Origin of the sequence: Buttiauxella noackiae (assembly GCF_000737905.1) — a bacterium.
Classification (GTDB): Bacteria; Pseudomonadota; Gammaproteobacteria; order Enterobacterales; family Enterobacteriaceae; genus Buttiauxella; species Buttiauxella noackiae.
In genome coordinates, this window is sequence record NZ_JPRU01000002.1 from 1095761 (window position 1) to 1557133 (window position 461373).

Genomic DNA, 461373 nt, shown 5'->3' on the forward strand with positions numbered 1-461373 from the left:
AAATGACCAGGCCGCCAACGTCCACGGACGCGTCCAGCGCGCCCAGGCAGAATCGAGTTTTCCGGCCATCAGCGCGGCGATAGAGAACGCAAACGCCACCGAGAAACCGACATATCCCATGTACAACAGTGGCGGGTGGAAAATCAGCCCGATATCTTGCAACAGTGGATTCAGGTCGCGTCCTTCGATAGGGAAGTCAGGCAACGTACGGGTGAACGGATTAGAGGTGAAAATGATAAACAGCAGGAAGCCGAAATTAATCATCCCCATTACCGCCAGCACACGTGCTACGGCATCTTGCGGCATGCTGCGACTAAACAGCGCCACGGCAAATGTCCAGGCACTCAGCAACAATACCCAAAGCAGCAATGAGCCTTCATGCGCGCCCCATGTGGCGGCAACGCGATACCACACCGGCAGTTCGCTGTTGGAGTTATTCGCGACGTACTGCATGGTAAAATCATTCACCACAAACGCATTTACCAGCACCAGGAAACAGGCGCATAGCGTGATAAACAGCGCCCATGCTAAGGGGCGGGCAGAAGCCATTAACCGTGAATCATTACGCTTCACGCCCCACAGTGGGTAAACACTGAGTAACAATGACCAGCCGAGCGCCAGGCAAAGCAAAAAACTGCCAATTTCTGGCATCATGAGGCGTTATCCTTGTAGGCCTGCGGTGCGCGCTGGTGATTTTTATCCATCGCTTCTTTTACTTCCGGCGGGGTGTAATTTTCATCGTGTTTCGCCAGCACTTCTTTTGCTTCGATTTTATTGCCCGCTTCGAATACGCCCTGTGCGACCACGCCCTGCCCCTCGCGGAACAAGTCAGGCAAAATACCGACGTAGCTGACATCTACCACGCCGCTGGCATCATAGAGTTTGAAAGTCACTTTCAGCGTCTGGTTATCACGCTTCACGCTGCCGGGCTGAACCATTCCGCCAACGCGCAAACGCTGCCCCACTTCCGGCAACTGGTGGCTTTCGCCTTTGCCATACAAAATTTCACTCGGGGTATAAAAGAGATCGATATTGCTACGTAACGCATACAACACCAGCGTGATAGTAAGTCCTAACCCCACCAGCACAGAAAGCGCCAGATATAATCGATTTTTACGACGCGTGTTCATTCAGTTCCCTCTGCCTGGCGTGCTGCCTGAATCCGTTTTTCTCGCGCCTGTTGGTGCGTGACTGAATTTAAAATGGTGCGATGCTGCAAACGGGTATGCACCACCAGCATCAGTAATGGGATAAAGGTCAACGTGACGGCAAGCCAGACGTAAAACGCATAGCCACCCATGGCAAAAAAATCAGTCCAGCTTACAAATGCGCTGTTCATGCGCTTCTCCCTTTATTCGCCAGCGCCGTCACCCATGGGCGGCGCTGCTCCTGAAGCAAAATGAGGTTGCGCAGGCGCATTAATGTCAGCGTGGCAAACAGCATCAGAAAACCGAAGATAGTCAGGCGCAGCGGAGTGCGCATCGAAGGGTCAATACTTTGCTGCATATTGGTGGAACCCTGATGCAGGGTGTTCCACCACTCCACCGAGAAGTGGATAATCGGCAAGTTCACCACGCCCACCAGCACCAGAATACCTGCGGCACGCCCGGCCAGACGGCGGTCGTCAAAGGCGTTATACAGCGCAATCACGCCGATATAGAGGAACAGCAGCACCAGTTCGGAAGTGAGCCGCGCATCCCACACCCACCAGGTTCCCCACATCGGTTTGCCCCATGCAGAGCCCGTCACCAGCGCAATAAAGGTAAACACCGCACCCACCGGGGCCATTGCCGCCACAGCAAGGTCAGACATTTTCATCTGCCACACCAGGCCGATAAACGCCGCCACGGCCATCGAGCCATAGATGCCCATCGACCAGATTGCCGCAGGCACATGAAGATACATAATGCGATAGCTTTGTCCTTGTTGATAATCCGCAGGCGCGAAACCAAAACCCCAGACACAACCGACCACTAACAACACCGCGCTGATAAGCGCAAACCACGGCACCAAACGCCCACAAAGCTGATAAAGCCGCTCGGGTTTAGCGAGTTGATGTAACCATTTCCACATAATCGTTGCTCACAAAAAAGTTGCTTTGGTAGATGACGCTTCGCTTATCTACCCTACAACATATTGATATATCTTATTTTATTTAGGTCGGGTAAGGCGCAAGCCACCACCCGACATAATTTTATTGCACGCTAATGCGCAGTGCCGCTGCCGTGGCAAACGGGCTTAGTGTAGCGCTTGATGCCAGAAGCGCACCAAGAATGGCCAGGTAACCGTCAACAGGAAGATGCATAGAGGCTGCATCCATGGCGGCGGTGGCGAAAATTAACAGCGGGATAGTCAGTGGTAACACCAGCAGACTCAACAACACGCCGCTTCGCCGCAAACCTACAGTCAAACCCACGCCAGGTGCACCAAGAAAACTCAGCGTCGGAGTTCCAAGCAGCAACGTAAGTGCCATCACCTTCCAGGCGTAAAAATCTAACCCCAGCAAGAGCGCGGCAAGCGGCGAGAGGATCAGCAGCGGCAAACCCGTCACCACCCAGTGAGCGGTCACTTTTGCTAACACCACCATTGGCAAAGGGATTGGCAGCAACATCAATTGCTCAAGCGAGCCATCCTGAAAATCATCGCGAAACAATCTGTCCATCGCCAGCAGTGATGCCAACAATGCAGCCACCCAAATCACGCCGGGCGCAATTCGTGCAAGTAATTGCGGCTCCGGGCCAATGCCTAATGGAAACAGAGTGATAACTATCAGAAAGAACCACAGAGGGTTGGCGATCTCCGCACCTTTTCGGAACACCACGCGCAGTTCATGCAGAAAAATTCTGCGCATCATGCCAGTTTCTCCTGCAAATGGATCTGGCGCAGATTGCTGACTGCCAGCGGCTGATGCGTGGTGAGAATCACCATGCCGCCTTGTTCGGTATGCAGCTTGAGCTGCCGGGTGAGTTTTTCCACACCCGTAACATCAATGGCAGTAAAAGGCTCATCAAGAATCCAGAGCTTTTGCGAACTTAGCCATAATCGGGCCAGCGCCACCCGGCGTTGTTGCCCGGTGGAAAGTTGGTTAACCGGGACATCTTCAAAACCAAGTAAACCAACCTCAGTTAGCGCTTGCCAACGTAGGCTTTCCGCACTGTTTGCATGATAGAAGTTGAGATTTTCAAAGGCGGTAAGAACGGTTTTGATGCCCGGCTGATGTCCGAGCCACAACAAATCCTGATGATATTGATAGCGCGCACGGGACAACCCTTCCCCTTGCCACTTCACTTCGCCATCCTCAGGCTGTGCAAGGCCCGCCAGAATCCGCAATAACGATGTTTTCCCTGCCCCATTTTTGCCGGCGATTTGCACCATTTCACCCGGGCATACGGTGAACGACAAATCGCTAAATAACACGCGATCGTCACGTACGCAGGTCAGGTTAATGGCATCAAGCATTTGAGGAACACTCCTTGTCTCGGGAAACAAAATCATAACACATCATAGGCTTTGCTCCAGATGGGCTGCCGCATCTGCGGTACTCCAAAAGAGGTAATCCTCACACCTAAGATCAAAATTAAGTCGAATTCACCAGTGTTGCAGGGAATAAAGCCAAAAGCCGCTACGCTTAATGGAATAGTTAACCGGTGAGTAACCTAAAAAATGGATGAATTAAAAGAAGACAAAATCGACAAATCCACCGATGAGATTGAAGTCGAAAGTGACGAAAAAGACCACGGCGAAAAGATAGAAGTCGATGAAGAACAACTGCCATCGCGGGCTATGGCCATCCACGAACATATTCGCCAGGACGGTGAAAAAGAGCTGGAACGTGACGCGATGGCGCTGTTGTGGTCGGCCATTGCAGCAGGCCTGTCGATGGGGGCATCATTGTTGGCAAAAGGGGTATTTCACGTCAATCTGGATGGCGTGCCCGGCAGCTTTCTGCTGGAAAACCTCGGCTACACATTCGGGTTTATCATCGTCATTATGGCGCGACAACAGTTGTTCACTGAGAACACCGTCACCGCTGTGCTGCCCGTAATGCACAAACCAACCGGGTCAAACTTCCTGCTGTTACTGCGCTTATGGGGTATGGTTTTGCTTGGCAACATGATTGGCACCGGGCTTGCCGCTTATGCATTTGAATATATGCCGATATTTGATGAACAAACGCGCGATGCATTCGTGAAAATCGGCATGGATGTGATGAAAAACACCCCAGGGGAGATGTTCGCCAACGCCATTATTTCCGGTTGGATAATCGCCACTATGGTGTGGATGTTCCCGTCGGCGGGTTCGGCAAAAATTGTTGTCATCATTATCATGACCTGGCTGGTCGCGCTGGGTGATTTAACCCATATCGTGGTCGGCTCGGTGGAGATCCTCTACCTGGTCTTTAACGGCACCATTCACTGGAGCGATTTCTTCTGGCCATTCGCCCTGCCAACCCTCGCAGGCAATATTTGCGGCGGCACATTTATCTTCGCACTAATTAGCCACGCGCAAATCCGTAACGATATGAGTACCAAGAAAAAAGCCGAAGCAAAGGCTAAAGCAAAGCGCAAACAGGAAGTTGAGGATGGCAAAAGCGAAAAACAGACGCAACGCACATAAAACTGGTTACGTTTCAGGCAATCAACCTGCTTGCCCCTTAACGTCGCCCTAAAAGCGGGTATACTAGCGCCCGCAACACCCGCCCGCGCAGCCCGGCGGGTGTTAAGTCCTCTTAGTTAAATGGATATAACAAGCCCCTCCTAAGGGCTAGTTGCAGGTTCGATTCCTGCAGGGGACACCATTAAGCAATTTCACCTCGTTTCAATACCCTTCACAATCCCCTTAAAAAACAGCTATATCAGCTAAGTTACGTCTTAATTTAGTTTCAGGGCATTTCATGACATTACACACTTCTGATGGTATCGTTGATGGTATTAACCGGTTCGATATTCCGATACCATCATTCAATTGCCAGAGGCTTACTGCATATGGCTTTAAACGAGCTGTCGCCCAAAAAGGTAGAGAACGCCAAGCCCAAAGAAACAGATTACAAACTGACCGATGGTGGCAGTCTCTATCTGTTAGTCAAAAAGAACGGAACCAAAGCATGGAGAATGAATTATCGCTATAGCGGTAAACAGGCAACCCTTGCTTTGGGGGTATATCCTGACGTGTCGCTGGTCGTTGCAAGAAAACGTAGAGATGAAGCCAGGCAATTACTTGCAGATGGTCGAGATCCAAGAGAAGCAAAAAAAGCTACCGCAGATGAACCGACCTCCCGCACCTTCAAATCACTAGCGTTAGAATGGCATAAAGGCACAATGGGCCATCCTGAATGGAAGGCGATTACCCGTAATAAAATACTCAGAGAAATGGAGAATCACTTATTCCCTGCAATTGGGCATAAACCAGTAGACTCCCTTAAAACGAGGGATCTATTACCGGTACTCATTGCCATGTCGGATCAAGGTATTGGTGCGACTACTGGTAGAATAAAAACTACCATGGAGAGTATTTTCCGATATGCGGTTCAACGTGGCATCGTTGAATATAATCCAGCCCATGATTTAAAAGGTGCAGTCACCAACCCAAAAACTAAACATCGCCCAGCTCTGCCTCTTGAACGTCTACCTGAACTCACAACAAAAATATCCTTATATACTGGCAGGCCATTAACTCGACTAGCCGTTTTATTTTCTCTTCATACTTTTGTGCGTTCCAGTGAACTACGACATGCTCGTTGGGGTGAAATAGACGTGGATTCAGCAATGTGGACCATCCCTGGTCAGCGAGAAGAAATTGAAGGTGTGAAATATTCAGACCGAGGCGCAAAAATGGGTAGTGTTCATCATGTGCCACTATCAGTCCAAGCTATTGAGGTTTTGGAATCAATAAAGAAAATAAGCGGCGAATATGAACTTGTTTTTCCTGGCGACAGTAATCCATTTAAACCGATGAGCGAGAATACGGTGAATAAGGCTCTGAGAGGAATGGGCTACGATACCCAATCCGATGTTTGCCTTCATGGTTTTCGCGCAATGGCATGTTCTGCTCTAACAGAATCGGGTCTATGGTCACGGGATGCTGTAGAACGCCAGATGAGCCATTTGGAGCGGAATGAAGTTCGTGCAGCTTATGTTCACTTAGCCCAGCACATGCAAGAACGCAGAAAAATGATGCAGTGGTGGTCAAATTACCTTTCTGCAAATACCATCGATTATATAGCACCATATGAAATGGAATTTAATAACTTAACATTGATACATAATAAGGTATCCTGATGAGTAACAAAGCTGATAAAAACATATGGAAACACAAAAGAATAGCGCCTCTTGAATACTGCTCAATTTCCAGAGCTGCAAGTATCCTAGAATGTGAGGAATCAGATATTCTTCATTGGTGCTATACTGGGAAAATAAATTTATGCATTAACATTCAAAGAATGTATTTCTTTTACACACCATTTCTTCGAGATGATGGACCAATAAAAAACCAAATCGAAGATTTCAATAATGAAATCCTACCTAACGGGGATGGTATACCTTACGTTTTCTCAGATAAGTTTAAATCTGGATATTTTTACATACCAGAAAAATCTCATCTATTGGAAACACGAGATTATTATTTAGTTCAGACATATACTTCTGGGATATGGCCTATTGATACATCTGTTCTTTTAGCAATCTCTCAAGGATTGACAGAAAGCACAGAAATAAATCTATTTACGGAATCCAATCCAGAATTTAAGCCTAGCAATGAACCATGCCAAATAATATCTCCAATACTTATAAATAAACAATTTGTCGGAGAAATAGTAAATAATGAAGAAGGGGATGTTAAATATTTAGAATACCTTTGTGATCATGCACCTGACTTAAATGATAAAAGTTACAACCTACAAATAACTGGTTATAATATTGAGTATTTATATAAACATGCTATTTCTGGCGATTATATGCCCACTATTCGTAATAATAGTGATTCAAAACCTCTCACGTCGTATCAAAGTAGCGAAACACCACCAATACGCACAACTGCCAAACAATCAAACTATATTGCCGCATTGATGCATGCGCTGGGAATTTCAGAAGAAATGATGCGATTCGGCTCGATCAATCAAATCAGAGAGCTTCTTAGTCTTCGTGCAGGAGGAGATAGCTATCTACCTGAAATAACAGATGATACGTTAGATGATTGGTTGAAAAGAGCTGGGAAAAGATAAAGATTTTTGCATAACTCGGAAGAGTTTTCATAAACTCCGCGAAAAAATCCTCTCCAAAAAGTAGCCTGCAATCGTCCATTTCATGACGTTACATAAGATTGCAGGTGATTTCATATGACAACTTATCCCTTGTCCGGTAATGCCCGAGCTGTAAAAACAGCGAACTTTCTCAATATTAGCACGGTCACTCTTTGGCGTTGGACTAAAGCTAAACCTGATTTTCCGCAACCCGCTCGCCTTTCTCCAGGAGTTACTGTCTTTGATGCTCAAGAAATAAGGCAATGGATTGAACAGCAAAAAAATAAGTAATGGAGGGATATATGCAAGCTTTAAACAACTCGGGAAGAACTTATTTTCTCCCCGTTTGTTATCAGCCTTTAGGATTCTGCCCTCGGGCTTGTAATTCCTTGCGGAGTATTCGTTTAATCCAAGAAGCAAGAGCTGTATCGCCATCTTTCCGCATCTCTTCTTCTAGTTGTTGCCTGAACCCATCTGTTAAGCGCATTTGGAAAGGAGGAGAACGTTTCTCTTTGGGTGTTGACATGGTAATTACCATAACCTATATTGACCTACATGGTAATTACCATTGTAAGTGCCAACCCTATAAAAAACAATGCCCGACTGTGCTGGAACACAAATCAGGCATCTGACCAAACCGTTATAAGAGGTAACGTTGATGGCTACACAAAAGTTTACCTGGTTATTCGCGGCAATCAACCGAAACCAGCGTCACACTCGCCCTGTTATGCTACGGGTTACAGCAAGTGATGAGCATTCTGCCCGTCGCCGCCTGGCCCCAGACTACATACTTTGTTTTGCCGGCCGTCTTCCGCATTGTGGAGGCATCCATGCATAGCTACCCTCGCGCTGGCGAACGCTGGCAACATAAGAATGGCTGGACAGTCACAATTCTCGCGGTCAGAACTCGTCGCACTGATAGTGGCAAAATCATTCTCGAGTTCCAACGTGAAGTCGTCTATCGCTATGACAGTGATGACAAAGTGACAGAATCTCCCCTTTCATGGTTTATGGAAAATTACTCTTTCTTTCAGGTCGTTATAAAGAAAGAGCCATACAGCGACAACACAACTCGCGCTCAGTTACCTGCTTCTGTCCCGGTAATACGCTGGCGAGAACGCAAAACACGCCAACAAACAGCGTTAGATTCAGATCATTACTCTAACTTCCTGTAAACCGGACTAAATCAGAATCTGATCGGAGACTTCCATGAACATTACACACGGGCAATTCAGTGCCCAAGGCAATGCTTTGCCCTCAAAACAGAAAACACATCCATACGGAATGACAGAAGAAGGGCATGCAAAATTTCAACGTGCAGCCGCCGCTTGCGATTTTCTTCAGCTCCTTCTTTCAGAATATCCACGGCGCGACTGTATTCCATTAGGTGAAAGCGCCGCAGGGATGGCTGCAATTGTCGAATATATGCGTGCAGACCTCGCAGATGCAAAAAATGGCTGTGAGTTACTTACGGAGGGACATTTATGACCATTAATGAGCAGCTTTCAGTGAGCGATATTACTGCTGCTGCCAGAGGTCGCTGGCCTGCTATTTTGTCTGCTCTTGGAATTAATATCCCAGCGAACGGTCGCCACGGCCCGTGTCCACGTTGCGCTGGTAAAGACCGCTTCAGGCTTGATGACCTGGAAGGTAGAGGCACCTGGATTTGCTCAAACTGCAAAAATGGTGATGGCCTTGACCTAGTAAAATTGATTCGAGGCTGCGATGTCATGAGTGCAGCTCAGGAAGTATCTTCTACCCTTGCACTGCCGGAAATCCAGACAGCCCTTCAAGAGCCAGCCAGAAAAGAAGCCTCCGAAAAAACACCTGAATGGTGGGCTAACCTGTTTAGTAACACTGTGCAGGGGGAAAGTGCCTACCTCTGTGCCAAAGGGCTGACCGGCTATGCCTCCTTGCTGACACGCCGGGTCATGAAAGCCGGAGGTATGACCTTCCCGGTGGGTTCGCTGATGCTACCCATTACTGACACTGACGGTCTAACAACCGGTGCGCAGATTATCAGTCCTGATAAACAAAAAAGCCTGTTACCGGGGAGTAAAGCGGCTGGGCGTTTTGTATCGGTCGGAAAAATGCAGGATGACCGCCCTGAAAGAATTGTTATCACCGAAGGATATGCCACTGCATTAAGCGCATCGCTGCTGACGGATGGCTGGTGTGTGGCATCGCTGTCTAAAACCAATATGAAAAACGTTGCCACCGCCTTACGCAAGAAGTGGCCAGAAGCGCAGATCATACTGGCCGGGGATAATGATTTTGCTGACGGCAAACCCAATGAGGGACGTGAATGCGCGATTAAAGCAGCACTGGCCGTTAAGGGCTGGGTGACCATTCCGCCAGGGCGCTTTAAGACTGACTGGGATGACTACCGCCGTGAATTTGGCGTTCAGCGGTCACGGGATGCGTTTGCTGAAGAAATGATGAATCCTGCTGACACGGAAACACGGCTGCCACACGGATTCCGGCTGACAAAGGATTATCTCTGGTTTGACCGGCCGACCTCAGATAGCGCGGATAACGGACAGGTCAGGCAGGTTAAAATTTGCAGTCCCCTGCGTGTCAGCGCCATCACCTGCGATGCAGACGGTGGGAAGTTTGGACGAATGCTGTCATGGGAAGACTCAAACGGAATGCTGCATGAATGGGCGATGCCTATGACGGTTCTGGCCGGAAGTGGTCAGGAGCTGCGCGAGGTACTGCTTGATAATGGGCTGCACTTCATCAGCGTCAACGGTTCGGCGCGTGGCTATCTGATGGAATACATCTCAACGTGTCGCCCGGTACGTAAAGTCACCTGCGTGGATAAAACGGGCTGGCACGCTGGTGCTTATGTCCTACAGGATGAGGTTATCGGCAGTGATGCTGATAGCGTCATTCTTCAGTCCTCCTCATCATCAAAAAACGACTTCCGTGTCAGCGGCACAACGCAGGAATGGATACGGCATATTGGAGCCTACTGTGTAGGCAATTCACGCCTGGTATTTTGCGTCAGTCTGGCACTTGCTGCCCCTCTCCTCAGTCTGATAGGCATCGGTGGTGGGGGCTATCACCTTAAGGGGGAATCCACGGACGGTAAAACCACTACGATGAAGGTTGCAGCCTCGGTATGTGGTGGCGCTGACTTCTGGAAGACGTGGCGGGCAACGGGTAACGCACTGGAAGGTATTGCCCTGCGCCGGAATGATGCCGCACTGATGCTCGATGAAATCAGCGAGGTGGACGGGAAAGAGGCCAGCCGTATTGCCTACATGCTGGGTAATGGCCAGGGCAAAGCACGTGGCCGTGTTGATGGCAGTGTGCGTGACCCGGCAACCTGGACGATGCTTTACCTCTCCACCGGGGAAATATCTATCATGGAGCACGCCGCCGAAGCTGGAGAAAAGCGTACCGGGGCTGGGGTGGGCGTCCGTATGGTGCAAATCCCAAGTGACACCGGAAAGCATGGCGCATTTGAAAACCTGCACGGGTTTGATGGTGGCAAGGAGTTTGCGGAATATCTTGAACAGTCCTGCCGCCAGTATCATGGCGCACCGTTCCGCGACTGGTTGCGCTGGATTGCCGGGAATCTTTCCGGCATCACCGCACGGGCCAAGGCGATGAAAAAAGAGTATGAGCGTACTCTTCTCCCGGCTGATTCCGGCAATCAGGTTGGCCGTATCGTTGACCGCTTTGCACTGCTGGCCGTTGCCGGAGAACTGGCGACGGAAGCGGGAATAACGGGCTGGAAACCCGGCGAGGCCTACAATGCCGCACGAAACTGCCTTGATGCGTGGTTAAAGGATCGCGGCCATGCGGCTAATCAGGAAGAAGTTGACGCACTGGAGAAAGTCCGACGCTTCATCACTGCTAATCAATACACGCGCTTTGCTGACTGGTACGACGAAAAAAATCGCCCTGCAAATATGGTTGGTTTCCGCCGTGTCGATAAGGGCAGCAACGGCACTGAGCCGGGCACTATGTTTTATATTCTGCCGAGTGGGTGGAAAGAGATTTGCGGTACATCTGATACGGCCAAAACCGCGCGACTCTGCCATGATGCCGGATGGCTTGATACAGAGCTGGAAAGCGGCAGGTTGCAAAAAACCGTAAGACTACCGGAGACGGGTACCAAAAAGGTCTACGTATTCAGGAGTGAGGTTATCGGGTGAATAAGGGGCGCAATGCCCCTTTTAAGTATCTGTCACACGGGGAAAGATGCCCGCCAGGAAAGAAGTATTCGCGCGTATCCTATTTTTAGGTGGTAACAGTGGTAACACTGGTAACAAGATTGATTTATAAGGAAAAAATATGTTACCACCTACGTGCTACCACTGGTAACAGGTGGTAACACGTTTAAAATCAGCAAGATACAACCATCATTTTTCTTTTGTTACCACTACTGGTGACAGGTGGTAACAGGAAAAACTCTTTAATATCAATGCCGTTACCAGTGTTACCACTGTTACCACCTAAAACACCCATAAACATATAAATTCTGGCAAAAATGCTTCTTTCCTGGCTGGCCTCCCTGTTTTTTGTCTCTGATGTCTTACTTCCATTTGTATGGCCGGTGACACAATGCCGATTGCTCGTTCAATTGTGCGGTGAATGACACACTGACTTTCATCAGATGACGGAGAGCAAATCATGACTGACCAGCAACCAATTGATACCCAACTGAGTAACCACCAGGAAATGTTGTCCCCGGAATTACAGCAGGTAGTTAAAAAGATTCAGGACAATAAAACAGCATGGATCACAGCTCGTGAAAAGGAAAGCAAAGCAACGGAGCAGGTTGATACACTTCGCCAGCGCCAACAAAAGGCCATCTCTGACTACGAACTGATGAAAAATCAGCGTAGCGCCCTGCTTAATGACTCCAATGGTGAGTTCACACCTGAAGTGAAGAAATTGCGGGCAAAGATGATTGAACAGCGCGAAACAGCTGATGACCTGGAAGAGCTGCTTGCGCTACGGGAGAGCGATTTAACCACCCTGCCATGGGATACCGGTCACGCTGCAAGCGACTACGTAAGGGAGCATAACTATTTTGTCGATAAGCATGTAGATACGCTGCTGGGACGATTCTTATCCGAGCATGGCGCTGAACTGCTTGGTCTGCTCAATTTGAAATATCAGCATCTACGACGTACCAATAGTAAATATATTGATGGAGTAATTACTGGTGTAAATGATGCAGATATATTACTCAAAGATTTTATTTGTGAGACTTTTTTAAGACCAGCCAAAGAAGATCACGATGTCATCAATATAGACCCCGCTTTATCCATCATAGGTATATCTCCTGATGCTGAAGCATCTGCTGATTGCCACAAAAAACCTACCCCAGGGCAAATTCTCAAATATAAGAATCTCAAGCAAAGTGATGGAAGTGTTAATGCTAATAAGCATGATGCCCGTTCTAACAATCTTGTGGAGTTATAACCGGAGGATTTGTTATGAGCGATACCATTTTAGATGTAGCACTGACTGCATGGCGTGATGCCCGTAAGGCCTGGCAGGACAAATCGACCCATTATACGGATACCCAGAAGCAGCTCTCCGACCAGCTCAGTGCTGCAATAAAACCTGCTGACTATGACAAAAAAGTAGTGCTACTCCGTGAGGAACTGGCGGTCACTGTCTGGGAAGTGGCAGTCGCTGCCGACACGACACGTGCCGCACATGCGGGCCTGAAAGCAACCTGCATAAGGGAGGCACTGAAAACGTTCATGGCAACAAACGGCGAAGCGCTGACCGACGCCCTTTATCCTTACATTAAAGGTTCCGAGGGGCTGGAGCCGGCGATGACACTCCTGCATGATGCTGTGCTGGCGCAGATTGCCTCAAGGGAACCGCAGGTACTGACTGCTTACAGCGCAGCTTTAACAGAAGCTGGAATGAGTCTGGAAGAAGCCGTCTGGAAAGACAGTGGCGCTAATTACACCACTGCCGGGAATTATACTTTCCAGCTACGACGTGAAGCACTTAATAAGCAAAACAGCATTCATTAACTATTTAACAATAGCTGATGTCATAACGCTAATATCGTTAATATATTCATGCTTACGCCGGATATATAATGGAGAAAATAAATTATGATTAGTATCATGCTGAATAATCACTCAATTGAATTAACGGCCGATGAAGCGCTTAAATTATCGGAGACACTGATAGCATGCTCAAAAGAACCGGGAGCAAAGAAATCACTGACTGGAAAATACAGCTTCTGCACTGTGTCAAACAATGAATTGTCAGCGAAAGATAATCTCAAGTTTAGCAGTGATTTTGGAATCAAGACAAACTGTTAATGGATAATAAGTCATCCATAACTTTAGGAGATATTTATGGCAATGAAATGTCCTGAGTGCGGTAAATTAGCACATGTGCGATCGAGTGGATATTTGTCACCGACCGTAAAGTTAATTTATTATCAATGTCAGAATCTTTATTGCTCATGTACATTTAATACCATGGAATCACTTAACCGGGTACTCTGTAAAATGGCCCGCGAGGTCGATGAACCTGAGACACAACCGGTTCCTAAACTTCCTCAGAATCTGGGTCGCTACGGCGACAGTTTCAAACTCAAGGATCGACATCAACAACCCTGAGTGACTATCCTTTGATTTGTCTGTCAGAACATCCCCAGCGGGTTAAACCGGTGGGGATTTTTTATGCTTTTTCCTGACAGGCAGCCTTACGCTGTGAGTGCATGTCTATGGTGCATGAAAACGCATGAATGCCTGCACCGGCTTTACGCTGTTTAGGGCCAGTACTGGCGCGGCTTTGACACATTCATGCAGATGCATGAAAACCCATACGCAAAGCGGGCAGGCGAGGCGGGGCTACGATTGCGCGCGGCGGGGCAAAGCGCCAGCCAACGACATTTTTTCCTGCCGCCTCTGAACCGCAGGTTGTGTGACCACTGACACAGTAGCCGGTTCTCGTCAGATTGTGTGACCTCATACACACTGACTCTACATTGACAAGAGATGAGGACACTCTGATGAACGAACCAGTTAGCGAAAAAAATGAAAGCACCGTAACACTTGATACACCTGTCATTCGCGGCAATACCACGCTTGCGGAAATCACTGTCCGTAAACCTCACTCTGGTGCACTGCGTGGTATCAGACTCCAGGCGCTTATTGAAATGGATGTGGATTCCATCATGACGGTATTACCCCGTGTAACCACACCCGCGCTGTCAAAAACGGAACTGATGCTGATGGAGCCAAGTAACCTGCTACAGCTTGCCATGGCGCTGGTCACTTTTTTATTACCGAAGTCGGCATTGTCGGATTCCCTGCCGAATTAACCGTTGAAGATATGGTGGCAGATATCGCCACCCTGTTTCATTGGTCGCCATCTGTCACCGAGGAAATGACACTGACTGACGTGCTGGAATGGCGACACAAAGCATTAATCCGAAGTGGAGCCACTACAGATGAATGATCGTAATCTGCGCTTGCAGGTCGTGATGAGCGCTATCGACAAACTTACCCGCCCATTTAAACAAGCTCGAGCCAGCACTCAGGAGCTGGCTGCATCGGTCAAAAAGTCCCGTGATGCGCTAACGCAGCTCAGTCAGACCACAGCAAAACTGGATGGCTTCAAAAAACTTCAGGCAGAAAACCAGAAGCTGGGCGACCGACTCAACTATGCACGTCAGAAAGCCAGCCTGATGAATCAGGAAATTGGCGCATCCGGGCCGCCGTCGCAGCGCCAGATTCTGGCACTGGAAAAGCAGCGTCTTGCTGTACAGCGGTTGGAGGAACGCCAGGGGAAACTACAGAGCCGCACAGCGCAGGTTCGTGCCGAACTCTACCGCGCCGGTATTTCTGCAAATGATGGTGCCAGCGCCACCGCCCGAATCACCCGCGAAACCGAACGCTACAACCGCCAATTATCTGAGCAGGAAATACGGCTCAGACGAACCGGAGAGCAACAGCGGAAACTGGCTGCGGCCCGCGCTACTTTTGATAAAACCAGAGCATTACGAAATGAACTTGCGGGAAATGGTGCCGGAATGGTAGCTACGGGGGTAGCAACAGCTATGCCGTTACTGGCACCCGTAAAAGCCTACTCAGAATCAGAAGATGCAGCCACACAGTTAGCCGCTTCGATGATGGGATCCGGGGGCAAAGTTTTACCTGAGTTTGAAAAAATTAACCGTTTAGCCTTGCAGCTTGGAGACAGACTGCCCGGAACCACCGCTGATTTTCAGAACATGATGACCATGCTACGCCGTCAGGGCATGTCAGCCACTGCCATTCTGGGCGGCCTTGGTGAGGCAACTGCCTACCTTGGTGTGCAGCTCAGGATGCCTGCAACTGAAGCAGCAGAGTTTGCCGCCAAGCTTCAGGACGCCACCGGAACCGCAGAAAAGGACATGATGAGCCTGATGGATGTGATCCAGAAAGGGTTCTATGCCGGTGTTGACCCGAACAATATGCTTAATGGGTACGCGAAAATATCCAGTGCCATGGACATTATTAAGATGAAAGGGGTTGATGCAGCTAAGGCTCTGGCCCCTTTACTGATTATTGCTGACCAGTCAGGTATGGAAGGTGGCTCTGCGGGTAATGCCTATCGAAAAGTGTTCCAGTCCACCCTTGACGTTAAAAATGTCAGTGGCGTTAACGATGAGTTAAAAGCTAAATCTACCGGAATACATCTCGATTTTACCAATGGAAAAGGGTCATTTGGTGGCATTGAGAACATGTACAAGCAGCTGGCAAAAATAAACAAGCTGGATGATGTCATGAAGCAGTCAGTCATTAAAGACCTCTTTGGGGACGATGGTGAGACACTGCAAGTTATTCAAAAAATGATATCCACAGGGATTGATGGTTATCGGGAAGTTGAAGCAAAGTTGCAGGCCCAGGCATCCCTGCGCGAACGAGTTGATTCTCAACTCAAAACCCTGGGAAACCGATGGGAAGCGGCAAGCGGCTCTTTTACTAATTCTCTTGCTGCCATTGGTGGGACGGTTGCACCACAACTTAAACAAATGGCTGACTGGCTGGGTGAGCTGGCAAACAGACTGGGTGAATTTGTCAAAAAGCATCCACAGCTTACTTCGGTGCTGTTTAAAACCATCGCAGCATTTGCATTAGTCGCCACCGCAGGTGGTGTGCTGGCGCTCGCCATTTCAGGTATTTTAGGACCATTTGCATTAGCAAGTTTCTCTGTTTCAAAGCTGGGTGCTGGTTTGCCGGCTCTGACCAGGGGGTTTACCCTGCTATCTGATAGTTTCAAACTGGTAGGCAAAGGGTTGTTGGCTATGGGGCGTGCAGCACTGGCAAACCCAATACTTCTTGTTATCGCCGTTATTGCAGCCGCAGCATTTTACGTCTGGAAGCATTGGGATACGCTTGGACCGAAATTTAAAGCTCTCTGGAAGACAGTCAGCGATGGGGCTGAATATGCCTGGGCGTGGATAAAGTTGACCGCTGGTGCCGCATGGGACTGGATAAAACAAGCTGTTGCCTCTGCGTGGGAGTTTATCAAAAATATTTTCATGGATTACACCCTGCCAGGCCTTATTTATAAAAACTGGGATGCCATAAAAAGTGGTGTTTCTGAAGCCTGGACAGGTATCCAAAATTATATTTCGCAGAAATGGAATGACATAATTGCCGATGCAACTGCGTTATCTGAACGCTTTAAAACAGCAGGATCCGAAATGATTGACGGTCTGCTGAATGGAATTAGTGAAAAATGGGATAGTCTCAAATCTAAATTAGCCTCACTGACAGATTTAATCCCTGACTGGTTGAAGTCTGATGCGAAAACACCAGCCTTTAATCTTTATAACACTCAACCCGCAAAGCAGGGACTTAATCCCTATGCAGGCGCTTATGACATTGGCGGTAACATTCCGCACGGACAGTTCGGTATTGTGGGTGAAAATGGTCCTGAACTGGTTAATGGACCTGCAAACATCACCAGCCGCCGCCGAACAGCAGCGCTTGCCGCAGCTACAGCACTAGCTTTTGGTAGCCTTTCGCAACCAGTGGCCGCCAAGCCGCTACACCCTTACAGTTTGCCTAAATCGGAATATCAGAACGCGCAGCAACCCTCTATTTCAACTTCTCATCAAACTGCATCTATTGGGAAGGTTGAAATCCATATTCATCAACAACCAGGCCAAAGCCCCGCAGATGTAGCAGATGAAGTTATGAGACGAATTGAAGCAAAACAGCGGCAATTAGCTGCTCGCACTCGTAGCAGCTTCAGGGACCAGGATATGGATTTCTAAGGTAGTATTCGAGGATAGGTGTATACACGCTCTAGCCCAACGTTCATGCGGGTTGGAGTGTGTTTTCTTATGAAATGGTATACAAATTAGACAGTGCGGTGTATACCCCTTCTCACCATAGCTGGCGCGGCTCTTAGCTCTGCATTGCATAATGCGTGGGGTGTGATACCTTTTTTGATTATTTTACAGCCATAGGACAAGAGATTATGAGTCTCCTGGTCACTTTCTCGAGGCTCCCCCTGCCCGCCTTTGCAATCGTTGTTGCGGCCGAACTCTATGGCCACAATGAGCCGTTTTTTATCGGTTGATGGTATCCATGATGGTATCGAAAAAATAGACAGAATATTATTCCTTTAAATACATATAGATATTGCTATATTCGATTCCTGCAGGGACACCACTCTCGATATCAACAGAAATTTTCCCTTCTTTAGCATCAAAGACTCAGTCAACAATAAATATCACCGAGCTACTGCATGATGCTCATGTTATTGCGTCTCGTCGCAACCGAGCAAATTCCGGGCCATCGTATTAGCGAATTTTGGCAATGTTTGCTGCGTAACGGGAAGCTCTGATCATAGTGTTGATTAATTTATCCGCAATAAAGTACCGAATATTCACTTTCGTTCATTCTGGTTCAAATCAATCATTCCTGATGTTCGAAAAAAGAGAATACGCAATAAAAATGAGCGATTTAATTTTAACCACCTCTCAAAGTGCGGGTAAAAACCACCAACTCACATTTTGATGTGATTTTCATCACGTTTTATCAATCAGTTACCCCGCATAACATCCTCTCTGTCAGTCATTTGTGAGGTTGATTATGTCATTTGATACCCGTTCCACTCTGATGCAACTGTTGTCCCTGGACGCCATACCCGGCCACGAAACCGTTGTTGCAGACGTTATTGAGCCTCTTCTTGCGCAGGGGGCTATCAGTACACACCGGGATATTCTGGGCAATGTCATTGCACAGTTTGGTAGCCAGGATCCAGACGCGCTGCGGGTAATGGTGTTCGCCCATATGGATGAAGTCGGCTTTATGGTTCGCAAAATAGAACAAAACGGTTTTATTCGTTTTGAACGAGTAGGCGGCCCCGCGCAAATTACGATGTCCGGCTCCACGGTAAATTTACAGGGCAGTAAAGGCAGTGTGCCCGGTTGTATCGGGATCAAATCTTATCATTTAAGTAAAGGGGATGAACGAACCCACCAGCCTGCTATCGACCAACTGTGGATCGATATCGGTGCCAGCAGCAAACAGGATGCGCTGGCAATGGGCGTTAATGTCGGTACGCCTATCACCCTGAATAACCCACCGCGTAAGCTGGGCAACAATCTGGTGTGCAGCAAAGCGCTGGATAATCGTCTGGGCTGCACCGCTTTGCTGGGGCTTGCGGATAAAGTCGCTGGAAAATCGCTGGATGTAGCTTTGTTTATCGTTGCCGCAGTGCAAGAAGAATTTAACATTCGCGGCATCCTTCCCGCCGTAAACGCCATCCGTCCCGAGCTGACCATTGGCATTGATATCACCCCTTCATGCGATACCCCGGATCTCGCCGACTACGCTGATCTGGTGATAAATCAAGGGCCAGGCATCACCTGTCTGAACTATCACGGACGTGGAACGCTGGCCGGTCTTATTACCTCTCCCAAAGTGGTTCACTGGCTTGAGACGACTGCTGAGCAGCATCAGATCCCGGTTCAGCGTGAAGTCGCCCCCGGCGTGATCACTGAAAGCGGATATATCCAGCTTCAGCAAGACGGCATCCTCTGCGCGGGCCTGTCCATTCCTTGTCGTTACACCCATTCCCCAAGTGAAGTTGCCAGCCTGAGCGACCTGCAACACTGCATCGATCTGCTGGCACACCTGGTAGAGGCTAAAGCTGAAACCTTCCCGTTAACAACCAAAGAAAGGAGATCACCACAATGAAGAAGATACTTGTTGCCTGTGGCACCGGCATGGCGACGTCTACCATGATAGCCCAGAAATTAACCCGTTTTCTGGGCGAAAACGGAATTAATGTCACCACTAACCAGTGCTGCCTGAGCGAAATTCCACTCAATAAACAGGGCGTTGATCTTATCGTCACCTCCATGAAGACCAGCACGGATTACGGTGTCCCGTGTCTGAATGGCGCTGCGTTTCTGACGGGTATTAACGATGAAGCGCTCAAGCAGCAGTTGCTCGATCTGCTGAAATAACGCTGAGGATTCCATCATGATTGATTATATTTTATCCCTCGGGGGCACGGTCTTCGTCCCCATCATCATGTTTATCATCGCGCTTGTTTTCCGTATCCCGTTTTTTCAGGCAGTGAAAGCTGGCGTCACTATCGGCATTGGCTTTGTGGGAATGGGGCTGGTGATTGTCATGGCCATCGACAGCCTGAACCCAGCCATCAAACTCATGATCAACCGGTTCGGATTGCATTTGCATCTGCTGGATGTAGGTGCAGGCCCCGCCTCTGGTGTTGGTTATGCAACGGCTGTCGGGGCGGTGGTGATCCCGGTCGTATTCTTGTTCAACATTGTGTTGCTGGTCACGCGCCTGACCAAAACCATGAACGTTGATATTTATAACTACTGGCATTACGCCATCACCGGCGCAATTGCCAATATTCTTACCGGTAGCATGATCTATGGCGTGCTGGCTGCGCTATGCCATGCCGCACTGTCACTGAAAATGGCCGATCTCACCGCCAGGCGTGTACAAAGCATTGTTGGACTGGAAGGTATCTCTATTCCTCAGGGATGGGGCACCAGTTCAGTACCTATAGCGCTACTGTTGGAATGGGTCTATCAACGCATTCCGTTTATGAAAAATAACAATATTGACGCCAGCGAAATTCAAAAACGTTTCGGCATGATTGGCGATCCGGTGATTATTGGCGTGATTCTGGGGATTATCTTTGGTCTGGCGGCAGGTTACGGATTCAAGGATCTGGCGAGCCTGGTTATTACCGTAGCAGCCATTATGGTGCTGTTCCCACGCATGATCCGTCTGATTGTTGAAGGTTTGTTGCCCATTTCCGAGGGAGCACGCACCTTCTTGCAAAAACATTTTCATGGCCGCGAGTTTTATATCGGCCTGGACAGCGCCGTCACGCTAGGCCATCCCACCACCATTGCCGTGGGCCTGTTGTTGATCCCGATTATGCTCATCACCGCCGGTTTGCTTCCCGGTAACCAGGTGCTGCCACTGGCCGATCTTCCCGTTGCGCCATTCTTTGTCTGTATGGCAACGGTTATCCACCGGGGAGATTTCCTGCGCACGCTGATCACCAGCTTTATCACCATGATTTTCGTGCTGCTGATCTCTACTCATTTTGCCCCGTACTTTACCCAAATGGCCGCACAGGGTGGCTTCAGCCTGGCCAAAGACGGTTCGCAAATTACCGCGTTGTCTGTCGGTAACCCGTTTGGCTGGTCGATTACCGAACTGGTCGGCATGGGGACGATTGGCGTCATTGTTTGCATCGGTATCACCGCGCTGGTGGTCATTGGTCTGCGTAAACGCGAGTTATCCGCCTGATTTATCCCTTATTGAACAGGAGTAGTGAAATATGAGTTGGTTAAAAACTGTTATCGGTACTGAGAAAGCCGTTATTGCCATGTGCCATTTGCGCGCATTGCCAGGCGATCCGGGTTATGACAGCAAAAAAGGCATGAACTGGGTTATCGACAAAGCCCGCGATGATTTGATGGCGCTGCAAAACGGTGGTGTAGACGCCGTCATGTTCTCTAACGAGTTCAGCCTGCCCTATTTGACGCGCGTAAAAACGGAAACCACTGCCGCCATGGCGCGCGTTATCGGACAACTAATGGGCGAGATTCGGGTGCCTTACGGGGTCAATGTGCTGTGGGATCCGGTTGCGTCGTTTGATCTGGCCATGGCCGTAGACGCTAAGTTTATTCGTGAAATCTTTACCGGTGCCTATGCCAGCGATTTCGGCGTCTGGGACACCAACGTCGGCGAAACTATCCGCCACCAGCACCGTATTGGCGCATCACACGTTAAAACCTTGTTCAACATTGTGCCGGAAGCGGCGGTTTATCTGGGGAATCGGGATATTCGCGCTATCGCTAAGTCGACGGTGTTCAACAACCATCCAGATGCGTTGTGTGTTTCTGGCCTGACCGCTGGCAGCAAGACGGATTCCGCGCTGCTCAAAGTCGTGAAAGAGACGGTGCCAGATACCGTTGTTCTGGCCAATACCGGGGTCTGCCTGGAAAACGTGGAAGAGCAACTGGCGATAGCCGATGGTTGTGTGACCGCAACACATTTCAAAAAAGATGGGATATTTGACAACTTCGTCGTTGAATCGCGGGTCGCACGCTTTATGGAGAAAGTGCATCAGCTAAGAGGGTAAAACGAGGCCGTTTTACAACGGCCCCGACCGTCATCGCTAACGGCCCGGTGCCTTCGCCAAAAGTATACCGGGCCTTTATTTATCGCTTTTACATTACAGGTGTCAATATGCTGATACATCATTCCCAACAGGCCCAGGCCCGGAGAAAGGCATCAGGCTGGCAGCAGGCGGTTCAGATTGCACTTCAACCTCTCGAAGCCCTGGATTACATCACCAGCAGCTACTGCCAGGGCGTGATTGAAAATACCCTGCAATGGGGGCCTTACTATGTTATCGCGCCCGGAGTAGCCATGCCCCACGCCCGCCCGGAACAGGGTGCACGTGCGAATAGTATTGCTATTACAACCTTTGAGACACCGATCAGTTTCGGCCATGAAGACTGCGACCCGGTATGGTTAGTCATAGCCCTTAGCGCGACGGATGCGAATGCTCATCTGGAAACCATCCAGCGCATCACAACGTTGCTTGAAGACAGCGCTCTGCTTGCCCGTCTTCAACAGGCAACTACCGATAATGAGCTTTTCCAGTTGATCAGCAACCCCGCCCTACAGGAGCACTAAATATGCCCCATCTCCATCCCTCTCTCGCTTCCGCCGACCCACTTACACTTGGAGAAACGCTTTCATCATTGGCCTGTCTGGAGGTCAGCACCCTGCATATTGATATTGAAGACACCAGCTTTATCAGCAACATTACTTTCGGGATGAAGACTATCAACGCCATCGCGCAGGCAACCCTACATCCCTTGTCCTTTCACCTGATGCTGGCGGATCCTCGCCCCTGGCTATCATGGATTGCGCCGCTCAACCCGGCATGGATTTTTCTGCACGTTGAAGCGCTGGCAAATCCGTCTGAAGACCTGGACGCTATCCGTCAAACCGGAGCCAAAGCAGGATTGGCATTCAACCCTGCCACACCCGTTGCCCATTACCGCTACCTGAATCAACAGCCTGATGGCCTGTTGATCATGACCAGCGAGCCGGACGGCAAAGGACAATGCTTTATTCCGGCAGTTATAGATAAAGTGGCCGAAGCGGCGCGGTTATTTCCGCAAACTGAAATCTGGGTTGATGGCGGCGTCGATCTCAGCGTTGCCCCCGCGCTGATTCACGCGGGGGCTCACCATCTGGTACTGGGCCGCGCTATATTTGGCCATAGCGATTTAGCCCACGCACTGCGCCAATTTAAGGAGTAACGCTATGAGCCAACAACGTAGTGAACGTATCGGCAATATCCTGCACTACCTCTGGCTACACCAGCAGCTCAGTATTCAACAGGCACATGAATTATTAAATTATGCCGATGCCACCCTGAGGCGCGATTTTAATTATATTGCGCTTCACTATCCTGGTATGGAGCGTTACCACGGAGGGCTGCGCTTTAACGTCAATAGTGCGGATAAAGAATTCGTTTTCGACATGAAAAAGAATATTAATATCGAGGCTAAAAAACAGATAGCGCTACTGGCGAGACAGAAAATTCAGCCACATGATTTTATTATTCTCGATTCAGGAACTACCTGCCTTGAGCTGGCCAAAGCGCTGGAAATCCCCGCACGCGTGGTGACTACCGATGTCAATATTGCCCATCATCTGGCGCAAATGAGCCACCTGGAAAGCTATATTATCGGTGGCATGATCCGCCCTGGTTATTTTACCGTGGGAGAAAGCCTGGCTACGGATATGCTGAAAACCTTTACCGTCGAAAAGGCTTTTATTTCTTGCGATGCGTTATCGCTTGATGCCGGGATAACCAATGCCACGCTGTTTGAAGTTGGCATTAAAAAAACCATTATCCAACGCGCTAAAAAAGTATTCTTGTTGGCAGACCACAGTAAATTCGAGCAAACCAACCCTTATAACATCAGTACCCTTTCATGCATTCACTGTGTGATAACCGATGAGCATCTTCCCGATTCGCTGTTTAAACGCTACCGTCAAGCGGGCGTTAATCTGATCCGTTAACAGTCCATGGTAGATGATTGCCGTGCTGGTTTATTATGTCAGCCTGCACACCATGAACATTCACCTGTCGCACTCTGCTGCATTTACAACAATTTTGGTGTTAACCGCTCTATTTCAGATTGGTCATCAAATCATGAAGTATCCCATCTGCAAAAAAACAACAACACTACCTCGAGTATGAAAGGTATAATCCTGGTCACGATTTGATTCTTTTAGACCACGAACATGACAAAACTCACATTGCAAGAGCAGATGCTGAAGGCTGGCTTAGTCAGCAGCAAAAAAATGGCCAAAGTTCAGAGAACGGCCAAAAAATCGCGGGTTCAGGCTCGTGAGGCACGCGAGGCTGTGGAAGAAAATAAAAAGGCACAAATTGAGCGTGATAAAGAACTGAGTGAACAACAAAAGCAGGCTGCTTTATCCAGAGAATATAAAGCTCAGATTAAGCAGCTTATTGAAATGAACAGAATTGTTATTTCAAAAGGCGATATTGGCTATAACTTCACAGATAATAATTTAATTAAAAAAATCTATGTGGATAAGGTTACTCAGACTCAATTAACCAATGGCCGCCTCGCTATTGCTCGTTTGATGACAGATAAAAATCCTGATGGTGAATACGCGATTATTCCAGCAAGTGTTGCCGATAAAATTGCACAGCGTGATGCGAGCTATATCGTATTAAACAGTACTCTGAGCCAGGAAGCTCAAGACGAAGAAGACCCATATGCTGACTTTGTCGTGCCTGACGATTTGATGTGGTAACAACAATCTCCACATGTCTAGTTGAGCATAAGCTGTTAGGGCAATGGTTTAACCGTTGCCCTCTCTTCAATAAAGAGTCACCCTGCCAGTATCTGTGAATTTATTAGCACCAAACTCACCTTTTTGCGCGTTCCTTCATACTTCAAAAATACAACGCTGCAAACGTTAAAACCCTGCTTCCGTCTATTACCGCCAGGGTGCTCAATGAACTGTCCTAAGATTTACAACCCCAAAAATTCCGTCAGGAAAATTAAGAGATGCTAATAGAAAAAGCCCAGCTAAAAGCTGAGCTAAGACTATCAATCAACCAGTACCCGCTTGTTCGTGGCACCCCAAAGAATCGACATTTCGGTAAATAATGCACCGCTGATATCTTCTACTTCTGTCGCGGTAATCTCGCCTTTCCCTTGCTTACCAAACAGAACCACTTCGTCACCAGACGTAACACCTTTCAGGTCGGTAACATCAACCACCACGGTATTCATCGATGTTTTGCCAAGAATTGGAACGCGCTGTCCACGAATCAACACGTGCCCCGCGTTGCTGAACACACGGCGATAACCATCGGCATAACCCACCGGAATATTGGCCAACACGGAGTTACGTTTCAGCGTGTAGGTGCGGTCGTAACCCACGGTATTGCCTTTCGGATAACGGTTCACCGAGGCAATAGATGATTTCAATGTCATTACGCGTTTGTAGTCATTGCTGGCAATGGTATCGCCATAAAACACACCGCCAACGCGAACCATATCAAGCCAGGATTCAGGCACAGTGAGGGTCGCAAAGCTGTTAGCAACATGCATTGTTACGTCTTCACGTTTCAGACCGGTGATATCCAGAACCTGCTGTGACTGAACTTTAAAGCGCGCAAGATCTTTACGCACGGCCGCCGCATCTTCTTCAGGGTAATGCGACATGATGCCGACGATTTTCAGGTGACTCAGTTCAGAAATAGCTTTCGCATCGTTCAACCCTTCCTGGTTACTCACTTCCAGTCCGTTGCGCGACATACCGCCGGAGTTCAACGCCAGGTGAATACGCAGCGTTTTCCCCTGTTGTTGAGCAATCGCATCCAGGCGTTTAGCCATATCCAGATTGCCGATTAACTCTTCAGTGTCATAATCCGTCGCCTGGCGCATCTCTTCTTCGGTCGCATTTCTCACACGCAGTAAGCGTCCTTTAAAGCCGAGATCGCGTACGGTTTTGAGTTCTTCATTGCTGGCAACGCCAATACATTGCACGTTATTTGCCAGCATAACCGGCGTGACCAGCGACAGGTCGTGCCCGTAGGCATCCCCTTTCAGAATGGCGCACATGGTCGATTTATTGCCGAGCAGTTTTTGGACTTTTTGTACGTTGTATTCCAGCGCGCTACGCGAGATTTCAAGTGTTGAGTTATCAACGACCAGTTGTTGATGGTGATATCCCGCAGCAGAAAGCGTGCTTGTTGGAGGAACGGTGGTATTGGTGTGGCTATTACAGGCAGTCAGAATAAACAGAGGGATTAAAGCTAAACGGCGTAAATGCAGTGGCATGCTAACTCCTTAGCAAAGTTAAAAGGGTTCATAGCGAACCAAAAATCATCTAAGGAAACAGCTTATCTTCCTGATTCCCATCTTAATTTAATGGCCTTATCTCAAAGATTACATAGATGGCTGAAAATAAAAGAGCTTACTCACAATCAGTGGGTAAGCTCTTATAAATTGCTGGCGTCAGCCGTTAATATTGATGTTCAGGTTTATGTAATAAATGATCAAATGATGAGTGCTGCAAACTGTCCATCCCCGCAGATTCAGACATTATTGCCGGAACCATATGCGCTTTAGGATCGATAACCGTCGTTTCGCTACCCGATTGCTCAGTGCCTTTAATCAGGCTGGTAATATCAGTGCCATGTTCCAGCTCTTGAGCCAGGTCGCTCAAATTTATGCGAGCGTCAACATGTTGAGCCTTATCACTCCCCAGATCAGAAATACCGGATTGGTGTATGGCGCTATCCGCTGATGGGGCTGTTGCCGGAAGGAAAAGATCATCACTGCTTTCCAGCAAGTTATTCAGCGAATGCGACTGTTCGGCGTGGTGCTCAATTACAGCGTGACCGGTGCTTTCTTCAACCAACGGTGCAGGAGGTGCGGCAGACAGTAATGAGTGCTCAACAACTGATACTGGTGCATCCGAATGAGATATCGATGTACGGCCCTCATTTGGCGTATGGACAGTACCATCACCGTAGATCACACCTTCAAGATGGTTCATGCCCTGTAAATGAAGTCCCTGCCCTCCATTGCCCGTCACCGCCACATTATCCAGCGTGTTCACATTGTTCGGCGCATTGTTATTGCTGCTGAATGAGAATTCGAAATCGGACTCTTTTCCATCCTGCAAGAAGACGTAGTCTTTATGTCCACCGTCGACTGATTGTGTCGTGCCGTTAATACCGTTCAAACCCTGGTGGTTGCCACCACGTGTGTAGCCACTGCCCTCATGCACTACGAATACATCAGCATGACTACCATCACCATTAACGTTACCGTCTTTGTAATATTTTATCTGACTGTTAGAGTCGGCACACTTCGGCTCGGAATCGCCTTCACTCAGCCAAACATGCACATTTGAGCCAATACTGACAATTTTCCCATCCTGAACATCGAAGCCATCAGCTGATTCACTGCCACCATTCACATGGGTAATTTGGCTGTGTGGGGCTTCCGGAGTCAAATCCGTACTGTCCGAATTTCCGACAATCACGGTCGCGTCGTTGGAAACGTGGTGTTCAGTAATGCTGGCGTTCACATCATGATCTGGACTCGCCGGATGCTCAGTACTATCAGTATCACTAGACGAAGGCGCAGATGGAACCTGGTCATGACGAATATTTTGCTCTGTCTGCGCATGTAGCAGGTTGCCCGAATCATCTTTGACAGTAATGCTAACGTGTATAGGCAGACCCTCTTTCAGATCACCTGTTTCAATCCCAATATGGTAGCCGAGCTTCCCGTTACCCAGGTCAACAACTTCACCTTTATAGTGATGATCGTTGATGGTCAGCTTCACGATGTCGCCCAGCGCTACGTCACCCGTTACGGTACCGGTGACAATAGAGTGCTGCTCGCCAGGATTCGCTGCTGGTGTATCGGTTTCAACAGATGTACTCCCCTTATTTTGCGTGTGGACAGTACCATCGCCGAGAATTACCCCTTCGACATGGTTTATCCCCTGAAGCTGTAGGGAGTGGCCCATACCATCCGACCCGGAAATCGAAACGCTTTCCTGTGTATTTACATTAGTTTCCGAATTGTTATTGGTGCCGTCGCTAATTTGGTAATTCGTATCTTTGCCATCCTGCACGAAGACGTAATCTTTATGCCCGTTCTGCTCAGACTGCGTATTCCCGTTAAGGGAGTTCAGGGCGTGATAAGTACCATCGCCTTGCCTATATTGACTACCCGGATGGACCACAAAGATATCGGAATATTGCCCGTCGCCGTTCTGGTTACCGTCGTTGTAATACTGAATCTGGTGCTCGGGATCCGCACACTGCGGCTCAGGATCTCCCTCACTCAAATAAATACGCACATTTGACCCAATACTGACAATTTTCCCATCCTGAACATCGAAGCCATCTGGTGATTCACTGCCACCATTCACATGGGAGATCACACTATTCGGTTTATCCGTTGAGGGAGTTTCCACAGTTTCAATGGTATCAATAGTGATATTGATGTTGTGATTCTGATCCGTAGGTGGCTGCTCAGGCACAGGCGTATCAACCACCGGTGGTTGCTCAGGTACTGGCGTATCGACAACCGGCGGTTGCTCAGGCACAGGCGTATCAATCACCGGTGGTTGCTCAGGTACTGGCGTATCCACTACCGGCGGATGCTCAGGTACGGGCGTATCAACCACCGGTGGTTGCTCAGGTACGGGCGTATCGACAACCGGCGGCTGTTCAGGCACAGGCGTATCAATCACCGGTGGCCATTCGGGCACTGGCGTATCCACTACCGGCGGTTGCTCAGGCACTGGCGTATCAACCACCGGTGGCTGTTCAGGTACTGGCGTATCGACAACCGGCGGCTGTTCAGGCACAGGCGTATCCACCACTGGTGGCTGCTCAGGCACAGGCGTATCCACCATCGGTGGCTGTTCAGGCACTGGCGTATCGACGACCGGCGGTTGCTCAGGTACAGGCGTATCCACTACCGGTGGTTGCTCAGGCACTGGCGTATCGACCACCGGTGGCTGCTCGGGCACTGGCGTATCAATCACCGGCGGTTGCTCAGGCACTGGCGTATCCACCACCGGTGGCTGTTCAGGCACTGGCGTATCGACAACCGGCGGCTGTTCAGGCACAGGCGTATCAATCACCGGTGGCCATTCGGGCACTGGCGTATCCACTACCGGCGGTTGCTCAGGCACAGGCGTATCAACCACCGGTGGTTGCTCAGGCACAGGCGTATCAACCACCGGTGGCTGTTCAGGCACTGGCGTATCCACCACCGGTGGCTGCTCTGGCACTGGCGTATCAATCACCGGCGGTTGCTCAGGCACTGGCGTATCCACCACCGGTGGCTGCTCGGGCACTGGCGTATCCACTACCGGTGGCTGTTCAGGCACTGGCGTATCGACGACAGGCGGCTGCTCAGGCACAGGTGTATCGACAACCGGCGGTTGCTCAGGCACTGGCGTATCCACTACCGGCGGATGCTCAGGTACGGGCGTATCCACGACAGGTGGCTGCTCAGGTACGGGCGTATCAATCACCGGTGGCTGCGTCCCAATAACTTCCTCAGGTGGAGTCAGGATCGGCTGCAATGCTTCAGTCGTGGTAGATATACTTTGAGCAGGAAACGTTTCAAATTGATTGTTATCCAGAACCTGGGAAGCGAGACCATTGGTTGGAAACCCTGAAGTGGCATTAACCACTTCGCCGGTCAGTTCTACTCGTTCAATAAAATGCCCACCGCCACCCGTTCCAGGTTCGATTGGCGCTTCATTACCTGCTGCGGTTGCATCCAGTGCTTTGGTCGGGTCAACACCATCTGTAATTGCCTGCTGGAGTGCCGCGACATCATCAGTCGCGTGCTCAGTGTTAGCCGCGGCACTCACGCCGCTTTGGTCACTCCAGTGACTATTACGCCCCATATCCATTGTATGACCATCGGATAAGTTCACCGTTAATGCACCGTTAGCACCGGTTACGATTTCTTCTCCGGCGAAGATCCGATCCCCTTCATGCAATTCGCGCTGCGTTCCATCAACAGCAATAGCAAAAACCTGTCCAATGACTACTTTGACGATACCGAGTATGTTGTGCAAACCACTTGCCCCTGAGTATTGAAATTACATATACCCGTCATACTTCAAGTTGCATGCACGTTGGCTTTCCTCGCCCCGAAGGGGCCAGCGCAGGCGCTGTTCAAAAGCTAAAGTCTTTTGTTCTGCAACTCGAATTATTTTGGGTATAGATGCAACAAAATAAGAATTTCGATGTGTCACTTGTCTAAAAATGAACATCTTTTTTAATTAAAGAATTAATATTAACGTTTTATTTACAATAAAATCTGTCTAAAATATCCGCCATCCCCATATACGTAATAACTTACACTAAAAAACAAAGTGAGGAACATCTCGAATAATAAAAAATTCATTTCCCAACATGAAACAGACCGATTCATATGTAGGTCTACTAAGATAAAAAAACAATACCTCTATATTTGAATAGTTATGATATTCACTATATAAAAACCGGGCTAATCGAATAAATATCACACAGCAATGTTGTGCGGTTGCAACAGTGATGTTAACGAATCACAACCTAATGAGTAATGTCCATTATTCTACATTTCAAAACATGTTCACTTATATTTATCCCAGGTAATAAACCCATCCCTGATTTTAAAAACTATTAAATATATTCAGTCCGATATTGATACTTATTTCAATATGCCCGATGACAGAACCGTAATTTACATAATGCATCATACAAATCACTTAATGTATAAGCATTACATACTGAAACCACTTACATCTTCTATTTCTCTATAGTGCGATTAATATGTTCAGTTGTTACATGCCAGAATGTCGATATCTACAAACCTGCCTCATGAGTTCTGACTCTCATGGTGTGTTTGCTTAGCTTTTCCCGTGTTTCTCGCCAATGGCCCCTAATGCTGGATACTGGATGCTGGAACAGATATTTCTACAGTTACGAGGCAATCCGCAGAAATCACACACGTCAGTCCAAAGATATTGATATTTAACGGGTGTTTCGCGTACTCAATGCCATAACCGCGCTGCCCATGGTGAATAGCCCAATAATCCAGGACATCGTCCATGGCGTTCCATCACTGAGCAGCGCCAGCAGCAACGAAGAAATAATCCCGCTGCCATACTGCAATGACCCCATAAAAGCCGATGCAGAACCGGCAACGTTTGGCACTGAATCCAACGCGGCGGCAGTCGACGTCGCTGCAATAATGCCGTTCATCGAGAAGAAGACGAAAACCGCAGCCACAATCAAAATCAGCCCACCGATCTCCAGTTTTGCCGCAACAGCCAGAACCAGAGCGGCAACGGCAGCAGTCACAACCGCAAATTTCAGCAGCACTTCGAGCGAATAACGCTGCACCAGGCGGCGATTTATCACGCTCATGCTCATTAGCCCGACAATATTCAACGCAAATAGCCAGCCGTAGTGTTGCGGCTCCACGCCAAAGTAAGTGATATAGACAAATGGCGAGCCAGTAATAAACGCGTAAGCCGCAACGTAATAGAAGGTCAGGCACATTGTAAAACGCATGAAAGTGGTGTTGGTTAGCAGCGCATAGTAGTTACGAAATGCGCTGGGTAACGAGGCTTTCACCCGCTTTTCCTCCGGCAATGTTTCTGGCAACCAGAACAGTGAAACAAACATCAACCCGCCAATTACCGCCAGCAACCAAAAAATTGCGTGCCAGGAGGTGAATTTAATCATCTGCCCACCAAGCAGTGGCCCGGCGATAGGCGCAATCGCCATGATGATCATTAATGTTGATAGCATTTGCGCAGCACGCGTCCGGCTAAACAAATCACGGATCATGGCTCGCGCCAGCATCGGCCCAGTGCATGCGCCCAAAGCCTGGAACACACGCCAGAAAACAATCTGCGAAATATCAGTGGAAAGTGCGCAGCCCACAGAGCCAATCATAAACAGCGCCATACCAATAAATAGCGGTAAGCGGCGGCCAAAGTGATCGCTTAACGGCCCCCAAATCAGTTGGGCAAAACAAAAACCGATTAAGAAACCGGTAATCGTCAGTTCCGCATTGCCGTGTAGGTCTGCGGCCATTAACGGCATGGCAGGCAAATAGATATCGGTAGATAAAGAGGTGAACGCCATTAACGCGCTAAGAATAATCACGAAGGAGAGGCCAGCCGTTTTACTGGCTGCCGTCTGCACGCGCGCCTGAGAGTCAATCATAGAATTTCGTACCCGAATAAGTCAGGCGCTTATAGTAGCGGGTGCGCACGAAAAGATAATCCATGGTAATCGGATAGCCATTATGAATCGTACTCATGAATGTGTTTAACGCCAGGTTAAATCCTGGTTCTTTTCCACAGCCCCACAGTCTGGCGAGTATGTCCTATGCTTACTGTCTGCGTTTGTAATGCCAACAGGAGAAAAGTATGAGTGATAACAAAAGCATACCCACCCCCCGTAACGAGACGCACACCGATCAATTCCCCACACCGCCTTTTCCCCAGCAGAAGCAGCCTTTCCCAGGGCTTGCCGGGAAAATGATCCCTCGTCCCGATCATGGCGAAACCTCCTATAAAGGCAGCGACCGTCTGGCGGGCAAAAAGGCGCTGATAACCGGTGGCGATTCCGGGATTGGCCGCGCGGTGGCCATCGCCTTTGCGCGCGAAGGTGCCGATGTTGCGATCAACTATCTGCCCGAAGAAGAGGAAGATGCCAAAGAGGTTATCGAACTGATTCGTGCTGCCGGGCGCAAAGCCGTTGCTATTCCCGGTGATATTCGCGAAGAGTCGTTTTGCCAACGGCTGGTGAAACAGGCCGCGCAAGAACTGGAAGGATTGGATTTGCTGGTGAACAATGCCGGCCGCCAGCAGTATTGTGAATCAATAAAGGATCTCACCACGGAAGCCTTTGACGCGACCTTCAAAACTAATGTTTACGCCATGTTCTGGATAACGAAAGCCGCATTAGATTACCTGCCGCGTGGTGCATCTATTATTAATACTTCGTCGGTTCAGGCTTATCTCCCCAGTGAAATTTTGCTCGATTATGCCCAAACCAAAGCCGCTATCGTCGCATTCACTAAGTCGCTGGCAAAACAGCTTGGGCCAGAAGGCATCAGGGTAAATGCGGTAGCACCAGGCCCTTACTGGACTGTTTTGCAGTGCTCTGGCGGCCAACCACAGGAGAAAATTGAAAAATTCGGTGAGTCCGCGCCGCTTGGCAGACCAGGCCAGCCTGCGGAAATTGCCGGGCTGTATGTCACTCTGGCCTCACCTGAGTCGAGCTTTACGTCAGGCCAGGTGTGGTGTTCAGATGGCGGGACAGGAACGCTGTAAAATACTGGCGCAGAACGGAGATGTCTTTCTCCGTTCTGGAGCTTATTTAGATTCTGGCACGATGGAGATATGGCCGTTGGTTTCCAGAATCGCAAACTTAATCTCATCAAGCCTGGTAATACCGTGGTCAACTCTGGCCATTAATAAAATATCGTCACAGGAAATATCGGCTTTTTTCATTTTATCCTGAAAAAGATAGCCATTTTCCACCAGAATAACCGGCGTTCCATCAAGTAGATCATCCGCTCCCGGCAGATATTTTTTAATCATGCCAAACAGCATATCCACCACAATTAAAGTGACGATCGTAATCATCGCACCGGTGACTGAAAAATCATTTCCCAGCAGCGCCTGTTGGGTGGCCTCACTAATAATCAGCAATAGTATCAGGTCAAAAGAGGTCATTTGCAGCAAAGCACGCCGGCCCGCAATCTTAAAAACCACCATCAATATCAAATAAATGGCGAATGCCCTTAATACCATATCCATTGTCTGGCCACCTCAGGGATAGATAATTTGCCGAAACGTAATATCCGGTCCACCATCAACTGCTATCGTGCTTTTAATCACACCTGCTTTCATCGGAGTAAGACTTAACCACAGTGTTTGTTTTTCACCTGCTGTAGGTTTGTCATATTCAATGATCATTTCACCATTGCGGCTGTACATTTTATCCGGCTGCGGTTGCAGAGAATCAACGCGAAAACTCTCCATAAAATCACCGCCAAAAATAATACGGTTGCGATCGCCAGGGGATAAGACTGAAACAATTTCCATATCAGCATCACTCATCAGCCGATTGAATTTTTCATAATGGAGGGAAAGCGAGCCATTGGTATTGGAAAGGTGAGAATCACTCAGATAACCCTTTGAAAATATCCCGCACAAGGCGGCAACAACAATCAGCAACAGCAGGACAAAACCATAGCGCCGTACATGAAAGTCAAAGTTCAGCCAGAACGGTTTTTCAACAACGGGTGAAGATTTATCGGCGGGTGCGGTTTTCATGATTTTCATCCGGCAGAAAAGGGGCTGCCGCGAGAATAAGCTCACTGCGACTTTTTGAAGTCTAGTCAACGCATTGAAGGTGCGCCACCGTCGCGCTTTGATTAACTGGCCGCAAAAGCTCGAACCGCAATGCCCTTCTCTTCCAGCAGGTTACGAATCTGGCGAGCCATTTCGATGGCACCAGGGCTGTCGCCATGGACACAGATGGAGTCTGCTTTGATAGGTGTAAACTCGCCTTCGATAGAAGTCACGCCACCTTCGGTGATCAGTTGCAGCATACGTTGCGCGATGTGCTGTGCATCATGAAGCACGGAGCCTACCTCGCGACGAGAAACCAGAGAACCATTAGCGTGATAGGCGCGATCGGCAAAGGCTTCAGCAATCGTTCGCAGCCCCTTTTGCTGTGCCAAATCCAGCCCCCGGGAACCCGCAAGGCCCACCAGCGGTAAACGGTGATCAATGGCAAGAATAGCGTCGATGACCGCCAATGCCTGGCGTTCATCCTGAGCAATCGTGTTGTAGAGCGCGCCATGCGGCTTCACATAACGTACTTCGGTTCCAGCCGCTTTCGCCAGACCCTGCAGTGCACCAATTTGATAAATCACATCTGCGATTAATTCATCACGGCCAACGTCCATATTACGGCGACCAAACCCCACTAAATCGGGATATGAGACGTGTGCGCCAATTGTTACCCCCTGCTGGGCTGCCGATCGCAGTGTTGATAACAGTACCGCCGGGGAACCGGCATGAAAACCGCAGGCGACGTTGGCGCTGCTGACAAGTTTCAGAATCGCGGCGTCATCACCCATCGTCCACGCGCCAAAACTCTCGCCTAAATCACTGTTTAAATCTATCGCCGTAACCATCTCAGCCCTCTTCGCCCACACACTTATCTGGTGATAATTAGCATACCTTATTTGCGTAGCGGGACATCTTTCATCAGCAATGAGAGCAAAAATGCGAGCACCACAACGCACGCCGAAATCATATAAACCGAGTGCAATGCCGCACCAAATGCCTGCAAATAATCATTTTGCAGCGCTGCCGGTAGTTCATGTACCGCTTTAGCACCCAGTTGGTGTGGCAGTTGAACATCCGGAGGGATCAGCTCACTAAGTTTGTTTTGCAGTACATTAGTAAAAATCGCACCAAAAGCCGCGACACCTATCGAACCGCCAATCTGGCGAAACAGCGTAGTACTGGAGGTCGCCACCCCAATCAGTTTCTGATCCACGCTATTTTGTACCGCCAGTATCAGCACCTGCATAACCATCCCCAGGCCAAATCCCAGCAGTGCGATATAGAGATAAAGAGTGTGAATCGGCGTATCGATTTTTAGTGTACCGAGCAATGCCATGGCAATGAACGTCACCAGCGAACCAAGAATCGGGAAGATACGATAACGCCCAATTTTGCTGATAATGCGACCACTAATAATAGAAGTCAGCATTAACCCGCCCATCAGTGGTAACAGTTGAATCCCCGCTTCCGTCGGCGTGGATGACTTCACCACCTGCAAATAGAGTGGCAGGAAGGTCATGGAACCAAACAAAGACATCCCAATAATAAAACCAATCAGGCAACTTAACAGGAAGGTGCGGTCTCGAAACAGGCCGAGCGGAATGATTGGCTCAAAAGCCCGCTGTTCTTCATAGATAAAACCACCAAGCGTCACCACGAAGAAAGCAAATATGCACCACAGTTGGGGATCGGACCACGCCATTACCGTGCCGCCCTGGCTGGTAAACAGAATCAAACAAGTCAGTGAGGCCGCAAGATAGCCTGCGCCGAGGAAATCAATTTGGTGGCGAATACGCGCCGTTTGCGGCTTCAGCACTGCGCCTATGACCAGCAGCGCAAAAATACCCAGCGGCAGATTGATGTAAAAAATCCAGCGCCAGGAAAAATGCTCAACCAGAAAACCACCAATCAGCGGCCCAATCACAGTGGCTAGACCGAATACGCCACCAAACAAGCCCTGGTATTTTCCACGCTCAGCCGGAGGGATGACATCGCCCACAGCCGCCATCGTCACCACCATCAGGCCACCACCGCCCAGTCCCTGCAATGCTCGCATGAGAATCAGCTGCGTCATATTCTGCGCAAGTCCACACAATGCCGAGCCAAGCAAGAACAATACAATCGCGATTTGCAGAACGATTTTTCGCCCAACCAAATCGCCAAATTTACCGTATAGCGGCACCACAATTGTTGAAGAGAGCAAATAAGCCGTTACTACCCAGGAGAGTTTTTCCAGCCCACCCAACTCGCTGACGATTGTCGGCAAGGCGGTAGAGACGATGGTCTGGTCGAGTGCCGCAAGCAGCATGACCAGCATCAGCGCGGAAAACAGCAAACGAATCGATGTCGTTTGCTGTTGCGTTTCTGACTGGGGCGTTTCGGTGGCGGTCATTTTACCTGTCGGCTTGTAATTAATTAACTGGATAATTAATATAGTTGGATTAGTTTCACACGGTCAATGGAGTGCGCACAAAATGTCACCTGAAAACGCCCCTGATAAATCCGAAAATAGTATTGATAATAGCCAAAAAAGTCGCCGCCCTGGCCGCCCAGCGGGGACCAGCAAGAGTACCGATAAGCGTGAACATTTAATTGATATCGCTCTAAAGTTATTTTCAAATCAGGGGATTGCGCAAACACCACTGAGCGCCATTGCCGCTGCTGCGGGTGTGACGCCTGCCATGCTGCATTACTATTTCAAAACCCGCGAACAATTGCTTGATGTATTAATTGATGAGCGTTATATGCCAGCGCGGGCATCAATGGGTGGTGCTTTTGAGCAACACCCAAACGACCCGGTGGGTGCGCTGACCGCGTTGACGCAGAAATTCATTGATGTCTCGTTGCTATACCCGTGGTTTGCGCCGCTGTGGATAAGAGAAGTATTGAGTGAAACCGGGTTACTGAAGCAACGAATTGATGCCCGTTTCGGCTCGAAAGAGAAACAGTCGGCGGTGAACTGGATTCGAAAATGGCAGGATGAAGGCCGCTTAAACCCCGATCTCGACCCGGAGTTTCTGTTCATTTCTCTGTTCGGTTTAACGCTAATGCCGGTTGCCCGCCTGCAACAGGAAATTCGTAAAGGGGATACCAGCCTGAGCACTGAAAGGCTTTCGCGTCATATTGCCGCACTGCTGAAATCTGGGGTGGGTAATCAGCCCCCAGATTAAAATCAATTATTTCCAGCTCCATTCATCACTCACATCAATGATTAGGCTTTTTCTTAGTTTACCCCTATTAAAAATGATGGATTATGCACGCGCCAGATGATGGCGTTTCGCTTCGGCGGCTTCTTCTCAATTTTGGGTTAAACAGCAATGAAAAAAGTAATGTTGATGTTGGTTATGGCCACAGCACTGGCTGGTTGTAGTTCTCCTGCTCAGCGCATGGCTGATTGCCAGGCTCAGGGGATCAGTAAAGATACCTGTTATCTTGCCGAGCAGAACCGACAAAACTCCATTAATAACGCAGCGATGAAACAGGCAATGGAAAATGCCCACGACGCAGTAAAATAAGTCTGATTGTCATCGTTAACAGGCTCGAATGAGCCTGTTTTTCATCTTATTCCCGTCAGACACAAAATTGCATAACCATTTGAATTTGGTTGATTTTATAGCCACTTATTTATGCGAAATGTAAAGTTTAAAAAATGAATGCCTTAGCCGTTTGTTGACGCTTGTATTTAGCCTGATATGGGGAGTACATTAGCGCCGGCGAATCGATTAATCGCCATCAAAATGCAATATGAAACGGCTATATCGAGTGAAGTAAATCCCAAAACACCCGAACTGCGGTTTCATCTTTCTATACTGAATTTTTAGCAAGATTGCGCGGAAACACGCGCGGAGCAATGTAACGTGAAATATTTCATGATGGGCTTATCGTTCATTTTGTTAGTGTGGATTGGTACGTTTGTGATGATGGTTGAATAACCGGAATATCAAACAATGAGAGACAGGAGCCATAAGGCTCCTGTTTTCGTTTTTATTCGGCTAAATCTGAAGAAGATTTCTGCGTAGTTGGTAATAAGCTGTCCGCCCGGAACATCGCTTTAATACCTCGTACAGCCTGACGAATGCGGTCGCGGTTTTCAATTAGAGCAAAGCGAACATGCGTGTCGCCGTAATCACCAAAGCCAACCCCTGGCGAAACGCACACTTTCGCATCCTGAAGTAGCTTTTTAGCAAACTCAAGCGACCCCATTTGCGCGTACGGCTCAGGAATTTTCGCCCATACATACATCGACGCTTTCGGGCATTCCACCATCCAGCCCGCTTCATGCAAGCCCTTAACTAAGACATCACGGCGGCGTTTGTACTGCTCGGCAATATCTCGCACGCATTCTTGCGGGCCTTCAAGTGCAGCAATCGCCGCGACCTGCAACGGCGTAAATGTGCCGTAGTCATGGTAGCTTTTGATTCGAGCCAGTGCGTTCACCAGCTCTTTGTTGCCCACCATAAAACCGATGCGCCAGCCCGCCATATTGTAACTTTTCGACAGGGTGAAGAATTCAACAGCCACATCACGTGCACCTGGAACTTCCATAATTGACGGGGCTTTCCAGCCGTCATAGACGATATCGGCGTAGGCCAGGTCATGTACCACCAGCACATCGTAACGTTTAGCCAGCGCGACAACTTTCTCGAAAAACTCCAGTTCAACACACTGTGCTGTTGGGTTCGATGGGAAGCCGAGGATCATCATTTTCGGTTTTGGATAGCTTTCGCGAATAGCGCGCTCCAGCTCGGCAAAGAAGTCGACACCTTCCACCAGCGGCACCGAGCGAACCTGCGCACCGGCGATAACCGCACCGTAAATATGTATTGGATAACTTGGGTTTGGCACCAGTACCGTGTCGCCGTGGTCGAGCGTTGCCAGCATCAGGTGAGCCAGCCCTTCTTTCGAGCCAATGGTGACAATCGCTTCGCTTTCAGGATCGATTTCGACGTCATAGCGATCTTTGTACCAGCGCGAAATCGCACGGCGTAAGCGCGGAATGCCTCGGGATGTGGAGTAGCCGTGCGTATCTTCACGCTGCGCCACCGTACAGAGTTTTTCTACGATGTGCGGAGGTGTTGGGCCATCAGGGTTACCCATACTGAAATCGATAATATCTTCGCCGCGACGACGTGCCGCCATTTTCAATTCAGCGGTGATGTTGAACACATACGGAGGGAGACGATCGATACGCGAAAAACGACGTTTTGGACTGGAGTCAGCCATAAATTCCTCAGATTAACGTTAGCGCCCGGACCGTCCGAGCGACGCTGCCACGCGATGTGGCCTGCTTTGAAAATAACCTGAATGAAAATCATCTGTCGAGAGACCCGGTTAAATATTTTTTATTGCACACAAAAGAGGATGCTTCATTTGAAGCTTATCCCTATTTTATTTGATAGATGTGACTTATATTAACCATGTCGCAACAATCAAATAACTTTAATTTCAGAAGACGTGGAGTATCACCATGACCCTACACATCGATGACTTACCGCGCGCAATCCGTGAGATAAAACAAAAACTTCGCCACGAATTGCCTGACTACAGAGCCGTTTTTGAACAACTCGAAGCCGATATGAAGCGCCAGATTGACGCAATCCGTGATGAGATAGCCCGTGGTGAAAACCCGGTGCCACAAATTGACGCCGACGATATCGTCAACAATCGTGTCAGTGAGCAACAAAAAGCCCTGATTCGCCAGCGCGGTTGCTGCACTGTAAAAGGTGTATTTCCACAATCCCAGGCTCAGGCCTGGAATGAAGAAGTGGGAAATTACCTGGAGCGGAATAATTTTGTCGAAAAACTCAAGAATGCTGCAGAAGATAACTATTTCGGTAATCTTGCCGCCAGTAAACCGCAGATTTACGGTATTTACTGGTCTAAACCACAAGTCGAAGCTCGCCAGCATGCCCGTATGAAAGCGGTACAGGTTTTCCTGAATAATTTATGGGAAACCGAAAGCAACGGTAAACAGCACTTCGATCCAAATCGTGTCGTGAGCTACGCTGACCGTACCCGCCGTCGCCCACCTCGCTCAAACTCCCTGGGCCTGTCGCCACATGTCGATGGCGGTTCAGTTGAGCGCTGGCTGGATGAGAATTTCCGCCATGTTTATCGCCATGTGTTTGCCGGTGAATGGCAAAATTACAATCCATTTGCTGCGGAAGGCCGTACCGAAGTACGTGAGTTCCCATCCCCAGCAGTGTGTTCCATGTTCCGTACTTTCCAGGGTTGGACGGCACTTAGCCCTCAACGTAAACACGGTGGCACACTAACCTTACTTCCGATCGCAAACGCAATGGCCTATATCTTACTGCGCGCGCTACAAGACGATGTGCCTGAAGAATCCTTATGTGAAGCGAAGCCAGGACGCGCACTATCCATTAACGAGCAATGGCATCCCCTTTTATTAACAGGGATTTCCTCAATTCCGGATATGGAAGCAGGCGATACCGTGTTCTGGCACTGCGATGTGATCCATGCCGTTGAAAATGAACATCATGGGGAATTTGACAGTAACGTGATGTATATCGCTGCAGCTCCGTGGTGTGAGAAAAATGCTGCATACCTCGAGCGCCAATGGCCAGCATTTGTTGAAGGAAAATCACCGCCAGACTTCGCCGCTGATGATTTCGAAGTGGATTTCACGGGACGAGCCACTCCTGCGGATTTAACTGACGCCGGGCGAGAGCAATTGGGCGGGAAGTAATCGAATCAGTCGTCGGGTATCGCTACGCTAGTCCGATCGACAAAAAGCTGTAAGTCCGTTGTGGGGTGGATTAGCGCAAGCGACATCCACCTTCTTTTCACCAAAAGATACCTTTCTGGTAACCGCTGTGTAATTTCCTTATCATTGCCTTTCCATTCTTTGTCACGCGAGTCACCCGTGCACGAAATTTTTAATATGCTGCTGGCGGTATTTGACCGGGCGGCGCTGATGCTTATTTGCCTGTTTTTTTTGATTCGCATCCGGCTTTTCCGCGAGCTGCTGCATAAAAATGCCCACACGCCCAAAGAGTTATTAGCAGTCACTGCTATTTTCTCGTTATTTGCCTTGTTCAGCACCTGGTCTGGTGTACACGTTGAAGGCTCGCTGGTTAACGTGCGCATTATCGCAGTGATGGCGGGGGGGATCTTATTTGGCCCGTGGGTAGGTATTATCACCGGTATTATTGCCGGGTCACACCGTTATCTAATTGATATTGGCGGCATAACTGCTATTCCCTGCCTGATTACCAGCATCGTTGCGGGCATTATTTCAGGATGGATAAACCGTAAAATACCCAAAGAGAAACACTGGAGTGTCGGCATTATCGCCGGGATGCTATGTGAAACCATGACCATGGTGCTGGTAGTCCTATGGGCACCATCTGTTGAGCTCGGGATAGATATCGTTTCGAAAATCGGTATTCCGATGATCCTAGGAACAGTCTCTATTGGCCTGATAGTGGTGCTGGTGCAAAGTGTTGAGGGTGAAAAAGAGGCCAGTGCCGCGCGCCAGGCCAAACTTGCGCTGGATATTGCCAACAAAACACTGCCACTGTTCCGCAACGTTAATAGCGAATCACTGCGCCAGGTCTGCAATATTATCCGTGAAGATATTAAAGCCGACGCGGTGGCGATAACCGATATCGACAAAGTACTGGCCTACGTCGGTTTTGGGGAAAATAACTATAAACAGAATGACGACGGTATCAGCCCCAGAACGCAGCTCGCGATTCGAGAAGGCAAAATCATTATCCGCAATGATGATGAAGCTTACCGGACGCCGGAAATTCACTCGCTGATAATTATTCCGTTATGGGAAAAAGGTGTCGTCACCGGCACGCTTAAAATCTATTACCGCCACGCACACCAGATAACTTCCACATTACAAGAAATGGCGGTCGGGCTTTCGCAGATTATTTCTACTCAACTGGAAGTTTCTCGTGCGGAGCAATTACGCGAAATGGCAAATAAAGCGGAGTTACGCGCTCTGCAAAGCAAAATTAACCCTCATTTTCTGTTCAACGCCCTGAATGCGATTTCATCGTCTATTCGGATGAATCCAGATACCGCACGCCAGCTTATCTATAACCTGTCGCGCTATCTGCGTTACAACATTGAATTAAAAGATGATGAGCAGATCGACATTAAAAAAGAGCTTTATCAAATTAAAGACTATATCGCTATTGAGCAGGCGCGCTTTGGCGACAAGCTAACGGTGATTTATAACATTGAAGAAGAGGTTAACTGTCTTATCCCAAGCCTGCTTATTCAGCCGTTGGTTGAGAATGCGATTGTTCATGGCGTTCAGCAATGTAAAGGCAAAGGTGTCGTGACCATCAGCGTGGAAGAGAGTGGTAACCGGGTGCGTATTGCTGTGCGCGACACCGGGCATGGTATCGATCCGCAAGTTATTGAACGCGTAGAGGCCAACGAGATGCCAGGCAATAAAATTGGCCTGTTAAATGTGCACCATCGCGTAAAATTACTCTATGGAGAGGGGTTAATTATCCGCCGTCTTGAGCCGGGTACGGAAATTGCGTTTTACATTCCTCACGCCGCAACTGTCGTTCCGCCGTTATTGTCGCAGCAAGGAGGAAATACATGAAAGTTCTCATCGTAGAAGATGAAGTGCTGGCACAGCAGGAGCTTAACTGGCTGATAAAAGAACATAGCCAGATGGAAGTGGTTGGTATCTTTGACGATGGTATGGATGTCCTGAAGTACCTGCAACATCACGAAGTTGACGCTATTTTTTTAGATATAAACATCCCTTCTTTAGATGGTGTGTTATTGGCGCAAAACATCAGTAAATTTGCCCATAAGCCATTTATTGTGTTTATCACTGCCTGGAAAGAACATGCGGTAGAAGCCTTCGAGTTGGAAGCATTCGACTACATTCTCAAACCTTACCAGGAATCGCGCATTATTGGCATGCTGCAAAAACTGGAAGCGGCTTACCAGCAACAGAATGCTCCAGCGTCCGGGAATACGACAAACCGCGAAGCGTTGACGATTAACCTGGTGAAAGATGAGCGAATTATCGTCACTGACATCAACGATATTTATTACGCCGAAGCGCACGAGAAAATGACGTTTGTTTATACGCGACGTGAAGCCTATGTGATGCCGATGAATATCACTGAGTTTTGTAACCGTCTTCCGGAAAGCCATTTTTTCCGCTGCCATCGCTCGTATTGCGTGAACCTGAGCAAAATCCGCGAGATAGAGCCGTGGTTTAACAATACTTATATTTTGCGCCTGCGGGATTTGGATTTTCAGGTGCCGGTGAGTCGCAGCAAGGTAAAAGAGTTTCGTGCGTTGATGCGGTTGTAGAACGGGTGCAAGAAGTTACACACGATTTGTAGGGTGGATGAGCATAAGCGTCATCCACCCTTTTTTAGGCTACTAAAGAACCTGTCCCAGCGTCTGACGCAGATGCGCACCTGCGCCCAGCAGCCCCGGTTGATCGTGAACAATCAAGTAGACAGGGATATTTTGTACGTACTCTTTAAAACGCCCTTTGTCTTCAAAACCGCCACGGAAACCGGATGCTTTAAAGAATTCCAGGAAACGCGGCACTATCCCGCCTGCTATGTAAACACCACCAAATGTTCCCAGCGTCAGTGCCAGATTGCCACCAAAACGCCCCATGATCACACAGAACAAAGATAGTGCGCGACGGCAGTCGGTGCAGCTATCTTCCAGCGCTCGTTCAGTAATATCTTTCGGTTTATAACCCTGCGGCTCACGACCGTCTGATTTAACAATAGCGCGGTACAAATTGACAAGGCCAGGCCCCGATAGCACGCGTTCAGCAGAAACATGGCCAATTTCGGTACGCAGCTCTTCGAGGATAATCCCCTCTTCTTCACTGTTTGGCGCAAAATCAACATGACCGCCTTCACCCGGCAGGCTCACCCAGCGCTTATCAACATGAACAAGATGTGCTACCCCAAGCCCAGTACCTGCACCATAGACCGCAACAGGCTTACCTTCGACTGGCTCACCGCCGCCAAACTTGATCAGGTGCTCATCTTTGATCATCGGAATAGCCATCGAAACAGCGGTGAAATCGTTAATGATTTCCAGATGTTCAAAGCCAAGATTCTTTTTCATCTCAGCGGTAGAGAATGCCCAGGTATGGTTGGTCATCGCTACCCAGTCGCCGGTAATCGGGCAAGCAATTGCGATACAACCGTCAGTCACACTCACACTGTGCTCTTTGAGATAATGCACCACTACCGCTTCAAGGCTTGGGAAATCAAGGCCCGAATAGGTTTTTGCCTGAGTGATGTCGCCATTTTCTACGTTGCACAGTGCCAGACGTGCATTGGTACCGCCTACATCTCCTACCAAAGCATATTTTGTCATTCTTCCACTGCTCCGCTAAAGTCAAAATAAGTCCTGGCAACACTGTAAAATTAGCTAGCCTAAACAACAACGACCAGATGAGAAGTGCCTTGGGATTATAGATCTTCGTCACAAATTAGCTTGACCGTTTCAGCCCTTATTGCTGAAAGGTAAGATGTGTTATCTGGCAGACTGTATGCCGTGACGATTTTGCGTTAAAAAAATTTTAGTTAAGGAAAAATCATGCTCCATCCGCGAGCCAGAACCATGCTGGTTCTTTCAATTCCGGCACTGGTGATTGGGATCTGTTCCAGCTTGGTATTAATTGTGGTGATGAAAGTTGCCGCTGTCTTACAAAAATATTTATGGGTGTCGCTGCCCGCCCGATTTGATCTCGACATGAATTCCCCGATGTGGATTTTATTGATGCTGACCTTCACCGGAATTGCGGTTGGGTTGGTGGTTCGCTATATGCCTGGACATGCCGGCCCTGACCCTGCCACTGAACCGTTGATTGGTGCGCCAGTCAACGTAATGGCATTGCCGGGTTTGATTATTGCGCTAGTGCTTGGGCTTGCCGGAGGTGTAAGTCTCGGCCCTGAACATCCTATTATGGCGGTAAATATCGCGCTGGCTGTGGCTATTGGCGCGCGCTTGTTGCCAAAAGTCGGGGCGCTCGACTGGACGATTCTTGCCGCAGCCGGAACCATTGGCGCATTGTTCGGCACACCGGTGGCAGCGGCATTGGTATTTTCCCAAACGCTCAACGGCAGTAATGATATTCCCTTGTGGGACCGACTTTTTGCCCCCCTTATGGCAGCAGCAGCCGGAGCAATGACCACAGACTTGTTCTTCCACCCTGATTTCTCTTTGCCTTCTTTGCAATACACGGAGCTGCGCCTGGTGGATATTTTCAGTGGCGCCGTGGTGGCCGCTATTGCGATTGCATTGGGCATGGTGGCCGTCTGGTGCCTTCCACGTATGCACCGTTTAATGCACCAGCTAAAACATCCGGTGCTAATTCTTGGTGTTGGTGGCTTTTTGTTAGGTGTATTAGGGCTGATTGGCGGTGAGATCACATTATTCAAGGGGCTGGATGAAATGCGCCAGCTCACCACTGGGCAGCATTACTCTGTAGCAACATTGCTGATGTTTGCAGTGGTAAAACTGGCGGCGTTAGTGATTGCTTCTGCCTGTGGATTCCGTGGCGGGCGCATATTCCCAGTGGTCTTCGTTGCGGTGGCACTTGGGATGATGCTCCACCAGCATGTAGAAGCGGTTCCGGCAGCCATTACGCTATCTTGCGCCATCCTTGGCCTGGTGTTAGTCGTTACGCGTGATGGTTGGCTCAGCCTGTTTATGGCAATGGCTGTGGTACCTGACATCAAACTACTCCCGTTGCTGTGCATCGTGATGCTGCCAGCCTGGCTGATGCTTGCCGGTAAACCGGTAATGATGGCAGAGAAGCCCAGGGTTTAATCCTTAGCGGCGTTTCGCTTAGCCAGCGCGGCCGTAACGGCCTGTAATAATTCGGGAATATCTTGTTTCGGCAGAACGACTTCCACAAGCGTAAGTCGTTCTGCCAACGCCGCCTTCTGCATCACTTCTTCGAGCTGTACTTGCTCTGTTACTCGCCAGCATTGTGCAGGGTTGTGAATATTCATCGCCTGCGGAATTTGCGTCCAGTTCCATGACGCGATGTCGTTATAGCGCTGCTCTGCACCATGGATTGCTCGCTCAACGGTATAACCATCATTATTGAGCAAGAAGATCACTGGACGCTGCCCATCGCGCATCATCGACCCAATTTCCTGAATCGTAAGCTGCGCCGAGCCATCCCCCACCAGCAAAACGACGCGGCGATTCGGACATGCGGTTTGCGCCCCGAATGCGGCGGGCAGCGTATAACCTATCGAGCCCCACAACGGCTGGCTGATAAAAGTTACCCCGGCGGGTAAGGTCAGCGTTGCCGCGCCGAAAGCGGCAGTTCCTTGATCGGCAAGAACAATATCTCCCGCCCGCAGAAATTTTTGAATTGATTGCCAGAATGCATGCTGGTCTAGTTTCCCCCTACCCGCTTCGGGTAGCGCGGGTGGCTTTTGGTTTGATACGGGCCAGCCAGAAACCTGGTGTTTGCACAACTGATGCAAGACCGACACGGCTTCCCCCATAGTAATGCCGCTAAACCAGCGTTCACCTATTCGGGTGGCGTTCGGTTGAATATCTATAGTCTGCTGAAGGGTGAAATGCTGCGTGAATCCGGCGGTAAGCGTATCGGTAAACTTAACACCCACACAGATAACCAACTCGGCAGTTTCAATCGCCTGAATCACCGTTGCATCGCTGGCGGCGGCGCTGTAAGTACCTACAAACCCCTGCTGACCTTCATCAAACAACCCTTTGCCCATCAGCAATGTTGCATGAGGCATGGGAGTGTCATCCATCCAGTGTTGCAACGCTTTTTGCTGCCCAAAACGTAGCGCCAGAAAATCCCCCAATAAGGCCACACTACGGCTTTCCGCCAGACGCTCTTGGGCACAGGCGCGAAATTCTGCCAGTAATCCAGGATCGGTTGGCTGATGCGAGATGAGTAATGGTTTTGTCGGACGAGTAGCGAGAGCCTGGGAAACATCGCTCGGTAATAATAAATAACCAGGGCGACGTTGGGTGAGAGCTTGCTGCAAAACGCGGTCGATTTCGTAACAAGCATTTTCGACTGTGAGGGAAGCCTGGGCCACTGTCACTTCCTGCGCCATTCGCGCAAAGTGCCGGAAATCACCATCGCCTAATGTGTGGTGCATTAACTCGCCGCGCTGCTGTGCCCCAAGGCATGGCGCGCCGACTACATGGATAACCGGTAAATACTCAGCGTAACTTCCAGCGATGCCATTAATGGCACTTAACTCACCAACCCCAAAGGTGGTGAGCACCGCAGCTGCTCCACAACAGCGAGCATAACCATCAGCAGCATATGCCGCATTCAGCTCGTTGGCACACCCCACCCAGGCAAGGGTCGGGTTATTAATCACATTGTCCAGAAATTGTAAGTTGTAGTCACCGGGAACCCCAAACAGATGAGTAATTCCAACCTCGGTGAATCGGTCCAGAAGATAATCTGCGACAGTGTAAGACATAACTCATTCCTTCTCAGAGGGCTTACTGTGAGTATTGGGCATATGTGATCGCTGTCGAGGATCAATGAGAATAAGGGTGTGGAAAGAGGGATTTACACGTAACTGCGGTGTAGTCTGATAGTCAAAGATGTTGTGAAAACGTATACACTAAATTGGGCATTATTCACTTACCGGGAAACTAATATGGTCTATCAGGCAAATCCTGCGCGTTATGAATCAATGGAGTATCGTCGTTGTGGGCGCAGCGGACTCAAACTCCCCGCCATTTCTCTCGGCTTATGGCACAACTTTGGTGACACCACACTACTTGAGAACAGCCGGCAGTTATTGCACCGCGCATTTGATTCAGGGATTACCCACTTGGATCTGGCCAATAACTATGGGCCGCCTCCGGGGTCTGCTGAAGAAAACTTTGGCCGTATCCTGCGTGAAGATTTCCTTCCATATCGTGATGAGCTGATTATTTCGTCCAAAGCGGGCTACACCATGTGGGAGGGGCCATATGGAGATTGGGGATCGCGTAAGTATCTTATTTCAAGCCTTGATCAAAGCCTGAAGCGGATGGGGTTGGAGTATGTAGACATCTTCTATCACCATCGCCCGGATCCCGAAACACCACTTGAAGAAACCATGCGCGCACTGGATACCGTGGTGCGCCAGGGTAAGGCACTGTATGTTGGCATCTCAAATTATCCGGCCGAACTCGCAGCTCAAGCCATTGATATTTTGAACCATCTTGGTACTCCATGCCTTATCCACCAGCCACGTTACTCGATGTTTGAGCGTTGGGTTGAAGGCGGTTTGCTGAATATTCTGCAAGAAAAAGGCGTGGGTAGTATTGCCTTTTCACCGCTGGCGGGTGGCCAGTTGACGGATCGTTATCTGGACGGAATTCCAGCCGATTCCCGCGCAGCCAGCGGCAGCAAATTCCTTAATGCTGGCCAGCTCACCGAGGAAAAACTGGAAAAAGTGCGTAAATTGAATGCTATTGCGCAACGTCGTGGACAGAAACTGTCCCAAATGGCCCTGGCGTGGGTTCTGCGTGGTGACAAAGTAACATCAGTGCTGATTGGCGCCAGTAAAACCAGCCAAATTGATGATGCAGTCGGTATGTTAGCCAATCGCCACTTCACGGCGGCAGAACTAGCAGAAATTGAAGCTATTTTGGTGTAATCGCTATCACTAACTGGTTTAATTACGAGCTAAATTAGCAAAAAGTGCTCTCTTCAGCGAATTAGGAGTTGTGGTGATGAAACACTTGTTTACCACACCTTACTATTGCGTTAACAGACCGCCATGCGGTTACCGTGTTAAAGGAGAGAGTATGTTCAGGTCACTGATTCTTGCGATTGCATTACTGGCATCTGCACCAATGATGGCGAATGCGGGCGAAATCACCCTGCTGCCGTCAGTTAAGCTTCAAATTGGCGATCAGGATTATCGCGGTAATTACTGGGATGGCGGCGGCTGGCGTGACCGTGATTACTGGCATCGTAATTACGAATGGCGTGACCGTGGCTGGCACCGCCATGATAATGGCTATCATCGTGGCTGGTATAAAGACCGTGGCCGTAGCAGCTTTGAGAAAGGTTATCGCGCAGGCTGGAACGATCGTGACGATCATCGTGGCCGAGGCCATGGCGATCATGGTCGTGGGCATGGTGGCGGTCACCGCCATTGATGGAAATGATTTGAAAATGGGAGCTAAGGCTCCCATTTTTTATTACAGCAATTCTATTACAGCAATCGATAGTTTTTATCCGGGGTAATTTTTTCAGGAAGCCTCCCATCATGGATCATTTCCCGTAAATCAATTTCAATGGCATTGCAGATAGCATTCAAGGGTAAATCATTATCTTCCCGACCAAAAGGGTCCTCAAGCTCCGTTGCAATAGCATCAAGCGCAAGCAGTGCGTAAGTGGTAAATAATGAAAATAGCAGGGAAAGAAAGCCAAAGCTATCGATGATCAGCAATGGATAAATCGCACAATAGATATAAATGGTGCGATGTAAAATTAAAGAGTATGCAAACGGAATGGGCGTATTGCTGATACGTTCACACCCACCCTGAATAGTGCTGATATTATTGAGATAATGATTAAAGTTCTGGTAATCCAGAGAGTTTCGCTTATGGCTAAAAAGCCATTTACCAATCTCCTGAAGCAAAGCATTACATGGAGTGGCAACATTAAGCCCTTCAAGCATAAATGGGGCTTGCGAAGTGATCTCTATAGGCATTTTTTCATGTCGCAGCTTCGATTTTAGAATATTGCAATAACATACAATAAAATTGAGCACGACTTTCATCTCATCCTGACTAGCCTCTGTGGTACTTTTTATTTCGCGCATTAAAGAACGGCTTGTAATCAACAAATCGCCCCAAAGTTTTCTGGCCTCAGAATAGCGGATCCATGCAGCATTGTTACGAAAGCCAAGAAAAATAGAAATGGAGATACCAATAAAACCAATCGGGCTTTCTTTTGCTTCAATACCATGCATATGAAATAACGGGAGTAAAAATAGATAAACTATATTCAACATAGCGAAAAAGAGTAGCTGGCACGAGATTTTTCTCATAATAGATCCTCGCCATGAGAACAATCGTCTGAACCAGTGTTGTTCAGGTCTAACTATCATTATTTATCCTTTAAACATAAATTTGCCATATGTTCATAAACAGGAAGTAATTTATTTAAATAATGTTCAAAGATCTGTTTTTTATCAGAGAGAGAAATCATTCCATCCAGGAGTCCTTGTTGATTAATATATGAAGATGGTATGTCCATAATGCTATCTCCCTGAATCAGCGGATGATAGTTAATCATTATTGGTCCTAAAAAACCCGTGCGCTCAATACTGAGTTGTATCATCCCAAAAAGACTGATGGATAACTTATTACTTTGGCAGTTTGCCACCTGATGATGGTATAAACGCTCAGTTAATGTAATGTTCTTTAGCAAAATCAATGTATAGCTATTCCATAAACTATCAACATTCATTTTTTGGCTATAAATGTTTGAGGCATAATCTTTTAATGACAGATATTGCGGCATACCAAAGCGCTCCCACTTAAATTTGAGATTAAATAATAATAATGAAAAAGAAAGGTAGTGAATAATGAACTAACTATTCGGGTTTACTGGTTTTACCGAGTGCTTTGATAGCATCGCTCTGTAGAATAAAATCAATGTAATTACGCAATGTCAAAGTGTTATTTTTATTACTGGGGTAAATCATCCATAATTCAATTTTCTGCACACTCCAGTCGGGCAAAATAATTTTAAGTTGCCCATTTTTAATATAGGACTCCACAATGTACTCGGGCAAAATTGCCATGCCTGTACCTTGTAAAGCTTGTTGCAATATATAAGTCAGGTTATCGCTGGTATGCCGAGAACTCATTACTAATTTATAGCTACTATTTTCTTGAGAAAGAGTGACGCTCTTCCATGTTTGGTGAGTAATTAAATCACATGTAAGCAATTCATCAGGTGAGGTAAAACTTTGCTTTTGTGCATACTCCGGCGTCGCAACAATAAATCGATTAAAGGTTCCCAGAAAACGCCCAATGAAAGAATCATCTGAAGGCTTACCTATTCTGTAAGCAACATCAAAAGTGTCGTTCACCGAACCAAAGAATGAGTCTGCAGTGATCAGTTCAAGTTCAACCTGTGGATTTGCTTTCAAAAATTCATGATGAGGAGCAGGCAAGGCGCTGTACATAAACCCCGGAGGCGCTATTATTCTTAATTTTCCGTTTGGGCTTTCACGTAATAACTGAATGAGCTCATCAGCTCTGAATGCAACATCTATCACTTCCTGACAGTATCGCAAATAACTTTCGCCAGCATATGTCAGCGAGATCTTTCGCGTTGTTCGATTGAGCAACCGTAAGCCAAGATATTCTTCAAGCTCACTTATTTGCTGGCTGACGCGAGATTTCGTCATATTCAATTCTTCAGCGGTTCTTGTAAAATTGCCGTTTTTTACCAGCGCGGCAAAAAGAGCCATATGATTAAAATGTTTGAACATGACAAAACCCTGATGTTTCTAAACGTCAGCATAAATCATACATAACATGATGTGGAATGGACAGAGCTGATTGTTCAACAAATCATACTCATTTGTTCTGTAAGTAGTAGCTAATCAACAGTGTCTTAGTAGGTATGATTACCCGTGTTCTGGCACCAATATATACAAGGTAATCTATAAATAATGTGGACAATGATAGCTAATAGAAAACTACTGAGCATTCCGCTTTTGGGAATATTATTGCTCAATACATTTATTGACGTATTCTTGGGTGCTATTGCACTAGGGCATCACAACTTCATGATTGTTGGTGTGTTAGCAATCGCGTTTGCAATTCAGGGAATGTTTATGGTTCACGCAATCAGGAATATATTCTGCTGATTCAATGGGCAAAGGGATATCAATGGTTACGGCGTCATGCATGAATAAACAGATAAAGATGTAGCCTGCGACCACAAAGCTGTAGTCGCAGAAGGCGGTAAATCTATAACCCCAAAGCCGTACCAACCAGCAGCCACAAGTTAAGCGCCACCACTATAGCCACAATCACCCACCCCACATGTTTTACCAACCGGGTATTGACTAAATCCCCCATCAATTTCTCATTGCTGGTGAAAATCAGAAGCGGTACCAGCGCTAGTGCGATACCAAAACTGAGCAGTACCTGGCTCATGACAAGAACGCGCGTTGGGTCAAGTCCCATCAGGATGACAATAAATGAAGGTGCCATAGTGACTGAGCGACGAACCCACAGTGGTATATAGAAGCGCACAAACCCCTGCATCACGACCTGCCCTGCTAGCGTGCCGACAACAGTTGATGACAGTCCCGCCGCAACCAGACTCAATCCGAAGATAGTCGCCGCTGAATGGCTTAAAAGTGGCTCCAGTGTGAGATATGCCTCGTCAAGATCGGCAACGCCTGTATGTCCTGAGAAGTGAAACGCAGCAGCGGCCGTTGCCATCATCGCCAGATTGACAAACCCGGCAATCGTCATTGCAATACCGACATCCCATTTTGTCGCTGAGTAACGTTCAGCGCGGTTGCCGCCGTGTAGATGTTGAGTCAGTGACGAGTGCAGGTAGATGACATGCGGCATAATAGTCGCCCCCAGCACGCCTGCGGCTAAAAATACCGCTTCACTGGTCGGTAAACTTGGGATCAACATCCCTTTGCCCAATTCAGTCAGTTTAGGCTGCGAGAAAATCAACTCCACGATATACGCAGCAGCCACAAACAGCAGTAAACCGCCGATTACTTTTTCGAGAGGTTTTTGGCCGCGCCTTTGCAGCATCAATATCAGGAAAGTCGCAATCCCGGTCAGCACCGCACCTTGTAATAGAGAAACACCGAGGATCAACTTAAAACCAATCGCAGCACCAATGAATTCGGCCAGATCGGTCGCCATGGCAATGATTTCGGCTTGTATCCAGTACAACCATACAACCGGACGCGGATAGTGGTCACGAATCTGTTCGGCGAGGTTCTTGCCGGTGGCAATCCCTAATTTTGCCGACAGAATCTGGATGAGCATTGCCATCAGGTTCGCCCACACCACTACCCATAGCAATTTATAGCCAAAGCTTGCCCCGGCCTGAATGTTGGTCGCAAAGTTGCCAGGATCGATATACCCGATAGCAGCGATAAAAGCCGGCCCCATCAACGCCAGGCGTAATCTGCGCGCTGTGCGGGTGCCACTGTTGTCAACGCGACTGTTTGTCATCATCTGCCTCTGAGATATAGCCTTTGCTATGTTTCAAACTATCAAAAATGAGAATGATTATCAAATTCATTTAAGTGAGATAAACTGATTGCTCTGATAGATGAAAACAATGAGGGATTAGGGGTGACGATTTAGCATCGCCCGTTAATGAAAAAAAATTACGACAACCATTATGTTAAGGATGTGTGCACTGACGCAACTTTTACCTTCTTTACTTAACATAGCAGAAATGTATGGTTGATCACTAATTTTGAGTTTGGTCACATGACATCACTATAGTGTGCGATTAGTCTCGTTTTCTTATTGCTTGTTTCATAGAATGTGCAACGAAATTAAACCTGCCTCATGTTTGGAGCAAATATGTCCCGCGTTCTTCACTTTGTCTTAGCGCTTGCCGTGGTAGCGCTACTTGCTTTATTGCTAAGTAGCAACCGTAAGCAGATTCGTATTCGCTTTATCGTTCAACTGTTAGTGATTGAACTCATTCTCGCCTGGTTCTTCCTGAACTCAGAAATCGGTCTGGGCTTTGTGAGAGGTTTCTCAGAAATGTTTGAGAAACTGCTTTCGTTCGCTAATGAGGGGACAAACTTTGTATTCGGTAAGATGAATGACGAAGGACTCGCCTTCTTCTTCCTGAAAGTACTCTGCCCAATCGTATTTATCTCTGCGCTGATCGGGATATTGCAGCACATCCGCGTTCTGCCGATTGTTATCCGCTTTATCGGTACCGTTCTGTCTAAAGTGAATGGTATGGGTAAACTGGAATCCTTTAACGCCGTAAGCTCGCTGATTCTGGGACAATCAGAAAACTTTATCGCCTATAAGGATATTCTCGGCAAGATGTCACGCAACCGCATGTACACCATGTCCGCTACGGCCATGTCTACCGTGTCCATGTCGATTGTCGGTGCTTATATGACGATGCTCGAGCCAAAATATGTGGTTGCAGCACTGGTGTTGAACATGTTCAGTACCTTTATTGTACTGTCGCTGATTAACCCTTACCGCGTTGATGAGAGCGAAGAAAATATACAGATGTCTAACCTGCATGAAGGCCAAAGCTTCTTCGAAATGCTAGGTGAATACATTCTGGCAGGTTTTAAAGTTGCGATTATCGTTGCAGCGATGCTGATTGGCTTCATTGCCCTGATCGCGGCACTGAACGCACTGTTTGCAGCAATCTTCGGCATCTCCTTCCAGGGCATCCTGGGTTACATCTTCTACCCGGTAGCCTGGGTGATGGGTGTTCCGTCGCATGAAGCATTGCAGGTTGGTAGCATCATGGCCACCAAACTGGTTTCCAACGAATTCGTTGCGATGTTGGATCTGCAAAAACTGGCCGGTACGCTTTCCCCACGTGCGGAAGGTATCCTGTCTGTGTTCCTGGTTTCGTTTGCTAACTTCTCTTCTATCGGGATTATCGCTGGTGCGATTAAAGGCCTGAACGAAGAGCAAGGTAACGTGGTTTCTCGCTTTGGCCTGAAACTGGTTTACGGTGCAACTCTGGTGAGTATTCTGTCAGCTTCTATCGCTGGTCTGTTCTTGTAATTCTCACAGTAAAAAGCCGGGGCAATTTGCCCCGGCTTTTTTATGCCTGAAATTCATAGCGGATTTATCTACGTCCCAATCGCCTCGTCATCCTGCCAGCAGACCTGGTTTCTGCCTCGTTCTTTAGCGGTATACATCCGCATATCTGCAAGCGACTGGATTTGATCAAGCGTGTACTCCGGATATTCACTATGTGAAGCCACACCTAGCGACGCGGTAACCGGTAATTTGCGGCCGTCATCCAAAACCAATGCCGAAGACTCAAGTTCCCATTTAACTCTTGTCGCCACCATAATCCCCGCCTTGAGATCGGAATTAGGCAGATAAATACAGAACTCCTCACCGCCAATACGCCCCAGAATATCCTGACTGCGTATCGCACGCTGAATGTGTTGGGTGGCGTGTATCAACACGTTATCACCAACCAAATGCCCGTAAACGTCGTTCACTTTTTTGAAATGGTCGAGATCAAGCTGTACGAGAGTGTAATCCACATAATTAGGGCTAATTTGCGATGTTTTTGCGAAGAAACCGCGACGGTTTAACGCTCCAGTCAAATCATCGTGAAGCGCATGACGCTGCATCTCACGCTGCAAGCTACCCATATTGCGCACCAGGCGGCAAATCACTCGGTGCGATCCCCAAAGGAAAAGCACAAATATCCCCCACATCACGATCAACAAGATACTGAAACGGCCAAAGTCTTCATGTAAACCCTGGCTGAGAGTCTGAGTACTTATTAACACCGAACGCGTACCAACAACTCTGCCAAAAGTGATGAATACCGACCCATCGCGCATCGTGCCACGCGATGAGACCTCAAGCATTTCACGAATTGTTTGTAGATGCTGAGCAGTGAGTTGAAATTGATTGACCGAGCCTACGGCATTGGTTAGCGGGATTAGCTGTTCATCAAACAGTTGATATGCGCTCTGCGTATCTTCTGGTAAAGACCCCGCAAGGAATTTCTGCACCGCATCATTTTCAAACGCAATCCCCAGAAGCCCTATCCATTCACCACGAAAATCGACAGGAATGGCAGCATTAACCAGAGTGTCATCAGTTTTAGCGATATTTTGCCGTGTCCAGAAAGGTTCTCGCTGTGGATTGAGCAACGGCGAGGCCAATACGAAACTACCCTGTTCCTCATGCGGGTTGTAACTGCTCTCTAATAGCGAGTTCATCTCCTGAGATAAAGAGACAATAAATTCGCCATCACGAGAGATGTAGTACAAATCAGCAGTAAGTTCATTGGCCCCTGTGGCCAACGGGAAAAGACCTTGAATTTTCCGCAATGCATAGAGCTACTGGCGGACTTGTAGCGCATCCGCGCCGTGAAATTTGCTGTCTTCGGTAAGCGTATCGGGCAAAGGCAGCTCGCGGATCCACAATGGTGAATCGCCAACATCACCTGTAATTTCCGAAGGAACAGTTGCCACACCAGGGAAGAGTGGATCATCCATCGCTTCAATAAAAATTCTTTTTAGATAGCGAAGATTGTCAACTTTGTACTGTGCTTTACTTTCGATTCGGGCAATCACACTTTCCAGGTGACTCAGTTGGCTTGTACGGTAACCATGGCTAAATAGCTGTCCTTGCTGCCAGAATAAAAAAGTGGTCAGCGCAAAAACAAAAATGAAAACCAGATGGATAACCCGGAGTGTTTTTGCCATTGGCAGGCGAAATCTATTCGCTAATGAAGTGCTCACAAATCAGCCCTTTGATTATATGCTCGCAACATACTACTACCTTAATGTGTTGACTAAGGCCAGAGGCTCTGGTTTGCCTATCAAATACCCTTGTAAAAACTGTACGCCGAGTTCGCATAACAACCTGCGTTGTTCTTCTGTTTCAACGAACTCTGCAACAACAATCAATTGCTTCGCTTTAGCCATATCACATATAGATTTAACAATCAGAGGGTCAAGCGAATCCGATGTAATGTCTTTAATGAAACAGCCATCAATCTTGATAATGTCCGCTTGCAACCTTTTCAGTCGCTCGTAGTTGGCATAACCGGTGCCGAAATCATCAATGGCAATTTTAAACCCATAATCACGTAGTAGTGTAATGTTCTGCATTGAAGTTTCTGATTCCGAAAAAGCCTGTTCCTCGGTGACTTCAATAATCACGCTGCTCGTTGGCACCTGGAATTGCGTGAACAATGAAATAATATTCTGCGCAATATCCTTTTGCATCAACGTCAACGGCATGAGATTTACCGAGAAACGCGACTGCTCGTCCTTCTCGGGGTGAAGATACAAATAATTCACCAGCTTCTTCACCACCAACATATCGAAGCGCGTGCTGAGGTTAAATTCAGCAATGACAGGAATAAACTTATCTGGGGTAATTAGCTCATCATCAAAAGTGATGCGACTCAATATTTCGTGATATCCGTGCCCCATCTTATTAACAACAGGTTGGGCATAGAGTGTGACAGGCTCTTCTTCATTCAAGGCATGTTTGATTTTTTGCAGCAGCAAAACACGCTCTGTCGTTTTGTCAGAGACATATTCAACTCGGGTATTCAGGCTGAGCACGCGTAACGACTCACTCGCCTGATCGGAGAGAAAGCTTAATTGCCCTAAAGTTCGGTGTAATTCTTCAAGACTGTTGTCGATAACACTATAGGAAGCGCCGTACTCAATTTCCAGCATGGTGTTATGCCATGTTATTTTTTTGCTATTGAGTAAATCAACAATATATTCGAGCCGTGCATCAGTATGTTGTCCGCGGAGGAATATTAATAGTTCACTGCCGGGTAATTGAAATACTTGTTCGCCTTCATGCAGGAAAGGCGTTATCTGGCTGGTAACCATACGCTTACAATGAATTCGCATCATCATACCGTAATGGCGGCTTAGAAATTCCAGGTTCGACATCCGCAGGCAGCAAAGCGTCCCTTCCGGATAACATTGAACATGATGCTCCAGCGCACGTAAATTTGGTAATTGTGTTAATGGGTCGGTTAAAGCCTGCGAATGATAAATTCGCTTCATCCACTCATTTTTCTTAAACATCATCGTCATATACAACATACAGACGGAAAAAGAGATGAAAACAGAAAGAATGAATGACAGGGCAAATTCTGTATTAACCCCGTAAAGAAAACCCTCGTTATACGTCAGTAATAGCCATACGGATATAGCCCATAACAGCCCCATTAAACGCGGGCCAAAATGGCGGATACCCAGCGTAAATAGCACAAAGATAGCAGGCACGAGGTAACCCGAAACCTGTAACATGCCCCACGATGAGCACAGCACCGCCAGCAGCGTTATCAGGCATAACATCCAGGTGAAAGAATAAAAACGACGTGGACCAATGAAATCGCGCAACACGCAGCGACGCCAGAAGGCCCGCGCGTAATTTGGGTTCAGGACCATTCTGAGCGGATAATAAAACAGGAAAGTGAATATCAACGAGGCGGCAATTAAATTTTGAAAATCCACCACCATAAACATGAGTGAATTGTCACCAAAGTACGCAGCCACTGCTTGCGGAAATTGAATATATCGCCCCGCCAGATACATCAATAATTTAGTGCTAAACGGTGCGACAAACCCTAGCCAGAATATCCGAGTTCCCATTCCTTTATCGGTCAGTGCATAGCGCCACCTCGCCCCAAGGTAATGACGGGCAATAATGCTACAAACGATTATTGGAAATATCAGGCAAAAAACAAAGGACGCTAATGCCACAAATGAAAGATGAAGTACGAATGAGAATGTCACTACAGATGAAATTATTAGAGGAATAATCGCAGTCCGGCCATAGATAAACACCATGGCTATCAACAAACCCATTGGGAGATAAGCGAGATAAACCTGAACACCATCAATTGTCGTTAACGGTGAAATGTAGCGAGAAAAAGGGACAAGCAAAAGAGATAAAACCAGTGCTGTGAGGAATTTCTTGATAGATTTTTGAAAAATCATAAGCCCTGGTCTAAGGATTCTGTAATGGCTTTGCAGCATTATTCGGTGATAAATAATACGTTTATTTGTTGCGCAAATCAAGTTTTCGAATTATTGCATGTGGTTAAATTTATTAGTTTTTTATACAACCCAACAAAGAGAAATAGTTTGATATATTCATATTGAGAATACATCGTATTTATATATTCACTGAATTATATGAATCCGTGCTCAGGTCACTATTATGTAACATTATTCTGGCGCTGAAACGAAAAAACCCCCGCCATTAGGCGAGGGTTTCATATTTTGGTGGAGCTAAGCGGGATCGAACCGCTGACCTCTTGCATGCCATGCAAGCGCTCTCCCAGCTGAGCTATAGCCCCACGAATGGGTTTGGTTTAAACGATTCAAATCTTGCTGGTAAAGATTTGGTGGAGCTAAGCGGGATCGAACCGCTGACCTCTTGCATGCCATGCAAGCGCTCTCCCAGCTGAGCTATAGCCCCGTACCGTGAAACCGTGTCGTATCGACGGGCGGCATCATATGAAACCCATTCGAGAGTGTCAACGTCAAATTCAGCTTCGGCGATTAATCGACGAAAAAGCAAACAATACAAGCAAAAGCAAATGTATCTCGTCTTCCTGTAGTTAATCCTGTCACAGTTTCCAGTAAAATGATCCCCTAAAATGAACCCCTAAAATGAACCACTAATAACCCCTTTGGATTTAAGGAAAAACTGTGCTCAAGGAACGTATGACCCCGGAAGAGCTGGCGATGATTACTGGTTATAGTCGCCAAACAATCAACAAATGGGTACGCAAAGAAAGCTGGCTCACGAGTCAAAAACCCGGTGTTCAGGGAGGCAAAGCTCGCCTGATTCATGTGGATGAGCGTGTTCGCGATTTTATTAATAGTGCAAAACGTGTTTCGGAGAAACTCAGCAGCTATCACGTAAATGACACTTCACTGGAAGGGCTTTTGCTCAATTCGATGAAGCAGATGTCGATTTCAGAACAAGAAAAGATGTCAGCGCTGATTTTGCGGGAAGGCATTGCTGGGGTGTTAAAGCGTTTAGGCATTCGTGATGAATAAAATGGGTATGAAAAAGCCGGCATAAGCCGGCTTTTTAGCAACTACTCTTCAATTACTGAATTTCGCGTTACTGTTGTGCTTCACGTGCAGCGATAAATTCCAGAGCCTGATTAATACGAGCAATAGAACGTTGTTTACCAATCGCGTGAACAGTGACATCAAGACCAGGTGACTGCCCTGCTCCTGTAACAGCAACACGTAGCGGCATGCCTACTTTACCCATCCCCACTTCCAACTCATCAGCGGTTGCCTGGATTGCATTATGCACATTCTCTGCAGTCCAGTCGGTTAATGCAGCCAGTTTGTCGCGCACCACTTCCAGCGGCTGACGAGCAACCGGGCGAAGGTGTTTCTTCGCAGCATCTGCGTCAAACTCACTGAAGTCTTCATAGAAGTAGCGGCAAGTTTCAGCCATCTCTTTCAGAGTTTTGCAGCGGTCACCCAGCAATTTCACCAGCTCAGCCAGTTGTGGACCGTTGCGAGTATCAATATTTTGCTGTTCGATATGCCATTGCAGATGGGTCGCAACATATTCAGGAGCAAGGTGATTAATGTAGTGGTGGTTCAGCCACTGCAATTTTTCGGTATTGAATGCGCTGGCCGATTTGCTTACTGAATCCAGGGTGAACAGTTTGATCATCTCTTCACGAGTGAAGATTTCCTGATCGCCATGAGACCAACCCAAACGCACCAGGTAGTTCAATAGTGCTTCTGGTAGATAACCATCGTCACGATACTGCATAACACTTACTGCACCATGACGTTTGGAAAGCTTTTTACCGTCATCGCCATTAATCATGGAAACGTGCGCGTAAACAGGCACTGGCGCATTTAATGCTTTCAGGATGTTGATCTGACGCGGAGTGTTGTTGATATGGTCTTCACCACGAACAACATGGGTGATTTCCATATCCCAGTCATCTACTACAACGCAGAAGTTATAGGTTGGGGATCCATCGGTACGGCGAATGATCAGATCGTCCAACTCCTGGTTACTGAATTCGATAGGGCCACGGATCTGGTCATCGAAAATAACAGAGCCTTCTTGCGGGTTGGCAAAACGCACAACACATGGTTCATCAGCAGTATGGTGCTCATGGCCATGGCGGCAACGACCGTCATAACGAGGTTTGTCGCCATTCGCCATTTGCTCTTCACGCAATGCTTCAAGACGTTCTTTAGAGCAGTAACATCTGTACGCTGTACCAGCTTCAAGCATATCGTCGATAACCGCGTTATAACGATCAAAGCGTTTGGTCTGGTAATACGGACCTTCGTCCCACTCAAGGCTCAGCCAATTCATGCCATCCATGATAGCTTCAATAGCTTCTGGAGTTGAACGCTCAAGGTCAGTGTCTTCTATACGCAGCACGAACTCGCCCGCATGGTTACGAGCAAAAAGCCATGAATAGAGAGCAGTACGAGCACCACCAACGTGCAAATAACCAGTTGGGCTTGGCGCGAAGCGAGTTTTGATTTTCATTAAACGGCCTTAATTACGCAAAAGTACCGGGAAACCGGCAAATGCCAGGGAATATAGAGTGGAGAACATTCTACCACTGTGTACTGATTCCTCAATGTAGATACCCTTTCTTGTCTGCAATCCACATATTCTGGTGGCAAATCAACCATCAATGGATAATTCATGATCGCATTGTTTAATTTTACGACGAACAAACAAAATCTTTAGAAAAGGCGTTGACTCATTTTCAACTCTCCCTATAATGCGACTCCACACAGCGGGGTGATTAGCTCAGTTGGTAGAGCACCTCCTTTACACGGAGGGGGTCGGCGGTTCGAGCCCGTCATCACCCACCATTCATTAGTGAGTGATTCCGCAGTGTAGCAAGAGATAAGATTTGGGTGATTAGCTCAGTTGGTAGAGCACCTCCTTTACACGGAGGGGGTCGGCGGTTCGAGCCCGTCATCACCCACCATTATCTACTCTTGTAATAGCAGTACCGAAGTTTGGGTGATTAGCTCAGTTGGTAGAGCACCTCCTTTACACGGAGGGGGTCGGCGGTTCGAGCCCGTCATCACCCACCATTCGGGTCGTTAGCTCAGTTGGTAGAGCAGTTGACTTTTAATCAATTGGTCGCAGGTTCGAATCCTGCACGACCCACCAAATTCAGAAAAAAGCGCCTTTTGGCGCTTTTTTCGTTTCTGAAGCACAGAACCTCATCACGTAGGGTTCGAACCTACCGCAACGGAGACGAACCAAAGGGCGAGTCTCAAAGCCCCCACCTATGCATAAAAGCGCCTTTTGGCTATGCATATTTCTAATCCATCTCCCGTTAACCCTGCCAAAATCAATGGCTATCACCTTCTTCTCTCAAGATTTTTCTGCGTTTAGCCGATAACTGCTTAATCTAATCCCTCGAGGAATTATTATGAGCAACACTATCAATACCTCTACACCTTCACCACAAGCCAGCACAAGCGGTTCTTTAGCAAGCTCAGGCAACAGCCTGGCATCACAAATCAGCCGTATCACCCAGCAAATCACGAAACTAACTCAGCAAGCGAAAGATATTGCCAATGGCAGCGGAACAACAGAAGAAAAGCAAAAACAGCAGGAACTGATTCAGACACAGATTAAAATGCTGCAGGCGCAACTTGCACAACTACAACGCCAACAAGTAGAAGCCGCAGAGAAAAAACAGGAACAGCAACAATCCCGAATGGAAGGTGTAAATAAACCGTCTGTAGATCATCAGATTGATATCTATGTCTAATATTTATTAAAAAGTGGGTCGTTCAGGCGAGCAGTGGTTAACTGCTGCGCCTGTTGACGAACAACTTGCCAGATAGCCTCAGCAGCACGAGAAAGCGAGCGATTTTTCCGCCGTACCAACATCAATTGCCGATCGACAACTGGAACCAGGGGCCTGACAACAAGAGGGCGCTCTTTGGGTAATGGCAATGCCAATGCCGGAAGAACGCTAATACCAATTCCCGCCTCGACCATTGGAAACAGTGTCGCCGGGTGGCCAATCTGCTGAACTATATTAGCCTCGATACCCTGATGCATTAATGCATCATCGATCAACGGGCGGCTGCCTGATGCGTAATCCTGTAGTACAAGGTTTGCACCTTGTAATGCTTGCCATGGCACTTGTAATTGAGCGGCAAGCGGGTGGTCATTTCGGCAAAGTAACAAAAACGGCTCGGAAAGCACGACTTCGCAATCCAGGTCGTTGGCCTGAATAGGATCGATAACCATGCCAAAATCCACTTCTCCCTGGCGAATACTTTGCAACACCCACTGCTGCGGGCGGTCATGGAGCACAAAACGGATCGAAGGAAACTCAATAGCCGCAGCAGCGATAGATTGCGGCATTAAGTGGGCTGAGATAGTCTGGCTCGCCGCGACACGCACAATCCCGCTTAGCTGATGGCCAACGCTGCGTGTATCCAAAAGTGTGCTGGTCAACTCTTCCAGCAGCCGTTCAAGCCTGGAAGCCAATTGTTGGCCTGCTTCCGTCAGCACGACTTCTCGTGTTGTGCGGTCCAGTAGCTTTACACCTAGCTCAGTCTCTAACTCTTTTACACTGTGACTAACCGCAGATTGACTCAGACCAATCTGCTCCCCTGCCCGGCTAAAACTCCCGGCATGAGCCACAGCGACAAACACTTTTAACTGACGCAGCGAATAATTCATCTATTTAATTCATTAATGCATTCAATAAATCAATTTTATTTCTAAAAACATTAAAAGCACAATAGTTCTACAACAGTTTGAGGAATAATGATGAAACTCTTTCGCGTACTCGATCCCTTCACGCTGACGCTAATCGTGACCGTATTACTGGCGTCTTTCTTCCCCGCTCAAGGCGGCTTTGTTGGCTTTTTTGAAGGGCTAACGACCGCAGCTATCGCACTGCTGTTCTTTATGCACGGCGCAAAACTTTCGCGCGAAGCGATTATTGCTGGCAGCAGCCACTGGCGTTTACACCTGTGGGTCATGTGCAGCACGTTCGTTTTGTTCCCGGTTCTGGGCGTATTGTTCGCCTGGTGGGCACCAGTCAATGTGAGCCCGGAGATTTATACTGGCTTTCTGTATTTGTGTATTTTGCCTGCCACAGTGCAATCAGCCATTGCATTCACCTCGCTTGCCGGGGGCAACGTAGCTGCAGCCGTATGCGCAGCATCAGCTTCAAGCCTGCTCGGCATATTCCTGTCGCCGCTTTTAGTAGGCATGGTGATGCATGTTCATGGAGCAAGCGGAAGCTTACAGCAGGTCGGCAGCATCATGTTGCAGTTACTGGTGCCGTTTGTAGCAGGCCATCTTTCACGTCCATGGATTGGTGATTGGGTTGCACGCCATAAAAAATGGATCGGTAAAACCGACCAGACTTCTATTCTGCTCGTCATCTACACGGCGTTTAGCGAGGCGGTAAGACACGGGATCTGGCACAAAGTTGGCCTGGGTTCACTGCTGTTTATTGTGGTGGTAAGTCTGGTATTGCTGGCTATTGTCATCAGCATCAACATATTTGTGGCAAGGCGGCTGGGCTTTAACAAGTCTGATGAAATTACCATTGTATTCTGTGGTTCGAAGAAGAGTTTGGCGAATGGTATTCCGATGGCAAATATCTTATTCCCGGTCGCAACAGTCGGGATGATGGTGCTGCCGCTAATGATCTTCCACCAGTTGCAGTTGATGATATGCGCAGTGCTAGCCCGCCGTTATCAGAAAGAGACGCAGGTGGCAGCCAAAGCCGCCACCGATAACACTTAGTTAATGCCTTTTGAGGGGCTTCACCAGCCCCTCCAACCCTTCAGTCTTAATAAGCAAAGTGAGCCTCATCAGCTCACCAAGATGTCCTTGAGGAAATTCATCTTTACGCGCAAACCACAGCAAGTACTCTTCCGGGACGTCAATCAGCACGCGGCCTTTATATTTACCGAATGGCATCACGGTATTAGCAATCTCAATAAGCTGCTCTTTATCCATTTCATTCACCTAATAAGCGAATCATTTCAGCCTCATCAATCACATCAATACCTAGCTCTTGTGCTTTTGCAAGCTTTGAACCTGCAGCTTCACCGGCAATGACCAAATCGGTTTTCTTCGACACACTACCTGCAACTTTTGCACCCAAGGCCACCAAACGAGTCTTCGCATCATCGCGTGACATAATACTCAGCGATCCTGTCAGCACGACTGTTTTTCCTGCAAATGGGCTATCGATCTCTTCCGCTTTGATAATCACCGGTGCAGGCCAGTGAACGCCCGCTTCTTCCGTCAACTGACGAATAACTTCCCGGTTGCTCTCTTCAGCGAAGAAGTTGAACGTATGAGTGGCGACCACAATACCCACGTCAGGCACTTTTTGCAGATCTTCGATGCTTGCCGCAATTAGCGCATCCAGCGTGCCAAAGTGCGCGGCTAAACCAGCGGCTGTCGCTTCGCCCACTTCGCGAATGCCAAGTGCATAGAGGAAGCGCGCAAACGTGGTCTCTTTAGCTTTCTCAAGCGCATCAACTACGTTTTGTGCAGACTTAGGTCCCATCCGGTCAAGCCCGGTAAGTTTACCGGCAGTCAGTCGGAAAAGATCCGCAGGCGTATGAACGTATTCTTTCTCAACCAGTTGGTCGATTATTTTATCGCCCATGCCGTCTACATCCAGCGCGCGACGAGAGACAAAATGCTTAAGCGCTTCTTTGCGCTGTGCGCCACAAATCAGGCCGCCGGTGCAACGCGCAACCGCTTCTCCTTCAACACGTTCAACGTCAGAACCGCAAACCGGACAATGAGTTGGGAAGACAATCTCGGAGGTATTCTCCGGACGTTCGGACTCAACTACACCTACGACTTGCGGGATTACATCGCCCGCGCGGCGAATAACTACGCGATCGCCAATTCTTAACCCCAGGCGCTCGATTTCATCTGCATTATGTAATGTGGCATTGCTGACCAGCACACCTGCAACCTGAACCGGCTCCAGACGAGCAACAGGGGTAATTGCCCCCGTTCGCCCGACCTGAAACTCAACGTCACGAACAAAAGTCATCTGTTCCTGAGCTGGGAATTTAAACGCCACGGCCCAACGCGGTGCGCGAGCAACAAAGCCGAGTGTTTCTTGCAGCGCAAGTGAATCTACTTTGATAACCACACCGTCGATATCAAAACCTAATTTTGGACGTTCAGCTTCGACCTGGTGATAAAACGCCAGTACTTCTTCCGGTGTATTACAAAGGCGAATGCGGTCGCTCACCGGCAGTCCCCACTCTTTAAACTGCTGTAAACGTGCATGATGGCTAGCGGGTAATTCGCCGCCTTCAAGTAAACCAACGCCATAGCAGAAGAAAGTTAACGGGCGCTTCGCTGTAATACGTGGATCGAGTTGTCGCAGAGATCCGGCTGCTGCATTACGAGGGTTAGCAAAGATTTTACCGCCTGTGCGACGTGCTTCCTCGTTAATCTTTTCGAAACCAGCCTGCGGCAAGAACACTTCACCACGAACTTCCAGACGACGGGGTATATTCTCGCCACGCAGTTTTAGAGGGATAGAACGAATAGTGCGCACGTTGGCTGTGATATTTTCGCCAGTCGTACCATCGCCACGAGTGGCGGCACGAACCAAAACTCCATCTTCGTATAGCAGGCTTACCGCGAGGCCATCAAGTTTCAGCTCACAGCAAAAAGTAATGGCCTCTGCGCTTTTTAAGCGGTCCTGGACTCGTTTGTTAAACGCCAGGTAGCTAGCCTCATCAAAGGCGTTATCGAGCGACAGCATCGGCACTTCATGGCGAACCTGGGTAAATTCGCTTAAGGGAGCAGCACCCACGCGCTGTGTCGGTGAATCAGGGGTGATGAGTTCAGGATGCGCGTCTTCCAGAGAACGCAATTCAGCCATCAGGCGGTCATATTCCGCGTCCGGGATTTCTGGAGTATCAAGTACATGATAAAGGTATTCATGATGGCGAAGCGTGGTTCGCAGTTGAGTAATTTGTTGTTCGATTGTGTCCATATCGCACCATCAATATAAAAAACCCCCGACATGCGGGGGTTTAGGGAGAAACATGTTCAGGATTTGTATCAGTGGCTTGCGTTTGCTTCAACCACTTCGCGGATACGGTCCTGGTACTCACGCATTTTTTGCGGCGTCATCATACGACGTTGGTCGTCGAGCACTACACCACCGACTTCATCGGCGATGTGCTGTGCGGACTGCAACATCAACTTAAAGTTTTGCGTTGGGTCGCCATATGACGGCACCTGCATGAAAATTGTCACGCCAGGTGTGGCAAAATTCGTCATGCTTTCTGGGTCAAATGATCCAGGCTTAACCATATTAGCAAGACTAAATAGAACTGGGCCGCTGCCATCTGGACTAAGATGACGGTGGAAAATGTTCATTTCGCCAAAGATAAAGCCCGCTTGCTGAATACTGTTTAACAACACATCGCCGTTAATCATGCTGCCAGCATGAGCCGAAACGTTCAGTACAATCACCGTCTCTTTACGACGTACCGGTGGTTCCGGTGTCGGAGCAGGTTGTGCAACAACTGGCTCCGGCGCAGGTTCAGTATGCTGCACCGGTTGGACCGACACTTGCGGCGCAACTGGCTGAGGCGTTTGAACAGGCTGTTGTATCGGTTGATGGACAGCAGGTTGCTGAGGCGCTGGCTGATGTACAGGCGCAACAGGAACTTCCTGACGCGAAACAACCGGTTCAGGCTGACGCACAGGCGCACTCTGACGCGGCTCCGCAGAGGCGTAAGGTGGCTCATACTGATGTTGAGGAACATGCGGCTGACGAGGCATTTCTGGCTCGCGAGTCGTTGTTTCTGGCGCAGGATTAACCCGACGCACACGCACCTCACCTACTCCATCATCTTGCTCATCGTCAGCCTCATCGTCATCCGATTCGTATTCGTCACGCTTTGACTTCATGCGCTTCATTGGACGATCACGAAAAATGGAAGAACGTTCCTTACGACTTGTCCACAGGCCGTGAACCAGTAAGGCTATTATGGCGATCGCGCCAACAATGATTAATATCAGACGCAAATCCTGCATCATTATATTCTCTGTTGTTCTAACACCTTGCCACCGCGGCAAACATTTACTCACTAAGAGTATTTGCCCATCTGCTCAAGTGCAAGTCCGCACACTGTTTTCTCAGCATAAAGATGTACCAAAATCGATTTTTCGCTGTTTTTTCGACCATTTCTTAGTAAGTTTTTCTCCTGGCACTCAGTTATGATAACTCTGCACGTCATTGTAATGACCAAAAAGGAGTTCGTTCAGATATGGTTTCAAATTCAGGAGCCGGGCCACATAGTGGTGTTTATTACTTTTCGCAAGGCTGGAAGCTGGTACATCAGCCAGGAATCAGGCGCTTCGTGCTCTTGCCATTATTAGTCAATATTTTATTGATGGGTGGAGCATTTTGGTGGTTGTTTACTCGCCTGGATGTTTGGGTTCCTACCCTTCTTTCTTACGTTCCAGATTGGTTACAGTGGTTGAGCTATCTCATTTGGCCACTGGCAGTCGTGTCTATCTTGCTGGTGTTTGGTTATTTCTTCTCAACCATCGCCAACTGGATTGCTGCCCCCTTTAACGGATTACTGGCAGAGCAGCTCGAAGCTCGTCTGACTGGCGCAACACCGCCGGATACCGGTGTGTTCGGTATAATGAAAGATATTCCACGGATTATGAAACGCGAATGGCAAAAGCTCTCCTGGTATCTGCCGCGAGCGCTTGTATTACTGATTCTCTACTTCATCCCTGGTATCGGCCAAACCGTCGCACCTGTTCTATGGTTCTTATTTAGCGCCTGGATGCTGGCTATCCAGTACTGCGACTACCCATTTGATAATCATAAAGTGCCATTTAAAGAAATGCGCATCTCATTGCGTGAGAAGAAAATCATTAACATGCAGTTTGGCTCACTCGTCAGTCTGTTTACACTTATCCCTTTCCTGAATCTGGTTATCATGCCAGTCGCAGTCTGTGGTGCTACCGCCATGTGGGTCGACTGCTATCGTCCAAAACATGCTATGTGGAAGTGACTTTTTATACCTAAAATCATTCAAGTTGCAGGTAGATGGAAAGTGAGAGAATCCTCAGGTCCTTACTAAAGTAAGTGACTGGAGCGAAGGAGTGCAGCCAAGCTTACCTGCAGCTTGAAAGATGAAGGATATATGCCACTCCTTATTCCTTCTGGCTCCTGCTTATTTCCCTTCTACATATAGATATGCGATTTCTTTACTTCCGCATAACTTCTAAGCAGGTATGCTGAAGAGGTTTCCCAAATTTCATACAGTTAAGGACGGGTTATGAGCAAGATCTATGAAGACAACTCTCTGACTATCGGTCATACGCCGCTGGTTCGACTGAACCGCATCGGTAATGGACGCATCCTGGCCAAGGTAGAGTCCCGTAACCCGAGCTTTAGCGTAAAATGCCGTATCGGGGCCAATATGATTTGGGATGCCGAAAAACGCGGTGTGCTGAAGCCTGGTGTGGAGTTAGTCGAACCAACAAGTGGTAATACCGGTATTGCATTGGCATATGTTGCCGCCGCACGAGGTTATAAGCTCACGCTGACCATGCCTGAAACCATGAGTATCGAACGTCGCAAACTGCTGAAAGCACTGGGTGCCAACCTGGTATTAACTGAAGGCGCGAAGGGCATGAAAGGTGCCATTCAGAAAGCAGAAGAAATTGTTGCCAGCAACCCAGAGAAATTCCTTTTGCTCCAGCAGTTTAGCAACCCAGCCAACCCAGAAATCCACGAAAAAACCACTGGCCCAGAAATCTGGGAAGATACCGACGGTGAAGTAGACGTATTTATTTCGGGTGTAGGTACTGGCGGCACGCTAACGGGCGTGAGCCGTTACATTAAAAACACCAAAGGTAAAACGGATCTGATTACTGTCGCCGTAGAGCCTACTGATTCGCCGGTTATTGCTCAGGCACTGGCCGGTGAAGAACTTAAGCCTGGCCCTCATAAAATTCAGGGTATCGGTGCCGGTTTCATCCCTGGTAACCTCGACTTGAAGCTTATCGACAAAGTGATTGCTATCACCAATGAAGAAGCTATTTCAACGGCACGGCAGTTGATGGAAGAAGAAGGTATTCTGGCGGGTATCTCTTCCGGCGCTGCGGTTGCCGCTGCGCTAAAACTTCAGGAAGATGAAGCATTTACCAATAAAAACATTGTGGTTATACTCCCTTCTTCTGGGGAACGTTATCTGAGTACCGCTCTGTTTGCCGATCTTTTCACTGAAAAAGAACTCCAGCAGTGATGCCAATCAGGTGAATCAGTGTAAAAAAGCACCCAAACGGGTGCTTTTTTGTGGCATACGTCAAACTTTTGGCCTCCCTGCCATTGCGTCACTTCGCCATGTCTGGTATCTATCCAGCAAATTATTTTGATGCGCGAAATTAATCGAAAAACGTGACGTACATCTGCTGAATCGATTTAACGATTTGGTGCAAAATCACATTTCACGGCATAATGATTAATGACGAGCGAGCCGCGAAGCGCATGGTCGATACCAAAACACATTTCGTGGTTTCCGAAAGCATCCTGTGTCGCGTAGAGTTACAATTAACACGGCGCTAACTATACAGGCTAAAGTTTTGCCACCAGGCTAGACTTTAGTTCCACAACACAAAACCTATAAGTTGGGGAAATACAATGTTCCAGCAAGAAGTTACCATTACCGCTCCAAACGGTCTGCATACCCGCCCTGCTGCTCAGTTTGTTAAAGAAGCTAAAGGCTTCACTTCTGAGATCACTGTGACCTCCAACGGCAAAAGCGCAAGCGCGAAAAGCCTGTTCAAACTGCAAACTCTGGGTCTGACCCAAGGTACTGTTGTGACCATCTCCGCTGAAGGTGAAGATGATCAGAAAGCAGTTGAGCATTTGGTAAAACTGATGGCTGAACTCGAGTAAGTTCTGGGTTCTTCGTAAATATCAGTCACAAGTAAGGTAGGGTTATGATTTCAGGCATTTTAGCATCCCCGGGTATCGCTTTCGGCAAGGCACTTTTGCTGAAGGAAGATGAAATTGTCATCGACCGGAAGAAAATTTCTGCCGACAAAGTTGCGCAGGAAGTTGAACGTTTCTTAAGTGGACGCGCTAAAGCGTCAGCACAATTAGAAGCGATCAAAATTAAAGCTGGCGAGACCTTCGGTGAAGAAAAGGAAGCTATCTTCGAAGGCCACATTATGTTGCTGGAAGACGAAGAGCTTGAGCAGGAAATCATAGCCCTTATCACAGATAAGTTAGTGACTGCTGATGCAGCTGCTCACGAAATTATCGAAGGCCAGGCGGTCGCGCTGGAAGAATTAGACGATGAATACCTGAAAGAACGTGCGGCTGACGTACGTGATATCGGTAAGCGTCTGCTGCGCAATATCCTTGGTCTGGCAATTATTGACCTTAGCGCCATTCAGGATGAAGTTATCCTGGTCGCAAAAGATTTGACGCCATCTGAAACCGCACAGCTTAACCTGCAAAAGGTTCTGGGTTTCATCACCGATATCGGTGGCCGTACCTCCCACACCTCCATCATGGCGCGTTCTCTTGAGCTGCCTGCGATTGTTGGTACTGGTAGCGTGACCAACCAGGTGAAGAACGGCGATTACCTGATCCTCGATGCCGTTAACAATAAAGTTTACGTTAACCCAACCAACGAAGAGATCGAAGCTCTGCGTGCTGTACAGCAGCAAGAAGCTTCTGAGAAAGCTGAACTGGCGAAACTGAAAGATCTGCCAGCAATTACTCTCGATGGTCATCAGGTAGAAGTATGCGCAAACATCGGTACTGTTCGTGATGTGGACGGTGCTGAGCGTAATGGTGCAGAAGGTGTAGGTCTGTATCGTACAGAATTCCTGTTCATGGACCGCGATTCACTGCCGACTGAAGATGAGCAGTTCGCGGCGTACAAAGCTGTTGCTGAAGCCTGTGGCTCACAAGCAGTTATCGTACGTACCATGGATATCGGTGGCGACAAAGAGCTGCCGTACATGAACTTCCCGAAAGAAGAGAACCCGTTCCTGGGCTGGCGTGCAGTACGTATTGCTATGGATCGTAAAGAGATCCTGTACGCTCAGGTTCGCGCTATCCTGCGAGCTTCTGTATTCGGTAAATTACGTATCATGTTCCCAATGATCATCTCTGTTGAAGAAGTGCGTGCACTGAAAGCTGAGATCGAAATCATGAAGGCGCAGTTGCGTGAAGAAGGCAAAGCGTTTGACGAAACTATCGAAGTTGGCGTGATGGTTGAGACTCCGGCTGCGGCTACAATTGCTCGCCATTTGGCTAAAGAAGTCGACTTCTTCAGTATCGGTACCAATGATCTGACACAGTACACCCTGGCAGTTGACCGTGGTAATGATATGATTTCACATCTTTACCAGCCAATGTCACCGTCTGTACTGACTCTGATTAAGCAAGTTATTGATGCTTCTCATGCAGAAGGTAAATGGACCGGTATGTGTGGTGAGCTTGCAGGCGACGAACGTGCTACACTTCTGTTGCTGGGAATGGGTCTGGACGAATTTAGTATGAGTTCCATTTCTATCCCGCGCATTAAGAAGATTATTCGTAACACGAACTTCGAAGATGCGAAGGTGTTAGCAGAGCAAGCTCTTGCTCAACCGACAACGGACGAGTTAATGACGCTGGTTAACAAGTTCATTGAAGAAAAAACAATCTGCTAATCCACCGGATGCGGCCCAATTTACTGCTTAGGAGAAGATCATGGGTTTGTTTGATAAACTGAAATCTCTGGTTTCTGATGATAAAAAAGACACCGGAACCATTGAGATTGTTGCCCCACTTTCTGGCGAAATCGTAAACATTGAAGATGTTCCAGATGTGGTTTTCGCCGAGAAGATTGTTGGTGATGGCATTGCAATTAAACCGACTGGCAACAAAATGGTTGCTCCGGTTGACGGCACCATCGGTAAAATCTTCGAAACTAACCATGCTTTCTCTATCGAATCCGATAGCGGCATTGAGTTGTTCGTCCACTTCGGTATCGACACTGTTGAACTGAAAGGCGAAGGCTTCAAACGCATCGCAGAAGAAGGCCAGCGCGTTAAGAAAGGCGACGTAGTTATCGAGTTCGATTTGGCCCTGCTGGAAGAGAAAGCGAAGTCTACCCTGACTCCGGTTGTTATCTCCAACATGGATGAAATCAAAGAGCTGATCAAACTGACTGGTAGCGTGACTGTGGGTGAAACCCCGGTAATCCGCATCAAGAAGTAAGCTGTCCACACAATTGAAAACGGCACCTCTGCCTGAGGTGCCGTTTTTTTTTGCATGCTTTAGAATCAGATTCCTGAGCCTTGCGAATAACTCTCTTCGCCAAACACTCCAGTCGATAAATAACGATCGCCACGATCGCAGATAATCGCCACCACTACAGATCCAGGGTTTGCCTGCGCAACGCGCAACGCGCCAGCAACCGCACCACCCGAACTCACTCCACAGAAAATCCCCTCTTCACGCGCCATACGACGCATGGTTCTCTCGGCTTCAACTTGTGACATATCAATCACTTCATCAACCAGGTCAGGGTTGAAGATCTTCGGTAGCCATTCTTCAGGCCAGCGGCGAATCCCAGGAATACTGCTGCCATCTTCCGGCTGTAAACCAACGATGGTCACTTTTTTATCTTGCTCACGCATAAACTGACTCACGCCTGTTACCGTTCCGGTGGTGCCCATACTGGAGACAAAATGCGTGATGCGCCCCTGAGTTTGCTGCCAGATCTCTGGCCCGGTGGTGCTGTAGTGTGCATAGGGGTTATCGGGATTATTAAACTGGTCGAGAACTTTGCCCTCGCCACGTTCCTCCATCAAACGAGCGAGTTCACGGGCACCTTCCATGCCCTGCTCTTTGGTCACCAGAATCAATTCTGCGCCATAGGCTTGCATCGCCGCTTTGCGTTCCATGCTCATGTTATCGGGCATTAAAAGCTTCATTCGATAACCTTTTAGCGCCGCAATCATCGCCAGCGCAATGCCGGTATTACCGCTGGTCGCTTCAATGAGCGTATCGCCTGGGGAGATTTCACCGCGAGCTTGCGCACGTACAATCATAGAAAGTGCAGCTCTGTCTTTTACCGAGCCTGCCGGATTATTTCCTTCCAGCTTTACCCAGATTTCACTGCCGTTTTCGAGCCCGGTGCGCTGTAACTTAACCAGAGGCGTATTGCCAATCGTGCTTTCTAAGGTGTTCACTTGCCTATCCAGATATAAGAAAAGCGGCCACGTGGGCCGCTTTTGCGTGTCGTGTTGTTCAATAAACTTATCAGGCAGTCTGCGCCAGGTCTAGTTGGCCATTATAAGTAGGCTGAATTCGATTCTTCCCATCATACAAACGTGCATGTTGCAGGCCCACGAACAGTCGTTCACCGCGCACAGGAACATGATCTTCACGCAGAACCACCGTTAACGGTTCGTCGTACCAGCCAAGCGGCTGCACAACTAATTGCATGTAATGCCCGCGAGGACTGATCTCCAGCACTTGCACAGGCAATGGGGAATCCAGATTGGTACGGCGGCTGACATCCACTTCCCACGGACGCAGGAACAAATCCACCGCCCCCTGGTGAGCTGGTGTGAAGCCCAACGGCCAACGGTGTGCCCCAACGTGGAATTGGCTACCGCGAATAGTGCCTTTCATGCGATTAACTTCACCGAGAAATTCCAACACGAAGCGCGTCGCTGGTTCACGCCATACCGCTTCCGGTGTATCAACCTGCTCGATATTCCCCTGGCTCATCACCACAACCCTATCCGCAACTTCCATCGCTTCTTCCTGGTCGTGAGTAACGAACACACTGGTGAATTTCAGCTCTTCATGCAGTTGGCGTAACCAGCGGCGAAGTTCTTTACGCACCTGCGCATCCAGTGCACCAAACGGCTCATCAAGCAGCAGGATTTGTGGCTCAACCGCCAATGCACGTGCTAAAGCGACACGTTGCTTCTGCCCGCCGGAAAGCTGCGCCGGGAATCGATCTGCCAGATGGGATAGCTGCACCATCTCCAGCAAACGCGTCACTTTCTGTTTAATCGCTGCGCCAGAAGGACGTTCGCGGCGTGGCAACACCGTCAGGCCGAAGGCGATATTGTCGAACACCGTCATATGGCGGAACAGTGCGTAATGCTGGAACACAAATCCCACTTTCCGATCGCGTGCGTGAATGCGGCTCACATCGGTGCCATGGAAACTAATACGCCCGCTGTTCTGGTGCTCAAGGCCCGCGATAATACGCAGCAACGTGGTTTTGCCTGAACCTGACGGCCCCAGCAATGCCACCATTTGGCCAGAAGGGATATCCAGAGAGATATCATTCAGCACCTGGGTGCGACCAAAAGACTTCTTAATATTGGTAATATCAATGCTCATGATTTCCCTCCTGTTGCAGGCGTTTTTCCTGGCTATTCAAACGCCACTGCACCGCACTCTTTAAGAACAACGTAACGATTGCCATCAGGGTTAATAACGCAGCGGCGGTAAACGAGCCGACTGTGTTGTAGTCCTGCTGTAGCAATTCAATCTGTAACGGCAGCGAGAATGTCTCGCCGCGAATAGAACCGGAAACCACCGACACGGCACCAAATTCACCAATCGCACGTGCATTGGTTAACACCACGCCGTAAAGCAGCGCCCAGCGAATATTCGGTAAAGTGACACGACGGAACATCTGCCAACCGGATGCACCGAGTAAAATCGCCGCTTCATCTTCCTGGCTGCCCTGGCTCAGCATCACTGGCACCAGCTCACGCACTACAAACGGGCAGGTCACGAAAATAGTGACCAGTACCATACCCGGCCAGGCGAACATAATCTGGATGTTATGGGCATCCATCAAGCCTGCAAGCGGACCGTTCGAACCGTAAAACAGCAAATAAACCAGACCCGCCACCACTGGCGAAACCGCGAATGGAATATCAAGCAGTGTTAATAACAACTGGCGACCAGGGAAATCAAAACGTGTAACCAGCCAGGCAAGCAAAATACCGAACACCAGGTTTACCGGCACAGTAATCAGCGCAATCATCACGGTTAACCAGATTGCGTGCAGCATATCTGGGTCGACAATATTCTGCAGCGCAGGCATCAGCCCTTTCGAAAAGGCCTGAGCGAAAATAGAGGCCACCGGTAACACCAGCAGCAAAAACGAAATTAGTACGCCGAGGCCAATCAGTGTCCATTTGCCCCAGTTAAATCCCGTGCGGCGATAGCTTTTCAATTCAGTTACGTCCGTCATCAGTGACCTACCACGCGTCGACCAAAGCGACTTTGCAACGTGTTAATGGTAAACAGCAGCAGCAGTGAAGCGGCAAGGATCACCGAAGCAATCGCGCTGGCTGCCGGGTAATCGAACTCCTGCAAACGCACAAAAATCATCAGCGACGTCACTTCGGTTTTCCAGGCGATGTTCCCGGCGATAAATATCACCGCGCCAAACTCACCTAGGCTGCGGGTGAACGAGAGCGCAACGCCCGCCATCAATGCCGGAGAAAGCTCAGGCAAAATCACGCGGCGGAAACTCTGCCAACGCGTTGCCCCCAGCGTTTCTGCTGCCTCTTCATATTCCGGGCCCAACTCTTCAAGTACCGGCTGAATGGTTCGCACCACAAACGGAATGCTGGTGAACGCCATCGCAACGGCGATGCCCAACCAGGTATAAGTGACTTTAATGCCGAACTGCGCCAGCCATTCGCCGTACCAGCCGTTAACTGAAAATAGCCCGGCGAGCGTTAAACCTGCCACCGCCGTTGGCAGCGCGAACGGTAAATCCATCAGCGCATCGAGCAGGCTACGGCCAGGAAACTGATAGCGCGTTAAAATCCACGCCATCAGCATGCCAAAGAAACCGTTGAAGATAGAGGCCACGCCCGCCGATAGCAGCGTCACCTTATACGCGGCGACAACCTGCGGGTTAGTGATCACTTCCCAATACTGCGCCAGCGTCATCTCGGAAAGCTGCATCACCAGCGCGCTGAGCGGCAGCAGTAAAATCAGGCAGACAAACAGCAAACTGGTGCCAAGGCTTAAGGTAAAGCCCGGCAGCACGCGTTTGGAGGAAACAGCAAACATTTACTTATGCCCCGCCGCTACAAGCTTGTCGAACTCACCGCCGCTGGCGAAATGGGTTTTCATCGCCTCAGGCCAGCCGCCAAATTCATCTTCCACGCGGAACAGTTCCGTCTGCGGGAATTTATCCTTCAGCTTTTCCATCACCTGCGGGTTATTCACGCGGTAGTAATAATCGGTAATGATGGTTTGCGCCGCCGGGGTATACAGGAAGTTCAGATACTCTTTTGCCGCTTTTTCCGTGCCGTTGGCTTTAACGTTTTTATCCACCCAGGCAACCGGGAATTCAGCCAGAATATTGACCTTCGGCACCACCACTTCGTAGCCGTCTTTTTCGTACTGCTTGCTGATGTTGTTCACTTCAGATTCAAAGCTAATCAGCACGTCGCCCAGGCCACGCTCAACAAAGGTTGTGGTAGCGCCACGGCCGCCTGTATCAAACACTTCCACGTTTTTCAGGAACTGCGTCATAAACTGTTCAGTTTTGGCTTTATCGCCGCCGTCAGCTTTGTTTGCCGCGCCCCACGCGCCTAAATAGGTGTAACGCGCGTTACCGGAGGTTTTAGGATTAGGGAAAATCAGTTTTACGTCCGGGCGAACCAAATCGCTCCAGTCGTGAATATTCTTCGGGTTGCCCTTACGTACCAGGAAGGCCATGGTGGAGTAGAACGGCGAGCTGTTATTCGGCAAACGCTTCTGCCAGTCGGCAGGGATCAGATTGCCTTTATCATGCAAAATCTGCACATCGGAAACCTGGTTATAAGTTACAACGTCTGCTTTTAAACCCTGCAAAATCGCCAGCGCCTGTTTTGATGACCCGGCATGAGATTGTTTAATCACCAGTTTGTCGCCGCTGTTTTCCTGCTCCCATTGTTTCTGGAAGGCGGGATTGAGGGCCGCAAACAGCTCGCGAGACACATCATAAGAGCTGTTCAACAGTTCTGTGGCGTGGGCTGAGCCTGCCAGCAGTGCAGAAACAACAATCGCGCTCCAGACTTTTTTAACGGACGTTTTGGCCATTGGGCACCCTTATAAATGTGATAACGAGCATGTTTAATGGTTACCAGTGTATTTATAACGAGTGTCAAAGCTGTAACGGTTTTATATATCGTTTGGTGATTTGCAATAAGAAAGGGGTATAAGACGCGGGTAAGTCGTTGACGGAGGAAAAATGCCGGATGGCGCTGACGCTTATCCGACCTGCATCACCTGATATGACGTGTTTTGTAGGGCGGGTAAGCGCAAGCGCCACCCGCCATCAAAGACTACAGGCTTAACAACTTATCCAGCGATGGCGCGAAATAATAACCGCCGGTCACCGGTTTGGTGAAACGCAGCATGCCATCACGCTTACCGTCGGTTTCGCCAAACATACTCAGCAATTGCTGCTCAATGTTGTGTAAACGTGCGCAATACGCGATGAAGTACAGACCATGAGTGCCGCTGGCGGTGCCGTACGGCAAACTTTGGCGCACAATCTTCAGGCCTTTGCCGTTTTCTTTCAAATCAACACGGGTCAGGTGAGATGTATCCGGGCGTTCGTCGCCATCAATTTCTTCATTCGCCTCTTTGGTACGGCCAATGATCATCTCCTGATCGGACACACTCATGCGATTAAGCTGCTTGAGATTATGCTCCCAGCGCTGGACGAAAACGTAGCTTCCGCCCGCATCCACACCGTCATTAATCACCGCCACTTCGCGGCGAGTCTCTTCGCCCTGTGGGTTTTCGGTGCCATCAACAAAACCGCTCAAATCGCGATCTTCAACCCAACGGAAACCATGGATCTCTTCTTCAATTTTCAGTGCGTCGCCAAACGCTGTAAGCGCTGCCTGCGCGACAGAGAAATTCACGTCATGGCGCAGAGAAAGAATATGGATCATCACATCGTGCTGGGTCGCTGGCGCAAGGCCCTTGCCCAATGGAGCAAAGTTTTTCAACTCAGTCGCACCCACACCGCCACTGAGATCGCACCACAGGTCGTGACCAAATGCCACCACAGCCCCTAAATTCGCATCAGGGAATTTATCCTGAAACGTAATCAGTGATTGATTAAAGGTTTTACAGCCCTGGCGAATAGCATCGAAATCACCCTGAATACTCGCTTCCAGCCAAATGGCGGCGCGACAATGTTCTGGCAGAATGCCAGTTTGAACACGAGACATGAATCCTCCTAAAAAACACACGCCACTCTACGTGGCGTTTATTCCCTTATGATACCCAATTCCGGCAGCACCTTATTGAGAAGGCGCAAGCCAGCGGTTATTTTTATCGACGCCAGATAATTTTACTGATCTTCCAGTTTTTGAGCGTATCGTCAGACGGCATCAACTCCTGCCCGCCATGCCATTCGCCGCTAAAAATGTAGCTGATATGCTGGCTATCTTTGGCCTTGCACTCAACACCTGCGCTATCATCTTCAGTCCCTTTGACACACGCACCAAATGCTTTGTCATACAGAGAGCTAAAAGTGGTACCAATCTTCACGCCACTATCGGTTTCGATGTTGCTATCCATAACGTCAACGCGGCTTACTGTGCCTTTTTCGCCATTGACAACAACCATCACGGTTTTGTCATCCATCGCTTCATAGAAGCGAACAATCTCACCTTTATCGGTTTTCATGCCGCTGCGTAAACGGTAGTTATCATTCAACGCGCTGCTGACCGCTTTTTCATCCATTGGCGTGCTGGCATTTAACTCCCCTACGCCCTTTTCACTAACTTCAATCGACGAACCAAACCAGTTCCACGGATTTGCCGCAGACCAGTTGACGGATGACAGCGTCGAACAGCCTGCTAACACCAGCGGCAGCCCCAATAACATCAGGCGCAGTTTTTTCATCAGAAATTCCTTATTAAGCATGGATACGCGCTTTGGAGTGCAAACTTTCCCAAAAGTGCCCGGTTATTCACGATTGATGATGAAGTAATCCCGTAAACGACGACTGGTGGCTAACCACCACAAGGCAAATAAATCGGCAAGCAGCAGGAGCAAAGTTACTCCTGTCAGATCCTCACCTTGCCACAGCAGCAATAACTGCCAGGTCAGTAGCACCAATTGTGCTGCAATTAACACCCAGCGCACCGCTGCCCAAACGCGGGGATACAAATGTCGGCGACCACTGATCATAAAGGCCAATGCAGCAGGAACGCCAGGCAATAGCCCAAACCAGAAATTGTCGCGGTCAGGATAGAAAACACCAAGGATGGCATCGCCCTGTTGACGGGATGCCGCCGCCAGCACCAGAACAAACCAGGTTCGCGCCTGCAAAAGAAGGGTACACCAGAACAACAAAGGTGTTTTCAGATTACCGTGAGTATCGTAATCCGAAGGTGGATACAGCACAGGCATTAATATTCCTGGTCTTCAATCAATCGCTTGCCGAGTAGCATCACATCTTGCTGCTCATACTCGAGCCGCTCATACATGCCAATCACCAGGTCGTTTTCTTCACGCACCATGATTTGAATTTTTGGGCAGCCGCGCGCGATGAGCTTTTTCTCAAGACGGCTTAATAGCGCATTAGCGATACCGCGACCACGATATTCGGGATGAACTCCAAGATAATATGCTGAACCCCGGTGACCGTCATAGCCACCCATCAGCGAACCAACCACTTCACCGCCTACTTCTGCCACTAAAAACAGATCCGCGTCATGATTGAGTTTACGTTCAATGTCCATTTCAGGATCGTTCCATGGACGCAGTAAGTCGCAACGTTCCCAAAGCGTAATGACTTCTTCGAAATCATCCTGGCGAAAAACTCGTATTTCCATGGTATTAGCCACCCGAAAGTCTAAAAGAGTGATTATGGCGTTAAGTTTCTGTTTAGCCAATATCTGCCGCAAAACGAAGCAAAAAATGACATACTAGCCACTCATTCATTTTTGGTAATGAAAATCCCATAAATGCTTGTCGTTTACCCTTTGCCGATACGCTATAAATGCCTATCTGCAATTTTTAAGATAAAAATATTAGCCGCATGAGCAAAATTAAATCACTGACGCATCTGACTACCCGCCGCCAGTTACTGCTTACTGGATTGGCTGCTTTAACGTTAACGGGCGTAAATAAGGCTTTGGCCAGCTCGGAAACTAAACCTCTCAAAACCACCACTCATCACAGCAAGCCCAGCAAAAAATCGGGTGGCCGCCGGGTAGTGATGCTCGACCCAGGCCACGGCGGTATTGATACCGGCGCGATTGGCCATAATGGTTCTAAAGAGAAACATGTCGTACTGGCCATTGCTAAAAATGTACGAAACATACTAAAAAGCAATGGGATAGAGGCCAAACTCACACGTACCAGTGATGAATTTATTCCGCTGTACGATCGCGTAGAAATAGCCCACAAACACGGGGCCGATCTCTTTATGTCGATTCATGCTGATGGTTTCACCAACCCATCAGCTGCCGGTGCGTCGGTGTTTGCCCTTTCCAATCGAGGTGCCAGTAGCGCCATGGCAAAATACCTTTCTGATAAAGAAAACGCCGCCGATGATGTCGCAGGCAGCAAGGTCAAACATAAAGACCAGTATCTACAACAGGTGCTGTTTGACCTGGTGCAAACTGACACCATTAAAAACAGCCTGACGCTCGGTTCGCACATTCTTAAGCAGATAAAGCCAGTGCATAAACTGCATAGCCGCAACACGGAACAAGCGGCGTTTGTGGTATTGAAATCGCCGTCGATACCTTCCGTACTGGTTGAAACGTCATTCATCACCAACCCGGGTGAAGAAAAGCTACTAGGCACCGCCGCGTTCCGCCAGAAAATTGCTAATGCGATTGCCTCGGGCATCATTAGCTACTTCAATTGGTTTGATAACCAAAAAGCCCACAGTAAGAAACGTTGATACCTATGAACTTGCCAGATATTGAGTCCGTAAAACAATTCCTGCTGCAATTGCAGGACACCATCTGCCAGCAACTGAGCAATATTGATGGCGCTGCGTTTGAAGAAGATAGCTGGCAACGTGAAGGCGGTGGCGGCGGGCGCAGCCGGGTGTTACGTGGTGGGAATATCTTTGAGCAAGCGGGCGTTAACTTCTCCCACGTTCATGGCGAGGCAATGCCTGCGTCTGCGACAGCGCATCGCCCGGAACTTGCCGGGCGCAGCTTTGAAGCTATGGGCGTCTCCCTGGTGGTGCATCCGCTCAACCCGTACATTCCCACCAGCCACGCCAACGTGCGCTTTTTCATTGCACAAAAGCCAGATTGTGACCCGGTGTGGTGGTTTGGCGGCGGTTTTGACTTAACGCCTTTTTACGGTTTTGAAGAAGATGCCATTCACTGGCACAAAACTGCGCAAGACTTGTGCAAGCCTTTTGGCGATGACGTATTCCCGCGTTACAAAAAGTGGTGCGACGATTATTTCTTTATTAAGCATCGCAACGAGCAACGCGGTATTGGTGGCCTGTTCTTTGACGATCTGAACACCCCGAATTTCGAACATTGCTTCAGCTTTATGCAAGCTGTGGGTAAGGGTTACCTGGACGCTTATCTGCCGATTGTCGAACGCCGCAAGGCGTTGCCGTGGGGCGAGCGCGAGCGCGACTTCCAGCTTTATCGCCGTGGCCGTTATGTAGAATTTAACCTGGTGTGGGATCGCGGAACGCTGTTTGGTTTGCAGACAGGTGGGCGTACAGAGTCGATTTTAATGTCGATGCCGCCGCTGGTCCGCTTTGAATATAACTATCAGCCAGAAGAAGGCAGCCCGGAGGCTGCCTTGTATCGTGATTTCTTGCCGGTTAAGGATTGGGTTTAAATCACAGCGGAACGGTCTGCGCCTCAACAACTGCCAGCGCCACCATATTCACAATACGACGAACAGACGCAATCGGTGTTAACACGTGCACCGGTTTTGCCACGCCCATTAATACTGGCCCGACTGTCACCCCTTCGGAACTGGAAACACGCAACAAGTTGTAGCTAATACGTGCCGCTTCGACGTTTGGCATGATCAAGATATTTGCCGAACCTTTCAGTGGGCTGTCAGGCATACGTTCGTTACGAATGCTTTCCACCAGCGCCGCATCACCATGCATTTCACCGTCAATTTCCAGCTCTGGCGCACGTTCGCGTACCATCTCCAGCGTTTTGCGCATCTTGCATGCCGCTTTCGAATCGGAGGAACCATAGTTGGAATGCGACAACAACGCGACTTTTGGCTCGATACCAAAGCGACGCACCGTTTCTGCGGCTAACAAGGTAATTTCTGTCAGCTCTTCTGGCGACGGATCGTCATTAACATAGGTATCAGCAATAAAGGTGTTGCCACTTGGCAGCAGCAGCGCGTTCATCGCCCCCGCAGCTTTGACGCCTTCACGATAGCCGAACAGCTTTTCCACCACGGAGAAGTGCTCATGATACTCACCGATGGTCCCGCAAATCATGGCATCCGCTTCACCACGGTGCACCATAATTGCACCGATAACGGTGGTGTTACTAATCACCGCGCGCTGCGCCTGCTCTTGCGTAATACCGCGGCGTTTCATGATGTTGTAGTACTCATTCCAGTACTCTTTGAAACGCGGATCGGATTCGTTATTCACGATCTCAAAATCGCGCCCGGCTTGCATTTGCAGGCCAAGTTTTTTCAGGCGCATTTCGATAACCGCCGGACGACCAATCAGAATCGGTTTTGCCAAACCAAGCGTAATCAGCTCCTGAGTCGCATGTAGTACACGCGCCTCTTCACCTTCCGTCAGCACCACACGTTTTGGATCTTTGCGGGCCTGGGAGAAAATAGGCTTCATAAACAGGTTGGTTTTGTAGACGAACTCGGTCAGTTTTTCGCGATAAGCATCAAAGTCCTGAATCGGGCGCGTTGCCACACCGGTCTCCATCGCTGCTTTCGCCACCGCTGGTGCGATTTGCACGATAAGGCGCGGGTCGAATGGTTTTGGAATCAGGTAATCAGGGCCGAAAGTCAGCTCTTCTTCACCGTAGGCGGAAGCCACGACATCGCTCTGCTCAGCGTGAGCCAGTTCGGCAATCGCATGAACCGCAGCCAGTTTCATCTCTTCGTTAATCGCCGTTGCGCCAACATCCAGCGCACCACGGAAGATGAACGGGAAGCACAGCACGTTGTTAACCTGGTTAGGGAAATCAGAACGACCGGTGCAGATAATCGCATCAGGGCGCACTTCTTTTGCCAGCGGCGGCAGAATTTCCGGCTCCGGATTTGCCAGCGCCAGAATCAGTGGTGCACGCGCCATCTTCTTGACCATCTCCTGGCTCATGGCTTTCGGGCCTGAACAGCCGAGGAAAATATCCGCACCTTCAATCACTTCGTCGAGTGTGCGCTTGCCGTTATCTTCCACCGCGTAGGCCGCTTTGGTCTCAGCCATGTTCTCTTCACGGCCCTTGTAGATAACGCCTTTGGAATCACAGACAACGATGTTGTGTTTCTGGATACCTAGCTGCACCAGCAGGTTCATACAAGCGATAGCCGATGCGCCCGCGCCAGAAACCACTAAACGGACATCAGAGATATTCTTCTCAACTACACGTAGGCCGTTAAGCACCGCCGCAGTACAGATGATGGCCGTCCCATGCTGATCGTCATGGAACACAGGAATGTTCATGCGCTCGCGCAGTTTTTTCTCGATGTAGAAACACTCTGGCGCTTTAATATCTTCCAGGTTAATGCCGCCGAACGTTGGCTCAAGTGCAGCAATCACCTCAATCAGTTTGTCCGGGTCCATTTCATCGACTTCGATATCGAACACGTCAATACCGGCGAATTTCTTAAACAGAACACCCTTACCTTCCATCACCGGCTTGCCCGCCAGTGCGCCAATATTACCCAGCCCTAGCACCGCAGTGCCGTTGGAAATCACGCCGACCAGGTTGCCACGTGCGGTGTATTTGTAAGCCGCAAGGGGGTCTTTTTCAATCTCAAGACAAGGTGCAGCAACGCCTGGAGAGTAGGCCAATGCCAAGTCACGCTGGGTCGCCAGCGGTTTGGTTGGCGAAACCTGAATTTTCCCAGGTACAGGGAATTCATGAAAATCGAGGGCACTTTGTCTTAGTTGTTCGTCCATTTCTTCGTTCCTTTTTTATCATTCTCAAGGGTCGTAAGGTCACGTTAAGATCGCTTTAGGGCCACGTAGTATCACGCTTGCGCGCGTTCTAAACTTTGAACATCACCATAATATCAGCAACGTCTTGCAAAAATGTTAGAAAATCAGAGCCATTATGTTACCTGTCATTAACAACAATGCCATGCCTATCTGCTATGCTTTTTAGTTATGCCAACGATGGATTTTCATCGCGAGTGACATGGAACACTCAAATTAGACTTTGCATTTCAAGGAGATAGTCATGAATCAGTTAGACAGCATCAAGAAATTCACCACGGTTGTTGCCGACAGCGGTGACATTGAATCTATCCGCAATTACCAACCTATCGATGCGACGACCAACCCCTCGCTATTACTGAAGGCCGCAGGTCTGGCGCACTATCAAACGCTGATTGATGATGCCATTGCTTACGGTAAACAGCGTGGTGGCACGCGAGAAGCTCAGGTCGCTCAAGCCTGTGACAAACTTGCGGTCAATTTCGGTGCGGAAATTCTGAAAAGCATTCCTGGACGCGTCTCAACAGAGGTGGACGCTCGTCTCTCGTTTGATAAAGAAAAAAGCATCGCGAAAGCCCGCCATTTGATTGCACTTTACGAAGAGCTTGGCATTGATAAGTCGAGAGTTCTTATCAAGCTTGCTTCAACCTGGGAAGGTATTCGTGCCGCTGAAGAGCTGCAAAAAGAGGGTATCGATTGCAACCTGACGCTGCTGTTCTCTTTTGCGCAGGCGCGAGCCTGTGCGGAAGCCGGCGTGTTCCTGATTTCACCGTTCGTCGGGCGTATCTACGATTGGTATCAGGCCCGCAAACCGATGGACCCCTATGTGGTTGAAGAAGATCCGGGCGTCAAATCGGTGCGCAATATCTATGATTACTTTAAGCAGTACAACTACAACACCATCGTGATGGGCGCGAGCTTCCGCCGCACCGAACAGATTCTTGCGCTGGTGGGCTGTGATCGCCTGACTATCGCCCCTAACCTGCTGCAACAGTTGCAGGAGAGCGAAGAGCCGGTGGTGCGCAAACTGGTGCCGCTGTCACAGGGCTTCCGTCGTCCGGAACCTATCAGCGAAGCAGATTTCCGTTGGGAGCATAATCAGGATCCAATGGCTGTAGAAAAATTGGCAGAGGGCATCCGCCTGTTCGCCATTGATCAACGAAAACTGGAAGATTTACTCGCCGCCAAACTTTGAACAACAACCACGGAGTGAAACATGTCATCTCGTAAAGAGCTTGCTAATGCCATTCGTGCCCTGAGTATGGACGCGGTACAAAAAGCGAATTCGGGCCACCCTGGCGCACCGATGGGGATGGCAGATATTGCCGAAGTTTTATGGAACGAATTCCTGCACCATAACCCGACGAACCCCACATGGGCTGACCGTGACCGCTTTATTCTCTCTAACGGCCACGCCTCGATGCTGCTCTACAGCCTGTTGCATCTGAGCGGGTATGACTTGCCGATGGAAGAGTTAAAAAACTTCCGTCAGCTTCACTCCAAAACCCCCGGCCATCCGGAAATTGGCTATACACCCGGTGTTGAAACCACCACTGGGCCGCTTGGTCAGGGGTTAGCAAATGCGGTCGGTATGGCGATTGCTGAACGCACGTTAGGGGCGCAATTTAATCGCCCCGACCATGATATTGTCGATCACTTTACCTACGTATTTATGGGGGATGGCTGCCTGATGGAAGGCATCTCCCATGAAGTTTGTTCACTTGCCGGCACCCTCGGTCTTGGCAAGCTTATCGGCTTCTATGACCACAACGGCATCTCAATTGATGGTGAAACTAAAGGCTGGTTTACCGACGATACGGCAAAGCGCTTCGAGGCTTATCACTGGCATGTGGTACATGAAATTGACGGCCACGATCCAGAGGCAGTGAAGAAAGCGATTCAGGAAGCGCAAAGCGTAAAAGATAAACCGTCGCTGATTATCTGCCGCACCATCATTGGCTTTGGTTCGCCAAACAAAGCGGGCAAAGAAGAGGCGCATGGCGCGGCACTCGGCGAGCAGGAAGTGGCGCTTGCCCGTAAACAATTGGGCTGGAAATACCCTGCATTTGAGATCCCAAGAGAGATTTACCAGGCCTGGGATGCCAGAGAAAAAGGCGAGCAGGCAGAAACGGTGTGGAACGATAAGTTTTCCGCTTACGCCAAAGCTCACCCGGAACTAGCCGCTGAATTTAACCGCCGTATGCACGGTGAAATGCCAGAGGATTGGCAGGATCTCACGCAGCAGTACATTGAAAAATTGCAGGCCAACCCAGAGAAAATCGCCACCCGTAAGGCCTCACAAAACACGTTAAATGCCTATGGCCCTAGCCTGCCTGAATTGCTAGGCGGCTCGGCTGACTTAGCGCCAAGTAACCTGACCATCTGGAAAGAGTCCAAATCCATCAAAGAGGATGTCGCCGGGAATTACATTCACTACGGCGTGCGCGAATTCGGTATGACCGCCATTGCTAACGGGATCGCCCATCACGGCGGGTTTGTACCTTATACGGCGACTTTCCTGATGTTTGTGGAGTATGCCCGTAACGCGGCGCGTATGGCGGCATTGATGAAAGCCCGTCAAATCATGGTCTACACCCACGATTCTATCGGCCTTGGCGAAGATGGCCCTACACACCAGGCCGTGGAACAACTCGCCAGCCTGCGTATGACGCCTAACTTCAGCACCTGGCGTCCGTGCGATCAGGTTGAAGCGGCTGTAGCCTGGAAAGCGGCAATCGAGCGGCACAACGGCCCGACGGCACTGATTCTTTCACGTCAGAACCTTACGCAAATGGATCGTACTGCTGAACAAGTCAGTGCCATCAGCCGTGGCGGCTATATTCTGAAAGACAGCGGCGGTACACCGGATGTGATTTTGATAGCCACAGGGTCGGAGATGGAAATTACTGTGCTGGCAGCTGATAAGCTCACAGCCGAAGGCCATAAAGTACGCGTGGTTTCACTGCCTTCGACCGACATTTTTGAAGCACAGGACGAAGCGTATCGCGAGTCGGTGCTGCCTTCAGATATTGCTGCGCGAGTGGCAGTCGAAGCGGGTATTGCTGATTACTGGTACAAATATGTCGGCCTGAAAGGCGCGATTGTCGGCATGACAACTTACGGTGAATCAGCACCTGCCGATAAGCTGTTCCCGTTCTTTGGCTTTACCACAGAGAATGTAGTGGCGAAGGCGAAGAAGGTTTTGGGCGTCTAGTCGAAAATCAATATTGTGAATCCCTATCGTCTTTCAAGTTGCAGGACGATGGGGATTATTTGGTGACCCAAAGTGTCGGCCAGGATGCATTGCTGTTCCATTCATCGCACGCAGGTTCTTCGGCATAACGTACAAGTCGGAAACGCTGGCCGTCAAAACGCCAGCGCGTCGCAACACCACAATCCCCGATGCCGCGTCCTTTCGCCAGCGTAGTCAGCTCTTTGTTCGTTTCATCATACCCGGCGTTCATCAGCTCCAGTTCAGTGTTTCCACTCCCAGGCGTAAACGGCAGTTTTAAGCGAATTTGTCGAGCAGCAAAAGGTTTCTGCCGTGACACCACCCAGGCGAGATCGACCACGTTGTAAGCGCCCGCTTCGCAACCGGTCATCAACAATGCTTTATCATCACTGAGCGCAAACACCCGAACTTCACGACGGGCAGGATCCAGCGAACATTGGCTGTTGTTCATGCGCCATGTTCCGTAATCCAGCAGATCACTCAGCTCCACCTGCGTTAAAGGCGTTGGAGTTGGGTTTGTCAGTGTGACTTCTTTGAGCGCGGGTGCAGGCGGCACGCTCAGCGGCGGATCGTCACCTTTTTTAATCCAGGCCGTTTCACTGCCTACGCGTTGCTGCTGGCTATCAATAAACAACAGCGACGCTTTGAGCCCAACTAAAGAGATATTCCCCTGCCCTTGCGAGAGCGTAATCGCATCCGCGTTAACTACTTTTTCGAGGAAGCTGTTAATCGCATCGGTATCACCAGTTTTGAGATGGTGCGGCGTTTCCTGCCATTTCGCTAAGTCCAGAATTAGCGGCTCGCCTTCCACCAGCAAATGTGGAGCAATCGGCGGAGCTTTAGCTTCTGTGGTGGTCATATTGCCAAGATCTATTCTCAGCGTCGCGTCGGTATGCGCCCCGGCGCTACGGGTAAGCGTCATGACCAAGCCTTGATGCAGTCCAGTGTTACGGGCCGTGCAAAAATTTTGGTTGTTGCAGGTCACTTGCCAGTCGGAGAAAGATTTTTGTGCTGGTGCCGCGAAAACAGAGCTCGCTATCAAGAATAAAAAGAGAAACAGCGATTGTTTGCGCAGAAACATTGGCGACACATATCCTGAGAAGACGAAGAGAGTTTCACGTATACCCAAAATAATTCGAGTTGCATCACGGCAGCAACGGAACGAGTCCCAGGGAGCTTACATAAGTAAGAGATCAGAGTGAGACAACGTAACCAACACAGAGGCAACCTGAAGTATGACGGGCATACAAAAAGTGGCGATATCTTCGTCTGGTTAACGTTTGTACTCAATCGGATTTATCGGATAGATTTACTTAAAATCACCTATCCGTAATCCCTTGAATAACAAAGTTTTTAATTCATGATTCCGCGTAATTGCAGCTGTTGTAACAGAATTACTGTTTTTCCGTCACGAATTTCACCACTTGCTACCATCTCCAGCGCTTGTCTGAAGGGTATTTCAAGGACATCGATATCTTCGTCATCAATGCCTCCACCAGCATTCTCTCGCTGGGAATCGCTGTATTCAGCCATGTAGAAGTGAATAAGCTCCGTTACACCGCCAGGAGACATATACAACTCAAAGACTTTTTCGACTTCCCCAACTTCATAACCCGTTTCTTCGATGGCTTCTTTGCGCGCGCAAACTTCCGGCTCATCGGCATCCAACAGACCAGCGCATGCTTCAATCAGCATGCCATCGGGATTGCCGTTAACCCACGTTGCGACGCGGAACTGACGTGTGAGAACAACGGTGTTTTTATCGCGGTTATACAGCAGCATGGTTGCGCCGTTACCCCGGTCATAGACTTCACGTTTGTGGCGAATAGCTTCGGCTTCGTTACGGTATAGATCGTAGGTGATATTGCGCAGAATGAAGTAATTATCTGAGAGGACTTTATCTTTGATGACTTCGATTTTGATCGACATACCGTCTCCACAATGAGTTAGGGGAGCCGATCATCATAGGCTTTGATCTAGCATATCTGCAACGGGGATTTCCCTAAATAATTCGAGGTGCAGGCATGCAGCAAGACCGTAAGACCCCAGCAGCATAGATAACTATGTGACTGGGGCACTCGGATACAGCCAACACACCTGCAACTCGACGGATGACGGATGATCAGAAGCCGTTCTTCACTTCGCTCATATCCGGCAATTTATGCGCAATCCCCTTGTGGCAATCCACACAGGTTTGCCCATCTTTGACTGCTTTATCATGCATTTTCGCCGCAACGGTTTTCTGAGCAGTGAAATCCATAAAATCAAAGTTATGGCAGTTTCGGCACTCTTGCGAATTGTTATTTTTCATCCTGCGCCACTCGTTTTGCGCCATCGCCAGGCGGTGGTCATCAAACTTTTGTGGCGTGTCGATTAAGCCAAATGCTTTGGCATACAACTCTTTGCTGGCCTGAATTTTACGTAAAATTTTAGGTCCCCATTCGTGGGGAACGTGGCAGTCCGGGCAGGTTGCCCGCACACCGCTGCGGTTGTTGTAATGCACTGTCTGCATATATTCTTCGTAGACGTTGGCACGCATTTCATGGCAACCGATACAAAACTCTTCACGGTTGGTCATCTCCATACCGGTATTAAAACCGCCCCAGAAAATAATTCCACCAGCGAAACCAATCAGCAGTAATGTGCCCAGAGCCAGGCGGCTCGGGCGACGCCACCACTGCCATATGCGCTTGATGATGCCGGGTTTACGGGTTGATTTATCCATAATGACCTCTAGTTCCCAAAACCTTTAGACGGCGTGAATGTGTTTTCGACAATCGGTGCCGCATCAGTTTGAGGTACATGGCATTGCAGGCAGAAGTAACGGCGCGGTGCCACATTAGAAAGTACGTTGCCATCGCTATCCATAAAGTGCGTTGGGCTAACGCGCGGCGCACCTGTAGTCCGGTAATGTTCAACGCCGTGGCATTGCAGGCAACGATTAGTGTTTTTGGAAACCTGGTAGCCGTCAACACTATGCGGAATCATTGGCGGCTGGTTCACGTAATTGAGCGCCATTCTCCCCTGCTGTTTCGGCATATGGATTGAACCTTCCGGAGTACCAGAAACCTCTGGAGACTGGGTAAGATCGACACCATTTGCAGCCCATAAAGCCCCACTAACCAGCAGCGTAAATACCGCCAGCCATTGCAAGAACATCTTAGTCAGGATGGTTTTTTTCATGATTAAATCCCCTTACACCTTCGCCAGTTTTACAGCGCATTTCTTATAATCCGTCTCTTTCGAAAGTGGGTCGGTTGCATCCAGCGTCAGGTTATTCACCAGTTGCGCTGCATCGAAAAACGGCATGTACACCAGCCCTTGCGGCGGTTTGTTGCGACCGCGAGTTTCGACAATCGAAATCACTTCGCCACGACGGGAGATAACTTTCACTTTGTCACCACGCCGCAAATCACGCGCTTTAGCGTCAAGCGGATGGATAAACAGCACAGCTTCCGGGAAGGCACGATGCAATTCCGGAACGCGGCGCGTCATGCTGCCGGTATGCCAGTGTTCCAGCACGCGTCCCGTGGACAGCCACAGGTCATACTCCTGGTCCGGGGATTCTGCCGCAGGCTCAAATGGCAGCGCGAAGATCACCGCTTTGCCGTCTGGTTTGCCATAGAACCTAAAGCCCTCACCCGCTTTTACATACGGATCGTGACCTTCGCTGTAACGCCAGAGCGTCTCTTTACCATCGACCACTGGCCAGCGCAGGCCGCGCGCTTTGTGATAATCATCAAATGGTGCGAGATCGTGCCCGTGGCCGCGACCGAATGCAGCGTACTCTTCGAACAATCCTTTTTGCAGATAGAAGCCCAACTCGCGGGATTCGTCATTAAGCTGATCTTCTGCCAGTTCAGTGACCGGGAATTTGCTGACGTTAGAATTAGCGAACAGCACGTCAAATAACGTTTTGCCACGGTATTCGGGTTTCTGATCGAGCAATTGTGCAGGCCACACCTCTTCCACTTTGAAGCGCTTCGCAAATTGGACGAGCTGCCAGAGATCCGATTTTGCCTCGCCCGGTGCTTTAACCTGCTGGCGCCAGAACTGAGTGCGACGTTCGGCGTTGCCGTATGCACCCTCTTTTTCCACCCACATTGCGGTTGGCAGGATCAGATCGGCGCTCAATGCGCTAATCGTTGGGTAAGGATCGGAGACAATCACGAAGTTGCGCGGATCGCGCCAGCCCGGCATACGCTCTTCGGTAATGTTCGGCCCGGCCTGCATGTTGTTATTACACATCACCCAGTAAACGTTGAGCTTGCCGTCTTTGAGTGCACGATCTTGCGCCACGGCATGTAAACCCACTTTCGCCGGGATGGTGCCTGCTGGCAGTTGCCACATGTTTTCGGTGATTTGGCGGTGTTTCTCGTTTGTCACTACCATGTCTGCAGGTAGGCGGTGGGAGAAGGTGCCGACTTCACGCGCAGTTCCGCACGCCGATGGCTGACCGGTTAAAGAGAATGGCCCACAGCCTGGCTGGGAGATTTTGCCGGTCAATAAGTGAATGTTGTAAACGAGGTTATTCGCCCAAACACCACGTGAATGCTGGTTGAAACCCATCGTCCAATAAGAAATGACTTTCTTGTTCGGGTCGGCATACACCTTCGCCAGCGCTTCAAGCTGGTCTTGCGGCACACCACTCATTTCAGCGGTTTTTTCCAGCGTGTACTCGGCAACAAAGGCTTTGTAATCGTCAAAGCTCATTGGCTCAGAGGCATCTGAACCTGGATTTTTCGCCGCTTTTTCCAGTGGATGCGTCGGACGCAAACCATAGCCAATATCCGTCGTGCCCTTACGCAAATTCACATGCTGCTTAAAGAACGACTCGTTGATGGCATTGTTCTGAATGATGTAGTTGGCGATGTAGTTCAGAATCGCCAGGTCGGTTTGCGGCGTGAACACCATGCCGTTGTCTGCCAGCTCGAAACTACGATGCTGGAAGGTAGAAAGAACCGCGACTTCAACGTTTTCATTCGATAGACGGCGGTTAGTGATGCGCGACCATAAAACCGGGTGCATCTCGGCCATATTCGAGCCCCACAACACGAACGCGTCGGCCTGCTCGATATCGTCGTAGCAGCCCATCGGCTCATCCATGCCGAAAGTGCGCATGAATCCTACAACGGCTGAAGCCATGCAGTGGCGTGCGTTCGGGTCAAGGTTGTTGGAACGGAAACCGGCTTTGAATAATTTAGACGCGGCATACCCTTCCCACACCGTCCACTGCCCGGAACCAAACATACCGATCGCTTCCGGCCCTTTCTCTTTCAGGCTGGTCTTAAATTTTTGTTCCATGATGTCGAAGGCCTGATCCCAGGTGATGGGAGCAAACTCACCTTCTTTATCGTACTGTCCGTCTTTCATGCGCAACAGCGGCTGTGTAAGACGGTCTTTTCCGTACATAATTTTTGGCAGGAAGTAGCCTTTGATGCAGTTCAGGCCACGGTTAACTGGTGCATCCGGGTCGCCCTGGCTTGCAACAACACGTCCGTCCTGGGTACCGACTAATACGCCACAACCGGTGCCACAAAAACGGCACGGGGCTTTATCCCATTTAATGGCATCTTGTTTCCCGACAACCGCACGGGCAACGCTCGGTACGCTAAGGCCAGCAGCGGCCGCCGCGGCTGCAATAGCGTTCGCTTTCATAAAGCTACGACGACTGAGTTTCATGGTGTTTCCTCACCTTGCTCATCCTGCTGGTGATAAACCAGCGACACCGCCAACACGCCCGCAATATTGCGTGCCGACTCAATTTGATTCAGCAGCACGTCACTACGCTCTGCTTCCATAACTACGACCAATTTTCCGTGTTCAGCATCACTTGCCGCGACTTCACTACCCGGCAGTTCGTTCAATGCGGCACTGACTGCGAGAATATTGAGTGGTTGCGTCTGAACCACCAGGCCTGCGACGTGCCAGTTAGCTTGCATTTGCGTGCCTCATTTTGATGGCTGAAACCGGACAACCCGATATACATGCCCCGCAAGCGGTGCAATCGGTGTGATTGAGTAGAGGTTGTGCAATCCCCTGCAGAGAAGGGCGAAATGAAATAGCCTGCGTGTCGCAGATGTCCTGGCAGCTACGGCATTCGATGCTATTTTTAGCCAGGCAGTTATCGCCAATAGACAGTGTGTGTTCCCACGGGGAAACCTCACGAGCCAGGAAAAGTTGCTCCGGGCAGGCTTGCGCACAGGCGTAGCAAAAAGTGCATTCACCGTGATCAAAGTTAACTTCGGGATAGCCGCCCTGGCCGCGTTTCAGGACGCGGGTTTCACAGGCCGATAAGCAGGTATCGCAGCGAGTGCAATCCACCAGGAAATGGTTTTCATCTCCGCTCCAGGGTGGGCGGAAAGCGGTTGCGGAGCGTCGAAAGCTCCCGGTCAATAATCCACGTCGGGAAAAATCAGCCATAAGGCACATCCTTGCATCACAAATGCCGGCCTTCACAGTGTTGAAGCCAGCAAACACATCTGTGTTATCTCCGTAATTTTCTACGGGTTTTTATAGGGTGATACGTTATGTGACAAAGGGGGAGTAGAGGCATCACCCTTTAGGGGTAAATGCAGGGGTAGGATCAAAAAGGAATTCGGTTTGTAAAACAAACACTCACCCCGTCAATGAGACGGGGTGAAATTAACGACTAGTTAAGGCGTTGGGGCGGCACTTCAAGATATTCCATAATGCCCGCAGCAGCGTGGCGCCCTTCCGCCATCGCCGTGACCACCAGGTCAGCACCCCGGACCGCATCACCACCAGCAAAGATTTTCGGGTTACTGGTCTGGTAGAGTAATTTATCTTCGACACTGGCAAGGATTCTCCCCCAGCTATCAAGCTTCACACTGTGCTCTTCGAGCCATGGCATGCCATGAGGGTGGAAACCAAACGCCATAATTACAGCATCGGCTGGCATGATAAATTCAGAGCCTACAATCGGTTCCGGACGACGGCGACCTTGCTCATCTGGCTCACCCATTTGGGTGCGCAGCATACGAATGCCCATCACTTGCCCGCGGTCATCCAGTTCAATATTCAGCGGCTGCACATTGAACTCAAACAACGCCCCTTCTTCCCGCGCGTTTTTGACCTCTTTTTTGGAACCGGGCATATTGGCTTCATCGCGACGATAGGCACAAGTGACTTGCTGCGCACCATGGCGTAGCGAAGTTCGAACGCAATCCATTGCCGTATCACCGCCGCCGAGCACCACCACCTGCTTTCCTGCCATGTTGATATACGGCTCGTCAGGCAACTCCGGTAATCCCATTACCTGTTTAGTATTCGCAATCAGGAACGGCAGCGCATCGTATACACCTGGCGCATCTTCGTTCGGCAGCCCTGCTTTCATTGAACGATAAGTCCCCACACCAACAAACACCGCGTCAAAATCATCCAGCACCTGTTGTAGAGAAATGTCGCGACCAATCTCGGTATTGAGTTTGAATTCAATCCCCATCGAACTGAAGATTTCACGGCGGCGACTTAACAGCGATTTATCCAGTTTGAATGCAGGAATACCAAACGTCAGGAGTCCACCTATTTCGGGATGGCGGTCAAATACAGTAGCTTTAATCCCATTGCGCGCCAGAATATCCGCGCAGGCGAGGCCGGCAGGGCCAGCACCAATCACGGCGACGCGGCGACTAGTTGGTTTGACATAAGAAAGATCCGGCGTCCAACCGCTGGCAAAGGCTTTATCGGAAATATAACGCTCTATATTGCCGATGGTGACCGCACCATATTCATCTTTGAGGGTACAGGCACTCTCACATAAACGGTCTTGTGGGCATACACGGCCAGTCACTTCTGGCAGGCAGTTTGTCTGGTGCGAAAGTTCCACAGCTTCCAGAATGCGCCCTTCTTTGACCAATTCAATCCAATGCGGGATATGGTTATGTAGCGGGCAAGTCCACTCGCAAATACTATGCTCGCCACATTTCATGCAACGATCAGCCTGGCTTTTAGCCTGATTTTTATCAAAGGTGAGATAGATTTCATCAAAGCCTGTTTTGCGCAAAACCAGGTCAATTTTATCAGGATCCTGCCGCGCAGGAGTGGCACGCATTTTTTCCACTTTACTTGAATCAGCATTCACAGACAGCTGCTGTGCTGTTTGCTGGGCCGTGGTATGCCACGGCAGAGATTCCTGAGACGCCGAGCGTAAACGCCGGTTTTTTGCCAGGGCGGCAAGCGTCTCGCTATTAATTAATTTCAGCGCCTTACTGGGGCAATTTTCCACACAAGCTGGGCCATTTTTACGGTCATGGCATAAATCGCATTTATGGGCGTTTGCTTTAACGGAGCGCCCATCATTAATTGGAGTGGTGAGAACCTGCATCGCTCCAAACGGGCACGCTACCACGCAGGATTTACAGCCAATACACTTGTGTTGATTAACTTGAACACTGTCATTTACACGTGAAATAGCTTCGTTGGGGCAACTGCTTGCACACGGAGCATCTTCGCAATGACGACAAGTTACCGCATTGCGCCTTCCCTGATGTTTAATAACAGAGATCCGTGGCTGAAATTGTCGGGTGGTCAGAACATGCTTTTCATCATTGTGAGCCATTACGCAGGCGACTTCACATGCATGACAACCGATACAAAGCTGTGCGTTGGCAAGAACAAAACGATTCATTTTTACCCCTTTGCCCGTTATCACAAACAGGAGGCTATTTTTTATGGGGGTATGTTATGACCTGGCAAAGTCTTCGCTGGCAATGGTCATTTGCCCAGTTTGCTGCGAAATCTGCTAATAACCTGGTAAGGATCAATTTATTTTCGTGTTTAATGAAACATCGTTTTGCACCAACTTGTTATGCAACGGTTATGCTTCTGATGTGTGCTGGTTAATTCTGTAAGTTTGTTTTGGAAGATATGCCGAAATATAGCCAACAAGAATTTCTGACATCTTACGTTTCTGATACGTTTCGCTCTCAACTATTTCGATGGGTTATTATAAGTGATAGTAAAACGCTCGCTCTCCACAAGCCTTGCCCGAGCTTTCTTTTACATTATTCTGCTATCGCTGCTTTCCACAGGCATCGCGATGTTAACCCTTGCCAGCAGTTTGCGTGATGCCGAGGCGATTAACGTCGCAGGTTCGTTACGAATGCAGAGCTATCGCCTGGGATATGATTTGCAAGGCGACCGCCTCAATCTGGAGAAACATCTCGAGCAGTACAGCCAGTCGCTGCGCTCTCCAGCCTTGCTTAAAATTGAAAAATTCTGGGTTCCCGCGGAAGTACGTAACCGTTTTGCGGTGATTAACCATGCCTGGTCTGATATGGAAAACCATATTCGCCAGGGCGATTTGCAATGGTACAAGACCAACATTACCGGCTATGTGGCACAAATTGATCTGTTTGTCCTGGCCCTTCAACACTATGCCGAACGCAAAATGATGCAGGTGGTGATAGCTTCAGTGTTGGGTTTTATTGCCATTTTCACACTGGTTTTTTTCACCTTACGCCGCTTTCGCCACCAGGTTGTAGCGCCTCTGAACAAACTAATGGAAGCAAGTCGCACTATTGAACGCGGTGAGTTTGATTACCCGCCACTAAACTCACAGCTACCAAATGAACTGGGCTTGTTGTCACATACCTTCACGCGCATGTCAGGCGAGTTACACAAACTTTATCGTTCACTTGAAGAGAGTGTGCAGGAAAAAACGCTGGACCTGCAGGAGGCCAATCAGACGTTGGAAGTGCTATATGCCTGCTCACAAGCACTGACCGTCAGCACCATAGACAAGCACTGTTTTGAACGAGTGTTGCAGCAGGTGCGTCAGAAAACACCGGTCAATTATCTAGAGATGAAAACGGGTGAAAACTGGAAAATAGAGGAAGGCGTTCAACACGATGAGGAAGCATGGCAAACATTGCCGATTGTGCTTGAGAATAAAGAATTAGGTTTGCTCCGTTGGCAGGCTCCGGAAGGTGTTCCTCCAGAACCATTAATGCAAAGTCTGGCAAATATGTTGGGCCGTGGTCTCTACTTCAACCAGGCGCAAAAACACTATCAACAATTGTTGCTGATGGAAGAGCGCGCGACGATTGCCCGCGAATTACACGACTCGCTGGCGCAAGTGCTCTCTTATTTACGTATCCAACTCACGTTACTCAAACGTGCAGTACCGGCAGAAAACCAGGCTGCGCAGCGCATTATTGGCGATTTTTCCCAAGCTCTTAACGATGCGTATCGCCAGTTACGTGAGCTATTGACGACCTTCCGCCTGACACTTCAGCAGGCAGATTTACCCTCTGCATTGCAGGAAATGATTGCCCCGCTGCGCAACCAGACTAAAGCCGTTATTATCATGGAATGCGACATCCCCACTCAGGCGCTGGATGCCTCGCAACAGGTGCATTTGTTGCAGATTATTCGTGAGGGTGTGCTGAATGCTATTAAACATGCGCAAGCACAAAAAATATCCGTAAGCTGTAAAACATCCTCTAAAGGGATTCATACTGTGAGTATTCTTGATGATGGCACTGGAATTGCCAGCCTGACAGAGCCTGAAGGGCATTACGGATTAAATATCATGCACGAACGCGCAGCTCGCTTAGGTGGCGAGTTGGCTATTTCCCGCCCGGCAGAGGGCGGAACATTGATTACGATGACTTTTCGTTCGCCGCCATCAAACCAGGCAACGAACGAAACGCCGCTGAACCTATAACGATAATAATGTGAACAATATTGGGAGTTGTGATGAGTGAGAAAAATGTCTGCCAGGTATTAATCGTCGATGATCATCCGTTAATGCGTCGTGGCATCCGTCAGTTGCTGGAAATGGATGACAGTTTTAGTGTTGTAGGTGAAGCAAGCAGCGGCGCAGAAGCCATTAGCCTTGCGAATCGCTTGACCCCTGATCTGATTTTGCTCGATCTGAATATGAAAGGGTTGAGCGGATTGGATACATTAAATGCCCTGCGCCGTGATGGCGTTAGTGCCCGTATCATCGTGCTGACAGTTTCTGATTCACGCAGCGATATTTTCACCCTGATAGATGCCGGAGCCGACGGTTATTTGCTTAAAGATAGCGACCCCGATGTACTGCTGGAGGATATCCACCGGGGTGCAACCGAAGGAGAAGCTTACAGTGAACAAGTCGCTGAATATTTACGAACCCGCAGTACAGATAAACGTAGTGATGATCCTTTCGCGGTGCTAACCGAACGTGAACTGGATGTGTTGCAAGAAGTCGCTAAGGGATTGTCAAACAAGCAAATTGCCTCTGACCTACATATCTCTGAAGAGACTGTGAAAGTGCATATCCGCAATTTACTGCGTAAACTCCAGGTGCGTTCACGAGTCGCTGCAACCGTGCTGTTCCTTGAGAGCCGGGGCTTTTAAGCCCTGTTTCAACAAGTAAAACCGCTACATAGCGCGAAAATAATTTACAATATCTCCTTATTTCCTCCACGTTTGGACTTGCGGTTAAGGCTACAGTGACGACTGATATCAATAATCACAATGTGAAGTACTGACGAGGTCCTGACTGAATGGCGAATTTCTTTATTAATCGCCCCATTTTTGCCTGGGTGCTAGCCATTATTTTGTGCCTTACCGGTGCGCTGGCTATTTTTTCACTTCCCGTAGAGCAATACCCCGACCTCGCACCGCCAAATGTGCGTATCACGGCAAACTACCCAGGTGCATCAGCGCAAACGCTGGAAAATACGGTCACTCAGGTTATCGAGCAGAATATGACCGGGCTGGACAACATGATGTATATGTCGTCCCAAAGTAGCAGCGCAGGCCAGGCGACGATCACGCTGAGCTTTAAAGCCGGAACCGATCCTGATGAAGCAGTGCAGCAGGTACAAAACCAGTTGCAGTCAGCATTACGTAAACTGCCACAAGCAGTACAAACCCAGGGCGTAACGGTCAGAAAAACAGGTGACACCAATATCTTGATGGTGGCGTTTGTTTCGACCGATGGCAGCATGGATAAGCAAGATATCGCGGACTACGTTGCCAGTAATATTCAGGACCCGATCAGCCGAATTAACGGCGTTGGTGATGTCGATGCTTATGGTTCGCAATATTCGATGCGCATTTGGCTCGATCCTACCAAACTCACCAGTTTCCAGATGACCACCCAAGATGTGGTGGATGCAATCAAATCGCAGAATGCGCAAATTGCGGTAGGCCAGTTGGGTGGAACACCGTCTGTCGATATGCAGGCGCTGAACGCCACCGTTAACTCGCAGTCATTGCTGCAAACGCCACAACAGTTCAAAGATATTACGCTGCGTGTAAATCAGGATGGTTCTTTGGTTTCACTGGGCGATGTTGCAGATGTTGAACTGGGTGCCGAAAAATACGACTTCCTGAGCCGTTATAACGGACAACCTGCATCGGGGCTGGGGATCAAGCTCGCGTCAGGCGCGAACGAGATGGAAACCGATAAACTCGCGCGCGCAAAAATTGACGAGCTATCACAATTCTTCCCTCACGGTCTGGAAGCGAAGATTGCTTACGAAACCACGCCTTTTGTGAAAGCCTCGATTACTGATGTCGTGAAAACCCTGCTGGAAGCCATACTGCTGGTATTCCTCGTCATGTACCTGTTCTTACAGAATTTCAGAGCGACGCTAATTCCGACTATCGCCGTACCGGTTGTGCTTTTAGGCACTTTTTCGGTGCTCTATGCCTTTGGCTACAGTATTAATACCCTGACGATGTTTGCCATGGTTCTGGCTATCGGTTTGTTGGTAGATGACGCCATTGTGGTCGTCGAAAACGTCGAACGCATAATGAGTGAGGAAGGGTTATCACCTAAAGAGGCAACCCGTAAATCTATGGGCCAGATTCAAGGCGCATTGGTCGGGATTGCGATGGTGCTGTCTGCGGTGTTTGTGCCTATGGCATTCTTTGGCGGCACGACCGGGGCCATTTACCGCCAGTTCTCAATAACCATCGTCTCCGCGATGGTGTTGTCGGTCCTGGTAGCGATGATTCTGACTCCCGCTTTGTGTGCCACGATACTGAAACCACTGCATAAAGGTGAACACCATGGCCAGAAAGGTTTCTTTGGCTGGTTTAACCGTATGTTTAATCGTAATGCGGAGCGTTACGAATCAGGAGTGGGGAAAATTCTGGCGCACAGCCTGCGCTGGATTCTGATTTATGTGCTGCTGATTGGCGGCATGGTGTTCCTGTTCCTACGCTTGCCAACCTCTTTCTTGCCGCTGGAAGATCAGGGCGTATTTACCACATCGATACAATTACCAAGTGGTTCGACACAGCAACAAACAACCAAAGTAGTGGAAAAACTCGAACAGTATTATCTGACTAAAGAGAAAGATAACGTCTTGTCGGTATTCTCAACCATTGGCTCCGGGCCTGGCGGTAACGGGCAAAACGTGGCTCGTATGTTTGTGCGACTGAAAGACTGGGATGTACGTGATCCTAATACAGCCAGTTCATTTGCCATTATCGAACGGGCAACTAAAGCCTTTCGTGACATTAAAGAAGCGCGTGTAATTGCCAGCAGCCCACCAGCCATCAGCGGCTTAGGTAATGCCGCAGGTTTTGATATGGAATTGCAGGACCACGCAGGTGCCGGGCACGATGCGCTAATGCAGGCTCGCGATCAGTTACTGGATATGGCGAGCAACGAAAAACTGCTGACCCGCGTGCGGCACAACGGTTTAGACGATAGCCCGCAAATGCAGATAGATATCGACCAACGCAAAGCGCAAGCACTGGGTGTGTCCATTGACGATATCAATAACACGTTGCAAACAGCCTGGGGCTCGAGCTACGTGAACGATTTTATGGATCGCGGGCGCGTGAAAAAGGTCTATGTCCAGGCGGGTGCTAAATATCGCATGCTGCCAGAAGATATTAACCAGTGGTACGTTCGCAACAAAGACGGTGGAATGGTGCCCTTCTCTGCATTTGCCAGCACACACTGGGAAACAGGCTCACCTCGACTTGAACGTTATAATGGCTATTCAGCCTTGGAAATCGTTGGTGAAGCCGCGCCTGGCATAAGTACCGGGACCGCTATGCAGGTGATGGAAACCCTGGTGCAAAAACTGCCAACAGGGTTTGGCCTGGAATGGACGGGCATGTCTTATCAGGAACGGCTGTCAGGGGCACAGGCTCCCGCGCTATACGCCATCTCATTATTAGTGGTGTTCTTGTGCCTTGCGGCGCTTTATGAAAGCTGGTCAGTGCCATTCTCGGTCATGCTAGTTGTCCCATTGGGTGTGATCGGTGCGCTATTAGCAACATGGATGCGCGGCCTGGAAAATGACGTGTACTTCCAGGTGGGGTTGTTAACGGTTATCGGACTGGCGGCCAAGAACGCCATTCTTATTGTTGAATTCGCCAACGATATGAATGCCCAGGGCCGCGAACTGGTTGCCGCAACGCTTGACGCCTGCCGCCAACGTTTACGCCCGATACTGATGACATCTCTGGCGTTTATCTTCGGCGTGTTGCCAATGGCAACCAGCAGTGGTGCGGGTTCCGGTAGCCAGCATGCGGTTGGTACCGGGGTCATGGGCGGGATGATTTCAGCGACCGTGTTGGCGATATTCTTCGTACCATTATTCTTTGTGCTGGTGCGCAGAAGATTCCCACTCAAGGAACATTCAGATAGCTAACTAACAAAAAAGCGACCTTAACAGGTCGCTTTTTGTATGGCTCAAAGGATATTGAGAATTAGAACATCATGTTCCCATTGTTTTTTTACCCGGTTAGATCATTTACGAAGCATATCTTCAATGAAATCTTTCCAGTTCCCTAGTTCGTGCTCAATCATAACCGCCTCTCTTATAATTGCTTTAATTATACGTAATCCCTTCCATGGAGTGAAGCGCCATTACTTTTGCTGCTTCACTGGCTATCTATCATCAAATATTGAGAGTCGACTGCGTATGGACTTAATTATTAGCTCAGTAGGTATTTAATAATGTGATGAAACACTTGAAATAAAATGTTTCAGTGACTCAGAAGCCCTGAAAGCCACGAAAATCGGACTTTTCGTAGCAATCCAAGACGCTGAATTCTCCAGATGCCAAACGGCGATAAATTAATCAAATCAGCAAAAAGAAACTTTATTACCTAACTTTCAGATTAGCAATTGAGTTATATTTTTCCTTGCAACTTTTTTATCATTTTATTTATTCTAAATTCCTGCATAAATAATCACTGCCAAAAATAAGGATTTAACCCGTGATAATTCTCTACGGTATTAAAAACTGCGACACCATCAAGAAAGCACGCCGTTGGTTGGATACTCAAGATGTGGAATATCAATTCCATGACTATCGTGTAGATGGGTTAGATGCCGAATTATTGAATACTTTTATTACCGAATTAGGTTGGGAAGCACTGCTGAATACGCGAGGAACGACCTGGCGCAAACTCGACGAAGCACATCGCGCAAGTATTACTGACATCCAGACTGCAGCAACGCTAATGCTCGAAATGCCAGCAATCATCAAACGCCCATTGCTCTACGCGCCCGGTCAGCCTATGCTGCTTGGTTTCAATGAATCGAACTATAAGAAGTTTATCAACGAGGTATAGAGCTATGTCTTGCCCGGTTATTGAGCTGACGCAACAGCTTATCCGCCGCCCTTCTCTTAGCCCTGACGACGCTGGCTGCCAGGCGCTGATGATTGAGAGACTACGTGCCATTGGTTTTACTATCGAGCACATGGATTTTGGCGACACGCAAAACTTCTGGGCATGGAGAGGAAAAGGCGAAACGCTGGCGTTTGCTGGCCATACCGACGTCGTGCCTTCTGGTGATGCTGACCGCTGGATTAACCCTCCGTTTGAACCGACTATCCGTGATGGCATGCTATTTGGTCGTGGTGCTGCAGATATGAAAGGCTCACTTGCCGCGATGGTGGTTGCTGCAGAACGTTTTGTGGCACAGAACCCGCGCCACAAAGGCCGCCTTGCATTTCTCATCACGTCTGATGAAGAAGCCAGCGCCAAAAATGGCACTGTGAAAGTAGTCGAAACATTAATGGCGCGCCATGAAAGGCTCGATTACTGCCTGGTTGGTGAACCTTCAAGCACTGAAGTGGTTGGCGATGTGGTGAAAAACGGCCGCCGTGGCTCGTTGACGTGTAACCTGACCGTTCACGGGGTGCAGGGACACGTTGCTTACCCGCATCTGGCTGATAACCCTGTTCATCGTGCAGCGCCTATGCTCAATGAGCTGGTCAATATTGAGTGGGATAAAGGTAACGAATTCTTCCCTGCCACCAGCATGCAGATTGCCAACGTTCAAGCCGGCACCGGCAGTAATAACGTGATTCCGGGCGATCTCTATGTGCAGTTCAACTTCCGCTTCAGCACCGAACTGACTGATGAAGACATCAAGCAACGCGTTATTGCCCTGCTCGATAAATATGAATTGCGTTATACCCTCGACTGGTGGCTCTCGGGCCAACCGTTCCTCACTTCACGCGGAAAGCTGGTTGATGCGGTAGTGAATGCAGTTGAGCACTATAATGAAATTAGACCGCAACTGTTGACCACCGGCGGCACATCCGATGGGCGCTTTATCGCACGCATGGGGGCACAGGTGGTGGAACTTGGGCCAGTGAACGCGACTATTCATAAAATTAATGAGTGTGTTAACGCCGCTGACCTGCAAATGTTGGCTCGTATGTATCAACGCATTATGGAGCAGCTTGTCGCCTGACAGGCCGAACAAATTAAGTGAGGTATTGGCATGGAATGGCTATCGCACTATTGGTGGATTATCGTATTGGTACTGCTTCTCGGCATTTTCCTTAATGTGATTAAGGATCTGAAGCGTATTGATCCGAAAAAATATATGGCGAATAAACCTGAGCTTCCTCCACATCGTGACTTTAACGATAAGTGGGATGACGAAGACGATTTCCCAAAGAAAAAGCCTTAATCTGGCAAAAAGCCACTCATGCGAGTGGCTAATGAGATGGTCCCCACCACCCTGTGAGCGGTACGCTGGCAGGGTGTTTTTCTTTCTGGAGAAGGCCATCATGCAAAACGTTACGCTTATTGGTATCGATCTCGGCAAACATTCCTTCCACGTTCACTGCCAGGATAAATCAGGCAAAGCATTACTGCGAAAAAAATTTACCCGCACCAAACTTATTGAATTTCTGGCTGGGTGTACATCCGCTACCGTTGTGATGGAAGCCTGCGCCGGCGCCCATTTTATGGCTCGCCGGATCGCTGATTTAGGCCATGAAGCAAAATTGATTTCTCCGCAGTTCGTTCGCCCTTTTGTTAAGAGCAACAAGAACGATTTTGTCGATGCAGAAGCCATATGCGAGGCGGCATCCCGTCCCTCCATGCGATTTGTGCAACCACGAACCGAAGCTCAACAGGCCATGCGGGCACTTCACAGGGTCAGGGAATCGCTGGTCAGAGATAAAGTCAAAACGACTAATCAGATGCATGCTTTTTTGCTGGAATTTGGCATCAGTATGCCGATCGGAGCCGCAGTGATAAAACGGCTCTCAACAGTCCTTGCAGATAACGAACTTCCTCCCTATCTGGCACAGCTGCTGATGCGCTTACATGCTCATTATCTTTATCTTGTCGAACAGATCACGGAGCTTGAAACAGCGCTGGAACAAGAGCTGAGTCGTGATGAAACAGGACAACGTCTTCAGACAATACCCGGTGTTGGGCCGATAACTGCCAGCGTTTTATCATCGCAACTGGGCGACGGTAAACAATATGGCTGTAGCCGGGATTTTGCGGCCTCAACCGGCCTGGTACCACGGCAGTACAGCACGGGCGGCAAAAATACGCTTTTAGGGATAAGTAAACGGGGAGACAAAAATCTGCGACGGTTACTTGTCCAGTGCGCCAGAGTCTTTATCCAGAAAATTGATTATCAGTCAGGCAAGCTGGCTGACTGGGTCAGGGCACAACTGGCAAGAAAACACTCCTGCGTAGTGTGTTGTGCTCTGGCCAACAAGCTGGCCCGGATAGCATGGGCAATCACAACCCGGCAGACCGTGTTCGAAAGGTAACGATGACGCCAGTCTGACTGGCAGGTTAATCGTTAATTAAGCAGTTCCCAATCTGGTTTTGCGAAGACTGATTATTGATGACATGAACGGCCTATCGGCCTGATGAAAACCTAACATAAAAAATGGCTCTCTGAAGCCGCGTGGCTTTTTAGGCTTATCAGGTGCGGAACTCATCAAGGCGCGGGCATCGATGCCCATAGTGACGCCGGATAGATTTAGGCAAGCCACCATAAGTCAAAAATCAGTGTTGCAAAAACGGTGGGGACCATAGATTTTTATTCAAATAAACTCAACGATATCATCATTTGGCTTGCCGCCGCTGAGCGCTTCATCGAAATAGTGCTTTGGCACAGTATAACGCAGATGATCAAGCGCAATCTGAATGCTGCGGTCATCAATCGCATGCCCCAAATCGTCAATCACATCCAGCGTCACATCACCACCCAGCTGCATTAACTGTTCGTGGGCATCAAAAGCATGCTTCACATCAATCACCTTATCAACATCACCATGAATCAAATGAATGGTGGTCGATGTTGATGCACTTTGCGGAAGTTGCGCATATCGGCCATTAAAAGCCACCACGCGCGAAGCCAGTTCTGACTGTGCTTTCACGCCCTCAAGCGCCATAATTGCACCTTGCGAGAAACCAATCAGTGCTGTGGCATTGGCAGGCACACCGCTGTGTTTTTGCCAGTCATGCACCACATCTATAAATGTTGGCATGATGGCATCAACCCGCGCCTGGCGGTTTTCATCCGTGACGCCCATAACGGAAAACCATTCACGGCCTTGATATGGGCCGCTGGGTGCCGGGCCACCAATGCTGACCACCAGAGCTTCCGGGAAATGTGGCGCAAACCAGCTACCAATTTCCCCCATTGCTACCGGGTTATCACCAACACCATGAAATAACAAAATCAGTTGCTTAGCCTGATTGGCTGGGCTTTGAACTACAAAATGGTCGTGTTTCATGGTGTTCTCCTTTAGTTTCTGGAGATGACTATACGCCGGGATTCCATGATGACCATACCGTTTGACTGAACGAGTTAGTGGAAAAATTGCAATTGCAAAAGCGTATTTTTCAGCTCAATGCACTGTTGCTCATCGAGTTTTTCCAACGCATTCTGCACTTCCTGCCGCATCACAATTAACAACGCTTTACGTCCGGAAATGCGTAATTGCTGGCAAAGTGCTTCCACACTGAGACGTTGTTGTACCCGGCCACGTAGCGCCTTAAGGGGTAATTCGCTGGTGAGCAACAAACGATTCAGAGAGCCCAGACACGCCTCCACAGGGCGATGCCCAAAGGCGAATCCAGCCAACTCAAGCCAGTCATCACTGTTTAGCTCAGCCTTTTCATGAGGAATAACAGGTAAGGATTGGTCAATCCACGGTTGCAGCCACCTGATATCGCGCTGTAGCCGCTGCTGTTCGTGGCCAGTCAAGGATTCCCCTCGCTCAGTTAGCGGCAATAACGCCATCGCCGTATAGCAGCCACTGCTGGCCTCCCGGTGACTACCTACACGCACCAACCTGAAGCCACAGCTTTCCCAAAAACGCCACAGCTCGTTGGTAAAACCAAAACTCACCGAAAGATAATCAGCAGCAAAATGTACGTGAGATTTCACTTTGGCAATCATCTGCTGGCCGATTTGCTGACGCTGGCGCAGTGGATGCACAGCAATACGACTGACACGTAAACCTTTAAGCGTTGCGGCTAATGGACTGCCGCCATGTGCCGCCAGCGACTGCGCCACTAAATTGCCACGTGGACGCCGAAACCCACCCCACACCGCCCAACTAAGATCCTCATTTAGCTCCCCCTCCTCCACAAGCCAGGTCGCCCCAATAGTTTCCCCATGACTGGTTGCAGCAATAAAGTGCTGCCCCGGAGCATCCAGCATCCGACGCCAGTCCAGTGGTGAAGTACGATAATGTGCGCCAGACAGTAAGCGGTACATCTGTTGTCGTTGCGGCGATGGTTGCAAGGCGCTTGCGCGTTCAATGACCTGCAAAGAAATCGTACCTTGCGGTGCTGTCGTTATATCGATTTCATCAAAGAGCAAAACAGCGTCGATTAGCTTTTCCAGCGGATCATTTGCAGCCCAACGGATAGGAGTTGAAAGGGTGTAGCGCGTCAGTGCGTCGAGACTGGCGCAGAACTTGAGTACAAACCCGCGCCCTGTTCCTTCGTAACCCTGAACTGTGGTTATCAGTAAAACCCGTGCGAAATGGGATATTAATCTACGTAACTGAGGCGCCGGGAGCGCGGCTGCCTCGTCAATAATTAGCCAGTCAGCCTGAAATGCGTCGGCGTTGGCAAGCAGCGCGTCAGGTGCAACAAAATTGAAACGATCGCCTGCATGCTCAGCGAGTACATCCGTCGCCGCTTTTCCGGGAGCAGTTACCAGCCCTTTGCCTGCAATCCTTTGCAATAACATCCCTGCCAGCGCAGATTTTCCGTGTCCTCTCGGTGCGGTAACCACCGCAACGCCCACAGGCATATTCAAAAGCTCATCCAGAATAGCGGCCTGCTCTGCAAAAGGTGCACCATTGGCTGCATGCCATTGTGGACGCGGCGAGAAATCAGAAATTTGCAGCGGCTGGTGCTGCCGCCAGAGCACGCATTCGCTATCAATGCGGATACAGTGCTGTAGATGAGCGATAAAATGCGGGGTTGGAATCGCTTCCGCCTGTTCACTCCAGCGGCTTGAATCGCAATCCGGCTGCATCGGCCAATTGTTCCACTCAGGGGCCAGCAGAACCAACCAACTACCCGCTTTAAGCGTTCCTGCCAGGGCTGCCAGCGCTTCAGCGTCAAGCCCTTCTCTCGCATCAAAAACCGCATGCAGAAACTCACGACCCAATAGAGTGCGCATTGCCGACGTTGCACAATGAAGCGGCAGTTCCGGTGCAGCCCCAACCCATAGCCAGTCACCGGGTAATTGCCGGTTAAGCGACTGTACTTGCTGACTACTCCAGGTTTTCTCACCCGCCATGATGATCATACGGCGAATACCAGCATCAGCCATACTGGCAGTTGCTTGCCTTAGCAGTTCCATGGCTTGCATCCTTGTCACATCTCGTTATTTGACGGTATTACCAAAGGTATTGCACTGCGCCGGGTCACCGCTATCGAAACCGCGTTTGAACCAGGTATAGCGCTGTTCTGAAGTACCATGGGTGAAGCTATCGGGAACAACACGTCCCTGGCCCTGTTGCTGCAGTTTATCATCGCCAATCGCTTCAGCTGCGTTCAACGCTTCCTGTAAATCTCCGGCATCCAATACTTCTTGTTTTTGCATGCTGTTGCCCCAAACACCCGCGAAGCAATCAGCCTGCAATTCCATTTTGACAGAAAGACGATTTCCCTCCGCCTCGCTTGCGCCCTGCTGAAGCTGGCGGACTTTCGGTTCAATCCCCAGCAATTTCTGCACGTGGTGGCCAACTTCATGGGCAATGACATACCCTTGCGCAAAATCGCCATCAGCGCCCAGTTTGCTTTTCATTTCATCGTAGAAAGAGAGATCGATATACACCGTGCTGTCAGCCGGGCAGTAAAATGGCCCCATGACTGATTGACCCGTGCCGCAACCAGTGCGGGTCGCACCACGATACATCACCAGTTTTGGTTGCTGATAAGTACGGCCCATTTTCTGGAAAATCTCTCCCCAGGTGTCTTCCGTTGTAGCCAGAATAACCGAGGTAAATTTAGCCGCGTCATCATCATTTGGGCTAATGGAACGCTGTGTAGATTGCTGTTGTGGAACAGGCTGACCACCCAGCATTGAGGTGAGATCGACACCATAATAGCTCGCCACAACTACCACTATTAATAAGATGATACCGCCTTTACCGCCGGGTAAGCGGAATCCACCTCCGCCGCCCCCGAAGCTTGGGCCAGAAGAGTTGCTTCGTCTATCTTCAACATTGTCGCTTTCGCGACGACCTTGCCAGCGCATAGTCGACCTCATTATTCACAACTTGTAATAAGTAGATCGTAGGTGGTTAATTCCAGGATTACCATAGGAAACAAGATGTGAAAAAGCCGGATGTAAAAACACATCCGGCTTTAAAAAAATTCCGCAGACTTTTTACCCTAAATAGTTCGAGTTGCAGCAAAGCGGCAGCGCAGTGAATCCCCAGAAACTTGTTTGATTAAGTGACTGGGGTGAGCGAGGAAAGACAACGCCACTGCGGCTCAAAGTATGACGGGCAAACTTAGTCTAATTGAACGCCAAGACGACGTGCGACCTCTTCATAAGCTTCAATCAGGCCACCCAGGCTCTGGCGGAAACGGTCTTTGTCCATCTTGTCGAGGGTTTCTTTGTCCCACAGGCGGCTACCGTCTGGGGAGAACTCATCACCCAGTACAACCTCGCCGTTGAACAAACCGAATTCCAGCTTGAAATCGACCAGGATCAGACCCGCATCATCAAACAGTTTGCTCAGAACATCGTTAGCTTTGTAGCTCAACTCACGCATACGAGCCAAATTCTCTTTGTTCACCCAACCAAAGGTTTCACAGTAAGATTCGTTGACCATCGGGTCATGCATCGCATCGTTTTTCAGGAACAGGTCAAACAACGGAGGATTTAGTTCAATGCCTTCTTCAATACCCAGGCGTTTAACCAATGAGCCCGCCGCACGGTTACGAATAACACACTCCACCGGCACCATATCCAGCTTCTTCACCAGCACTTCGTTGTCGGAGAGCAGAGCTTCCATTTGCGTAGGAATGCCCGCCTCTTCCAGTTTAGTCATAATGAAATGGTTGAACTTATTGTTCACCATGCCTTTACGATCAAACTGTTCAATACGAGCACCGTCTCCTGCTGAAGTATCATTGCGGAATTCGAGCACCAACAGATCCGGATTTTCCGTGCTGTATACGGTTTTCGCTTTGCCACGATACAACTCAGCTTGCTTTTGCATCTTTCTTACTCCAGGTGTGATTTAACTAAAAATTCCGCTATCTGTGTCTACGCACACGTTTGCGTAGCCTAACAGAAAAAAGGCCAGAGAGCTCTGGCCTTTAAATGTTACTTGCTGAATGCTGCCTGGAATGCAGCTACCAGAGCATCGTTCTGAGACTGCGTCAGCGTGTGACCTTTCGGATCGATGAACTGCAGACTACTGCGGTTATCGAGGTCGCCCACTTGCAGTTTATAGTCGCCACTGGACAGACCCGGGTCTTTTGCCCCTAAATCTTGCCATGCGCTATCAGACAATGGTTTGTAAGTTACAGCCATACTGCCAGTTGAACGCGTAGAGTCGGTGACTTTCATGCCCACTTTCTCAAGCGTTGCCGGTAAACGGTTCCATACGACGTTGAATGGGCCACGCACCACCAGCATTGGCAGGCCAGTGTCATCAGCGGCACTTTGAACATCAAGCTGCGTTGCTGCACGGCTTTCTTTGGCGTTTTGCAGATCGGTCTGGGTTTTATCCAGTGCCGCACTGATGCTGTTAAGCATTTCTGCACTATAACGTTGCATAGATGCCGCATCAGCAATTGGCTTGCCGGCCTGTTCGAGATTCAGCAGCTTAACCACCACAGCTTGTTGATAGCCTTGAGGTTTCACACTGATTTGATAGCGCCCACGGTACTGCTGATCTTCATCAGCACGGTTCCATTGGACCCAGTCAGTAGTCAGCGTTTGGCTTGCATCGTCACGTTTATCAATGCCGTAATTTTTCGCCTGAACAGCGCTTACGACCTGTGGCCACAGCGTTGCACTACGCGCACTTTCAACCATCAGAGTTGCGGTGTCCCCAGTAAACTGAGTACGTGCGCCACTGACCAATGCCAGAGGTTGAGCTGGCGGACGGATATCCAGCTGTTTGCCTACTGCGCCGCTGCCGTTGGTGACCGGAATATTGTATTCACCATTCTGCACCGGCAGGATCATCCCCGCCGGGGAGTGGATTTCCGCGAGGGGTGCTGCATCCAGATAGGATTCGTCACCACTAACCTGGCGCTTATAACGCTGGTCGGTGCTACATGCTGCTAACAGCATGGCTAACGAAACCACTGCAACTTTCGCCACCGTCGACTTCTGTACTGAGTAAGCCATCAAATCTCCCTAAACTTTACAGCAAACCGGCATGCTTGAGCGCGCTAACAATCACCGGACGACTAGCTTCAGTCAGTGGTGTCATTGGCAGGCGTAAGGTATCGGTTGCCACAAGTCCCAACTCCCTACATGCCCATTTGACTGGGATAGGGTTGGGTTCAACAAATAATTTATTGTGCAGCGGCATCAAACGTTCGTTGATAACGCGCGCTTGCGCATATTGCCCATTGGCGGCCAGTTTACACACTTCTGCCATTTCACGCGCGGCTACGTTTGCCGTCACAGAAATCACACCGTGGCCGCCCAATTGCATAAAGTCCAGCGCACTCGCGTCATCGCCGCTAACCAGGATAAAGTCATCTTCAACCAGCTCTTTGATCTGGTTTACTCGTGTTAAGTTCCCGGTAGCTTCTTTGATACCAATAATATTTTTAATCTTCGCCAAACGACCCACTGTTTCAGGCAGCATGTCGCAACCAGTACGAGATGGCACATTGTACAGCATCTGCGGCAGATCGGTGCTTCCAGCGATGGCTTTGAAGTGCTGATATAGCCCTTCCTGGGTTGGGCGGTTGTAATATGGCGTTACCGTCAGGCAGCCAACAATACCGCTGTTTTCGAAACGCTTTGTCAGCGAGATAGCTTCAGAGGTGGCATTAGCGCCAGTCCCTGCGATAACAGGAATACGGCCATCAGCCAGTTCCAGCGTCATCAGTACCACATCACCGTGCTCGTCATGGCTCAACGTAGCAGACTCTCCAGTAGTACCTACCGAGACAATCGCCGAGGTCCCGCTGGCGACATGGTAATCAATCAGTTTTTTCAGGCTTGACCGGCAGACATTACCTTTCTCATCCATCGGCGTCACAAGCGCGACAATACTTCCAGTGAACATTGGCCATCCTCTGTGCTAACAAGTGTCTCAATGGTACGTTTGGTGCAGGATCAAAAGCAAGTCACCAGGTGACGCTACACGGTTGTACGCAACTTTTTTTTATGCTTTCCTTATGATATCTCACCGATTCACAGGAAGAATACGTTTGACTCCCTCACCACACCATTATTTGGTCATTACGGCCCTTGGGGCGGATAGACCTGGTATTGTTAATACCATCACCCGCCATGTGAGCAGTTGCGGCTGTAATATTGAAGACAGTCGCCTCGCTATGCTCGGTGAAGAGTTCACGTTTATTATGCTGCTATCTGGCAGTTGGAATGCCATAACCTTGATTGAATCTACGCTACCGCTGAAAGGTGCCGAGTTAGATTTACTAATCGTTATGAAACGTACCACCGCGCAAGAGCGCCCGGCAATGCCAGCAACAGTCTGGGTGCAGGTAGAAGTGACCGATTCGCCTCATTTAATCGAACGCTTCACCCATCTGTTTGATGTTCATCACATGAATATTGCGGAATTGAGTTCACGCACCCAGCCGGCTCAGGATGGCAATCCACCTCAGCTGTATATACAGATTACAGCCCATAGTCCTGCTGGCAAAAATGCGAGCGTTATCGAAGATGAATTCAAGGCCCTCTGTACAGAACTAAAAGCACAAGGCAGTATTAACGTTGTGAATTATCCACAGCAAGATGATTAAGACGGAGAGTTGTAATGAGCCCACTGAAAGCCGGTGACAGTGCACCGAAATTTAGCTTGCCTGATCAAGACGGCGAGCAGATAAATTTAACCGACTTCCAGGGACAGCGCGTTCTGGTTTATTTTTATCCTAAAGCGATGACGCCAGGCTGCACCGTGCAAGCATGCGGTTTGCGCGACAACATGGATGCGTTGAAAAAAAGGGGTGTGGAAGTACTGGGTATCAGCACCGACAAGCCAGAGAAGCTTTCACGTTTTGCTGAAAAAGAGCTACTAAACTTCACCCTGCTTTCTGATGAAGACCATCAGGTCTGTGAGCAATTTGGGGTTTGGGGCGAGAAGTCATTTATGGGTAAAACCTACGATGGCATCCATCGCATCAGTTTCCTGCTCGATGGTGAAGGGAAAGTTGAAAAAGTGTTTGATGATTTCAAAACCAGCAACCATCACGACATTGTGGTGAACTGGCTGAAAGAAAACGCTTAATAGCTACGCTAAAAATATTAAAAAAGCCGACTTTATGTCGGCTTTTTACTTTCTCTAGTTTGGCTTATCGTCTATCAACACACTATCCGGCCAGGCATGCACCACCGCTTTAATCAGGGTAGCAAGTGGAATTGCGAAGAAGACTCCCCAGAACCCCCACAGACCGCCAAAAATAACAACCGACAAAATGATAACTAATGGATGCAGGTTAACCGCTTCGGAAAATAATACCGGCACCAACAGATTGCCGTCTAATGCCTGAATAATTAAATACACGGCGAACAGCGTCCAGAACTCCGGCCCCACTCCAAACTGGAATAACGCCACGCACACCACCGGGATTGTCACGACAAACGCGCCAATATATGGAATCAGCACAGAGAACCCGACCAATACCGCCAGCAGCAGAGAGTAATTCAGGCCAAAAATCACAAAACCAATATAGGTCACCACACCCACAACCAGCATTTCCAGAACTTTGCCGCGAATGTAGTTCGTAATTTGCTGATTCATCTCCAGCCAGACCTGACCCGCAAGCCCACGGTTTCGTGGTAAAACCCGGCGCACGGCATTAAGCATCTGTTCTTTGTCTTTGACGAGGAAGAACACCATCAGCGGCACTAACACCAGATAAATGGCCAGCGTTAACAGCCCAACTAATGAAGCCAGTGAATATTTCACCACTTGATCGCCCATCCCCATCATGCGCCCACGCATGTTCTCGGCGATGGCATCAATGATGCCTGCATCAACCAGTGCCGGGTAACGTCTTGGCAGAGTGGCAGCATAATCAGAGAGTTTATTCAGCATCCCCGGCATATCACGTATCAGATTGATACCCTGCTGCCAGGCAACTGGCGCAACTACCAGCACCATCAACAGCAAAATGCCGACAAACAGCACTAATACAATCGTTGCAGCCCAGGTTCGGGAACATCCAACACGCTGAAGCCGTGCGGTTGGCCACTCCAGTAAATAAGCCAGCACAATCGCCACCAACAGCGGCGCTAACAATCCGTGGAAGAAGAACAGAATAACAAATCCTGCAACCAGAATGACTAGCAGTGCGATAGCCTCCGGATCGCTAAACCGTCGTCGATACCACTGCAACAACATTTCAAGCATACATCCCTTCCCTGACAGTATTGTGCGAGGAGAGATTGTATCTAAATGTCACTGTAAAGACTTTGCTTTTTATCTCTGTTCAATGGCGGTTTAAAATTGTCACAGATAAGATAGGTCTCAGTCATGCGGTGGGCTACAGTTCATCTTTGTATGCGAACAAATTCACGTAATACATGTCGAAGATTAACTTTGATTAAACAGGACAGGACGTATGTTCAAGCAGTTGAAAAAATCGCTGGTTGCAACACTGATGGCAGCTTTGCTTGCGGGTCCAGTAACTCCAGCCTTTGCGGACGTTAGCGACCAACTGCCAGATATGGGAACTTCAGCAGGAAATACTCTGTCAATTGGCCAGGAAATGCAGATGGGCGACTATTATGTTCGCCAGCTGCGAGGCAGCGCCCCATTAATCAATGACCCTTTGCTCGTGCAGTACATCAACAAACTGGGTATGCGTCTGGTTAGCCATGCCAACTCAGTTAAAACCCCCTTCCATTTCTTTCTGATTAATAACGACGAAATCAACGCCTTTGCTTTCTTTGGTGGCAACGTGGTGCTGCACTCAGCGCTATTCCGTTATGCCGATAATGAAAGCCAACTTGCCTCGGTTATGGCGCACGAAATCTCTCACGTCACCCAACGTCACCTGGCGCGAGCCATGGAAGATCAGAAAAAAAATGCCCCACTAACCTGGGTGGGTGCGTTAGGTTCTATTTTACTGGCAATGGCCAGCCCACAAGCGGGTATGGCGGCGTTAAGCGGAACACTCGCCGGTACACAACAGGGCATGATCAGCTTCACGCAACAAAACGAGCAGGAAGCGGACCGCATCGGTATTCAGGTGTTACAGCGATCCGGTTTCGATCCACAAGCGATGCCAACCTTCCTTGAGAAACTGCTCGACCAATCGCGTTATTCATCTCGCCCACCTGAAATTTTGCTTACCCACCCATTGCCTGAAAGCCGTTTGGCAGATGCGCGCAACCGAGCCAACCAAATGCGACCGGTGGTGACGCAATCTTCAGAAGATTTTTACATGGCTAAAGCACGTACTTTAGGTATGTACAACTCCGGACGTAACCAACTAACCAGTGATTTACTGGATAGCTGGTCGAAGGGAAATATTCGCGAACAACACGCAGCGACATATGGTCGTGCGCTTCAGGCGATGGGCGGTAATAAATGGGATGAGGCCCGTAAGCTTTTACAACCATTGCTTACCGCACAACCTACAAATGCCTGGTATCTCGATTTATCTACCGATATTGACCTTGGGCAAAATAAATTTGCAGACGCTATCAATAGACTGAAAAACGCGCCTGATTTGAAACAGAACCCTGTGTTACAGCTTAACCTTGCCAACGCCTATGTTCAGGCAAAACAACCGGAGCAGGCGGCAGCAATTCTCAATCGTTATACCTTCGCTCACCCTGATGATAGCAACGCCTGGGATTTGTTAGCACAAACAGAGGCAGATTTAGGCAATCGTGATCAAGAGCTCGCTGCACGCGCTGAGGTTATGGCTCTCGTTGGACGCCTCGATCAGGCAATTTCTTTGCTCAGTAGCGCCAGCGCTCAGGTGAAATTGGGTAGCTTGCAGCAAGCGCGTTATGATGCGCGAATCGATCAGTTCCGCGATTTGCAAAAACGCTTCCTTCCGTATTCTAAGATGTAACAGGAGTTACGATGTCTACAGCCGTTTCTATTTATCACAATCCGCGCTGCTCTAAGAGCCGTGAAACGTTAAGCCTGCTAAAAGCGAATGGCGTAGAACCCGAAGTGGTGTTGTATCTGGAAACGCCTCCAGATGCTAAAACCATCAAAACGTTGTTGAGCCAATTAGGTTTTGCCAGCGCACGCGAGTTAATGCGTCAGAAAGAGGATTTATATAAAGAGTTAAATCTGGCAGACAGTGCGTTAAATGAAGATCAATTGATTAAGGCGATGGTCGATAATCCGAAGCTGATTGAGCGTCCAATCGTGTTGGCTAATGGCCAGGCCCGTATTGGCCGCCCGCCTGAGTCCGTGTTAGAGATTTTGTAGTGGTCATGGCGGATGCCGCGCTGCGTATCCGCCAAATAAATTAAAGTCCCAGAATCTCTTTAACAAACGGGATCGTCAGTTTACGTTGCGCCGTGATAGAAGCATGATCCAGCTGATCGAGCGTCATAAACAGCGTACGCATTTCGCGATCCAGACGTTTTAACAGGAAGCGGCCCACATCTTCTGGTAGTTCAAAACCACGCAGTCGTGAACGCAGTTGCAGGGCCTGAAGTTTGTCTTCATCGGAAAGCGGTTGCAGCTTATAAATTTGGCCCCAGTCAAGGCGCGATGCGAGGTCGGGAAGTTGCAAATTGAGCTGGCGCGGAGGACGATCGCCGGTAATCAACAGACGGGTTTTTCCTGATTCAAGAATGCGGTTATAGAGATTAAAAATCGCCATTTCCCACAGTTCGTCGCCCGCTACACATTCGATATTGTCGATACACACAAGCGAAAGCTGTTCCATACCGTCCAATACTTCCGGGACAAACCAAGTGCGCTTATCAAGCGGCACGTAGCCAACAGCTTCGCCACGTTGTGACAGTTCCGCACAGGCGGCATGCAGCAAATGGCTGCGCCCTCCTCCTTCTCGCGACCAGAAATAGATATATCCGCTGTGATCCTGACGGAGCACGGACTGGAGTGCGGCGAGTAAAGAAGGATTATCACCCGGCCAGAAACTCGCAAAAGTTTCGTCATCAGGCAAATAGAGTGGCAGTGATAGCTGTGCCGGCGTATTCAGAATTACCTCAACCATAACAGGCAGAAAAACGCAGAGAGTCTAACACAGAAATGAGGATCAATAGAACCGGGCGAACGCGCCGCCCGGCTTGAGGAAAAACTACGATTTTACGTCGTTTTCTTCAGCATCCAGCACCACTTCTTCCGGGCGCAGCACGCTGATAAGTTTGAAGATCAGACTCAGGCTCACACCAACGACTGTCGCCAGCGCCATACCTTTGAGCTCAGCCGCTCCAATGTGCACTTTTGCGCCACTCACACCGATAATCAGGATGACGGAGGTCAGAATCAAGTTTTGCGTTTTGTTGTAATCGACTTTTGATTCGATCAACACGCGAATACCGGATGCACCGATCACGCCATACAGCAGCAAGGAGACGCCACCAATCACCGGAACCGGGATAATCTGGATCGCCGCCGCCAGTTTGCCAACGCAAGAAAGCAGAATCGCCAGAATCGCCGCGCCACCAATAACCCATGTGGAATAGACACGGGTAATGGCCATAACGCCGATATTCTCACCATAAGTGGTATTTGGTGTCGAACCAAAGAAGCCGGAGAAAATCGTCGAAATACCGTTGGCGAACATTGAACGATGCAGGCCTGGGTCGCGAATCAAATCTTTCTTTACGATATTAGCCGTGACGACCAGGTGACCCACGTGTTCCGCAATCACTACCAGTGCTGCAGGCAAAATAGTAAAGATCGCAAACCACTCGAAACGCGGGGTGTAGAAGGTCGGCAGTGCGAACCAGTGCGCGTTAATAATTGGCGTCACATCGACCACGCCCATGGCGAAGGAGAGTGCATAACCCGCCAGAACACCGATAAGAATCGGGATAATCGCCAGGAAGCCACGGAACAAAACGGAACCAAAGATGGTTACCCCAAGCGTCACCAGCGAAATAATGATTGTGGTTGAGTCAGGAGAAGTGCCATCAGCAGGTAGAAGACCGGCCATATTTGCAGCCACACCCGCCAGTTCAAGACCGATAACGGCCACAATCGCGCCCATCGCCGCTGGAGGAAACATCACATCCAGCCAGCCAGTACCGGCTTTTTTAACAATCAGAGCCACAATACAGAACAACACGCCGCACATGATAAACCCGCCCAGCGCCACTTCATAACCCAGCGGCAGGAGCAGGAGCACTGGCGAAATAAACGCAAAGCTCGAACCGAGATACGCCGGGATTTTACCTTTACAGATAAAGAGATACAGCAGCGTCCCAATCCCGTTAAACAGCAGCACCGTCGCCGGGTTAATGTGGAACAAGATCGGCACCAGAACGGTGGCACCAAACATGGCGAACAGATGTTGCAGACTTAACGGTATCGTTTGCAACAAGGGTGGTCTTTCACTCACCCCAATGGCGCGGCGTGTCATGTTGTTTTCCTCAGAATATTATTTTTAGAACAAACGGATCGAACAAATCAAAAAAAAGCCGACTATCGAAGTCGGCTCATTTTATTATTTAGTACCAAATATCTTGTCGCCCGCATCGCCGAGCCCCGGAATAATGTATCCGTGCTCATTCAGACCCTGATCGATAGAAGCGGTGAACAGCTCTACGTCCGGGTGCGCTTTTTCCAGCGCTGCGATACCTTCTGGTGCTGCGACCAGAACCAATACTTTAATGCTGGTACAGCCAGCGTTTTTCAGCAGGTCGATGGTTGCGATCATAGAACCGCCGGTTGCCAGCATAGGGTCAACCACCAGCGCCATACGTTCTTCAATGTTAGAAACCAGTTTCTGGAAGTAAGGAACTGGCTCCAGGGTTTCTTCGTTACGGTAGATACCCACAACGCTGATACGCGCGCTTGGAACGTTTTCCAGCACACCTTCCATCATGCCCAGGCCTGCGCGCAGGATTGGCACAACGGTAATTTTCTTGCCTTTAATCTGATCGATCTCTACCGGGCCGTTCCAGCCTTCGATAGTGACTTTTTCAGTTTCCAGATCCGCCGTGGCTTCGTAAGTCAGCAAGCTGCCAACTTCTGAGGCGAGTTCACGAAAGCGTTTGGTACTAATGTCGTTCTCACGCATCAGGCCCAGCTTGTGTTTGACGAGTGGGTGTTTGACTTCCACGATCTTCATACTCTTTCTCCCCGAGATAGTTGGCCACCATAAAAAAAATCGCCGGATTATACCGCTTTTTTAACACCGCGCCACCGCTTCGAGATCAAGTTGGGTGAAATGAGTATAGATTGATAATAATTACATCCCTCTGAACAAGAGGCTCGCAAACGTTTGCCTGCACTGTTAGAATTGCGGCGTTTTTTATTTCTAACCCATCCGCGGGGACTAAGCAGTGACCGACAAAACCTCTCTTAGCTATAAAGATGCCGGTGTTGATATTGATGCTGGTAACGCTCTGGTCGATAAAATCAAAGGTGTAGTGAAAAAGACTCGCCGCCCGGAAGTCATGGGTGGGCTGGGTGGTTTCGGTGCGTTGTGCGCGTTACCTCAAAAGTATCGTGAGCCTGTGCTGGTTTCCGGCACCGACGGTGTGGGTACTAAATTACGTCTGGCGATGGATTTAAAGCGCCACGACACTATCGGCATTGATCTGGTTGCGATGTGTGTAAATGACCTGATTGTTCAGGGTGCTGAGCCGCTGTTTTTCCTTGATTATTATGCAACTGGCAAACTTGAAGTCGATACTGCTGCCAGCGTTATCACCGGTATTGCCGAAGGTTGTCTGCAATCTGGCTGTGCATTAGTTGGCGGTGAAACGGCTGAAATGCCGGGCATGTACCATGGCGAAGATTACGACGTTGCTGGCTTCTGTGTTGGCGTGGTTGAAAAATCTGAAATCATCGATGGCTCTAAAGTAACCGACGGCGATGTTTTGATTGCTCTGGCGTCTAGCGGACCGCATTCGAACGGTTATTCTCTGGTACGTAAAGTACTGGAAGTGAGCGGTACTGACCCTCTGACCACTGAGCTGGAAGGCAAACCGCTGGCCGATCATTTACTCGAACCGACGCGCATTTATGTGAAGCCGATTCTGGAATTGATTGAAAATGTTGACGTTCATGCGATTGCACACCTGACTGGCGGTGGTTTCTGGGAAAATATCCCACGCGTTCTACCAGACAACACGCAGGCTATTATTGCTGAATCTTCATGGCAGTGGCCTGCGGTATTCAACTGGTTGCAAAAAGCCGGGAATATCAGCCGTCACGAAATGTACCGCACCTTTAACTGCGGTGTCGGCATGCTGATTGCCCTGCCTGCGTCAGAAGCTGATAAAGCGATAGAATTTTTGAATGCAAAAGGTGAAAACGCCTGGAAAATCGGTAGTATCAAAGCTTCTGATTCCTCCGAACGCGTGGTTATTGAGTAATGAGACGTATAGTGGTGCTAATTTCCGGCAACGGAAGCAATCTTCAGGCAATTATTGATGCCTGTAAGCTTAAAAAGATTAATGCCACCGTGGCGGCTGTATTCAGTAATAAAAGCGATGCCTTTGGTCTTGAACGAGCGCGTGCTGCGGAAATTCCTGCTCACGCGTTAACGGCTAGCCAGTTCGCCGACCGTGCAGCGTTCGATCGCGAGCTAATGCTTGAGATCGATGCCTACGCGCCGGATTTGGTGGTGCTGGCGGGTTATATGCGCATTCTTAGCCCAGAGTTTGTCGGCCATTACGCAGGGCGACTGATCAATATCCACCCTTCTCTGCTGCCAAAATATCCTGGCCTGAATACTCATAGCCAGGTGTTGGAAAATGGCGACGAAGTGCATGGAACATCCGTGCATTTTGTCACTGAGGAGCTGGATGGCGGGCCGGTTATTCTTCAGGCCAAAGTACCGGTGTTTGAAGGTGATGACGAAGAAGACATTACCGCCCGCGTGCAGAATCAGGAACACGCTATTTATCCGTTAGTTGTCTCCTGGTTTATCGAAGGACGCCTGCAAATGCGTGAAAATAGCGCCTGGCTGGATGGCAACAAACTGCCACCGCAGGGCCATGCCGCAGACGAATAAAACTAAGGGGCTACGGCCCCTTTTTCACGCCTCCGCCCTACAACGCTAACTAAACTTCATCACGATTTGTCATACTTTACGGCCATCGTTGGACATTCCACGGCAAAGCTCGCCATAATGACAGACGTGACGGCATTTTAACGTCCACGAAAACGGAGTGTGAGGGCTAATGGGTCAGGATAAGCTGTATATCGAAAAAGAACTGAGCTGGTTGTCTTTTAATGAACGTGTTCTTCAGGAAGCAGCGGACAAAATTAACCCGCTGATTGAGAGAATGCGTTTTCTCGGCATCTATTCGAATAACCTTGATGAATTTTACAAAGTTCGTTTCGCCGAGCTAAAACGGCGCATTCTGATCAGCGAAGAACAAGGTACGGCTCCTAACTCGCGCCATTTACTCAACAAAATTCAGGCGCGTGTTCTAAAGGCCGACCAAGAGTTTGATGGGCTTTATAACGATCTGCTGCTGGAAATGGCGCGTAATCAAATTTTCTTGATTAATGAACGCCAGCTTTCCCCAAATCAGCAAAACTGGCTGCGACACTACTTTAAACACTATTTGCGCCAGCACATCACACCGATCCTGATTAACCACGACACCGATCTGGTGCAGTTTCTTAAAGATGACTACACCTACCTTGCGGTAGAGATCATTCGTGGCGATGACATTCGTTACGCGTTGCTGGAAATTCCGTCCGATAAAGTGCCACGCTTTGTTAATTTGCCGCCAGAAGCACCGCGCCGCCGCAAGCCGATGATCCTATTGGATAACATTCTGCGTTACTGCCTGGATGATATTTTCAAAGGTTTCTTCGATTACGATTCGTTGAACGCCTACTCAATGAAAATGACTCGCGACGCGGAATACGATCTGGTCACGGAAATGGAATCGAGCTTGCTGGAACTGATGTCATCAAGCCTGAAACAACGTTTGACTGCCGAGCCTGTGCGTTTTGTATATCAACGTGATATGCCTGATGCGATGGTTGAAATGCTGCGTAACAAGCTGACTATCACCAATTACGATTCCATTGTACCAGGTGGTCGCTACCATAACTTTAAAGATTTCATTAACTTCCCGAACGTCGGCAAAGCCAATTTAGTAAACAAACCACTGCCGCGCCTGCGCCACATCTGGTTTGATAAATTCCGTAACGGTTTTGATGCGATACGTAATCGTGACGTGCTGCTCTACTATCCGTATCACACTTTTGAGCACGTACTAGAATTGCTGCGCCAGGCGTCATTCGATCCAAGCGTGCTGGCGATTAAAATCAATATTTATCGTGTGGCAAAAGACTCGCGCATTATTGAGTCAATGATCCACGCCGCGCACAATGGCAAGAAAGTCACCGTGGTGGTTGAGCTGCAAGCGCGCTTTGACGAAGAGGCCAATATTCATTGGGCCAAACGCCTGACTGAAGCGGGCGTACACGTTATTTTCTCAGCGCCAGGTCTGAAAATTCACGCCAAGCTTTTCCTGATTTCCCGTAAAGAAGGTGAAGAGGTGGTGCGTTATGCCCACATCGGTACCGGTAACTTTAACGAGAAAACCGCACGTCTTTATACTGACTATTCGTTACTGACCTGCGATGCGCGCATCACCAACGAAGTTCGCCGCGTATTTAACTTTATCGAAAACCCTTATCGTCCAGTGACATTCGAGCATCTGATGGTGTCACCACAGAACTCACGCCGCCTGCTTTACGATTTGGTCGATAAAGAAATTGCTAACGCGCAAAACGGCGAGCCGTCTGGCATCACGCTGAAACTGAACAACCTGGTTGATAAAGGGCTGGTTGACCGCCTGTATGCGGCGTCAAGCTCAGGTGTAAAAGTTAATCTGCTAATCCGTGGCATGTGCTCGCTTATCCCCAATCTGGACGGTATCAGCGACAATATCCGCGTAATCAGTATCGTAGACCGCTATCTCGAACATGACCGCGTGTATGTGTTTGAAAATGGCGGCGACAAAAAAGTGTATCTCTCTTCTGCCGACTGGATGACGCGCAATATTGATTACCGCATCGAGGTAGCCGTCGCTATTCTTGACCCGCGCCTGAAACAACGGGTGCTGGATATCATCGAAATATTGTTCAGTGATACGGTAAAAGCACGCTACATCGACAAAGAACTAAGTAATCGCTATGTGCCACGCGGCAACCGCCGTAAGGTACGCTCGCAACTGGCGATTTACGATTACATTAAATCTCTTGAACAACCTGAATAACGCCCTATGTCGACTATAAAACTATGTTGATGACAAAAACATGCCGATAAAAAAACATGCTCCACGACCGCAAGAATTCGCAGCGGTAGACCTTGGCTCGAACAGTTTCCATATGGTTATCGCACGTGTTGTAGATGGCGCGATGCAAATCATTGGTCGTCTGAAACAACGTGTTCATTTGGCCGATGGTCTGAATGCTGAAAACGAGTTAAGCGAAGAAGCGATGGAACGTGGGCTATCGTGCCTTGCGTTGTTTGCTGAACGCCTTCAGGGGTTCTCTGCGGAAAACGTCTGTATTGTGGGTACTCACAGTTTACGCCAGGCCGTAAACGCCGAAGAGTTCCTTAAGCGCGCCGAACAGGTTATCCCCTACCCGATTGAAATTATCTCCGGTAATGAAGAAGCGCGTCTGATTTTTATGGGTGTAGAACATACCCAGCCGGAAAAAGGCCGCAAGCTGGTTATTGATATCGGTGGTGGCTCAACGGAACTGGTGATTGGTGAAGATTTTGAGCCAATGTTGGTCGAAAGCCGCCGCATGGGTTGTGTGAGCTTCGCACAAAACTTTTTCCCAAAAGGGAATATCACCCCGGAAAACTTTAAACGCGCACGCCTTGCAGCGGTGCAGAAGCTGGAAAACCTCTCCTGGCAGTACCGCTTACAAGGCTGGAATGTGGCGATGGGAGCCTCTGGCACTATCAAAGCGGCTCATGAAGTGTTGGTAAATATGGGCGAAAAGGACGGGATTATCACCCCTGAACGCCTGGAAATGCTGCGTGACGAAGTGCTGAAGTACAAATCCTTCAACGCCATGAGCTTGCCAGGATTGTCGGAAGAACGTAAAGCCGTATTTGTTCCCGGCCTTGCGATTCTGTGCGGCGTTTTCGACTCGCTGGCAATTCGAGAATTACGTCTGTCTGACGGGGCTCTGCGCGAAGGTGTACTGTATGAAATGGAGGGCCGTTTCCGCCACCAGGACATACGCATCCGCACAGCGCAAAGTCTGGCAAACCAGTACAATATCGACAGCGATCAGGCTAAACGCGTACTGACAACCACTGAGCATATCTACCAACAGTGGGAAGTACAAAACCCGAAACAAGCTAACCCGCAAATGGCAGCGCTATTGAAATGGTCAGCGATGTTGCACGAAGTTGGACTGAATATTAACCATAGCGGGTTACACCGCCACTCGGCTTATATCCTCCAACACAGCAACTTGCCTGGCTTTAATCAAGAACAACAGATGCTCATCGCTTCGCTGGTGCGTTATCACCGCAAAGCAGTAAAAATTGATGACCTGCCACGATTTACGCTGTTTAAGAAAAAGCAGTTCCTACCGCTAATTCAAATTCTACGCCTGGGCGTGTTACTGAATAATCAACGTCAGGCAACAACTACACCGCCAACATTGGTGCTGGAAACTGACGAGCACCAATGGACACTGCGTTTCCCACATGACTGGTTCAGCCTGAACACTTTGGTATTGCTCGATTTAGAACGTGAACAGCAGTACTGGGATAACACACCTGGCTGGAAGCTTAAGATTGAAGAAGAAGCCAGCCCGGACACCACCGCCTGATTATTTACGTAACCAAACGCCCATCAGGGCGTTTGGTTACTCGGTATCTCGATTTTCCTGAATGACAAGCTTCTCGAGCAGAAGTGGCCGCCCAACCAAATACCCCTGGATATAATCAATCCCCAGGCTTTGCACGGCTGCTTTGACTTCCTCGCTTTCAACATATTCAGCAACCAACTGCATCTTTTTCATCCGCGCTAATTGGCAGATTGAGTGAACAATTTGGTAATCCAGACTACTGGTCAGTACATTGCGGATAAAACTACCGTCAATTTTCAGGATATCCGCGCTAATATCTTTCAGGCGCGCATAGCTGGCATACCCCGTACCAAAATCATCAATCGCAATCCGACAGCCCATATTTTGCAACATAGTCAAAGTCGCATTAGCCTGCTCAAGATTGGTTAATGAGTTGCTTTCGGTGACTTCGAAAATAAGCTGCCAGGGTTCAATTTTATAACGTTCCAGCAGACGTTTCACTTCGTTCGCAAACTGCAAACGCCCAACAGAAGCGGGGGTGAGGTTAATGGAGAAACGGCTACCAGGAAGCTGGCTCCGATATTTATTCATAAACTCAAGCGTCGCTTCTAATACCCATTTATCGATTTTAGAAGACAAGCCAAATTCATGTGCCACCGGCAAAAACGCATCGGGCATAAACATCGCATCCCCTTCGTTATCCCCTTTCATGCGCAGCAAGATTTCATGATACGAGTCGCCACGAATCCCTTCGATACGTTGCGCCATCAGGATGAAATTTCCAGAATCAATAGCGACTTGTAAGCGATTCATCATCGCCACTTTCTTTCTCACCGCATTCTGCACATGGTTGGTGCCTTGCTGCTGCAAGCTTTCGGGCTTTGATGTCGAAAGCGACAAATCAGCCATGGTGCTGAGCTCACCTAGCAGGAAATAAATATGGGTGACAGGTTGGCGTACATAACAAAAACTGATGCCGACTTGTGGCTGCATCGGCATACCATCCCACATAAAGCGGAACTGCTTAACACGATGGTCAAGGGCGTCGATACGCTCATGATAAGAGTCATAGTTCAACCGAACAGCCAGTTCATGGCCAGACAAGTGATAGACCCGCTCGTTAGGGGCTAATATCAGATGCAGATATTCATTGAGCTGCTGTTTGTATTGAATGCGGAGTTGTACTCCGTAATTACGACCTAAAAGCTCAAGTTCGGGTACACGTAGAAAAGCCAGCGCTGAACAAGGATAACGAGATAAGTCGCGGTTAAGCGCGCGCAAATTTGGCATTTGAACAATGGGGTCGATAAAAGCAACACGACGCGCTTTGCTATGCAAAAAACGCTGGCGTGTGGTGACAACTGCCATCAAATAGATGGTGATTGAAAACACAGCATAACAGGATGAAGCTATTGCCAGATGGAGCTGAAAGCCCATATATGGTGGCAAATAGTTATGAAAACCGCTGCACAGGATCGTAAGTATCACCGTCCATGACGTGGTGATAAACAGAAAACCAAAGCGCATCGCGCCCCATAACATTAGCGGCAGGATCAGCGTTAATGTGTAATCCGTTGTGAAAATGGTGCTGAAATCATTGAAGGGTACTAACAGCAGGCTAACCAGAACGACGACCAAAACAGCCCATAGCGTAATCTCAACTTTAGTCACACCCGACTGTATTTGAGCCTTCATCCGCGAGAAAAATGAAAAAATAAAACGCGGATTTCGACACATACGAATGACGAAATAAAAGAAAGGCATCCCCGTCAAACAGCCAATCAGCACTGCCTGAAAATTAATTAATGTCCGGGTATGGAGAGGGTTTTCAGCTCCGATATTGTTGGACACATCATACCAACCAAAGAAAACCCCTATCTGGTAGATAACTAAAAACGTTGCAGCATTAACTAACACCAACCACAACATGCGTTGAGCTGTAAATTTGATCGCGCCAAACATTACTGAGCTACGCCGTGGAACGAAAATACGGTAGCCACCCCAGCTAATCGTGATAGGGACGATAAAGTGAACTATTGCCAGTAATGCAGCAACTTCGCCTTTTAGGGGGACATATCGGAGGAGCAACGCAACAATAATTCCCGGAAGTGCAGCCCAACCGAAAATCAGCATAAACGCAGTCATTAAACCAAGTGGCATATAGACGAGGAAGACGCGCCCTCCGTCCATAATGGTATTAGCATTACACCATGCAGCTATAGGAAGCAGCAGACTCGGCAGCACCAGAGGAAGTGCCCACCATTGATTTTTATATTTGTTATACCAGCTTACCAAATGCATTAGTTATCGCCAAAAACCCTGTCGTCCAGCTCGGGTAAGTTTCAAACAGGCTTCCAACCTGGTCGATAAAACCATATCGCTATGGAATAGAGTGCAGATTCTAGTTAGGGATTGACTTACGAAGATGATCTAAATCAATTTCTTGATGGAGATTAAAGTACAAGAGTGAATAATTCAAAAAAATAACTGTATACATACTAATCAACTAATATTAAGAAATGTTTATATAACAGGGATAAATGATTTAGTGTGTTCTTCACCGATGACCCGGAATTGACCTTGGGGCATCACTGTGTATAAATATCCCCGTCGCCCGCAGTTGAAGGGTAAACATCAAGGATCATTTGCGTGACACAGGTTACGAGTATGCGAAGACGACATAAGTTTAACAATCGTATGACCCGCATTATTCTGCTCATCAGTTTTCTCTTCCTTTTTGGCCGTTTTGTCTATTCTGCCATCGGTGCCTGGTACCATCATCAGGACAAAGTAGAAGCACAGCAAAGCAGCCTGTCAGTGGATAGCACTAACCGGTAACGCCTTCTTTTAACTAAAAATTATTGCACTGACAACCGCCAGTGGGATTTTTCACGCCTATTGATCGGCCGATTTATTCATTATCCAACCAGTTGATGAAAAATTCGCTGAACATGGAAACCTGCAATGGCTGAAAGCGGCGCTGTGGGTAAACAAACTGGAGCCCCACCTGTTTTTTGTCGTGTCGGCTGAAGCCAATGAAACTGTCTGCCAACAACACCTTCAGACGCCCTTGTTCCACATCGCGTTTAACATCCCACCAGGATTTACTGGCAATACCGGCCCCGGCCAGCACCCACTGGCGCAAAAGTGCACCGTCGTTGCACACCATGGCAGGCGTAACACGTACACTTCGCGTTTCCCCTTCGACCTCAAAGCGCCACTCATTCATCAGCGTTCCACGTCGTTCCATCACCAGACACCGATGTTCATCCAGTTCATCTACTGAGGCGGGTTCTTGATGCACGGCAAGATATGCGGGCGATGCCACCAGCACACGGTGGTTTTGCCGAATGACTTTCGTTACCAGATTGCTATCGGGCAGGTTACCAAAGCGAATGCTCATATCAAGTCGCAAGGAAATCAGATCCACCACATCTTCACTGAGATACAGCGAACTTTTAACTTCCGGGTGTATGCGGGAAAAATCGAGTAGTGCAGGTGATAAATACTGACGCCCGAAATCAGACGGTGCGGCAATGCGTAGCGTGCCAGTGAGAATGCCCTCTTTCTGCATCAGTTTCGATTCGGCCAGTTCCACCTCCTCAAGTACACGCAGAGCGGCGTAGTAAAACTCCTCGCCGCTACGTGTTAGCGCAATGGCGCGTGTTGAACGGTTAAAAAATCGCGTCTGGTAGCGTTCCTCTAAAGCTTTCAGTCGTGCAGTCATAGTCGCAGGGGACAAATTCATCCGTCTGCCCGCCGCCGCCAGTCCACCGGCATCAACCACAGCAACCAGCAGGGTCATATCTTCGAGCTTTCCCATTATTCCAATTTCCTGAATAGACAATCAGATTTCAATGCCATTATCAAAACGACACCCCAGATGTAAAGTCAAGGCATCATAATTATCCCGGAGTCGAATAAATGAATTCACGTCACCTGTTTGAGGCCTCTCGTGTAGGGTCAGTTAAAACCCGTAGCCGTATTGTTATGGCACCGATGACCCGTTCTCGCTCCGCGCAGCCGGGCAATATCCCTACTGCGATGATGGCCCAATATTACCAACAACGTGCAAGTGCCGGGCTTATCATTACCGAAGCGACGCAAATTTCGCCACAGGGTCAGGGCTATTCCTGGACGCCAGGCATTCACTCGCAAGAGCAGATTAATGGTTGGCGTCAGGTTACGGATGCGGTTCATCAAGTGGGTGGGAAAATCTTCTCGCAACTGTGGCACGTTGGGCGCATGTCCCATGAAAGTTTTCACCCTGATGGCAAGCCAGTTGCACCTTCGGCACTGTCGCCGGATGCACAAGTTTGGGTCGTAGGCGAGGACGGTGTGGGCCGAATGGTGGACTGCCCCATTCCGCGCGAATTAACGCACGACGATATTTACAAGATTATTACTGATTATCGCCAGGCGGCACTCAATGCCATTGATGCCGGTTTCGATGGTGTAGAAGTTCATGGTGGCAACGGATATTTGATCGACCAGTTCCTGCGTCGCAGCTCCAACAAACGCACCGACGAATACGGCGGTAGCCTGGCAAACCGCGTGCGTTTTGCACAAGAAGTTCTGGAAGCGATTAGCGATGCCATTGGTGCAGACAGAATCGGTATTCGTTTGGCTCCGTTTATTACCCAACGTGGAATGGACGACCCGCAAGCCATTGAAGCGATTCTGGCACTGGCGGCCTGGTGTGAGCAAAAAGGCATTGCCTTTATCCACCTTGCGGAAGCCGACTGGGATGACGCACCTCAGGTACCGTATGAGTTCCGTGAAACACTACGGGCGACTTTCAGTGGCGCCATTATCGTGGCGGGGAATTACACCCAGGAGAAAGCAGAAAAGTATTTGGCAGCGGGAATCGTGGATTTGGTTGCTTTCGGTCGCCCGTTTATTGCCAACCCTGATTTCCCACGCCGCCTTGAGGAAAACTTGCCACTGGCATCTATTAGCAATCACGCAGCATTATTTGGCGGCAAAGATGTGGGTTATACCGACTATCCGGTCTGGTCTTCAGACGAAGTATAAATCCGTTGAATATCTGATAACTTGTTTCGCATACCAACGCTGAAAACATAATAAAGGGATCGCTATGAGTCAAAACGATAAACCGAATGCCCAGCCACTGGTCTGGGGTCATGGTCCACGTACATTTGAAGTTTTTCTTGAGCCGACCTGCCCCTACTCCGTTCGCGCTTTCAATAAGCTCGGTGCACTGTTGGAAAAAGTGGGTGAAGATAACGTCACGGTGAAAATTCGCTTACAGTCGCAGCCATGGCACATGTTTTCAGGTGTGATTGTGCGCTGTATTCTGGCGGCATCCACACTGCCAGAAGGCCGGGAAGCGGCGCTTAAAGTGATGCAGGCTGTTGCCGATCATCGTGAAGAGTTTGAGTTTGCCGATCATTGTAGCGGCCCAAATATGGATGCTACTCCGCAGCAGATTATTGATCGTATCGAAGGTTATAGCGGTGTGCAGTTGGCGCAGGCATTTGCCCACCCGGCTTTGCAGAATGAGATTAAATGGCACTGCAAATATGCCCGTCAGAATGGGATACATGTTTCACCAACCTTCATGGTGAATGGACTGGTGCAGGCCGATCTCGGCAGCGGTGATGATATAAGTGTCTGGGCAGAACGAATTTTAGCTTAAGCTGCGTAAAGAAAAACCCTCTGTAAAATGTGAACTGAGGGTTTTTTATTTCCCTTCATAACAGCGAATTTATGCTGCCCACTCTTAGGTTGTGAAATCAGAGCCGATGGCATCCTATACTCTGAAGACAGGAATTGTGACCAGGAGAGATTAAATGATACATGTCTTTGGCCATTTAAATCCGGACAGCGATACCGTCTGCACGGCCTATGTAGCTGCGCGTTGGCTAACGATTAAAGGGCAGCATGCTCAGGCGTTTCGCCTCGGCGAGTTAAATAGAGAAACAGCCTATATTTTCCACCATGCTGACCTGACGCCCCCACCACTGCTTAATGATTCTCTTGCTGGCAAAGATGTCTGGCTGGTTGATTTCACCGAACCCGCACAAGGACCGGCCACGCTCAATGAAAGCAATGTCGTTGGAATTATCGACCACCACCGTCTTGGCGGCCTGATCACTCAACTCCCTCCTGAAGTCTGGATTAAACCTGTCGGCAGCAGTGCAACATTATTATGGCAGTTGATGACCCCAGCTCATCGCCGTGAGATCTCCCCTAATGAAGCCATTTTGCTATTGGGCGCAGTGTTAAGTGATACCGTCGCCCTTCGTTCACCGACCACCACTGAAGAAGACCACCAGGCCGTTGATGAGCTCTGTGCTCTCACAAAAGTGGAGCGTGAAGATTTCATTCGTGATTTGCTAACGGCCAAGACAGATATCATCGGTTTGAGCGCGGATGAGTTGCTCAATAAAGACAGTAAAATGTTTGATATTTCGGGGAGTAAAGTCCTCGCCGCACAACTCGAACTATATTCTCTTGAGCAGGTAGAACCGCTTATTGATGAGCTTAAATCGGCGATGGAGCTGCGTGTCACTACATCAGGGGCTGGGTTGGTTGTATTGATGCTGACCGATATCAGCGCGGAGTGTTCAAGGCTCTATTTTGCTGGCCCGGCACTTGCCGATAATGCGTCCTGCACCATCGCCGGAATGCTAAGTCGCAAAAAACAGCTGCTGCCCTGGTTGCACACGCGACTCAGCCAAACGGCACCATAAAAAAAGCCCATTAAAAAATGGGCTTTAATTTGATGAAGAAACAACAGTTATTAGTGTTACCTAACGACTAATCATTCCCACTCGATAGTTGCTGGCGGTTTACCAGAAATATCGTAAACCACGCGGGAGATACCGTTAACTTCGTTGATGATGCGGTTGGAAACACGGCCAAGGAAATCGTATGGCAGGTGCGCCCAATGTGCGGTCATAAAGTCGATGGTTTCAACTGCACGCAGTGAGACAACCCAGTCATATTTACGGCCATCGCCCATCACGCCAACTGAGCGTACCGGCAAGAACACGGTGAATGCCTGGCTCACTTTGTTGTAGAGATCTGCTTTGTGCAGTTCTTCAATAAAGATCGCATCAGCACGACGCAGCAGGTCGCAATACTCTTTCTTCACTTCGCCTAATACACGCACGCCAAGACCTGGCCCCGGGAACGGGTGGCGGTAAAGCATGTCGTATGGCAGGCCCAGCTCCAGACCAATTTTGCGCACTTCGTCTTTGAACAACTCACGCAGCGGCTCAACCAGACCCATCTTCATCTCTTTCGGCAGGCCGCCCACGTTGTGGTGAGATTTAATGACGTGTGCTTTACCGGTCGCTGAAGCCGCAGATTCGATGACGTCAGGGTAAATGGTACCCTGCGCCAGCCACTTCACGTCTTCCAGTTTCAGCGCTTCTTCATCGAACACTTCAACGAACACGCGGCCAATGATTTTACGCTTCGCTTCTGGATCATTCTCGCCCGCTAACGCCGACAGGAAGCGCTCTTCGCCTTTAACGTGAACGATGTTCAGGCCGAAGTGGTCGCCAAACATATCCATAACTTGTTGCGCTTCGTTCAAACGCAGCAGGCCATTGTCTACGAACACGCAGGTCAGACGGTCGCCAATTGCGCGGTGCAGCAGCATGGCGGTAACGGATGAATCCACACCACCGGACAAGCCAAGAATCACCTTGTCGTTGCCGACTTGCTCACGCAGGCGAACAATCGCATCTTCGATAATTTTTGCCGGAGTCCACAGCGCTTCGCAGCCGCAGATATCCAGAACAAAACGCTCCAGCAGACGCAGGCCCTGACGGGTATGGGTCACTTCCGGGTGGAACTGCACGCCATAGAAACGTTTTTCTTCGTTCGCCATAATCGCAAACGGGCAAGTTTCGGTGCTGGCAACGGTAACGAAATCAGAAGGAATCGCGGTGACTTTATCGCCGTGGCTCATCCAGACATCGAGCAGTGGTTTGCCATCTGCACTCAGAGAGTCTTCAATGCCGCGAACCAGCGCGCTGTCAGTTACAACTTCAACCTGCGCATAACCAAACTCACGTTCAGTAGAGGATTCAACGTGGCCGCCAAGTTGCATCGCCATGGTCTGCATGCCGTAGCACACGCCAAATACCGGGACGCCTGCGGTAAAGACATATTCTGGTGCACGCGGACTGTTCTGCTCAGTGGTACTTTCCGGGCCACCAGAAAGGATGATACCGCTTGGATTAAATTCACGAATCTGTGCTTCCGTGACATCCCATGCCCATAGCTCACAGTAAACGCCCAGCTCACGCACTCGGCGCGCAACCAGTTGAGTGTACTGAGAACCGAAATCAAGGATAAGTATGCGATGTTTATGGATATTTTCCGTCATTGACGCTTATTCCGAGGCAAGTGAAACAGATAAAATAAATCGCCCTAAACAGTGGCTCTAAATAATTCGAGTTGCAAAAGGCGGCAAGCTCGAGAATCCCCCAGGAGCTTACATAAGTAAGTGACCGGGGGTGAGCGAGTGCAGCCAACACATTTGCAGCTCGAAGTATGACGAGCAATCAGGTCGAAAAGAATTAAGAACCCATACGGTAGTTCGGGGACTCTTTGGTAATTGTCACGTCGTGAACGTGGCTTTCCTGAATGCCCGCACCGCTGATGCGCACGAATTCCGCTTTGGTACGCAGGTCGTCGATGGTACCACAACCAGTCAGGCCCATGCAGGAGCGCAGGCCACCCATTTGCTGGTGAACGATCTCTTTCAGACGACCTTTGTAAGCCACACGACCTTCGATACCTTCCGGCACCAGTTTGTCGGCGGCGTTGTCAGTCTGGAAATAACGGTCAGAAGAGCCTTTGGACATCGCGCCCAGAGAGCCCATGCCACGGTAGGATTTAAAAGAACGCCCCTGGTAAAGTTCGATTTCACCTGGAGATTCCTCAGTCCCTGCCAGCATACCGCCAACCATCACCGCAGATGCACCAGCCGCGATGGCTTTCGCAATATCACCAGAGAAACGGATACCGCCGTCAGCGATTACGGGAATGCCCGTCCCTTCCAGTGCTTCAACTGCATCAGCTACCGCAGTGATTTGCGGAACACCCACGCCGGTAACGATACGCGTAGTACAGATTGAACCAGGACCGATACCCACTTTAACCGCGCTCACACCGGCTTCAGCCAAAGCACGTGCACCAGCTGCAGTCGCGACGTTACCACCGATGATTTGCAGGTCAGGATATTTGGCACGGGTTTCACGAATACGTTGCAGAACGCCTTCGGAATGACCATGAGATGAGTCAATCAGTAAAACATCGACACCAGCAGCCACCAGAGCGTCGATACGCTCTTCATTGCCTGCACCTGCGCCAACGGCAGCCCCAACACGCAGACGGCCCTGGTCGTCCTTACAAGCGTTAGGTTTACGTTCTGCTTTTTGGAAGTCTTTTACGGTGATCATGCCGAGCAGATGGAAATTGCTGTCTACAACCAGCGCTTTCTCAACACGTTTTTCGTGCATTTTGGATAACACGACATCACGCGCTTCGCCTTCTTTCACGGTAACCAGACGCTCTTTCGGCGTCATGTACACGCTAACAGGCTGGCTCAGGTCGGTAACGAAACGAATATCACGGCCAGTAATAATACCAACCAGTTCGTTACCTTCAGTCACGACAGGGTAACCCGCAAAGCCGTTACGCTCGGTGAGTTCTTTAATTTCGTGCAAGGTGGTTGTCGGCAGCACGGTCTGTGGGTCAGTAACAACGCCACTTTCGTGTTTTTTCACGCGTTTGACTTCAGAAGCCTGGCGTTCAATCGACATGTTTTTGTGAATGAAACCAAGTCCACCTTCCTGAGCCAATGCAATGGCCAGACGGGCTTCCGTTACGGTATCCATTGCTGCGGACAGCATAGGGATATTCAAACGAATAGTTTTGGTCAGTTGGGTGCTGAGATCGGCCGTGTTAGGCAGAACTGTAGAGTGAGCTGGAACGAGGAGAACGTCATCAAACGTCAGTGCTTCTTTAGCGATTCGTAGCATGGCAATATCTCAACCTGGGGTGAATGAGAACAGATAAAATATTGCCGCGGCATTATACAGAGCGGAATCGATTGCATCCACACTTTTTTCAGAAAACTCCTTGCCAAGTACGATATCGAAGGTACTATCGACCGAATAACTTGCTGATTTAGAATTTGATCCAGGTCACATGTCAACGATAAATACCCCTTCAATTTTTACTGTCAGCCGCCTGAATCAGACGGTCCGCATGCTGCTGGAACAAGAGATGGGGCAAGTCTGGATCAGCGGCGAAATTTCCAACTTTACCCAACCCTCTTCTGGCCACTGGTACTTCACACTTAAAGACGATACGGCTCAGATTCGCGGGGCAATGTTTCGCAACAGTAACCGGCGTGTGACTTTCCGCCCGCAACACGGGCAGCAGGTTTTGGTGCGCGCCACCATCACGCTTTACGAGCCGCGCGGCGATTACCAGATAATCGTTGAAAGTATGCAGCCTGCCGGTGAAGGGCTGCTGCAACAGCAGTATGAAGAATTAAAACAACGCCTCACCGTTGAAGGTTTGTTCGACCACATTCACAAGCAGTCATTGCCAACGCCTGCGCGCCAGGTTGGGGTTATTACTTCAAAAACTGGTGCTGCGCTGCATGATATTTTGCATGTGCTAAAACGTCGTGATCCCTCGCTGCCAGTGATCATTTACCCGACGGCGGTACAGGGCAACGATGCGCCGATGCAAATTGTTCGCGCCATTGAACTGGCGAACCAGCGCAAAGAGTGTGACGTGCTGATTGTTGGGCGCGGAGGCGGTTCGCTTGAAGACTTGTGGAGCTTCAATGATGAGCGTGTAGCACGAGCGATTTTCGCCAGTGCAATTCCGGTCGTTAGCGCCGTAGGCCATGAAACTGACGTCACGATCGCCGATTTTGTGGCAGATGTTCGTGCACCAACGCCATCCGCTGCGGCAGAGATTGTTAGCCGAAATCAGGTCGAACTGCTGCGCCAGATTCAGTCGCACCAACAGCGTATGGAAATGGCGATGGATTACTATCTCGCTCAGCGTACGCAGCGTTTCACTCGTTTATATCACCGCTTACAACAGCAGCATCCGCAGTTGCGTTTGGCGCGCCAGCAAACCGCGCTTGAGCGCCTGCAACAGCGCCTGAATGTCGCGATGGATGCAAAGCTGCGCCGTAGCACTCAACTACAGCAACGCCTGATGCAGCGTTTGAACCAACAGCAACCGCAGCCAAGAATTCACCGTGCGCAGACTCGCCTGCAACAGCTTGAATATCGTTTATCGCAGGTTGTTACCGCGCGTCTGAACAGTACTCGTCAACGTTTTGGCACAGCTATCGCGCAGCTTGAAGCTGTCAGTCCACTGGCAACTCTCGCTCGTGGCTATAGCGTGACAACGGCGACAGACGGCAAAGTGCTGAAGAAAACCAGACAGGTGCAATCCGGGGATACGCTAACTACGCGTCTTGAAGATGGTTGGGTGGAAAGCCAGGTCACCGGCATTACACCGGTGAAACCTGTTCGCAAGCGTAAAGCTGTAGCAAAAACTTAGAACTTAGTCAGCAACGGGCACGAACTCGACGCGTTTCTTTGAAATCAGCCCGTGGCCGTTCTGGCAGAAATAGTCGACTGCCCCACAGGCTTTTAATACTTCCAGTGGTCTGTGGCAATCCGGGCAGCGCGCTTCCAGGTGAAAATCCTGCTGACATGTTTTGCAGTGTGCACCTGAGTCTGTTTGCTGTAGCGGTTGTTCACACACGGGGCATTTAGTTTCCATCATTACTCCTGATAACACTTCTACGAAAGCTTGAGTTGTTGTCTTTGATGATAAAGACAAACATACAAATAAGCATCAATAACGCTCCTTGTCGCGTGTTCCCTCATTTGCTACTTATATTATAAGTATCCATTGAATATCACCGATTTCATCTAAAGGTTTGATAATGAAAAAGCTAACGTTAATAGCACTTGCCTTGCTTCCTCTGGCTTCATTTGCAGCTCCTCCACAAGCATTCAATTTTAGCTGTGGAAAAACAGGCGGCGTATACAGTGATGGTAATGGCGGCGTTTGGGTTGATGGCCAAAAAGCGACGATAAAACAGAGCAGCCCCACCTACTGGGAAGCAACCAGTGGAAAAACGGTTATCAGTATTGCGCGTTCAACAGACGGTAACCCTGACATTTCCTTCACAGGCCCGAATCGTACCCATGGGGTCTGTTTAGCCGAGGATGAAGTGAGTTTTGCCCCAACGGCACAGAAGACAACCTCAGCAAAATCTGGTCCTTCGTTTTCTTGCGCGGCGGTCACTAAAGGCAGTATGGAAGATCTTATCTGCCAAAGCTCCACGCTTTCCGCAATGGATCTTAAGTTAACCGAAACCTACAAACAGGCACTGGTAAAATCCCATAATAATACAACGCTTAAAGCTGAGCAGCGTGGGTGGATTAAGGGAAGAAATGAGTGCTGGAAAGAAGATGATAAAAACGCATGCCTTGCAAACTCTTATCAACAACGTTTGAGTGAGCTGCAAAGTAAGTATGATATCAAGGAATAACGGTTATAAAAAAACCCGGTGTAAAAACCGGGTTTTTCACTTTTCGTAAGCGGTAATCTGCGCGACGAATTATTTGCTTTTCTTGATGTGTTTAATCAAACGCTGGCGTTTACGCATCTGGTTCGGCGTCAGGGTGTTACGTTTGTTAGCAAACGGGTTCTCCCCTTCTTTGAACTGAATACGGATTGGCGTACCCATTACATCCAGCGATTTGCGGAAATAATTCATCAGATAGCGCTTATACGAGTCAGGTAGGTCTTTTACCTGGTTACCGTGAATAACAACGATTGGCGGGTTATAACCACCGGCGTGGGCATATTTCAGCTTAACGCGACGGCCACGTACCAAAGGTGGCTGGTGATCTTCAGCAGCCATTGCCATGATGCGGGTCAACAGCGCAGTACTTACACGGCGTGTTGAGCTGTCATACGCTTCACGAACAGATTCGAAAAGGTTGCCTACTCCGCTACCGTGCAATGCAGAGATGAAATGCACGCGAGCAAAGTCGATGAAACCAAGACGATAATCCAGCGTCTCTTTGACTTGCTCTCTCACTTCGTTGCTCAGGCCATCCCACTTGTTGACCACAATCACCAGTGAGCGCCCACTATTCAGGATAAAGCCAAGCAGGGAAAGATCCTGATCGGAAATACCTTCACGAGCATCAATCACCAGCAACACAACGTTGGCATCTTCAATCGCTTGCAGCGTTTTGATTACCGAGAATTTCTCAACAGTTTCAGTGATTTTGCCACGCTTACGTACACCGGCAGTGTCGATAAGAATGAATTCGCGATCATCACGTTCCATTGGAATATAGATGCTGTCGCGAGTGGTCCCCGGCATGTCGTAGACCACAACGCGATCTTCGCCAAGAATACGGTTAGTAAGCGTTGATTTACCTACGTTCGGACGGCCAACAATCGCCAATTTGATTGGTAGATCCTGAGGATTGAAAGCTTCTTCTTCCTCTTCTTCAATCTCTTCTTCGTCTTCAGTCACAATGCCATTTTTAGCATTGAATGCTGCCCAGTAGGCTGCATCTTCATCAATTTCTTCTTCCGGCTCACGCGGATTTTTTTCGTCAATGAAAGGAATCAGAACGTGTTCAAGGAGGGTTGTCACGCCGCGGCCATGAGAAGCAGCAATCGGGTGAATTTCACCTAAACCCAGAGAGTAGAAATCAATAACCGCCTGGTCTGGGTCCATACCGTCCGTTTTGTTCGCCACCAGGAAGGTAGGCTTCTGACGTGAACGTAGGTGTTTAGCGATAGCTTCATCGGCAGGCATCAGGCCAGCACGCGCATCAACCATAAACAGCACGACGTCGGCTTCTTCAATGGCCAGCAGCGATTGTGCCGCCATATGCGTTTCAACACCGTCTTCCGTACCATCGATACCACCGGTATCAATAGCAATAAATTCGCGACCTTCCACTTCAGCACGACCATACTTGCGGTCGCGAGTCAGCCCCGGGAAATCCGCGACCAGCGCATCTCGGGTACGCGTCAAGCGGTTAAACAACGTGGATTTTCCGACATTAGGGCGCCCGACAAGCGCAACCACAGGTACCATGATTAAAACCTCATAACTCAAAATTCATCTTAAAACGACGTCAAACACATCGTTTCTAAAAACAGGAAACGGCTCCTGGACTACCGGAACCGTTTCGCACTTAAAATTACTTCAGGCAAATTTAACGCTTGATAGCGTACAACGTACCGTCTTTCGCCTGAATCAACAGCTTGTCGCTGGCAACAACTGGCTCAGTCTGGAAGCCAGAACTGTCCACTTTTTGTTGAGCAACAAAGCGGCCATCATCGGCATTGATCCAGTGCATATACCCTTCGCTGTCACCTACAACCAGATAACCGTTGTACAGAACAGGAGAGGTCAGATTACGGTGCAGCAGATCGCTTTGCGTCCAGAGTGTTACACCGCCATCAGCATTCAGAGCTACAACGCGGTCATTCTGATCAACAAGGAAAATACGGTTTGCATCTACAATGAAGTCGTTTACTGAACCCAACTCACGTTTCCACATCACCTGACCTGAACGCAGATCAAGCGCTGTCAGGTTACCGTTATATGCCAGAGCATAGACCACACCGTTAACAATGACAGGCGTGGTATCAACATCGTTCAGACGGTCAATTTCGGTAGCACCGGTTGCCTGAGAGATACGCTGTTGCCAAATAAGCTGGCCTTGCTTCATTAACACTGCGCTAACGCGACCGTTATCACCACCAACAATCGCGGCACCAAACGCTACTGCTGGTGCAGATTCACCGCGCAGAGAAAGTGCTGGCATATCCAGGTTTACGGTCCATTTCACTGCACCGTCAGTTTCATCAAATGCCTGAAGCTGGCCGTTGCTGGTGTGAACCAGAACTAAACCGTCGCTGACTACAGGACGAGAAAGGACTTCGCCTGCAGCTTTGCTTTGCCACGCAATACTACCATCAGAGGTGTTAAGCGCATAAACCTGCGCTTTCTCACTACCAATGTATACGTGCGCACCATCAACAGTTACACCACCAGAAAGCAGTGCTGGCAGGTTGCTGGAATAGAAGTTTGTCTTTTCAGAAAGATCAACAGACCAGACTTCTTTACCATCATCCGCATTGACGGCTTTAACGGTACCACGGCGATCTGCGGCATAAATATTGCCGTCCTGCCACGCTGGATGCAGATTGGAATAGAAATCACCAATACCGCTACCAACAGAAGTACTCCATGATTTTTCAGGTTCAAACTGGTTTTCAACTGTCGGCAGTGGAGACATCTTTACCACGTCTTCTTCACCGCTAAACAGTGAACAACCGCTGAGCAGCGTCAGAGAAATCAGCCCTGGTACAAGTAGTTTACGCAATTGCATCGGGTCCCTCTTAGCTCGACAAATTATTAATTTTCATCTGCATCATTTCGCGCAGGGCTGGAGAAGCATCAGTTTGTGAGCCTTTGCTCCACGCATCGCGTGCACCTTGCTTGTCCCCTTTGCTGAGCAACGCTTCACCGCGCAAATCAGCAACAATCGCTACCCAACCTTCGCCTTTAATGCTGTCGAGGGTTTTCAGCGCCGCATCAGATTGCTTTTGTTGTATTTGAATACGTGCCAAACGCGCGTTGATCAGCGCCTGCAAATTTGCATCGCTGGTGCTGCTCAGACCTTGCTGCAATTGGGCTGCCGCTTTCGCCAGATCATTGTTATCAGCATATTTCTGCGCCAGTTCCAATGACGCTAAAGCGCCATATGTATTCTTCGTGCTGGCAGCAAATTTCTCTGCAGCACTCAGTGTTGCAGGTTGATCGGCACGCACAGCATCTGTCACAGTTTGATATTCCAGAGAAGAAGCCATCGAGCTTTCAACCTGATGGCTGTTCCAGTAACGCCAACCAACCAGTGCGCCAATACCTAATACGACACCAACCACTAGCGCTTTACCATTTTCAGCAAAGAAGCGTTTTACCGCATCAACCTGTTCGTTATCGTTTTCGTAAATTTCCACGCAGTCCTTCTCCTTAACGATTTATCACTGGGGAAATTAACCCAGTAGCGCCTGCAAATGAGCGACCGCGTTTGCTTGTTCAACGGTAGTTTGCTCACCTGTGCGCAGATCCTTCACGACGACCTGACCACTTGCAACTTCGGTTTCGCCCAGCACCAGGGCTACACGTGCGCCCCATTTATCTGCACGGACGAACTGCTTCTTGAAGTTGCCACCGCCATAGTTGGTCATCAACTTGATAGCCGGGACCTGATCACGTAATTGCTCAGCTAACAGCATCGCTGCCGCTTGCGTTCCCTGACCTGACGATATCAGGTAAATATCGACAACAGATTCTGCTTTAAATTCCGGGTTGATAGCCTGAACCAGTAAAACAAGTCGTTCCAGACCCATGGCGAAACCTACAGCAGGTGCCGCGCGGCCACCCAGTTGCTCGACCAAACCGTCGTAACGGCCACCCGCGCAAACGGTGCCCTGGGAACCCAGGCTGCTTGTCACCCATTCGAAAACGGTACGGTTGTAGTAATCCAGACCGCGTACCAGGCGCTGATTCACGGTATACGTGATACCGGCAGCATCAAGGTATTGGCACAGACCAGCGAAATGCTCACGGGACTCTTCGTCCAGATAGTCGCCAAGCGTTGGCGCGTCATCCAACAGAGCCTGAACTTCAGGATTTTTAGAGTCCAGTACGCGCAATGGGTTGCTGTACATGCGACGCTGGCAATCTTCGTCCAGCTTCTCTTTATGCTGTTCCAGGAACGCGACCAGCGCATCACGGTAGTTAGCACGTGCTTCAAGCGAACCAATTGAATTCAGTTCCAGGCTTACGTGCTGGTCGATACCCAATGCGCGCCACCAGCGTGCAGTCAGCATAATAAGCTCAGCATCAATATCTGGCCCTTGCAGACCAAATACTTCGACACCCAGCTGATTGAACTGGCGGTAACGCCCTTTTTGCGGACGCTCATGTCGGAACATCGGCCCGATGTACCACAAGCGCTGTTCCTGATTGTACAGAAGACCATGTTCGATACCGGCACGCACGCAGCCCGCGGTGCCTTCAGGACGCAGAGTCAGGCTATCGCCGTTGCGGTCCTCAAAGGTATACATCTCTTTTTCAACCACGTCGGTCACTTCACCGATTGCGCGTTTGAATAACGGGGTCTGCTCTACAATCGGCAAACGGATTTCACTGTAACCGTAGCTGCCGAGCACCTGTTTCAGAATGCCTTCAATGCGCTGCCAAATGGCGGTTTCGCCAGGCAGGTAATCGTTCATGCCGCGGATGGCTTGAATGTTTTTTGCCACGTTTATTCTCTACCGAATTTATACAAAAAATGAACCCGAAATCAGACTGTTTGCTGTCACAAAACGTCTGGCGGGTTCAATCATACACGGGAAGCCGAATGCTTCCCATGTTTCGCACTATTTTTCCAACTGCTGGATACTAATCCGCTGCGATTCATCGAGCATGGAAGCCTTGGCACGAATACGCGCTTCCAGCTGCGCAATCATGTTTTCGTTATCCATTCGCTCGCGCTGACGCACACCGTCTTCGTAGAAGCCACTCATCTTGTGGCCACCGGTCACACCTAAAGTGGAAACCAGCGCTTCGCCCGGCCCGTTCACCACACAACCAATAATCGAAACATCCATTGGGGTGATGATATCTTCCAGGCGCTCTTCGAGCGCGTTCACGGTACCGATAACATCGAACTCCTGGCGCGAACACGTTGGGCAGGCGATAAAGTTAATGCCGCGAGCACGGATACGCAAAGATTTCAGAATGTCGAAACCGACCTTGATCTCTTCAACCGGATCGGCAGCCAGTGATACACGCAGCGTGTCACCGATGCCTTCGGAAAGGAGTAAGCCGAGGCCAATAGCTGATTTCACTGAACCGCTGCGCATACCGCCCGCTTCGGTGATCCCGAGATGCAGCGGTTGATCAATTTGCTTAGCCAGTAAACGATAGGATTCAACTGCCAGGAAAACATCAGAGGCTTTTACGCTCACTTTGAACTGATCAAAGTTGAGACGATCCAGATGATCCACATGACGCATCGCCGATTCTAACAACGCCTGTGGCGTTGGCTCGCCATACTTTTCTTGCAGATCTTTTTCCAGTGATCCGGCGTTAACACCGATACGGATCGGAATGTTTTTGTCCCGGGCACAATCTACAACGGCGCGAATACGCTCTTCGTTGCCAATGTTGCCTGGGTTGATGCGTAAGCAATCAACGCCATACTCAGCAACTTTGAGTGCGATACGATAGTCAAAATGGATATCAGCGACCAACGGAACGTTGACCTGCTGTTTGATGAGCCTGAACGCTTCTGCTGCGTCCATCGTTGGCACGGATATACGAACGATATCAGCCCCAACTCTTTCTAAGGCTCGAATCTGGTTAACAGTGGCTTCAACATCCGTAGTACGGGTGTTGGTCATAGACTGAACGGCGATCGGTGCCCCGTCGCCGATTGGCACATTTCCTACGTAGATCCGTTTGGATTTTCTACGTTGAATTGGGGCTTCATTATGCATTACAAATCTCCACAATTACGCGTCATGCTGGCTGCAATTATTCAGCACTTACTGTCAGACGTGCAACCTGGCTAGTTCTGATAAAGCGACTCAAATCGACAGGTTTACCCTGGAATTGAATCTGAACCGCAGCGGGAGCACCAATTTTCAATTTGTACGGTGCCTGACCGGCTAAATTCAAATTGCCATCTTTACGCTGCATACCACTAAACAATTTCTTGCCGGTTGCATCAGTCACTTCAAGCCAGCAATCGGCGTTAAAGTTCATTACTAACGCATTCGGGTCAGCTGCAGGTGCCGTAGTCACAGCAGCCTGATCGGTAGGGAGTGCGGCATTTTGCGCCGGAGTTGCTGGTGTAGCAGTGGCTTGCGCATTATCTACAGGTGCCTGGCTTGGTGCCACTACTGCGGAAGGAGCTGCAGGGGTGGTTGGCTGAGCCGCCGTAGCCGTTGCCTGGCCTGCTGGTGTTGAATCAGTTGCTGGAGCAGATTGTGCATCCGGAGTCTGCACAGCCTGCTGCGCTGAGTCATCAGCAGCGGCAGAAGAAGAGTCACCGGTATTCAATGGAACTGATTGAGAGTTGCTATTGCTGGCAGAAAGTTCAGCTGAAGATTGATCGGCCATAGTCGAGATCTCTTCCTGCTGCGCTTTGTGGTTTTGCCACCACCACGCACCAGTCAGGCCGACAACGACAAACAAAACAAGCCAGGTGAAGCTCATCAGCCAACCGTCACGTTTCTTACGGCGTTTCCCCAGTGAAAAACTTTGCATCGGAGCCACTTTAGCAGCTCTGATAGGTGCCTGTTTTTCCATCATTGGCAACAGTTCTTCTTCCGGAATACGCACAAGACGCGCATAAGAACGGATATAACCACGCAGGAAGGTAGACGCTAACTCGGCAGGCGCCCTGTCATCTTCAATATCCCGAACGGTAGAAACTTTCAGGCACAGGCGTTCTGCCACGGCTTGTTGGCTAAGACCGAGTTCTTCACGGGCAACACGTAAACGTTCACCCGTGGTTTTTGCTGCATTTGATTCGTGAGTGGCTTCAGTATTCATTAGCTACAATTGCTGGGACTGTTCGATTAAGGAATTAGGCAGGAGTCCTGGAGCACCGCGTTTCCGCTTCACCACGCTCTCCCGCTTCGCGAAACAAATCTGTGTTCTGGAGAGTAAACTCCAGACAACATAACATTCAGCTCAAACTACTTGTTCACATAAACAGACTACTTTGTGTGAACGACTTAATCACTGATGAGTTAACCATAGACATCATTTTTAATGTTGTCAGTGAATTGCGACCAGCGATGGTTTAATAGATGCGCCTAAACTATTGTTGTACCGTTACATACTGCCTTAAAGCACGGTGAAACGCACCGTAATTATTAATCTTAAAGTCACTAGCCAAACTTGCATAACTGCCAGATATCACTATGTGTTTTTTGAACCCCGCAGCATCACTGCCACAGGGTTCTTATCTGACGAACGCAATAGTTTATCAGACTGCTTTAACATCAATAGGTTCACCCTGCATACGTTTACGCAATGTACGCTTGGTGCGGTCAATCACTTCGCCAGCCAGCTGACCACAAGCCGCGTCAATATCATCGCCACGCGTTTTACGCACGATGGTAGTGAAGCCGTAACTCATTAATACTTTTGAGAAACGGTCGATACGGCTGTTGGAGCTACGACCATATGGCGCCCCAGGGAACGGGTTCCATGGGATCAAGTTAATCTTACATGGCGTATCTTTCAGGCATTCTGCCAATTGATGCGCATGCTCTGTACCATCGTTGACGTGATCCAGCAGAACATATTCCACAGTGACACGACCCTGATTGGCGTTGGATTTCTCCAGATAACGACGCACAGAGGACAGGAAAGTCTCGATGTTGTACTTTTTGTTGATCGGCATGATCTGGTCGCGAATTTCGTCAGTCGGTGCATGCAGAGAAATGGCCAATGCCACATCAATCATGTCGCCCAACTTATCCAGCGCTGGAACCACACCAGAAGTAGAAAGGGTAACGCGACGTTTGGAAAGCCCGAAACCAAAGTCATCAAGCATGATTTCCATTGCCGGAACCACGTTGTTGAGATTCAGCAGCGGTTCACCCATGCCCATCATAACTACGTTAGTGATAGGACGTACGCCGGTTTTCTTTTGCGCGCCGATAATTTTCGCCGCACGCCATACCTGACCGATGATTTCAGAAACACGCAGGTTACGGTTGAAGCCTTGTTGGGCTGTTGAGCAGAATTTACATTCCAGAGCACATCCAACCTGGGAGGAAACGCACAGTGTGGCGCGGTCTTCTTCGGGGATGTACACCGTTTCAACAAGCTGATCAGCGATGCGAATTGCCCATTTAATGGTGCCATCGGCAGAACGCTGTTCTTCGGCAACTTCAGGAGCGCGGATTTCAGCGACTTCTTTAAGTCTGTTACGCAGAACTTTGTTGATGTCAGTCATTTCATCGAAGTCATCACTGCAATAGTGATACATCCATTTCATGACCTGATCGGCGCGGAAGGGTTTTTCGCCCATTTCGGCAAAAAACTCACGCAGTTGCTGGCGGTTAAGGTCCAACAGGTTAATTTTTTCGGACTTGCTGGAAACGACTGAAACTGGTGTCTCAGGAGTGACAATTTGCTCTGACATAATTTCTTCCGGCCTCGTTGTTACACGTTACGGCCCCAGGTGGGTTAAAAAGATACGCCCCGAAGAGCAGGCTCATCCGGGGCGTAGCATTGTACAAATTCTATGGCACAGAAGCCATGGCTGAAAGCGATGTACAGACAAATAAAATGTAACTGTCGCTTAACAGTTAATGCTTATTAGCGAGTGCGTGGGCAAACTTCGCCTTCAGCGAAGAAATAAGCAATTTCACGGGCAGCAGATTCAACAGAATCAGAACCATGAGTGCCGTTTTCGGTGAAGCTGTCAGCGTAATCTGCACGCAGAGTACCAGCCAAAGCATTTGCCGGGTTGGTTGCACCCAGGATGTCACGGTGACGCTGAACGGCATTTTCGCCTTCCAGTACGCTAACCATGATTGGGCCGGAAGTCATGAACGCAACCAGACCATCGAAGAAAGGCTTGCCTTCGTGCTCAGCATAGAAACCCTGAGCTTGTTCAGAAGTCAGGTGCAGCATTTTCGCGCCAACAATCTTAAACCCTGCGGATTCAAAACGAGCATAAATATTACCAATAACGTTTTTTGCCACCGCGTTTGGTTTGATGATGGAAAAAGTACGTTCAATAGCCATGATTACCTCTGTGTCTGTTCTGTTTGCCCGGCCCCTGAAGGGATAACCGGTTATGATTTGGCGCCGATTATAATGAGCAAGTCTCGCGTTGCCTATGGATGCAGGTAACATTTTTTTAAAATAAGATGAATATCGGCAACATTTTAATGCAAACGCTTAAAAATTAGACTAGCGCTCTACTGCAATACGAAATGAGCGGCAGCAATCTGCCCAGATTCATCTAGAACCAAAACCTGGTACGCTCCCGGTTTATCAAGATTTAGCGCGATTCCGCTACTCTTTCCACTAACCGGTTCACCGTTTAAAAACCACCAGCGATCGCCCAGGCCTCCCTGAACACTTAAACGAAGCGGTAAGCGCAACTCACCGGGAAGACGCTTCAAAATAGCGCCCTCGCGGACCCCTAACAACAATAAAGGCGTAACTTCATCTTTCTGCTGGGGTGGACATTGCTCTGACACTTCCGGCAAACGGGCCACTCGCCTCTCATTCATTGGTAACCATGGTTCAAGCGGCAGCGGCCACAAAGAGATAATCTGCTGCCTGGCTCCCGAGCAATCAGCAGCCACGCGTTTTCCTTGTTCATCTAACCAGACGACCTTTCTTAACCCCTGAATCCCTTCCTGGCCCGGTGCTTCAAGCGTGGGCGGCTCGCTATTATCGAGTAACCAGCCCGTTAATTTGCGCCGGCAGTTACTGTCCCCGGCTGGCAAATTCTGCCCACCCGGCCAGCAGATTTGCCCTTCGGAAACAGAAGGTGGCCGAGGATCTACGGGTAACCGCGCCTGCTGCACCGCGGAACTGGCTTGCAGTAAATTGTTAACTTGATTAAGCAACGGTACAGCACTGCCTAAACCAAACTGCCCGGCAACCGGTGTGCTATCCGGGCGCCCTGTCCAGATACCAATCAAATAACGCGGGTTAATTCCAACGGCCCATGCATCGCGATATCCATAGCTGGTGCCGGTTTTCCAGGCCAACGGCACAACGGCTGGCAATGTGGCATCGGGCTGCGGCTGCGCCTCTCCCGCCAGAATGCGGCGAATAATCCAGGCTGCACCAGCCGACATCAATGGGCGTTCGACTAATGGTTGATCTGGCTGCAAACGTAACTGCGCGGCTCGACCATGGCGAGCAAAAGCACTATATGCAGCGACAATCTGATCAAGACGCGCACCACCGCCGCCAAGAATCAGCGAGAGATTAGGTTCACTGCCTTGCGGGAACCGCAAATCCAAACCAATGTTTCGCAATTGTGCGGCAAAACGTTTAGGGCCGTATGCTTCGAGTACCTGAACCGCCGGAAGATTGAGCGAACGCACTAGCGCTTCACTCATACTCACCGGGCCATGAAAACCGGTATCAAAATTCCCGGGGCGGTAATCACCAAAGCGGCGCGGCACATCCTGTAATAACGATGTTGCATGAATCAGCCCATCATCCAGCGCCAGGCCGTAAACAAAGGGTTTCAGCACCGATCCGGGCGAACGAATTGCAGTGACCATATCAACGTGCCCGAAACGGCTTTGATCGTTGATATCGGCTGAACCAACCCAGCCACGCACTTCCATCGTGGTGTGATCGACGACCAGTATCGCCATTGATGAGCGAGACGGGAGCTGAGCTTTCCAGTTCAGTGCCAGTTCTTCAAGTTGGCGCTGCAACGGCGCATCGAGCGTTGTCGTTATTTTCTGATCTTTGCTGCGGTTCACCAGATAGCGTGAAAGCAACGGAGCCAATTGCGGCATTTGTCGTGGTGCCAGCCATACCGGTTCTTCGAGAGATTCTTTAACCTGCTGTGGCTCCCAGACAGCTTGCTCGGCCATACGCAGGAGAACTTTGTTACGTGCGGCTTGAGCCCGCTCAGGCCAGCGGTCCGGGCGCAAACGGCTTGGCGCTTGCGGAAGAACCGCCAGTAAAGCAGCTTCAGCATAACTCAGGTGTTGCGGGGACTTTCCGAGGTAAACCCAACTGGCTGCCCCCACGCCCTGTAACGTCCCGCCAAAGGGTGCGCGGTTAAGGTAGAGCGTGAGGATTTGTTCTTTCGATAGATGCCATTCGAGTTGCAAAGCGCGCCAAACCTGACGGATTTTCCCCCCTAATGAACGAGGGTGCGGGTCAAGTAAGCGGGCGACCTGCATCGTCAAGGTACTGCCACCGGAAATCACTTTTCCGCTAAGCAAATCTTGCCCAGCGGCACGCAATATCGATAGAGGATTAATTCCCGGATGATCCCAGAACCAGCGATCTTCATAGTTGATTAAGGCTTCGAGATAACGCGGTGAAACATCGTTTAACGTAACCGGATAGCGCCAGATCCCGTTCTCATCAGCGAAACGCCATAAGGGGGTGCCATCAGCCGCGACGACAACTCGTGCGGGATTCGCCTGAGAAAGCGGCAGCGGCCAAAGCCTGTCTGCCAGCCAAATCCCCAGACATAAAATAATTGGCAGCGCCACCAGGAAATAGCGGCGCCGCCAGCGAAATGGCTTTAGCATTTTGCCTTGCCAGTTATGGATGAACAGTCAGCATGCCGGTGCTGGTTCCTGTTGCCCGCCACTGCGGTACATACATCGACTCCACTTGCGAAACCGGCACGTTATAAGTGCCAGGAGTCACTGCGCGAGCAAGGTAAACCAGGGTCGCATGCTGCCCTTCATTGAGCGGCACCGCGGCAACAAACCGATCGTCACGGAACTCCATATGTTGGATATCTGCCTGCTGCATCTGGTTTAACAAACCCTGAACCTGGCTATCACTGTCACTTAGGCTGGCACTGCTTTCTGAAAGGTTCTGGTTTTCCAACTCAAGTCCGGCAGGCAGCAAATCAACGACCAGTGCATCAGGCACATTTTTATCTGCCCATACATCCAGCCAGACCATCACTAACTCACCACTTTTCAATTCTGACAACGACTTGCTGTTGCCTTTCGCATCAAGGAAATGGCGCTCGATGTGCAATACGTTGCTGTAAGGTGCTGGAGCCTGCTGCGGATAACCAACCGTATCTAATCGAAGATAGAGATTACCTGTCCCGGTATTAGTAATCTGTAGGCCAGCGAGTTGTTCAGCAGACAAATTACGTGTCACTGATTGAGTACCCGATAATGTCCCGGTTGCAAAAGACACCTGTGACTGCCAATCCCCTTTCGCCGTTTGCCAGTTGCGCCCTGCCAGGAACAACGCATTACTTTCCTGCGTGGAAAGCCAGCGCTGTGTATATGCAAGATTAGAGAGATCCATTAGCAATTGATTCTGCTGTTCTGGAAGCAATTTATTCTCTTCCAGCAGACTCAGCATCATCGCTTTATCACGCAACTCACTGCCATAGTCTGCCATCCAGATACGTTCGTCGCTACGACTGGTTTGCAAACCTAACTTGATAGCTTCGTCACCTCTTGGTGCATCCCCCATCAACTTCAATGCCACACCAAGTTGTACCAGCGGTAAGCCTGCACGAGCGCTGCTATGGCGCAACCATAGTTCACGCAAGGCACCCAATGGCGCTTTTTGCTGACGAGCTAACACCTGAGCGGCGTACGCTTGAACAGCAAATTTACTGGCAGCAGCATCGTCACTGTAGCGTAAAGCGATAACGCCTGAATCCTGGAGATAACGTTGCAGGCGTTGGTTAGCTTTATTTAGCGAATCAGTATTAACGCTATAACCTTGCTCACTCGCACGAGTGAGGAAATCAGTCACATAAGCTGTAAGCCAGTATTCTTCTGGCCCTTCTTTGTCCCATAGACTGAAACTGCCGTTGTCGCGTTGCATATCCAGCAGGCGAGTAATCCCCAGGTCGATTGCAGCGCGGCGCTGTTCATCGCTGGTTCCTGTAATGCCCAGAGCAGCTAACTGTGCCTGGTTGGTATAAAGCGACGGGAACAACCCGCTGGTCGTCTGTTCAAGGCAGCCATATGGATAAGCTTTCAGTTCTCGGATATAGCGAGCGAGGTTTAGCGGCGGCCGACCACTCACTAGCACCTGGCCTTCAAGCGTTGCAGGCGCCAGGCCGGAAATATGCTGCGGAGGAATATCCCACACTTCACCAGCCGCAAGCACCGCACCACTGTTGATGTTTTGCGCCGGGAACGGAGGACGCACACCTAATTTCCACTGTTTTTGCTGTGCGGCAAATGTTTCGCCAGGCAAGTTAAGCCCGCTAATTTGTGCAGTTAACTCACCATCACCGAAGCCACTCAACGCGCGAACCGGAATAAACACTGTTTTGCGCGCACCCGGTAACAGCGTAACGGTTTGTAAGGGAGCTGAATCCAGAGCCAGCAAACCTGTGGTTTTTAGGTTAATGCTCAGTTGCTGAGGTTGATCAGTCAGGTTCGTGAGATCCATCGCCAGGCGGCTGCTGTCCCCACTGGCCATAAAGCGTGGTGCTGCAAGTTCAGTAACCAACGGTGCTGCAACAACAACTTTTTCTTCGCTGTTACCAAAATGGTCTTCGGTCCAGGCTTGCGCCATCACCCGTAGCTCACCATTAAAATCACCGATAGGGAGTGTAACTGTGCCCTCACCCTTTTCATTCAGCTGTACCGGTTGAGCTTGCTGAGCAATGATAGTGACATGGTTTACCGGCTTTTTACCGCCACGGCTTAATTCGTCACCTTCATCGCCATCACCACCAAAACGTAAAGCGGCAAGCCGCCCTTCACCCTCAATGACCTGACCATAGATATCGTATAAATCCGCTCCATAACGTTTACGGCCAAAGAAGGCTTCCCACGGATCTGGGGTTTTGTAGTCGGTAATGTTCAGCACGCCACTATCAACAGCGGAAACCAGCACATGAATTTGCTTTGGTATTTCACCGTTAATCGGCTTGGTTTTTACTTTTACCGTGAGGTTTTGATTCGGACGCATTTTGGCTGGTGCTTCTAAAGAAAGCGCCAGTCTGCGGCTTTCGTCTCCCAGTGGTAGATGCAAAATCCCAACAGAACGTTTTGGCGTGGAGGCCCTACTCTTATCTCCAGGTCGAATAACAAGCGTGCTGAGATACAGATCATGCCGCTGCCAGCTTTTATCAACCGGAATAGCGATATCCAGACCTTTCTCCGGAACATCAATTTCTTTCCACCACAGTGGGCCATCACTGGATTCAACCATTGCATAGCCTTTGCCAGCCGCCGGGGCAGAAATATGCAGATTGATGGTGTCACCAGGCTTGTAACTCGGTTTATCAATTTTCAGTGTTACACGGTCAGGGCGCACAGCCCCCTCTCCATCGCTGTTGTCCTGCCAGCTGTAGCCTGCCCAAAAACGAATGCTGCTGACGATATTGGTGTCAGGGTCGCGAACTTCCAGACGGTAGGAACCCCACTCAACCGGGAAAGCCACTTTGCCCGTTTCACCAGCAGCAAGATCCAACTTTTGTTCAGCCTCTACGAGATCTTTCTGATCGTATTGCGACTGCCAGCCTTGTCCCTCTTCCCAGTTCCAGAAGTAATCTCGACGTTCACGAATTAAACGCACATCAAGGCCCGAAACCGCAAGTTTCTCGCCTTTAGCATTGGCATAAACAATATCAAAACCTGCGTTCGTATCCTCATCGACAATCGGTTGAGTTCGTGTGCTGTCAGTGCGGTAATCGTAGATTTCTTTACTGGCAAATTGAGGACGAATACCCGGCAGCGTTTCGGCAGGCCAAATAGCTTGCTCAGCACGGCGTGTTACCGGACGGCCACCTGATTCCAGCAAGCTTGCTTGCAATACCAACCTTAATGGAGAGTGAATATCTGCCCATTGGCTGTCTGTACTTACTGTCGTTTTGCCTTGTTCATCAAGCTGAAGCTGAACCTCATCAAGATTTCGTGTGAGGTTTTCCTCGTTAATGTCGCCAAACTGGAAGCCAGGTAAGGCCGATACAGCGTCACGTAATGGACGAAGGAACAATTGCCCCTGCAAGCTATTTCCGGAAGCAGGTGCACCATACAGATAACGCCCGGCAACCTGGAAACTCACGGACTCATCAGGGCCAACGGATTGTGATTGGTTCGTGATGTTGAGCGCCATACGCTCCGGCATGAAGTCTTCAACTTTAAAAGTCCAGATACGTGGCTGGTTATCACCCGTATTTACACGCACTTGCCAGTTGCCCGTTTGAACATCCTGATTCAGCGGATAACTGAACTGATATAAGCCATTTTCTGGTTGCCAGACCTGCGTTCTGGCGACCTGACCATCAGGTTTTACAACTTCCAGTTTTACTGGCTGTGCTGGTAATGCCTTCCCGTCACTATCACGTAACAATGCATTCAGAAGCACGGTTTCCCCAGGGCGGTAGAGATCCCTTGGGCCAAACATAAACAGCTCCTTACTGAAACCGGGTTCTCCAGCAATATTAAACTCGGCTAGATCCAGCGCCGGGCGGTTTAAGTCCAGCATCGTAGTCTGCTCGCTTGTTCTCGCCAGCAACAACGTGCCTTTTTCTATTTTTTCAAGGACCGCATGACCATCGCCATCACTCTTAGTCTGTGCCACCGTTTGCCCTTTTTCGTCAAGCAACGTGATGTCGACACTCGACTGCGCAGCGCCGTTTTCAAGACTTTGAGTAAATACGTCCAGGCGGTCATGGTAGCGGTGAGCTGACACCCCGATATCACTCAAAGTAAACAACGTCGCCGCGTTGCTGTAACTGTAATGGCCTGCCTGATTCATAATGGCGATATAAACGCCAGGCTGCTGCAGCGGCTTAATCTCACCTAACGGTAGCAATAATTTTTCGCGGGTATTACGCGCAGGATTAAGATCGAACCTGCCGCTATAAACTAAATCAGCAAGTTTCAATAAATTGTCCGATTCCCAATTAGAGACTGAGTTTCGGTATTGCCACTGACTAATAAAGGAACCTAGTGATTCACTTTTTATGCGGTAGAAATTGACATCAATTTTATCGACATTGAGCGCCATAACCGGCAAGCCAGCGATCACTTTGGTCGGAAGCAGTGACCCTCGGCTGGCAAAACCAACACTCGGTTGAATATCTCGTGTCGAAATTTGCTTCTCAAAAGTACTGTCGAATGTTGCTTTATTGAGTGCAAGAAGCCCACTATCAACGGTCAGAATCAGTTCACGCTTCGGCTCGAGATGGCGTAAACGCAATTCTTTGAGGTCGCCTGAAAGCTCCCACGCGCCATCAACTTTCCCGCTGGTTTTATCGACTAAATGCACCACCCGGGAGAAATCCTGGTTGGGATCTAAGGGAATAGAAAATGTGAGGACCAACGTGCTCGCGCCATCAAGTTGTACTTCAGAGGCATCCAGCAATTTCAGCGGTTTACCCGCAGAATCCTTGGCCAGTTTTTCGAGCTGCGAGGCATCAGGCTTAACAGGGGCTGCAACCTGTTGCTGAGTCGATGTTTCGCTCTTCGCCACAGGTTTGGGTTTGTCATTATTGTCACAGCCCGCAAGCGCCAATGCAGCCATCAGCGTCGCTGCCAGTCCTACCAGACGAATTGATCTCATTTTTATCCCTGGCCCATAAGGCCCATTAAATCACCAAGTTCTAGAACTATTATGCGGGTTCATCAGAAAAACGAAAGTATCCAAATTCTGCAATGCGTATTCGCTCGCAAAGGGAAGCTGGCATCGTGCAACGGTTTCATCAGCGTGTCGTTTCAAAGTGCAAGCGCGATCACAGCCTGAAAGGTTACATGTTACCTTATGAGTCATTTGTTTTTAAAACAACAAGATAGATGGATGCTCTCCCTTTTTCCTTGCTACATTTCGCTCTGAGTCGCTGCCTCAACGCGGTGTTTAGCCAAAGTAATAATAAGAGACTGCTAAATGAAAAGTGCCGTTAACGCCCTACAAAACTTCGGAAAATCACTCTACGGGCCTGTGCTTATTTTACCTATCGTCGGTTTATTTATCGCGTTCGGTAATGTATTGGGCAATGGCAACCTGGCCGAATATTTACCGTTCCTCGGCCATTCCTCTATTCAGCACACGGGCGTGTTGATTTCTAAATCTGCCGTTTCGGTTCTGGCGAACCTTGCGCTGGTATTTGGTGTCGGCATTCCCATTGGTCTTGCTGCAAAAGACAAAGGCTATGCCGCACTCATTGGTCTGGTCACATTTATCGTCTTCATTAATGCGATGAACGTAACATTGCAATTGCAGGGTGAGTTAGCGCCAGTCGACCAAATGCGTGCCGCAGGGCAAAGTATGGTTTTAGGTGTACAAGTTCTTGAGATGGGTGTCTTTGCCGGGATCCTCACCGGCGCGCTTTCAGGATATCTGTACAACCGCTATTCCGGCGTACAGTTTTCTGGCGCGATGGCCATTTACTCCGGCCACTGTTTTGTCGCCATTATTATGCTGCCTGTTTCAATGTTATTAGGCGTTGTGATGAGCGAACTCTGGCCGTTTGCTCAGCATGGCATTAGCGCACTGGCGATGGCGATTAAAGGTGCCGGGGCATTTGGCGTTGCCATCTACGGTTTCCTGGAACGTATTCTGGTGCCAACGGGCCTACATCATCTGGTTTATACCCCATTCCTGTATACCGAATTAGGCGGGACTGCTGATGTTTGCGGCAGTGTTTATCAGGGTGCGCGCAACATTTACTTCGCAGAAATGGCGTGTCCGAGCGTCCATCAACTTAGCAGCACCGTTGTGTGGGATGCGCGTGGCATCAGCAAAATGTTCGGTCTGCCTGCTGCGGCACTCGCCATGTATATGACCGCAAAACCTGAGCGCAAAGCAGCGGCCAAAGCCATTCTCATTCCTGCGGCGCTGACGTCCATGTTGGTTGGCGTGACTGAGCCGCTGGAGTTTTCCTTTCTGTTTGTCGCCCCACTGCTGTTCGGTGTGCATGCGGTACTAACCGGCATAGGCATGATGCTGTTCTATCTGCTGGGCGTACACGCCATCGGTGCCAACGGCATTATCGATTTCATTCTCTATAACCTGCCGCTTGGCACTGAAAAATCCAACTGGCCGATGTATATCGCCGTCGGGCTGACGATGTCGGTTATCTATTTCCTGGTGTTCCGCTTCCTGATTCCCCGTTTCGACATGAAAACGCCAGGGCGTGAGAGCGATGACCAGGAGACAAAGTTATATAGCAAACAAGAGTATCAAGCCAAAGGCAGTAATGACGGGCTTGGTGAAGCTATCGTGGAAGGCCTCGGTGGCCGGGCCAATATTGAAGTGGTCGACAACTGTTATACCCGCCTGCGAGTCACAGTGCGTGATGTGTCAGTTATCGACGAACCCCGCCTCAAATCAACTGGCGCGAAAGGGGTGATTAAACAAGGTAATAACGTTCAGGTGGTCTACGGGCTGCATGTCAAAAAAATGCGTGAAGCAGTAGAGACGTTTCTCTAAAGGAGTCAATGATGTTTAAACCCCCGTTTATTTTGTCCATTGCCGGTGGCGGTAGTACTTACACGCCGGGCATTGTTAAAAGCCTGATGGTGCGCCTGGCCGATTTCCCGTTAGCTGAAATTCGCCTTTACGATATTGATGGTGAGCGCCAGTCGGTCATTGCTCCGGTAGTTGAGAAAGTCATTCGCGACCATAGCCAGAGCATCAAATTTACCGTTACTACTGACCCTGAGGTGGCATTTAGCGGCGCTCATTTTGTCTTCGCACAAATGCGCGTCGGGCAATATAAGATGCGTGAACAGGATGAAAAAATTCCTCTGCGCCATGGTGTGGTTGGGCAAGAAACCTGCGGGCCAGGCGGGCTGGCATATGGCCTGCGCACCATTTTGCCGATGGTCGAGTTATGTGATTTTGTTGAGCGTTATGCCCATCAAAAAGCGTGGATTGTGAACTATTCCAACCCGGCGGCAATTGTTGCTGAAGGCGTGCGTCGCCTGCGCCCGAAAGCGCGAGTGCTCAATATTTGTGACATGCCGGTTGCGGCGATGCGCAATATGGGTGCCATCCTCGGGGTTGACCGCCACAAGCTCGAAGTTGATTACTTCGGCCTGAACCATTTCGGCTGGTTTACCCGTGTGCTGGTTGATGGTGAAGATCGCCTGCCAGAGCTGCGCCGCCATATCGCTAAGTTTGGCCTGCTGACAGAAGATGCCGCGCAAACCGATCCGCAGCATTCTGACCCGTCATGGGTGAAAACCTGGCGCCACATTAAGCCGATTATGGATCATTTCCCGGAATACCTGCCGAATCCATATTTGCAGTATTACCTGATGCCGAACGATATCGTTCGGCATCAAAACCCGGACTACACCCGGGCTAACGAAGTAATGAATGGGCGTGAGAAAAAACTGTTTGCCGCCGCCGCGGAATACAAGCAAACCGGTATTTTGCCGGATGCCTTCCACGTAGGTGTGCACGGCGCGTTTATTGTTGATGTCGCCTGCTCTCTGGCCTTTGATTTACGCCAGCGCCATCTGGTCATTGTGGAAAATAAAGGAGCGATTGCCAACCTGCCGTACGATGCAATGGTTGAAGTTCCTGCATATATCACTTCCGAAGGGCCAGAACCGGTGCGCATGGGCGCGGTTCCACTGTTCCATCAGACATTGTTGATGCAGCAGTTAGCCTCAGAGCAGTTGCTGGTTGAAGCTACCATCGAAGGCAGTTACGAGAAGGCGTTGCAGGCGTTTACGCTTAACCGCACCGTGCCAACCATGCAGCATGCAAAAGCGATTCTCGACGACATGATTGAAGCTAATCGCGATTACTGGCCGCAACTTCAACAGGCGTGGCGAAACGGGGAGTTAGTAAAAGTTTAAATTTACGGCACACCTCGCAGCGGTGGATATGGTTGCTTGTCGGTTTGCCGAAAAACACCGACAATCCGATAGTGAATAATCATTCGGAGGCAACCATGTCCACCTCTTTCTTCGTCGCGGGCGACTGGCTCGCAGAACATATTAATGATGAGAATATCCAGATTATTGATGCTCGCATGTTGCCTCCAGGCCAGGAGCATCGTGATATCGCTGGCGAATATCGTGCCGGCCACCTGCCTGGCGCGGTATTTTTCGATATTGAAGCCCTTTCCGACCACACCAGTCCACTGCCCCATATGATGCCACGCGCTGAAGCCTTTGCTGTCGCCATGAGAGAGCTGGGTATCAGTAGTGATAAACATCTGGTCGTTTATGATGAAGGTAATCTGTTCTCCGCACCGCGAGCATGGTGGATGCTGCGTACCTTCGGCGTTGAAAATGTGTCGATTCTTGCAGGCGGCCTGGCCGACTGGCAGCGCGAAGAACTGCCTCTACAACAAGGTGATGTTCAATTGCCGGAGGGCGAATTCGACGTGAATTTCGATCCAATGGTGATTAAGCGCCTGACCGATGTTCTGCTGGTTAGCCATGAAGGCACTGCGCAGCTTGTTGATGCCCGCCCTGCCCCGCGTTTTAACGCACAAGTGGATGAACCTCGTCCTGGTTTAAGACGTGGGCATATTCCTGGTGCTGTGAACGTGCCCTGGGGCGATCTGGTAGAAAATGGTCAGTTGAAAACTACCGATGAACTGAGTGAAATCTTTACTCGCCAGGGCGTGAGCTTTGATAAACCGATTATCGCTAGCTGCGGTTCAGGCGTAACGGCGGCGGTTGTAGTGCTCGCGCTCACCACTCTTGGCGTTAACGGTGTTTCACTCTACGACGGCTCCTGGAGTGAATGGGGTGCACGCGCAGATTTACCTGTCGAACCATCCCAATCCCAGTAATGGACAACCGACTAGCTGGTCTTCTTGAGCGCGGGGAATCTTTAACCCGCGCTGAATACCGCGTTCTTTCGCATCTGACAAACCATCCGCTGCTGGTTGGTAATATCACCGTGCGGGAACTTGCTCAGGTAACGTTTGTTTCCAGCGCGACCATTATGCGGTTGTGCCAGAAACTAGGATTTAGCGGCTTCAGTGAGTTTATCTGGCACTGTAAGCAACTGCTTTCCAGCACTCCGCATATTGCAAACCAGCCTGCCCAGCCCGCTTCCGCACTGCCGGTTTTATTCGACCAGTTTGTCGATAATTACCGCCAGACTTTCCGTTGGGTCACACCCGAACTAATGGCGAAGTTTGCTACGCTATTGCGCGAAAAAGAGAGCTTCTTTTTATACGGCGCGGGGTTTTCCTATTTATTCGCTGAATATCTGACTAAGAAACTTCAGGTGCTCGGAAAAACTGCCTTTATTTCCGGGCCTGGCGATAGCCGGGGAATATTTCTCAGTAATGCCTCGAAGTATCAGGTATTCATCGCCATTTCTCGAAGCGGTGAAACTGAGCAAGTTTTGGATAAGGCGCGAATTGCACAAAATGTGGGGATGTCGATCGTGGCATTTACACGGGCTTCGCCAAACAGTTTGTCCGGGCTGGCTGATGTGCACTTTCCACTGTATGACGAGGCAATCCACTATGCCGCTGAAGCCGCAGGGATCACCTCGTTTGAGTCGAATCTGGTGATGCTTATCGATTTATTGCTGTTGCAGGCAACAGCATAAAAAATCAGATAATCCGATTGGTTTTAAAATCGCGCAGGAAGCTTCCCCAACGGCGCTCATAGAATGGCGTTATGTGCGCCATCATAAAGTGACTGATACCCTTCTCACCTTCCACCACCTGGCAGATATCGACCGGTTCATCGCCAGGGATTGTATCCGTGGCAACACTTCCCGCCTGGCGAATAATCGCTTCGATATCACCTTCTGCTTCAATACCAATCAGCAGGTTTGGCTGTTCGTCGGCGTGTTCTTTAATCGAGCAGACAAAAGCACGCTTCACGGTTTTCAGGTTTTTAAACAGAGTAGTAAGCGAATCAACCATTTGTGCAGGTGGCTCACCGACTTCGGAAAGCAGCAAAGATGTCCCGCCATCCAGCACTTCCTGCTGAGTTAAAGGATCGCTTTCAGCGCTGATTAAGTGCGTAATTTCACGCGGGGTAAATTCTTTGCCAGTTGGCAATTTTGCATTCAGAAACAGCGTCGCGCCCTGCGTCATTTCAAACAGCGTGCGCACCGGCATCACAACAAATGCCTGCTCGTGGCTAATAGCTTGTTGAAGCGCCTCAACAGAGGTGAAGAACGGAATAACTGAGGTGCCATCGTCTTTTTCCCAGTGCTGTAATTCAACAGCACTATCGGCGTCAATGGCCTCGCCTTCAGCAGCAGTCCCCGGTACCCAAACGGTGGATTCCAGTAACACGCGGAAGAATGCCGGGCGATGAGCGGGTTCAGTGGCCGCCTGCTCAAGCAGCGTTTCAAGTTCGTTTTTGAGTTCTGACATGGTCGTTCCAGGGGAAAGCATAATTTGTAGGGTGGATTAACAAATTGCCATCCACCATTTACTTGAGAAGGTGGCGGATGGCACAAGCTTATCCGCCCTACAAAAGTCGTGTTACTTACTCACTAACAGATTCGCAATCGCGCGCACACCAATGCCTGTTGCGCCAGCAGACCACTGCTCAACAGCACCTTTACGGTAAGTAGCAGAGCAGTCAATGTGCAGCCAACCTTCGTGATAGTTTTCCACAAAGTGGGACAAGAACCCGGCAGCGGTGCTCGCACCCGCCGGGAAGGACGCGTTGGAAGTGTTGTTTAGCTCAGCAAAGTTAGACGGCAGTTGGTTGCGGTGGAACTCAGCCAGCGGCAAGCGCCAGAACGGCTCATTTTCTGCCGCAGCGCTTTCCATCAGGCGGTTTACCAGCGCATCATCGAAGCTGAACAGCGCATGGTAATCGTTACCCAACGCAGTTTTCGCCGCACCGGTTAAGGTGGCGCAGTCGATGATCAGTTCTGGTTTTTGCGCACAAGCGTCAATCAAGCCATCAGCCAACACCAGGCGGCCTTCCGCATCTGTATTCATGATCTCAACGGTTTTGCCGTTGCGATATTTAATGATGTCACCCAGTTTGAAGGCGTTGCCGCTAACCAGGTTGTCCGCGCAACAAAGGTACAATTTCACACGCTTATCCAGACCGCGAGTGATAGCAAAGGCCAGTGCACCGGTAATGGTGGCAGCGCCGCCCATATCGGATTTCATGGAGTCCATGAATGCGCTTTGCTTCATGCTGTAGCCACCGGAGTCGAAGGTGATACCTTTACCGACCAGGCAGGCATAAACCGGTGCATCCGGGTTGCCAGTTGGGTTGTAATCCAGTGCCAGCAGTACCGGTGGGCGCTCGGAGCCACGGCCAACAGTGTGGATGCCCATATAATTCTGCTCGCGCAGATCTTCGCCTTTGGTGATGCGGTAAGAAACGTTATCGCAGGCTACATCACACAGCAGGTCAACCGCGCGAGACGCGAGCTGTTCCGGGCCGAGTTCTTCAGCAGGTGTGTTAATAGTGTGGCGAACCCAATCGATAATTTTCAGGCGGTTGTTGAGTTCTTTTTGTTCTTCATCGCTCAGCACAGCCCAGTCAACTTTACGGGTGCCTTTTGGTGCACGATAACCCTGCCAGAATGCCCAGCTTTTCTCGACATCCCAGCCATCACCCGCCAGCTGTACGTGCTTCAAACCCTGGCCGTCAATTTTACGAGCCGCACGTTGGATTAGCCCCAGGTCATCTTTGCCTGTCAGGTGCAGGGTAATTCCTTCGTCATTAATACTATAAGCGGCTTTTTCGCCCCAACGCGCATCGGCAGGCGACGTGGATAGCGTGATTTTCATGGCTTCTGACATTTTCTTTTCCTTATACTTTTCAGCTCATGCTTCATATAAAAACGGGCCGCCTGAGGCAGCCCGCTTGGTTCAATTAATCAGTCTCATCTAACCAGACTAACAGAATCGCTTCCAGAATTTTTTCATTGGATGCGCCTGGATCGTCATCAAAATCTTCCAAATCGCAGACCCACTGGTGCAGATCGGTAAAACGTACCGTTTTTGGATCAAGATCCGGGCGGCTATCGTACAGAGCTTCACCAATTTCGCGGCTATCGGTCCATTTCAGTCCCATAAGCTACTCCTGTTAGTGCTCACGTGCATGGTTGATGGTGTAACGTGGCATTTCAACCACCAGATCTTCATCCGTTACACGCGCCTGGCAGCTTAAGCGGCTTTCAGGTTCGAGACCCCAGGCTTTGTCCAACATGTCGTCTTCGTCTTCCGTGCTTTCAGCAAGGGAGTCGAAACCTTCACGCACGACACAGTGGCAAGTGGTGCAAGCACAGGATTTTTCACAGGCGTGTTCAATCTCAATACCGTTGCGCAGCGCAACATCAAGAATGGTTTCACCGACATTCGCTTCCAAAACTGCACCATCTGGACACAAATCCTGATGAGGCAGAAAAACAATCTTTGGCATGTTAAACCTCGTCCACGGAGTGGCCTTTCAGCGCCTTACGGATTGATTCATCCATACGACGTGCGGCGAAATCCTGTGTTTGTTTGTCTACGTTTTTAATGGCTTGTTCAATCGCATCAATGTCATCACCGGCAGCGGCGGCATGAAGTGCCGCCATTGCAGCGTCGATATCTGCGCGTTCTGCACTGCTCAACAGCGCAGCATCTGTCGCTAATGCACCCTGCAAACTTTCCAGCACGCGGGCCGCATCGACTTTTTGTTCTGCGAGCATGCGCGCTTTCACGTCATGCTCGGCATAGCTCATGGAGTCCTGAATCATGCTGGCGATTTCGCCATCGCTCAGGCCATAAGAAGGTTTCACCTGGATAGACGCTTCAACGCCAGTGGATTTCTCCATGGCGGTGACGCTCAGCAAGCCGTCTGCATCAACCTGGAAGGTGACGCGAATATGCGCGCCGCCCGCAGGCATTGCAGGTATTCCACGTAGTGCAAAACGAGCCAGGGAACGGCAATCTTGTACCAGTTCGCGCTCGCCCTGCATCACATGAATCGACATTGCCGTTTGGCCGTCTTTGAAAGTCGTGAAGTCCTGTGCACGCGCTACCGGAATTGTGGTGTTACGTGGAATGACTTTCTCAACCAGGCCACCCATGGTTTCGAGGCCAAGCGACAGCGGAATAACATCCAGTAATAGCATTTCGCTATCCGGCTTGTTACCCACCAGAATATCCGCCTGAATGGCTGCACCAATGGCGACAACTTTATCCGGGTCAATGGAAGTCAGCGGCGTGCGGCCAAAGAATTCGCCGACGCGTTCGCGCACTAATGGCACGCGAGTTGAACCGCCAACCATGACGACTTCCAGCACTTCATCCGCTTCAACGCCTGCATCTTTCAACGCACGACGGCAGGCCAGCAAAGTACGCTTAACCAGCGCTGCAATCAGTTCGTTGAACTGTTCGCGAGTCACGGTGCCCGTCCAGCCAGCCACTTCTACGGTAGCCGTTTCAGCATCACTCAGGGCGATTTTCGCGGCAATAGCGGCGTCGAGTAACTGACGCTGAACGCGGTCGTCGCTGCGATCGGCAACGCCCGCTTGCTCACGCAGCCAGTCAGCTAACAGATGGTCAAAGTCATCGCCGCCCAGCGCAGAGTCGCCGCCGGTTGCCATGACTTCAAACACGCCGCGGCTTAAGCGCAGAATAGAAATATCAAACGTACCGCCGCCCAAATCGTAAACCGCGATAACGCCCTCTTTGCCAGAATCCAGACCGTAGGCGATAGCCGCGGCGGTCGGTTCATTAAGCAGGCGCAGCACATGCAAGCCAGCCAGACGCGCGGCGTCTTTAGTGCCCTGGCGTTGTGCATCGTCAAAATAAGCAGGAACGGTAATCACCACGCCATCAAGTTCACCTTCCAACGCTTCGGTTGCGCGCGCGGCAAGTGCTTTGAGGATGTCGGATGAAATACGAATAGGGTTCAGTAGCCCGGCCGGGGTGTCGATCATCGGCAGGCCATTTTCACTCGCTTTGAATGAATAAGGCAGATGCGGGTAACGAGTCTGGATATCAGCAAGCGAGCGGCCCATCAGACGTTTTACCGAGCTGATAGTGTTTGCCGGATCGGTTGCGGCTTGCGCTCGCGCGTCCCAGCCCACGTTCAGGCCTTGTTGCTGATAGTGCACCACAGAAGGAAGCAGATGACGCCCTTCATGGTCAGGCAGCGTTTCAGCTTGCCCGCTGCGAACAGTTGCAACCAGTGAATTGGTGGTGCCTAAATCGATACCTGCCGCAAGCTTACGCTGATGAGGTGCCGCACTCAGGCCCGGCTCACTAATTTGTAATAACGCCATATTGAGCTTCCAGTTAAAAATCGAGCAGCTTTTCTTCGAGTTGTTCTATTTGGCTGCGCAGTTTATCGAGAAAACGCAGTTTACGCACAGTATCCGCCGCCTGCGTCCAGTCCTGATTATCCAGTTGCTGTACCATCAAAGCCATGCGGTTTTTCACCATCGCATTAACATTGCCGCTAAAAGCTTCCAGGCGGTCGCTATCTTTGGCGTGCTCGATATTATCAAGCTCTTCGCGCAATTCGAGTTGTTCCATCAAAAACGCGGTATCACGCACGGTATGCTGTTCGTTCGCCAGATCAAAACCGTTGAGGGAGAGAATGTACTCGGCGCGCGGCAATGGGTGACGCAACGTATGCCAGGCCTGGTTGATGGTCGCAGATTGTTGGACCGCCAACAGCTGTTCCGCCTGAGGGCGGCTGGTGTATTTATCAGGGTGGAACTGGCGTTGCAGCTCCTGGTAACGGGTAGCAAGCAGCTCAGTGTTGAGGGCGAAGCCTACCGGTAACCCAAAGAGGGTGAAGTAATCCATAACAGACTCGGGGTTTCATAGTAGAGCGTGATACCCCGTACAACTAACGCTACACGGGGTATTTGCGAGTATCAGACGTGGAAGCTTTCACCGCAGCCACACTCATCTTTCACGTTAGGGTTAGTAAATTTAAACCCTTCGTTAAGACCTTCTTTGACGAAGTCGAGCTCGGTACCGTCTAAAAATTGCAGGCTTTTACCATCGATGACCACTTTCACGCCTTTGTCTTCGAACACGGTGTCTTCTGCCATCGGTTCATCAACAAATTCCAGAACATAAGCCATGCCAGAACAGCCAGAAGTACGAACACCTAAACGCAAACCAAAGCCTTTTCCGCGGTTAGCTAAGAAGGCATTCACACGATCGGCAGCGCTGTGGCTAAGGGTAATCGACATACAACAACCTCAATCAAATTTACTATTTAGCTTCACGCTTACTTTTATAATCCGCGATAGCCGCTTTGATAGCGTCTTCTGCAAGGATTGAGCAGTGAATCTTCACCGGTGGCAGTTCGAGTTCTTCTGCAATGTCGGTGTTTTTGATAGCCTGCGCTTCATCCAGAGATTTACCTTTAACCCATTCGGTTACCAGCGAGCTGGAAGCGATGGCAGAGCCACAGCCGTAGGTTTTGAAACGCGCGTCTTCAATGATACCGTCATTGTTGACTTTGATCTGCAACTTCATCACGTCACCACACGCTGGTGCACCCACCATGCCGGAACCGACGCTGTCATCGCTGTTATCAAAAGAACCAACGTTGCGCGGGTTCTCGTAGTGATCAATTACTTTTTCGCTGTAAGCCATTTTTTATTCTCCTGAATCCGATATCGACGCTCGAAACGAGCGATTAGTGATGAGCCCATTCGATGGAATTAATATCCACGCCCTGCTTAAACATGTCCCACAGTGGAGAAAGTTCGCGCAGACGGCCAATGGACTTACGTACCAGTTCGATGGTGTAGTCGATCTCTTCTTCAGTAGTAAAACGACCTAAAGAGAAACGGATAGAGCTGTGAGCCAGTTCGTCGGTCATACCCAGTGCGCGCAGCACGTAGGATGGCTCGAGGCTTGCTGATGTACATGCAGAACCGGAAGAAACCGCAAGGTCTTTAAGCGCCATAATCAGCGACTCACCTTCAACGTAGTTAAAGCTCACGTTGAGGATAGTCGGTACGCCATTTTCCAGGTCGCCGTTCAGATACACTTCTTCCATATCTTTCACGCCGTTCCACAGACGGTTACGCAGCGCACGCAGACGGGACATTTCGGTCTCCATCTCTTCTTTAGCGATACGGTAAGCTTCGCCCATACCTGCAATCTGGTGAACAGGCAGAGTACCCGAACGCATGCCGCGCTCGTGACCGCCACCGTGTACCTGAGCTTCGATACGAATACGTGGCTTGCGGCGAACATACAGCGCGCCGATCCCTTTCGGGCCATAGATTTTGTGACCAGAGAAAGACATCAGGTCAACTTTAAGGGTGCTCAAGTCGATAGGCAGTTTGCCCACGCTCTGAGTTGCATCAACGTGATAGATAATGCCACGCGCACGGCACATTTCGCCGATTTTCGCGATATCTTGCACCACGCCGATTTCGTTATTCACGTGCATGATAGAAACCAGAATGGTGTCGTCACGCATCGCCGCTTCCAGCACGTTCAGGTCAACAATACCGTTGCTCTGTGGTGCCAGATAAGTCACTTCAAAACCTTCACGCTCAAGCTGGCGACAGGTGTCCAGCACAGCTTTGTGTTCGGTTTTAACGGTGATGATGTGCTTGCCTTTCTTCTGATAGAAGTTAGCCGCACCTTTGATAGCGAGGTTATCAGATTCAGTTGCACCGGAGGTAAAGACTATTTCACGCGGGTCTGCACCAACCAGTTCAGCGATTTGGTTACGGGCGATATCAACAGCTTCTTCTGCCTGCCAACCGAAACGGTGAGAACGAGAAGCCGGGTTACCGAAGGTTCCGTCCATAGTCAAAAACTGCATCATTTTCTGCGCAACACGCGGGTCAACCGGCGTAGTCGCAGAGTAATCGAGATAAATCGGTAATTTCATTGCTCTTAAACTCCGTACATCACTCAATGCAATGAATCAGGCAACAGGCTGAATGAACGACCTTGTTGACGGAGCATGACACCCCGGCCTAATTCTGAAATCTATTTTATTTTTACCCTAAATAGTGCGTGTTGCAGCAAGGCGGTAAACTTGAGAGTCCCCAGGAGCTTACATCAGGTAAGTGACTGGGGCGAACAAGTGCGCCCAACGCAGTTGCAACCCGAAATATGACGGGTAAATTATGCGCGCAGTTTAACGTCGATTGCGTCTTGAGCGCGCGTGCTGCGATGGTTTTCACTGTGCTGACGGCCAGAGACGTCCAACACTTCCTGGTTATTCACCAGTTCACCCAAAGTGATGTTATTCAGAAAACCAGTCAGACGGTCACTCAGGTCGCGCCACAATGCGTGAGTCAGGCACTTATCGCCGCCCTGACAACCACCTTTACCGTCGCCACCTTTGCCCGCGCAACGCGTTGCATCGACAGATTCATCTACGGCACTAATAACTTCGCCGACTGCGATGCTGTTTGCTTCTTTACCCAGCAGATAACCGCCACCAGGACCACGAACGCTGGCAACCAGGCCATTTTTACGCAGGCGGGAGAATAACTGCTCCAGGTAGGAGAGTGAGATTCCCTGACGTTCAGAAATATCAGCCAACGGCACTGGACCTGATTCGGAGTTCAACGCAACGTCAAGCATTGCGGTCACAGCATAACGTCCTTTCGATGTCAGTCTCATGTCTTACTTAACCTCAAATCGCCCCTCGAACCGGGGGTTTTTTATAAATGTGATTGTCACATAGCAGGTCGCAAGTCTGACATTCCCGAGTAAATTGGTCAACTATTTAACCCAGTAATTTACTCAAGTATTATTTGCCGGATTTTTTCTCGTTATCAATAGAAGAAAGCATGCCACGCAGAATGTTAAGTTCTTGAGTTTCCGGGCGTGCACGGTTATATAAGCGGCGTAACTTGCTCATAATCTGGCCCGGATGGCTGGTGCGAATAAAGCCGGTTTTCAGCAATACTTGTTCCAGGTGAACGTAAAAACGCTCAAGATCGTCAGCCGATGGGTACTGAGTCTGGTCTTCAACAACGGCAACTTCTTTGCCCTCTTCTTGAGTAGCAAGCCAGGCGATACGTACTTCATAGGCAAGGATTTGCACGGCCATTGCCAGGTTCAGCGAGCTGTATTCTGGATTTGCCTGGATCGCGACGTGGTAATGGCATTTCTGCAATTCATCATTGGTTAAACCAACACGTTCACGGCCAAACACAATTGCCACGGGTGCATGTTGTGCTTCAGAAATACTCTTTAGACCACATTCGCGCGGGTCGAGCATCGGCCAAGGCAGCGTGCGTGAACGCGCACTAGTGCCGACCACCAGACTGCAACCAGCTAACGCTTCATCCAGCGTATCGACAATTTTCGCTTCACCAATAACATCACTGGCGCCCGCCGCGAGCGCGATTGCCTGAGAGTCAGGTTTTACCAGTGGATTAACCAGCCACAGATTTGTCAGCCCCATGGTTTTCATTGCACGAGCTACAGAGCCCATGTTGCCGGTGTGGGAGGTTTCAACCAGCACTATACGTACGTTTTGCAGCATCGTTGACTCATAGCCTGAAAAGATTATCGCGATATCCTATCATAACCCTGGGACATATTCCGAACGCTCTGCTATACTCCGCCGCGTTTTCCCGTTCTTTAACATCCAGAGAGAGACCGATGCATCCGATGCTCACCATCGCCGTGCGCGCTGCGCGCAAGGCGGGCAATTTAATTGCCAAGAACTACGAAACCCCTGACGCTGTAGAAGCGAGTCAAAAAGGGAGCAACGATTTTGTGACTAACGTAGATAAAGAGGCCGAGCGCCTGATTATCGAAATTATCCGCAAATCCTACCCGCAACACACCATTGTCGCTGAAGAATCAGGCGAACTGGCGGGTACCGAGCAGGATGTGCAATGGGTTATCGATCCTCTGGATGGCACTTCAAACTTCATCAAACGTTTGCCGCACTTCTCTGTATCTATCGCTGTTCGTGTTAAAGGCCGCACCGAAGTTGCCGTCGTTTATGACCCAATGCGTAATGAGCTGTTCACAGCCGTTCGTGGTCAAGGCGCACAGCTGAACGGTTACCGTCTGCGCGGCAGCAATGCACGTGACCTCGATGGCACCATTCTGGCAACGGGCTTCCCATTCAAGCTCAAGCAACACGCCACTCCATATATCAACATCGTTGCTAAACTGTTCACTCAGTGTGCTGACTTCCGCCGTACCGGTTCTGCTGCACTGGATCTGGCATACGTTGCGGCTGGCCGTGTTGATGGTTTCTTCGAGATTGGCCTGAAGCCTTGGGATTTCGCAGCTGGTGAACTGATTGCTCGCGAATCTGGTAGCCTGGTATGTGATTTCACCGGCGGCCATAACCACCTGACCAGCGGCAACATCGTTGCAGGTAACCCACGTGTTGTTAAAGCGATGCTGGCAACCATGCGTGATGAACTGAGCGAAGCGCTGAAGCGTTAATCTCAGAAAATGCCTTCCCGTCGGGAAGGCATTCAATTAAAACGGTCGAATCCCGCGCATTACCGGTTGAGCACTCAGCCACATCACCACTGCTGCTAATACTAAAATTCCACCGCCTGCAAATGCCAATGTTGCCCAGGCAACTTGCCGCCATAAAACGGGTGCTTTGTTACCACTAATGCGTACCGCAAGCTGACGGAAACCGTGGACTAAAAAGGCCAGGCCAGAAATGGTAATAGATGTGCCGGCAGCCATCGCAAGCGTCGACATCACTCCCCAGCTATACACACCAATCACTTTGCTAAATAGCAGCACCATAATTGCCCCAGAGCATGGGCGCATCCCCATGGATAAAACAATCATCATTCGGGCACGCCAGTCTTCTCCTGCTGCAAGCTGTTGCTGCGTGGGTAAATGCTGATGACCACAGCCACATTTTTCATCGTGTACATGATGAGGCGTGAATGAAGTGAAACGCTTCGGTTTTCGCAGCACACGTTGCAATTTACGTAGGGCTCGACCGCACAACATCACACCTAAAACCCCCACCAGCAAATAGCTTCCCTTCTCAAGCCAAAAACTACTCATGTGCAATTGGCGCGACGGCAACGCCAGAATACCCAGCACTACCGTTACCAACCCAATCGCCACCACCCCTTGCAATAAAGATGCTGCAAAAGTCAATTTAAGGCTGCTTTTCAGGCGCGAAGGATGTGTCGCAAGCCAGGTCGTAATAACTATTTTCCCATGACCGGGCCCTAATGCGTGAAGCACACCGTAAACAAAACTAAATGACAGCAACGACCAACCTGCACGCGTAGGGTTCTCGGCAACCTCACGCAGAAGTGTGCTCATTTGCTGGTTAATCGATTTCTGCCACATCGCACTGTCGATGAGGATTTGCGGCCAGTAATACCACAAGCTGTAAAGTGCTCCTGCACAAACCAGCAGGAACAATGCCAGCGGCCACAGGTGAAGCCAATGGCGTGAGTGGGGTTGAGCTGAAGGCATTACTGACATTGCAATATCACCTGTTGAGCAAACTGTTTACCCAGCTCCATATCCTCGGGAGGGGCATCGGCTTTATCCAGCGATTGCGCGAAGGCCAGCGTATCTTCGTTCGGCTGCGGGGTTTTCACCGCGATTTTGCAAAGTGAGTCTAATGTTTTCGGCAATTTGGCATCACTGGCGTTTTCATAACTCATATCGACAAAATAGGTCGGGTCGAACGTCGCAAACTGATACGTCTGCCCCTTCAATGGCTGCGGATGTGCAAGCGGCAAAACAAAGGTCAACACGGCCTGATGTCCTACTCGAGCAAGGCCATACTCAGGTGGCAGGTTATTAAAGGTCACTTTTTTACCGTTATGCCAAAATTCGGTGAAGTAATGCTGTCCCAAAACATTGGCCATGACTTCGGCTGCCAATTTCTTCCACACCGGTGAGTCAGGTTTGGCATTACCGGCGTCATACAGTAGATCTGCTGAAGTGATTTCATCCATCGTCCACTGCATTTTAAGGCCAGTAAGCTGGTCGTTTTCGGTCATCACCGTCGTCACAAGGGTGATAAAACTGTGTGGGTGTGCCAAAGCCACCGGACTAAAAAGCACGCTACTCAAGGCGAAAAACGCAATTCTGTTACACATTTTCCTGCTCATTATTCTCTCAAGCTTAAAATTCTGTGAGCCAGTCAGAATTACGTAATTAAAAAGCTCATATGTGGCTCTCTACGACAAAAGGTTTAGCTACTCTTAGCATTAATAACTTTGACTTGGTTACGCGGATGATGACACTGCTCTCCCCACCACCATCTGTACTCTCCAGTCCGCAGCGCCGCTGCCACCTGCTTTTGTTGCTTTACTTACCGGGCCAAACCGTCACTCCCGAGATCCTCGCAAGGCTCAACGGGGTCGATGACACCAAAGCCCTGCAAGATATAGCCGACACTGGCGATGAAATCCAGCGCTATCACCGGCTGAGGCTTATCACACAGCAGGATGGTAGCTATCGGATTGAGGGCACATCTTTAGACCGCCGTCTGTGCTTATTGCACTGGTTGCGCCGTGCGTTGCGTCTATGCCCACATTTTGTGCAGCAGCAGTTTACCCCTGCGCTTAAAACCCAGCTTAAACAGCAAGGGATCCTGACTGCGTTATATGACGAGAAAAACCTCCAGGCGCTGATCGGTCTTTGTGCACGACGCTTGCAACGGCAATTTGATAGCCGCGACGTACAATTTTTAACGCTGTTTTTGCAGTACTGTTTGCACCAGCATCATGCTGGGATCACACCAGAATTCACTGAGCAGCAACGCGCGTGGACGCAAATACGCCCGGAGTTTGTGGCAGCGCTTGAGATTGCCCGCCACTGGAAGCGTCGCATGTTGCAATCAGCCAGCGAAAACGAGCAATTATTCCTGGCGCTATTATTCCAGTTACTACGCACTCCCGACCCGATTCATGACAATCATGAGCAAGATTTACGCTTACGCTCGGCTATTTGCGGAATGATTGCGCGCTTTCGCGAGCTGGCGGGTATGTCCTTTAGCGATGAACAGGGTCTGAGTGACCAACTCTACATTCATCTTGCTCAGGCATTGGATCGTTGCCAGTTCGGTATTGGGATTGATAACAGCCTACCGGAAGAAATAACCCGCCTTTACCCACGCTTAATGCGCACCACACGTGAAGCGTTCAATGATTTTGAAAACCATTTTGAAATGCGTTTTTCAGATGAAGAAGTGGGACTGGTGGCTGTGATATTCGGAGCGTGGCTAATGCAGGAAAATGATCTGCATGAAAAGCAGGTTTTGCTGCTCACTGGCAATAATATTGAACTTGAACAGAGTGTTGAACAGCAGCTTCGCGAGCTCACGTTACTGCCGCTCAATATTAAACACCTGACGATTCACAGTTACCAAAAAGAGGGGGCGCCGAAAGAAGTGGTGTTGGTGATTACACCCTACTCCACCACATTGCCACTGTACTCACCGCCACTGATTCACGTCACGCTGCCGCTGGGTGAACATCAGCAGCAGCAGATCCGTAAGATTATTGAGTGTTAACGCAATATGAAACGGGGCGTGGCCGAATGAACAGTGCAGGCACGGCCACCAGCGCCATAACCCAGAACACATTGCCCTGCATGTGCTGATACAGATAGCCGGAGAACATGGTCATAATGGCAATCCCACCGCCCATTGCTACGGCTGAATAGACAGCCTGCAAACGGATCACTTCATTACCTTCGCGCGCGGAGATATAACGCATCGCCGCCAGGTGGCAAACAGTGAAACTACCGCAGTGCAGGATTTGCGCGGCAATCAGCCACGGCAAATCGGTGGTCCAGGCCATCAGGCTCCAGCGCAGTATTCCTGTCACACCAGAAAGCAGCAGTAAGTCCCGCGCACTCCAGTTGCGGAACAGCTTGTTGCTGAGCGCAAAAATCACAATTTCCGCGACAACACCCAGCGACCATAGATACCCGACAACCGAAGCAGAATACCCTGCGCCCTGCCAGTAAATCGCACTGAACCCGTAGTAAGCCGCGTGGGCACCTTGTAATAACGTTACACAGGCAAGAAAACGCCATGACCCAAGCACCAGTTTTTTCCAGGCAGGCCAGCCCGCACCTTCTTTATGGCGAGTTTCACCTTGCGGCATCACGGATGGGCGCAGCATCATGCCGATAAGCATTGATGCGACACCAATGCTCAACAGCACCAGAATCGCCTGGTAGCTAAACATGCTCACCAGTTTGCCCGTCATGGCGGAACCTATCACAAACGCCAGCGATCCCCACAAGCGTACACGGCCATAATCCATGGTGATTTGACGCTGCCAGGTTCCAGCCAACGCATCGGTAAGCGGCACCAGCGGTGAGAAGAACAGGTTAAAACCGACCATCACAATCAAAAGCCAGGTGGCGGTTTGCCCAAACCAGAAAGCAACGGCAAATAGCAAAGTGAGTAAGGCAAGTAAACGCAGAGCAAAGACAAGTCGGGAAGGGTCGGTAACACGAGGTGCAAGAAGCAAACTACCAAGGAAACGGGCGATTAATCCAGCCCCTAACAACAGTCCTATGGTTTCAGGTGGTAGACCAACTCCGGCAAGCCAGACACTCCAGAATGGCAGGAAAATCCCGTAGCTAAAGAAGTAGGTAAAATAACTGAGCGCCAGCCAGCGCGTTGAATGCAAAACCATGATCCCTCCCGTTTTGGAGGCGCTAGTGTGTCCGAGCGCTGGCGTGCTTGCAAGCATTCATTAACAGACTAATAACACGCAATAATTAAACGGCTTTATTGATTTACCTGGATTGATAAGCAGCAGCGCCATCCAACGGCATTCACGGATGGCACTCACGCTTATCCGACCTACAAAACCATGATTTCCATGGCTAGCCGTGTCGTTTCCCCTCCCTGCAGCAATACCAACCCCGGCTGCCCAGGCATGTTGTGGGCATTCACCGGGTGGTTTTGTGGCTCAAGGCAAATAAAGGGTTCGCCCGCCATACGGAACACCATCAAGTACGGCGTGGAACATTTTAGCTGCACCAGCAGGTCACCAGATTCAATCAACGCCAAACCATTCCAACCGGAATAGCCAACATTCAGCCATTGGTTGTCCGGGATTTTCGCCGTGATGAAATTGGTTTGCGCCGTCAGTTGGTCACTCCACTCAAGAGGTAAGTGATTCTCTCCTTCAGGCCAGAAACCCGTTGCTCCAAACTGCACGCGTGTCGCGGGTGTGAGATGGAAAAAGGGATGAAAACCCAGCCCATAAACTATCGGCTGACTCCCCCGGTGAGTGAGCTGAAGCTCAGCAATAAAACGCTTACCTTCCAGCCGGTAAATCAGCCGCGCGTGATAATCAAACCCGCACTCATGCCGACTATCCAGTGTCAAAACCACCTGCTTACTATCCTGGATTTCTACCTGCCAGCTTTTAAGCCAGCCGTCGCCATGAAGAAAAAACTGTTCATCGACAGGACTTTTCGGCAACGTGACCATTTCTCCGTGTAGCCGAAAGCAATTCCCGGCGACGCGGTTTGCCAGTGGTAGCATCGGGAATAGTGCTTTTTCACCTGCGTAAAGAATCGGTTGCTGGTGCTTTAACGAATCCAGGCTGAGGATTGCCGCCCCTTGCGGGGCGACGGTTAAACGTAAGTGTTCATTTTCAAGTTTCAGACTTTCCATAACTTAGTGCGCCGTTCTTTCAGCGCGGGCTTTTGCCGCTGCACCGTGTTGCTCTGCCATACGTTTTTCCAGCGCTTCCAGGCTCACGCCTTTAGTTTCTGGAACGTAACGGCGCACATAGACAAAGCCTGCCGCACAAATCACGCCATACAACAGGAAGCTCCCCGCAGCCCCAAGACTGGCGTTCAATAACGGGAAGGTGTAGGTCAACAGGAAACAGGCAATCCATAACGCCAGAGTGCCTAAAGACATCGCCAGGCCACGCACACGATTAGGGAAAATTTCTGACAGCAGAACCCAGGTAACAGGTGCCAACGTCAGGGCATAAATCGCAATCGCCGCCAGAACCAGAATTAACACCGGCAGCCCCATAATGCCGAGACCATATGCCGCACCAATTAATGCATAGATAATGGTCAGCCCCGCAGCACCAAACAACATCAGCTTACGACGGCCAATTTTATCCACCAGCGGCAGCGCGGCGAGGGTGAAGATAAGGTTAATCAAGCCAGTGGCCACAATAGATTTCAGGGTGCTGTTGATATCAAACCCGGCGGAGGCAAAAATCTCCTGCGCATAGTTGAATATCACGTTAATCCCACACCACTGCTGGAATACCGCCAGCACCATACCAATGATAATGATTGGCTTAACCTGTGGCTGCCATAACGCGCCCCAGGAGACTTTTTGCGTGTCATTATTCAGCGTTTGCAAAATGTCATTCAGGGTATCGTCGGCATATTTCTGGTTACCGATACGTTTAAGCATCTGGTGAGCACGTTCATTTTTCCCGGCACGCGCCAGCCAGCGTGGCGATTCAGGCACAAAAAACATCAGCACTAAAAATGCCAGCGCCGGAACCAGTTCTGCACCGAACATCCAGCGCCAACCAACCTGCCCGTTCCAGCTTTCAGTAATTTGCTGCATGGTCGCTGCGGTGCCAACCGGTTCAGCAATCAACAGGTTAATAAGCTGTGCTGCCAGCACGCCAATCACAATAGTTAATTGGTTGATAGCAACAAACTTGCCGCGTTTTTCAGCCGGACTCACTTCCGCGATATACATCGGGCTTAACGCTGATGCGAGACCAATCCCCACGCCACCGACGATGCGATAAACCACAAACATATCGAAGTTACTGGCCATCGCCGTACCCCAGGCCGATGCGGTAAACAGTATCGCCGACATGATAAGCGGTGTTTTGCGTCCAAACCGGTCAGCACACCAGCCGGAAATCAGCGCACCAAAAATACAACCCACCAATGCGGAACTCATCGCCCAGCCAGACTGAGCGGGATCGGTGATTGAAAAGTAAGCTTCGTAGAAGGGTTTGGCGCCGCCAATCACCACCCAGTCATATCCAAATAGCAAACCGCCACAGGCGGCCACCAGACAGATAGTCCATACATACCCCATGCGTAGTTGTGTCTGCACAGTTTTCATTGTTATTCCTCGCTTTGTAGAGATACAGAGGAGGCGGGATTTATTTCCCGCCGTTTATTGTTATTTCGGCACTCAGGCAAACACGCCGCGCTGCATAGCCAGATGCAGCAAGTGTGCTTTGTCGTGAGCCGGATTTTGTGACAGTAAAGCTTTCAATGCTGCTTCGAACTCGGAGTGTTCCCCCAATCCCAGATGCCCAAGGGCTGCGACAAACAGGCAGTGTTGCTGGTGTGCAGCCTGACGGTCGGCATCCAGCGCGACCAAATCTGGCAGTGATACGGCAAAGAAATCAGGTTCAGATGGGTCATTAAAGTGGGCATCAGCCCAGTGAATAAAGCTACGGAATTGCTGTTGCGCCCGCTCTTTATCACCAAGGCGTACCAGCGCCATGGCCTGGTAGAATAAGTAATCGACAGGTTGGTCGTTGTAATAACGCCCGGCTTCCAGAGTGGAGCCCCCTTCCAGCGCACGCTCGAAATAGAGCTGAGCACGTTCCTGCTGCTGGAGTTGTTGTGCACACCAGCCGAGCAGATACCAAATATCGTTATCGCTCTGGCCGACTAAACGCCCCTCACCCAAGTTTTCCGGGTAATTTAGCGCCTGCTGTAGCAACTCTTCTGCTTCGCCAAACTGGTTATTGGCAATGCACTCCAGCGCACGGTATTGCAGGTTGATAAGATACTGTCCGGTGACTTTGCCTTCCCCACCTTCCCATGGGTGGAATTTTCGCAGTGCCAGAACTTGTGCCGCCGCATCGGTTTCACCGTGAATATTCCACAAGCTCAACAATTCAGCGGTAAGGTCGTCGCGTTTAAGCACCACATCACGACGAGCTGCGAGATTCGCCAAACGTTGCCCGATAGCGCGCCCGTTAAGTTTTTGCAGGTAATCGAGTTCAAACAGGAAGCGGGCGTTATCAGGCTCAAGTTCAACCGCTCGTTGCAGATAACTTTCGGCAAGGCTTACATCATGTGTTTTATTCCAGGCATGAATCCCCAACACACGTTGTACTGCAGCGAATTCCGGGAGTTGCTGTGCTGCAAATTGCCAGCAGGAAACAGCTTCGTTATATCGGCGTTTGCTGTACCAGAAACAACCAAGCAGATATTGTGCGAAGCCATCGTGCGGCAATCGCTGTAACATTTGCACTTCATCCAGAGTATTTGGGAAGCGAACTTTACGAGCAAAATTCTCCTGCGCCTGCTGAATGAAAACGTGTTGCTCAGTACGGTCAGTGGTTAGCGCCGCACGCCATAAAAGCGGCATCGCTTCTTGTGAGTCAAGAACACCCAGCATCTCTTTCGCCGCCGAATCCTTGCCAAGGCTCACCAACCAACCGGCCAGTACACTGGCATTAACACCTCGTTTTCCGGTAACTCGCACCAGTTCAGCACGATCGGTTTCACTTTGCGTAATTGCCCAGCGGGCGTAGTACAACACGTAACTAAGCGGGTATTCCTCTAGTTGCTGCGCAATCCAGATCAGCGCATTTTGTGTTGCCCCTGTTCGATGTAAAACCAGTGCTTTTAGCCCCATAGCCAGATTATTGCTGGCGTTAAACTTGAGGCTTTGGTTCACAAACGCCAGTGATTGAACGACATCACCTTTACGCAGTGCCAGACGCGCCAGCGCGTAGAATGCAGCATCGCGGCAGTTGCCACTCCAGCTTGCTTTGAAGTAGTCGTCAAATGCGCCGTTGAAGTCGCCTTGCTTCTCTTTTGCCGCTCCACGCAACATGCTGGCATCGCCATTTTGCGGGTTCTTATTCAGACGATGTGCGCGTTTCAATGCCGCATCCGCGTACTGTTTAGCAAGCTCCCAGTTGCCCCGGTTAAATTCAAGCTGGCCGAGTGCTACGTTGCAGCGGTAATCCTCGGGATCTAATGCCAGCGCTCGCTGGTAATAATCCAGTGCTGAGCGGCTGGCGTGCAGATATTGCTCCAGATGTTGCCCGATAAAATACAGCTCATCGCAATTGGTGAGGTCATGTGGTTTAGCGGGCACGCTGGCTGGCTGCGGCAGAGGTAAATCTTCAGGGACATGTTCGCAATAGCTGAGAATGATATTGCCCTGCGGATCGCGCAAATTTAACGTCAGACGTTGTGGCCAGTGGTTGCCGAATTTTTCCTGCCACGCCTGCGCGGGTTGTAATGAAAGAGCTGATTTCCAGAGTGTTTGGCCTGCGGCTTCAATGTCGAGTGTAAAATCAGGCAGAGGCGCAATAGCGTATACACCAAGGTGCAGCTCGCCGTTGTGGCGTTCCAGTTTAATTGCCGCCTGAGTGTTGGCGTTTTGCAAAGTGCCAAGCTGGCTATATGGCAGGAAGTTCTGCACGAAGACTTTTTCTTCGTAAGGGGCAATCCAGGTGAAATCTGGCTGATTATCGGTAAACACACCGGTCATCAGTTCAATATACGGGCCATTTTCATCGGTTAGATTGCGGTCCCAGGCCTGGCCGAAATCGCAGTTTCCCCATGACCATTGTTTCTTACCCGGTGAAACATGGTGGTCCGCAATATGTAATAGACCGCCCTGCTCGCCATGATGGTAGGCACCCACAAAATCGTAATCTGATTTATCCGCCATATACGAAGTCGGCACCGGGATGTTTTTGTAGCGTGAGATATCCACACCAGCGGAATAATCAACTTTGTAGTAAGTACCGTGAGCAATCGGGAAGGCAGAAACATCGCGTTTACCGTGATCGAATACCGCCGTGACATCTGGCGGGAATACGCTTTGGTGATCATCACCACCTTTTACCGCCGGGTTTGCCCACCACAGGAAATGACCCGGCGTGGCGTTGCCATTGAATACTTTTCCGGTGATTTCAATCAGCGCTTTTTCTGGATAGAGCGTAAAACCTGTCATCACTTGTAGGCCACGCATTGGCTCAACTTCACCGAGCCATACGGTTTGCGCGCCGTTGTCATGTTTCTGGAAAGTCACATCCACCGGCATGAAGGTGGTTGGCCGATGATGCTGCGGCCAGTTAAATTCGATACCACCGGAAATCCACGGCCCAACCAATCCAACCAAAGCAGGTTTCACCACTTCGTTGTAGTAAACAAAGTCACGCTCCATCACTTTGTCGTACGCACGATGAATTCGGCCACCCAACTCAGGCAATAACATTACGCGGATAAAATCGTTCTCAATCCACACCGCGTTGTAATCACGCATCTCGCGAATACCAGTAAGTGTGTCGATAACTCCGTAAGGATAAACCGCACCGGAAGACCCCTGATAGACACGGTTTTCCAGAAACATCGGATTCGGATCTTCCGCACCGGTAGTCCAGGTGGGTAAAGCAATCGTCTCTTGCCAGACGCTAACGGCTCCGTACATTTCGCTTCTCCAGTAAACAAACAACAGTGAAATACGTTATGTTTGCAGTGTAGAGAACTCATTACGGCTTAGAGCGCTTAATGCTCACACAATAAAGTTAACGGAGTTTAGTGAAATGCATGATTCAGGGCTGAATAATCAACGCGTGCGCCAACTCAATCGCCAGACGATTATGAAACTGGTTTGGCAGCATAAGCGCCTAAGCAAATCACAGTTTGCGCAGTACACCGGGCTGTCCATTCCAGCGGTGAGTAAGATCCTTGAGGAGCTGGTGAGCGATGGGAAATTGAGCCATTCCAGTGAAAATCTCAGTAACCGAGGCATTAACAGCGGCAGTTATCAAATTCCACCTGATGGCGATTTCATTCTATGCATGAATGTCTCGCCCACCAGTATTGAAAGCCAACTGTGCGATGCACAGCTTTCACCGCAAGGGGAATTTGTACACATCCATGTGAACGCCACCACACCGCAGGCATTACTGGCCACTATTGAGAACATCTGGCGTAACCAACGCAAAATCTGGCCGAAAAAAGTCATCAATCTCGCTTTAGCTATTCATGGCCAAGTCGATCCTGTAACAGGCGTTTCGCAAACCATGCCGCAGGCTCCGTGGCGTGAGCCGGTGGAAATTAAATATCTGCTCGAGGAAAAGCTTGGTGTAACGGTAAGAGTCGATAACGACTGCGTGATGCTAGCACTGGCAGAAAAATGGCAGAATCCAGCAAATCGCCAGGATTTCTGCGTGATAAATGTCGATTACGGGATTGGTTCATCGTTTGTAATCAACGGGCAGATTTATCGCGGCAGTTTATATGGCAGTGGGCAAATCGGCCATACCATTGTGAACCCAGACGGCATGGCTTGTGACTGCGGGCGCTATGGTTGCCTGGAAACAGTAGCTTCGTTGAGCGCGTTAAAAAAGCAGGCACGCATATGGTTAAAATCACAGCCAGGAACGCCTAAGCTCGACCCTGAATCGATAACCTCAGCACAGCTTATTGCTGCCTGGCACGAAGGCGATGAACAGGTGTGCCGTTGGGTCGAAAGTGCCGCAAACGCCATTGGGTTAAGTCTGTACAATTTCCTCAATATCCTGAATATCAATCAGATTTTGTTTTATGGCAGAAGCTGTGCATTTGGTGAAAGCTGGCTTGCAACTATCGACAAGCAGATTGGATTTAATCCATTTGATCACGGCGACTCACTGAAGATGAACGCCACGCAGATTAGTTTTGGACAATTAAGCAGGCCACAGCAGGTCATGGGGATTGGGTATCTGTACGCAGAAGTTGCGTTAAACGAGATGTAATAACGTGCAGGCATAAAAAAACCCCGGCAAGCCGGGGTTGAGTCAGACTTTATACTCGTAAGCATTCGAGTTGCGGGTAGGCGGTAAGTGAGCCCCCTACAGCATGAAGGATGACGGGTATTACGCGTAAACAGGTAAGCGCGCGCAAATATCCAACACTTTTTGCTTAGTGCGTTCAATGACCGCTTCGTCGTTGATGCTATCAAGCACATCACACATCCAGCCAGCCAGTTCACGAACATCAGCTTCGTTGAAGCCACGACGAGTTACCGCTGGCGTACCGATACGAATACCAGAAGTCACAAACGGGCTCTTCGGATCGTTTGGCACGCTGTTTTTGTTCACGGTGATGTTTGCGCGACCGAGGGCTGCATCAGCTTCTTTACCCGTCAGGTTTTTATCAACCAGATCCAGCAGGAACAGATGGTTGTCAGTACCGCCAGAAACCACTTTGTAACCGCGGTCCAGGAACACAGAAACCATTGCTTTTGCATTCTTAGCAACTTGTTGCTGATAAGTTTTGAACTCAGGTTCCATTGCTTCTTTCAGTGCAACAGCTTTGCCCGCGATAACGTGCATCAGTGGGCCACCCTGCGCGCCTGGGAATACAGCGGAGTTCAGTTTCTTATACAGCTCTTCGCTGCCGCCTTTTGCGAGAATTAAACCACCGCGCGGGCCAGCCAGCGTTTTGTGTGTAGTAGTAGTAACAACGTGAGCGTGTGGAACAGGGTTCGGGTAAACGCCCGCGGCAATCAGGCCCGCAACGTGCGCCATGTCCACGAACAGTTTCGCATCAACCATGTCTGCGATTTCACGCATTTTCGCCCAGTCAACCACGCCGGAATAAGCAGAGAAGCCGCCGATGATCATTTTCGGCTTATGAGCTTTAGCTTGTTTTTCCAGATCTGCATAGTCGATATGACCAGATTCATCGATACCGTAAGGAACGATGTTGTACAGCTTACCGGAGAAGTTTACCGGGGAGCCGTGAGTCAGGTGGCCGCCGTGTGCCAGGTTCATACCCAGAACGGTGTCGCCTGGTTCCAGCAGCGTGGTGTATACCGCGAAGTTAGCCTGGGAACCGGAGTGCGGCTGCACGTTAGCATAATCAGCGCCAAACAGCTCTTTTGCACGGTCGATAGCCAGTTGCTCAACCACGTCAACATATTCGCAACCGCCGTAGTAACGTTTGCCTGGATAACCTTCAGCGTACTTGTTGGTTAACTGAGAACCCTGCGCCTGCATCACGCGCGGGCTGGTGTAGTTTTCGGAGGCGATCAGTTCAATGTGCTCTTCCTGACGTACTTTTTCTTGCTCCATAGCCTGCCATAAATCGGCATCATAATCGGCAATGTTCATTTCACGTTTTAACATTCGCTTCTCCTTCACTCAGCTAACAGCAAATATTTGCACAGCTTTACGGCCGCAATAAATACAACGGGCAACAGTGTAAACCGAAACGTTATCGTGTGATAGGTCTTGACATAGGTTTTTACGCAAACGATTGGCTTGGCGTCCCGCAAGGGTTTGAAGGGAAAAGTGGCAAGCTGTTTCAACGGATATTAATTCATCATCAACATGCAGAAATTTCACGTTATGTGAGCCGAATCGACTCAGTCAGTATCCATTTACACAGTAGTGCTTTTTTTTATTCTGATTATTTAATAAGATGCATTTAAAATACAACATTAACTTTAAACGTTAAAAATGGAGCTATCTCATGCTTGATGCACAAACCATCGCCGTTGTGAAATCCACCATTCCCCTGCTTGCAGCAACCGGCCCGAAACTTACCGCACACTTTTACGATCGCATGTTCAGCCATAATCCTGAGCTGAAAGAGATTTTCAATATGAGCAACCAGCGCAACGGCGATCAACGTGAAGCGCTGTTCAACGCTATCTGCGCATACGCCACCAATATCGAAAATCTGGAAGTGCTGTTGCCTGCGGTTGAGAAAATCGCGCAGAAGCACACCAGTTTCCAGATTAAACCTGATCAGTACGACATTGTCGGTGGCCATCTGTTAGCGACGCTTGATGAAATGTTCAGCCCAGGCCAGGAAGTGCTGGATGCGTGGGGCAAAGCGTACGGCGTTCTGGCGGGCGTGTTTATCAACCGTGAGGCAGAAATTTACCAGGATAACGCGGCGAAAAATGGCGGCTGGGAAGGGACACGCGCTTTCCGTATTGTGGCAAAAGAGCCGCAGAGCGCACTCATCACCAGTTTTGAATTTGCTCCGGTTGACGGTAAACCAGTCGCTGATTATCAGCCAGGCCAATACATTGGCGTGTGGCTGAAACCTGAAGGCTTCCCGCATCAGGAAATTCGCCAGTACTCACTGACCCGCAAGCCTGATGGCAAAACTTATCGCATTGCGGTTAAACGCGAAGATTTGGGCCAGGTTTCAAGCTGGTTACACAACCACGCACAAGTGGGCGATGAAGTGCATCTGGCTGCGCCTGCCGGTGATTTCTTTATGGAAGTGAACGCGCAAACGCCGGTTACGTTGATTTCAGCAGGTGTTGGCCAAACGCCGATGCTGGCAATGCTCGATACGCTGGCGAAAAATGCCCATTACGCACAGGTGAACTGGTTCCATGCGGCAGAACATAGTGACGTGCATGCATTTGCGGATGAAGTGAATCACCTGGGGGAACAGCTGCCACGCTTTGAGCGCCACGTATGGTACCGCAATCCAGGTGAAAGCTGCCGTACACAGGCGAAATTTGATAGCGAAGGTTTGATGGATTTACTGGCTCTGGAAAGCAAAATCAGTGCGCCAGAGATGCAGTTTTATCTGTGTGGGCCGGTGAGCTTTATGCGTTTTGCGGCGGAGCAGTTAGTGAAGCTAGGCGTTGGGCAGGAGCGAATTAATTACGAATGCTTTGGCCCGCATAAAGTGATGTGATCAAAAAACACGGTGGATGTCGCTTTCGCTCATCCACCCTACTTCAGTGTTCATAAGTCGGATGAGCAAAAACGACATCCGACATTAAACACACTTAAATCGCCGCGTCGTCTTCTTCGCCGGTACGAATACGCACCACACGCGCTACGTCAAAGACAAAGATTTTACCATCGCCGATTTTACCAGTTTGCGCAGTGCGGATAATGGTATCCACGCAGGTATCAACGATGTCGTCGGTGACGACAATTTCAATTTTTACTTTTGGCAGGAAATCCACCATGTACTCAGCACCACGGTACAATTCGGTGTGCCCTTTCTGACGACCAAAACCTTTAACTTCAGTTACCGTCATGCCGGTGATACCAACTTCTGCCAGCGCTTCGCGCACGTCATCCAGTTTGAACGGTTTAATAATCGCATCAATTTTTTTCATGGTATTTCCGGTTCCCGCACAACTCTAGTGTGCTGCCTGGTTACAGTAATCGTGGTTTCAAATTACCACAAACTACTCTTTAAAGTCATTGGCATCGAGTTCATGCCTTGAGAGTAATTTGTAGAATTCAGTACGGTTACGCCCCGCTACGCGCGCGGCCTGGGTGACATTACCTTTGGTCATTTGCAGCAATTTGCGCAGATAGTTCAGCTCGAACTGGTTGCGTGCTTCAACGAAAGTCGGCAGCGCAGTATTCTCACCCTCGAGAGCCTGCTGGACCAGCGCTTCGCTGATAACGGGAGCTGATGTCAAAGCTACGCACTGTTCAATCACGTTAACCAACTGGCGCACATTGCCCGGCCAACTTGCCGCCATCAGGCGTTTCATTGCATCGGTGGAAAAGCTGCGAACAAATGGCTTATGGCGATCGGCTGACTGGCGTAATAAATGATTCGCCAACAAAGGCACATCTTCTGCCCGTTCATGCAGAGCCGGGATCTTCAGGCTCACCACATTGAGGCGGTAAAACAGATCTTCGCGGAACTCGCCGCGCTCCATCGCTTTGGGTAAATCACGGTGGGTGGCGGAAAGAATACGCACGTCGATATCGAGATCGCGGTTACTGCCTAGCGGACGCACTTTACGCTCTTGCAACACGCGCAATAATTTGACCTGCAAAGGAATCGGCATATCGCCAATTTCATCAAGGAATAACGTTCCGCCTTCTGCGGCCTGGAACAGCCCTTCTCTGCTGCTGACTGCACCGGTAAACGCGCCACGCGAATGGCCAAACAGTTCTGACTCCAGCAACTGCTCCGGCAGCGCACCACAGTTAATGGCGATGAACGCTTTTTTGCTGCGCGGACTGGCGTTGTGAATAGCCTGCGCGAGGATCTCTTTGCCGGTCCCGCTTTGCCCGTTAATCAGCACGCTAACATCCGACTGAGCCACCATGCGTGCCTGATCCAACAAGCGCAGCATCGTTGGGCTGCGGGTAACAATAGTGTCGCGCCACATATCATCGCCGGCAGTGACCGTATGCTCGAGAGCATCGTCAATCGCCTTGTAGAGCGCATCTTTATCAACTGGTTTAGTCAGGAAACTAAAAACGCCCTGCTGTGTTGCGGCCACGGCATCCGGAATAGAACCGTGAGCGGTCAGAATGATAACCGGCATTCCCGGTTGTGCTTTCTGGATTTCGGCAAACAGCGCCATGCCATCCATCTCATCCATCCGCAGATCGCTAATCACTAAGTCGATTTTTTCTCGCCCCAAGAGACGCAACCCTTCAGCACCACTTTCCGCGGTGGAAACGGTATAACCTTCACTGGTCAGGCGCATACCGAGAAGTTTAAGCAAGCCCGGATCGTCATCAACCAGCAGGAGTCTTGCAGGCTTACGTTGCGTCATGGTTTCGCCTCCTGCGCGGGTTTTGTATTGTCCGGCAACTCAGCACCGGCAGGTTTGCGGCTCGAAAGCTGGCGTTCAATGTCCGTCAGGTTTTCTAGTTTGCGAGTCGTCAGGCTGAGCTGGCCTCTGAGACGTTGCTGTTGTTCACGCAACGTATCCAGTTCGTTGTCTGACGACTGTTGTAATTTGCTGTAGCGGGTACGTTCATCTGACAAAGCCAGCAACGACGCTTGCCCATCACGCCAGACCTGGAATAACGAGCGCACCTGTGAAGGCACCTCTGTCGTCATCGCATCCAGCTTAACCATGTAACGGCGGCGCTCGGTTGGGCTAATTTTGGCGTTCGCCAACAAAATTCCTCTTTTGAAGGTGTCGCGCCAACTATCAGATGGCCAGCGGCGTGCTTCAGCTCGCGCCTGAATAGGTGCTAAACGTTCTGCGCAGTCCATCGCCCGAAGCCAATACAGAGGGTTACTCATTGAGTCGTGGCTCTGGTTTTGCCAGATATCCTCACAATCTGTAGACAAGTAATCGGCCAGTTGCTGTTCCGGTTCTTCTGCTCGTTGTGGGTGTTTAACATCTTTCGGCACAGTATTCTGAACACAGCTCGCCAGTAGTAATGGCACAAGTAATGCGGACAGCGGGCGAATTGAAACTGGGCTGCGTAGGCATGGAATTAAGCCGTTACGCAACACGTGAAAAATAGTCGCTTTCATTTTTTATTTGTTCTCGGGAAAGACAGGTAACTCGATACGGAAGCAGACATCTGCCGTTTCATCATCAATCAGGTGTAATTCGCCATGCATACGACGGATACAATCCTGGGCGATACTTAATCCCAGGCCGCTACCTTTAACCGCACCTTTACGCTGGTGGCTTCCCTGATAAAAAGGTTCAAAGATCATCTCTCGCTCCGCGGACGGAATAGGGTCGCCTGTATTACCCACATCAATATAAAGCAAGTGGTCGACCTGCAAGCTTCGTAGATAAATGGTACCGGATTCAGACCCATAGTGCACCGCATTGGAATAGAGATTATCCAGCACGCTCATTAACAACATCGGTTCCGCCAGGCAAGCAACCGGGCTAATATCACACTCGGTACGCATCATTTTAGCCCGTGCAGGCAAACTGTGAGAGGCGATAATGACATCCACCAGCGGTGCCAATTCAACTTTACCCATTTCGAGTGGCACATCCGCCAGTTTACGGTTGTAATCCAGTAACTGCTCAATCAATTTTTGTAAGTGGCGGCTACTGTTATCAAGGATTTCCACCACCTCTTTTTGGTCGTTGGTCAGCGGCCCAACAACCTGATCGGCAAGCAGTTCGGTACCTTCACGCATACTGGCAAGCGGTGTTTTTAACTCATGGGAAATATGGCGTAAAAATTCGTGACGCTGGGATTCAAGCCAGGAAAGGCGCTCGCTAAGCCAGACAATGCGCTGCCCAACAGAACGTAGTTCACGCGGCCCTTTAAACAACACCGAATTGCCCAATGAACGCCCTTCGCCGAGTAAATTAATCATCTTCTCGATACCTTTCACCGGGCCGATAATCATGCGAGTAAAGATAATCACCAATGCAAAACTCAACAGGAATAATACCAGCGCCTGCCAGCCAAAGAACTGCCCGCGCTCGGCAATCTCTTGTTGAAGTTGCTGACCACGGGAAAACACCACCGCGCGGGTTGCTTGTACCATCTCAGCATTTTTGGCAGCGAAGTTTTCAAGATATGCAGCGGCAGCGGTGTCCGGGCCGCTATTTTTGCATTGTATGGTGGCAAGGTCGTTTAACGACTGGCGGAGATCTTTATAAAGATGGTTATCAGGCAAAACACCGGAATGTGCTTCGAGCATTTGCATGTAACGCTTACGCTGCCCCTGGTAAACCGTTTCAAGCGTTGCATCATCCAGCACACAATATTGGCGATAGCTACGTTCCATTTCCAGAGCAACGTTTGTCATGGCTTCGCTGCGGCGAGCATCAACCAGCGTGGTGCGATTCGTTAACGCAGCCTGATCGCTAAGTGCATTCAGGCTTTGCCAGGCTTGCCATGCCAGAACCAATAACGGAACCAGCACCAGCAAAAAGGCCATCATGACGAGCTGACGTAAGGATCGCGGGAAAAAATGCCACTGGTTCAATAGACTTATCTCATTGGGATTCTGGATAATTTGATGCTAGCGGGGAATGGCGGGAGTTTAAAGTATTGAACTCACAAAGAACATTTATACCCAAGTTACTTCATGATGCAGGTAGGCGGCAATTGAGCAAATCCCGATGAACTGACTCAAGCACTTAAAGGGCGACGGGTATAAAAACAACAAAGGCAGAGAATAATCTCTGCCTTTGTTCTGGAATCAGGCGGTGCCTTACTCAACGTTTCGCCCGGAGCATGATAAAGCAGTACAAGACTGGCAATAATCAAAAGTCGGACGGCAGGCACCTTGAGTGCATCATTCTATGGTTTATGTAGCACAACCCTTGCGGGGGCTGACATAAGAAGGTGAATGAGCCACTGCGCAGTATTATGCATTATATGTGCCATATTTGCTACAAATTACATACAGCAATGTTTCTATTATGTTTATTTGCAATAACACACGTGAATAACACAGACTATTTTTTATACACACCGTCGCTTTTTAGCAACACTACAAGAGCATCATTTCGCGCACCTTTAAAATCAATAGGTTAAGCGTCTCCATTTGGAGACAGTAAAAAGGTATGGATGTCGGGTTTTAGTGACAAAAAAATCCCTGCCGGAGCAGGGATTCTATTAAGGCTTAGCCAAGTTGCTTACGCGCATTGCGGAAAATACGCATCCACGGGCTATCTTCGCCCCACTCGGCTGGGTGCCAGGAGTTGCTGACAGTACGGAAAACACGCTCAGGGTGCGGCATCATAATGGTGACACGCCCGCTTTCGTTGGTTACGGCAGTGATACCGTTTGGTGAACCATTCGGGTTCGCCGGGTAATTCTGTGTGACTTTACCGAAGTTATCGATAAAGCGCAGAGCCACCAGGCCTTTGCTTTCCAGCGCCATCAGATGTGCCGCGTCACGCACTTCCACATGCCCTTCGCCGTGCGAAACCGCGATTGGCATATGCGAGCCGACCATGCCTTGCAACAGCAGCGATGGGCTTGACGTGACTTCAACCAGGCTGAAACGTGCTTCAAAGCGATCAGAATGGTTGCGCACAAACCGCGGCCACAGGTCGCTGCCCGGAATCAGTTCACGCAGGTTCGACATCATCTGGCAACCGTTACATACACCTAATGCCAGGGTTTGCGGGCGGTGGAAGAAGGTTTCGAACTCGTCACGTACGCGTGAGTTAAAGAGAATGGACTTCGCCCAACCTTCACCAGCACCCAGCACATCGCCATAAGAGAAGCCGCCACACGCCACCAGCGCCTGGAAATCTTCCAGACCACGGCGGCCCGCCAGTAAATCACTCATATGCACGTCGATGGCATCAAAGCCCGCGCGGTGGAAGGCGGCCGCCATTTCCACGTGAGAGTTAACACCCTGCTCGCGCAGTACGGCAACTTTTGGACGCGCACCTTTAGCGATAAACGGTGCCGCGATATCTTCTTTGATGTCGAAGCTGAGCTTAACGTTCAGGCCAGGATCGTTGTCATTAGCTTTCGCTTCATGCTCTTGATCGGCACATTCAGGGTTATCACGCAGGCGCTGCATCTGCCATGTGGTTTCTGCCCACCACATGCGAAGCGTGGTGCGGCTTTCGCTAAACACAGCGTGCTTATCGGCGGTCAGCGTGAAACGGTCACCCACAACAGCTTTGCCGAGGAAGTGAACGCAATCTGCCAGGCCGTGATCTGCCAGCGTTTTCTCAACCGCTTCGCGATCTGCCGCTTTCACCTGGATTACAGCACCTAACTCTTCATTAAAGAGTGCCGCCAGGTGGTCGCGACCTAACGTTGCGATATCCGCTTCCACGCCACAGTGACCGGCGAACGCCATCTCTGCCAGCGTGATCAACAGACCACCGTCAGAACGGTCGTGGTAAGCCAGCAGTTTCTGCTCGGCCACCAGCGCCTGAATCGCGTTAAAGAAGCCTTTCAGTTGTTCGGCACTACGAACGTCCGCAGGCTTGTCTCCCAGCTGGCGGTAAACCTGAGACAGCGCCGTGGCGCCCAGCGCGTTGTGGCCTGCGCCTAAATCGATAAGCAACAGAGCGTTATCTTCAGTACGCAGCTGTGGCGTAACGGTGCGGCGAACATCTTCAACACGGGCAAATGCGGTGATAACCAGCGACAACGGAGAGGTCATCTCACGCTGCTCGGTGCCCTCCTGCCAGCGGGTTTTCATCGACATAGAGTCTTTGCCGACCGGAATGGTCAGGCCAAGCGTTGGGCAAAGTTCTTCACCGACAGCTTTTACCGCTTCATAAAGACCTGCGTCTTCACCAGGGTGGCCTGCGGCGGACATCCAGTTTGCCGAGAGTTTGATGCGATTCAACGCGCCAATTTGCGTTGCGGCAATGTTAGTCAACGCTTCACCGACCGCCAGGCGACCTGATGCCGCAAAGTCCAGCAACGCTACCGGCGCACGTTCGCCAAGCGACATCGCTTCACCATAGTAGCTATCAAGACTTGCGGTAGTAACCGCACAGTTGGCAACCGGGATCTGCCATGGGCCAACCATCTGGTCACGGGCAACCATACCGGTAACCGAACGGTCACCAATGGTCACAAGGAAGGTTTTTTCTGCAACTGTTGGCAAATGCAGCACACGGTTTACCGCATCAGCAATCGTGATATTGCGGCAATCCAGCGCATCGCCCTTCGCTTTCAGGGTTTCAACGTTACGTTCCATTTTTGGCGTTTTGCCGAGCAGCACATCCAGCGGCATATCAATCGGCTGGTTGTCGAAATGGCTGTCGTTAAGCGTCAGGTGTTTTTCTTCGGTGGCTTCACCGATAACGGCATATGGCGCACGTTCACGGCGGCACAGTTCGTCAAATAGCGGCAACTGGTCTGGAGCAACGGCCAGAACATAACGTTCCTGGGATTCGTTACACCACACTTCTAACGGGCTCATACCCGGTTCATCATTCAGAATATCACGTAGTTCGAAACGGCCACCGCGGCCGCCGTCGCTCACCAGCTCAGGCATGGCATTGGAAAGACCGCCTGCGCCCACATCGTGAATAAACAAAATCGGGTTGGCATCGCCCAGTTCCCAGCAGCGGTCGATAACTTCCTGGCAGCGGCGTTCCATTTCTGGGTTATCGCGCTGTACGGAAGCAAAATCCAGATCCGCATCAGACTGACCGGATGCCATGGAAGATGCCGCACCGCCACCCAGACCAATATTCATTGATGGGCCACCGAGCACGATAAGTTTCGCGCCCACGGTAATTTCGCCTTTTTGAACGTGGTCGGCACGAATGTTACCGATGCCACCGGCCAGCATGATTGGCTTGTGGTAACCGCGTAACTCTTCGCCGTTATGGCTATTCACTTTCTCTTCGTATGTACGGAAGTAACCAGTCAACGCCGGGCGACCGAATTCGTTGTTAAACGCCGCACCACCCAGAGGGCCATCGGTCATGATATCGAGGGCGGTTACGATACGATCGGGTTTGCCGAAATCTTCTTCCCACGGCTGTTCAAAACCAGGGATGCGCAGGTTTGAAACCGAGAAACCAACCAGGCCAGCTTTCGGTTTGGCACCACGGCCCGTCGCACCTTCATCACGGATTTCACCACCAGAGCCTGTTGCAGCACCCGGCCATGGGGAAATAGCAGTTGGGTGGTTGTGAGTTTCAACTTTCATCAGGATATGCGCTTCCTCCTGGTGATAGTCGTAGCGACCTGCTTCATGGTCAGCAAAGAAGCGCCCTACCGAGGAGCCTTCCATCACAGCGGCGTTATCTTTGTAAGCAGATAACACGTAATCAGGCGTTTTCTCGAAGGTGTTTTTAATCATTTTGAACAGCGATTTAGGCTGCTCTACGCCGTCGATAATCCAGTCGGCATTGAAAATTTTGTGGCGGCAATGTTCGGAGTTCGCCTGCGCGAACATATACAGCTCGATGTCGTTCGGGTTGCGCCCCAGTTTGGTGAACGCATCCTGCAGGTAGTCGATTTCATCTTCTGCCAAAGCCAGTCCTAAACGGATGTTGGCTTCAACCAGTGCTTCGCGACCCTGCGTGAGCAGGTCAACACTTTGCACCGGAGCGGGCGTGTGATGAGAGAACAACTGCTGTGCATCATCAAGCGCACCAAAGACGCTTTCCATCATGCGGTCATGTAGCAATGTGGCAACTTCGTTGCGTTGTGCGTCGGTCAGTTGGCTTGCCGTCACGTAATACGCCACACCACGTTCCAGGCGCTTAACTTTGGCCAGATCGCAGTTATGGGCAATATCGGTAGCTTTAGAGGACCAGGGGGAGATGGTACCAGGACGCGGCGTGACCAGAATCAGGTGGCCTGTCGGGGCGTGGTCGGCAAGGGTTGGACCATATTTCAACAACCGTTGCAGACGGGCGTGCTCATCAGAGTCGAGCTGCGCGTCGAGATCGGCAAAGTGAACATACTCGGCATAAATGTCGCTGACCGGAAGGTTGGCGTCATTAAAGCGGGCCAGTAATTTGTTAATACGAAATGCCGATAAAGCGGGCGAACCACGCAGAATTTCCATCATCAAAGATCTCTCGTCTTCGAAACGCCAGGGGGACGCTTCAGTGGGCGCAAGGGGAAAACGGGCGCCATTATAGATAATCCATCGCCGTGACGAAACCGTTTGCGTATAAATAAGTGGATTACTTTTTATTGTTTAAAATTCAGCCAGAAATGTTGAATAAGTTGCGCAGTGGCGTTTTGTTAAGCAAAATGCGCCACACCTTTTTGTGCAACCTCAACTTTTGAAGCCTGTTGTTAGCGAAGACTCGACGCACCGCAGAAGATTAACTATTTGAAAAGATTTAAGATTAATTATCTGCTCATCGGTGCCGTAACCGTGTTGCTGGCAGTGGCGCTCTGGCCCTCCATACCCTGGTTCGGACAAACCGAAAACCGTATCGCCGCTATTCAATCGCGGGGGGTTTTACGCGTCAGTACGATTCAGTCGCCTTTGACCTACACCCTATATCAGGGAAAGAAGATCGGCCTGGATTACGAACTGGCCCAGCAGTTTGCTGATTATCTTGGCGTAAAGCTGGAAGTGACCGTTCGCCCCAATATCCAGGAGCTGTTTGATGACATTGATAATGATAATGCCGATGTGATTGCAGCAGGCCTGGTTTACAACACGCAACGTAGCCAACGTTACCAGGCCGGACCGAGCTACTACTCCGTTTCCCAGCAGATGGTTTATCGCATCGGGAGTTTCCGTCCGCGCTCTTTGGCGGACGTTAAAGAAAATCAGCTAGTTCTCTCACCCGGCGTTACGTCACTTAATGCGTTGAACAAGCTGAAAGCAGAAAAATTCCCGGATTTAAGCTGGCGAGTTGATGAACAACACAGCAGCACTGAACTGATGCAAAAAGTGGTTGATGGAGAGATTGCCTTTACTATTGCGGATTCTGTTGCCATCAGCACCTTCCAACGCGTTCATCCGCAGCTTGCTGTCGCTCTGGATGTGACCGACGAACAGCCTGTTACGTGGTTTAGCGCGTTGGATAACGATGATAGCCTTTCCGCAGCTCTACTCGATTTCTATAACCGCCTTAACAGCGATGGCACCTTTGCGCGTCTTGAAGAAAAATATCTCGGCCACGTTGGGGATTTTGACTACGTAGATACCCGTACCTTCCTGAAAGCGGTTGATACCGTGCTACCAACGCTTCAGCCGTTATTCGAAAAATATGCCACTGAAATAGACTGGCGTTTGCTGGCAGCGATTTCGTATCAGGAATCGCACTGGGATGATCAGGCCACTTCACCCACTGGCGTTCGCGGGCTTATGATGCTGACCAAAAATACCGCGCAAAGTCTCGGTGTTTCTGACCGGTTAGACCCAGAGCAAAGCATTGAAGGGGGGAGTCGTTATCTGAAAGATATGATGTCAAAAGTCCCTGAGAGCGTGCCAGAGGATGAGCGTATTTGGTTTGCTCTGACGGCCTATAACATGGGGTATGCCCATATGCTTGATGCCCGTCAGCTTACAGCGAAACAGAAAGGTAATCCGGACAGTTGGGCGGATGTAAAAACTCGGCTACCTTTGCTGAGTCAAAAACAGTATTACAGCAAAACCACTTATGGTTACGCCCGTGGCCATGAGGCTTATGCCTATGTAGAAAATATCCGTAAGTATCACATCAGTCTTGCGGGATATTTACTTGAAAAAGAGAAGCAGGCGGCGCAAGAAGAAAAATATGCTGAAGCTTACCCAGTTGTAACCCCTGTAGAGCTTGCTACTCCAGGCTACGGGCCTTTTCCTTTAGGGCCTTTTTCTCAAGACGGCGGACTCGAGAAAAAACAGATAACATTGCCGAGCACTCTTCTGCCAGTACGCCCTCAGTCACCGTAACCTGGTGACTCATCCCAGGATGGCCCGAAACATCCATTAGCGAAGCAATCATATTCTACTGATGCAGTGCGCCATCGAGGCACAAGTAAAGAAAAAATGGACAACCCTAAACGGAGTTGTCCATTTTATTTCTGATGAGAGCTTTCCATCATAAGTCATAGTAATACAAATAAAATATGCTCTCAGACACGTTGCCTTATATCAGGCATCAGTCGATTAGAGAGTTAATCACACACCAAGACGATCGCGCAGTTTGTAGTAGGCCGCCCCCATCGCGGTGAACGGGATACGCAGGCTGCGACCACCAGGGAATGGGTAATGCGGCAGGTTGGCAAACGCATCGAAACGCTCAGCATCACCGCGCAGAAGTTCGGAGATCAAACGCCCCGCCAGATGCGTACAGGTCACGCCGTGTCCGCTGTAGCCCTGCATATAATAGATGTTGTTATCCAGGCGGCCAAACTGTGGCATCCGTGAAAGAGTCAACAGGAAGTTGCCGGTCCAGCTGTAATCGATTTTCACGCCCTTTAGTTGCGGGAAAGTTTTCAGTAGGTTGGGCATTACCAGACGTTCAATATCCGCAGGGTCTCGAGCGCCATATACCACCCCGCCGCCATAGAGCAGACGGTTATCGCCAGTCAGACGGTAGTAGTCCAGCAAGTAGTTACAGTCTTCCACACAGTAATTTTTCGGAATCAGTGAGCGGGCTACGTCTTCACCCAGTGGTTCGGTGGTCAGCACCTGGGTACCACACGGCATACTGCGTTTTGCCAGTTCCGGCTCGAGCTTATCGCCGAGATAAGCGTTACCCGCCACAATGACATAACGTGCCGTGACCTGGCCTTTTGCGGTGCTGACAACTGCCGGGCTGGTGTGCTGGATGTTAATTACCGGTGACAATTCATAGACGCGGCCGCCGTTAAGGCGAATGGCATTGGCTTCGCCGATAGCCAGATTCAGCGGGTGAATATGGCCACCGCTATGGTCGAGCAAGGCGCCAACATAACGGTCGCTGTCCACTTCACGGCGTAGCTCATCGGTATCCAGCAGCTCCAGATGGATGTTGCCGTAGCGCTCCCAGTTAGCTTTTTGTTCTTCCAGGGTTTCCATCTGCTTGCGGTTCATGGCGACAAACAATCCGCCTGGACGGTAGTCACAGTCAATCTGGTAGCGTTTGATGCGTTCGCGAATGATCTCGCCGCCTTCAAACATCATGCCACCTAGCATTCTTGCGGCGTCTGGACCGTAAGTGCGTTCGATGACGTCGATGTCACGGCTGTAGGAGTTAACGAGCTGGCCGCCGTTACGCCCGCTTGCGCCAAAGCCGATGCGTGCCGACTCAAGCAGCACTACGTCATAACCCATTTCCGACAGATGAAGTGCTGAGGAAAGTCCGGTGTAACCTCCTCCGACGATACACACATCGCAGGAAACGGATTCTTCAAGCTGTGGAAACGGCTCATACTGATTAGCGCTGGCGGCGTAATAGCTGGTGGTATGTTCAGACATGATTAAGACTCCAGGGAGATCCAGATTGTTTTTAGTTCGCTAAATTTTTCCAGCGCGTGCAGGGATTTATCGCGGCCATTACCACTCTGTTTGTAGCCACCGAACGGTACGGTCATATCGCCATCGTTGTAGTTGTTGATGAAGACTGAGCCAGCTTTAAGGCGTCGGCTCATGCGATGAGCACGGGAAAGATCGCGGGTCCACACTGCAGCACCCAGGCCGTAGTCGCTGTCGTTAGCTAATTCCAGCGCCAGCGCTTCGGTGGTGAACCGGGTAATAACCAGAACGGGTCCGAAGATTTCATCTCGGCCCGGGCGAGTATTCGGATCGATGTCGACAAAAATGGTTGGGCCAATGGCAGCAGGATGTTTACCATCACGGCCGTCTAACACCAGCTTGCCCAGGCTTTCACCATCGCGGATAAAATTGTGTACGTTGTCGGCGTGGGCGTTATCAATCAGCGTGCCCATTGTGGTATTCGGATCAAGTGGATTGCCTGGCAGCCAGTTATTGGCCTGCTCTTTTAGCAGAGCAATAAACTCGTCGGCGATGCTATCTTCCAGCAGTAGACGAGCTCCAGCGATACATACCTGACCCTGATTGTAGAAAATCCCTGCGGCGGTATTGGCTGCGGCATTTTGCAGATCCGGGCAGTCGGCGAACACGATGTTGGCACTTTTACCACCCGCCTCCAGCCAGACACGCTTCATGTTGCTATCCCCCGAATCTCTCAGCAGCTGTTTACCCGTACGAGTTGAACCGGTGAAAGTGATAACGTCCACGTCCGGATGCTGTGACAGCGCCTGGCCGGCTTCATGACCGAAACCTGGGATGACGTTAAACACACCGTCAGGCAGACCCGCTTCTTTCGCAAGCTGCGCCAGACGAATTGCTGTCAGCGGGGATTTTTCAGAAGGTTTGAGGATCACGCTGTTACCTGTCGCCAGCGCCGGGCCGAGCTTCCAACAGGCAAGCAGCAGAGGAAAGTTCCACGGCACCACAGCGGCAACAACGCCGATCGGCTCACGTACGATCATCGCCAACTCATTCACGCCGGTGGAGGCGACCTCACCGTAAACTTTATCAATCGCTTCCGCGTACCAGCGAATGGCGCGGGCGGCACCTGGAATATCATCACGCAGGCTATGGCGAATAGGCTTACCGGTATCAAGTGTCTCCAGCAGCGCCAGCTCCTCGTGATGCAGCTCCATTAAATCAGCAAGTTTGCTCAGTACGGCTTTGCGTTTTGCAGGAGAGGCCTGCGACCAGTCACCGCGCTCAAAAACATCCCTGGCGGCACGTACAGCAATATCAACATCGGCTTTTTTGCCGCGGGAAACCTGGGTAAGCGTGCGCTGCGCGGCAGGATCGACAATGTCAAAAGTGTCATTGTCCTGAGCCTGGCAATATTGACCGTTAATAAACAGGCGGCTTTCAAGCGTGATATTTTTTGCTTTTTCCTGCCAGTAATTCAGATACTGAAAGTCCATAATTACTCCTTAGATTCAATAAGATAAAATGTCTTTCTTCGCTGTTGTCGGCAAAATCTGGCTGCAAGTTGCCCCAGGAAATAAATCCCGTAAAAAGTTTTTTAAAAAAGCGGCCTGAATAACTCAGGCCGAATGGACTTCAGAACGTGGTGGGAGTGTGGGCGCTGATAATGCGGCAGATGCCTGCCGAGGTGTTGCTGAAGCTATGAGGTATGCCGGTGTTGATGGCATAACTTTGCCCTGCAACCAGGTGATATGTCTGACCGTTGATGGTCAGTATCACTTCACCTTCCAGTATCGTGCCTATCTCTTCACCCTGGTGCTTGATCCTCTCTCCAGTCGTCGTACCGGGTTGATAAGTCTCGAAGATCATCGCCAGTGTACGGTTCGGATTTCCGTTGTGTACTAGCTTCATTGAAACGCCCTGACTACCGATCTCAATCAGGTCATCCTGATTGATAACCACTTGTGGTTCATCAGGTTTTTCCGGGTCCGCGAAGAACTCGGAGAGCGACAGCCCATAAACTTTCAGTAACTTCTGTAGCGTACTGATTGCAGGACTGACTTTATCCTGCTCTATGGTGCTGATGGCACTATGCGTTAATCCAGACAGTTCGGCGGCACGACGTTGTGAAAGACCCAATTGCTGGCGGATCGCTGACAAACGTTTTCCCGGCGCCAGGCCGTCATCGCTCATATTGGTATTTCCTTAACAGTAGTGGTCAGAGTCGCTGTTTTTCAGCGATATAGTTCTGACAAGCGTTGATAAAACCTTCTAGCAATAAACGCGACAGCGCGTATTCGCTACTGTTCCATTCTGGATGCCATTGTACACCAAGGGCGAATGGGTGATCGTGTACGCTGATGGCTTCCACCAGGCCATCCGGTGAACGTGCTTCCACACGTAACAGACGACCCAGCGATTTCGCGCCTTGTCCATGGAGTGAATTAACCCAAAACGAGTTGCAACCCGGTATTAAAGAAGAAAGTAATCCTCCCTGTTGAACCTGGACTTCGTGGGATGGGGCGTACTGCTGCTCCATCGGCAGTTCGTGATCTTCTCGGTGCTCGAGAAATTCGGGCAGCTCGTGTAGGCGACGATATAACGTCCCACCCGTAGCAACCACCATTTCCTGCAAACCCCGGCAGATGGCGAAAATGGGAATGCGCCTTTCAAGCCCGGCATTGATCAGCGCCAGGCTCAGTTCATCACGCCCGGGATCGGCGTCAGGCTCATCGCCGTTTTCACCATAGAGGTGCGGCTGTACATTGCTGGGGCTCCCCGGCAGAAAAATGCCATCAAGCTTAGGAAGAAATGCGTTCAGCAATTCTGGCTCCGCCAGCGCATGAGGGAGGGCAACAGGCAACCCACCAGCATTTAAAACCGCATTCAGATACTTTTCTTGCAACGTCTGGGTCTCATGACCCTTAAGCCTGTTTCTGCACATGACGACGCCAATAACTGGCCTGTCAAATATATTGCCCATGATCGACCTCACATTCTGGACTAAATTATTGCCAAAAGATTCCATTCCGCTCTATTCCGTTCAATATTTTATCAATCTAGCAGCGGTATAACCTATTTGCAAAGTTCATTTAACATTTGACAAACATTTAAATTGGCACCAATGTCGAATGGTGGACATTATATTTAACAGCAAAAAAACGCATCCAATGCAACGGTGGTCAATCATGGATACCAATATCGTAGAAGTTGAGAATTTCGTTCAGCATTCCGAAGAGAGACGAAGTAGCGCGTTCGCACGTGAAGTAAAAACCTACCTCGAGCGTTACCCCAGTACCCAATATGTTGATGTCCTTATTACAGATCTGAACGGAGGCTTCCGTGGCAAACGCATCCCGGTTTCCAGCCTACGTAAGATAGAAAAAGGCTGTTACTTCCCGGCATCCGTCTTTGCGATGGATATCCTGGGCAACGTGGTGGAAGAAGCCGGTCTTGGCCAGGAATTAGGTGAGCCAGATCGCAATTGTGTACCGATTCCTGGAACATTAACCCCGTCAGCGGCGGACCCGGAACTTATCGGGCAGATGATGCTGACCATGCTGGATGAAGATGGCGCTCCCTTTGACGTTGAGCCGCGCAACGTGCTTAACCGACTCTGGCAGAAGTTACGCCAGCGTGGTTTGCACCCCGTGGTAGCGGTAGAGCTGGAGTTCTATTTACTCGATCGCCAGCGTGATGCAGACGGCTATCTGCAACCTCCTTGCGCGCCGGGTACTGAAGATCGTAATACCCAAAACCAGGTTTACTCTGTCGATAACCTCAATCACTTTGCCGATGTGCTCAGCGATATTGATGAGTTGGGCCGCCTGCAATTGATTCCAGCAGATGGTGCTGTCGCCGAAGCCTCCCCAGGCCAGTTCGAGATTAACCTGCACCATACCGATAACGTACTGGATGCCTGCGATGATGCGCTGGCACTAAAACGTCTGGTCCGTTCAGTGGCAGAAAAACATAAGATGCACGCCACTTTTATGGCGAAACCGTATGAAGAGCACGCAGGAAGCGGGATGCATATTCATATCAGCGTCCTGAACGGCAAAGGTGAGAATGTATTGGCGGACGCCGATGGCGAAGACTCCGCACTTCTTAAACGTGCACTTGCGGGCATGATTGACCTGATGCCGGCATCTATTGCGATGCTTGCTCCGAACGTCAACTCCTACCGTCGTTTCCAGCCCGGTATGTATGTGCCGACACAGGCTTCGTGGGGGCATAACAACCGTACCGTCGCGCTGCGTATCCCTTGTGGCGATCGCGATAACCATCGTATTGAGTACCGTGTAGCGGGGGCAGATGCCAACCCTTATCTGGTGATGGCAACAATTCTTGCAGGCATCCTGTATGGCCTGGATAACGATCTGCCATTGCAGGAAGAAGTTGAAGGGAACGGCCTGGAGCAGGAAGGACTGCCTTTCCCTATTCGCCAGAGCGATGCGCTATGGGAATTTACCCAGAACGATCATCTGCGCGAGCTGTTAGGCGAACGATTTGTTCATGTCTTCCATGCCTGTAAGAACGATGAGCTGATCCAATTTGAACGAATGATCACAGAAACGGAAATTGAGTGGATGTTGAAAAACGCCTGAGTGTAGCCATGCCGGGGTAGCTTTATGCTGCCCGGCAGCAAAATTAAGCAGCATCATAAGGTCTGATCGGAGCCGGACCGGAAACGTTGCAGGGCTAACCTGCCATTTCCCTGAGTCGCATAACGGAGCACGCGGCAACGGGTCTTCAGTTAAACGACAGATTGTATGACGAGGAAATGAGATGATGCAGATGTTCAAATACCCGCACGGCGAAGGCGAATGCTGCTGCCATATTGATTACGACGGACCTGTTAATGGTCATAGCCCGATATTTACGCCTCTGGTTCCACGTTTAACCCCCAGCCTGAGCAGGTTTGCTATAACGACGATATTATCGCAAACCTCCACATGCATGGGGGGGCCAGGCCATGGCGACTAACACTTCTATTGAAAACCTTTCGCCGGCGGGAAAACCGCAACTGCGTAAATCTTTAAAACTCTGGCAAGTGGTGATGATGGGGCTGGCCTATCTCACACCCATGACGGTGTTTGATACCTTCGGGATTGTTTCTGGCGTCAGCGAAGGTCACGTACCGGCATCCTATCTTCTTGCACTGGCGGGCGTACTTTTTACCGCCATCAGCTACGGTAAGCTGGTACGCCAGTTCCCGCAGGCTGGCTCTGCTTATACCTATGCGCAAAAGGCTATTAGCCCCCATGTTGGTTTTATGGTGGGCTGGTCGTCGCTGCTGGATTATCTGTTCCTGCCGATGATTAATGTCTTGCTGGCGAAAATCTATCTATCGGCGCTGTTTCCCGACGTTCCACCCTGGATTTGGGTCATCGGTTTTGTGACTATCCTCACCGTTATCAACCTGAAAAGCGTGAACCTGGTGGCTAACTTCAACACTTTGTTTGTGTTGGTACAGATTTGCATCATGGTGGTGTTTATTATTCTGGTTGTTCAGGGGCTGCATAAAGGAGAAGGCGTTGGCACAGTCTGGTCGCTACAACCTTTCATCAGCCAGAACGCACATCTCCTCCCCATCATCACTGGCGCAACAATAGTCTGTTTCTCGTTTCTTGGTTTCGACGCGGTAACAACGCTTTCAGAAGAAACGCCGAATGCAGCGCGCACCATTCCTAAAGCCATATTCCTCACAGCGGTCTACGGCGGAATCATCTTTATCGCGGCATCATTCTTTATGCAGTTATTCTTCCCGGATAACATCCGCTTCAAGGATCCGGATGCGGCACTGCCGGAAATTGCCCTGTATGTGGGAGGGAAACTATTCCAGTCCATCTTCCTGTGTACGACCTTCGTTAACACGCTGGCTTCAGGCCTGGCATCCCATGCCAGCGTCTCACGACTGCTGTACGTTATGGGGCGCGATAACGTCTTCCCGGAGAAATATTTCGGCTACGTGCACCCAAAATGGCGTACCCCAGCACTGAATGTACTGATGGTCGGCATCGTATCGCTTTCCGCACTGTTCTTCGACCTGGTGACCGCAACAGCACTGATAAACTTCGGTGCGCTGGTCGCATTTACCTTCGTGAATATCTCAGTCATCAACCACTTTTGGCGCCGTGAAGGACGAAACAAAACCTGGAAGGATAAGTTTCACTATCTGATACTGCCGCTGACTGGAGCGATTACTGTGGCAGTGTTGTGGATCAACCTGGAAACAACATCTCTGACACTCGGCCTGATATGGGCAGCGGTAGGTCTGGGATATCTTACCTATCTCACACGTAGCTTCCGAAAGCCACCGCCACAGTTCAATGCTGCTAAGGCTGAGCGGGCCTGGGAGTAGTTAAAATAGTGGGTTAATTTATGAGGCGGGTTGCTTGAAAAGGCGGCTCGCTTTTTTATGAGAGAATATTGTTAAATAAATCGTACCCTCACCTACGAGCCAGGTGTTTAACTGTCCAACTTATTGGGGTTATTACCATTTCGGGCCTTTTCCTTTAGGGCCTTTTTCTCAAGACGACGGGCTCGAAAAAAATCACTTAACATTGCCGAGCACTCTTCTGCCAGTACACCCTCAATCACATTAATCTGATGATTCATTCCTGGGTGCCCCACCACGTCCATCAAAGATCCAATTGCCCCGGTCTTAGCATCACGTGCACCAAACACCAGGTTTCCGATACGTCCATGCACCATCGCACCTGCACACATAACGCACGGTTCGAGGGTGACATACAACGTGCTATCCAATAGACGGTAGTTTTGCAGCACCAAACCGCCCTGACGCAACGCCATAATTTCAGCATGGGCTGTCGGATCGTGTCGCCCGATAGAACGGTTCCAACCTTCACCAATCACCTGGTTGTTATGGACCAGCACTGCACCGACCGGAACTTCACCTTCTTCCCACGCGCGGCGCGCAAGGGTCAGCGCGTGGCGCATCCAGTGTTCGTGGGTAAATTCACTTTCTGACAAGAGAGGTCTCTCCGGGCACGTTTCGGGCGCGCATTATACACAGCTCCTTTTTGTACCCAAAATTATTCGAGCTGCTGTAATTGACCTTGCGGCGTAACCCGCCAGCGATGCTGGCAAAAATAGAGCAGCGGGTTGTCCTGGTTGCTGTCGCTGTAACCGCTGTAGAGCTGCAAAGGTGTGCCGATTTGCTGTTCCAGTTGCGAGACTTTTTCATGCCCAAGACAGCGTAATGTGAGCACCCACCCACCGTGAGAACGCTTGATTTGGCTGGCAATCAGCTTCACTTTCGGTAGCCATGGCGTGTCGAAATAAACCTGCTGCACCAACGGTTGCGGTGAACCGGTGATAAGCCAGACATCAGCATCTGAACTTGTCAGGTAATCGGTAAGACGCTGCTGCACCACCGGAAAAGCTGTAACTTGACCACGAAACCAGGTAACGAAGTTTGCTTCCAGCTGCTTGAGGCGCGTTTCACTATGTCCAAATGTCGCGCCCCACAGTAATAGACTCATCGGCCAGCGAGCAGCACGTCCTTTAATCAGCAACGCGCCACCTATCACCGGCAAAAGCGGAATGACAAGTAACAGATTGAGAGGTTGATGGCGCAGCAGGAAGCGCAAGAAACTGCCAAACATATCCTGCTGATGAAGCGTGCCATCTAAATCGAAAAATACTACCCGACGCTCACTCTGAGTTGTCAAACGTTACTCCTCTGGATCGTTAAAGCCCATAAACCATGTAAATAAGAACCCTGCGATAACCGCTATCAGAAAGCCTAACAGATAGAGCATCACTTTTCCGGTAACAATGGTTAAAGCCAGCGGTAAACCTGAAATGCCAAATGTAATAACCGTCGCGACTTTCCAGTAGCTGATTAATGCCCCGCCAACCGCGCCACCTAAACATGCACCAATAAATGGTTTACCAAGCGGTAAAGTCACCCCGAAAATCAGCGGTTCACCAATACCAAGCAGCCCAACGGGTAATGCACCTTTGATAAGTTTTTTCAGGCGCTGATTGCGTGTTTTAATAAAGACCGCAAGTGCAGCGCCAACTTGCCCGACGCCCGCCATCGCCAGAATTGGCAATAATGCGTTCTGCCCATGAGTCTGAATAAGCTCAACATGAATCGGCACTAGCCCCTGATGCAAACCAGAAAGCACCAATGGCAAGAACGCACCGGAAAGCACCGCGCCAACCACCAGACCACCTTTGTCGATAGCCATTGTTGCGCCATGGGCAATGGCATCGGAAATCAGGCCACCCAACGGTTGCAAAGCAACAATAGCAATCGAAGCGGTAATCAACGTGGTCAGCAGCGGGTTGAGAATCAGCTCGATGGAGCCCGGCAGCAACCGGCGCAAGCGTTTTTCAATCCAGCACATCAACGCCACCACCAGCAATACGGCGATAACCCCCCCGCGGCCAGGCTGGAGGTTTTCACCAAACAGGTGGATTTGCGCCAGTTGCGGGCTGGAAAGAATCCCCGCCATCACGCCACCCATCGCCATCGAACCACCGAAGACTTTCGCGGCGTTCACACCCACCAGAATATTCATGATAGCAAACACTGCGCTACCGAATATGGCGAGTAAACCGAGAATGTTCGGGTACTGGGTGGCCATATCGCCAACAATATCCGGGCGCTTCAGAATGTTGATAATTCCAGTAATCAGACCCGATGCAATAAAAGCAGGAATCAATGGAATAAAGACATTCGCCAGTTTGCGTAGCGCTTCACTCATCGGAGCCTGATAACGCGCTTTGGCTTGAGCCTTATTGTGCGCGATATCATCTTCACTTGAGATAGTCTGGTCGCTGCTTTGCAGCAGTTCGCGCATCGCGTCAACCACCTGGGCTGCACGCCCAGGGCCGACAATCAGCTGATGCTGCGAACCTTGCTTCACATAACCGCTGACGCCCGGCAGTTTTTTCAGGCGAGCAATATCAAGCAGGCTATCGTCCTTAAGCTCAACACGCACGCGGGTCATGCAGTTTTCAAGACGGATGATATTTTCCTGCCCACCGATGCCAGGCAAAATTTCACGGGCCAAAGTCGCTGTCTTATCCATGATTCAGTGCCTGCTTTTAGTTTTTTAAAGCGGTACGGAGATAGCCATCGCTGTCTGCCAGACGTGCATAAGCTGTCTGCGCATCCACACCGGTGAGTATCATAAGAATGGCGGGTTTTACTTCATAATCAGTTTGTTTGAGTGCATTTTCGGCATCGATACGAGCAGCACCAGTAGCTTCAACAACGATACGGCATGCCCGGTCCACAAGTTTGATATTGGTCGCTTTCATGTCCACCATCAGGTTTTGGTACACCTTGCCCAGCTTGACCATTGCACCCGTTGAAATCATATTCAGTACGAGCTTCTGTGCAGTGCCTGATTTCAGACGAGTGGAACCGGTCAACGCTTCCGGGCCAACGACGGGAGAGATTGCAATTTCAGCCTCCTGCGCAATAGCTGATCCTGGGTTGCAGGAAATGGCGGCAGTACGGCATCCGAGGTTACGCGCATAACGCAGGCCACCAATCACATATGGCGTGCGACCTGACGCTGCAAGCCCAACGACCATATCATTAGTTGTCAGGTCTAATGCCTTCAGATCGTCTTCACCCAATTGCTGGTTGTCTTCAGCACCTTCAACGGCTTTCAGCAATGCACCAGGGCCACCCGCAATTAAGCCAATGACCAAGCCATGCGGAACACCGAACGTTGGTGGGCATTCAGAGGCATCCAGAACACCAAGCCGCCCGCTGGTCCCTGCCCCCATATAAATCAAACGTCCGCCTGCCTTGAGTGATTCACTTGCGGCATCGACGGCAAGGGCAACTTCCGGCAATGTTTTTTCAACTGCCCCAGCCACCAGCGCGTCTTGTTGATTAAAACGCTCAACCATTTCGAGTGTTGAGAGGCAATCGAGATCCATTGTTTGTAGATTACGAGTTTCAGAAACGAGAGAGCCGAGATTCATCATGCACCTTTGAATATTTAATTCCTTACAGTTTCCACATAATGGAATATAAAATTCATTCAGGCGAGCGTAATTTACGTTATTATGGAGCGGCTCACATTATTGACCCGGCAGACTGGAGAGGACATGAACTGTTTACTGCGTATTCGAAGCCGCTACTCAACGCTTGCACAGAGTGACCGTAAACTGGCCGACTTTCTGTTGGAAAAACCCGACTATGCTCGCCATTTGAGTTCGCAGCAGCTTGCGGCTGAAGCCGGAGTGAGTCAGTCCAGCGTAGTGAAATTTTCCCAAAAATTAGGTTTCAAAGGCTTCCCTGCTCTCAAACTTGCCATCAGTGAAGCTCTCGCCAGCGGCCAGGAACCGCAATCAGTCACGGTGCATAACCTTATTCTTGGAGACGATCCGCTGCGGCTGGTGGGCGAGAAACTGATCAAGGATAATATGGCGGCGATGCACGCAACACTTGATGTCAACAGTGAAGAAAAGCTGCTGGCAAGTGTGAATATGCTACGCAATGCGCGGCGTGTGCTGCTGGTAGGCATCGGTGCATCCGGGTTAGTTGCCAAAAACTTTGCCTGGAAGCTGATGAAAATCGGGATTAACGCGGTAGCAGAGCAAGACATGCATGCGTTGCTTGCGACTGCGCAAGCCTCAAGCAGTGACGATGTATTACTGGCGATTTCCTATTCTGGTGAACGGCGTGAGATAAATCTCGCCGCCGATGAAACCCTGCGCACTGGCGCGAAGATCCTCGCCATCACAGGCTTTACGCCAAACGCACTACAGCAACGTGCAACCCTGTGCCTGTATACCATCGCCGAAGAACAGGCGACACGCAGTGCGGCAATTTCATCAACAAGTGCGCAGATGATGCTGACCGATTTACTTTTTATGGCGCTGGTACAGAGGGATCTGGAGCACGCACCGAAGCGCATTCGCCACAGCGAAGCACTGGTAAAAAAACTGGTTTGATCGGGGATTGGGCGTATAATGCCCGCCCTGTTTCTGATGTTATCGAGATCTTCCCATGGCGCTACTTATCACTAAAAAATGTATCAACTGCGATATGTGCGAACCGGAGTGCCCGAATGAGGCAATTTCCATGGGTGACAGCATTTACGAAATCAATACCGACCGTTGCACCGAGTGCATTGGACATTATGAAACGCCAACCTGCCAGAAAGTTTGCCCGATCCCAAATACCATTATCAAAGATCCAGCGCATACTGAAAACGAAGAGCAACTTTGGGATAAGTTCGTCCAGTTGCACCACGCCGATAAGCTTTAATCTTCGATAATAACCGTTGCGCAGGCGTAATGCCGCTCATCGGCAAGCGTCACGTGTACAGAACGCACGCCCATTCTTTCAGCGACTCGCTCCGCCTCTTCCCAAAAGCGTAGCTGCGGTTTACCAAGTGGATCGTTAAACACTTCGAATTGGTTAAACGCCAGGCCGTTACGAATGCCGGTGCCAAATGCTTTAGCCGCCGCTTCTTTTACCGCAAAACGTTTTGCAAGAAAGCGCACCGGTTGCTGGTGCGCCTGGTATTGCAACCATTCGTTGGCACTGAGCACACGCTTTGCCAGCCGATCGCCGGAACGCGAGATAACGCCCTCAATACGCGCAATCTCCACAATATCGGTGCCCAGGCCAAGAATAGCCATTAGCTACGCGCTTCCTGCATCAGGCGTTTCATTTCAGCCACGGCTTCTTTCAAACCGCTCATTACCGCACGGCCAATAATAGCGTGGCCGATATTTAGTTCGTGCATTTCCGGCAGGCGGGCAATGGCTTTTACATTGTGATAAGTCAGGCCGTGCCCGGCATTCACTTTCAGGCCTTTTCCAGCAGCGTAGGTCGCGGCTTCAGCGATACGAGCCAATTCTTTGGCCTGAGTCGCGTCGTCTTCAGCATCCGCATAGCAACCAGTATGAATTTCGATATATGGCGCACCAACGGCCACTGCGGCATCAATTTGCGCGTGGTCAGCATCGATAAACAGAGAAACCAGGATACCGGCATCAGCCAGGCGTTTGCAGGCCTCACGCATTTTATCCAGTTGACCCGCAACATCCAGACCACCTTCAGTGGTCACTTCCTGACGCTTTTCCGGCACAAGGCAGCAGAAATGAGGTTTGGTTTCGCAAGCAATACCAATCATCTCTTCGGTTACAGCCATTTCAAGGTTCATACGTGTATCAAGAGTCTGACGCAGGATACGAACATCACGATCAGTGATATGGCGGCGATCTTCACGCAAGTGAACCGTAATACCATCGGCCCCGGCCTGCTCGCAGATAAATGCGGCTTGCACTGGATCAGGATATGCCGTGCCGCGCGCGTTACGCAAAGTTGCGATGTGATCGATATTGACGCCTAACAGTAATTCAGACATGCCTTTCCTCGGGGTCAGAACGGTTTTAGTTGAGGCAGTTTACACCGGGTAAGGAAAGCGTGGCTACGGGCCTTGCGTTATTGCGGGTCTTGAGGTGATTTGAGTGGTCGAATTTTGGGCACAAACTGGCGGAACAATTCGCGGCTTTTGAGAGGCTTGCCACCAAGATAGGGTTTTAATGCCATACGCGTAAAACGTTTAGCAGCGCGCAACGTGGCTACGTCAGGGAACTCACGATTAGCAAGCGCTCTTAATTCATGGCCGGTAAAGCTGTAATGATCGACGACAAGGCTTGCGATAAAGCCTTTTTCTTCACGGTATCGATAGGTCATGGTGTCACTGACTTCTTCGCCACTTCCTGCACAATGCAGAAAATCCACGCCATAACCCAGATGCCCAAGCAGAGCTAATTCAAAACGGCGTAAAGCGGGTTCGGGTGAACCGCTGGTTCCAGCGAGAGCCTGAATACAGTGGAGGTAATCGAAGAATAATTCGGAGAAACGGGTTTCGTCTTCCAGTACACGTGAAATCAGTTCATTGACATACAGGCCGCTGTAAAGCGTGATACCACTCAGGGGAAGTGCAAGCGAGACAGCTTCGGCGCTACGTAGCGTTTTAACTTCACCACGCCCGCCCCAGCGAACCAGCAAGGGGGTAAAGGGTTGTAGAGTCCCTTTAAGATTAGAGCGGCGAGAACGAGCGCCTTTCGCAATTAAACGAACGCGCCCGGACTCTTCAGAAAAAAGATCAAGTAGAAGGCTGGTTTCGCTCCAGGGGCGACTATGCAGGACAAAAGCCCGTTGCCAGCCTTCCATTTTCTTATTTCAGATCGTCGGTATAACCCAGGCTACGCAGCGCGCGCTCGTCGTCTGCCCAACCGGATTTCACCTTCACCCACAGTTCAAGGTGGATTTTGGCTTCAAACATCTCTTCCATGTCTTTACGCGCTTCGATACCGATGGTTTTGATTTTGGCGCCTTTATTGCCAATAACCATCTTCTTCTGGCCTTCACGTTCAACCAGAATCAAACCATTGATGTCGAAACCACCACGGGCGTTAGTCACAAACTGTTCAATCTCAACGGTGACAGAATATGGAAGTTCTGCCCCCAGGAAACGCATCAGTTTTTCACGGATGATTTCAGAAGCCATGAAACGCTGTGAACGGTCAGTGATGTACTCTTCCGGGAAGTGATGAATCGCTTCTGGTAGACGTTTGCGAACGATGCTGGCGATGGTGTCCACGTTCATGCCGTTTTCCGCAGAGATAGGCACGATATCGAGGAAGTTCATCTGGCTGCCGAGGAATTGCAGATGCGGCAGCAGAACGCCTTTATCCTGAACGTTATCGACTTTGTTCACAGCAAGAATTACCGGCGCGCGCGCGTCACGCAGTTTGTTAAGCACCATCTCATCGTCGGCGGTCCACTTCGTGCCTTCAACGACGAAGATAACCAGCTCAACGTCACCGATGGAGCTGCTGGCAGCTTTGTTCATCAGGCGGTTGATAGCGCGCTTTTCTTCCATATGCAGCCCTGGGGTATCGACGTAGATCGCCTGATACGGGCCTTCAGTATGGATGCCCATAATGCGGTGACGTGTCGTCTGCGCTTTACGGGAAGTGATAGAGATTTTTTGCCCAAGCAACTGGTTTAGCAGCGTGGATTTGCCGACATTCGGGCGACCAACGATGGCCACGAATCCGCAAAAGGTTTGTTCTTCGCTCATTATTCCAGCTCCAGCTTGATAAGCGCCTGCTCAGCTGCAGCCTGTTCCGCTTTACGGCGGCTTGAACCAGTACCAATGACCGGCTCAGGCAGGCCACTCACCTGACAGTGAATGGTAAATTCCTGATCGTGCGCTTCACCACGAACCTGTACTACCAAATAAGATGGCAGCGGCAAGTGGCGACCCTGCAAATACTCTTGCAGACGCGTCTTAGGGTCTTTTTGCTTATCGCCTGGGCTAATTTCATCCAGACGAGATTGATACCAGGAAAGAATTAAACGCTCAACATTCTGGATATCGCTGTCGAGGAAAACACCACCAATTAAGGCTTCGACGGTATCGGCCAGAATAGATTCGCGGCGGAAACCACCACTTTTCAACTCACCCGGCCCAAGGCGCAGACATTCGCCCAATTCAAATTCGCGGGCAATTTCTGCCAGTGTATTTCCGCGCACAAGCGTTGCACGCATACGGCTCATATCACCTTCGTCTACACGAGGGAAACGATGGTAAAGCGCGTTTGCAATAACGTAGCTAAGAATGGAGTCACCCAGAAATTCCAGACGCTCATTGTGCTTGCTGCTGGCACTGCGATGCGTTAATGCCTGCTGCAACAGATCCTGATGTACAAAAGTGTAGCCCAGCTTACGCTGCAGCCTATTAATTACGATGGGGTTCATGCGATACCAATTAATGAATGCGTCAATTATTCAGCACACGGAACAGACCTGAAAAAGAGAACCAACGCTGTTTCGTTTGCCGTGGCTCCCTTGTGGGAGCCAACCTTAATACGGGGGGATATTCTATAGATAACGACATAGAAAGTCGTTATCTGAATAGATTTAATTGATCAATGAATTCCGCCAATACGACTTAAGCGCACACCCGTTGGCCATTCACCCTCTTGTTTCTCGAAACTCATCCAGATAGTGGTTGCTTTACCTACCAGATTTGCCTCAGGAACAAAGCCCCAATAACGGCTATCAGCGCTGTTATCGCGGTTATCACCCATCATGAAATAGTGACCCGGTGGCACAATCCACGTAGCAAGTTGCTGGCCCGGTTGCTGGTAATACATACCCAGTTGATCCTGGGCGATTGGCACAGTCAAAATGCGGTGAGTTACATCACCCAGTGTTTCTTTGCGCTCAGACAAGCGAATGCCATCTTCTTTGGTCTGGTTCAGCGGCAACTGGAAGAAACCAGAATTAGCTTCACTGCCATTACGGCGCGCAAAAGTCTGCACAAAATCACTTGGCTCTACATTGCTGTAGGTGATTGGCAGAGCGTTATCACATGCCTGGCCCGAACTGCAGTTTGGCTGAATAGTGACTTCTTTTGCCACTGGATCGTAACTGACGCGATCCCCCGGCAAACCAACGGCACGCTTGATGTAATCCAGACGTGGATCTTGTGGATATTTGAACACCACAATATCACCGCGTTTTGGGTGACCCGTTTCAATGAGCGTTTTCTGGTAAATTGGATCTTTAATACCGTAAGCAAATTTCTCCACCAGGATAAAGTCGCCAATTAATAACGTTGGCATCATTGATCCTGATGGAATCTGGAACGGCTCATAAATAAATGAACGCACAATCAAAACAATAGCGAGCACCGGGAATACGGATGCCCCCGTTTCTAACCAACCTGGCTTAGGTGCGACTTTTTTTAGCGTTTTGCTATCAAGTGCATCACCAGTGGCAGCTTGCGCTGCCGCCTGTTTTTCATGGCGCTTTGGGGCAAAGATAAACTTATCAATACACCATAAAAGCCCTGTTACCAGCGTCGCTATCACGAGGATTAGCGCAAACATATTCGCCATGCCAACTCCTTAATTTATTTGCTGTCTTTGCCGACGTGCAGAATGGCGAGGAACGCTTCCTGAGGCAATTCGACGTTACCGACTTGCTTCATACGCTTCTTACCGTCTTTCTGTTTCTGCAACAGCTTTTTCTTACGGCTAACGTCACCGCCGTAGCATTTCGCCAGGACGTTTTTACGTAACTGTTTAACAGTAGAACGCGCGATGATATGTGCGCCGATAGCCGCCTGAATCGCAATATCAAATTGTTGACGTGGGATTAGCTCTTGCATCTTCTCAACCAACTGACGGCCACGGAACTGCGAGTTGCCACGGTGGGTGATCAATGCCAGGGCATCAACACGATCGCCGTTGATCAGAACATCTACGCGCACCATGTCAGAAGCCTGGAAGCGTTTGAAGTTGTAATCCAATGAGGCGTAGCCACGGGATGTTGATTTCAGACGATCAAAGAAGTCGAGTACCACTTCAGCCATCGGGATTTCATAGGTCAGTGCAACCTGGTTACCGTGGTAAACCATGTTGGTCTGCACGCCGCGTTTTTCGATACACAGAGTGATAACGCTGCCCAGATATTCCTGCGGCATCAGCATATGACATTCAGCGATTGGCTCACGCAGTTCTGCGATGTTGTTCAGTGCTGGCAGCTTGGATGGGCTATCAACGTAGATGGTTTCGCCACTGGTGGTTTCGACTTCGTAAACTACAGTTGGTGCTGTGGTAATCAGGTCAAGATCGTATTCACGCTCCAGACGCTCCTGAATGATTTCCATATGCAACAGACCGAGGAAGCCACAGCGGAAGCCGAAGCCCAATGCGGTGGAGCTTTCTGGTTCATAGAACAGAGAAGCATCATTCAGGCTCAGTTTGCCGAGCGCATCACGGAAGTTTTCATAATCATCAGAGCTTACCGGGAACAAACCGGCGTAAACCTGTGGCTTCACTTTTTTAAAGCCTGGCAGCGCTTTGTCTGCTGGGTTGCGCGCGAGAGTCAAGGTATCGCCAACTGGCGCACCCAGGATATCTTTAATCGCACAGACCAACCAGCCAACTTCACCACAACCCAACACGTCGCGATCAACACGTTTTGGAGTGAAGATACCCAGACGGTCTGCGTTATAAACCTGGCCGGTACTCATTACCTTGATTTTGTCGCCTTTTTTCATGGTACCGTTTTTAATACGGACCAGAGAAACAACGCCAAGATAGTTATCGAACCAGGAGTCGATGATCAGTGCCTGCAGTGGCGCTTCCGGGTCCCCTTCCGGGCCTGGAATATCACGCACCAGACGTTCAAGAACATCCGTTACGCCAAAACCAGTTTTTGCCGAGCAGCGCACTGCATCAGTTGCATCAATGCCGACGATATCTTCAATTTCTTGCGCGGCACGTTCAGGATCAGCTGCTGGCAGGTCAATTTTGTTCAGAACTGGAACGACTTCCAGATCCATTTCCATCGCGGTGTAGCAGTTTGCCAGAGTCTGAGCTTCTACGCCCTGCCCGGCATCCACCACCAGCAATGCACCTTCACAAGCTGCAAGAGAGCGGGAAACCTCATAAGAGAAGTCAACGTGGCCTGGGGTGTCGATGAAATTCAGGTGATAAGTTTCACCATCAGATGCTTTGTAATCCAACGTAACGCTTTGCGCTTTGATGGTAATACCACGTTCACGCTCCAGATCCATGGAGTCAAGAACCTGGGCTTCCATTTCACGGTCGGACAAGCCGCCACAAATTTGGATAATACGGTCAGACAGCGTCGATTTGCCGTGGTCGATGTGGGCAATAATAGAAAAGTTACGTATATTCTTCATAGTTAGAGGTTTTATGCCTTACAAATCCGGGAAAGCTCGGCGCAATGCGCTGTACAGAGCATGATGTCAATGGCTGTCTTTTGCCTGAAACGCCGCATTCTACACTACAACGAGAAAGCGAGGAAACAGCTCATCATGCAAGCGTAGCTGAGTGATGAAAAGCCGATGGAATGAGTGTCAAATAGATAGTGGGCAGAAGAGACTTCACCGATCGTCCGCAGAAGTAACAGTTTCGACTCTCAGTACATCTGGCGGCAGAGCAACGCTGAGAATAACAGGCTGCCAGCTTTCACGACGGCTGAGCTTCAAAGAGAAGCCCCGCGCGATAAGAAAACCACCAACCCCACCCAGTAACGCCCCACAAATCGCTGCAAGGTTTGTCCCAAACAGAGCCTGGAAAAGGGCTGAAACCAGAAATAAACCCACCAGCGGAGACATGTAAACCAGTAAAGCAGAGCCAATCAGGCTGCCTTCAGCAATGCCTAATTCAACTTTTTGCCCCACCACCAGCGGTGTATCGCATGCAACTGATAAGGTGTGGCTAGTTTGTGGGCCAAGCTTGTTGAGTATGCGACTGCCACAACCTGCACGTGAAGCACAGCTATTACATGAGGTTTTGACGTCGCAGTTAAGTTGCGCTTCACCGTTTTGCCAGGAAACAACGGTTGCCCACTCTTTGATCATTGTACAGCCCTGAATTTGATACTGTCAGCAATGCGCTTTGCTGTTTGTGGAGGTAGTTCACCCACAATAGTGATCTCTGTTTTATCACGAACTTCAGAACTGACCGTACGGCGACCAGTACGTAATAGCTGATCGCTACTGTTACTTACAGCGCGGCTAATGTTGACCGAGAAGCTAAACAAGCCATCAGAATAGAGACGTGATTCAATCGGAACATCGACAGTGGGCAACGGACGACGGCTGCTGGATACTTCGCTAAAACCTTGTGGCAACCAAGTCGGTGTCCAGGAGAAATTAACTTTCTCAGCACCAGGCACTGACAACAACGGTGGTAAACTCGCCTTTGCCAGGCCTTGCATCATGCTATTGGCTTCTTTGCTAACGTTGAAAGAAATAACGCGGAATTGTTCCAGCGTTTCACCATCTCGATCCAGCAAATCAACACGTAGTGGTAATTTGGTTTCAGAGTCCATCCATACCATATAGCTGTATCGTGTGCCGTCTCGAGCCACGACACGAATCACTTCGCACAGGCGGTCGGCAATACGCGTCCGTCCGACAGAGATGAAGTCGTAATAAGGCGTCAGGCGTTTGAAATCGGTATAGACAATTGATGGGAGCGAATCAACGATATAGTCCCCGGTGAGCGTAAAGGGCTCAAGTCCCGGTTCAAAATAGCTGATTTCACTACCACGCTGAACAACTTCCCGGCGCGGACCATCCATCTGGAGCAATTGAGCAAGCGGACGATTATCAAGCCTTGCATGGCGATAGCGTAAAGACTCTATCCCTTGCTTGTTAATGCTGATAAACGCCAACTCATAATTGAGTGACTGACTCGCCTGGTTCATCTGCTGCAACAACGCCCCGGACGAAACAGTGTCCGCCGAGGCATTTGAGGTGAACAACAGGCTGCTTGTCATAAGAGACAGGGCATACCAAAGTTGCTTCATTACTGCGATTGAGTTCCTAAAGTTTGGTTTCCTGGCACTTGTACCGCAGCTTGCTGGGTTTGTGCCTGTTCAAACTGGAGTTGCTCGGCGTGTAAACGACGCTGCAATTCGTAATCTTGCAACATGGCATTGATACGTCGACGCTGTTCCTGTACCTGCTGCTGACCTGTGCTGGCTGTGCTGTCAGATGGCACACCCAAACTTACCGGACTCGCTTTACCCATCATCGGCAAGGTGTTAAACACCGGAGCCTCGGGCTGAGCAGGGTTGTCAGACTGGCCATTATAGTGCTGCACCCCGACGATTACCGCAAGCGATACGCATGCTGCAACGCCCATTTGGGTGAGTTGGCTGGCCCACGGACGAACCTTATTCCAGAATGACATTTTCTGCCATTGATGAGGTTCGGGCTGCTGTTCAGTAATGAGTGGCGTGACATTACGCACTGGCTCATTTTCAATCGCGGCCATGACATTGGCTGCAATATCAAAATGAAGTAATTCACTGGTATCGCCGCGCATAGTATCGCGGATTAGGTGGTAGCTCTCCCAGCTGTTCTGCAATGTTTTGTCTTTCGACAAAGTACCGAGCAGTTCGCTATCCAGAGTTTCCCCATCCATTAAAGCGGAAAGCTGTTCTTTCTGCATGCCTAATTACCCTTCCAGTAACCCGCTATCGTCAACGCCTGATAAGCGGTTGAACTTTATTATCAATAGCTTCCCGTGCACGGAAAATACGAGAACGTACAGTCCCTACCGGGCAATCCATGATGACGGCTATTTCTTCATAGCTCAAACCATCCAACTCCCGCAACGTAATTGCCATACGTAAATCTTCCGGAAGTGACTCAATAGTACGGAAAACTATTTGTCTCAGTTCTTCAGACAACATTAAGTTCTCAGGGTTCGAAATTTCTTTCAATGCGCTGCCACTTTCGTAGTTTTCAGCATCAATTGCGTCCACATCGCTAGATGGAGGACGACGCCCCTGAGCAACCAGATAATTTTTTGCCGTGTTGACCGCTATACGGTACAACCATGTATAAAACGCGCTATCGCCACGGAATGAATCCAGCGCACGATAAGCTTTAATGAAAGACTCCTGCACCACATCAGGAACATCTCCTGAAGGCACATAGCGGGAAACCAAACTCGCCACTTTATGCTGATAACGAATTACCAGTAAATTGAATGACTTCTGATCTCCCTTCTGGACCCGTTCGACGAGGACTTGATCCGTTAACTGCTCGCTCATCCGAGGTAATGTCTCCCCAAACCTATTTCCACGCGTAATTGAAAAGCCATCCGAACTCTGCATATCTGAGCAAGTTCACGGTTGGAGCGCTCGATTTGAGCAAAGTTCCCTTACGCCTTTGTTTTCCTGATCTGTTCCACGAATTATCTCTTCTTGATTATAAGTTTCGTGGCACAAACCGTAACACCTTTTTTATCCTAAAAGGCGATCGCTAAACTGCTTGCAGAGTATCGCATGAATCATGATTTTTCATCAGAAAATCTGCCACTAACAGCCGACCTTTAACAAATATGGCTTATCCAGCACATAATTCAGATGAAACTCAGATCTTCAGTTCTTTTGTTTAGTTCATATAACACTGAATTAAAAAAAGCGTGTTTGAGCCCACATCGGGTGATATGCTGGCCCAACCTTTGTTTAGTAAATTAAACACGATGAACGCAAATTCCGAACTCGCTTGTGATGTATTAATCGTCGGTAGCGGAGCTGCTGGCCTCTCTCTTGCTTTACGGCTTGCCGAAAACAGCAAAGTTATTGTTCTGAGTAAGGGCCCAATTAATGAAGGCTCAACTTTATATGCTCAGGGTGGAATCGCTGCTGTGTTCGATGAAACGGACAGTATCGATTCACATGTAGAAGATACCCTCATCGCAGGTGCTGGAATTTGTGATCGTGATGCGGTGGAGTTTGTCACCAGTAACGCACGCCACTGTGTGCAATGGCTAATAGACCAGGGCGTACTGTTTGACACAGAGGTCCAGGCAAATGGTGCGGAAAGCTACCATTTGACCCGCGAAGGCGGGCACAGCCATCGCCGAATTCTTCACGCTGCTGATGCCACGGGTAAAGAAGTTGAAACCACGCTAGTCGGTAAAGCGCTGAGCCATCCTAATATTCGCGTTATTGAACGCAGTAACGCCGTCGATCTTATTGTCTCGGACAAAATCGGCCTGCCCGGCACGCGCCGAGTTGTCGGTGCATGGATCTGGAACCGTAACCGCGAAAAAGTAGAAACCTGCCGCGCGAAAGCGGTGGTTCTGGCTACCGGTGGCGCATCAAAAGTTTATCAGTACACAACAAACCCTGATATTTCTTCGGGTGACGGTATTGCCATGGCCTGGCGTGCGGGTTGCCGTGTCGCAAACCTGGAATTTAATCAGTTCCACCCGACCGCTCTCTTCCATCCGCAAGCACGTAATTTCTTGCTTACCGAAGCGTTGCGCGGTGAAGGTGCTTATCTCAAGCGCCCGGATGGCACTCGTTTTATGCCTGATTTTGATGAGCGTGGCGAACTTGCCCCGCGCGACATCGTCGCACGCGCCATTGATCATGAGATGAAACGCCTTGGCGCGGATTGCATGTACCTTGATATCAGCCACAAGCCGGAAGAGTTCGTGCGCCACCATTTCCCAACTATCTATGAAAAACTGTTGGGCCTGGGTATCGATCTCACCAAAGAACCCGTGCCGGTGGTACCCGCTGCGCACTACACCTGCGGTGGCGTGATGGTGGATGAGAATGGTCGTACTGATGTTGACGGGCTTTATGCTATCGGCGAAGTGACATATACCGGCTTACATGGCGCAAACCGCATGGCATCAAACTCATTGCTTGAATGCCTGGTTTATGGCTGGTCAGCAGCCGAAGATATTATCAAACGTATGCCATACGCACGCATTTCTCGCGCTTTGCCTGACTGGGATGACAGCCGTGTAGATAACCCTGATGAGCAAGTTGTTATCCAGCACAACTGGCATGAGCTTCGTCTGTTTATGTGGGATTACGTCGGTATTGTGCGTTCAACACGTCGCCTGGAACGCGCATTGCGTCGAATTACTATGCTGCAGCAAGAAATCGACGAGTATTATGCCAACTTCCGCGTCTCTAACAATTTGCTGGAACTGCGCAACCTGGTGCAGGTTGCAGAATTGATTGTGCGTTGCGCCATGATGCGTAAAGAAAGCCGGGGCCTGCACTATACGCTGGACTACCCGGATTTGGCCGAAAACTCCGGGCCAAGCATTCTTTCACCACTCTACATAAATAAATAGAAATCCTGGGTCAGGCCGCAGTAACCTTCTGAATATTGTTGGTCTGGCCCACGAATGGTTAATCGCTCGGTAAAATACTCACCATCTGTTGGCGACAACGCCAGCATCACACGATGTGGCAAACGCGTTTCGTTATCGGCAACATCGGTACGATAGCGAACATGCCAGCCTTGTGTCTTCGCCAGTTCCGTAAATGCCGTTCCCGCCGTTTCAGGCATGATGACGCAGAAAAAACCATCCTCAGTAATTAACTGCGTTGCGCTATGCAACAACGCGCTATGATCCAGCGTAGTGGTATATCGAGCCTGAGCACGTTCAGGGGAAGCACAATTGCTACCTTGCTCAAAGAACGGAGGGTTGCTGACAATCAGCGAGTAACGCTGTGTCGCTTGCTGTGCCCATTCGCGAATATCTGCACAATGTACAGTTATCCGCGACGCCCACTGGCAGCCCTTTGCGTTTTCCGCAGCTTGCTCAGCGGCAATCGGGTCCAGTTCGACGGCATCAATAGTGACATTATCAGGTGTACGTTGCGCGAGCATTAACGCCAACAAACCACTCCCGGTGCCGATATCCAACACACTCGTCACGTTAGCAACAGGCACCCACGCGCCCAGCAACGTACCATCAGTACCGACTTTCATTGCACATCGATCGTGCGCTACGAAGAACTGTTTAAAGGTGAATCCATCACGACGTAATACTGCTTTTTGACTGCACATCTTAGCTACCCTGTAGAGAAACGGGTGTAGCATAGGGGAAACTCGTTGCCAGGAAAAGCGCCAGTTACCCACACAAACAGATGAAGATCGCAGCCATAACGTCTATAATCGGCGCCCTACATAGAGGAAGACCATGACTGTAACCACTTTTTCCGAACTGGAACTTGACGAGAGCTTGTTGCTCGCGCTCCAGGACAAGGGCTTTACCCGCCCGACAGCTATTCAGGCTGCCGCCATTCCACCTGCACTTGAAGGGCGTGATGTCCTCGGTTCCGCACCAACCGGTACCGGTAAAACAGCCGCTTATTTGCTGCCTGTGTTACAGCATTTGGTCGATTTCCCGCGTAAGAAATCTGGCCCACCACGTATTTTGATCGTCACGCCAACGCGTGAACTGGCAATGCAAGTGGCCGATCACGCTCGTGAACTGGCAAAACATACTCATCTTGATATCGCAACCATCACCGGTGGCGTGGCTTATATGAACCACGCGGAAGTGTTCAGCGAAAACCAGGATATTGTAGTTGCAACGACGGGTCGCCTGCTGCAATACATCAAAGAAGAAAACTTTGATTGCCGTGCGGTAGAGACACTGATTCTTGATGAAGCCGATCGCATGCTGGATCTGGGCTTTGCGCAGGATATCGAAACCATTGCTGCTGAAACACGTTGGCGCAAGCAAACCATGCTGTTCTCCGCAACGCTTGAAGGCGATGCGATCAAGAACTTCGCAGAGCGTTTGTTAGAAGATCCGGTAGAAGTTTCTGCAACGTCATCAACACGTGAACGCAAGAAAATCCACCAGTGGTATTACCGTGCTGACAACGTTGAGCACAAAACTGCATTGCTGGTGCATTTGCTGAAACAGCCTGATACCACACGTTCGATCGTCTTTGTACGTAAACGTGACCGTGTGCATGAGCTGGTAGCGTGGCTTCGCGAAGCGGGAATTAACACCTGCTATCTCGAAGGCGAAATGGTGCAGATGAAGCGTACCGAAGCTATCAAGCGTTTGACTGATGGCCGCGTGAACGTATTAATTGCGACCGACGTTGCCGCACGTGGTATTGATATTCCTGAAGTCAGCCACGTGTTCAACTTCGACATGCCGCGTACTGCTGATACCTATCTACACCGTATCGGGCGTACAGGCCGCGCTGGCCTCAAAGGTACCGCAATTTCTCTGGTTGAAGCGCATGACCATTTGCTACTGGGCAAAGTCACGCGTTACATGAAAGAACCAATGAAATCGCGTGTCATTGATGAGCTGCGCCCAACGACCCGTGCGCCGAGTGAAAAACTCACCGGTAAGCCGTCGAAGAAAGTGCTCGCTAAGCGCGAAGAGAAGAAAAAAGACGAGAAAGAAAAACCGCGTGTGAAAGTTCGTCTACGCGATAAAAAGAATGTCGGTAAGCGCCGCAAACCAAGCAGTGCTAAAACCGAATCAGCTGAATAAATCGTCAGTGAATATAGAAACCGTCTCAATTGTGAACTGACCCCATAAAGTTGGACGGTTTATATCAGGCGGCTATCTGGGCCTGGGTTCGGTACTCTACCGGACTCAGGCCTTTTAGTTTCTGTTTTATTCTTTCATGGTTGTAATAGTAGATATATTCGTCAATAGCATCCCGTAACTCCCTGATGCTTTTATACTCCTCCAGATACAGGCATTCCGTTTTCAGCGTGCCGAAGAAGCTTTCTATCACCGCATTGTCATAGCAGTTTCCCTTGCGTGACATACTCTGTTTCAGCCCTGCTTCCCTGAGTCGCTTCTGATAGTGCGCCATCTGATACTGCCAACCCTGGTCTGAATGTACCAGCGGATATTCACCTTCACTCAGAACCGACAGCGCCTTACTCAGCATATCGTCCACCATCGACAGAACGGGTCGATGCTCCATCTGATACGCCACGATTTCACCGTTATACAGGTCAAGGACCGGGGATAAATACAGCTTTTCCCCGGCAATTTTAAATTCTGTCACGTCTGTTACCCACTTCTGGTTGGGTTTGTCTGCACTGAACTGGCGGTTCAGCACATTACCCGCAGCTTTGCCATATCGCCCTTTGTAAGAGTTGTATTTCTTCCTTCTGATACAGGCGGTTAAGTCTAACTGCTGCATCAGTCTCTGAACCGTTTTATGATTCAGTGAACTCCCTTGCCGACGACCGGCCAGCGTGATACGCCGGTATCCATATCGCCCTTTATGCTTATGGAACAGCGCTAAAATCTGATGCTTATCATCAGCATATTTGTCCGGTTTTTTCGCGCAAGCCAGCTGCCAGTAAAACGTACTTCTGGCCAGCTCYGCCGCTTTTAACAGACGAGCCAGGGGATGCTGCGGCCTTAACTCATTCACGACCTGTGTTTTCTGCCGCGTTCTGGCGTGTTTTTTTCCCTGAGTAAGGCCTGAAGCTTTTTTAGATAAGCYACTTCGACGCGTAGCTGCTCGAGCTCCTCACGTTCGTCCGGGTTAAGGGGCGTTTGAGGCGTGTTGACTGATTTATTTCCAGGGGTATCCGGCATCGTTTTTTTCCTGCGGCGGTTATCTGTCAGGGCTTGCAGACCGCCTTCATCATACAGTCGTTCCCACTCACAAACCGTGGAAAAGGCAGGAATAGAGAATGTTGCACAAACTTCGCGAACAGACAGTCGATGCTCACGCATATACAGGATGACGGACTCTTTAAAGACAGGAGAGTAGGTGAAGCGTCGTGTGGTTAGCCCGGCTTCGCCATGAAGCTTCCAGACGGCAGACCACTTACGAACGGCACTGTGATCGATACCAAAACGCTTTGCTGTCGCTTTGTACCCTTCCAGACCGGAAAGATAGTGCTTCACAACCTGAAGTTTGAAGCTAAGAGAATATTTGCTCATAAAAAACTGCACCTTACTCGGTTGGGTGTCCAACTTTTTGGGTGCAGTTCATTGAATCGAGAGGCTTTTTCTATTATTTAAATCCTTTCGCCGTCTTAATCAGATCGTACGCTTTCTGGATGTCCTGCGCTTTCTGCTTGGCCATTTCCATCATCTCTGGCGGTAAACCTTTAGCAACAAGCTTATCAGGGTGATGCTCGCTCATTAATTTGCGATATGCACGTTTAATGGCAGTCGCATCATCCGTACTTTTGACACCGAGTACATTGCACGCATCTTCGAGTGTCGGACCACGTTGTTGCTGGAAACCACCGCCTTGCGACTGGTTGTATCCACCACCAAATTGCTGCCCGCCTTCCATCATGCGCAAGAACTGATCGAACTGAATGCGTGAAATGCCGAGTTCTTCCGCAATAACGTACAACACTTCCCGTTCGTTAGGATGCAAAGAGCCATCAGCAAATGCCGCCTGGATTTGAATTTCAAGAAACATCCGAATCAGGTCAAAACGGCCAAAGCACACGCTGCGTAACTGACGCATTTTTTCACGTAGCGGGTAGCCATTTTCTTTGCCAACACGAAACGCATGTTGTGCTGCACTACGCGCATCACCATGTAATTGCATGCGATCCATTAATAGCGAGGCTATCTGGATATCCGCTTCTGTGACGCGCCCTTTCGACTTAGTCAGGTGGCCCATCACTTCAAATGTGGTGCTAAAAAACAGTGACTGACGCTGTTGTTGGTTAGAAAACCAGGATTGACGACGGCTACGCACCTTATCGATGGCATGGCCAATCAGTAATCCTAAAACCACACCCCAGAAGCCACCACCCATAATTAGTGCTATTGCGACACCGAGTACTTTTCCCCAATACTGCATATACTCCCCAAATCGTCATGCCGTCGGCTAGAATTTGCTTTATCATACCCGTCATTGATAGCGGTGCCTAACGGCACTCTGCTGAACGGGAAGGATTAACACTAGCGCTGTGGTGATGAGTAAGTTAGTCTCTGACCGTTTGCCGACGCTAAGCCATTGATGATGGAACAACGAATAACACGTATGAAAAAACGTATTCCCACCTTGCTGGCCACCTTGATTGGCGCAGCGCTGTATAGTCAACAAGGTATGGCTGCCGATCTTGCGTCGCAGTGTATGCTTGGTATCCCAAGTTACAATCGCCCTTTAATTAAGGGAGATACCAACAACTTACCTGTCACTATAAATGCCGATCACGCAAAAGGAAATTATCCTGACGATGCGGTGTTTACTGGCAATGTTGATATTCAGCAAGGCAATAGCCGCCTACAGTCTGATGAAGTGTTGCTACACCAAAAACAGGTTGAAGGTCAGCCGGATCCTGTCCGCACGGTCGATGCTGTCGGCAACGTACACTACGATGATAATCAGGTTATTCTTAAAGGGCCAAAAGCCTGGTCAAACCTGAACACCAAAGATACCAACGTCTGGGAAGGTGACTACCAAATGGTAGACCGCCAGGGCCGTGGTACTGCTGATCTGATGAAACAGCGCGGCAATAATCGCTATACCATTCTGGAAAATGGCACATTTACTTCCTGTTTGCCGGGTTCTAATACCTGGAGTGTTGTGGGAAGTGAAGTGATTCAGGACCGTCAAGAAGAAGTTGCGGAAATCTGGAATGCCCGTTTTAAACTGGGCCCGGTTCCGGTCTTCTATAGCCCTTATTTGCAGTTGCCAATTGGTGATAAACGTCGTTCCGGTTTCCTGATCCCAAATGCGAAATACAGTACAAATAACGGCCTTGAGTTTTCCCTGCCGTATTACTGGAACATCGCACCAAACTTTGATGCCACAATCACTCCGCACTATATGGAGCAACGTGGTACTCAATGGCAGAACGAATTCCGTTACCTGACCAAAGCGGGTGCAGGTATTATGGAATTCGATTACCTGCTGTCTGATGAAGAATACAAAGACGATACCGCGAAGAACCCGGAAGGGGATGAACGCCGCTGGTTGTTCTACTGGAACCACAGTGGAGTAATGGATCAAGTGTGGCGTTTTAATATCGACTACACCAAAGTCAGCGATCCAAACTACTTCAACGACTTTACTTCACAGTATGGTTCCAGTACTGACGGTTACGCCACTCAAAAATTTAGTGTCGGCTATGCCGTTGAAAACTTTGACGCAACACTTGCGACAAAACAGTTCCAGATTTTCGATTCTCAACGTAATAGCGGTGCAAATTCATACAGCGCTCAGCCGCAGTTGGATATGAACTACTATCAAAACGACGTCGGTCCGTTTGATACACGTATTTACGGCCAGGCTGTTAAGTTTACAAACTTCAATAACAACATGCCGGAAGCTACACGCTTGCATGTTGAACCAACCATTAACCTACCGTTATCCAATGGTTGGGCAAGCCTGAATACCGAAGCCAAGCTGATGGCGACGCATTATCAACAGGATAACCTCGAAAAATACGAAAAAAATGTCAATAGCAACAGCAAGTTAGAATCTACAGTTAACCGTACCCTGCCTCAATTCAAAATGGACGGTAAACTGATTTTCGACCGCGATATGGACTCTGCAGCAGGCTGGGCGCAAACCCTTGAACCACGCGTACAGTATCTGTATGTACCGTACCGTGACCAAAGTAACATCAATAACTACGATTCTGCGTTGTTGCAATCTGACTACAATGGCTTGTTCCGTGATCGTACTTACGGCGGCCTTGACCGTATAGCTTCAGCAAACCAGGTCACCACGGGTGTTACAACTCGTGTTTATGATGACGCCGCTGTTGAACGTTTTAATGTTTCCGTTGGTCAAATCTACTACTTCACCAAGTCTCGTACTGGTGATGAAACGATTAACAGTGAAAAAGGTGACGAAACAGGTTCTGTGGTATGGGCTGGCGATACCTATTGGCGCATGACTGACCGTTGGGGTTTACGCGGTGGCGTACAGTACGATACACGTCTTGATAACATTGCTACCGGTAACGGCGTTATCGAATATCGTAAAGATAACGATCGCCTGGTACAATTTAACTACCGTTACGCAAGCCCTGAATACATCGGCGCTACTGTTTCCAACATCAACATCAATGCTGACCAGTACAAAGATGGCATCTCACAAGTTGGGATGACAGCGAGCTGGCCTATCGTTGATCGCTGGTCAGTTGTCGGAGCGTATTACTACGATACCAAGGCACAACAAGCAGCTGACTCCATGTTAGCCGTGCAGTACAACTCTTGCTGTTATGCGATTCGTTTAGGTTATGAGCGCAAAATTAACGGTTGGGAAGATAACCAAAGCAAATACGACAACGTAATTGGCTTTAACATCGAGTTACGTGGCCTGAGTTCCAACTACGGCCTGGGCACACAGCAGATGTTGCGTTCAAACATTCTGCCGTATCAGAGCTCGATGTAATTCACTTTGACTTGAATTAGCAGTCCGCTTTGCGGCTAAGAAATGGAAAAAGTATGAAGAATTGGAGAACGCTGCTTCTCGGTGTCGTCCTGGTGGCGAACACCTCTTTCGCGGCCCCACAAGTGGTCGATAAAGTTGCAGCCGTAGTGAATAACGGTGTGGTACTGGAAAGTGATGTTGACGGCATGATGCAGTCAGTGAAGACCGGTGCACAACAAGCCGGGCAACAGCTTCCTGACGACAACACTTTGCGTCATCAAATTCTGGAACGTCTGATCATGGACCAAATCCTCCTGCAGATGGGTCAGAAAATGGGCGTTAAAGTGACGGATGAGCAGCTTGATAAAGCCATTGCTGATATCGCAGCCCAGAACAAAATGAGCATGGACCAGATGCGTAGCCGTCTGGCCTATGATGGCGTTAATTACAATACTTACCGTGCTCAGATCCGCAAAGAGATGACCATTTCGGAAGTGCGTAATAACGAAGTTCGTCGTCGCGTATCTATTCTGCCGCAGGAAGTTGAAGCTCTTGCACAGCAAGTAGGCAGCCAGAACGACAGCAGCACCGAGCTGAACCTAAGCCACATCCTGATTCCTTTGCCGGAAAACCCTACTTCTACTCAGGTAGACGATGCGGAAAAGCAAGCGCGTGACATCGTTTCACAAGCACAAAGTGGCGCTGATTTCGGCAAGCTAGCCATAACCTACTCTGCTGATCAGCAAGCTCTGAAAGGCGGTCAAATGGGTTGGGGACGCATTCAGGAATTGCCATCTATTTTTGCTCAGGCTTTAACCTCTGCGAAAAAAGGTGACGTCATTGGCCCGATTCGTTCAGGTGTTGGTTTCCACATCCTGAAAGTGAACGATCTGCGCGGTCAGAGCCAGAGCATTTCAGTAACTGAGGTCCATGCTCGTCATATTTTACTGAAATCATCGCCAATCATGAGTGACGACCAGGCGCGCGCTACGTTAAACCAGATTGCAGCTGATATTAAGAGTGGAAAAACGACCTTTGCTGCGGCAGCAAAATCGTTCTCTGAAGATCCTGGTTCAGCAAACCAGGGCGGTGACTTGGGTTGGGCTGCGACCGATATCTACGATCCTGCCTTCCGTGATGCACTGTCGAAAATGCATAAAGGTGAGTTGAGTGCTCCAGTTCACTCCTCCTTCGGCTGGCACTTGATCGAACTGATGGATACTCGCAACGTTGATAAGACTGATGCTGCGCAAAAAGACCGCGCGTATCGTATGCTGTTCAATCGTAAGTTCTCTGAAGAAGCACAGACCTGGATGCAAGAACAACGCGCATCTGCGTATGTGAAAGTCATAGGTAGCAATGGCTAATATCCAACGTGTAGTCATCACTCCCGGCGAACCCGCCGGGATTGGTCCTGATCTGGTCATCGCGCTGGCACAGCGCGACTGGCCGGTCGAAGTGGTTGTCGCAGCATCTCCCGAATTACTCCTGGAACGTGCAGCTCTTCTCGGTCTTCCTCTTCAGCTTAATCCTTATTCGTCTGATACTCCTGCAAGCCCGCAAGCTGCCGGTACCCTTACCATACTGCCTATAGCATTACGAGCACCTGTCAAACCAGGGTTGCTTGAGGTAAAGAACGGTGAGTATGTGGTGGAGATGCTGGCTCGAGCATGTGATGGTTGTATCAATGGTGAATTTGCGGCACTGATCACAGGCCCCGTACATAAAGGCATCATTAACGATGCTGGCATTCCCTTTATCGGTCATACCGAGTTTTTCGAAGAGCGATCGCACAGCGAAAAAGTCGTAATGATGCTGGCGACTGAAGAGTTGCGTGTAGCTCTTGCAACCACACACCTGCCTCTCAAAGCCATTAGTGATGCAATCACGCCAGATTTATTACGCCAGATAATCTCCATCCTGTATCATGACCTGCAAACCAAGTTTGGTATCGCGCAGCCTCATGTCCTGGTTTGTGGCCTCAACCCCCATGCCGGGGAAGGTGGTCATATGGGTACTGAAGAGATTGATACCATCATTCCAGTATTGGATGAAATGCGCGGTCTTGGAATGAAACTTTCTGGCCCACTACCGGCAGATACGCTGTTTCAGCCTAAGTATCTCGATAACGCCGATGCAGTGCTGGCGATGTACCACGACCAGGGCTTACCTGTACTCAAATATCAGGGTTTTGGTCGGGCAGTGAATATCACACTAGGCTTACCTTTTATCCGCACTTCGGTTGACCATGGCACCGCGCTAGATCTAGCCGGTCAGGGGAAAGCCGAGGTCGGCAGTTTTATTACGGCGCTTAATCTCGCCATCAAGATGATTGCTAATACTCAATGAATACTCGTGTCCACCAGGGCCATTTAGCCCGTAAACGTTTTGGACAAAACTTCCTTAATGACCAGTTCGTTATCGACAGTATTGTCTCTGCTATTAATCCACTCAAAGGCCAGGCGATGGTTGAAATCGGCCCCGGCCTCGGCGCATTAACCGAGCCTGTGGGTGAACGCCTGGATGAGATGACCGTCATCGAACTGGACCGCGATCTTGCTGCTCGTCTGCAAACGCACCCATTCCTGGCACCGAAGCTGACTATTTATCAGCAAGATGCCATGACGATGGATTTTGGAGAGCTGTCGCAAAAAATCGGTCAACCGTTGCGCGTTTTTGGCAACCTGCCGTATAACATCTCCACGCCATTGATGTTCCATCTCTTTAGCTATACTGATGCCATTGCTGACATGCACTTTATGCTGCAAAAAGAGGTGGTAAACCGTTTAGTTGCTGGCCCTAACTGTAAAGCGTATGGTCGTTTATCAGTCATGGCACAGTATTATTGCAATGTGATCCCAGTACTTGAGGTGCCACCAACGGCCTTCACACCTGCACCGAAGGTTGATTCTGCGGTCGTGCGCCTGGTGCCACATGCAATAATACCGAACCCAGTTAAAGAGCTGCGTGTGTTAAGCCGCATCACTACTGAAGCCTTTAACAAGCGTCGCAAAACGATTCGTAACAGCCTTGGCCATCTTTTTAGCCCAGAGGTGATGGCGGAGCTGGGAATCGACGCAACCCTACGCGCTGAGAACATTTCAGTCGCACAGTATTGCCAACTGGCAAACTATTTGGCTGAGCACCCACAGCAGCAGCCAAAGGAGAGTTAACGATGTTAAATTCGCCCCGCGTATGCATTCAGGTACAAAGCGTTTATATCGAAGCGCAGTCCTCTCCGGAGAACGAACGGTTCGTCTTTGCTTACACTGTAACCATCCGCAACCTGGGGCGAACACCGGTGCAATTGCTTGGTCGTTATTGGCTTATCACCAATGGAAACGGCCATGAAACTGAAGTTCAGGGCGAGGGCGTGATTGGCGTCCAGCCGCATATTGAACCGGGCAACGAATACAGTTACACAAGCGGTGCAGTACTTGAAACACCGCTTGGCACCATGCAAGGCCATTACGAAATGGTCGACTCTCAGGGCGATGCTTTCCGTGTCGCTATTCCCGTATTCCGTCTGGCTATCCCAGCCTTTATTCACTGATACGATGTCTACATACCTGATTGGCGATGTTCATGGTTGTTACGATGAATTGGTAGCCCTGCTGCAACAGGTTGAGTTTACGCCTGGCAAAGATATTTTATGGCTAACGGGCGATCTCGTCGCACGTGGGCCTGGCTCGCTTGAAGTGCTGCGGTTTGTGCGCGGGCTTGGTGACAGTGCGCGCATTGTTCTCGGTAATCACGATCTGCATCTTCTGGCAGTTTATGCAGGCATTAGCCGCAATAAACCCAAAGATCGCGTTTCCCAATTGCTGGAAGCACCCGATGCCGATGAACTGCTGAACTGGTTACGTCGCCAACCTTTGATTCAGGTTGATGAAGAGAAAAAGCTTGTGATGGCACATGCAGGGATTACGCCGCAGTGGGATTTGAATACCGCAATGGCCTGTGCGCGTGATGTTGAAGCCGTGCTTTCAAGCGACAGCTATCCATTATTCCTCGATGCAATGTATGGCGATATGCCGAACAACTGGTCACCTGAACTTTCAGGGCTTGCTCGTTTGCGCTTTATTACCAATTCACTGACTCGCATGCGTTATTGCTTCCCGAATGGGCAACTGGATATGTACTGCAAAGACACTCCAGAAAGCGCACCTGCACCTCTTAAACCCTGGTTTGCTATTTCAGGCCCGGTTACCGATGAATATTCCGTGATATTCGGGCATTGGGCATCGCTGGAAGGTAAAGGTACGCCAGAAGGCATTTACGGGCTGGATACTGGATGCTGCTGGGGTGGTGAACTAACTTGCCTGCGCTGGGAAGATAAAACATATTTCACCCAGCCATCGAATCGCCAGCAAGATGTTGGCGGTGGAGAAACGGCTATCGCTTCATAATAAAAAAACCCGGTTAAATAACCGGGTTTTTTATTTAACGACGTTCCAGAACTTCGAAGCAGTAACTATGTGAGTTACTCTCATCCGCGTCATGGAATTCGCTAAAAGTAGACTGCCACTCGTCCGGTTCGTAATCCGGGAAGTGCGTGTCACCTTCTACTTCCGCATCGATATGCGTCAGATACAGGCGCTGTGCTTTCGGCAGGAACTGTTCGTACACACGCCCACCACCAATCACCATAATCTCTTCGGCGTCGCCACAAGCCTTAATGGCATCCTCAACAGATGAAACCCACTCCACGCGGTCATCGGTACCGGGCTTACTGCTAATGACGATGTTCTTACGTCCAGGAAGCGGGCGACCGATAGATTCCCAGGTTAAACGGCCCATAACGACAGGTTTATTCAGTGTATTACGTTTAAACCAGGCCAGATCGGCTGGTAAGTCCCAGGGCATGGCGTTTTCCATGCCAATTACACGATCTACCGCTAATGCAGCAATCAGACTGATCATTCTATTAACCCAAGGGTGGTGAAAAAATTGCCGCCACTATACGGAAAGCGCATTCTTTCGTCGACTATCCGCAAGCATGTCCGTAAGAATTTTTTTGTTCTGCGACTGTAAACCCGTAACGTATTGCTTCCTGTTATAACAGGAACAATGAGTTAGCGTAAAAGCGTCAGAAATAACGTAAAAGATTCTTAACTGCTCTTCGCCATATACTATAAGTTTATACAATAGCTGCGGTATAGTTCACATTTCTACGTCTTTGCAGGATACAACCATGCTGGAAACCACACTTTTTGTCGCCACCATTGCCACTTTGGGGATGTTATCTCCCGGGCCTGATTTCTTTCTGGTGATAAAGAACGCAGCTCGCTATTCACGTACTGCGGCAATGATGACTTCGCTGGGTGTCATCAGCGGCGTGGCAACGCACATGACTTATTGTGTTGCGGGTTTAGCGGTGGTGATTACCACCACGCCATGGTTATTCGACCTACTGAAATATGCCGGGGCCGCATATCTGATCTGGATTGGTTTCCATGCATTACTCGCACGCGGCAGCAGTAAAATGGATGTCAGCAACGTTGAGCGCCAACAAACGACACTTAAGAAAGCATTTCTACAGGGCTATTTGTGCAACCTGCTGAACCCCAAAGCGACCCTGTTCTTCCTTTCCGTTTTCACCCAGGTATTGAGCGTGAATTCAGGGACCATGGAAAAACTTTGGTACGCCGGAGTTATCCTGATGCTGTCCGTGGTCTGGTGGCCACTGTTGGTGGTGTTAATTCAAAGCGAGCCTGTTCGTCGCGGCCTGGCTAAGGCACAGAAAATTGTCGATAAACTGCTGGGCGGCATGTTGATTGCGCTGGGGATAAAAGTCGCCTTGAGTTGAGAACGAATCGGTGGATGGCGCGCAAGCGCTTATCCACCCTACAACAGCGTTCCGTAGGTCGGATAAGCGTTAGCGTCATCCGACACCACTTTTCGTTATTCCGGTTTCACTGGCGGCTCATCGGCCAATTTCCCCGAATGAAGCCCTTCTTCCGTCCCCTGCCAGCCGTGACGCTGAATCACATTCAGATGGATACGATCTTCGTTAATCACCTCAGTCAGCATGGCACTGGTGCGTTTGAGCACATCGGCTCGCGCTGACCAGTCTGGAGCCGGAACCATCTCTTCAACCATCTGCGTATTAAAACGTCGGAAGTGATCGGCTCGCTCACGTGCTTCATAGCTGCCAACGCCCAGACCTTCCAGTGCCCGGCGCCCCACTTTTAATGCGCCTTCAAATGTTTCACGCTCTGGTTGTTCAACACCCAACTGCCGCAGGCGAATGAAGTGGTCAAGATCGCGTGCTCGCGCAATCACTTTCAAATGAGGGAAATGTTCCTGCACCAGCTCTGCCAGCTGCATATTGGCATCAGGATCGTCGATAGCATTGATCAGCACTTCAGCTTTTGCTGCCCCGGCGGACTCCAGTAAATCCACGCGTGTTGCATCGCCGTAAAAAACTTTGGTACCAAATTTACGCAGTGTTTCAATATGGTCTGGGTCATGATCGAGAACCACCATTTTTACCCCACTGGTGAGTAACAAACGGCCGGCAATCTGCCCGAAACGACCGAAGCCTGCGATAATCACTCGCGGCTGTTCTTCATCGATTTCGTCCGCTTCTCGCGCCTGTTCTTTACCCGATTTCTCCAGGCGATTGAGTATTACCAGCAGCAGCGGCGTTGCCGCCATTGATAGTGCAACAGCAAGGGTCAGCGATTTCGCCCAACTGTCATCTAACACCTCAGCCATTCTTGCTGTACCAAAAATCACGAACGCAAATTCACTACCTTGCCCCAGCAAAACAGCAAACCAGCGCCGTTGTTTTCGTGGCACATTCAGCGGCTTCGCCACAATCCAAAGCGTTATGATTTTAATCGCCAGGAAGCCGAACAGCAGTGCGATGATTCGCAGAGGATTTTCAAGCAACGTACCAAAATCTATCGACATGCCCACACCGATAAAGAACAGCCCGAGCAGCAAACCTTTGAACGGTTCAATATCACTTTCCAGCGCATGGCGATACTCGGAGCTTGCTAGTAACACACCGGCAAGAAACGCGCCCATCGCCATCGAAAGCCCGGCCTCTTCAAGCAATAAGCCAAAGCCAAACACCATAAACAGTGCCATAGCGCTGAAGACTTCACGCAGGCCGGAACGCGCAACAAACCGCAGCAACGGGCGCGTTACATAACGGCCTAGCAACACAACGATGGCCAATGCACCGACCACTTTCAGAGCCGAAATGGAAAAAGCAGCCAGGGTCGTAGTCGCACCGCTACTGGCTAATAACGGGATCATGGCCACCAGCGGGATGGCAGCGATATCCTGGAATAACAGCACGGCAAAGGCACTACGCCCCATTTGTGAAACAGTGAGATTGCGTTCGTTCATCGCCTGCATGGCTATCGCAGTTGAAGAGAGCGCCAGCGTCAAGCCGATTAACACCGCCACTTGCCAACGCAGCCCTAAGAACATGCAGAACAAACCGAGCAGCAAACCACACGCCACCATTTGCAAAGCACCGCCACCAAACACCGAGGCGCGTAGCGTCCACAAGCGACGGGGGTCAAGCTCCAGACCAATCACAAATAACATCAACACCACGCCGATCTCCGCAAAATGCAGAATAGTTTCGGCATCCGTTACCAGACGTAACCCCCACGGGCCAATAATGCACCCGGCAATCAGGTAGCCAAGCACCGAACCTAATCCAAGGCGCACGGCAATCGGCACAATGATCGCAGCGGAGCCAAGATAAATCAGCGCCTGAATCATGCTGTGACTATCCATGGTTCGCCTCCCGCCATTCGAGTAACCGTTGTTTATATTGCTCGGCCTGAACTTCGAGCGTGTTCTCATCGCAAACGAAAGTGAAATGAACGGTGAAATGCGGCAGCCAGTTCATGCCGCAGTAAAGCGCGGTCGCCTGCAATGGTTGTCCAAGCACATCAAAGCCGGGATGGTCACCCAGATTAAAATGGTTATCGCCACCGCCAGTAGTAACCGCCCACATGACATTTTTACCGTGTAGTGCTTTACCGCCACGCCCGTAGGCCCAGCCGTGAGCAAGTACTTTGTCGATCCACAGTTTCATCAATGGCGGAGTGCTGTACCACTGCATCGGGTGCTGCCATATAACCAAATCTGCACGGCTTAATGCTTCCTGCTCGGCGGCAATATCAATGTTGAAATCGGGGTATAACTCATAGAGGGAGCGCACTTCTACATCGGGCAAAAGCGAGGCTTGCTCAAGCATTTTTCGGTTTGCGTGGGAGTGTTGCGGGTAAGGATGTGCATAAATAATTAAAATCATCAATTAGCCTGTTGTTTTACCGCATTCTTTTCTCAAAGAGTGTAGTCAGTAATTCAACAGGCTAATAGTCATAATTCCAGGCGAGCTAAGTGGGAAGACCTGAATTAATTATCCAGTTCGCCCATCGATTTAACCTGATCGCGGTTGATCTGCTCAGTCTTGCCGGATTCCGCATTTTTGTAAGAGACCAGGCCAGTCTCGTCATCAACCTGCGGCTTACCCTCTGTGACAATGGTTTTGCCATCTGTGGTTTTTACCGCTTGGTTAGACGAACAGCCCGCGACGGTCAGCAACGTTGCGGTAGCGAATAAGGACGCCAGTAGAATTTTGTTTTTCATGTTGTTCTCCCTGTTTGTAGTCATTTCTCATCTTCAGACTAAAAACATTAGCAGGAATTTCCGGCTTCGCTGGAAAATACAGAACACTCTGAAAGCAGACAGTTGTAAACCAGCCTGAGTGATTTAACTCTTTTGCGGAAAACCATCTTTATAAATGATGGTTTGCAGAACGTTGCCCTGGGCATCAAAGGTTTTCGCTTCGCCATTTGCCACGCTATCTTTGTAGGTGATGGTGGTGCGTAACTTGCCGTCCTGCGTATAACCTTGTGATAGTCCTTCGGCCTTACAGTTAATCAGCGGGGTATGGGTTCTTAGCGTGCCGTTTGGGTAATAAATATCCAGATATTCATTGAAACAACGGTTCTTAACAACCGTCTCGAACTTCTTCGCACCGTTATCGTATTTTTCAACGAGCTTACCGTCAGGTACTTTATCCGTCACACTAACAACAGGCACGGTCAGCTTTTTTTGCGGCTCAAGGTCGTCTGTTAATCCTTTTGCATAATCTGGCGTCATGCCCATTGCATCAATAGTTTTAGTGACTGAAGAGGAAAATTCTGCACAGCCAGATAGCATTATGGCTAGCGTTATCAGAGGAATTAAACGTTGCACGGCGAGCTCCTTTTTAAGTATTTCCGTAAAATGAAACTAACGATGCACGTAGACAACCCCCAAAAAAGGTAGGAAAGGCATTAAAAAACCCGCCGAAGCGGGTTTTGGGAGGAATCCGAAGAGACTACTTCGTAATTTGCGCGTGCATTTCCTGCACTGAAATCACTTTTTCTGTCGCGTCAGAGTTCAGCGCCATCGCGGTGGCAAAGCCGCCGTTCAGCGTGGTGTCGTAATGCACTTTGTATTGCAGTGCGCTGCGGCGAATGAGTTTAGAATCTTCAATCGCCTGGCGTCCCGCCGTGGTGTTGATGATGTAGGTATATTCGCCATTCTTAATACGGTCCTGAATGTGCGGACGACCTTCATGCACCTTGTTCACCAGACGCGGGTTAATACCTGCTTCACCCAACACCACCGCAGTACCGTGAGTCGCATCCAGTTCGAAGCCCTGCTTCAGCAATTTAGCGGCCAGGTCTACCACACGTTTTTTGTCGCCTTCGCGAACAGACAGTAGTGCGCGGCCTGGTTTACGCATGGTGGACTGGCTGCCCAGCATCGCTTTGGAGAACGCTTCTGCAAAGGTGCGGCCGACGCCCATCACTTCACCGGTAGAGCGCATTTCTGGCCCTAACAGTGGGTCAACGCCCGGGAACTTGTTGAACGGCAATACCACTTCTTTCACAGAGTAGTAAGGTGGGATGATCTCTTTGGTCATGCCCTGCTGAACCAGCGTTTGCCCAACCATTACACGCGCCGCCACTTTAGCCAGCGCCATGCCGGTTGCTTTAGAGACAAACGGTACGGTACGCGCAGCACGTGGGTTAACTTCAATCAGGTAGACTTCGTTATCTTTCACCGCAAACTGCACGTTCATCAAACCGCGAACTTGCAGTTCGAAAGCCAGTTTCTGCACCTGCTGGCGCATCACGTCCTGGATTTCCTGGCTCAGCGTGTAAGCTGGCAGAGAACACGCGGAGTCACCGGAGTGAACGCCAGCTTGTTCAATGTGCTCCATGATGCCGCCAATCAGCACGGTTTCACCGTCGCAAATCGCATCGACATCCACTTCTACCGCATCGTCGAGGAAGCGATCGAGCAGCACTGGTGCATCGTTAGATACACTTACTGCAGTCTGGAAGTAACGACGTAAATCCACTTCGTCGTACACGATTTCCATCGCGCGGCCACCCAGTACGTAGGATGGGCGTACAACCAGCGGATAACCGATGTGTGCCGCTTTTTCTACCGCCATTTCGATGGTGGTAACGGTGGCGTTGGCAGGCTGTTTCAGCTTCAGGCGGTCAACTGCGTGCTGGAAACGCTCGCGGTCTTCTGCACGGTCAATAGCGTCAGGGCTGGTGCCGATAATTGGTACGCCAGCAGCTTCCAGTTCACGTGCCAGTTTCAGCGGAGTCTGGCCACCGTACTGCACGATAACGCCTTTTGGTTTCTCAACGCGGACAATTTCCAGTACGTCTTCGAAGGTTACTGGCTCGAAGTACAGGCGGTCAGAGGTGTCATAGTCGGTAGAAACCGTTTCAGGGTTACAGTTAACCATGATGGTTTCATAACCATCTTCACGTAGCGCCAGAGAGGCGTGTACGCAGCAGTAGTCAAACTCGATGCCCTGGCCGATACGGTTTGGGCCACCGCCCAGCACCATGATTTTGTCACGGTCGTTGTTCGGGTTAGCTTCGCACTCATCTTCATAAGTGGAGTACATGTACGCAGTATCGGTAGAGAATTCCGCCGCACAGGTATCAACACGCTTATAAACCGGATGCAGTTTGTATTGCTCACGCAGTTTGCGGATTTCAGACTCGCGAACGCCAGCCAGTTTAGCCAGGCGTGCATCGGCAAAACCTTTGCGCTTGAGCATACGCAGGAAGTCATAGTCCAGACCGGTGATGCCAATCTCTTCGACTTTCTCTTCCAGGCGCACCAGCTCTTCAATCTGCACCAGGAACCAGCGGTCGATGTTGGTCAGGTTGAATACGCCATCGACAGACAAACCTGCGCGGAAAGCGTCAGCTACGTACCAGATACGCTCGGCGCCAGCATCTTTCAGCTCGCGGCGGATTTTGGTCAGCGCTTCCGGGTCATCCAGATTCACTTTCGGGTCAAAACCGGTCGCGCCCACTTCCAGGCCGCGCAGCGCTTTTTGCAGGGATTCCTGCTGCGTGCGGCCAATCGCCATCACTTCACCCACAGATTTCATCTGTGTGGTCAAACGGTCGTTAGCGCCGACGAATTTTTCGAAGTTGAAGCGAGGAATTTTCGTCACAACGTAGTCAATGGATGGCTCGAACGACGCAGGCGTTTTGCCGCCGGTGATATCGTTCATCAGCTCGTCGAGGGTGTAACCCACCGCAAGTTTTGCGGCCACTTTCGCAATCGGGAATCCGGTTGCTTTAGAAGCCAGCGCAGATGAGCGCGATACGCGCGGGTTCATCTCGATAACAATCAGACGGCCAGTTTTCGGGTTAACCGAGAACTGTACGTTGGAACCGCCCGTTTCTACACCGATTTCACGCAGTACCGCCATCGAGGCGTTACGCATGATTTGGTACTCTTTGTCGGTCAGCGTTTGCGCTGGCGCAACAGTGATGGAGTCACCGGTGTGAATACCCATCGGGTCAAGGTTTTCGATAGAGCAGACGATGATGCAGTTGTCGTTTTTATCACGCACAACTTCCATTTCGTATTCTTTCCATCCGATCAGGGACTCGTCAATCAGCAGCTCTTTGGTTGGCGAAAGATCCAGACCACGCTCGCAGATTTCTTCGAACTCTTCACGGTTGTAAGCAATACCGCCGCCGGTGCCACCCATGGTGAATGAAGGGCGGATGATGCACGGATAACCCACGTCAGCCGCAACAGCCAGCGCTTCTTCCATGTTGTGAGCAATACCAGAGCGCGCGGTATCAAGGCCGATTTTTTTCATTGCCACGTCGAAACGGCGGCGATCTTCGGCTTTATCAATGGCGTCTGCGGTGGCACCAATCATGGTGACGCCGAATTCTGCCAGTACGCCCTGGCGTTCCAGTTCCAGTGCACAGTTCAGTGCCGTCTGGCCGCCCATGGTTGGCAGAACCGCATCCGGGCGCTCTTTCTCAATGATTTTGCGCACCACTTCCCAGTGAATCGGCTCGATGTAAGTGGCATCGGCCATTTCCGGGTCGGTCATAATTGTTGCCGGGTTGGAGTTCACCAGAATGACACGGTAACCCTCTTCACGCAGCGCTTTACACGCCTGAGCACCGGAGTAGTCGAACTCACACGCCTGGCCGATAACAATTGGGCCTGCGCCGAGGATCAGGATGCTTTTTATATCTGTACGTTTTGGCATTTTCTTAGCTCCTGATTATTTAGCAGTAGTGCGGTAGTGCTTAATCAATTCGACAAAGTGGTCAAACAGCGGTGCCGCATCGTGTGGACCCGGGCTTGCTTCAGGGTGGCCCTGGAAGCTGAATGCCGCTTTATCTGTACGGTGGATGCCTTGCAGCGTGCCATCGAACAGAGACTTATGGGTCACGCGCAGGTTCGCCGGAAGTGTTGACTCCTCTACGGCAAAACCGTGGTTTTGAGCAGTAATCATCACGCAGTCGCGATCCAAATCTTTAACCGGATGGTTACCGCCGTGGTGACCAAATTTCATCTTCACGGTTTTCGCACCGCTTGCCAGAGCCAGCAACTGGTGGCCTAAGCAGATACCGAATACCGGCACGTCGGTTTCCAGGAAGGATTTGATGGCGCTGATTGCGTAATCACACGGTGCCGGGTCGCCAGGGCCGTTAGAAAGGAAGATGCCGTCCGGGTTCATCTTCAGCACTTCTTCTGCTGGCGTCTGCGCCGGAACCACCGTCAGGCGGCAACCGCGGTCAACCAACATGCGCAGAATGTTGCGCTTCACGCCGTAATCGTAAGCCACGACATGGAATGGTAAGTCTTCTTCTTTAGCTGCTTCAGGTAATTCACCTTCCAGCGTCCAGCTGCCTTGCTGCCAGGCATAAGATTCCTGAGTGGTCACTTCTTTCGCCAGATCCATGCCGTTAAGGCCTGGGAAGGCTTTCGCTTTCTCAAGAGCCAGAGAGGCGTCCAGGTTATCACCGGCAATAATGCAGCCATTCTGTGCACCTTTCTCACGCAGGATTCGGGTCAGCTTACGAGTATCGATATCGGCGATGGCCACAATGTTATGGCGCTTCAGGTAGGAAGAAAGGTCTTCGGTATTGCGGTAGTTGCTGGCAATCAGTGGTAGGTCACGGATAACGAGGCCTTGCGCATGTACCTGGGAGGATTCTTCGTCAGCAGCATTGGTGCCGACATTGCCGATATGAGGATAAGTAAGAGTGACAATCTGGCGGGAGTAGGAAGGATCAGTGAGGATTTCTTGATAACCGGTCAAAGAGGTGTTGAAAACGACTTCCCCAATGGCCGAACCCGATGCCCCAATGGCCCGACCGTGGAATTGGGTTCCGTCTTCCAGAACCAATATTGCTGACTTAATCAAAACGCCCTCCAGGGAATAAACAGTCAATTTATTTGCATATTAATTCAAAACGAATTCAGGAATCAATGCAAAACAGCCTGTCATTTGGATTTTTGACAAACGGCGGCATTCTAGTGAGAGGCCGGGGAAAAGTCTACCATAAGCGCAACTTTTTATGTGTTTTTTAGCGATCTGATGTAAAAAAGAGGAATTGACCGGTGAAATCAACAGCTAACTTACGGTGCGTAATCGGTTGCGGACCTGGATGAATGGGAATCTGATGGTAATCATGAAAAAAGTGGACCAAATGGTCAAAAATGATAAGAAAACAACAGATAAATGGCGGTAAAGATAAAATTATAAGAATTTCAAACAAAATAAATAGAGAAACAACCAAAATAACATTAAATAAAAAGGGCAATAAAATATTGCCCTATCAATCAAGTAATTATGATTGAAATAACCACATCACGATGGGTAATAACGATTACAAATTATTAAGATCAAGGACATCACGCATGTCATAAAGACCGCTTTTCATAGCACTCAACCATAATGCAGACTTAACCGCGCCATTTGCAAAAGTCATACGACTGGATGCTTTATGGCTGATTTCAATACGCTCGCCGATGTCCGCAAACATCGCCGTATGTTCACCAATAATGTCACCTGCACGCACCGTGGCAAAACCAATAGTGCCTGGAACGCGCTCGCCGGTGTACCCTTCACGGGAATAGACCGCACACTCTTTTAAGTCCTTATCCATCGCATGGGCAATGGCTTCGCCCATCGCCAGAGCGGTACCCGATGGCGCATCAACTTTATGACGATGATGTGCTTCAATGATTTCGATATCGGTATAGTCACCCATCACTTTGGCCGCTTTCTCCAGCAGCTTGAGCATCACATTCACGCCGACGCTAAAGTTGGCGGCAAAAACAATCGGTACTTCACTCGACGCATCTGTAATCGCCTGCTTACCAGCATCATCAAAACCCGTCGTCCCAATCACCATGCCCTTGCCATGTTGGCGGCAGAAAGCCAGATGGTTCAGCGTGCCTTCAGGACGAGTGAAATCGATAAACACATCGAAATCGTTGACCACGGCATCCAGGCTATCGCTCACGATAACGCCCGTTTTCGCTACACCGGCTAATTCACCGGCGTCACTACCAACTAGGGATGACCCTGTACGTTCAAGTGCTGCACCGAGTTTGATGCCATCCAGCTGTAATGCAGCCTGAATCAGTTGTCGCCCCATGCGACCACCCGCACCCGCGATTGCTACACGGACTTGTGACTCATCCATATTCATTCTCTTTTCTATATTAATCTGCATATATAACGTTCTCAGGTTAACCAGCCTGCTCACAAGCCGCCACTCGAAAACACCGATAATAAGAAATTTATGACAAAACGCAGAAGTTATCAGTAAAACCCATTATTCACCTGATAATCAAAAGGTTTTAAATCACCTATTATGCAAACCCACATGACTCCCGCACCACCAGTGTGGGCGGGAGAATAATGCGCTTTGGCGGCTCATCATTTCCCTGAATGCGGCTGAACAATAGCTCTCCAGCTTTACGGCCAATCTCTTTGGCGGCAACTGAAACGGTGGTCAGCGCAGGCTGTACCAGCGATGCTTCGGTAATATCGTCAAAACCTACCAGCGCAAAATCGATGCCTGGCTGGCGTCCCATTTTACGCAGTGTCTGCATGACGCCGAGTGCCACAATATCCTGATAACAGACAGCGGCCGTTATTTCCGGATACTGCCGGAATAGCTCTTCAGCCACGCGCGCACCATCACTTTGGCTGGCGAGTGACGAAACGACCCATTCACTTTTCGGCTGGATACGATGCTCTAGCAGTTTGCTGCTGTAGCCGCCGATACGCTGCGCTCGGCTAATAGAATTTTCACTGCCGCCAATAAATGCAATGTTGCGATGCCCGAGACGCAACAGATGTTGTGTCGCCAATTGAGTGCCCAAAAAGTTATCGGTGCCGACAAAATCGAAGTCCACATCGTCCATGGGGCGCACCACCATAATCGCCGGAATATTGCGGCGCTTCAGGGTTTCAAAAAACAGCGGCGGCGTTTCGCGTGCTGCGCACAGCACCATGCCGCAGGCGTTATTACGCATCAGAGAATCGACAAATTTTTGCTGACGCTCGCCGGACTCTTCACTGTTTGCCAAAAATAGCAGCAAATCGTGGCGCTCCATTTCCTGGCTTAGCCCGGCTGTCATTTCACCGTAAAAAGGGTTGGTAATGTCGTGCAGCAAGAGTCCGACCTGATTACTGGTGCGATTACGTAAATTGGCTGCCGTTTGGTTATACACGTACCTCAGATCATCCAGTGCTTTCAGCACACGGGTTCGAGTAGCGTCAGAAATTCTGCCCCGGTTACGCAACACCATTGAAACGGTAGCAGTGGAAACTCCGGCCTGCTTTGCGACTTGGGCAAGGGTTACGGTGCTCATTGGCACTCCTTGGTATTTAGCAATTATTCTCAGATTAATCGAATAACCAAAAAATTGCATATCTCCATGTGAAAGCCATCACAGATAACACATCTTCAGGCGACATCTTGCTAAAAGTGGTGGGTTAATCGCGTTTACCACCCTGTTCAAAGTCGGTTAATCGATTAATCTTAATTTATCAAGAACAGGGAGAAGACTATGCATCCGGCATCATACGATAAGTATCCCGAAGTCAGCGTTTCGGGATTTGACCATCACGCATGGCAGGGTTGGCCCGCTATCCAACAAGCCGTCAGCAAGCAACTTGCTCGCTCGGGAAAAACCGTGTTGGTTATTGACTGCTACCCAGGCGTTCAGCTCGAAGAACTTCACGTGCAACTCATTGCACAGCTCAACCCAACTCTCACCATTAACGCCGAATCCGCACGCTTAAGTGAACAACATCTGCATGATTTGCTGGCACGCAACCTGACGGATGACCGGGTGTTTGGCGTACTGTCTTGCCATGAATTAAATGAGTTTTTCTGCCCGGAAAAACTCGCCGTCGCACAGCAAGAGGTCGCTGAAATAACCGAAGGATTGGTCGTGGTCTTCGGCCCGGGAGCAACACTTATTCATCCAGGTGATGTTCTGGTGTACGCGGATCTGGCGCGCTGGGAAATCCAGCAACGTTTTCGTCGTGGTGAACTCGGCAACTGGGGCGCGAATAACACAGATGAAGATATTCTGCGCCGCTACAAACGCGCATTTTTCATTGAGTGGCGTGTGTTTGATCGCCATAAAACGCCGCTTCTGAAACGTGCAGATTTCCTGCTTGATACCAATAATGCCGAACAACCTGCGATGGTCAGCGGTGAAGCGCTGAGAAGCGCGCTGCAACAAACCACGCAACAACCATTCCGAGTAGTGCCATTCTTCGACCCAGGCGTTTGGGGCGGCCAATGGATGAAAGACAAATTCGATCTCGATCCCTCAAAGCCAAATTACGCATGGTGTTTTGACTGTGTGCCCGAGGAGAACAGCCTGTTACTGCGTTTTGGTGATGTGCGGATCGAGATCCCCTCTCAGGATCTGGTTTTGCTCTACCCTCGCCCGCTGCTTGGCGAGCGTGTTCATGCTCGTTTTGGTGCGGAATTCCCGATCCGCTTCGACTTCCTCGATACCATCGGCGGGCAGAATTTAAGCTTCCAGGTTCACCCAATAACCGAGTACATCCAGCAGCATTTCGGTATGCATTACACCCAGGATGAGAGCTATTACATGCTGGAAGCCGAGCCTGGTGCGGAAGTGTATCTGGGGACAAAAACCGGCATAGATCCACAGGAAATGCTCGACGATCTTGCGAGTGCGCAGCGGGGCGAAAAAGCATTTGATGATGAGAAATTCGTTAACCGCTTCCCGGCACATAAACACGATCACTTCCTGATCCCGGCAGGTACCGTGCACTGCTCTGGTTCCGGTGCAATGGTGCTGGAAATCAGCGCCACACCTTATATTTTCACCTTCAAGTTGTGGGACTGGGGCCGCCTCGGCCTGGATGGTTTACCGCGTCCGGTGCATCTGGAGCATGGTGCGCAGGTCATTGACTGGCAACGTGATACTCAATGGGTTACCGAGCATCTGGTGAATCATTTTGAGCCTATCGCGGAAGGTGATGGGTGGCGCGAAGAACGTACGGGTCTCCATGAACGTGAGTTTATCGAAACCCGCCGCCACTGGTTTACGCAGCCAGTCACGCACCACACTCATGGTGGCGTGAACGTGCTGAATCTGGTGGAAGGCAGTGAAGCGCTGGTTGAAAGCCCGACCGGCGCTTTCGAACCCTTTGTGGTGCATTACGCCGAAACCTTCATTGTTCCGGCGGCAGTCGGCGAATATCGCATTTCTCCATACGGCAGCGGTGTAGGCCATCAGCTTGCCACTATGAAAGCCTGGGTAAGAGGATAACAAGATGATCAACGTAATTCTGGCAACACATGGCTCGCTTGCCGAAGCACTACTGGCCGGTAGCAAAATGGTTTATGGCGAATTACCACATGTATTCCCGGTGATGCTAACGGAAAACAAGGGCATCAATAGTTTTGGCGATGAGTTTACCGCGGTACTGAAACAGGCCGCCAAAGGCGCTGATGGCGTGCTGGTGCTGTGCGATTTGCAAAGCGGCACACCGTGGAACATCGCCTGCCATCATGCGTTCGATCCGCAAACGCAGCCACCAATGGCGGTGTTGGGAGGCGTGAATTTCCCGATGTTATTGCTAAGCGATGAAATAAAAGATCTGACCGACGTTTCGCAAGCGGCGGCAGTTTTACTGGAAGAATCGCGCGACTCGCTGGTTCAGGCCCAACTGGCTGAAACCACACAATCTGATGATTTCTAAGGGGCAACGATGAGTATTTCTTTTGTACGCATTGACGATCGGGTGATCCACGGCCAGTTGATCACCCGCTGGGCAAAAGAGTTGCCGTGCGATGGGATCATCGCCATTGATGATGCTGTCGCCGCCGATCCGTTGTTGTCTTCGGTAATGAAAGGTGCGGTGCAGGACACCAAAGTCTGGTTGTTTGATACCGCCACCGCGATTGAAAAACTGCCGAAGATCATCGCCAGCGAGAAGCGCTATTTCGTGATTGGTAAATCGCCCGTAACTCTAAAACGCATTGAAGAAGCGGGTATCAGCCTGCAAAACAGCAATAAGAAAATTAACGTTGGCCCGATGAGCGCACGAGCCACCACCACCACCATTGGCCCAAATCAATCTGTGAATCCGGAAGAGATAGCAGCGTTCGACTATCTCTCGCTGCGAGGGCACCAGATTGAATTTCAACTGGTACCCGATGCCAGCAGTTACAGCTGGCAGGATGCTCGACAAAAACTCAAATAAAGGAGTGCATTATGGCTTTCGAAGCAGCTCTAATCGGCATTCTCTGTTACCTCGGTGCACTAAGTAGCCCATGGCTACTGGGGTTGACCGGGGGCTGGTATCTGATTACCCGCCCACTGGTTTCAGGGATGCTGGTAGGTTTTATTCTCGGCGATGTGCAAACCGGGATTATCATCGGCGTAGCGGTTCAGGCCGTGTATATCGCGATGGTAACCCCCGGTGGTTCTATGCCTGCGGATCTCAACTTTGTGGCCTTCCCGGCCATTGCTCTGGGCATTCTTTCCAATAAAGGCCCGGAAGTGGCCGTGGCGCTGGCTGCCACAATCGGCATTGCGGGCACCGTGTTATTCAACGCCATGATGGTGCTCAATTCCTGGTGGAACCACCGTGCTGATGTCGCGCTGGAAAAAGGCGACGAGCGCGGCGTGTATCTCAACAGCGCTATCTGGCCGCAAGCGACTAACTTCCTGATGCGCTTTATTCCGACATTTATCGCGGTCTATTTCGGCGCTCAGTACATCAATGCCTTTATGGACAGCCTGCCGCACATCGTTCTTTCCACCATGAACGTGCTGGGCGGAATTCTGCCAGCTGTCGGTATCGCCATTCTCCTTAAACAAATCATCAAGAATTACAGCATGTTGATTTACTTCCTGGTGGGGTTTATCTGCATTGTTTTCCTGAAGCTAAACATGGTGGCGCTGGTGATTGTCGGCGCGTTACTGGCGCTGATTCACTACAACTACAAACCTGAGCCACAGGCTGAACGTGCAGCCTCTAAGCCCGCTGATGATGAGGATGAATTCTGATGGAAGAACGTAAACTCACTCGCCAGGATCTGCGCCGTTGCTGGCGCAGTTGGATGATGTATAACCTCTCGTCAATGAGCTTTGAGCGCCTGGAGTCATTCGGCTTTTGTTTGAGTATGCTGCCGGTGGCGAAAAAGCTTTATCCCGATGATGAACAACGTAAAGAGATGCTCAAACGCCACGCATCTTTCTATAACACCGAGCCGCAGTTGGGTGCGATAGTCAACGGTATGGTGCTGGGTCTTGAGGAGAAACGCGCCAATGGTGAGCCAATCGACGGCGAAACTATCAATACCCTCAAAGTTGGCCTGATGGGGCCAGTGGCTGGGATTGGCGATTCAATGATTCCGGGGATGTTAATCCCGATTCTGCTCAGTATCGGTATGGCGCTAGCGGCGGGCGGGAATATCCTCGGACCACTGTTTTACTGCGTGGCGTGGCTGGCGATTATCATCCCGGGCTCATGGTTCCTGTTCCTGAAAGGCTACCGAATGGGATCGACTTCCGTTGAAATGCTCGTGAGCAGCAAATCGACTCGCCTTCGTGAAGCGCTATCGTTATTAGGCGTATTCGTGATGGGTGGCGTGGCAGCAAGCTACGTGAAGCTCGGCACCGGACTTGAGTTTGTCACCAAAGATGGCGTGAATATCCATGTGCAGCAGATGCTGGATGGAATTTTCCCAAACCTGTTGCCGCTTTTAGTGGTGATTGGCACCTGGTATTTGATGGCGAAACGCGGTGTATCACCGGTGAAAGCAATGTTGTTATTGCTGGTATTGGCGGCAGTCGGTGTGGCCGTGGGGTTGTTCTCGTAAAAAGCGCTGGATGACGCTTCGCTTATCCCCTACAACACTAACCGTAGGTCGGGTAAGCGCTGCGTCACCCAACATGATTAAGGGTGGAAACCCACCCACTTCTGACTCACCATTCCTGGTTTTGAAATAAACTGAAAACGCGCAGGATCATCAATAAATTGTTGATATAGCGGCTCATCGGTAATCCCAAATTCGGTATAGCTTCGTGGTGAAGTCACCTGCAAACGCCCCGGCATATAACGGCGGTTATGCTGCCAGGCAATATGCTCATCCTGCAATAACGGATACCACGCCAGCCCTTTGTATGCCCGCACGGCTTCGTATTCAAATCCATATTCCCGGTCACACCAGGCACCAAATGTCAGCGGTTCATCCGGGGAAGCAGAGATCGTGGCATGCGCCCAGCCCGGCGGCACCAACACTTTTTCACCAGGCCCGGCCACGATCGCAAAGCAGCGGCCAGGATCGTCGGCAACATATTCCTGCATATATATAATCGCTTTACCCTGCCAGATTTCATATAGCTCTGGCGGCGACCAGCCACTGTGCGCACTAATTCGGTGAATATGCCCCTGGCTGCGGATCGGTTCATCGCCCAACCGCCCGGAAGCGTAAGTCACCACGCCAAACAGTAACATCCGTTTTTTAAGCTCTTCTCTGTCCTGCAAGCGCGCAACATCCATGACGATCGCATAAACATCCTCCGGCCCCTGGCAAAGCGGATCACGTAACGATGCACGGAACTGATCGAGTTTACGGATCTCCGGCACAGGCCCGATCACCTCTTCGCCGTAGCTAAAACCCATTGGCTGCTGATGGACCTGCATATCCAACCCAAAATTGAGGAGCGGCTCAGCCATTTTGCACCTCCTTCGCCTGAATTTTGCCACCCTGCTCTATAACGCGCAGCGCAAAGCCTTGTGCCAACGTCGCGTAATCATGCCCGGCAATGGTTGGCCAGACAGCCAGTGCTGAGAGAATTTCCGCTCCGGTGTTGATGAGACGATGTGCGGTAAAACCTGGAATGATGTGGACAGAGCCTGGGAATACTTGCTCCAGCTTCGCCTCACCCTGCTCGTTTTGCAGCAATAGCAATCCGCTGCCGCACAAGCCGAAATACACCTCGCCTTGCTCACGGCGCTGATGGAAATGCCCTCGCGTCATATAAAACTCATCGCCAACACGCCCCGGATTCAGATGCGTAGTACCCACATAAAGCTCGCCCTCACCCTGCGCTGAACTCAGCATTTCAACCTGGTAAATTGGCGTTTCTGAAGGGATCGCTCGCCAGGCAGTTTGATCGTGGAATATGCCAGCCAGATCCCCGCTGTGCGTGACCTTAGTAATGATATTTTCAGCCTTGAAATGGCCGTTAGTGAACGCCACGCCAGGTGGCATAAAGAAAGGAAAAGTCATGTTGTTTCTCCGGCCCAAGGAGAACTGCAAAATAAGCATAGCAGGTTAATCGATTAACCCTATAGTCAGGCCGAAGAAACTCGATCTACATCGCGTTAAATATTTAAGGTGCGAGTGCCAGGACTTCGGCAACCCATGTCTGAAAACCGGCAACATCGAGATCCAACGCCACATGGGCGTTTGGCTCGCGCTGATAGCGCCCTTCAATATCCACAACCGTCGTGCCAGAAGTAAATTCTCCGTGGGTTTCAACCGCCACAAAACACGGTTGAGTCTGGAATAGTTCCGGTTTAACCAGCCAGGCAATGGCGCATAAATCATGCATCCGTAAACCTGTCACCATGCTGCCGCTGCGATAATGACTAAATAGCGCGTGTAGCATTTTTCCGGTTTGGTTGAGAGATGGGAGCTGCGCTAAATACGCCGGGCTCAACATCGCCTGGTTGGTGACATCCAGGCCGCACATCACAATTTCCAGCCCGCTTTCGAACACCCGTGCGGCAGCTTCTGGATCGATGGCAATATTAAACTCGGCATTTGGCGTGAAGTTGCCGCGCCCCGCCGATCCGCCCATGATCACCAGCCGTTTGATCTTCGCTTTGCATTTCGGGTATTGAGTGAGCAGCAGCGCAATATTGGTCAACGGCCCAATAGCCACCAGCGTGATAGGTTCAGGGCTTGCATTCAGGCATTCATAAATAGCCTGAAAAGCGGGTTTTTCCAGCGGCTGGCGTTGGTGATCGACAAACGCATAACCTTCCATGCCCGACTCGCCATGCACATAGGCCGCATCGCGCAATTTACGCACCAGCGGCGTGGCAGCCCCTTGAGCAACAGGAATATCTTTGTGCCAGAAGTGCATCAGTTGCAGCGCGTTGCGGGTAGTTTTCTCGACGCTCACATTCCCGGCGACCGTGGTCAGCAACTTCAAATCAAGCTGCGGGGCAAAAAGTGCAGCGGCAATGGCTACGGCGTCGTCAATGCCTGGATCGGTGTCGAGAATAATGGGCGTTCTGTTCATACGTTGCTCTCTTATCTTTTAAGTACATACGGTGCGAATACGGCTCGTTTAGCTTACTATGTAGCTCATTTCCATGTTCAGACACGGCCGAGAAAGTGTAATGAAAGTCCCACAGACAAATATTTCAGAATCTGTCACCCAGCATCTTGCACGCCGTATTATGCATGGCGATCTCGCGCCGGGGCTTTCTTTACCAGGTGAAAACGAGCTGGCCGTGGAATATGAAGTTTCCCGCACGTCGGTGCGCAACGCCCTTCAGGTTCTTGCCGCAAAAGGGCTTATTTCAATTCAGGCCAAAAAACGCAGCACGGTGAATAGCCGCGAGCAGTGGAGCCTGTTGGATATTGATGTGCTCGGCTGGCTGTCTGAAGGTGAAGTTGACCTAAAACTAGTTGAACAACTGATTGTGACACGCCTGATTTTCGAGCCAAATGTGGCAACACTCGCGGCATTAAACGCCAACGGACATGATTTGGCAGCGATGGAAGACGCACTCCAGTTGATGCGTAAAGGCCAGGTTGAAGCGCAAAGAGCCTTATTTGAAGAAGGCGATCTGGCATTTCACCATGCGCTGCTGCGTGCTACACATAATCCTTTCCTACTGGCACTCGGTAATGCACTTTCCGCAGCCATGGAACTCTCTTTCAAACAAACAATTGAGAAAGATGTTCGCCAAACCAAAGTCGCCGTCGATGATCACTTTCAATTGTTTGATGCTATTCGCCTGAAACAAGTCGAAACTGCCCGCCAGCAAATGCGCACCATCTTATTAAATGCTGCCAAAAAACGTATCTGGCAAGATCGCCCGGAAATGTTCGACCACATTATTTGATCCTCATCTGACGTAATTTCGATCTCCCTCACACACTGTGATGTTTTTTTGCTCTAGCATTCTTGTATTACAAGATTGCATGGTTTGTATTACTTGAATGAAAACTCACTGGATTGCCATCGACTGGGGAACAACCAACTTCCGTGCATTTTTGATGCAGGGTTCAAAGCAGGTTTCCAGAATTAGCCAGCCTTGCGGATTGTTATCCGTCGAGAAGGATCAATTTGCACCTACGCTGCAAAACCTGCTGCAAACGTGGCTTGAGCAATATGGCAATTTGCCGATTGTGATGGCAGGAATGGTCGGTTCGCAGCAGGGTTGGCATGAAGTACCTTATGCGCCGCTACCGTGCAATGCGCAGGATTTGGCATCGCGCACGCTGGCGTTTACCACACCCTGGGGCAGCCAGGCATGGCTGATTCCCGGCGCTAACGGCACCAGTCAGTTTGGCCAGCCAGACGTGATGCGCGGTGAAGAAGTGCAGCTTTTCGGCTTGAGCGCTTTACATCCCGCCGATGAACATTTCGTTTTACTGCCGGGCACACACAGCAAACATGCGCAACTGCGCCTGGGCGAAATAACGGCTTCCTCCACGTTTATGACTGGCGAAATCTTCTCGCTGTTATCCCAGCATTCCATTCTTGGCCGCGCATTGCCGGAGCAGCAGGAAGATAACGAAGCCTTCCTTCTGGGCGTGAGAAAAGCGATGCAAGGCGCGCCATTCACCCATTTGATCTTCTCAGCACGCACTCGCCGCCTGGCCGGTGAAATAAAAGAAGCCAGCGTTCATAGCTATCTGTCTGGTTTAACCATCGGTTATGAATTGCAGGCGCTACCCGCAGCGCTTCACGCATGGTTAGTCGGCAGCCCGTCGTTGACCGCCCGCTATGAGCTTGCGGCAAGTCTGATGGATCTCAATTTCTCCCCGGCCAACGGCGATGACTGCTTCATTCATGGCCTGTGGCACCTCTTCACCCAACTCCAAGGAAACCGATCATGAGCCCGGAACAATTTATTACTCATTGGCAACAAGAGCCTCTACCGTTGATTGCCATTTTGCGCGGTATAACGCCGGAGCATGCTGTTGAAGCCGCAGAAATTCTGCTGGAGTGCGGTTTCCATTACCTGGAAGTCCCCCTTAATAGCCCCTCGGCACTGAAATCAATTCACCTGATGAGAGATACCGTAGGCAACCGTGGCTATGTCGGTGCGGGCACAGTGTTAAATGTGGAACAAGTGGATAGCGTTGCTGAATGCGGCGGGCAATTGATCATCTCCCCAAACTGTAATCCCGATGTGATTCGCCATTCAGTGAAACGCGGCTTGATAAGTCTCCCTGGCATCATGACACCAAGCGAGGCTTTTAGCGCCATAGATGCCGGGGCGAGCGCTCTGAAATTATTCCCGGCTGAACATATCACCCCAGTAATAACCAAAGCGTTCCGCGCAATTATCCCACGTGAAGTGGCCTGTTTACCCGTCGGTGGTATCCAACCTGATGCCGCGCAAATGCGTAGCTATATTCAGGCAGGAGCCAATGGTTTTGGCTTGGGCGGCGGGTTGTATCAGGCAGGTATGAGCATGGTTTTATTACGTGAACGAGCACAGGCGTATCAGCAAGCCTGGCTTAAACAATAGAACATTAAATTCCCTACACAATAAAAAAACCTCTTACCCTGAATTTTCTGGAGATAGAACAATGAGCAAAACTCTGGACAACAAACCCACAGCTTCGGTAGCGGAGTCAAAGGTTTATAGCAAGATTACACGACGCCTGATCCCGTTTTTAATCGTATGCTATTTCTTCGCCTACCTGGACCGCGTTAACGTCGGGTTCGCCAAACTCCACATGCAAGATGCGCTGAATTTTAGCGATACAGTATATGGACTCGGAGCGGGCATCTTCTTTATCGGCTACTTCCTGTTTGAGATGCCGAGCAACCTGCTGATGCAACGCTTTGGGCCACGCTTCTGGATTGCCCGCATCATGGTGACCTGGGCGGTGCTTTCGGCAGGCATGATGTTTGTCACCACGCCGACACAGTTTTATGTAGTGCGTTTCTTACTGGGCGTGGCGGAAGCCGGTTTCTTCCCTGGCATCGTGTTCTATCTCACGCTGTGGTTCCCTTCGTGGCGCTCCGCCCGCACCCTCGGGCTATTTATTCTGGTAACACCGCTTTCAACAATTATTGGCAGCCCGCTTTCCGGCCTGATCCTTAAGCTTTTCGAGGGCGTAGGTAGCCTGCACAACTGGCAGTGGCTGTTCCTGGTTGAAGCTATTCCCTCTTTCCTGCTCGCTTTTGTGGTGCTGCGTTATCTTGATAACGATGTGAAGTCGGCGAAGTGGCTGAGCGATGCTGAAAAACAGGTCGTCATTAACGATCTGGCAAAAGATGCAGCCAACCGCGAGCGCGCCAATAAAGGGAAAGTAGACAGCAGCCTGAAAGGCATGCTGAAAAATGGCTACGTCTGGCTGCTGGCGGTAGTGTTCTTTAGCTTCAATATCGGCTACTACGGTATCAACTTCTGGCTGCCGTCGATCATCAAAAGCTCCGGCGTGAGCGACGATTTCCATATCGGCCTACTCGCTGCACTGCCGTATGTCTTCGGTGCCTGCTTTATGGTGTGGAACAGTCGCCATTCTGACCTGAAACAAGAACGCCGTTGGCACATTGCTATTCCAGCCATGATTGGTTGCGTGGGGCTTGCGCTGAGTGCTTATTGCAGCGGTTCTACCTTCTGGATGATGGCGTGGATTTGCGTGGCGATGTCCGGCACTCTGGCATTGATTCCAACCTATATCAGCCTGCCTGGCGCCCTGCTTTCGGGTACCGCTGCCGCAGCGGGTATCGCTTTCGTTAACTCCATCGGCAATCTGGCGGGTTTCTTTGGCCCGACAGTGCTCGGCTGGCTGAAAGACACGACCGGACGCACCGACACTGGTTTATATATTCTGGCCGCCTTCTTGCTGCTGTGTGCGCCGTTAATTCTGACTCTGCCTGCTCGCCTGGCAAACCCCAAAAAAGTGATAACAGCCCTCGAACAGACAACTGAGCAGCCTGACGCTGTGCAGCCTTTCAACGCGACTATCGATCGCTAACGTTTAGAAGAGATGAAAACTATGAGTGGATGTGGCGGATGTGTCAGCTGTGGCACGCATTTCAACCCAATCCTTGAAGGTGATGACGGCGCGCTGAAACGTGCGCTGTATAAATCAATGGGTCATACCGATGAACAACTACGCAAACCTGTTATTGCGGTGGTGAACAGCTACACCAACGCGACGGCAGGTCATGCCAACCTCAATGAGCTAACAGCCAAAGTGCTGGAAGGCATTGAAGAAGCCGGAGGCGTGGGCATGGTGTTTGGCACCATTGCCCCTTGCGACGGTATCGCCGAAGGGCATTTAGGGATGCGCTATATCCTCGCCGCCCGCGAAGTGATTACGGCCTCAATTGAAGTGATGATGCGCGCCCACCGTTTTGACGGCATGGTGCTGCTCGGTTCGTGCGACAAAATCGTTCCGGCGATGTTGATGGCGGCAGCGCGATTAGACATCCCGGCGATTATGGTCAACGGCGGCCCAATGTATCCGGCTGAATACAAAGGCAAACACTGGGACGGCAATATCGTTACCGAAGCCATTGGCTGGAAAAAGCGTGGTGAAATCAGTGAAGAAGAGTTCGCTCATATCGAAAATATCGCCGAACCAGGCCCGGGTTCCTGCACCATGTACGGTACAGCCAACACCATGTGTTGCATTGGTGAAGTGCTGGGTATGAGTTTGCCGGGTAGCAGCACGCTACCTGCAGTGTCGCAGGAGCGCCGCGACTGCGCCGTTGAAACTGGCCGCCAGGCAGTGGAGCTGGTGCTCAATGGCGTGAACGCGCGCCAGATTATTACCGCAGAATCCATTCACAACGCGATGGTTTATCTGCTGGCTACGGGCGGTTCCACCAACGCGATTTTGCATCTTCAGGCTATTTACTACGAAGCGGAGTTGGGTCACCTGCCGCTGTCTGCTTTCGATGAGTTAAGCCACCGTGTCCCGCTGGTCGCCTCACTTTATCCGGCGTCCGAGCACGATATGATCGACTTCTGGGAAGCGGGTGGCGTGCAAGCGGTCGAAGTAGAAATCAGCAAGCTGATGCACCTGGATGCGCTGACCGTTGCTGGCAAAACCAAAGCGGAACTGATTGCCGAAACAAAACCAAGTTGCCGCCCGGAAGTGATCCATACACTTGCCATTCCGGTACGTAACGAAGCGGGCGTTGCGGTGCTGCACGGTAACCTTTCGCCGCTGGGTTGTGTGGTGAAACCTGCCGCTGTACCGGAAAACCTGATGGTATTCCGTGGCCCGGCGGTAGTGTTCAATAGCGAGCAGGAATCCGTGGAAGCAATTATGTCCGGTCAAATTCAGCCGGGCAGCGTGCTGGTTCTGCGCTATGAAGGCCCGAAAGGCGGCCCTGGCATGCCAGAAATGTATAAGCCGATGAAATCGCTGGAAGGTATGGGCCTTTCTGACACCTGCGCACTGATTACCGACGGGCGCTTCTCCGGCTCGAATCGCGGTTTGTTCGTCGGACATATTTCCCCGGAAGCCGTTGATGGCGGCGAACTGGGCCTGGTAGAGGATGGGGATGAAATCTCCATTGATATTCCGTCCCGCACGCTGACATTGCATGTTGAAGAAACCGTTCTGGCTACGCGCCGTGAAAACTGGAAGCCGGTCGATAAAGAAGTTCCACGCGGTTTCCTGCGGTTGTATCGCCGTTGGGCACTCCCCGCCGCACAAGGTGCCGTGTTGGCTGACAGGGAGGACGACTGATGACAATGCACTATACGGCACAAGATATTGGCGGTGTGAACCCTATTGTCGCAATGCCTTTTACCACTAGCGGCGAAATTGATGAAGTGAGTTTTGTTCGCCTGCTGGAGCATCTCGCGACGACGGGCGTGCAAGGAACCACTCTTTTTGGTATCGCTAGCGAGTTTCCCAAACTGGAAGACAGCGAGCGCAACCGGCTGGCACAAATGTTTATCAGAACTCTTGCGGGCAGTTCGCTGTATCGGGCAATGTCGGTGACCGACCACAGCACGGAAGTGGCGGTAAAGCGCGCTCGTTTCTATGCCAGCCTTGGCGCAGATGCGCTGATGCTGCTACCACCGTTTTTCCTCAGCCCTAATCCGCAAACAATTCAGGCACATATTTTTGCCGTGCTGGAAGCGGTGGATATTCCGGTGATGGTGCAGTACGCGCCGGGTGAAACCGGGCTGGCGATAACGCCGGAACAACTGGCGGCAGTTGCAGATCGCTACCCGCATGCGGTATTCAAAATCGAGTGTAACCCACCCGTAGACTATACAAGGGAGTTTCTCGCTAAAGCCTCACAGGCCAGCGTACTCAACGGCTACGCCGGGCTGTATATGCTGCAAATGCTTGCGGCTGGAGGTAAAGGCGTGATGCCGGGCTGTTCTTTTACTGAAGTGTATGTGCGGATTTATCAGCACTGGCAGCGGGGCGAAACGGCACAAGCCGAGGCACTACATCAGGCGTTGTTACCTTATATCCAACGCTGGATGACGCATTGCGAATACATCATTCAGGTTGAGAAAACGATTTTGATGAAGCGTGGAATTATCGCAACAGACTATTGCCGCAAGCCTGGCTGGCAACTTTCCAGTGAAGACCATCAGATCATTGATCGCTTCCTGACTGACTTCCAGCTGTGAGGAGTGACACTTGATCAAAAAAGGGGAGCATAAGCTCCCCTTTTGAATTTGGTGTTTGCGATGGATGCCGATTACTCGACTTCTTTCACATCCATACGCAATTCACGCGGCACTTCGAAAATAATGTTTTCTTCACGCCCCACCAGCTCACGGGTTTCGCTGCCGCCTAATTCACGCAGGCGAGCCAGAACGTTTTGCACCAGAATATCTGGCGCAGACGCCCCTGCCGTAACACCGACGCAAACCGCATCTTTAACCCATGATTCCTGGATATCAGTCGCATCGTCAATCAGATATGCGGCCTTGCCCATGCGCTGTGCAAGCTCTGCCAGACGGTTGGAGTTGGAGGAGTTTTTCGAGCCAACAACCAACACCACATCTGCTTCATCAGCCAGCGCACGCACAGCTTCCTGGCGATTGGTGGTGGCATAGCAAATATCGTCTTTACGTGGACCGATGATTTTCGGGAAGCGTTTACGCAGCGCATCAATCACGTCAGAGGTGTCATCAACAGAGAGCGTGGTCTGCGTCATAAACGACAGTTTGGCTTCGTTTTTCACATCCAGTTTGCTGACATCTTCCGGTGATTCAACCAGGTACATGCCACCTTTCGGGTTGCTGTACTGGCCCATGGTGCCTTCCACTTCCGGGTGACCAGCATGGCCAATCAGAATGGACTCTTCACCACGACGGCTGGCGCGAGCGACTTCCATATGCACTTTAGTCACCAGCGGACAGGTCGCATCAAACACCGTTAAATCACGGCCTTTAGCTTCGTTGCGAACCGCCTGGGAAACACCGTGCGCTGAAAAAATCAGGATTGCGCCATCAGGCACTTCACTGATTTGCTCGATGAAAATCGCCCCGCGTTCCCGCAGGCTATCAACCACGTAGCGGTTGTGCACCACTTCGTGACGGACATAAATCGGCGCACCGTAAATGGCCAGCGCGTTTTCAACAATGCTGATAGCGCGGTCTACCCCGGCACAAAAGCCGCGAGGGTTAGCCAACAGGATCTGCATTCAACGCCTCCAGTACCGGGTCGATTTCCAGTACTTCGATATCAAAATGAATGGTTTGCCCGGCGAGTGGGTGGTTAAAGTCAACGGTGATGGAATCGCCGTTGACTTCACGCACTACACCTGGCATCTCGCTGCCATCCATTGCGGTGAACAGCATAATCGCCCCTGGCACCGGCTCACCCGCATCAATAAATTCACGACGCGAGAAATACTGAATCATGTCCGGGCTTGGAATACCAAACGCCGATTCAGGTGCCAGAGAGAATGCTTTTTTATCCCCTGCTTTTAGGCCGACAAGCTGGTCTTCCATGCCCGGTGACAGCGTTTCGTCACCCAGCGTGAAGAGCGCCGGTTTGCCGTTATTGCGGGTCGACTCGGCGGTGGAGCCATCTTCGAGTTTCAGCGTGAAATGCACTAATACTCTGCTATTGGCCTGGATAGACTCAGCCATGGGTTACCCTTTTTGCTTTGCGGGCTTGTCGGAGGAGACAAAGAAGCCCTCCAGCACAATCAGCGCCGCACCGATACAGATTGCCGTATCAGCTAAGTTAAACGTGGCGAAGTGCCAGTCGCCGACATAGAAATCAATCATGTCGACCACAAAACCGTGCCATAACCGGTCAAACAAGTTACCAAGTGCACCGCCAATGATTAAAGCATAGGCGATGTTATGCAGCTTCTGGCTTGCTTTTGCACGGTACATCAGCACCGCCAGAATCACGCAGATACCAATAGCGATACCCGCGAAGAACCAGCGCTGCCAGCCGCCTTTATCCGCAAGGAAACTAAATGCGGCGCCGTAATTGCGGGCATAGTGCAGATTCAACGACGGGAACAGCGATACGGTGTCCCCCAGCATGAAATGCTGGAGGATCAGGTATTTGCTGCCCAGATCGACGATCAGTACCACGACCACCAGCCACAGCCAGCTCAGTCCGGTAGAACAAATCGATTTACTCATCAGGCAAATTTACGCTTTTCGCCGTCACCGGCTACGTTGGTTACACAGCGGCCACAGATTTCTGCGTGTTCCGCTACCTGACCGACGTCGGTGGTGTAATGCCAGCAACGCGGGCATTTCTCACCGTCGGCTTTACGCAGAGCAACTTTCAATCCTTTCAGGATTTCGCTTTGCTGTGCGTCTTCAGTTGCCTGCGCATAATCGACAACTTCAGCGCCGGAGGTCAACAGGACAAATCGCAATTCCTCGCCCAGGCTGTTTAGCTTCGCAGCCAGTTCGTTGTCAGCAAACAGAGTGACATCCGCTTCCAAAGAGCCGCCCACACGCTTATCAGCACGCGCTTGTTCGATAACTTTGTTCACTTCGCCACGCACGGTTAGCAGCGTGTCCCAGTATTCATTGTTCATCGTTTCGCTGTCAGCCAGGCCGAACAGACCTTCATACCACTCGCCAGTGAAGACGTATTTCTCACGGTTGCCAGGCAGGAATGCCCAGATTTCGTCAGCGGTAAAGGACATGATTGGTGCCATCCAGCGAACCAGCGCTTCTGCAATGTGGAACAGAGCAGTCTGGCAGCTACGACGTGCAACACTATCGGATTTCGCGGTGTACTGGCGGTCTTTGATGATATCGAGATAGAAGGAGCCCATTTCGATGGAGCAGAAACGCATCAGGCGTTGCACCACTTCGTGGAAGTCGTAGTTTTCGTACGCTGCGAGGATGTCGGTTTGTGCATCCTGCGCACAGCTCACTGCCCAGCGGTCCAGTACCACCATCTCTTCCGGTTTCACCATATCGGTTTCTGGATTGAAGCCGTTAAGGTTCGCCAACAGGAAACGTGCGGTGTTACGGATACGACGATAAGAGTCAGCAGCGCGTTTCAGGATCTCATCAGACACGGCGATTTCACCGGTGTAATCCGTTGATGCCACCCAAAGACGCAGAATATCCGCGCCCAGTTTGTTCATCACGTCCTGCGGAGAAACGGTGTTACCGATGGATTTGGACATTTTGCGGCCCTGACCATCCACGGTGAAACCGTGAGTCAGTACCTGGCGGTAAGGCGCTTTGCCTTTCATTGCCGTCGAAATCATCAGGGAAGACATGAACCAGCCGCGGTGCTGATCCGAACCTTCCAGATACATGTCTGCCGCATGGCCGTTGAATTCAGGGCGCACATCAACCACCGATGAGTGCGTTGAGCCGGAGTCGAACCACACGTCCAGGGTGTCTGGCACTTTGGTGTAGTTGTCAGCGTCGTCACCCATGATGTCACGCGGATCGAGATCCCACCACGCCTGGATGCCGTCTTGTTCAACACGTTTAGCGACTTCTTCCATCAGCTCCAGCGTGCGCGGGTGCAGTTCTTCCGTGTCTTTGTGTACGAACAGAGACATTGGCACGCCCCAGGTACGCTGACGAGAGATACACCAGTCCGGGCGGTTAGCTACCATGGATTCGATACGCGCCTGGCCCCAGTCCGGGATCCACTGCACGCCTTTGATCTCTTTCAGCGACTGCTCACGCAGACCTTTTTGATCCATGCTGATAAACCACTGCGGCGTAGCACGGAAGATGATCGGCGTTTTGTGGCGCCAGCAGTGCGGGTAGCTGTGCAGCAGTTTTTCAACGTGCAGCAGAGCGCCTTTATCACGCAGAATGTTAACGATCAGGTCGTTAGCTTTGAACACCTGAACGCCGTCCAGACCTTCATAAGTACCAGGCAGGTAGCAACCGTCCGGGCCAACCGGGTTTGCGATTTCCAGGTTGTATTTCTGGCTGATCACATAGTCGTCAGGGCCGTGGCCGCCGGCGGTGTGAACCGCACCGGTACCCGCTTCCAGCGTAACGTGGTCGCCCAGAATCGCAGGAACATCGAAATCTAAGAACGGGTGTTTGTAACGGGTTAATTCCAGATCCGCGCCTTTGGCAGTACCCAGAACCGTCCACTCGGCGATAGCTGCGCTTTTCATTACGCTTTCGAGCAAATCTTTGGCAACGATCAGCGCCTGACCATCAACTTGCACCAGAACATATTCGAACTCAGCATTCAGGGAGACTGCACGGTTAGCAGGCAGTGTCCACGGCGTCGTAGTCCAGATAACCATAGAAACTGGGCCATCAACCTGCGCTACACCAAATTTAGCTTTTACCGCATCTGCATCAACGGCCTGGAAGCTAACAAAGATTGATGGGGAGGTTTTGTCATAGTATTCAACTTCTGCTTCAGCCAGAGCTGAACGGCAGTCGACACACCAGTGCACAGGTTTAGCGCCTTTATGCAGGTGGCCATTACCGACAATTTTACCGAGCGCACGAATGATGTTCGCTTCGGTGTTGAAGTCCATAGTCAGATACGGACGTGACCAGTCGCCCAAAACACCCAGACGAATGAAATCGGCACGCTGCCCATCTACCTGCTCAGCCGCATATTTACGGCACGCAGCACGGAATTCAGCCGCAGAAACTTTCTCACCGGGTTTACCGATCAACTGTTCTACTTTCAGCTCAATTGGCAGACCGTGACAGTCCCAGCCAGGAACATACGGAGAGTCAAAACCGGAAAGCCCTTTGGACTTTACGATAATGTCTTTCAGAATCTTGTTAACTGAGTGACCAATGTGAATGTTGCCGTTCGCGTATGGAGGGCCATCATGCAGAATGAAGGATTTTTTGCCTTTCTTTGCATTACGGATGATACCGTACAGGTCATCATCATTCCAGCGAGCCAGCATGCCCGGTTCGCGTTTAGCGAGATCGCCACGCATCGGGAACCCTGTTTCCGGTAAATTCAGGGTAGATTTAAAGTCACTCATTAGATTCTCGGTTCCGTTGTTAGCTTGCTCAGGTATTAGGCCCAAAAAATTCGCGGGCGGTTACCACATCTTTGGCGATTTGCGCTTTCAGTTCATCAAGCGAAGCAAACCGTTGTTCATTTCGTATTTTTTTACGCAGCACCACATCAATATGGTGCCCATACAAGTCCATTGCAACGTCCAGCAAATGGACTTCCAGCTGTTGGCGCAGGCCCGCTACCGTTGGCCGTGTACCAATGTTGGCAACGCCCGGCAGCAGTTTATCGCCAAGGCCTGCGACTTCTACCGCAAACACCCCTTTGACAGGGGAAACCTGACGACGCAACGGTAAGTTAGCCGTTGGGAAACCAATGGTTCTCCCCAGTTCATCACCATGGACAACACGCCCTGAGATGATAAACGGATGACCCAGTAAACTCTCGGCAAGCGTTAAATCGTCATCAGCCAGTGCCTGGCGAACAGCCGTACTGCTGATTCGTACTCCACCTTCGCAGAAAGTCTGCGTACTGGTGACGTCAAAACCATATTCGAGGCCAGCCTTCTGTAATAACAAGAAATCCCCCTGGCGACCAGCACCAAAGCGGAAATCATCACCTACGGCGAGGAATTTTACCCCGAGGCGGTCGACCAAAAGTTCGCTGACAAAGTTTTGCGCCGTGAGCGCAGCAAAGCGCCTGTCAAATCGCACACACAGCACGTAGTCCACACCACACTCAGCCAGATAACGCAGCTTTTCGCGCAGGCGTGTGAGGCGCGCTGGGGCTTTATCGCCCGCGAACAGCTCAAGCGGTTGCGGTTCAAAGATCATGACCATCACCGGCAGATTTCGCGCACGCCCTTGTGCACACAACCCTTTTAGCAGGGACTTGTGGCCTCGATGCACGCCATCGAAATTCCCAATGGTGAGGACACACCCGTGGTGGTTCTGGCGTAAATTATGTATGCCGCGTATCAGCTTCATGGCTGGCTCAAAACAGTGGAAATCGGCGGATTATATCAATTACCACGGTGAAGGTTAACCGGCGATTGTACCCTTTGGCATAAAGCATTAAGGATTTCATCGAACTGGCACCTGGTTTCTACGTAGATGCGCATCACTGGACGATTTTTGTTGCTTAAAGCTGTATTCATGACCGTTATGCTGGTAGAATCCGCGCCATCACAACGTAAGAGGCTCCGTAAATTTAACGGCGCTTATTTGCACAAATCCATTGACAAAAGAAGGCTAAGAGGGCATATTCCTCGGCCTTTGAATTGTCTACATAGATCATATTTGGGAGTTGGACCTTGGCTAATATCAAATCAGCTAAGAAACGTGCTGTACAGTCTGAAAAGGCTCGTAAGCACAACGCAAGCCGTCGCTCTATGATGCGTACTTTCATCAAGAAAGTATACGCAGCGATTGAAACTGGCGACAAAGCTGCTGCACAGAAAGCATTTAACGAAATGCAACCAATCGTGGATCGTCAGGCTAGCAAAGGTCTGATCCACAAAAACAAAGCTGCGCGTCATAAGGCTAACCTTGTAGCGCAAATCAACAAACTGGCTTAATCACCAACTTGTTGTTAGCTTGAAAAAAACCGGCTTACGCCGGTTTTTTTATATCTGAAATTTGAGTCCAGATTTAAGCCTCTTTGAATAACGCTGAGTAATCCCGGTTACACACACGCTGTACCGCCGGATGTTGAATCATGCGTTCTGCAAATATCGCGTGGTACTCTTCCATCACGTTCTCAATGCGCCCAATCTCGACAATGTTCTCATCGTTGTAGATATCCTGCCCATAGAGCGTTGGCGCCACAAAAATTGCATTGTGTGCAGCACCAAAGGCTTTCATCAGGGCGGCATCATCAAACTCACCGAGAATTTCCACCTTCAACCCCTGAGTGTTAATCCAGTTCAAAATCTTACGCCCTAACATCGAACGGCGGCCTGGAATCAACAAACGTCGGGTTTCAAGACAGGCAGGGAAAGGTAAATCTGGCAACGGATTTTGGCTCCAGAAGCTAATCCCACATTCGCCGATTTTCACCGAGAATAGCCCTTCCTGCTGAGTTGAATCTATCGGGCAGTCAGAGATGATCATATCCAGTTTATGTTGGCTTAATTGCTCAAGCAGCATTTCGTGAGTCGATTCAAAACAGCGCAGGTGGATTTGCTCATCTTCAACAACAGCCGCATCAAGCACGCCGCTCACCAGACGTTTTGATAATGCGTCTGCAATACCAACGTCAAACAACAGGCTGGATTCTTTGCGGTAGTTCACGATATCCAGCATTTCCTGGCTCAAGGTAAACATACGGTCTGCATAGCGGAAAACAAGCTGGCCTAATTCAGAAGGAACCAGACCACGCCCCTGGCGGCGGAAGAGTTTACCTTGCAGGCGTTCTTCCAGCGCTTTGATCTGGCCGGTGATTGTTTGTGGTGTTAAGTAGAGCGCTTCAGCAGCACCTACCACTGACCCTTCTTTGCAGACATGCCAGAAGTAATATAGATGGTTGTAATTTATGTGTGACATATGTTTTTCACTCCCTGATAAACAATCCATTAGCTAACGGCTCCCGAGGAGCCGTTAGTAGATAAAATTAATGATGCTGTAACGGCGAGCTGAAGCGGCTTCTCAACATGCAGTAACCGACGACAGCTGAGAACAGTGACCCCAATAGAATGCCCAGCTTAGCCCAGGTAATCAGCGCAGGGTCTGCACCGTCAAATGCCAGCGATGCAATAAAGATAGACATTGTGAAGCCAATCCCGCACAGCACGCCGACCGCCATGATTTCCTTGCAGGTCGTCCCTTCAGGCAAGGTTGCCAGCTTCAGTTTCAGTGCAGCCCAGCAGAACAGGCTAATACCCAGTGGCTTGCCGATAAACAGACCCGCCATAATCCCCATCGGTAGCAACGAGGTCAACCCGGAAAAAGTCACACCGCTTAATGAAACGCCTGCATTGGCAAAAGCAAACAACGGCAGGATCAAGAATGCGACCCAGGGATGAAGCACATGCTCCAATTCTTTCGCCGGAGAACGCCCATCTTTTTCTTTCAATGGGATAAGGAAACCAATGATTACCCCAGCAAGTGTTGCGTGTACGCCCGATTTCAATACTGCGGTCCACAGCACCACACCAACCAGAATATACAAACCAGTACGGCGCACATTGCAGATATTCAGTAATGCCAGTACAGCGATAGCACCTGCAGCAACAGCCAGCGAAAGGATTGAAAGATCGCTGGTGTAGAACAGAGCAATAATCACGATTGCGCCCAGGTCGTCAATAATGGCCAAAGCCATCAGGAACACTTTAAGCGCGACAGGTACGCGGTTGCCCAGCAATGCCAGAATACCCAGCGCGAAAGCGATATCAGTTGCCGCCGGAATCGCCCAACCTTCACGCGTGATTGGGTCCTGGAAGTTAAACAGCAAATAGATTGCCGCCGGGACAACCATGCCACCTAATGCCGCGATAACCGGGAACGACGCCTGACGCATACTGGCAAGCGAGCCGCTAACCATTTCGCGTTTTACTTCAAGGCCAATCATCAGGAAGAAGATTGCCATCAATGCATCGTTGACCCACAGCAGTAGATTTTTACTGATATCCAGCGAACCAATACGCACCTCTACCGGTGTATTTAAAAACGACTGGTACAGCTCACTGGTGGAACTCAGGTTGGCAAGAACCATTGCCAGTACAGCGGCAAGGATTAAAAAGATGCCGCTGGAGGCATCATTATTGAAAAAGTATTTTAGTTTTTTTGTCATCTTTTCATCCCGATTTTCAAACTGCCTTAAATCATTTAGGGCATTAATATGTATTAAGCATAGCCTGTCTAACACATCGATAAAAGTAGATTATATTGCAACAAATGATCGGAAATAACGAATCGAATCACATAAAAAACTAATGAATAACACGCGCATAAAAAAAGCCTGAATCAAAAATATTCGATTCAGGCTTTTTACAACCAAGAAGGAAGTTAAGTTTAGCGGGTTAGATCGTCAAAGAATTTCTTCACGCCATCAAAGAAGCTCTTTGAACGCGGACTGTTCTTTTCACCACTTGGCCCACCAAAACTTTCCGCCAGATCGCGCAGCAATTGTTTTTGCTTTTCATTCAGGCTAACCGGGGTTTCTACAACAACGCGGCATAACAGGTCCCCCTGAGCCCCGCCACGTACAGATTTCACCCCTTTACCACGCATTCTGAACAATTTGCCAGTTTGCGTTTCACCAGGCACTTTCAGGTTTACACGACCATCCAGTGTCGGGACTTCAATCTCGCCACCCAATGCGGCCATCGCAAAGTTAATAGGCACTTCGCAATACAGGTTATTACCTTCACGCTCAAAGATTGGGTGCTGTTTAACCTGAACCTGGACGTATAAATCACCTGATGGCGCACCATGCTCACCTGCTTCGCCTTCACCTGCCAGACGAATACGGTCACCGGTATCAACGCCAGCCGGGATTTTCACCGACAGGGTCTTAGTTTTCTCTACACGGCCATGCCCATGACAGGTATTGCACGGATCTTTAATAATTGAACCGCGACCCTGACAGTGCGGACAGCTTTGCTGCACGGTAAAGAAGCCCTGACGCATTTGTACCTGGCCTTGTCCATGACAAGTCGGGCAAGTCTGTGGCTTAGAGCCCGCTTTCGCGCCGCTACCGTGGCAAACACCACACTCTTCGAGCGTTGGAATGCGGATCTCTTTAGTCACGCCACGGACGGCTTCTTCCAGCGTTAAGTCCATGTTGTAGCGTAAATCGGCACCGCGGGATGCACGCTGACGACGGCCACCACCGAAGATGTCACCGAATACGTCGCCAAAGATATCACCAAAGTCAGCACCGCCACCGCCAAATCCGCCGTGACCACCACCGCCCATACCGCCTTGCTCAAACGCTGCATGACCATACTGGTCATAGGCCGCACGTTTTTGCTCGTCGGTCAGGATTTCGTAGGCTTCTTTGATTTCTTTAAATTTGCCTTCGGACTCTTTGTCACCCTGATTACGATCCGGGTGGAACTTCATTGCCAGGCGTTTGTAGGCTTTCTTGATTTCACGCTCTTCCGCGTTTTTCGGAACGCCTAAAACCTCGTAATAGTCTCTCTTCGCCATCTTTTTTGTCTGCCCCTAACATGCGTGCACGGGCGCAGAGGAAAACCTCGACGCCCGTGCCAGTGAATCAACCGCTCAAAGGGCGATTATTTTTTGTCTTTAACTTCTTCGAACTCAGCATCAACAACATCGTCGTCTTTGCTTGCAGAGTTACCAGCGTCAGTAGCGTTACCTGCTTGCTGTTCTGCATGCTGTGCCTGAGCCAGCTCCATCAGTTTCTGAGAAACTTCCGCCAGCGCCTGCATTTTCGCTTCGATGTCAGCTTTGTCTTCGCCTTTCAGAGAAGATTCCAGCGCACTCAGTGCAGATTCGATTGCAGTTTTGTCGTCAGCTGGCAGTTTATCGCCTGCTTCTTCAACCTGCTTACGAGTGCTGTGCATCAGGTGGTCACCCTGGTTGCGAGTCTGTACCAGTTCTTCGAACTTACGGTCAGCCTCAGCGTTAGCTTCCGCATCGCGCACCATTTTCTGGATTTCTTCTTCATTCAGACCAGAAGAAGCCTTGATGGTGATTTTCTGCTCTTTACCGCTGTTTTTGTCTTTCGCGGAAACGTGCAGGATACCATCAGCATCGATATCGAAAGTGACTTCGATTTGTGGCATGCCACGCGGTGCCGGGCTGATACCATCCAGGTTGAACTGACCCAGAGATTTGTTATCGGCCGCACGTTTACGTTCACCCTGAATCACATGGATGGTCACCGCAGACTGGTTATCTTCAGCTGTGGAGAACACCTGGCTGTGTTTAGTCGGGATGGTGGTGTTTTTATTGATCAGTGAAGTCATCACACCGCCCATGGTTTCGATACCCAGAGACAGCGGGGTAACGTCCAGCAGCAGTACGTCAGTCACGTCACCAGCAAGCACACCACCCTGAACAGCTGCACCGATTGCAACAGCCTCATCCGGGTTAACGTCTTTACGTGGTTCTTTACCAAAGAACTCAGTAACTTTCTTCTGCACCATTGGCATACGAGTCTGACCACCAACCAGGATGACGTCCTGGATATCGGATACAGACAGGCCAGCATCTTGCAGTGCAACTTTCAGCGGCTCGATAGAACGGTTTACCAGGTCTTCGACCAGGGATTCCAGTTTCGCACGAGTCACTTTGATGTTCATGTGTTTTGGACCAGTCGCGTCTGCTGTGATGTACGGCAGGTTCACGTCGGTCTGTTGAGCAGAAGACAGCTCAATTTTCGCTTTTTCAGCAGCTTCTTTCAGACGCTGCATAGCCAGTGGATCGTTACGCAGATCGATACCTTGATCTTTCTTGAACTCTTCCACTAAGTAGTTGATCAGACGGCTATCGAAGTCTTCACCACCCAGGTGGGTATCACCATTGGTTGCCAGAACTTCGAAGGTTTTCTCGCCATCAACTTCATCAATTTCGATGATAGAGATATCGAAAGTACCACCACCCAAGTCGTATACCGCGATAGTACGGTTACCAACTTCTTTATCCAGACCGTAGGCCAGAGCCGCTGCGGTTGGTTCGTTGATGATACGTTTCACTTCCAGACCTGCGATACGGCCAGCATCTTTAGTAGCCTGACGCTGAGCATCGTTGAAGTATGCAGGAACGGTGATAACAGCTTCAGTTACCGGTTCGCCCAGGTAATCTTCAGCAGTTTTCTTCATTTTCTTCAGCACTTCAGCAGAGATCTGCGGAGGTGCCATTTTTTGGCCTTTAACGTCGATCCATGCATCACCGTTATCAGCGCCAATAATTTTGTACGGCATGATAGCTTCATCACGCTGCACTTCTTCATCCTGGAAGCGACGGCCAATCAGGCGTTTGATCGCGAACAGTGTGTTCTGCGGGTTAGTCACTGCCTGACGTTTAGCCGGCTGACCAACCAGAATCTCACCATCTTGCGTATAAGCAATGATAGAAGGAGTGGTGCGGTCGCCCTCGGCGTTTTCCAGAACGCGAGCAGTAGTACCATCCATAATCGCTACACAAGAGTTGGTAGTACCCAAGTCGATGCCAATAATTTTACCCATCTAAACGTCTCCACTTAAAATTTGTTCGTCATATGGTCGTGAACCTGTTATGCGGGCAAACAAGAGTCTTTCAACTGCCCAAACATGATTTTTTACAGGTCCATCAACTGCGGTTGCATACAAGATGGGGTCACTCGGCTCGCCATCAAGGGGCAAGGCAAAAAAAATTTTCATCTTCACACCTGTTTAGATCATGGACTCAGGCTCTCGACCTGATTATGATGCCGCGCCCCGCTGCCCTTTAGCAGTTGTGTGGCGACTACATATAATCATTTTCAGACGAATTTTAGAGGAACTATGGGCAACACTAAGTTGGCTAATCCAGCTCCCCTGGGCTTGATGGGCTTCGGCATGACCACCATTCTGCTCAACCTGCATAACACCGGCATCTTCCCTTTTGATGTCAACATCCTTGCAATGGGCATTTTCTACGGTGGTATCGCACAAATTTTTGCCGGCCTGTTGGAATTCAAGAAAGGTAATACTTTCGGCCTGACAGCTTTCACTTCTTATGGCTCTTTCTGGCTGACTCTGGTCGCCATTTTGATCATGCCTAAGATGGGTCTTGCAGATGCTGCGAACGCACACTTCCTCGGTGCATATCTCGGTCTGTGGGGCATCTTCACCCTGTTCATGTTCTTCGGCACCCTGGCTTCTGCGCCACGTATGCTGCAGTTCGTGTTTGGTAGCCTGACCGTACTGTTTGCCCTGCTGGCTATTGGCCACCTGGTAGATAACGAAAGCATCGTTCACGTTGCGGGTTGGATTGGCCTGGTATGTGGTGCAAGCGCCATTTATCTGGCAATGGGCGAAGTGCTCAATGAGCAGTTTGGCCGTACCGTGCTGCCAATTGGTGAAAAACACTAATTTCTACACTCACGTGTAAGAAAACAAAAACGCGGAGGCTAGCCTCCGCGTTTTTTTATGAATGTTGCAGCGGCCTTTCCACCACTTTATCTTCATGCGTTAAATCTTTGCGTAACCAAATCCCCAATCCCAGCCCAACCATTGCCAGCGCCAGTACATACCAGGCTGGTCCCATTGGTGATATGGCAGATAACATCGTGACAAAGATTGGCGTCAGGCCACCAAAAATGGCATACGACATATTGTAAGAGAACGAAATACCGCTAAAACGCACTTCCGCCGGGAATGCTCGCACCATCACAAACGGCACTGCCCCCACAACACCAACGCTCAAACCAGCAAGCCCATAGAATAAGAAAAGATATTCAGGATAAATTGCCGTCAGGTGATAGAACATCCAACTGCACACGGCCAATAACAAGCTGCCGAAAGTAAAGGTCTTGCTGGCACCTATACGGTCAATAATCAGCCCAGCCAGAATACAACCGATGCACAACATCACGATGGCGATACTGTTCGCCTGAAGCGTCAATGCTGGCGCAATACCCAACTGTTTTTGCAACCAGGTTGGTGCCATCAAAATGACCACCACAATACCCGCCGACAACAACCAGGTTAGCAGCATCGAAATCACCACCGCTTTTTTATGGTTTGCGATGACCGATTTCAACGGCAACTCTTCTGCCAGCGCTTTGCGTTGCTGCATCTCAAGGAAGATTGGGGTTTCTTGCAACCAACGGCGCAGATACATCGCCACCAAGCCGAAAATCCCACCGAGGAAGAACGGTATACGCCAGCCGCCATCATGGATTGCCTGCTGGGTCATCGAGGTATTAATAATGGTCGCGACCACGGAACCCAACAAAATACCGGCGGTTAAACCAGCAGTTAAGGTGCCACATGCAATACCAATACGTTTATAGGGAACGTGTTCTGCGACAAATACCCATGCTCCTGGCACTTCACCACCGATTGCCGCCCCCTGAAGCACGCGCATCAGAAGTAGCAATATAGGTGCCGCGATACCGAGTGTTTCATAGGTTGGCAACATCCCTATCGCAAGCGTGGGCAGCGCCATCAGTAAAATGCTCAAGGTGAACATTTTTTTACGGCCAACCAGGTCGCCGAAGTGCGCCATGATGATCCCACCCAGCGGACGAGCCAGATAGCCTGCGGCAAAGATACCAAAAGTTTGTAGCTGACGAAGCCACTCAGGAATATCGGCCGGGAAGAAAAGCGCACCAACGACGGTGGCAAAAAAGACGAAAATAATAAAGTCGTAGAATTCGAGCGCACCACCCAAAGCGGCAAGGGTCAGGGTTTTGTAATCCTGACGATTCAGGGGTCTGGTGCGATGTGTTGAATTGAGTTGTTGTGCCATAAGAGCCTGCTTCCAGAGTAGAGTGTGGTTATTAGCTTCCATTTTGCTGTAAAGCAAATTCACTATAACGAACCACACTCCACATGCCAGAGTGACTACATCTTATACCGCAAACAACTTGGTTTTAGGAGTTTGTATCGCGAATGGCACTTTTAGGGCGAAAAGCTGCTACCACAGAGCTATCCGTTTCAATGTATGGACCATCTAATAACTGTATACAATACGGTACACTCGCAAAAATCCCCGGCACTACAACCTTGTTATTAGCATCTTTTACGCCTTCCAGGGTTTCCTGGATAGACTTCGGCTGCCCAGGTAAATTCAGAATGAGTGCCTGTTTGCGAATTACGCCAACCTGACGTGAAAGAATGGCCGTCGGTACAAAGTGCAGGCTTATCTGGCGCATCTGCTCGCCAAAGCCAGGCATTACACGATCGGCAACCGCAAGCGTTGCATCAGGCGTGACATCACGACGCGCCGGGCCTGTACCGCCAGTGGTTAACACCAAATGACACGCCATTTCATCCACCAGCTCACACAGCGCCTGTTCAATAAGCGGTTGCTCATCGGGGATTAAGCGCGTTTCAATCTGGAATGGAGTCGTTAAGGTGCGCTCCAGCCAGTCAACAAGCGCCGGAATGCCTTTATCTTGATATACACCGCTCGAGGCGCGGTCAGAGATGGAAACTAAGCCAATGCGTAAGGTATTCATATCATTCCCGGGAAATCATCAAACTTAACGGAATGATACACGGTGGAGGGCGTTGCAGACAGGGTGAAACACTAAAAAGCGTGGCCAGAGAGCTCCGGCCACGCGCAATGATTACAGCAGGTCGCCGATCATTTTTTCCAGTTTTTCCTGGTCGATAGCAAACTTACGGATGCCATCAGCCAGTTTATCAACGGCCATTGGATCCTGGTTGTGGCTCCACAGGAATTGGGATTCAGTCATACGCTCTGGGCGTGCTTTCACATCACCAGTGTAAGACAGTTTGCGTTCAACCGCGCCTTCGCTCTCAGCCAGCTCTTTAAGCAGAGCAGGTGCGATGGTCAGACGGTCACAGCCAGCCAGTTCGATGATTTCGCCCAGGTTACGGAAGCTTGCGCCCATAACCACAGTCTCGTAACCATGCTGTTTGTAGTACTGGTAGATTTCAGAAACAGAAACCACACCTGGATCTTCATGCGGTGCGTACTCTTTCTTATCGGTGTTCGCTTTGTACCAGTCAAGGATACGACCTACAAATGGAGAGATCAGGAACACACCGGCTTCTGCACAAGCACGTGCCTGAGCGAAGGAGAACAACAGAGTCAGGTTACAGTTGATGCCATCTTTTTCCAGCTGCTCAGCAGCACGGATGCCTTGCCAGGTAGAAGCCAGTTTGATCAGGATACGATCATTGCTGATACCCGCATCGTTGTACATTTTGATCAGACGTTTTGCTTTAGTGATGCTGGCATCGGTGTCATAAGACAGACGCGCATCAACTTCAGTAGAAATACGACCTGGGATCAGTTTCAGGATTTCCAGACCAATATTCACCGCCAGCTTGTCAGTCGCATCCACAACCTGTTGTGCATGATCACTGCTCTGCTCACGCGCCCATGCAATCGCATCATCAATCAGTTTGCGATATTCAGGAATTTGCGCAGCGTTCAGGATCAGAGATGGGTTAGTGGTGGCATCTTGCGGTTGATACAGCTTCATTGCCGCAATATCCCCGGTGTCCGCAACTACTGTGGTTAGCTGACGCAGGGAGGTCAATTTATCCGTCATGATAGTGTTTCTCATTAGATGTAACTTGTTAGGGGGATGTAACCGGTCTGGCTTGATGATATCACGACGCAATTCAGGTGCAACCGCAGCAACACATCGGCAGGAACTGAACGCGAAACTGATAAATACCGTGTATTATTTGCCTGCAATCTAAAGGATCATGCGCGGCCACCGCGCATTAGCTGTGCTCACAACGCATGCAAACGAGGGATGTTAATGGCGGATTTTTTCCTTTTTATCAATGAGATACTATGGGGTTCCATCCTCATTTATTTGTTAGTCGGCGCAGGCCTTTGGTTTACCTGGCGCTGTGGTTTTGTACAATTCCGCTATTTGACCCAGTTTCGAAGCATAATTCTGGCGAATAAAAATAAAGATTCTTCCGGAATATCCTCATTTCAGGCGCTTTGCACAAGCCTCGCTGCCCGTGTAGGTAGTGGTAATCTTTCTGGCGTGGCGCTGGCTCTAACACTCGGTGGTCCAGGTGCTATTTTCTGGATGTGGGTCGTAGCCATGCTCGGAATGGCGACTTCTTTTGTCGAATGCACCCTTGCCCAGCTTTATAAAACACGTGATAGCGAAGGCAATTATCGCGGTGGCCCGGCGTGGTATATGGAACGTGGGCTGGGAATGCGCTGGATGGGCGTGATGTTCTCCATCTTCTTGATGATAGCCTTTGGTTTGATTTTTAACGCTGTGCAGGCGAATTCAATCGCAAATGCCGTTAACAACGCTTTCGGCATTCCCAAAACCTGGGTTGGCATTGCACTCGTTGTCTTAACTGCGGGCGTGATTTGGGGCGGGATGCGCGGTACTGCACGCATATCTCAATGGTTGGTTCCGTTTATGGCGCTTATCTGGGTGTTGATGAGCCTGGTTGTGATGGTGCTGAATATCGAGCGTTTACCCGAAGTGGTTTCGCTAGTGTTCAAAAGCGCGTTTGGCTGGCAAGAAGCGGCATCGGGCGCCCTGGGGTTTACTATTAGTCAGGCAATCACCACGGGTTTTCAGCGCGGTATGTTTTCTAACGAAGCTGGCATGGGCTCTTCACCTAACGCTGCAGCGGCTGCTGCGACATGGCCACCACATCCCGCATCACAAGGGTTGGTGCAGATGTTTGGTGTGTTGATTGATACAATAATCATCTGTTCAGCCACCGCTGGGATTATCTTGTTTTCAGGCATCCTGGATACGGCAAGCCCTGACTTGAACGGCATAAGGCTGGTACAACAAGCGCTTAGTAGTGTAGTGGGGTCGTGGGGAACCGGATTTATCGCACTCATTGTTATGCTATTTGCGTTCACATCGATTGTCGCCAACTACGCCTATGCAGAAAACAACCTTCTGTTTTTACAACAAAAAAGTCCTTTCGCTACTGTACTATTCCGTTGCCTGGCACTGGTAATGGTAATGTTTGGCACCCTTTCTCCATTACCATTAGTCTGGCAAATGGCAGACGTAGCAATGGCGTTTATGGCTGTCACTAACCTCACGGCAATTCTGCTGCTTTCGCCTGTCGCCCGCGATCTCAGTATCGATTACCTGCGGCAGTTAAAGTTAGGTAAAACACCCGTTTTCGACCCGAATCGTTTTCCGGAAATTAAAAGCCAACTGGCACCGGGCATCTGGGACAATCCGGAGCCCCCTGAAACCAGGCGCTAATCGCAACCATCGGCTAATACTTTCAGGAAATTTGCTACCATACCCAAAATAATTCGGCCAGGAACAAACATGCTAATTTTAATTTCACCTGCAAAAACCTTGGATTATCAAAGCGATCTTCCGACCGATCGCTATACGCAACCTGAGCTTCTGGACTATTCCCAGCAGTTGATTGCCGTGGCTCGTAAACTTAGCGCGCCGCAAATCTCATCACTGATGCATATCAGCGACAAACTGGCTTCACTCAACGAAACCCGTTTTCACGAGTGGCACCCGGAATTCACCCCACAAAATGCGCGTCAGGCCATTCTGGCGTTTAAAGGTGATGTGTATACAGGGTTGCAGGCTGAAGGATTTAGCGATGCAGATTTCGATTTCGCCCAGCAGCATTTAAGGATGCTATCCGGGTTGTACGGCGTATTGCGCCCACTTGATCTGATGCAACCATATCGTCTGGAGATGGGCATTAAGCTTGAGAACCCGCAGGGTAAAGATCTGTATCATTTCTGGGGTGACACCATTACCGAGAAACTGAACCAGGCGCTGGAAGCTCAAGGTGACAATGTTGTGATTAACCTGGCTTCAGATGAGTACTACAAATCGGTAAAACCGAAAAAACTCAATGCAGAAATCTTCAAGCCGGTGTTCCTTGATGAGAAGAATGGCAAATTTAAAGTCATTAGTTTCTATGCCAAGAAAGCCCGCGGCCTGATGAGCCGCTACATCATCGAAAACCGACTCACTAAACCTGAGCAACTAACGGGTTTTAACACTGACGGTTACTTCTTTGATGAAGCGGCTTCCGGTAAACATGAATTAGTATTTAAGCGTCACGAGCAGTAAAACTAAACGCCAGCACAATGCTGGCGTTTTGCTTAGTGATGCTTGTATTGGCCATAGTGATTACCGTTATCGTGATGGTCCTTATCATGGTGGTCATGGCGATCGCCATGATGGTCATGCGGATGCCATCTGTTATCACGCCATTCATAGTGGTCGTTCCACCAGCCACGGTCCCGCCAGTGGCCGCCGTCCCAATAATTACCGCCCCGGTCCTGATCGCCAATTTGCAGTTTCACCGCTGGAATAAGCGTAATTTCTGAAGCCTGCGCAGCCAGCGGAACGACTACCAGAATCGATAATGCGAGAACAATTGATTTCAACATAAGCTACTCCTTACTGCATTCATGCCCATAATGGGTCGTTGAAGAGAGCATATGCCTGACAGCATGGGGTTGTTATTCTCCGCAATCCTAATCTCTAACGGCCCGCATTTAATGGGAATTCCTACATTTTCCCTCCTTGTTTCCTGCACAATTCCTCCATCATTCAGGCGTAAAAAAACGAATATGCGTGCATTCTAACGAGACGAACTCGACGTTACTTTTTTTCGTCTGGAGTATATTTGTCGGACTGAAGATCCAGCTTTAACACACCAAATACAAAGAGGCTGTAGATGACAATATCTGCGTTTAAACGCCAAAAAATAACGCTTCGAAATGGTCTGCTCGTCGCAATAGGCACCGCATGTTCATTAGGTTCTACGGTGTATGCCAGCGAAACTCCCGCTTCAGGTTATCAGGTTGAAAAAGTGGTCATACTCAGCCGCCACGGTGTGAGAGCCCCAACCAAAATGACGCAAACCATGCGTGACGTAACCCCAAATACCTGGCCTGAATGGCCGGTAAAACTGGGTTACATCACGCCCCGCGGTGAGCACCTGATTAGGCTGATGGGCGGGTTTTATCGCGAGAAGTTTCAACAGCAGGGGATTTTATCGCAGAAAAATTGCCCTGCTCCCAACTCAGTTTACGTCTGGGCAGACGTCGATCAGCGTACGCTTAAAACGGGCGAAGCTTTCCTGGCAGGAATTGCCCCGCAATGTGGTTTGACTATTCACCACCAGCAGAATCTTGAAAAGGCCGATCCTTTGTTCCATCCGGTGAAAGCGGGTATTTGCTCAATGGAGAAAAATCAGATTCAACAGGCCGTTGAAAAGGAGGCTCAAAACCCTATTGATAATCTGAACCAACACTACCTCCCTTCCCTTGCCTTGATGAACACTACCCTCAACTTTGCAAATTCTGCCTGGTGTCAGAAACATAGTGTGGATAAAAGCTGTGATTTAGGGCAATCCATGCCGAGCAAGCTGTCGATTCAAGAGAACGGCAACAAAATCACCCTCGATGGGGCCATCGGCCTTTCGTCTACGCTTGCTGAGATTTTCCTGCTGGAATATGCGCAAGGGATGCCAAAAGCGGCGTGGGGTAACATTCATTCAGAGCAAGAGTGGGCGGCGTTGCTGAAACTGCATAACACCCAATTTGATTTGATGGCTCGCACGCCTTATATCGCCAGACATAACGGAACGCCTTTATTGCAGGCCATCAGCAATGCACTGGACCCGAACGCCACCGCAAGCAAGCTGCCTGATATCTCACCGGACAATAAGATCCTGTTTATTGCCGGGCACGATACCAATATCGCCAACATCTCAGGCATGCTCAACATAAGCTGGACGCTGCCAGGACAACCAGATAACACCCCTCCAGGTGGCGCTTTGGTCTTTGAGCGCCTGGCTGATAAAGCCGGGAAACAATATGTTAGCGTGAGCATGGTGTATCAGACACTCGAGCAGTTGCGCGCTCAAACACCACTTAGCCTTAAGGAACCCGCAGGAAGTGTGCAGCTAAAAATTCCTGGCTGTAGCGACCAGACGGCTGAAGGATATTGCCCGCTGCCAACGTTCACACGCATTGTTAGCCAAAGCGTGGAACCGGGTTGCCAGCTACAGTAACGATCCAAAAAAAATGCCGCTCGCGGTTAAGCGAACGGCATTACTCAATGGGATGGTTTTAGAAAAACGTAAAAACTTACGCTTTGCCCATCATCAGTTCACGCAGCGCGGCATAATCTGCTGGCAGATTATGGGAGAGCAGCGGTAAGTCAGCACGCTCAGCAAGTTCCGCAGGCAGTGGCAAAGTTTCGCCCAGGATCTCTTCTACGCTCTCTTTAAATTTCGCTGGGTGTGCAGTTCCGAGGAACAGGCCATATTCGCCAGGCTGGAGCTGGTCACGCAGCGCGCGGTAAGCGATAGCAGCGTGTGGTTCAGAAACATAACCCACCGCTTTCAGCTCTTGCATGGTGGCTTTGGTGGTTTCGTCAGTCACGGTCGCATAACCCAGATCGGTCAAACGCCAGGTTTTACGGCGGAACAACTCTTCAACGCGCGGCCAGTTGTTTGGCTGACTGACATCCATGGCGTTAGAAAGCGTCGCCACAGTCGTTTTCGGAGTCCATTCGCCGTTAGCTAAGAAGCGTGGAACGGTATCGTTCGCATTGGTCGCCGCAATAAAGCGCTTGATTGGCAGGCCGAGTGATTTTGCCAGCAGGCCCGCAGTCAAATCACCAAAGTTGCCGCTTGGCACGGAAACCACCAGCTGGTTGCGCGCTTCCTGGGGCAGTTGAGCAACCGCTTCAAAGTAGTAGCAAATCTGCGCCAGCAAACGACTGATGTTGATGGAGTTGGCAGAGTTTAACCCCAGCGCCACTTTCAGCTCTTCATCATCAAAAGCTTGTTTGACCAGCGCCTGGCAGGCATCAAAATCACCATCAATCGCAACGGTTTCAATATTGCCGCCCAATGTACAGAACAGTTTTTCCTGCAGTGGGCTGATTTTTCCGCGCGGATACAGAATCACGACGCGTACGTTTTTCAGACCATAAAATGCATGGGCAACCGCAGCACCCGTATCACCAGAGGTCGCAGTCAGGATCGTAACTGGTTTATCACCACTGATATGCGTCAGCATCTGCGCCATAAAGCGCCCGCCAAAATCTTTAAATGCCAGCGTTGGGCCATGGAACAGCTCAAGACAGCCAATGTCTGGCTCAACGCTTTTAACAGGTGCAGGAAAAGCGAATGCCGCACGCACGCGCTCTTCAAGAATTTCCTGCGGAATTTCATCACCGAGGAAAGCAGACAAAACTTTGCTACTACGGGAGACGAAATCCATCTTCAGCATTTCGTCGATTTCGGTCAGTTCAAATTCCGGCAAATCATGTGGAAAAAACAGCCCTTGCTGTTTACCCAACCCCTGCACAATCGCCTGGGCAAAATTGACCTGCTCGTTATGATCTTTAAGGTTATACAGTTTCATGCGTTATCCCAGAACTCGTGCGCCCGCCGTATCCAGACGGCAAATATGTACAAAACCTTCCTGGTTCTGCAAATAGTGTTGGCTGAGCCAGTCAGCTACGCGTTGTGCGGTATCAGTGTTATCGCACAGCGCAAATAGAGTTGGGCCAGAGCCCGAAATACCACTCGCCAGCGCGCCGATATCTGCAGCGGCCTGGCGTGCCTCGTTAAAGCGCGGCAGCAATTTAGCGCGATATGGCTCGGCAATCACATCACGCATCAGTTTTGCCGCAAGCTGTGGCTGGCGGGTATGGCATGCGTGAATAAAGCCCGCCAGATGGCGACCATGGCTAATGCAATCCTGGCGGCGATAAAGCGCCGGCAGAATGGCTCGAGCTTCGGCGGTAGAGACTTTAATCCCCGGATATGCCAGCACCCAAAGCCATTCATCAAAACCCGGTACAGACTGGCTGATGATGCCATTTTCTTCAATCATCAGTTGCATGCCACCGAGGAAACACGGAGCAACGTTATCATAATGAACGCTGCCTGAAATGCGCCCTTCCAGTTCGCCCATCAAGCTCAATAAACGCGTGTCGCTCAGTGGCTTGCCGCAGTATTCGTTCATCGCCATCAGGCCCGCGACCACTGAACACGCGCTGGAACCGAGACCGGAACCAATCGGCATGCTCTTTTCAAGCGTCATCTTCACAGGAATATTTTTGCCGATTTCCTGGCAGAAACGCTCCCAGCACTGATAAACGATGTTTTCACGCGGCTCGTCCGGCAATTTGCTGGCGAAGCGGCCAATGTTACTCAAACTAAACGTGTCTGCCGCTTCAACAGTCACGTAATCCCCAAGCAGCGAGCCATCAATCGGCGATACGGCAGCGCCCAGAACATCAAACCCGACGCTCATATTGGCACTGGAAGCCGGGGCGTATACTTTAACCATCTTAAACTCCTAACTTCCATGACAAAGTACGCAATAAGTCGGCGAAAACACCGGCAGCAGTAACATCATTTCCTGCTCCGTAGCCACGCAGGACTAACGGCAAAGGCTGGTAATAATGGCTGTAGAAGGCCAACGCATTTTCGCCATTTTTAACTTTATACAATGGGTCGTTGCCATCCACCGCATCAATTTTAACTTTACAGCTACCGTCTTCTTCAATCACGCCGACATAACGCAGCACTTTTCCTTCATCACGGGCTTTTGCAACTCGCGCAGAGAACTCATCATCCAACTGCGGTAAACGTGACATAAATGACTCAACATCACCTGTAGAATCGAACGATTCAGGTAATACTGGTTCAATGATGATGTCCGAAAGCTCAAAATTACTACCGGTTTCACGTGCCAGAATAAGCAGCTTACGCGCCACATCCATACCAGAAAGATCATCACGCGGATCGGGTTCGGTATAACCCATCTCACGGGCCACTTTGGTTGCTTCTGAAAGGCTCATTCCCTCATCGAGCTTGCCAAAAATAAACGACAGAGAACCCGAAAGTACGCCGGAGAAACGTTGTAACTCATCACCTGCATTGAGCAAGTTTTGCAGGTTTTCGATTACCGGCAGACCGGCCCCTACGTTGGTGTCGTAGAGGAATTTACGACGAGATTTTGCCGCCGCATTACGCATCTGATGGTAGTAATTCATGGTGGAGGTGTTCGCCTTCTTATTCGGCGTTACCACGTGGAAACCTTCACCCAGGAAATCGGCATATTGGTCAGCCACAGCCTGGCTTGAAGTACAGTCAACAATGACCGGGTTCAGCAAGTGATACTCTTTCACCAGGCGAATCAGGCGCCCAAGATTGAAAGGCTCTTTTGCCGCCGCCAGTTCTTCCTGCCAGTTGTCCAGATTCAGGCCATGAATATTGGTCAGCAGCGCTTTCGAGTTCGCAATACCACATACACGCAGATCGATATGCTTTTGCTTCAACCACGCCTGCTGGCGTTTCACTTGTTCAACTAATGCCGCACCGACGCCGCCCACACCAATCAGGAAGACTTCGATTACCTGGTCGGTATTGAATAGCATCTGGTGCGTCACGCGCACACCTGTTGTCGCATCATCGTTGCTAACCACAACGGAAATTGAACGCTCGGAAGAACCCTGTGCGATAGCGACGATGTTGATATTGGCGCGGGCAAGGGCTGCGAAGAACTTCGCAGAAATGCCGCGCAGAGTACGCATACCATCCCCGACAACAGAGATAATTGCCAGATGCTCCATGATCGCCAGTGGCTCAAGTAGGCCTTCTTTGAGTTCGAGATAGAACTCGTCATCCATCGCACGACGCGCACGTACACAATCCGCCTGCGGCACACAGAAGCTGATGCTGTATTCAGAGGAAGACTGAGTAATCAGCACCACCGAAATTCCAGCGCGGGACATAGCAGCAAAGACGCGTGCCGCCATACCCACCATGCCTTTCATTCCTGGACCTGAAACGTTAAACATCGCCATGTTATTCAGGTTAGTGATGCCTTTCACCGGCAGGTCATCTTCATCGCTTTTCGCCCCAATGAGAGTGCCTGGCGCTTGCGGATTTCCGGTATTTTTAATCAGACAAGGGATTTGGAACTGAGCGATAGGGGAAATAGTGCGTGGATGAAGAACTTTTGCGCCGAAGTAAGAAAGCTCCATGGCCTCCTGATACGACATCGATTTCAGAAGCCTGGCATCTGGCACCTGTCGTGGGTCGCAAGTATAAACACCATCCACATCAGTCCAGATTTCACAACAATCTGCACGTAAACACGCAGCCAATACGGCGGCGGAATAGTCAGAGCCATTACGCCCTAACACCACTAATTCGCCTTTCTCATTCCCGGCAGTAAAGCCCGCCATCAAGATCATATGGTCAGCCGGGATACGGCTGGCTGCAATGCGACGAGTGGACTCAGTAATATCTACAGTAGACTCAAGGTAATGCCCAACAGCGAGAAGTTTCTCTACCGGATTGATAACCGTCACATTGTGACCGCGAGCTTTAAGCAATTCAGCCATGATAGCGATAGAGAGCTTTTCACCACGGCAGATGATGGCGGCGTTGATGCTGTCCGGGCATTGCCCCAACAGGCTAATACCGTGCAGGACATGCTTCAGCTGTGCAAACTCCTTCTCAACAAATGCCTTGAGCTGCAAGAGTGGGAAACCCGGCTGTGTATCTGCGAGACCATTTAGAAGTTCGCTGAAAATGCGTTCGGCATCGCTGATATTCGGTAAGGCATCCTGGCCGCCGATTGTTTTTTCAATCATGGCAACGAGGTGATTGGTAATTTTCGCCGGGGCAGACAGCACGGTCGCAACCTGCCCCTGTTTGGCATTACTTTCCAGGATATCGGCAACACGCAGAAAACGCTCCGCATTTGCCACTGAAGTACCACCGAATTTCAACACTCGCATTTATTATTACCCTTGAGTTTTTAGTCCAAAAAAAAGCCCGCACTGTTTAGGTGCGGGCTTTTTTCGTTTTTCCTGGTATGCGTCAGCCCGCACCGTTACCTGTGGTAATGGTGGTTGTAATAATGGTTGTCATTGGGCTGATGCGAATCATGGATGTTGTGTGCTCTTAATATGATTTACCTATATTGACTAAAGTATCCGACGGCCTAAGTCAATTTATTTTTAATTTTACCGCTATTAGTGACACAACTTCTCAACGCTGAAAAAGCAGCAAAAACTGCACTTATTACGCTGAAAAAATGGGGGTATCACACCTCATCCTCACTGCCATTAAAGCAGTTACCAGCATTATTCTCTGGTAACTTTTTTTCAATATCATGGAGCAAACGGTGCAACATTGCCGTGTCGCGCTGGGCTAACAGACCAAGACGCTGTTGCAGCCAGTCCACCATTTTTTGGTCGCTGCTCACCTCAACACGTTCAAGCAAGACAGTGATACGGGAACGCAATGCATTTAGCTGTTTGGCATCTACCACATCATGTTCTGGCACAGGGAGCTGCATAAGCGCTGACAGTTGATAACAGTAGACCATCACAGCCTGGCCAAGGTTAAGCGACGGATAATCCGCAACCATCGGTACGCCTGTTAAAACATCCGCCAGTTCGAGTTCTTCATTGGTCAGCCCCGAATCTTCACGACCAAACACCAGTGCCGCAGTGCCTACCCAGGTACGCTTTTCTTCAAGTAATGGAACCAATTGTTGCGGTGTGGCGTAGTAATGAAATTTAGCGCGGCTGCGAGCAGTGGTTGCAATCGTAAAATCGACGTCATGCAAGGCTTCCGCCAGCGTATTAAAATGCTGTGCATTATCAAGAATATCACCAGAACCATGTGCAACCCAGCGCGCTTCAGGTTGCCGATCGGCTTCACTATCAACCACACGCAGTTCAGTAAATCCCATAGTCTTCATCGCTCGGGCTGCTGCACCAACATTTTCAGCTCTGGCTGGTGCGACCAAAATAATTAAAAAACGCATTAAAGTTCTCTTTAAAAAAAGTGCCCGTTATTGGACATTCATAAGTTTCAAATGATAATACGCATCAAAAATTTACATTTGAGTAACATTAATATATAAAATGAATGTAATGCGAATCATAAGCACCTCGAATAAATATTGGTGGTTTGACCAGCAAGCAGCGATACAATAAATACCATCATCCATTTGTTTTTTATGAAAAAAAATCCACATTAACACTATCATCAATCTGATTTATGTTCTTTACTAATCAATTCATGTAATTATATATTTTATTAAAATATTGTGATGAAAGGTGGCAAAACGCTACGATGATTTCATCAAACTGTTAACGTGCTACAATTGAATTTGATATATGTCAACGAAGCGTAGTTTTATCAGATGTCTAAAGCGGTCCTGCCTGTTATGTTGCTGTTAAAATGGTATAGGATAACAACCGTTTTTGACACCGTCGGGTCCAGAGGGAAAAGTGCCCACGACCAAGCTAATGATGTTGTTGACGTTGATGGAAAGTGCATCAAGAACGCAATTACGTACTTTAGTCATGTTACGCCCAGCATGTTAATTTTTGGCATGTATTAGGCAGGTCAGGGACTTTTGTACTTCCTGTTTTGATTTAGTTGGCAATTTTAGGTAGCAAACATGCAGACCCCGCATATTCTTATCGTCGAAGACGAATTAGTAACACGCAACACGTTAAAGAGCATTTTTGAAGCTGAAGGTTATGATGTTTTTGAAGCGACAGATGGCGCTGAAATGCATCAAATCCTTTCCGATAATGACATCAACCTGGTCATTATGGACATCAATTTGCCTGGCAAAAATGGCCTGCTGCTCGCACGTGAATTGCGTGAGCAAGCCAATGTAGCATTGATGTTCCTGACTGGCCGCGACAACGAAGTGGATAAAATCCTTGGTCTTGAAATCGGTGCAGATGATTACATCACTAAACCATTCAACCCACGCGAATTAACCATCCGTGCGCGCAACTTGTTGTCTCGTACTATGAACCTGGGTGCAATCAGCGAAGAACGTCGTTCCGTTGAAAGCTACAAGTTCAATGGTTGGGAATTGGATATCAATAGCCGTTCATTGGTCAGCCCAAATGGTGAGCAGTACAAGTTGCCGCGTAGCGAATTCCGCGCCATGCTGCACTTCTGTGAAAACCCTGGGAAAATTCAGTCCCGTGCTGAATTGCTGAAGAAGATGACAGGTCGTGAGCTGAAGCCACACGATCGTACCGTTGATGTAACAATTCGTCGTATTCGTAAGCATTTCGAATCGACCCCAGATACACCTGAAATCATCGCCACGATTCACGGCGAAGGTTATCGCTTCTGCGGCGATTTACAGGAATAAACCTGTAATCAAACATGAATATGAAAGGGCGGATTTTTCATCCGCCCTTTTCTTTGATCTCGATTATCTCTCTATTTCCACAATCGGAACCGCTCCGGATCTTTCTGGATCTCGCCATTTTCCGGCACCTGCACTTTCCTTGTCATTCCGTACCAATCGATATTTCGTGTCAGTAACATTATGGCTGAGAGCGCGACAAAAAGGACGCCAGTTCCAAGTAGCAGAGCACTGTCTTCAGATTGCAAAAGCTGCCAGAGCACCGCATCCAGCATCAATAATCCCATGGTAAACATTGCACTCACTTTCCCGCTATTGAGGACAGCCTTAAGGTAAAAACCGTTAATTCCGGCACAAACCAGGCTCGCCAGCAGCCATGCTCCGTTAAATCCAATGTGCTCCGATACGGCCAGTAGAACGAGATAGAACATCACGAGCGAAAGCCCGACCAGCAAATACTGCATCGGGTGTACACGCAGTCCGGTCAGTGTTTCCAACAAGAAGAAGCTCATAAATGTCAGACCAATCAGAAGGATGGCATATTTTACAGCGCGATCTGTCAGTTGATATTGGTCTACAGGATTCGTCACCGTGACGCTAAATGCCGGAAGGTGGTCAACATCAATGATTCGGCCGTCATAGAAGCTGGTGTTCAAATTGTTAGCAAACCAGGTACTTTGCCAGCTGGCGCTAAAGCCACTATCAGTGACAGTGCGCTGCTGCGGCAAAAAATCGCCTATAAATCCAGGATGTGGCCAGTTGCTGGTTAAATTGAACTGGCTATTACGCCCAACAGGCACCACAGCAAGCTGTTTCGTTCCCATCAAATCCAGGTTAAAGCGCAGCGTAAGTTTCTCATCCTGGAGACGTTTTACAGGGAGAACGGCATGTAGACCCTGCCCTACCCCAGGCAGGTTGCTACCGGGTTCAATCGGATAAGACTCACCGTTGATATCCAGTTCGCCCACTTTGCCAATACCGCGTGAGTCGCCGACGGCCAGCACCACGTATGGCGTACCAATAAGAGTATCGGGACCCACATCGTTTGAGAGCAACTGGCGATTAAACGTAGCATTCAGCGTGATAGCCGTGCGCCAGATTTGCCCCTCATAAATACCGATATGACGTGGTTCAACGGTTTGCTTCCCCACAATACTCAAGTTCTCCGGCAGGTAGTAACGAATGAACCGGCGCTCTTTTTTAATCTCTTTATCGTCTTCTATAACGGTCGTCAGCTCCGTTATGGGGATTGCGATCAGTGGACCCGTAATGGTTTGCGGGCCACTGGCACTTTGGCGCAGCGACTGTTCAACATCATCCCGATAACTGCTGCGTTCATTAACTAACGAACTGAGCATATTTAGTGGAATCAACAACACCACCATACATCCCAACAAGGTCATGACTTTCCAGAACAACGCAGATTTAAACATAGTCCCCTCCATTTTTGATGGGCAGAGGATAGCGAGCGTTTGTGGGGGCTAAATGAAGTTATGTGAAGGGACGGTGAAGTGCTGGAGTTATTTTTCAGGCAGTGCCAATCGAGCTTGCACACCACCTTCAGAACGATTCTTCAGACTTATCGTTCCACGATGCAAACGTGCAACTTCATGAACAAATGCCAGCCCTAAGCCACTGCTTTTTTGTCCGTTACTGCGAGGTAATGAGTAAAAACGTTCGAATACGCGTTCTTTTGCATAATCAGGTATCCCGCTTCCGGTATCAGAAACCAGAATGGTGGTCTGCCCAATATGTTGTTCAACACTTAAAACCACTTCCCCATCACGCGGAGTAAAATCGAGCGCATTATCCAGCAAATTACCAACAGCTTGCTCAAGCAAAGCTGGATCACCTTCCACGACAAGCTCTTCGGGAACGTTTTTATCGATTCTCAGCGAGATTTGTTTACTGCGGGCAAGCACTTCACGGCTATCCCATAACGAGGAAAATAGCGCTGGCAGATTTATCGGCTGAACAGCAATTTCAACCCGGCTTTCCAGTTTTGCCTGGCGTAATAGATTATCGACCAGCTTCTGCATACGCAGATTTTGCTGAAGAATGTTCGCAGAGAACTTCTCCACAACTTCTGGCGGCGGACATTCACGTAAAATTTCTGCCGCACCACGAATCGCCGCCATCGGGCTTTTCAACTCATGAGTCAGAGCATGAACATACTGTTCTATATACGTTTTCCCTTCGAGTTTCAGCCGCATACTTTCTAGCGCCAACGCCAACTTACGCAATTCGCTACTGGCCGGTTTAGGTAGCGGTAAAGGATGTTCAGTCGTGACCGAATCTGCATAGCGAACCAGTTTCCCGATGGCTCGGTTAATCCACAGCACAAATCCGAAACCTATCAGCAAAGCGATGCCCAGTAATGCAACACCCGCCCACAGAATGCGTCGCTCACTGCGGCGTATAACCGGGTCCATTGCGCTGTTTGGCTTACCGACACTCAATACACCAATGATGTTTTGCCCATCGCGTACGGGTGCGGCCACATACATCACTGTGCTTTCAGGGTTATTAGCGTTTACTGGCGTGCTGCGTGCACCGTATTTACCCTGTAGCGTCAGCCAGACATCGTTCCAGCGCGAGTAATCCTCACCAGTTGCTTTGCCATTGGAATCAAATAAAACGATGCCTTTCGTATCCGTCAGATAAACACGGTATTCATTTTTTGATTTGGTAATGCCACTGATATTGGCCTTGAAGGAGTGTTGATTAAGTCGGGAAAACGCCTGAGTGAGCTGGCCATTTTGTGCATTTCCCGCCAGCATATCGGCTTTAGCAAATTCGGCCAGTAGCGTAGCGGTATCAATTAGCGTGCCTTCCGTTGCGCGTCGAACGCCAGGTTTCACTTCCTGTAAAAAGATCGACAGCACAAACCAGGCCGCAATCGCCACAATCAAAAAATAGCCCAGCAGCAGGCGCATCCCAATGCGCATTAATTCACACCAAGACTGTAGCCTAAGCCACGATGTGTGTTGATCGGTGAAAGATCGGGGTTGATCACCCGCAGTTTGGCACGCAACGTTTTAATATGCGTGTCGACCGTACGATCAAAACTTTCTTCGGCTGTACTCCATACCAGATCCATCAGTTGCTGGCGGGAAAATACGCGACCAGGCCACTGTAAAAAAGTCTTTAATAACAAGTATTCATAACGCGTCAGCTGCAATGGTTGCTGGCACCAGGAAATTTGCGCCGCCATTTCATTAAATTCAAATAGACCAATGCGCAGAGTATTGCCCGCCAGGCTTTGCCGCTGCTTTTGCAAACGGCGCAGTACCGTTCGCACCCTTGCACACACTTCCCGGGGGGAAAATGGTTTGGCGATGTAATCATCAGCACCAATTTCAAGGCCAATCAGCCTGTCGACTTCTTCACTGCGCGCGGTAAGAAACAGCAGCGGCAGATCCGGGTAATCCGCCAGCAGGCGGCGACATAATTCAAAGCCGTTAATATCAGGCAGGCCAACATCCAGAATAGCCAGGTCCGGGCGTTCTTCATGCGCAGCGTCCAGCACAGGCAAACCGCGATCGAAGGCACGCACGGAAAACCCTTCTTGCTGTAACGTGTAGATCAGCGTATCGGCAATACTGGTTTCATCTTCAACTAACCAGATAGTGGCCTGGTTCATCGCATGCTCCCTGTTACTTCCATGGCATAATTGGCACCGCACTTAGCGCATTTTTTGGTGAACCTTCGACCACTTTGTCGGAATACGCCAGATAGGCCAGAGTGTTACGTTTAGCATCATAGAAACGCACGACTTGCAGTTTCTTGAACACCAAGGATGTCCGTTTCTGGAACACAACATCGCCCTGAGTTTTACCCGCTTTGATTTTTTCGCTTAGCTCTACTGGCCCAACTTGCTGGCAAGAGATCGCCGCATCTGAAGTATCTTCCGCGAGTCCTAACCCACCTTTAATGCCACCCGTTTTTGCACGGCTAATGTAACAAGTGACGTTTTTAACATCCGGATCGTCAAATGCCTCAACAACGATCTTATGGTCAGGGCCAAACACCTTGAAAACAGTATCAACCGAGCCGATTTCTTCCGCCTGAACACCCAGTGAAATAAACAGCAATGAACTAAGCGCGACTAAAACTTTATATTTCATATTGTTACCATTAGTTAAGATTGCCTTAAGCGACTATTCACACCTTAGGCTAAAAAATCGTTAAATATCACGTTATTAATAAAATTGTTCGAATGAGTAACTGATTTTGGCACGTCTTGTTAAAAAAAACTCTGAATGTTATGAGAACAAAAAGTGCTATCATCGCCCGCATTAACGGCACTCGCCGTGTCAGGATGAGGATATTATATGGATCAGACAGGGATCATTCGCGATCTATTAACCTGGCTTGAAGGACATCTGGATCAGTCACTGTCGCTTGATAATGTGGCGGCAAAAGCAGGTTATTCCAAGTGGCATCTACAACGGATGTTCAAAGATGTTACGGGTCATGCCATTGGTGCATATATCCGCGCGCGTCGTTTATCAAAGTCAGCTGTGGCCCTGCGTCTAACCGCTCGGCCTATCCTTGATATTGCTCTGCAGTATCGCTTTGATTCTCAACAGACATTTACTCGCGCCTTCAAAAAGCAATTTGCCCAAACACCAGCACTTTATCGTCGCTCACCTGACTGGAGCGCTTTCGGTATGCGTCCGCCGTTGCGTTTAGATGAGTTTACTCTTCCCCAAGCACAGTTTGTCACGCTGCCAAAAACCCACCTGGTGGGGGTCACGCAAAGTTACAGCTGTACGCTTGAGCAAATTTCTGATTTCCGTAATGAAATGCGTATCCAGTTCTGGACACAGTTCCTCGGGAATTCACCGACGCTGCCGCGAGTATTGTACGGCTTGCATGAACCGCGCCCAAGTATCGAGAAAGATGACGAACAAGAAGTCTTCTACACCACGGCGTTAACACCAGAAATGGCGAATGGGTTCTTACCCGATTCTCATCCGGTCAGCCTGGAAGGTGGGGATTACGTGCAGTTCGACTATGAAGGACCGGGGACAGGTTTACAGGAATTTATCCTGACGATTTACGGAACCTGCATGCCGTCTCTGAATCTGACTCGTCGCAAAGGCCAGGATATTGAACGCTTCTTCCCGCAAGAAGAAGCGCGTGTGCATGACCGACCAATGCAGATCAGATGTGAGTATCTGATTCCAGTACGCCGTTAATTAACGTTGTAGTTCATCCAACGCAGGGGCGTCCAGATGTGAGATGTCCCCTGCTGTTTCAACCACCCAGCCGGAAGCCAACCACGGGCTTTGCTGGTGATCAACACGGGAAATTGAACAGTTTCTTAAACGTAAGCGACGTTCAGCCCAGGCCGGTAACCCCAGAATCGTACTCACCAGGCAACCTAACGCCATACCGTGGCTAACCAGCAATGGGCGACTGCCAGCAGGTAAATCCAGGCAAGCATTTAAAGCCGCGTGCATACGCTCACTCATCTCGAGCATGCTTTCCCCGTCAGGAATACGCCCATCTGCGGTGCCATTAACTAACTGACGACGCCAGCCCTCTTCTTCCTCGCTTAGCGTGTCCAGATTACGGCGTTCTAGCACACCCATATCCAGTTCACGTAAACGCGCATCTAGCGTGACGTCAACACCACATGCCCGCGCGATTATCTCAGCGGTGCGGCGCGTACGCCCCAGATCGCTGGCAATCACATGCGTAATACCTAACGTTTTAACCCGCTCGGCCACCTGCTCGGCCTGGCGTTCTCCTTTTTCAGTCAGCGCACTGTCTGACTGGCCCTGAATGCGGCGCTGCGCATTCCACTGCGTTTCGCCGTGGCGAACAAGGTATACCTGTAACATGCGTTTTTTCCGTTATACTGCGGCAACAATTTCTTGAGAGTTTCACTGATTATGTACCATGTCGTCTGCGCAACAACTAATCCAGCCAAAATTCAGGCAATTCACCAGGCATTCGACGATATCTATGGGGAGGGATGCTGCCATATTGAACCCGTCGCCGTCGATAGTGGTGTGCCTGAACAGCCATTTGGAAACCATGAAACGCGAACTGGCGCACGATGCCGAATTATGAACGCTCGTCAGGTACGTCCTGAAGCGGATTTTTGGGTGGCAGTTGAGGCGGGAATTGATGATGACAGTACATTCAGTTGGGTCGTGATTGAAAACCAAAATAAACGTGGCGAAGCCCGTTCAGCAACGCTCCCACTTCCTGCCATCATTCTTGAAAAAGTACGTGCAGGCGAAGCGTTAGGGCCTGTGATGTCCGCCTATACAGGTATCGATAAAATTGGTCGTAAAGAGGGTGCGATTGGCGTATTTACCGCCGGGAAATTGACTCGCAGTAGCGTTTACCACCAGGCGGTTATTCTGGCGCTGAGCCCATTCCATAACGACGTTTATCGTTAATCTTTCGCACTCAACAACTCCTGCTCCAGCCATGCTCGCAGCGCTGGCGGAGCAGATTTCAAGCTATTTGAGCCACGGGTAATAGTCGCAATACCCGCACCCAGTTCATTTTTAAGCTCACGCTGACTCATCTCGCCGCGCAGTAACTCTTCGACAATTCTGACACGAGTCCCAAGGGCTGTGCGTTCGTCTGGTGTCAGTAACAACATCAACAGCGGCATATGTAGCTGCTTATCGAACGATTGTTGTAGCAACTCCACAAAGCGGAGCCACTCTTGATTGCTTTGTTCGGCATGCTCTGCCGAATATTGAGAGTGCTGAGTCATGTTATGCCACCCTACTTTATACTAATTAACTAGTACGATAGCATAACATGGACACCCCAAAATCAATAACGGCGTTGCCACTCAGCATTGGTCAGCAACGGCGCTGATTTACCCATGAAGTACTGATAATACGCATCATAAGCCAGCACGTTTTTCACATATCCGCGCGTTTCTGAAAATGGAATACTCTCAACAAACGCAATTGCATCAATGCGTCCGGCACTGTTGCCAAGCCAGGTTCTGACGCGTCCAGGCCCCGCGTTATACGCAGCTGACGAGAAGATCCTGTTGTTCTCGAATTGCTGATAGACGGACTGCAAATACGTCGTACCAATATTGATATTGGTTTCAGGGTCGAGTAACTGAGAGGGGCTGCTGTAGCCCGGAATGTTGAACACTTTCACGGTATGCGCAGCCGTAGCTGGCATAACCTGCATTAAGCCGCTGGCTCCAACAGGTGATTTAACTTTCGGGTTCCAGGCACTTTCCTGACGCGCAATCGCCATTGCATAGCTTTGCGAAATGTCTTTACCGCTCACATAGCGAGAAAACGCCTCTTTATAAGCCAGTGGGAAACGCTCTTCGAGATGATCCCAAAGCTTCCCGGCGATCGTTGCCTGTACGCTAAGATCCCACCAGTTTTGATCAAACGCATAACGCGCTAATCCTTCTTGCTCGGGTTTGCTGCGGCTGGTGATCAAGTTTGCCCATTCGCTGCGCGCAGTGTTATCCATCTGCCAGTACATTAGCTCGCGGACTCGCGCCATTTCTGGCCCCTGCACCAGCGCCGGATTCACAGCAACCGCTTTATCGACACGCAACGGGTAGTCTTCCCCTAAACGCTGGGCTGCCACCATAGGATAAAATCCTCTTTGCTGCATAAGCGCCCTGAGGATCTCATTAGCTTCCGCATCACGGCCTCGTTCCAACAATAGATCTGCTTGCCAGTAGCGCCATTCATCTTTCTCTTTGGCTTCCATTGGTAAACGTGCAAGCCAGGTATTCAGACCAACACGATCCCCCGTTCCCAGCGCCATACGCACACGCCGCTCAACGAGGGTCGTTGATTCAGAACGCATAATGGCATCATCACGCCATGCAGCCTGTTCGGCCGTAACATCGTTGCCCATCAAGCGCCAGGCAACGGTATCTCTGAGCTCCTGAGCCTGAGAGTCATTAAGTTGCTGCGCTTGCACCAGTGATGGGATCATCATGCGCGCATTTTCTACGTCATCCCGCGCCACTCGGGTAAACGCAATCGCCGCAGCCTGCCGCGTAAAGTCTGTTGCGCCCACGGACTGGGCAAATGTCAGCACCGAATTGGGGTTGTTTTGCAGATTTATTAGCGCGCTGGAGATGGTCTGGTAATCCGCAGGCATCTGACCTGCGAGGTTATTGACCAGCGAGGTATTGCCCTCTTTCATCGCCAGGCGAATACGCTCCAGATAGGCCAACGGATCTTGTGTCCCTGAAGAGCGCCACGCCGAGAATAAACGGTCACAGCTCGACGGCAGATTCTTGCCCGTCAACCATAAAGCTTTGGCTCCCGCCCATGCAGCATCCGCCTGGCCGGTGTTCCATTTCGCGTAGTAATAATTACATTTAGATTCGGTCGTGCCCGGCTGTTCAGGGCTGAATGCCAGCAAGCCACGCCAGTCTTCACGACGAGCGAGTTCATTCACAAAGCGTGATTTCAAGGAGCGAGCTGGCGGCAGTGTTGGGTTTGCCTCAATAAAGCGACTAACGACAAGCGTGGGCTCATTCATTAAGTCGTCTGTAATCTGGCGATATTCGAGATAAGGATAGAGAGGATAATCCTGCAACGTGGGCATCATTTGCTGCACCACATCCATTTGCTTGCTATCCCACGCTTGTTTGATTTGTGCGTATCGGCTGCGTTGCTCATCGAGCGAATCCGCACGAACTGCATGAGTTAATGCCGCAAGGCTTACAATCGCCACCAGCAATTGTCCCGCGACTTGTTTGGCTTTCCCCACAAGTTCTCCTCACATATTTACAGGCAGCATCATGCCGCCATCAGTTACTTCATGCTAACTCTGCTATTGCTGTTTCGCCACGCCAGAGCTCGTTATTTTGGGTATAACACTGTCCAGGGTGTTTCGGGTAACACATCCGTCTTCCCCTGCTGGGATTACCTGCTGAAAACGGCTACACTTCGCCTTTGATACGAACCATCTTAAATCACGAAAAAGAGGCGAAGTCGCACTGTGGCTCAATTCGTTTATACCATGCATCGTGTCGGCAAAGTTGTTCCGCCGAAACGTCATATCCTGAAAAATATCTCGCTCAGTTTCTTCCCTGGCGCCAAGATCGGCGTTCTGGGTCTGAACGGTGCCGGTAAATCCACGCTGCTGCGCATTATGGCCGGCATTGATACCGACATTGAAGGTGAAGCCCGTCCACAACCTGGCCTGAAAATTGGCTACTTAGAGCAGGAACCGAAGCTCAATCTGGAGCACACGGTTCGCGAATCTGTTGAAGAAGCGGTTTCTGAAGTGGTTAATGCCCTCAAAGGCCTCGACGAAGTGTATGCCAAATACGCAGAGCCGGACGCCGATTTCGACAAACTGGCTGCCCAACAGGGTAAGTTCGAAGAAATCATTCAGGCGCACGACGGTCACAACCTGAACGTGCAACTTGAACGCGCCGCTGACGCACTGCGCTTGCCTGACTGGGATGCGAAAATTGCTAACCTGTCCGGTGGTGAACGTCGCCGTGTCGCCCTGTGCCGCCTGTTGCTCGAAAAACCAGACATGCTGCTGCTCGACGAACCAACGAACCACCTGGATGCTGAATCCGTGGCATGGCTCGAGCGCTTCCTGCACGACTTCGAAGGCACTGTTGTGGCGATTACCCACGACCGTTACTTCCTCGATAACGTTGCAGGCTGGATTCTGGAACTTGACCGCGGTGAAGGTATTCCGTGGGAAGGTAACTACTCTTCCTGGCTTGAGCAGAAAGACGCACGCCTGGCTCAGGAAGCCTCAACGGAAGCGGCGCGCCGTAAATCCATTGAGAAAGAGCTGGAGTGGGTTCGTCAGGGCGCTAAAGGCCGCCAGTCTAAAGGCAAGGCCCGTCTGGCTCGCTTTGAAGAACTGAACAACACCGAATACCAGAAACGTAACGAAACCAACGAACTGTTTATTCCACCTGGCGCACGCCTGGGAGATAAAGTCGTTGAGGTTACCAATCTGCGTAAATCCTACGGCGACCGCCTGCTGATTGACGATTTGTCCTTCTCCGTACCGAAAGGCGCGATTGTGGGCATCATCGGCCCGAACGGCGCGGGTAAATCTACCCTGTTCCGTATGATGTCCGGCCAGGAACAGCCTGACAGCGGCACCATTGAACTGGGCGAAACCGTTAAACTGGCTTCCGTCGATCAGTTCCGTGACGCAATGGACAGCAGCAAAACCGTGTGGGAAGAAGTTTCCGGCGGGCAGGACATCATGCGCATCGGCAACACCGAAATGCCAAGCCGCGCCTACGTTGGCCGCTTTAACTTTAAAGGCGTTGACCAGGGTAAACGCGTTGGTGAACTGTCTGGTGGTGAGCGTGGTCGTCTGCATCTTGCGAAACTGCTGCAAGTTGGCGGCAACGTACTGCTGCTCGATGAACCAACAAACGACCTGGATATCGAAACCCTGCGCGCGTTAGAAAACGCCCTGCTGGAATTCCCGGGCTGTGCAATGGTTATCTCGCACGACCGTTGGTTCCTTGACCGTATTGCCACGCACATTCTGGACTACCAGGATGAAGGCAAAGTGGAATTCTTCGAAGGTAACTTTACTGAGTACGAAGAGTACAAGAAACGCACCCTTGGTGCGGATGCGCTGGAACCTAAGCGTATTAAGTACAAGCGCGTAACCAAGTAATTGTTCTGAAACCCTCTCCTGCAAGGGAGAGGGTTGTTTTATCGGCGTTCGCCAATCATGTTCTTCACCAAATCAACACAGCGTAAGAAGCGAGAATCGTAGTCAGGTTCTTCTACATGAACATAGCTGATATTGTTCTCATCAAGCATCGACACCAAAAGATTCTGGAACGATTTCCTGTCGGTATCACTGCCCAGGCTACGCAAGCCATCGGCTACCCACGGCGTGTTGTTCTCCAACAAAATAACCAAATCAAAACGGTACTCATCAATCAGCGCCTGCACAAATGGGTGTTCACGCCCTTCATACTTTTTACAAAATGCCTGAGTCGTCACAAAGTCAGTATCGATAAAAGCAACTTTATTGGCGTATTTCACTGCAAAATCAACGTACTGTGCATGTCCTATTGCAATTTTATCGTAGTCGGAATATTGCAGCGCCATCTCATCGCCACCCAGATGAGAAAAGACATAGTCACGCCCATATTCCCAGGCACTGGTGGTGTTGAAAATATTGGCGAGCTTATTCACCATCCACGACTTACCGCTCGATTCCCCACCCAGAATCGCGACGGTTCGGACAAAGAACGGTTTTACTTCAGTTGGAATATATTCCCAGTAGCGGAATGGGTTTTCGCGGATCTGCCCACCGCTGATATTCATAAATGTCCGCTTCGGGTCGATAAGCACGGTTTCAATGCCGAGCTGTTCGATAAACCGTGGTGCATCATTCTCTTCAGAGGTGTAGATACAGTCAGGATTAATGCCTTTGCTTTCCATAAAAGCTTTGATGCCGCGGCTCCAGACATCCCAACCGTGTGGATATGGCTCCATCCCTTCTTCGTTAAACGAATGAATGCGAATATTTTTCTGGTACTTAAAGGTTTGAAGCAACCAGCGCAGACGGTCGCCGGTTGTCGGCTGTTGTGACATGGCACTGTCTTCAAACAGAAGACGATCTCGGGTTTCGTCATAGCCCATAATGATATGTAACTCATCAACCTGGCTTGCTGCGCGTTGAATCAGGTAGATATGGCCGGTATGCAGGGGATAAAACTTCCCGAATACAACACCAACCTTTTTCTCACGGCGGGGAAATTCCAGTCCGAGGAAGCGGTGCAGGGCTTCAAGTTTTTGAGCGCTTGGGCTTTTGATTTTGGCGTTAAGTAGCTGGCTCAGATAGCCCTTGGTCATACCGCAGGATTCCGCAACTTGCTGCAGCGTAACGTTCTGCTGGCGAATAGCGGTTTTTAAATACTCAAATGACGACATGCTGCCTGCCTCCTGCAAAATTGCGCGAATATACAATTATAAGTCTTGTAAGTCGTCAAACACTGCCAGCGCATCAGCAAGTTTTTTCACCCCGAAGACCTGCATCCCTTCCGGTAGTTTTTTCGGCACGTTGGCCTGCGGAACAATCGCGCGTTTAAAGCCGTGTTTTGCCGCTTCGGAAATACGCTCCTGCCCACTTGGCACCGGACGAATTTCACCTGCCAGCCCAACTTCACCAAACACCACTAAATCTTGCGGCAGAGCGCGATTGCGCAGGCTAGATACCATCGCCAGTAGTAAGGCGAGGTCAGCACTGGTTTCGGTAACTTTCACGCCGCCAACCACGTTCACAAACACATCCTGGTCAGCCATTTGCAGCCCGCCATGGCGGTGTAAAACGGCCAACAAAATCGCCAGACGGTTTTGCTCAAGACCAACAGCAACCCGGCGTGGGTTGGACATCATTGATTGATCCACCAGCGCCTGAATCTCTACCAGCAGCGGACGCGTCCCTTCCCACACCACCATTACCGAGCTACCGGGTGTGACTTCATCACCACGGCTCAGGAAGATAGCGGAAGGGTTACTCACTTCACGCAGCCCCTGCTCCGTCATGGCGAACACGCCCAGCTCATTTACTGCACCAAAACGGTTTTTGTGGCTGCGTAGTGTGCGGAAACGGGAATCGGCATCGCCATCAAGCATTACCGAGCAGTCGATACAGTGTTCGAGGACTTTTGGCCCGGCAAGTGAACCGTCTTTGGTGACGTGACCGACCATGATAATCGCCACACCACGCGTTTTGGCAAAGCGCGTCAGGTAAGCGGCAGACTCACGCACCTGCGCTACACTTCCCGGCGACGACTGCACGTCGGCCATGTGCATCACCTGAATGGAGTCGATGACCATCAGCTTCGGCGCTTCTTCTTCGGCAATCATGCAGATTTGCTCAATGCCGGTTTCCGAAAGCATATTCAGGTTGTTTGTCGGCAAACCCAGGCGGTGGGCGCGCATCGCCACTTGTTGTAGCGACTCTTCACCGGTGACGTACAGCGTTTTCATTTGTTCGCTGAGTTTGCACAGCGTTTGCAGTAGCAGCGTGGATTTACCGGCCCCAGGGTTACCACCAATCAGAATGGCACTACCCGGCACGACGCCGCCGCCCAGTACGCGGTCAAACTCTTTAAAACCGGTGGAAAAACGCGGTAGCTCTTCGAGGCTGATATCGGAAAGTTTTTGTACTTTGCTGACGCCCGCACTACCGGCATAACCAGACAAACGCTCGTTACGCGCAACTGTCGGTGAGGCGGCAATACGCACCTCAGTGATAGTGTTCCACGCCTGGCAGGCGCTGCATTGCCCTTGCCAGCGAGGATAATCTGCACCACATTCGTTGCAGACAAATGCACGTTTCGGCGCTTTCGCCATTAGCGTTCTTCCTGAATAAGACTGCCTGAAAGAATACAGAATACACCCATCAAATCAGCATGACGGATGGTGATTTCTGTTTTCTCATTAACCTTTGGTTTCGCGTGATAAGCGATACCCAGCCCGGCAGACAGAATCATCGGTAAATCATTCGCGCCATCACCAATTGCAACAGTTTGCGCAACAGGGATTTCATATTTATCCGCAAGGCGTTTGAGAGTATCGGCTTTGAATTGGGCATCAACAATTTGACCAATGACCTCACCGGTCAGTTTGCCGTCACAAATTTCCAGCTCATTTGCCACGACCGCATGCAAATGCAGTTTGTCGCGCAGATACTCTGCAAAGAAGGTGAAGCCACCGGAAGCAATCGCCACTTTCCAGCCTAACGATTCGAGCTTAAGCACCAGAGAAGTCAACCCAGGCATCAGCGGCAGCTCATCACGCACCTGGCGCAAAATAGAAGCATTTGCCCCTTTGAGGGTTGCAACGCGTTGCTTCAGGCTTGCCGCGAAGTCCAGTTCGCCACGCATCGCGCGCTCGGTGACTTCCGCTACCATTTCACCGGTACCCGCCAGTTTAGCGATTTCATCGATACATTCGATTTGGATGGCGGTGGAATCCATGTCCATCACCAGCAGGCCAGGTGTGCGTAGATGAGGGATTTTACCCAGCGGGGCAACATCTAACCCAGCCTCATGCGCAAGCTTGGTGGCTCGGGGTGTTAATGAACCAGCCAGGCGAATAACCTGATAGTCTTCAACACACCACGCGGTGACGATAACCATCGCTGCACCCAGCTTACGTTGGTAGCGATTCAGGCACTCTTTATCCAGATTCCGACCATACAGAAGCCAGCCGCTGCGGCCAGCACGGTAATCGAGTGGCATCACTTCATCACCACTTAACGATAGCGGCAACCCAGGCCAGAGAGAGACATCGGTCGGCAGGTCGCACCAGGTCAGACTATTTGGCATCACAGCTCCAGAAAAAAGATAAAGGCCAGAGTATACCGATTAACATTCGAGTTGCAGGTAGGCGGCCAGCACGAGAATCCCCTGGAGCTTACTTGAGTAAGTAACTGGGATGAGCATCTGCAGCCAACACCCCTGCAGCTTGAAGGATGATGGGTATAAAACAACGCATGAGGCTACCTTGTCTGTGCGGCTTCTGGCAACATTAAACTGTGCAGTAAAACCGGCAATTTTTCTAAGGTGCATTATGGCTCGGGCAAAAATGAAATTCAGGCTGCATCGTGCAGTGATTGTGCTTATCTGCCTCGCACTTTTAGTCGCGCTGATGCAGGGAGCGTCGTGGTTTAGCCAGGGGCATCAACAGGCCCGTAACGTTCAGCTTGAAGAGCTAGCCAAAACCCTGGCACGCCAGGTGAGTTACAATCTGACGCCGCTGATGAAATCCGAAAACCCGGATGAGAAAAAGATTTCAGCCGTCCTCAAGTTATTGACTCAGGACAGCCGTATTCTGGATGCGGGCGTTTATGACGATAGCGGCGACCAAATCGCGCGAGCTGGTGAAGGGATTGGCGTACGCGACAGACTGGCGCTGGATGGCAAAAAAGCTGGCAGTTATTTCAATCAACAAATTGTCCAGGCTATTGAAGATAAAGACGGGCCGGTCGGCTATCTACGAATCACGCTTGATACCCACACGCTCGCTACCGAAGCCAAACAGGTGGATAACACCACGAATATTCTGCGCCTGATGATGTTGCTGGCGTTAGCAATTGGTATTGTGCTGACACGTACGCTTTTGCAGGGTAAACGCACCCGCTGGCAGCAGTCTCCTTTCCTTCTCACTGCAAATACCGAAGTGAAAGAAGATGAGGAAGAACAGGCGGCCAATAAGCCATAGATAAGAAAGGATTTCTACGATGACGACCTTACGACTGCTTATTTCTGACTCTTACGATCCCTGGTTCAACCTGGCCGTAGAAGAGTGTATTTTCCGCCAAATGCCCGCAACTCAGCGCGTGCTCTTTTTATGGCGTAACGCAGATACCGTCGTAATTGGGCGGGCGCAAAACCCGTGGAAAGAGTGCAACACCCGCCGCATGGAAGAAGATAACGTGCGCCTGGCAAGACGCAGCAGTGGCGGCGGCGCTGTTTTCCACGATTTAGGGAATACCTGTTTCACGTTTATGGCCGGGAAGCCGGAATACGACAAAAGCGTATCTACCGCAATTGTCGTTAATGCACTCAATTCATTGGGAATTAACGCAACTGCTTCCGGGCGCAACGATCTGGAAGTTGCCACTACTGAAGGGCCACGCAAAGTTTCAGGTTCTGCATATAAAGAAACCATGGATCGTGGTTTCCACCATGGCACACTACTGCTCAACGCCGATTTAAGCCGTCTGGCTAACTACCTGAATCCAGATGAGAAAAAACTTAAAGCCAAAGGAATAACGTCTGTGCGTGGACGCGTTGCAAACCTCAGCGATCTGTTACCAGGCTTAACCCATGAGCAAATTTGCGATGCGGTGCGCGAATCATTCTTTGCTTATTACGGAGAACGCGTTGAAGCGGAACATATCTCGCCTGACGCCCTGCCCGACCTACCCGGATTTGCGGAAACCTTTGCCCGCCAAAGCAGCTGGGAATGGAATTTCGGCCAGGCTCCAGCGTTCAGCCATTTGCTGGATCAGCGTTTTACATGGGGTGGCGTTGAGTTGCATTTCGATGTTGAGAAAGGGCATATCACCCGCACACAAATTTTTACCGATAGCCTGAACCCTGCGCCTTTAGAAGCTCTGGCGGCACGTTTACAGGGATGCCTGTATCGTAGCGATATGTTGCACCAACAGTGCGAAACTCTGATTGCCGATTTCCCGGAACAAGAAGCCGAATTACGCGAGTTGAGCGCGTGGATTGCGCAGACAGTGCGCTAAGCGAGCCGCTTAACGTTTGCCTCAACGGTATCAAGTTGTAATGCCATCTCCCTGCATAGCCCGAGAAACGCCGGGCTAATCTCCTGATTCAGGCTTGCCCTGCATCATCTATTTGCCAGAACGGAACTGTCTAATCTGACGCACCGGTCTGATCAGAGCCTTTTGAGTTGCTCTGGCCTCTCCCGCTTTGATGACATCACTTTCAGTGTTTACCATCCGTGAAAACGTCGCCTGGCTGACACCCAAACGCTGCCGCAATGAGTTTGCAGCCCGTGTAGTAATAAATCAGTCAGAGCGCTCATGTGAATAGATTCATGAATAGATCTATAGCGCTATGCATTTGAAAGGTAAAAGAAGTGAGGAATGAAAGAGAGAAACTGAATAGATACTATGAAAAATAAAAGGGTGCCGAAGCACCCTTTAAAATCTTACTCTTTGTCGCCCAGTAACACAGACTCAAGAGCAATCTTGATCATGTCGTTAAAGGTCGTCTGGCGCTCTTCAGCAGTAGTCTGCTCGTGAGTACGGATATGGTCAGATACAGTACAGATAGTCAGTGCTTTAGCACCGAACTCTGCTGCCACGCCGTAGATACCTGCCGCTTCCATTTCCACGCCCAGGATGCCGTATTTTTCCATTACGTCAAACATGGTTGGGTCTGGCGTGTAGAACAGGTCTGCGGAGAAGATGTTGCCTACGCGAGCGTCAACGCCCAGCGCTTTAGCTGCATCAACGGCATTGCGAACCATATCGAAGTCAGCGATTGCTGCAAAGTCGTGGTCTTTGAAACGCAGACGGTTCACTTTAGAGTCGGTGCAAGCACCCATGCCAATAACCACATCACGCAGCTTCACATCAGCACGTACCGCGCCGCACGAACCCACACGAATGATTTTCTTCACGCCGAAATCAGTGATCAGCTCTTTGGTGTAGATGGAGCAGGACGGGATACCCATACCATGACCCATTACGGAGATTTTGCGGCCTTTGTAAGTACCGGTGAAGCCCAACATGCCACGCACGTTGTTCACTTCACGAACATCTTCGAGGAAAGTTTCTGCAATATGTTTTGCACGCAGCGGGTCGCCAGGCATCAGTACTACGTCTGCGAAATCACCCATTTCTGCATTAATATGAGGCGTTGCCATCTTTATTATTCCTTTTGTAAGAGGTTCAGTGCGGGCGGCAATTCAACCGCCCGACAAAATCACAGCATGTTTTTGCCGTAGTCCATTGGGGACGTGCCGAAATAGCTGGCAACGGTCTGGCCGATATCCGCGAAGGTTTCACGGTGGCCCAGAGAACCGGCTTTCACTTTCGGGCCGTAGACCAATACAGGAATGTGTTCACGAGTATGGTCAGTGCCTTGCCAGGTCGGGTCACAACCGTGGTCAGCGGTGAGGATCAGAATATCGTCCTCTTTCAGCAGTTCCATCAGTTCCGGCAGACGGCGGTCAAACAGTTCTAGTGCTGCGGCATAACCTGCAACGTCGCGGCGGTGGCCATAAGATGAGTCAAAATCAACGAAGTTGGTGAACACGATAGTCTCATCACCGGCTTCTTTCATCTCTTTGATGGTGGCATCAAACAGCGCATCCAGGCCTGTCGCTTTCACTTTTTTGGTGATACCGACTTCAGCGTAGATATCCGCAATTTTGCCCACGGAAACAACCTGACCATTTTTCTCATCAACCAGTTTTTTCAACACGGTTGGTGCTGGTGGTTCAACAGCCAGGTCATGGCGGTTACCAGTACGCTGGAAGTTACCCGCTTTATCGCCGACAAACGGACGTGCGATAACACGGCCAATGTTGTAGCCACCTTCGGTCAACTCTTCACGCGCGATTTCGCACAGCTCATAAAGTTTGTCCAGGCCGTAAGTTTCTTCGTGGCAAGCAATCTGGAACACGGAGTCAGCAGAGGTATAGAAAATCGGCTTGCCGGTTTTCATATGCTCTTCACCCAGTTCATCCAGAATCACAGTACCGGAAGAGTGGCAGTTACCGAGGTAACCAGGCAGGTTTGCACGCTTGACCAGCTTTTCCAGCAGTTCTTGCGGGAAGCTATTTTGCGTATCAGAGAAATAACCCCAGTCAAACAACACAGGAACACCGGCGATTTCCCAGTGACCAGACGGAGTGTCTTTACCGGATGAAAGTTCATGCGCCCAGCCATATGCACCGATAACTTCTGCATTACCGTCCATACCTGCTGGGATTTTACCGGTAGAACCTTCGGCGGCTTTTACCAGCCCCAAACGCGTCAGGTTTGGCAGATGAAGCGGCCCTTTACGACCTTTGTCTGCTTCGCCTTTGGCACAAGCTTCTGCAATGTGCCCGAAAGTATCAGAGCCAACATCACCAAATTTTGCTGCATCTTCTGTTGCGCCGATGCCGAAAGAGTCCAGCACCATAATAAATGCACGTTTCATAATTTCTCCTGCGTCGTTGCGCCTGAAACGCCCGGAGGCGTTTCAAAAAGTGATCAGATCAGTATGCCAGCAATTAGCTAATACGGCGATACACTTCTGGCGTTTGTGCTGGTGCGGTCTCGTTAACTTTAATTGCCGCTTTAACAGCACGGGCCGCCTCCTGCCATTGGGCTTCACTTGCCGCATGAATCACTGCCAACGGACGTGTGGTATCCACACTGTCGCCCAGACGAGCCATGTCGGTAAAACCAACGCTGTAGTCGATGGTGTCAGATGCCTGACGACGGCCACCCCCCATGGAAACGACAGCCATACCTAATGCACGAGTGTCCATCTGGTTTACGAAACCAGCACGGTCTGCGAATACCGGCTTGCTCAGAACTGCGGTTGGTAGGTATTTCGCGTAGTTTTCGACGAAATCTGCCGGGCCTTTCTGAGCGGCAACCATACGGCCAAAGACTTCTGCCGCTTTACCGTTATCCAGCACTGCTTGCAGTTTGGCACGCGCTTCGGCATCGTCTTTCGCAAGGTTGCCGGAAAGTAACATTTCCACGCACAGCGCCATGGTCACTTCATGCAGACGCGGGTTAACATGTTCGCCCGTCAGGAATTGTACCGCTTCACGAACTTCAACAGCATTACCCGCGCTGGATGCCAGCACCTGGTTCATATCAGTCAGCAGTGCCGTGGTTTTAACACCCGCGCCATTTGCCACGCCAACAATCGCTTCGGCGAGTAATTCAGAAAGCTCATAGGTCGGCATAAATGCGCCACTGCCCACTTTCACGTCCATCACCAGCGCATCCAGGCCTTCGGCCAGTTTCTTCGCAAGAATCGACGCGGTAATCAGCGGGATGGAGTCTACGGTCGCGGTAATGTCACGCGTCGCGTAGAAACGTTTGTCAGCCGGAGCAAGCGAGTTAGTCTGACCGATAATTGCCACGCCGACATTTTTGATGATGTCTCGGAAACGGTTATCGTCCGGGAAAATATCAAAGCCTGGGATCGCTTCGAGTTTATCGAGCGTACCGCCAGTGTGGCCTAAACCGCGGCCAGAGATCATTGGGATATAACCACCACATGCCGCCACCATTGGGCCAAGCATTAAAGACGTCACATCACCCACGCCACCCGTGGAATGTTTATCAACAATTGGGCCGTTCAGGTTAAGGCTCTTCCAGTCCAGTACGGTTCCTGAATCTCGCATCGCCATGGTCAGTGATACGCGTTCAGGCATAGTCATGTCGTGGAAGAAGATAGTCATTGCCAGCGCGGCAATCTGCCCTTCGGAGATGGTGTTATCTCGAATACCATTAATGAAGAAACGAATCTCCTCATCACTTAGAGCATGACCATCACGTTTTTTACGAATAATTTCTTGAGCGAGGAACAAGGTAACCCCCTGAGCACATCAGGTGAAATGCGGCGGGGAAACCGCCGCGAATAAACATTACTCTAAATAATTCGAGTTGCAGGCAGGTGGCAAGGGAACGACGCCCAGGAGCTTACACGAGTAAGTGTCTGGGGTGAGAGCGCGCAGCCAACGCACCTGCAGCTTGAAGTATGACGAGTAATTAGTAGCTGCTTGCGCTTTTACCGTCGCCATGGCCCAGAGCTTTTAACAAGCTTGCGAGCAGGCTGGAAGCGCCAAAGCGGTAGTGACGGGAATCAGCCCAGTCAGCACCAAACAGATCATCAGCAATTGACAGGAACAGCGCTGCATCTTCTGCAGTACGCACGCCACCCGCTGGTTTGAAACCAACAGTTTTTTCAACGCCCATATCACGAATAACTTCCATCATGATGCGTGCGCTTTCAGGTGTTGCGTTGACTGGCACTTTACCAGTAGAGGTTTTGATGAAATCAGCGCCTGCTTTGATGGAAATTTCAGAAGCTTTACGAATCAGTGCTTCTTCTTTCAGCTCGCCGGTTTCGATGATGACTTTCAGCAAAACGTTAGCCGCAGCACAGGCTTCTTTACAGGCTTTCACCAGTTCGAAACCAACTTGTTCGTTACCAGCGATAAGCGCGCGGTATGGGAATACCACATCAACCTCGTCTGCACCGTAGGCAATAGCAGCACGAGTTTCAGCCAGTGCGATTTCGATGTCATCGTTGCCGTGTGGGAAGTTGGTCACTGTAGCGATGCGAATATCAGGAGTGCCCTGAGCATTCAGAGTTTTACGCGCGATCGGGATGAAACGCGGGTAGATACAAATAGCTGCAGTATTGCCCACTGAAGTTTTTGCCTGATGACAAAGTGCGATCACTTTTTCATTCGTGTCATCGTCATTCAGGGTCGTCAGGTCCATCAGTTTCAGAGCGCGCAGGCTGCTTGCAGTTAAATCGGTCATAACATTCTCCAACAAAAGATATAGAATCAGTTGCGATGTTATAATTATAACATTCACAACCCTGATGGTTTTGTGTATAGCTTCACAAAAGCCACGGTGAAATTACATAATTTGTACAGTATATGTGATTTAACAAGGAGTGATAACGGAAAAGTCGCCGTCAGAAATAAAAAATGGCCGGCGCAAGCGCCAGCCATTGATTTTACAGGGGTGTTATAATTTTAACATCGCCTTTTTTATAATGACAGGAAGACCCCGGCAATTGTGGCACTCATCAGGTTTGACAATGTACCTGCTGCTACAGCCTTCAGACCTAACTGTGCAATGTCATGACGACGGTTTGGAGCCATGCTTCCAAGCCCACCAATCAAAATAGCGATAGAAGAAAGGTTAGCAAAGCCACACAGAGCAAAGGAGATAATTGCTTTGGTGTGGGAGGAGAGAACTTGCAGGCCTGCTGCCGCTACAGTCGCGTCATCTTTCAGGTATTCCCCGAAGTTCAGGTACGCAACAAATTCGTTGATGATCAACTTCTGACCGATGAAGGAACCGGCAACGTTCGCTTCACTCCACGGTACACCGATAATCCATGCCAGCGGTGAGAACACCCAGCCCAGAATCAGTTCCATAGACAGTTGCGGATAGTTGAACCAACCACCAATGCCAGAGAGCATGCCGTTGAGCAATGCAATCAAAGCAACAAACGCCAGCAGCATTGCGCCTACGTTCAGAGCCAGTTGCATACCAGAAGCTGCACCTGATGCCGCCGCATCCAGCACGTTTGCCGGGCGGTCTGGATCATTTTTCAAAGATTCCAGTTCAGGTGAGTCGTTTGGCGTTTCAGTCTCAGGCAAGATAATTTTGGCGAACAATAACCCACCAGGGGCTGCCATGAATGAAGCGGCAATCAGGTATTCTAGTGGCACGCCCATTTGCGCGTAACCTGCCAGCACTGAACCTGCAACAGAAGCCAAACCACCACACATTACAGCGAACAGTTCTGAACGCGTCATAGTGGCGATATAAGGACGAACAACCAGCGGAGCTTCAGTCTGACCAACAAAGATGTTTGCTGTTGCAGAAAGAGATTCTGTACGAGAGGTTTTAAGAACCTTACGCAGGCCACCGCCAAGAATACGAATAACTAACTGCATAATGCCAAGGTAATACAGCACAGCAATCAGTGAGGAGAAGAAGACAATAATTGGCAGAACGCGCAGTGCGAAAATAAAGCCACCGCCGCCAAAGACTTCGAACATTTTGTCTGAAACTAAGCCACCGAACAGGAAGGAAATACCCGCGTTACCGTAACCAATTACGTTAGCGACTCCTTCGGACATAGCGAGCAGAACCTGGCGACCGACCGGAACATACAGGATTAGCGCCCCGATACCGACCTGAATAATCCATGCACCTAATACAGTGCGCAGATTAATTGCTTTGCGATTACTGGAAAGTAAAACGGCGATCAGCAGCAGAACGATCATGCCGATCAATCCCATGAGTAGTTGCATACAGAATCCCTGTGTATTGAATGAAAAAGGAAAGCGGGCTAAAAAACCTCAGCGAGGCGGGATTATAACGGCAGGGAGGCCAGCAAATGGAATGGCAATCACGTATTTATAGACATTCACAGAAACGTTTGTCTTATTAAGTGAGCCAGGTCACATTTTGTTACTTACTATTTCATTGCAAATAATTCATTGCAGTTACTAATAATCGCATTCGCGATAACTTCAGGAGGTTCTGAACGCAGTGTAGAAAGTGTCTGAAAAACATCAACAATGCGTTCCGGGCGATTCGGCTGCCCCTGCCAGCCGTTAAGCGGCATATCAGGAGCATCCGTTTCCAGAACCAGCGCGCTAAGGGGTAAGCGCGCCATAACATCGCGCGTTTTATTGGCGCGTGGATAAGTAATCGTTCCACCCACACCAATTTTGTAACCCAGCGCCACAAAACGCTCGGCCTGTTGCAGGCTCCCCGAGAAGCCATGTACCACACCAGTGCGCGGTAAATTATGACGCTTCAAATGCGCTGCAAGTTTGTCGTGCGTGCGACGTGAATGGATAATGACTGGTAAATCATAACATTTTGCCAGTTTTAGCTGCGCATCCAGCATCACTTCTTGTTTATCAAAAAGTGGATTTTCCATATAAAGATCGAGCCCTATCTCACCGATAGCCACTAATTTCTCGGGCCGCTGTTTCAGGTGATGTTCGAGCAGCGCCAAAGACGCATCCTGATGCTTGTGAATCACTATCGGATGTAAACCCAGCGCGGCATACAACGCAGGGTAGTTGTCTGCCAGCGCCAGAACGGTACTAAATCGGTCTGCTTCGATGGCCGGAACAATGATTTTTGTTACACCCGCTTGCGCCGCAAGGGCAATGCTGTTGGTTTCATCATCGCTAAACGGCGGAAAGTCGAAGTGACAGTGGGTATCGTAAAACGTCATCGTCACGCCGTATCTTCGCTATTGAAAGTGGAGTCGTTAGCTTCTGGTGTTTCAATCACCGCTTTAGACAATGGCTCAGTGACCACGGTCTGCGGAACGATAATACGCGGAAGGTGGCGTTTTATTGGTGGCTTATCCGTGAGCAATTTCCCGACGGTTGCGAGGAAGTAACGCCCGCACAAACGCCCAGTTTTATAGTCGGTATTTAGCGCGGGTAACCGACTACCCAATGCAGAGCTCATCAACGGTTTCGGTGGGTAAATCTCGAAGATACGCAGTTTACCTGGCGGCTTTTCAATAAAATTCTGAATCTCGCGGTAGCTGGCTTCATGGTGATGCACCAGGTTTAGCAACGGTTGCAGGCTGCTGTCGCCAAGCCAGCGCTCCATGCGTTTAAACCATTCAGGTGTGTAATACATTTGTGAGGGCACAGTGCGAATGACGACCAGAGTATCGGCTCCAAGACGAACAGCTTCTCTCACTGGAACCGCATCGCTTATCCCACCATCCTGGTAACCGATGCCGTCTATTTCCACCCCGGTACGGTAAAAACCAGGAATCGCGCTTGATGCTTTAAGCAAATTCAGCCAGGTGCCGCTATTTGGGGAAAAATAACCCGGCGTGTAGTCGTCACTACGACAGGCGCACATATAAAACGCTTTGCCAGATTCAAATAGCTTTTCGGCCGTCGTCATTGAAAGCGGGATTTTGGTGGCAGTGGATTCCACAAGCCAGTCGAGATCAATGAGATGCCCACCACGCACAAAACGCAGAGGATCAAAAAATTCGCGAGTCGTCGTAAAACGAGTAATCACTCTTCTGGCATAACCCGGCTGGTGACAAACGTAAGCTGAGAGGTTTTGCGCACCGGCAGAAGTGCCTAAGAAGAGGTCAAACGGGTTGAAATTAGCGCGCATAAATTCGTCCAGCACGCCAGCTGTGAATATCCCACGCTGCCCGCCGCCTTCACAAACAATGGCGAGTTTTCCGGGACGAAAATTTTTGATCGCAAGCGGCGAAATATTGCCGAGCGTAACGGGTATTCTTTGTCCCACCCTGCTTTCCTTGGTTCTTTATCCTTCATTTTAAGTCGCAGGGGCGTTGGCTGCGCTCAATCACCCCAGTCACTGTCTTCAGCAAGCTGTCAGGGATGTTCTCCCTGCCCGCCTGGCTGCAACTCGAAATTTAAAGGATATTTATTATTGGATATTTGTTAGTCGATTAAAAACGCGAGAGCCAGTCTAAATAGACTGGCTCTCTGGTCTGTCTCTAAATGTTATAGCACGGAAATATTGCTAAGGGCGTTTTCGACCCATAAACAGACTCACCAGGAACAGAATAATACCTACCACGAAGACAATTTTTGCTGCACCTGCCGCAGTACCCGCGAGAGTACCAAAACCCAGTGCTGCTGCAATCAACGCAATAACCAGAAAAATAATGCCCCAACGAAACATAAGCTTCTCCTTAACCATAATGAACCCGAATCGCTTCTGGATGAGTGCCTGGAACACACTCATTGGCGATATTGAGTAACGATGTTGCTGACCTACTCCCCCGGCATTACGCCGAAGGAGAAAGTTTCTATATGCCCTGTTACTTCACTTTCAGGTCGTTTTTGACGCTTTTCACGCCATCAACTGCTTTAGCTATACTCTCGGCTCGAGCAGACTGCGCATTCGATTCCACAGTACCGGATAGCTGTACAACACCTTCAGTGGTTTCCACTTTCACGTGACGTGAAGGAACAATGTCATCAGCTAAAAGCTTAGCTTTAATTTCGCTAGTGGTGGCAGTATCGCCTGCATAACCGCTGACAGATTTATCAGAGCCGTTACGCACATGTAGTTTGTCGCTCACGGAAGAAACCCCTTCCACGCCTTTCGCGACCGTGACAGCTTGTTCAGCCTGAGCCTGGCTTTCAACAAATCCACTCAACGTCACCACTTTCTTTTCAGTTTTCACTGAAATATCGGTGCTTTTGATAGTGTCGTGATCGACAAGCGCAGCTTTGACTTTTGCCGTGATTGCGCTGTCATCCATGAAATTACCGACGTCTTTTACAGAGCTATCGATTTTTTCGCCTGCTGTGTCTGCCGCCATTGCACTCCCACCAGCCAATACAGAGCCAAGAACAACAGCTAACAGAGTTTTAGAAATCTTAGTCGTAGTCGTAGTCATCGATTAATTCCTATTGTTTTGCTCACAATTCGAGCGTAAGCCTTAACGTAACGGCTTTCCTTAAGAATTGGGCTAATTGTTACAGTCCAAAAGTTTTCAGTTCAGTTTTTAATAGCGCCAGGAAAAATTAGTACGAATGAACTCGCCAGAAATCTTCATTTACGTGGCATTTTCAACCAACCAATTTGTCACTGGTTTGTTAAATATAGACAACAATCACGGAATTGCATGGCGAAAGTGGATGAACATGAAGGAAATGCGGGAAATTAAGAACAATCCGTAAGGGATTAATAAGACGGGAAAAGTAGCAGGACGCGACGGCTGCCGCGCCCTGAGAGACGATTAGTGCTCGCGGGTTTTACGGAACGAAACTTCTGGATAACGATCTTGTGTCAGGTTCAGGTTGACCATTGTTGGAGCGATATAAGCAAGGTTATCACCGCCATCAAGCGCCAACTGCATTTCGTTTTTCCGTTTGAATTCTTCAAACTTCTTAACGTCAGTGCTTTCTACCCAACGCGCCGTTGAGACGTTGACCGACTCGTAAATCGCTTCAACGTTGTATTCACTTTTCAGACGCGCCACAACCACGTCGAACTGCAGCACACCGACCGCACCAACAATCAGATCGTTATTGGCGATTGGACGGAATACCTGTACCGCGCCCTCTTCAGAAAGCTGAACCAGACCTTTAAGCAACTGCTTCTGCTTTAATGGGTCACGCAGACGAATACGACGGAAAAGTTCCGGTGCGAAGTTCGGAATACCGGTGAACTTCATCATTTCGCCTTGAGTGAAGGTATCACCAATCTGAATGGTGCCGTGGTTATGCAGGCCGATAATATCGCCTGGATACGCCTCTTCAACGTGTGAACGGTCACCCGCCATAAAGGTCAACGCATCAGAAATCACCACATCTTTACCGGTGCGAACCTGGCGCAGTTTCATGCCTTTTTCGTACTTACCGGAAACCACACGCATAAACGCAACGCGGTCGCGGTGTTTCGGGTCCATGTTGGCCTGAATTTTAAACACGAAGCCGGTGAACTTTTCTTCCGCAGCCTGAACTTCACGGGTATCTGTTTTGCGTGGCATCGGAGCCGGAGCCCACTCAACCAGGCCATCGAGCATATGGTCAACACCAAAGTTACCCAACGCAGTACCGAAGAAGACTGGCGTCAGTTCACCTTCAAGGAACAGTTCACGGTCAAATTCGTGGGAAGCACCCTGAACCAGTTCCAGCTCGTCACGCAGCTGCGCGGCAAGATCTTCACCAACAGCAGCATCAAGCTCTGGGTTATCTAGCCCTTTGACGATGCGCACTTCCTGAATAGTGTGACCTTTACCCGTCTGATAAAGATAAGTTTCGTCTTTATAAAGGTGATAAACACCTTTGAACAGCTTGCCGCAGCCGATAGGCCAGGTGATCGGTGAACAGGCGATTTTCAGCTCACGTTCCACTTCATCCATCACTTCCATCGGGTCGCGGATGTCGCGGTCGAGTTTGTTCATAAAGGTGAGAATTGGCGTATCACGCAGACGGGTAACTTCCATCAACTTACGGGTACGATCTTCTACACCTTTCGCGGCGTCGATAACCATCAAGCAGCAGTCAACCGCAGTCAGAGTACGATAAGTATCTTCGGAGAAGTCTTCGTGCCCTGGGGTATCAAGCAGGTTGACCAGGCAATCGTGATACGGGAATTGCATCACAGACGTAGTAATCGATATACCACGCTGCTTTTCCATTTCCATCCAGTCAGATTTAGCATGCTGGCTGGAACCACGGCCTTTTACCGTACCAGCGGTCTGAATGGCCTGTCCGAAAAGCAAAACTTTTTCAGTGATGGTCGTTTTACCGGCATCGGGGTGAGAAATGATCGCAAAAGTGCGGCGTTTCCCCACTTCTTGCAAAAAAGGAGACAAAGTCATAATGAAATCTTCTGTGTATTCCACGCAGAGTTAACGGCGCGGCAAATGAACGTTACCTGGCGGCTATTTTACCCATCAGGTCTGGTTTAACAATCAGCGTTGTACCCAAGCAATCATGAATTACACAACAGTCGCTCCAGTTCACTCAGTGAGGTCACTTCCCAGGTTGGCATAATGCCTTCCGGTAAGCTTCGTCCGTGGGCATTGAGCCAGCAGGTGGCAATTCCTGCGTTCATGCCGCCTAAAATATCTGATTCTGCGGTGTCGCCAACCATCAATACTCGGTCGCGTGGCGGCTGGCCCATTTGCTCAAAGGTGTAATCAAAAATCTTACGATCGGGTTTCGCGACACCGACCTGTTCAGAAATCACCAGCAAATCGAAATAATCACGCAGACCGGTGCGCTCGAGGCGGATTTGCTGCAACGCTGTAAAACCGTTAGTGATAATACCGATTTTTACTTTATTTTTTAATGCATTAAGTAGGGAAACCGCGCCTGGAAGCGGCACGCAAATCACGGCCATAGCGTTAAGAAATGCCGCGTTCAGGTCGCCAGCAGGCACTGACAATCTTTCAGACCATCCCTCAAAACGCTGGTGCTGTAACTGAAGCGCGCTAATGGTGCCGTTCTGATAATCGGTCCACAAAGGTTTGTTAACCGCCTGGTAATCCTGGAAGTCTTCAGCGGTAAAGGTCACGCTATAATCGAGAAACATCCGCTGCAAGCCGCCGAAAGCGTCAAAGGTAAATAGCGTTTCGTCAGCATCAAATAAAATCCAGTCCCAGTTCATCAACACACCTTTTCGATTAATTCAGTGGTAATGCCATGATAATGGCATCTTCCCGACCCTCTTTTGTGGGGTAGTAATTGCGACGAATAGTCGCCTCGTTAAAGCCCAGGCTCTCGTAGAGTGCTATAGCCGCGTGATTAGAGGCGCGCACTTCAAGCCACAGGGTAAATACATCTCGCGCTTCCAGTTCACTGATTAAATGCTCCAGCAACTGGCGACCCAAACCCTGGCGTTGAAAATCAGGGTCAACCGCAATATTGAACAGCGTCGCTTCATCCAACACGACTTGTGTCACCGCAAATGCCGCCATTTTGCCATCAACATCAAGGCGAAAATTCAAATAACGCTCGCCTTCGTTACTGGCGAAGGTCTTTTCACTCCATGGAAAAGCATGGCTGCGCTGCTCTATAGCGTAAGCCGCGCTCAAGTCATTTGTGGTGAGGGAAGAAATCGTTTTCATGTTCACAAATTTGCTGCCACAACGCCTGTCGAGCGGCGCCATTTTGATAAAGCTCGTTTAATTCGGGGGTCGCTAATTGCGCGCCAGGTATAGGAAGAGATTCACTCACTCCCAATCGCCAGCTATTACAGCGGCTATCACCTGGTAGCATCGCGGCCCGTTCTGGTGTCAGTTGCATGACCTGCTGTGAATCCAGATTCAGGCTACGCAAAACATCGTTAACTAACGGATCGTTTAAATCAGGAAGCACTTCGGCGACCATCAGTAGCCTGACATTTTCATGCAGTGAGACTGCAATTTCGCCCTGCAACACAGCCGGGCGCCGCAACTCCCACTGGGTAATGCCCAGTTGTTGTAACAACCAGTCACGTCGCAAAGGTATATGAGGCATAGCGAAACCAGATAGAGAGTGCCAATTGGGGCGCAAATATAGCAAATTCATCGAATATGCGCCATTAAAGCTCTATAATCCCGGTTCTGATTTTCCAGGAGTAATTTGATGACTGCGTTAACCCCGGCAAGTGAAGTGCTGCTGCGCCATAGCGATGATTTTACCGAAAGCCGCGTGCTGTTTGCCGGTGACTTACAAGACGACCTGCCAGCCCGTTTCGAAACGGCAGCAAGTCGCGTGCATACCCAACAATTTCACCACTGGCAGGTATTGAGCGCTCAGATGGGCGAAGATGCACAATACGGCCTGGTGGCTGACGCCAGCATCATTGGCGACTGCAATACCCTGATTTACTACTGGCCGAAGAATAAGCCAGAAGCTCAGTTCCAGTTGATGAATATTTTGTCGTTGATGCCCATTGGCAGCGATATTTTTGTTGTCGGTGAAAACCGTAGCGGTGTGCGCAGTGCTGAGCAGATGCTCGCTGAATTTTGCCCACTCAACAAAATCGATAGCGCACGCCGTTGTGGCTTCTATCACGGTCGCCTGGAAACACAGCCGCAATTTGATGAGAACTCCTGGTGGGATGAGTACCAACACGAAAACCTGACCGTCAAAACTCTGCCTGGCGTATTTAGCCGCGATGGCCTGGATACCGGCAGTAAATTGCTGCTCTCCACCCTGACACCACATACCAAAGGTAAAGTACTGGATGTGGGTTGTGGCGCTGGCGTGCTGGCGGTTTCACTGGCTAAGCACTCTCCTAAAGTCCGTCTGACTTTATGTGATGTTTCTGCTCCTGCCGTTGCGGCAAGCCGTGCAACACTTGCTGCAAATGAGATTGAAGGTGAAGTTATTGCCAGTAACGTCTATTCCGAAGTGAATGGTCGTTTTGACATGATTATCTCAAATCCGCCGTTCCATGACGGCCTGCAAACTAGCCTTGATGCAGCTCACCAGCTGATTCGCGGCGCAGTCCGCCATCTGAATATGGGCGGTGAATTGCGTATCGTAGCGAACGCCTTCCTGGCGTATCCAGATGTGTTGGACGAAACCTTTGGCAACCATGAAGTGATCGCTCAGACAGGCCGTTTCAAAGTTTACCGCTCAGTTGTTATGCGTGGCGTGAAGAAGCGTTAATACAACGCAGTGCCGTTTTTTCCAGCGATTAGAAAAGCGGCACCAAATTAACTGTTGACGACGCGCAGAAAACATCTAGAATGCGCCTCCGTGGTTACAATACTTCGGTGTTGTGGGTATGCGAAGGTGGCGGAATTGGTAGACGCGCTAGCTTCAGGTGTTAGTGTTCTTACGGACGTGAGGGTTCAAGTCCCTCTCTTCGCACCATTAACCACGCAAGATATCGTTCGCACTGCGCGAAGGTGGCGGAATTGGTAGACGCGCTAGCTTCAGGTGTTAGTGTTCTTACGGACGTGAGGGTTCAAGTCCCTCTCTTCGCACCAATGCGAAGGCGGTATCTTAGATAAGATTTGATTTGCGAAGGTGGCGGAATTGGTAGACGCGCTAGCTTCAGGTGTTAGTGCTCTAACGGGCGTGAGGGTTCAAGTCCCTCTCTTCGCACCAATTCTTATCATCTTTTCAGCAGTACTCTGCTTCTCCTCGATTTCATCTTGCTATCTCATCGTTCCCAAATTCATCATCACCAGCGCAAGCCCACTGGCAAATGCAACGCATGATGGTATTAACACAAAATGACGTAACCGTTTATGGTACAGCATGGCCGTGGTCACCAATAACCCCAATACAATCAACACTCGCCACTGACTAAAAGAAAGATCAAGATACAGTAACGCGGCGACGATGCCTCCCGGTATCAGCACACCCCATGCACTTCCTAACTGACGTTGTAACATCATCGCTATCTCATCAATTGGTAATGATAACCAATATCATATGACATTACTTCTCGTTTGTCAGCGATAGCGTATCGTCAGTTTTACATTAGAAATGTTAAGCTTTCCGCATCATCAGATGACATATATTCAGTAAGGTGATAGATTGAACCATAATGTTAAATCTCTGATTAACATCTTTATACCTACATGAAGTAATCACTCTCCGGATATATTTTCCTACTTCATTCGCAGCATAATGTCGGGCATGAGTCGAAAGAACTATTTTTGATATGACAGCAACAAATTGGTCCACTTTACTCAAAGGGAAACATCAACTCTCTTTGCGTTTATTTTTATTATTGAATGCGTTTTCTGCGGGATTTAGCATGATATCCCCGGCAACTAATACGCAACATATTACAGTACCCATTGTTCTGGTGCTGGTGGTAAGCCTGTCCTGTCTGCTCTGGCAACTGGTAAATAAAAAGAAATTAATTAACATTAACTTCATTTCGTTAATAATTGGCTTACTCTGGGCGGGGCATATCTATATAAAAGTCTCTGCGATGCCAAATAAAGATGTTTCTTTTTTAATTATCGCCTTGTTGGCAATATTATTTATTGGCGCAATCTCTTATATTAATAATATACAAGCATTTCTTGCCGCATGTCTGCCTGTCACCTTAACCATATTCTGGCTTGATCAAGGTGCAAACTGGCCACGCTTATTATATTCCATTGTTCTACCGGGTGTGGGGATTACCATTCAACATATCATTCATCAGCGTCATGATAACTTTACGCGTCGTTTGATGAATAAATTACTTGAAGAAAAAGAAACTCTTAACGATCTGAGCATGTTAGATCCGCTTACTGGTTTGAATAACCGCCGCGGATTCAAAAACCGTTTTGATACTCTGCTCTCAGTCGGCAGCGGCCAGCATTATATACTGCTGCTGGATATCGACCACTTTAAAGCATACAACGATAACTACGGCCATAACATGGGTGATAAAGCCCTGACCCATGTCTCTGCAGCCATTCGTGACGCTGTACGTTCACGTGATGTCGTCACGCGTTATGGCGGTGAAGAGTTTATGGTCTTACTGGTTGATGTTGATGCTGAACAAGCCTTGCAAACAGCAGAGCGCATTCGCAAACGCGTTTATGATTTAAATATTCAGCACATGTTTAACAAAAGCGTGGCGACCCACCTTACAATAAGTATTGGCCTTGCAGCACTTGAGCAGCACGACATTGAAGAAGCATTACGCAAAGCTGATGGCGCACTTTATCGTGCCAAAAGACAGGGCCGTAACAGCATCTTTGTCAGCGAAACTCTCCTTCCCGCACAAACAGAAACCGCTCATTTTTAACGGCCAAATGCCTTGAACACAAAACCACCTTGCTAAAGGCATTATCTATAGATAGGATTGGCAATCATTATCATTTGTATTAGTGGTTTTGTTTACCAATGTCGTTTCAGTCTTCACAGTTTATTAATGATTTGTCATGGCAGCCGCCATTTACGAGCCCGCAATCGCCGCTTGCAGATGAGCTACGTGCGTATTTTGCTGTGCATCGACCGTACTTTAACGACATCATCAAACTCAATGAACCTGTGCCTCACACCAGCCTGACTCTGCATCAGTGGACACAACCTACGACCTTAAACTCGCTTCTCGCCTGCTACAGTGACCACATTTACCGGAACCAGCCAAACCTTGCGCGTGAAGGGAAGCCGCTAAAATCGCTATGGGCACAATGGTATCTTGGCTTACTGGTTCCACCGCTGGTCATGGCATTGATTACCCAACCTCGCGCACTGGATATCACCCCGCAACATATCCATGTTGAGTTTCATGAAACAGGTAGAGCTGCTACTTTCTGGCTAGACGTTCAGGAAGATAAGATGGCGACGACAATGTCGTTAACCCAACGCTTTGAAAAGCTGCTGATTAAAGGGTTAATGCCCATCGTTGATGCTCTGGAAAAAAGTGGTGAAATCAATGGAAAACTCATCTGGAGTAATACGGGATATCTGCTGAACTGGTTTTTTGGCGAGATCAGAGAATTGCTGGATGAATCGACAATTGCCGAGTTGCGTCATCTCTGTTTCTTTGAAAAACAGCTGAAGAATGGGCAGGATAATCCCCTCTTCCGTACCGTCATTCTCAGTGAAGGTTTGCTGGTACGTCGCACCTGCTGCCAACGTTATAAACTGCCAGATGTCCAACGCTGCGGTGACTGCACGTTAAAGTAAAACGGTGGGTTTCCCCACCGTTTTGTTTCACATCTCGTTCTATGTTTAAGCAGCCTGTTGGCTCTCTTCTCCAGATGATTTCTGTGCTTCTTCCGCTTCTTGTTCCAGCAACTGCTTCTCGTATACTTTGAAGAACGGGAAGTAGATAATGGCGGAAACAACAGCCAGCAAAATAACCAGAATCGCCGCGCGGAAATCCCAGCCCAAAGCCCAGGCCGCACCGATTGGTGCCGGAGCAGTCCACGGCACAACTGAAATTACGCGACCAATCAGATCCATCTTCATCGCGCCCCATGCCAATACAGCGTTAACCATTGGTGCCAGCAGGAAAGGAATGAAGAACACTGGGTTCATAACGATTGGTGTACCGAAAATGACGGGTTCGTTAATGTTAAAACACGTTGGAACGATACTCAGACGACCAATGGAGCGCAGGTGGGCTGATTTACTGCGCAGGTAGCAAATCACCAGACCCATTGTTGCACCGGAACCACCGACGACGATAAAGAACGTCCAGAACGCTTCCATAAAGATATGTGGTAACGGAGCGCCTTGAGCCAGCGCACTCTGGTTCATCCCGAGGTTAGTCAGCCAGAACATTTGCAGCATCCCGGAAACGATAGCTGCGCCATGAATCCCCGCAAACCACAACAGGTGGCCAATCAGCACCGCCAGCAGAATCGCAGGCAATGAGTCAGCAGCAGATACCAGAGGTTTAAACACTGACATAATCGCCTGTGGGATCAACATGCTGAACTCAGATTGAATAAACAAACTCAGCGGGTAAAGCGTCAGGACAACAACTAATACTGGAATCAGGAGATCAAAGGAGTTTTTGATCATCGGTGGAACCTGATCTGGAAGCTTGATCCCGATATTGTGTGCTTTGAGGAAGCGCATCATCTCGACGCAGTAAATCGCAACCAGGATCGCAGTAAAGATCCCCGTGCCGCCCAGGCTATCCATCGGCATGACACCTTTGGTTTTTGGAGCCGCCACCAGCAGGAATGCCATCAATGACAGCATCGCACACATGAATGGGTCCAGGCCGTGCGACTTCACGTAATGTTTACCGAGGTTATAGGCAATGGCCGCACAAATGTAGATAGACATGATGCCCATCGTCATATCAAACGGCGTAAGAATTTGCCCTTCAAACTGTTTCGCCATATCCAACCACGCGCGAGCAAATCCCCAGGTAGTGGTTGGCGAGAAAGGTGGGTATGCGAAGACCAATAAAAACGAACCGACAATCATAAATGGCATCGCAGAAATAAACCCATCACGGATCGCCATAACATGACGCTGTGAAGAGATTCGCCCAGCGATTGGACTAACGTAGTTTTCTACAAAACGGAAAATCAAATTAAAAGCTGCATGATTGGTAGACATATCGGAACTCCAGTCAGGCTATCAACGCGGATGTATCGGCGGAAAAAGTATTGCCGCGCAACAGTCCGTGATTCATAGAATTCATTCCCGAAACCGGGACCTTTTTAGATACAGCTTTCGATTCGACAGCAGTGGCACAGCATAAAAAAATCGGTTTCATAGGCTGCTCTTATTATTGGGTACAGGTGTGTGACCATTTCAGTATTCATCGCTAATTCACGCGCTGCAACCGGTTACTGAAACCGGTTGCAGCGAATGTGAAGAAGATCCAGAAATCACTGAAACTTTAGCTTCTTTAAGTAATTCACATCACAACGTCACCCTTTCATTCAACACAATAATGGGCGGCTCCACTGGTTTACATATAGCACATACTTATGCCAAATTATTTGCTGACCAGAATGGGAGAAAAGCATGAGCCTGCAGTCCGTCCGGCAATTCTTTGCCGAAAACGCCCCCGATATCGATATCATTGAATTGAATCAAAGCACCGCAACCGTTGCTTTAGCTGCGGTCGCCCATAACGTCGAGCCTGGGCAAATTGCTAAGACATTGTCGTTGAAAGTGAAGGATCAAGTAGTGCTGGTTGTCGCGAAAGGTGACGCTCGGCTGGATAATAAAAAACTTAAAACAGTTTTTGGAGCAAAGGCTCGCATGCTAAGTAGCGATGAGGTTGTGACCTGGACTGGCCACCCGGTGGGAGGAGTGTGTCCTTTTGGACTGGAAAATCCGTTAACAGTTTATTGCGATATTTCGCTGAAACAGTACGAGGAGGTTTTACCTGCAGCCGGGGCCATTCATAGTGCGGTGCGCATTTCCCCTGTTCGTTTGGCAGAACTCACCGCTGCTCATTGGGTAGATGTGTGCCAATAATCAGGAGACTGAGGACGGATTGACCTCCTCAGTCGTACCTCATTATTTTCATATCCCTTGATTATATGGTGGAATACTTAACTCCCGCTTTCCACGATCGCTGAATATCCAGGCATACATTTCAGCATCTGTTTTAAGTGCCAACCGGCGCATAGCACTTTTTTTCTGCGCACTAACGGTTTTGTAATTTTTTTCTAGTAGTGTCGCAATTTGCACCAGTTTCCAACCTTTACTGATAAGCCGTAAAACGCGGCATTCTGAAAAAGTTAAGTTCGTTTTGACCGTATCAGTAATCGATAGCTGTACTGCTTGCTCCTGATAAAGATATTTGCTGATTCTTTCAGCATCACCGACGTTATTGAATACATGTTCGATAATACTGCTCATTGGCTCATGTAACGAAAGCAACGAAATTTTGGCTGTCAGCAATCGTTCAACCGCGATATTCCGCAAATGCGCAGGCACAATAAATATCCATCTTACATGCCGAGATCTGCTTTTAAGATGGTTCAGATATTCACATTGTTCTATAAATTCCTGTTGAGAACTATCTAGTTCAATCATAACAACATCAACTTTATCCAGGATTTCTGAACTTAGATCTAAATAATCCGCCAATAAAATCTGCGAAGATTCTGTCGCTGTTTTTTTCATAACGACCTGTAAACCTTCTCTCATCATAGGGCGTTTACTAATAACTACCACCCGGCAATATGGGTTATGCATAAAGAGACTTTCTTTAATTTCTGACATATTAACCTCCTTATAAAAACAATGACTTCCCTGTAATCTCGCAGCTCAAAACATGGAGATCTTTATCACAATGTAATCCCAGCTTTTGCATTGCATGTCTTTTATGCGAACTTACTGTTCTGATATCACGCCCCAAGTGCTGAGCTATTTGAGTGACGTTATGGCCTAAAAATAGCTGCTCGATTACCTGACTCTCGCACAACGTAAGTTCACAAGATAACTGTTCTTGCAGTATTTTTTTAATAATCGGGCTATGTAGGGTTATGCTACTAGATAGTGATTTTATTAACAGCTCCATGAATATTGTGGGTAATTCATATTGAGATATAATGACTCGTACCCCCAAAGATGAAAGATACTTAAGGATACTAACCTTATGATTATGAGTGTAAATAACAATATTTCTATTTGGCTGTTCCTTTCTATACCACTTAATAAACCTTATCTCATCAGCTAATTGCTTTGATGAGTTACTGATATTTAAAACAACTATGGAGCCAGGTGTTTTTAACACTTCATCATAAGCGCCATCAATATTTCTGATAATATTAATTGCCTCTTTAATTCCTGGCCCTATTTTTAGCTGGTGAATTATCCCTGCTGTCGTTAACACACAAGGCACAACAATCATTATTTGGCTTAACTCATTACTTATAGTGATAGTGTTTCTCATATCATTCCCTTGACCAATATATCAACAATAAATAAAGAAAGGATAATAGATATACATGAAAAACAACAAATAATCCCAATGAAAATAAAATTCACGCCATTATATTTATTAGAAAAAAACCAATAGAGTGATGAAAGAGAAAGCACTAATTTTATATAAATAATTACTGTCAAACAGGAAGTTAGCTTAAAGAGCCTGCACTGGATGATTACGAAAATCTTTTGGCGTGGTCCCCATATGGCGACGGAAAAAACGTGAAAAGTAGGTTGAGTCACTAAAACCGAGATAATCAGAGATTTGACTGACTGTCATGCTGGTGTAGAGCAAACTGCGCCGGGCTTCAAGCAACAATCTTTGATGCAATACGTTTAGTGCGCTGTAGCCATAAAACTCATGACACAGATTATTTAAATGCACACTGGATAGGCCCACGACACTTGCATAATGCGTTACCGAAAGCTGTTCACGATAATGTCGTTCAACGAGTTGGTTAAAATGATGAATCACCGAACGTTTTCGCTCAACACGCGAATTACCGCTCGGGGTTGGGGTACATTGCCGATTAAGCCAAACCAGCAAGGCGCTAATGAGTGAATGCAACATCATATCGCGCGCTTCGCCCTGGCCCTCATACTCACTTTGCAGGGTGCTAAACAGCGTATTAATTTGCCTACGCGAGCCTTTCACCGGCAGACAGGTTGCTTGCGAAAGCACCTGCAAAGGGCGACCAAACTGTTGTTCAAACTGCGTTATTAAAGGCGCTGAAAAAGAGAGTGAGTAGCCCTGCGCACCTGGCGAAAATTTAAAACCATGCACGCACAAGGCCGGAACAACTTGAATACAGGCGTGCGTCACATGGTGCGTAGAGCCCTCAATGTCTATCTCCACCTGACCTTTATGTAAATAAAGCAGTTGAACCAAATCAGCATGCTGATGCGTACGAATATGCCATTCATAAAGGCTACTGCGGCTGTGGATAGACTCGCAATGCAGCAAATCCGCAGCAGGCCAGTTCCGGCTTTCACCATAAAGTTTAAATACCGGAATACTGGTGTTCAGGCTCATGACATCCTCTTTGTGCATAAACAGAATGCTATGCCGAATCAGTATATATCCAGCATACTTTGTTGATGGGTTAGTTGCTCACCTTCCCACAACTTGAATTATTTTAAGTAGAGCTTATTCAACAAGTTCGAATGGTAATCCGACATAGTTTTCGGCAATTGTTGTCAACCCTGCGCGCGAAGCCAGATAGTATTCACGGTCGGCCTGCTGCATCTTACGGTCAAACTCATCCATGCCTTCGAAATCATGAAGCAGATTGGTCATAAACCAGCTAAAACGCTCCCCTTTCCACACTCGACGCAACGCCATGGGTGAATAAGTCTCCAGTAAATCAGTTCGCCCTTCGTGATACACCTTGCTCAAAATTCGATACAGGTAATTCACATCAGATGCTGCAAGATTTAATCCTTTTGCTCCGGTCGGCGGCACAATATGAGCCGCATCGCCCACCAGGAAAAGGTTGCCATATTGCATCGGCTCAACCACAAAACTACGTAATGGGGCGATACTTTTCTCAAGTGAGTGACCAGTCACTAACTTCTCCGCCAACTCTTTTGGCAAGCGCTGTTTTAGCTCATCCCAGAAGCGTTCATCTGACCAGGATTCAACATCGTCACTAAGCGAGACCTGTAAATAGTAGCGGCTTCTGGTTAGTGAGCGCTGACTACACAACACGAATCCCCGCTCATGATGTGCATAAATAAGCTCATGGTTAACAGGTGGCGTATCGGACAACAACCCTAGCCAGCCGAATGGATAAACACGTTCGTACTCACGAGTGACTTCCGCAGGAATAGCTTTACGGGAAACACCGTGGAAGCCGTCGCAACCCGCAATGTAGTCACAATCGATACGGCAGGCTTCGCCCTGCTTCTCAAAAGTGACATATGGAGAATCGCTTTTGATGTCAAATAATTGCACATCGCTAACGCCGTAAAGGGAGACAGCAGCAGTTGCACGGCGCGCTTCCATCAAATCATGGGTCACTTCCGTCTGGCCATACACCATCACCGTTTTTCCGCCCGTCAGTTCTTTTAACGGAACAGGAATACGCCTGCCATCGACCAGAAACTCAACACCTTCGTGGACAAGCCCTTCCGCGTCCATTCTTTTACTGACCCCAGCCTCGCGCAATAAATCTACGGTGCCATTTTCCAGGATACCCGCACGAATACGACCTAAAACATGTTCGGGTGATTGTCGTTCAAGCACCACATTGCTGATGCCTGCGTTATGCAGTAACTGTCCCAACAACAAACCCGATGGACCAGCACCAATAATCACTACCTGAGTTTTCATAGGATAAATTCTCTGATGTGCGTTATTGAAATGTTATTTTTATGTTTAACAATTGCTCGTTAATGCATTTTTAACGTCATCAGGGGGAAAAAGAAGGCCAATATCGGTCTAAAACGTGCACTTTTCGAAAGTCATGTAAAGAGTGTGGGCGAGTTCATAGTTCGCCGAAAAAGTGTGCGAAATAGGTTATTTCGTTAAATGTTGATCTGGAGCGCCTGAGTGCAGGTGGCGGCATATGCTAATAATGAGGGATGTTAAAATTTGAGCGGCTGTTGGCGCTCCGAGCTTTTATAGGACAGGTATGTCGGAAGATGTAAACACGCAGCGGGACGTGACTCGCCTTTGCATCCAGTGCGGCCTTTTTTTGCTACAACATGGTGCTGAAAGCGCACTGGTGGAAGAACTTTCCTGCCGCCTGGGTATCGCCTTAGGTATGGATAGCGTTGAAAGCTCAATTTCAGCCAATGCTATTGTGCTGAGCACCATAAAAGACAATCAGTGCCTTACCACCACGCGTAAAAACACCGACCGCGGTATCAACATGCATGTGGTGACGGAAGTTCAACACATAGTGATCATGGCCGAGCATAAGCTTCTGGATCACAAAGATGTTTTGAAACGTTTTGCACATATAAAACCGCTACGCTATCCACGTTGGCTAGTGGTGCTGATGGTTGGCCTCTCTTGTGGCTGCTTCTGTAAGCTAAATAAAGGCGGGTGGGATGGTGCCTTCGTCGCCTTTCTGGCCAGCTCTGTAGCGATGTATGTTCGGCTGGTGTTTACCGCACGCCATCTACACCCGCAAATTAATTTCTGCATTACGGCATTTGTTGCCACCACAATTTCTGGCTTACTCATTGCCAAAGGCCCCTTTGCCACAACATCAAACATTGCCATGGCGGCAAGTGTGCTGCTGCTGGTACCGGGCTTTCCGCTGATTAACGCCGTAGCCGATATGTTTAAAGGTCACGTCAACACGGGGCTTGCAAGATGGGCAATGGCGAGCCTGCTAACGCTTGCTACCTGTATTGGTGTCGTGATGGCTATGTCACTGTGGGGTCTGCGCGGATGGGAATAATCGATTTTTTACTGGCGTTGCTACAAGACATGGTGCTTGCGGCGATTCCCGCAGTCGGCTTTGCGCTGGTGTTTAATGTCCCGCAGCGTGCTTTGCCTTATTGCGCTCTGCTCGGTGCGATTGGCCACGGTTCCCGAATGGCAATGATGGCAGCAGGTATGAACATAGAATGGAGTACGTTTATCGCCTCCCTTCTGGTAGGCACAATTGGCATACAGTGGTCGCGTTGGTACCTGGCCCATCCAAAAGTGTTCACCGTGGCCGCGGTCATTCCCATGTTCCCAGGGATTTCTGCCTACACCGCAATGATTTCTGCGGTAAAACTCAGCCACTTTGGTTATACCGAAGACCTTATGATTCAGCTGCTCACCAATTTCCTGAAGGCCTCGTTTATCCTCGGCGCATTGTCGATTGGCTTATCTATTCCTGGCCTGTGGCTTTACCGTAAACGCCCGCGAGTGTGATGTGTTTCAGGGCTTCGCTAACTCATCAGTGCTTTGCCCACGCAAACTTGTTTTAATGTCACCAGGCCAGGTCTGTTACCCGTGGCCTGATGACATTAAGGAGCCTTGCGTGGAAACCCACGAAATTTATCTTCCTGAGCGTTTTGATGACGCCAGTCTGAAAGAAAAGATTTTCTTCAGCGCCATTAGTTTGTTCGCTGAATTTGGCCTTAACGGCGCACGCATGGAACAGATTGCCGAGAAAGCCAACACGACAAAACGGATGGTGGTATATCACTTCAAAAGCAAAGAACTACTGTATGTTCAGGTGCTTGAGTATGTGTACACCCAAATTCGTAGCTGTGAACGCAAGCTCAATCTCTCCGACCAACCACCGGTAGAAGCAATGGTGGAACTGGTGGAATGGACGTTTGATTTCCATGCGACACACCCAGATTTTATTCGCATCATCTGTATGGAAAACATGCAGCGCGGGCGTTTTGTAAAAGAGTCCGCTTACCTGCGCGAAATTAACCGCAGCGCGTTGGAATTATTACAAGATGTTCTCACTCGCGGGCAGGAAAAACAGCTGTTCAATAAGCAGGTTTGCGCCAAAGACGTTCACCGCCTGATTAGTAGCTTTAGTTTCTACCATGTTGCTAACAGCTATACCTTTTCAAACTTCTTCGAAGATGGCGCGGAGCCGGTTGATAGCACAGCCCATTATCGTGAAATGGCGGTAAAAGTAGTATTGCGCTATATCGGGCCGTAAATAACTTTGTCATCTGGCTGCTTTAAGAACTCTCTGAAGCTCAACAGGCCCAGAGAAAGCGGTATACTCGGCGAAAATTCTCCTGCGATGCAGGTTATCGAAAAAGAGTATAAAAGATGAAAGCAAGCAATCGTGTTATAGGCGCCCTGGCGCTGGCAACATCCGTATTTACCGGCCAGGCGATGGCATCAAGCTGGCAGGATCAACTTTCCAGCGCGGCAACAGAGTTAAGCAAAACCACTACCAGCAGCGGTAGCACTGGAACAACCGGCAACTCTATGGCGTCACTGACCAGCCTGCTTGGGGGCGGCACTAAAGCCCTGAGTTCAGACAGCATGACGAATGCGGCAGGTATTTTGCAGTACTGCATGAAGAACAAGCTGGTATCAGCAACCAATCCTGAAAACATCAAAAATCAGTTGATGGATAAATTAGGTTTAGATAGTGGTACAAAGCAAGCTCCGCCAGAAGATTACACTCAGGGACTGATGGGCTTGCTTAACACTGGAAAAGGCCAGCAATTGGATCTGAAAACCATCGGCAGTTCACCGCTGGCAGAAAAAGTCAAAACTCAGGCGTGTGATTTTGTCCTGAAGCAAGGCGTAAATTACCTGTCTTAATCAGATTGCCTGCCCCTGATTCCGGGGGCAGTTTCAGGATTTCACATTTATTTCCAACACCGCATATACACCATCACTGGGTAACGTAACGGTGACATTTTTCAAATCGACACCCGCTGCAATAATAATATCTCTAAGCTCAGGCAAAGTGCGCGGATAGAGCGTTGGCCAACCGATACAGCGCAATAAAAAGGCAAGCTGCGGGCTAGAAGTGAGCATATTGGAAATAACCAACACACCGCCGGGTTTAACCAAACGCAATGCATTGCTAATAAAACTCACCGCTTCAGATGTCGAAAAATATTCGAAAATCCCCAGAGCATCAACAAGCTCAGCTGACTGCTCACCAAGTTCCTGAACCAGTCTGTCACTGACTATCATCCGGTCGAATAAATTCCTCATTAACAGCTGAAAATGGTGCCCTTCCACCAGGCCATATTGTGTCGCGAGGCCGCGCGCAAATTTCAGCGACTGCCTGTCGTGATCAACCAACAATATAGTGAATTTCCGCGCACGCAATTTCGCACCGCGTAATGCTCTGAGCACGGGTACCGCAGCGCCACAGGCAAGGCTTATCCAGTTGCCTGTAACATTATTATTGATATACACATCAGCAATCGCCGACATCACTTTCGCTCGTGACCGAACACCTTGCGCATCATTGGCATGTATAAACCATGCCCGGCTGTTGCTATCTATTTCCCTACCGCTTATCAACCGCTCGGCAAGAGGATGCTGCACAGCCCATAGTGAAAGAGCGGTGGGAACCAACTGGCAACGCCATTCTTCAAGTGCGGGACGATTTATAAAAGCTTGTTCTGCAAGCTTGTTTCGGTAACGTAGCCGTCGCTTTCCCTGGTTATCCAGAAAGATTTCCGGGGCTTCGAGTGTTGGATCACCCACTAGCTGCTGGTTGATATCATCAATTTGCTCTAAAACCTGATCTTTCATCGGCCAGCTATCGCTGATATCACTGTAAGAGATATGTTTAATGGCCAGATCCGCAGGTACAGAGCCAGGGATCACTGAGAGAAAAGGCTGCCAGGACATGTTAAACCTCTACACACGTTTTCTTTCAGTCTAGAAAATGTAGGGTTATTTACCGTCAGCAGAAAGTTGTAATTTACTGGCACTCTCACCCTGCTTTACGCAGGATGAGAGCGGGGGAATTTAACGTAAAAATGACTCGGTCAGTTTGACCCAGTATGTCGCACCACTCGAAATACAGGCATCATTAAACTGATATAAAGGATGGTGAACCGAGTAATCATTGTTGCCGGTTGCCGTGCCAAGCCACAAATAGCAGCCAGGAACTTCTTCGAGCATGAATGAAAAGTCTTCACTGCCCATCGCACTTTTTACCTGCGAAGGATCGGCGACTTTATCGGATCCAAAAACGTCGCGTGCTATCTGCAACGCGAACTGTGTTTGTTGAGGATCATTCACCGTTACCGGGTAGCCAAAGTCCACCGCGATTGATGCCTTCACTCCAAAGCTTTCTGCCTGAGCGTGCACCAATTTATCAATGCGCTGTTTTACCGCCTCACGTACTTCAGCTTTAAAAGTACGCATATTGAGTTTCAGCACCGCACTATGAGGAATGATATTGTGCGTAGTACCGCTTTGCAGACTCCCCACCGTCACTACAGCGGAATCCTGTGGATCCACATTGCGCGACACAATGGTTTGCAGCGCCATCACGATCGAGGCACCCGCAACAGTAGGATCAATGCAATGTTCCGGCATCGATCCGTGGCCACCCTTACCTTCAAGCGTAATTGTCATGCTATCTGACGAGGCCATCAATGCACCGGGTTTGGTGGCGATCTCACCGGCAGGCAGCAAGGGGAAGTTGTGCAGGCCAAATACCGCATCACAAGGGAATAGCTTAAATAAGCCATCATCAATCATGCATTTAGCGCCGCCGATGGACTCTTCCGACGGTTGGAAAATCAGATGCAGCGTGCCGTTGAACGGACGCTGCTCTGCCAGATATCGCGCGGCAGAGAGTAAAATCGCACAGTGTCCGTCGTGACCGCAGGCATGCATTTTCCCCTCGTTTACGCTCGCCCACGGCAACCCCGTTTGCTCCTGCATCGGCAGGGCATCCATGTCGGCACGAATGCCCAGACGCTTACCACCACTGCCAACCTTTAACGTCCCAACCACGCCTGTACCACCCAGGCCGCGATGCACCTCGTAGCCCCACTCTGTCAGCAACTCGGCGATGCGATCGCTGGTGCGGAACTCCTCAAAACCTAATTCCGGGTGTTGGTGGAAATCACGGCGGATAGCAATCATCTCTTCTTCATGGTCGAGAATTTCTTTAATCAGCATAGGGTTATTCCTTTTTATTCATCACAGAAATTTTTTCGTTCATGCCAGGCCAGCAATGCGCCAAATGTCACCACCGCGCAGAACATCAAATACCAGGCCGGAGCCATAGGTTGCCCGGTGACTTTGAGCAGCCACGTCACAATCAATTGTGCGAACCCACCGAACAGCGTGACACCAATGGCATAAACCATAGCCATGCCAGAAGCACGAACCGCCTTTGGGAAGGCTTCGAGGATCAACAAGAAAAAGGCTGCGGAACTGATATTGGCGAGGATCTGATCCACTGCGATCAGTGCCAGGGTAATGCCGAGCGGCGCCCCATGCAGAATAGTGGCGAAGATCGGCCAGATTAGCGCGAACGACCCTAACGCGCAGGCGATCAAGATCGGTTTACGCTGAGGTAACCTATCGGCCAGTTTGCCGCCAAAGAAAGGCACCACCAGCGTTAATGCCGCCGCCGTCAAACTCACCCACCACGACGTGCTGGCAGGCATATGCAGCGTGTTAACCATATAAGCGGGCATGTAGTAGATGATGATGTAAAACGTAGTAGTGCCTTTCATCACCAGCAAAATGCCCAGTAACAAAGCACGGCGATGTTCACGCCACAGCGTGAAAGTCGGGTTTTCAGCGCTAACAGTTGGCGTCACAGTGTGGGTTTCAGCAAGCTGACGGCGGATGTACAAGCCAATCGGCATAATCGCCAGTCCAACAATAAACGGAATACGCCAGCCCCAGTCGTAAAGCTGTTGCTCGCTAAGGGCATGGCTTAAACCCGCGCCCATCGCCGCACCAAAAAGAGCCGCACCGCCCTGACTTGTCATCTGCCAGCTGACGCGCGCGCCGCGACGAGATTTATCCCCCGCTTCCATCAACCATGAGGTCGCCGCCCCAACTTCTCCGCCCGCAGAAAAACCCTGCAGCATACGCCCGGCCACCAATACGATAGGAGCTAAGATCCCCGCCTGGTTATAGGTCGGCGCAAAAGCCACCATCATTACCCCTAAAGACATTAGCCCGAGGATCATTGTCATTGCCGATTTGCGTCCATGTTTGTCGGCATAGCTCCCTAACACCATGCTGCCTAATGGGCGCATCACGAATCCAACCCCAAAGGTCCCTACAGCCAGCAGTAATGAGGTGTAATCATTGGAGCTTGGAAAAAATAGATGACCAATGATCACCGAGAAAAAGCTGTAAACCGCAAAATCATAAATCTCGAGGCCATTGCCGAGAGTAACCGCCACCAACGACTTAGCGTTAGCGCGCTCCGGGACCAACGGCGCATCATACGGAAGCGAGGCTGACATCTCGGCATCCACCTGGGCATAGCTGACACGCTGTTTCATGTATACGTCCTTCTTTGTTACTCAGATGTAAACAAACTGGGGTTGTTTTAACTATCTGCATAAAAAAAGAACATTACAATCATAAAAATTAGTTATGCCTTTGGTTATCTTATTTGTATTGTTAGAGAGCAAATTTTGCACCACGATGATGATCCTGGCGGGGCTGAAAATTGAAAATCAAACTAAATCAGTTAGATATTTTGTTGGAAGTTGCCGCGCAAGGCAGCATTGGCAAAGCGGCAAAAGCGTTACATCTCACACAACCCGCCATTTCTAAAACAATTCAGGAAATGGAAGCTGAAATCGGCATGCCGATTCTGCAACGCTCATCACGCGGCGTAACGTTAAATGAGTATGGGCAAGTTTTGCTACGCCATGCCCGAGACATCGATCGCTCACTGCATCAGGCACGGGATGAAATCGACAATCTGCTTGGCAAAGCAATGCGCCAGTTACGGGTAGGTTTTACTTCTGCCGCCTCCTACGGGCCATTTACCAATACGCTAATTCAATTCCAGGCACGTTATCCCGGCGTGAAACTCATCGTAATGGAAGGTCGTCCGCAGCAAATTTACGATGCGCTGGAAAACCAACGGCTGGATATCGCGGTGATAACCACCGCCAGCAATGCGGTGCAAAACGGTATGTATTACGAAACGCTGTACGCTTTGAGCAACACGGTGATTGCCGGAGATAAGCACCCCGTAACGCACACCACCTCATTGAAACATTTAATGAATTACCCTTGGCTGGACTGGGATGAACCCGGAGAGCACTCCATTCTTGGGCAAGTTTTTCGTCGCTATAACCTGCCGTTACCGCAAAACATCATTCACTGCTCATCGCCATGGATTATGGCGCGCATGATGGAACAAACGGATGCGGTAAGCATGTGGACCTCAGTGCGTCTGCGCTTTCCGGGCTATAGCCCGAATCTGCGGCCACTGGTGCTACGCGAAGTCCTTCCCGCCAGCAGCATCTGCATTTTGTGCCCCAATATCACCCGGCTTTCAACGGCTGGAAATACCTTTATGGAGATGCTGAGGATTAATACGCGAGACTGGTTGCAGGATAGCGATGCGCTGGAGATGGTGGTGCGGGTTTAAACATTTTTAGGCGGCCAGGCTACAAAGCCTGGCCGCATGACTCACAGGTTAGCTCAAATCAGAACCGTTACTGGCTATCACTTTCTTGTACCAGTAAAACGATTTTTTACGTGTGCGGGCGAGCGTACCGTTGCCCTGATCATCACGATCAACGTAGATAAAGCCGTAGCGCTTGCTCATTTCCCCGGTTGAAGCCGACACCAAATCAATGCAGCCCCACGAGGTGTAACCCATAACCGGGATACCGTCATCGATGGCATCAGCCATCGCTTTGATGTGCTCACGCAAATAACTGATGCGATAGTCGTCGTTGATTTCGCCCTGCTCGTTAATTTCGTCTTTAGCACCCAGTCCGTTTTCCACCAGGAACAGCGGTTTCTGGTAGCGGTCGTACATCATGTTCATGGTGATACGCAGACCCAACGGATCTATTCCCCATCCCCATTCGCTCGCTTGAATATGCGGGTTTTTCAGGGATTTCACGATGTTTGCTGCATTGCTGTTTTGATCGTTCATATCGGCCGAAGCGCAGCGCGAAGCGTAGTAACTGAATGAGACAAAATCGACGGTATTTTTAAGAATCTCGTCATCACCCGGTTGCACTTCAAGTTCAAAACCTTTCTCGCGGAACAGACGTTTGGTGTAGGCCGGGTAAGCACCACGCGCCTGCACATCAATAAAGAACAGGTTTTCGCGGTCTTTTTCCAGCGCCGCCCAAACATCTTCAGGCTTGCAGGAGTATGGGTAGAAATTCCCCCCCGCTAACATACAGCCTACCTGGTTGTTCGGATTCACTTCGTGGGCGATTTTAGTTGCCAGGGCGCTTGCCAGTAGTTCATGGTGCGTCGCCTGGTATTTCACTTGTTCTTTATTATCGCCTTCTTCGAATACCAGACCTGCGCCAGAGTATGGGCTATGCAGCAAAATATTGATTTCGTTGAAGGTGAGCCAGTATTTCACCAACCCATCGAACGCTTCAAAACAGGTGCGTGCATAGCGGGTGAAAAACTCAATCATTTTGCGGTTACGCCAGGAACCGTACTCCTTCACCAGATGCATTGGCACATCGAAATGGCACAGCGTGACCAGCGGTTCGATGCCATATTTTTTGCACTCGGCAAACATGTCACGGTAAAAAGCGATACCTTCCGCATTAGGTGTTAACTCGTCGCCATTCGGATAAATACGGCTCCAGGCAATGGAAGTACGAAATACGGTGAAACCCATTTCGGCCATGAGCGCGATGTCTTCTTTGTAACGATGATAGAAATCGATACCGACATGGCTCGGGTAGTATTCGTCATCACGCAAGCTAAAACGCTTTTCGATACCCAGTTTTACCGACATACGGTCTTTACCATGCGGGATGGTATCAACCGTGGTTAGCCCTTTACCGCCTTCAAGATATGCACCTTCAGCCTGGTTTGCTGCTATCGCACCGCCCCATAAAAAACCATCAGGAAAAGTTGATGCTGTCATGAGATTCCTCTTCTAAATTAATTAGCGCTTGCAGATGCAATAGCGGTGTTTGGCTGTGCCTGTTCTTTCTCGCTACGTTGCTCTTGTTCAACCGGGATATCTTCAAAGCCCAGCAGCAATGTCAGGAAGAAGGAGAGCACTACAGCCAGAATCATCACGCCAAATACCCAAACGATGCTCATTGGATTTGCGGGATCAAAGAACTGCACGCTGGTGAATAAGCCAGGAGAGGCCATTGAATGACTCGCAAGACCACCGATTCCGGCAACCGCACCGCAAACAAAACCACTGATAAGTGCCGCAATCAGTGGGCGCTTCAGACGTACCGCCACACCGTAAAGTGCAGGTTCAGAAATCCCCGCCACAATCGCGGAGGCTGCCGCAGCCAGCGCCGTCTGGCGCAATTCTGGGTTTTTCGTTTTCCATGCTACGGCCAAAGATGAACCGCCGAGTGACAGGTTGGCACCGATTTCAGATGGCATAACCATGCCCTCTTTACCCGTTTCGGCAATGGTTTGAATAATAGACGGCGTAAATACACGGTGCATCCCGGTCATCACCAGCAGTGGCCACAGTGCACCCATAATTGCGACCGACAACCAGCCTAAATAGCTATGAATGGTGTAAACCAGTGAAGAAATACCGGTACCAATCCAGATACCCAGCGGGCCAATTAGCATGATGGCAATCGGTGCGGAGATAAGCACAATCAGCATCGGTTTCAGGAAGTTTTTCGTTACCGCAGGCGTAATGCGATCAACCCATCTTTCGATATACGAGAGAATCCAGGTCATGCACAGTGCAGGGATAACGGTGTAGGTATATTTTACCGCTGTGACTGACATTCCCATAAATTCAACGTGTTGGCCTTGCGCAGCCTTTGCCATCAGGTCAACAAAATTTGGGTGAACCAAAACGCCTGCTATCGCAATTGCCAGCGACATATTGGTTTTGAATTTTACTGCCGCCGATGCAGCAACCATTACCGGCAGGAAGAAGAATGCGCCATCACCAATCACATTGAGGATAACGAGTGTTGAAGAGCCTTTTTCAAAGACCCCAGTCATATCCAGAATCATGGCGAGTAGTTTTACCATCGAACCGCCAATAATGGCTGGAATCAGTGGTGACATGGTGCCAATCAACGCATCCAGAATCCCGGCACCAATGCGTTTGAGGGTTATTTTGCCTTTGCCTTGTGCAGGTTCGGCTGGCTGCATGCCTTCTGGCAGGAGTTTCAACACTTCAGCATAAGCCTGAGAAACCGTGTTACCGATAATGACCTGGCACTGGTTTTCACTACGCACCACGCCCAGTACACCGCTAATTGTTTTGAGCTGTGCGGCATCGACGCGACTGTCGTCATTTAACACAAACCGTAAGCGTGTCATGCAGTGTGTGACTGCCTTTACGTTACCCGCACCGCCAACTGCGTCGACTATCGACCTTGATACTGCCGCATAATTCTTAGCCATGAGCTACCACTCTTTCGTATTAAAATTCATGTAGTTATGAATGTTTTATCCGGTAATACCGCGCCGACGTGTAGGGGTCTGAGAAATAGGTAACCGGTTCCACATTAGATTGACCACAGAAAACAAACAGATCAAATTCTAATTTTACATATTGTTAATTTTGTGATCATGATCGATATAAAGCCGGTGCACGGTCAGTCTGAAACCCTTCACGCGCAGTATTTTGCCGGGCGGGAATGTGTAAAATGGGCGCATTCAAAAAAGCCAGGAAGCTCTAATGTCGACAATGCTAGAAGTGGCAAAAAAAGCCGGTGTCTCAAAAGCCACTGTTTCACGTGTTCTTTCCGGAAAGGGATACGTCAGCGAAGCCACGAAAGAGCAGGTCTATAAAGCCATTGAGGAGGCGGGGTATCGACCCAATTTACTGGCGCGTAATCTGGCGACGAATAAATCAGAATGCATTGGTTTAGTGGTAACTAATACCCTTTATCACGGCAGCTATTTCAGCGAAATACTGTCTCAGGCAGCCAAAAAATTAGAAGATAACGGTCGCCAGCTTATTCTGGTCGATGGTAAACACAGTGCACAGGAAGAAAGAGAAGCTATTCAGTTTCTACTCGATTTACGCTGCGATGCGGTAATTATTTACCCACGTTTTTTAACCATTGATGAAATGGATTTGATTATTGAGCAGCATAAAAAACCGATTATGGTGGTGAACCGAAAGTTAAGAAAACACCAAAGCCACTGCGTTTTTTGTGACCATAAAGGCTCCAGTTTCCTGGCAACAAAATATCTGATTGAACGCGGGCATCGCGATATTGCCTTTATTACCGGCTCAATGGACTCCCCTACCGCCATCGAGCGTTTATCAGGCTATAAAGAAGCTTTAAATCAATATGATATTGGCGTAAACGAGGCACTTATCGCCCAAGGGAAATGGACGCCAGCCAGCGGTGTTGCGGCGGTTGAAACGTTGCTTTCGCGCAAAAACAAGATCAGCGCAATCCTCGCCAGTAATGATGAAATGGCGGTTGGCGCAATAAAAAAATTAAACGATATGGGTATTTCTGTTCCTGGTGAAATATCCATTATCGGTTTCGATAATATACCTACTGCACCTTATCTCTCACCCGCTTTAACCAGTATTAAAGATCCGGTCAGCGATATGATAAGCGAGGTGATCAACCGCTTAATATCGATGCTGGATGGTGGGTATTTGTCGAAAGAGAATGTGTTCACGTCAGATTTGTTAGCGAGAAATTCAGTGATTGACGGGCCATATAAAGGTTAATGAAACGGTGCATTCGCGCCGTTTCAACAAAAATCAACTCACGACTTTCACTATTAATTTGCCGAAGTTCTTGCCGACCAGCAAACCACGGAATGCTTCAACGCTGTTTTCCAGCCCATCAACAATATCTTCACGGAACTGGATTTTCCCTTCCGCCAGCCACTGGCTCATCTGCTTAAAGAATTCCGGGTAACTGTCGCTGTAATCCTGTGAAATAATAAAGCCTTGCACGCGCAGGCGTTTTTTGAGGATGGTGCCCATCAGCAGCGGCAACCGGTCCTGTTCAAATGCGCTGTTCATGCCGTTGTACTGGCTGATTACGCCGCACACAGGAATTCGCGCTTTGGTATTAAGTAGCGGCAATACCGCGTCAAATACCGCCCCGCCAACGTTTTCAAAATAGACATCAATGCCACTGTTACAGGCCTTTTTCAGCTGTTCGGCAAAATCTGGCGCTTTGTGGTCAATACAGGCATCAAATTTCAACGTTTCTGTCACGTAGCGGCATTTATCAGGACCGCCCGCGATACCTACGACTTTCGCACCCAGCAGTTTTGCCACTTGCCCAACGACTGACCCCACCGCACCGCTGGCCGCCGCAACAACCACAGTTTCTCCAACTTGCGGATTACCAATATCGGTCAATCCCATATATCCGGTGAAACCAGGCATACCAAGCAAACCGAGTGCATATGAAGGATGATCCATATCGGCGTCGAGTTTCTGCAAACCTTCGCCGTTGGACAGCGCGTAATCCTGCCAGCCGGTATAGGCCAGAACAAGGTCACCGGCTTTGTAATCCGCATGTTCGGATTTCTCAACGCGGCAAACGGTACCCGCACCAATCACTTCACCAATTGCAAGCCCAGGCGTATAGGATTGGGCATCATCCATGCGCCCGCGCATATACGGGTCGAGGGATAAATAGAGGGTTCGCAGCAGTAGCTGGCCTGCGGCAGGCTGTGGAACAGGCGCTTCTTCAAGAATGATGTCTTGATCGGTCGGCATGCCCTGCGGGCGCTTCGCCAGTACAAAACGGCGGTTAGTTTGAGACGACTGCGTCATAATTCTCTCCATAGATTTGGGTCGTGAATAAACGGTCAATCTGTCCCAGCCTAGCTAAAAAAAACCGTTGCAGGGGTTAAAACGTGCGGTTCTGGGATTTTATTGTTAGTGCAACACCGTCACCGCATCTTCGAGACGCGTCGCCCTGTGCTTCACCATCGCCGACACTTCCGCGCTTTCCTCAACTAACGCCGCATTTTTTTGCGTGATAGCGTCAAGTTCAGCCACCGCACGCGTTAAATCAGATAAGCCTTCTGCCTGTTCCGAGGTGGCGTGGCTGATTTGCCCAAGTAGTTGAGTGACGTTGCGTACCTGCTCAACAATATCATTCATCGTGCGCCCCGCTTCGTGAACCTGAATCGTGCCGGACTGCACTTTGCTGGCGCTGGCATCAATCAGCTTGCGAATATCATTCGCCGCCGTTGCACTGCGCTGCGCCAGATTCCGCACTTCTCCTGCAACCACCGCGAACCCTTTACCCTGCTCTCCAGCACGTGCCGCTTCTACCGCCGCGTTAAGCGCCAGAATATTTGTCTGGAAGGCAATATCATTGATAAGGCTGGTAATGGAGCCGATACGCTGCGTACTGTCGGCAATATCATCCATGGTAGTCACAACGGTTTCCATCGCCTTGCCACCGTGGGCTGCGGCCTCACTCGCAGAACTTGAAAGCTTATCGGCGGCTGCGGCGGTTTCTGAATTGTTCTGCACCGATACCGCCATCTGGCCCATTGTGGTGACGGTTTGCTGCACGTTGACCACCGACTGGCGCGTGCGCTCATTAAGCTCCACATTGCCCTGAGCCAGCGTTTCGCTGCCGCTGCGCACGTTCTCAACCTGATGGCTGACATCATGGATTAGCCAGCGGCACATCAAACCTAGCTGGCCAATGGCACGCAGCGTCATACCTATTTCATCCGTTCGTGCAAGATGCTGCACTCGCTGCTGGTTTCCAGTCGCCACTTCGAGCGCCTGACGGGCGACATTTTCCAGCGGACGTGCAATTTGCCACTCCAGCAACGCACAGGCCAGCAGGCTCGCTAACGCACTGATTACCAGATACGGCACACCTTGCCCAAGCGTTACTGAAGCAGCCATCATCAACACAAACACGCAGCTCATGATCATACGAATACGGCCCCTCAGCCGTAACGCGGGTAATTTCCCCAGCCAGCCTTTACGCAAAACCAGGCCTTTAAACAGGCGACGTTTGCAGCGCCCTTCTTTGAGTGCTTTATACAGCGGTTCAGCGGCTGCGATTTCCTCCGGCATCGCTTTGGTACGAATCGACATATAGCCGGTAGTTTTGCCGTGACGCACCACCGGAACGACATTAGCCCGCACCCAGTAGTGGTCACCATTTTTACGCTGATTTTTGACGATCCCCGTCCACGGCTCTCCCTGTTGCAGGGTGAACCACATATCAGCAAAGGCGGCTTTTGGCATATCGGGATGGCGCACCAGGTTGTGGGGTTGTCCTGTGAGCTCATGAAGCTGGTAACCACTCACCTTCACAAATGCATCGTTCGCATGAGTGATTGTGCTTTTTAGATCGGTCGTAGACATCAATGTCGTGTCGTCATCAAGCAGGTATTCATGCTGTGTAGCAGCCGTGCGCGCAGTCATAGCAACTCCCTTGGCAGGTTATCCGATTGTTAATATTTTTAGTTGTGTTGTTATTTCGGCGCTGCAAAATTTTACTTTAGCGGTTAAACTTGACGGCGATCACACTTTTTTAACTAAGCCATATTTTTTATAATGATTTTGGATGGGGAGCACATTTCCCATTAATTTCATGAAGTTATTAATGAAAATGTCATAGTGACGCTAAGTGCTGGAGTTTTGACCTTCAATTTGCAATCGGCACACTACACTTAGTACGGGGTCGTTTCGCCCCCGCAAGGAAAAAGAGGATAATAATGTTAAAAAGGAAAAAGAAAGTCAGACCTATTAAGGTCAGTGACGTCACCATCATCGACGATAGTCGCCTTAAAAAGGCAATTACTGCCGCATCGCTTGGCAATGCGATGGAATGGTTTGATTTCGGCGTATACGGCTTTGTTGCTTACGCCCTCGGTAAGGTTTTCTTCCCGGATGCCAGCCCTAGTGTGCAGATGATTGCCGCACTGGGTACCTTCTCTGTTCCCTTCCTGATTCGCCCGTTGGGTGGCCTGTTCTTCGGCATGCTGGGCGATAAGTACGGACGCCAGAAGATCCTGTCCATCACCATTATCATTATGTCATTGAGTACCTTCTGTATTGGCCTGATCCCGTCGTACGCGACTATTGGTATCTGGGCGCCAATCCTGTTGTTACTTGCGAAAATGGCGCAAGGGTTCTCAGTGGGTGGTGAATACACCGGTGCTTCGATATTTGTTGCCGAATACTCGCCAGACCGTAAACGCGGCTTTATGGGGAGTTGGCTGGACTTCGGTTCCATCGCCGGTTTTGTCTGTGGCGCGGGTGTCGTGGTGCTGATTACCGCGATTGTCGGTGAAGATAACTTCCTTGAATGGGGCTGGCGTTTGCCGTTCTTCCTGGCATTGCCACTGGGGATTATCGGCCTGTATCTGCGTCATGCACTTGAAGAAACACCGGCGTTCCAGCAGCACATTGAAAAACTGGAGCAAGGCGATAAAGAAGGCCTGACCGACGGGCCAAAAGTCTCCTTTAAAGAGATTGCGACTAAACACTGGCGCAGTCTGTTGACCTGTATCGGGATCGTTATTTCTACTAACGTGACCTACTACATGTTGCTCACGTATATGCCAAGTTATCTCTCACACAACCTGCATTATTCCGAAGAACATGGCGTACTGATCATTATCGCCATTATGATCGGGATGCTGTTTGTGCAACCGGTAATTGGTCTGTTGAGTGACCGCTATGGCCGCCGTCCGTTTATCGTGTTCGGTAGTATTGCGCTGCTGTTGCTGGCGATCCCTGCCTTTATTCTGATTAACAGTAATGTACTGGGGCTGATATTCGCCGGGCTGCTGATTCTGGCGGTGATTCTTAACTCCTTCACCGGGGTTATGGCATCCACGCTGCCCGCCATGTTCCCAACGCATATTCGTTATAGTGCGCTGGCAAGTGCCTTTAATATCTCAGTACTGGTAGCCGGTATTACGCCAACGCTTGCTGCGTGGCTAGTCGAAACGACCGAAAACCTGATGATGCCCGCCTATTATCTGATGGTAGTTGCGGTTATCGGCCTGGTGACGGGTCTGACGATGAAAGAGACAGCGAATAAGCCGTTGAAGGGGGCCACACCTGCGGCTTCTGATATTGCCGAAGCGCGTGAAATTGTTCAGGAGCACCACGATAACATCGAGCAAAAAATCGAAGATATCGACCGTGAGATTGAAGAATTACAGGCGAAACGTACCAACCTGGTGGATCAGCACCCGCGTATTAACGAGTAATTTTTAGCAGCATCAAAAACGCCGGGCCAATGCCCGGCGTTTTTATTTCGGGCTTTAACCCTCATTCCAGGAAGGAATTGGTTATGTCTAAAATTTATAAGCAAAGTATTTTTTGGACTTTGCGAATACTCATAACTCACCTAACGTAATCCAGTCCGCGAATAACAACTCATAAAGAATTCTTCTCTTTTTAAGCAGGGTGCCATATGCAAAGAAAAGCACTGCCGTTATTGCTATTAGCTGCGATCTCCGCAAGCAGCTTTGCCGCTACACCACCAAATACTTTAATTGTTGCCCAGGGCCTGGACGATATCGTCAGTCTTGATCCTGCGGAAGCTAATGAGCTGTCGAGCATTCAAACGGTGCCAAGTCTTTATCAGCGCCTGGTGCAGGCCGACCGTGAAGACCCGGCGAAAGTGGTCGCGGTGCTGGCTGAAAGCTGGCAGGGCGATGCAGCGAATAAAAAACTGACCATCAAGCTGCGCCCGGATGCCAAATTCTCGTCAGGCAACCCGCTGCGCCCGGAAGACGTTATCTTCTCTTATACCCGTGCAGTTACGCTCAATAAATCCCCGGCGTTTATTCTTAACGTGCTTGGCTGGCAGCCAGATAACATCGCCAGCCAGTTGAAGAAAATCGACGATCACACGCTGGAATTACACTGGACGGCGGATGTTAGCCCAGCGGTAGCACTGAACATTCTCTCCACGCCGATTGCTTCTATCGTCGATGAAAAAGCCGTTTCTCCGAACGCCAAAGCTGGTGATTTCGGTAATGAATGGCTGAAAATGCACTCGGCTGGCAGCGGCCCGTTCAAGATGCGCGTTTACCAGCCGCATCAGGCGATTGTGTTAGACGCCAACCCAACATCACCGGGCGATGCGCCTAAAGTTAAAAACATCATTATTAAGAACGTGCCAGATCCGGCGGCTCGTCGCTTGCTGATTCAGCAAGGCGATGCAGATATCGCCCGTGATTTAGGTGCAGATCAAACCAGCGCGCTGGAAGGCAAACCTGGCGTGAAGGTGCTGAGCATCCCTTCTGCTGAGCAGAACTATATGGTGTTCAACGCGGGTAATGATGCAAATCCACTGTTGAAAAACCCTGCCCTGTGGGAAGCGTCTCGTTATCTGGTGGATTATCAAGGCATCACCAAAGACCTGTTGAAAGGCCAATATTTTATCCACCAGAGCTTCCTGCCGGTTGGTTTTGCAGGGGCGCTGGATAACAATCCATTCAAATTTGACCCGGCTAAAGCTAAAGAAATCCTCGCGAAAGCAGGTATCAAAGATGCGCATTTCACGCTGGATGTGGAAAACAAACCACCGTTTATCACCATTGCTCAGTCTATGCAGGCGAGCTTCGCGCAGGGTGGCGTGAAGATCGATCTTCTGCCTGCTGCGGGCAGCCAGGTTTACGCTCGCGTTCGTGCCAAGCAGCATCAGGCCGCGATTCGCCTGTGGATCCCGGATTACTTTGACGCCCACTCCAACGCCAGCGCCTTTGCGTATAACGATGGCAAAGCAAGTACCGTTGCAGGTTTAAACGGCTGGCAAATCCCGGAGTTGAGCAAGCAAACTTTGGCCGCAGTTGCGGAAGCTGACCCGGCTAAACGTCTTGAACTGTATAAAAAAATACAGGAAGAAGTTCAGCACAATTCGCCGTACGTATTTGTTGATCAGGGCAAAACCCAGATCGTGGTACGTGAGAATGTGAAGGGCTATCAGCAAGGTTTGAATGCGGATATGGTGTATTACGATCGAGTGAGCAAATAACTGCTTTGTCTCCTTCCTCTGAGGGGGAAGGAGACAATCCGCGAAATATGTTTAAGAAGAGTTCCACATGTCAGACATCTCCACCCATTCTGCATCGAGCCGCTTAAGTCGCTCATTGTTGACGCTGCTTCAGGGGCTGTTTACCCTGGCACTAACGATTATCGGCTTACTGCTTATCACTTTTGCCCTGTCGGCACTTTCCCCAGTGGATCGCGTACTACAAATCGTTGGCGATCATGCAAGCCAGGCTACCTACGATCAGGTGCGCCACCAGCTTGGTCTGGACCAGCCCCTTCCCGTTCAGTTCTGGCATTACCTGACAAGCCTTGCTCATGGGGATCTGGGTACTGCAAGCGCCACTGGGCAACCCGTTTTACAGGATTTACTTTCTGCTTTCCCGGCAACGCTTGAACTTGCGACCCTCGCACTGGTTATTGGCAGCGTTATGGGCGTTATTTTTGGTGTGCTTTGTGCTCGATTTGCCGGCTCACCTTGGGATTTAGCGGTGCGCACATTCACACTGCTCGGCAATTCAGTCCCTATCTTCTGGTTGGGTCTACTGATGCTGGCGTTTTTCTATGCGCGGCTTCAATGGAGTGCCGGGCCCGGGCGTCTGGACGATATTTATCAGTACAGCGTGGAAGCCAAAACTGGCTTTGTGTTGGTCGATACCTGGTTATCCGGCGATCATGATGCCTTTATGAATGCTATCAATCACCTCACATTACCCGTGTTGCTGCTGGCTTACTATTCGCTGGCAAGTATTACCCGCCTCACACGTACCGCTTGTCTGAGCGAAATGAACAAAGAGTACATCACGCTTGCGCGCGCCAAAGGCGCCGGGGAGATGGCGATTCTGGTGCGCCACGTGCTGCCCAATATTCGCGGAACGCTGTTCACCGTGATCGCGCTGGCCTATACCGGCATGCTGGAAGGTGCGGTGCTGACTGAAACAGTCTTCTCCTGGCCCGGTATTGGGCGCTATCTCACCACCGCTCTATTTGCTGGGGACACCACAGCGATTATGGGTGGCACGCTGTTGATTGGCGTGTCGTTTGTCATTATCAACAATCTGACTGACGTGCTGGTGCGTGTCACCGATCCGAGGGTGCGCTAATGCCGTCTTATCTCTTTTTACGCCGCACATTACGTTCGCCTGCGGCACTTTGTGACCTGGTGATTATTACGTTTCTGGTGCTGGTGGCCGTTTTTGCCCCACTCATCGCACCGTTCGATCCTAACTGGCAAGATGCCGCAGCACGTCTGCAAGCACCCAATGCTCAACACTGGTTGGGAACGGACAGCTATGGTCGCGATTTACTCTCACGTCTGATTTATGGCTCGCGCCCGGCGCTTGGTCTGGTGTTACTGGTCACAGTGATAACCCTCCCCACCGGACTGCTGATCGGCATTCTTTCAGGCTATTACGGGGGTTGGTTAGAACGGGTATTAATGCGTTTTACCGACGTAGTTATGTCGATGCCACGCCTGATTCTGGCCTTTGCTTTTGTCGCAATGCTTGGCCCAGGGCTTGTCAACGGCGCACTAGCACTGGCGCTGACTACCTGGCCTGCGTATGCACGTCAGGCTCGTAGCGAAATTCAGCGCCTGCGCCATAGCGACTACCTCGCCGCCGCAGAAATGATGGGAATTCGTGGAACGCGCCTTTTAGCAGGCCATATTTTGCCTCTGTGTTTACCTTCGGCGATTGTGCGCCTGGCGCTCGACTTAGCAGGGATTATTTTAGCCGCAGCCGGGTTGGGTTTCTTAGGCCTTGGCGCCAGACCGCCCATGGCAGAATGGGGGGCGATGATCGCTAACGGTATGCAGGTTATTTTCGATCAGTGGTGGATTGCAGCCATTCCCGGGACCGCCATTTTGATTTGCAGCCTGGCGTTTAACTTACTGGGTGATGGATTACGCGACGTGCTGGAGCCAGGCCATGACTGAGAAACGTATTGAAGTCAGTGGATTAAACATTGATTACCCGGGAGCTCGGGTCGTGAATAATCTCTCATTCACGCTCGGTAACGAACGGCTGGCGCTGGTAGGCGAATCGGGATCGGGTAAATCTATGACCGCCAGAGCATTAATGGGTCTGGTGCGTAAGCCGGGCAAGGTAAGCGCAACTGAGCTCAACGTGTTGGATAACGATCTGCTCAGTATGCATAACCGTGACTGGCAGCGCCTTCGCGGCAATGAAATCGCGATGGTTTTACAAGATCCACGCTACGCACTCAACCCGGTGAAAAGCGTTGCACAGCAAATTGATGAAGCACTGCGCTTGCATCAAAATTTATCTGGCTCACAGCGCCGTGAGCGGATCCATGAAGTGATCGGCGCCGTTGGATTAGCGGAAAATGTGCTGTCGCGTTACCCGGCAGAACTCTCTGGCGGCATGGGTCAACGTGTGATGATCGCCATCGCACTGGTCAACAATCCAAAAGTGTTGATTGCCGACGAGCCTACTTCTGCACTGGATGCTCGCCTGCGCAACCAGATTCTGGAACTTCTGGTTGAACAGTGTGAACAACGCCAGATGGCAATGTTGCTGATAAGCCACGATCTGCCACTTGTTGCCCAACACTGCCAACGTGTACTGGTGATGTATCAGGGACAAAAAGTGGATGAGATGGCTGCCAGTCAGCTTGCCGCAGCAACACATCCTTACACCCGTACGCTCTGGACATGCCGCCCTCACGCCGCCACTTACGGCATGATGCTCCCGACTTTAGACCGCAGCCAGAATCTGCAAGGAGAACCACATGGCGATCGTTGAGGTCAGTAATTTGTGCGTGCAGTTTAGCGCGAAAGGCCAGACCAAAACCGCCGTTCGCGACGCCAGTTTCTCAGTCAATCCAGGGGAAACATTCAGTTTAATTGGCGCGTCGGGGTGTGGGAAATCTACTATTTTGCGCGTCCTCGCGGGTTTACAACGCGAGTGGAAAGGTGGAGTAAAACTGCTGGATGGGGCAATCAAACCCGGCGTGCGTTTTCAGGGTGATTTGCGCCGTAATGTGCAAATGGTGTTCCAGGACCCTTATGCCTCTTTGCATCCCAATCACACGATTTACCGCACTCTGGCCGAGCCGTTAAACATTCATGGTGAAGTACAAATTGCTGCGCGCGTAGAAAAAGCACTGCTTCAGGTAGGGCTGCCAACAGATGCCATGAAGCGTTATCCGCACCAGCTTTCTGGCGGGCAGCGTCAGCGTGTCGCCATTGCTCGCGCGCTGTTGCTGCGCCCTAAAATCCTGCTGCTTGATGAACCGACTTCAGCACTCGATATGTCGGTACAGGCAGAGATTCTCAACTTGCTGAATCGCCTTAAACAGCAGTTTGGCATGACCTATCTGCTCGTTAGCCATGATGCCGATGTGATTGCGCATATGTCAGACAGGGCTGCTTATATGGCGGGTGGTGTTATCGAACGCGAGTTCAACCGTGCAGCCCTGGTGCGAGGGGAGCACCGAATGGACGCGGCATAGGCCATAAATTATTTCACCATGGCATATCAAATCGTGCTGCTTTGCCCCGTTAAGTAGCACGACGCATGGTTATGGTGCAATAAAACCAGACATCTCACAGAAAATCCGCTTCGCTCCAGCATATTTAGCCGCAAAATGTCTCTCTGTGTGACTAATTATTACGCAGTTTGCATTCCCCCAGATCGTTTATCCTGATTTTGCTTAGGGGAAGCGAAGTGGCGTATTCCCTGCAATACTTATTTTGTGTATCGCGTGATACGTCATTCCCAGGAGCACATTTTGAACAGGTTACCTACTAGCGCTTCGGCTCTTGCCTGCACAGCGCACGCTCTCAACATCATCGAAAAGAAGTCCCTTAGTCATGAAGAGATGAAGGCGTTAAACCGCGAGGTTATCGAAAACTTCCAACAGCATGTGAATCCGGGTTTTCTTGAGTATCGCAAATCAGTGACCGCCGGCGGGGATTACGGAGCCGTAGAGTGGCAAGCGAACAGTTTAAATACGCTTGTCGACACCCAGGGTAAGGAATATTTGGATTGTCTGGGTGGGTTCGGCATTTTTAACGTGGGGCACCGTAATCCAACAGTGGTATCCGCCGTACAGCATCAGCTCGAAAAACAACCCCTGCACAGTCAGGAGCTGCTCGACCCTCTACGGGCGATGCTCGCCAAAACGCTTGCGACCCTCACTCCGGGCAAACTGAAATACAGCTTCTTTAGCAACAGTGGTACAGAATCGGTTGAAGCAGCGATTAAACTCGCCAAAGCCTACCAATCTCCACGTGGGAAGTTTACCTTTATCGCAGCCTCAGGCGCGTTTCATGGCAAATCTCTCGGGGCGTTGTCAGCAACAGCAAAATCGGCATTTCGTAAGCCGTTTATGCCGTTACTTCCAGGCTTCAGGCATGTTCCATTCGGCAATATAGACGCGTTACGCACAATGCTGAGTGAATGCCGTAAAACCGGTGATGATGTCGCAGCTGTAATCCTGGAACCTATTCAGGGTGAAGGCGGCGTAATTATTCCACCAGCAGGGTATTTGCCAGCCGTTCGTAAGCTTTGTGATGAGTTTGGCGCACTGCTTATTTTTGATGAAGTGCAAACCGGTATGGGACGTACGGGAAAAATGTTCGCCTGTGAACACGAGAACGTGCAGCCTGATATTTTATGCCTCGCCAAAGCACTCGGCGGCGGTGTAATGCCGATTGGTGCCACCGTTGCGACAGAAGAAGTATTTTCTGTGCTGTTTGATAATCCTTTCCTGCACACCACCACCTTTGGTGGCAACCCGCTGGCATGTGCAGCAGCGCTCGCCACAATCCACGTGCTGCTTGAGCAAAATCTTCCCGCTCAGGCCGCGCAAAAAGGACAGCTTTTAGTGGATGGCTTCCAGGCCCTGAAACGCGAGTTCCCGGAACTGGTGGTTGATGCCCGCGGGCAAGGTTTGTTGATTGCCATCGAGTTTAGCGACAACGAGATTGGCTATAACTTTGCCAGTGAGATGTTCCGCCAGCAGGTGCTGGTCGCCGGGACGCTCAACAATTCGAAAACCATTCGTGTTGAGCCACCGCTGACTATCACAATTGAGCAGTGTGAACATGTGTTGGGCTGTGCGAGGAAGGCTCTTAATAGTTTGCAAATTTCACAAACAGAAGTTTTTACAGCGGAACAAGAGTGACAGAATGATAAAGAAGGGCATAAATTTACTCTTTATGCCCTTCTTTAAATTCCTTGGTAATGACTGTAAAATAATATTTTATTTTCTCTAATGGCTTTGATTCTATGCGTTTTTTCTTTCTAGAATGGGTTAATGATTTTGAAAAAATGATGCTTAATTCTTTGGCGGAAAACCATCCGGTATTCCAAATAAACCGCATCATGAGACGTTTCAAAACTGTGAACAATCTGCTTCCAGGTCAATATTTAAAACGCATGCACAAGAAAATACACTGTGCTATCAGGCTGTCAAAACCCCAAAAAAATGATGTTATCGTCTGCAATGGATACAGCGTATTTCCTTTCCTGGATTATGTGAAAACCATGCAATGTAAAAAAATATTGATTTTGCGCGACTCGGTAGAAGCATTAACGAATAAACGCAGAAAGCTGGGGCAACTTGCAGAAAACCAAGACTACATTGAAACAGTGAGGCCTATTTTTGATGTGATTTTTAGCTTTGACCCAGAAGACAGTAGAAATTACGGTCTAACTTATATTAAACAATTCCTGCCTTTTACTTGGCAACAAATTAAATCGATAAACGATAAAAATCATCACATTAAAAATAGCTGCTTCTATGTGGGGGGCTATCAGATTGAAAGAGCAAATCTTATCAATCAAATCACACCTATCCTGGCAGAGTGCAATTGCACAACTGATTTTTATTTAATGGACAAGTATAATAACAATGCCAACTACCCATCGAACTGTATAAATAAAAAAATAGATTACCTGGAAAACATTAACAAACTAAGCACTTCAAAGTTTGTTCTTGAAATAAACAAGCCAGACCAAAAAGGGCTAACACTCAGAGCAATAGAAGCGTTGGTGTTTAATAAAAAACTCATCACCAATAATCCTGAAATCAAAAACCAAGAATTTTATCATTCTTCACGTAACTTCTTTTATAGTGGAAATAACTCGCAAGAACTCAAGGAGTTTTTGCATACTCAGCCTATAAATGTGGAACCTGCAGTAGCCCGCAAATACAGTGCAGACGGAATGCTAGAAACACTAAAGCAACACATTATTTAAGTTGCACTGTCTATGAACTGAATCCTCTCCAATATGAAGAGGGTTCAAATGATAAATACTACGCCGGCAACAACCCCACAAAACTCCTCTTCTTACGCGGTTCCGACATCATCTCATCGAGCCTCTCAACGCAGGTCAGATAATGCGGTGTTTGCTTATGCGCCAGCACAGCTTCATCGTCCTGGTAGGCCTCATAAATATAGAACCGCGTGGCAACATCCGGGTCCTGCAGCACATCAAAACGCAGATTACCCGGCTCTTTGATTGAGCCTTCATGGTTGGCGCGGAACACGTCCATAAATTCGTTGACCCGCTCCGGTTTGATATTAATCTCTACCAGCGTCACGTTCATGCCTTATCTCCCTGATGCTTCTCATCGAGCCAGAACTGATACGCCTCACGAGCAGTGGCATTCTCATGAACCACCTTTTTCACCGCTTTTAGCATGGCAAGGGGCGCATCTGACTGGAAAATATTGCGCCCCATATCCACGCCGGATGCGCCCTGATCGATGGCCCGGAAACACATCTCCAGTGCCTCTTGTTCAGGCAGTTTCTTGCCTCCGGCGATAACAATGGGCACCGGGCAACTGGCAGCAACCTTCTCGAAACCCTCTTCGACAAAATAAGTTTTCACAAACTGCGCGCCAATTTCTGCAGCGATTCGGCTGGCGAGCGAGAAATAGCGAGCATCGCGTGCCATCTCCTTACCCACACCGGTTACAGCGAGAGTTGGAATGCCATAGCGTGTACCTTCATCTACCAGCTTGATGATGTTGTTGATCGACTGATGTTCGTATTCGCTGCCAATATAAATCTGGGCTGCCACCGCGCAGGCATTGAGGCGCAACGCATCTTCCATCGTCACCGCCACACTTTCCCGCGAAAGTTCGCTGAGAATGGAGTTGCCGCCGGAAGCACGCAACACCACAGGTTTATTGGTGGCGGGCGGCACAACGCTGCGCAGTATTCCGCGTGTACACATCAGCACATCGGTTTCCGGAAATAGCGGGGCGATAGATAAATCAATACGTTCAAGACCGGTGGTAGGCCCCTGGAAATAACCGTGGTCAAATGCCAGCATAACGGTACGCCCGGTGTCAGGGTTGAAAATACGGGCCAGCCGCGACTGCATCCCCCAATCCAGTGCTCCGCTACCCTTCAGATAAAACGCTTTGTTCTCCTGAGGGCGGCCAATACCGTAATCTTTGCCTTCTCTGATATCGTCAAGATCTGCCATTTATTCCCCCTCAGAAATCGTATTTACCGATATTGTCTTTGGTGAACACCACGCGTTCTGGCAGCAGCACAATACCGTTACCTTTCGCTTCATACTGGTAGCCCTGTACGCTATTAGGCTCGACTTTCAGGCTGCCAATTTTCGCTACATCAACAGTGTCACCAACATTAAGATCGCCCTTTTTCAGCATGGTATTTGCGACGTTAACCGCAATTTCACCCTGCTGCACAACGTCCCACAGGCCAAAGGCTTTTACCGTTCCGCGTTCAACATACGGGCGCATGACGTTTGGCGTGCTGAAACCGACAATCGCAACATTGGTGCGTTTCAGGTTTTCAGCAGCCTGTGCGGCAGCTGGTAAAGCGTTAGCATCGGGTGCAATGATCGCATCCAGATCCGGATAGGCTTTTAAGATCCCTTCAGCGGTTTGCAGGGATTTAGTGGCATCGTTATAACCAAATTGCGTGGTGACGATCTCCCATTGCGGATGATCTTTGGCAATCTTCGCTTTCGCCTCTTTTACCCACTGGTTTTGATCCGTCACGGTAGGGCTTGAGTAGAAGAACGCCACTTTGGCGGCAGGTTTAGTCACCTGTTTTGCGGCCATATCCACCAACATGCCACCAAGCTGTTGCGGCGTTCCCTGATTGATGTAAATACTGCGGCATTCGGGTTTAGTATCAGAATCCCATGTCAGTACTTTCACACCACGTTGCATGGCACGTTTAAGCGCCGGGCAGAGCCCATCTGGCGAAACAGCTGAGACAATAATCGCGTTGTAACCCTGATTGACGAAGTTGTTGATAAGCTGCACCTGGCCGGAGACGCTTGGTTCAGTTGGCCCGTCGTAAGTCACCGGAACACCGAGATCTTTGCCCGCCTGCATCGCGCCATTGCCGCCACTGGTAAAGAAGCCCACGCCTACCAATTTTGGAATAAAGGCAATCCTGTCGGCGGCTTGCGCACTCACCACACCAAAGGCTAATGCCCATGCACTGAGTTGCAGGACGCATTTTGTTGTCTGCTTCATAATCACACTCCCGTTAGTTTTCTGTTACCGCGCAAACGACGCCACGCCGCTTGTAGATATTCGCGGTGCAAACTCACCGAACGACCAATGACCACCACAATCAACAGCGCACCGGACAACGCACTCGATACCTGATTAGGCACGCCAGCCATCTGTAAACCTTGTTGCAAATACCCCACCAACAGAGCCGCCAGTGCTGTTCCCAAAATCGAACCGGAGCCGCCATAAATATTCGCGCCACCCAGCACCGCCGCCGTTAAAGCAGGCATTAACAAATCGCGTCCTAAATCAGAACGCGCCGAGCCGAAATACGAAACCAGCACAATCGCCGCAATGGCAGATGCCAGTCCCACCATGCCGTAAACGCCATACAGCGAGCCGTTTACCGGCAGTGCCGCATAACGCGCGGCACGTGGGTTTTGCCCAATCAGAAAAATATGGCGACCAAAGCGAGCACGGTGGGTCAGTAGCCAGAAAATCAGCGTAATAACTGCGAACATCACCAGCGGAATGGGGAGGCCGAAAAGCGTCAGATTAGCGAAGTTGGTAAACGCATCCGGGAAGCCACCAATACCTTCATAACCTGTCGCACCCGCCATACCGGAAAGCAACAACGCCGCGCCACCGAACAGATAAAGCGTGCCGAGTGTGATAACCAGCGGGCTGATGCCGGTGTAGTGAATCAATGCCGCATTAAACAATCCACACAGCAAGCCGACTGCCAGAGTCAACATTACGGCCACCGATATTGGCAAACCCGCCTGCAACATCACACCCAGCGCAATAGCACACAGGCCAATCGTTGACCCCAGCGAAATATCAATGCCACCGCTGATGATCACAAGCGTCAGCGGCAGCGCCACTATCCCGATGCAGATAAAATCGCTGGTGCTAAACAGCAGCATATTGATGTCTAACATGCGGGGGTTGATGGCGCCGAACAGCAAGATTTCTGCCACCAGAATAAGAAGCAGCGCCACTTCCCAATTGAGTTTTAGCTTCATCTACGCCACATCCTTTTTCTTACGGGGAAAAGGCCGTACATTTTTCGCACCTGGTAATGGCGGTACAAAACGGCTGTATTTTTGTGCCCGTTGATGCCGCGCCAGCGCCTGGCGTAACCGCCCATCCAGCACCAGCACACCGAGTAAAACCAGACCTGCAATAAAGTCATTCCACCAGGCAGGGAGTTTGAAGAGCACCAGGACGGTGTCAATTTGCGTCAGGAAAAATGCGCCGAGAAATGCGCCAATGATGGTTCCCGTACCGCCAAGCAGAGAAATACCGCCCAACACACAAGCTGCGATAGCTTTCATCTCCAGCCCGCTTCCGGTCTGGTTGGGTACAAAGCCAATTTGCGAAGCAAAGATAATCCCGGCGATTGCCGCCAACATGCCATTGAAAGTGAAGGCCATAAGACGGGTGCGGTTCACCGCCACACCGAGCTGACGTGCAGCGGCCAGGTTGTCGCCCACCGCGTAGAAATCACGCCCGAAAGCGGTTCGTGCAAATACCCAGGCAGCGATAGCCACTAAAGCAAGAACCATAAAACCAAGCGGGGAAATCCCCAAAGCGACCGGTTCGGAGAGCGATTTCAGATTAGGTGGTAGTCCTTCAATCCATTTTCCACCTGTCCATAACAACATACCGCCGCGATAAAGCCCGAGCGTACCAAGGGTCGCTACAATTGCGGGAATGCGTAGCCAGACCACTAAAATCCCGTTAAAGAAACCTGCCACCGCGCCAATCAACAAGGCAAAAAGCATCGACACCGGCAAGCTATAGCCGCTGTTAAGCGCCACGCCGACAGCAATTGCACACAGTCCTACAGTCGATCCTACGGAAACGTCGATATTGCGGGTCAGCATCACCATCGAAGCACCTACCGCCAATAGGATCAGGATCTGAGCGCTGGTGAATATCATGCTTAGCGTTTGCAAGCTGAAGTAGCTGTGATTGAGTGCGACCAACACGCAAAATAGAGCAACTATCGCCAGCAGCGCGCTGAGTTCACGGTTGCGCAGCAATGTTTTCATGCTTTACCTCCGCCAAACGCCATACTCATCATGCGATCCACAGTGATTGCTGGCTTACGTAACTCACCATTCATGGCACCCTGGTGCATCACCAGCACGCGATCCGCAAGCCCGCTGAACTCATCAAGATCGGATGAGATCATCAGTACTGCCACGTTTTGAGCAGCCACACTTTTGATCAGCTGATAGATATCCGCTCGCGCCGCCACATCCACACCGCGCGTTGGCTCATCAATGATGAGCAACAACGGATTGGCTTCAAGGCAGCGAGCCAGCAGGACTTTTTGCTGATTACCACCGGAGAGCGTGCGTACCATCTGCCCGGCATCGTTGAGTTTGATTCCCAGCGCCCGGTGGTAGCGTTCCACTACCGCGGACTCCCGTCTGCTTTGAGGCCACAGGCCCGGCTCGTTAAGCACCACGGTGTTCCAGCGGATCGGCGCATCAAGGAATAAACCGGAAACCTGGCGATCTTCTGGCAGATAAATAAGCCCAAGATCAAGGCGTGCTTTGGTGCGATCGCGGCTAATTTCACGGTTTTCTAAATAAATGCGCCCACCGCGAACGGGCCGTAAACCGTAGAGCGTTTCGGCAAGCTCAGTGCGACCAGATCCCACCAGCCCGGCCAGGCCTACGATCTCACCTGCGTACAATTCAAAACTGAGATCGATAAATCCTTCACCGGTCAGCTCCTCTACGCGCAGTACCGGAAAATCCTGCGGTTCGGTGCGACGATTTCCCGGCAATGCCAGCCACAATTTTTGCGTATCGCTTAACGCATGTTGGCGATCGTTCGGTGTCATGGCATTGATCAGTTGCTCATCAAGTAGCTGCGCAGTTTCACCTTGTAACACTACGGCACCGTCACGCATCACTGAGATATGGCTGGCAAGCTGGCGGATTTCCGGCAATTTGTGGGAAATAAATACAATACCCACTCCGAGACTTTGCAAGGCGCGGATCTGGCGAAATAGCCGCTCAGTTTCGCCCGGTGTCAGTGATGCGGTAGGTTCGTCCAGGATCAGGATCTTCGCCTCGCGCATTAAACCGCGCAGGATCTCGACCATCTGTTGATCGGCAACTTCCAGCGTGCTGGCTGTTGCGCTAAGTGGGATCTGACATTCAAGCTGCTGCATTTTCTCTTGCAGGCGCTTTTCCATATCGTTTTGCCGCGGCAGGCGAAAAAGGATGTTCTCGCGCACCGTCAGATTCGGGAACAACATCGGTTCTTGCGGCACAAGGTAAATGCCTAATTCATGCGCCTGCCCTGGTTTGAGCCGCCCAAATGCTTTGCCTTGTACCTTCAGTTCACCGCTATCGGGGGTTTCCACACCGGCAAAAATCTTCATCAGTGTCGATTTCCCTGCCCCATTACCGCCCAGCAATGCGTGGACCTGCCCTGCATACAGAGCAAAATCAATACCTTTGAGCACGCTCACACCAGAAAACTGTTTGCTTATCTGGCGGGCTTCAAGCATTGCGGTGGTGTTGGTCATCGTCACTCCACAATTGAACAAAAGAGAAATTGAATTAATAATGTTCAAAAGCGTAGACGTCGGGTAATTTTTACAACAGGGCGGCGATCACAAAATTTTTAAATAGATCAGCTAAAACATTTGCATCTGAAAATGATCTTTTTGCCGTGCGCTTCACACTTTCTTATCCCGCACCTTCGAACATATGATCTAAATTTTAATAAGAGTTCACTTATGAGCGATAAACGAGCAGCAGAAGAAGGGAAACTAGCAGCACTCCCAATGGCCGAAGAAGAGTTATTGGCACGTGTGGCCTGGTCTTACTACCACGACGGCCTGACGCAGAATGACATTGGCGAGCGACTTGGGCTGCCACGTTTAAAGATTTCACGCCTGCTGGAGAAAGGGCGTCAATCTGGGGTGATTCGCGTACAGATTAACTCGCGCTTTGAAGGATGCCTGGCTCTGGAAACCCAGTTGCAGCAGCGTTTCGGCCTCAAAATTGCGCGTGTACTTCCCGCGCATAATACCCCGCCGATGAACACGCGATTAGGCATTGGCGCGGCGCAATCGCTGATGGGAATTCTGGAGCCGGGGCAATTGTTAGCGGTTGGATTTGGTGAGGCAACCATGAATTGCCTCCAGCATTTGAGCGGGTTTATCGGCTCGCAGCAGATCCGCCTGGTGACGCTTTCCGGCGGCGTCGGGCCGTATATGACGGGTATCGGCCAATTGGACGCGGCATGTAGCGTCAGCATGATCCCCGCCCCGCTGCGGGTTTCATCCCCGCAGGTGGCAGAAATTTTACGCATGGAAGCAAGCGTGCGGGATGTGATCCTCGCCGCAACCGCCGCAGATGTCGCCGTTGTCGGCATCGGGGCCATCAATCAAAAGCGCGACGCCACGATCCTGCGCTCCGGTTATATCAGCGAAGGTGAACAACTGATGTACGCCCGCAAAGGTGCGGTGGGCGATATTCTTGGCTATTTCCTGCAAGCGGATGGCGAACTGGTGGAAGGGTTGGAAATTCACCGTGAATTGCTTGGCGTAACGCTCGACGATCTCGCGCATCTCCCAACGATTGTGGGCGTTGCAGGCGGCGTGGATAAAGCGGACGCTATTTATGCCGCACTTCAGGGCCAGCGAATTAACGGCCTGGTGACGGAAGAAGAGACTGCGCGGGCGGTGTTAGCTTTGGCTAATTAACCTCGCGCCTTAGGTTGCGGGGATAATCAATGAGTTACTTGTTGGCTTTAGACGCCGGGACGGGCAGTATTCGCGCCGTCATCTTTGATACTTCAGGCCACCAGATTGCAGTCGGCCAGGCTGAATGGAAACATTTAAGCATCACTGATGTCCCAGGCTCGATGGAATTTGATCTCTCAACCAACTGGCAGCTTGCCTGCCAGTGCATCCGTGACGCTCTCCAAAAAGCACATCTTCCCCCTGGCGCTATCAGCGCAGTTTCCTGCTGTTCGATGCGCGAAGGGATCGTGCTCTACGACAGTAACGGCGATCCTATTTGGGCATGTGCCAACGTTGATGCCCGAGCCAGCCGCGAAGTCAGCGAACTTAAAGAGATCCACGATTTCCAGTTTGAATCCGAGGTTTATCATGTTTCTGGCCAAACGCTGGCGCTAAGCGCGATGCCGCGTCTGTTGTGGCTTGCGCATCATCGTCCGGATATTTATCGCAAGGCTGCGACCGTGACCATGATAAGCGACTGGCTGGCAGCAAAACTCAGCGGCGAGCTGGCGGTTGATCCTTCTAACGCGGGCACAACCGGAATGCTCGATCTGGCGACCCGTGACTGGCAGCCTGCGCTGATGGATATGGCAGGATTACGGGCAGATATTCTCTCGCCGGTAAAAGAAACCGGCACTGTTCTTGGCGGTGTCACGCAAGAGGCGTCGCAGCACAGTGGTTTATTGGCTGGCACACCGGTGGTTATGGGTGGCGGCGACGTACAGCTAGGTTGTGTGGGTCTTGGCGTAGTTCGTGCCGGGCAAGCGGCAGTATTGGGTGGCACATTCTGGCAGCAAGTGGTGAATCTGCCCGCTATCAAAACCGATCCGGAGATGAATATCCGCATTAATCCACATGTCATCAGCAATATGGTGCAGGCAGAATCCATCAGCTTCTTTACCGGCCTGACGATGCGTTGGTTCCGGGATGCCTTCTGTGCCGAAGAAAAACTGCTGGCAGAAAGACTTGGCGTGGACACTTATGCCCTGCTCGAAGACATGGCTGCCCGGGTTCCGGCGGGCTCTCATGGCGTGATGCCGATTTTCTCCGATGCCATGCATTTCAAACAGTGGTATCACGCCGCACCGTCGTTTATTAACCTCTCAATCGACCCCGAAAAATGTAATAAAGCAACGCTATTCCGTGCGTTAGAAGAGAATGCAGCAATTGTTTCAGCGTGCAATCTTGAGCAGATTTCCGGTTTTTCCGGCATCCAGTTTGAATCATTAGTATTTGCAGGCGGCGGTTCTAAAGGCGCGTTGTGGAGCCAAATTCTTAGTGATGTAACGGGGTTGCCAGTGCGTGTGCCTGTAGTTAAAGAGGCAACGGCTCTCGGTTGTGCTATTGCCGCAGGAGTCGGCGCAGGGTTGTTTAATAATCTTGCTGAAACAGGTGAACGGCTGGTTCAATGGCAGCGCGAATTTACGCCAAATCTGGCACACCGTGAGTTATATGACGAAATGAAACGCAAGTGGCTGAAGGTATATGCCGATCAACTCACGCTGGTAGATAGCGGTTTAACAACGTCAATGTGGCAGGCTCCGGGTCTGGTCATGCCATCTTCAACCCCACTCTCTCCGTAGGGAGAGAGTGGGTATTTATTATCAGAAATAGTATTTAAAGCGCACGCGGCCACCGTAACGGGTGTTATCGCTGCCGTCGTTCGATTCATGATCGGCGCTGACCCATGACACGTAAGTACCCAGATAAATATTGAAATTCCTCATGCCCATTACATTTGGGAACAGATATGAAGAGTGAATGGTATGGATATCATAAGTGCCAGCGTTGGTAATCCAGCAGTCGTTATCGCAGTTATTCATGGCGTTTGTCACATCAAACTTGTCGATATCGTTGTGGGCATAAATATAACCGAGTTCGAAGTTATGCCATAAAGCGTTCGCGCCTACGGTAAAGTCGGTTTCGTCGGCGGCATCCAGATAAGCGGTATTCAGGTTGGCGACAACTCCATCATCAGGATCGGTTTTCTGGCCGTTCCACGTCATGGTTAAGCCATAACCGGTACGATCGGACTGGTCGACCGTCTGACCATTCGCATCTTTATAACCGTAGGCGTTATTCACCACCTGCGCTTCCATCGCAGCCGCAATGGAGAAATTATCCTGTGACCAGGAAATCACCGGTCGCAGATAGGCTACGTTTTTGTCGTTCGTCAGTTCATTACCGTGATAAGACTTGTCCTGATACAGCGAGGTACCATTCTCTAACAAGGTATTGAGTTCGAAATACCAGCTGTCGATATTTTTGCTCAACATGAAGTTGCCGCCAGAATCACTACGCCCGCGCCCTTCTTTCATCATATAGATGTAGCCGTAGCCATCGCGGTATAAATCGTTGGCGGTATTACCGGAATACTCAACAAAGGTATCCTGGTTAAGCGGGAACATATTATAGGCTTCGAAACGGCCGACTTTAATTTTCCAGTCGTTTTCATGACCAAAGAAAAAAGCCGCATCATCGAGATTCATATGGCCGGTTAAGTCAGCCAACGGTTGGGCCGTGAAGCCTGCAAAATTACCATTGTCCATACGGCGATAACCATCAAAGCCCAACAACAAACGGCCATTAATATCCCAGCGCTCATTATTACCATCGGCCCAATTGGTATTAGCGCTACGACGCATAGATGTCAGGCCATTACTTCGGCTCGCAGCATCCATATTAACCTCTACATCCCCATATATTTTAAGATCGCCATAACCGGTTAATGTTAATTTCGGGGATTGGTTATCGGATTTACTGCTGGTCGATTGTTCGCTAACAACCGCGACAGGGGCGGTGACGGGTGCTGGAGTTGCTTTTATTTTTTGAATTTCTGCTTCTGCACTGGCTGCACGTTTTTCTGCAGCTGCTAAGCGTTGTTCTAATTGGTTTAATCGTTGTTCCAACTCACTTTCTTGAGTTGCGGCCATTGCCCCGCTTGATAAAATAGTAGCCGTTAATAATGTCAGTAATTTTATTTTCATATGCATTACACACCTTTATAAATAAATTATTTATATAATCCCTGTGAATATATTGAGCATACATGAATATAGCGAAAGAAATATAACAGCTTTAATTACCCATCTCTAAATAGAAATCTCTATAACCGTATTTCTATCACACACAAAAAAATTAAAATTTAAAATAATCACAAATATATTATTTATAAGAATGTGTGCATGTGGATATATAATTTTTACGTGTATTTATGGTGATATTTATGAATATAAAAACGTGAATTCATAATGTTGATGATGTACAACTGGGTTCACTGCCCAGGAAAAAATTATGACCAATCTTTGAATCTCGTCACAATCATCAGACAACTTTCCCACATCTACGCTACATCCCGCTAAATTACTAACTCATCCGACCACATAATAATAATGACTTAGCAGGAAGATAATATGAGCTATCCGTCGCTGTTTGCCCCGCTAGACCTGGGTTTCACCACTCTGAAAAATCGTGTGTTGATGGGTTCGATGCATACCGGACTCGAGGAGCACCCGGATGGTGCTGAACGCCTGGCGGCTTTTTATGCCGAGCGTGCACGTCACGGCGTGGCACTGATTGTCACGGGCGGCATTGCCCCTTCCCCTTCGGGTGTGGGCGTGGAAAGCGGCGCGGTGCTCAATGACGCAAGCCAGCTTGCCCATCACCAGATCGTGACCGACGCCGTGCACCGCGAAGGCGGCAAAATTGCGCTGCAAATCCTGCACACCGGACGCTACAGCTACCAGCCAAATCCGGTTGCCCCTTCCGCTATACAGGCTCCGATTAACCGCTTTAAGCCTCATGCATTGACCCATGATGAAATTCTCACGCTGATTGAAGAGTTTGCTCAATGCGCGAGCCTTGCACAGCAAGCAGGATACGACGGCGTGGAAATCATGGGTTCTGAAGGCTATTTAATTAACCAGTTTCTGGCCGCAAGAACCAACCAACGCAATGATGAGTGGGGTGGCGATTACACCCGACGCATGCGTTTTGCCATTGAAGTGGTACGTGCGGTACGTGAAAAAGTGGGGGCTAACTTCATCATTATTTACCGCCTGTCGATGCTCGATTTAGTCGAAGGTGGCGGTACTTTTGAAGAAGCCGTTGTGCTTGCCAAAGCCATTGAAAATGCAGGTGCGACTCTGATTAATACCGGTATTGGCTGGCACGAAGCTCGTATTCCCACCATCGCCACACCTGTGCCACGCGGCGCATTCAGCTGGGTAACTCGCAAACTAAAGGGCCAGGTTTCGATCCCATTGGTTACAACCAACCGAATTAACGATCCGCAAACCGCTGAGAAGATCCTGGCCGATGGCGATGCCGATATGGTGTCAATGGCGCGGCCATTCCTCGCCGATGCCGAGTTTGTTTCCAAAGCTCATCAAGGGCGTGAAGATGAGATCAATACCTGCATCGGCTGTAATCAGGCCTGCCTGGATCAGATTTTCCTCGGCAAAGTCACCTCTTGCCTGGTAAACCCGCGTGCCTGCCATGAAACCAAAATGCCAATCATCCCGGCAAACGTGCGTAAAAACCTGGCCGTGGTGGGAGCCGGGCCCGCAGGACTCGCTTTTGCGATCAACGCCGCGACACGTGGCCATAAAGTGACATTGTTTGATGCAGCCTCAGAAATCGGTGGGCAGTTTAATATTGCCAGGCAAATCCCTGGCAAAGAGGAATTTAATGAAACGCTGCGTTACTACCGCCGCATGTTGGGTCTGACTGGTGTTGAAGTTCGCCTTAATCAGTACGTCACCGCGCCAGTGCTTAAAGAGTTCGATGAGATTATTCTCGCCTGCGGCATTGAGCCACGTCTGCCGCTTATCGACGGAATCATGCATCCTAAAGTACTCAATTACATCGATGTGTTACGCGAGAAAGCGCCTGTGGGTGACCGTGTGGCAATCATAGGAGCCGGAGGTATTGGCTTTGATACCGCGATGTATTTGAGTCAGGAAGGGGAATCCACCAGCCAGAATATCGCCGAGTTTTGTGTGGAATGGGGCATCGATACTAGCCTGCAACATGCAGGGGGTTTACGTCCGGAAGGCGTACATCTGCATAAAAGCCCACGCCAGATTGTGATGCTACAGCGCAAAACCAGTAAGCCAGGCGAAGGGTTGGGCAAAACCACGGGCTGGATCCATCGCACAACACTATTAGCTCGTGGCGTGAAAATGGTGGCGGGTGTGACTTATGAACGCATTGACGATGAAGGGCTGCATATTACAGTCGGTGGCGAGCCACAAACGCTGACGGTCGATAACGTGATTATTTGTGCGGGGCAAGACTCACGCCGTGAACTGGCGCAACCATTGCGTGAACTGGGGAAAACAGTGCATTTGATTGGTGGTGCGGATGTGGCGATGGAGCTGGATGCCAGACGCGCAATCGCGCAAGGCACTCGTTTAGCACTGGAAATTTAGCGCTAAATGTCTGATGGCGCTGCGCTTATCAGAACTAAAGGCTAAATTTTGTAGGGTGGATAAGCGATAAGCGTCATCCACCCTTTTCACCAAAAGTGACAAATTTTAGCGGTGGCGACCCAGCTTCACAGCTTTTAAAACAACAAATTTCTTGTTGGTAGCAACGGTGTCACAGTTACCGAAGATCTTCTTCAGTTTGTGATAATAGTCGAGGTGGCGGTTAGCAACGATGTACAGCTCACCGCCATTTTGCAGACAACGACGGGCATGGTGGAACATTTCCCACGCCACCTGATCGGTCAAAGAGTGCTGCTGATGGAACGGCGGGTTGCACAGGATCGTGTTAAAACGATACGGCTCAACACCAGAAAGTGCGTTGTTAATCATAAACTCGCAGCGATCCAGATTTTCCGGCATGTTGGTTTCAACGTTCAGGCGGCTTGACGCCACTGCCATCGGTGATTCATCAACAAATACCACTTTCGCATCCGGATTCTGTTCCAGCAGATGCAGGCCAATCACACCGTTACCACAACCTAAATCGACGATTTCGCCTTCAAGGTTACCTGGCAGGTTCTCGATAAAGAAGCGAGCGCCAATATCCAGCCCGGTACGAGAGAAGACGTTTGCGTGGTTGTGAATCGTCCACGGCGTCCCATCCAGTTTCCAGCTCAGGGTTTCTGCGGCATCTTTCAGCACTGGTGCGCTGAAAGTACAGTTGATCAGGCGCGCTTTTTTCCAGGCCAGTGTGGTAGTGGTCGGCCCAAGAATTTTTTCAAACAACTCGATAGTTGAGTTGTGAATATCACGCGTTTTCGCGCCTGCGATAATGCGCGTTTGCGGTGTAACGACAGCGTGCAGCGAACGCAGTTGTTGTTCCAGCAATGCCAGCGTTTTAGGGATCTTAATCAGAACCACTGCTGGTGCTTCCGGGTAAGGAACGTTGCTATCAAGGAACGTTACGCTGGACTCAACGATGCCGTTCTCACGCAAGTTCTCACGGATGGCCAGTTCACTAAGGTACGAATCACTGATGCTATAAGGCTTGTGTTCAGCCAGTACGCAAGACAGCGCTCCGAAGTTGTCGTTAAAAATCAGGACCGGGCCACTGATTTCGATTTCGTCCAGTTGCTGCAAAAGATAATCATCGGCAGCTTCCCACGCCTGTAGTGGGTTAACGTCATCCGTTTCTGGAAAACGTTTTAGTGTCAGTGAACGGAAACCGTTGTCTAATTGGCTCATCGGCCCTCCTGGATGGTAAAATTTCGGCGTTATCCCCGAATGGGGGCGTGAGTATACCCTTTTTTTTCCTCAAACTGCGCAACTGCCTTTTGAAAGACGTCGAGCGAGCGAGATCTAATGAGCAATTTAACCTACCTTCAAGGCTATCCCGAGCATTTGCTCGCACAGGTCAGAACATTAATTGCGGAACAACGTCTGGGCGAGGTGCTGCAAAAACGGTATCCGGATACACATAACATCACTACCGATAAAGCGTTGTATGCGTGGACGCAAGACCTGAAAAACCAATATCTGCGCAATGCTCCGCCCGTGAATAAAGTGGCTTATGACAGCAAGATCCACGTGCTAAATAATGCTCTGGGCTTGCACACAGCAGTGTCACGCGTTCAGGGGAACAAGCTGAAAGCCAAAGCGGAGATTCGTGTCGCGACGGTATTTAAGAATGGGCCAGAAGCCTTTTTGCGCATGATTGTGGTTCACGAACTGGCGCACCTGAAAGAAAAAGACCATAACAAAGCATTCTATTCACTGTGCTGCCATATGGAGCCGCAATATCACCAACTGGAGTTTGATACACGCCTGTGGTTAACGCAGATGGCGTTAAGCGGGCAGGCGTGAGAGGAAACGGTGGAGGCGCCTACGCTAATCCACCCTACAGCTTCAATTCGCAGGTCGGATTAGCTCAGCGACATCCGGCATAATCAGTTAATGCCTGCAAAGACCGCCGCAATCGCCACAGCCCCAGGATCTTTCACCCCTTTCAGGTTATCGCTGTTCACATATGACGAGCGCCCGGCATTCGCCTTTTGCATCTGTGCCGTTGCCTCTGCGCCATCTTGCGCAGCCTTCACAGCAGCGTTCAGGCCACTCTCTTTCAAGGCTTCAAGCGCGGGTTGTAATGCATCTATCAATGTACGATCGCCAAGATTGGCCCCGCCGTAGCGTTTCATCTGCTCGAGGCCAAACAATAACGCATCTGCAATCTTTTGCTTGTTAGCGACTTTTTGCCCGGCAGCTGTGAAGAAAATAGACATCAGCACGCCGCTTGAACCACCCATGACTGTTGCCAGGCGTTCTCCGACTAACTCAAGCAGTGATGCGGTATCATTTAATGGCAGCTTTCCGTCATCGTTAAGCTGCGCGATATCCCGCGCGCCCTGTGCAAACGTGGAGCCGGTGTCGCCATCCCCGACTTTTGCATCCAGTGCATTTAACACTTTTTCCTGCTCAATCAGCGTTTTCGTGATGCGGTCAACCAGTGCTTTAACCGTGTCGTTGTCAGACGGTTTTGCATGCGTCCCCCCACGAATGACATTGTGTTTTTGCATCGGCATCGCATGGAGTTTTACCATCGGGTGCCAGCCTGCGGTTTCGACATCCGCCTGCAACGCTTTAATAAATGTCTCATTCAGAGCAATGGCCGAGAGCGAAAACCCTTTCATATCGAGCGCAGTAACCAGCGGTGCAGGGCCAATCAAATAGTCGATTTGCTCTTTCATTTCTGAATACACTAACTCTTTAGTCAGGATGGTCATTTCCAGCGATGACACACCGCCCAGGTTGTTTACCAGTACCGCAAGTCTTGCCTCTTTACCGGTTTTCTTATGCAGATGTTTTACCAGGGTAGACACGGTTTCCTGGCTATTCTGGCTGGCAACGGTGCTTGCTCCAGGTTCGCCGTGAATACCCAGCCCTAACTCAACATGACCGCCTTTGATGCGCCCTTCTTCCTCGTTTTGATCGGGAAGATTGCAGGTTTGCATGGCGACACCGATGCTGGCAATGCTGTCGCAGGCGCTTTGCGCGATGTCTCGAACATCACTCAATGATTTCCCCTGCTCTGCGGCAAAGCCCGCAATTTTATGTACCAGTACCGTCCCGGCAATTCCACGCGGCTGCTTGTTATCCGGCAACGAAATATCGTCACCAACAATCACCATCTCCACTTTCAGGCCATATTTCTTTGCCTTTTCTGCCGCCAGCCCGAAATTAAGACGATCGCCGGTATAGTTTTTAACGATAAGCAGACAACCTCTGTCTCCCGTTACCGCCACAATTGCATTTAAAACCGCATCCACACTTGGGGAAGCAAATAAGTCACCACATACCGCAGCGGTGAGCATCCCCTTCCCAACAAAGCCTGCGTGTGCGGGTTCATGGCCCGAACCACCGCCAGAAATAATTGCTACTTTGCTTTTGTTCCAGTCTTTGCGTACCACCACGCGAATAGCGGGATCGGTATCTAACCGGGCCAGGTTATGAAAACGAGAGCTGATGATGACGCCTTCAATAGCATCGCTGACCATTTGCTGACGGTCATTAAAGAAGAATCTGGACATATTTCCTCAACAATAAGTAATACATATGCAAAGCATAGCCTTTGCTGCGAGAGATGCCGCAATCCAGGATTTTTGAGTGATGACGTTCCCTATCCACTTGCTATGCTTATGGAAATGTCGCCACAGGAAAATCACCATGACTGCGCCACTCCTGATTGCCAGAACCACTGAACAAGAACTACATCTGTTGCCCGGCATGGCAAACCGTCACGGGCTAATAACCGGTGCTACGGGCACAGGCAAAACCGTGACGCTGCAAAAACTAGCCGAGTCATTTTCAGAAATCGGTGTGCCAGTATTTATGGCTGATGTAAAAGGCGACCTCACAGGTATTGCGCAAGAAGGTGCTGAATCGGAAAAATTGCTCGCAAGGCTTGCAAAAATTGGCGTGACGGACTGGTCACCTCATAGCAATCCCGTTGTCTTGTGGGATATTTTTGGCGAAAAAGGCCATCCGGTGCGAGCAACGGTGTCCGATCTTGGCCCACTGCTACTTTCGCGCCTGCTCAACCTCAATGAAGTGCAAGCAGGTGTACTGCAAATCATCTTCCGCATTGCCGACGATCAGGGTCTATTGCTGCTCGATTTTAAAGATCTGCGCGCGGCGACGCAGTACATCGGCGATAACGCAAAATCGTTCCAGAACCAGTATGGCAACATCAGTAGTGCATCTGTGGGCGCTATTCAGCGTGGGCTATTGCAGCTTGAGCAACAGGGCGCTGAATACTTCTTTGGCGAACCAATGCTGGATATCAAAGACTGGATGCGCACTGATGCTAATGGTAAGGGAATTATCAATATTCTATCGGCCGAAAAGCTCTATCAGATGCCGAAACTGTACGCCGCTAGCCTGTTGTGGATGCTTTCTGAAATCTATGAGCAACTCCCCGAAGCGGGCGACCTGGAAAAGCCAAAACTGGTGTTCTTTTTCGACGAAGCACATCTGTTGTTTAACGATGCACCACAAGTATTGTTGGACAAAATCGAGCAGGTTATTCGCCTGATTCGTTCCAAAGGCGTTGGGGTCTACTTTGTTTCCCAAAACCCGTCTGATATTCCGGATGCGGTATTAGGGCAGCTTGGCAACCGCATTCAGCATGCACTGCGTGCTTTTACGCCTAAAGACCAGAAAGCCGTTAAAACTGCCGCACAAACCATGCGCGCTAATCCAAAATTCGATACCGAAAAAGCGATTCAGGAGCTAGGCACCGGCGAGGCGCTGATCTCTTTGCTGGATGAAAAAGGCAGCCCGACGATAGTTGAGCGAGCCATGGTTATCGCGCCATGTTCACGCATGGGGCCGGTCACCGATGATGAACGCAACGGGCTTTTGAACCATTCAACGTTGTACGGTAAATATGATGAAACGGTCGACAGGGAATCGGCGTATGAGCGCTTACAACAGGGCGTTCAGACAGCTGGCGAACAACAAAATGCACCACCCGCTAAAGGTGAATCGGTGGCCGTTGATAACGGTATTCTCGGCGGGCTAAAAGATATTCTGTTTGGTACTACGGGGCCGCGAGGCGGCAAGAAAGACGGCGTGGTGCAAACCATGGCGAAAAGCGCGGCCCGTCAGGTAACTAACCAAATTATTCGCGGAGTTTTAGGCAGTATTATGGGCGGGCGTAAGCGCTGATTTTCTCATTTCAGCCATTTTGTTCGATGAAGGCCAGGTAAGAAAATCCGACAATACCCTAAATAATTCGAGTTGCAGGACAAAAGGCTTCAGCCTTTTGAACAGCGCTTGCGCTGGCCCCAACGGGGCGAGGCTTTGCCGAGTAACGCGGCAAGGGAGCTTATCCCCAGGAGCTTACTTAAGTAAGTGACTGGGGTAAGTGAGTGCAGCCAACGCCCTTGCAGCTCGAAGTATGACGGGTATTTTTAACCTGAGCGCTTCATCATCATCCAGAGACTGATAAGGAAGAACGTCGCACTTGGTAACAAAGCACCCACAATCGGCGGAATGCTATACACCAGACTTAGCGGGCCAAAGATTTGATCAAGCACGTAGAAGACGAAACCAAAGCTGATACCGGTGACAACCCGCACACCCATTGGCACGCTACGCAGTGGACCAAAGATGAATGACAGCGCCATCAGCATCATTACCGCAACAGAAAGCGGTGCAAAGATTTTGCTCCACATGTTGAGCTGGTAACGCCCGGCATCTTGTCCGCTGGATTTCAGGTACTTCACATAATTGTGCAGTCCGCTTATAGAAAGCGCATCCGGGTCCAGCGCCACCACACCCAGCTTGTCTGGGGTCAGGTTAGTTTTCCACTCACCGCTAACGGTCTGGGCACCGGTAATTTGCTTCTCATTTGTCAGGTTTGATTCATCAACCTGAGACAAACGCCACACCTTATGTTCCACATCGTACTTGGCCGATGCCGCATAACGAACCGATTGCAGGCGGCGTTCGTTGTTAAAACTATAAATACTCACGCCCGCCAAATCGTTATCGCTTTTCACGCGCTCGATATAGACAAAATTGTGGCCATCTTTCGCCCACAAGCCTTGCTGAGTTGTCAGCAAAGAACCGCCATACATCTGTTGTGCGCGGTAGTTACGGGCCATTTGTTCGCCTTGCGGAGCAACCCATTCACCAATCGCCATGGTCAGTAACACCAACGGAATAGCAGTTTTCATCACCGAAAGTGCGATTTGCATTCGCGTAAAACCAGAAGCTTGCATCACCACTAGTTCACTACGTTGCGCCAGCATCCCCAACCCAAGTAGAGCACCAAGCAGTGCCGCCATCGGGAAAAAGATCTGGATATCTTTTGGAATGCTAAGCACGGTATACACACCCGCACCCAATGCTGAATAGCTACCCTGCCCGGCCTTTTTCAACTGGTCGACAAACTTAATAATGCCCGACAGCGACACCAGCATGAAGAGTGTCATCATGATGGTGGTAAAGATGGTTTTACCGATATAACGGTCGAGAACACCAAACATTTATGCCGCTCCTCGTGTTCTGCTAAAGCTTGCACGTAGCTGGCGCATCGGCACTGTATCCCACACATTGAGGACAATCGCGATGGCAAAATAGACCAGATTAACCAACCATATCCAGATCAGCGGATCGATTTTCCCCTTCGCCGCATTCGATTTCAGCGAGGTCTGAAGCAGGAAGAAAATCAGATACAACAACATAGCTGGAAGCATTGAAAGCACGCGCCCTTGTCGTGGGTTCACCACGCTTAATGGCACCACCATCAACGCCATAATGACAACGGCCATAATGAGCGTCAGACGCCAGTGCAGTTCAGCGCGAGCATTTGGCGAATCGTTTGTCCACAGAGCTTTCATGTACATCTGACTGGAGTCTTCAGGGTCAAGCGCCACCGTCTGGTGCCCGACAATCGCCTGATAATCCTGGAAGTCAGTAATACGGAAATCGCGCAGCAATGCCGTACCTTCAAAACGGGTGCCGGTATTGAGCGTCACAACCTGCGAGCCGTCCGGGCGCTGGGATAAATGACCGGAATCCGCAACCACTACCGATGGACGTGCATTACCTTTCGGGCGCAATTGAGCCAGGAAAACGTCTTTAAAACTTGAACCGTCAACGCTTTCAATGAACAAAACTGAGTTGCCGTCGGTCGCTTGCTGGAATTGCCCTTGAGCAAGTGCAGCCATACCAGGGTTAGCTTTGGCCTCAGCCAATACTTCATCCTGATGACGAGAAGACCACGGCCCAAGCCACATTACGTTGACTGTTGCAATTGCACCGGTAAAGAGTGCGAGGATCATTGCAGCTTTGATCAGCACAGCTTTACTCAAACCGCAGGCATGCATTACCGTGATTTCACTTTCGGTATACAGTCGGCCTAGCGTCATGAGCAGCGCAAGGAAAAGGCTAAGTGGAAGGATGAGCTGCGCCATTTCAGGCACACCAAGTCCTAACAAAGAAAGTACGAGGTTTGTCGGAATATCGCCGTCAACCGCCGCCCCGAGAATCCTGACCAGCTTCTGACAAAAGAAGATCAGTAGCAGGATGAAGAGGATCGCAAGTTGGCTTTTGAGCGTCTCCCGAACCAGATATCTTATGATAATCACATTAAATACGCCTGTGAAAACGAGTCTTTTTGCAGGAAAATCGCTTGTTTCATCGCTTATACGTCATTTATTCTCTTGAGTCGTCGAAAACATCGCTAAGATTAAAAAGCCCGGCATAATACTGGCGCTGGGTGATTAAAATGACGTAGCCGAAACCGTAAAAAACATACTCGTAAGATTAACACGAAGTCATCGCAACCGCGGAGATGAGTTACGAAAGCTTGCAATTCTAGCTGTAGCCACCGCCGTTGTCTTTAAGATTCAGGAGCGTAGTGCATGGAGTTCAGTGTAAAAAGCGGTAGTCCCGAGAAACAGCGTAGTGCCTGCATCGTTGTGGGAGTCTTTGAACCGCGTCGCCTGTCCCCGGTCGCCGAACAACTCGATAAAATCAGCGATGGCTACATCAGCGCGCTTTTGCGCCGTGGTGAGCTCGAGGGGAAACCCGGTCAAACTTTGTTGCTCCACCATGTTCCAAACGTCCTCTCAGAACGCATTCTACTGATTGGGTGTGGCAAAGAGCGTGAACTGGATGAACGTCAGTATAAGCAAGTTATCCAGAAAACCATTAATACTCTGAACGATACTGGTTCAATGGAAGCGGTATGCTTCCTGACCGAACTGCACGTTAAAGGCCGTAATACTTATTGGAAAGTACGCCAGGCAGTTGAAACGGCAAAAGAGTCTTTGTATAGCTTTGACCAGTTAAAAACCAACAAAAGCGAGCCACGCCGCCCGCTGCGTAAAATGGTCTTTAACGTGCCAACCCGCCGCGAACTGACGAGCGGTGAGCGCGCAATTCAGCACGGCCTGGCGATTGCTGCTGGTATTAAAGCGGCAAAAGATCTTGGCAACATGCCACCAAACATCTGCAACGCAGCTTACCTGGCTTCCCAGGCGCGTCAGCTCGCTGACTCTTACAGCAAAAACGTTGTCACTCGCGTAATTGGCGAACAACAGATGAAAGAACTGGGCATGCACTCCTACCTCGCAGTAGGTGATGGTTCTCAGAATGAATCACTGATGTCCGTTATCGAATACAAAGGAAGTGCCGATCCTGATGTGCGCCCAATCGTGCTGGTCGGTAAAGGCCTGACGTTTGACTCTGGTGGTATTTCTATCAAACCTGCCGAAGGCATGGACGAGATGAAATACGACATGTGCGGTGCCGCGTCCGTGTATGGCGTGATGCGCATGGTTGCTGAGCTTAATCTGCCAATTAACGTTATTGGTGTGCTAGCGGGCTGTGAGAACATGCCTGGTGGTCGTGCTTATCGCCCGGGCGACGTGCTGACGACAATGTCAGGTCAAACGGTTGAAGTGCTGAACACCGATGCCGAAGGCCGTCTGGTTCTTTGTGATGTGCTGACCTACGTTGAGCGCTTTGAACCTGATGTTGTAATTGATGTGGCTACGCTGACCGGCGCTTGTGTGATTGCTCTTGGCCATCACATCACCGGCTTGATGTCTAACCACAATCCACTGGCTCATGAGCTTATCAGCGCGTCTGAACAAGCCGGTGACCGCGCGTGGCGTCTGCCGATGGCCGATGAGTATCAGGAACAACTGGAAACCAATTTTGCTGATATGGCAAACATCGGTGGCCGTCCTGGCGGCGCAATTACCGCGGCCTGCTTCCTGTCGCGCTTTACCCGTAAATATAGCTGGGCACACCTGGATATCGCAGGGACAGCCTGGCGTTCAGGTAAAGCCAAAGGTGCAACCGGCCGTCCAGTGGCGCTGTTGTCACAATTCCTGTTGAACCGTTCAGGGTTTAACGGCGAAGAGTAATTTAACGCCCTTCGCGGCCTGCTTTTGTAGGCCGGATAGGCTTGCGTCATCCGCCGTTCCTGAAAAGAGGGTGGATGACGCTTCGTTTATCCACCCTACGAAGCTCCAGACCGATTAGATCTTACATATTCAAAATTAAAAGCTGGCTTAATGAAAAACGCGACGTTCTACCTGCTCGACAACGACACGCCTTCCGGTGAGTTAAGTGCCGTTGAAGCGTTGGTGTGTGAACTGGCGGCAGAAAGCTTTCGTGCAGGAAAACGCCTGCTGATTGCTTGTGTTGATGAACAACAAGCTATCCGTCTGGATGAAGCTCTTTGGCAGCGCGACGCGCACGCCTTTGTACCGCATAATCTTGCCGGTGAAGGGCCGCGTTATGGTGCCCCGGTAGAATTGGCCTGGCCGCAACGACGTGGTAGTTCACCACGCGATGTGCTGATTAGCCTGTTGCCACAATTCGCAGATTTTGCCACCGCTTTCCATGAAGTGATAGACTTCGTACCTTACGAAGACACTCAAAAACAACTGGCCCGTGATCGCTATAAGGCGTACCGCGTTGCTGGTTTCCACTTGACTACGGCGACTCATACCCCGCCGGGAACGACATAGCAGACAATGGAAAAGACATATAACCCGCAAGATATCGAACAGCCGCTTTACGAGCACTGGGAACAGCAGGGCTACTTTAAGCCAAATGGCGACACCAGCCAGGAAAGCTTCTGCATCATGATCCCGCCGCCGAACGTTACCGGCAGCTTGCATATGGGTCACGCCTTCCAGCAGACGATCATGGATACCATGATTCGTTACCAGCGCATGCAGGGTAAAAATACTCTGTGGCAGGCGGGGACTGACCACGCCGGTATCGCAACCCAGATGGTCGTCGAGCGCAAAATTGCCGCCGAAGAGGGTAAAACCCGTCACGATTATGGCCGCGACGCCTTTATCGAGAAAATCTGGCAGTGGAAGGCAGAGTCTGGTGGCACCATCACCCGTCAGATGCGTCGTCTCGGCAACTCCGTAGACTGGGAGCGCGAGCGCTTCACCATGGATGAAGGTCTGTCCAACGCGGTGAAAGAAGTGTTCGTTCGCCTGTACAAAGAAGATCTGATTTATCGTGGCAAACGCCTGGTAAACTGGGACCCGAAACTGCGCACCGCAATTTCCGATCTGGAAGTTGAAAACCGCGAGTCCAAAGGTTCCATGTGGCACCTGCGTTATCCGCTGGCTAACGGCGAGAAAACCGCTGACGGTAAAGATTACCTGGTCGTCGCCACCACCCGTCCGGAAACCGTGCTCGGTGATACCGGTGTGGCTGTAAACCCGGAAGATCCGCGTTATAAAGATCTGATTGGCAAATTTGTTTTGCTGCCGCTGGTTAACCGCCTTATTCCAATCGTTGGCGATGAACATGCCGATATGGAAAAAGGCACCGGCTGCGTGAAGATCACGCCTGCGCATGACTTCAACGACTATGAAGTTGGTCGTCGCCATCAGCTTCCGATGATCAACATTCTGACCTTCGACGGTGATATCCGCGAGAGCTCAGAAGTGTTTGATACCAACGGCGAAGAATCTACCGTTTACGCCAACGACATCCCTGTGGAATTCCAGAAACTGGAACGTTTCGCCGCGCGTAAAGCCGTTGTCGCTAAATTTGACGAAATGGGCCTGCTTGAAGAGATTAAACCACACGATCTGACCGTTCCATACGGCGACCGTGGCGGCGTAGTTATCGAACCCATGCTGACTGACCAATGGTACGTGCGCACTGCACCGCTGGCGAAAGTCGCTGTAGAAGCGGTTGAGCAAGGCGAAATCCAGTTCGTGCCTAAGCAGTACGAAAACATGTACTTCTCCTGGATGCGTGATATTCAGGACTGGTGTATCTCTCGTCAACTGTGGTGGGGTCACCGCATCCCGGCCTGGTACGACGCCGAAGGCAATGTTTACGTTGGCCGTAACGAAGCGGAAGTTCGCGCTGAAAATAACCTGGGTGCAGACGTTGCTCTGAACCAGGACGAAGACGTGCTCGACACCTGGTTCTCTTCCGGTCTGTGGACATTCTCCACCCTGGGCTGGCCTGAGAACACAGAAGCGCTGCGTACCTTCCACCCGACCAGCGTGATGGTCAGCGGCTTCGACATCATCTTCTTCTGGATTGCGCGCATGATCATGCTGACCATGCACTTCATCAAAGATGAAGATGGCAAACCACAGGTTCCGTTTAAAACCGTCTACATGACCGGTCTTATTCGTGACGACGAAGGGCAGAAAATGTCCAAGTCCAAGGGTAACGTTATCGATCCGCTGGATATGGTTGACGGTATCTCCCTGGAAGACTTGCTCGAGAAGCGCACCGGCAACATGATGCAGCCACAGCTGGCTGAGAAAATCCGTAAGCGCACCGAGAAGCAATTCCCGAACGGTATTGAGCCACACGGCACCGATGCACTGCGATTTACGTTGGCAGCTTTGGCGTCTACTGGTCGCGACATCAACTGGGACATGAAGCGCCTGGAAGGTTACCGTAACTTCTGTAACAAGCTGTGGAACGCCAGCCGTTTCGTGATGATGAATACCGAAGACCAGGATTGCGGCTTTAACGGCGGCGAAATGGTTCTGTCTCTGGCAGACCGTTGGATTCTGGCGGAATTCAACCGCACGGTGAAAGCATATCGTGAAGCGCTGGATAGCTATCGCTTTGATATCGCTGCCAACATTCTGTATGAATTCACCTGGAACCAGTTCTGCGACTGGTATCTGGAGCTGACCAAACCGGTAATGAACAGCGGCACTGAAGCGGAACTGCGCGGTACGCGTAATACGCTGATTAACGTGCTGGAAGGTCTGTTGCGTCTTGCGCATCCGATCATTCCATTCATCACTGAAACCATCTGGCAGCGCGTGAAAACCTTCAAAGGCATCACAGACGATACCATCATGCTGCAACCGTTCCCGGCGTATAACAGCGCACAGGACGATGAAGCTGCGTTCTCTGATACCGAATGGCTAAAAGATGTGATTACAGCAGTGCGTAATATTCGTGCTGAAATGAACATCGCACCGAGCAAACGCCTGGATGTATTGCTGCGTAACGTCAGTGCAGAAGCGGAACGTCGCGTAAATGCGAACCGTACTTTCCTGCAAAACCTGGCACGTCTGGAAAGCATCACCCTGCTGCCTGCTGATGATAAAGGCCCGGTTTCCGTGACCAAAATCATCGAAGGCGCAGAGCTGCTGATTCCAATGGCAGGCCTGGTCGACAAAGCTGCTGAACTTGCGCGTCTGGACAAAGAGATGGCGAAGCTGGATGTTGAAATTACATCCATCGAAAACAAGCTGTCTAACGAAGGTTTTGTGGCTCGCGCGCCAGAAGCCGTAGTTGCGAAAGAACGTGAACGTCTGGCGGCATGTGGCGAAGCTAAAGTGAAATTGGCTGAGCAGAAAGAAACTATCGCTGCGCTGTAATTGAGTGCCTTGATATGAGAAGGCCGGGAGATTTCCCGGCCTTTTTTATGACTACAAACTGATATTTGGCACGATCCCACACGAAATTCGGCTCAAGATATCTGTGGCAATTTTGTCGTCATGGTCTTGCAGATCTAATGCATCTAAATCTCCATCCAACCAGGTATTATTCGCAAGGTAGCGACAATAGCGAACTCGCGCCCACGGATAGCCGAGCCCTAAAGTACAGACTGTCAGTAAACTATTTATTACTAGTTGGATAATAAAACCTGTCACCGTAAGCGTGGAACGGAAAACAATCTTTTCACTAAGAACTACCGAGTTAAAATAATAATCTCTCAGTGTGACATAGATATAGCTCCAACACAGTACTGCACCGAAAAAGTAAAGATAATAAGAAATTTGAACCATAAAGCTAATTGTTTCAAGTTCAGATAGTGTATATGGAGACCCGATATATCCCGATCGGGTTGCTGATACTCCTTTCACTAACCAAGAAAAATTTAATCCTGCTACTGCTATCAGTAATGGAAGCAGTACTAAGATACCACCAAGAATAATTTTGATGCATTTTCTGATACTAATTTCCGCACTAAAATTTTGCTTACCAAAACTCAGTCTGCTAAAAAACAAACGCAGCCACAATGCACTTGTAATGCCTTGTGCAATGCCAACTCCAAAAACAGCAAACATCATGGACATCGCAATGACAATCATCATGTTTTGAACATTAAAAGATATGGCACAGAAACCAATACTCATAACGATTATGCAAATAAAATAAACCGCTGAAAATAATAATACTGGGCAGCCTAACACTACCCACCATGCTTTCAACCCGCTACATTTAAAATTAAAGCGCACATTGTTAAGCATAGTTGATTGCATCTGATAACGAATACTTCTCATCATGAACCATGGTAAAAATAAAACAATCAAAGCAACTAAACACCAGGAAAGAGCAGATGCATGATGATAAATTGACATATAAAGCGAAAGTAAAAAAACACCTACAAATACCCAACTTACAAATATTGAGCCCCCTTTAGCATTATAGGAAAACCGAGATCCTGATAATTCAGTATGGCTATATAAATACTGTTTAGAACGTACAAATGCCCAGGGGGCGAAAACGCCAAGCGTTACTATTATTAACAATAAATTAACGATACAAAGACGAAAATACTCCTTCCCCAAACCATGAAACATTAGACTTCTTGAATAATTGACTTCTGTACACCCCTGTTGCTCAGACATAGTTATCCTTAAGGAATTATTCCTTATTATTTTTAATTATTAATACAGCCGAGTTTATCGATTAGCGATTGACGCACACTAACATCTTTAAATATGCCAAAACCCGAATCAATGAACATTTTAGAAACTTGCTTGTTAAGTTTCACAGTGGTATTAAAATGACCTGTCTTTCGCCAATTATCAATGAGTCCACGCTATGAATCTTGCTGCTCCGGTTGAAATCGCATTGCGCCGGATAACCCCCCAGGACAACGCGGCGATTGCCCGTGTCATCCGTGATGTTTCTGCTGAATACGGTCTAACCGCCGATAAAGGCTATACAGTGGCAGATCCTAATCTCGATGAGCTTTATCAGCTCTACAGCCAACCGGGTCACGCCTATTGGGTTGTGGAAGTAGATGGTGAAGTCGTCGGTGGTGGTGGAGTCGCGCCGTTAACGTGTAGCGAACCGGATATTTGTGAATTGCAGAAGATGTATTTCCTGCCGGTAGTGCGTGGCAAAGGGTTGGCAAAACGCCTGGCGTTACAGGCAATGGATTTTGCCCGCGAAGAAGACTTTAAGCGCTGCTATCTGGAAACCACTGCGTTTCTGACAGAAGCCATCGCGCTATATGAACGTCTTGGCTTTGAACATATTTCTGAGCCGCTTGGCTGCACCGGCCATGTGGATTGCGAAGTGCGGATGATTAAGTCTCTGTAATCGTTTGAAATGGGTTTACTGAATCTATTCGCTTCAGTAAACCCTGCAAATTTTTATTGCATCGCTAACCGTTGAATACGCTTATCACAGCGGATTTTGCGTTCTTCCATCACCGCAACCATTGCCATCAGTACGATACAACCCATTGCGGCGGCATCCAGTGCTGCGAAAGTTCCTGCCCAGCCAGTCAGACCAAAAATTGGCGTCCCATCGGCGATCATCCCGAGCCCTAACTTAGCAAAGCTGTCGCCAATCAGATAGGCGAAGGTACCTTTGATACCGTCAGCCGCACCGATAGCTTTTTTCGGAACGAAGCCGACTGCCGCCACGCCAATCAGTAGTTGTGGGCCAAACACCAGGAAGCCCAGCGCGAACAGCGATGCAAGGTAGACATACTGATTGCTGGCGTGCTGATAAACACCGAGGGTCGCAATGATTAATGCCAGCGCAACGCAGGCAACCAGCGCACGACGACCATTCGCCAGATCTGACAACCAGCCCCATAGCAACGTGCCGACTAATGCACCCACTTCAAAAAGTGTAAACCCCTGAATCGCCACTTCTTTGGAGAGTTTCAGCTCCTGGAAGGCGTAAACCGTGGACCACTGGTCAATACCGATGCGCACCACGTAGAGGAAGATATTGGAGAAGCACAACAGCCAAATAACTTTGTTCTTCAGCACATACTCCACAAAGATTTGCCATTTGGTCATCGACTCGTCTTCAGTCTCTTTATCTTCTTCGCTGAGTTCTTCGCTAAACAACTCTTCAGCTTTACCCAGGCCGTAAGACTCAGGGGAATCGCTGCCATAACGCAGGCCAATGAAGCCAACAATCAGCGCGATGATAGATGGGAAGATAAACATGCCAATAACGTGGCCGTCGAACAGGAGATTCGCGCCAATCAGCGCCACGCCTGCCGCACCAGCACCGCCCAGATTATGGGAGATATTCCACAGCCCCAGATAGGTTCCACGCTTGCGGCGAGGTGTCCATTTGGTAATGGTGGAGTAGCTGCAAGAGCCACCCGCGCTCTGGAAAAAACCGCTCAGGGCGTAGAAGGCGATCATCATAAACAGGCTGACCGAACCCGCCCCCATACTGGCGCTAAAGCCGAGCATACAGATAGCCGAGAGGATCAGCATAAATGGCAGGAACTGCTTGGTGTTTTTGCCGTCCGCATAATAGGAAACCAGGGTTTTACCCACGCCGTAGGTGATGGAAAAGCCCAGACCTATCATCCCCAGTTGCGTCATGCTCAACCCGTAGGTAGAGATCATGTCGTTCTGTGCAATGTTGAAGTTCTTGCGGATCAAATACATGGTCAGATAGCCGATAAAGACCACCAGGTAAGACTGCATGAACGGTTTGAACCACATCTTGCGCCGCACATCGAGCGGCAGATCCAGGGTCGGCTTGCGCACCTGATTTAATAAGGCCAGCATGGATTACTCCTGATTTAAAAACCTGCGTGATAGCAGGCATTGTAAAAATCAGCAGCGGCTTTGGCCTGAGATGGCTTCCAGGATAAACCTGGAAAATTTCTTAGTTTTGCGCCATTCGGGGTAAAAAGGTGAGATGTATCACGCTTCACTACGGACGCGTGGGGACTGGGCGTTCAGGAACGGCAGCAACAGCAGCGCAGAAATACCTGCCGCGATGGCGATCACCGCGAAATAACCGTTCCAGTGCCAGATATCGATCACGCGCGCCAGCGGCCAGCCAGATAAAGATGCACCGAGGTAAGCGAACAAGCCAACAAAGCCGGTCGCAGCCCCGGCAGCCTCTTTATGCGAGCACTCCGCTGCCGCCATACCGATAAGCATCTGCGGGCCAAACACAAAGAAGCCCGTGGTGAAGAAACAGGCCGCCTGCATCACGTAGCTGGCAAACGGCATCAGCCATAGCGAGCCTACCGAGAGCAAAATCCCGGCGGCAAATATCAGGTTCATCGGCCCACGGTTGCCATTGAAGAGTTTGTCCGATCCCCAGCCTGCCACCAGTGCACCGATAAACCCACCCAACTCAAACATCGTTACCGCCGAGTTCGCCGTGACCAGATCCACGCCCAGCGTTTCCGACATGTAGAGATTACCCCAGTCGTTGATTGCCGCCCGCACAACGTAAACCAGGACATAACACAGTGACAGCAGCCAGATATAGGGATTCCCCAGCACGTATTTGTAGAGGATTTCCCGGCGCGTCAGCCCTGCACCTTCCTGCTGTTGGGCGATTTCCAGTTCGTCGTGCCGCCAGTCACCTATCGGCGGTAAGCCCACGGTTTGCGGGCGATCACGCAGACGCCAGCAGAGAAATAACCCGGCAAGAATAGCCAGCGAACCGGCGATCATCATCCCTGCACGCCAACCGTAGTGCAGCGCCGCGGCGCCGATGACTATCGGGATCAGCGCCCCACCGACGTTATGCGCAGTGTTCCATACAGCCCACCAGCCACCGCGTTCGGTACGGGAGTACCATGCCGTTAGCAAACGGGCGCATACCGGCGAACCCCAGCCCTGGAAAAAGGCATTCAGTACCCACAACAAGGCGAATGCCCAAAGGGAGGTGGAGAAACCAAAAAGGATGTTAACAACACCGGTAGCGATAAGCCCCAATCCCATGAAATACCTGGCGTTTGATCGGTCACTAACGATGCCAGAGAAAAATTTCGACAGCCCATAAGTGATGTAAAACAACGTAGCCAACAGACCGATATCGGTACGTGTCATCACGCCGCTGGCGAGAATTTCCGGTGCGGCGGCATTAAAGCTTTTACGGGTGAAGTAAAACAGGGCATAGCCCAGCCAGATGGTGATCAGAATGTGCCGGCGCCAATAGCTATAACGCGCGTCAATTTCGGCTTTATCGCTAACTGGTGTCGCCGCCGGTGGGGCTTTAAGGAAAGTGAACATCGTCAGTCCTTACGCGTATCGCAATGGCAAACTGACGCTGACGCGCGTGCCGTGAGTACAGGAAATAGTGAGCGTTCCGCCAATCGCCGTTACGCGTTCGCGCATGCCTGCCAGGCCAAAACCTTGCAGACCGGAGTCGGAAGGCAAGCCGCTGCCGTCATCTTCAATCACCAACATCAGCCGCATGTCCTGCTGCCAGCCATGAATCGTTACTGCACTGGCACTGGCGTGTTTAACAATGTTGTTCAGCCCTTCCTGGCAGACGCGGAACAGCGTAACGCGCTGGCTTTCGCTCAGTAGCGGCTCGTCGATTTTCCAGTCGAGGTGGCTCACGATGCCACAGCTTTCCAGCTCCATTTCCCGCATCAGCGAACGAATCGCCTGCTCCAGAGATAAATCATCCAGTTGGCGTGGACGCAGTCTTCCCAGCAGGCGGCGTACCGAATCGTAAATCCCAAGTGACAGCTGCTCGATATGCGCCCCACCCAATTTGACCCCTTCGTTTCCCGGGGCCAGGCGCTGCACAATACCCGCCTGGGTGCGAATCGCGGTAATGGTCTGGCCGATATCGTCATGGAGTTCACGCGCCACTTCGCGCCGCACGCTCTCTTCAGTTTCCAACAGGCGTTCAGCAAGGCGGCGATTGCGTGCAAGCTCAGTTTGCAGGGACTGGTTAAGCTCACGCAGACGCTGGATCCCAGCCCCCAGCAATAGCCCGGTCAGGCTTTGTGCCAGCAACGAAAGCAGTAGATCCACCGGGTGATCGTGCCAGGTTTGGCTGGCGATAAGCGCGATGGCGTTCATCAACGTCGCGATCAGCGCTCCCTGCCAGCCGTAATGCCAGGCCAGCGCGATAATGGGCAACGCCAGGCAAAATGGGGTAAAGCGGGAAAGTTCGTCAGGTAGCCCAAGTTGTAGCCACAGGCTGATCACAAACAGCAGCAGATACCAGATAAGGTGACGAGCACGCCAGTTCACCGGTTGTGAAACAACTCCTGGCCCCAGCGGCTGCCAGACGGTACTGGTCAGGTAATGCCAGATGACGAGGCAGGTTGGGGCCAGGGTTAACCCGCCGGTCAGCGTGAGCAACAGCGCGTTCAGGGTCTCCTCCCCTTGCCCGAGCCACGGCAACGACTGTAACAGTGCGGCGGCAATCAGCGCCCCGCCTTGACGGAGCAAAGTGCGCCAGTCACGCTGATGGCGGTAGCGGGAAATCAGAGCCACGGGCAGGAGAGTAAGCACTCCGCCAATCATCAACAGTGGAAGATGCGCCAGCGCCACTTCCTGCGCCAGCCAGCCGAGCATCAACCACTCTGCTCCGAGCAATACGGGCCAGTAGCCGCGCGGGCATTGCAGCATCAGCCCTAAGCGTAGGCCGAAGGGAAACAGCAGTACTGCAAGCTCAGGCCGTTCCACCAGGTGCAAGCTGATACTCCACAGGCAAAACCACGCGGCAGAAAAGATAAAAAAGCTGGCGACGATGGAGATAAGCCGGGAGAAAAAGGGTTGCATCACCATCCGTCAAACAGGCGATGAGCCAGTCCGACATCGTTACTGACGTTGAGTTTTTCCATCAGATTGGCGCGATGCACGTGAACTGTCTTAGGCGACAGCCCAAGTTCAGTGGCAATCTCTTTGACCGCCATGCCCTGGGCCAGTTTTTCTGCCACCTGGCGCTCGCGTTTGGTTAGCGGATCCTGCCGTCCGGCCGCCAGTTTAACGGCAATGTCTGGCGTCAGGTAGCAGCCGCCTGTCGCCACAGTATGGACAGCGGCAATCAGCTCATCCGGGCTACAGCGTTTTGACAAAAAGCCTCGCGCGCCGGCGTTTAAAGCCTGCTCCACCAGCGCCGGGCTGTCGTGAACCGACAACATAATCGTCGCCATCCCTTTTGGTAGCTGGCTGAGCAATTCCAGCCCGGAAATATCCGGCATCGAGATGTCGCAAATACACACCTGCACGCCGCGCCCTGGCAGCCCGGCCAGCGCTTCGCGCCCGGAGCCGAACTCAACCACAATCTGAAAATCCGGCTCCAGCCCTAACAGCTGTGCAAAGCCGGAGCGGACGATAAGGTGGTCGTCAATAAGGGCGATGGTTATCATGATACTTTCCAGGAAGGTAAAAACGCGCTTACCTTAGCGATAAGCGCGAAGCTGTTCAAGCCTTAAGCAATTCCAGGGAGGCCACAGACAGCGACAACTCAGATCCTGCTATTTAAGAGAAAGGTACGCCACTGTGAAAACGAAACTCTTCATCAGGGCTACTAATCAATGCCGCTTCGACCTCGCCAAAGAAACGCACACGATCGCTGATGTCCCCACCCGCAATCTGTTCAGCAAGCGCTAAATAATCCTGGTAATGTCGGGCTTCAGAACGCAAAAGCGACAAATAGAATTTCTGTAGTTCATCATCCAGATGCGGAGCCAGTGCGGCAAAACGCTCACAGGATCGCGCTTCGATGTACGCCCCACAAATCAGTTTATCCACCAGCATAACCGGCTCATGAGTACGCGTTTGGCTCAGCAGCGCTTTGGCGTAACGGCTGGCGGTCATTTTCACGTAGGGAATATTACGGGCGAGCATAATCTCGCGTACCTGCCAGAAGTGATGTAGCTCTTCTTTAATCAACAAAACCATACTGTCGATAAGTTGCTGGCCCCAGACACTCTGTGTTTGCGGCATGACGCTCTTGCTCAGGGTTTTATGCAACGCGATGAAATCAGGCTCAGCGCCCTCACGGAAAGCAAAATCTTCATAGGGTTTTAGCCAATCAAGTAAAAACTGCGCACTGCTTTTATCAGCGACATATTTGCGAATCAAAAACATCGCTGTTTGCGCAGCCTTGAGTTCGCACACCAGATGGTCAGTCAGCAACAATGGCAAATGCTCCGGCTGGCGGGCTTTTTCAATCCATGCATCAGGCGTTGGGCAGTGTAGAAAATTCAGTACCGGGGAGAGTAGTTGCGGGTAGTTCATAATGGGGAGTTATCTTTCCTTGATGTGCAGCGGCATTTACCGCTGCACAGAAGAGATTAGTGGCGTACGCCGTCGTCGTCTTCGTCGGCTAAATCTTCGTCGTCATCACCTTCTTCACCGTCTTCACCATTCGGATCTTCGTAGTAAGTGCCCCAACCGTCATACTCCACACCGAATTTCTCAGCGAGGTTCAGCAGTTGTTCTACTTGCTCATCCAACAGCTCAGCTTTTAACGCACATTCGCTCAGCACGTCACAGCAGATAACGGTATCACCCTCTTCCACTTCAAGCTCTTCCGGGTCAGTAACTTCGTAACCCATTTTGAAAGCTTCAACAGCTGCTTTTTCAAGAGTTTCGAAGTCATCTGCGGAAAGGTGATGCTCAATAGTGTACAGCGCGTCAGGATCGCTGCCGTCTTCCAGTAATTCTTCAATAATCAAACGCGTTTCTTCGCGTTGCTCTTCGAGCAGTTCTGGATTTGCCATGGCCCTTTCCTCAATTTGTAGGCAGATACTTCTATTTTCACACACGGCTGAGTTTGCCTCCACCTTTCCCGGTAAAGTTTTTACATAGGGGGTTGCAAATGAATATTCATACATATAAATTGAATATTAATTCAATAAATGGCTTGTGCCATGCGAGGAAAATATGAGTCATTTCTACCAAAAGCATTTTCTTAAATTACTGGATTTCACTCCTGCACAGCTTCATGAATTACTTACGCTTTCTGCCAAACTAAAAAACGACAAGAAAAAAGGCACTGAAGTTCAGCACCTTACTGGAAAAAACATCGCGCTCATCTTCGAAAAAGACTCGACTCGTACGAGGTGCTCTTTCGAAGTTGCCGCATTTGACCAGGGCGCTCGCGTCACTTATCTCGGCCCAAGCGGAAGCCAGATTGGGCATAAAGAATCAATTAAAGATACGGCTCGTGTATTAGGCCGTATGTACGATGGTATTCAGTATCGTGGATTTGGTCAGGAAATCGTTGAAACGCTGGCGCAGTTTGCCGGTGTCCCGGTATGGAATGGCCTGACGAACGAGTTTCACCCTACGCAATTACTGGCCGATTTACTGACGATGCAGGAACAACTACCTGGCAAAACCTTCCAGGAGATGACACTGGTTTACGCCGGAGATGCGCGTAACAACATGGGAAACTCCATGCTTGAAGCCGCCGCATTGACCGGGATGGACTTACGTTTAGTTGCACCGCAGGCTTGCTGGCCAGATGAAAATCTGGTGGCGGAATGCCAGGCTATGGCCGCACACAACGGTGGGAAAATCACCCTGACGGAAGATATCGCCGCAGGTGTGAAAGGCGCTGACTTCATTTATACCGATGTGTGGGTATCAATGGGCGAGGCCAAAGAGAAATGGGCTGAGCGTATTAACCTGCTGCGCCCTTATCAGGTAAATAGCGCGATGCTGGCGCTGACCGGCAATCCACAGGTGAAATTCCTGCACTGCCTCCCTGCATTCCATGATGACCAGACCACGCTTGGTAAACAGATGGCGGAGCAATATGGCCTGCATGGTGGTATGGAAGTGACGGACGAAGTGTTTGAGTCGGCAAATAGCGTCGTGTTCGATCAAGCTGAAAACCGTATGCACACGATTAAAGCGGTGATGGTTGCGACACTTGCGAAGCTTTAATTTTCAGTGGCGGATGGTTGTAGCCATCCGCCACTGTATTTTAGTTGCATCGAGGCGGCAAAAGAAGGAATCCCGATGAGCTTACATAGGTAAGTGATTCGGTTGAGTGAGTGCAGCCAACAAAGAGGCAATTTGAAGTATGAAGGGTATTTAGGCCATCAACATCTTCACAACGACCTTACGCACCGGCGCAGGTTTGCCCACAGCACAAAGCGGCTTGTGAACCTCGCCTGGATAGAACACCACGAAATCCCCCTCATTTAATACGATGGTTTTTTCCTGCTCGCCTTCTGGCAGGAACGCGATGTCCTTATCAGCCAGCCAGTCAGTTTCCGGCGTGCCAGCGGGCAAGCAGCTAAACGTCATACCTTCCAGGCCGCGCATGACAATCTGAATATCCAGGTAGCGTTGGTGAAACTCTGCCGGACGCTCTTCAATTGGTTGGGTAGAGTCTTCAGAAACCAACATAAACAGACGGTTACCGTCAATATCATGTTTGCCTAATGGGGTTTCAGGAGTGATGTGCTGTTTAACATGCTCAATCGCCTGACGCAGTTCTTCAGGAAGCCAGGATTGCAAAGAATGAATGTTGCCAATAATCATGATAATTACCTTTTTGAAACGATGTTTTATTACGGTATTTATACGAGCATTCCCCTTTTGCCGCCATGAGTTTTTTAAGAAAATCTGTGCTGGCGCATGTTTAGCGCAAAACATGTTACAGCTTTGTATCAGTCATGAAGTTTTTATGCATGAAAAAAGCATAACCTCAAAATCGAACCTGTCAGACGACCGCGTAACCACCTGTTTAAAAAACAAAATAATTTAAAACTAACCCCCAGTCACATTTTAAATTTGGTAAGTAAGTGCAAGTTTAGTCATAACTATTTTGTTTATTTTCCCATGCTGTGGATGAAAAATACGGCTTTATGCATAGTTATATTTAAATTTTAAAATACCACTAAATTTCAATAAGTTAAAAAACGCCACTTTAGTTACCCAATAACATTGGGTTAACACTAATAAAATAGAATATGCATAATTTCGCGTAGTTATTCAGACTGGTTAATGACTTTATTTATAATTCCATGACAGCTATCAATTAATTAACAGAGAATTTAAAAGTCCCTTGAGCTCGTGATTAAGCTCACATTAAATATCCCTTGTGAAATTAACATACGCCTCGAAGACATTTCGAAAGCCTATTTAACTTGCGGTAATAATTAATTATTACCACTGATATTTTCATCTCAGTATTAATGCAAAGGAATAGTCATGGACAAGCACTATGTTGGTTCCGAAATTGGACAACTTCGCAGTGTAATGCTGCATCGCCCTAATCTGAGCCTGAAAAGACTCACCCCTTCTAACTGCCAGGAATTATTATTCGACGACGTTTTATCTGTAGAACGTGCTGGCGAAGAACACGATATATTTGCTAATACGTTACGCGGTGAGGGGGTTGAGGTTTTATTACTGACAGACCTTCTGACTCAAACCCTGGATGTCAGCGATGCCAAAGCATGGCTGCTGGCGACTCAGATTTCTGACTACCGCCTTGGCCCAGCATTTGCCTCGGACATTCGCAGCTGGCTTGCAGATATGCCACATCGTGAATTAGCTCGCAGACTGAGCGGTGGCCTGACTTATGGTGAAATTCCAACTTATATTCAAAATATGGTTGTCGATACCCATGAAGTCACCGACTTTATTATGAAACCGCTGCCGAACCATTTATTCACCCGCGATACTTCCTGCTGGATTTATAATGGCGTATCTATCAACCCAATGGCCAAAGCCGCACGCCAACGTGAAACAAATAACCTGCGAGCAATTTACCGTTGGCATCCATTATTTACCGATGGAAACTTTATTAAATATTATGGCGACGACAATATTAATTATGACCACGCAACATTAGAAGGCGGTGATGTATTAGTCATTGGCCGTGGCGCGGTATTAATTGGTTTGTCTGAGCGCACCACTCCGCAGGGTGTGGAGTTCCTCGCTGAATCATTATTCAAACATCAACAGGCCACTCGCGTTATTGCCGTTGAACTGCCTAAACACCGCTCCTGTATGCACCTCGATACCGTGATGACACACATTGATATCGACACTTTCTCCGTCTACCCGGAAGTAGTACGCAAAGACGCCCAGTGCTGGACGTTAACCCCGGATGGCCGTGGCGGCATCAAACGCCATCAGGAGCCAAACCTGCTGCACGCCATTGAACAAGCGCTGGGTATCGATCAGGTCCGTTTAATCACCACTGGCGGTGATGCGTTTGAAGCTGAACGTGAACAATGGAATGACGCCAACAACGTGCTAACCGTGCGCCCAGGCGTGGTCATCGGCTACGAGCGCAATATCTGGACCAACGAGAAATACGACAAGGCAGGCATCAAAGTCTTGCCGATTCCTGGTGACGAACTGGGTCGTGGCCGCGGTGGCGCACGCTGCATGAGCTGCCCGTTAGAACGTGACGGTATTTAAGTCCTGGGAGAGATGAAATGGAACACAAACCGACACTGGTTGTCGCACTGGGCGGCAACGCGCTATTGAAACGCGGCGAGCCTTTGGAAGCGGAAATACAACGTAAGAACATTGATTTAGCGGCTAAAACCATCGCACAACTCACCTCCTCCTGGCGTGTAGTGCTGGTTCATGGCAATGGCCCACAAGTCGGGTTGCTGGCACTGCAAAACAGTGCCTATCAAAAAGTAACGCCATATCCGCTGGACATTCTTGGGGCCGAAAGCCAGGGAATGATTGGTTACATGCTACAGCAGTCGCTGAAAAATCAGCTGCCAAACCGGGAGGTCAGCGTACTGCTGACACAGGTTGAAGTGGACGCCAATGACCCCGCGTTCGAAAACCCAACGAAGTACATCGGCCCGGTGTATGACAAGGCGCAAGCCGACATGCTGGTTGCAGAAAAAGGCTGGACAGTTAAAGCCGACGGCCAGTATTTCCGCCGGGTAGTGCCATCCCCACAACCAAAACAGATTGTGGAAAGCGATGCGATCACAGCCCTTATCCAGCGCGATCACCTGGTGATTTGTAACGGTGGCGGTGGTGTTCCGGTAGTAGAAAAAGCCGACGGCTACCACGGTATCGAAGCGGTGATTGATAAAGATCTTTCCGCCGCATTGCTGGCACGCCAGATCGAAGCCGATGCGCTGTTGATCCTCACCGATGCCGACGCCGTATATCTCGATTGGGGCACGCCAACTCAACGACCAATTTCCCATACTACGCCGCAGGAACTGGATGCCATGAAATTCGATGCAGGTTCTATGGGGCCGAAGGTCGCCGCCTGCAGCAAGTTCGTAGCCCTTTGCCACGGTATTGCCGGAATTGGTGCGCTCGAAGATGGCCCGGCCATTCTGGCAGGCGAAAAAGGCACATTGATTCGCGAGTAGCTGGTTAAAGCATGTCGGGTGGCGCTGTGCTTACCCGACCTACAAAAGGCCGTTGTAGGGTGGATAAGCGAACGCGCTATCCACCATCAAAATTAAAAAGGATAACGAAAATGACCGTCAACTTAAAAAACCGCAACTTCCTGAAACTACTGGACTTCAAACCGGTAGAAATCCAGTACCTGATCGATCTGTCTCGCGAACTGAAAGCCGCCAAAAAAGCCGGTACTGAGAAGAAAACCCTGGTGGGCAAAAACATCGCGCTGATTTTTGAAAAAACCTCCACCCGCACGCGCTGTGCATTTGAAGTTGGTGCGTTTGATCAAGGTGCCCTGGTGACTTATCTCGGCCCAAGCGGCTCACAGATTGGCCACAAAGAATCAATGAAAGATACCGCCCGCGTATTAGGCCGGATGTATGACGGCATTGAATACCGTGGCTACGGCCAGGATATCGTCGAAGAACTGGGCGAGTATGCAGGTGTTCCGGTGTGGAACGGCCTGACCAATGAATACCACCCAACTCAAATTCTCGCGGATTTGATGACCATGCTTGAGCACGCACCGGATAAAAAACTTCAGGATATCGCCTTCGCTTATCTGGGTGATGCTCGCAACAACATGGGTAACTCCCTGATGGTGGGTGCGGCGAAGATGGGCATGGATATTCGCCTGGTGGCACCAAAAGCATTCTGGCCAGAACCTGCCCTGGTTGAACAATGCCGCGCTATCGCCAAAGAAACCGGTGGTCGCATCATGCTGACCGATAGCGTCGAAGAAGGCGTTGCAGGCGTTGATTTCCTCTACACCGATGTGTGGGTTTCTATGGGCGAGCCTAAAGAAGCCTGGGCTGAACGCGTCAGTATCATGACCCCATATCAGGTTAACCAGAATGTCATCAATGCCACTGGCAACCCGAACGTGAAATTCATGCACTGCCTGCCAGCCTTCCACAACGAACACACCAAAGTCGGTAAAGAAATCGAGCAGGAATACGGCCTGAAAGGGCTGGAAGTGACTGAAGAAGTCTTTGAGTCAGCACATTCCATTGTCTTCGATGAAGCCGAAAACCGTATGCATACGATTAAAGCCGTCATGGTTGCCACGCTCGGAGAGTAATTCGCACTGGCGGCGGGCTCTCTCTCGCCGCCAATCGTGCATTCATGCTGCATCCCACAGCAAGAGGAAAGGAAAATGGCCGATGCTACCCACGGAGATGTCGCCGCGACATCCACAACAAAAGAAACAAAATTAGGGCTTAGCGCGCTGGTTGCGCTGGTAATTGGTTCAATGATTGGCGGTGGGGTATTCAGCCTGCCGCAAAACTTTGGCTCCGTCGCCTCACCGGGCGCGTTACTCATTGGTTGGGTAATTACCGGAGTCGGGATGTTATGTCTCGCATTTATCTATCAAAATCTTAGCTCCCGTTGCCCGGAACTTGAAGGGGGTGTCTATAGCTACGCACGCGCTGGATTCGGCGATTTCATCGGCTTCCAGTCAGCCTGGGGCTACTGGTTCTCTGCCTGGCTGGGCAACGTTTCCTATGCGGTATTACTGTTTAGCGCGATGAGCTTTTTCATCCCGGTATTCGGCGATGGTAATAACCTGCCATCGATAATTGGCGCATCTATCGTGTTGTGGCTGGTACACGCACTGGTACTGCGCGGCGTACGTGAAGCGGCTTACATCAACACGATACTCACTGTTGTCAAAGTGGTTATCCTGCTGGTGTTTATCGTCGCGGTGTTGATAGCCTTTAAGATCGGTGTCTTCACAGCCGACTTCTGGGGCCGCATGATGCTCGTCAACGGCACAGCGCCTGAACTATTCGATCAGGTGAAAAATACTATGCTGGTGACCACATGGGTGTTTATCGGTATTGAAGGGGCGACCGTCGTTTCTGCTCGTGCCGCTAATCGTAGCGATATTGGTAAGGCCACGGTGATTGGTTTGCTGGGTGCACTGGCTATTTATGTGCTGGTCAGCGTGCTGTCGATGGGGATTTTGGATCAGGCGTCACTTGCCGGACTAAGAAACCCTTCTATGGCGGGTGTGCTGGAAAATGTAGTTGGGCCATGGGGCGCTAAATTTGTTGCTGGTGGCGTTATCCTTTCGGTTGCTGGTGCCCTGCTCGCCTGGACGCTTTTTGCCGCAGAATTGCCACGCGTAGCCGCCAAAGACGGTATCTTCCCGAAAGTCTTCGCCAAAGAGAACGCCAGACATTCACCGTCATTCTCGTTGTGGATAACTAACGGCTTAATCCAGTTATTCCTTATCCTCACACTGTTCTACGAAGCGGGTTACCAGGCGTTGTTCTCTATTGCAACCGCTGCCATTCTGCCGCCGTATCTGTTTAGCGCCGCCTATGGCCTGAAACTTGCCTGGACGGGCGAGCGCTACGCGAAAGGGGAATCACGCACCAGTGGCTTAATTCTCGGCGTTATCGCCACCGTTTATGGTTTCTGGCTTTGCTATGCCGCTGGCGACTCAATGCTACTGAGTTCGTTGCTATTCACCCCAGGACTTGTGGTCTTCCTGTGGCAGAAGAAACAGCAGGGGCAACAAATGCTGAAAAGTTATGAATGGGTAATCGCTGCGGCAATTCTACTGTTAGCAGCCTGGACGTTAAAACTGGTTGTATCCGGATCTATTCAGATTACTTGATAACTTTAACGCCCCGAAAGGGGCGTTAAATTCTAATAATAATATATTTAGCAACATTATTTATTGGTTAGATTGGATAAATCTGATCGAGCAAACGGTTTGGATTTATCAGCGGAGTAAATTAATAGCCTTAAAAATCAAGGAATGGTGAACACAATGAGAGTCTCACTCGCACCGTCAGAGAAAGATCACAACCAGCTTACTCTCTGCCAAAGGCTCATTGTCCATAAGAGTTATCACTCGCAAGAGGAACTGCGCCGCGACATGCAGCTTCATGGCTTTGAGAGCATCAGCCAATCGACCGTCTCCCGCCTTCTGAAATTGCTCGGCGTTATTAAAATACGTAACGCAAAAGGTCAGAAAATTTATGCATTAAATCCGCAATCTCAACCCGCACCGGATGCAGCGCGTTCAATAGCAGAGATGGTGATTAGCGTCGAACATAATGCTGAGTTTGTCATGATTCATGCCGTTCATGGATATGGGCGGGCCGTAGCAAGAATTCTCGATTATCGTGCCCTGCCAGAGATTTTAGGTGTGGTCGCGGGCAGCAGCATTGTATGGATTGCCCCGCGCGAGGTACAAAAAACAGCCCAGGTCCATCGGCGAGTTATGCAAACCCTTGGATTACATTAGAGTCGGATAACTATTCACAGCAACCGATTGCTAATGGCCAAAATATGTGAATTAATCCCTTGAAGTGTCCTCCTACATGCGTATAATGCGCCACAATTTGCCGGAGGAAGCATGGTCCAGTGTGTTCAAAAAATTGCCACACCACGTCGTCTAAAAGACGGCGCTAACCTGTTTTTCTTTCCGTTGCATCAATCAATTCCAAAGGCCCCTCATTGAGGGGCTTTTTTTTTGCCCGACGCCCGAGAACAGGAGATAAACATGGCTAACCCCCTATATCAAAAACATATCATTTCCATAAACGATCTCAGTCGTGAAGAACTTGAACTGGTGTTATCTACCGCGGCAAAACTGAAAGCCAATCCGCAACCTGAACTGTTGAAACATATCGTTGTAGCCAGCTGTTTCTTTGAGGCTTCAACGCGTACTCGTCTCTCCTTTGAGACAGCGATTCACCGCCTGGGGGCATCGGTTGTCGGCTTCTCCGACAGCAGCAATACCTCGCTGGGTAAGAAAGGCGAAACACTGGCCGATACTATTTCAGTTATCAGTACCTATGTTGACGCAATCGTAATGCGCCATCCGCAAGAGGGTGCTGCACGTCTGGCAACTGAGTTCTCTGGCAATGTACCGGTGTTAAACGCAGGTGATGGTGCCAACCAACACCCGACGCAAACGCTGCTGGATTTGTTCACCATCCAGGAAACTCAGGGTCGTCTGGAAAACCTGAATATCGCCATGGTGGGTGACCTGAAATATGGCCGTACCGTGCACTCTTTGGCACAAGCCCTGGCGAAATTTGAAGGCAACCGCTTCTACTTTATCGCGCCAAACGCACTGGCAATGCCGAAATACATTCTCGATATGCTCGATGAGAAAGGTATCGTCTGGAGCTGTCATGAAGCTATCGACGACGTTGTGGGCGAGCTGGATATTCTGTACATGACTCGCGTACAGAAAGAGCGCCTTGACCCGTCTGAATACGCCAACGTGAAAGCGCAGTTTGTACTGCGCGCCGCAGACCTTGTCGATGCCCGCGAGAACATGAAAGTGCTGCACCCGCTGCCACGTGTTGATGAAATCACTACGGATGTGGATAAAACCCCGCACGCCTGGTATTTCCAGCAGGCAGGCAACGGTATTTATGCTCGTCAGGCTTTGCTGGCGTTAGTTTTGAATCGTGAACTGGTTTGAGTGAGAGGAAGATAAAGATGACACACGACAACAAATTACAAGTTGAAGCGATTAAACGCGGAACGGTTATCGATCATATTCCTGCACAGGTGGGCTTTAAATTACTGACTTTGTTCCAGTTAACTGAAACCGACCAGCGCATCACCATCGGCCTGAACTTGCCTTCAAAAGAACAGGGCCGTAAAGACCTGATTAAAATTGAAAACACCTTCCTGACGGATGAACAAGTTAACCAACTGGCGCTGTATGCACCGCATGCGACAGTAAACCGTATTGATGAATATGAAGTGGTCGGTAAGAGCAAACCGAGTCTGCCTTCACGCATTGATAGAGTGTTGGTTTGCCCAAATACCAACTGCATCAGCCGCAGCGAACCGGTCCATTCTTCGTTCGCAGTGAAAAAGCGCGATGAGAACATCAGTCTCAAATGCAAATATTGTGAGAAGGAGTTCGCACATCACGTTGTGCTGGCAGATTAATCATTGCCGCTAAAACTCCCGACCCTATAATGGACGGGAGCTTTTTTGTTTGTAGGGTGGATATGCTTCAGCATAATCCACCACTCCGATTTGGCGGGTGGCGCGTAGCTTACCCGCCCTACGAACTTAGATAAGGAAGAAATAATGTCTCGTACCATCAGCACCGAAAACGCACCCGCAGCAATCGGCCCATATGTTCAGGGTGTCGATCTTGGCAGCATGATTATCACTTCCGGTCAGATCCCAGTGAACCCAAAAACGGGCACCGTACCGGAAGACGTGGCAGCGCAAGCGCGCCAGTCTCTGGAAAACGTGCAGGCGATCGTTGAAGCCGCTGGTCTGAAAGTGGGCGATATCGTTAAAACGACTGTTTTCGTAAAAGATCTGAATGACTTTGCGACTGTAAACGCAACTTACGAAGCCTTCTTTAATGAGCACAAAGCGACTTTCCCTGCGCGTTCTTGCGTGGAAGTAGCTCGTCTGCCTAAAGATGTGAAGATTGAGATCGAAGCGATTGCCATTCGCCGTTAAGTTTTGCTGAAAAAAAAAGAGCTAATTCTGGAAAGAACTGGCTCTTTTTTTATCTTAAAAATATTCGAACAGACTGAAGCTGCTTTCAGTTATTAATCGAACCACTATTAATTAGTGCGTAAATATAAAAATACATTCAATAATAATTAAGAATTAGTCAGTTTTGAGATTTTTAAATAGTATTATCGCGGGTGCTGAAATCATTAACCTTCAGCATAAAATTACTACGTTATAATTCTTATTGTGGGCTGTGTTGCAGGTTATTTGGTAGAGGTCCCATCCCTTAAACTAGCGGATGGGGAACTACCAAAAACACCCCGACAGGTGCAATGGTAGTTCTTCTGAAGCGTAGCTTCAAGTGAAGGACTATGAAAAAAGCATTTAAGCTTTATGGTTTATGGTTTATGGTTTATGGTTTATTAATAGTTTGCTTAACAATTATCACTATTACTTTTCTGATTCAGGACTCGTTGTGCGAGTTTTTCTTTATCAATAAAGATGTGATGATATTCAGTAAACTTTCCTGCGTACGCAGTTAATAACCCATTGGGGGAGTTTGCTCCCCCAGCTTTAATGGAGTGTGATGGTAACAGCGCCCTTTTAAATATGGCTGCGCAAGCAGCCTTATTTATTACTGCCAGCCGTAACGGCGGCTATAAAAACCTTTCACGCACTGAGTCAGCGTCATATATCCCGCAAGGATCGCAATCAGCCATGGGAAATAGCTCAGCGGCAGCGCCTGGAGCTGCAGATAACTTGCCAGCGGCGAAAACGGTAGGCCAATCCCAACGACCATCACGACCAATGTCATGATCATCAACGGCCAGGCCGCCCGGCTCTGAATGAACGGGATACGACGAGTACGAATCATATGCACAATCAATGTTTGCGACAGTAAACCCACCACGAACCAACCGGACTGGAACAGAGTTTGCGCTTCCGGCACGTTGGCCTTGAACACCCACCACATGATGCAGAATGTCAGAATATCGAAGATGGAACTGATCGGCCCGAAGAACACCATAAAGCGGCCTAAATCTGCCGGGTTCCAGCGCTGTGGTTTCTTGATTTGCTCATCGTCTACGTTATCAAACGGAATCGCCACCTGGGAGACATCGTACAGCAGGTTCTGAATCAGTAAGTGCAACGGCAGCATCGGCAAGAACGGCAGGAAGGCGCTGGCCACCAGCACGCTAAACACGTTACCGAAGTTAGAACTGGCGGTCATTTTGATGTACTTCAGCATGTTGGCGAAGGTTCTGCGGCCCTCAATCACACCCTCTTCCAGCACCATCAGGCTTTTTTCCAGCAAGATAATATCTGCGGCCTCACGCGCAATATCCACCGCGCCATCCACTGAAATTCCAATGTCTGCCGCACGCAATGCAGGCGCATCATTTATGCCGTCGCCCATAAAGCCGACCACATGCCCTTCACCACGCAGCAGGCGCACAATGCGCTCTTTATGCATTGGCGTGAGGCGTGCAAACAGCGTGGTACGAACAGCCAGTGCAGCAAGCTCTTCGTCAGCCATGTTTTCAATTTCACTGCCGGTAACTAAATCACCCACATCCAGCCCCACTTCACGGCACACTTTCGCCGCCACCAGCTCGCTATCCCCGGTCAGGATCTTTACGGCAATGCCGCTTGCTTTGAGTGCTTTCAAAGCAGGCGCGGTGGTTTCTTTCGGTGGATCAAGGAACGCGATGTAGCCTTCGAGGATCAGATCCGATTCATCTACGCGACCGTAATCTTCACTCCGTGCAGGCAGGAATTTGGTGGCTACAGCCACCACACGCAAGCCCTGGCGGTTCAGATCGTCAGTCACACGGCGAATACGCGCCAGCAAGGATTCGCTGAGCGGCACGATCTCGTCGCCATAACGAACCTGTGTGCAGACGTTCAGGATCTCCTGCAGCGCGCCTTTGCAGATCAACTGATGCACCTGCGGCTGCTCGGATACCACTACCGACATACGACGACGTTCAAAGTCGAACGGGATCTCATCCACCTTCTGCCAGCGTGTGGCGGCGTAACGCGCATGATCCTCATCAACACCTTCCAGCACCGCGACATCAAGCAGGTTTTTCAGCCCGGTCTGATAATGGCTGTTAAGCCAGGCGGTATGTAGCACCTGGTTGCTGGTGGCCCCCAAAATATCGGTGTGTGACTCCAGAACAATGCGATCTTGCGTCAGCGTGCCGGTTTTGTCGGTGCAAAGAATATCCATTGCGCCAAAGTTCTGGATTGCATCGAGGTGTTTGACGATCACTTTCTGTTTAGAGAGTTTCACCGCACCGCGAGCAAGCGTCGACGTGACAATCATCGGCAACATTTCAGGCGTTAAACCCACCGCGACAGAGAGCGAGAATAGCGCCGCTTCCCACCAGTCACCTTTAGTGAAGCCATTGATCAGCAGCACAATGGGCGTCATCACCAACATAAAGCGGATCAGCACCCAGCTCACTCGGCTGATACCTTTCTGGAAAGCATTGGGCTCACTTTCTTGTTGCGTGACGCGCCCGGCCAGTTGGCCAAACCATGTATTGCCACCCGTTGCGATAATCATCGCAAGCGCCGTGCCGCTCACTACGTTGGTGCCCATGAAGCACAGCGTGTCGCATTCCAGAGGGTTGTTGTGCGACATATCGCGACTGACTGCTACCTTTTCAACCGGCAAAGATTCGCCCGTGAGCGAAGCCTGGCCGACAAAAAGATCGCGAGCCTGTAAGACACGTAGATCTGCCGGGATCATATCGCCTGCCGCCAGTTTGACGATATCGCCAGGCACTAATTGATCGAGCGGGATTTCGATAAACGCATTTTCACCGTTTTCATTCACGACACGCAGTACAGTCGCGGTGTTGCTGACCATCGCTTTGAGCGTATCCGCCGCTTTGGTAGAACGCGCCTCCTGGATGAAGTTGAGCAGCGTAGCTATCACCACCATCAGCGCAATGACGCCGGCGGCAAACATATCCTCAGTGGAGTAGGAAACAATACCAAGAATGGTAAGCAGTATATTGAATGGGTTGCGGTAGCACGTCCAAAGATGAACCCACCATGGCGACGGCTTTTGCGCAGGGATTTGGTTCGGGCCATGAAGCTCAAGTGCCTGTTCAACTTCACGCTCATTTAGACCTTCAGGATGGCTTTTAAAATCGCGATACAGTTGTTCTTCCGAGGCTGCGGCATATTTCAGGCAGGCTTCACTCAGAGAGGCTGGAACCTCTTGGGCATGAGCAACGGTGTTGTCGTCTGGCATCAGGTCGCGTTGGATCAAGCGACGTGGCAGGTGACGGCTCAGTTGTGCAAACAACTGCCGGGTCAGATTTTTTAACAGCATAGTAGTCCCTCGGCGCCGCAAAATGCGGAGCCTGGTGACATGCAGGCACGACAAAGCCATACCTTACAGGTCAAATTTTTTTATCAGCAGGGACATCGTTGAAAAGTACGATCGAGGCCGCTGCCTTACGCGATCCGGTAAGGCAACCACATCTAAAAGAGGGAGGATTACCGGATTATTCCTGTCATTACAGGGTCTGGACTGGGATCAGGTTCCATGTCGCCTCCGGTTAAAAGAAAAAGTCATTACAATACTGGCAGGTATTCTACGCCCGCAAACCTAAACCTGGCGTAAACCAGATTTTTTCCATTGTGGTATTGTTGAGGCGCCTTACTCTAATGAGCAATTGATTGCCGGGAACCTATACGATGCAAAGCCGCCTCACTATCAAAGACATCGCTCGTTTAAGCGGTGTCGGTAAATCCACTGTTTCTCGCGTTTTGAATAATGAAAGCGGCGTTAGCGCTCGCACACGAGAACGCGTGGAGGCGGTCATGCAGCAAGAAGGTTTCTCCCCTTCTCGTTCGGCGCGTGCGATGCGTGGGCAGAGCGATAAAGTGGTCGCCATTATTGTGACACGTCTGGATTCACTGTCTGAGAATCTTGCGGTGCAAACCATGCTGCCGTCTCTTTACGAGCAGGGATACGATCCGATCATGATGGAAAGCCAGTTCGACCCGGAACTGGTCGAAGAACATCTTGGCATGCTCAAACGGCGCAATATCGACGGTGTGATTCTGTTCGGTTTTACCGGCATCAACGAAAAAATGCTCACCTCGTGGCAATCGACGCTGGTTCTGATGGCGCGTGATGCCAAAGGGTTTGCCTCGGTTTGTTATGACGATGAAGGTGCCATCACCAGCCTGATGGCAAAACTCTATTCCCAAGGCCATCGACACATTAGTTTTCTTGGCGTGCCACATAGCGATGTGACAACAGGGTTACGCCGCCATAATGCCTATCTCGCCTTCTGCAAAGAGCACCAGCTAACGCCAAACGTGGCACTGCCAGGGCTTGCGATGAAACAGGGTTACGAGCACGTCGCCGAAGTGTTGTTACCGGAAACCACCGCGCTGGTATGCGCGACCGATACCCTCGCTTTGGGCGCCAGCAAATATTTGCAGGAGCACCAGAGCAACGCGCTGCAACTAGCCAGTGTGGGCAACACGCCGCTGATGAAATTTCTTCATCCGGAAATCATCACAGTCGATCCCGGTTATGCGGAAGCGGGCCGCCAGGCTGTATTACAGTTGATTGGGCAAGTTACGCAAGATCGTGAGCTACGCCAAATAGTCATCCCCTGCACTCTTCAATAAATGCCCCGATCTCAGGTTTATTGTGATCGTCGCCTTGTTTCGGGAACGTTCCCGTTTTCGAAGAAAAGATTAAAAGATAACCTTGCTGGCAGATAATTACTCCTTACTCTGGAACCTCATCATGGCCAAAGTGAAACAACAGGATATAGAAAAGCTGATAGACCTGGTCGGCGGACGGGGCAATATCGCAACCGTGAGTCATTGCATTACCCGGTTGCGTTTTGTGTTGAACAACCCACAAGCAGCTTCACCAAAAGAGATTGAAGAGCTGCCGATGGTTAAAGGCTGCTTTACCAATGCCGGGCAGTTCCAGGTTGTGATTGGCCCTGAAGTGGGTGATTACTATCAGGCGTTGATTGCCGCCACAGGGCACAGCTCCGCCGATAAAGAACAAGCGAAGCTCGCCGCACGCCAGAACATGAAATGGCATGAGCAGTTAATTTCCCATTTTGCAGAGATCTTCTTCCCGCTTTTACCGGCGTTGATCAGCGGTGGTTTGATACTCGGCTTCCGTAATGTGATTGGCGATTTGCCAATGAGCAACGGGCTCACGCTGGCGCAGATGCACCCTTCTTTGCAATCCATCTACGACTTCTTGTGGCTGATTGGCGAGGCAATTTTCTTCTATCTGCCGGTCGGTATTTGCTGGTCAGCTGTGCGGAAAATGGGCGGAACGCCTATCCTTGGGATTGTGCTTGGCGTAACGCTCGTATCACCGCAATTGATGAACGCCTATGAATTAGGTAGCAAAATTCCGGAAGTTTGGAACTTTGGCTGGTTCACCATCGAAAAAGTGGGCTACCAGGCACAGGTGATTCCAGCACTGCTGGCAGGCCTGGCTCTTGGTTTTATTGAGACGCGTCTGAAACGCATCGTTCCAGATTACCTCTATCTTGTAATAGTGCCTGTTTGTTCGCTGATTCTGGCTGTGTTCCTGGCACATGCGTTTATCGGCCCATTTGGTCGCTGGATTGGAGACGGTGTGGCCTTTGCGGTTCGCCACTTGATGACCGGCAGCTTTGCACCGATTGGTGCAGCACTCTTTGGCTTCCTGTACGCACCGCTGGTGATTACCGGTGTGCATCAGACAACACTCGCCATTGATATGCAGATGATTCAGAGCATGGGCGGCACACCGGTGTGGCCACTGATTGCACTGTCTAACATTGCTCAGGCATCAGCGGTAGTCGGCATTATTATTTGCAGCCGCAAACATAACGAACGTGAGATTTCAGTTCCGGCGGCGATTTCCGCTTACCTCGGTGTTACCGAACCGGCGATGTACGGCATCAACCTGAAGTACCGCTTCCCAATGCTTTGCGCGATGGTTGGCTCAGGACTTGCAGGCTTGCTGTGTGGCCTCAGTGGTGTGATGGCAAACGGGATTGGCGTCGGTGGCTTGCCTGGCATTCTGTCCATCCAGCCACGTTACTGGGAAGTTTACTCCCTGGCGATTCTGATTGCCGTCATCGTGCCAATCGTACTGACCAGCGTGATGTATAAGCGCAAATACCGTCAGGGCACATTGCTAGTGGTGTAGTTTGTTTTTCTGGGGCCAGTATTGGCCCCTTAGATTTAGGAATGATTTATGAATACAACTCCTCCATGGTGGCAACATGGTGTCATCTACCAGATCTACCCGAAGAGTTTTCAGGATACGACCGGCAGCGGTACCGGCGATCTTGCTGGCGTCATTAAACGCCTCGACTACTTAAAACTGCTGGGCGTTGATGCCATTTGGCTGACCCCGTTTTATATCTCCCCGCAGATTGATAATGGCTACGACGTTGCCAACTACTGCGCGATTGATCCGACTTACGGCACATTGGATGATTTCGACAAACTGGTCGCACAAGCGCATGACCGTGGGATTCGCATCATCCTGGATATGGTCTTTAACCATACCTCTACGCAGCACGCCTGGTTCCACGAAGCGCTGAATAAAGAGAGCCCTTACCGCGAATTTTATATCTGGCGCGACGGTACGCCAGATCTGGTGCCTAACAACTGGCGCTCTAAATTCGGTGGTAACGCCTGGCGCTGGCATGCGGAAAGCGGCCAGTATTATCTGCACCTGTTTGCTCCAGAGCAGGCGGATCTGAACTGGGAAAACCCGCAGGTTCGTGCGGAACTGAAGAAAGTCTGCGAGTTCTGGTCCGATCGCGGCGTGGATGGTTTACGCCTCGATGTGATCAACCTGATATCGAAAGATCAAGATTTCCCAAGCGATATTGATGGCGGTGACGGGCGTCGTTTTTATACCGACGGGCCACGCATTCACGAATATTTGCAAGAATTCAGCCGCGATGTGTTTACGCCACGCGGGTTGATGACGGTTGGTGAAATGTCATCAACCACGCTTGATAACTGCCAGCAATATGCGGCGCTGAACAGCAATGAACTGTCGATGACGTTCAACTTCCACCATCTAAAAGTGGACTACCCTGGCGGGCAAAAATGGACGCTGGCGGCTCCTGATTACGTCGCGCTGAAAGCGATTTTCAGCCACTGGCAACAAGGCATGCACAATGTGGCGTGGAATGCGTTGTTCTGGTGTAACCACGACCAGCCGCGAATTGTGTCGCGCTTTGGTGATGAAGGTGAATTGCGCGTTCCTGCGGCGAAGATGCTGGGCATGGTGCTGCACGGTATGCAAGGCACGCCTTATATTTATCAGGGCGAAGAGCTGGGGATGACCAATCCACACTTCAAACGTATCGTTGATTATCGCGATGTGGAAAGCCACAACATGTACGCCGAACTGCGTGCGCAAGGCAGAGATAGCGATAATCTGCTGGCTATTCTTGCCAGCAAATCACGTGATAACAGCCGCACACCGATGCAGTGGGACGATGGCGAAAACGCAGGTTTCACCCAGGGAACACCGTGGATTAACCTTTGCGATAACTATCAAACCATCAATGCCAAAGCGGCGGTTGATGACCCGGATTCGGTGTTTTATGCCTACCAGCAGCTGATTAAACTGCGCAAAGCAAACCCTGTTTTCACCTGGGGTAGCTATCAGGATCTGCTGCCGGAGCACCCGTATTTGTGGTGTTACCGCCGTGAGTGGCAAGGGCAAACATTGGTTGTCGCAGCCAACCTCAGCCGTGAAAACCAGTGGTGGATGCCGGAAGCCTTCGAAGGTAACTGGGATGTGCTGATGAGCAACTATTCTGACCCGGGAAGTAAACCTGGTGAGATAAGCTTACGGCCATTCGAGGCTGTTTATTGGTTGCAAGGTTAATCCTTATCCGATTTCTCCCTCATATTTGAGGGAGATCTCCTCCTTCTGATTTTAAGCGTTTTGTCCGCAGCCCATCCCTCCTGCTATGCCCGATTTACTTTGTTCTGCATCAATAAAATCGCAAACATCTTTGATGCAAATCACTACATATAGACCTTAAAATGCACCCCGCCCCTATATCTTGTATTTTTCGACTATTATAGCAACAAGTATCACAGACGATTCTGGGGATTATCTGTGGATAAACATAGACCCAAAAAAGCAAAGTCTATGGCAAAGCGAGTGAATCCCGCTTGCGAACCCTTCTATCCCTTTGTGGATAACCTTTTTTAAAATGGAGAAATCATGACACCGCATGTGATGAAAAGAGACGGGTGCAAAGTACCTTTCACTTCAGAGCGCATTAAAGAAGCTATTCTTCGTGCAGCTAAAGCAGCGGGAGTCGATGACGCAGACTATTGCGGCCGCGTCGCAGATATTGTCCGTGCGCAGATGGAAGGCCGCAGCCAGGTAGATATTGGCGAAATCCAGACCGCAGTTGAAAACCAACTGATGGCTGGTGACTACAAGCAACTTGCACGCGCTTATATCGAATATCGCCATGACCGCGATATCGAACGTGAGAAGCGTGGCCGCCTGAACCAGGAAATTCGGGGTCTGGTAGAACAAACCAACTCCGCTTTGCTCAATGAAAATGCCAATAAAGACAGCAAAGTTATCCCGACTCAGCGCGACCTGCTAGCCGGTATCGTGGCTAAACACTATGCCTCACAGCATCTGTTGCCGCGCGATGTGGTTCTGGCGCATGAACGTGGTGATATTCACTACCACGATCTGGATTACTCCCCGTTCTTCCCGATGTTTAACTGCATGCTTATCGATCTTAAAGGCATGCTGACGCACGGCTTTAAGATGGGTAATGCTGAGATTGAGCCGCCAAAATCCATCTCCACTGCCACAGCCGTCACCGCGCAAATCATTGCCCAGGTTGCCAGCCACATTTATGGCGGCACCACCATTAACCGCATTGATGAAGTGCTGGCTCCGTTTGTGACAGCAAGTTTTGAAAAACATCGTGAAACTGCCGAAGAATGGCAGATCCCGGATGCGAAAGGCTACGCGCTTTCCCGTACTGAGAAAGAGTGTTACGACGCCTTCCAGTCGCTGGAATATGAAGTGAATACGCTCCACACCGCCAACGGCCAGACGCCGTTTGTGACCTTTGGTTTCGGGCTGGGCACCAGTTGGGAGTCGCGCCTGATTCAGACTTCTATTCTGCGCAATCGCATCGCGGGCCTGGGCAAAAACCGTAAAACGGCGGTGTTCCCAAAACTGGTCTTCGCCATTAAAGATGGCCTGAACCACAAAGCGGGCGATGCGAACTACGACATCAAACAGCTCGCTCTGGAGTGCGCCAGCAAGCGCATGTATCCGGACATCCTGAACTACGACCAGGTTGTGAAAGTCACCGGCTCGTTCAAAACGCCAATGGGCTGCCGCAGTTTCCTTGGTGTGTACGAAGAAAATGGCGAGCAAATCCACGATGGCCGCAACAACATCGGCGTGATCAGCCTGAACCTACCGCGTATTGCGCTGGAAGCGAAAGGTGACGAAGCGACTTTCTGGACGCTTCTCGATAGCCGCCTGGAACTGGCTTACAAGGCGCTGATGACACGTATCGCACGTCTGGAAGGGGTAAAAGCTCGCGTGGCGCCAATCCTGTATATGGAAGGGGCTTGTGGCGTACGCCTGAAAGCAGACGATGACGTTTCTGAGATCTTTAAAAATGGCCGCGCGTCGATCTCCCTGGGTTATATCGGCATCCATGAAACAGTGAATGCACTGTTTGGTAACCAGCACGTTTATGACAGTGAAGAATTACGTGCGAAAGCCGTGGCGATTGTCGAACGTCTGCGCCAGGCCACCGACACCTGGAAAGACGAAACCGGATACGGTTTCAGCCTGTACAGCACGCCAAGTGAAAACCTGTGCGACCGTTTCTGCCGTCTTGATACCGCTGAATTTGGTGTGGTTCCGGGCGTCACCGATAAAGGTTACTACACCAACAGCTTCCACTTAGATGTTGAGAAAAAAGTTAACCCGTACGACAAAATCGATTTTGAAGCACCGTATCCACCGGTCGCGAACGGTGGTTTTATCTGTTACGGCGAATACCCGAACATTCAGCATAACCTGCAAGCGCTGGAAGATGTGTGGGATTACAGCTACAAACACGTTCCGTATTACGGCACCAATACACCAATTGATGAGTGCTACGAGTGTGGCTTTACCGGTGAGTTTGAATGCACCAGCAAAGGTTTCACCTGCCCGAAATGTGGCAACCACGATGCCGCTCGTGTATCGGTAACACGCCGTGTTTGTGGTTATCTCGGCAGCCCGGACGCACGTCCGTTTAACGCAGGTAAGCAAGAAGAAGTGAAGCGCCGCGTGAAGCATTTAGGTAATGGGCAGATTGGCCTTTCGCAAAGCAATTGACGTCAGAGCAAGGCGGCAAACGAAGAATCCCTGGGAGCTGACTAAAGTCAGTGACCAGGGGGATTGAGAGCAGCTAACGCAGCTATGATGGCAAGTGAGAAGCGAAAATGAATATCCATCAGTATTACCCGGTCGACATCGTCAACGGGCCGGGAACACGCTGTACGCTGTTTGTTTCCGGTTGCGTGCATGAATGCGTTGGGTGCTATAACAAAAGCACCTGGCGGGTTAATTCCGGTATGGCGTTCACCCAGGAAATGGAAGACCGGATTATTGCCGATCTGAACGATACGCGGATACGTCGCCAGGGGTTGTCGCTTTCGGGCGGCGATCCGCTGCATCCACAAAACGTGCCGGATGTGCTGAAACTGGTGCAACGGGTTCGGGCCCAATGTCCTGGCAAAGATATCTGGATGTGGACGGGTTACAAGCTTGATGAATTAACCGAAACTCAGTGCGAAGTGGTTGATTTAATTAACGTGCTAATCGATGGCAAGTTCGTTCAGGATTTGAAAGACCCAGCGCTGGTCTGGCGCGGCAGCAGCAACCAGGTCGTACATCATTTGCGTTAAGCCCCTTACGGGGCTTTTGCTATTTCACGTAACTGGCTTGAGTCCAGAATATTCACACCCTCGCCTGCGGGTTTAAGCGCCTCATGCAGCATTGCTTTCGCCACATCCCTTGCTTCAATGGACTTCCACTTCCCTGGCATGATTTTGAACAAAGGAGCAAACAGCGACTCATTTAAGCGCTGTGATTCCCGATGGCCAAGCAGCATGGACGGACGAGCAATCGTCAACCGTGGCCACTGTTGCGCTATCAGTGCCTCCTCCATCTCCCCTTTTACCCTGTTATAAAAGAATGGCGATTTGCTGTTCGCGCCAATGGCGCTTACCACCAGCATCTGTTTAGCTCCCAGACGTAGCCCGGTGATGGCTGTATCCACCACCAGCGTGTAATCCGCCAGCACAAAAGCTTCTTTGCTTCCTGCCTCACGCATCGTGGTGCCAAGACAGCAAAAAACGACATCCAGCGGTTCGGTTAATTGTGTCAGAGCGTCGCTTAGCTGGGGATCGTGAGGGTTGGTGACTTTGTTCATCGGCGGCAATGGACGCCGCGTCGCAGCAACGATGTGGCTGACTTGCGGTTCGTTAATCAGCATATGAAGTAAGTGCCCACCAACCAGCCCTGTGGCTCCTGTTATCAAAACCCGGCTCATAAGATCTCCTCTCGCTTATTCACCAAGTTTAGTGTCATCTCGCAACCAATGGAGCTTTTTACCGAAACCGAGCGTGTTATCGGTCATTTTTATTTCATCAAGACGAATTTCCCACACCGGTGCCTTCATCACTCGCGCCACCGGGAAGCGTTTGCAGTAACGAGCACGAATGCTGTCGGCTTCTTGCTCTGAAACCCGCGTGATTTCACCACGAAACTGTACGCCACGAATTAGCGCCACGGTTTTAGGCTGCCCATTTACCGTTCCGGCCACATTGGCTTGTTGACCAATCAGCTCACCATGACGAGTATGAGTTTCGCTTAACAGGTAGAAAGCGACACGTTGTTCATCAAATAAGTAGAACGCGTTAGCGCACCATAAATCACCATTACTGCCTGCGCAGTAAGTCAGTACATGCTGTTTGTTCAGCCAACGACTGATGGCATTGAGAGTTTCCATGTGCAACCTGAAGAGTGATATTCTGCGGAAAACATCAATTATGCGCCCGACCTATGTCCCCCTGGTATCTCTATTTAGTCCGCACCCTCGATAACCGTTTATATACGGGCATTACCACCGATGTGGAACGCCGTTTCTCTCAGCATCAGACCGGGAAAGGTGCGAAAGCATTACGTGGGAAAGGCGAGTTAACATTGGCCTTTAGCCATCTGGTTGGTGATCGCTCAAGCGCGTTGCGCCTGGAGTATCGTATCAAGCAGCTAACTAAAGCGCAGAAAGAGTGTTTAGTTGCCGGGGAATTGTCTTTTGAAGATCTGCTGGCAGACCTTCAAACATAAAATATCCCCAATAGATTTCGTGTTGCAGGAGTGCAGCCAAACACCCCTGCAGCGCGAAAGATGATGGGGATTAAAATTCGCGATTAAAGTGCTCGTGATATTCCACCAGCCCTGAGACACCATTAAGCGCGTCATCAGCCAATGGATGAATCAAGAAATGGGCTTCGGTATCGGGCCAGATACAACGCAAGCCATGTTGCGCCGCTGGAACAAAACCAAAGCGGCTATACAGCGCAGGTTCGCCTAACGTTACAACAGCGGCATAGCCAAATTCATTGAGTGAATCGAGCCCTTCATAAACCAGTTTTTTCGCCAGCCCCTGGCCGCGATAAGCCTCATCTACAGCCAGTGGTGCGAGGCCAACCCACTGAAGCTCTTCACCTTCTACCGCAACCGGACTGAATGCGGCATAACCGACGACCTGGCCTTCTTCATCTGTGGCAACAACACCCAGAGTTAACAGGCCGTCTTCTCGTAAATCCTTCACCAAATCCGCTTCGCCATTGCCATTAAAGGAGCGGCGAAGTAAAGCATCGATGCCTGGAGCATCAATAGGTATTTCTACACGAATTAGCATGGCTCACCTACCGAGTTACTTTCTGGAGCAGGTTTGTGTTTCATCCCCGCTTCGACAAAATCAGCCAGTTGCAGCAGCAGCATGCGTAATGGTTTTGGCATCGCATCCAGCTCAATGGCATCCATTAAATTTTTGACGTACAGACCCAGTTCGGTGTCACCTTCAATCATCAGGCGGCGTTGGAAAAACAGGGTGTCGGGATCTTGTTTACGAGCAGCAATCATCAACAAATCGTTGGCTGTCGCACTGAAACTCACATCAGCCGGAGCATCTTCACGCACAACCAGTTTATTGTCTTGTACCGAAGTAAACCATTTTAGGCCGAGATCGCGCACTTCAATACTTAGCCAGCGTCCCTCAAGAAATTCGAGTTCACCTTCTTCCATTGCCTGACGGAACTGCCAGCCAAGAACCTGTTCAAGCACCTGGCGCTTTAGAGCAAAGGGTGTGAGTTTAACCGGTGTTCTTAACAGTGACGGGCCAAGATGGACCAGGCGTGAACGCAATTTATCCAACACAAGCTTTACTCCTTGAGAAATTTAACCGCTATTTTGACACACCAGCCATTCTCCGTAGCGGTGTAAATCAACAAGTTTGCGGGTTATCAATACCATCATATTGATTTCATCAATACGCCATTAGCTGCCTTAAATCAAAATTTGTCGTGGACGGGTTAACTAAAATCCCAGTTCGTTAACAATTTTGCTGTCCGACACTGGGCCGCATGGGTTTCCTCTGAGGTTACCCAATGATTCAGGATAAATTATGGAGTTGCTTTGCCCAGCTGGAAACTTACCGGCGTTAAAAGCGGCCATCGATAATGGTGCCGATGCGGTTTACATTGGTCTTAAAGATGATACCAACGCTCGCCATTTTGCTGGACTGAATTTCACGGAGAAGAAACTGCAAGAAGCGGTAAGTTACGTGCATCAACATCGCCGTAAACTGCATATCGCTATCAATACGTTTGCGCATCCGGACGGCTACGTTCGCTGGCAACGTGCAGTAGATATGGCAGCGCAACTCGGAGCCGACGCTTTAATTCTGGCCGACCTTGCCATGCTTGAATACGCGGCTGAACGTTACCCGCATATTGAGCGCCACGTATCGGTACAAGCCTCCGCCACCAATGAAGAAGCTGTCCGCTTTTATCATCGCAACTTCGACGTTGCGCGCGTTGTTTTACCGCGCGTGTTATCCATTCATCAGGTAAAACAGTTGGCTCGAGTGACCCCCGTGCCACTGGAAGTTTTTGCGTTTGGTAGCTTGTGCATCATGGCCGAAGGGCGTTGCTATCTTTCTTCCTACCTGACCGGCGAATCACCAAATACCGTAGGTGCATGTTCTCCTGCGCGTTTTGTGCGTTGGCAACAAACTCCACAAGGCCTCGAATCACGCCTCAACGATGTTCTTATCGACAGGTATCAGGATGGTGAAAATGCAGGTTACCCAACGCTGTGTAAAGGCCGCTATCTGGTTGACGATCAGAAATATCACGCTCTCGAAGAACCAACTAGCCTGAACACACTTGAGCTGCTGCCTGAATTATTAGCCGCGAATATTGCATCAGTGAAAATCGAAGGCCGCCAGCGTAGCCCGGCCTATGTCAGTCAAGTGGCGAAAGTCTGGCGTCAGGCAATCGATCTGTGTATGGCTGATCCGGAAAACTACCGTGCGAAACCTGCGTGGATGGAAGATCTGGGGGCAATGGCCGAAGGTACGCAAACTACTCTCGGTGCCTATCACCGTAAATGGCAGTAGGGATAACCATGAAATATTCATTAGGGCCAGTTCTGTACTACTGGCCAAAAGAGACGTTGGAAAAATTTTACCAGGCGGCGGCAAACAGCAGTGCCGAGACGATCTATCTTGGTGAATCGGTATGCAGCAAACGTCGCGCAACCAAAACCGGCGACTGGCTGGATATGGCGAAGAGCCTTGCAGGCCAGGGCAAGCAAGTTGTGCTTTCAACTTTGGCGTTGGTTCAGGCTCCTTCCGAGTTAAACGAGCTCAAGCGCTATGTTGAAAACGGTGATTTCCTGATTGAAGCCAATGACCTCGGTGCTGTGAATATGGCGGCAGAACGCAAACTGCCTTTTGTCGCAGGCCATGCGCTTAACTGCTATAACGCGGTGACGCTTCGGTTGCTGCACAAACAAGGCATGGTTCGTTGGTGTATGCCCGTTGAGCTTTCGCGTGACTGGTTGGCTAACATGCTCACTCAGTGTGATGAGTTAGGCATTCGCAATAAGTTTGAAGTTGAAGTGCTCAGCTATGGCCATTTGCCTTTAGCGTATTCCGCACGCTGTTTCACCGCGCGTTCCGAAGACAAGCCAAAAGATGAATGCGAAACCTGCTGCATTAAATATCCTGTCGGCCGCAATATGTTGTCTCAGGAAAACCAGCAAGTGTTTGTGCTAAACGGTATTCAGACTATGAGCGGTTATGTGTACAACCTCGGAAATGAACTGGCATCGATGAAAGGCTTAGTCGATATGGTGCGTTTATCACCGATGGGCATGGAAACACTTCGCGTTCTGGAAGCCTTCCGCAAAAATGAGAACGGCAATGCGCCGTTGTCTCTGGCACAGCAAAACGATTGTAATGGTTACTGGCGACGCGTCGCTGGCTTAGAACTGGTTACTCATAGCTGAGAAAAGGCTCACTTTGTTACTTAATTGTTGATGGTTTTCGGCAATACTGAAAGGCAATCATCAATAAACAGAGTGAGCCGCTATGTCTCAGACTCCTTTCTCATTACTCGATCTGGCCCCAATCCCACAAGGCTCTCAGCCGCGTGACGCGTTTCATCGCTCTCTGGATTTAGCTCGCCTTGCCGAAAAGCGTGGCTATCACCGCTACTGGCTGGCTGAGCACCACAATATGACCGGTATCGCCAGTGCGGCAACATCCGTGCTGATTGGTTATCTGGCGGCAAATACTGAAACTTTGCGCCTCGGTTCCGGTGGCGTAATGTTGCCGAATCACTCACCTTTAGTGATTGCCGAGCAGTTTGGTACGCTGGAAACGCTTTATCCTGGGCGTATTGACCTGGGATTAGGGCGCGCGCCAGGCAGCGATCAGCGCACAATGATGGCATTACGCCGCCATATGAGTGGCGATATCGATAACTTCCCGCGGGATGTCAGTGAGCTGGTTTCGTGGTTTGACGCAACCGATCCAAACCCGGCAGTGCGCCCGGTTCCTGGCTACAACACTAAAATTCCTGTCTGGCTGCTGGGTTCAAGCTTGTATAGCGCTCAACTGGCGGCACAACTTGGACTGCCGTTTGCCTTTGCTTCACACTTTGCACCCGATATGTTGTTCCAGGCGCTGCAACTTTATCGTGCCCAGTTTAAACCATCTGCCCGACTGGAAAAACCTTACGCCATGGTGTGCATTAACATTATTGCCGCTGACAGCAACCGCGATGCTGAATTCCTGTTCACTTCGATGCAGCAAGCTTTCGCTAAATTACGTCGTGGTGAAACTGGCCAGTTGCCACCACCGATTGAAAACATGGATAGCTTCTGGAGCCCGGCTGAGAAATATGGCGTGCAGCAGGCATTGAGCATGTCTCTGGTGGGAGATATTGCGAAAGTACGCCACGGTCTGATCTCATTGCTGCGTGAAACGCAGGCTGATGAAATAATGGTTAACGGCCAAATTTTTGATACCGAAGCTCGCCTGCATTCCTTTGACCTGGCGATGGATGTGTACGAAAGCCTGTAAAGTTTTCGCCCCTCAGATGAGGGGCGAAATTTTAGTGATAAACCGGCAGTAAATCGAAGCTTGAAAGGATATGGATGGCGGCGTTAGTCACACCGAAGATAAGAATCAGCACAATCATTTTATTGCCGCCCCATACCCGGTAAATAGGGCTGCCGAATTTCTTGCGAGAAGCTTTTGCCAGAAGAGCAGGAACAATTGCCGCCCAGATAGTCGCCGCTAACCCCGCAAATCCAATCGCGTAGATAAACCCGTCAGGCCAGATAACACCGCCTAGCATTGGCGGAATAAAGGTCACCAGTGCGGTTTTCAAACGTCCCATTGGCGAGTCGTCGAATTTAAACAGGTCGGCCAGATAATCAAATAAGCCAAGGGTCACACCCAGGAAGGAGCTGGCTACGGCGAAGTTAGAAAATACGATCAGCAGCAAATCCAACGCACGACTTTTCAGGACTCCACTCAATGCCCCGACCAGCACATCAATGTTCCCGCCTTTGTCAGCAATGGCAATGAAATCACTGCGCGGAATATTTCCCATGCTACCCACCAACCAAATGATGTACAGCACCAGCGCCATCAGCGTTCCCCAGACAAGGCAGCGCTTAATAGTCTGTGGATCTTTGCCGTAATACTTCATCAGGCTAGGCACATTACCGTGGTAGCCAAATGAGGCGAGGCAAAATGGCAGCGTCATCAGCAGATAGGGGAAGTAGCTCGGATTTATCGCTTTACTATCCAGCAGCGTTGCAGGTTCAACATGCCACATCAGGCCGCCAAACGTCATAAAGAAAGTCAGGATTTTCGCGCCAAGCACGATGGTTGTCATACGGCTAACAGCGCGCGTACTGAGCCATACAATAAACGCCACAATCAAAGCAAAAATCAGCCCGGCGAATCGCGCGGGGAAATCGACAGACATTTTACCGAGCGTATGGTGAATCACCGAGCCGCTTGCCGAAATGTAGGCATAGGTCAGGATATACAACACAAATGCGATGGAAAGACCATTGATCAGGTTCCACCCCTTGCCCAGCAAATCTTTGGTGACGGTGTCAAAACTTGAGCCTACGCGGTAATTCAAGTTGGCTTCCAGAATCATCAAACCGGAATGCAGCATACAAAACCAGGTTACGACCAGTGCAGCTAAAGACCAGAAGAACCACGCCCCGGACATCACCACCGGCAGAGAAAACATGCCTGCACCAATTATTGTGCCGCCAATAATCATGATACCGCCGAAGATAGACGGCGAGGCCTGGGTGGTCGATAAGGTTGCCATACGAATTCCTGAAACGATGAACGGCTGTCGAAGCGACAGGTTTACTGCGCAACATTGTACCAGTACATGAGTACAATTTGGATAAAAAAAATCCCGGTTGCATTAACCAGGATTTTTATCACTGCCTGCTGATGAACAGCAGGCATAAACTTCTGTCAATTAAGCTTCAGTTGTACGACGACGAGCTGGCGCTGCGCCATCTTCACGACGTGGGCCACGACCACCTTCACGGCGTTCGCCGCTGAAGCTGCGTGGTGCACCAGCACCTGCTGGGCCATCACGACGTGGACCGCGACCGCCTTCACGACGCTCACCGCCACCGAAACCACGGCCAGCACCTGCACCAGCACCGCCGCCACGACGTTCGCCGCCACGGTCAGAACGCGGTTGTGCATCACCCATCAACTGCATATTCATTGGTTTGTTCAGAATACGAGTACGGGTAAAGTGCTGCAGGATTTCGCCCGGCATGCCTTTTGGCAGTTCGATAGTAGAGTGAGTACCGAACAGCTTGATGTTACCGATGTAACGGCTGCTGATATCACCTTCGTTAGCAATAGCGCCAACGATATGACGAACTTCAACACCATCATCACGGCCAACTTCAATACGGTACAGCTCCATATCGCCAACATCACGACGTTCGCGACGTGGTGCATCGCCATCACGCTGTGGACGATCTGAACGTTCTGGACGGTCACCGCGTGGGGCACGATCGCCACGTGGAGCACGATCTGAACGCTCGAAACGCTCATCACGTTCACGGAATTCACGACGTGGACGCATTGGTGCATCTGGTGGCAGGATCAGAGGACGTTCGCCCTGTGCCATTTTCAGCAGTGCTGCAGCCAGTGTCTCCATATCCAGCGCTTCTTCAGATTCAGCAGAAGGTTGGATTTTTGCCAGCAGACCACGGTACAGATCCAAATCGCTGCTTTCCAGTTGCTGCTGAACTTTAGCTGCAAACTTAGCCAGACGACGCTCACTGAGCAGATCACGGTTTGGCAGTTCAACTTCAGGAATAGTCAGCTTCATGGTGCGTTCGATGTTACGCAGCAGACGACGCTCACGGTTCTCAACGAACAGCAGAGCACGGCCAGCACGACCCGCACGACCAGTACGACCGATACGGTGAACGTAAGACTCGGAGTCCATCGGGATGTCGTAGTTAACAACCAGGCTGATACGCTCAACGTCCAGACCACGAGCTGCAACGTCAGTTGCAATCAGGATGTCCAGACGACCGTCTTTCAGACGCTCCAGAGTTTGCTCACGCAGCGCCTGGTTCATGTCGCCGTTCAGTGCAGCACTGTTATAGCCGCTTTGTTCCAGGGCTTCTGCCACTTCCAGAGTTGCGTTTTTGGTACGTACGAAAATGATCGCCGCGTCAAAATCTTCAGACTCAAGGAAACGAACCAGTGCTTCGTTCTTACGCATACCGTGCACAGTCCAGTAGCTCTGGCTGATGTCCGGGCGAGTAGTCACGCTAGATTGAATGCGTACTTCCTGCGGATCTTTCATGAAACGACGGGTAATACGACGAATCGCTTCTGGCATAGTTGCAGAGAACAGAGCGGTCTGATGACCTTCTGGGATCTGCGCCATGATAGTTTCAACGTCTTCAATGAAGCCCATACGCAACATTTCATCAGCTTCGTCCAGTACCAGACCTTTCAGGTTGGACAGATTCAGCGTACCGCGTTTTAAGTGGTCAAGCAGACGACCTGGGGTACCAACAACAATTTGTGGTCCCTGACGCAGGGCGCGCAGCTGCACGTCATAACGCTGGCCACCGTAAAGGGCCACAACGTTTACGCCGTGCATATGTTTAGAGAAATCCGTCATGGCTTCAGCAACCTGAACCGCCAGTTCGCGGGTCGGTGCCAGCACCAGGATTTGTGGTGCTTTCAGCTCTGGATCAAGGTTGTGCAGCAGCGGCAAAGAGAACGCTGCAGTTTTGCCGCTACCAGTCTGGGCCATACCCAGTACATCGCGGCCAGCCAGCAGCTGTGGAATACACTCTGCCTGGATTGGAGAAGGTTTTTCATAACCCAGATCGTTCAGGGCTTTAAGGATGGAGTCGTTAAGACCCAGATCAGAAAAAGTAGTTTCGATAGTAGTAGTCTCGATGATATCAGTCATGTAGTACACGTGCCTCGTAGATGGCGGCCAGTCTACATAACTCATCGTGAAATTGACCTGCAATTTTCATTGAAAAGTGTGAACCGGCTCAAATTTGGTTGATTAACGAACAAAAACGCCCTCACCCGTTAAGGTGATGACTTTAATAAAAAAGTTTATGGGCTGATCGATGTTCGTCAGCTATTGCTGGTCCGATTCTGCCAGGTCATCTTGCTCCTGGCCCAAGAGCGCTAATTCCAACAATGCATAACGATGCTCAACGTAGTTGTGTACGTTGTTAGCGACCGCTAACTTGAACAGTGCCGTGGCGCTGTCCTTTTCCCCCAGACTTAGGTAGTACTTACCTAAATAGAAGTTGGTTTCACTGAGATGCTCAGCGAGCGAGGTGTTATCCGTTGCGTCCGCCTCGAGGCGTTCCATTAACGTTTTTTCGTTAATGTTCCCCAGGTAGAACTCGACAATGTTCCATCCCCATTGCTCTTTATCCGATTTATCGAGGCGCTGTTGTAACGCCACTTTAGCCTGCTTTGCATCTAAATTGCTTTCAACAACGTAGAGCCACAGACTACGGAAAGGATCATTGGGATCGTCTTGATAAAACGCTAGCAGATCATCTTGCGCTAAACGATAACGACCACCGTAGTAGAGGGCGATACCGCGATTTAAATGCGCATAGTTGTAAGTTGGATCAAGCTCAAGTACAGAATCAAACGCTTCATAGGCAGCATCAAAATTGCCTGCCTGCGTTAAATATATACCTAAGTAATTGAATACTTCAGGCATATCGGGGCGGATTGCCAACGCTTGTGAAAAATCATTTCGCGCCAGAGCCCGCAAGCCGAGGCTATCATACAACACTCCGCGCTCATATAAAAGCTGCGCGCGCTCATCATCGGTTAAAGCCCGGCTGGCAAGTATCTGCTCCATGCGTGCAAGAATAACTTCTTGCTGCAAAGTCGGCTGCAATGGCACCGCCAGGACTTCACGTTCACGCCAGGAGGAGTTGCTGCATCCTGCCAGCGCGAGAGCTGTCGCAACGAAACACCAGCGCAAAAAAGGCTTCATTTCCCACTCCCGAAGACAACATATGGATGACGTCCTGTCCGCCGGCTCTAAAACGAGACTCCCTGCCCCGTAATAAATAGCTCTCCATGTCACCATGGAGAGCTTAATTGGTATAGCTTACTCAGCTTCTGGTGCAGCTGGTGCTGCGCTTTCTGCTGGGGACTGCTCAGTTGCTTCTTTGATGCTCAGACGAACACGGCCCTGGCGATCAACTTCCAGTACTTTAACTGGAACTTCTTGACCCATTTGCAGGTAGTCAGTCACTTTCTCTACGCGCTTGTCAGCGATTTGAGAAATGTGTACCAGACCTTCTTTGCCGCCGCCGATCGCAACGAATGCACCGAAATCTACGATACGAGTAACTTTACCGTTGTAGATACGGCCAACTTCGATTTCAGCAGTGATCTCTTCGATACGACGAATAGCGAATTTCGCTTTGTCGCCATCGGTCGCAGCGATTTTCACTGTGCCGTCATCTTCGATTTCGATAGTAGTGCCGGTTTCTTCGGTCAGCGCACGAATCACAGAACCACCCTTACCGATCACATCTTTGATCTTGTCTGGGTTGATTTTGATTGTGTGAATACGTGGAGCGAACTCAGAGATGTCACCACGCGGTGCATTGATAGCCTGTTCCATTACGCCAAGGATATGCAGACGCGCACCTTTAGCCTGGTTCAAAGCAACCTGCATGATTTCGCGGGTGATACCTTCGATTTTAATATCCATCTGCAGCGCAGAGATACCTTCACGACTACCAGCAACTTTAAAGTCCATGTCGCCCAGGTGGTCTTCATCACCCAGAATGTCAGACAGAACAACAAAGTTATCGCCTTCTTTAACCAGACCCATCGCAATACCGGCTACAGCGGCTTTGATTGGCACGCCTGCATCCATCAGTGCCAGAGAAGCACCACACACGGAAGCCATGGAAGAAGAACCGTTAGATTCAGTAATTTCAGACACTACGCGCACGGTGTACGGGAAGCGGTCAGCTTCTGGCATAACAGCCAATACGCCACGCTTAGCCAGACGACCATGACCAATCTCACGACGCTTCGGTGAACCGACCATGCCGGTTTCACCTACGGAGTACGGAGGGAAGTTGTAGTGGAACAGGAAGTTGTCGGTACGTTCGCCCATCAACTCATCCAGGTTCTGTGCATCACGAGCGGTACCCAGAGTTGCTGTAACCAGCGCCTGAGTTTCACCACGGGTGAACAGTGCAGAACCGTGAGTACGTGGCAGAACGCCAGTACGCACATCCAGACCACGGATCATATCTTTTTCGCGGCCATCGATACGCAGTTCACCAGCCAGAATGCGGCTACGAACAACATTTTTCTCGATAGCGTGCAGGATGTCGCTGACTTCGCCAGCATCAATTGAATCGTCTTCAGCTGACAGTGCAGCGATGACGTCAGATTTGATGATGTCGACTTGCGCGTAGCGCTCTTGCTTATCAGTAATACGGTAAGCATCGCTCAGGCGAGATTCAGCAAGTGCAGCAACACGCGCATTCAACGCTTCGTTAGCTGCTTCTGGCTGCCAATCCCAACGTGGTTTGCCAGCTTCAGCAACCAGAGAGTTGATGTTCTGGATAACAACTTGCTGCTGTTCATGGCCAAATACTACTGCGCCCAGCATCTGATCTTCGCTCAGCAGCTCAGCTTCGGACTCAACCATCAGCACAGCACCTTCGGTACCGGCAACAACCAGGTCCAGTTTGCTGGTTTTCAGTTCATCAGCAGTTGGGTTCAGAACATACTGGTCATTGATATAACCAACACGTGCAGAGCCAATTGGGCCGTTGAATGGAATACCAGACAGGCTCAGAGCTGCAGAAGCACCGATCATCGCAACGATGTCCGGGTGAACTTGTGGGTTCACGGAAACAACGGTCGCAATTACCTGAACTTCGTTAACGAAACCTTCCGGGAACAGTGGGCGCACTGGACGGTCAATTAGACGCGCGATCAGTGTTTCGCCTTCGCTTGGACGGCCTTCACGACGGAAGAAGCTACCCGGGATACGACCAGCAGCGTAAGTACGCTCCTGATAGTTAACAGTCAGTGGGAAGAAGTCCTGGCCTGCTTTCGCTTTTTTCTGACCGACTACGGTCACGAATACAGCGGTGTCGTCCATGCTTACCATTACTGCTGCGGTAGCCTGGCGAGCCATCATACCGGTCTCTATTGTGACCGTATGCTGACCGTATTGAAATTTACGGACAATCGGAGTTAGCAAAATAATATCCTTAATAATCTTTGGTAGCAGGTGATTGCACTTGCTCCGTTTAACCCGATCTCTATCGCATCCTCGCGACTAATGACAACCCTAACCCGCCCATGCGGATAAAGCCTCTCATTAGCCGCGCGAACCTCTGCAATAAAGATCACACTCTGCAACAATACATTAGTTTCCATAGAATTGCTGCCATCTGGTTGAAAAAAGGGGCCTTAAAAGGCCCCTTTTTCTAAAACTCGCAAGACTTAGCGACGCAGACCCAGACGCTCGATCAGGCTGGTGTAACGTGCTACATCTTTACGCTTCAGGTAGTCGAGCAGTTTACGACGCTGAGAAACCATACGCAGCAGACCACGACGGCTGTGGTGATCTCTTTTGTGCTCAGAGAAGTGACCCTGCAGGTGGTTGATCTGAGCAGTCAGCAGTGCAACCTGAACTTCGGTAGAACCGCTGTCGTTAGAACCACGACCAAACTCGGAAACGATTTTTGCTTTAGCTTCAACGCTTAGAGACATTTTAAACTCCAGAATTATAGATAAAAAGATAGAGTGCCGATCTCTAATTCAGCAACTCCAGTGCACTTTCACAACAATGTTGAACAAAGGTATGAAAGTTAAGCCGCGCCATTTTACCTGTAGCCACCTCTTATCGCAAGGCAACTCCAGGGGTCAGAGCGGATACTCAACAACCAGACGACGAGGCGCTACACGTCCATCATCATCAATTTCGGCCATGCCGATAAATTTGCCTTCATCACCTTCGGTGACGCGGACTAGCCCTTCTGCTGGCGCGCCAGACACTTGCACCGGTTGCCCATTCTTGAAGTAACCCGCAACAGCAGGTAATAAATTCACGATTGGGAAGTCTGAAGCCGGACTGTCCATTGGCATCAATAGTGGATCTAACAACACCGATGGTTCAATTTCTTGCGCTTGTGCTTGCTCAAGCAATGCTTGCAATTGCTCAAGCGTCACCATTCGTTCAACAGGATACTTGCTCACCGCAAGACGGCGCAGGAAAGTCACATGAGCACCACAACCGAGCTTTTCACCTAAATCATCAGTGATGGTTCGGATGTATGTTCCCTTAGAACAGTGAATTTCCAACTCAAGCTCATTGCCTTCATGGCGAATAAACAGAAGTTCGTAAACCGTGATTGACCGTGCTTCACGCGGCACCTCGATACCCTGACGCGCATACTCATAAAGCGGCTTGCCTTGATATTTCAGTGCTGAATACATCGATGGAACTTGCTGTGTTTCACCACGAAAGCTATCTAGCGCTTGCGCTAACTCTTGCTCAGTAAAAGTTACCGGGCGCTCCTGAACGATTGTGCCATCAGCATCAGAAGTATCAGTGCGCTGCCCAAGGCGGGCAATAACACGGTAGCGCTTATCGGAATCGAGTAAGTAACGCGAGAACTTTGTCGCTTCACCGAGGCAAATCGGCAGCATGCCAGTTGCAAGTGGGTCAAGCGCTCCGGTATGGCCGGCACGGTTAGCATTATAAATACGCTTAACTTTCTGCAATGCATCGTTTGAAGATAAACCCTGAGGTTTATCTAACAACAGCACTCCGTGAATATCACGACCACGACGACGAGGACGACTCATTAATCCTCCTTGCTGTCATCCGTATCGTTAACACGACGCTCATCATCGTTTCTGATGACGTTAGATACCAGATTCGACATGCGCATACCTTCAACCAACGAGTTATCGTAGAAGAAAGTCAGTTCAGGCACGATACGCAGGCGCATTGCTTTGCCCAGTAAAGAACGAATGTAGCCAGAAGCATCCTGTAAAACCTTGATGCCTTCTTTTACTGCTTGTTCGTCTTTATCGTTCAGGAAGGTAACAAACACTTTGGCATAAGCCAGATCGCGTGACACTTCAACACCAGAAACGGTAGTCATCATGCCCAGACGCGGGTCTTTGATTTCGCGCTGCAGGATGATTGCGATCTCTTTCTGCAATTCCTGGGAAACACGCTGTGGGCGACCAAATTCTTTCGCCATAATAAATTCTCCATAAAATCAGGGGGCGCTCGGCCCCCTAAAGATATTAGCTATGTACCCGGCTGATATCAGGCGATGGTACGTTGGATTTCGATGATTTCGAATACTTCGATCACATCACCAACACGCACATCGTTGTAGTTCTTCACGCCGATACCACATTCCATACCGTTACGAACTTCGTTAGCGTCATCTTTGAAGCGGCGCAGGGATTCCAGTTCGCCTTCATAGATAACAACGTTGTCGCGCAGTACACGAATTGGATTGTGACGTTTGACCACACCTTCGGTAACCATACAACCTGCGATTGCGCCAAATTTCGGTGATTTGAACACATCGCGAACTTCGGCCAGGCCGAGGATCTGTTGTTTCAGTTCCGGAGACAGCATGCCGCTCATTGCCGCTTTAACTTCGTCAATCAGATGATAGATGACGGAGTAGTAACGCAGATCCAGGCTTTCTGATTCGATAACGCGACGTGCAGATGCATCAGCACGAACGTTGAAGCCAACCAGAATCGCGTTAGAAGCTGCAGCAAGCGTTGCGTCAGTCTCAGTGATACCACCAACACCGGAACCGATGATTTTAACTTTAACTTCATCAGTAGACAGTTTCAGCAGGGAATCGCTGATCGCTTCAACAGAACCCTGAACGTCCGCTTTCAGCACAACGTTCACTTCGGACACTTCGCCTTCGGTCATGTTGGCGAACATGTTTTCCAGTTTAGATTTCTGCTGGCGAGCCAGTTTAACTTCGCGGAATTTACCCTGACGATACAGAGCAACTTCGCGAGCTTTTTTCTCGTCACGAACAACTGTTACTTCATCACCTGCTGCCGGCACACCGGACAGACCAAGGATTTCAACAGGAATAGACGGACCAGCTTCAGTAACTTCACGACCCATTTCGTCACGCATTGCACGAACACGGCCATATTCGAAGCCACAAAGAACGATATCGCCTTTGTTCAGGGAACCTTCACGAACCAGAACAGTTGCTACCGGACCACGACCTTTATCAAGGAAGGACTCGATAACCACACCGCTTGCCATACCATCACGCATCGCTTTCAGTTCAAGAACTTCTGCTTGCAGCAGGATTGCGTCCAGCAGTTCGTCAATACCTGTACCTGCTTTAGCAGATACATGGATGAACTGGCTTTCGCCGCCCCACTCTTCAGGCATGATGCCGTATTGAGACAGTTCCTGCTTAACGCGGTCTGGATCAGCTTCTGGCTTATCGATTTTGTTCACCGCAACTACTACCGGCACCTGCGCCGCTTTCGCGTGCTGGATAGCTTCGATAGTTTGTGGCATTACGCCATCGTCTGCAGCAACAACCAGAACAACGATATCCGTTGCCTGAGCACCACGAGCACGCATAGAAGTAAACGCTGCGTGTCCCGGGGTATCCAGGAAGGTAACCATACCGTTTTCAGTTTCTACGTGGTATGCACCGATGTGCTGGGTAATACCACCCGCTTCACCAGATGCCACTTTAGTAGAACGAATGTAATCGAGCAGAGAAGTTTTACCGTGGTCAACGTGACCCATGATGGTAACAACTGGAGCACGTGACTCAGCAACTGCATCAGTGTCACGATCGCTCATCAGCGCTTCTTCCAGCTCGTTTTCACGACGCAGGATAACTTTGTGGCCCATCTCTTCGGCAACCAGCTGTGCGGTTTCCTGATCAATGACCTGGTTAATGGTCGCCATAGCGCCCAGTTTCATCATTGCTTTGATGACCTGAGAGCCTTTAACAGCCATTTTGTTAGCCAGTTCTGCAACAGTAACTGTTTCGCCGATTACAACGTCACGGTTAACTGCTTGCGCAGGCTTGTTGAAGCCTTGCTGCAGAGAACTTGGTTTACGCTTGCCTTTACCGCCACGAACTGCAGCACGCGCTTCTTCACGGTCAGCTTTAGACTCACCGTGTTTGCCGCCTTTTTTCTGGCGTGGTGCTTTAGTTGTCGCAGTACGAGCACGAGTACGGCCAGCTTCAACTTCGCGGTCGTTTTCGTCTTCAGCCTGGCGAGCGTGTTGAGAAGTGGTTACATGGTAATCAGATTTGTCGTCTTCCACTTTCTCTTCTTCCGTCCATACACCAGCGTTAGCTTCAGCCATTTTACGGGCCTCTTCAGCTACACGACGGGCGTCTTCTTCTAATTTGCGACGGGCTTCTTCTTCAGCTTTGCGCTTAAGCTCAGCAGCTTCAGCTTCGCGACGGGCTTTATCGGCCTGGGCGCTTTTCGTCATATCGTCTTGATTGCTCACTTTGTCTTTTTCCGCAGCTTCACGTTTCGCTTTATCAGCGGCTTCACGCTTAGCTTTATCTTCAGCTTCACGTTTAGCTTTTTCTTGCGCCTGACGATTGGCAGCTTCCTGCGCCTCACGTTGGGCTTGCTCTTCCGCTTCACGCTGCGCCTGTTCTTCCGCGGCAAGACGTTCTGTCTCTTGCGGATCACGTTTCACAAAGGTGCGCTTCTTGCGGACTTCGATTTGTACCGATTTACTTTTCCCACCGGTACCTGGAATGTTTAAAGTACTGCGCGTTTTGCGCTGTAATGTCAACTTATCTGGCGCAGAACCGTGTTCACGATTCAGGTGCGCCAGTAATGTCTGTTTTTCCTGGGCCGAGACAGAATCATCAGCAGCCTTAGGGATCCCTGCATCAGCAAATTGCTGTACCAGGCGGTCCACGGAGGTCTGAATCTCTGCGGCCAGCGCTTTTACGGTTACATCTGTCATGCTGTTCCTTCCTGCTACAGTTTATTACGCTTCGCCGCCAAACCAGCAGATATTGCGAGCAGCCATAATCAATTCCCCGGCTTTCTCGTTGGTCAAACCTTCAATATCTGACAGATCGTCGACACCTTGCTCAGCCAAATCTTCCAGCGAGCTCACACCGCGCGAAGCGAGTTTAAAGGCCAGGTTGCGATCCATACCTTCGAGGTTCAGCAGATCCTCTTGAGGTTTGTTATCACCCAGGCTTTCTTCCTGCGCCAATGCCAGTGTGGTGAGGGCGTTTTTGGCGCGATCACGTAATGCTTCCACTGTATCTTCATCAAGGCCGTCAATTTCCAGCAGCTCTTTCATCGGCACGTATGCCAACTCTTCGAGGGTGGAGAAGCCTTCTTCTACCAATACAGTGGCAAAATCCTCGTCGATCTCGAGGTATTTGGTAAAGGTATCAATGGCAGCATGTGCTTCAGCCTGATGCTTGGCTTGCAGGTCATCAACAGTCATAACGTTGAGTTCCCAGCCGCTCAGCTGTGCAGCCAGACGAACGTTTTGCCCGTTACGACCGATTGCTTGTGCCAGGTTGCCTGCCTCTACCGCGATATCCATTGTATGTTTGTCTTCATCGACAACAATGGAAGCCACGTCAGCCGGAGCCATAGCATTGATAACGAATTGTGCCGGGTTATCGTCCCACAGCACGATATCAATACGCTCACCACCCAGTTCAGTAGAAACTGCCTGAACACGCGCACCGCGCATGCCAACACAAGCACCTACTGGGTCGATACGCTTGTCATTGGTTTTAACGGCGATTTTCGCACGAGAACCAGGATCACGAGCAGCGGCTTTGATTTCAATAACTTCTTCGCCAATTTCCGGCACTTCAATGCGGAACAATTCGATCAGCATTTCAGGCTTGGAACGGCTGACAAACAGTTGAGCACCGCGAGCTTCCGGACGCACAGCATAAAGCACGCCGCGAATACGGTCACCTGGGCGGAAGTTTTCACGCGGCAACATATCTTCGCGAAGAATAACTGCTTCAGCATTGCTGCCGAGATCCAGAGAAATATTTTCTCGGTTAACTTTCTTCACCACACCGGTGATGATTTCACCTTCGTGTTCGCGGAACTGATCAACCACCATTGCACGTTCAGCTTCACGTACTTTTTGTACGATAACCTGTTTTGCAGTTTGAGTAGTGATACGGTCAAAGGTTACAGATTCAATCTGGTCTTCAACATATCCGCCTACATTCAGCTCTGGATCTTCGAATTGAGCTGCATCAAGAGTGATTTCACGCGTAGGTTGAGTAACTTCTTCTACAATGACCCAACGGCGGAAAGTATCAAAGTCACCACTTTTACGATCGATGCTAACGCGCACATCAATCTCTTGTTCGTATTTTTTCTTGGTCGCTGTTGCCAGTGCACTTTCCAGCGCTTCGAAAATCTTCTCACGCGGCAATGATTTTTCGTTGGAAACTGCTTCTACAACAGCCAAAATTTCTTTGTTCATCCTGGGTTTTCACCTCAATCCAAACTATTAAAAGTGGGGTACCAGGTTCGCTTTCTGGATGTTGCTCAGCGCGAACACTTCATCTTTGCCTTCCACCGTAACCGTGATCATCTCACCTTCTACGGCTTTAATGATACCCTGCCATTTACGACGGTTTTGCACGGCCATTCGCAACACAATGCTCACTTCTTCACCGGTAAAACGAACGTAATGCTCGGCGGTAAACATTGGACGATCAAGGCCTGGTGAGGAAACTTCCAGGTTGTAAGCGACAGTGATAGGGTCTTCGACATCCAGTACTGCACTTACCTGGTGACTGACATCAGCACAATCATCAACATTGATGCCATCTTCACTATCAATATAGATGCGCAGCGTGGATTGGCGACCTCGAACAAATTCGATTCCTACCAATTCATAGCCCAGCGCCTCGACCGGTGCTGAAATCATCTCTGTTAATTTTTGCTCTAATGTGGACAAGCCCACCCCCAAGAAATAAAAAAAGGGCATATAGCCCAGTTATTCTAAAGTCAGATAACAAAAAACCCCGATAAATCGAGGCTTTATATAACTGAACCCTGTACACCGCGAATGCGGCTCGGACAATATCCAGGAGAATTTTTTTCTAAATTCTTCGCGAGGCACCATCTGGTGTTCACAGTATATTTGAAAAAGAACTCTCAGGGAAAGTGGTTGCGGGGGCCAGATTTGAACTGACGACCTTCGGGTTATGAGCCCGACGAGCTACCAGGCTGCTCCACCCCGCGTCCGAAAACGTGGCAAATATTACGCCGATATTGCATAAAATGCAAGAAATGCAGATATTTTGGTACCGAGGACGGGACTTGAACCCGTAAGCCCAATCGGGCACTACCACCTCAAGGTAGCGTGTCTACCAATTCCACCACCTCGGCACTTTGAACACGGTAATCACTTCTTACCGTATTGAAGCTTACTACTTACTGCGGGATATCGCTGCTCGGCTTGGTAGGTGCCGCTGGCTGTGACTCAGTTTTTGTTGGCTGAGTTAAATTATCCCACACACTTCCTTTATCGGTTTTGTTGGTATTGAGGTTACCCAGTACCAGGCTGATAATAAAGAACAGCGTTGCTAACACAGCGGTCATGCGGGTCATGAAATTACCAGAACCACTTGAACCGAACAGCGTAGCGGAAGCGCCTGCTCCAAAGGAGGCTCCCATATCAGCGCCTTTACCTTGTTGCAGCATGATAAGACCCACAAGGCCCAAGGCTACAATAAGGAAAACAACTAAAAGAGCTTCGTACATAATCAACCTGTTCCTTGCGGTATTACCGCATACCAAAGCTTCAAACCAGTCAAGCGGATACGTTTAAGTTTACCCACTGAAGCGGGTGAGAATACTAACCAAAGCCGGCGTTACGCGCAAGGGCAATTTATTCACATTTCTCTGACTGCAGAAAAAAGCAGCAATATATTAGTATTTGATTATAAAAAAGGCGGCAAACGCCGCCTTTTTGCACAAGTTATACAACTGTGAATTAAACCGCTTTTACCGCATCAGCAATACGGTTGGCATATTCAATAACCAGCGCTTCATCTTCACCTTCTACCATCACGCGGATTAAAGGCTCAGTGCCCGATTTACGCAACAGCACACGACCACGGTTACCCAGAGCTTCTTCCACTTCAGCGGTCACTTTTTTCACGGTGTCATGCTCAAGCGGGTCGCCGCTACCCGCAGTAAAGCGCACGTTAACCAAAACCTGCGGGAATAATTTCATTCCGCTACATAAGTCATGCAGGCTCATATGGTTACGTACCATAGCGGTAAGTACTTGCAAACCTGCAACGATACCGTCACCAGTGGTGGTTTTATCCAGCAAGATCACATGGCCTGAGTTTTCAGCACCAATTCTCCAGCCTTTTTCCTGCAGTTTTTCCAACACATAGCGGTCACCCACTTTTGCACGTGCAAACGGAATACCCAATTGCTTCAAAGCCAGCTCCAGGCCCATATTGCTCATCAGCGTACCGACGGCACCACCGCGCAGCTGTCCCTGACGAAGCCCTTCGCGAGCAATGATGTAAAGGATTTGGTCACCATCAACTTTATGGCCCAGATTGTCCACCATGATGACACGGTCACCATCACCATCCAGTGCGATACCAATGTCAGCTTTTTCAGCCAACACGCGCTCCTGGAGCATACGCACATCAGTGGCGCCACATTTTTCGTTGATATTGACGCCGTTCGGTTCACAACCCACGGTAATGACCGTTGCACCGAGTTCACGCAGCACATTTGGCGCAATGTGATAAGTCGCACCATTTGCACAGTCGACGACAATTTTCAGGCTGCTGAGGCTTAATTCGTTCGGGAATGTACCTTTGCAGAACTCGATATAGCGGCCAGCTGCATCCACAATACGGCTGGCTTTGCCCAGTTCCGCAGAATCGACACAGGTGATCTCTTTTTCCATTTCCGCTTCAATGGCTTCTTCAACTTCGTCTGGCAGTTTTGTACCGTCGATTGAGAAGAATTTGATCCCGTTATCATAGAACGGGTTATGAGATGCAGAGATAACGATCCCTGCTTCAGCACGGAATGCACGCGTCAGATAAGCAACGGCAGGCGTTGGCATCGGACCGGTGAATGAAGCAGACAAACCCGCAGCGGCGAGACCCGCTTCGAGAGCAGATTCCAGCATGTAACCAGAGATTCGGGTATCTTTACCGATAATAATTTTACGCGAGCCGTGGCGGGCTAAGACTTTACCCGCAGCCCAGCCGAGCTTCAGCACAAAGTCAGGAGTAATTGGAGAATCGCCTACACGACCGCGGATGCCATCTGTGCCAAAATATTTACGGTTACTCATAGCGTTTTTTTTCCTTCGCTGAAAGTGTGGCTTCCACCACGCGCATCGCTTCGACTGACTCTTTTACATCGTGAACTCGAATGATGTTCGCCCCTTGCATCGCAGAAATGACTGCACACGCAATACTGCCACTCAGGCGTTGATCCGGCCCGACATTCAGCAGTTGGCCAACCATTGATTTACGCGACATCCCCACCAATAGCGGTAAGCCAAAATGATGGAATTCGGAAAGTCGGGCTAAAAGTTGATAATTGTGGGTCAGATTTTTACCGAAACCGAAGCCGGGGTCGAGCAACAATTTTTCTTTTGCGATGCCTGCCGCTTCACAGCGGGCTATTTGGTCGATAAAAAAGCGATTCACATCTGCAAAAACATCATCGTAACGCGGAGCCTGCTGCATATTCTTAGGTTCGCCCTGCATATGCATCAGGCAAACGGGCAAACCAGTTTCAGCGGCGGCTTCAAGCGCGCCAGGTTCCTGCAACGAGCGAATATCGTTGATGATATGTGCCCCAACCCGTGCCGCTTCACGAATCACGTCAGGTTTGGACGTATCAACAGAAATCCATACTTCAAAGCGTTGGGCAATAGCTTCGACCACAGGAATCACGCGGGACAACTCTTCTTCAACACTCACCTCTGCCGCACCCGGACGTGTCGACTCACCACCAATATCAATAATCGTCGCACCCGCATTGATCATCGCGTTAGCGTGTTTTAAAGCTTCCACTAGCGAATTGTGCTTTCCACCATCGGAAAAAGAGTCTGGCGTGACGTTCAATATACCCATGATATGAGGATGAGAAAGATCGAGCGTAGTGCCCTGAGCAGTCAGTTTCATTGAGTTTCCCTTGAATTAATTGAAGCAATACCCAAAATAATTCCAGCTGCAGAAAGATGAATCCCGATGCGCTTACTCGGTAAGTAATTTGGGTAAATGTGTGCAACCAACGCACCTGCAGCTTGAAGTATGACGGGTATAAAAACAAAAACCCCGGGACAAGCCCAGGGTTTTATAGATTACTGCAGTAACATCCGGCAGAGACGACTTATTTGTCGCCCAACTGTTCCGACATAGTATTACCAGGATTTGGCGTACGCGGTTCATCGACCGGACGCGGTGCTCGTGGTGTACCATTGTTATCAGAATTGTTGTTGCCGTTATTTGATTCTTCCCAGCCCGCTGGCGGACGCACATCACGACGATTCATCAGATCATCAATCTGTGGAGCATCGATGGTTTCATACTTCATCAATGCGTCTTTCATGGTGTGAAGAATATCCATATTTTCATTCAGGAGCTGACGAGCACGAGCGTAGTTACGCTCAATCAACAGCTTCACTTCCTGATCGATGATACGTGCAGTTTCATCGGACATATGTTTGGCTTTAGCCACAGAACGACCAAGGAACACTTCACCTTCCTCTTCCGCATAAAGCAGCGGGCCGAGTTTTTCAGAGAAGCCCCATTGGGTCACCATGTTACGGGCAATAGACGTTGCTACTTTGATGTCGTTAGATGCACCGGTAGAAACGTGCTCTGCACCATAAATAATCTCTTCAGCAAGACGGCCACCGTACAGCGTAGAGATCTGGCTTTCCAGTTTCTGACGGCTGGCACTAATTGCATCACCTTCTGGCAGGAAGAACGTCACACCCAGCGCACGACCGCGCGGAATGATAGTTACTTTATGCACAGGATCATGCTCTGGAACCAAACGACCAATAATTGCGTGACCCGCTTCGTGGTATGCGGTGGATTCTTTTTGCGCTTCAGTCATCACCATGGAGCGACGTTCCGCACCCATCATGATTTTGTCTTTCGCTTTTTCGAATTCAACCATGGAAACCACACGCTTATTGCCACGGGCAGCAAACAGAGCAGCTTCGTTCACCAGGTTTGCAAGATCCGCACCGGAGAAGCCTGGAGTTCCACGTGCAATGATTGCCGCATCGATATCTGGAGACAACGGTACACGGCGCATATGCACTTTCAGGATCTGCTCACGACCACGTACATCTGGCAGACCAACAACAACCTGACGGTCAAAACGGCCTGGACGCAGCAACGCTGGGTCAAGTACATCTGGACGGTTTGTTGCAGCGATAACGATGATACCTTCGTTGCCTTCAAAGCCATCCATTTCAACCAGCATCTGGTTCAATGTTTGTTCACGTTCATCGTGACCACCACCCAGACCTGCCCCACGCTGACGGCCGACGGCGTCGATTTCATCGATAAAGATGATGCATGGTGCTGCTTTTTTAGCCTGTTCAAACATGTCACGAACACGGGATGCACCCACGCCCACGAACATTTCAACAAAGTCAGAACCGGAAATAGTAAAGAACGGTACTTTCGCTTCACCCGCAATGGCTTTCGCCAGCAAGGTTTTACCAGTACCCGGAGGGCCGACCATCAGTACGCCTTTCGGGATTTTACCGCCCAGTTTCTGGAAACGGCTTGGCTCACGAAGGTACTCAACCAGCTCAGCAACCTCTTCTTTTGCTTCGTCGCAACCAGCAACGTCAGCAAAAGTGGTCTTAATTTGGTCTTCGGTGAGCATACGCGCCTTGCTCTTACCGAACGACATTGCACCTTTGCCACCGCCGCCCTGCATTTGACGCATAAAGAAGATCCAGACCCCAATTAGCAATAGCATTGGGAACCAGGAGATGAAAATAGAAGCCAGCAAGCTTGGCTCTTCAGGCGGTTCGCCTACTACTTTCACATTTTTGGTCAGCAGGTTATCAAGCAGTTTAGGATCGTTAACGGGGATGTAAGTCGTGTATCGGTTACTATCTTTCTTGGTAACTTTGATTTCACGTCCATTGATACTCGCTTCACGAACCTGGTCTTGATTTACTTCAGACAGGAAAGTGGAGTAATCCACCCTACGGCCGTTTGACTCGCTGGGCCCAAAGCTCTGGAACACAGACATCAGCACAACCGCGATGACCAGCCAGAGTATTAGGTTTTTCGCCATGTCACTCAAGGGATTAACCTCATATTACAACTGTGTTAACAAACAGCGTCAGGGTACTATAGTTTTCGCCCAGTCGCTACAATGTACACTTCACGTGAGCGGGCACGAGAAGAGTCCGGCTTACGAACTTTTACGGTCGTAAACAGGGAGCGAATTTCTCGTAGATATTCATCGAAACCTTCGCCCTGAAACACTTTCACTAAAAAACTACCGCCCGGTGCCAGAACATCGCGACACATTTCAAGTGCCAGTTCTACTAAATACATTGCCCGGGGAATATCAACTGCCGGTGTCCCGCTCATATTTGGAGCCATATCTGACATGACAACCTGAACTTTACTGTCACCAACACGATCCAGCAGAGCTTTCACGACTAATTCATCACGAAAATCGCCCTGAAGGAAGTCGACACCAACGATAGGATCCATTGGTAAAAGATCGCAAGCAATGATTCGCCCCTGATTCCCGATTTGAGTCACAACATATTGTGACCAACCTCCGGGAGCAGCACCAAGATCAACAATTGTCATTCCTGGCTTAAAAAGTTTGTCACTTTGCTGTATTTCATCAAGTTTAAACCAGGCACGGGAACGTAACCCTTTTTTCTGCGCCTGAATTACATATTTATCGCTAAAGTGTTCCTGCAGCCAGCGACTGGAGCTGGCAGAACGCTTTTTACCTGTCATCTCAATTTCCAACTTTGTTCATCGTGAGTAGCAGGCTGTAAGAGTTATCAGCACAGCCGATTGGCGATACGGGAGATATGGCGGTAGAATGAACCGTTTTCAATCCCAACGTAAGCAAAAAATACGATGAATCTGAGTACTAAACAAAAACAGCACCTAAAAGGTCTTGCACATCCGCTCAAGCCTGTAGTCATGCTTGGCAATAACGGTTTGACCGAAGGGGTACTGGCCGAGATTGAACAAGCGCTTGAACATCATGAGTTAATCAAGGTGAAAATCGCAACAGAAGATCGCGAAACTAAAACCTTGATTGCGGATGCCATCGTGCGTGAAACCGGCGCCTGTAATGTACAGGTTATCGGCAAAACGCTGGTGCTCTATCGCCCGTCTAAAGAGCGCAAAATTTCTCTGCCAAAATAAGCAGAGAGTGTGCAAAATGCCACGCTCTGTTAGTTGATAAAAGGCCGCGGTGCGGCCTTTTTCCTTTCTTTACAATACGCCACGCTGTAAAAAAGCGTAGCAGATATTATAAATATTCCACTTTTAGTATTTCGAACTCTACATCACCACCCGGTGTGCGGATAACAACAACATCCTCCTGCTCTTTGCCTACGAGGCCACGAGCAATCGGTGAGTTCACAGAAATAAGATTCTGTTTAAAATCAGCTTCATCATCACCCACAATGCGATAAGTCTGCTCTTCGTCGTTATCCAGATTCAAAACTGTAACGCTCGCGCCAAAAATGACACGACCATTATTTGGCATTTTGGTGATATCGATAATCTGAGCGTTGGACAGCTTCGCTTCGATATCCTGGATACGGCCTTCACAAAAACCCTGTTGCTCACGCGCGGCGTGGTACTCAGCATTTTCTTTCAGATCGCCATGTTCACGAGCATCAGCAATCGCAGCAATAATTTGTGGGCGGCGCACAGACTTCAGGAAATCCAGCTCTTCACGTAATCTTTCTGCGCCACGTAGGGTCATCGGAATAGGTTGCATTGTTATACCTCTTCAAAACTTTCCTGTTCAGAACTACCAAATGGCATTCCTGAATCCAGAGCCTGGTTTGCTTTAAATAAGGCAAACCCCTGGCACTAAGCAAAATAAAACTGACCCGGAGCAAAGCACCAGGCCAGGAACGGTTTCCAAATTGACCTGTATTTTACCCTGGAGTTCACTGAGGGTCATCGTTTACTTTGCACTGCGATGCACCGTAGTATGGCGCTACGTTTCCAGGTTGTTACCGCGAGATTATGCGATTTTTTAGATTTGTCATTGGATTGACCAGTGCTGTGGTGTTTACCGTCCAGGCCGCCAACGTTGAAGACTATACTTCCCAGTTGCCAGCTGGCGCGAACCTGGCTTTGATGGTGCAAAAAATTGGTGCGCCTGCCCCATTGATTGACTATCACAGTCAACAGATGGCTCTGCCCGCAAGTACCCAAAAAGTCATCACGGCTCTGGCAGCATTATTACAATTGGGCCCAGATTTCAGGTTTAACACCACGCTTGAAAGTAATGCGCAAGTCAGTAATGGCGTATTGCAAGGTGACCTTATTGCCCGATTTGGTGGCGATCCTACGCTAAAACGTCAGGATATTCGTAATATGGTCGCAGTCCTGAAAAAATCAGGCGTGCAACAAATTCAGGGAAATGTACTGGTCGACACCTCCATATTTGCCAGTCACGACAAAGCGCCTGGCTGGCCGTGGAATGACATGACTCAGTGTTTTAGCGCCCCTCCAGCCGCTGCAATTGTCGACCGAAACTGTTTCTCTGTTTCGCTCTATAGTGCCCCAAAAGCTGATGATTTAGCCTTCATCCGCATCGCTTCCTACTATCCTGTGGTTATGTTCAGCCAGGTTAGAACTCTCGCCAAAGGCTCACCAGATGCACAATATTGTGAACTGGATGTGGTGCCAGGCGACCTGAATCGCTTCACACTTACCGGTTGCATGACGCAACGTGCAGACCCCCTCCCCCTCGCCTTCGCGATACAAGATGGAGCCAGTTACGCGGGAGCGATTTTGAAGGCCGAGCTGAAAGAAGCTGGGATCAGCTATAGCGGAACCTTATTGCGTCAGACGCAATCCAATACTCCTGGAACGGTAATTGCCAGCAAGCAATCTGCACCACTGCACGATTTGCTAAAGGTAATGCTGAAGAAATCAGACAACATGATCGCCGATACTGTTTTTCGAACCATAGGACATAACCGTTTTGGCGTACCAGGGACATGGCGTTCAGGTGCCGACGCAGTACGACAAATCCTGCGACAAAAAGCGGGTGTCGATTTAGGTAATAGTATCGTGGTAGATGGCTCGGGGTTGTCTCGGCATAATCTGATTTCACCCGCTACGATGATGCAGGTGCTGCAATACATCGCCCAGAATGACACTGAGCTTAACTTTATCTCAATGTTACCACTGGCCGGCTACGACGGCTCACTGCAGTATCGTGCAGGCCTACATCAGGCGGGTGTTGACGGCAAAGTTTCGGCTAAGACAGGCTCACTGCAAGGTGTATATAACCTTGCCGGATTTATCACCACTGCCAGCGGCCAACGTATGGCCTTTGTGCAATATTTGTCAGGCTATGCTGTAGAGCCTGCCGATCAACGTAACCGTCGTATCCCATTAGTGCGCTTTGAAAGTCGTCTCTATAAGGATATCTACCAGAATAATTGAGTTATGAAACTGCTGATTGTTGAAGACGATTTACTGTTACGGGAAGGCCTGGTGCTGGCACTGAACAGCGAGGGTTACGCTCTTGATTGCGCAACGACTGCTGCCGAAGCCGATGCGCTAATAGACAGTGGTGAATACAGCATGATCATCCTCGATCTTGGCCTACCGGATAAAGACGGCGCGACGCTGTTAAGGCAATGGCGTCGCCGCAGTATCAGCACGCCAGTGCTAATACTGACCGCACGTGATGCGCTGGAAGACAGAGTTAACGGGCTGGATTCGGGCGCCGATGATTACCTGGTCAAACCTTTTGCGCTCGCCGAGTTACAGGCCCGCACGCGGGCATTGATTCGCCGTTATCAGGGACATAGCGATAACCTTCTTCAGCATGATGATCTGACACTCAACCTGCAAACTCAGCAAGTGCTGCTACAAGACCAGCCTGTTGAAATCACGCCAAAAGAGTTCGCGTTACTCACACGCTTGATGATGCGAATCGGGCAGACGGTTCATCGTGAAACATTACAGCAAGATATCTACAGTTGGCAGGATGACCCAGGCTCAAATACGTTAGAAGTGCATATCCACAATCTTCGACGCAAGCTAGGCAAGGACAGAATAAAAACCGTGCGTGGTGTTGGCTATCGACTGGAGAGCCGAACATGAATAGTATGCGCCAGCGATTAATGATTCTTCTTGCTCTTATTCTTTTGTTTTTCCAGTTAATTAGTGTCATTTGGTTATGGCATGAAAGTCGCGAGCAAATCAGTTTCCTCGTCAGTGAAACGCTTTCTGCCAAGGCACGAAATCAGCATGTAGAGAAAGAGATCCGCGAAGCTATTGCTTCATTGCTAGTTCCTTCTCTGGTGATGATTGGTTTCACATTGTTCTTCTCTTTCTGGGCGATCACCTGGATTACACGTCCATTGAATCGCCTGCGCACCAGCCTTGCTAATCGTTCAGCTGATAACCTTACACCTCTGCCAATGTATTCAGATATGGAGGAGATGGTTGCCGTCACCAATTCACTGAATCAATTGCTGGCAAGGCTTGATCATACTATTCAGCAGGAACGCTTATTTACAGCAGATGCAGCCCATGAGCTTCGTACACCGCTTGCCGGCATCCGGCTGCATCTTGAATTGATGGCAAATTCAGGCGTTCAGCAAGCTCCTATGCTGCTGGAGCGAATAGATCAGCTGATGCATACCATAGAACAGTTGCTGATGCTCGCGCGCGCAGGGCAGGCTCTGGCGAGTGGGCATTACGATACGTTGAACTGGCAACGTGACATTATTTCGCCGCTCAAAATGGAAATGGATGAAATGGTCGCCTTGCGCGATCAAACCATTATCTGGGCAAAAGAAAGTGAAAATATGGTGCAAGGAGATGCAGTGCTGCTGCGCCTGATGCTACGTAATCTGCTGGAAAATGCATCCCGTTACAGCCCGACGAAAAGTATTATAACGGTTTCGTTAGACGCTCAGGGGACTGGCGCAACACTGATGGTTGCTGATCAGGGACCAGGGATAAATGAACAGCACCGCAAGACGATTACCGACCCGTTCCGTCGTATGGATGAACGTTATGGTGGAAGTGGTCTTGGTCTGAATATTGTCCAACGTATTGTGCAGTTACACCATGGAAGGTTAGATTTGGAAAATGGCCCAGAGAGCACTGGTCTGCTGGCACGTTGCTGGATACCTTCGCAAAGCCAATAAAAAAGGCCGGAAAATTCCGGCCCTTCATTAGATAACGTCAGATAACGTCTTATTTCTGATAGATGATTTCAACACCTTCGTCGTCATCTTCATCCCAGTCGTCATCCCAGTCATCATCTTCTTCTGCTTCTACTGCATCGAGTTGCTGCTGATGATAATCATCCCACATAAACTCGACTTTCTCAGGAGCAACAGGCTGAAGCTCAGCGATTTTCGGGTTAGCAATGATGAAGTCCATTACATCCCAGCACAGCGCATTCACACCTTCGCGATTAACCGCAGAGATCAGGTAGTATTTCTCTTCCCAGCCCATTGCGGTCGCAATTTCTTTTGCACGCGCTTCGGCGTCTTCTTTGCTCATCAAATCGCATTTGTTGAAGACCAACCAACGTGGCTTCTCAGCAAGTTTCTCGCTGTATTTCTCCAATTCACCAATGATGACCCGGCCATTTTCAACCGGATCGGATTCGTCAATTGGTGCGATATCGATGAGGTGCAACAGCACACGGCAACGCTCAAGGTGTTTCAGGAAGCGGATACCGAGGCCTGCGCCTTCAGCCGCACCTTCAATCAACCCTGGAATATCGGCAACCACAAAGCTCTTCTCGTTATCCATACGGACAACACCAAGGCTTGGGATCAGGGTAGTAAACGGATAATCCGCTACTTTTGGTTTTGCTGCAGAGACAGAACGAATAAAGGTAGATTTGCCCGCATTAGGCAAGCCAAGCATACCAACGTCAGCCAGCAGTAACAGCTCAAGTTGAATATCGCGCTTCTCACCTGGGGTACCCATGGTTTTCTGGCGTGGTGTACGGTTTACAGATGACTTGAAACGGGTGTTACCCAAACCGTGCCAGCCGCCTTTAGCAACCATCAGTCGCTGACCATGCTGGGTCATGTCACCCATAGTCTCGCCAGTGCCCTGATCGATAACACGAGTCCCTACAGGTACCTTAACGGTAATGTCTTTACCACGTTTACCGGTACAGTCACGGCTCTGGCCATTTTGACCACGTTCAGCGCGGAAAGATTTCTCAAAGCGATAGTCGATAAGAGTATTGAGGTTTTCGTCAGCCTCAAGCCACACATCACCGCCATCACCGCCGTCACCACCGTCCGGGCCGCCTCTGGGAATATATTTTTCACGACGGAAGCTAACGCAGCCGTTACCGCCATCACCTGCTACGACCAGGATCGTTGCTTCATCAACAAACTTCATTTCACTTCTCCGTAAATCATTCGCCCGAACGTTGTACTGGAAGAACAGCTTCGGTTTTGCGCCAGCGTCCCCAAAGACGGTGACCAATGGCTGAATACATCGCACCTGCTACCACGACAAACGCACCGCTATAACCGACAAGGTTAAGCAACGGCATGGCGAAGAAATCGGGCCAGGCTAACGCTAATAAATCTGAAAATAGCAAAGTAAACAGCGGAGTTAGCGTAATAATGGCGCTAACCTGTGCCGCCTGCCACCTTGCCATGGCTTCTGCCAGTGCCCCATACCCAACCAGTGTATTCAGGCCACAGAAAACTAAACACGCCAGTTGCCAATTACTGAGTTGGAAGATTTTATCCAACTGAGCCAATGGAAAAAGCGCAAGAGTACATAAAGTGTACAATAAAAAGAGGATCTGTTGCGAGGCCAGGCGGCGTAATAATACCTTCTGCGCCACACCATAGGTGACCCACACTGTCGCCGCCAGAACACCGAAAATCACCCCCAGGGTGTAATCTGTCAGGCGGGTAAAAATTTCTATCAGGCTGGTATTAAAAAACATCACCAACCCGCAAAGTAACATTATGGCCCCGATGACCTGCGTGCCGCGCATTTTCTCTTTTAGCACCACCACACTTGCCACCATCATTCCCACCGGGGAAAGCTGACCAATGACCTGTGATGCCGTCGGGCTTAAATACTGTAGTGATGAACTAAACAGCAAAAAGTTGCCGAACAAGCCACCCGTTGCAATCGCGAGTAGGCCTAACCAACGAGGCTTTCTGAACAACGCCAACGGAGGCAATTTTCCGCGTATTGCGAGAATGCAACCCAAACCCAGACTTGCCATCAGGAAGCGATAAAAAACAACTGTTGGCGGTTCCATTACCGTCAGCACCTGTTTCATCGCTATTGGCAATGCACCCCAGCAAATTGCTGTTGTAAGCGCCAGGAGAATGCCAATGCCAGCCTGCTGTTTCATGCTTCATTCCCTGCGACTATACCCATAATCCTTCAAGCTGCAGGGGCGTTGAGTGCAACTCGAATACTAATGGGTATACCTGATTTACCGGCCGCAGAATGTAAAAAGCCCCGCAACGTGTTGCGGGGCTTCTATCCGTTACCGGGACGCGAAAAACTTATTCAGCAACGATGCTGATGAACTTACGGTTTTTCGGACCTTTAACTTCGAACTTAACTTTACCGTCAGTCAAAGCGAACAGAGTATGATCTTTGCCGCAACCTACGTTAGTACCAGCGTGGAATTTAGTACCACGTTGACGAACGATAATGCTGCCTGCCAGAACTGCTTCACCGCCGAAACGTTTTACGCCCAGACGTTTAGCTTCGGAATCGCGACCGTTACGAGTAGAGCCGCCAGCCTTTTTATGTGCCATTTAATATGCTCCCCTGTATTAAGCGCTGATGCCGGTGATTTTCACATCAGTGAACCACTGACGATGACCCTGCTGCTTACGGTAGTGTTTACGACGACGAAACTTAACAATCTTAATTTTCTCGCCACGACCATGAGCAACAACTTCAGCTTTGATTACGCCGCCATCGACGAAAGGAACGCCGATTTTGATTTCTTCACCATTAGCGATCATCAGAACTTCTGCGAACTCAACTGCTTCGCCAGTTGCGATGTCCAGCTTTTCCAGGCGAATGGTTTGACCTTCGCTTACTCGGTGTTGTTTACCACCACTTTGGAAAACCGCGTACATATAAAACTCCGCTTTCCGCACGCACCTTACGTATGTTTCAGGTGGCGCTATAAATATTCACAATAGGGCGCGAATATTACGCAAAACGAGAGCCTTTGACAAGCCCTGTCATTAAACAGAGTAGAAAAAAAACGCAGCATCACACCAGCCGTTTATCTGCCTCGTTTTTTCAGTACAATCTGTACTACATTATTACTCCTCTACCCTCACGTGATTCCATAAAGACATGTGGTAAACAGGACTTTAAGCCAGACTTTTGCGATGAATTTAGAAAAAATTAACGAGTTAACCGCGCAAGATATGGCGGGAGTCAATGCGGTCATCCTTGAACAGTTGAATTCAGATGTCCAATTGATCAATCAGTTAGGGTACTACATCGTCAGTGGCGGTGGTAAACGTATCCGCCCAATGATTGCTGTTCTTGCTGCTCGCACGCTTGGTTATCAGGGAAGCGCACACATCAATATTGCGGCGCTCATTGAATTTATCCACACCGCGACACTGCTTCATGATGATGTCGTTGATGAGTCAGATATGCGTCGCGGGAAGGCAACTGCTAACGCTGCATTTGGCAATGCCGCTAGTGTATTGGTTGGTGATTTTATTTATACCCGCGCCTTCCAGATGATGACTCAACTAGGCTCGCTCAAGGTTCTGGAAGTGATGTCCGAAGCGGTGAATGTAATTGCCGAGGGTGAAGTTCTGCAATTGATGAATTGTAATGACCCTGATATTACCGAAGAAAGCTATATGCGGGTGATTTACAGCAAAACAGCGCGTTTATTCGAAGCTGCAGCGCAATGCTCAGGTATTTTAGCTGATGCCACTGCAGAACAAGAACAGGCACTTCAGGATTATGGTCGCTATCTCGGGACTGCTTTCCAGCTTATCGATGATCTTCTTGACTATAGTGCTGATGGCCAAACGCTTGGTAAAAATGTGGGTGATGACTTGAACGAAGGCAAGCCTACTCTCCCTTTGCTGCACGCAATGCGTAACGGTAGCGCTGAGCAAGCAAAAATGATTCGTGAAGCTATTGAACAAGGCAATGGGCGTCATTTACTGCAGCCAGTATTAGATGCTATGGCTGCCTGTGGCTCACTGGAATGGACTCAATTACGAGCAGAACAAGAAGCTGACAAAGCTATTTCAGCTCTGAATGTTCTGCCTGAAAGCGAGTACAAAGAAGCTTTAATTGCTCTGGCTCGTATGGCTGTTCAACGCGATCGTTAATCTCTATTTAGTGCGCCGTTCAAAGGCGCACTAAGTTTCCAATAAATTTATTCAATCCTTCAAAATTACTCTCCGCAGAACTCTGTACTCATTGGTTTCATTCACTTTGTGCGTGTTAACACAAATTTGAATTTTTACGCCATTTATTGGAGTCTTTTGGATGCATGCTGTGCTATAACCGCAATTGAGCAAACCGGTAAATAGAAGCGGTTACAGGGAGAAACATGGAAAGTAACAATACTGACTGGCACCCGGCAGATATCATTGCAGGGCTGCGCAAACGCGGAACATCACTTGCGGCTGAATCACGGAAAGCAGGTTTAAGCTCTTCTACTTTGGCTAATACGTTGACACGACCCTGGCCAAAAGGTGAATTAATCATCGCGCAGGCACTGGAAACTTCACCTTGGGTGATTTGGCCTTCACGCTACTACGATCCGCAAACTCATCAGTTCATTGACCGAACGAGCTTGATGCGGAAAAGATAAAAAAAACCGGGCAAGTGAACTGACCCCATAAAGTTGGACGGTTTATATCAGGCGGCTATCTGGGCCTGGGTTCGGTACTCTACCGGACTCAGGCCTTTTAGTTTCTGTTTTATTCTTTCATGGTTGTAATAGTAGATATATTCGTCAATAGCATCCCGTAACTCCCTGATGCTTTTATACTCCTCCAGATACAGGCATTCCGTTTTCAGCGTGCCGAAGAAGCTTTCTATCACCGCATTGTCATAGCAGTTTCCCTTGCGTGACATACTCTGTTTCAGCCCTGCTTCCCTGAGTCGCTTCTGATAGTGCGCCATCTGATACTGCCAACCCTGGTCTGAATGTACCAGCGGATATTCACCTTCACTCAGAACCGACAGCGCCTTACTCAGCATATCGTCCACCATCGACAGAACGGGTCGATGCTCCATCTGATACGCCACGATTTCACCGTTATACAGGTCAAGGACCGGGGATAAATACAGCTTTTCCCCGGCAATTTTAAATTCTGTCACGTCTGTTACCCACTTCTGGTTGGGTTTGTCTGCACTGAACTGGCGGTTCAGCACATTACCCGCAGCTTTGCCATATCGCCCTTTGTAAGAGTTGTATTTCTTCCTTCTGATACAGGCGGTTAAGTCTAACTGCTGCATCAGTCTCTGAACCGTTTTATGATTCAGTGAACTCCCTTGCCGACGACCGGCCAGCGTGATACGCCGGTATCCATATCGCCCTTTATGCTTATGGAACAGCGCTAAAATCTGATGCTTATCATCAGCATATTTGTCCGGTTTTTTCGCGCAAGCCAGCTGCCAGTAAAACGTACTTCTGGCCAGCTCCGCCGCTTTTAACAGACGAGCCAGGGGATGCTGCGGCCTTAACTCATTCACGACCTGTGTTTTCTGCCGCGTTCTGGCGTGTTTTTTTCCCTGAGTAAGGCCTGAAGCTTTTTTAGATAAGCYACTTCGACGCGTAGCTGCTCGAGCTCCTCACGTTCGTCCGGGTTAAGGGGCGTTTGAGGCGTGTTGACTGATTTATTTCCAGGGGTATCCGGCATCGTTTTTTTCCTGCGGCGGTTATCTGTCAGGGCTTGCAGACCGCCTTCATCATACAGTCGTTCCCACTCACAAACCGTGGAAAAGGCAGGAATAGAGAATGTTGCACAAACTTCGCGAACAGACTGTCGATGCTCACGCATATACAGGATGACGGACTCTTTAAAGACAGGAGAGTAGGTGAAGCGTCGTGTGGTTAGCCCGGCTTCGCCATGAAGCTTCCAGACGGCAGACCACTTACGAACGGCACTGTGATCGATACCAAAACGCTTTGCTGTCGCTTTGTACCCTTCCAGACCGGAAAGATAGTGCTTCACAACCTGAAGTTTGAAGCTAAGAGAATATTTGCTCATAAAAAACTGCACCTTACTCGGTTGGGTGTCCAACTTTTTGGGTGCAGTTCACAAGCCCGGTTTTTTTTCACAACGAATGTTATTCGCCGCTATTACCTTTCACACGTTCAATCTTCGCACCTAACGCCTGAAGTTTATCTTCAATGCGCTCGTAGCCACGATCGATGTGGTAGATACGATCCACCACTGTGGTCCCTTCTGCGATACAACCCGCCAGAACGAGGCTTGCAGAGGCGCGTAAGTCAGTTGCCATCACTTGTGCACCAGACAGCTTCTCAACGCCGTGGCAAATCACTGTATTGCTCTCAATCTCTGCGTGTGCGCCCATACGGATAAGTTCCGGAACGTGCATGAAGCGATTTTCAAAAATCGTTTCAGTGATTACGCCTGTACCTTCCGCCACGAGGTTCAACAAAGTGAACTGAGCTTGCATGTCGGTAGGGAAACCTGGGTGCGGCGCAGTACGGATTGTCACGCCTTTAGGACGTTTACCGTGCATATCGAGGCTCACCCAATCTTCGCCGACTTCAACGTCCGCGCCTGCTTCACGCAGTTTCGCCAGCACCGCATCAAGCGTGTCGGGTTGGGCATTACGGCAAACAATTTTCCCGCCAGAAATCGCAGCTGCCACCAGGAAAGTACCGGTTTCGATACGATCTGGCACCACACGATAAACACCACCACCCAGGCGCTCAACGCCCTGGATAGTAATGCGATCGGTGCCTGCACCAGTGATTTTCGCACCCAACGTGTTGAGGAAGTTCGCTGTATCAACGATCTCCGGCTCACGGGCAGCGTTTTCAATGATAGTTGTACCTTCTGCAAGGGTTGCAGCACTCATGATGGTGACAGTGGCGCCTACGCTCACTTTATCCATCACAATATGCGCGCCCTTCAGGCGGCCCTGAACAGAAGCTTTAACGTAGCCTTCTTCCAGTTTGATTTCCGCGCCAAGCTGTTCAAGACCCGTAATGTGTAAATCAACAGGACGTGCGCCAATTGCACAGCCACCAGGTAAAGAGACCTGACCCTGGCCGAAACGTGCGACCAACGGCCCCAGCGCCCAGATAGAAGCACGCATGGTTTTAACCAGATCATAAGGCGCACAGAAGATATTTACTTCACTGGCATCGATCCACACTGAACCGTTACGTTCAACTTTGGTACCCAACTGGCTTAACAGCTTCATTGTGGTATCAATGTCTTTCAGTTTTGGAACGTTTTGAATCTCAACTGGCTCTTCGGCCAACAGCGCTGCGAAGAGGATCGGCAGCGCGGCGTTTTTCGCCCCGGAGATCGTCACTTCACCACTCAGTCGGGTTGGCCCCTGAACTCGAAATTTATCCATTGCAACTGCTCTCTATTAAATTCAAATCGTTACAACCCGCCGTGGCGAATTGCTCAAAAACCATTAAGTTTACGATCGCGATCCCACTCTTGCGGAGTATAGGTCTTGATGGAAACCGCATGGATACGGTTATCAGCAATCAGCTCCATCAATGGCGCATAAACTGTTTGTTGCTTCTTCACGCGACTTAACTCGGCGAATAACTCACCCACCGCAATCACTTGAAAATGGCTGCCATCGCCTGAGACGTGGACTTCCTGGAGGGGCAGTGCGTTCATCAGCACTGTCTGAATTTCATGATTTTCCATGGGATATAATTCGTCGGTTAAGGAAACAAGCCACACATCTTAGAGGAAAGTGGCGTTGGCTTAAATAAGCAAAAAGCCCCTGATCCAATAAGATCAGGGGCAATGATAGTAACGCTATGAAAACATTAGCCTGCAAAAGCAGGAAGGATGTCTTCTGGCAGATTATAAAGTTTGGTCAGCGTCTGTAAGTTCTCGCTGGCGCCCTGGAGTTCTATCTCAACATTTTGACGCCTTGCGAAATCTACAAGATGAATCAAAAGCGCTACACCTGAAGTGTCAACGCGCGATAAACCCGAAAGGTTTAACACCTTGATACCTGCCATGATTTGCTCACGCTGGAGCCAGACTGGCCCCACCGTATCGCTATCTAACTCACCCGTGAGGTGCAATGTTGCTGCTTCACGCTGCCAGTTAAGTTCACCAGCCATTACTTTTTGTTTTCCAGTGTAATTGGCAGCTTAGAGATTGATTGCAGTTGAGCCGTCAAACCATCAATCCCTTTGGTACGCAGGATATCGCTCCACTCGTTTTGTTTAGTGGTAATCATGCTTACCCCTTCAGCAATCATGTCGTAAGCCTGCCAGTTACCGGTCTGCGTATTTTTGCGCCACTGGAAATCAAGACGCACAGGTGGACGGCCATTTGGATCAACAATAGTTACGCGAATCGCTATGATAGTGGCATCACCCAGAGGCTGCTCAGGTGCGATTTGATAGGATTGCCCGTTATACATCGCAAGCGCCTGGCCATAGGCCTGTTTCAGATACGCTTCGAACGCTTTGAAGTAGGCATCACGCTGTGCAGGCGTTGCATCTTTATAGTAACGGCCCAGTACCAGCGCACCCGCATATTTTACCTGCACATATGGCAGAAGTTCCTGCCCAACTACATCACGCAAATAGTCCGGATTCTGACGAATCTTAGGCTGCTCGTTTTTCAAGCGATCAAATGTTTTTTGTGCCGCTTCGCCCATCAGTTTGTATGGATTACTTTGATCCGCAGCATTCGCCAAAGGTGCAATAACCAACATGGCAATCATAATAAGTCGTTTAAACATAGAACGTTTCCTCTTAGATTAGTGCGTCGTGCCAGGCTGTGGCGCTGCACTATTATTCTCTGAATCCTGCGCTGAGGAATCCCCTGAGTTCTGATTATCGCTATTACCGCTTTTATACAAGAATTGGCCAATCAGGTCTTCTAGCACCAGAGCTGATTTAGTGTCCTGAATCGTGCCGCCCTCTTTAAGGATAGATGAACCGAGTTCAGGGTCATCAAAACCGAGATTCAGCGCAAGGTACTGCTCACCCAATAAACCTGAAGTACGGATCGCCAACGAACTGGTATCCGGAATATGGTTATAGCGTTCTTCGATATCCAGGGTGACGCGTGGTAAGTAAGTTTTTGGATCAAGAGTAATGTCATCAACACGTCCAATCACTACACCGCCAAGGCGCAGTGGAGAACCCGTTTTCAGGCTGCCGATATTGTCAAAGGTCGCGTAAACCCGGTAAGTTGGTTCACTGCGCAGCGAAGTGACGTTTGCCACTTTAAGACACAAAAAGACAATGGCAGCCAACGCGATAATCAAAAACGCCCCAACCCCAGTTTCAAATTTCTTAGTTTGCATGAACTTAATTCCCAAACATCAGTGCAGTGAGCACAAAATCCAGCCCTAAAACGGCCAATGAAGCGTGCACAACGGTTCGTGTTGTTGCCCGGCTAATCCCTGCGGACGTAGGAATAGCATCGTAGCCATTGAATAACGCAATCCAGGTCACGGTTATCGCAAACACGACGCTCTTGATAACACAGTAAATCAGATCGGTACGCCAGTTAACGGCATCTTGCATGGCTGACCAGAAGAATCCAGAGTCGATTCCCTTCCAGTTCACACCAACCAATGCTCCTCCCCATACCCCTACTGCGACAAAGATAAGCGTCAGTAATGGCAAGGAAATTACACCAGCCCAAAAACGAGGAGAAACGACACGGCGCAAAGGGTCAACCGCCATCATCTCCATACTGGAGAGCTGTTCTGTTGCCTTCATCAGGCCAATTTCTGCAGTCAAAGCCGAACCAGCGCGTCCTGCAAACAGCAGCGCTGCCACTACAGGTCCAAGCTCACGCAATAGCGACAAGGCAACGAGCATCCCCAGGCTTGATTCCGCACTATAAGTCGTCAGAACTAAGTAGCCCTGCAAACCAAGAACCATGCCGATAAACAGACCAGAAACGATGATAATCAGCAGCGACAATACGCCGACGTTATACAGCTGGCGAATCAGTAATGGCGCGTGTTTGCGGAATTCCGGTTTACCCACCAGCGCATTAAAAAGCATTATCCCGGCCCGGCCAAATGACGCGCAGGTTTTCAAACCCCGCTCTCCGAACGATGCCAGTGCATTAAAGAGCATGAGTAACTTAACTCCCTGTTTCTGATAATAAGTCATTCCGATAATCCGTTGCCGGATAGCGGAACGGTACTGGTCCATCGGCAATACCGTCGAGGAATTGACGAACCCGCGGATCACTATTTTCTCGCAAGGCCGTTGGTGTTCCTTCAGCGACGATATGCTGATCTGCTGCAATATAGGCGTAATCTGCAATGCTCAGCACTTCAGGCACATCGTGCGAAACCACGATACAGGTAACACCCAATGCGCTGTTTAATTCTGAAATCAGTTTGACCAACACACCCATAGTAATAGGGTCCTGACCAACGAATGGCTCATCAAACATAATCAGGTCGGGTTCGAGTGCGATGGCGCGTGCAAGGGCAGCCCGTCGAGCCATACCGCCAGAGAGTTCATTTGGCATCAGTTTAGCTGCTCCGCGTAATCCCACCGCCTCAAGCTTCATCATCACAGTGCTATGCAGCAACTCCTCCGGCAAGCGGCGGTGCTCCCGTAGTGGATATGCCACATTTTCAAAGACATTGAGGTCAGTAAATAACGCACCGGATTGAAACAGCATACTCATACGCTTACGTACGTTATAGAGACGCGAGCGCGACATGGCAGGCACGTTTTCACCGTCGAACAGGATTTCACCATTGTCAGGCTGAATCTGACCACCAATCAGGCGCAATAATGTCGTTTTACCAATTCCTGAAGGCCCCATGATGGCAGTAATTTTGCCACGAGGCACGTTCAGGGAAATATTGTCAAAGATGCGCCGACTGCCGCGAGTAAAGCTAACATCGCGAATTTCGACCAGATTCGTCTGCGTCTGGCTCATCATCTTTCCTTTTATCAAGTTCACGCACGAAGTATTGGATAGCAACTCAGTTCCAACCCAACATTTTCACAGAATATTCTCTGCCCTGATTAGCGAAAATTGGCATTTGTTTTACTTTTCTGCCACATAAAGTCAGAATTAAGAATTCATATCATAACCTACAGATCTGTATGCTCTGCCGGTACTTTCACAACACGAGACCGGCGATTATACCTGAATAAAGGATTTTGCATGCTGTTAGCTACAGCTCTGTTAATTATCGGTTTGCTTTTGGTTGTCTACGGGGCAGATCGTTTGGTGTTTGCCGCATCAATACTTTGCCGCAGTTTCGGAGTTCCCCCGCTTCTTATCGGTTTAACCGTAGTCAGCATCGGGACATCATTACCTGAACTTCTCGTGGCAAGCTCTGCTGCTCTAAATGGCCAATTAAATTTAGCGGTGGGAACAGCATTAGGTTCGAATATTACCAATATCTTACTCATTCTCGGCCTCGCGGCACTTTTACATCCATTTACCGTGAATTCCGATATTCTACGCCGTGAATTACCCCTAATGTTAGTCGTCAGTGGCGTGATCGGATGGCTTCTTTTCGACAACCAGCTTAGCCGTATTGATGGCGTAATACTGATTACTGTCGCAGTAGCTTATCTGCTGTTTACGATTAAAATAGCTCGCTTTGCTGGAAATGAAGGGGCTGACAACCTGACCCGCGAACAGCTGGCAGAGCTTCCTCGTGAAGGGAGCCGTCCTGTTGCATTTTTATGGCTCGCCGTGGCTTTAATCATTATGCCGATGGCCACACGTATGGTTATCGATAACGCCAGCGTACTGGCGCATTACTTTGGCGTAAGCGAGTTAGTGATTGGCCTGACGATTATTGCGGTTGGCACGAGTCTGCCTGAACTTGCAACGACCATTGCAGGTGCGCGTAAAGGCGAAGACGATATTGCGATTGGCAATATCATCGGCTCGAACATTTTCAATATTGTGTTGGTATTGGGAATTCCGGCCTTGATTGCACCGGGTGAAATTGACCCGCATGCCTTTGCCCGTGACTATTGGGTCATGTTGGTCGTCAGTACCATTTTTGCATTACTTTGCTGGCGTAAATCACGCTCTATCGGCAAGGCAGCAGGTGCTCTGTTAACATGTAGTTTCTTCGTATGGATTGTGGTGCTGTGGTTTATTGCATCACCTGTCGTAGGGTAAAGCGGAACGGAAATTATGTCACAGATAGAATTACAACCGGGTTTTGACTTTCAGCAAGCAGGTAAAGAAGTACTGAAAATCGAACGTGAAGGCCTGGATCAGCTCGAGCAATACATCAACACAGACTTTTCTGCGGCCTGTGAAAAAATGTTTTATTGCCAGGGCAAAGTCGTTGTCATGGGTATGGGCAAATCTGGTCACATCGGTAAAAAGATGGCGGCAACTTTTGCAAGTACCGGTACACCTTCGTTTTTCGTTCACCCAGGTGAAGCAAGCCATGGCGACCTCGGCATGGTTAGCACGCAAGATATTGTTATCGCTATTTCTAACTCTGGCGAATCGAACGAAATTCTGGCGCTAATTCCAGTTCTCAAACGATTGCAGGTGCCACTGATTTGCATCACCAGCCGCCCGGAAAGCTCAATGGGCAAAGCGGCCGACGTCCATCTATGTGTCAAGGTTCCCCAGGAGGCTTGCCCTCTGGGACTGGCTCCAACGTCCAGCACCACGGCAACACTTGTGATGGGTGACGCGCTTGCTGTTGCTCTGCTGAAAGCTCGTGGCTTTACTGCAGAAGATTTTGCTCTTTCTCACCCAGGCGGTGCATTGGGACGTAAACTGTTATTACGTGTCAGCGATATTATGCACACTGGTGATGAGATCCCGCATGTCAGTAAAGATGCGTCATTGCGCGATGCATTACTGGAAATAACGCGCAAAAATATGGGTATGACCGTAATCTGTGACTCCCTGATGAAAATTGAAGGGATCTTTACTGATGGTGACTTGCGTCGAGTCTTTGATATGGGCGTTGATCTCCACTCCCTGAATATTGCAGATGTCATGACTGTCGGCGGAATTCGTGTTCGCCCAACGTTATTGGCGGTTGATGCACTGAACTTGATGCAGTCTCGCCATATAACCTCAGTACTGGTTGCAGATGGCGAGCAACTACTGGGTGTGGTACATATGCATGACATGCTACGCGCAGGCGTGGTTTAACAAAGGATTAGCCTTAATGAGTAACCATGAAGCGTCTCTTGCCACTTGTTATGGGCCGGTAAGCACGCGCGTGATGGAGCAGGCAGCAAACGTGCGCCTGCTTATTTTAGATGTTGACGGAGTAATGTCTGACGGCCTGATTTATATGGGTAATAGCGGCGAAGAGCTGAAAGCATTCAACGTGCGTGATGGCTATGGGATTCGCTGTGTGCTGACTTCTGATATCGAAGTGGCGATTATTACTGGCCGAAAAGCAAAACTTCTTGAAGACAGGTGTGAAACACTTGGCATTACCCATCTTTATCAAGGGCAATCTGACAAGCTGCTGGCTTTTCAGGATCTATTAGATAAGCTCGCCATTCCCGCTGAGCAAGTGGCTTATGTCGGGGATGATTTAATCGACTGGCCTGTAATGGCTAAAGTAGGTTTGAGTGTCGCGGTAGCGGATGCTCATCCTTTACTTATTCCTCGTGCCGACTACGTTACACGTATTGCTGGCGGGCGAGGAGCAGTACGCGAAGTCTGCGATCTCCTTTTACTGGCCCAAGGAAAGCTTGATGAGGCCAAAGGGCTATCTATATGAGTAAGACCAGACGTTGGGTTATCATCCTGCTCTCATTGCTGGCACTGGTATTGATTGGTGTAAATCTGGTCGATAAAGACACTGTTGCGCCACAAACAGTAAATAGTAACGAGCCGACCTATAAAAGTGAACATTCTACGACTCTCGCCTACAGTCCTGAAGGGGCTTTAAATTACCGCCTGGTCGCAGAACATGTTGAATATTTTTCCGATACCGCTATTTCGTGGTTCACCAATCCGGTGATGACACAGTATGACGAAAACAAAGTAGCAACCTGGTCATTACGGGCAGATCGCGCCAAACTGACTAACGATCGGATGCTGTATTTGTACGGGAATGTGGTACTGACAGCTCTGACACCAGATTCACAGCTACGCAAAATTACCACGGACAATGCGCAGGTTAATTTAGTCACTCAGGATGTTGCGTCTGATGACCAGGTAACCTTGTACGGAACCAGCTTTAACTCTACCGGCCTCAAAATGCGTGGAAACTTACGCAGTAAAAATGCCGAGCTGATTGAAAAGGTTAGAACATCCTATGAAATCCAGAATAAACAAACTCAGCCGTAATTTAGTACTGACCAGTACGCTTTTAGCCGCCAGTTTTTCGGCATTTGCGCTGACCGGTGATACCGATCAGCCGATTCATATTGAATCTGACCAGCAGTCGCTGGATATGCAAGGCAACGTCGTCACCTTCACCGGCAATGTGATCGTGACACAAGGCAGTATCAAAATTAACGCCGATAAAGTGGTTGTGACCCGCCCTGGCGGTGAGCAAGGTAAAGAAGTGATTGATGGTTATGGTAATCCTGCCACTTTCTATCAGATGCAAGATAGCGGTAAACCCGTTAGCGGCCACTCAGCGACCATGCACTATGAGTTGCAAAACGACTTTGTCGTTCTGACCGGTAACGCTTATCTCGAGCAGGTCGACAGTAATATCAAAGGCGACAAAATTACCTACCTCGTTAAAGAGCAGAAAATGCAGGCCTTTAGCGAAAAAGGTAAACGAGTCACCACGGTTCTGGTCCCTTCTCAATTGCAGAAAAAAGACGGCAAGGCTCCGGCGCCAGCCCCGAAAAAGAGTAACTAATTCGTTATGGCTACTTTAATTGCAAAACACCTCGCCAAAGCCTACAAAGGCCGCCGCGTTGTTGAAGACGTCAGCCTGACCGTTAAATCAGGTGAAATTGTTGGTTTGCTTGGCCCTAACGGTGCAGGCAAAACGACGACTTTTTACATGGTTGTTGGCATTGTTCCGCGTGATGCAGGCAACATCATTATTGATGACGAAGACATCAGTCTTCTGCCGCTTCATGCGCGTGCCCGTCGTGGCATTGGCTATTTACCGCAAGAAGCGTCAATTTTCCGTCGCTTAAGCGTGTTCGATAACTTGATGGCAGTCCTGCAAATTCGTGATGATCTCAGCGCTGAGCAGCGTGAAGACCGCGCGAATGAGTTGATGGAAGAGTTTCACATTGAGCATTTGCGCAACAACCTCGGGCAGTCGCTGTCGGGTGGTGAACGCCGTCGTGTCGAAATTGCCCGAGCTCTGGCCGCAAACCCGAAATTTATTCTGTTGGACGAACCTTTTGCGGGTGTTGACCCAATCTCCGTCATCGACATCAAGCGAATCATCGAACATTTGCGCGACAGCGGGCTTGGTGTGCTGATTACTGACCATAACGTACGCGAAACGTTGGCCGTGTGTGAACGAGCCTACATCGTAAGCCAGGGCCAGTTAATTGCCCATGGCACGCCTGCGGAAATCCTGGAAGATGAGCATGTTAAGCGCGTCTATCTGGGCGAAGAGTTCAGACTCTGATAGGGTAGGAAGTATAATTATTAATACTCAGGGTAATTCGAGTTGCCCACGTTCCTGCAACTCGAAGTATGCTGGGTATATACCTGAGGAAGCTCGCTCTGAATATGAAGCAAGGTTTGCAATTACGACTTAGCCAACAACTTGCTATGACTCCACAGTTACAGCAGGCAATTCGTCTGTTGCAACTGTCAACGTTAGAGCTTCAGCAAGAACTCCAGCAAGCACTGGAAAGTAACCCACTGCTTGAGCAAACCGATCTGCATGAAGAAATTGAAACTCAGGAAGTTCGTGAAAACGAAGCGTTAGATACTCGTGAAGCTCTCGAACAAAAAGAGATGCCTGACGAATTGCCGTTAGATACCAGTTGGGATGAAATCTACACCGCAGGTACACCATCAGGAACCGGCACAGATTACATTGACGACGAGTTACCGGTTTATCAGGGGGAAACTACCCAGTCGCTTCAGGATTATCTGATGTGGCAGGTCGATCTTACTCCGTTTTCTGATACCGATACCGCCATTGCGACATCAATCGTTGATGCTGTTGATGAGATGGGCTATCTGACAGTTTCGCTTGATGAAATTCTCGAAAGCATGGGTGATGACGAAATCACCATCGATGAAATAGAAGCGGTACTTAAACGCGTTCAACGATTCGACCCCGTAGGTGTCGCTGCACGCGATCTACGCGATTGCTTGCTGATCCAGCTTTCGCAATTTTCCCGTGAAACACCGTGGCTGACCGAGGCACGACTGATTGTCAGCGATCATCTGGATCTGCTCGCCAATCATGATTTCCGTAGCCTGATGCGCGTCACTCGCTTAAAAGAAGAAGTGCTGAAAGAGGCTATGTGCCTGATTCAGTCTCTTGATCCACGTCCTGGTCAATCGATTCAAACCAGTGAACCCGAATATGTCATTCCCGATATTCTGGTCAAAAAGATTCAGGGGCGCTGGACGGTTGAACTAAATGCCGACAGCATTCCACGCCTTAAAATAAATCAGCAGTACGCTGCGATGGGTACCAATGCCCGTAACGACAGCGACTCGCAATTTATTCGCAGTAACCTGCAAGAAGCGAAGTGGTTGATTAAAAGTCTTGAGAGTCGCAACGATACGCTGCTGCGTGTCAGTCGCTGTATCGTTGAGCAGCAACAAGGTTTTTTTGAACACGGCGAAGAGCATATGAAACCAATGGTTCTTGCTGATATCGCCCAGGTAGTCGAAATGCATGAATCGACTATTTCCCGAGTGACCACGCAAAAATATTTGCACAGTCCACGCGGCATTTTTGAATTGAAGTATTTCTTCTCAAGCCATGTGAATACCGAAGGCGGAGGTGAGGCCTCGTCAACGGCGATTCGGGCACTAGTGAAGAAATTAATTGCGGCAGAAAACCCTGCGAAACCTCTAAGTGATAGCAAGTTAACGACTATGCTATCCGATCAGGGGATCATGGTGGCCCGCCGCACTGTTGCGAAGTACCGAGAGTCTTTATCCATACCACCGTCAAATCAGCGTAAACAGCTGGTATGACTTAACCGATAAGGAAGACACTATGCAGCTCAACATTACAGGACATAACGTCGAAATCACTGACGCACTGCGCGATTTTGTGAGTACGAAGTTTGCCAAACTGGAGCAGTACTTCGAAAGAATTAACCAAGTCTACATTGTGTTAAAAGTGGAAAAAGTCACGCATATTGCCGATGCGACGCTTCATGTGAATGGTGGTGAAATCCATGCAAGCTCTGATGGCCAGGATATGTATGCGGCAATTGATGGCTTAATTGATAAACTGGCGCGCCAGTTAACCAAACATAAAGATAAACTAAAACAACACTGATAATCCGGGCAACTGTTTTGGCATATACCCGTTAGCATTCGAGTTGCAGGTAGGCGGCAAGGGAGCTAATCCCCAGGAGCTTACTTAAGTAAGTGACTGGCGTTAGTGAGTGAAGCCAACACCCCTGCTGGTTGAAGGATGATGGGTATAGACGGCTCGTTACTTAACGGGCCGTTAGCATAACAGGAGGCTTAGGTGAACTTATGATGAACAACGATTCTGCTCTACAACTAAGTAATGTCCTGAACAAGGAATGTACTCGTACCAACGTACATTGCCAAAGTAAAAAACGTGCACTGGAAATCATCAGTGAGCTGGCCGCAAAGCAACTCGGCCTGCCGCCACAAGTGGTTTTTGAAGCCGTGCTAACGCGCGAACGTATGGGGAGTACAGGTATCGGTAACGGTATCGCGATTCCTCATGGGAAACTGGAAGAAGATACCACTCGCGCGGTTGGGGTGTTTATTAAACTGGAAACCCCTATTGCATTCGATGCGATTGATAACCAGCCAGTGGACTTGATGTTTGCGCTCCTTGTACCGGCGGACCAAACAAAAACGCATTTGCACACTTTATCTCTGGTGGCAAAGCGTCTGGCAGACAAAACAATTTGTCGACGCCTGCGTTCTGCGCAAAGCGATGAAGAGCTTTATCAGATCATTACCGACACAGAAAATGGTAGTGAAAGTGAATAATCTGGCTGCGGATATGTTGACGCCACAGCAAGAGAAGTTGGGGGAGTGAAAAAATGGTGCTGATGATCGTCAGCGGCCGCTCTGGTTCAGGGAAGTCTGTAGCCTTGCGTGCACTAGAAGATATGGGATTCTACTGCGTAGATAATCTACCAGTGGTGCTGTTACCTGATCTTGCCAAAACTCTCGCAGAGCGAAAAATTTCTGCGGCAGTGAGCATCGATGTGCGTAACATGCCGGAAAACCCGGAAATTTTTGAACAGGCGATGAGTAATCTGCCTGACTCATTCTCGCCACAATTGTTATTCCTTGATGCCGATCGTAACACGCTGATCCGTCGATACAGCGACACGCGTCGATTGCATCCACTTTCTAGCAAAAACCTTTCGCTAGAAAGTGCTATTGATGAAGAAAGTGACCTGCTTGAACCACTGAAATCCAGAGCTGATCTGATTATCGACACCTCTGAAATGTCAGTGCATGAACTTGCGGAAATGTTGCGTACTCGCCTGCTCGGCAAGCGTGAGCGCGAATTGACTATGGTGTTCGAGTCCTTCGGCTTTAAACACGGTATTCCAATCGATGCTGACTACGTGTTTGACGTGCGCTTCCTGCCAAATCCGCACTGGGATCCTAAGCTCCGTCCGATGACCGGTCTCGACAGACCCGTCGCTGCATTCCTTGACCGTCACACCGAAGTGCACAACTTTATCTACCAGACGCGCAGCTATCTTGAGCAATGGTTACCAATGCTGGAAACCAACAACCGCAGCTATTTGACTGTGGCAATTGGTTGTACAGGCGGTAAACACCGTTCAGTTTATATTGCTGAACAACTGGCAGACTATTTCCGTTCGCGCGGCAAAAATGTGCAATCCCGTCACCGTACGTTGGAAAAACGCAAAACATGACCGTAAAACAGACCGTTGAGATCACTAACAAACTGGGCATGCATGCGCGCCCAGCAATGAAGCTGTTCGAGCTGGTACAAAGCTTTGATGCCGAGGTGATGCTGCGTAACGAGGCAGGCACGGAGGCGGAAGCCAACAGCGTGATTGCATTGCTGATGCTGGATTCCGCTAAAGGTGGACACATCGAAATTGAAGTTACTGGGCCTGAAGAAGAGCAAGCCTTGAATGCGGTTATCGCCCTTTTTAATTCGGGTTTTGACGAAGACTAATTTACTTAAGCTCATTTTGCGCCATGAATGACTCACCACCCAGTTGGCGCATTTGGCGCAGTATCCATTGCTGCCGCTGGCGTACATAGCCAGAAGGTGCATTCGCTTTAAAGCGAATCGGATTGGGCAATACAGCAGCCAGCAACGCCGCTTCTGATGCCGTCAGACGGCTTGCCGGTTTGTGAAAATAGCGCTGTGAAGCAGTTTCCACGCCAAAAATCCCCTCGCCAAATTCCGCGACATTTAGATAAACCGTGAGAATGCGGCGTTTAGTCCAGACGACTTCCATCCCCAACGTTAACCCAGCCTCAAGACCTTTGCGGACATAGCTACGTCCATCCCACAAAAACAAATTCTTGGCAGTTTGCTGAGAAAGTGTCGATGCGCCGCGAACGCGATTTGCATTACGTTCATTATGGGCAATGGCCTTTTCGATAGCCGTAACGTCAAATCCCCAGTGGTCCGGGAATTTCTGGTCTTCTGCAGCAATAACTGCAAGCCCCATCAGCGGTGAAATCTCATCCATACTCACCCAATCCGAGTGAGCAACGTAACCAAAATCACCACTAAACCAGGCACTGAGTTGCCTCTCTGCCATGACGGCTGAAAACGGCACGGGTAAAAAACTAAACAGAAGAATCCCTGCCAACCAGATTCCGGCTAAAGCAAATACTCCGCGCAACAGCCAGCGCTTCAAGGTACCCAAGAGCGCAACTCGCCCTTTCTTCATGCAGTCATACCCACAACGCGAGCGACCAGTTTTTCGATGCCCAATGCGGCTTCATCAATACGTGTCGCCAACATATAAGCTGGCGTGGTCACCACTTTTTGCTCTTCATCAACCACGATATCATCGACCGGGCAAGGGACATGCTCTGCCCCCATCTCTTCAACTATTTCTGCGGTGTCGATATCCGTACCAATGGTCAAACGCACTGGTACATCAAGAATCTTTGGCAACATCACAGGAGCAATACAGATAAAACCAAGAGGCTTACCCTGCGCATGGCAATCCCTGGCAAGGCGGCGTAAATCGCCGTCAATCTGACACTCACTGCCTTTAATGGCAAAATCACACAAATTCTTTGCCGCACCAAAGCCACCAGGCACAATCAGCGCATCCAGTTCGTTAGCATCGGCCTGTGCCAGGGGAGTAATGGCTCCACGCGTAATTCGAGCTGCTTCGACCAGTACATTACGATGCTCAATAGACTTATTATTAGTCAGGTGATTAATAACATCTGCTTGAGGTTTATCAGGTGCAAAACAAACGGCTTCAGCACCAGCGCGAGCAATTGCCAACAGCGTAATAACAGCCTCTTGAATCTCGCTGCCGTCGTAAACCCCACTGCCACTAAGCACTACACCAATCTTCTTCATTCGGCCATTCCTATTGATCATGCGATAATTATCATCAGTGATTATGATTTGATCGCTATGCTTCACACATTTTACTGATTCACGTAACAAATCATTTAAGATTTGCTATCTTAATGCCTGAGCAGCATACGAGATTATCGGCTGCGCCGACTGGATAAAAACTTATAACTTACGGCGCAACCGGGCTTTTCCCTGGTGTTGGCGCAGAATTCGCGCACCCCGGTTTATCCGGGGTCATTTTTTGGGGGCGTTCGCAACCCAAGCCTTCAGAACCTCAACATCGTGTTGCCATTCCTGCTTCAATTCTTCAATCCACTCACCAACATTTTCTGACCAGGCAGGTAAGTCCGGCGACTGAATTTGCTGAGCAACTTGCTGCAAATGGCGCAACCCAATAGAACCCGCAGCCCCCTTAATTTTATGGCCCTCTTCCACCACACCTTTCTGGTCGCGGGCGGTCATATTGGAATCCAGCACACTCAGATAACCCGGCATCATTTTTTCAAACATCGCCAATCCATCAGTAATCAGCTTTGGTCCTACTAAGTCCATGTACTGCTCAAGCATCGGAATATCGAGCAAGGCTTGTTGCTTTTCACTGTTAACTTGAGACATTGGAGACTCCTTTTCAGACGCTGACTTTTGGTTGTCCCAGAATTTTTGGATCATCGCCATCAACGCCGGGACTGCGAGTGGTTTGCTGAGCACATCATCCATGCCAGCATCCAGATACTCTTTTTTATCTTTCAATACGTTGGCCGTCAATGCTACTAAAGGCGGTAAATCTTCGCGGGCATAATTCGTCGTCAATTGTCGAGAGATATCCAGGCCGGTCATGTCCGGTAACTGGATGTCCAGTAACACCAGGTCGTATTCTCCCGGAGTGAATTTCTCCAGCGCCTCTTTACCGGTCATCGCAACATCCACGCTGTTGCCGAGCTTCTCAAGCACCGAGCGTGCAACAATTACATTGAGCTCAATGTCTTCCACCAGCAAAACGTGCAACGCTGGCAACGGCATTTCGTCATCTTCGAGGGTATCTTCAACTTCATCCGCCACACGCGGCGCCTGAATCGTCAGGGTAAACAGAGAGCCTTCACCCGGCTTACTGCTAACGGTAATATCGCCTCCCATGCTCTTAGCCAGACGACGCGATACCGCCAGACCAATCCCCGTACCGGTTGCTGGTTTACCACCGTGGATATCCTTGACCTGATAATACATTGCGAAGATTTTGTCCTGCTCATCCTGCGGGATGCCAATCCCGGAATCCTGCACTTCAAAGCGCAGCGTATTTTCTTCGTCATAACGCACACGAACCGCCACCAGTCCACCTTTCGGCGTGAACTTCACCGCATTGCTAATCAGGTTCCAGAGAATCTGGCGCAAACGCGTACCGTCCGTTACCACTTTATGCGGTAACGGCAAGGTTGGGTTCATTTCGAGCGTCAACCCTTTTTGCTGTGCCTGCAAGCCCGAAAGATTTTCCAGATCAGCAAGGAAACTGGTGAAATCAATCGGTTGGTTATCAAGCTGAACCTTACGGCGCTCGAGTTTATCCATATCAATGATATCGTTGAAAATATTTCCAAGAGTAATCGCCGAAACATGAATGGTCTTGAGATAATTTGTTTGTTCAGGATTCAGCTCGGTATCAAGCAGGATACGGCTTAAACCGACTATACCGTTCAATGGTGTACGTAGTTCGTGGCTGATAGTAGAAATGAAGGTAGTTTTGTCTCGGCTGGCGCGCTCAAGCGCATCCTGATAACGCTTACGCTCGGTAATATCGCGACCAAAGCCCATCAAACCATGGCGCTTACCGACGCGGTCGTAATAAGGCACTTTACGAATTTCAAAGCAGGCTTTACGCCCATCAGGGTAATCCAGCCATTGTTCGTAGGTGAGGGAAACATTATGACGGAATACTTTCTCGTCGGTTTCAATAACCTTCTGCGCCGCCTCTGGCGAGTAGACATCTTCTGGTTTCAGGCTGATCAGTTGCTTTTCACTTTTACCCGTCAGTAGTTCCATGGCGCGGTTACAGCCGGAAAACTCTTTGTCTTCGTTACGATAAAAAACAAGGTCAGGAGATGCATCGAGGAATGAGCGTAAGAACGACGATTGCTGTTCGAGCTGTAGCTGCGTCTCTTCGCGCTCCTGCATCTCGACTTTAAGCTGCTCCAGCATCGTCTGGCGTTCATCTTCAGCTTTAACGCGATCGGCGATTTCCTGGTTCAATTGAGCAATATTGTCTTTGAGCTGCACATTGAGTTTTAAATCTCTTTCGCGCATCTCCTCGAGTTTTTGCACAAGCTTTGAAAGCCGCTGGCGCGACTCCTCGAGTTGCTCAACCACCACAGAAAGGAAATAGACGGCCCAAGGGGTAATTAACAGGCCGAAAAAGATGGAGCGGACAACATCAATACTTTCAACCTGGCCGCGTAATAACATCGTCACGGCCATTTGCACCATGATAGCCAACACCACCAGGGCTGAGGCCAATAACAAAGAGAAGCGCACTAATCCGAGCTTCACCATCAAATCAACGTAATATTGCGCCAGTAACCGGATTTGCTTCATGGAACGTTTCCCTCGTCATCAATCAGCTAAATATACCGCACGCTTAGGGATTACAACAGAATTGCCGGGCTCCATGGAGTACCTATCGCCGAACCTTGTGTGCCATGTTCAGTCAGATATTTATCGATAGCCCCCATCCCGGCCCAACGATTCTCACACCACAATGGTGCCAGTAGGGTTGGCCGCCGCGCGTTGGCAGAAATTCGGTGGAATACGACATCAAGCGGCGTGTAGCGAATCATCTCCCCAGCAATTGTCGCATACTCTTCTAATTCAATAGCCTGCAAGCGCCCCGCCAGCCAGCTTTTGGCCATCGTGCTACCGCTAACGACATGCAACGGGTGGAGTTTGATGCCGTCCACGCCTGTCTCAACGACTTTTTCCAGCGTTTCCATGGAGTGTGACTTCGTTTCGCCAGGCAAGCCGACAATAAGATGACTGCAAACTTTCAACCCACGTGCTCGTGCTCGACGTGTGGTTTCCTGATAACAGGCAAAATCATGCCCACGATTAATACGATGCAATGTTTTGTCATGAGCCGTCTGCAAACCTAACTCCAGCCAAACTTCGTAGCCTTTATCGTGATATTCACTTAACAGATCCAGCACACTGTCTGGCACACAATCTGGGCGCGTCCCAACGCATAATCCAACGATGCTAGCCTGACTCACCGCTTGCTGATACATCGAACGCAACACCTGCACTTCCGCCCATGTACTGGTGTAAGCCTGGAAATAAGCGAGATAGTGCTGCGCGCGGTTCACTAACTGTGATTGGCGCGCGAGTTGATCGGCGATGGAGTGACTTTGTTGGGTTTCATCAGCAAAAGAGGCAACATTGCAAAAAGTACACCCCCCACGCCCGATGGTGCCGTCACGGTTTGGGCAACTGAAACCGCCATGTAGCACGAGTTTATGGACCTTATGGCCATAACGTCGCTGAAGATCGCCACCAAACATATTGACTAATTTTTGTAACTGCATAATCTGATGGGCCGCCCTGTAAAAGGGACGTAGCCTGCCATTATCTGCCCAATTTAGCGATGACCTGGATCAATCGCTTTGGCGCAGCTTTACCTATTGCATAACAATGCAAAATTAGTGCAAGTTTACGCACACAAAAGATGATTACTTTTCCTTATACTGACCTCCTATTTTTAAAGAATATGTGACCTTGCGAAAAACAGTGTCATACAACACGCCAGCGCGCATTTATAGCACAAGATCCTGCCAACTTAGACATTGCCAGCACGGTCTGGAATTTTGCAGCCCGCCAGATAGTGAGAGAGATCACAATACCCAAGCGATTCCCCTGCCGCTTAAATACGATAAAAATGATAATAAAATGTTTATATTCATGATGTTAAATACCATTTAGCACATAATCGTATAAATAAGAATGCCATTTGACCTGTGTGCGCTTTCCCGATAACTTGGAAATCCGCTGGAAGCTTTCTGGGTGGGTTCTGTGCCCATCATATTTATGCAGTAATTTAGATTCCCTCTAAAGCAAGTCCTCAACACTTGTGAAACCGGATGCGTTAGACATCAAGAGGGCGACACACGCGGTAAGCGTAGATTCGCAAACCCCGTCGCCATGCCCTTGCTGCGTCTGGACGCAAACGGTATCGGGAATCACGTAGAGCCTGGGGAGGTTCACTGATATGTTGTACGATAAATCCCTTGAGAAGGATAACTGTGGTTTCGGCCTGATCGCCCACATAGAAGGCGAACCTAGCCACAAGGTAGTGCGTACTGCTATTCACGCACTGGCCCGAATGCAGCACCGTGGAGCAATCCTCGCCGATGGTAAAACCGGTGATGGTTGTGGCCTGCTGTTGCAAAAACCTGACCGTTTCTTCCGAATCGTTGCGGAAGAACGTGGTTGGCGTTTGGCAAAAAATTATGCGGTAGGCATGATTTTCTTAAACAAAGACGACGCGCTGGCAAGTGCAAGCCGCCGCATCGTTGAAGAAGAGTTGCAAAACGAGACCTTGTCGATTGTAGGATGGCGCGAAGTGCCAACCAATGAAGACGTACTCGGTGAAATCGCCCTCTCCTCGAAACCTCGCATCGAACAAATTTTTGTTAATGCTCCGGCTGGCTGGCGCCCACGTGATATGGAACGTCGCCTGTTTATCGCCCGTCGCCGCATTGAGAAACGCATCCAGGATAAAGACTTTTACGTTTGTAGTCTCTCCAACCTGGTTAACATCTATAAAGGTCTGTGTATGCCGGCAGACTTGCCGCGCTTTTACCTGGACCTCGCGGACTTGCGCCTGGAATCAGCTATTTGCCTGTTCCACCAGCGTTTCTCCACCAACACCGTGCCACGCTGGCCGCTGGCTCAGCCATTCCGCTACCTGGCGCACAACGGTGAAATCAACACCATTACCGGTAACCGCCAGTGGGCTCGCGCTCGTACCTACAAGTTCCAGACTCCGTTGATCCCGGACTTGCATGATGCAGCGCCATTCGTGAACGAAACCGGTTCTGACTCAAGCTCCATGGATAACATGCTCGAGCTGCTGTTAGCTGGCGGGATGGATATTGTTCGCGCCATGCGTTTGCTGGTTCCACCAGCCTGGCAGAACAACCCGAACATGGACCCAGAGCTGCGCGCCTTCTTCGACTTTAACTCCATGCATATGGAGCCATGGGATGGTCCAGCAGGAATCGTGATGTCCGACGGGCGTTACGCTGCCTGTAACCTCGACCGTAACGGTCTGCGCCCGGCGCGCTACGTCATCACTAAAGATAAGCTGATCACTTGTGCTTCTGAAGTTGGGATCTGGGATTACCAGCCTGACGAAGTCATCGAGAAAGGACGTGTCGGCCCTGGCGAGCTGATGGTTATCGATACGCGTATTGGCCGAATTTTGCATTCCGCTGAAACCGATGCCGATTTGAAGAGCCGCCACCCGTATAAAGAGTGGATGGAAAACAACGTCCGTCGCCTGGTGCCGTTTGAAGATTTACCAGACGAAGAAGTTGGCTCCCGTGAAATGGATGACGATACCCTCGCAAGCTTCCAGAAACAGTTTAACTACAGCGTAGAAGAGCTGGATTCTGTGATTCGTGTGCTGGGTGAAAATGGCCAGGAAGCGGTCGGTTCAATGGGTGACGATACCCCGTTTGCCGTGCTCTCCAGCCAGCCACGCATCATTTACGATTACTTCCGCCAGCAATTTGCGCAGGTAACTAACCCGCCAATCGACCCGCTGCGTGAAGCGCACGTAATGTCTCTAGCAACCAGCATTGGCCGTGAAATGAACGTCTTCTGTGAAGCAGAAGGCCAGGCGCACCGCCTGAGCTTCAAATCGCCAATTTTGCTGTGGTCTGATTTCCAGCAGCTCACTTCACTTGAAGAGCAGCACTACCGTGCCGATACGCTGGACATCACCTACGATGCCTCCGCTCAGTCGCTGCACGAAACTGTAAATGCTCTGTGCGACGAAGCGGAACGTATGGTTCGCAACGGCACAGTGCTGTTGGTGCTGTCTGACCGTAACATTGCGAAAGATCGCCTTCCGGTTCCGGCTCCAATGGCGGTTGGTGCGATACAGACTCGACTGGTCGAGAAAAATCTGCGTTGCGATGCGAACATTATTGTCGAAACAGCAAGTGCGCGTGACCCACACCACTTCGCAGTTCTGCTCGGTTTTGGTGCGACGGCAATCTATCCATACCTCGCTTACGAAACTCTGGCGAAGCTGGTCGACAACAGTGCTATCGAAAAACCGTACCGTGAAGTGATGCAGAATTACCGCAACGGCATCAACAAGGGTCTGTACAAGATCATGTCCAAAATGGGCATCTCGACTATTGCCTCTTACCGTTGCTCGAAACTGTTTGAAGCAGTTGGCCTGCATAAAGAAGTTTCTGAGCTGTGCTTCCAGGGCGTTGTCAGCCGTATTGGTGGTGCAGGATTTAACGACTTCCAACAAGACTTGTTGAACCTGTCTAAGCGCGCATGGCTCGCTCGCAAGCCGCTAGACCAGGGTGGGCAATTGAAATACGTTCATGGTGGCGAATATCACGCTTACAACCCTGACGTGGTTCAGACGCTGCAAAAAGCCGTCAACAGTGGCGAATACAAAGATTATCTAGAGTACGCGAAGCTTGTAAACGAGCGTCCAGTGGCAACATTGCGCGATATGCTTGCTCTGAACCCGCAAGATGAAACAGTCAAGATTGAAGATGTTGAGCCTGCCACTGAGCTGTATAAACGTTTCGATACTGCTGCGATGTCTATCGGTGCATTAAGCCCGGAAGCACACGAATCGCTGGCAGAAGCGATGAACAGCATCGGTGGGAACTCCAATTCTGGTGAAGGTGGCGAAGACCCTGCACGTTACGGCACCAATAAAGTGTCCCGTATCAAACAGGTGGCTTCCGGCCGTTTCGGCGTGACACCAGCTTACCTGGTGAACGCTGATGTTATCCAGATTAAAGTTGCTCAGGGCGCGAAACCTGGTGAAGGCGGTCAGTTGCCAGGTGATAAGGTCACGCCATATATCGCAAAACTGCGTTATTCCGTACCTGGTGTGACGCTGATTTCACCACCACCGCACCACGATATTTACTCTATCGAAGATTTGGCGCAGCTGATTTTCGACCTGAAACAGGTCAATCCTAAAGCGATGATCTCCGTCAAACTGGTTTCCGAACCAGGTGTTGGCACCATCGCAACGGGTGTGGCAAAAGCTTATGCCGATCTGATTACTATCGCCGGATACGACGGTGGTACAGGTGCAAGCCCATTGTCATCAGTGAAATATGCTGGCTGCCCATGGGAACTGGGTCTGGTAGAAACACAACAGGCACTGGTTGCCAACGGCCTGCGTCATAAAATTCGTCTGCAAGTTGATGGCGGTCTGAAAACAGGCTTAGACATCATTAAAGCGGCAATTCTTGGCGCAGAAAGCTTTGGTTTCGGCACAGGTCCAATGGTTGCATTAGGTTGTAAATACCTGCGTATTTGCCACCTGAATAACTGCGCAACCGGTGTTGCAACTCAGGATGAAAAACTGCGTAAAAACCACTATCACGGCTTGCCATTCAAAGTGACAAACTACTTTGAATTCATTGCCCGTGAAACGCGTGAGTTGATGGCACAGTTGGGCGTGAAGCGCCTGGTTGACTTGATTGGCCGTACTGACCTGCTCAAAGAGCTGGACGGTTTGACTGCCAAACAACAAAACCTCGATCTGTCGAATTTGCTGAAAACAGCTGAGCCAATGCCGGGCAAAGCGGTCTACTGGACCGAAACAAACCCACCATTTGATAAAGGTGACCTGAACGCTCAACTTCTCGCTCAGGCGAAGCAGTATGTGGATGACAAGCAGAGCAAAACGTTCTGGTTTGATATCCGCAACACTGACCGTTCAGTGGGTGCCACATTGTCTGGTTATATTGCACAGCACAATGGCGACCAGGGGCTTGCAGCCGATCCGATTAAAGCGCATTTCAGCGGTACTGCCGGGCAAAGCTTTGGGGTATGGAACGCCGGTGGCGTAGAGTTACACCTCACTGGCGATGCCAACGACTATGTCGGCAAAGGTATGGCTGGCGGTTTGATTTCGTTGCGTCCTCCGGTAGGTTCATTCTTCCGTAGCCACGAAGCAACCATCATAGGCAACACCTGCTTGTACGGTGCAACAGGCGGCAAACTTTATGCTGCAGGCCGGGCGGGTGAACGTTTCGCTGTGCGTAACTCCGGTGCAATTACCGTTGTAGAAGGCATTGGCGATAACGGTTGTGAATACATGACTGGCGGTATTGTCTGTGTCATCGGCAAGACGGGCGTGAACTTTGGTGCAGGTATGACCGGTGGTTTCGCTTACGTGCTTGATGAAGATGGTGATTTCCGTAAACGCGTTAACCCTGAGTTGGTTGAACTGCTCAACGTTGATGAGCTGGCCATTCACGAAGAACACCTGCGCGGGATGATTACCGAGCATGTGCAACTGACGGGTTCTCAGCGCGGCGAAGAAATTCTGGCAAATTGGCCTGAATTTGCCTCGAAATTCACGTTGGTTAAACCGAAGTCCAGTGATGTTAAAGCATTGTTGGGTCACCGCAGTCGTTCCGCAGCTGAGCTGCGGGTGCAGGCGCAGTAAGAGGTCACGATGAGTCAAAACGTTTATCAATTTATCGACTTACAGCGCGTTGATCCGCCAAAGAAACCGCTCAAGATCCGTAAAATTGAATTTGTGGAAATTTACGAGCCGTTCTCAGAAGGCCAGGCCAAAGCACAGGCAGACCGCTGCCTGTCTTGCGGCAACCCATACTGCGAAT

418 protein-coding genes, 12 tRNA genes, 2 pseudogenes and 1 other annotated feature (2 of these 433 only partly in view) are annotated in these 461373 nt (G+C 49.8%); of the genes and pseudogenes, 183 read left to right on the forward strand and 249 right to left on the reverse strand.

Annotation, left to right across the window (positions count from 1 at the left end):
- The 6 genes from IX31_RS13500 to ccmA all read right to left on the reverse strand — a co-directional run.
- A protein-coding gene (locus tag IX31_RS13500; RefSeq protein WP_034458905.1) for a heme lyase CcmF/NrfE family subunit crosses the window boundary here: on the reverse strand, positions 1 to 654 show its 5' end (the start). 1299 nt of this gene lie to the left of the window's left edge; 654 of the gene's 1953 nt are visible here — the first part of the coding sequence; the start codon lies at positions 652 to 654; the stop codon falls past the left edge of the window.
- Positions 651 to 1130, reverse strand: coding sequence for a cytochrome c maturation protein CcmE (gene ccmE / locus IX31_RS13505; RefSeq protein WP_034458907.1), 480 nt, complete (start codon positions 1128 to 1130; stop codon positions 651 to 653). Before ccmE ends, IX31_RS13500 begins: the two co-directional genes overlap by 4 nt.
- The gene (ccmD, locus tag IX31_RS13510; RefSeq protein WP_034458908.1) at positions 1127 to 1339 is read right to left on the reverse strand and encodes a heme exporter protein CcmD; all 213 of its coding nucleotides are present in this window, start codon (positions 1337 to 1339) and stop codon (positions 1127 to 1129) included. Before ccmD ends, ccmE begins: the two co-directional genes overlap by 4 nt.
- The gene (locus tag IX31_RS13515) at positions 1336 to 2073 is read right to left on the reverse strand and encodes a heme ABC transporter permease (protein ID WP_034458910.1); all 738 of its coding nucleotides are present in this window, start codon (positions 2071 to 2073) and stop codon (positions 1336 to 1338) included. The genes ccmD and IX31_RS13515 overlap by 4 nt, the downstream gene beginning before the upstream one ends.
- 121 nt (positions 2074 to 2194) lie before the next feature.
- On the reverse strand, positions 2195 to 2854 hold the full coding sequence (gene ccmB, locus IX31_RS13520) for a heme exporter protein CcmB (protein ID WP_034458912.1): 660 nt from the start codon (positions 2852 to 2854) through the stop codon (positions 2195 to 2197).
- On the reverse strand, positions 2851 to 3459 hold the full coding sequence (gene ccmA, locus IX31_RS13525; RefSeq protein ID WP_034458914.1) for a cytochrome c biogenesis heme-transporting ATPase CcmA: 609 nt from the start codon (positions 3457 to 3459) through the stop codon (positions 2851 to 2853). The genes ccmB and ccmA overlap by 4 nt, the downstream gene beginning before the upstream one ends.
- Positions 3460 to 3663: 204 nt before the next feature.
- On the opposite strand from ccmA, the gene IX31_RS13530 reads away from it, so the two are divergent.
- The 5 genes from IX31_RS13530 (at position 3664) to IX31_RS22420 (ending at position 7528) form a co-directional block, all read left to right on the forward strand.
- The gene (locus tag IX31_RS13530; protein WP_034458916.1) at positions 3664 to 4617 is read left to right on the forward strand and encodes a formate/nitrite transporter family protein; all 954 of its coding nucleotides are present in this window, start codon (positions 3664 to 3666) and stop codon (positions 4615 to 4617) included.
- Positions 4618 to 4723: 106 nt separating this feature from the next.
- Positions 4724 to 4798, forward strand: a tRNA-Arg gene (locus IX31_RS13535).
- Positions 4799 to 4985: 187 nt separating this feature from the next.
- A complete protein-coding gene (locus IX31_RS13540) occupies positions 4986 to 6278 on the forward strand; it encodes a tyrosine-type recombinase/integrase (protein WP_034458918.1) in 1293 nt (430 codons plus the stop codon).
- A complete protein-coding gene (locus IX31_RS13545) occupies positions 6278 to 7219 on the forward strand; it encodes a hypothetical protein (RefSeq protein WP_034458920.1) in 942 nt (313 codons plus the stop codon). The genes IX31_RS13540 and IX31_RS13545 overlap by 1 nt, the downstream gene beginning before the upstream one ends.
- Positions 7220 to 7333: 114 nt before the next feature.
- Entirely contained in the window at positions 7334 to 7528 is a 195-nt protein-coding gene (locus IX31_RS22420) for a helix-turn-helix transcriptional regulator (RefSeq protein WP_072009450.1), read from the forward strand.
- Between the two features lie 61 nt (positions 7529 to 7589).
- Here IX31_RS22420 and IX31_RS23510 read toward each other — a convergent pair whose 3' ends face one another.
- On the reverse strand, positions 7590 to 7763 hold the full coding sequence (locus IX31_RS23510) for a hypothetical protein (RefSeq protein WP_198528568.1): 174 nt from the start codon (positions 7761 to 7763) through the stop codon (positions 7590 to 7592).
- 132 nt (positions 7764 to 7895) lie between these two features.
- Between IX31_RS23510 and IX31_RS22425 the strand changes: the two genes are divergently transcribed.
- The 18 genes from IX31_RS22425 to IX31_RS13630 all read left to right on the forward strand — a co-directional run bounded on the left by IX31_RS22425 (position 7896) and on the right by IX31_RS13630 (position 24603).
- On the forward strand, positions 7896 to 8075 hold the full coding sequence (locus tag IX31_RS22425) for a host cell division inhibitor Icd-like protein (RefSeq protein ID WP_072009451.1): 180 nt from the start codon (positions 7896 to 7898) through the stop codon (positions 8073 to 8075).
- Positions 8068 to 8412 carry a hypothetical protein gene (locus IX31_RS13555; RefSeq protein WP_034458924.1) on the forward strand — a complete coding sequence of 115 codons (345 nt, stop codon included), beginning with the start codon at positions 8068 to 8070 and terminating at the stop codon, positions 8410 to 8412. The genes IX31_RS22425 and IX31_RS13555 overlap by 8 nt, the downstream gene beginning before the upstream one ends.
- A 34-nt stretch (positions 8413 to 8446) precedes the next feature.
- The gene (locus IX31_RS13560) at positions 8447 to 8725 is read left to right on the forward strand and encodes a hypothetical protein (RefSeq protein WP_034458926.1); all 279 of its coding nucleotides are present in this window, start codon (positions 8447 to 8449) and stop codon (positions 8723 to 8725) included.
- A complete protein-coding gene (locus IX31_RS13565; protein ID WP_034458928.1) occupies positions 8722 to 11403 on the forward strand; it encodes a DUF927 domain-containing protein in 2682 nt (893 codons plus the stop codon). Before IX31_RS13560 ends, IX31_RS13565 begins: the two co-directional genes overlap by 4 nt.
- 478 nt (positions 11404 to 11881) lie before the next feature.
- Entirely contained in the window at positions 11882 to 12679 is a 798-nt protein-coding gene (locus tag IX31_RS13570; RefSeq protein ID WP_034458930.1) for a phage polarity suppression protein, read from the forward strand.
- A 14-nt stretch (positions 12680 to 12693) separates the two neighbouring features.
- Positions 12694 to 13248, forward strand: a complete 555-nt coding sequence (locus tag IX31_RS13575; protein ID WP_034458932.1) for a phage polarity suppression protein — start codon at positions 12694 to 12696, stop codon at positions 13246 to 13248.
- Between the two features lie 339 nt (positions 13249 to 13587).
- A complete protein-coding gene (locus IX31_RS22430; RefSeq protein ID WP_479682199.1) occupies positions 13588 to 13848 on the forward strand; it encodes an ogr/Delta-like zinc finger family protein in 261 nt (86 codons plus the stop codon).
- Positions 13849 to 14243: 395 nt separating this feature from the next.
- Positions 14244 to 14555, forward strand: coding sequence for a phage tail assembly protein (locus tag IX31_RS13585; RefSeq protein ID WP_034458936.1), 312 nt, complete (start codon positions 14244 to 14246; stop codon positions 14553 to 14555).
- A gap of 11 nt (positions 14556 to 14566) precedes the next feature.
- Positions 14567 to 14692, forward strand: a complete 126-nt coding sequence (locus IX31_RS22435) for a GpE family phage tail protein (protein ID WP_072009453.1) — start codon at positions 14567 to 14569, stop codon at positions 14690 to 14692.
- Positions 14685 to 17501: a phage tail tape measure protein gene (locus IX31_RS13590; RefSeq protein ID WP_034458938.1), complete on the forward strand. Its 2817-nt coding sequence runs from the start codon at positions 14685 to 14687 to the stop codon at positions 17499 to 17501. Before IX31_RS22435 ends, IX31_RS13590 begins: the two co-directional genes overlap by 8 nt.
- A gap of 823 nt (positions 17502 to 18324) precedes the next feature.
- Positions 18325 to 19434, forward strand: coding sequence for a M42 family metallopeptidase (locus tag IX31_RS13595; RefSeq protein ID WP_034458940.1), 1110 nt, complete (start codon positions 18325 to 18327; stop codon positions 19432 to 19434).
- The gene (locus IX31_RS13600; protein WP_034458942.1) at positions 19431 to 19706 is read left to right on the forward strand and encodes a PTS sugar transporter subunit IIB; all 276 of its coding nucleotides are present in this window, start codon (positions 19431 to 19433) and stop codon (positions 19704 to 19706) included. Before IX31_RS13595 ends, IX31_RS13600 begins: the two co-directional genes overlap by 4 nt.
- Before the next feature lie 16 nt (positions 19707 to 19722).
- Entirely contained in the window at positions 19723 to 21036 is a 1314-nt protein-coding gene (locus IX31_RS13605; protein ID WP_034458944.1) for a galactitol-specific PTS transporter subunit IIC, read from the forward strand.
- A 31-nt stretch (positions 21037 to 21067) separates the two neighbouring features.
- A complete protein-coding gene (locus IX31_RS13610) occupies positions 21068 to 21874 on the forward strand; it encodes a BtpA family protein (RefSeq protein WP_034458946.1) in 807 nt (268 codons plus the stop codon).
- A 110-nt stretch (positions 21875 to 21984) separates the two neighbouring features.
- Positions 21985 to 22434, forward strand: a complete 450-nt coding sequence (locus IX31_RS13615) for a PTS sugar transporter subunit IIA (RefSeq protein ID WP_034460092.1) — start codon at positions 21985 to 21987, stop codon at positions 22432 to 22434.
- A 2-nt stretch (positions 22435 to 22436) separates the two neighbouring features.
- The gene (locus tag IX31_RS13620; RefSeq protein ID WP_034458949.1) at positions 22437 to 23069 is read left to right on the forward strand and encodes a beta/alpha barrel domain-containing protein; all 633 of its coding nucleotides are present in this window, start codon (positions 22437 to 22439) and stop codon (positions 23067 to 23069) included.
- Between the two features lie 4 nt (positions 23070 to 23073).
- Positions 23074 to 23838 (forward strand): DeoR/GlpR family DNA-binding transcription regulator, encoded by a 765-nt coding sequence (locus IX31_RS13625; RefSeq protein WP_034458951.1) that lies wholly within the window; start codon positions 23074 to 23076, stop codon positions 23836 to 23838.
- 225 nt (positions 23839 to 24063) lie between these two features.
- Positions 24064 to 24603 carry a DUF2058 domain-containing protein gene (locus IX31_RS13630; RefSeq protein WP_034458953.1) on the forward strand — a complete coding sequence of 180 codons (540 nt, stop codon included), beginning with the start codon at positions 24064 to 24066 and terminating at the stop codon, positions 24601 to 24603.
- Positions 24604 to 24902: 299 nt separating this feature from the next.
- Here IX31_RS13630 and alr read toward each other — a convergent pair whose 3' ends face one another.
- From alr to IX31_RS13645, 3 genes are all read right to left on the reverse strand, one after another.
- Positions 24903 to 26141: an alanine racemase gene (gene alr / locus IX31_RS13635; RefSeq protein WP_034458955.1), complete on the reverse strand. Its 1239-nt coding sequence runs from the start codon at positions 26139 to 26141 to the stop codon at positions 24903 to 24905.
- 184 nt (positions 26142 to 26325) lie between these two features.
- Entirely contained in the window at positions 26326 to 29925 is a 3600-nt protein-coding gene (locus IX31_RS22075; RefSeq protein ID WP_051880717.1) for a retention module-containing protein, read from the reverse strand.
- Between the two features lie 940 nt (positions 29926 to 30865).
- Entirely contained in the window at positions 30866 to 32068 is a 1203-nt protein-coding gene (locus IX31_RS13645; RefSeq protein ID WP_034458957.1) for a multidrug effflux MFS transporter, read from the reverse strand.
- 206 nt (positions 32069 to 32274) lie between these two features.
- Between IX31_RS13645 and IX31_RS13650 the strand changes: the two genes are divergently transcribed.
- Positions 32275 to 33183 carry an SDR family oxidoreductase gene (locus tag IX31_RS13650; RefSeq protein WP_034458959.1) on the forward strand — a complete coding sequence of 303 codons (909 nt, stop codon included), beginning with the start codon at positions 32275 to 32277 and terminating at the stop codon, positions 33181 to 33183.
- A 42-nt stretch (positions 33184 to 33225) separates the two neighbouring features.
- Here IX31_RS13650 and IX31_RS13655 read toward each other — a convergent pair whose 3' ends face one another.
- The 4 genes from IX31_RS13655 to IX31_RS13670 all read right to left on the reverse strand — a co-directional run bounded on the left by IX31_RS13655 (position 33226) and on the right by IX31_RS13670 (position 36607).
- Entirely contained in the window at positions 33226 to 33672 is a 447-nt protein-coding gene (locus IX31_RS13655) for a DUF421 domain-containing protein (RefSeq protein WP_034458960.1), read from the reverse strand.
- A 12-nt stretch (positions 33673 to 33684) separates the two neighbouring features.
- Entirely contained in the window at positions 33685 to 34191 is a 507-nt protein-coding gene (locus IX31_RS13660; RefSeq protein WP_034458962.1) for a hypothetical protein, read from the reverse strand.
- 101 nt (positions 34192 to 34292) lie between these two features.
- Positions 34293 to 35060: a LamB/YcsF family protein gene (locus IX31_RS13665; RefSeq protein ID WP_034458964.1), complete on the reverse strand. Its 768-nt coding sequence runs from the start codon at positions 35058 to 35060 to the stop codon at positions 34293 to 34295.
- Between the two features lie 47 nt (positions 35061 to 35107).
- Positions 35108 to 36607 carry an MDR family MFS transporter gene (locus IX31_RS13670; protein WP_034458966.1) on the reverse strand — a complete coding sequence of 500 codons (1500 nt, stop codon included), beginning with the start codon at positions 36605 to 36607 and terminating at the stop codon, positions 35108 to 35110.
- A gap of 82 nt (positions 36608 to 36689) precedes the next feature.
- Here IX31_RS13670 and IX31_RS13675 point away from each other — a divergent pair, with 82 nt between their 5' ends.
- From IX31_RS13675 to ypdK, 3 genes and pseudogenes are all read left to right on the forward strand, one after another.
- The gene (locus tag IX31_RS13675) at positions 36690 to 37385 is read left to right on the forward strand and encodes a TetR/AcrR family transcriptional regulator (RefSeq protein ID WP_051880719.1); all 696 of its coding nucleotides are present in this window, start codon (positions 36690 to 36692) and stop codon (positions 37383 to 37385) included.
- Positions 37386 to 37532: 147 nt separating this feature from the next.
- Positions 37533 to 37712, forward strand: a pseudogene (locus IX31_RS13680) (hypothetical protein); the annotation flags it as partial.
- Between the two features lie 360 nt (positions 37713 to 38072).
- Complete coding sequence (ypdK, locus tag IX31_RS23800) at positions 38073 to 38147, forward strand: membrane protein YpdK (protein ID WP_122974041.1); 75 nt, start codon at positions 38073 to 38075, stop codon at positions 38145 to 38147.
- 52 nt (positions 38148 to 38199) lie between these two features.
- Here the strand turns inward: ypdK and alaC are convergent, their stop codons facing one another.
- On the reverse strand, positions 38200 to 39438 hold the full coding sequence (gene alaC, locus IX31_RS13685) for an alanine transaminase (RefSeq protein ID WP_034458970.1): 1239 nt from the start codon (positions 39436 to 39438) through the stop codon (positions 38200 to 38202).
- Between the two features lie 244 nt (positions 39439 to 39682).
- Between alaC and IX31_RS13690 the strand changes: the two genes are divergently transcribed.
- From IX31_RS13690 to IX31_RS13700, 3 genes are all read left to right on the forward strand, one after another.
- Positions 39683 to 40924 carry a DUF1479 domain-containing protein gene (locus tag IX31_RS13690; RefSeq protein ID WP_034458972.1) on the forward strand — a complete coding sequence of 414 codons (1242 nt, stop codon included), beginning with the start codon at positions 39683 to 39685 and terminating at the stop codon, positions 40922 to 40924.
- Positions 40925 to 41101: 177 nt separating this feature from the next.
- Positions 41102 to 42808, forward strand: a complete 1707-nt coding sequence (locus IX31_RS13695) for a sensor histidine kinase (protein WP_034458974.1) — start codon at positions 41102 to 41104, stop codon at positions 42806 to 42808.
- Positions 42805 to 43536 (forward strand): LytR/AlgR family response regulator transcription factor, encoded by a 732-nt coding sequence (locus tag IX31_RS13700; RefSeq protein WP_034458976.1) that lies wholly within the window; start codon positions 42805 to 42807, stop codon positions 43534 to 43536. Before IX31_RS13695 ends, IX31_RS13700 begins: the two co-directional genes overlap by 4 nt.
- Positions 43537 to 43608: 72 nt before the next feature.
- On the opposite strand, the gene glk is transcribed toward IX31_RS13700, so the two are convergent.
- A complete protein-coding gene (gene glk, locus IX31_RS13705; protein WP_034458978.1) occupies positions 43609 to 44574 on the reverse strand; it encodes a glucokinase in 966 nt (321 codons plus the stop codon).
- Between the two features lie 222 nt (positions 44575 to 44796).
- On the opposite strand from glk, the gene IX31_RS13710 reads away from it, so the two are divergent.
- Positions 44797 to 46032 (forward strand): ion channel protein, encoded by a 1236-nt coding sequence (locus IX31_RS13710; RefSeq protein ID WP_034458980.1) that lies wholly within the window; start codon positions 44797 to 44799, stop codon positions 46030 to 46032.
- Here IX31_RS13710 and IX31_RS13715 read toward each other — a convergent pair.
- Positions 46029 to 47687: an alpha-keto acid decarboxylase family protein gene (locus IX31_RS13715; protein WP_034458982.1), complete on the reverse strand. Its 1659-nt coding sequence runs from the start codon at positions 47685 to 47687 to the stop codon at positions 46029 to 46031. The two genes, IX31_RS13710 and IX31_RS13715, sit on opposite strands and share 4 nt — an antisense overlap.
- Positions 47688 to 47870: 183 nt before the next feature.
- On the opposite strand from IX31_RS13715, the gene mgrA reads away from it, so the two are divergent.
- Together mgrA and IX31_RS13725 are read left to right on the forward strand one after the other, a co-directional pair.
- Entirely contained in the window at positions 47871 to 48860 is a 990-nt protein-coding gene (mgrA, locus tag IX31_RS13720) for an L-glyceraldehyde 3-phosphate reductase (protein WP_034458984.1), read from the forward strand.
- Positions 48861 to 49011: 151 nt separating this feature from the next.
- The gene (locus tag IX31_RS13725; RefSeq protein ID WP_034458986.1) at positions 49012 to 49368 is read left to right on the forward strand and encodes a DUF2502 domain-containing protein; all 357 of its coding nucleotides are present in this window, start codon (positions 49012 to 49014) and stop codon (positions 49366 to 49368) included.
- A gap of 56 nt (positions 49369 to 49424) precedes the next feature.
- Here IX31_RS13725 and IX31_RS13730 read toward each other — a convergent pair whose 3' ends face one another.
- The 5 genes from IX31_RS13730 to IX31_RS23805 form a co-directional block, all read right to left on the reverse strand.
- Entirely contained in the window at positions 49425 to 50324 is a 900-nt protein-coding gene (locus tag IX31_RS13730; protein ID WP_034458988.1) for a bestrophin family protein, read from the reverse strand.
- Positions 50324 to 50740 (reverse strand): hypothetical protein, encoded by a 417-nt coding sequence (locus tag IX31_RS13735; RefSeq protein ID WP_034458990.1) that lies wholly within the window; start codon positions 50738 to 50740, stop codon positions 50324 to 50326. The genes IX31_RS13730 and IX31_RS13735 overlap by 1 nt, the downstream gene beginning before the upstream one ends.
- Positions 50741 to 50813: 73 nt before the next feature.
- Positions 50814 to 51719 carry a LysR family transcriptional regulator gene (locus IX31_RS13740; protein ID WP_034458992.1) on the reverse strand — a complete coding sequence of 302 codons (906 nt, stop codon included), beginning with the start codon at positions 51717 to 51719 and terminating at the stop codon, positions 50814 to 50816.
- A gap of 484 nt (positions 51720 to 52203) precedes the next feature.
- Positions 52204 to 53442, reverse strand: a complete 1239-nt coding sequence (locus IX31_RS13750) for an Nramp family divalent metal transporter (RefSeq protein WP_034458997.1) — start codon at positions 53440 to 53442, stop codon at positions 52204 to 52206.
- The gene (locus IX31_RS23805) at positions 53423 to 53512 is read right to left on the reverse strand and encodes a hypothetical protein (RefSeq protein WP_420535613.1); all 90 of its coding nucleotides are present in this window, start codon (positions 53510 to 53512) and stop codon (positions 53423 to 53425) included. Before IX31_RS23805 ends, IX31_RS13750 begins: the two co-directional genes overlap by 20 nt.
- A 290-nt stretch (positions 53513 to 53802) precedes the next feature.
- Here IX31_RS23805 and IX31_RS13755 point away from each other — a divergent pair, with 290 nt between their 5' ends.
- Positions 53803 to 54990 (forward strand): NupC/NupG family nucleoside CNT transporter, encoded by a 1188-nt coding sequence (locus IX31_RS13755; RefSeq protein WP_034458999.1) that lies wholly within the window; start codon positions 53803 to 53805, stop codon positions 54988 to 54990.
- 68 nt (positions 54991 to 55058) lie between these two features.
- Here IX31_RS13755 and IX31_RS13760 read toward each other — a convergent pair whose 3' ends face one another.
- The 5 genes from IX31_RS13760 to IX31_RS13775 form a co-directional block, all read right to left on the reverse strand.
- Complete coding sequence (locus tag IX31_RS13760) at positions 55059 to 56258, reverse strand: diguanylate cyclase (protein ID WP_241767191.1); 1200 nt, start codon at positions 56256 to 56258, stop codon at positions 55059 to 55061.
- Between the two features lie 36 nt (positions 56259 to 56294).
- Positions 56295 to 56699, reverse strand: coding sequence for a hypothetical protein (locus IX31_RS23640; RefSeq protein WP_241767192.1), 405 nt, complete (start codon positions 56697 to 56699; stop codon positions 56295 to 56297).
- 36 nt (positions 56700 to 56735) lie between these two features.
- Entirely contained in the window at positions 56736 to 58970 is a 2235-nt protein-coding gene (locus tag IX31_RS13765) for an EAL domain-containing protein (RefSeq protein WP_241767193.1), read from the reverse strand.
- A gap of 247 nt (positions 58971 to 59217) precedes the next feature.
- A tRNA-Ala gene (locus IX31_RS13770) sits at positions 59218 to 59293 on the reverse strand.
- 46 nt (positions 59294 to 59339) lie between these two features.
- Positions 59340 to 59415 (reverse strand) — tRNA-Ala (locus tag IX31_RS13775).
- 233 nt (positions 59416 to 59648) lie between these two features.
- Between IX31_RS13775 and IX31_RS13780 the strand changes: the two genes are divergently transcribed.
- A complete protein-coding gene (locus IX31_RS13780) occupies positions 59649 to 60002 on the forward strand; it encodes a YfeC-like transcriptional regulator (RefSeq protein ID WP_072009454.1) in 354 nt (117 codons plus the stop codon).
- A 67-nt stretch (positions 60003 to 60069) separates the two neighbouring features.
- Here the strand turns inward: IX31_RS13780 and gltX are convergent, their stop codons facing one another.
- Positions 60070 to 61485 (reverse strand): glutamate--tRNA ligase, encoded by a 1416-nt coding sequence (gltX, locus tag IX31_RS13785; protein WP_034459005.1) that lies wholly within the window; start codon positions 61483 to 61485, stop codon positions 60070 to 60072.
- Between the two features lie 259 nt (positions 61486 to 61744).
- On the opposite strand from gltX, the gene IX31_RS13790 reads away from it, so the two are divergent.
- The 5 genes from IX31_RS13790 (at position 61745) to IX31_RS13810 (ending at position 62737) form a co-directional block, all read left to right on the forward strand.
- Positions 61745 to 61820: transfer RNA gene (locus IX31_RS13790), tRNA-Val, on the forward strand.
- 43 nt (positions 61821 to 61863) lie between these two features.
- A tRNA-Val gene (locus IX31_RS13795) sits at positions 61864 to 61939 on the forward strand.
- Positions 61940 to 61972: 33 nt separating this feature from the next.
- Positions 61973 to 62048: transfer RNA gene (locus tag IX31_RS13800), tRNA-Val, on the forward strand.
- 3 nt (positions 62049 to 62051) lie between these two features.
- Positions 62052 to 62127: transfer RNA gene (locus tag IX31_RS13805), tRNA-Lys, on the forward strand.
- Positions 62128 to 62392: 265 nt separating this feature from the next.
- Positions 62393 to 62737: a FlxA-like family protein gene (locus tag IX31_RS13810; protein WP_034459007.1), complete on the forward strand. Its 345-nt coding sequence runs from the start codon at positions 62393 to 62395 to the stop codon at positions 62735 to 62737.
- Here IX31_RS13810 and IX31_RS13815 read toward each other — a convergent pair.
- Positions 62734 to 63663 (reverse strand): LysR family transcriptional regulator, encoded by a 930-nt coding sequence (locus tag IX31_RS13815; RefSeq protein WP_034459009.1) that lies wholly within the window; start codon positions 63661 to 63663, stop codon positions 62734 to 62736. The genes IX31_RS13810 and IX31_RS13815 overlap by 4 nt on opposite strands.
- A 90-nt stretch (positions 63664 to 63753) precedes the next feature.
- Between IX31_RS13815 and IX31_RS13820 the strand changes: the two genes are divergently transcribed.
- Positions 63754 to 64743: a bile acid:sodium symporter family protein gene (locus tag IX31_RS13820; RefSeq protein ID WP_034459011.1), complete on the forward strand. Its 990-nt coding sequence runs from the start codon at positions 63754 to 63756 to the stop codon at positions 64741 to 64743.
- Here IX31_RS13820 and IX31_RS13825 read toward each other — a convergent pair whose 3' ends face one another.
- The 3 genes from IX31_RS13825 to zipA form a co-directional block, all read right to left on the reverse strand.
- Entirely contained in the window at positions 64744 to 64959 is a 216-nt protein-coding gene (locus tag IX31_RS13825) for a DUF3820 family protein (RefSeq protein WP_034459012.1), read from the reverse strand.
- Between the two features lies 1 nt (position 64960).
- Positions 64961 to 66979 (reverse strand): NAD-dependent DNA ligase LigA, encoded by a 2019-nt coding sequence (gene ligA, locus IX31_RS13830; RefSeq protein WP_034459014.1) that lies wholly within the window; start codon positions 66977 to 66979, stop codon positions 64961 to 64963.
- 68 nt (positions 66980 to 67047) lie between these two features.
- Complete coding sequence (gene zipA / locus IX31_RS13835) at positions 67048 to 68034, reverse strand: cell division protein ZipA (RefSeq protein WP_034459017.1); 987 nt, start codon at positions 68032 to 68034, stop codon at positions 67048 to 67050.
- A gap of 230 nt (positions 68035 to 68264) precedes the next feature.
- Here zipA and cysZ point away from each other — a divergent pair, with 230 nt between their 5' ends.
- From cysZ to crr, 5 genes are all read left to right on the forward strand, one after another.
- Positions 68265 to 69026: a sulfate transporter CysZ gene (gene cysZ, locus IX31_RS13840; protein WP_034459020.1), complete on the forward strand. Its 762-nt coding sequence runs from the start codon at positions 68265 to 68267 to the stop codon at positions 69024 to 69026.
- A 267-nt stretch (positions 69027 to 69293) separates the two neighbouring features.
- A complete protein-coding gene (cysK, locus tag IX31_RS13845; RefSeq protein ID WP_034459022.1) occupies positions 69294 to 70265 on the forward strand; it encodes a cysteine synthase A in 972 nt (323 codons plus the stop codon).
- 395 nt (positions 70266 to 70660) lie between these two features.
- Positions 70661 to 70918, forward strand: coding sequence for a phosphocarrier protein Hpr (gene ptsH, locus IX31_RS13850; RefSeq protein ID WP_034459025.1), 258 nt, complete (start codon positions 70661 to 70663; stop codon positions 70916 to 70918).
- A 44-nt stretch (positions 70919 to 70962) separates the two neighbouring features.
- The gene (ptsI, locus tag IX31_RS13855; protein WP_034459027.1) at positions 70963 to 72690 is read left to right on the forward strand and encodes a phosphoenolpyruvate-protein phosphotransferase PtsI; all 1728 of its coding nucleotides are present in this window, start codon (positions 70963 to 70965) and stop codon (positions 72688 to 72690) included.
- Positions 72691 to 72730: 40 nt separating this feature from the next.
- Positions 72731 to 73240 carry a PTS glucose transporter subunit IIA gene (crr, locus tag IX31_RS13860; RefSeq protein ID WP_034459029.1) on the forward strand — a complete coding sequence of 170 codons (510 nt, stop codon included), beginning with the start codon at positions 72731 to 72733 and terminating at the stop codon, positions 73238 to 73240.
- A 65-nt stretch (positions 73241 to 73305) separates the two neighbouring features.
- Here the strand turns inward: crr and cysM are convergent, their stop codons facing one another.
- From cysM to IX31_RS13905, 9 genes are all read right to left on the reverse strand, one after another.
- The gene (gene cysM, locus IX31_RS13865; protein WP_034459032.1) at positions 73306 to 74217 is read right to left on the reverse strand and encodes a cysteine synthase CysM; all 912 of its coding nucleotides are present in this window, start codon (positions 74215 to 74217) and stop codon (positions 73306 to 73308) included.
- A gap of 70 nt (positions 74218 to 74287) precedes the next feature.
- Positions 74288 to 75388: a sulfate/thiosulfate ABC transporter ATP-binding protein CysA gene (gene cysA / locus IX31_RS13870; protein ID WP_034459035.1), complete on the reverse strand. Its 1101-nt coding sequence runs from the start codon at positions 75386 to 75388 to the stop codon at positions 74288 to 74290.
- Positions 75378 to 76253, reverse strand: a complete 876-nt coding sequence (gene cysW / locus IX31_RS13875; RefSeq protein ID WP_034459037.1) for a sulfate/thiosulfate ABC transporter permease CysW — start codon at positions 76251 to 76253, stop codon at positions 75378 to 75380. The genes cysA and cysW overlap by 11 nt, the downstream gene beginning before the upstream one ends.
- Positions 76253 to 77086: a sulfate/thiosulfate ABC transporter permease CysT gene (gene cysT / locus IX31_RS13880; RefSeq protein ID WP_034459040.1), complete on the reverse strand. Its 834-nt coding sequence runs from the start codon at positions 77084 to 77086 to the stop codon at positions 76253 to 76255. The genes cysW and cysT overlap by 1 nt, the downstream gene beginning before the upstream one ends.
- Positions 77087 to 78103, reverse strand: a complete 1017-nt coding sequence (locus tag IX31_RS13885) for a sulfate ABC transporter substrate-binding protein (protein ID WP_034459043.1) — start codon at positions 78101 to 78103, stop codon at positions 77087 to 77089.
- 245 nt (positions 78104 to 78348) lie between these two features.
- Complete coding sequence (locus IX31_RS13890; RefSeq protein ID WP_034459045.1) at positions 78349 to 79248, reverse strand: Dyp-type peroxidase; 900 nt, start codon at positions 79246 to 79248, stop codon at positions 78349 to 78351.
- Positions 79249 to 79351: 103 nt separating this feature from the next.
- On the reverse strand, positions 79352 to 79927 hold the full coding sequence (locus tag IX31_RS13895) for an RpoE-regulated lipoprotein (RefSeq protein WP_034459046.1): 576 nt from the start codon (positions 79925 to 79927) through the stop codon (positions 79352 to 79354).
- Positions 79928 to 79990: 63 nt separating this feature from the next.
- Entirely contained in the window at positions 79991 to 80437 is a 447-nt protein-coding gene (locus tag IX31_RS13900) for a DUF2919 domain-containing protein (protein WP_034459048.1), read from the reverse strand.
- Positions 80437 to 80862 carry a GNAT family acetyltransferase gene (locus tag IX31_RS13905; protein WP_034459050.1) on the reverse strand — a complete coding sequence of 142 codons (426 nt, stop codon included), beginning with the start codon at positions 80860 to 80862 and terminating at the stop codon, positions 80437 to 80439. The genes IX31_RS13900 and IX31_RS13905 overlap by 1 nt, the downstream gene beginning before the upstream one ends.
- A gap of 206 nt (positions 80863 to 81068) precedes the next feature.
- Between IX31_RS13905 and amiA the strand changes: the two genes are divergently transcribed.
- Complete coding sequence (gene amiA, locus IX31_RS13910; RefSeq protein ID WP_034459052.1) at positions 81069 to 81941, forward strand: N-acetylmuramoyl-L-alanine amidase AmiA; 873 nt, start codon at positions 81069 to 81071, stop codon at positions 81939 to 81941.
- A gap of 5 nt (positions 81942 to 81946) precedes the next feature.
- A complete protein-coding gene (gene hemF, locus IX31_RS13915; protein ID WP_034459054.1) occupies positions 81947 to 82852 on the forward strand; it encodes an oxygen-dependent coproporphyrinogen oxidase in 906 nt (301 codons plus the stop codon).
- A 1-nt stretch (position 82853) separates the two neighbouring features.
- Here the strand turns inward: hemF and maeB are convergent, their stop codons facing one another.
- The gene (gene maeB / locus IX31_RS13920; RefSeq protein ID WP_034459057.1) at positions 82854 to 85133 is read right to left on the reverse strand and encodes an NADP-dependent oxaloacetate-decarboxylating malate dehydrogenase; all 2280 of its coding nucleotides are present in this window, start codon (positions 85131 to 85133) and stop codon (positions 82854 to 82856) included.
- A 280-nt stretch (positions 85134 to 85413) separates the two neighbouring features.
- On the opposite strand from maeB, the gene tal (IX31_RS13925) reads away from it, so the two are divergent.
- The gene (gene tal / locus IX31_RS13925; protein WP_034459059.1) at positions 85414 to 86364 is read left to right on the forward strand and encodes a transaldolase; all 951 of its coding nucleotides are present in this window, start codon (positions 85414 to 85416) and stop codon (positions 86362 to 86364) included.
- A 21-nt stretch (positions 86365 to 86385) separates the two neighbouring features.
- Positions 86386 to 88383, forward strand: a complete 1998-nt coding sequence (gene tkt, locus IX31_RS13930) for a transketolase (RefSeq protein WP_034459061.1) — start codon at positions 86386 to 86388, stop codon at positions 88381 to 88383.
- 55 nt (positions 88384 to 88438) lie between these two features.
- Here tkt and IX31_RS13935 read toward each other — a convergent pair whose 3' ends face one another.
- The 8 genes from IX31_RS13935 to aegA all read right to left on the reverse strand — a co-directional run bounded on the left by IX31_RS13935 (position 88439) and on the right by aegA (position 97051).
- On the reverse strand, positions 88439 to 89482 hold the full coding sequence (locus tag IX31_RS13935) for a DUF1176 domain-containing protein (protein WP_051880723.1): 1044 nt from the start codon (positions 89480 to 89482) through the stop codon (positions 88439 to 88441).
- Positions 89483 to 89754: 272 nt separating this feature from the next.
- Positions 89755 to 90330 carry a GDP-mannose pyrophosphatase NudK gene (gene nudK / locus IX31_RS13940; protein WP_034459063.1) on the reverse strand — a complete coding sequence of 192 codons (576 nt, stop codon included), beginning with the start codon at positions 90328 to 90330 and terminating at the stop codon, positions 89755 to 89757.
- A gap of 193 nt (positions 90331 to 90523) precedes the next feature.
- The gene (gene napC / locus IX31_RS13945) at positions 90524 to 91126 is read right to left on the reverse strand and encodes a cytochrome c-type protein NapC (RefSeq protein WP_034459065.1); all 603 of its coding nucleotides are present in this window, start codon (positions 91124 to 91126) and stop codon (positions 90524 to 90526) included.
- Positions 91127 to 91134: 8 nt separating this feature from the next.
- Positions 91135 to 91584, reverse strand: a complete 450-nt coding sequence (gene napB, locus IX31_RS13950; RefSeq protein WP_034459067.1) for a nitrate reductase cytochrome c-type subunit — start codon at positions 91582 to 91584, stop codon at positions 91135 to 91137.
- A 12-nt stretch (positions 91585 to 91596) separates the two neighbouring features.
- Complete coding sequence (napA, locus tag IX31_RS13955) at positions 91597 to 94083, reverse strand: nitrate reductase catalytic subunit NapA (protein ID WP_034459071.1); 2487 nt, start codon at positions 94081 to 94083, stop codon at positions 91597 to 91599.
- Positions 94080 to 94343 carry a chaperone NapD gene (gene napD / locus IX31_RS13960; protein WP_034459074.1) on the reverse strand — a complete coding sequence of 88 codons (264 nt, stop codon included), beginning with the start codon at positions 94341 to 94343 and terminating at the stop codon, positions 94080 to 94082. The genes napA and napD overlap by 4 nt, the downstream gene beginning before the upstream one ends.
- Positions 94333 to 94824 (reverse strand): ferredoxin-type protein NapF, encoded by a 492-nt coding sequence (gene napF / locus IX31_RS13965; protein ID WP_034459076.1) that lies wholly within the window; start codon positions 94822 to 94824, stop codon positions 94333 to 94335. Before napF ends, napD begins: the two co-directional genes overlap by 11 nt.
- A 229-nt stretch (positions 94825 to 95053) precedes the next feature.
- Entirely contained in the window at positions 95054 to 97051 is a 1998-nt protein-coding gene (gene aegA, locus IX31_RS13970; protein ID WP_034459078.1) for a formate-dependent uric acid utilization protein AegA, read from the reverse strand.
- Between the two features lie 324 nt (positions 97052 to 97375).
- Here aegA and narQ point away from each other — a divergent pair, with 324 nt between their 5' ends.
- The 3 genes from narQ to acrD all read left to right on the forward strand — a co-directional run bounded on the left by narQ (position 97376) and on the right by acrD (position 103034).
- Complete coding sequence (gene narQ / locus IX31_RS13975) at positions 97376 to 99091, forward strand: nitrate/nitrite two-component system sensor histidine kinase NarQ (RefSeq protein ID WP_034459080.1); 1716 nt, start codon at positions 97376 to 97378, stop codon at positions 99089 to 99091.
- A gap of 32 nt (positions 99092 to 99123) precedes the next feature.
- Complete coding sequence (gene narP / locus IX31_RS13980) at positions 99124 to 99768, forward strand: nitrate/nitrite response regulator protein NarP (RefSeq protein WP_034459083.1); 645 nt, start codon at positions 99124 to 99126, stop codon at positions 99766 to 99768.
- A 149-nt stretch (positions 99769 to 99917) separates the two neighbouring features.
- Positions 99918 to 103034, forward strand: a complete 3117-nt coding sequence (gene acrD, locus IX31_RS13985; RefSeq protein WP_034459084.1) for a multidrug efflux RND transporter permease AcrD — start codon at positions 99918 to 99920, stop codon at positions 103032 to 103034.
- A gap of 98 nt (positions 103035 to 103132) precedes the next feature.
- Here the strand turns inward: acrD and ypfM are convergent, their stop codons facing one another.
- Complete coding sequence (gene ypfM / locus IX31_RS23225; protein ID WP_087867655.1) at positions 103133 to 103192, reverse strand: protein YpfM; 60 nt, start codon at positions 103190 to 103192, stop codon at positions 103133 to 103135.
- A 413-nt stretch (positions 103193 to 103605) separates the two neighbouring features.
- Between ypfM and IX31_RS13990 the strand changes: the two genes are divergently transcribed.
- The 4 genes from IX31_RS13990 to IX31_RS14005 all read left to right on the forward strand — a co-directional run bounded on the left by IX31_RS13990 (position 103606) and on the right by IX31_RS14005 (position 106421).
- The gene (locus tag IX31_RS13990; RefSeq protein WP_034459087.1) at positions 103606 to 103962 is read left to right on the forward strand and encodes an ArsC family reductase; all 357 of its coding nucleotides are present in this window, start codon (positions 103606 to 103608) and stop codon (positions 103960 to 103962) included.
- A 4-nt stretch (positions 103963 to 103966) separates the two neighbouring features.
- A complete protein-coding gene (dapE, locus tag IX31_RS13995) occupies positions 103967 to 105094 on the forward strand; it encodes a succinyl-diaminopimelate desuccinylase (protein ID WP_034459089.1) in 1128 nt (375 codons plus the stop codon).
- Between the two features lie 30 nt (positions 105095 to 105124).
- On the forward strand, positions 105125 to 105316 hold the full coding sequence (locus tag IX31_RS14000; RefSeq protein ID WP_034459091.1) for a YpfN family protein: 192 nt from the start codon (positions 105125 to 105127) through the stop codon (positions 105314 to 105316).
- 100 nt (positions 105317 to 105416) lie between these two features.
- The gene (locus tag IX31_RS14005; protein WP_034455038.1) at positions 105417 to 106421 is read left to right on the forward strand and encodes an IS110 family RNA-guided transposase; all 1005 of its coding nucleotides are present in this window, start codon (positions 105417 to 105419) and stop codon (positions 106419 to 106421) included.
- A gap of 279 nt (positions 106422 to 106700) precedes the next feature.
- Here IX31_RS14005 and ypfH read toward each other — a convergent pair whose 3' ends face one another.
- From ypfH to dapA, 6 genes are all read right to left on the reverse strand, one after another.
- Positions 106701 to 107396 carry an esterase gene (ypfH, locus tag IX31_RS14010; RefSeq protein WP_034459094.1) on the reverse strand — a complete coding sequence of 232 codons (696 nt, stop codon included), beginning with the start codon at positions 107394 to 107396 and terminating at the stop codon, positions 106701 to 106703.
- A 74-nt stretch (positions 107397 to 107470) separates the two neighbouring features.
- A complete protein-coding gene (locus tag IX31_RS14015) occupies positions 107471 to 109495 on the reverse strand; it encodes a tRNA(Met) cytidine acetyltransferase TmcA (RefSeq protein WP_051880725.1) in 2025 nt (674 codons plus the stop codon).
- A gap of 15 nt (positions 109496 to 109510) precedes the next feature.
- Positions 109511 to 110386: a KPN_02809 family neutral zinc metallopeptidase gene (ypfJ, locus tag IX31_RS14020; protein WP_034459100.1), complete on the reverse strand. Its 876-nt coding sequence runs from the start codon at positions 110384 to 110386 to the stop codon at positions 109511 to 109513.
- Between the two features lie 259 nt (positions 110387 to 110645).
- Positions 110646 to 111359, reverse strand: a complete 714-nt coding sequence (purC, locus tag IX31_RS14025; RefSeq protein WP_034459103.1) for a phosphoribosylaminoimidazolesuccinocarboxamide synthase — start codon at positions 111357 to 111359, stop codon at positions 110646 to 110648.
- Positions 111360 to 111466: 107 nt separating this feature from the next.
- A complete protein-coding gene (bamC, locus tag IX31_RS14030) occupies positions 111467 to 112501 on the reverse strand; it encodes an outer membrane protein assembly factor BamC (RefSeq protein WP_034459106.1) in 1035 nt (344 codons plus the stop codon).
- Positions 112502 to 112517: 16 nt separating this feature from the next.
- The gene (dapA, locus tag IX31_RS14035) at positions 112518 to 113396 is read right to left on the reverse strand and encodes a 4-hydroxy-tetrahydrodipicolinate synthase (RefSeq protein WP_034459109.1); all 879 of its coding nucleotides are present in this window, start codon (positions 113394 to 113396) and stop codon (positions 112518 to 112520) included.
- 145 nt (positions 113397 to 113541) lie between these two features.
- Here dapA and IX31_RS14040 point away from each other — a divergent pair, with 145 nt between their 5' ends.
- Together IX31_RS14040 and bcp are read left to right on the forward strand one after the other, a co-directional pair.
- Positions 113542 to 114099 (forward strand): glycine cleavage system transcriptional repressor, encoded by a 558-nt coding sequence (locus IX31_RS14040; protein ID WP_034459112.1) that lies wholly within the window; start codon positions 113542 to 113544, stop codon positions 114097 to 114099.
- Positions 114100 to 114113: 14 nt separating this feature from the next.
- Positions 114114 to 114584, forward strand: coding sequence for a thioredoxin-dependent thiol peroxidase (bcp, locus tag IX31_RS14045; protein ID WP_034459115.1), 471 nt, complete (start codon positions 114114 to 114116; stop codon positions 114582 to 114584).
- Between the two features lie 54 nt (positions 114585 to 114638).
- Here bcp and IX31_RS14050 read toward each other — a convergent pair whose 3' ends face one another.
- Positions 114639 to 115709, reverse strand: coding sequence for an AI-2E family transporter (locus IX31_RS14050; RefSeq protein WP_034459118.1), 1071 nt, complete (start codon positions 115707 to 115709; stop codon positions 114639 to 114641).
- Between the two features lie 211 nt (positions 115710 to 115920).
- On the opposite strand from IX31_RS14050, the gene bepA reads away from it, so the two are divergent.
- Positions 115921 to 117384: a beta-barrel assembly-enhancing protease gene (bepA, locus tag IX31_RS14055; RefSeq protein ID WP_034459122.1), complete on the forward strand. Its 1464-nt coding sequence runs from the start codon at positions 115921 to 115923 to the stop codon at positions 117382 to 117384.
- A gap of 11 nt (positions 117385 to 117395) precedes the next feature.
- Positions 117396 to 117752 (forward strand): arsenate reductase (glutaredoxin), encoded by a 357-nt coding sequence (arsC, locus tag IX31_RS14060; RefSeq protein WP_034459123.1) that lies wholly within the window; start codon positions 117396 to 117398, stop codon positions 117750 to 117752.
- Positions 117753 to 117792: 40 nt separating this feature from the next.
- On the opposite strand, the gene IX31_RS14065 is transcribed toward arsC, so the two are convergent.
- The 3 genes from IX31_RS14065 to upp form a co-directional block, all read right to left on the reverse strand.
- A complete protein-coding gene (locus IX31_RS14065) occupies positions 117793 to 118494 on the reverse strand; it encodes a DnaA inactivator Hda (RefSeq protein WP_241767199.1) in 702 nt (233 codons plus the stop codon).
- Positions 118495 to 118593: 99 nt separating this feature from the next.
- Entirely contained in the window at positions 118594 to 119880 is a 1287-nt protein-coding gene (gene uraA / locus IX31_RS14070) for a uracil permease (RefSeq protein WP_034459129.1), read from the reverse strand.
- A gap of 84 nt (positions 119881 to 119964) precedes the next feature.
- Positions 119965 to 120591, reverse strand: a complete 627-nt coding sequence (gene upp / locus IX31_RS14075) for a uracil phosphoribosyltransferase (RefSeq protein ID WP_034459132.1) — start codon at positions 120589 to 120591, stop codon at positions 119965 to 119967.
- 214 nt (positions 120592 to 120805) lie between these two features.
- Here upp and purM point away from each other — a divergent pair, with 214 nt between their 5' ends.
- The 4 genes from purM to ppx all read left to right on the forward strand — a co-directional run bounded on the left by purM (position 120806) and on the right by ppx (position 126296).
- The gene (gene purM / locus IX31_RS14080; RefSeq protein WP_034459136.1) at positions 120806 to 121843 is read left to right on the forward strand and encodes a phosphoribosylformylglycinamidine cyclo-ligase; all 1038 of its coding nucleotides are present in this window, start codon (positions 120806 to 120808) and stop codon (positions 121841 to 121843) included.
- Complete coding sequence (gene purN, locus IX31_RS14085; protein WP_034459139.1) at positions 121843 to 122484, forward strand: phosphoribosylglycinamide formyltransferase; 642 nt, start codon at positions 121843 to 121845, stop codon at positions 122482 to 122484. Before purM ends, purN begins: the two co-directional genes overlap by 1 nt.
- A gap of 169 nt (positions 122485 to 122653) precedes the next feature.
- Positions 122654 to 124714: a polyphosphate kinase 1 gene (gene ppk1, locus IX31_RS14090; RefSeq protein ID WP_034459141.1), complete on the forward strand. Its 2061-nt coding sequence runs from the start codon at positions 122654 to 122656 to the stop codon at positions 124712 to 124714.
- Between the two features lie 40 nt (positions 124715 to 124754).
- Complete coding sequence (gene ppx, locus IX31_RS14095) at positions 124755 to 126296, forward strand: exopolyphosphatase (RefSeq protein WP_034459145.1); 1542 nt, start codon at positions 124755 to 124757, stop codon at positions 126294 to 126296.
- 36 nt (positions 126297 to 126332) lie between these two features.
- On the opposite strand, the gene IX31_RS14100 is transcribed toward ppx, so the two are convergent.
- On the reverse strand, positions 126333 to 128576 hold the full coding sequence (locus tag IX31_RS14100; RefSeq protein WP_034459148.1) for a sensor domain-containing phosphodiesterase: 2244 nt from the start codon (positions 128574 to 128576) through the stop codon (positions 126333 to 126335).
- A gap of 348 nt (positions 128577 to 128924) precedes the next feature.
- Here IX31_RS14100 and IX31_RS22440 point away from each other — a divergent pair, with 348 nt between their 5' ends.
- A complete protein-coding gene (locus IX31_RS22440; RefSeq protein ID WP_072009456.1) occupies positions 128925 to 129113 on the forward strand; it encodes a YfgG family protein in 189 nt (62 codons plus the stop codon).
- 73 nt (positions 129114 to 129186) lie between these two features.
- Here the strand turns inward: IX31_RS22440 and IX31_RS14110 are convergent, their stop codons facing one another.
- Positions 129187 to 130098 (reverse strand): LysR family transcriptional regulator, encoded by a 912-nt coding sequence (locus IX31_RS14110; protein ID WP_034459152.1) that lies wholly within the window; start codon positions 130096 to 130098, stop codon positions 129187 to 129189.
- Positions 130099 to 130199: 101 nt separating this feature from the next.
- Between IX31_RS14110 and IX31_RS14115 the strand changes: the two genes are divergently transcribed.
- The 3 genes from IX31_RS14115 to IX31_RS14125 all read left to right on the forward strand — a co-directional run bounded on the left by IX31_RS14115 (position 130200) and on the right by IX31_RS14125 (position 132991).
- Positions 130200 to 131309, forward strand: a complete 1110-nt coding sequence (locus tag IX31_RS14115) for an alkene reductase (protein WP_034459155.1) — start codon at positions 130200 to 130202, stop codon at positions 131307 to 131309.
- A gap of 64 nt (positions 131310 to 131373) precedes the next feature.
- On the forward strand, positions 131374 to 131934 hold the full coding sequence (locus tag IX31_RS14120; RefSeq protein WP_034459157.1) for a DsbA family protein: 561 nt from the start codon (positions 131374 to 131376) through the stop codon (positions 131932 to 131934).
- A 154-nt stretch (positions 131935 to 132088) separates the two neighbouring features.
- Positions 132089 to 132991 carry a manganese-dependent inorganic pyrophosphatase gene (locus IX31_RS14125; protein WP_034459159.1) on the forward strand — a complete coding sequence of 301 codons (903 nt, stop codon included), beginning with the start codon at positions 132089 to 132091 and terminating at the stop codon, positions 132989 to 132991.
- Between the two features lie 71 nt (positions 132992 to 133062).
- Here the strand turns inward: IX31_RS14125 and guaA are convergent, their stop codons facing one another.
- Together guaA and guaB are read right to left on the reverse strand one after the other, a co-directional pair.
- Positions 133063 to 134640, reverse strand: a complete 1578-nt coding sequence (gene guaA / locus IX31_RS14130; protein WP_034459162.1) for a glutamine-hydrolyzing GMP synthase — start codon at positions 134638 to 134640, stop codon at positions 133063 to 133065.
- 193 nt (positions 134641 to 134833) lie between these two features.
- A complete protein-coding gene (guaB, locus tag IX31_RS14135) occupies positions 134834 to 136300 on the reverse strand; it encodes an IMP dehydrogenase (protein WP_034459164.1) in 1467 nt (488 codons plus the stop codon).
- A 169-nt stretch (positions 136301 to 136469) separates the two neighbouring features.
- Here guaB and xseA point away from each other — a divergent pair, with 169 nt between their 5' ends.
- Positions 136470 to 137852 (forward strand): exodeoxyribonuclease VII large subunit, encoded by a 1383-nt coding sequence (gene xseA / locus IX31_RS14140; RefSeq protein WP_034459166.1) that lies wholly within the window; start codon positions 136470 to 136472, stop codon positions 137850 to 137852.
- Between the two features lie 3 nt (positions 137853 to 137855).
- On the opposite strand, the gene IX31_RS14145 is transcribed toward xseA, so the two are convergent.
- A complete protein-coding gene (locus IX31_RS14145) occupies positions 137856 to 138077 on the reverse strand; it encodes a zinc ribbon domain-containing protein (RefSeq protein ID WP_034459168.1) in 222 nt (73 codons plus the stop codon).
- 166 nt (positions 138078 to 138243) lie between these two features.
- On the opposite strand from IX31_RS14145, the gene IX31_RS14150 reads away from it, so the two are divergent.
- Positions 138244 to 138855 (forward strand): lysozyme inhibitor LprI family protein, encoded by a 612-nt coding sequence (locus IX31_RS14150; protein ID WP_034459170.1) that lies wholly within the window; start codon positions 138244 to 138246, stop codon positions 138853 to 138855.
- A gap of 69 nt (positions 138856 to 138924) precedes the next feature.
- Here IX31_RS14150 and der read toward each other — a convergent pair whose 3' ends face one another.
- The 10 genes from der to IX31_RS14200 all read right to left on the reverse strand — a co-directional run bounded on the left by der (position 138925) and on the right by IX31_RS14200 (position 155664).
- On the reverse strand, positions 138925 to 140430 hold the full coding sequence (der, locus tag IX31_RS14155) for a ribosome biogenesis GTPase Der (protein ID WP_034459172.1): 1506 nt from the start codon (positions 140428 to 140430) through the stop codon (positions 138925 to 138927).
- Between the two features lie 121 nt (positions 140431 to 140551).
- Positions 140552 to 141733 (reverse strand): outer membrane protein assembly factor BamB, encoded by a 1182-nt coding sequence (gene bamB, locus IX31_RS14160; protein ID WP_034459174.1) that lies wholly within the window; start codon positions 141731 to 141733, stop codon positions 140552 to 140554.
- 10 nt (positions 141734 to 141743) lie between these two features.
- Positions 141744 to 142364: a YfgM family protein gene (locus IX31_RS14165; protein ID WP_034459176.1), complete on the reverse strand. Its 621-nt coding sequence runs from the start codon at positions 142362 to 142364 to the stop codon at positions 141744 to 141746.
- 36 nt (positions 142365 to 142400) lie between these two features.
- On the reverse strand, positions 142401 to 143675 hold the full coding sequence (hisS, locus tag IX31_RS14170) for a histidine--tRNA ligase (protein ID WP_034459178.1): 1275 nt from the start codon (positions 143673 to 143675) through the stop codon (positions 142401 to 142403).
- A gap of 117 nt (positions 143676 to 143792) precedes the next feature.
- Positions 143793 to 144914, reverse strand: coding sequence for a flavodoxin-dependent (E)-4-hydroxy-3-methylbut-2-enyl-diphosphate synthase (gene ispG / locus IX31_RS14175; RefSeq protein WP_034459180.1), 1122 nt, complete (start codon positions 144912 to 144914; stop codon positions 143793 to 143795).
- Between the two features lie 37 nt (positions 144915 to 144951).
- Positions 144952 to 145974, reverse strand: a complete 1023-nt coding sequence (rodZ, locus tag IX31_RS14180; protein ID WP_034459182.1) for a cytoskeleton protein RodZ — start codon at positions 145972 to 145974, stop codon at positions 144952 to 144954.
- A gap of 439 nt (positions 145975 to 146413) precedes the next feature.
- Positions 146414 to 147580, reverse strand: a complete 1167-nt coding sequence (rlmN, locus tag IX31_RS14185; RefSeq protein WP_034459184.1) for a dual-specificity RNA methyltransferase RlmN — start codon at positions 147578 to 147580, stop codon at positions 146414 to 146416.
- A 176-nt stretch (positions 147581 to 147756) separates the two neighbouring features.
- The gene (gene ndk, locus IX31_RS14190) at positions 147757 to 148188 is read right to left on the reverse strand and encodes a nucleoside-diphosphate kinase (protein WP_034459186.1); all 432 of its coding nucleotides are present in this window, start codon (positions 148186 to 148188) and stop codon (positions 147757 to 147759) included.
- 176 nt (positions 148189 to 148364) lie between these two features.
- On the reverse strand, positions 148365 to 150686 hold the full coding sequence (gene pbpC, locus IX31_RS14195; protein ID WP_034459188.1) for a peptidoglycan glycosyltransferase PbpC: 2322 nt from the start codon (positions 150684 to 150686) through the stop codon (positions 148365 to 148367).
- A 13-nt stretch (positions 150687 to 150699) separates the two neighbouring features.
- A complete protein-coding gene (locus tag IX31_RS14200; RefSeq protein ID WP_034459190.1) occupies positions 150700 to 155664 on the reverse strand; it encodes an alpha-2-macroglobulin family protein in 4965 nt (1654 codons plus the stop codon).
- Positions 155665 to 155985: 321 nt separating this feature from the next.
- Between IX31_RS14200 and IX31_RS14205 the strand changes: the two genes are divergently transcribed.
- The 4 genes from IX31_RS14205 to IX31_RS14220 all read left to right on the forward strand — a co-directional run bounded on the left by IX31_RS14205 (position 155986) and on the right by IX31_RS14220 (position 160629).
- On the forward strand, positions 155986 to 157530 hold the full coding sequence (locus IX31_RS14205; protein ID WP_034459192.1) for a PTS transporter subunit EIIC: 1545 nt from the start codon (positions 155986 to 155988) through the stop codon (positions 157528 to 157530).
- 11 nt (positions 157531 to 157541) lie between these two features.
- Entirely contained in the window at positions 157542 to 158909 is a 1368-nt protein-coding gene (locus IX31_RS14210; RefSeq protein WP_034459194.1) for a 6-phospho-alpha-glucosidase, read from the forward strand.
- A gap of 95 nt (positions 158910 to 159004) precedes the next feature.
- Positions 159005 to 159856, forward strand: coding sequence for a 3-mercaptopyruvate sulfurtransferase (sseA, locus tag IX31_RS14215; protein WP_034459196.1), 852 nt, complete (start codon positions 159005 to 159007; stop codon positions 159854 to 159856).
- Positions 159856 to 160629 carry a MurR/RpiR family transcriptional regulator gene (locus tag IX31_RS14220; RefSeq protein WP_034459197.1) on the forward strand — a complete coding sequence of 258 codons (774 nt, stop codon included), beginning with the start codon at positions 159856 to 159858 and terminating at the stop codon, positions 160627 to 160629. The genes sseA and IX31_RS14220 overlap by 1 nt, the downstream gene beginning before the upstream one ends.
- Positions 160630 to 160633: 4 nt before the next feature.
- Here IX31_RS14220 and sseB read toward each other — a convergent pair whose 3' ends face one another.
- The 11 genes from sseB to trmJ form a co-directional block, all read right to left on the reverse strand.
- The gene (gene sseB, locus IX31_RS14225) at positions 160634 to 161410 is read right to left on the reverse strand and encodes an enhanced serine sensitivity protein SseB (protein ID WP_034459199.1); all 777 of its coding nucleotides are present in this window, start codon (positions 161408 to 161410) and stop codon (positions 160634 to 160636) included.
- Positions 161411 to 161521: 111 nt separating this feature from the next.
- Complete coding sequence (pepB, locus tag IX31_RS14230; protein WP_034459201.1) at positions 161522 to 162808, reverse strand: aminopeptidase PepB; 1287 nt, start codon at positions 162806 to 162808, stop codon at positions 161522 to 161524.
- Positions 162809 to 162881: 73 nt separating this feature from the next.
- Positions 162882 to 163082 (reverse strand): Fe-S cluster assembly protein IscX, encoded by a 201-nt coding sequence (iscX, locus tag IX31_RS14235; protein ID WP_034459203.1) that lies wholly within the window; start codon positions 163080 to 163082, stop codon positions 162882 to 162884.
- A gap of 12 nt (positions 163083 to 163094) precedes the next feature.
- Positions 163095 to 163430: an ISC system 2Fe-2S type ferredoxin gene (gene fdx, locus IX31_RS14240; RefSeq protein WP_034459208.1), complete on the reverse strand. Its 336-nt coding sequence runs from the start codon at positions 163428 to 163430 to the stop codon at positions 163095 to 163097.
- A 1-nt stretch (position 163431) separates the two neighbouring features.
- Entirely contained in the window at positions 163432 to 165282 is a 1851-nt protein-coding gene (hscA, locus tag IX31_RS14245; RefSeq protein WP_034459210.1) for a Fe-S protein assembly chaperone HscA, read from the reverse strand.
- A 13-nt stretch (positions 165283 to 165295) separates the two neighbouring features.
- The gene (gene hscB / locus IX31_RS14250; RefSeq protein ID WP_034459213.1) at positions 165296 to 165811 is read right to left on the reverse strand and encodes a co-chaperone HscB; all 516 of its coding nucleotides are present in this window, start codon (positions 165809 to 165811) and stop codon (positions 165296 to 165298) included.
- Between the two features lie 71 nt (positions 165812 to 165882).
- Positions 165883 to 166206 (reverse strand): iron-sulfur cluster assembly protein IscA, encoded by a 324-nt coding sequence (gene iscA / locus IX31_RS14255; RefSeq protein WP_034459215.1) that lies wholly within the window; start codon positions 166204 to 166206, stop codon positions 165883 to 165885.
- Positions 166207 to 166228: 22 nt separating this feature from the next.
- Entirely contained in the window at positions 166229 to 166615 is a 387-nt protein-coding gene (gene iscU / locus IX31_RS14260) for a Fe-S cluster assembly scaffold IscU (RefSeq protein ID WP_034459216.1), read from the reverse strand.
- A 43-nt stretch (positions 166616 to 166658) separates the two neighbouring features.
- Positions 166659 to 167873: an IscS subfamily cysteine desulfurase gene (locus IX31_RS14265; RefSeq protein WP_034459218.1), complete on the reverse strand. Its 1215-nt coding sequence runs from the start codon at positions 167871 to 167873 to the stop codon at positions 166659 to 166661.
- 239 nt (positions 167874 to 168112) lie between these two features.
- The gene (gene iscR / locus IX31_RS14270; protein ID WP_034459221.1) at positions 168113 to 168616 is read right to left on the reverse strand and encodes a Fe-S cluster assembly transcriptional regulator IscR; all 504 of its coding nucleotides are present in this window, start codon (positions 168614 to 168616) and stop codon (positions 168113 to 168115) included.
- A gap of 130 nt (positions 168617 to 168746) precedes the next feature.
- A complete protein-coding gene (trmJ, locus tag IX31_RS14275; RefSeq protein WP_034459223.1) occupies positions 168747 to 169487 on the reverse strand; it encodes a tRNA (cytosine(32)/uridine(32)-2'-O)-methyltransferase TrmJ in 741 nt (246 codons plus the stop codon).
- 119 nt (positions 169488 to 169606) lie between these two features.
- Here trmJ and suhB point away from each other — a divergent pair, with 119 nt between their 5' ends.
- Entirely contained in the window at positions 169607 to 170410 is an 804-nt protein-coding gene (suhB, locus tag IX31_RS14280) for an inositol-1-monophosphatase (protein ID WP_034459225.1), read from the forward strand.
- A gap of 36 nt (positions 170411 to 170446) precedes the next feature.
- Here the strand turns inward: suhB and IX31_RS14285 are convergent, their stop codons facing one another.
- Both IX31_RS14285 and IX31_RS14290 read right to left on the reverse strand, forming a co-directional pair.
- A complete protein-coding gene (locus tag IX31_RS14285) occupies positions 170447 to 171430 on the reverse strand; it encodes a nickel/cobalt transporter (protein ID WP_034459227.1) in 984 nt (327 codons plus the stop codon).
- Positions 171421 to 172056, reverse strand: coding sequence for a DUF1007 family protein (locus IX31_RS14290; protein WP_122974022.1), 636 nt, complete (start codon positions 172054 to 172056; stop codon positions 171421 to 171423). Before IX31_RS14290 ends, IX31_RS14285 begins: the two co-directional genes overlap by 10 nt.
- A gap of 137 nt (positions 172057 to 172193) precedes the next feature.
- Here IX31_RS14290 and csiE point away from each other — a divergent pair, with 137 nt between their 5' ends.
- Entirely contained in the window at positions 172194 to 173474 is a 1281-nt protein-coding gene (gene csiE / locus IX31_RS14295; RefSeq protein ID WP_034460100.1) for a stationary phase inducible protein CsiE, read from the forward strand.
- On the opposite strand, the gene IX31_RS14300 is transcribed toward csiE, so the two are convergent.
- The 4 genes from IX31_RS14300 to IX31_RS14315 all read right to left on the reverse strand — a co-directional run bounded on the left by IX31_RS14300 (position 173461) and on the right by IX31_RS14315 (position 180395).
- Positions 173461 to 174612 carry a 3-phenylpropionate MFS transporter gene (locus IX31_RS14300; protein ID WP_034459232.1) on the reverse strand — a complete coding sequence of 384 codons (1152 nt, stop codon included), beginning with the start codon at positions 174610 to 174612 and terminating at the stop codon, positions 173461 to 173463. The genes csiE and IX31_RS14300 overlap by 14 nt on opposite strands.
- A gap of 170 nt (positions 174613 to 174782) precedes the next feature.
- Positions 174783 to 175604, reverse strand: coding sequence for an aldose 1-epimerase (locus tag IX31_RS14305; protein ID WP_034459235.1), 822 nt, complete (start codon positions 175602 to 175604; stop codon positions 174783 to 174785).
- 3 nt (positions 175605 to 175607) lie between these two features.
- Positions 175608 to 177047, reverse strand: coding sequence for a sugar porter family MFS transporter (locus IX31_RS14310; RefSeq protein ID WP_034459237.1), 1440 nt, complete (start codon positions 177045 to 177047; stop codon positions 175608 to 175610).
- A gap of 72 nt (positions 177048 to 177119) precedes the next feature.
- Positions 177120 to 180395 carry a DUF5107 domain-containing protein gene (locus tag IX31_RS14315; protein ID WP_034459239.1) on the reverse strand — a complete coding sequence of 1092 codons (3276 nt, stop codon included), beginning with the start codon at positions 180393 to 180395 and terminating at the stop codon, positions 177120 to 177122.
- A gap of 115 nt (positions 180396 to 180510) precedes the next feature.
- Between IX31_RS14315 and IX31_RS14320 the strand changes: the two genes are divergently transcribed.
- On the forward strand, positions 180511 to 181707 hold the full coding sequence (locus tag IX31_RS14320) for an ROK family protein (RefSeq protein WP_034459243.1): 1197 nt from the start codon (positions 180511 to 180513) through the stop codon (positions 181705 to 181707).
- Positions 181708 to 181827: 120 nt separating this feature from the next.
- Here the strand turns inward: IX31_RS14320 and glyA are convergent, their stop codons facing one another.
- Complete coding sequence (gene glyA / locus IX31_RS14325) at positions 181828 to 183081, reverse strand: serine hydroxymethyltransferase (protein ID WP_034459245.1); 1254 nt, start codon at positions 183079 to 183081, stop codon at positions 181828 to 181830.
- Positions 183082 to 183427: 346 nt separating this feature from the next.
- Between glyA and hmpA the strand changes: the two genes are divergently transcribed.
- Positions 183428 to 184618, forward strand: coding sequence for an NO-inducible flavohemoprotein (hmpA, locus tag IX31_RS14330; RefSeq protein WP_034459247.1), 1191 nt, complete (start codon positions 183428 to 183430; stop codon positions 184616 to 184618).
- Between the two features lie 94 nt (positions 184619 to 184712).
- On the opposite strand, the gene glnB is transcribed toward hmpA, so the two are convergent.
- The 5 genes from glnB to purL form a co-directional block, all read right to left on the reverse strand.
- The gene (glnB, locus tag IX31_RS14335) at positions 184713 to 185051 is read right to left on the reverse strand and encodes a nitrogen regulatory protein P-II (RefSeq protein ID WP_002438074.1); all 339 of its coding nucleotides are present in this window, start codon (positions 185049 to 185051) and stop codon (positions 184713 to 184715) included.
- A gap of 72 nt (positions 185052 to 185123) precedes the next feature.
- Complete coding sequence (gene glrR / locus IX31_RS14340; RefSeq protein WP_034459251.1) at positions 185124 to 186461, reverse strand: two-component system response regulator GlrR; 1338 nt, start codon at positions 186459 to 186461, stop codon at positions 185124 to 185126.
- The gene (qseG, locus tag IX31_RS14345; RefSeq protein ID WP_034459254.1) at positions 186458 to 187177 is read right to left on the reverse strand and encodes a two-component system QseEF-associated lipoprotein QseG; all 720 of its coding nucleotides are present in this window, start codon (positions 187175 to 187177) and stop codon (positions 186458 to 186460) included. The genes glrR and qseG overlap by 4 nt, the downstream gene beginning before the upstream one ends.
- Positions 187178 to 187180: 3 nt before the next feature.
- Positions 187181 to 188563, reverse strand: a complete 1383-nt coding sequence (locus IX31_RS14350) for a sensor histidine kinase (RefSeq protein WP_122974023.1) — start codon at positions 188561 to 188563, stop codon at positions 187181 to 187183.
- 687 nt (positions 188564 to 189250) lie between these two features.
- Positions 189251 to 193138: a phosphoribosylformylglycinamidine synthase gene (gene purL, locus IX31_RS14355; RefSeq protein ID WP_034459258.1), complete on the reverse strand. Its 3888-nt coding sequence runs from the start codon at positions 193136 to 193138 to the stop codon at positions 189251 to 189253.
- 270 nt (positions 193139 to 193408) lie between these two features.
- Here purL and mltF point away from each other — a divergent pair, with 270 nt between their 5' ends.
- Positions 193409 to 194965: a membrane-bound lytic murein transglycosylase MltF gene (gene mltF / locus IX31_RS14360; protein WP_034459261.1), complete on the forward strand. Its 1557-nt coding sequence runs from the start codon at positions 193409 to 193411 to the stop codon at positions 194963 to 194965.
- A 228-nt stretch (positions 194966 to 195193) separates the two neighbouring features.
- Here the strand turns inward: mltF and IX31_RS14365 are convergent, their stop codons facing one another.
- From IX31_RS14365 to puuD, 4 genes are all read right to left on the reverse strand, one after another.
- Positions 195194 to 196474, reverse strand: coding sequence for an NAD(P)/FAD-dependent oxidoreductase (locus IX31_RS14365; RefSeq protein WP_034459264.1), 1281 nt, complete (start codon positions 196472 to 196474; stop codon positions 195194 to 195196).
- Between the two features lie 2 nt (positions 196475 to 196476).
- The gene (gene puuC / locus IX31_RS14370; protein WP_034459267.1) at positions 196477 to 197964 is read right to left on the reverse strand and encodes an aldehyde dehydrogenase PuuC; all 1488 of its coding nucleotides are present in this window, start codon (positions 197962 to 197964) and stop codon (positions 196477 to 196479) included.
- 139 nt (positions 197965 to 198103) lie between these two features.
- Complete coding sequence (gene puuR, locus IX31_RS14375; RefSeq protein ID WP_034459270.1) at positions 198104 to 198661, reverse strand: HTH-type transcriptional regulator PuuR; 558 nt, start codon at positions 198659 to 198661, stop codon at positions 198104 to 198106.
- 25 nt (positions 198662 to 198686) lie between these two features.
- On the reverse strand, positions 198687 to 199451 hold the full coding sequence (gene puuD, locus IX31_RS14380) for a gamma-glutamyl-gamma-aminobutyrate hydrolase (protein ID WP_034460102.1): 765 nt from the start codon (positions 199449 to 199451) through the stop codon (positions 198687 to 198689).
- A gap of 205 nt (positions 199452 to 199656) precedes the next feature.
- Here puuD and IX31_RS14385 point away from each other — a divergent pair, with 205 nt between their 5' ends.
- On the forward strand, positions 199657 to 201075 hold the full coding sequence (locus tag IX31_RS14385; protein ID WP_034459273.1) for a glutamine synthetase family protein: 1419 nt from the start codon (positions 199657 to 199659) through the stop codon (positions 201073 to 201075).
- 368 nt (positions 201076 to 201443) lie between these two features.
- Positions 201444 to 202832, forward strand: a complete 1389-nt coding sequence (locus tag IX31_RS14390; RefSeq protein ID WP_034459275.1) for an APC family permease — start codon at positions 201444 to 201446, stop codon at positions 202830 to 202832.
- A gap of 107 nt (positions 202833 to 202939) precedes the next feature.
- Here the strand turns inward: IX31_RS14390 and tadA are convergent, their stop codons facing one another.
- From tadA to murQ, 4 genes are all read right to left on the reverse strand, one after another.
- Entirely contained in the window at positions 202940 to 203431 is a 492-nt protein-coding gene (gene tadA / locus IX31_RS14395) for a tRNA adenosine(34) deaminase TadA (RefSeq protein ID WP_390886945.1), read from the reverse strand.
- 95 nt (positions 203432 to 203526) lie between these two features.
- On the reverse strand, positions 203527 to 204165 hold the full coding sequence (gene yfhb, locus IX31_RS14400; protein ID WP_034459281.1) for a phosphatidylglycerophosphatase C: 639 nt from the start codon (positions 204163 to 204165) through the stop codon (positions 203527 to 203529).
- A 3-nt stretch (positions 204166 to 204168) separates the two neighbouring features.
- On the reverse strand, positions 204169 to 205536 hold the full coding sequence (locus IX31_RS14405; RefSeq protein WP_034459284.1) for a PTS transporter subunit EIIC: 1368 nt from the start codon (positions 205534 to 205536) through the stop codon (positions 204169 to 204171).
- 16 nt (positions 205537 to 205552) lie between these two features.
- A complete protein-coding gene (gene murQ, locus IX31_RS14410; RefSeq protein WP_034460104.1) occupies positions 205553 to 206446 on the reverse strand; it encodes an N-acetylmuramic acid 6-phosphate etherase in 894 nt (297 codons plus the stop codon).
- Positions 206447 to 206572: 126 nt separating this feature from the next.
- On the opposite strand from murQ, the gene IX31_RS14415 reads away from it, so the two are divergent.
- Both IX31_RS14415 and IX31_RS14420 read left to right on the forward strand, forming a co-directional pair.
- Positions 206573 to 207421: a MurR/RpiR family transcriptional regulator gene (locus IX31_RS14415; protein ID WP_034459286.1), complete on the forward strand. Its 849-nt coding sequence runs from the start codon at positions 206573 to 206575 to the stop codon at positions 207419 to 207421.
- 55 nt (positions 207422 to 207476) lie between these two features.
- Positions 207477 to 207737, forward strand: a complete 261-nt coding sequence (locus tag IX31_RS14420; protein ID WP_034459289.1) for a YfhL family 4Fe-4S dicluster ferredoxin — start codon at positions 207477 to 207479, stop codon at positions 207735 to 207737.
- On the opposite strand, the gene acpS is transcribed toward IX31_RS14420, so the two are convergent.
- The 12 genes from acpS to IX31_RS23810 all read right to left on the reverse strand — a co-directional run bounded on the left by acpS (position 207734) and on the right by IX31_RS23810 (position 217182).
- On the reverse strand, positions 207734 to 208114 hold the full coding sequence (gene acpS, locus IX31_RS14425) for a holo-ACP synthase (protein WP_034459291.1): 381 nt from the start codon (positions 208112 to 208114) through the stop codon (positions 207734 to 207736). The two genes, IX31_RS14420 and acpS, sit on opposite strands and share 4 nt — an antisense overlap.
- On the reverse strand, positions 208114 to 208845 hold the full coding sequence (gene pdxJ / locus IX31_RS14430) for a pyridoxine 5'-phosphate synthase (RefSeq protein WP_034459294.1): 732 nt from the start codon (positions 208843 to 208845) through the stop codon (positions 208114 to 208116). The genes acpS and pdxJ overlap by 1 nt, the downstream gene beginning before the upstream one ends.
- A 77-nt stretch (positions 208846 to 208922) precedes the next feature.
- Entirely contained in the window at positions 208923 to 209660 is a 738-nt protein-coding gene (recO, locus tag IX31_RS14435; RefSeq protein ID WP_034459297.1) for a DNA repair protein RecO, read from the reverse strand.
- 4 nt (positions 209661 to 209664) lie between these two features.
- A complete protein-coding gene (gene era, locus IX31_RS14440; RefSeq protein ID WP_034459300.1) occupies positions 209665 to 210573 on the reverse strand; it encodes a GTPase Era in 909 nt (302 codons plus the stop codon).
- On the reverse strand, positions 210573 to 211253 hold the full coding sequence (rnc, locus tag IX31_RS14445; RefSeq protein WP_034459305.1) for a ribonuclease III: 681 nt from the start codon (positions 211251 to 211253) through the stop codon (positions 210573 to 210575). Before rnc ends, era begins: the two co-directional genes overlap by 1 nt.
- A 170-nt stretch (positions 211254 to 211423) precedes the next feature.
- On the reverse strand, positions 211424 to 212398 hold the full coding sequence (gene lepB, locus IX31_RS14450; protein ID WP_034459309.1) for a signal peptidase I: 975 nt from the start codon (positions 212396 to 212398) through the stop codon (positions 211424 to 211426).
- Positions 212399 to 212412: 14 nt separating this feature from the next.
- Complete coding sequence (gene lepA / locus IX31_RS14455) at positions 212413 to 214212, reverse strand: translation elongation factor 4 (protein WP_034459311.1); 1800 nt, start codon at positions 214210 to 214212, stop codon at positions 212413 to 212415.
- A gap of 204 nt (positions 214213 to 214416) precedes the next feature.
- A complete protein-coding gene (gene rseC, locus IX31_RS14460) occupies positions 214417 to 214896 on the reverse strand; it encodes a SoxR-reducing system protein RseC (RefSeq protein ID WP_034459313.1) in 480 nt (159 codons plus the stop codon).
- Entirely contained in the window at positions 214893 to 215849 is a 957-nt protein-coding gene (gene rseB, locus IX31_RS14465; RefSeq protein ID WP_034459314.1) for a sigma-E factor regulatory protein RseB, read from the reverse strand. Before rseB ends, rseC begins: the two co-directional genes overlap by 4 nt.
- Positions 215849 to 216496 (reverse strand): anti-sigma-E factor RseA, encoded by a 648-nt coding sequence (gene rseA / locus IX31_RS14470; protein ID WP_034459316.1) that lies wholly within the window; start codon positions 216494 to 216496, stop codon positions 215849 to 215851. Before rseA ends, rseB begins: the two co-directional genes overlap by 1 nt.
- 31 nt (positions 216497 to 216527) lie before the next feature.
- Positions 216528 to 217103: an RNA polymerase sigma factor RpoE gene (gene rpoE, locus IX31_RS14475; protein ID WP_034459318.1), complete on the reverse strand. Its 576-nt coding sequence runs from the start codon at positions 217101 to 217103 to the stop codon at positions 216528 to 216530.
- A gap of 22 nt (positions 217104 to 217125) precedes the next feature.
- Entirely contained in the window at positions 217126 to 217182 is a 57-nt protein-coding gene (locus tag IX31_RS23810) for a hypothetical protein (RefSeq protein WP_370639869.1), read from the reverse strand.
- A 355-nt stretch (positions 217183 to 217537) separates the two neighbouring features.
- Between IX31_RS23810 and nadB the strand changes: the two genes are divergently transcribed.
- Positions 217538 to 219154: an L-aspartate oxidase gene (gene nadB, locus IX31_RS14480; RefSeq protein WP_034460106.1), complete on the forward strand. Its 1617-nt coding sequence runs from the start codon at positions 217538 to 217540 to the stop codon at positions 219152 to 219154.
- Here nadB and trmN read toward each other — a convergent pair.
- On the reverse strand, positions 219139 to 219876 hold the full coding sequence (gene trmN, locus IX31_RS14485; protein ID WP_034459319.1) for a tRNA(1)(Val) (adenine(37)-N(6))-methyltransferase TrmN: 738 nt from the start codon (positions 219874 to 219876) through the stop codon (positions 219139 to 219141). The two genes, nadB and trmN, sit on opposite strands and share 16 nt — an antisense overlap.
- A gap of 133 nt (positions 219877 to 220009) precedes the next feature.
- Here trmN and srmB point away from each other — a divergent pair, with 133 nt between their 5' ends.
- Entirely contained in the window at positions 220010 to 221332 is a 1323-nt protein-coding gene (gene srmB / locus IX31_RS14490; RefSeq protein ID WP_034459321.1) for an ATP-dependent RNA helicase SrmB, read from the forward strand.
- Positions 221333 to 221396: 64 nt separating this feature from the next.
- On the opposite strand, the gene IX31_RS22930 is transcribed toward srmB, so the two are convergent.
- Together IX31_RS22930 and djlA are read right to left on the reverse strand one after the other, a co-directional pair.
- Positions 221397 to 222754, reverse strand: a protein-coding gene (locus IX31_RS22930; RefSeq protein ID WP_122974009.1) for an IS3 family transposase whose coding sequence is annotated in 2 segments (ribosomal slippage) — positions 221397 to 222292 and positions 222292 to 222754 — 1359 coding nt in all. Because the reading frame shifts where the segments join, the coding sequence is not laid out codon by codon here.
- A 73-nt stretch (positions 222755 to 222827) separates the two neighbouring features.
- Complete coding sequence (gene djlA, locus IX31_RS14505; RefSeq protein ID WP_034459322.1) at positions 222828 to 223637, reverse strand: co-chaperone DjlA; 810 nt, start codon at positions 223635 to 223637, stop codon at positions 222828 to 222830.
- A gap of 183 nt (positions 223638 to 223820) precedes the next feature.
- Here djlA and lptD point away from each other — a divergent pair, with 183 nt between their 5' ends.
- The 6 genes from lptD to apaH are packed head-to-tail and all read left to right on the forward strand — an operon-like array spanning position 223821 to position 230572.
- Positions 223821 to 226184 carry an LPS assembly protein LptD gene (lptD, locus tag IX31_RS14510; RefSeq protein ID WP_034459325.1) on the forward strand — a complete coding sequence of 788 codons (2364 nt, stop codon included), beginning with the start codon at positions 223821 to 223823 and terminating at the stop codon, positions 226182 to 226184.
- Positions 226185 to 226237: 53 nt separating this feature from the next.
- Entirely contained in the window at positions 226238 to 227530 is a 1293-nt protein-coding gene (surA, locus tag IX31_RS14515; RefSeq protein ID WP_034459327.1) for a peptidylprolyl isomerase SurA, read from the forward strand.
- Positions 227523 to 228512 (forward strand): 4-hydroxythreonine-4-phosphate dehydrogenase PdxA, encoded by a 990-nt coding sequence (pdxA, locus tag IX31_RS14520; RefSeq protein ID WP_034459329.1) that lies wholly within the window; start codon positions 227523 to 227525, stop codon positions 228510 to 228512. Before surA ends, pdxA begins: the two co-directional genes overlap by 8 nt.
- Positions 228509 to 229336, forward strand: a complete 828-nt coding sequence (rsmA, locus tag IX31_RS14525) for a 16S rRNA (adenine(1518)-N(6)/adenine(1519)-N(6))-dimethyltransferase RsmA (RefSeq protein ID WP_034459332.1) — start codon at positions 228509 to 228511, stop codon at positions 229334 to 229336. The genes pdxA and rsmA overlap by 4 nt, the downstream gene beginning before the upstream one ends.
- A gap of 2 nt (positions 229337 to 229338) precedes the next feature.
- Positions 229339 to 229716 carry a Co2+/Mg2+ efflux protein ApaG gene (gene apaG / locus IX31_RS14530; RefSeq protein ID WP_034459334.1) on the forward strand — a complete coding sequence of 126 codons (378 nt, stop codon included), beginning with the start codon at positions 229339 to 229341 and terminating at the stop codon, positions 229714 to 229716.
- Positions 229717 to 229720: 4 nt separating this feature from the next.
- On the forward strand, positions 229721 to 230572 hold the full coding sequence (gene apaH, locus IX31_RS14535) for a bis(5'-nucleosyl)-tetraphosphatase (symmetrical) ApaH (RefSeq protein ID WP_034459337.1): 852 nt from the start codon (positions 229721 to 229723) through the stop codon (positions 230570 to 230572).
- A 34-nt stretch (positions 230573 to 230606) separates the two neighbouring features.
- Here apaH and folA read toward each other — a convergent pair whose 3' ends face one another.
- Positions 230607 to 231086, reverse strand: coding sequence for a type 3 dihydrofolate reductase (folA, locus tag IX31_RS14540; RefSeq protein WP_034459339.1), 480 nt, complete (start codon positions 231084 to 231086; stop codon positions 230607 to 230609).
- Between the two features lie 271 nt (positions 231087 to 231357).
- Here folA and IX31_RS14545 point away from each other — a divergent pair, with 271 nt between their 5' ends.
- Positions 231358 to 231972, forward strand: coding sequence for a LysE family translocator (locus IX31_RS14545; RefSeq protein WP_034459342.1), 615 nt, complete (start codon positions 231358 to 231360; stop codon positions 231970 to 231972).
- Positions 231973 to 232067: 95 nt separating this feature from the next.
- Here IX31_RS14545 and kefC read toward each other — a convergent pair whose 3' ends face one another.
- The 8 genes from kefC to IX31_RS14585 all read right to left on the reverse strand — a co-directional run bounded on the left by kefC (position 232068) and on the right by IX31_RS14585 (position 242375).
- On the reverse strand, positions 232068 to 233924 hold the full coding sequence (gene kefC / locus IX31_RS14550) for a glutathione-regulated potassium-efflux system protein KefC (protein WP_034459344.1): 1857 nt from the start codon (positions 233922 to 233924) through the stop codon (positions 232068 to 232070).
- Complete coding sequence (kefF, locus tag IX31_RS14555; protein ID WP_034459346.1) at positions 233917 to 234447, reverse strand: glutathione-regulated potassium-efflux system oxidoreductase KefF; 531 nt, start codon at positions 234445 to 234447, stop codon at positions 233917 to 233919. The genes kefC and kefF overlap by 8 nt, the downstream gene beginning before the upstream one ends.
- 104 nt (positions 234448 to 234551) lie before the next feature.
- Positions 234552 to 234785: a YgdI/YgdR family lipoprotein gene (locus IX31_RS14560; protein ID WP_034459349.1), complete on the reverse strand. Its 234-nt coding sequence runs from the start codon at positions 234783 to 234785 to the stop codon at positions 234552 to 234554.
- Between the two features lie 123 nt (positions 234786 to 234908).
- A complete protein-coding gene (locus IX31_RS14565) occupies positions 234909 to 235397 on the reverse strand; it encodes a toxin-antitoxin system YwqK family antitoxin (RefSeq protein WP_241767194.1) in 489 nt (162 codons plus the stop codon).
- A 124-nt stretch (positions 235398 to 235521) separates the two neighbouring features.
- Complete coding sequence (gene carB, locus IX31_RS14570; RefSeq protein WP_034459350.1) at positions 235522 to 238746, reverse strand: carbamoyl-phosphate synthase large subunit; 3225 nt, start codon at positions 238744 to 238746, stop codon at positions 235522 to 235524.
- 15 nt (positions 238747 to 238761) lie between these two features.
- The gene (gene carA, locus IX31_RS14575) at positions 238762 to 239910 is read right to left on the reverse strand and encodes a glutamine-hydrolyzing carbamoyl-phosphate synthase small subunit (RefSeq protein WP_034459352.1); all 1149 of its coding nucleotides are present in this window, start codon (positions 239908 to 239910) and stop codon (positions 238762 to 238764) included.
- Between the two features lie 466 nt (positions 239911 to 240376).
- Entirely contained in the window at positions 240377 to 241198 is an 822-nt protein-coding gene (gene dapB, locus IX31_RS14580; RefSeq protein WP_034459353.1) for a 4-hydroxy-tetrahydrodipicolinate reductase, read from the reverse strand.
- Positions 241199 to 241367: 169 nt separating this feature from the next.
- Positions 241368 to 242375, reverse strand: a complete 1008-nt coding sequence (locus tag IX31_RS14585) for a LacI family DNA-binding transcriptional regulator (RefSeq protein WP_034459355.1) — start codon at positions 242373 to 242375, stop codon at positions 241368 to 241370.
- Between the two features lie 198 nt (positions 242376 to 242573).
- Here IX31_RS14585 and IX31_RS14590 point away from each other — a divergent pair, with 198 nt between their 5' ends.
- From IX31_RS14590 to IX31_RS14610, 5 genes are read left to right on the forward strand one after another with little or no spacing between them, the layout of a single operon-like run.
- The gene (locus IX31_RS14590; protein WP_034459357.1) at positions 242574 to 244322 is read left to right on the forward strand and encodes a class I mannose-6-phosphate isomerase; all 1749 of its coding nucleotides are present in this window, start codon (positions 242574 to 242576) and stop codon (positions 244320 to 244322) included.
- Positions 244323 to 244326: 4 nt separating this feature from the next.
- Positions 244327 to 244755 (forward strand): PTS sugar transporter subunit IIA, encoded by a 429-nt coding sequence (locus IX31_RS14595; RefSeq protein ID WP_034459358.1) that lies wholly within the window; start codon positions 244327 to 244329, stop codon positions 244753 to 244755.
- A gap of 9 nt (positions 244756 to 244764) precedes the next feature.
- Positions 244765 to 245259 carry a PTS sugar transporter subunit IIB gene (locus tag IX31_RS14600; protein WP_034459360.1) on the forward strand — a complete coding sequence of 165 codons (495 nt, stop codon included), beginning with the start codon at positions 244765 to 244767 and terminating at the stop codon, positions 245257 to 245259.
- Between the two features lie 11 nt (positions 245260 to 245270).
- Positions 245271 to 246068 (forward strand): PTS mannose/fructose/sorbose/N-acetylgalactosamine transporter subunit IIC, encoded by a 798-nt coding sequence (locus IX31_RS14605; RefSeq protein ID WP_034459362.1) that lies wholly within the window; start codon positions 245271 to 245273, stop codon positions 246066 to 246068.
- A complete protein-coding gene (locus IX31_RS14610; RefSeq protein ID WP_034459364.1) occupies positions 246068 to 246883 on the forward strand; it encodes a PTS system mannose/fructose/sorbose family transporter subunit IID in 816 nt (271 codons plus the stop codon). Before IX31_RS14605 ends, IX31_RS14610 begins: the two co-directional genes overlap by 1 nt.
- A 77-nt stretch (positions 246884 to 246960) precedes the next feature.
- Here the strand turns inward: IX31_RS14610 and IX31_RS14615 are convergent, their stop codons facing one another.
- The 3 genes from IX31_RS14615 to rihC all read right to left on the reverse strand — a co-directional run bounded on the left by IX31_RS14615 (position 246961) and on the right by rihC (position 249320).
- Positions 246961 to 247743 (reverse strand): glucose-6-phosphate isomerase family protein, encoded by a 783-nt coding sequence (locus tag IX31_RS14615; protein WP_034459366.1) that lies wholly within the window; start codon positions 247741 to 247743, stop codon positions 246961 to 246963.
- On the reverse strand, positions 247736 to 248299 hold the full coding sequence (locus IX31_RS14620; RefSeq protein ID WP_034459368.1) for a glucose-6-phosphate isomerase family protein: 564 nt from the start codon (positions 248297 to 248299) through the stop codon (positions 247736 to 247738). The genes IX31_RS14615 and IX31_RS14620 overlap by 8 nt, the downstream gene beginning before the upstream one ends.
- A 103-nt stretch (positions 248300 to 248402) precedes the next feature.
- Complete coding sequence (gene rihC, locus IX31_RS14625; RefSeq protein WP_034459370.1) at positions 248403 to 249320, reverse strand: ribonucleoside hydrolase RihC; 918 nt, start codon at positions 249318 to 249320, stop codon at positions 248403 to 248405.
- Positions 249321 to 249420: 100 nt separating this feature from the next.
- Here rihC and IX31_RS14630 point away from each other — a divergent pair, with 100 nt between their 5' ends.
- From IX31_RS14630 to IX31_RS14655, 6 genes are all read left to right on the forward strand, one after another.
- Positions 249421 to 250152, forward strand: a complete 732-nt coding sequence (locus IX31_RS14630) for a FadR/GntR family transcriptional regulator (RefSeq protein ID WP_034459372.1) — start codon at positions 249421 to 249423, stop codon at positions 250150 to 250152.
- A gap of 97 nt (positions 250153 to 250249) precedes the next feature.
- Complete coding sequence (locus IX31_RS14635) at positions 250250 to 251152, forward strand: 2-dehydro-3-deoxygalactonokinase (protein WP_034459374.1); 903 nt, start codon at positions 250250 to 250252, stop codon at positions 251150 to 251152.
- Positions 251149 to 251790: a 2-dehydro-3-deoxy-6-phosphogalactonate aldolase gene (locus IX31_RS14640; RefSeq protein ID WP_034459375.1), complete on the forward strand. Its 642-nt coding sequence runs from the start codon at positions 251149 to 251151 to the stop codon at positions 251788 to 251790. Before IX31_RS14635 ends, IX31_RS14640 begins: the two co-directional genes overlap by 4 nt.
- A 61-nt stretch (positions 251791 to 251851) precedes the next feature.
- Complete coding sequence (locus IX31_RS14645; protein ID WP_034459377.1) at positions 251852 to 253252, forward strand: MFS transporter; 1401 nt, start codon at positions 251852 to 251854, stop codon at positions 253250 to 253252.
- A 21-nt stretch (positions 253253 to 253273) separates the two neighbouring features.
- On the forward strand, positions 253274 to 254980 hold the full coding sequence (gene ilvD, locus IX31_RS14650) for a dihydroxy-acid dehydratase (protein WP_034459380.1): 1707 nt from the start codon (positions 253274 to 253276) through the stop codon (positions 254978 to 254980).
- Positions 254980 to 255885, forward strand: coding sequence for a dihydrodipicolinate synthase family protein (locus IX31_RS14655; RefSeq protein ID WP_034459382.1), 906 nt, complete (start codon positions 254980 to 254982; stop codon positions 255883 to 255885). Before ilvD ends, IX31_RS14655 begins: the two co-directional genes overlap by 1 nt.
- Positions 255886 to 255956: 71 nt before the next feature.
- On the opposite strand, the gene ispH is transcribed toward IX31_RS14655, so the two are convergent.
- Genes ispH through ribF form a run of 5 tightly spaced genes read right to left on the reverse strand, consistent with a single transcriptional unit; the run spans position 255957 to position 261645 of the window.
- Positions 255957 to 256907 (reverse strand): 4-hydroxy-3-methylbut-2-enyl diphosphate reductase, encoded by a 951-nt coding sequence (gene ispH / locus IX31_RS14660; protein ID WP_034459385.1) that lies wholly within the window; start codon positions 256905 to 256907, stop codon positions 255957 to 255959.
- The gene (fkpB, locus tag IX31_RS14665) at positions 256888 to 257358 is read right to left on the reverse strand and encodes an FKBP-type peptidyl-prolyl cis-trans isomerase (protein ID WP_034459386.1); all 471 of its coding nucleotides are present in this window, start codon (positions 257356 to 257358) and stop codon (positions 256888 to 256890) included. Before fkpB ends, ispH begins: the two co-directional genes overlap by 20 nt.
- A 3-nt stretch (positions 257359 to 257361) precedes the next feature.
- Positions 257362 to 257868, reverse strand: a complete 507-nt coding sequence (gene lspA / locus IX31_RS14670) for a signal peptidase II (protein ID WP_034459387.1) — start codon at positions 257866 to 257868, stop codon at positions 257362 to 257364.
- Positions 257868 to 260684 carry an isoleucine--tRNA ligase gene (gene ileS / locus IX31_RS14675; protein WP_034459388.1) on the reverse strand — a complete coding sequence of 939 codons (2817 nt, stop codon included), beginning with the start codon at positions 260682 to 260684 and terminating at the stop codon, positions 257868 to 257870. Before ileS ends, lspA begins: the two co-directional genes overlap by 1 nt.
- A gap of 28 nt (positions 260685 to 260712) precedes the next feature.
- A complete protein-coding gene (gene ribF, locus IX31_RS14680; RefSeq protein WP_034459389.1) occupies positions 260713 to 261645 on the reverse strand; it encodes a bifunctional riboflavin kinase/FAD synthetase in 933 nt (310 codons plus the stop codon).
- A 326-nt stretch (positions 261646 to 261971) separates the two neighbouring features.
- Between ribF and rpsT the strand changes: the two genes are divergently transcribed.
- Positions 261972 to 262235, forward strand: a complete 264-nt coding sequence (rpsT, locus tag IX31_RS14685) for a 30S ribosomal protein S20 (protein ID WP_034459390.1) — start codon at positions 261972 to 261974, stop codon at positions 262233 to 262235.
- A gap of 73 nt (positions 262236 to 262308) precedes the next feature.
- On the opposite strand, the gene nhaR is transcribed toward rpsT, so the two are convergent.
- From nhaR to IX31_RS23425, 5 genes are all read right to left on the reverse strand, one after another.
- A complete protein-coding gene (gene nhaR, locus IX31_RS14690; protein ID WP_034459392.1) occupies positions 262309 to 263202 on the reverse strand; it encodes a transcriptional activator NhaR in 894 nt (297 codons plus the stop codon).
- Positions 263203 to 263269: 67 nt separating this feature from the next.
- The gene (nhaA, locus tag IX31_RS14695; RefSeq protein WP_034459393.1) at positions 263270 to 264448 is read right to left on the reverse strand and encodes a Na+/H+ antiporter NhaA; all 1179 of its coding nucleotides are present in this window, start codon (positions 264446 to 264448) and stop codon (positions 263270 to 263272) included.
- A gap of 221 nt (positions 264449 to 264669) precedes the next feature.
- Positions 264670 to 265809 (reverse strand): molecular chaperone DnaJ, encoded by a 1140-nt coding sequence (gene dnaJ / locus IX31_RS14700; RefSeq protein ID WP_034459395.1) that lies wholly within the window; start codon positions 265807 to 265809, stop codon positions 264670 to 264672.
- Positions 265810 to 265895: 86 nt separating this feature from the next.
- The gene (dnaK, locus tag IX31_RS14705) at positions 265896 to 267815 is read right to left on the reverse strand and encodes a molecular chaperone DnaK (protein WP_034459397.1); all 1920 of its coding nucleotides are present in this window, start codon (positions 267813 to 267815) and stop codon (positions 265896 to 265898) included.
- Positions 267816 to 267989 carry a hypothetical protein gene (locus tag IX31_RS23425; RefSeq protein ID WP_154150710.1) on the reverse strand — a complete coding sequence of 58 codons (174 nt, stop codon included), beginning with the start codon at positions 267987 to 267989 and terminating at the stop codon, positions 267816 to 267818. It abuts the gene before it with no gap.
- A 123-nt stretch (positions 267990 to 268112) separates the two neighbouring features.
- Between IX31_RS23425 and satP the strand changes: the two genes are divergently transcribed.
- Entirely contained in the window at positions 268113 to 268682 is a 570-nt protein-coding gene (gene satP, locus IX31_RS14710) for an acetate uptake transporter (protein ID WP_034459399.1), read from the forward strand.
- Positions 268683 to 268737: 55 nt separating this feature from the next.
- Here the strand turns inward: satP and IX31_RS14715 are convergent, their stop codons facing one another.
- The 3 genes from IX31_RS14715 to tal (IX31_RS14725) all read right to left on the reverse strand — a co-directional run bounded on the left by IX31_RS14715 (position 268738) and on the right by tal (IX31_RS14725) (position 271840).
- Positions 268738 to 270063 (reverse strand): MFS transporter, encoded by a 1326-nt coding sequence (locus IX31_RS14715; protein WP_034459401.1) that lies wholly within the window; start codon positions 270061 to 270063, stop codon positions 268738 to 268740.
- A gap of 124 nt (positions 270064 to 270187) precedes the next feature.
- Positions 270188 to 270775 (reverse strand): molybdopterin adenylyltransferase, encoded by a 588-nt coding sequence (mog, locus tag IX31_RS14720; protein ID WP_034459404.1) that lies wholly within the window; start codon positions 270773 to 270775, stop codon positions 270188 to 270190.
- A gap of 111 nt (positions 270776 to 270886) precedes the next feature.
- Positions 270887 to 271840, reverse strand: coding sequence for a transaldolase (gene tal, locus IX31_RS14725; protein ID WP_034459407.1), 954 nt, complete (start codon positions 271838 to 271840; stop codon positions 270887 to 270889).
- Positions 271841 to 272056: 216 nt separating this feature from the next.
- On the opposite strand from tal (IX31_RS14725), the gene IX31_RS14730 reads away from it, so the two are divergent.
- Entirely contained in the window at positions 272057 to 273502 is a 1446-nt protein-coding gene (locus IX31_RS14730) for an alanine/glycine:cation symporter family protein (protein WP_034459409.1), read from the forward strand.
- A 69-nt stretch (positions 273503 to 273571) separates the two neighbouring features.
- Complete coding sequence (yaaA, locus tag IX31_RS14735; protein WP_034459423.1) at positions 273572 to 274345, forward strand: peroxide stress protein YaaA; 774 nt, start codon at positions 273572 to 273574, stop codon at positions 274343 to 274345.
- 32 nt (positions 274346 to 274377) lie between these two features.
- Here the strand turns inward: yaaA and IX31_RS14740 are convergent, their stop codons facing one another.
- A complete protein-coding gene (locus tag IX31_RS14740; protein WP_034459425.1) occupies positions 274378 to 274668 on the reverse strand; it encodes a DUF2502 domain-containing protein in 291 nt (96 codons plus the stop codon).
- A gap of 290 nt (positions 274669 to 274958) precedes the next feature.
- On the opposite strand from IX31_RS14740, the gene IX31_RS14745 reads away from it, so the two are divergent.
- The gene (locus IX31_RS14745; protein WP_034459427.1) at positions 274959 to 276299 is read left to right on the forward strand and encodes an AppA family phytase/histidine-type acid phosphatase; all 1341 of its coding nucleotides are present in this window, start codon (positions 274959 to 274961) and stop codon (positions 276297 to 276299) included.
- A gap of 76 nt (positions 276300 to 276375) precedes the next feature.
- Here IX31_RS14745 and thrC read toward each other — a convergent pair whose 3' ends face one another.
- The 6 genes and pseudogenes from thrC to yjjY all read right to left on the reverse strand — a co-directional run bounded on the left by thrC (position 276376) and on the right by yjjY (position 282642).
- A complete protein-coding gene (gene thrC / locus IX31_RS14750) occupies positions 276376 to 277662 on the reverse strand; it encodes a threonine synthase (RefSeq protein WP_034459429.1) in 1287 nt (428 codons plus the stop codon).
- Between the two features lie 3 nt (positions 277663 to 277665).
- Positions 277666 to 278595 (reverse strand): homoserine kinase, encoded by a 930-nt coding sequence (thrB, locus tag IX31_RS14755; RefSeq protein ID WP_034459432.1) that lies wholly within the window; start codon positions 278593 to 278595, stop codon positions 277666 to 277668.
- Between the two features lies 1 nt (position 278596).
- Positions 278597 to 281059 (reverse strand): bifunctional aspartate kinase/homoserine dehydrogenase I, encoded by a 2463-nt coding sequence (gene thrA / locus IX31_RS14760; RefSeq protein WP_034459435.1) that lies wholly within the window; start codon positions 281057 to 281059, stop codon positions 278597 to 278599.
- Between the two features lie 26 nt (positions 281060 to 281085).
- Positions 281086 to 281203: a sequence feature (Thr leader region), on the reverse strand.
- Positions 281142 to 281210 carry a thr operon leader peptide gene (gene thrL, locus IX31_RS22455; RefSeq protein WP_072009468.1) on the reverse strand — a complete coding sequence of 23 codons (69 nt, stop codon included), beginning with the start codon at positions 281208 to 281210 and terminating at the stop codon, positions 281142 to 281144. Its footprint overlaps the feature before it by 62 nt.
- A 157-nt stretch (positions 281211 to 281367) precedes the next feature.
- Positions 281368 to 282096 (reverse strand): tRNA/rRNA methyltransferase, encoded by a 729-nt coding sequence (locus IX31_RS14765; RefSeq protein ID WP_051880726.1) that lies wholly within the window; start codon positions 282094 to 282096, stop codon positions 281368 to 281370.
- Positions 282097 to 282499: 403 nt separating this feature from the next.
- Positions 282500 to 282642 (reverse strand): annotated as a pseudogene (yjjY, locus tag IX31_RS23235) (YjjY family protein).
- Positions 282643 to 282738: 96 nt separating this feature from the next.
- Here yjjY and arcA (IX31_RS14770) point away from each other — a divergent pair.
- Entirely contained in the window at positions 282739 to 283455 is a 717-nt protein-coding gene (arcA, locus tag IX31_RS14770; RefSeq protein ID WP_034459438.1) for a two-component system response regulator ArcA, read from the forward strand.
- Between the two features lie 71 nt (positions 283456 to 283526).
- On the opposite strand, the gene creD is transcribed toward arcA (IX31_RS14770), so the two are convergent.
- From creD to creA, 4 genes are all read right to left on the reverse strand, one after another.
- Positions 283527 to 284885 carry a cell envelope integrity protein CreD gene (gene creD, locus IX31_RS14775; RefSeq protein ID WP_034459440.1) on the reverse strand — a complete coding sequence of 453 codons (1359 nt, stop codon included), beginning with the start codon at positions 284883 to 284885 and terminating at the stop codon, positions 283527 to 283529.
- An 87-nt stretch (positions 284886 to 284972) separates the two neighbouring features.
- Positions 284973 to 286400 (reverse strand): two-component system sensor histidine kinase CreC, encoded by a 1428-nt coding sequence (gene creC / locus IX31_RS14780; RefSeq protein WP_034459442.1) that lies wholly within the window; start codon positions 286398 to 286400, stop codon positions 284973 to 284975.
- Positions 286400 to 287095: a two-component system response regulator CreB gene (gene creB / locus IX31_RS14785; protein WP_034459443.1), complete on the reverse strand. Its 696-nt coding sequence runs from the start codon at positions 287093 to 287095 to the stop codon at positions 286400 to 286402. The genes creC and creB overlap by 1 nt, the downstream gene beginning before the upstream one ends.
- 13 nt (positions 287096 to 287108) lie before the next feature.
- Positions 287109 to 287579: a protein CreA gene (gene creA / locus IX31_RS14790; RefSeq protein WP_034459446.1), complete on the reverse strand. Its 471-nt coding sequence runs from the start codon at positions 287577 to 287579 to the stop codon at positions 287109 to 287111.
- 207 nt (positions 287580 to 287786) lie between these two features.
- On the opposite strand from creA, the gene robA reads away from it, so the two are divergent.
- Positions 287787 to 288656: an MDR efflux pump AcrAB transcriptional activator RobA gene (gene robA, locus IX31_RS14795; protein WP_034459448.1), complete on the forward strand. Its 870-nt coding sequence runs from the start codon at positions 287787 to 287789 to the stop codon at positions 288654 to 288656.
- Here robA and gpmB read toward each other — a convergent pair whose 3' ends face one another.
- Positions 288657 to 289304 carry a 2,3-diphosphoglycerate-dependent phosphoglycerate mutase GpmB gene (gene gpmB / locus IX31_RS14800; RefSeq protein WP_034459450.1) on the reverse strand — a complete coding sequence of 216 codons (648 nt, stop codon included), beginning with the start codon at positions 289302 to 289304 and terminating at the stop codon, positions 288657 to 288659.
- A 51-nt stretch (positions 289305 to 289355) separates the two neighbouring features.
- On the opposite strand from gpmB, the gene yjjX reads away from it, so the two are divergent.
- The gene (yjjX, locus tag IX31_RS14805; RefSeq protein ID WP_034459452.1) at positions 289356 to 289871 is read left to right on the forward strand and encodes an inosine/xanthosine triphosphatase; all 516 of its coding nucleotides are present in this window, start codon (positions 289356 to 289358) and stop codon (positions 289869 to 289871) included.
- Here yjjX and trpR read toward each other — a convergent pair.
- Together trpR and sltY are read right to left on the reverse strand one after the other, a co-directional pair.
- On the reverse strand, positions 289868 to 290197 hold the full coding sequence (gene trpR / locus IX31_RS14810; protein ID WP_034459454.1) for a trp operon repressor: 330 nt from the start codon (positions 290195 to 290197) through the stop codon (positions 289868 to 289870). The two genes, yjjX and trpR, sit on opposite strands and share 4 nt — an antisense overlap.
- Positions 290198 to 290259: 62 nt before the next feature.
- Positions 290260 to 292194, reverse strand: coding sequence for a murein transglycosylase (gene sltY / locus IX31_RS14815; RefSeq protein WP_034459455.1), 1935 nt, complete (start codon positions 292192 to 292194; stop codon positions 290260 to 290262).
- Between the two features lie 231 nt (positions 292195 to 292425).
- On the opposite strand from sltY, the gene ettA reads away from it, so the two are divergent.
- Complete coding sequence (gene ettA, locus IX31_RS14820) at positions 292426 to 294093, forward strand: energy-dependent translational throttle protein EttA (protein ID WP_034459457.1); 1668 nt, start codon at positions 292426 to 292428, stop codon at positions 294091 to 294093.
- Positions 294094 to 294131: 38 nt separating this feature from the next.
- Here the strand turns inward: ettA and nadR are convergent, their stop codons facing one another.
- Genes nadR through serB form a run of 3 tightly spaced genes read right to left on the reverse strand, consistent with a single transcriptional unit; the run spans position 294132 to position 297769 of the window.
- Entirely contained in the window at positions 294132 to 295364 is a 1233-nt protein-coding gene (gene nadR, locus IX31_RS14825) for a multifunctional transcriptional regulator/nicotinamide-nucleotide adenylyltransferase/ribosylnicotinamide kinase NadR (RefSeq protein WP_034459459.1), read from the reverse strand.
- A gap of 36 nt (positions 295365 to 295400) precedes the next feature.
- A complete protein-coding gene (gene radA, locus IX31_RS14830; protein ID WP_034459460.1) occupies positions 295401 to 296792 on the reverse strand; it encodes a DNA repair protein RadA in 1392 nt (463 codons plus the stop codon).
- Entirely contained in the window at positions 296792 to 297769 is a 978-nt protein-coding gene (gene serB, locus IX31_RS14835; RefSeq protein ID WP_034459462.1) for a phosphoserine phosphatase, read from the reverse strand. The genes radA and serB overlap by 1 nt, the downstream gene beginning before the upstream one ends.
- A gap of 244 nt (positions 297770 to 298013) precedes the next feature.
- Here serB and IX31_RS14840 point away from each other — a divergent pair, with 244 nt between their 5' ends.
- Together IX31_RS14840 and lplA are read left to right on the forward strand one after the other, a co-directional pair.
- The gene (locus tag IX31_RS14840; protein ID WP_034459464.1) at positions 298014 to 298664 is read left to right on the forward strand and encodes a YtjB family periplasmic protein; all 651 of its coding nucleotides are present in this window, start codon (positions 298014 to 298016) and stop codon (positions 298662 to 298664) included.
- 19 nt (positions 298665 to 298683) lie between these two features.
- Positions 298684 to 299700 carry a lipoate--protein ligase gene (gene lplA, locus IX31_RS14845; protein ID WP_034459466.1) on the forward strand — a complete coding sequence of 339 codons (1017 nt, stop codon included), beginning with the start codon at positions 298684 to 298686 and terminating at the stop codon, positions 299698 to 299700.
- Between the two features lie 428 nt (positions 299701 to 300128).
- Here the strand turns inward: lplA and deoD are convergent, their stop codons facing one another.
- The 13 genes from deoD to IX31_RS14905 form a co-directional block, all read right to left on the reverse strand.
- The gene (gene deoD / locus IX31_RS14850) at positions 300129 to 300848 is read right to left on the reverse strand and encodes a purine-nucleoside phosphorylase (protein WP_034459469.1); all 720 of its coding nucleotides are present in this window, start codon (positions 300846 to 300848) and stop codon (positions 300129 to 300131) included.
- Between the two features lie 59 nt (positions 300849 to 300907).
- Positions 300908 to 302131, reverse strand: coding sequence for a phosphopentomutase (deoB, locus tag IX31_RS14855; protein ID WP_034459472.1), 1224 nt, complete (start codon positions 302129 to 302131; stop codon positions 300908 to 300910).
- A gap of 73 nt (positions 302132 to 302204) precedes the next feature.
- Positions 302205 to 303524 carry a thymidine phosphorylase gene (gene deoA / locus IX31_RS14860; RefSeq protein WP_034459474.1) on the reverse strand — a complete coding sequence of 440 codons (1320 nt, stop codon included), beginning with the start codon at positions 303522 to 303524 and terminating at the stop codon, positions 302205 to 302207.
- Between the two features lie 181 nt (positions 303525 to 303705).
- Positions 303706 to 304485, reverse strand: a complete 780-nt coding sequence (gene deoC, locus IX31_RS14865) for a deoxyribose-phosphate aldolase (RefSeq protein WP_034459476.1) — start codon at positions 304483 to 304485, stop codon at positions 303706 to 303708.
- Positions 304486 to 304721: 236 nt separating this feature from the next.
- On the reverse strand, positions 304722 to 305999 hold the full coding sequence (locus tag IX31_RS14870) for a NupC/NupG family nucleoside CNT transporter (protein WP_034459478.1): 1278 nt from the start codon (positions 305997 to 305999) through the stop codon (positions 304722 to 304724).
- Positions 306000 to 306166: 167 nt separating this feature from the next.
- Positions 306167 to 306946, reverse strand: a complete 780-nt coding sequence (locus IX31_RS14875; RefSeq protein WP_034459480.1) for a TatD family hydrolase — start codon at positions 306944 to 306946, stop codon at positions 306167 to 306169.
- On the reverse strand, positions 306943 to 307995 hold the full coding sequence (locus IX31_RS14880) for a patatin-like phospholipase family protein (protein WP_034459482.1): 1053 nt from the start codon (positions 307993 to 307995) through the stop codon (positions 306943 to 306945). The genes IX31_RS14875 and IX31_RS14880 overlap by 4 nt, the downstream gene beginning before the upstream one ends.
- Before the next feature lie 240 nt (positions 307996 to 308235).
- Positions 308236 to 308397: a DUF1328 domain-containing protein gene (locus tag IX31_RS22465; protein ID WP_064513877.1), complete on the reverse strand. Its 162-nt coding sequence runs from the start codon at positions 308395 to 308397 to the stop codon at positions 308236 to 308238.
- Between the two features lie 139 nt (positions 308398 to 308536).
- Positions 308537 to 309121: a molecular chaperone OsmY gene (gene osmY / locus IX31_RS14885; RefSeq protein WP_034459484.1), complete on the reverse strand. Its 585-nt coding sequence runs from the start codon at positions 309119 to 309121 to the stop codon at positions 308537 to 308539.
- Between the two features lie 342 nt (positions 309122 to 309463).
- The gene (gene prfC, locus IX31_RS14890; protein WP_034459486.1) at positions 309464 to 311053 is read right to left on the reverse strand and encodes a peptide chain release factor 3; all 1590 of its coding nucleotides are present in this window, start codon (positions 311051 to 311053) and stop codon (positions 309464 to 309466) included.
- Between the two features lie 113 nt (positions 311054 to 311166).
- A complete protein-coding gene (gene yjjG / locus IX31_RS14895; protein ID WP_034459488.1) occupies positions 311167 to 311844 on the reverse strand; it encodes a pyrimidine 5'-nucleotidase in 678 nt (225 codons plus the stop codon).
- A gap of 16 nt (positions 311845 to 311860) precedes the next feature.
- A complete protein-coding gene (gene rimI / locus IX31_RS14900; RefSeq protein WP_034459490.1) occupies positions 311861 to 312304 on the reverse strand; it encodes a ribosomal protein S18-alanine N-acetyltransferase in 444 nt (147 codons plus the stop codon).
- Positions 312273 to 312695, reverse strand: a complete 423-nt coding sequence (locus IX31_RS14905; protein ID WP_034459493.1) for a DNA polymerase III subunit psi — start codon at positions 312693 to 312695, stop codon at positions 312273 to 312275. Before IX31_RS14905 ends, rimI begins: the two co-directional genes overlap by 32 nt.
- Before the next feature lie 108 nt (positions 312696 to 312803).
- Between IX31_RS14905 and rsmC the strand changes: the two genes are divergently transcribed.
- From rsmC to IX31_RS14925, 4 genes are all read left to right on the forward strand, one after another.
- Positions 312804 to 313835, forward strand: coding sequence for a 16S rRNA (guanine(1207)-N(2))-methyltransferase RsmC (gene rsmC / locus IX31_RS14910; RefSeq protein ID WP_034459496.1), 1032 nt, complete (start codon positions 312804 to 312806; stop codon positions 313833 to 313835).
- A gap of 120 nt (positions 313836 to 313955) precedes the next feature.
- A tRNA-Leu gene (locus IX31_RS14915) sits at positions 313956 to 314042 on the forward strand.
- A 29-nt stretch (positions 314043 to 314071) separates the two neighbouring features.
- Positions 314072 to 314158: transfer RNA gene (locus IX31_RS14920), tRNA-Leu, on the forward strand.
- A 34-nt stretch (positions 314159 to 314192) separates the two neighbouring features.
- Positions 314193 to 314279, forward strand: a tRNA-Leu gene (locus IX31_RS14925).
- A gap of 50 nt (positions 314280 to 314329) precedes the next feature.
- On the opposite strand, the gene IX31_RS14930 is transcribed toward IX31_RS14925, so the two are convergent.
- Positions 314330 to 314572 carry a DUF1435 domain-containing protein gene (locus IX31_RS14930; RefSeq protein ID WP_422110231.1) on the reverse strand — a complete coding sequence of 81 codons (243 nt, stop codon included), beginning with the start codon at positions 314570 to 314572 and terminating at the stop codon, positions 314330 to 314332.
- 269 nt (positions 314573 to 314841) lie between these two features.
- On the opposite strand from IX31_RS14930, the gene IX31_RS14935 reads away from it, so the two are divergent.
- Together IX31_RS14935 and fhuF are read left to right on the forward strand one after the other, a co-directional pair.
- Complete coding sequence (locus IX31_RS14935) at positions 314842 to 315927, forward strand: GGDEF domain-containing protein (RefSeq protein ID WP_034459499.1); 1086 nt, start codon at positions 314842 to 314844, stop codon at positions 315925 to 315927.
- Positions 315928 to 316025: 98 nt separating this feature from the next.
- A complete protein-coding gene (gene fhuF, locus IX31_RS14940; protein ID WP_034459501.1) occupies positions 316026 to 316814 on the forward strand; it encodes a siderophore-iron reductase FhuF in 789 nt (262 codons plus the stop codon).
- Between the two features lie 45 nt (positions 316815 to 316859).
- Here fhuF and IX31_RS14945 read toward each other — a convergent pair whose 3' ends face one another.
- A complete protein-coding gene (locus tag IX31_RS14945) occupies positions 316860 to 318206 on the reverse strand; it encodes a PTS sugar transporter subunit IIC (protein ID WP_034459503.1) in 1347 nt (448 codons plus the stop codon).
- A gap of 414 nt (positions 318207 to 318620) precedes the next feature.
- On the opposite strand from IX31_RS14945, the gene IX31_RS14950 reads away from it, so the two are divergent.
- Positions 318621 to 319079, forward strand: coding sequence for a YbaK/EbsC family protein (locus IX31_RS14950; protein ID WP_034459505.1), 459 nt, complete (start codon positions 318621 to 318623; stop codon positions 319077 to 319079).
- Positions 319080 to 319127: 48 nt separating this feature from the next.
- Here the strand turns inward: IX31_RS14950 and IX31_RS14955 are convergent, their stop codons facing one another.
- From IX31_RS14955 to pobA, 4 genes are all read right to left on the reverse strand, one after another.
- Positions 319128 to 319832, reverse strand: coding sequence for a helix-turn-helix domain-containing protein (locus IX31_RS14955; RefSeq protein ID WP_051880728.1), 705 nt, complete (start codon positions 319830 to 319832; stop codon positions 319128 to 319130).
- 10 nt (positions 319833 to 319842) lie between these two features.
- A complete protein-coding gene (locus IX31_RS14960) occupies positions 319843 to 320505 on the reverse strand; it encodes a LuxR C-terminal-related transcriptional regulator (RefSeq protein WP_034459507.1) in 663 nt (220 codons plus the stop codon).
- 186 nt (positions 320506 to 320691) lie between these two features.
- Positions 320692 to 321570 carry a helix-turn-helix domain-containing protein gene (locus IX31_RS14965; RefSeq protein WP_034459509.1) on the reverse strand — a complete coding sequence of 293 codons (879 nt, stop codon included), beginning with the start codon at positions 321568 to 321570 and terminating at the stop codon, positions 320692 to 320694.
- Between the two features lie 114 nt (positions 321571 to 321684).
- Positions 321685 to 322869, reverse strand: a complete 1185-nt coding sequence (gene pobA / locus IX31_RS14970) for a 4-hydroxybenzoate 3-monooxygenase (RefSeq protein ID WP_034459511.1) — start codon at positions 322867 to 322869, stop codon at positions 321685 to 321687.
- Positions 322870 to 323170: 301 nt separating this feature from the next.
- Between pobA and IX31_RS14975 the strand changes: the two genes are divergently transcribed.
- The 4 genes from IX31_RS14975 to IX31_RS14990 all read left to right on the forward strand — a co-directional run bounded on the left by IX31_RS14975 (position 323171) and on the right by IX31_RS14990 (position 325782).
- On the forward strand, positions 323171 to 323947 hold the full coding sequence (locus IX31_RS14975; protein ID WP_034459513.1) for a threonine/serine exporter family protein: 777 nt from the start codon (positions 323171 to 323173) through the stop codon (positions 323945 to 323947).
- Positions 323938 to 324411 (forward strand): threonine/serine exporter, encoded by a 474-nt coding sequence (locus tag IX31_RS14980; RefSeq protein ID WP_034459515.1) that lies wholly within the window; start codon positions 323938 to 323940, stop codon positions 324409 to 324411. The genes IX31_RS14975 and IX31_RS14980 overlap by 10 nt, the downstream gene beginning before the upstream one ends.
- Before the next feature lie 109 nt (positions 324412 to 324520).
- Complete coding sequence (locus tag IX31_RS14985; protein ID WP_051880729.1) at positions 324521 to 325162, forward strand: TetR/AcrR family transcriptional regulator; 642 nt, start codon at positions 324521 to 324523, stop codon at positions 325160 to 325162.
- Positions 325163 to 325278: 116 nt separating this feature from the next.
- Entirely contained in the window at positions 325279 to 325782 is a 504-nt protein-coding gene (locus IX31_RS14990; protein WP_034459520.1) for a YjjA family protein, read from the forward strand.
- Between the two features lie 33 nt (positions 325783 to 325815).
- Here the strand turns inward: IX31_RS14990 and IX31_RS14995 are convergent, their stop codons facing one another.
- The 3 genes from IX31_RS14995 to IX31_RS15005 form a co-directional block, all read right to left on the reverse strand.
- Entirely contained in the window at positions 325816 to 326832 is a 1017-nt protein-coding gene (locus IX31_RS14995; protein WP_034459522.1) for a class I SAM-dependent methyltransferase, read from the reverse strand.
- Positions 326833 to 326952: 120 nt separating this feature from the next.
- The gene (locus IX31_RS15000) at positions 326953 to 328119 is read right to left on the reverse strand and encodes a M20 aminoacylase family protein (RefSeq protein ID WP_034459524.1); all 1167 of its coding nucleotides are present in this window, start codon (positions 328117 to 328119) and stop codon (positions 326953 to 326955) included.
- Between the two features lie 14 nt (positions 328120 to 328133).
- Positions 328134 to 329468 carry an MFS transporter gene (locus IX31_RS15005; RefSeq protein ID WP_034459527.1) on the reverse strand — a complete coding sequence of 445 codons (1335 nt, stop codon included), beginning with the start codon at positions 329466 to 329468 and terminating at the stop codon, positions 328134 to 328136.
- 170 nt (positions 329469 to 329638) lie between these two features.
- Between IX31_RS15005 and IX31_RS15010 the strand changes: the two genes are divergently transcribed.
- Positions 329639 to 330574, forward strand: coding sequence for a LysR family transcriptional regulator (locus IX31_RS15010; RefSeq protein ID WP_034459530.1), 936 nt, complete (start codon positions 329639 to 329641; stop codon positions 330572 to 330574).
- Positions 330575 to 330622: 48 nt separating this feature from the next.
- Here IX31_RS15010 and IX31_RS15015 read toward each other — a convergent pair whose 3' ends face one another.
- Both IX31_RS15015 and ascF read right to left on the reverse strand, forming a co-directional pair.
- Entirely contained in the window at positions 330623 to 332053 is a 1431-nt protein-coding gene (locus IX31_RS15015; protein WP_034459532.1) for a 6-phospho-beta-glucosidase, read from the reverse strand.
- Between the two features lie 17 nt (positions 332054 to 332070).
- The gene (ascF, locus tag IX31_RS15020) at positions 332071 to 333528 is read right to left on the reverse strand and encodes a PTS cellobiose/arbutin/salicin transporter subunit IIBC (RefSeq protein ID WP_034459535.1); all 1458 of its coding nucleotides are present in this window, start codon (positions 333526 to 333528) and stop codon (positions 332071 to 332073) included.
- Between the two features lie 277 nt (positions 333529 to 333805).
- Here ascF and IX31_RS15025 point away from each other — a divergent pair, with 277 nt between their 5' ends.
- Positions 333806 to 334822, forward strand: a complete 1017-nt coding sequence (locus tag IX31_RS15025) for a LacI family DNA-binding transcriptional regulator (RefSeq protein ID WP_034459536.1) — start codon at positions 333806 to 333808, stop codon at positions 334820 to 334822.
- A 33-nt stretch (positions 334823 to 334855) separates the two neighbouring features.
- Here IX31_RS15025 and IX31_RS15030 read toward each other — a convergent pair whose 3' ends face one another.
- Positions 334856 to 335887 carry an NADP-dependent oxidoreductase gene (locus tag IX31_RS15030; protein ID WP_034459539.1) on the reverse strand — a complete coding sequence of 344 codons (1032 nt, stop codon included), beginning with the start codon at positions 335885 to 335887 and terminating at the stop codon, positions 334856 to 334858.
- Between the two features lie 105 nt (positions 335888 to 335992).
- Positions 335993 to 337513 carry a methyl-accepting chemotaxis protein gene (locus IX31_RS15035; RefSeq protein ID WP_034459543.1) on the reverse strand — a complete coding sequence of 507 codons (1521 nt, stop codon included), beginning with the start codon at positions 337511 to 337513 and terminating at the stop codon, positions 335993 to 335995.
- 293 nt (positions 337514 to 337806) lie between these two features.
- Between IX31_RS15035 and proP the strand changes: the two genes are divergently transcribed.
- From proP to IX31_RS15075, 8 genes are all read left to right on the forward strand, one after another.
- Positions 337807 to 339312: a glycine betaine/L-proline transporter ProP gene (gene proP, locus IX31_RS15040; RefSeq protein WP_034459544.1), complete on the forward strand. Its 1506-nt coding sequence runs from the start codon at positions 337807 to 337809 to the stop codon at positions 339310 to 339312.
- A gap of 206 nt (positions 339313 to 339518) precedes the next feature.
- Complete coding sequence (locus IX31_RS15045; RefSeq protein WP_034459546.1) at positions 339519 to 341087, forward strand: ABC transporter substrate-binding protein; 1569 nt, start codon at positions 339519 to 339521, stop codon at positions 341085 to 341087.
- Positions 341088 to 341154: 67 nt separating this feature from the next.
- A complete protein-coding gene (locus IX31_RS15050; protein ID WP_034459548.1) occupies positions 341155 to 342204 on the forward strand; it encodes an ABC transporter permease in 1050 nt (349 codons plus the stop codon).
- Positions 342204 to 343037 (forward strand): ABC transporter permease, encoded by an 834-nt coding sequence (locus tag IX31_RS15055; RefSeq protein ID WP_034459551.1) that lies wholly within the window; start codon positions 342204 to 342206, stop codon positions 343035 to 343037. Before IX31_RS15050 ends, IX31_RS15055 begins: the two co-directional genes overlap by 1 nt.
- Positions 343030 to 343866 carry an ABC transporter ATP-binding protein gene (locus IX31_RS15060; RefSeq protein ID WP_034459553.1) on the forward strand — a complete coding sequence of 279 codons (837 nt, stop codon included), beginning with the start codon at positions 343030 to 343032 and terminating at the stop codon, positions 343864 to 343866. Before IX31_RS15055 ends, IX31_RS15060 begins: the two co-directional genes overlap by 8 nt.
- A complete protein-coding gene (locus IX31_RS15065; RefSeq protein WP_034459555.1) occupies positions 343853 to 344575 on the forward strand; it encodes an ABC transporter ATP-binding protein in 723 nt (240 codons plus the stop codon). Before IX31_RS15060 ends, IX31_RS15065 begins: the two co-directional genes overlap by 14 nt.
- A 279-nt stretch (positions 344576 to 344854) precedes the next feature.
- Positions 344855 to 346252, forward strand: a complete 1398-nt coding sequence (gene ygjG, locus IX31_RS15070; RefSeq protein WP_198528570.1) for a putrescine aminotransferase — start codon at positions 344855 to 344857, stop codon at positions 346250 to 346252.
- Positions 346253 to 346356: 104 nt separating this feature from the next.
- Positions 346357 to 347328 (forward strand): WaaS/CpsH family glycosyltransferase, encoded by a 972-nt coding sequence (locus IX31_RS15075; protein WP_034459557.1) that lies wholly within the window; start codon positions 346357 to 346359, stop codon positions 347326 to 347328.
- Between the two features lie 58 nt (positions 347329 to 347386).
- Here IX31_RS15075 and lsrG read toward each other — a convergent pair whose 3' ends face one another.
- From lsrG to lsrA, 6 genes are read right to left on the reverse strand one after another with little or no spacing between them, the layout of a single operon-like run.
- A complete protein-coding gene (gene lsrG / locus IX31_RS15080; RefSeq protein ID WP_034459559.1) occupies positions 347387 to 347680 on the reverse strand; it encodes a (4S)-4-hydroxy-5-phosphonooxypentane-2,3-dione isomerase in 294 nt (97 codons plus the stop codon).
- On the reverse strand, positions 347677 to 348567 hold the full coding sequence (gene lsrF / locus IX31_RS15085) for a 3-hydroxy-5-phosphonooxypentane-2,4-dione thiolase (protein ID WP_034459562.1): 891 nt from the start codon (positions 348565 to 348567) through the stop codon (positions 347677 to 347679). The genes lsrG and lsrF overlap by 4 nt, the downstream gene beginning before the upstream one ends.
- 10 nt (positions 348568 to 348577) lie before the next feature.
- Positions 348578 to 349597 carry an autoinducer 2 ABC transporter substrate-binding protein LsrB gene (gene lsrB, locus IX31_RS15090; RefSeq protein WP_034459565.1) on the reverse strand — a complete coding sequence of 340 codons (1020 nt, stop codon included), beginning with the start codon at positions 349595 to 349597 and terminating at the stop codon, positions 348578 to 348580.
- Between the two features lie 2 nt (positions 349598 to 349599).
- A complete protein-coding gene (lsrD, locus tag IX31_RS15095; RefSeq protein WP_034459568.1) occupies positions 349600 to 350601 on the reverse strand; it encodes an autoinducer 2 ABC transporter permease LsrD in 1002 nt (333 codons plus the stop codon).
- Entirely contained in the window at positions 350602 to 351633 is a 1032-nt protein-coding gene (gene lsrC, locus IX31_RS15100) for an autoinducer 2 ABC transporter permease LsrC (RefSeq protein ID WP_034459571.1), read from the reverse strand. It abuts the gene before it with no gap.
- A complete protein-coding gene (gene lsrA, locus IX31_RS15105; RefSeq protein WP_051880732.1) occupies positions 351630 to 353129 on the reverse strand; it encodes an autoinducer 2 ABC transporter ATP-binding protein LsrA in 1500 nt (499 codons plus the stop codon). The genes lsrC and lsrA overlap by 4 nt, the downstream gene beginning before the upstream one ends.
- A gap of 213 nt (positions 353130 to 353342) precedes the next feature.
- On the opposite strand from lsrA, the gene lsrR reads away from it, so the two are divergent.
- Both lsrR and lsrK read left to right on the forward strand, forming a co-directional pair.
- On the forward strand, positions 353343 to 354314 hold the full coding sequence (lsrR, locus tag IX31_RS15110) for a transcriptional regulator LsrR (protein WP_034459574.1): 972 nt from the start codon (positions 353343 to 353345) through the stop codon (positions 354312 to 354314).
- Between the two features lie 29 nt (positions 354315 to 354343).
- Positions 354344 to 355936, forward strand: coding sequence for an autoinducer-2 kinase (gene lsrK, locus IX31_RS15115; RefSeq protein WP_034459578.1), 1593 nt, complete (start codon positions 354344 to 354346; stop codon positions 355934 to 355936).
- 21 nt (positions 355937 to 355957) lie between these two features.
- On the opposite strand, the gene IX31_RS15120 is transcribed toward lsrK, so the two are convergent.
- The gene (locus IX31_RS15120) at positions 355958 to 357340 is read right to left on the reverse strand and encodes a carbohydrate porin (RefSeq protein ID WP_034460123.1); all 1383 of its coding nucleotides are present in this window, start codon (positions 357338 to 357340) and stop codon (positions 355958 to 355960) included.
- 426 nt (positions 357341 to 357766) lie between these two features.
- Here IX31_RS15120 and IX31_RS15125 point away from each other — a divergent pair, with 426 nt between their 5' ends.
- The gene (locus tag IX31_RS15125; RefSeq protein WP_034459580.1) at positions 357767 to 359785 is read left to right on the forward strand and encodes an NADPH-dependent 2,4-dienoyl-CoA reductase; all 2019 of its coding nucleotides are present in this window, start codon (positions 357767 to 357769) and stop codon (positions 359783 to 359785) included.
- Positions 359786 to 359890: 105 nt separating this feature from the next.
- Here IX31_RS15125 and rlmG read toward each other — a convergent pair whose 3' ends face one another.
- Complete coding sequence (gene rlmG, locus IX31_RS15130) at positions 359891 to 361027, reverse strand: 23S rRNA (guanine(1835)-N(2))-methyltransferase RlmG (RefSeq protein WP_034459582.1); 1137 nt, start codon at positions 361025 to 361027, stop codon at positions 359891 to 359893.
- Positions 361028 to 361144: 117 nt separating this feature from the next.
- Between rlmG and IX31_RS15135 the strand changes: the two genes are divergently transcribed.
- Entirely contained in the window at positions 361145 to 361645 is a 501-nt protein-coding gene (locus IX31_RS15135; RefSeq protein WP_034459583.1) for a M48 metallopeptidase family protein, read from the forward strand.
- An 83-nt stretch (positions 361646 to 361728) separates the two neighbouring features.
- Here IX31_RS15135 and IX31_RS15140 read toward each other — a convergent pair whose 3' ends face one another.
- A complete protein-coding gene (locus IX31_RS15140; protein WP_034459585.1) occupies positions 361729 to 363366 on the reverse strand; it encodes a glycerone kinase in 1638 nt (545 codons plus the stop codon).
- A 136-nt stretch (positions 363367 to 363502) separates the two neighbouring features.
- Between IX31_RS15140 and IX31_RS15145 the strand changes: the two genes are divergently transcribed.
- On the forward strand, positions 363503 to 365005 hold the full coding sequence (locus IX31_RS15145; protein ID WP_034459588.1) for a helicase HerA-like C-terminal domain-containing protein: 1503 nt from the start codon (positions 363503 to 363505) through the stop codon (positions 365003 to 365005).
- A 245-nt stretch (positions 365006 to 365250) separates the two neighbouring features.
- On the opposite strand, the gene lptG is transcribed toward IX31_RS15145, so the two are convergent.
- Entirely contained in the window at positions 365251 to 366330 is a 1080-nt protein-coding gene (gene lptG, locus IX31_RS15150) for an LPS export ABC transporter permease LptG (RefSeq protein ID WP_034459590.1), read from the reverse strand.
- A complete protein-coding gene (lptF, locus tag IX31_RS15155) occupies positions 366331 to 367434 on the reverse strand; it encodes an LPS export ABC transporter permease LptF (RefSeq protein ID WP_034459591.1) in 1104 nt (367 codons plus the stop codon).
- A 276-nt stretch (positions 367435 to 367710) separates the two neighbouring features.
- Between lptF and pepA the strand changes: the two genes are divergently transcribed.
- The 3 genes from pepA (at position 367711) to IX31_RS15170 (ending at position 372693) form a co-directional block, all read left to right on the forward strand.
- Positions 367711 to 369222, forward strand: coding sequence for a leucyl aminopeptidase (gene pepA, locus IX31_RS15160; RefSeq protein ID WP_034459593.1), 1512 nt, complete (start codon positions 367711 to 367713; stop codon positions 369220 to 369222).
- 150 nt (positions 369223 to 369372) lie between these two features.
- Complete coding sequence (locus IX31_RS15165) at positions 369373 to 369831, forward strand: DNA polymerase III subunit chi (RefSeq protein WP_034459595.1); 459 nt, start codon at positions 369373 to 369375, stop codon at positions 369829 to 369831.
- 6 nt (positions 369832 to 369837) lie between these two features.
- Positions 369838 to 372693, forward strand: a complete 2856-nt coding sequence (locus tag IX31_RS15170) for a valine--tRNA ligase (RefSeq protein ID WP_034459597.1) — start codon at positions 369838 to 369840, stop codon at positions 372691 to 372693.
- A 51-nt stretch (positions 372694 to 372744) separates the two neighbouring features.
- On the opposite strand, the gene IX31_RS15175 is transcribed toward IX31_RS15170, so the two are convergent.
- Entirely contained in the window at positions 372745 to 373950 is a 1206-nt protein-coding gene (locus tag IX31_RS15175) for a YjgN family protein (protein ID WP_034459598.1), read from the reverse strand.
- A 196-nt stretch (positions 373951 to 374146) separates the two neighbouring features.
- On the opposite strand from IX31_RS15175, the gene IX31_RS15180 reads away from it, so the two are divergent.
- Positions 374147 to 374650 carry a GNAT family N-acetyltransferase gene (locus IX31_RS15180; protein ID WP_034459599.1) on the forward strand — a complete coding sequence of 168 codons (504 nt, stop codon included), beginning with the start codon at positions 374147 to 374149 and terminating at the stop codon, positions 374648 to 374650.
- A 53-nt stretch (positions 374651 to 374703) separates the two neighbouring features.
- Here the strand turns inward: IX31_RS15180 and uhpT are convergent, their stop codons facing one another.
- The 6 genes from uhpT to rraB form a co-directional block, all read right to left on the reverse strand.
- Positions 374704 to 376095 (reverse strand): hexose-6-phosphate:phosphate antiporter, encoded by a 1392-nt coding sequence (uhpT, locus tag IX31_RS15185; RefSeq protein ID WP_034459600.1) that lies wholly within the window; start codon positions 376093 to 376095, stop codon positions 374704 to 374706.
- Between the two features lie 138 nt (positions 376096 to 376233).
- On the reverse strand, positions 376234 to 377562 hold the full coding sequence (gene uhpC / locus IX31_RS15190; RefSeq protein ID WP_034459601.1) for an MFS transporter: 1329 nt from the start codon (positions 377560 to 377562) through the stop codon (positions 376234 to 376236).
- 9 nt (positions 377563 to 377571) lie between these two features.
- Positions 377572 to 379074, reverse strand: coding sequence for a signal transduction histidine-protein kinase/phosphatase UhpB (gene uhpB, locus IX31_RS15195; protein WP_034459602.1), 1503 nt, complete (start codon positions 379072 to 379074; stop codon positions 377572 to 377574).
- Positions 379074 to 379664: a response regulator transcription factor UhpA gene (gene uhpA / locus IX31_RS15200; protein ID WP_034459603.1), complete on the reverse strand. Its 591-nt coding sequence runs from the start codon at positions 379662 to 379664 to the stop codon at positions 379074 to 379076. Before uhpA ends, uhpB begins: the two co-directional genes overlap by 1 nt.
- A 112-nt stretch (positions 379665 to 379776) precedes the next feature.
- Positions 379777 to 380538, reverse strand: coding sequence for a tRNA isopentenyl-2-thiomethyl-A-37 hydroxylase MiaE (gene miaE / locus IX31_RS15205; protein ID WP_034459605.1), 762 nt, complete (start codon positions 380536 to 380538; stop codon positions 379777 to 379779).
- Between the two features lie 56 nt (positions 380539 to 380594).
- On the reverse strand, positions 380595 to 381023 hold the full coding sequence (rraB, locus tag IX31_RS15210) for a ribonuclease E inhibitor RraB (protein ID WP_034459608.1): 429 nt from the start codon (positions 381021 to 381023) through the stop codon (positions 380595 to 380597).
- A gap of 163 nt (positions 381024 to 381186) precedes the next feature.
- Between rraB and argF (IX31_RS15215) the strand changes: the two genes are divergently transcribed.
- A complete protein-coding gene (argF, locus tag IX31_RS15215) occupies positions 381187 to 382194 on the forward strand; it encodes an ornithine carbamoyltransferase (RefSeq protein ID WP_034459611.1) in 1008 nt (335 codons plus the stop codon).
- 150 nt (positions 382195 to 382344) lie between these two features.
- Here argF (IX31_RS15215) and IX31_RS15220 read toward each other — a convergent pair whose 3' ends face one another.
- The gene (locus IX31_RS15220) at positions 382345 to 382797 is read right to left on the reverse strand and encodes a NanQ anomerase/TabA/YiaL family protein (protein ID WP_034459613.1); all 453 of its coding nucleotides are present in this window, start codon (positions 382795 to 382797) and stop codon (positions 382345 to 382347) included.
- Between the two features lie 672 nt (positions 382798 to 383469).
- Between IX31_RS15220 and arcA (IX31_RS15225) the strand changes: the two genes are divergently transcribed.
- From arcA (IX31_RS15225) to IX31_RS23815, 9 genes are all read left to right on the forward strand, one after another.
- Positions 383470 to 384690 carry an arginine deiminase gene (gene arcA / locus IX31_RS15225; protein ID WP_034459615.1) on the forward strand — a complete coding sequence of 407 codons (1221 nt, stop codon included), beginning with the start codon at positions 383470 to 383472 and terminating at the stop codon, positions 384688 to 384690.
- 17 nt (positions 384691 to 384707) lie between these two features.
- On the forward strand, positions 384708 to 385619 hold the full coding sequence (locus tag IX31_RS15230) for a carbamate kinase (RefSeq protein ID WP_034459618.1): 912 nt from the start codon (positions 384708 to 384710) through the stop codon (positions 385617 to 385619).
- Between the two features lie 110 nt (positions 385620 to 385729).
- Positions 385730 to 386734 carry an ornithine carbamoyltransferase gene (gene argF / locus IX31_RS15235; RefSeq protein WP_034459620.1) on the forward strand — a complete coding sequence of 335 codons (1005 nt, stop codon included), beginning with the start codon at positions 385730 to 385732 and terminating at the stop codon, positions 386732 to 386734.
- Positions 386735 to 386809: 75 nt separating this feature from the next.
- Complete coding sequence (arcD, locus tag IX31_RS15240) at positions 386810 to 388279, forward strand: arginine-ornithine antiporter (protein WP_034459623.1); 1470 nt, start codon at positions 386810 to 386812, stop codon at positions 388277 to 388279.
- Between the two features lie 156 nt (positions 388280 to 388435).
- The gene (locus tag IX31_RS15245) at positions 388436 to 388915 is read left to right on the forward strand and encodes an arginine repressor (RefSeq protein ID WP_034459626.1); all 480 of its coding nucleotides are present in this window, start codon (positions 388436 to 388438) and stop codon (positions 388913 to 388915) included.
- 258 nt (positions 388916 to 389173) lie between these two features.
- Positions 389174 to 390106, forward strand: coding sequence for an aspartate carbamoyltransferase (pyrB, locus tag IX31_RS15250; RefSeq protein ID WP_034459629.1), 933 nt, complete (start codon positions 389174 to 389176; stop codon positions 390104 to 390106).
- Between the two features lie 17 nt (positions 390107 to 390123).
- A complete protein-coding gene (gene pyrI / locus IX31_RS15255) occupies positions 390124 to 390585 on the forward strand; it encodes an aspartate carbamoyltransferase regulatory subunit (protein ID WP_034459632.1) in 462 nt (153 codons plus the stop codon).
- 144 nt (positions 390586 to 390729) lie between these two features.
- Entirely contained in the window at positions 390730 to 391116 is a 387-nt protein-coding gene (ridA, locus tag IX31_RS15260) for a 2-iminobutanoate/2-iminopropanoate deaminase (protein ID WP_034459635.1), read from the forward strand.
- A 404-nt stretch (positions 391117 to 391520) separates the two neighbouring features.
- Complete coding sequence (locus IX31_RS23815; RefSeq protein ID WP_422110232.1) at positions 391521 to 391655, forward strand: Hok/Gef family protein; 135 nt, start codon at positions 391521 to 391523, stop codon at positions 391653 to 391655.
- 92 nt (positions 391656 to 391747) lie between these two features.
- Here IX31_RS23815 and mgtA read toward each other — a convergent pair whose 3' ends face one another.
- Positions 391748 to 394459 carry a magnesium-translocating P-type ATPase gene (gene mgtA, locus IX31_RS15265; protein WP_034460125.1) on the reverse strand — a complete coding sequence of 904 codons (2712 nt, stop codon included), beginning with the start codon at positions 394457 to 394459 and terminating at the stop codon, positions 391748 to 391750.
- A gap of 371 nt (positions 394460 to 394830) precedes the next feature.
- Between mgtA and treR the strand changes: the two genes are divergently transcribed.
- From treR to nrdG, 5 genes are all read left to right on the forward strand, one after another.
- On the forward strand, positions 394831 to 395778 hold the full coding sequence (gene treR, locus IX31_RS15270) for a trehalose operon repressor TreR (protein ID WP_034459638.1): 948 nt from the start codon (positions 394831 to 394833) through the stop codon (positions 395776 to 395778).
- Positions 395779 to 395899: 121 nt separating this feature from the next.
- On the forward strand, positions 395900 to 397318 hold the full coding sequence (gene treB, locus IX31_RS15275; protein WP_034459639.1) for a PTS trehalose transporter subunit IIBC: 1419 nt from the start codon (positions 395900 to 395902) through the stop codon (positions 397316 to 397318).
- Positions 397319 to 397366: 48 nt separating this feature from the next.
- The gene (gene treC, locus IX31_RS15280; protein WP_034459643.1) at positions 397367 to 399025 is read left to right on the forward strand and encodes an alpha,alpha-phosphotrehalase; all 1659 of its coding nucleotides are present in this window, start codon (positions 397367 to 397369) and stop codon (positions 399023 to 399025) included.
- A gap of 345 nt (positions 399026 to 399370) precedes the next feature.
- Positions 399371 to 401521, forward strand: a complete 2151-nt coding sequence (gene nrdD, locus IX31_RS15285) for an anaerobic ribonucleoside-triphosphate reductase (RefSeq protein WP_034459645.1) — start codon at positions 399371 to 399373, stop codon at positions 401519 to 401521.
- A 107-nt stretch (positions 401522 to 401628) separates the two neighbouring features.
- Positions 401629 to 402093, forward strand: coding sequence for an anaerobic ribonucleoside-triphosphate reductase-activating protein (gene nrdG, locus IX31_RS15290; RefSeq protein WP_034459648.1), 465 nt, complete (start codon positions 401629 to 401631; stop codon positions 402091 to 402093).
- Between the two features lie 5 nt (positions 402094 to 402098).
- On the opposite strand, the gene IX31_RS23430 is transcribed toward nrdG, so the two are convergent.
- Both IX31_RS23430 and IX31_RS23435 read right to left on the reverse strand, forming a co-directional pair.
- Complete coding sequence (locus IX31_RS23430; RefSeq protein ID WP_034459650.1) at positions 402099 to 402740, reverse strand: NAD(P)H-binding protein; 642 nt, start codon at positions 402738 to 402740, stop codon at positions 402099 to 402101.
- Between the two features lie 15 nt (positions 402741 to 402755).
- The gene (locus IX31_RS23435; protein WP_034459653.1) at positions 402756 to 403199 is read right to left on the reverse strand and encodes a YhbP family protein; all 444 of its coding nucleotides are present in this window, start codon (positions 403197 to 403199) and stop codon (positions 402756 to 402758) included.
- 53 nt (positions 403200 to 403252) lie between these two features.
- Here IX31_RS23435 and IX31_RS15305 point away from each other — a divergent pair, with 53 nt between their 5' ends.
- Positions 403253 to 403537, forward strand: a complete 285-nt coding sequence (locus tag IX31_RS15305) for a GIY-YIG nuclease family protein (protein ID WP_034459656.1) — start codon at positions 403253 to 403255, stop codon at positions 403535 to 403537.
- A gap of 70 nt (positions 403538 to 403607) precedes the next feature.
- Here the strand turns inward: IX31_RS15305 and IX31_RS15310 are convergent, their stop codons facing one another.
- Together IX31_RS15310 and ubiT are read right to left on the reverse strand one after the other, a co-directional pair.
- The gene (locus IX31_RS15310) at positions 403608 to 404114 is read right to left on the reverse strand and encodes a GNAT family N-acetyltransferase (protein ID WP_034459659.1); all 507 of its coding nucleotides are present in this window, start codon (positions 404112 to 404114) and stop codon (positions 403608 to 403610) included.
- A complete protein-coding gene (gene ubiT / locus IX31_RS15315) occupies positions 404108 to 404632 on the reverse strand; it encodes a ubiquinone anaerobic biosynthesis accessory factor UbiT (protein ID WP_034459662.1) in 525 nt (174 codons plus the stop codon). The genes IX31_RS15310 and ubiT overlap by 7 nt, the downstream gene beginning before the upstream one ends.
- 247 nt (positions 404633 to 404879) lie before the next feature.
- On the opposite strand from ubiT, the gene ubiU reads away from it, so the two are divergent.
- The 3 genes from ubiU to IX31_RS15330 all read left to right on the forward strand — a co-directional run bounded on the left by ubiU (position 404880) and on the right by IX31_RS15330 (position 407846).
- Positions 404880 to 405875 (forward strand): ubiquinone anaerobic biosynthesis protein UbiU, encoded by a 996-nt coding sequence (ubiU, locus tag IX31_RS15320; protein ID WP_034459665.1) that lies wholly within the window; start codon positions 404880 to 404882, stop codon positions 405873 to 405875.
- An 8-nt stretch (positions 405876 to 405883) separates the two neighbouring features.
- Entirely contained in the window at positions 405884 to 406768 is an 885-nt protein-coding gene (locus tag IX31_RS15325; RefSeq protein WP_034460127.1) for a U32 family peptidase, read from the forward strand.
- Positions 406769 to 406850: 82 nt separating this feature from the next.
- Positions 406851 to 407846 carry a luciferase-like monooxygenase gene (locus tag IX31_RS15330; RefSeq protein ID WP_034459668.1) on the forward strand — a complete coding sequence of 332 codons (996 nt, stop codon included), beginning with the start codon at positions 406851 to 406853 and terminating at the stop codon, positions 407844 to 407846.
- A 31-nt stretch (positions 407847 to 407877) separates the two neighbouring features.
- Here the strand turns inward: IX31_RS15330 and mtr are convergent, their stop codons facing one another.
- The 18 genes from mtr to rlmE form a co-directional block, all read right to left on the reverse strand.
- Positions 407878 to 409122 (reverse strand): tryptophan permease, encoded by a 1245-nt coding sequence (mtr, locus tag IX31_RS15335; protein ID WP_034459671.1) that lies wholly within the window; start codon positions 409120 to 409122, stop codon positions 407878 to 407880.
- Positions 409123 to 409281: 159 nt separating this feature from the next.
- The gene (locus IX31_RS15340) at positions 409282 to 411264 is read right to left on the reverse strand and encodes a DEAD/DEAH family ATP-dependent RNA helicase (protein ID WP_034459673.1); all 1983 of its coding nucleotides are present in this window, start codon (positions 411262 to 411264) and stop codon (positions 409282 to 409284) included.
- Entirely contained in the window at positions 411257 to 411334 is a 78-nt protein-coding gene (yrbN, locus tag IX31_RS23260) for a protein YrbN (protein WP_110510645.1), read from the reverse strand. Before yrbN ends, IX31_RS15340 begins: the two co-directional genes overlap by 8 nt.
- 110 nt (positions 411335 to 411444) lie before the next feature.
- A complete protein-coding gene (gene nlpI, locus IX31_RS15345; RefSeq protein WP_034459675.1) occupies positions 411445 to 412329 on the reverse strand; it encodes a lipoprotein NlpI in 885 nt (294 codons plus the stop codon).
- Positions 412330 to 412446: 117 nt separating this feature from the next.
- A complete protein-coding gene (gene pnp, locus IX31_RS15350; protein WP_034459677.1) occupies positions 412447 to 414576 on the reverse strand; it encodes a polyribonucleotide nucleotidyltransferase in 2130 nt (709 codons plus the stop codon).
- A 245-nt stretch (positions 414577 to 414821) separates the two neighbouring features.
- Positions 414822 to 415091, reverse strand: coding sequence for a 30S ribosomal protein S15 (rpsO, locus tag IX31_RS15360; protein WP_034459680.1), 270 nt, complete (start codon positions 415089 to 415091; stop codon positions 414822 to 414824).
- A gap of 153 nt (positions 415092 to 415244) precedes the next feature.
- Positions 415245 to 416189 carry a tRNA pseudouridine(55) synthase TruB gene (gene truB / locus IX31_RS15365; RefSeq protein WP_034459682.1) on the reverse strand — a complete coding sequence of 315 codons (945 nt, stop codon included), beginning with the start codon at positions 416187 to 416189 and terminating at the stop codon, positions 415245 to 415247.
- Positions 416189 to 416593 (reverse strand): 30S ribosome-binding factor RbfA, encoded by a 405-nt coding sequence (gene rbfA / locus IX31_RS15370; RefSeq protein WP_034459684.1) that lies wholly within the window; start codon positions 416591 to 416593, stop codon positions 416189 to 416191. The genes truB and rbfA overlap by 1 nt, the downstream gene beginning before the upstream one ends.
- Positions 416594 to 416661: 68 nt before the next feature.
- Positions 416662 to 419343 (reverse strand): translation initiation factor IF-2, encoded by a 2682-nt coding sequence (infB, locus tag IX31_RS15375; RefSeq protein WP_034459686.1) that lies wholly within the window; start codon positions 419341 to 419343, stop codon positions 416662 to 416664.
- 24 nt (positions 419344 to 419367) lie between these two features.
- Positions 419368 to 420855, reverse strand: a complete 1488-nt coding sequence (gene nusA / locus IX31_RS15380; protein WP_034459687.1) for a transcription termination factor NusA — start codon at positions 420853 to 420855, stop codon at positions 419368 to 419370.
- A 27-nt stretch (positions 420856 to 420882) separates the two neighbouring features.
- Positions 420883 to 421335 (reverse strand): ribosome maturation factor RimP, encoded by a 453-nt coding sequence (rimP, locus tag IX31_RS15385; protein ID WP_072009469.1) that lies wholly within the window; start codon positions 421333 to 421335, stop codon positions 420883 to 420885.
- Between the two features lie 210 nt (positions 421336 to 421545).
- Positions 421546 to 421622, reverse strand: a tRNA-Met gene (locus tag IX31_RS15390).
- Between the two features lie 60 nt (positions 421623 to 421682).
- Positions 421683 to 421769, reverse strand: a tRNA-Leu gene (locus IX31_RS15395).
- Positions 421770 to 421814: 45 nt separating this feature from the next.
- Complete coding sequence (secG, locus tag IX31_RS15400; RefSeq protein ID WP_034459692.1) at positions 421815 to 422144, reverse strand: preprotein translocase subunit SecG; 330 nt, start codon at positions 422142 to 422144, stop codon at positions 421815 to 421817.
- Positions 422145 to 422376: 232 nt separating this feature from the next.
- The gene (gene glmM / locus IX31_RS15405) at positions 422377 to 423714 is read right to left on the reverse strand and encodes a phosphoglucosamine mutase (RefSeq protein ID WP_034459694.1); all 1338 of its coding nucleotides are present in this window, start codon (positions 423712 to 423714) and stop codon (positions 422377 to 422379) included.
- Positions 423707 to 424555, reverse strand: a complete 849-nt coding sequence (gene folP / locus IX31_RS15410) for a dihydropteroate synthase (protein ID WP_034459696.1) — start codon at positions 424553 to 424555, stop codon at positions 423707 to 423709. Before folP ends, glmM begins: the two co-directional genes overlap by 8 nt.
- Positions 424556 to 424763: 208 nt before the next feature.
- Complete coding sequence (gene ftsH / locus IX31_RS15415; protein WP_034459698.1) at positions 424764 to 426701, reverse strand: ATP-dependent zinc metalloprotease FtsH; 1938 nt, start codon at positions 426699 to 426701, stop codon at positions 424764 to 424766.
- A 56-nt stretch (positions 426702 to 426757) separates the two neighbouring features.
- Positions 426758 to 427387 carry a 23S rRNA (uridine(2552)-2'-O)-methyltransferase RlmE gene (gene rlmE / locus IX31_RS15420; protein ID WP_034459701.1) on the reverse strand — a complete coding sequence of 210 codons (630 nt, stop codon included), beginning with the start codon at positions 427385 to 427387 and terminating at the stop codon, positions 426758 to 426760.
- Between the two features lie 126 nt (positions 427388 to 427513).
- Between rlmE and yhbY the strand changes: the two genes are divergently transcribed.
- Positions 427514 to 427807 (forward strand): ribosome assembly RNA-binding protein YhbY, encoded by a 294-nt coding sequence (yhbY, locus tag IX31_RS15425; protein WP_034459704.1) that lies wholly within the window; start codon positions 427514 to 427516, stop codon positions 427805 to 427807.
- A gap of 106 nt (positions 427808 to 427913) precedes the next feature.
- Here yhbY and greA read toward each other — a convergent pair whose 3' ends face one another.
- The gene (gene greA, locus IX31_RS15430; RefSeq protein ID WP_034459707.1) at positions 427914 to 428390 is read right to left on the reverse strand and encodes a transcription elongation factor GreA; all 477 of its coding nucleotides are present in this window, start codon (positions 428388 to 428390) and stop codon (positions 427914 to 427916) included.
- 254 nt (positions 428391 to 428644) lie between these two features.
- On the opposite strand from greA, the gene dacB reads away from it, so the two are divergent.
- The 3 genes from dacB to pmrB are packed head-to-tail and all read left to right on the forward strand — an operon-like array spanning position 428645 to position 431799.
- Positions 428645 to 430078: a serine-type D-Ala-D-Ala carboxypeptidase gene (gene dacB / locus IX31_RS15435; RefSeq protein ID WP_034459709.1), complete on the forward strand. Its 1434-nt coding sequence runs from the start codon at positions 428645 to 428647 to the stop codon at positions 430076 to 430078.
- 3 nt (positions 430079 to 430081) lie between these two features.
- The gene (pmrA, locus tag IX31_RS15440; RefSeq protein ID WP_034459711.1) at positions 430082 to 430744 is read left to right on the forward strand and encodes a two-component system response regulator PmrA; all 663 of its coding nucleotides are present in this window, start codon (positions 430082 to 430084) and stop codon (positions 430742 to 430744) included.
- Positions 430741 to 431799 (forward strand): two-component system sensor histidine kinase PmrB, encoded by a 1059-nt coding sequence (gene pmrB / locus IX31_RS15445; protein ID WP_034459713.1) that lies wholly within the window; start codon positions 430741 to 430743, stop codon positions 431797 to 431799. Before pmrA ends, pmrB begins: the two co-directional genes overlap by 4 nt.
- Before the next feature lie 49 nt (positions 431800 to 431848).
- On the opposite strand, the gene cgtA is transcribed toward pmrB, so the two are convergent.
- From cgtA to rplU, 4 genes are all read right to left on the reverse strand, one after another.
- On the reverse strand, positions 431849 to 433021 hold the full coding sequence (gene cgtA, locus IX31_RS15450; RefSeq protein ID WP_034459715.1) for an Obg family GTPase CgtA: 1173 nt from the start codon (positions 433019 to 433021) through the stop codon (positions 431849 to 431851).
- Between the two features lie 16 nt (positions 433022 to 433037).
- A complete protein-coding gene (locus IX31_RS15455) occupies positions 433038 to 434003 on the reverse strand; it encodes a DMT family transporter (RefSeq protein WP_034459718.1) in 966 nt (321 codons plus the stop codon).
- 157 nt (positions 434004 to 434160) lie between these two features.
- A complete protein-coding gene (gene rpmA, locus IX31_RS15460) occupies positions 434161 to 434418 on the reverse strand; it encodes a 50S ribosomal protein L27 (protein WP_024549632.1) in 258 nt (85 codons plus the stop codon).
- 18 nt (positions 434419 to 434436) lie between these two features.
- Positions 434437 to 434748 (reverse strand): 50S ribosomal protein L21, encoded by a 312-nt coding sequence (gene rplU, locus IX31_RS15465; RefSeq protein ID WP_034459723.1) that lies wholly within the window; start codon positions 434746 to 434748, stop codon positions 434437 to 434439.
- 261 nt (positions 434749 to 435009) lie between these two features.
- Between rplU and ispB the strand changes: the two genes are divergently transcribed.
- Positions 435010 to 435981, forward strand: coding sequence for an octaprenyl diphosphate synthase (gene ispB, locus IX31_RS15470; protein WP_034459725.1), 972 nt, complete (start codon positions 435010 to 435012; stop codon positions 435979 to 435981).
- Between the two features lie 224 nt (positions 435982 to 436205).
- Complete coding sequence (sfsB, locus tag IX31_RS15475; RefSeq protein WP_034459727.1) at positions 436206 to 436469, forward strand: DNA-binding transcriptional regulator SfsB; 264 nt, start codon at positions 436206 to 436208, stop codon at positions 436467 to 436469.
- Positions 436470 to 436516: 47 nt separating this feature from the next.
- Here the strand turns inward: sfsB and IX31_RS22945 are convergent.
- The 8 genes from IX31_RS22945 to mlaF form a co-directional block, all read right to left on the reverse strand.
- Positions 436517 to 437874, reverse strand: a protein-coding gene (locus IX31_RS22945; RefSeq protein WP_122974027.1) for an IS3 family transposase whose coding sequence is annotated in 2 segments (ribosomal slippage) — positions 436517 to 437412 and positions 437412 to 437874 — 1359 coding nt in all. Because the reading frame shifts where the segments join, the coding sequence is not laid out codon by codon here.
- Positions 437875 to 437953: 79 nt separating this feature from the next.
- On the reverse strand, positions 437954 to 439222 hold the full coding sequence (gene murA, locus IX31_RS15490; protein ID WP_034459732.1) for a UDP-N-acetylglucosamine 1-carboxyvinyltransferase: 1269 nt from the start codon (positions 439220 to 439222) through the stop codon (positions 437954 to 437956).
- A gap of 53 nt (positions 439223 to 439275) precedes the next feature.
- Positions 439276 to 439530 (reverse strand): BolA family iron metabolism protein IbaG, encoded by a 255-nt coding sequence (gene ibaG, locus IX31_RS15495; RefSeq protein WP_034459734.1) that lies wholly within the window; start codon positions 439528 to 439530, stop codon positions 439276 to 439278.
- A gap of 125 nt (positions 439531 to 439655) precedes the next feature.
- Positions 439656 to 439958 (reverse strand): lipid asymmetry maintenance protein MlaB, encoded by a 303-nt coding sequence (mlaB, locus tag IX31_RS15500; protein WP_034459737.1) that lies wholly within the window; start codon positions 439956 to 439958, stop codon positions 439656 to 439658.
- The gene (gene mlaC, locus IX31_RS15505; RefSeq protein WP_034459740.1) at positions 439958 to 440587 is read right to left on the reverse strand and encodes a phospholipid-binding protein MlaC; all 630 of its coding nucleotides are present in this window, start codon (positions 440585 to 440587) and stop codon (positions 439958 to 439960) included. Before mlaC ends, mlaB begins: the two co-directional genes overlap by 1 nt.
- 18 nt (positions 440588 to 440605) lie before the next feature.
- Positions 440606 to 441157: an outer membrane lipid asymmetry maintenance protein MlaD gene (gene mlaD / locus IX31_RS15510; protein WP_034459743.1), complete on the reverse strand. Its 552-nt coding sequence runs from the start codon at positions 441155 to 441157 to the stop codon at positions 440606 to 440608.
- A gap of 4 nt (positions 441158 to 441161) precedes the next feature.
- On the reverse strand, positions 441162 to 441944 hold the full coding sequence (mlaE, locus tag IX31_RS15515; protein ID WP_034460130.1) for a lipid asymmetry maintenance ABC transporter permease subunit MlaE: 783 nt from the start codon (positions 441942 to 441944) through the stop codon (positions 441162 to 441164).
- Between the two features lie 7 nt (positions 441945 to 441951).
- Positions 441952 to 442767: a phospholipid ABC transporter ATP-binding protein MlaF gene (mlaF, locus tag IX31_RS15520; RefSeq protein WP_034459745.1), complete on the reverse strand. Its 816-nt coding sequence runs from the start codon at positions 442765 to 442767 to the stop codon at positions 441952 to 441954.
- A 231-nt stretch (positions 442768 to 442998) separates the two neighbouring features.
- On the opposite strand from mlaF, the gene IX31_RS15525 reads away from it, so the two are divergent.
- From IX31_RS15525 to npr, 11 genes are all read left to right on the forward strand, one after another.
- Positions 442999 to 443976, forward strand: a complete 978-nt coding sequence (locus IX31_RS15525; RefSeq protein ID WP_034459747.1) for a calcium/sodium antiporter — start codon at positions 442999 to 443001, stop codon at positions 443974 to 443976.
- Positions 443977 to 443991: 15 nt separating this feature from the next.
- Positions 443992 to 444978 (forward strand): arabinose-5-phosphate isomerase KdsD, encoded by a 987-nt coding sequence (kdsD, locus tag IX31_RS15530; protein WP_034459749.1) that lies wholly within the window; start codon positions 443992 to 443994, stop codon positions 444976 to 444978.
- A 16-nt stretch (positions 444979 to 444994) separates the two neighbouring features.
- Positions 444995 to 445561 (forward strand): 3-deoxy-manno-octulosonate-8-phosphatase KdsC, encoded by a 567-nt coding sequence (gene kdsC / locus IX31_RS15535; protein ID WP_034459751.1) that lies wholly within the window; start codon positions 444995 to 444997, stop codon positions 445559 to 445561.
- Positions 445558 to 446133: an LPS export ABC transporter periplasmic protein LptC gene (gene lptC, locus IX31_RS15540; RefSeq protein WP_034459753.1), complete on the forward strand. Its 576-nt coding sequence runs from the start codon at positions 445558 to 445560 to the stop codon at positions 446131 to 446133. The genes kdsC and lptC overlap by 4 nt, the downstream gene beginning before the upstream one ends.
- A complete protein-coding gene (gene lptA / locus IX31_RS15545) occupies positions 446102 to 446659 on the forward strand; it encodes a lipopolysaccharide ABC transporter substrate-binding protein LptA (protein ID WP_034459756.1) in 558 nt (185 codons plus the stop codon). Before lptC ends, lptA begins: the two co-directional genes overlap by 32 nt.
- A 6-nt stretch (positions 446660 to 446665) precedes the next feature.
- On the forward strand, positions 446666 to 447391 hold the full coding sequence (gene lptB, locus IX31_RS15550; protein WP_034459758.1) for an LPS export ABC transporter ATP-binding protein: 726 nt from the start codon (positions 446666 to 446668) through the stop codon (positions 447389 to 447391).
- Positions 447392 to 447495: 104 nt separating this feature from the next.
- Positions 447496 to 448929, forward strand: a complete 1434-nt coding sequence (rpoN, locus tag IX31_RS15555; protein WP_034459760.1) for an RNA polymerase factor sigma-54 — start codon at positions 447496 to 447498, stop codon at positions 448927 to 448929.
- Between the two features lie 22 nt (positions 448930 to 448951).
- A complete protein-coding gene (hpf, locus tag IX31_RS15560; protein ID WP_034459762.1) occupies positions 448952 to 449239 on the forward strand; it encodes a ribosome hibernation promoting factor in 288 nt (95 codons plus the stop codon).
- 203 nt (positions 449240 to 449442) lie between these two features.
- On the forward strand, positions 449443 to 449934 hold the full coding sequence (gene ptsN / locus IX31_RS15565) for a PTS IIA-like nitrogen regulatory protein PtsN (protein ID WP_034459764.1): 492 nt from the start codon (positions 449443 to 449445) through the stop codon (positions 449932 to 449934).
- 53 nt (positions 449935 to 449987) lie between these two features.
- A complete protein-coding gene (rapZ, locus tag IX31_RS15570; protein ID WP_034459766.1) occupies positions 449988 to 450842 on the forward strand; it encodes an RNase adapter RapZ in 855 nt (284 codons plus the stop codon).
- Positions 450839 to 451111 (forward strand): PTS phosphocarrier protein NPr, encoded by a 273-nt coding sequence (npr, locus tag IX31_RS15575; protein ID WP_034459769.1) that lies wholly within the window; start codon positions 450839 to 450841, stop codon positions 451109 to 451111. The genes rapZ and npr overlap by 4 nt, the downstream gene beginning before the upstream one ends.
- Before the next feature lies 1 nt (position 451112).
- Here npr and mtgA read toward each other — a convergent pair whose 3' ends face one another.
- The 4 genes from mtgA to mnmL all read right to left on the reverse strand — a co-directional run bounded on the left by mtgA (position 451113) and on the right by mnmL (position 456057).
- A complete protein-coding gene (mtgA, locus tag IX31_RS15580; protein ID WP_034459771.1) occupies positions 451113 to 451841 on the reverse strand; it encodes a monofunctional biosynthetic peptidoglycan transglycosylase in 729 nt (242 codons plus the stop codon).
- Positions 451838 to 452491: an isoprenoid biosynthesis glyoxalase ElbB gene (elbB, locus tag IX31_RS15585; RefSeq protein WP_034459774.1), complete on the reverse strand. Its 654-nt coding sequence runs from the start codon at positions 452489 to 452491 to the stop codon at positions 451838 to 451840. Before elbB ends, mtgA begins: the two co-directional genes overlap by 4 nt.
- A gap of 234 nt (positions 452492 to 452725) precedes the next feature.
- Entirely contained in the window at positions 452726 to 455074 is a 2349-nt protein-coding gene (gene arcB / locus IX31_RS15590; RefSeq protein ID WP_034459776.1) for an aerobic respiration two-component sensor histidine kinase ArcB, read from the reverse strand.
- A 50-nt stretch (positions 455075 to 455124) separates the two neighbouring features.
- Entirely contained in the window at positions 455125 to 456057 is a 933-nt protein-coding gene (mnmL, locus tag IX31_RS15595) for a tRNA modification radical SAM protein MnmL/YtqA (RefSeq protein WP_034459779.1), read from the reverse strand.
- A gap of 680 nt (positions 456058 to 456737) precedes the next feature.
- Between mnmL and gltB the strand changes: the two genes are divergently transcribed.
- A complete protein-coding gene (gene gltB / locus IX31_RS15600; protein ID WP_072009462.1) occupies positions 456738 to 461195 on the forward strand; it encodes a glutamate synthase large subunit in 4458 nt (1485 codons plus the stop codon).
- 9 nt (positions 461196 to 461204) lie between these two features.
- A protein-coding gene (locus IX31_RS15605; RefSeq protein WP_034459782.1) for a glutamate synthase small subunit crosses the window boundary here: on the forward strand, positions 461205 to 461373 show its 5' portion. The gene runs 1250 nt beyond the window's last position; only the first 169 of its 1419 coding nucleotides appear in the window; its start codon is at positions 461205 to 461207; its stop codon lies off the right edge, out of view.

Bases quoted from the DNA above. Each gene is read 5' to 3' on its own strand.
- ccmE (WP_034458907.1), bottom strand. From the start codon at position 1,130: ATGAACACGCGTCGTAAAAATCGATTATATCTGGCGCTTTCTGTGCTG.
- ccmD (WP_034458908.1), bottom strand. From the start codon at position 1,339: ATGAACAGCGCATTTGTAAGCTGGACTGATTTTTTTGCCATGGGTGGC.
- IX31_RS13515 (WP_034458910.1), bottom strand. From the start codon at position 2,073: ATGTGGAAATGGTTACATCAACTCGCTAAACCCGAGCGGCTTTATCAG.
- ccmB (WP_034458912.1), bottom strand. From the start codon at position 2,854: ATGATGCGCAGAATTTTTCTGCATGAACTGCGCGTGGTGTTCCGAAAA.
- ccmA (WP_034458914.1), bottom strand. From the start codon at position 3,459: ATGCTTGATGCCATTAACCTGACCTGCGTACGTGACGATCGCGTGTTA.
- IX31_RS13530 (WP_034458916.1), top strand. From the start codon at position 3,664: ATGGATGAATTAAAAGAAGACAAAATCGACAAATCCACCGATGAGATT.
- IX31_RS13540 (WP_034458918.1), top strand. From the start codon at position 4,986: ATGGCTTTAAACGAGCTGTCGCCCAAAAAGGTAGAGAACGCCAAGCCC.
- IX31_RS13545 (WP_034458920.1), top strand. From the start codon at position 6,278: ATGAGTAACAAAGCTGATAAAAACATATGGAAACACAAAAGAATAGCG.
- IX31_RS22420 (WP_072009450.1), top strand. From the start codon at position 7,334: ATGACAACTTATCCCTTGTCCGGTAATGCCCGAGCTGTAAAAACAGCG.
- IX31_RS23510 (WP_198528568.1), bottom strand. From the start codon at position 7,763: ATGTCAACACCCAAAGAGAAACGTTCTCCTCCTTTCCAAATGCGCTTA.
- IX31_RS22425 (WP_072009451.1), top strand. From the start codon at position 7,896: ATGGCTACACAAAAGTTTACCTGGTTATTCGCGGCAATCAACCGAAAC.
- IX31_RS13555 (WP_034458924.1), top strand. From the start codon at position 8,068: ATGCATAGCTACCCTCGCGCTGGCGAACGCTGGCAACATAAGAATGGC.
- IX31_RS13560 (WP_034458926.1), top strand. From the start codon at position 8,447: ATGAACATTACACACGGGCAATTCAGTGCCCAAGGCAATGCTTTGCCC.
- IX31_RS13565 (WP_034458928.1), top strand. From the start codon at position 8,722: ATGACCATTAATGAGCAGCTTTCAGTGAGCGATATTACTGCTGCTGCC.
- IX31_RS13570 (WP_034458930.1), top strand. From the start codon at position 11,882: ATGACTGACCAGCAACCAATTGATACCCAACTGAGTAACCACCAGGAA.
- IX31_RS13575 (WP_034458932.1), top strand. From the start codon at position 12,694: ATGAGCGATACCATTTTAGATGTAGCACTGACTGCATGGCGTGATGCC.
- IX31_RS22430 (WP_479682199.1), top strand. From the start codon at position 13,588: ATGAAATGTCCTGAGTGCGGTAAATTAGCACATGTGCGATCGAGTGGA.
- IX31_RS13585 (WP_034458936.1), top strand. From the start codon at position 14,244: ATGAACGAACCAGTTAGCGAAAAAAATGAAAGCACCGTAACACTTGAT.
- IX31_RS22435 (WP_072009453.1), top strand. From the start codon at position 14,567: ATGGTGGCAGATATCGCCACCCTGTTTCATTGGTCGCCATCTGTCACC.
- IX31_RS13590 (WP_034458938.1), top strand. From the start codon at position 14,685: ATGAATGATCGTAATCTGCGCTTGCAGGTCGTGATGAGCGCTATCGAC.
- IX31_RS13595 (WP_034458940.1), top strand. From the start codon at position 18,325: ATGTCATTTGATACCCGTTCCACTCTGATGCAACTGTTGTCCCTGGAC.
- IX31_RS13600 (WP_034458942.1), top strand. From the start codon at position 19,431: ATGAAGAAGATACTTGTTGCCTGTGGCACCGGCATGGCGACGTCTACC.
- IX31_RS13605 (WP_034458944.1), top strand. From the start codon at position 19,723: ATGATTGATTATATTTTATCCCTCGGGGGCACGGTCTTCGTCCCCATC.
- IX31_RS13610 (WP_034458946.1), top strand. From the start codon at position 21,068: ATGAGTTGGTTAAAAACTGTTATCGGTACTGAGAAAGCCGTTATTGCC.
- IX31_RS13620 (WP_034458949.1), top strand. From the start codon at position 22,437: ATGCCCCATCTCCATCCCTCTCTCGCTTCCGCCGACCCACTTACACTT.
- IX31_RS13625 (WP_034458951.1), top strand. From the start codon at position 23,074: ATGAGCCAACAACGTAGTGAACGTATCGGCAATATCCTGCACTACCTC.
- IX31_RS13630 (WP_034458953.1), top strand. From the start codon at position 24,064: ATGACAAAACTCACATTGCAAGAGCAGATGCTGAAGGCTGGCTTAGTC.
- alr (WP_034458955.1), bottom strand. From the start codon at position 26,141: ATGCCACTGCATTTACGCCGTTTAGCTTTAATCCCTCTGTTTATTCTG.
- IX31_RS13645 (WP_034458957.1), bottom strand. From the start codon at position 32,068: ATGATTGACTCTCAGGCGCGCGTGCAGACGGCAGCCAGTAAAACGGCT.
- IX31_RS13650 (WP_034458959.1), top strand. From the start codon at position 32,275: ATGAGTGATAACAAAAGCATACCCACCCCCCGTAACGAGACGCACACC.
- IX31_RS13655 (WP_034458960.1), bottom strand. From the start codon at position 33,672: ATGGATATGGTATTAAGGGCATTCGCCATTTATTTGATATTGATGGTG.
- IX31_RS13660 (WP_034458962.1), bottom strand. From the start codon at position 34,191: ATGAAAACCGCACCCGCCGATAAATCTTCACCCGTTGTTGAAAAACCG.
- IX31_RS13665 (WP_034458964.1), bottom strand. From the start codon at position 35,060: ATGGTTACGGCGATAGATTTAAACAGTGATTTAGGCGAGAGTTTTGGC.
- IX31_RS13670 (WP_034458966.1), bottom strand. From the start codon at position 36,607: ATGACCGCCACCGAAACGCCCCAGTCAGAAACGCAACAGCAAACGACA.
- IX31_RS13675 (WP_051880719.1), top strand. From the start codon at position 36,690: ATGTCACCTGAAAACGCCCCTGATAAATCCGAAAATAGTATTGATAAT.
- alaC (WP_034458970.1), bottom strand. From the start codon at position 39,438: ATGGCTGACTCCAGTCCAAAACGTCGTTTTTCGCGTATCGATCGTCTC.
- IX31_RS13690 (WP_034458972.1), top strand. From the start codon at position 39,683: ATGACCCTACACATCGATGACTTACCGCGCGCAATCCGTGAGATAAAA.
- IX31_RS13700 (WP_034458976.1), top strand. From the start codon at position 42,805: ATGAAAGTTCTCATCGTAGAAGATGAAGTGCTGGCACAGCAGGAGCTT.
- glk (WP_034458978.1), bottom strand. From the start codon at position 44,574: ATGACAAAATATGCTTTGGTAGGAGATGTAGGCGGTACCAATGCACGT.
- IX31_RS13710 (WP_034458980.1), top strand. From the start codon at position 44,797: ATGCTCCATCCGCGAGCCAGAACCATGCTGGTTCTTTCAATTCCGGCA.
- IX31_RS13715 (WP_034458982.1), bottom strand. From the start codon at position 47,687: ATGTCTTACACTGTCGCAGATTATCTTCTGGACCGATTCACCGAGGTT.
- mgrA (WP_034458984.1), top strand. From the start codon at position 47,871: ATGGTCTATCAGGCAAATCCTGCGCGTTATGAATCAATGGAGTATCGT.
- IX31_RS13725 (WP_034458986.1), top strand. From the start codon at position 49,012: ATGTTCAGGTCACTGATTCTTGCGATTGCATTACTGGCATCTGCACCA.
- IX31_RS13730 (WP_034458988.1), bottom strand. From the start codon at position 50,324: ATGATAGTTAGACCTGAACAACACTGGTTCAGACGATTGTTCTCATGG.
- IX31_RS13735 (WP_034458990.1), bottom strand. From the start codon at position 50,740: ATGCCGCAATATCTGTCATTAAAAGATTATGCCTCAAACATTTATAGC.
- IX31_RS13740 (WP_034458992.1), bottom strand. From the start codon at position 51,719: ATGTTCAAACATTTTAATCATATGGCTCTTTTTGCCGCGCTGGTAAAA.
- IX31_RS13750 (WP_034458997.1), bottom strand. From the start codon at position 53,442: ATGACAAACAGTCGCGTTGACAACAGTGGCACCCGCACAGCGCGCAGA.
- IX31_RS23805 (WP_420535613.1), bottom strand. From the start codon at position 53,512: ATGAATTTGATAATCATTCTCATTTTTGATAGTTTGAAACATAGCAAA.
- IX31_RS13755 (WP_034458999.1), top strand. From the start codon at position 53,803: ATGTCCCGCGTTCTTCACTTTGTCTTAGCGCTTGCCGTGGTAGCGCTA.
- IX31_RS13765 (WP_241767193.1), bottom strand. From the start codon at position 58,970: ATGCTGCAAAGCCATTACAGAATCCTTAGACCAGGGCTTATGATTTTT.
- gltX (WP_034459005.1), bottom strand. From the start codon at position 61,485: ATGAAAATCAAAACTCGCTTCGCGCCAAGCCCAACTGGTTATTTGCAC.
- IX31_RS13810 (WP_034459007.1), top strand. From the start codon at position 62,393: ATGAGCAACACTATCAATACCTCTACACCTTCACCACAAGCCAGCACA.
- IX31_RS13815 (WP_034459009.1), bottom strand. From the start codon at position 63,663: ATGAATTATTCGCTGCGTCAGTTAAAAGTGTTTGTCGCTGTGGCTCAT.
- IX31_RS13820 (WP_034459011.1), top strand. From the start codon at position 63,754: ATGAAACTCTTTCGCGTACTCGATCCCTTCACGCTGACGCTAATCGTG.
- IX31_RS13825 (WP_034459012.1), bottom strand. From the start codon at position 64,959: ATGGATAAAGAGCAGCTTATTGAGATTGCTAATACCGTGATGCCATTC.
- ligA (WP_034459014.1), bottom strand. From the start codon at position 66,979: ATGGACACAATCGAACAACAAATTACTCAACTGCGAACCACGCTTCGC.
- zipA (WP_034459017.1), bottom strand. From the start codon at position 68,034: ATGATGCAGGATTTGCGTCTGATATTAATCATTGTTGGCGCGATCGCC.
- cysZ (WP_034459020.1), top strand. From the start codon at position 68,265: ATGGTTTCAAATTCAGGAGCCGGGCCACATAGTGGTGTTTATTACTTT.
- cysK (WP_034459022.1), top strand. From the start codon at position 69,294: ATGAGCAAGATCTATGAAGACAACTCTCTGACTATCGGTCATACGCCG.
- ptsH (WP_034459025.1), top strand. From the start codon at position 70,661: ATGTTCCAGCAAGAAGTTACCATTACCGCTCCAAACGGTCTGCATACC.
- ptsI (WP_034459027.1), top strand. From the start codon at position 70,963: ATGATTTCAGGCATTTTAGCATCCCCGGGTATCGCTTTCGGCAAGGCA.
- crr (WP_034459029.1), top strand. From the start codon at position 72,731: ATGGGTTTGTTTGATAAACTGAAATCTCTGGTTTCTGATGATAAAAAA.
- cysA (WP_034459035.1), bottom strand. From the start codon at position 75,388: ATGAGCATTGATATTACCAATATTAAGAAGTCTTTTGGTCGCACCCAG.
- cysW (WP_034459037.1), bottom strand. From the start codon at position 76,253: ATGACGGACGTAACTGAATTGAAAAGCTATCGCCGCACGGGATTTAAC.
- cysT (WP_034459040.1), bottom strand. From the start codon at position 77,086: ATGTTTGCTGTTTCCTCCAAACGCGTGCTGCCGGGCTTTACCTTAAGC.
- IX31_RS13885 (WP_034459043.1), bottom strand. From the start codon at position 78,103: ATGGCCAAAACGTCCGTTAAAAAAGTCTGGAGCGCGATTGTTGTTTCT.
- IX31_RS13890 (WP_034459045.1), bottom strand. From the start codon at position 79,248: ATGTCTCGTGTTCAAACTGGCATTCTGCCAGAACATTGTCGCGCCGCC.
- IX31_RS13895 (WP_034459046.1), bottom strand. From the start codon at position 79,927: ATGAAAAAACTGCGCCTGATGTTATTGGGGCTGCCGCTGGTGTTAGCA.
- IX31_RS13900 (WP_034459048.1), bottom strand. From the start codon at position 80,437: ATGCCTGTGCTGTATCCACCTTCGGATTACGATACTCACGGTAATCTG.
- IX31_RS13905 (WP_034459050.1), bottom strand. From the start codon at position 80,862: ATGGAAATACGAGTTTTTCGCCAGGATGATTTCGAAGAAGTCATTACG.
- amiA (WP_034459052.1), top strand. From the start codon at position 81,069: ATGAGCAAAATTAAATCACTGACGCATCTGACTACCCGCCGCCAGTTA.
- hemF (WP_034459054.1), top strand. From the start codon at position 81,947: ATGAACTTGCCAGATATTGAGTCCGTAAAACAATTCCTGCTGCAATTG.
- maeB (WP_034459057.1), bottom strand. From the start codon at position 85,133: ATGGACGAACAACTAAGACAAAGTGCCCTCGATTTTCATGAATTCCCT.
- tal (WP_034459059.1), top strand. From the start codon at position 85,414: ATGAATCAGTTAGACAGCATCAAGAAATTCACCACGGTTGTTGCCGAC.
- tkt (WP_034459061.1), top strand. From the start codon at position 86,386: ATGTCATCTCGTAAAGAGCTTGCTAATGCCATTCGTGCCCTGAGTATG.
- IX31_RS13935 (WP_051880723.1), bottom strand. From the start codon at position 89,482: ATGTTTCTGCGCAAACAATCGCTGTTTCTCTTTTTATTCTTGATAGCG.
- nudK (WP_034459063.1), bottom strand. From the start codon at position 90,330: ATGTCGATCAAAATCGAAGTCATCAAAGATAAAGTCCTCTCAGATAAT.
- napC (WP_034459065.1), bottom strand. From the start codon at position 91,126: ATGGATAAATCAACCCGTAAACCCGGCATCATCAAGCGCATATGGCAG.
- napB (WP_034459067.1), bottom strand. From the start codon at position 91,584: ATGAAAAAAACCATCCTGACTAAGATGTTCTTGCAATGGCTGGCGGTA.
- napA (WP_034459071.1), bottom strand. From the start codon at position 94,083: ATGAAACTCAGTCGTCGTAGCTTTATGAAAGCGAACGCTATTGCAGCC.
- napD (WP_034459074.1), bottom strand. From the start codon at position 94,343: ATGCAAGCTAACTGGCACGTCGCAGGCCTGGTGGTTCAGACGCAACCA.
- napF (WP_034459076.1), bottom strand. From the start codon at position 94,824: ATGGCTGATTTTTCCCGACGTGGATTATTGACCGGGAGCTTTCGACGC.
- aegA (WP_034459078.1), bottom strand. From the start codon at position 97,051: ATGAATCGTTTTGTTCTTGCCAACGCACAGCTTTGTATCGGTTGTCAT.
- narP (WP_034459083.1), top strand. From the start codon at position 99,124: ATGAGTGAGAAAAATGTCTGCCAGGTATTAATCGTCGATGATCATCCG.
- acrD (WP_034459084.1), top strand. From the start codon at position 99,918: ATGGCGAATTTCTTTATTAATCGCCCCATTTTTGCCTGGGTGCTAGCC.
- dapE (WP_034459089.1), top strand. From the start codon at position 103,967: ATGTCTTGCCCGGTTATTGAGCTGACGCAACAGCTTATCCGCCGCCCT.
- IX31_RS14000 (WP_034459091.1), top strand. From the start codon at position 105,125: ATGGAATGGCTATCGCACTATTGGTGGATTATCGTATTGGTACTGCTT.
- IX31_RS14005 (WP_034455038.1), top strand. From the start codon at position 105,417: ATGCAAAACGTTACGCTTATTGGTATCGATCTCGGCAAACATTCCTTC.
- ypfH (WP_034459094.1), bottom strand. From the start codon at position 107,396: ATGAAACACGACCATTTTGTAGTTCAAAGCCCAGCCAATCAGGCTAAG.
- IX31_RS14015 (WP_051880725.1), bottom strand. From the start codon at position 109,495: ATGCAAGCCATGGAACTGCTAAGGCAAGCAACTGCCAGTATGGCTGAT.
- ypfJ (WP_034459100.1), bottom strand. From the start codon at position 110,386: ATGCGCTGGCAAGGTCGTCGCGAAAGCGACAATGTTGAAGATAGACGA.
- purC (WP_034459103.1), bottom strand. From the start codon at position 111,359: ATGCAAAAGCAAGCTGAGTTGTATCGTGGCAAAGCGAAAACCGTATAC.
- bamC (WP_034459106.1), bottom strand. From the start codon at position 112,501: ATGGCTTACTCAGTACAGAAGTCGACGGTGGCGAAAGTTGCAGTGGTT.
- dapA (WP_034459109.1), bottom strand. From the start codon at position 113,396: ATGTTCACTGGAAGTATTGTCGCGCTTGTGACGCCGATGGATGAGAAA.
- bcp (WP_034459115.1), top strand. From the start codon at position 114,114: ATGAGCCCACTGAAAGCCGGTGACAGTGCACCGAAATTTAGCTTGCCT.
- IX31_RS14050 (WP_034459118.1), bottom strand. From the start codon at position 115,709: ATGCTTGAAATGTTGTTGCAGTGGTATCGACGACGGTTTAGCGATCCG.
- bepA (WP_034459122.1), top strand. From the start codon at position 115,921: ATGTTCAAGCAGTTGAAAAAATCGCTGGTTGCAACACTGATGGCAGCT.
- arsC (WP_034459123.1), top strand. From the start codon at position 117,396: ATGTCTACAGCCGTTTCTATTTATCACAATCCGCGCTGCTCTAAGAGC.
- uraA (WP_034459129.1), bottom strand. From the start codon at position 119,880: ATGACACGCCGCGCCATTGGGGTGAGTGAAAGACCACCCTTGTTGCAA.
- upp (WP_034459132.1), bottom strand. From the start codon at position 120,591: ATGAAGATCGTGGAAGTCAAACACCCACTCGTCAAACACAAGCTGGGC.
- purN (WP_034459139.1), top strand. From the start codon at position 121,843: ATGAGACGTATAGTGGTGCTAATTTCCGGCAACGGAAGCAATCTTCAG.
- ppk1 (WP_034459141.1), top strand. From the start codon at position 122,654: ATGGGTCAGGATAAGCTGTATATCGAAAAAGAACTGAGCTGGTTGTCT.
- ppx (WP_034459145.1), top strand. From the start codon at position 124,755: ATGCCGATAAAAAAACATGCTCCACGACCGCAAGAATTCGCAGCGGTA.
- IX31_RS14100 (WP_034459148.1), bottom strand. From the start codon at position 128,576: ATGCATTTGGTAAGCTGGTATAACAAATATAAAAATCAATGGTGGGCA.
- IX31_RS14110 (WP_034459152.1), bottom strand. From the start codon at position 130,098: ATGGGAAAGCTCGAAGATATGACCCTGCTGGTTGCTGTGGTTGATGCC.
- IX31_RS14115 (WP_034459155.1), top strand. From the start codon at position 130,200: ATGAATTCACGTCACCTGTTTGAGGCCTCTCGTGTAGGGTCAGTTAAA.
- IX31_RS14120 (WP_034459157.1), top strand. From the start codon at position 131,374: ATGAGTCAAAACGATAAACCGAATGCCCAGCCACTGGTCTGGGGTCAT.
- IX31_RS14125 (WP_034459159.1), top strand. From the start codon at position 132,089: ATGATACATGTCTTTGGCCATTTAAATCCGGACAGCGATACCGTCTGC.
- guaA (WP_034459162.1), bottom strand. From the start codon at position 134,640: ATGACGGAAAATATCCATAAACATCGCATACTTATCCTTGATTTCGGT.
- guaB (WP_034459164.1), bottom strand. From the start codon at position 136,300: ATGCTACGAATCGCTAAAGAAGCACTGACGTTTGATGACGTTCTCCTC.
- xseA (WP_034459166.1), top strand. From the start codon at position 136,470: ATGTCAACGATAAATACCCCTTCAATTTTTACTGTCAGCCGCCTGAAT.
- IX31_RS14145 (WP_034459168.1), bottom strand. From the start codon at position 138,077: ATGGAAACTAAATGCCCCGTGTGTGAACAACCGCTACAGCAAACAGAC.
- IX31_RS14150 (WP_034459170.1), top strand. From the start codon at position 138,244: ATGAAAAAGCTAACGTTAATAGCACTTGCCTTGCTTCCTCTGGCTTCA.
- der (WP_034459172.1), bottom strand. From the start codon at position 140,430: ATGGTACCTGTGGTTGCGCTTGTCGGGCGCCCTAATGTCGGAAAATCC.
- bamB (WP_034459174.1), bottom strand. From the start codon at position 141,733: ATGCAATTGCGTAAACTACTTGTACCAGGGCTGATTTCTCTGACGCTG.
- ispG (WP_034459180.1), bottom strand. From the start codon at position 144,914: ATGCATAATGAAGCCCCAATTCAACGTAGAAAATCCAAACGGATCTAC.
- rodZ (WP_034459182.1), bottom strand. From the start codon at position 145,974: ATGAATACTGAAGCCACTCACGAATCAAATGCAGCAAAAACCACGGGT.
- rlmN (WP_034459184.1), bottom strand. From the start codon at position 147,580: ATGTCAGAGCAAATTGTCACTCCTGAGACACCAGTTTCAGTCGTTTCC.
- ndk (WP_034459186.1), bottom strand. From the start codon at position 148,188: ATGGCTATTGAACGTACTTTTTCCATCATCAAACCAAACGCGGTGGCA.
- pbpC (WP_034459188.1), bottom strand. From the start codon at position 150,686: ATGCTAAAGCCATTTCGCTGGCGGCGCCGCTATTTCCTGGTGGCGCTG.
- IX31_RS14200 (WP_034459190.1), bottom strand. From the start codon at position 155,664: ATGAGATCAATTCGTCTGGTAGGACTGGCAGCGACGCTGATGGCTGCA.
- IX31_RS14205 (WP_034459192.1), top strand. From the start codon at position 155,986: ATGAAAAGTGCCGTTAACGCCCTACAAAACTTCGGAAAATCACTCTAC.
- IX31_RS14210 (WP_034459194.1), top strand. From the start codon at position 157,542: ATGTTTAAACCCCCGTTTATTTTGTCCATTGCCGGTGGCGGTAGTACT.
- sseA (WP_034459196.1), top strand. From the start codon at position 159,005: ATGTCCACCTCTTTCTTCGTCGCGGGCGACTGGCTCGCAGAACATATT.
- IX31_RS14220 (WP_034459197.1), top strand. From the start codon at position 159,856: ATGGACAACCGACTAGCTGGTCTTCTTGAGCGCGGGGAATCTTTAACC.
- sseB (WP_034459199.1), bottom strand. From the start codon at position 161,410: ATGTCAGAACTCAAAAACGAACTTGAAACGCTGCTTGAGCAGGCGGCC.
- pepB (WP_034459201.1), bottom strand. From the start codon at position 162,808: ATGTCAGAAGCCATGAAAATCACGCTATCCACGTCGCCTGCCGATGCG.
- iscX (WP_034459203.1), bottom strand. From the start codon at position 163,082: ATGGGACTGAAATGGACCGATAGCCGCGAAATTGGTGAAGCTCTGTAC.
- fdx (WP_034459208.1), bottom strand. From the start codon at position 163,430: ATGCCAAAGATTGTTTTTCTGCCTCATCAGGATTTGTGTCCAGATGGT.
- hscA (WP_034459210.1), bottom strand. From the start codon at position 165,282: ATGGCGTTATTACAAATTAGTGAGCCGGGCCTGAGTGCGGCACCTCAT.
- hscB (WP_034459213.1), bottom strand. From the start codon at position 165,811: ATGGATTACTTCACCCTCTTTGGGTTACCGGTAGGCTTCGCCCTCAAC.
- iscA (WP_034459215.1), bottom strand. From the start codon at position 166,206: ATGTCGATTACCCTTAGCCACAGCGCTGCCGATCGTGTGAATGCCTTC.
- iscU (WP_034459216.1), bottom strand. From the start codon at position 166,615: ATGGCTTACAGCGAAAAAGTAATTGATCACTACGAGAACCCGCGCAAC.
- IX31_RS14265 (WP_034459218.1), bottom strand. From the start codon at position 167,873: ATGAAATTACCGATTTATCTCGATTACTCTGCGACTACGCCGGTTGAC.
- iscR (WP_034459221.1), bottom strand. From the start codon at position 168,616: ATGAGACTGACATCGAAAGGACGTTATGCTGTGACCGCAATGCTTGAC.
- trmJ (WP_034459223.1), bottom strand. From the start codon at position 169,487: ATGCTGCAAAACGTACGTATAGTGCTGGTTGAAACCTCCCACACCGGC.
- suhB (WP_034459225.1), top strand. From the start codon at position 169,607: ATGCATCCGATGCTCACCATCGCCGTGCGCGCTGCGCGCAAGGCGGGC.
- IX31_RS14285 (WP_034459227.1), bottom strand. From the start codon at position 171,430: ATGTCAGTAATGCCTTCAGCTCAACCCCACTCACGCCATTGGCTTCAC.
- IX31_RS14290 (WP_122974022.1), bottom strand. From the start codon at position 172,056: ATGTGTAACAGAATTGCGTTTTTCGCCTTGAGTAGCGTGCTTTTTAGT.
- csiE (WP_034460100.1), top strand. From the start codon at position 172,194: ATGATGACACTGCTCTCCCCACCACCATCTGTACTCTCCAGTCCGCAG.
- IX31_RS14300 (WP_034459232.1), bottom strand. From the start codon at position 174,612: ATGGTTTTGCATTCAACGCGCTGGCTGGCGCTCAGTTATTTTACCTAC.
- IX31_RS14305 (WP_034459235.1), bottom strand. From the start codon at position 175,604: ATGGAAAGTCTGAAACTTGAAAATGAACACTTACGTTTAACCGTCGCC.
- IX31_RS14310 (WP_034459237.1), bottom strand. From the start codon at position 177,047: ATGAAAACTGTGCAGACACAACTACGCATGGGGTATGTATGGACTATC.
- IX31_RS14315 (WP_034459239.1), bottom strand. From the start codon at position 180,395: ATGTACGGAGCCGTTAGCGTCTGGCAAGAGACGATTGCTTTACCCACC.
- IX31_RS14320 (WP_034459243.1), top strand. From the start codon at position 180,511: ATGCATGATTCAGGGCTGAATAATCAACGCGTGCGCCAACTCAATCGC.
- glyA (WP_034459245.1), bottom strand. From the start codon at position 183,081: ATGTTAAAACGTGAAATGAACATTGCCGATTATGATGCCGATTTATGG.
- hmpA (WP_034459247.1), top strand. From the start codon at position 183,428: ATGCTTGATGCACAAACCATCGCCGTTGTGAAATCCACCATTCCCCTG.
- glnB (WP_002438074.1), bottom strand. From the start codon at position 185,051: ATGAAAAAAATTGATGCGATTATTAAACCGTTCAAACTGGATGACGTG.
- glrR (WP_034459251.1), bottom strand. From the start codon at position 186,461: ATGACGCAACGTAAGCCTGCAAGACTCCTGCTGGTTGATGACGATCCG.
- qseG (WP_034459254.1), bottom strand. From the start codon at position 187,177: ATGAAAGCGACTATTTTTCACGTGTTGCGTAACGGCTTAATTCCATGC.
- IX31_RS14350 (WP_122974023.1), bottom strand. From the start codon at position 188,563: ATGATGGCCTTTTTGCTGGTGCTGGTTCCGTTATTGGTTCTGGCATGG.
- purL (WP_034459258.1), bottom strand. From the start codon at position 193,138: ATGATGGAAATTCTGCGTGGTTCGCCCGCTTTATCGGCATTTCGTATT.
- IX31_RS14365 (WP_034459264.1), bottom strand. From the start codon at position 196,474: ATGTCTGAACATACCACCAGCTATTACGCCGCCAGCGCTAATCAGTAT.
- puuC (WP_034459267.1), bottom strand. From the start codon at position 197,964: ATGGACTTTCAGTATCTGAATTACTGGCAGGAAAAAGCAAAAAATATC.
- puuR (WP_034459270.1), bottom strand. From the start codon at position 198,661: ATGAGCGATGACGGCCTGGCGCCGGGAAAACGTTTGTCAGCGATCCGC.
- puuD (WP_034460102.1), bottom strand. From the start codon at position 199,451: ATGGGCAATATATTTGACAGGCCAGTTATTGGCGTCGTCATGTGCAGA.
- IX31_RS14385 (WP_034459273.1), top strand. From the start codon at position 199,657: ATGGATACCAATATCGTAGAAGTTGAGAATTTCGTTCAGCATTCCGAA.
- IX31_RS14390 (WP_034459275.1), top strand. From the start codon at position 201,444: ATGGCGACTAACACTTCTATTGAAAACCTTTCGCCGGCGGGAAAACCG.
- tadA (WP_390886945.1), bottom strand. From the start codon at position 203,431: ATGCGCCACGCGCTGACCCTTGCGCGCCGCGCGTGGGAAGAAGGTGAA.
- IX31_RS14405 (WP_034459284.1), bottom strand. From the start codon at position 205,536: ATGGATAAGACAGCGACTTTGGCCCGTGAAATTTTGCCTGGCATCGGT.
- murQ (WP_034460104.1), bottom strand. From the start codon at position 206,446: ATGAATCTCGGCTCTCTCGTTTCTGAAACTCGTAATCTACAAACAATG.
- IX31_RS14415 (WP_034459286.1), top strand. From the start codon at position 206,573: ATGAACTGTTTACTGCGTATTCGAAGCCGCTACTCAACGCTTGCACAG.
- IX31_RS14420 (WP_034459289.1), top strand. From the start codon at position 207,477: ATGGCGCTACTTATCACTAAAAAATGTATCAACTGCGATATGTGCGAA.
- acpS (WP_034459291.1), bottom strand. From the start codon at position 208,114: ATGGCTATTCTTGGCCTGGGCACCGATATTGTGGAGATTGCGCGTATT.
- pdxJ (WP_034459294.1), bottom strand. From the start codon at position 208,845: ATGTCTGAATTACTGTTAGGCGTCAATATCGATCACATCGCAACTTTG.
- recO (WP_034459297.1), bottom strand. From the start codon at position 209,660: ATGGAAGGCTGGCAACGGGCTTTTGTCCTGCATAGTCGCCCCTGGAGC.
- era (WP_034459300.1), bottom strand. From the start codon at position 210,573: ATGAGCGAAGAACAAACCTTTTGCGGATTCGTGGCCATCGTTGGTCGC.
- rnc (WP_034459305.1), bottom strand. From the start codon at position 211,253: ATGAACCCCATCGTAATTAATAGGCTGCAGCGTAAGCTGGGCTACACT.
- lepB (WP_034459309.1), bottom strand. From the start codon at position 212,398: ATGGCGAATATGTTTGCGCTAATCCTCGTGATAGCGACGCTGGTAACA.
- lepA (WP_034459311.1), bottom strand. From the start codon at position 214,212: ATGAAGAATATACGTAACTTTTCTATTATTGCCCACATCGACCACGGC.
- rseC (WP_034459313.1), bottom strand. From the start codon at position 214,896: ATGATCAAAGAGTGGGCAACCGTTGTTTCCTGGCAAAACGGTGAAGCG.
- rseB (WP_034459314.1), bottom strand. From the start codon at position 215,849: ATGAAGCAACTTTGGTATGCCCTGTCTCTTATGACAAGCAGCCTGTTG.
- rseA (WP_034459316.1), bottom strand. From the start codon at position 216,496: ATGCAGAAAGAACAGCTTTCCGCTTTAATGGATGGGGAAACTCTGGAT.
- rpoE (WP_034459318.1), bottom strand. From the start codon at position 217,103: ATGAGCGAGCAGTTAACGGATCAAGTCCTCGTCGAACGGGTCCAGAAG.
- nadB (WP_034460106.1), top strand. From the start codon at position 217,538: ATGAACGCAAATTCCGAACTCGCTTGTGATGTATTAATCGTCGGTAGC.
- trmN (WP_034459319.1), bottom strand. From the start codon at position 219,876: ATGTGCAGTCAAAAAGCAGTATTACGTCGTGATGGATTCACCTTTAAA.
- srmB (WP_034459321.1), top strand. From the start codon at position 220,010: ATGACTGTAACCACTTTTTCCGAACTGGAACTTGACGAGAGCTTGTTG.
- djlA (WP_034459322.1), bottom strand. From the start codon at position 223,637: ATGCAGTATTGGGGAAAAGTACTCGGTGTCGCAATAGCACTAATTATG.
- lptD (WP_034459325.1), top strand. From the start codon at position 223,821: ATGAAAAAACGTATTCCCACCTTGCTGGCCACCTTGATTGGCGCAGCG.
- surA (WP_034459327.1), top strand. From the start codon at position 226,238: ATGAAGAATTGGAGAACGCTGCTTCTCGGTGTCGTCCTGGTGGCGAAC.
- pdxA (WP_034459329.1), top strand. From the start codon at position 227,523: ATGGCTAATATCCAACGTGTAGTCATCACTCCCGGCGAACCCGCCGGG.
- rsmA (WP_034459332.1), top strand. From the start codon at position 228,509: ATGAATACTCGTGTCCACCAGGGCCATTTAGCCCGTAAACGTTTTGGA.
- apaG (WP_034459334.1), top strand. From the start codon at position 229,339: ATGTTAAATTCGCCCCGCGTATGCATTCAGGTACAAAGCGTTTATATC.
- apaH (WP_034459337.1), top strand. From the start codon at position 229,721: ATGTCTACATACCTGATTGGCGATGTTCATGGTTGTTACGATGAATTG.
- folA (WP_034459339.1), bottom strand. From the start codon at position 231,086: ATGATCAGTCTGATTGCTGCATTAGCGGTAGATCGTGTAATTGGCATG.
- IX31_RS14545 (WP_034459342.1), top strand. From the start codon at position 231,358: ATGCTGGAAACCACACTTTTTGTCGCCACCATTGCCACTTTGGGGATG.
- kefC (WP_034459344.1), bottom strand. From the start codon at position 233,924: ATGGATAGTCACAGCATGATTCAGGCGCTGATTTATCTTGGCTCCGCT.
- kefF (WP_034459346.1), bottom strand. From the start codon at position 234,447: ATGATTTTAATTATTTATGCACATCCTTACCCGCAACACTCCCACGCA.
- IX31_RS14560 (WP_034459349.1), bottom strand. From the start codon at position 234,785: ATGAAAAACAAAATTCTACTGGCGTCCTTATTCGCTACCGCAACGTTG.
- carB (WP_034459350.1), bottom strand. From the start codon at position 238,746: ATGCCAAAACGTACAGATATAAAAAGCATCCTGATCCTCGGCGCAGGC.
- dapB (WP_034459353.1), bottom strand. From the start codon at position 241,198: ATGGATGAGTCACAAGTCCGTGTAGCAATCGCGGGTGCGGGTGGTCGC.
- IX31_RS14585 (WP_034459355.1), bottom strand. From the start codon at position 242,375: ATGAGCACCGTAACCCTTGCCCAAGTCGCAAAGCAGGCCGGAGTTTCC.
- IX31_RS14590 (WP_034459357.1), top strand. From the start codon at position 242,574: ATGCATCCGGCATCATACGATAAGTATCCCGAAGTCAGCGTTTCGGGA.
- IX31_RS14595 (WP_034459358.1), top strand. From the start codon at position 244,327: ATGATCAACGTAATTCTGGCAACACATGGCTCGCTTGCCGAAGCACTA.
- IX31_RS14600 (WP_034459360.1), top strand. From the start codon at position 244,765: ATGAGTATTTCTTTTGTACGCATTGACGATCGGGTGATCCACGGCCAG.
- IX31_RS14605 (WP_034459362.1), top strand. From the start codon at position 245,271: ATGGCTTTCGAAGCAGCTCTAATCGGCATTCTCTGTTACCTCGGTGCA.
- IX31_RS14610 (WP_034459364.1), top strand. From the start codon at position 246,068: ATGGAAGAACGTAAACTCACTCGCCAGGATCTGCGCCGTTGCTGGCGC.
- IX31_RS14615 (WP_034459366.1), bottom strand. From the start codon at position 247,743: ATGGCTGAGCCGCTCCTCAATTTTGGGTTGGATATGCAGGTCCATCAG.
- IX31_RS14620 (WP_034459368.1), bottom strand. From the start codon at position 248,299: ATGACTTTTCCTTTCTTTATGCCACCTGGCGTGGCGTTCACTAACGGC.
- rihC (WP_034459370.1), bottom strand. From the start codon at position 249,320: ATGAACAGAACGCCCATTATTCTCGACACCGATCCAGGCATTGACGAC.
- IX31_RS14630 (WP_034459372.1), top strand. From the start codon at position 249,421: ATGAAAGTCCCACAGACAAATATTTCAGAATCTGTCACCCAGCATCTT.
- IX31_RS14635 (WP_034459374.1), top strand. From the start codon at position 250,250: ATGAAAACTCACTGGATTGCCATCGACTGGGGAACAACCAACTTCCGT.
- IX31_RS14640 (WP_034459375.1), top strand. From the start codon at position 251,149: ATGAGCCCGGAACAATTTATTACTCATTGGCAACAAGAGCCTCTACCG.
- IX31_RS14645 (WP_034459377.1), top strand. From the start codon at position 251,852: ATGAGCAAAACTCTGGACAACAAACCCACAGCTTCGGTAGCGGAGTCA.
- ilvD (WP_034459380.1), top strand. From the start codon at position 253,274: ATGAGTGGATGTGGCGGATGTGTCAGCTGTGGCACGCATTTCAACCCA.
- IX31_RS14655 (WP_034459382.1), top strand. From the start codon at position 254,980: ATGACAATGCACTATACGGCACAAGATATTGGCGGTGTGAACCCTATT.
- ispH (WP_034459385.1), bottom strand. From the start codon at position 256,907: ATGCAGATCCTGTTGGCTAACCCTCGCGGCTTTTGTGCCGGGGTAGAC.
- fkpB (WP_034459386.1), bottom strand. From the start codon at position 257,358: ATGGCTGAGTCTATCCAGGCCAATAGCAGAGTATTAGTGCATTTCACG.
- lspA (WP_034459387.1), bottom strand. From the start codon at position 257,868: ATGAGTAAATCGATTTGTTCTACCGGACTGAGCTGGCTGTGGCTGGTG.
- ileS (WP_034459388.1), bottom strand. From the start codon at position 260,684: ATGAGTGACTTTAAATCTACCCTGAATTTACCGGAAACAGGGTTCCCG.
- ribF (WP_034459389.1), bottom strand. From the start codon at position 261,645: ATGAAGCTGATACGCGGCATACATAATTTACGCCAGAACCACCACGGG.
- nhaR (WP_034459392.1), bottom strand. From the start codon at position 263,202: ATGTCACACATAAATTACAACCATCTATATTACTTCTGGCATGTCTGC.
- nhaA (WP_034459393.1), bottom strand. From the start codon at position 264,448: ATGACAAAAAAACTAAAATACTTTTTCAATAATGATGCCTCCAGCGGC.
- dnaJ (WP_034459395.1), bottom strand. From the start codon at position 265,809: ATGGCGAAGAGAGACTATTACGAGGTTTTAGGCGTTCCGAAAAACGCG.
- dnaK (WP_034459397.1), bottom strand. From the start codon at position 267,815: ATGGGTAAAATTATTGGCATCGACTTGGGTACTACCAACTCTTGTGTA.
- IX31_RS23425 (WP_154150710.1), bottom strand. From the start codon at position 267,989: ATGAAAATTTTTTTTGCCTTGCCCCTTGATGGCGAGCCGAGTGACCCC.
- satP (WP_034459399.1), top strand. From the start codon at position 268,113: ATGGGCAACACTAAGTTGGCTAATCCAGCTCCCCTGGGCTTGATGGGC.
- IX31_RS14715 (WP_034459401.1), bottom strand. From the start codon at position 270,063: ATGGCACAACAACTCAATTCAACACATCGCACCAGACCCCTGAATCGT.
- mog (WP_034459404.1), bottom strand. From the start codon at position 270,775: ATGAATACCTTACGCATTGGCTTAGTTTCCATCTCTGACCGCGCCTCG.
- tal (WP_034459407.1), bottom strand. From the start codon at position 271,840: ATGACGGATAAATTGACCTCCCTGCGTCAGCTAACCACAGTAGTTGCG.
- IX31_RS14730 (WP_034459409.1), top strand. From the start codon at position 272,057: ATGGCGGATTTTTTCCTTTTTATCAATGAGATACTATGGGGTTCCATC.
- yaaA (WP_034459423.1), top strand. From the start codon at position 273,572: ATGCTAATTTTAATTTCACCTGCAAAAACCTTGGATTATCAAAGCGAT.
- IX31_RS14740 (WP_034459425.1), bottom strand. From the start codon at position 274,668: ATGTTGAAATCAATTGTTCTCGCATTATCGATTCTGGTAGTCGTTCCG.
- IX31_RS14745 (WP_034459427.1), top strand. From the start codon at position 274,959: ATGACAATATCTGCGTTTAAACGCCAAAAAATAACGCTTCGAAATGGT.
- thrC (WP_034459429.1), bottom strand. From the start codon at position 277,662: ATGAAACTGTATAACCTTAAAGATCATAACGAGCAGGTCAATTTTGCC.
- thrB (WP_034459432.1), bottom strand. From the start codon at position 278,595: ATGGTTAAAGTATACGCCCCGGCTTCCAGTGCCAATATGAGCGTCGGG.
- thrA (WP_034459435.1), bottom strand. From the start codon at position 281,059: ATGCGAGTGTTGAAATTCGGTGGTACTTCAGTGGCAAATGCGGAGCGT.
- IX31_RS14765 (WP_051880726.1), bottom strand. From the start codon at position 282,096: ATGCGTTTTTTAATTATTTTGGTCGCACCAGCCAGAGCTGAAAATGTT.
- arcA (WP_034459438.1), top strand. From the start codon at position 282,739: ATGCAGACCCCGCATATTCTTATCGTCGAAGACGAATTAGTAACACGC.
- creD (WP_034459440.1), bottom strand. From the start codon at position 284,885: ATGTTTAAATCTGCGTTGTTCTGGAAAGTCATGACCTTGTTGGGATGT.
- creC (WP_034459442.1), bottom strand. From the start codon at position 286,400: ATGCGCATTGGGATGCGCCTGCTGCTGGGCTATTTTTTGATTGTGGCG.
- creB (WP_034459443.1), bottom strand. From the start codon at position 287,095: ATGAACCAGGCCACTATCTGGTTAGTTGAAGATGAAACCAGTATTGCC.
- creA (WP_034459446.1), bottom strand. From the start codon at position 287,579: ATGAAATATAAAGTTTTAGTCGCGCTTAGTTCATTGCTGTTTATTTCA.
- robA (WP_034459448.1), top strand. From the start codon at position 287,787: ATGGATCAGACAGGGATCATTCGCGATCTATTAACCTGGCTTGAAGGA.
- gpmB (WP_034459450.1), bottom strand. From the start codon at position 289,304: ATGTTACAGGTATACCTTGTTCGCCACGGCGAAACGCAGTGGAATGCG.
- yjjX (WP_034459452.1), top strand. From the start codon at position 289,356: ATGTACCATGTCGTCTGCGCAACAACTAATCCAGCCAAAATTCAGGCA.
- trpR (WP_034459454.1), bottom strand. From the start codon at position 290,197: ATGACTCAGCACTCTCAATATTCGGCAGAGCATGCCGAACAAAGCAAT.
- nadR (WP_034459459.1), bottom strand. From the start codon at position 295,364: ATGTCGTCATTTGAGTATTTAAAAACCGCTATTCGCCAGCAGAACGTT.
- radA (WP_034459460.1), bottom strand. From the start codon at position 296,792: ATGGCGAAAGCGCCGAAACGTGCATTTGTCTGCAACGAATGTGGTGCA.
- serB (WP_034459462.1), bottom strand. From the start codon at position 297,769: ATGCCAAATAGTCTGACCTGGTGCGACCTGCCGACCGATGTCTCTCTC.
- IX31_RS14840 (WP_034459464.1), top strand. From the start codon at position 298,014: ATGGCTCGGGCAAAAATGAAATTCAGGCTGCATCGTGCAGTGATTGTG.
- lplA (WP_034459466.1), top strand. From the start codon at position 298,684: ATGACGACCTTACGACTGCTTATTTCTGACTCTTACGATCCCTGGTTC.
- deoD (WP_034459469.1), bottom strand. From the start codon at position 300,848: ATGGCAACGCCTCATATTAATGCAGAAATGGGTGATTTCGCAGACGTA.
- deoB (WP_034459472.1), bottom strand. From the start codon at position 302,131: ATGAAACGTGCATTTATTATGGTGCTGGACTCTTTCGGCATCGGCGCA.
- deoC (WP_034459476.1), bottom strand. From the start codon at position 304,485: ATGACCGATTTAACTGCAAGCAGCCTGCGCGCTCTGAAACTGATGGAC.
- IX31_RS14870 (WP_034459478.1), bottom strand. From the start codon at position 305,999: ATGCAACTACTCATGGGATTGATCGGCATGATCGTTCTGCTGCTGATC.
- IX31_RS22465 (WP_064513877.1), bottom strand. From the start codon at position 308,397: ATGTTTCGTTGGGGCATTATTTTTCTGGTTATTGCGTTGATTGCAGCA.
- osmY (WP_034459484.1), bottom strand. From the start codon at position 309,121: ATGACTACGACTACGACTAAGATTTCTAAAACTCTGTTAGCTGTTGTT.
- prfC (WP_034459486.1), bottom strand. From the start codon at position 311,053: ATGACTTTGTCTCCTTTTTTGCAAGAAGTGGGGAAACGCCGCACTTTT.
- yjjG (WP_034459488.1), bottom strand. From the start codon at position 311,844: ATGAACTGGGACTGGATTTTATTTGATGCTGACGAAACGCTATTTACC.
- rimI (WP_034459490.1), bottom strand. From the start codon at position 312,304: ATGAAAACGATTTCTTCCCTCACCACAAATGACTTGAGCGCGGCTTAC.
- IX31_RS14905 (WP_034459493.1), bottom strand. From the start codon at position 312,695: ATGCCTCATATACCTTTGCGACGTGACTGGTTGTTACAACAACTGGGC.
- rsmC (WP_034459496.1), top strand. From the start codon at position 312,804: ATGACTGCGTTAACCCCGGCAAGTGAAGTGCTGCTGCGCCATAGCGAT.
- IX31_RS14930 (WP_422110231.1), bottom strand. From the start codon at position 314,572: ATGATGTTACAACGTCAGTTAGGAAGTGCATGGGGTGTGCTGATACCG.
- IX31_RS14935 (WP_034459499.1), top strand. From the start codon at position 314,842: ATGACAGCAACAAATTGGTCCACTTTACTCAAAGGGAAACATCAACTC.
- fhuF (WP_034459501.1), top strand. From the start codon at position 316,026: ATGTCGTTTCAGTCTTCACAGTTTATTAATGATTTGTCATGGCAGCCG.
- IX31_RS14945 (WP_034459503.1), bottom strand. From the start codon at position 318,206: ATGTCTACCAATCATGCAGCTTTTAATTTGATTTTCCGTTTTGTAGAA.
- IX31_RS14950 (WP_034459505.1), top strand. From the start codon at position 318,621: ATGAGCCTGCAGTCCGTCCGGCAATTCTTTGCCGAAAACGCCCCCGAT.
- IX31_RS14955 (WP_051880728.1), bottom strand. From the start codon at position 319,832: ATGTCAGAAATTAAAGAAAGTCTCTTTATGCATAACCCATATTGCCGG.
- IX31_RS14960 (WP_034459507.1), bottom strand. From the start codon at position 320,505: ATGAGAAACACTATCACTATAAGTAATGAGTTAAGCCAAATAATGATT.
- IX31_RS14965 (WP_034459509.1), bottom strand. From the start codon at position 321,570: ATGAGCCTGAACACCAGTATTCCGGTATTTAAACTTTATGGTGAAAGC.
- pobA (WP_034459511.1), bottom strand. From the start codon at position 322,869: ATGAAAACTCAGGTAGTGATTATTGGTGCTGGTCCATCGGGTTTGTTG.
- IX31_RS14975 (WP_034459513.1), top strand. From the start codon at position 323,171: ATGTCGGAAGATGTAAACACGCAGCGGGACGTGACTCGCCTTTGCATC.
- IX31_RS14980 (WP_034459515.1), top strand. From the start codon at position 323,938: ATGGGAATAATCGATTTTTTACTGGCGTTGCTACAAGACATGGTGCTT.
- IX31_RS14990 (WP_034459520.1), top strand. From the start codon at position 325,279: ATGAAAGCAAGCAATCGTGTTATAGGCGCCCTGGCGCTGGCAACATCC.
- IX31_RS14995 (WP_034459522.1), bottom strand. From the start codon at position 326,832: ATGTCCTGGCAGCCTTTTCTCTCAGTGATCCCTGGCTCTGTACCTGCG.
- IX31_RS15000 (WP_034459524.1), bottom strand. From the start codon at position 328,119: ATGCTGATTAAAGAAATTCTCGACCATGAAGAAGAGATGATTGCTATC.
- IX31_RS15005 (WP_034459527.1), bottom strand. From the start codon at position 329,468: ATGAAACAGCGTGTCAGCTATGCCCAGGTGGATGCCGAGATGTCAGCC.
- IX31_RS15015 (WP_034459532.1), bottom strand. From the start codon at position 332,053: ATGACAGCATCAACTTTTCCTGATGGTTTTTTATGGGGCGGTGCGATA.
- ascF (WP_034459535.1), bottom strand. From the start codon at position 333,528: ATGGCTAAGAATTATGCGGCAGTATCAAGGTCGATAGTCGACGCAGTT.
- IX31_RS15025 (WP_034459536.1), top strand. From the start codon at position 333,806: ATGTCGACAATGCTAGAAGTGGCAAAAAAAGCCGGTGTCTCAAAAGCC.
- IX31_RS15030 (WP_034459539.1), bottom strand. From the start codon at position 335,887: ATGACGCAGTCGTCTCAAACTAACCGCCGTTTTGTACTGGCGAAGCGC.
- IX31_RS15035 (WP_034459543.1), bottom strand. From the start codon at position 337,513: ATGACTGCGCGCACGGCTGCTACACAGCATGAATACCTGCTTGATGAC.
- proP (WP_034459544.1), top strand. From the start codon at position 337,807: ATGTTAAAAAGGAAAAAGAAAGTCAGACCTATTAAGGTCAGTGACGTC.
- IX31_RS15045 (WP_034459546.1), top strand. From the start codon at position 339,519: ATGCAAAGAAAAGCACTGCCGTTATTGCTATTAGCTGCGATCTCCGCA.
- IX31_RS15050 (WP_034459548.1), top strand. From the start codon at position 341,155: ATGTCAGACATCTCCACCCATTCTGCATCGAGCCGCTTAAGTCGCTCA.
- IX31_RS15055 (WP_034459551.1), top strand. From the start codon at position 342,204: ATGCCGTCTTATCTCTTTTTACGCCGCACATTACGTTCGCCTGCGGCA.
- IX31_RS15060 (WP_034459553.1), top strand. From the start codon at position 343,030: ATGACTGAGAAACGTATTGAAGTCAGTGGATTAAACATTGATTACCCG.
- IX31_RS15065 (WP_034459555.1), top strand. From the start codon at position 343,853: ATGGCGATCGTTGAGGTCAGTAATTTGTGCGTGCAGTTTAGCGCGAAA.
- IX31_RS15075 (WP_034459557.1), top strand. From the start codon at position 346,357: ATGCGTTTTTTCTTTCTAGAATGGGTTAATGATTTTGAAAAAATGATG.
- lsrG (WP_034459559.1), bottom strand. From the start codon at position 347,680: ATGAACGTGACGCTGGTAGAGATTAATATCAAACCGGAGCGGGTCAAC.
- lsrF (WP_034459562.1), bottom strand. From the start codon at position 348,567: ATGGCAGATCTTGACGATATCAGAGAAGGCAAAGATTACGGTATTGGC.
- lsrB (WP_034459565.1), bottom strand. From the start codon at position 349,597: ATGAAGCAGACAACAAAATGCGTCCTGCAACTCAGTGCATGGGCATTA.
- lsrD (WP_034459568.1), bottom strand. From the start codon at position 350,601: ATGAAGCTAAAACTCAATTGGGAAGTGGCGCTGCTTCTTATTCTGGTG.
- lsrC (WP_034459571.1), bottom strand. From the start codon at position 351,633: ATGAAAACATTGCTGCGCAACCGTGAACTCAGCGCGCTGCTGGCGATA.
- lsrA (WP_051880732.1), bottom strand. From the start codon at position 353,129: ATGACCAACACCACCGCAATGCTTGAAGCCCGCCAGATAAGCAAACAG.
- lsrR (WP_034459574.1), top strand. From the start codon at position 353,343: ATGAGCGATAAACGAGCAGCAGAAGAAGGGAAACTAGCAGCACTCCCA.
- lsrK (WP_034459578.1), top strand. From the start codon at position 354,344: ATGAGTTACTTGTTGGCTTTAGACGCCGGGACGGGCAGTATTCGCGCC.
- IX31_RS15120 (WP_034460123.1), bottom strand. From the start codon at position 357,340: ATGAAAATAAAATTACTGACATTATTAACGGCTACTATTTTATCAAGC.
- IX31_RS15125 (WP_034459580.1), top strand. From the start codon at position 357,767: ATGAGCTATCCGTCGCTGTTTGCCCCGCTAGACCTGGGTTTCACCACT.
- rlmG (WP_034459582.1), bottom strand. From the start codon at position 361,027: ATGAGCCAATTAGACAACGGTTTCCGTTCACTGACACTAAAACGTTTT.
- IX31_RS15135 (WP_034459583.1), top strand. From the start codon at position 361,145: ATGAGCAATTTAACCTACCTTCAAGGCTATCCCGAGCATTTGCTCGCA.
- IX31_RS15140 (WP_034459585.1), bottom strand. From the start codon at position 363,366: ATGTCCAGATTCTTCTTTAATGACCGTCAGCAAATGGTCAGCGATGCT.
- IX31_RS15145 (WP_034459588.1), top strand. From the start codon at position 363,503: ATGACTGCGCCACTCCTGATTGCCAGAACCACTGAACAAGAACTACAT.
- lptG (WP_034459590.1), bottom strand. From the start codon at position 366,330: ATGTTTGGTGTTCTCGACCGTTATATCGGTAAAACCATCTTTACCACC.
- pepA (WP_034459593.1), top strand. From the start codon at position 367,711: ATGGAGTTCAGTGTAAAAAGCGGTAGTCCCGAGAAACAGCGTAGTGCC.
- IX31_RS15165 (WP_034459595.1), top strand. From the start codon at position 369,373: ATGAAAAACGCGACGTTCTACCTGCTCGACAACGACACGCCTTCCGGT.
- IX31_RS15170 (WP_034459597.1), top strand. From the start codon at position 369,838: ATGGAAAAGACATATAACCCGCAAGATATCGAACAGCCGCTTTACGAG.
- IX31_RS15175 (WP_034459598.1), bottom strand. From the start codon at position 373,950: ATGTCTGAGCAACAGGGGTGTACAGAAGTCAATTATTCAAGAAGTCTA.
- IX31_RS15180 (WP_034459599.1), top strand. From the start codon at position 374,147: ATGAATCTTGCTGCTCCGGTTGAAATCGCATTGCGCCGGATAACCCCC.
- uhpT (WP_034459600.1), bottom strand. From the start codon at position 376,095: ATGCTGGCCTTATTAAATCAGGTGCGCAAGCCGACCCTGGATCTGCCG.
- uhpC (WP_034459601.1), bottom strand. From the start codon at position 377,562: ATGTTCACTTTCCTTAAAGCCCCACCGGCGGCGACACCAGTTAGCGAT.
- uhpB (WP_034459602.1), bottom strand. From the start codon at position 379,074: ATGCAACCCTTTTTCTCCCGGCTTATCTCCATCGTCGCCAGCTTTTTT.
- uhpA (WP_034459603.1), bottom strand. From the start codon at position 379,664: ATGATAACCATCGCCCTTATTGACGACCACCTTATCGTCCGCTCCGGC.
- miaE (WP_034459605.1), bottom strand. From the start codon at position 380,538: ATGAACTACCCGCAACTACTCTCCCCGGTACTGAATTTTCTACACTGC.
- rraB (WP_034459608.1), bottom strand. From the start codon at position 381,023: ATGGCAAATCCAGAACTGCTCGAAGAGCAACGCGAAGAAACGCGTTTG.
- argF (WP_034459611.1), top strand. From the start codon at position 381,187: ATGAGTCATTTCTACCAAAAGCATTTTCTTAAATTACTGGATTTCACT.
- IX31_RS15220 (WP_034459613.1), bottom strand. From the start codon at position 382,797: ATGATTATTGGCAACATTCATTCTTTGCAATCCTGGCTTCCTGAAGAA.
- arcA (WP_034459615.1), top strand. From the start codon at position 383,470: ATGGACAAGCACTATGTTGGTTCCGAAATTGGACAACTTCGCAGTGTA.
- IX31_RS15230 (WP_034459618.1), top strand. From the start codon at position 384,708: ATGGAACACAAACCGACACTGGTTGTCGCACTGGGCGGCAACGCGCTA.
- argF (WP_034459620.1), top strand. From the start codon at position 385,730: ATGACCGTCAACTTAAAAAACCGCAACTTCCTGAAACTACTGGACTTC.
- arcD (WP_034459623.1), top strand. From the start codon at position 386,810: ATGGCCGATGCTACCCACGGAGATGTCGCCGCGACATCCACAACAAAA.
- IX31_RS15245 (WP_034459626.1), top strand. From the start codon at position 388,436: ATGAGAGTCTCACTCGCACCGTCAGAGAAAGATCACAACCAGCTTACT.
- pyrB (WP_034459629.1), top strand. From the start codon at position 389,174: ATGGCTAACCCCCTATATCAAAAACATATCATTTCCATAAACGATCTC.
- pyrI (WP_034459632.1), top strand. From the start codon at position 390,124: ATGACACACGACAACAAATTACAAGTTGAAGCGATTAAACGCGGAACG.
- ridA (WP_034459635.1), top strand. From the start codon at position 390,730: ATGTCTCGTACCATCAGCACCGAAAACGCACCCGCAGCAATCGGCCCA.
- IX31_RS23815 (WP_422110232.1), top strand. From the start codon at position 391,521: ATGGTTTATGGTTTATTAATAGTTTGCTTAACAATTATCACTATTACT.
- treR (WP_034459638.1), top strand. From the start codon at position 394,831: ATGCAAAGCCGCCTCACTATCAAAGACATCGCTCGTTTAAGCGGTGTC.
- treB (WP_034459639.1), top strand. From the start codon at position 395,900: ATGGCCAAAGTGAAACAACAGGATATAGAAAAGCTGATAGACCTGGTC.
- treC (WP_034459643.1), top strand. From the start codon at position 397,367: ATGAATACAACTCCTCCATGGTGGCAACATGGTGTCATCTACCAGATC.
- nrdD (WP_034459645.1), top strand. From the start codon at position 399,371: ATGACACCGCATGTGATGAAAAGAGACGGGTGCAAAGTACCTTTCACT.
- nrdG (WP_034459648.1), top strand. From the start codon at position 401,629: ATGAATATCCATCAGTATTACCCGGTCGACATCGTCAACGGGCCGGGA.
- IX31_RS23430 (WP_034459650.1), bottom strand. From the start codon at position 402,740: ATGAGCCGGGTTTTGATAACAGGAGCCACAGGGCTGGTTGGTGGGCAC.
- IX31_RS23435 (WP_034459653.1), bottom strand. From the start codon at position 403,199: ATGGAAACTCTCAATGCCATCAGTCGTTGGCTGAACAAACAGCATGTA.
- IX31_RS15305 (WP_034459656.1), top strand. From the start codon at position 403,253: ATGTCCCCCTGGTATCTCTATTTAGTCCGCACCCTCGATAACCGTTTA.
- IX31_RS15310 (WP_034459659.1), bottom strand. From the start codon at position 404,114: ATGCTAATTCGTGTAGAAATACCTATTGATGCTCCAGGCATCGATGCT.
- ubiU (WP_034459665.1), top strand. From the start codon at position 404,880: ATGGAGTTGCTTTGCCCAGCTGGAAACTTACCGGCGTTAAAAGCGGCC.
- IX31_RS15325 (WP_034460127.1), top strand. From the start codon at position 405,884: ATGAAATATTCATTAGGGCCAGTTCTGTACTACTGGCCAAAAGAGACG.
- IX31_RS15330 (WP_034459668.1), top strand. From the start codon at position 406,851: ATGTCTCAGACTCCTTTCTCATTACTCGATCTGGCCCCAATCCCACAA.
- mtr (WP_034459671.1), bottom strand. From the start codon at position 409,122: ATGGCAACCTTATCGACCACCCAGGCCTCGCCGTCTATCTTCGGCGGT.
- IX31_RS15340 (WP_034459673.1), bottom strand. From the start codon at position 411,264: ATGACTGATATCATCGAGACTACTACTATCGAAACTACTTTTTCTGAT.
- yrbN (WP_110510645.1), bottom strand. From the start codon at position 411,334: ATGAAAATTGCAGGTCAATTTCACGATGAGTTATGTAGACTGGCCGCC.
- nlpI (WP_034459675.1), bottom strand. From the start codon at position 412,329: ATGAAGCCTTTTTTGCGCTGGTGTTTCGTTGCGACAGCTCTCGCGCTG.
- rpsO (WP_034459680.1), bottom strand. From the start codon at position 415,091: ATGTCTCTAAGCGTTGAAGCTAAAGCAAAAATCGTTTCCGAGTTTGGT.
- truB (WP_034459682.1), bottom strand. From the start codon at position 416,189: ATGAGTCGTCCTCGTCGTCGTGGTCGTGATATTCACGGAGTGCTGTTG.
- rbfA (WP_034459684.1), bottom strand. From the start codon at position 416,593: ATGGCGAAAGAATTTGGTCGCCCACAGCGTGTTTCCCAGGAATTGCAG.
- infB (WP_034459686.1), bottom strand. From the start codon at position 419,343: ATGACAGATGTAACCGTAAAAGCGCTGGCCGCAGAGATTCAGACCTCC.
- nusA (WP_034459687.1), bottom strand. From the start codon at position 420,855: ATGAACAAAGAAATTTTGGCTGTTGTAGAAGCAGTTTCCAACGAAAAA.
- secG (WP_034459692.1), bottom strand. From the start codon at position 422,144: ATGTACGAAGCTCTTTTAGTTGTTTTCCTTATTGTAGCCTTGGGCCTT.
- glmM (WP_034459694.1), bottom strand. From the start codon at position 423,714: ATGAGTAACCGTAAATATTTTGGCACAGATGGCATCCGCGGTCGTGTA.
- folP (WP_034459696.1), bottom strand. From the start codon at position 424,555: ATGAAACTGACTGCTCAGGGCACTACGCTCGATCTTTCTCATCCTCAT.
- ftsH (WP_034459698.1), bottom strand. From the start codon at position 426,701: ATGGCGAAAAACCTAATACTCTGGCTGGTCATCGCGGTTGTGCTGATG.
- rlmE (WP_034459701.1), bottom strand. From the start codon at position 427,387: ATGACAGGTAAAAAGCGTTCTGCCAGCTCCAGTCGCTGGCTGCAGGAA.
- yhbY (WP_034459704.1), top strand. From the start codon at position 427,514: ATGAATCTGAGTACTAAACAAAAACAGCACCTAAAAGGTCTTGCACAT.
- greA (WP_034459707.1), bottom strand. From the start codon at position 428,390: ATGCAACCTATTCCGATGACCCTACGTGGCGCAGAAAGATTACGTGAA.
- dacB (WP_034459709.1), top strand. From the start codon at position 428,645: ATGCGATTTTTTAGATTTGTCATTGGATTGACCAGTGCTGTGGTGTTT.
- pmrA (WP_034459711.1), top strand. From the start codon at position 430,082: ATGAAACTGCTGATTGTTGAAGACGATTTACTGTTACGGGAAGGCCTG.
- pmrB (WP_034459713.1), top strand. From the start codon at position 430,741: ATGAATAGTATGCGCCAGCGATTAATGATTCTTCTTGCTCTTATTCTT.
- cgtA (WP_034459715.1), bottom strand. From the start codon at position 433,021: ATGAAGTTTGTTGATGAAGCAACGATCCTGGTCGTAGCAGGTGATGGC.
- IX31_RS15455 (WP_034459718.1), bottom strand. From the start codon at position 434,003: ATGAAACAGCAGGCTGGCATTGGCATTCTCCTGGCGCTTACAACAGCA.
- rpmA (WP_024549632.1), bottom strand. From the start codon at position 434,418: ATGGCACATAAAAAGGCTGGCGGCTCTACTCGTAACGGTCGCGATTCC.
- rplU (WP_034459723.1), bottom strand. From the start codon at position 434,748: ATGTACGCGGTTTTCCAAAGTGGTGGTAAACAACACCGAGTAAGCGAA.
- ispB (WP_034459725.1), top strand. From the start codon at position 435,010: ATGAATTTAGAAAAAATTAACGAGTTAACCGCGCAAGATATGGCGGGA.
- sfsB (WP_034459727.1), top strand. From the start codon at position 436,206: ATGGAAAGTAACAATACTGACTGGCACCCGGCAGATATCATTGCAGGG.
- murA (WP_034459732.1), bottom strand. From the start codon at position 439,222: ATGGATAAATTTCGAGTTCAGGGGCCAACCCGACTGAGTGGTGAAGTG.
- ibaG (WP_034459734.1), bottom strand. From the start codon at position 439,530: ATGGAAAATCATGAAATTCAGACAGTGCTGATGAACGCACTGCCCCTC.
- mlaB (WP_034459737.1), bottom strand. From the start codon at position 439,958: ATGGCTGGTGAACTTAACTGGCAGCGTGAAGCAGCAACATTGCACCTC.
- mlaC (WP_034459740.1), bottom strand. From the start codon at position 440,587: ATGTTTAAACGACTTATTATGATTGCCATGTTGGTTATTGCACCTTTG.
- mlaD (WP_034459743.1), bottom strand. From the start codon at position 441,157: ATGCAAACTAAGAAATTTGAAACTGGGGTTGGGGCGTTTTTGATTATC.
- mlaE (WP_034460130.1), bottom strand. From the start codon at position 441,944: ATGCTCTTTAATGCACTGGCATCGTTCGGAGAGCGGGGTTTGAAAACC.
- mlaF (WP_034459745.1), bottom strand. From the start codon at position 442,767: ATGAGCCAGACGCAGACGAATCTGGTCGAAATTCGCGATGTTAGCTTT.
- IX31_RS15525 (WP_034459747.1), top strand. From the start codon at position 442,999: ATGCTGTTAGCTACAGCTCTGTTAATTATCGGTTTGCTTTTGGTTGTC.
- kdsD (WP_034459749.1), top strand. From the start codon at position 443,992: ATGTCACAGATAGAATTACAACCGGGTTTTGACTTTCAGCAAGCAGGT.
- kdsC (WP_034459751.1), top strand. From the start codon at position 444,995: ATGAGTAACCATGAAGCGTCTCTTGCCACTTGTTATGGGCCGGTAAGC.
- lptC (WP_034459753.1), top strand. From the start codon at position 445,558: ATGAGTAAGACCAGACGTTGGGTTATCATCCTGCTCTCATTGCTGGCA.
- lptA (WP_034459756.1), top strand. From the start codon at position 446,102: ATGAAATCCAGAATAAACAAACTCAGCCGTAATTTAGTACTGACCAGT.
- lptB (WP_034459758.1), top strand. From the start codon at position 446,666: ATGGCTACTTTAATTGCAAAACACCTCGCCAAAGCCTACAAAGGCCGC.
- rpoN (WP_034459760.1), top strand. From the start codon at position 447,496: ATGAAGCAAGGTTTGCAATTACGACTTAGCCAACAACTTGCTATGACT.
- hpf (WP_034459762.1), top strand. From the start codon at position 448,952: ATGCAGCTCAACATTACAGGACATAACGTCGAAATCACTGACGCACTG.
- ptsN (WP_034459764.1), top strand. From the start codon at position 449,443: ATGATGAACAACGATTCTGCTCTACAACTAAGTAATGTCCTGAACAAG.
- rapZ (WP_034459766.1), top strand. From the start codon at position 449,988: ATGGTGCTGATGATCGTCAGCGGCCGCTCTGGTTCAGGGAAGTCTGTA.
- npr (WP_034459769.1), top strand. From the start codon at position 450,839: ATGACCGTAAAACAGACCGTTGAGATCACTAACAAACTGGGCATGCAT.
- mtgA (WP_034459771.1), bottom strand. From the start codon at position 451,841: ATGAAGAAAGGGCGAGTTGCGCTCTTGGGTACCTTGAAGCGCTGGCTG.
- elbB (WP_034459774.1), bottom strand. From the start codon at position 452,491: ATGAAGAAGATTGGTGTAGTGCTTAGTGGCAGTGGGGTTTACGACGGC.
- arcB (WP_034459776.1), bottom strand. From the start codon at position 455,074: ATGAAGCAAATCCGGTTACTGGCGCAATATTACGTTGATTTGATGGTG.
- mnmL (WP_034459779.1), bottom strand. From the start codon at position 456,057: ATGCAGTTACAAAAATTAGTCAATATGTTTGGTGGCGATCTTCAGCGA.
- gltB (WP_072009462.1), top strand. From the start codon at position 456,738: ATGTTGTACGATAAATCCCTTGAGAAGGATAACTGTGGTTTCGGCCTG.